This is a genomic window from Pseudomonas saponiphila, from assembly GCF_900105185.1.
In the GTDB taxonomy this organism is placed as follows: Bacteria; Pseudomonadota; Gammaproteobacteria; order Pseudomonadales; family Pseudomonadaceae; genus Aquipseudomonas; species Aquipseudomonas saponiphila.
This window is the reverse complement of sequence record NZ_FNTJ01000001.1, coordinates 2,901,271-3,362,643: the sequence shown is the minus strand read 5'-3', so window position 1 is coordinate 3,362,643 and position 461,373 is coordinate 2,901,271. Positions and strand designations below refer to the sequence as shown.

Sequence of the window (461,373 nt, the reverse complement as noted above, 5' to 3'; positions counted from 1 at the left end):
GCGGCGGTGCTGGATGTGGCCGACAACTGGATGAACCTGCGCCGGGTCGAATTGACGGTGTATGTCGACAACCAGCCGGCCATTGCGCTGTACCAGAAATTCGGCTTCGAAACCGAAGGCCGGCTGCGCGACTACGCCATCCGTGGCGGGCAATTCGTTGACGTGCTGAGCATGGCACGGCTGCGCCGCCCCGCCTGACCCCGCCGCACCTTGCAGCCGCTGCCGCAGGCGGCGAACCAGTGCTTGGCGCCCGCAAGGATCTTGCGGGCGCCAAAGGCGCTTCTGCCGATCATCAGGCAAGGCCCTGCGGGCCGTTTCGCAATCTCGCCTTGGCTCGATAGCGGCTACGGGGCCGGTGCCGAGCCCGAGTCGCTGTTGTCGTCCGCCAGGGCAAAGGCCACCGCCGCCCGGGCATGCAGCGCGGTGGTGTCGAGCAGGGGCAGGGGACTGTGCTCGGGTTTGAGCAGCAGGCCGATTTCCGTGCAACCGAGGATGATCGCCTGGGCGCCCCGGGCCTGGAGCGTGTCGATCACTTGCTGATACACCCGACGCGAAGCCTCGCTGACCAGGCCCACGCACAGCTCCTGGTAGATGATCCGGTGCACTGCCTGGCGTTGCTGTTCATCGGGCACCAGCACGCTGAGCCCGCGTTGCGCCAGGCGCTGCTTCAGGAAGCTTTCTTCCATGGTGAAGGCGGTGCCCAGGAGGCCGACGTGCAGGGTGCCGGCGTCCACCGCCGCTTGCGCGGTGGGGTCGGCGATGTGCAGGAAGGGCACGCTGATGGCCGCCTGAATCTGCTGCGCCACCTTGTGCATGGTGTTGGTGCAGAGCACCACGCACTCGGCGCCGCCGGCCTGCAGGCGCAGGGCCGCGTCCACCAGGATCGCGGCCGCCTGGTCCCAGCGCCCGGCATGCTGGGCCTGTTCGACAGGCCCGAAGTCGACGCTGTACATTAGCAGCCGCGCCGAGCGCAGCGGCCCCAGCCGGTCCCGAACCTGCTGGTTGATCAGGCGATAGTATTCGGCGCTGGACTCCCAGCTCATGCCGCCAATCAGGCCGATGGTGCGCATGGGCAACTCCTCTGTGGTGTGGGTCAGTGAGCCGCAGTTTGGTCGCGCCCGAGCTGGCGATCTATCAGGAAATTTCACATGCCCGAGGTTCTCGAACAGCGTCTGCTGGATGACCGGCTGGTTTTGCAACTGCTGCCGGCAGCGGCCTACAGCGCCCGTGACCCGGTGCAATGGCAGACCCTGGGGGTGACCCTGGAGCGCCAGCGCGGGGTGCATGCCATCGATTCCGACCGGCGCGAGGATTTCGACACCTGGCCCGGGACCCTGGCCCTGACACCCGCCGGCATCGAAGTATTTTCCGAATCCGCCCAGGGCGGCGAGTACCTGTTGCTGCGCTGGCAGGGTGCGACGCCGCTGATTGCCGGCCAGCAGCGCCGGCAGAGCCCGGGGCATGCCAGTGCCCTGGCCCTGGGGCGCGAGGCCCGGCGCCTGCTGCTGGCGCAAGACCGCGATCAACTGGCCCTGGAGCACTGCGCGCTGGAGTTTCTCGGGCTGGTTCAAGGCGAGCGCGCAACACCGTCCCCCGCGGCGAAGCTTGCGCCGGTGCTGCAACGGATGGCCGATGAATACTCGCTGCCGCTGTCCCTGGCGCAACTGGCGCTGACCTATGGGCACAACGAACTGCGGCTGTTGCGGGATTTTCGCCGTGCCGTGGGGATCACCCCCCATGCCTGGCTCACCGAGGTGCGGGTGCAAGCCGCCCGGCGCCTGCTGGAGCGCACGGACCTGCCCTTGGCGGCGATTGCCCAGGACTGTGGTTTTGCCCACCAGTCCCATTTGGGCAGTGCCTTGCGCCAGGCCACGGGCTTGACCCCGCGTCAGTACCGGCTGCGGTTTGCCACGCGCGCCGCGGATTTCACCCTGTAGCCAGCGCCTGCATCGCCGCTGCCGGACCTGCTGGAGTTGCGACGCGAGCCTGCAGGCGCCAGCGGGTTACATGTCCAGGTTGATCCAGCCCGGCTTGGCTTCCTCCGGGGCCACGGCGTTGACCTTCTTGCCCGTGGCCAGCTCGACCCGGTGGGCCACCTCGGGGTCGTCGGCGAAGGGGATCAGGCTGGCGTCGTCCAGGCTCTTGGCACTCTGGTGGCGCAGGCAGTACTCGATGCAGAGGTAGAGAAACGCCACCCCCAGCAGGTTGAACAGAATATCCATCGGCCAAAGGCTCCCTGAAAGAAAACGCCGGCCACTGGGGCCGGCGGGCAAGGTTCGGCTCAGGCGATCTGGGCGTCGTTCAGCGCGAGTTTTTCATCGGCCACGCGCACGGTGCGCCAGGTGTTGTAGGCCATCAGCAGCATGCCGCTCAAGAAGAACACGCCACCGGCGAAACGCACCACGAACCCCGGATGGCTGGCCACCAGGGCCTCGACGAAGGAGTAGGTGAGGGTGCCGTCTTCGTTGACCGCGCGCCACATCAGGCCCTGGGTGATGCCGTTGACCCACATCGAGGCGATGTACAGCACGGTGCCGATGGTGGCGAGCCAGAAGTGCAGGTTGATCAGCGGCACGCTGTACATCTGCTCGCGGCCGAAGACCTTGGGCACCATGTGGTAGATCGCGCCGAAGGTGATCATCGCCACCCAGCCCAGGGCCCCGGCGTGCACGTGGCCGATGGTCCAGTCGGTGTAGTGGGACAGGGCATTGACGGTCTTGATCGCCATCATCGGGCCTTCGAAGGTCGACATGCCGTAGAACGCCAGGGACAGCACCAGGAACCGCAGGATCGGGTCGGTGCGCAACTTATGCCAGGCGCCCGACAGGGTCATCATGCCGTTGATCATGCCGCCCCAGCTCGGGGCCAGGAGGATCAGCGACATGGCCATGCCCAGGGACTGGGCCCAGTCCGGCAGGGCGGTGTAGTGCAGGTGGTGCGGGCCGGCCCAGATGTACAGGGTGATCAGCGCCCAGAAGTGCACGATGGACAGGCGATAGGAGTACACCGGGCGTCCGACTTGCTTGGGCACGAAGTAGTACATCATCCCGAGAAAGCCTGTGGTGAGGAAAAAGCCCACGGCGTTGTGGCCGTACCACCACTGGACCATGGCGTCGGTGGCCCCGGAATACACCGGGTAGGACTTGAACCAGTCCACCGGGATCGACAGGTGGTTGACCACGTGGAGCATGGCAATCACCAGGATGAAGGCACCGAAGAACCAGTTGCCGACATAGATGTGCTGGCTCTTGCGCCGCACCACGGTGGTGAAGAAGACGATCGCGTAGGCCACCCAGACCACCGCCATCCACACCGCGCCGGCGAATTCGATCTCGGCGTATTCCTTGGTGGTGGTGTAGCCCAGGGGCAGGCTGATCAGCATGATCACGATCACCGACTGCCAGCCCCAGAAGGTGAAGGCGGCCAGGGTGTCGGAGTACAGCCGTACCTGGCAGGTGCGCTGTACCGCGTAGTAGCTGGCGGCGAACTGGGCGCTGCCGGCGAAACCGAAGATCACCAGGCTGGTGTGCAGCGGCCGCAGGCGGCCGAAGGTGCTCCAGGGCAGATCGAGGTTCATCTCCGGCCATACCAGTTGCGAGGCGATCCACACCCCCATGGCCATGCCGATCACGCCCCATACCACGGTTGCGACGACGAATTGGCGAACCACCTTGTAGTTGTAGGCCTGTCCGATTGTTGCTGAGTTCATGGTCAATGCTTCCACGGTTGCAAAGTCTTGCCAGGCCACCCGGTCTGGCACGGGGTGCACTGTAGGAATCAGCGAGGAAACAAAACAGGCTCAGAAAAACCGCATTAATACGGATCAGATTTATCTCGCGTACACGGCGTCGTGGTCATGGCTGATATGGTTTTTTAGTTTTTACCTGAATCTGTAACGTTCTGCGCTGCACGCGCATAGTCGCCCCCTCACAGCACGCGCCGTTAGAGCACGACCAGTTTCGATGAGGTAGGGATATGTATCAGTACGACGAATATGACCGGGCCCTGGTCTTTGAGCGGGTGGCACAGTTTCGTGATCAGGTCGAGCGCTTCATGGGCGGCCAGCTCAGTGAAGAGGAGTTCCTGCCTCTGCGCCTGCAGAACGGTCTCTATATGCAGAAGCATGCGTTCATGCTGCGGGTGGCGATTCCCTACGGCACCCTGAGCGCCCGGCAGATGCGTACCCTGGCCAGCATCGCCCGGGACTTCGACCGCGGCTACGGCCACTTCACCACCCGGCAGAACCTGCAGTTCAACTGGATCGAGCTGGCCCAGGTGCCGGACATCCTGCAGCGTCTGGCCGAGGTGGAGATGCACGCGATCCAGACCTCCGGCAACTGCGTGCGCAACATCACCACCGAGGCCTTCGCCGGGGTCGCTGCCGATGAATACCTCGATCCGCGCCCGCTGGCGGAGATCCTTCGGCAGTGGTCCACCATCAACCCGGAATTCCTGTTCCTGCCGCGCAAGTTCAAGATCGCCATCTGCTCGGCCAGGCAGGACCGCGCGGCGATCATGATGCATGACATCGGCCTGTACCTGTACCGCGACCGCAGTGGCCAGATGCTGCTGCGGGTGATCGTCGGTGGCGGCCTGGGGCGCACGCCGATCCTTGGCCTGCAGATCCGCGACGGCTTGCCCTGGCAGCACCTGCTGTCCCACGTCGAGGCGGTGCTGCGGGTCTACAACCGCTACGGCCGGCGCGACAACAAGTACAAGGCGCGGATCAAGATCCTGGTCAAGGCCCTGGGCATCGAGGCCTTCGCCAAGGAAGTGGAAGAGGAGTGGCAGCACCTCAAGGACGGTCCGGCGCAGCTCACCGACGAGGAGTACCAGCGGGTGGCCAGCGCCTTTGTGCCGCCGATCTACGAGCACCTGGCGGACACCGACCTGGACTACGGCAGTCACCTGGCCGAGTCGCCGGCCTTCGCCCGCTGGGTAGCGCGCAACGTGCACCCGCACAAGGTGCCGGGCTACACCTGCGTGGTGCTGTCGACCAAGCCGGGCCCGGCGTCGCCTCCCGGGGATGTCACCGGCCAGCAGATGGAAGCGGTGGCCGACTGGTCCGAGGACTACGGCTTCGGCGAGATCCGCATTGCCCACGAACAGAACATCGTCTTGCCGGACGTGCCCAAGTCGCGGCTGTTCGAGCTCTGGCAGCGGGCCTGCGAGCACGGCCTGGGCACCGCCAACGTCGGTTTGCTGACCGATATCATCGCCTGCCCGGGCGGCGACTTCTGCGCCCTGGCCAACGCCCGCTCGTTGCCGATCACCCTGGCCATCCAGCAGCGTTTCGACGACCTGGACTACCTCCACGACCTGGGGGACATCAGCCTGAACATCTCCGGCTGCATGAACGCCTGCGGTCACCACCACATCGGCAACATTGGCATCCTCGGGGTCGACAAGAACGGCAGCGAGTGGTTCCAGGTCACCCTGGGCGGGGCCAAGGGCCGTGACAGCGCACTGGGCAAGGTGATCGGCCCGTCCTTCAGCGCCGAGGAAATTCCCGAGGTGATCGAGCGCATCATCGCCACCTTCGTGCGCTACCGCGAAAGCGACGAACCCTTCGTCGATACTCTGCAGCGCATTGGCCTGGAGCCGTTCAAGGAGCGGGTCTATCCCAAGGCCGTGGAGGCACTGGCATGAACAACCTGCTGCGTTTGCATGAAGGTGAAGCCCTGTTGGTGGCGGACGATGCCTGGAGCCTGGTACGCGAAGTCGACGCGGTGCTGCCCGAGGGGCCGCTGATTTTGCCGCTGGCCCTGTGGCTGATCCGCCGCATCGAGCATCACCCGGCCCGGGACGGGGTATGGATCGGTCCGGACGACGAGGTGGAGAGCCTCAAGCCCTGGCTCAAGCTGATTCCGCTGATTGCCGTGGACTTCCCCAGCTTTCGTGATGGCCGGGGCTACAGCCAGGCGTACCTGCTGCGCACCCGCCTGGGCTGGATGGGCGAGTTGCGCGCCATCGGCGACGTGCTGCGCGACCAGCTCAGCCACATGCGCCAATGCGGTTTCGACAGCTTTGCCGTGCGCGAAGACAAATGCGCCCAGGACGCCCTCAAGGGCCTGGCGGGCATGAGCGTGCTCTACGGCCGCTCGGTGATCGAACCGCGCCCCTTGTTCCGCCGCCGCTGACCCGCCGGCTCCAGCAGGGTTTGCACCGCGCGCGGTTCTACCTGTAGGAGCCGGCTTGCCGGCGAAGGCGTTCTTGCGGGCGCTTTCGCTGGCAAGCCAGCTCCTACGGTAGGCAGGTACATCGCGTGGGGCCTTGTAGGAGCCGGCTTGCCGGCGAAGGCGTTCTTGCGGGCGCTTTCGCTGGCAAGCCAGCTCCTACGGTAGGCAGGTACATCGCGTGAGGCCTTGTAGGAGCCGGCTTGCCGGCGAGGGCGTTCTTGCGGGCGCTTTCGCTGGCAAGCCAGCTCCTACGGTAGGCAGGTACATCGCGTGGGGCCTTGTGGGAGCCGGCTTGCCGGCGAGGGCGGTCTTGTGGGCGCTTTCGCTGGCAAGCCAGCTCCTACGGTAGGCAGGTACATCGCGTGGGGCCTTGTAGGAGCCGGCTTGCCGGCGAAGGGGCCCTTGGGACGAGCGAAAAAAAGCCCCGCGACCGAATAAGTCGCGGGGCCAAACATTGGTTGGTTGCGGCCAACCAAAGGAGCTCGTTGCCAATCCTTACCGGCTGGCCAGTGTCTCTGGCTGCCAGCCACCACCCAGGGCCTTGTAGATGGCGACAATGCCGCGGTACAGGTCGACTTCGGCCTGGGCCTGGGCATCTTCGGCCGCCAGACGTTCACGCTGGGCGTCCAGCAACACCAGGAAGTCCACGGTGCCTTCGCGGTAGCGGATCTCGGCCAGGTCCGCGGCCTTGCGGCTGGACTCGCTCTGGCGGATCAGCGAGATCAGCCGTTGCTGGCGCTTGCCGTAGTCGCTGAAGGCGTTTTCCGATTCTTCCAGGGCCAGCAGTACTTGCTGTTCGTAGTTGGCCAGGGCGCCGTCGGCATTGGCGTCGGCGCCACGCAGGCGGGCGCGCACGCTGCCCAGGTCAAAGGCCGCCCAGGTGATGCTCGGGCCCAGGGCCCAGGCATTGGCTGCCGAGGAGCCGATCTGCGAACCGCGTCCGGCGGTGAAGCCGAGGAAGCCGCTAAGGCTGACCTTGGGGAACAGGTCGGCCTTGGCCACGCCGATGCGCGCGGTGGCGGCGGCCAGCTGGCGTTCGGCGCTGAGGATGTCCGGGCGGCGCTGCAGCAGCTGGCCCGGGTCGCCGATCGGCAGGGCCTTGGCAATCGCCGGTAGTTGCGCCGGCGACAGGTCGACGCTGAGCTGGTCCGGGCGCTCACCCAGCAGGGTGGCGATGCGGTTGCGCTGGCGGGTCTGCTCGGCCTGCAATTGCGGCACGCTGGCTTCCACCGAGGCCAGGCGGGCATCGGCGCGGACCACGTCGAGCTGGTCGCCGACGCCTGCGTCGCGCAGGCTTTCGGTGATCTTGCGCGAGGCCTGCTGGTTGTCCAGGTTGGCCAGGGCGATCTTTTCCCGCAGTTGCGCGCCGCGCAGCTGGCCGTAGGCGTCTACCAGCTCGGCGATCATGGTCACCTGCAGCTGGTAGAGGTCGGCCTCGGCGGCCTGCTGGTCGGCTTCGGTGGCTTCCAGGTTGCGCTGGATGCGTCCGAACAGGTCCAGTTCCCAGGCCATGTCCAGGCCCAGGTCGTAGCGCTCGGTCTTGACCCGGCTGGTGGTCTGGCCAGGGATCTGGCCCTTGCCCAGGTCGCTGCTGGCGCGGCTGGTGATGGTCGGCATGGCGTCATTGCTGGCGTCATCGCGGATCGCCCGGGCGGCCCGCAGGCGGGCAAAGGCCACCCGCAGTTCACGGTTGCCCTGCAAGGACTTGCTCACCAGCTGGTTGAGGGTCGGGTCATCGAATTGCTGCCACCAGATGCCTTCGAAACGCGCGCGGTCGAAGTTCTTCTGGCCCGCGGCGCCGTCGGTGGCGGCGCTGATATGCGCCGCCTCGGTGGTCGGGGTCTGGTAGTCCGGGCCGACGGCGCAGGCGCCGAGGGCCAGTACCAAGAGGCTCGGCAGGAAGACTTTGGCACTCATTGTTGCGCCTCCAGTTGCAGGGCGCGGGCGGCCTTGCGGGCCTCGCTGCGCTCCACGTAATTGCGGATCAGGACATAGAACACCGGGGTCAGCAGCAGGCCGAAGAAGGTCACCCCGAGCATCCCGGCGAACACCGCCACACCCATGGCGTGGCGCATTTCCGCGCCGGCGCCGCTGGAGATCACCAGGGGCACCACGCCCATGATGAAGGCGAAGGAGGTCATCAGGATCGGCCGCAGACGCAGGCGGCAGGCTTCCAGCACTGCGGCCAGCGGGTCGAGGCCTTCCTCTTGCTTGTCCTTGGCGAACTCGACGATCAGGATCGCGTTCTTGCACGCCAGGCCCACCAGTACGATCAGGCCGATCTGGGTGAAGATGTTGTTGTCGCCACCGGAGACGATCACCCCGGTAATGGCCGACAGCAGGGTCATCGGCACGATCAGGATCACCGCCAATGGCAGGCTCCAGCTCTCGTATTGCGCGGCCAGCACCAGGAAGGCCAGCAGTACGCAGAGCGGGAAGACGAACAGCGCGGTGTTGCCGGCCAGGATTTGCTGGTAGGTCAACTCGGTCCACTCGTAGGTCATGCCATTGGGCAGTTCTTCCTTGAGCAGTTTCTCGATCGCCGCTTCTGCTTGCCCGGAGCTGTAGCCCGGGGCCGCCGCGCCGTTGATTTCCGCGGTGACGAAGCCGTTGTAGTGCATCACGCGGTCGGGACCGGCGGTGTCGCTGACCTTGATGAAGGTCGCCAGGGGGATCATCTCGCCCTTGTTGTTGCGCACTTTCAGCTGGCCGATCTGTTCAGGTTCAAGACGGAACTGCTGCTCGGCCTGGACGTTGACCTGGTAGGTGCGGCCAAAGCGGTTGAAGTCGTTGGCATACAGCGAACCCAGGTAGACCTGCAGGGTGTCGAAGATGTCGGAAATCGCCACGCCATGGGTCTTGGCCTTTTCCCGGTCGATGGCCGCGTCCACCTGGGGCACGTTGACCTGGTAGCTGGTGAACAGCCCGGCCAGTTCCGGCACGCTGCGGCTCTTGGCGATGACGTTCTGCACCTCTTTATACAGCTCGTCGTAACCCAGGCCGCTGCGGTCCTCCACTTGCAGGCGGAAGCCGCCAATGGTCCCCAGGCCCTGTACCGGCGGCGGTGGGAAGATCGCCATGTAGGCGTCCTGGATGTCCGCGTACTTGCCGTTCAGGGCACCGGCGATGGCGCCGGCGGACATGCTCGGGTCCTTGCGCTCATCGAAGGGCTTCAAGGTGACGAAGACGATGCCGTTGTTCGGGCTGTTGGTGAAGCCGTTGATCGACAGGCCGGGGAAGGCCACCGCGCTTTCCACGCCGGGTTGCTTCAAGGCGATGTCGGACATGCGCTTGATCACGTCTTCGGTGCGGTCCAGGCTGGCGGCGTCCGGCAGTTGGGCGAAAGCCACCAGGTATTGCTTGTCCTGGGCCGGAACGAAACCGGTCGGGGTGTGGGCGAAGCCGAACCAGGTCAGCACCATCAGGCCGGCATAGAGGAACAGGGCGATGCCGCTGCCGCGGATGACCCGGCGCACGGTGCCGACGTAGCCACCACTTGCACGCTCGAAGAAGCGGTTGAACGGCGTGAACAGCCAGCCACCCAGCAGCTTGTCGAGGAGCTTGGAGAAGCGGTCCTTGGGCGCATGGTGTTCCTTGAGCAGTACCGCGGCCAGGGCCGGCGACAGGGTCAGGGAGTTGAAGGCCGAGATCACCGTGGAAATGGCGATGGTCAGGGCGAACTGCTTGTAGAACTGCCCGGTCAGGCCGCTGATGAAGGCCGCCGGTACGAACACCGCGCACAGCACCAGGGCGGTGGCGATGATCGGGCCGGTCACTTCACGCATGGCGCGCTTGGTGGCTTCCACCGGGGTCAGGCCCAGGCCGATGTTGCGTTCGACGTTCTCCACCACCACGATGGCGTCGTCCACCACGATGCCGATGGCCAGCACCAGGCCGAACAGCGACAGGGCATTGAGGGAGAAACCGAACAGGTGCATGACCGCGAAGGTGCCGATCAGCGATACCGGTACCGCCACCAGCGGGATGATCGAGGCGCGCCAGGTCTGCAGGAACAGGATCACCACCAGCACTACCAGGATCAGCGCTTCGAACAGGGTGTGGACCACCGCTTCGATGGAACCGCGGACGAAGATGGTCGGGTCGTAGACGATGCTGAAGTCCATGCCCTGCGGGAAGCTCTGCTTGAGCTCGGCCATCTTGGCCCGCACTTCATTGGAGATCTCGATGGCATTGGAGCCCGGGCGCTGGAAGATCGGGATCGCCACCGCCGGCTGGTTGTTGAGCAGGGAACGCAGGGCGTACTGGCTCGACCCCAGCTCGATGCGGGCGATGTCCTTCAGGCGAGTGATTTCGCCGTCTTCACCCGAACGGATGATGATGTTCTCGAACTCTTCCTCGGTGACCAGGCGACCCTGGGTGTTGACCGACAGCTGGAAGCTGGTGGCGCTAGGGGCGGGCGGCGCGCCCAGGGCCCCGGCGGCGACCTGGCGGTTTTGTTCGCGAATTGCAGTGACCACGTCGGTGGCGGTCAGATTGCGCGAGGCGGTCTTGTTCGGATCGAGCCAGACCCGCAGCGAGTAGTCGCCCATGCCGAACAATTGCACATCGCCTACGCCGCCCAGGCGCGCCAGCTCATCCTTGATGTTGAGCAGGGCGTAGTTGGACAGGTAGAGCATGTCGTAGCGTTTGTCCGGCGAGGTCAGGTGGACCACCATGGTCAGGTCCGGAGAGGCCTTGTCCACGGTGATGCCGATGCGCGTCACTTCTTCCGGCAGCTTGGGCTGGGTGCGGGTCACGCGGTTCTGCACCTGGACCTGGGCGTTGTCCAGGTCGGTGCCCAGGGCGAAGGTGATGGTCAGGGTGATCTTGCCGTCGGCAGTGGATTGCGAGGACATGTAGAGCATGTTCTCGACCCCGGTGATCGCCTGTTCCAGGGGCGCGGCCACGGTTTCACCGATGACTTTCGGGTTGGCTCCGGGGAAGTTGGCGCGTACCACCACGGTGGGCGGTACCACTTCCGGGTATTCGCTGATGGGCAGCTGGAACAGCGAGATGGCGCCGGCGATCAGGATCAGCAGCGACAGCACCGCGGCGAAGATCGGCCTTGAAATGAAGAACTGGGAAAAATTCATCTTGAGAGTCGTCCCTTAACCGCGTGGAGTCGCGGCGGCGAGTTTCACAGCCGGAGCCGCCTTGGCAGGGGTGGCCTGCTGCAGGTTGCTGGCTTCCAGTGCCTGGCGTTGCTGGGCCAGGGCGGCGAGGGTTTCCTGGCTAGCCATGGGGATCACCTCAGGCGTCACCGGCGCCCCGGGACGCGCCCGCTGCAGGCCCTTGACGATGATGGTGTCGTCCTTGTTCAGGCCGCTGCGCACGATGCGCAGGCCTTCGATCTTCGGCCCCAGTTCCACGGCGCGGTAGGCCGGCTTGTTGTCGGCGTCCATCACCAGCACGAACTTCTTGCCCAGGTCGGTGCCCACGGCCTCGTCGTTGATCAGCATCGCCGAGTAGGTGCCGCTGCCCACCAGTTTCAGGCGCGCATACAGGCCCGGGGTGTAGCTGCCGTCACGGTTGTCGAACACCGCGCGGCCGCGGATGGTGCCGGTCTTGGGGTTGACCTGGTTGTCGACGAAGTTCATCTGGCCCAGGTGCGGGTGGCCTTCTTCATTGGACAGGCCCAGGTACACCGGGGTGGTCTGGCCGCGCTGGCCCTGGCGGGCGAGCTGGGTGTACTTGAGGTACACGCGCTCGTCGGCGTCGAAGTAGGCGTAGACCTTGTCGGTGGACACCAGGCTGGTGAGCGGGGTGACATCGGCGGTCACCAGGTTGCCGGCGGTGATCTGCGCGCGGCTGACGCGACCGCTGATGGGCGCCACCACCCGGGTGAAGCTCAGGTTGAGCTTGGCCAGGTCCAGCTGGGCCTGGATCGCATCGACCCCGGCCCGGGCTTCCTGGGCGGCGCTGCTGCGGGTATCGGCCAGCTCGGCGGAAATCGCATTGCTGGTCAGCAGGCGCTGGCCGCGCTGGGCTTCGTTGGCGCTGCGGGTGGCGGTGGCCCGGGCTTGCTGCAGTTGGGCTTCGAGGCGGCGGACTTCCGCCTGGAACGGACGCGGGTCGATCTGGAACAGCAGGTCGCCTTTCTTCACCAGGGCGCCTTCGGTGAAGGCCACCTGATCGATCTGGCCCGAGACTCGCGGACGGATTTCCACGGTTTCCGGGGCTTCCAGGCGCCCGGTGAACTCGTCCCATTCGTTGACCGGCTGCTCCAGCACCTTGGCCACGCTGACCTTGGCGGCGGGTGGGGCGGAGGCGGTTTCCGGGGCCTTGCCGCAGGCACTCATTACCAGTACGGCGAGGGCGGCTAGGGGGTAACGCAAGAATTTGACTGACTGGTCCATGGTTCATCCGCCAAGGTAATTTGAGATGGGCGGATGATGCTCGGCAGGCTGGTATCTCACGAATCGAATGAAGCGAAGGTAACTATCATTCGGAATGATATAAGACCAAAGCCAGCCCTCTAGCCTGCGCCTCTGGTTGGTGGCTATCAATTCCCTGACGTGCAATTCAGTGTTGCCGCCGGTGCAACATTGGCCGCTGCGAGAGCTGCCACCTTGCTGCGCCGGCCCGCTTTGCGCGCTTCTAGAACCAGGTTTCCATCTGCACGCCCAGTTGCCAGTCGCCGCCGGACTTGAAGCCTTTCTGGCCAAAATCGTCCGTTGCACTGAAGTTATCCAGGTCTTTGGACCAGTTCATGTAGGTGGCGAACAGACGCAGCTCCGGGCGCACGAAGAAGTCGCCGGTCTGGGCCTTGAAGGTCGGCGCGAACGTCAGCTTCCAGTAGTCGCCCTTGGCGGCCTGGCGGCCATCGTAGCCCCGGGCGTCGAGATCCATGGTCTGCCAGCTCAGTTCGTATTGCATTTCGAAGTTGCTGCTCAACTCGTTGGCCAGGCGCACGTTGAAGGTCATGTAGCGATAGTCGTCGCCGGGAACGTAACGGTGCTGGCTGTGCTCGGCGATCAGCGCCGGGGCGATGCGCCAGTCCTGGTTGAGGCGGGTATGGCCATAGAACGCCAGGCGCATAGTTCTGGCCTGGTCCAGCAAGTCGCCATCGGCACCGATGTTGTTGACCTCCGCCCCCAGGCCCTGGCCGTAGAGCAGCACCGCCTTGGCGTAGCCCTCGCGGCCGAAGAAGTCGGGTCGATGGTAGGCGAACAGACCGTGGGCGCCCCCGGTGGCGGGGCTGAAACCGGACTTGTTGACCCGGCTCTTGCGCTCCAGTGGCGTTGTCTTGGTGCTGCTCAGGTCGGCATCGTTCTGGCCGGACGAGATGCCATTGAGCATGACCTGCCAACGCCCCTGATCGAAGAACTGATTGAGGGTCGCGACATAACTGCGGATATCCTTTTTCTCCTCGGTGCCGAAGTCGCCGTATGAACGGCTGATCAACGAGGCATTGATACGCCAGTCCTGCGTCGGCTGCAGGTCGTAGATGCCGCCGCCGGTTCCGGCCAGGAACACTATCCCTCTGTCGAGCCAATGCAGATCGAAATTGTCCCGGTCAAAGCGCTTGCCTGCCCACAGCGTGGAATTGCGCAGCAGGGGGGTGTCCTGGAACGAGGCCAGGTGGCTCAGCTCGGCGTAGGCCTGGCGCACATTCAGCTGGCTCTGCGCCGCGGTCCAGTCATTGGGTGTCTCCAGGCCGTCGGCGAGCATCAGCAGGTACTTGGAGCGCGTGCCGTTGTCGGCCTGGCTCTCTTTGGCCAGCTTGGCCTCCATGTAGGTGTCGACTTCATTGCCCAAGCGACCGACCGCGCCTCCCACGGAGCCGGCGGGGGTCAGGTAAGGGCCGCCGTGGCCGGCGCCGGATCCATTGCTCATGAAGCCTGAGCGAGCGTAGCCACCGAAGGTGAAGCCATCGCTCAAGTGCTCGCTGGCCCTGGTTGACGAATCAGCCGCCGGGGCGGCGCTGGCGAGGGCCTGCTGATGGGCTTCGATCCGGGCGATGCGCTGGTCGAGGGCCTGTTCGGTGGGGGGCGGCAGCCGGCCGCCGATTTGCTGATTGAGCTGCTGGACTTCGCGGCGCAACCGCGCCGCGTCGGCTTCGGCCGCCGAGGCACGCGCTTCGGCGGAGGAGGTCCGGGCTTCGAGCCGGGCAAGACGCTCCTCGATGCTTGGCGCCGGTGCGGCGAACAGCTGGGTGGACAGCAGCAACAGAGAAAAGCCAGCCCAAGGCCGGCATACCGCAGAACGCATAGATGACCCTCTTGTTTTTGTATTCGGGTAGTGCAGGCATTTTTCGAACGGCTTGCGGACGGCGCTCGGGCAGGGGCCTGTAGCGGACATCCGGGGCATTTTCAGCACCTGTTGCAGCGGCTTGCACTTGACAGCGAAGCGTTCGAAGACGCGTAATGTGTTGCGATGTTAACGTTAACCTAAATAAAAACAAGAGGGTTGTCACATGCAGCTTGCCGCCAAACGCGAGTACTGGCTTATCAGTGGTCTGTTGTTTTTCTTCTTCTTTTCCTGGTCATCCAGCTATTCGCTGTTTTCCATCTGGTTGCACCGAGTCATTGGCCTGAATGGCACGGAAACCGGCTTCATCTTCGCCGCCAACGCCATCGCGGCGCTGCTGGTCCAACCGTTCTACGGCGCTCTTCAAGACCGCCTCGGGCTGTCCAAGAAGCTGCTGGTGTGGATTGGCATCCTGCTGTGCACGGCTGCTCCCTTTGCCATTTACTTCTACGCCGGCCTGCTGGCGCACAACGTGGTGCTTGGCGCCCTGGTCGGCGCGGCGTTCCTGGCGCTGGCGATGCTGGCCGGCGTGGGGGTGATCGAGTCCTACACGGAGCGCCTGTCGCGGCATGCCGGTTTCGAGTTTGGAACCACTCGAATGTGGGGATCCTTGGGCTGGGCCAGTGCCACCGGCGTGGTCGGCGTGGTGTTCAACATTGATCCGGACATCACGTTCTACATGAGCAGCGCCGCCGGTATCGTGTTCCTGCTGATCCTGTCGCGCCTGGACCTGAGCCGCTTGAGCCAGCCGGCGGCGCAGGCAGGCACGGCTGCCCATCCGGTGCGGCTGAGCGATCTGTGGAAGTTGCTGGCACTCCCGCGATTCTGGGCCTTCAGCCTCTATCTGACCGGCGTCTGCGGGATCTACATGATCTACGAGCAACAGTTCCCGGTGTATTTCTCCTCGTTTTTCTCGACCCCGGAGCAGGGCACCCGCGCCTATGGCTACCTGAACTCGACTCAGGTGCTGGTCGAGGCGGTGCTGATGCTGTTTGCCCCCTGGCTGGTCAGCCGCACAGGCGCCAAGTACGGGCTGATCCTGGCGGGCAGCATCATGTTCGTGCGCATCCTCGGCTCCGGGCTGGCAACCGAGGCCTGGACCATCGCCGCCTGCAAGATGTTGCACGCCCTGGAAGTGCCCATCCTGCTGATCTCGATCTTCAAATACATCTCGCTCAACTTCGACGCTCGGCTGTCTGCCTCGATCTACCTGGTGGGCTTTCAGTTCGCCCAGCAATTGACCGCCATGCTGCTGTCGCCGCTGGTGGGCTACGGCTACGACCACTTCGGTTTCGCCAACGTTTACGTACTCATGGCAGGGCTGGTCGGCGCCTGCCTGCTGCTGTCATGGACCCTGTTGCGCAAGGATCCCGTGCGCGGCACCTCCCAAGACGGGCCTGGCGATTCGCCGGAGCTGCCCGCCATCGCTCAATCTGCCCTTCGTTATGAACCCTAGACAGGAACCAGCCATGCACGCGGCACTGTTGGACCAAGCGCACCGCGCTATCGAAAAAACCTTGGCTGAGCGGGGCAACGACTTTCGTCCCGCTTATCATCTTGCGCCGCCGGCGGGATGGATGAACGACCCCAACGGCCTGGTGTTTTTTCGCGGCGAATATCACGTGTTCTACCAGCATCATCCCTATTCAGCGCAATGGGGGCCGATGCACTGGGGGCATGCCAGGAGTCGTGACCTGGTGCATTGGGAGCATCTGCCCATCGCGCTGGCGCCTGGTGATGCCTATGACCGCGACGGCTGTTTCTCGGGGTCGGCAGTGGTCGCGGACGACAGGCTGTACCTGATCTACACCGGGCACGTGTGGCTGGGGGCTCCGGGGGACGACCAGAACATCCGTCAGGTCCAGTGCCTGGCCAGCAGCAGCGATGGCGTGTCGTTTCACAAGCACGGGGTGGTGATCGAGACGGCGCCGGAGCCGGGCATCATGCATTTTCGCGATCCCAAGGTCTGGCGGCGGGGAGGGCAGTGGTGGATGGCCCTTGGCGCTCGACGTGGCGACGACCCGCAGCTGCTGCTCTATCAATCGGACGATCTGCAGCACTGGGAGTACCTGAGCTGCGCCCTGCAAGGGCAACGTCAGCCGGACGGCTACATGTGGGAGTGTCCGGACCTGTTCGAGCTCGATGGCAGCGACGTGTTTCTCTATTCGCCCCAGGGCCTGAAACCCAGCGGCCATGACAACTGGAACAAGTTCCAGAACAGCTACCGAATCGGCCTGCTGGACGACCGTGGGTTTTTCAGCGAGTGCGGCAAGGTGCGCGAGCTGGATCACGGTCATGACTTCTATGCCGCGCAGACCCTGCTGGCGCCGGACGGGCGCCGCCTGCTGTGGGCCTGGATGGACATGTGGGACAGCCCGATGCCGAGTCAGGCGCATCACTGGTGTGGAGCGCTGTCGCTGCCGCGGGAGTTGAGCCGCGACGGCGAACGGCTGCGCATGCGGCCAGCCCGCGAGTTGACGGGGTTGCGCCAGTCGCTGCGGAGCTTGTCGATTGGCGCGGTGGAATCCGCCGATTGCCTGCTCGATGAGCGAGGTACGTTGCTGGAGTTCGAGCTGACCCTGGACCTGGCTGGCAGTACCGCCGAGCGCTTCGGCCTGGCCCTGCGCTGCAGTGAGGATCGGCAGGAGCGGACCCTGGTGTATTTCGATGCGATGGCGCGCCGTCTGGTGCTTGACCGGCAGCATTCAGGAGCCGGTGTGAGCGGGGTGCGCAGCGTGCCGATAGCCGCGGGGCAAACCCGGATCGCCCTGCGGATCTTTCTCGACCGTTCCTCCATCGAGGTGTTTGTCGATGATGGCGCCTACTGCTTGAGCAGTCGGATCTATCCCCGTCCCGACAGTCAGGCGATCACGGCTTTTGCCATCAATGGCTGCGGTGCCTTCGGCGAGGTTTCGCTCTGGCGCCTGGCCGACCTGGGCCTCTGATGCCTGGGCCAGGAGCGTCTGGCACGAGTTCCGACGCTGTGTTGTCATGCTTTTGCCAAGCGTGACATGATGCCCGGCCATAACAGCATTGGCACCTGCGAATGGCTTCAGTCAAAGATGTCGCGCGCCTGGCAGGGGTTTCCTTCATGACGGTGTCCAGGGCGCTCAATACCCCGGAAAAAGTCAATCAGGAAACCCTGGCGAAAGTTCTGCAAGCGGTCGAGACCCTGGGGTATGTCCCCAGCCTTTCTGCGCGAAAGATCCGTGGCGGCTCGTCCGGTGGCAAGACCATCGGTGTCTTCGCCCTGGATACCGCCACCACGCCCTTCGCGGTGGAAATGCTCCTGTCCATGGAGCGCACCGCCCGTGAAAACGGCTGGAACCTGTTCATCGTCAACGTCTTCGAAGTGCCGCCGAACCAGCAGACCATCGATCTGATGCTGTCCCACCAGCCTGACGGGATCATCTTCAGCGCCATGCAGCTGCGCACCGTCGAGATCCCCCCGGTGCTGCGCAGCCTGCCGCTGGTGCTGAGCAATTGCATGAGCCTTGAGCCCGGCGTGGCCTGCTACGTGCCGGATGACGCGGACGGTCAGTATCAGGCGGTGCGCTACGCCCTCAAGCGGGGCTACCGCAGTCCGCTGTGCATCAACCTGCCGCAGAGCAGCCTGGCCTGGGAGCAGCGGCAGCTGGGACTGGCCCGGGCCTTTGCCGAAGCCGGGATAGCCGTGGCCGATGTTCCTCAATACAACCTGTCCCGGGACGACGCCTACCAGGAAACCATTGCCGTGCTGGAGAGCCGCTTGGGCGAGCTGCAAGGCCGGCCGGCGTTCGACCTGCTGGTGTGCGGTAACGACCGGATCGCTTTGCTCGCCTACCAGTACTTGCTCAGTCGCGGCCTGCGTATTCCGGATCAGGTAGCGGTGCTGGGGTACGACAACATGATCGGTGTTGCCGAGCTGTTCTACCCGCCGCTCAGTACCGTGCAATTGCCGTATTACGAGATGGGGCGGCGCGCTGCTCAATACCTCATTGAGCGCAGGGAGCAACCGGCGATTCACCGAGTGGCCTGCCCGCTGGTGGAGCGCGAATCCTGCTGAACACTCCGGCGGTTGGTAGTGATCCTGCCGCTGGCGAACCCTTGGCCACCCTTTACATTTTTTCACTGCAAATTCACTGATAAATACAACTCCGGCTTTAGCAAAGTTCGATACTGCGCGCTCTACCGCCCGGGAGGATTTTCCGCTCGGGGTATCGCGGCAAATGCACTAAAGGAATCATCCGGATGTATCTCTCTAATAGGCTCACGGGGATCGGTCTGTGTACCGCGTTGTTTGTCCTGGCAGGTTGTGCGCCCACTTCAATCGCCGGGCCTGGGGCCAACAATGTGCGCATCACCAACAATGAACCGGGACGTGAATGCAAGTTTCTTGGCGATGTCACCGGCAGTCAGGGCGACTTTCTACTGGGCAGCATCACCGGCAACGCCAACCTCGAAACCGGCGCTCGCAACGACCTGAAGAACAAGGCCGCGGCGATGGGCGGCAACCGGGTTTACCTGCTCACTCAGCGCGCCGGACAGACCGGTTCGGACAAACGCCTGGAACAAACCAACGTGACGCTTTCGGGCAACGTCTATCACTGTCCCGAGTCCTGAACCGACTCCCTCCCTCTGCTCGCTGAACGTCTTTCCCCCCGCCAATAGCTGAGCTGGCAGCGCTATTGATGTCGGCCTCGGTTGGGGGGCATCTCCCTGCAACGGATCGCTGGCCAAAGTGCGCTCGAGCATTGTTGGTGGATGGCCGCAATCGGCCATGTCAGACTGCTCGCCGGCTTTTTTGCCCCAGGCAAAAAGCCGCTACTGGCGATCAGAATCAAAGGGAATTGAGCATGGAAACAGACCACATTTTTATCGCCGTGAATGATCACGGGCAAAGCGCTGAGGCATTGCAAGCCCTGGGGCTGGTTGAAGGGACACCGAACACCCACCCGGGCCAAGGCACTGCCAACAGAAGGTTCTTCTTGCGCAATGCGTTCATCGAACTTTTGTACCTCACCGATGAGGCAGAGGCGCAAAGTCAGTTGACCGCGCCGACACGACTCTATGATCGCCTCAAGGGCGGCGATGCAAACGCCGCGCCCTTTGGCGTCTGCTTCCGGCCCTCCACCGAGGGCGAGACGCCGCTGTTTCCGGTTTGGGAATATCGACCCGTTTATTTGCCCGCGGCCCTGAAAGTCGAGGTAGGGCAGGCGCCGGTCAGCGAGCCGATGTGGTTTTTTCTTGGCTTTGCCAAAAGACCCGATGAGGCGCCGATTGAGCGCGCCCAGCCGCTTGCACATCCCAACGGCTTTCGCGAGATGACCGCCGTGCGCATCACTACGCCGGACCGCCAGGCGTTTTCAGCGGCTGCCCACTGCGCGAACCAGCTGCCGGGATTTGCCCTGGTCCGGGGGGATGAGCACCTGATCGAAGTGCAGATCGATCATGGAGCCAGCGGCCGGCGCCAGGATTTGCGTCCGCTGCTGCCGATGATCATCAGTTGGTGATGCGCAGCTGCTGTGCCCGCTGCTGCGCTCGCTTCAGGAGGGGAGGGACAGCAACCAGGCGCTGAATGTCTTGAACGCCGGAAAATGCTGATAGCGCGCGGCACAGGTCAGGTAATAGTTGCGACCGCTTTGCGTGGGGCCGAACAGTTTGACCACGGTTCCAGACTCGATTTCGTCCTGCACCAGGATATCGGGAACCAGCCCGATGCCGATTCCTGCGGCCACCGCCTGGATCAGGTGAGCGGTGAGCTCGAAGCTGGGGCCCGTGCGCATTTTCTGGTGATCCAGGTTGTTGAGGTCAAACCAGTCGGACCAGCCGTTGGGGCGAGAAACCACATTCAGCAGCAAATGCTGGGTGATGTCGTCGAGCGATAGCCCGGGGTTGTCTGCCAGGGCTTTGGGGCTGGCGATAACGATCAGCTTTTCTTGCAGCAACAGGTGCGACACGTAGCCCGGCCAATCGCCTTTCCCCGCGCAGATGATCGCCTGCATGTCGCCCACGCTGGATGGGTTGTCGGCATGAATGATCCTTGAATGGATGTGCACCAGGTTCCTGGGATGCAGGGCATAGAACTCATGCATTTTCGGCAGCAGCCATTTTGAGCCGAACGTTGGAAGCACCGCCAGGTTCAACGGGCCATCTTCTTCCTTGAAGGCAATGGTCTGCAGGGTGGCGCTGCGAATGCGGCCCAATGCGGCGCTGAGCTCGTGCTGGTAAAGGGCGCCGGCGGCGGTGAGTTCGATTTTTCTGCCCTCGCGCTTGAACAGCGAGATCTCCAGCTGCGACTCCAGGGCCTGTACTTGTCGGCTCACCGCGCTTTGCGTCAGGGCAAGTTCGTCCGCGGCTTTGGTGAAGCTGCAATGGCGGGCGGCGGCCTCGAAAGCGACCAGCAGGGACATTGAGGGAGTCAGTCGGCGTGGGTTCATTCATAAAGCTCATGCAAATGCTGCAGGTTTTACGTTTGTGTGAAACGTTCTGGCCCCACAGAATCGGAGGTGTGCCCCTTGCCATGAATCAACGGCCGGGGAGTAAGCATACATAACGAGAATGCTCAGATTAGCGGTATCGCCAGTAGGAATTCCAGCATGATTGCCCGGTTGTCTCCCCAAGAAGTCAAAAACCCAGCCTGCGAGTTGTTCCTGGCTCGCCTGGAACAGGAAGGTTTCCAGGGAGAAATCGCTCGCGATCATGGACTGCGGACCGTGCTGGCAACCGACAACTCGATCTATCAGCGCCTGCCGCAAGCCGCGGTGTTTCCGCGCAATGTGCAAGACGTTCAGTTGCTGGCCCGCCTCGCGGCGCTGGCGCCCTTCAGTTCGGTGGTGCTCACGCCCCGTGGCGGCGGAACCGGCACCAATGGCCAGTCGTTGACCAGTGGAATCCTGGTGGACTTGTCACGCCACCTGAACGGCATCCTTGAGATCAATGTCGAGGAGCGTTGGGTGCGGGTGCAAAGCGGCGTGGTCAAAGACCAGCTCAATGCCGCGTTGAAACCCCATGGACTGTTTTTCGCGCCCGAGCTGTCGACCTCGAATCGGGCCACGATCGGCGGCATGATCAATACCGACGCCAGCGGCCAGGGCAGCTGCACCTACGGCAAAACCCGTGATCATGTGCTGGCGCTGTCGACCATTCTCATCGGTGGCGAGCGGCTCGACAGTGCGCCCCTGGAGCCTGAGCACTGGCAGGCGCAGGCTCGTCGCGAAGACAAGGTCGGCGCCATCTATCGCTGTGCAGCGCAGATCACGCAGCAGTATGCCGAGCTCATCGAACATACCTTTCCCAAGCTGAACCGGTGCCTCACGGGGTACGACCTGGCGCATTTGCAGGAGCCGGGTGAGCGGCTCAACCTGAACAGTGTCCTGTGCGGCTCCGAAGGCTCGCTGGGGTTCATTGTCGAAGCCACGCTGAATGTGCTGCCCGTTCCCCAGTATTCGATCCTGGTCAATGTGCGTTATGCCGGCTTCATGGACGCATTGCGCGACGCCAAGGCGTTGATGGCGCTCAAGCCCCTGTCCATCGAGACGGTGGACTCCAAGGTCCTCGCGCTGGCCATGAACGACATCGTCTGGCACGGCGTCGCCGAGTACTTTCCCCAGGACCCCGATGTGCCGACACTGGGCATCAACCTGGTTGAATTCAGCGGCGACGACGAGGCGGCCCTGCTGCAACGGGTGAATGAATTTGTCCTGCACCTGCAGCGTGATGCCAGCGTGGTGCGATTGGGGCACACCCTGGCGGTCGGCGCCGAGGCATTGAAGCGGGTCTACGCGATGCGCAAGCGGGCAGTGGGGCTGCTGGGCAATGTCAAAGGCGCCGCCAGGCCCCAGCCGTTCGTTGAAGATACTGCGGTTCCTCCCGAGCACCTGGCCGAGTTCATCGGGCAATTCCGCGCGCTGCTCGATAGCCATGGCCTGGAATATGGCATGTTCGGCCACGTCGACGCCGGAGTCCTGCATGTGCGGCCAATCCTGGACATGAAGGACCCGGCCCAGGCGGCCCTGGTCCGGCCCATTTCGGACGCCGTCGCCGAGCTGACGCAAAAGTACGGCGGCTTGCTCTGGGGCGAGCACGGCAAAGGGTTGCGCTCGCAATATGTGCCCGATTACTTCGGCGAACTCTATCCGGCCCTGCAGGAGCTCAAGGCGGCTTTTGACCCGCACAACCAACTCAATCCGGGCAAGATCGCCACGCCAAAGACGCTGCCCGGCGCCCGGTTGACCCGGGTGGATGAGGTCCAGTTGCGGGGCGAGCTTGATCGCACCATTGATGAGCGGGTCTGGTCGCACTATGACGCCGCCGTGCATTGCAATGGCAACGGCGCCTGCTACAACTTCGATCCCGATGACGCCATGTGTCCTTCCTGGAAAGGCACCCGCGACAGAGTGCACTCGCCCAAGGGCCGCGCCTCACTGGTGCGTGAGTGGCTGCGCTTGCAGGGCCAGCAAGGTGTCGATGTGCTGGCTTGCCAGGAGGCTCTGTCGTCCAGCTCCGCGCTTCTTGGCCTGCCGCGACGTGCGGTGAATACGCTGGCGCAGAAGATGGGCCAGAAAGACTTTTCCCATGAGGTCTACGATGCGATGGCCGGGTGCCTGGCCTGCAAGTCCTGTGCGGGGCAGTGCCCGGTGAAAGTCAATGTGCCTGAGTTTCGCTCGCGATTCCTGCAGCTGTACCACAGCCGCTATCTGCGGCCGCTGAAGGATTACCTCATCGGTTCCCTGGAGTACACGATTCCCTTCTTCGCCCGTATGCCGCGCTTGTACAACGGCATCATCGGCTCGCGGATGGCGGGGGCGTTTCTGCGGCGGGTGGCCGGGATGATCGACAGCCCGCTGCTGAGCTTGCTGAATTTCGATGAGGTTTGCCGCCGCTGGAACGTGCGCGTGGCGTCCCCCGCACTGCTTGAGGGACTGGACCAGGCGCAACGCGCTCGCAGCGTGATCCTGGTGCAGGACGCCTTTACCCGTTACTTCGAAACGCCGCTGCTGGCTGACTGGATCGAACTGATTTCCAGGCTGGGGTTTGAGGTGTACATCGCGCCGTTCGCCGCCAATGGCAAGCCGCTGCAGGTCCAGGGCTTTTTGCGGGCCTTCGACAAGGCCGCGCATTTCAACGGCCGATCGCTGCGCCAACTGAACCGATATCAGATTCCCTTGGTGGGGCTTGATCCGGCGATGACTCTGGTCTATCGGCAGGAGTACGCCAAGAGCCTGGGGCAGGATCAAGCGCCGACGGTGCTGTTGCCCCAGGAATGGCTGGTGCAGGTACTGGCGCCATCGACGCTGGGCGCCGATCAGGAGGCTTACCACTTTCTGCCGCACTGCACCGAAAAAACCAATGAGCCGGGTAGCGTGGCCCTGTGGCAGACGATCTTCGCGCGGGTTGGCTTGAAGTTGCAGGTGCAGGCCAGCGGCTGTTGCGGGATGTCCGGAACCTACGGCCACGAAACCCAAAACGCCGCGACCTCCGGGGTCATCTACAGTCAGTCCTGGGGGCCACTGGTGGCCCGTCTCAATGGGGCAGGGCGCCTGCTGGCGGATGGCTATTCGTGTCGAAGCCAGGTCAAGCGCCAGGACGGCCAGTCTGTTGCGCATCCGCTTCAGGCGTTGCTGAGGTTGATGCGCGACGCCGCCGGAGGCGATTCGCAAGCTTGAGCGTGGCTGGATCCATGTTCTTTCCGGCGAACCCATGCACTACAGATCGGCGGCTATGACAAAAGCTCATGGCCGCATGACTTTTAATGGTTACGGGGCCTCGCCAGCCCGGTGCTAAAACAGCGCAAACACAGCTCATCCATAACAACAAAGAGCGTTTGCGCCATGACTCAGTCCCTTACCCTTCACTTGCAGGGCCATCTCTGCAGCCTTCCTCGCTCGCGCTCTTTGAACCCGACTAACGAAACGTAGCGGAAGCGGCACTGCCGATCCCGCGTCATTTCTTTCCTTGTGATCTCAAAGAGTAAACACCCATGCAACCACTCGACCTCTACATCGGCGAGGGCTTCGAAGGCCCAGGCGTCAATGCCGCCCATATCAACATCCTCATCGGGCCGCGCAACGGTCCTGCCGGCCAGGCCTTCGCCAACAGCCTGGCCTCGCCGAGCCAGGGCCATTGCCCGTTCATGGTGATTGCCCGGCCCAACATCCCGGTCAAGCCCATGACCCTGTATGTGAACAAGGCGGCGATTGCCAGCGAGCTGCATGGCAACGCTACCTGGGGCGCATCCCAGGCCGGTATTGCCAAGGCGGTGCTCGAAGCGCTGCTGGACGGCACCTTGCCGGCCGAAGCCGAAGACCACTGGGCAATCGTCACCGCCAACTGGGTCAATCCCGACTGCGATGATCTGGATGCGGTCTACCTCAACAACTACAACGCCTGCCGCACGGCGATCCGCGCGGCCCTGAACGGCAAGCCCGAGCGCGCCCAGTTGGCGGATGCGGTGAATCAGATCAGCAACCCGTTCTACACCCCCAAGGCCTGAGGAGCGCAGCATGCAATACATTCGTCTGGGCCACTCCGGCCTGCAAGTGTCGCGCCTGTGCTTGGGCACCATGAACATGGGCACCCCGGACTGGAAGCCCTGGATCTTCGATGAAAAGCAGAGTGAGCCCATCGTCGCTCACGCCCTAGACCACGGCGTGAATTTCATCGACCTGGCGGATTTCTATTCCGCAGGCGTCGGCGAAGAAGTGGTGGGGCGCATCGTCAAGCGCCTGGCGCGCCGCGAAGACCTGGTGATCACCACCAAGGTCGGCTATGGCACCCGCAGCGCGATCAATGCCAGCGGCCATTCGCGCAAGCACATCCTCGACAGCATCGACGCCTCGCTCAAGCGCTTGGGCATGGATTACGTCGACGTGTTCATGCTGCATTACTTCGATGTGAACACCCCGGTGGAAGAAACCATGCAGGCGCTGAACGACGTCGTCCGCGCCGGCAAGGCTCGCTACATCGGCGTCTCCACCATGCTCACCGGGCAACTGGCGAAGCTGCTCATGGCCTGCGAGCGCCATGGCTGGGTCAAGCCGATCAACATGCAGCTGCAGCTCAACTGCGCCTACCGCGAGGAAGAGCGCGAGATGATTCCGTTCTGCCGTGACCAGGGCCTGGGCGTCTCGGTGTTCAGCCCGCTGGCCCGGGGCCTGCTCACTGGCGACGTGCAGTCGACCCGCAACCAGACCGACTTCTTCACCCAGCAGATGTACAGCGACGAGGCCTCGTTGCAGATCGCCCGCTCGGTGCAGCGCGTGGCCCGGGCCCGCGGCCTGTCCAATGCCCAGGTGGCCCAGGCCTGGGTGCTCAAGCATGCCGGGGTCGATTGCATGCTGGTGGGTGCCGATACCACGGCGCAGTTCGACAGCGCCCTGGCGGCGCTGGATACCACCCTGGATGCCGAGGAACTGCACGAGCTGGAGCGCAACTACACCCCCTGCGATGTGATCAACGACTACACCGCCGGCAAACGTATCCTGCGCACGGCCCGTCCGGGGCTGGAGCGCTTTTCCCTGAGCGAGGCCATGGCATGAGCGCATTGATCCGTACCGGTCATTTCATCGATGGCCAATGGTCCAGCGGCGGCGTCAGCTACCCGGTGTACAACCCGGCCAATGGCGAACTGATTGCCCAGGTGCAAAAGGCTGGCGCCGAAGAAACTCGCCTGGCGATTGCCGCCGCCCAGCGCGCCTTGCCCGCCTGGCGCGCACTCACCGCCAAGGAGCGCAGCCAGCGGCTCAAGCGCTGGAGCGAGCTGATGCTGGTCCAGCAGCGCGAACTGGCCACCTTGCTCAGCTGCGAACAGGGCAAGCCCCTGGCCGAGGCCATGGGCGAAGTGGTCTACGCCGCAAGCTTCCTTGAGTGGTTCGGCGAGGAAGCCAAGCGCGCCTATGGGGACGTGATCCCCAGCCACAAGGCCGACGCGCGGATCATCGTGACCAAGGAGCCGATTGGCGTAGTCGCGGCGATCACTCCGTGGAACTTCCCCCTGGCCATGGTCACGCGCAAGGTCGGTCCGGCCCTGGCCGCCGGCTGCACGATGATTCTCAAGCCCTCGGAAGAAACCCCGCTTTCGGCCTTTGCCCTTGGCGTGCTGGCGGAGCAGGCGGGCATTCCCGCCGGGGTGCTGAACATCGTCTCCGGCGATGCGCCCGCCATTGGCCAGGCGCTGCAGGCTTCGAGCGTGGTGCGCAAGCTGTCGTTCACCGGCTCGACCCGTACCGGCAAACTGCTGATGCGCCAGGCCGCCGACACCTTGAAGAAAGTCTCCCTGGAGTTGGGGGGCAATGCACCGTTCATTGTCTTCGACGACGCCGACCTGGATGCCGCGGTCAAGGGCGCCATGGCCTCGAAGTTCCGCAACACCGGGCAGACCTGCGTCTGCGTCAACCGCTTCTTCATCCAGGACGGCGTGTATGAGGCCTTCACCGCCAAGCTGGCCGAGGCGGTTGCCGCGCTGCGGGTCGGCAGCGCCCTGGACGGCGATACCGAGCAGGGGCCGCTGATCAATGCGGCGGCCCTGGCCAAGGTCGAGGCGCATGTCGGCGATGCCCTGGAGAAGGGCGCCCGGCTGCTCTGCGGCGGTCGTCGCCATGCCCTGGGCGGCACCTTCTTCGAACCGACCATCCTCACCGAGGCCAACGGCGAGATGCTGATCGCCCAGGAAGAAACCTTCGGCCCGGTGGCGGCGTGCTTCCGTTTCCGGGACGAGGCCGACGTGCTGCAGCGGGCCAACGACACGCCATTTGGTCTGTCGGCCTATTTCTACAGTCGCGATATCGGTCGGGTCTGGCGCATGGCCGAAGGCCTGGAAGCGGGCATGGTGGGCATCAACGAAGGGATCATTTCCACCGAAGTGGCGCCCTTTTGCGGATTTCGGTGAACGTGACCGAGCGTTTCGCTAATACGTGACCGGTGCTTCCACCCCGGTTGCGCGGGTTCTGGATTGTAATCGCATCGGTCACGATGCGGCTTGTTCCTCGGCTTTTTTTCGGCGCAGCGACTCGCCTTTCATCGTCAGTCGGTAGGCGTTGTGCACCAGGCGGTCGAGGATGGCATCGGCCAGGGTCGGGTCGTTGATCCAGCCGTGCCAGTGCTCGATGGGCAGTTGGCTCGTCAGGATGGTGGAGCGGCTGCCAGCGCGGTCGTCGATCACCTCCAGCAGGTCATGCCGGGCTCCTTCCTCCAGCGGGGCTAGCGCCCAGTCGTCCAGCACCAGGACGTCGACCTTTGCCAGCTGTTGCAGGGTACGGCCGAAGCTGCCGTCGCCATGAGCGATGCGCAGTTGTTCCAGCAGGCGCGGGGTGCGCAGGTACAGGGTGCTATAGCCCTGGCGGCAGGCCTGGTTGCCCAGGGCGCAGGCCAGCCAGGTTTTGCCGGCACCGGTCGGGCCGGTCAGCAGCAGGTTGTGCTGCTGGCGGATCCAGTCGCCACTGGCCAGGGTGGCGATCAGACGCTCGTCCAGGGCGCGTCCGGTGCGGCGGTCGAGATCTTCCAGGCAGGCGTTGGCGTACTTGAGCTTGGCCTTCTTGCGCAGCCGTACCAGGCGCTGGTTGTCACGCCAGGCCAGTTCGCGGTCGAGCAGTAGGCCGAGGCGTTCATCGAAGCTCAGGCTGTGGCTGGCCGGCAGCGTCCATTGCTCTTCCAGGGCGCGGGCCATGCCGTCCAGGCGTAGCTGGTGCAGTTGATTCAGGGTGTGTTGCGGCATCATCGAACAGCTCCTGTTGCGGGGGTTGGTAGTAGTCGGCGCCACGGACGTTCTCGTGGTCGCCGGGTAAGGTCGTTTCGGCGGCACGCTGGGGCAGCGGCTGTTGATCCAGGCCTTGCTGGAGCAGGTTGCGCACGCTGCGCCCGGTGAAGGCGCGCAGGTGTACGGCACGTTCGGCAGCGGCTTCCAGGCGTGCATTGCCATAGCGCCGGGCCAGCGAGAGCAGGCCGAGGCAGGCGCGGTAGCCCATCTCCGGGTGCGGCTTGTGGGTCAGTTGGTGATCGATCAGTTGGCGCGTGTAGGGGCCGATCCGCGCGCCCCAGTCGAGCAGGCGTTGTGGCGTCCATTCGCGATGCGCCTGGTGCGCCGCGGGCATGTGCTCGCGCTGGGTACTGTAAGCGCCGCGTCGCCCCAGCAGCAGGTGGCTGGCCACCCGCCGGTTGCCATGCAGCACTTCCAGGGTGTGTGCCGTCAGTCGCACGTCCACGTTCTGCCGGGCCAGGGCGGAGGGCACGCTGTAGAAGCTGCCATTGACCTCGATGTGGTAGTCGATGCTGACCTTGCAGCGCTTGAAGGTGGCGACCTCGTAGGGATGCACCGGCAGCGCTCGCAAGGCCGGGCGATCCAGGCGCTCGAACCAGTCGCGCCGGCAGCCATCGAGCCGCTTGAACGGGCGCCGATTCAGATCCTCCAGCAGCTCGGCGATGGCCTGGTTAAGCGCATGCAGGCTGAAGAACTGCCGATGGCGCAGCCGCGCCATGATCCAGCGCTCGACCACCTGCACCGCCACCTCGGCCTTGGCCTTGTCCTGAGGCTTGCGTGGCCGTGCCGGCAGGATCACCGTCTGGTAATGACGCGCGCACTCCAGCGTGGCCCGGTTCAGGCCCGGCTCGTAGCGATCCGGCTGGGCGACCAGGGCGCGCGGATTGTCCGGCACAACCATTTCCGGCACGCCGCCAAAGTAGGTCAGAGCCTGGCCCAGCGAGGTCAGCCAGTCCACCTGGGTTTCGCCTGGCGTCGCGCAGGCATAGGTGTAATTCGAGGCGCCCAGGGCGGCGACGAAGATGTGCGCCCGGCGCACTTCGCCGGTGGCCGGGTCGACCACCGGCAGCGTCGGCCCGGCATAGTCGATGAATAGCTTCTCGCCCGCACGGTGCAGCTGACGCATCGAACGTTTGAGCGTCTGGGCGTAGCGCCGGTAGTGCTCGACGAACTGGGTGTAGCGGTAGGTCGGCTGGCCCGCATGCGCGGCGAGATATTCCTCCCACAGCAGCTGCAAGGTCACGCCCTTGCGTCGCAACTCGCGGTGGATGCTCAGCACATCGGGCAGCACTCGCTCACCGCGCGGCTTGTTCGTCGACGTCGGTGCAAACAAGGCGGCCGCCAGCGCGGCCTCGTCCATGGCCACCAGCGCCGGCCAGTCCAGCCCGGCCACCCGCGCCGCCGCGATGTACTTGCTAACCACGCCCTTGGACAGCTGCAAGGCACGGGCAATCTTCTCGTGGGACAAGCCGGCCTCAAACTTGAGGCGCAGACATTCTTTGATGTTTCGCATGGCTACTCGCGGCGCCGCCATCTTCCTCTCCCGAAATCGGTCGAGGATGGCGGCGCATCAGGTCATGCGCAACGAAGGGGAAGGCTTTCGCTAAGTCGTGACCGGCGATTTCGGTAAGCCGTGACCACCTGTTTCGGAACAGGCGGAAAATCGGTCACGTTGCTACCGAAATGAGCGGTCACGCGTTAGCGAAATGACCGGTCACGATCAACCGAAACGGCCGGTCACGGTGCTCCGAAATCCGCACCCTTTGGCGGGATCAAGGAGTCGGGCCTTGGTCGCGAAGGCTCCCGCTACGGTCTGGATGACTACCTGGAGATCAAATACCTGCTGATGGGCGGCCTCTAGCCCTCACACCCGCCAATGCAGGCGCTGGCTTGCCAGCAAGCCGGCGCCTGCGTGGTTCGATTCATCTCTTATCCAAGAACAATAAATGGAGACGAACATGAGCGCTGCAACTCTCAAGATCGATGACCTGCCCATTGGCCGGTTCCATCTGAAAATCGCCGGCCTGACCTTCGGCGCGCACTTCACCGACGGCTACATCCTCGGCCTGATCGGTATCGCCTTCACCCTGCTCAGCCCGCAGATGCAACTGGACGCGTTCTGGCAGGGCCTGATCGGTGCCTCGGCACTGATGGGGCTGTTCATCGGCAGCCTGTTCTTCGGTTGGATCTCCGATCACCTGGGGCGGCAGAAGATCTTCCTGGTCAGTTTCGTGCTGATCACCCTGGCCTCGGTGTTGCAGTTCTATGCCGAGACTGCCATGGGCCTGTTTCTCTGCCGGGTACTGATCGGCATCGGCCTGGGCGGTGATTTCAGCGTCGGCCACGCGATGCTCGCCGAATTCGCCCCGAAGAAGCACCGTGGCGTGCTGCTGGGCTCGTTCAGCGTGATCTGGACCTTCGGCTACGTCGCCGCAACCTTTGTCGGCACCGCGATGCTCAGCATCGGCGACGATGCCTGGCGCTGGATGCTGGCTTCCTCGGCGATTCCCGCCGGGCTGATCCTGCTGGCGCGCATCGGCACCCCGGAATCGCCGCGCTGGCTGGTCAACCGCGGGCGCATTGCCGAGGCCCGGGCCATCGTGCACAAGCACCTGGGGGCCAACGTGGTCCTCGACGAACAGCCCTGTGGCGAGACCCGCTCCGGCTATGGCGTGCTGTTCAGCCGCGAGTACCGCAAGCGCACCGCGTTCAACTGCCTGTTCTTCGTCTGCATTGTCATGCCGTACTTCGCCATCTACACCTTCCTGCCGTCGATCCTGCAGAAGATGGGCCTGGCCGAGGGTTTTGGCACCGAACTGATGCTCAACCTGCTGCTGATCATTGGCGCGCTGATCGGTATCGGGTGCACGGTGAAGTTTTCCCGGCGCGGGTTCCTGATCAACTCCTTCATCATCCTCGCGGTGGCGCTGTTGCTGCTGGCGGTGCTGCCGGGTAGCGCAGCCTGGTTGATGGTGCTGCTGTTCGGCTTGTTTACCCTGGTGCTGTCGGCGGTGAGCAACCTGGTGGGGGTGTTTCCGGCGGAGAGTTTTCCCACCGAAGTGCGCGCCAGCGGCATTGGCCTGGCCACCGCGGTGAGCCGCCTGGGGTCGGCCATCAGCACCTTCCTGCTACCGGTGAGCGTGGCCGGGATCGGCCTCAGCCCGACCATGGGCATCCTTGCCGGGATTCTGGCCCTGGGGGCGCTGATTTCCTGGGCCTGGGCGCCAGAAACCAAGTCCTTGACCCTGAGCCAGGCGTGCAGCGTCGGCACTGCCGACTCGATCAGAAGCGATCTGCCCAAGGCCGCCGCGCCGATCTGATGCCACACCGCACCACCGTTGTAGGAGTCGGCTTGCCGGCGAAGCGGCCCCCGCGTCTTGCATGGCTTGCTGGCGCCTTCGCTGGCGAGCCAGCTCCTACGAGAAGCCGACTCAGGGATTGCTCACCAGGCTCAGCCACTGGGTGAACAATTGCACCTTGGAGAGCCCCTGTTTGTCGTTCGCCACGTCCAGCCAATAGCCATAAGGGCCGACCACCTCCACCGGGGTGATCGGCAGCAGGCGTCCGTCCGCCAGCTCCCGCTCGATCATCTGCCGGTCGATCACCGCCAGCCCACCGCCGGCCAGCGCGGTGTGGATCACCTGGTCCAGGGTGCTGAACTCCAATCCCGCCCGGGCGTCGATGTCGTCGCGGCCCATGCTTGCCAACCAGTTCTCCCAGACCTGTAAACGCTTGTCGCCATGGAGGATGTGCAGCAGGGGAAAGCGTTTGAGGTCCGGTGCCTGGCCGTTGCTGAACAGCTCCGGGCTGGCCACGGCAATGTGCCGTTCCATCACCAGCAATTGGCTCTGGCCATGGGCGGCGGCCTGCAGGCCGAAGCGGATCTCGCAGTCGACTTCGGCCGGGCTGTCGTGGCTGTTGTGCTGGGTCACGCTGAGGCTGATATCCGGGTAGCGCTGGCAGAAGTCCCGCAGTTGCGCGGACAACCAGCGGGTGGCCCAGGTCGGTGGGGCGACGATGCGCAGGCGCTGGCGAAGGTTGGGCACGCGCAGGGCTTGCAGGGCGCGTTCCATATGATCGAAGGCCTGCCCCAGGTTCGGCGCCAGGGCCGCGCCGGCTTCGGTCAGCGTCAGCCCTTGCGGGGAGCGGCTGAACAGCGCCACGCCGAGGTAGTCCTCAAGTTGCTTGATCTGTCGGCTGACCGCGCCCTGGGTGACGTTGAGCACCACAGCGGCCTGGCTGAAACTGCGGTGGCGGGCGACTTCCTCGAAGACCCGGAGCGTGTTCAGAGAGGGCAGTTGGCGCATGGCGGGCAGACTCCGCACCTGGCGCCAGGCAGCAGCGATCCGCGTCTGGCGGGCTGAGTGCTGGAAGTGGCGGGGCAGGTTTATTGTTGTTGTAGGACGCTTATTGGCGCGCCCATCTTACCCTGTGGCCGCCCTCTGCGGGCACGGGCTGAGCCGCGAAGGGGACCGCGCGATCGCCTTCGCCGGCAAGCCGGCTCCTACAGAGAGATTCACATTTTCCTGCCAACCGCAGGAGCTGGCTTGCCAGCGAAAGGGCCGGCAAGGATTCAGAAGTAGTAGCCGATATTCACATACACCTGGTTTTCCCACTGGTTGCTGCCACCGGCTCCCAGGCTCTGGGCATAACTGCTGCCCCCGATGTACGGATCGTTCTTGCCGAACAGCCATTCGGTAGCGATCCACAGCTTGCTCAGCGAGAACGAGCTGCCGAGGATCATTCGTTGGGAGGTTTTATAGGCGCTGGCCGATTTGTCGAACGCGCTGTAGTTGGCGTACAGCTTGACCCCGCTGAGCTGGTCGAACAGGTATTTGCCATCGACGTCGTAGCTCAGGTCGGCGACGTACAGGTTACCGCGACTGGCGACGTTGAAGGTGCCGTCGTAGCCACCCAGGGTGACCAGCTCGTCGGTGCCCGGATTGCGCGGCGACATCTGCTGGCGCGCCGCCTGCAATTGCACGCCCCACGGGCCGTTTTTACCCAGATAGTGAACCGCCATGGCATTGCGTCGGCCGTCGTTGCCGGTGTCGTTGTTCTTCAGGGTCGAGGTCAGCCCCGAGACTCCGACTTCCGAGGCCCAGTCACCCAACTGCACGGCCCTGGCCACGCGCAGTACCAGGGTGTTGCGTTCGCGGTTGTGGCTGCCGTCGGCCACGTAGCTGTCGGCCGAGGACACCACGCTGGAGTAGGTCCGACCGTTGCTGGTGCCCTTGCCCTGCCAGGCTGGGCGCAGGTAGTAGCCGGCCTGGAGATTCCAGTCCGCGCTTTGCTGGATGTACTTGGCTCCGACCTGTTCGATGTCCTCCAGGCCCACCACGTTGCCCAGGGTTTCGAAAAAGGTGCTGCCGAAATACGGCTGCAGGCCGAAGGGGATTTGGTTCAGGCCGACCTGTACCTGCTGCTCGGGGTTGAACCGGTAGCCGATCCAGGCGTTTTCGGCGAAGGCGACGTCACCCACCTTGTCGGTGTAGCGGTAGGGGTAGGCACCACCGTAAAAGCGGTACTTGGCGGCGCCGATCCAGGTGTCGGAGCTGTACTTGGCACTGAGGATCGCAGTGTCGAAGTTGAAGGTCTGGATATCCCGGTCCGGGTCGTAGTCCCAGCGTGCGCGAACGGCGCCGCCCAGGTCCAGGTGGTCGCTGACTTGCACGGCCAGGGCGGGGGTGGCGAGGCTGCCCAGCAGGGCCACGTTGCACAGCAGGGCGGAGGGTTTTTGAAGCATGGGGTTTTCTCCCGGATTGTTATTGTCAGGTGCGATCAACCCGGCCGCGGCAAGGGCAGCAGCCAAGGGGGAAAGGGCTTGCAGAACTGCGAGCGCGGTGGCTTCAGCCAGTGGCGCGCAGGGAGGCGAGGAGGGGGTGAGGCATGGGCGCTACTCGTTGTTGTTTTTGTGAAGTAGCGGCAGTGTTGCCTTGCGCCCTTGGCTCGACAAACGATTTATTCATTGCCCAGACGTGAGTAAAACGAATGTTAGTCAGATAGATTCCGCCTGTGATGGCATGCGATGCTCTGCGCCTTGTGCAGCCGTTACAGAGAGACTGTCGTGAAACGCAAGATGCCTGCGCTCAATGCGCTCAAGGCCTTTGAGGTCGCCGGCAGCACCGGCAGCTTTACCCGGGCCGCCGAATTGCTCAACGTCACCCAGAGTGCGGTCAGCCGCCAGGTCCGGCAACTGGAGGAACAGCTGGGGGAAAGCCTGCTGCAACGGCGCCATCATCACCTGGAGCTGACCAGCGCCGGGCGTGTGCTGCTGCGGGCCCTGCACCAGTCCTTCGACAAGATCGAGCTGACGCTGCGCGGCATCGCGCAGAAATCCCATACCAATCGCTTGCACCTCAACGCGCCACCGACCTTCGCCAGTCGCTGGCTGCTGCCGCGCCTGGGGCGGCTGCGCGAGCAGCACCCGGAACTGGAGCTGAGCCTGACCACGCGTCTGCAGGACAGCCTGGCGGAAACCGCGACCCTGGATTGCGCGATTCGCTTCGGCAATGGCGAGTGGGACGGCCTGGACAGTTCGCTGTTGTTTCAGGAACGGCACATCGCCGTCTGCGCGCCTTCGCTCCTGGCCCGGGAGTCCACGGATCAGGGCATCGACCTCGGCCGCATGACCCTGTTGCATGTGTTGGCCCGGGAAGACCAGCGTTACCTGACCTGGAAGCACTGGCTGGATGCCGCGCGGATCAGCGGGGTCGATACTCAGGGCGGCTATGAATTCGATCTTCTGGACTTGGCCATCCATGCGGCCACCGATGGCCTGGGAATCACCATTGCCGACTGGCACATGGTGGCGGCGGAACTGGCGGCGGGGCAGTTGACCCAGGTGCATAACGTGCATGTGGAAGGTCACCAGTCCTACTGGCTGGTGACGCGTCCGGCCCAGGCTCCGTTGCCGCAGCTGCAGGTGTTTGGCCAGTGGCTGCAAGAGGAAGTCTGGCTGGCGCAGCGCCAGCTTGAGCCCTCCACAGCCTCCAGGCCCCTGGGCTAGAGGCCGCGCGACCGCCTTCGTCGGCAAGCCGACTCCTACCAAAGCCCACATGCACAACCTGCGTAGGAGCTGGCTTGCCAGCGAAGAGGTCCGTCAGGCCACCATCATCAGTGCGTCATAACCTGCGTTTTTCGCATGTTAGTCCGCGCGATTAATCGTTTGTCCTTGTCGTGCCGGACGACAAGACTGCCAGCACTCACATAACAACAACCCGAGTGCTCAGCCATGCCGTATCCGATCCTTGCCGATTGCCCGTCGCTGCCCTTCGTCGGCGTTTCCCAGCCTTGCCCGCACGTCATCGCCATGTTTGTGGATCGCTGTGCTGTGCCCGCTCGACCACGCCAGACCCTTTGACCGCCGGGCCTGGATCGCCTCCAGGCTGCCTGCGCCATTTCTCTGCCAACGACGGGGCAACCTTCATGCAACTTGAACAGAATTTTGTTAACGGCGACTTCATCAAGCCAGCCAGCGGCGCATCCATCGCGGTTTATGACCCGGCCGACGAAAGCCTTGTGGGGCATGTCTCGGCCGCCACCCAGGAAGAGGCCCACGGTGCAGTGACTGCCGCCTGCGCGGCACAGAAAAAATGGGCAGCGCTGACCAGCATCCAGCGTGGCGATTATCTGCGTGCCTTGGCCGACGCCCTGGAAGCCCGCGCCGATTCCATTGGCCGGGCGCTGGCGGCCGAGTCGGGCAAAAGCCTGGCGGACGCCAGCAACGAGGCCCGCTACGCCGCGCAGATCACCCGTTATCACGCTGAGTGGGCGCGGCGTATCGAGGGCGAGATCATTCCCAGCGACAGCCCCGACGAGAAGCTGTTTCTGCACCGCGAAGCGATTGGCGTAGTGGCCTGCCTGATCCCGTTCAACTACCCGGTCTACACCCTGCTGCGCAAGGTCGCGCCCGCTTTGATCGCCGGCAACACGGTGGTGGTGCGTCCGAGCAACAACACGCCGCTTTCGGCTTTCGAAATCGCTCGGGCGGTGCAGCAAGCGGGTTTGCCGCCTGGAGTGGTGAACATTCTGACCATGGACCACGCCACCGCCGCCACGGTCTGCACCCACCCGGCGGTGGGCATGATCACCCTGACCGGCAGCGTCAATGCCGGGCGTATCGTGCTCGACTACTGCAAGGCCAATATCGCCAAGCCATCGTTGGAACTGGGGGGCAAGACCCCGGCCATCATCGAGCCCGACGCCGACCTGGAGCAGGCCGCCAGCGCCATCGTGGCTTCCAAGACCACCCACTGCGGCCAGTTGTGCACGGCGGTGGAGCGGGTCTATGTCCACGAAAGCGTGCATCAGCGCTTCCTGGCCCTGCTCAAGGCAAAGATCGCCGCCGTGCAGTTCGGTGACCGGCGCCAGGACCCAAGCCGCATGGGGCCCCTGGTCAGCGCGGCGTCCCGGGTCGCCATTCATGGCCTGGTGCAGCGAGCCGTCGCGCAAGGTGCGGTGCTCGAAACCGGCGGTGTGATGCCGCAAGGGCCAGGGCATTTCTATCCGCCGACGCTGCTCAGCGCCTGCCGTCAGGACATGGAGATCGTGCAGGAGGAAATCTTTGGTCCGGTGCTGCCGGTGCTCAAATACCGGGATATCGATGAAGCCCTGGCCTTGGCCAACGACCATCAGTTCGGCCTGGCTTCGGTGCTCTACACCGAGAACTACCGCACCGCGATGAAGGTTGCCGGGGCCATCCAGGCCGGCGAGCTGTACGTCAACCGGACCCCGGCCGACCCCTATCAGGGCTACCACGCCGGCTGGAAACGCTCAGGGCTGGGCGGTGACGACGGCAAGCACGGCATGCTCGAGTTCACCCAGACCCGCCTGGTGGTCATGCCTTTCTAAAGGCAGTTGCAAGTCATCAGCCGCAAGCCACAAGCCGCAAGCCAGAGCAGCGCAGTCGTTCTTGCCGCTTGAAGCTCAAAGCTTGCCGCTGCCCCACTAATAATAATGAGCGGCGCCGGATACCGGCGCCCGAGGGCATCGTTATGTCTAAGCATGCAGCCGATCTGATCTCGGCTCAGGATTCTGCCGGGTTGCCAGCGAGCGACAGTGACAAGGGCAGTCGGTACTTTCAACTGATGCTGCTGGTGCTGGCCGCCGGGGCGATCTACCCGATCCTCTACCTGCGCCAGGTCTACCAGACCACCATGCTTGAGGTGCTGCACATCAACCACAGCGAGCTGGGCTACCTGTACTCCATGCTCGGGACCATCTTCCTGGTCAGCTACCTGCCCAGCGGCTGGCTGGCGGACCGCATCGCTCCGCGCTTTCTGATCTTCTTCTCGCTGGTGGCCACCGGCGCCCTGGGTCTGTGGTACTCCACGGCGCCGTCACTGACCTGGCTGATGATCATCTTCGGCTGCTGGGGGCTGACCACCGGGCTGACGTTCTGGGCCTCGGTGCTCAAGCGGGTGAAGATGATCGCCCGCCACACCGAGCAGGGGCGTTTCTTCGGCATCCTCGACGGTGGCCGTGGCCTGGTGGAAGCCTTGCTGGCGACCCTGGCCCTGGGGCTGTTCGCCCTGGCCACCGAGACTCGTGGTGAGTCGACGGCCGAGGGGTTCCGGCATGTGGTCTATCTGTATTCCTTCACCTGCATTGCCATCGGCTGCGTCCTGGTGCTGCTCAAGGACCCCAAGTCCATGCAAGACACGGCGCCGGTGGAGCAGGGGCGTTTCAACCTGTTCAGCGACCTGGCGACCCTGGTGAAGATCCCCGAGCTGTGGCTGGTGACCGCCATCGTGTTCTGCGGTTACCACATCTTCTGGGCCACCTACAGCTTCTCCGACTACCTGCAGGGCAATGGCATGACCGCGGTCATGGCCGGCACCATCACCACCATCAAGTTGTGGATGCGGCCGCTGGGAGGCATTGGCGGCGGCTGGCTGGGCGACCGTTTCTCGAATATCTCGGTGCTGATCTTCGCCCTGTTGCTGGCCACCCTGGGCGTCGTCGGGCTGATCCTGTTTCCGGCTTTGGGCAGCCTGGGGCTGTTGATTGCCACGGTGATCTTCATCGGCCTGATGACCTACGCCATCCGCGGGCTGTACTGGGCAATCCTCGATACCTGCCGGATTCCCTTGCGCATCACCGGCCTGGCCATCGGCATTGTCTCGGTGGTGGGCTACCTGCCGGACGCCTTTATTCCGCTGATCAACGGCTACCTCACCGAACATTTCCCCGGGGCCCTGGGCTACCGCCTGTACTTCGGCTACATCGCCGCGGTCGGCGCCCTCGGCACCCTGGCCGCGATCGCTTTGCGCGCTCGCGTCAAACGTACCCAACAGCATTTGCCAGCAGGAGCCTGAGATGAAAATCGTCGCCCTTGAAACCCATATCGTTGCTGTTCCGCCACCGCATATCGGCGGCATGTACTGGTTGTTCGTCAAGCTGCGCACTGCCTGCGGCATCGAAGGCGTGGGCGAGATCTATGCTGCCACCTTCGGTCCCCAGGCGATGCGGCCGATCATCGAGGACGTGTTTCAGCGCTACCTGCTGGACCAGGATCCGCACCACATCGAACGCTTCTTCCGCCAGGCCTATTCCAGCGGTTTCACCCAGCGCCCGGACCTGACCATGATGGGCGTGGTCAGCGGCCTGGAGATGGCCTGCTGGGACATCATCGGCAAGGCGGCGAACAAGCCGGTGTATGAGCTTTTGGGCGGCAAGGTCCACGAACGCCTGCGCTCCTACACCTATCTGTATCCGCAGAACAGCCGTGGTGAATACGACTACGACGACCCGGACCTGGCCGCCGAGTGTGCGGTACGCAACATGGACCAGGGCTTCACTGCCCTGAAGTTCGACCCGGCCGGGCCCTACACCGCGTACTCCGGGCATCAGCTGTCGCTGGAAGTGCTGGAGCGTTGCGAAAGCTTCTGCCGCAAGATCCGTGAAGCGGTGGGCAACCGCTGCGACCTGCTGTTCGGTACCCACGGGCAGATGGTGCCGTCCTCGGCCATTCGACTGGCCAGGCGCCTGGAGCAATACGACCCGCTGTGGTTCGAGGAGCCGGTGCCGCCAGGCCAGGAGCAGGCCATGGCGCAAGTGGCGGCCAAGACCAGCATTCCGATCGCCACCGGCGAACGCCTGACCACCAAGTACGAGTTCTTCAAGCTGCTGCAGGCCGGTGGTGCCTCGATCCTGCAGATGAACGTGGCGCGCTGTGGCGGCCTGCTGGAGGCGAAGAAGATCGCCAGCATGGCCGAGGCCTACTACGCGCAGATCGCGCCGCACCTGTACAACGGGCCGATCGGCGCGGCGGCGAGCTTCCAGCTGGCCACCTGCACGCCGAACTTCCTGATCCAGGAAAGCATCATGACCTGGGGCGGCTTCCACGCCGAAGTACTGACCAAGCCTTTGCAATGGGAGGACGGCTACATCATCCCGTCCAGCGAGCCGGGCCTGGGGGTGGAGCTGAACATGGACGTGGTACGCAGGCACTCGCCCTACAGCGGCGAACGTCTGCACCTGCAAATGGCCGCGAGCCCGGTCGACGTCAAGGACACCTCCCCGGCCAAGGGCTGAGCACTTCCCGCCCGGTGACGGGCAGGGCATGGGCAGCCGTTGCGGCTGCCTTCAATACCATCTGAGCGGTAACCCTGCATGACATACGACTACATCATCGCCGGCGCCGGCGCCGCCGGCTGCGTTCTGGCCAACCGGCTCTCGGCCTCGGGCCAATACTCGGTATTGCTGCTGGAAGCGGGCGGCAAGGACTCATCGTTCTGGTTCAAGATTCCGGTGGGTTTTGCCAAGATGTACTACAACCCGCGTTTCAACTGGATGTACTACAGCCAACCGCAGAAACAGCTCAATGACCGGGCCATTTATGCTCCACGGGGCAAGGTCCAGGGTGGTTCCGGCTCGATCAACGCCATGATCTACGTGCGCGGCCAGGCCCATGATTTCGACGACTGGGCGGCCGACGGCAACGACGGTTGGAGCTTCGACGAGGTGCTGCCGTATTTCCGCAAGTTGGAGAATCATCCCCTGGGAGACAGCCAGTACCACGGTGCCAGCGGTCCCATCAGCATCACCCCGATGCAGGGGCAGACCCACCCCATCTGTGATGCGTTCCTCAAAGGCTGCGAGGAACTGGGCTACCCGCGCAGCGAGGATTTCAACGGAGCCAGATTCGAAGGCGCGGGGATCTACGACGTCAACACCCGCAACGGTCAGCGTTGCTCCAGCAGCTTTGCCCATCTGCATCCGGCGTTGCGCCGGCCGAACCTCAAGGTCGAGCATTACGCGCTGGTCGACCGGGTGCTGTTCGATGAGCACAAGCAGCGCGCCACGGGGGTCAGTGTGACCCAGCACGGAGTGGTCCGGACCTTCAGCGCCAGCAAGGAAGTGATCCTCTGCGCCGGCGCGGTGGACACGCCGAAGATCCTGCAACTGTCCGGGGTGGGTGATCGCGAGTTATTGGCCCGGCACCAGGTTCCGCTGGTGCGACATCTGCCGGCGGTGGGGCAGAACCTGCAGGACCACCTGTGCGTCAGCTACTACTACAAGGCCAATGTCCCGACCCTCAACGACCAGCTCAGCTCGCTGTTCGGCCAGCTCAAGCTGGGCCTGCAATACCTGCTGACGCGCAAGGGCGCGCTGGCGATGAGCGTCAACCAGGCCGGTGGCTTTTTCCGCGGCGACGAAGGGCAGGAGCACCCCAACCTGCAGCTGTATTTCAACCCGCTGTCGTACCAGATTCCCAAGAGCAGCAAGGCCAGCCTCAAGCCCGAGCCGTACTCCGGCTTTCTGCTGTGTTTCAACCCGTGCCGGCCCACCAGCCGCGGCAGCATCCGGATCGCTTCGAAGAACCCTCGGGATGCGGCGCTGATCGACCCCAACTACCTGAGTACCGACAAGGACATTGCCGAGGTGATCCAGGGCAGCCGCCTGCTGCGCAGGATCATGCAGGCCCCGGCGCTCAAGGGCATCACCCTGGATGAAGTGCTACCGGGACCGGCGGTGGCCAGTGATGAGCAGATGCTGCAGTACTTTCGCGAGAACAGCGGCTCGATCTACCACCTGTGCGGCTCCTGCGCCATGGGCCGCGACGAGCAGCGCGCGGTGGTGGACAAACGCCTCAAGGTGCATGGCCTGGCCGGGCTGCGCATTGTCGATGCCTCGATCTTCCCCAACGTCACCTCCGGCAACACCCATGCGGCGGTGCTGATGGTGGCGGAGAAGGGCGCTGATCTGATTCTTGAGGATGCCTCTCGATAGACCAGCGCATGAGTTGGCGCGTCTGCGTGGTTGCCGGCCAATGATCGCCCATTCAATGGCCGCGCCCTGTTTGATTGATCCGCTTCGCTTCAATGCTGCAGTTCGGCCGATGAAAAGCCGTTGCGCTGAAAGAAACGCTCCAGCTCCCGGGGCTGGGGCTCAACGCCGGTGAAGATCTGCAGGTATTCGGGGATGTAGCGCATGCGCTGCGCCAGCGGTTCCTGGGTGTTCATGCTGATGTAGCCGATCTGGGTCAGGTAGATCGAGCGCGCGCGGGTCACGGCGGCGTCCTCGGTGAAGCCGAAACGGTCGAACATCTTTGCCAGGGCTTGTACTCGCTGGGCGTCGGCCTGGCGGATTTCCTGGGCCACTTCGGGGGATTGCAGGGCCCAGCTGCGCATGGCGAATTCGAATTGCGAATCGAACAATTCGCTGTTCAGCCAGCAATCGAAGACGTTGAGAATCGCCTCGGTGATGGACTCGGCATAGGCCTCGGACTGCGACACCAGGCTCAGGGTGTTCTTATTCTTCCACAGGTTCACCAGGGCTTCGAGCAGGGCTTCGCGGTCCTGGAAATACCAGTAGAAACTGGTGCGCGACAGGTTGAGTTTCTTCGCCAGGGGCATCACCCGTACCGCATCCACTCCCGACTCCTTGAGGCTTTCATAGGCTGCGTTGAGCCAGCTTTCCAGGGAGCCGCGTCCGGCGGCCTCGGCACTGTTGCTGATCGCTTTCATTGGGCGTTTTTTCCTTGTCCGTTTAACCTTGATAAGTGCAAATGTACACCACTGTCTGTATCGTTGACACAGGTGTACATTGAGGTCTATCGTCTGCCTTGCCTGATGACCAGTATGCGAGACCGATATGAATAACGATCCGCTTCTTCAGCCTTATCGCCTCAAGCACCTGACGCTTCGCAACCGCATTATCACCACCTCCCACGAGCCGGCGTACCCCGAAGAGGGCATGCCGAAGAAATTGTATCGGGCCTATCACGTCGAGCGTGCCAAGGCCGGCGTGGCCATGACCATGACCGCAGGCTCGGCGGCGATCTCTCGCGACAGCCCGCCGGTGTTCAACAACATCCTGGCGTACAAGGACGAAGTGGTCGGCTGGATGAAAGACCTCACCGACGAATGCCACGAGCATGGCGCGGCGGTGATGATCCAGCTCACTCACCTGGGGCGGCGCACCCGTTGGGACAAGGGCGACTGGCTGCCGGTGGTGTCACCTTCGCACAATCAGGAACCGGCGCACCGGGCCTTTCCCAAGAAGCTGGAAATCTGGGACATCGAACGCATCATCGGCGATTACGCCGACGCCGCCGAACGCATGCAGGCTGCCGGTTTGGATGGCATCGAACTGCAAGCCTACGGCCACCTCATGGACCAGTTCTGGTCGCCGCTGACCAACGAGCTGGAGGGCGCCTACGGCGGTTCGCTGCACAATCGCCTGCGCTTTACCTTCGAGGTGCTGAGCGCCATCCGCCAGCGGGTGGGGCCGGAATTTATCGTCGGCATTCGCTACACCGGCGACGAGGTACTGGCCGGCGGCCTGGAGAAGGAGGAGGGGCTGCAGATTTCGCAACTGCTCAAAGACAGCGGCATGGTCGACTTTCTCAACGTGATTCGCGGCAATATCGCCACCGATGCCGGGCTGACCGACATCATCCCGATCCAGGGCATGCGCAATGCGCCGCACCTGGACTTTGCCGGGGAGATTCGCGCCCTGACCGGCTTCCCGACCTTCCACGCGGCGAAGATCCCGGATGTCGCCACCGCCCGCCATGCGATTGCCTCGGGCCTGGTGGACATGGTGGGCATGACCCGCGCGCACATGACCGACCCGCATATCGTGCGCAAGATCATCGAAGGCCGTGAGGACCAGATCCGGCCCTGCGTCGGCGCCAACTATTGCCTGGACCGGATCTACAACGCCGGCGCCGCCTACTGCATTCACAACGCCGCCACCGGCCGCGAAACCAGCATGCCGCATGAGGTGCCCAAGGCTGCGCGACAGCGCAAGGTGCTGATCATCGGTGCCGGCCCTGGCGGCCTGGAGGCGGCGCGGGTAGCCGGCGAGCGCGGGCATGAGGTGCTGGTGCTGGAGGTGGCCGATCAGCCCGGCGGGCAGGTGCGCCTGACCGCGCAGTCCGAGCGGCGCAAGGAGATGATCAGCATCATCGATTGGCGCATGGCGCAGTGCGAGCGCCTGGGCGTCAAGTTCCGCTTCAACACCTGGGCCGACGCGGCGATGGTTGTCGATGAAAACCCCGACGTGGTGATCGTCGCCACCGGCGGGCTGCCGCACACCGAGGTCCTGCAGCACGGCAACCAGTGGCTGGTGTCGAGCTGGGACATCATTTCCGGCGACGTCAAACCCGGGCGCAACGTGCTGGTGTATGACGACGCCGGTGATCACGCGGGCTTGCAGGCCGCCGAGTTCATTGCTCGCAGCGGAGCCAGGACCGAGATCATGACCCCCGACCGCGCGTTCGCGCCGGAGGTCATGGGCATGAACCTGGTGCCCTACATGCGCTCGCTGCAGCGGCTGGATACCACCTTCACCGTCACCTACCGACTCAAAGCCGTGGAGCGCCAGGGCGAGCAATTGCTGGCGACCATTGGCAGCGATTACAGCGACCTGGAGAAGACTCGGTTGGTGGACCAGATCGTGGTCAACCATGGCACCCGGCCTCTGGACGAGCTGTATTTCGAGCTCCAGCCCCAGGCCAGCAACGAGGGCGCCGTGGAGTACCGGGACCTGATTGCCGGCAACCCGCAGCGGGTGCTGACCAACCCCCAGGGGCGCTTCCAGTTGTTCCGAATCGGCGATGCGGTGTCATCGCGTAACACCCACGCGGCGATTTACGACGCCCTGCGCCTGGTCAAGGACCTCTAGCCACCTGTTGCCGTGCCCTGAACCATAAGAAAGACAGCCGTCATCCGTTTTCCAGGTCTTTAAGTCACTGCCCCGAATGTTGGTCCGATTGGTTTTGATTAACGCAAAACTCTTCCCCACGGAGGTTGTTGCATGCACACGGATAATGATTTCACCGAGCTGCTCAATGCTGTATCCCCAAGCCCGCTGCGCTATCGCAGCGATGCCGGCGTCACCGACCATGCCTTGGCCCCGGTTGATCACCACCTGCTGGCAGCCTATGCCGCGATTGACCGGCCGGCGCTGCGCCAGTACCGCCTGGAGCGCATCCGCCAGCAATTGCGCAAGCACGATTACGCCGGCGTGCTACTGGCCGACCCGATCAACATTCGTTACGCCACCGATACCAACAACCTTGGTCTGTGGGTGATGCATTCCCCCAGCCGCTACGTATTCGTGGCCACCGATGGCCCAGTGGTGCTGTTCGAGTTCAGCAGCAGCCGGCACAACAGCGAGCCCATCGAAACCATCGACGAGATCCGTCCGGCGATCCCCTGGCTGTACTTCCTCGCCGGCCCGCGGGTCGAGGAAAAAGCCCAGCGCTGGGCCCTCGAAGTGGCGGATCTGATGGCCCGGCATGGCGCTGGCAATCGGCGCCTGGCGGTGGACCGCTGCGACCCCTGGGGCGCGGAAAAACTCAAGGCCCAGGGCATCCAGCTGTTCGACGCCCAGCCGCTGATGGAGCAGGCGCGGCTGATCAAGTCGGTGCAGGAGATCGCCAGCCACCGGGTGTCGATGGATGTGTGCGACCTGGCGATTGCCCGCATGCGCGCCAGCCTGGTGCCGGGCATCACCGAAAACCAGTTGTGGAGCATCATGCATGGAACCAACGTCGCCCATGGCGGGGAGTGGGCCGAAAGCCGCCTGCTGAGCTCCGGGCCGCGCACCAACCCCTGGTTCCAGGACGCCTCGGACAAGGTCATCGAAGCCGGCGAGATGGTCTGTTTCGACACCGACATGGTCGGGCCGGGGGGCTATCTCTCGGACATCTCCCGCAGTTTCATCTGCCCTGGCAAAGCGCCGACGGCGGCCCAGCGCGAGCTGCTGGACATCGCTTCGCAGCAAATCAGCTGCAACCTCGATCTGCTGCGCCCGGGGTTGTCGTTCCGCGAGTTCGCCGAGCGCTGCTGGCCGGTGCCCAAAGCGTTCGAACACAACCGCTACATGATGATGCTGCACGGCGTCGGCCTGGTGGACGAGTACCCCAGCGTGGCTTATGCGGTGGATTTTGCCGAGTGGGGCTATGACGGCCATTTCGCGGAAAACATGGTGCTCTCGGTGGAGAGTTACATCGGCGAGCAAGGTGGCCATGAAGGCGTGAAGCTCGAAGAGCAGGTGCTGATCAGCGCGACTGGAGCGGTCAAGCTCTCGCGCACCCCGTTAGTCGACGACGATCGATAACAGCGGTTGTTGCCTGATTCTTGCAGGCATGGCGTCTACCCTGTCCGGAGAAAAAACAATGAGCAGCATGACCGTGATCGACAGCGCCACCCTGGCGCCGCGCCCGGTGGCCAGCGCCGAACCCTTTCTGCGCCTGGAGGCGATTCACAAGCAGTTCGGTCCTTACCCGGTGTTGCACGACGTGTGTTTCGAGATGGCCCAAGGCGAGGTGGTGGCGATTATCGGCCCCAGCGGCTCCGGCAAGAGCACCTTGCTGCGTTGCATCAACCAGCTGGAGCCGGCAACCCGCGGCCGGGTCAGCATGGGTGGGGTGCATATCGAGGCCGGGCGCCCGCTGCCCAGGAGCGAGTTGCTCAAGCTGCGCCGGCGCATTGGCATGGTGTTCCAGTCGTTCAACCTGTTTCCCCATCTCACGGTGCTGCGCAATGTCAGCCTGGCGCAGATCCGCACCCTGGGTCGCAGCGCCGAGGAAGCGGACGCCCGTTCTTTGCAGTTGCTCGACCGGGTGGGCCTGGCGGACAAGGCCAACGCCTACCCGGCACGTTGCTCCGGCGGCCAGCAACAACGCATCGCCATCGCCCGGGCCCTGGCGCTGGAGCCGGAGCTGATGCTGTTCGACGAGCCGACCTCGGCCCTGGACCCCGAGCTGGGCCTGGAGGTACTGGCGGTGATGAAAGAGCTGGCGCGCGAGGGCATGTCGATGCTGGTGGTGACCCACGAGATGCACTTTGCCGAGACCGTTTCCGACCGCGTGGTGGTCATGGCCGAAGGACGGATCATCGAGCAGGGGCCCAGTGCCGAGGTGATGCGCAAGCCGCAGCATGCGCGGGTGGCGCAGTTTCTCCAGGCCGTGAGGAATCGCTGATGCTGGATATTCTATTGGTCCTGCTGCACGGCGTGCCCTGGACCCTGAGCGTGACCCTTGGCGCCTTCTGCATGGGCGTGGTGCTGGGTTTTCCACTCTGCGCCCTGCGCCTGTCGAAGCTGAAGTCGTGCCGTTGGCTGGCGGCGATGCTGGTGCTGACGTTGCGTTCGATTCCGCCGATCGTCTGGCTGTTCTTCATCTTCTTCGGCATCGGTGGCGGCTACCTTGCCTTGTCGCCGTTCGCCGCCGCGGTGCTGGGCCTGGGGCTGATCACCGCAGCGCACATGTCGGAGGTCTATCGCGGTGCCTTCGCGGCGATTCCCCAGGGGCAGTTCGAGGCGGCGCAGGTACTCAATCTTTCGCCGTTCCAGGGGTTTTTCGATGTGCTGCTGCCGCAATTGGTGCGCATCGCCATTCCCACCTCGGCCACCTATGCCATCGGCTTGCTCAAGGACTCGGCCGTGGCTTCGACCATTGGCGTCGGTGACGTCAGCTTCCAGGCCTATCAGTTGTCCCAGCAGACCTTTCAGGGGCTGGGGGTGTACAGCGTGGCGGCCCTGGTCTACCTGATTCTCAGCGTGCCGGTGGCGCTAGTCTCGCGTTGGCTGGCGGCCACCCTGAAGCAGAGGGTGGCCCGATGAACGAGATCCTGACGATGTGGCTGGCCTGGTTTCCCGAACTGTGGAAGGGTTTTGTGCTGTCGATGCAGGTCACCGCCGTCAGCCTGGTGCTGGGGGTGGTCCTGGGCTTGCTGCTGGCGCTGGGGGTTGCGGCAACCCGTCGGGTGGTGCGCTATCCCTCGCTGCTGATTGTCGAACTGGGGCGCGGCGCGCCAGCGTTGATCCTGTTGCAGTACGTCTATTTCGGCCTGCCCTCGGCCGGCCTGACCCTGAGTTCCTTCTGGGCGGCGGCCGTGGCGTTGGCTTACTGCACCGCGGCCTACACCAGCGAGATCATCCGCGGCGGTATCGAGGCCGTGGCCCAGGGGCAGAACGAGGCGGCCGAGGTGATCGGTCTGAACCGCTTCGATGCGCTGCGCTTCATCATCCTGCCCCAGGCGCTGCGGGTGGCCCTGCCGTCGTTGCTGGGGTTCTCGATCATGATGTTCCAGGCATCGTCGTTGTGTTTCACCATCGCGCTGCCGGAGCTCGTCAGCCGCGCCTCGGCCATCGGTTCATCGACCTTCGAGTATCTGCCGGTGCTGACCCTGGCCGGCCTGATGTATGCCGCTGTCTGCGCGCCCGCGACCCTGGGCGTGGCGGCGCTGGAGAAAAGACTGGCGCCCAGCCAGCACGCGTGACCCGTTCGGGCCGTCTTTCGGCTGCTGTTCCATTGACGCAATCCAAGCACAGGTGAAGCCATGATCCGCTCATTCAAATGCATTACCCGTTGGATATTCCTCTGTTCCACCCTGGTGGGCGGCTCGGCCCTGCTCGGTGTACCCCTGGCCTTGGCGGACTGCAAGCCGGCCCACCAGTTCACCACCCTGACCCCAGGGGTGCTGAGCGTCGCGGCCTGGGTCTTCCCGCCCTATTCGATACCCGGGCCGGGCAACCAGTTGAGCGGGATCGATGGCGAAATCATCAAGCGTATCGCTGCCAGGGAGTGCCTGGACATCAAGCTGACGGTGGTCGACCCGGCGGCGGTGATCCAGTCAGTGATCGCCCGGCGGGCCGACGTCGGCATCGGTGACTGGTACCGTACCGCCGAGCGCAGCAAGGCCCTGGGCCTGTCCGCGCCGCTGTACCTGGACATGATGGGGATTATCTCCAACGAGGGGTATTCGACCATCTCCGAGCTTGAAGGCAAGCGCATCGGTACGGTGCAGGGTTACTTGTGGGTCGATGATCTGAAAAAGGCCTTTGGCGACAACCTGGTGCTATACCCCAACCCGGTGGCGATGGCGCAGGACCTGGCCTCGAATCGGATTGCGCTGGGCATCGACAGCTTCGCAGTTGGTGTGGCTTCGCAGCAGAAGGGCGCTTACCAGGGCAAGCGCATCAAAGTCTCGGAGCCTGATCCTCGGGTCAAGGCCACCTTGCAGCCGGGGCAGTCCGGTTTCCCGCACACCAAGGCCAATGTCGCGCTGGGGGTGGCGTTGAACGAAAATATCCAGGCCTTGCACGCGTCTGGGGAAATTGCCGAGATACTCGGCTCGTTCGGCCTGGATAAACAAGTCGCCAACGTCGGTACGCCGCGCCTGGTGGAATGACCTGGCCACCAAACACGCCTGCCAGGCGGCTGGCGCGGGCCTCAGGCCAAGTGCACCAGACTGTTTCGCGGCAGCCTCAGGGAGTCGTCCATGCAAGCGAGCGCAGCGTTCAAATGCCTATCGCTGGCAGAGGCCAGGGCTTTTGCCCAGGGCTGCTGCCTGAGCGCCGGCAGCAGCCGGGAAGTGGCTCGGGCCCTGGCCGAAGCCACGGTATCGGCCCAGGGCCATGGACTGGCCAGCCTGGGTTTCGAGCATCTGCTGGATTACCTGGAAGGGTTCGCCAGCGGGCGCATTGTCGGCCTGGCCCAGCCGCAGCTGACTCAGGTGGCGCCGGCGATGATTCGTTGTGATGCGCGCCAGGGCATCGCGCAATTGGGGTTCGACCAGGCCTTCGCTGCCTTGCGCGACAATACCCGGCAGTTGGGCATCAGCCTGTTTGCCCTGTACAACGGCTTTACCTGTGGCGAACTGGGCTATTACACCCGGCGTCTGGCTGGCGAGGGGTTGGTAGCGCTGGCCTTCTGCAATGGCCCGCCGTTATTGACCGTGGCCGGCCAGCGCCAGCCGATGTATTCGACCAACCCCCTGGCGTTCGCCGCCCCCTGCGGTGACGGGCCTGCGCTATTGATCGACCAGGCCAGTAGCGCCACGGCCTTCGTCAACATCCTCAAGGCTGCCGAGGCCGGGGAGGCGATCCCCCAAGGCTGGGCAGTGGATGCCCAGGGCGCTGCCACTCTGAGCGCCCGGGAGGCCATGCACGGCGCCTTGCTGGCATTCGGTGGCAGCCGCGGGGCCAACATTGCCTTGCTGGTGGAAGTGCTGGCCGGCGGTGTTACCGGGGCCAACTGGTCGCTGGATGCGCCCGACTTTCGCAGCGGCGGGCAGTCGCCCGGAGCAGGGCTGCTGGTGATCGCCATCGCCCCGCACCTGCTCGATGAACAGTTCGAGAACCGACTGGGACAGCAGCTGCGGCGTCTGCAACGTCTGGGCGTCCACCCACCCGGGCAGGCCAAGCAGCAAGCCTGGGCTCGGGCGCAAAAAGAAGGGATTCGCTTGCCCATGGAGCTGTATCGGCAGCTAGGGGACATGTTTCGGGTTTAGCGGCAGTGGCCTTCTGACAACGGATGGTGCGGCTGGGGCCGTACCGCTCGTCGATAGTGCTCAGAGCCTGGCTGGCAGCTTTAACCGGGCACACGTCGACGGCAGTGGTGATGGTGTTCATCGCGGGGGTTCTTGAAACCGACCGACATGGTGAGTGCCGTTGGCCAGGAGAACCTGGCGGCCCTTGGCATCGGCGTTACTGCGCAAGAGCATCAGGATGTCTGGCTCGAAGGCATCTGGATCAAGGAGGCTGAAATCCGCTCGAGTTGATCCTCTGGCATGAGAGGGCGGATTCGATGCGCAAAGGGCGGCGAGTACAGGTCTGTGCTCGCCGAGGTCAATGATGGGAGTGTTTGCCGCGCAACCGGTCGCCAGAGTTAGCCCTGCACGCAGGCCCATTGGGCATGCAGACGAGGTTTTGGCACTAGCGCCGTGAGGCGGCATACCGACCTTGCGCATGCCCTCGCCTCAAGGTTGAGGCTGGGCACCTAGCCATCAAAGACTATCCGGATCGCCAAAGAACATCTGAATCCGCGAACGCAACCAGCGTTCTCCCGGGTCGTTGTCCTGGGAGCCGCGCCAGGCCATGTGCAACTCGAAGCTGCGCACTGGCAGGGGCGGGTCTTCAGCACGTACTCCGCCAGCAGCGGTCAGGGCGTCGGCGGTGTAGTCGGGGACGGTGGCGAGGATGTCGGTGCCGGCCAGCAGGGTGCTCAGGCCGTTGAATTGCGGCACGGCGAGTACCACGTGGCGCTTGCGTCCGAGCTTCTCCAGTTCTTCATCGATAAAGCCGCTCAGGTCCCCGGCAAACGACACCAGGGCATGGGGGCGGGCGCAGAAGTCGTCCAGGCTCAGGGCGCCCGGAACGGTGTCGGCACGCAGCAGTTTCGGCAGGCTGCGGCGCAATACCTTGCGCTTGGCGTTGGCCGGCAGGTCGGCGGTGTAGCTGACGCCGATGGATATTTCACCGGAAGCCAGCAGCGACGGCATCAGCAGGTAGTTGGCCCGGCGCACCACCAGCACGATACCCGGCGCCTCGGCCCGCAGGCGCTTGAGCAGCATGGGCAGCAGGGCGAACTCCACGTCGTCGGACAAGCCTATCCGGAACACCGCGGTGCTGGTGGCGGGATCGAATTCGGCGGCGCGACTGACGGCGGTGGAGATCGAGTCCAGGGCCGGCGAGAGCAGGGCGAAGATTTCCACCGCCCGGGCCGACGGCTCCATGCTACGGCCGGTGCGCACAAACAGGGGGTCGTCGAACAGATTGCGCAGGCGCGACAAGGCGGCGCTGATGGCCGGCTGGCCAAGAAACAGCTTCTCGGCGGCGCGGGTCACGCTGCGTTCGTGCATCAGTGTTTCGAACACGATCAACAGGTTCAGGTCGACACGACGCAGGTCATTACGATTCATCTGGAGTCCTGGCAGAGTCAGCGAACTTGACGGGAGCGACCCTTTGGGTAAAAAGGTCGGCGTGAATCTTACGGGTAAAGGCTGGTACTCTGCACCGGCTAAATGTTGTTTGTAGTCAGGCCGCGCACGGGAAGTGCTGTCCGCCCCGCTTAGCAAGGGCACGGAATCAATGACAGACATGTCGACTATTAATAGGCACTGATAGTCTTGCTTTCAAAGCCCGGATAAAGTTCGCGGCATTAGAGGTTAATTTGACGAGGTTTGCGATGTCCCGCACGATTCGTTTTCACAAGTTTGGACCGGCCGAGGTGCTCAAATGCGAAGAGCATGCGGCCTCGTTGCCTGCGCCAGGCGAAGTGCAGGTACGAGTCGAAGCCATTGGTATCAGTTGGTACGACGTGCTCTGGCGGCAGAACCTGGCGTCGTCCCATGCCCGCCTGCCATCGGGTCTGGGGCATGAAATGGCCGGCGTGGTCACCGCAGTGGGCGAGGGCGTCGACGACCTCGCGGTCGGTGACAAGGTCGCCAGCTTTCCCGCCGAAAGTCCCAATGATTATCCGGTATACGGCGAGCTGATCGTCCTGCCGCGCTCGGCCCTGACCCGCTACCCGGAGGTGCTGAGCCCCATCGAGGCGGCCGTGCACTACACGCCGCTGTTGATCGCCTATTTCGCCTACGCTGATCTGGCGCGGGTCAAGCCCGGGCAGTTCGCCCTGGTGACCGACGCCAGTCACTGCGCCGGTCCGTCCTTTGTCCAGTTGGGCAAGGCCCTGGGTGTGCGGGTGATTGCCGCCACCAAGAGCGCAGAAGAACGTGAGTACCTGCTGTCCCTGGGAGCCGAGAAAGTCATCGTCACCGAGGAGCAGGACCTGCTGATGCAGATCAACAAGCTCACCGACAATCGTGGGGTCGATGTGGTGTTCGATGGCCTGGGCGGTCCGCAAATGTCGATGCTTGGCGATGTCCTGGCGCCCCGCGGCAGCCTGGTGCTGTATGGCTTGCAAGGCGGTAACCAGACACCGTTTCCGGCCTGTGCGGCGTTCCAGAAGAACATTCAGTTCTTCGTCCACTGCATCGGCAATTTCACCGGCAAGCCGGAGCTGGGGATCATTCAGGATCAGGTCGCGTTGCAGCGTGCGCTGCGCGACATCAACCAGTTGACCGCGGACCGGGTGCTGCTGCCCTTGAAGACTCGGGTCTTTCCTTTCAGCGAGTTTGTCGAAGCGCACCGTTACATGGACGAGTGTCCATGCCGCGAGCGGGTGGCGCTCCAGGTCGAACCGGCCTGATGACTCCAACGCCAGGCCTAGCCTGGCGTTTTTGTATCTGCGCCCTTGGCTAGCGGCCGGTCGGCGAAGATTCTCCGGAAAACTGCACAAGGCTTGCGGGCCCTTTTGCCGGCAAGCCGACGCCTACAGAAAAGCGTGGCGCTGCGGGATAGATTCCATCGCGCTGCGGTCAAACTGCCAGTAAACTGCGCTCCATTCCCGAACCATCCTTTTCCAGAGGTTTTGCATGACTCTCAGTCCTTTTGCGGGCAAACCGGCACCGGTTGAATTGCTGGTCGATATCCCGCGACTGGTTACGGCGTATTACACCGGTCAACCCGATGCCTCGGTGCCTACCCAGCGCGTGGCTTTCGGCACCTCCGGGCATCGCGGCAGTTCGTTCGATCTGAGTTTCAATGAATGGCACGTCCTGGCCATCAGTCAGGCCATTTGCCTGTACCGTGAATCCCAGGGCATCAATGGTCCATTGTTCGTGGGTATCGACACCCACGCGCTGTCGACCCCGGCCGGGGCCAGTGCGCTGGAAGTCCTGGCGGCCAACGGCGTGACCGTGATGATCGCTGCCGGTGACGAGTACACCCCGACCCCGGCGGTGTCCCATGCCATTCTCTGCTACAACCGCGGCCGCACCTCGGGCCTGGCGGACGGGATCGTCATCACGCCCTCGCACAACCCGCCACAAAGCGGTGGCTACAAGTACAACCCCACCAATGGCGGCCCGGCCGACACCCATATCACCAAGTGGATCGAAGCCAAGGCCAACGAACTGCTGGCGGCCAAGCTCGTCGGAGTCAAGCGCATCAGCTACGAGCAGGCGCTGAAGGCCGATACCACCCATCGCCACGACTACCTCAATACCTACGTCGCCGACCTGATCAACGTCATCGACCTGGACGCCATCCGCAACGCCAAGCTGCGCCTGGGCGTGGATCCGCTGGGTGGAGCAGGGGTGCGCTACTGGTCGGCGATCGCCGAGCACTACCGCCTTGATCTGGATGTGGTGAACCGGCAAGTGGACGCCACCTTCCGCTTCATGTCGGTGGACTGGGACGGACAGATCCGCATGGATCCATCCTCCAGCTACGCCATGCAAGGATTGATCGGCCTGAAAGAGCGCTTTGACGTGGCTTTCGCCTGCGACCCCGATCACGACCGCCACGGCATCGTCACCCCCAGCGGCGGCCTGCTGGCGCCGAACAACTACCTGGCGGTGTCCATCGACTACCTGTTCCAGAACCGTCCGCAATGGCGCGCCGACGCCGCCGTGGGCAAGACCGTGGTCAGCAGCGGCCTGATCGATCGGGTGGCCGCGCGTCTGGGCCGTCGCCTGTATGAAGTGCCCGTGGGCTTCAAGTGGTTTGCCGACGGCCTGTTCGACGGCTCCCTCGGCTTTGGCGGTGAAGAAAGTGCCGGTGCCTCGTTCCTGCGCAAGGACGGTGGCGTCTGGTGCACCGACAAGGACGGCCTGATCCCGTCGCTGCTGGCCGCTGAAATGACCGCTCGCACCGGTCGTGATCCGAACCAGGCCTACCGCGCCTTGTGCGACGAGTTGGGCGAACCCTTCTCGGTGCGGGTCGATGCCAAGGCCAACCCGCAGCAAAAGGCCCTGCTCAGCAAGCTTTCGCCGCAACAGGTGACCTCGACCCAGCTGGCCGGCGAGCCGATCCAGCAGATCCTCAGCCAGGCCCCGGGCAACGATCAGGCCATTGGTGGCCTGAAAGTCATGACCGAGAACGGCTGGTTCGCCGCCCGGCCATCGGGCACCGAGGATATCTACAAGATCTACGCCGAAAGCTTCATCGGCGACGATCACCTCAAGCAACTGGTGCAGGAAGCCCAGACCCTGGTGGACACCGCCATCAGCGGCAACTGATTCACGTAGGAGCCGGCTTGCCGGCGAAAAAAAGGGGCGACCATCACGGTCGCCCCTTTTTAGTTGCCCCTGCGCTTCACGCCAGATCCACCAGGACGATTTCACTGTCCTGCAGCGCGCTCACCCGCAGCACGCGTTCGTCCTCGATCGCGACCCCATCTCGAGCTTCGGCGCGCAAGCCGTTGATCTCGATCGCCCCGGTAGCGGGCACCAGATAGGCCCGGCGTCCAGCATCCAGATGGTACTCGGCGGTTTCCCCGGCCTTCAGATTGGCCGCCACCAGCCGTGCATCGGCTCGGATGCGCAAGCTTTCCTCGTCGCCGTCCTTGCCGCTGGCCAGGGTCACAAAACCTTCGCGCAGCCCCTTGGGAAAAGGCTTGGCGCCCCAGGACGGCGCAGAGCCGGCCTGGTTGGGAATGATCCAGATCTGGAAAATCTTGGTCGGCGTGGCCTCCAGGTTGTATTCGCTGTGGGCGATCCCGGTCCCGGCGCTCATGACCTGCACGTCGCCGGCCTCGGTGCGGCCCTTGTTGCCAAGGTTGTCCTGATGGCTGATGGCGCCTTCGCGGACGTAGGTGATGATTTCCATGTCCCGGTGCGGGTGCTGGGGAAAACCGGTGCCGGGAGCGATCACGTCATCGTTCCAGACCCGCAGGTTGCCCCAGTGCATGCGCTTGGGGTCGTAGTACTCGGCGAAGGAAAAATGGTGATGAGTGCGGATTTCGGTGAACGTGACCGAGCGTTTCGCTAATACGTGACCGGTGCTTCCACCCCGGTTGCGCGGGTTCTGGATTGTAATCGCATCGGTCACGATGCGGCTTGTTCCTCGGCTTTTTTTCGGCGCAGCGACTCGCCTTTCATCGTCAGTCGGTAGGCGTTGTGCACCAGGCGGTCGAGGATGGCATCGGCCAGGGTCGGGTCGTTGATCCAGCCGTGCCAGTGCTCGATGGGCAGTTGGCTCGTCAGGATGGTGGAGCGGCTGCCAGCGCGGTCGTCGATCACCTCCAGCAGGTCATGCCGGGCTCCTTCCTCCAGCGGGGCTAGCGCCCAGTCGTCCAGCACCAGGACGTCGACCTTTGCCAGCTGTTGCAGGGTACGGCCGAAGCTGCCGTCGCCATGAGCGATGCGCAGTTGTTCCAGCAGGCGCGGGGTGCGCAGGTACAGGGTGCTATAGCCCTGGCGGCAGGCCTGGTTGCCCAGGGCGCAGGCCAGCCAGGTTTTGCCGGCACCGGTCGGGCCGGTCAGCAGCAGGTTGTGCTGCTGGCGGATCCAGTCGCCACTGGCCAGGGTGGCGATCAGACGCTCGTCCAGGGCGCGTCCGGTGCGGCGGTCGAGATCTTCCAGGCAGGCGTTGGCGTACTTGAGCTTGGCCTTCTTGCGCAGCCGTACCAGGCGCTGGTTGTCACGCCAGGCCAGTTCGCGGTCGAGCAGTAGGCCGAGGCGTTCATCGAAGCTCAGGCTGTGGCTGGCCGGCAGCGTCCATTGCTCTTCCAGGGCGCGGGCCATGCCGTCCAGGCGTAGCTGGTGCAGTTGATTCAGGGTGTGTTGCGGCATCATCGAACAGCTCCTGTTGCGGGGGTTGGTAGTAGTCGGCGCCACGGACGTTCTCGTGGTCGCCGGGTAAGGTCGTTTCGGCGGCACGCTGGGGCAGCGGCTGTTGATCCAGGCCTTGCTGGAGCAGGTTGCGCACGCTGCGCCCGGTGAAGGCGCGCAGGTGTACGGCACGTTCGGCAGCGGCTTCCAGGCGTGCATTGCCATAGCGCCGGGCCAGCGAGAGCAGGCCGAGGCAGGCGCGGTAGCCCATCTCCGGGTGCGGCTTGTGGGTCAGTTGGTGATCGATCAGTTGGCGCGTGTAGGGGCCGATCCGCGCGCCCCAGTCGAGCAGGCGTTGTGGCGTCCATTCGCGATGCGCCTGGTGCGCCGCGGGCATGTGCTCGCGCTGGGTACTGTAAGCGCCGCGTCGCCCCAGCAGCAGGTGGCTGGCCACCCGCCGGTTGCCATGCAGCACTTCCAGGGTGTGTGCCGTCAGTCGCACGTCCACGTTCTGCCGGGCCAGGGCGGAGGGCACGCTGTAGAAGCTGCCATTGACCTCGATGTGGTAGTCGATGCTGACCTTGCAGCGCTTGAAGGTGGCGACCTCGTAGGGATGCACCGGCAGCGCTCGCAAGGCCGGGCGATCCAGGCGCTCGAACCAGTCGCGCCGGCAGCCATCGAGCCGCTTGAACGGGCGCCGATTCAGATCCTCCAGCAGCTCGGCGATGGCCTGGTTAAGCGCATGCAGGCTGAAGAACTGCCGATGGCGCAGCCGCGCCATGATCCAGCGCTCGACCACCTGCACCGCCACCTCGGCCTTGGCCTTGTCCTGAGGCTTGCGTGGCCGTGCCGGCAGGATCACCGTCTGGTAATGACGCGCGCACTCCAGCGTGGCCCGGTTCAGGCCCGGCTCGTAGCGATCCGGCTGGGCGACCAGGGCGCGCGGATTGTCCGGCACAACCATTTCCGGCACGCCGCCAAAGTAGGTCAGAGCCTGGCCCAGCGAGGTCAGCCAGTCCACCTGGGTTTCGCCTGGCGTCGCGCAGGCATAGGTGTAATTCGAGGCGCCCAGGGCGGCGACGAAGATGTGCGCCCGGCGCACTTCGCCGGTGGCCGGGTCGACCACCGGCAGCGTCGGCCCGGCATAGTCGATGAATAGCTTCTCGCCCGCACGGTGCAGCTGACGCATCGAACGTTTGAGCGTCTGGGCGTAGCGCCGGTAGTGCTCGACGAACTGGGTGTAGCGGTAGGTCGGCTGGCCCGCATGCGCGGCGAGATATTCCTCCCACAGCAGCTGCAAGGTCACGCCCTTGCGTCGCAACTCGCGGTGGATGCTCAGCACATCGGGCAGCACTCGCTCACCGCGCGGCTTGTTCGTCGACGTCGGTGCAAACAAGGCGGCCGCCAGCGCGGCCTCGTCCATGGCCACCAGCGCCGGCCAGTCCAGCCCGGCCACCCGCGCCGCCGCGATGTACTTGCTAACCACGCCCTTGGACAGCTGCAAGGCACGGGCAATCTTCTCGTGGGACAAGCCGGCCTCAAACTTGAGGCGCAGACATTCTTTGATGTTTCGCATGGCTACTCGCGGCGCCGCCATCTTCCTCTCCCGAAATCGGTCGAGGATGGCGGCGCATCAGGTCATGCGCAACGAAGGGGAAGGCTTTCGCTAAGTCGTGACCGGCGATTTCGGTAAGCCGTGACCACCTGTTTCGGAACAGGCGGAAAATCGGTCACGTTGCTACCGAAATGAGCGGTCACGCGTTAGCGAAATGACCGGTCACGATCAACCGAAACGGCCGGTCACGGTGCTCCGAAATCCGCAACCTGGTGGGTCGCTTCGATGGAAACGGCATAAATCCTAGCCGCCATTTCCGGATTGTTGCGCAGGCTCCAGAAGAAGAGTTCGAACTGTGTGGTAGCCCGCTCGGGGTGCAAGGTGAACCACTTGACCAGTTGGCGCAACATTTCCCCAATCGATTCCGCTGGCGTAGCGCCTGTCGGAACGTACTGCAGTGATTGCTGCGGCATGTTGATCAAGGATTCGTAGACCGCACAGAACAATTCGTCCTTGGTGTGGAAAACATAGTGCAGTGAGGCCAGCGGAGAATCCGCCGCGGCTGCGATCCGCCGCGTCGTGGCGTCGGCTATGCCGTACTCCGCGATCACCTTGATGGTGGCTTCAATAAAATCCTGTTTGCGCTCTTCAGCGCCTATCCGAGCCATTGAGCGTTCTCCCTTATCGGTATTGCCGCCAACCTTCGATCCAGCCTTGACGGCGACGAATCCTATCGCAAGGTCACTCCCCAATCCATGAGGTGAGTCGATGCAATCGGGATGACGAAAGTCCGTGCGTGCTTATCGTCAAGGAGACACGCGTGACAGGGCAGGGCACTGGTCCGCTATGAACGTGATGCCGCCAGTCAGCGAACGCCAGCGGGTGCAACGGATTTCATGGTTCTAACGGTGGTGGTGGAAAGACAAAGCAACAATCAACTGACTTGATCATTTGATCAGGCTCAGTGATCATAACGTGCTCTCGCTGAGAGTGAAAGCAAGAGGGCGTTGCGGTGACAGGCAACGGGTGGGGTGAGTCAGGCTGAACCGACTCACTGGATAGAACAATGACTAAACCAGACAGGTAGAAAGCAGATGGATACACGAAAACTCTCGACTGTCAGCAGCGATGCATCGGTCGAACAGGTGGTGGAGATCATCCTGCGTGACGGCGGGGTCATCATTTCCGATTTTGTCTCGCCCTCGACGTTGAAGTCCCTCGCTGAAGAATTGGATGCCTACTTGAATGTCACGCCTTGCGGAGTGGATCCCTATTTCGCAGGCACGCAAACCCGACGTGTCGGCCGTATCATCGGGCGAAGCGACACGGCCGTGGATGTGGCATTGAACCCACTGTTCATTGGGGCGGCCAGGAAGATCCTGCAGACACCTACCCATGTCTGGGTGGGTAGCGACCGCGTCGAGATCGAGCCTGACATTCAACTCAGCATTACCCAAGCCATCCAGATCGGGCCAGGCCAAGGCTTGCAGCCCCTGCACCGTGATGATGCTACTTCGCTGTGGAGGCATCCCCAGTACGGACGTGAAGCCCGCCTGCAACTCATGCTGGCCATCTCTGATTTCACCGAAGAGAACGGGGCAACACGCGTCATTCCCGGTAGTCATCAATGGGATGACGAGCGCATGCCGACCCAGGAGCAGACCGTTGCCGCTGAAATGAAGGCAGGCTCCGCGCTGCTATGGATGGGGTCGGTCTATCACGGCGGTGGCGCCAATACCTCCTCGACTCCTCGTACTGGCCTGACCATGGCCTACGACCTGGCCGTCTTGCGCCTCGAAGAGAATCACTTCCTTTCCCTTCCCATTGAACGCGTTCGCCAGCTTCCGGCAGAGATGCAACGCCTGCTGGGCTGGAGTGTCAGCTCCACGTTGCTGGGCTGGGTAGAAGTCGATGGCCTGATGCGAGACCCGCACGAGCTACTGGGCATGCCCGAGTTCTCTGAGCCGGGAAAAGGGTTCTGACGATCCTGAGCCGTCAGGAAGCAGCCCCTACTCTGGGAGCCATGTGAATGAATGTTTGGCGAAGGACAGTTACCGTTTTTCTGCATGTTTTGATCTGAAGTTACTCCGTGTCAGGCCGAAGGCCTGCTTCTTTACCGCCTCTCGGGGCGGATTTTTTTTGGTTTCCCTTTACCAGTCTAAAAACTACAAATTGCACAGTGTTGAAGCACACCGAACGCGCGTCGTCATCGCTTTGACGTCGGGCGGTTCTTGAGTCAATTACTGACAATACAGTGAATCAATATAACCAAGGGTAGTTCCATGTTGCGCAGACACTCAGTGATTGTGGCTGTTTCTTATATATTCAGTAGTGCTGCGTGCGCTGCTGATACATCCACAACAGTCAATAACGACCTCATCAGCGTCTACCAGGAAGCGGTCGATAACAATGCAGATTTGGCGGTTGCTCGTGCCGACTACAGTGCTCGCCGCGAAGTTGTGCCTCAGGCTCGCGCCGGGCTGCTGCCCAATCTTTCGGCTGGTGCCGAGATGATGAATACCCGTACTAAACTTGATGAGCCTTCGGTTACTTCCAATCGTAGTGGTAATGCTTGGAGTGCTACCTTAGCGCAGCCGATTTTTCGTGCTGATCGCTGGTTTCAGCTACAGGCCGCAGAGGCGGTCAATGAGCAGGCTGCCCTGCAACTCTCGGCCACTGAGCAAGGCTTGATTCGACAGACTGCAGAGAACTACTTCGCGGTGCTACGTGCACAAGATAATCTTGCTTCAACCAAGGCTGAAGAGTCGGCATTCAAACATCAATTGGAACAATCCAATGAGCGTTTTGAGGTTGGCCTCTCGGATAAGACGGATGTCTTGCAATCACAGGCCAGTTACGACACGGCACGAGCCAACCGGATTGTTGCTGAGCGTCAGGTGCAAGATGCGTTTGAAGCCTTAGTTACTCTAACCAATCGCCAGTACACTGCAATTCAGGGTGTTGTTCATACTCTCCCGGTGCAGGTGCCGACCCCCAACGATGCCAAGGCTTGGGTCGAAGCTGCGGGACGCCAGAACCTTAACCTGCTAGCTAGCAACCATGCTGTGACAGCCGCCGAAGAGACTGTGCGACAGCGAAAGGCTGGGCACGCACCAACCCTTGACGCAGTAGTTAAGTATCAGAAAGGCGATAATGACAGCCTTGGTTTTACTAACCCTGCGCAGACTGGAGCACGTTATGGTGGAGATGTTGAGCAGACTAGTGTTGGCTTACAACTGAATATTCCGATCTACAGTGGCGGCCTCACTAGTTCGCAGGTTCGCGAGGCGTACTCGCGGCTGGCCCAGAGCGAACAGCAGCGTGAGAGTCTGCGCCGTCAGGTAGTAGAGAGTACTCGTAATCTGCATCGTGCAGTGAATACTGATGTCGAGCAGATTCAGGCGCGCAAACAGTCCATAGTGTCTAATCAGAGTGCTTTGGAGGCAACCGAAGTTGGTTATCAGGTGGGTACTCGCAACATTGTTGACGTATTAGATGCTCAGCGCCAGTTGTACGCATCTGTACGTGATTATAACAATAGTCGCTACGACTACATATTAGACAACTTGCGTTTAAAACAAGCGGCAGGCACCTTGAGCCCGCAGGATCTGCGGGACTTGGGGCGGTATCTGAAGGTTAATTATAATCCGGACAAGGATTTTCTGCCGCCGGACTTGGCAGTGGAGGCCAAGAAGAACTTTGGCAGTCGCCCATGAGCTGATTTGCAAAAGTTCATCGAAATACTGCCCCCCCTTGAGTCCAGCTAGTTCTGGACAAGAGCAGGTTTTGTCCGAAATGCAGTTTTGGTTCAGGTGTGACCAATGGCTACCCTTGCGTTTTCGGATATACCTCCAGACTCTATAAATCCAGCGATCCAAGAACGTACATCCCAATGATGCTCAGGCAGGTTAGAGCGGCCGTAGGTGGGATATTCATCGCATTGCCTCATCAAGGCAATGCGATGCTCATTATCGACCCAGCGAATCTTTATGCGCCGATTGCAGGTCCTTTATAGGCCTGATCCGAGGAAGGCTCTTGTGGATGCCTTGGTCGGTTTTCCCACTGAAGCAGCAGGGAAATGCCACAAGGCAGGACCGTCAGGGTCACTATCGTGGCAACCGCCAGCCCGCCAATCACCGCATAGGCCATGGGCCCCCAGAATATCTGCGGTGCAATCGGGATCATGCCGAGGATGGCGGCACAGGCCGTCAGCAGAATCGGCCGGGCCCGGTGCATCGAGGCGTGCGCGATGGCCTCGGAGGGCGATTGGCCGAGCTTCATGTTGATGTCGACCTCCTCAATCAGGATGATCGCGTTGCGCACGATCATGCCAACCAGGGCGATCACCCCCAGCTGCGCGACAAAGCCCATGGGCGTCGCCGTCGGCAACATTGCCAGAACCACACCGATGAGCCCGAACGGAGCCATCGCCAAGGCCAGGAACATGCGCGAGAAACTGCGCAGTTGCACCATCAACAGCACGCACATCACCAGTGCCGTGAGCGGCAGCACGGCGGCGAGAGATTTGCTGCCCTTGGCCGCTTCCTCGACCGCGCCGCCGACTTCAACCTTGTAGCCCTTGGGCAACTCGGCAGAGAACCGTGACACGGCGGGCGCCAGTGCCTTGACCACGGTGGCCGCCTCGAGCCCATCGCGAACGTCGCCCTGTACGGTGATCAGGGGCAGGCGCTGGCGGCGCCAGACGATTGGGTCTTCCACGCCGAAACTGAGCTTGGCGATCTGCGTCAAGGGAACGCTATGACCGTCGGCCGTGCGCAGCTGGAGATTGGCGAGGGTTGCCAAGTTAGTGCGCTCGCCGAGCTGTGCGCGGACCACCACATCGATGAGCCGCTCCCGGTCGCGTACCGTGGTGACCGCTGAGCCGGAAAAGATCGTTGCCATGGCGCTGGCGATGTCTTCCGAGGAAAGCCCCAATGCACGCGCCTGAGTCTGGTCGACTTCGACCCGGACGCTGCGTTGTGGCTCGCCGGACAGCAAATGCACCTCTCGGGTGTCGTGGTTGGCGGAGATCACATTGGCCAGGCGCGCGGCGGTATCACGTACCTTGTCCTGATCGGGGCCGGTGACGCGGTACTTGAGTGGCCAGCCTACCGGAGGGCCCAGTTCCAGCGGCGTCGCACGCGCGATAAGCCCGGAGAATTGGGTCTTGAACACCCCAGCCAGCCTGGCCTGCAACGCATCACGCTCCTTGACCCCCTTGGCTACCACGACCGTCTGGGTGACGTTCTCGTTCTCCAGCAGTACCTCCATGGGCAGATAGAAGCGAATGGCGCCAGAACCGATGTAGGTGGAGAAGCGCTCGACATCCGGGTCGTTCTTCAGCAACTCCTCGAGTTTCGAGGCCTGGCGTATGGTTGCATCCAGCGAGGCATTCTGCGGCAGCGTCAGGCTGACGAGCAGCTCAGGGCGGTCGGAGGGCGGGAAGAACTGCTGTTCGAGGTAGCTTGCCCCGCCGAGCGACGCCACGAATGCCGCGCCGGCAAGACTCAGGGTCAGCGCCCGATGCTTGAGGGCCCAGGCCAGCACCCGCTCGTAGGTGTTCATCAGGCGCCCGCCGGCATGCCCGTGATGGGGCATCGACTTGGGCAGGATCAGGGTTCCGAGCAAAGGCGAGAACAGTACCGCGACCACCCAGGAAGCCGACAGCGAGATCAGTACAACCATGAACATCGAGTAGCAGTATTCACCCGCGCTCGAAGCGGCGAACCCCACCGGGATGAACCCGGCGATCATCACCAGGGTGCCTGTCAGCATCGGGAAGGCGGTTGACTCGTAGGCGAAGCTCGCGGCCCGCTTCAGGTTCCAGCCCTCTTCGAGTTTGCCGACCATGGCCTCGACGGTGATCATCGCGTCATCCACCAGCAGGCCGAGGGCGATGATCAGCGCGCCCAGCGAGATGCGTTGCAGGCCTATGCCCGTCAGTTCCATGCCGATGAAGGTCATGGCCAGAACCAGGGGGATCGAGAGGCTGACCACCAAGCCCGCGCGAACACCGAGCGAGACAAACGATACGGCCAGTACGATCGCCACCGCTTCGGCGAGGACCGTCAGAAAACCACTGACAGCCTGCTTCACGACTGTCGACTGGTCAGCGACCTGGATCATCTCGATACCGTGGGGCAGGGATGCCTTGACCTCATCCATGCGGGCGCGAACCGCTTCGCCGAAATTGAGCAGGTTGCCGCCCGAGGCCATCGAGATGGCAAGGCCGAGGGCTTTTTCGCCATTGACTCGGAACAGTGGCGCGGGTGGGTCGGCAGCAATGCGCCGGATAGCCGCGAGTTCGGTGAGCGGTACGAAACGATCGTTGGCTCGCAGCGTAACGTTGCGCAAGCTTTCCTCTGAGGCGAAACCGCCACTGACGCGCAGCGCTATCTTGTCTTCGGCTAGTCGCACCGTGCCAGACGGTATAACCGCGTTCTGTGCTTTCAAGGCCCGCAAGACGGCCTCTTCATCAAGTCCAAAGGCTGCAAGTCGGCCAGGGGAGAACTCGATGACGATCTGCTCTTCCTGGACCCCTAGCAATTGAACCTTGCCGATTCCAGGAATCCGTAGCAGCTCCGCACGCACACCTTCGAGGTAGTCACGCAGTTCACGGTCGGAGAAACCCTCGGCGGTGAAGCCGAAGATCTGTCCATAGGTGTCACCGAATTCGTCATCGAAGAAGGGGCCCTGCACGCCACTTGGCAGCGTGGCGCTGACATCGGCCATCTTCTTGCGAACCTGATACCAGGCATCAGGGACTATTCCTGCCGGAGCATCATCGCGCAGGTTGACCATGATCACGGTCTCGCCCGGGCGCGTATAACTATCTAGCCTGTCGAGGTAAGGAGTCTCTTCAAGTTTTTTCTCGAGACGGTCAGTCAACAGTTTTGTTGTGTCATCGATGGTAGCCCCAGGCCATCGTGCCGATACGACCATCGTCTTGATGGTGAAAGCTGGGTCTTCGTTGCGACTCAGCTTGGAATAGCTGATCGCGCCCCCTACTAGGGTCACCAGCATGAGAAAGAACATCAGTGGCATCTGGCCGATCGACCAGGCGGACAGGTTGAACCCGCGCTGATCTTCTGGAGGTGTTGTGTTCGACTTCATTGGCTCACCTCGGCGGCATCGTAGACAACTTTCTGCCCTGTCCGGAGTTTGCTGACCCCAGCTGTTACCACGGCATCGCCTTCGGTCAATCCGGACTCGACCAGTGCCTGTGTCGCTGTAAAGCGTGTGACAACGACGGGTTTACGGACAAGCGTGTGATCGGAAGGCTGCACGATGAAGACTGCCGGCTTGCCATCCTGACTGGTCAAGGACGAGGCGGGGAGAGTGAATAAGGCTTTGCCAGGCAATAGCAGGCGGCCTGTCACGGTAGCCCCCAAGGTCATGGCCGGTGGGGTTTGCGGCAGCGCAATGCGCACCCGATAGGTACGGGTGGCGGCATCTGCGGTTGGGCTGACATCACGAATGGAGCCAATGACCTTGATCTTGGGATCTGACACAAGCGCAACTTCGACTTTTACGTCAGAGACCACTGAGGTGTAGAGGCGCTCAGAGACGTTGAAGACTGCGTCACGCTCCTGTGTCGAGGCGAGCTTGAACGCCAGCTGACCGGCATCGATCACTTGGCCAGTATTGACCATCACGGCACTCACGATTGCGGCGTCGGGTGCACGTAACTCGGTGTAGCTCAACTTGTTGCGTGCAGTCAGCAGCCCAGTCTTCGCAACATTGAGCCGAGCGTTGGCTGCCCGCCAGTTGGCCGCAGCCTCATCCACCCGGGCACGGGCCACGAACTGCTTATCGAAGAGCATGCGCTGTCGCTCAAGTCCCGACCTGGCAAACTCTTCTGCCGCTTCTGCACTGCGCACTTCGGCTTCGGCAATCCGTACCTCATTTTGCACATCGTTTGGATCGAGGACTGCTAGAACTTGGCCTTTGGCAACATTGGCTCCTACATCTACGCTACGAGTCGCAATGCGACCGGGGATACGAAAGGCGAGATCGGTTTCGATGTGTGCGCGAATCTCCCCTGTTTGCGCAACTTCTTCGCCAATAACGGCAGGCTCTGCGATGACTACTCGGACGGGGCGTGGCGCCTCTTCCAATCGCTTCTCCTCTTGGCAGCCAGTAAGGAATAGGCTTAAGCCGAAAATACAGCCGCATATCCGTAACGCCACAAGCACTTTCATTTTATATTTCCCTCGATCAAATAGCACACGCAAGTCAATATGTTCGCCTTTCAGTAGAAGCACTTCTTATTACAGGGTTAAAGTTGCTAACGGCGAAGCAAGCAATAAAAATTCTAAGCAATGATCGAAGCATCGCGGAGAGTGTTTATAAAATTGAAATGTTCCGACTGAGTTTCAAATAGCTCATAGCAAACCTAGTAGAAAAATTGAGGGATGAGATTACTCATCTGACAGCGCTTCCCAAACTTGGTGTGCTGGCATACTCATTTCCAACCAAATCTGGGTCAGCAGCAGAGCGACGAAGCAGGCCAAGCCGACGCCCAGGCTCAGATCGGCGATGTCGATCAGCTTGACAATGGATACCAGAATTCCGAACAGGTAGACCTCGAGCATTCCCCATTCGCGCAGATGGTGATAACTGCGGTAGAGCAACATGCCGGCGCGGCGCGCCACCTTGAACCGCAGGCTCAACAACACCAGTAACTGGCTCAGCAGCTTGAGCAGCGGAATCGCCATGCTGCTGAGCAGCACCACTACTGCGACCCCTTGCATGCCGCTTTCAAACAACCCGAACACACCACTCCAGACCGTTTCGCTGCGGGTTTGGCCGAGCAGAGTGAGGTGCATGATCGGCAAGAAATTGGCCGGAATGTAGAGCAGCAGGGCAGTGAGCACCAATGCGAAACAGCGGCGTTGCCATTGGTGGTGATGCACGGCCAGTTCGAAGCCGCAACGTGGGCAGCAGCTTTTTTCGCCGGCTTCCAGCGGTTCACGGCGCATCAACAGATCGCACTCATGGCAAGCAACCAATGCCTCCAGGGGCAGGGCGGCGAGATTATTGAGGTTGGTATTAGGCATTTAATGGGGCCTGAGGGAGCCTGGTCTAGGTTTCCGTTCGAATTTGAGAGCTTGCGCCGTACAGGAATATTTGCGGCAGGATATGGGCGGTATTGGCGCTGGCTGCGCGACCACGTTGCTCAGCGTCGACCATGCCATACACCAGACTGATGAACATTTCGGTAAGAATCGACGCGGTGATATCAATACGTAGTACGCCTTGCTGCTGGCCACGGAGAAAGAAAACATCCAAAGCATGCAAGTAGAAGTTCCAAGGCGCGGCGTTAGGGCTTTCATCGAGGAAATCAGGCCGGTATTGGGCTACTAAAAATGCTAGCAGTTCGCGGTGTGCCAAGTGCTCACTGATTAAGCGCTCAAGGGCAGAGAGAAATTCATCTTGCTGCAAACGAGCATTGCCGATGATCTTCGTAAGTACTTCCTTGGCACGGCCTTCTAGTTTTTGCAGAAGGTTGTCCCGCGTGCCACAGAAGCGATGCAGCGTGGCTCTGCTCACCCCAACTAGCTGTGCCAGTTCGAGCATGGAAGCTCTTGGGTGATGAACTATCGCAGTGGTTAGCAGACGTAACAGGCGCTCCTCCTGTGGGGACAGGGGAGTTGCCCTTTCTTGAGTGAACTTTCCAGATGCTTGCATAGGGCCGATTGGTTTCCGGAAGGATGAAGACTGGATCTTATTTTGATCATATGAATCAATATTGACTCAAAGCGGATTGAAAAGTACCATCTCGGCCGTTTTCAATCAAGCCTTAGGTGAGTCATGCGCAATTTTCGTGCAGTAAGAACGGCAGGGGCATTGGCAGTCGCCATCGCATTGGCAGGGTGTGGTCCGGCGAGCGAGCAGAGCCCTGTCGTGGAAACGGCGCGTCCTGTGGAAGTGCTGGCGGTGGTAAGCGAGCCCTTAGCACTTGTTTCGGAATTGCCGGGGCGAGTTGAGCCAATGCGTGTAGCCGAGGTGCGGGCACGGGTGGCGGGCATCGTGCTGAAGAAGCGCTTCGAGGAAGGTGCCGACGTCAAGGCCGGCGATCTGTTGTTTCAGATCGATCCCGCACCGCTCAAGGCAGCGGTGTCCCGTGCCGAGGGCGACCTGGCCCGGGCCCAGGCCGGAATGAAGGAAGCCCAGGCACGGGTCAAACGCTATGAGACGCTGGTGAAGATCGAAGCGGTCAGCCAGCAGGACTACGACAAGGCCAGTGCCGACTTGCTCAGCGCCCAAGCAGCGATCCGTTCGGCCCAGGCCGACCTGGAAACCGCGCGCCTGAACCTGGGGTACACCTCGGTCATTGCGCCGATCTCTGGCCGAGTGGGACGTGCGCTGGTGACTGAAGGCGCCCTGGTTGGCCAGGGCGAAGCGACCCTGATGGCGCGCATTCAGCAACTGGATCCGATCTACGCCGATTTCACCCAGACCGCCGCCGATGCGTTGCGTCTACGTGAAGCCCTCAAGAATGGGACCTTGGCCACTGATTCGCAGCAGAGCCTGTCTGTAAGAATTGAAGGCACTTCGTATGAGCGTAGGGGGAAGCTGCTTTTCACGGATGTTGCGGTGGACCCTGGTACGGGGCAAGTGACTCTACGCGGTCAGTTTGATAACCGCGACGGTAATCTGCTGCCAGGTATGTATGTACGTGTCAGCACTCCGCAGGGGACCGATAGCCAGGCGGTTTTAGTGCCGCAGCGGGCTGTGCAACGTAGCCCGGATGGCAGTGCCTTCGTGTTGTTGATGGGCGACGACGGCCGTGCTCAGTCACGCCAAGTGCAGACCGGTGTCATGCAGGGAGCACGCTGGCAGATTCGTGATGGCTTGAAAGCCGGTGACCGGGTGATCACTAGTGGCTTGGCTGGCCTGCAGCCTGGAGCCAAGGTCGAGCCCAAGAGTGTCGCTGCCACACCCTCAGAGCCGCAGAAGTAAGGGCGTAATTGCCGCGAGGATTTTTCGATGTCGAATTTTTTCATCAGGCGTCCTAACTTTGCTTGGGTGGTCGCGCTGTTCATCTCACTGTTCGGGTTGCTAGTTATCTCCAAGTTACCGGTGGCCCAATACCCTAACGTTGCACCACCGCAGATCACGGTTACAGCCACGTATCCGGGGGCTTCGGCCAAGGTACTGGTGGAGTCGGTGACCAGCATTCTTGAGGAGTCACTCAACGGCACTAAGGGGTTGCTCTATTTCGAGTCGACCAACAACTCCAACGGTACCGCCGAAATCGTCGTTACATTTGAACCTGGTACCGATCCTGATCTGGCCCAGGTTGATGTACAGAACCGCCTGAAGAAAGCCGAGGCGCGCATGCCTCAGGCCGTACTCACCCAGGGCTTGCAGGTCGAGCAGACCAGCGCCGGCTTCCTGTTGATCTACGCCCTGAATTACAAGGAAGGTGCCGAGCGCGGCGATACCATTGCTCTCGGTGATTACGCCGCACGTAACATCAACAACGAACTGCGCCGCTTGCCCGGCGTCGGCAAGTTGCAGTTCTTCTCTTCCGAAGCGGCGATGCGGGTCTGGATCGATCCGCAGAAGCTGGTGGGTTATGGCTTGTCCATCGAAGACGTGAGCAACGCCATTCGTGGACAGAACGTGCAGGTTCCGGCCGGTGCCTTCGGCAGCACACCGGGCGACAGTGCCCAGGAATTGACTGCGACCTTGGCGGTCAAGGGGGTTCTGGACAATCCGCAGGAGTTTGCTGAGATTGTCCTGCGGGCCAATCAGGACGGCTCCATGGTCAAGCTTGCCGACGTCGCACGTCTGGAGTTAGGCCAGGAAAACTACAACATTTCCTCACGCCTGGATGGTACTCCGGCAGTCGGTGGTGCGATTCAGTTATCGCCGGGCGCCAATGCGATTCAGACGGCGACGTTGGTCAAACAACGGCTGGCCGAACTGTCACAGTTCTTCCCTAGTGATGTGCAGTACTCCGTACCCTACGACACCTCGCGTTTCGTCGACGTGGCCATCGAGAAGGTGATCCATACCCTGCTTGAAGCCATGGTCCTGGTGTTCCTGGTGATGTTCCTGTTCCTGCAGAACGTGCGCTACACCCTGATTCCATCCATCGTGGTGCCAGTGTGTCTGCTCGGTACCCTGGGCGTGATGTACCTGCTGGGCTTCTCGGTGAACATGATGACCATGTTCGGCATGGTGCTGGCCATCGGCATCCTGGTGGACGACGCCATCGTGGTGGTGGAGAACGTCGAGCGGATCATGGCCGAGGAGGGCCTGTCACCGACCGAAGCCACGATCAAGGCGATGAAGCAGGTGTCGGGGGCCATCGTCGGGATCACCCTAGTGCTGTCCGCGGTGTTCATGCCGCTGGCGTTCATGAGCGGTTCGGTGGGTGTCATCTACCAGCAGTTCTCGGTATCCCTGGCGATCTCGATCCTGTTCTCCGGCTTCCTGGCCCTGACCTTCACCCCGGCCCTGTGCGCCACGCTGCTCAAGCCGATCCCTGAAGGCCATCACGAGAAGCGCGGTTTCTTCGGTGCCTTCAACCGTGGTTTTGTTCATGTTACGGAGCGCTACTCAGCACTCAATGGCGCGTTGGTCAAACGTGCCGGGCGTTTCATGCTGATCTACGGCGGTATTGTCGCGCTGCTCGGTTACAGCTACCTGCGATTACCGGAAGCTTTTGTGCCCACTGAAGACCTGGGTTACATGTTGGTTGATGTGCAGCTACCACCCGGCGCCAGCCGTGCGCGCACGAACGCCACCGGTGAACAGCTGGAAACCTATCTCAAGTCCCGTGAGGCCGTCTCCTCGGCATTCGTGATTTCGGGCTTCAGCTTTTCTGGCCAAGGTGATAATGCGGCGTTGGCTTTCCCGACATTTAGGGATTGGTCCGAACGCGATGCGCATCAATCGGCCATGGCTGAAGTAGCGGCCCTGAACGAGCATTTCGCCATCTCCGACGACGGTACCGTCATGGCGGTTTCGCCACCACCGATCAATGGCTTGGGTAACTCTGGTGGTTTCGCCCTGCGCTTGATGGACCGTGGTGGTTTGGGTCGCGAGGCCTTGCTACAAGCCCGGGATACGCTGCTGGGCCAAGTCAACGGCAACCCGAAATTCCTCTACGGGATGATGGAAGGCTTGGCCGAGGCCCCGCAGTTGCGCCTGGTGATCGACCGCGAAAAAGCCCGGGCCCAAGGCGTCAACTTCGAGAGCATTAGCTCCACCCTGTCCTCGGCCTTCGGTTCCAATGTGATCAACGACTTCACCAACGCTGGTCGCCAGCAACGGGTTGTGATCCAGGCCGAGCAGGGCGCGCGGATGACCCCGGAAAGCGTGCTCAAACTCTATGTGCCCAACAACAAGGGCGACCAGGTCCCCCTCAGTGCCTTCGTGACCAGCAAGTGGGAGGAGGGGCCGGTGCAACTGGTGCGCTACAACGGCTATCCGTCGATCCGTATCGTCGGTGACGCAGGCCCGGGCTACAGCACCGGCCAGGCCATGGCCGAGCTGGAGCAACTGGCATCGCAACTGCCCAAGGGCATCGGCTACGAGTGGACCGGCCTGTCCTACCAGGAGAAGGTTTCTGCCGGCCAGGCATCGGGCCTGTTCGCCCTGGCGATCCTGGTGGTGTTCCTGTTGCTGGTGGCCCTCTACGAGAGCTGGTCGATCCCGCTGTCGGTGATGCTGATCGTACCGATCGGCGCGGTGGGTGCGGTACTGGCGGTAATGGTCGTGGGCATGCCCAACGACGTGTACTTCAAGGTCGGCCTGATCACCATCATCGGCCTGTCGGCGAAGAACGCGATCCTCATCGTCGAGTTCGCCAAGGAACTGTGGGAGAAGGGCTATAGCCTGCGTGATGCCGCCATCGAGGCCGCTCGCCTGCGCTTCCGTCCGATCATCATGACGTCCATGGCCTTCATCCTCGGCGTGGTGCCCCTGGCCATCGCCACCGGTGCCGGTGCGGCCAGCCAGCGCGCCATCGGTACCGGCGTGATCGGCGGGATGCTTAGCGCCACGTTGCTGGGGGTGATTTTCGTGCCGATCTGCTTCGTCTGGTTGCTGTCGTTGCTGCGTACCAAACGGCCTGCCACCGAACAACCAGCCCTGACCCAGGAGTGATCAGCATGCGTACCTTTACTACATCGGCGCTGCTGATCACCCTGGCCCTGGGGGGCTGCTCCATGGCTCCGACCTACGAGCGCCCGGCGGCGCCGGTCGCCGATAGCTGGAGCGGCGCGTCCGCCCAGCAGGGGCGGCAGGCCAGCGAGCTGGATTGGCAGAGCTTCATTGTCGATCCGCAGTTGCGCAAGCTGGTCGGTACCGCCCTGGACAACAACCGTTCGCTGCGCCAGACCCTGCTGGACATCGAGCAGGCCCGGGCACAGTACCGCATCCAGCGGGCGGACCGGATCCCTGGGTTGAACGCCGGGGCCTCGGGTAACCGCCAGCACCTGCCGTCGGACCTCTCCAGCAGTGGCCGGGCCGGCGTGGCCAGCACCTACCAGGTCGGCCTGTCGTTGCCAGAATACGAAGTCGACCTGTTCGGCCGGGTCAAGAGCCTCAGCGATGCGGCCTTGCAGCAATACCTGGCCACCGAGGAGGCGGGGCGCTCGGCACGCATCGCGCTGATCGCCGAGGTCACCCAGGCCTACCTGACCCATGACGGCGCCCAGCGCCGCCTGGCCCTGACCCAGCAGACCCTGGTCAGCCGCGAATACTCCTTCGCCCTGATCAGCCAGCACCGTGCGGTGGGTAACGCCACCGCACTGGACTACCAGGAAGCCCTGGGCCTGGTGGAACAGTCCCGGGCCGACGAGGAGGCCGCCCTGCGCCAGAAGCAACAGGCGTTCAATGCCCTGGTGCTGTTGCTGGGCACCGCCGATGCGGCCAAGGCGATTCCCGAGAAGCTGTCGGAGCAGCCGCTACTGGTGCAAGACATCGCCGCGGGCTCGCCGTCGTCGCTGATCGAGCGCCGTCCGGACATCCTGGCCGCCGAACACCGCCTGCAAGCGCGCAATGCCGATATCGGCGCTGCGCGGGCAGCGTTCTTCCCGCGGATCACCTTGACCGGCAGCTTCGGCACGTCCAGCGCACAAATGTCTGGCCTGTTCGATGGCGGCTCGCGCTCCTGGAGCTTCATCCCGACCCTGTCGCTGCCGATCTTCGATGGCGGACGCAACCGCGCCGGGCTGAGCCTGGCCGAGGCGCGCAAGGATTCGGCGGTGGCGGCCTACGAGGGCACGATCCAGAACGCGTTCCGTGAAGTGGCCGATGCCTTGGCGGCCACCGATACCCTGCGCCGCGAGGAGCAGGCACGCCGGGCCCTGGCCAACACCAGCAACGAATCGCTGAAGTTGGCCAAGGCTCGTTATGAAGGCGGCATCGACAGCCATCTGCGTTACCTGGACGCCCAGCGCAACAACTTCGCCAACGAGACGGCGTTCATCGAAGTCAGCACTCAACGGCAGATCGCCCTGGTGGACCTGTTCCGCTCCCTGGGCGGTGGCTGGAAGAACAACCAGGACCCGCAATTGGCACAACGCCAGGACCGGCTCTGAACAAGCGGTTGATGCTGCCGAGGTCAATTCAGCGAGCATCACTTGAGGATGGTAACGATGCGGGCAATTGATGCAGGTATTTGGGTCTGCGGTGAATGTCATCAACTCAACCCGGCCAGCCAGGAGCAATCACCGCGCTGCAGTCGCTGCAGTGCGGTATTGCATGCGCGCCGCCCGAACAGCATCAGGCGCACTTGGGCCTTGCTGATCACGGCGATGATTTTGTACATCCCCGCCAACCTGTTGCCGATCATGACCGTCAGCGTCTTCGGCAAGGGCGCGCCGGCCACCATCATGAGCGGCGTGGTTAGCCTGCTGCAGTTGGGGATGACCCCCATCGCCCTGGTGGTCTTTGTGGCGAGCATCGTTGTGCCGACCTTCAAGCTGGTGGGTATCGCGCTGCTGCTTTATTCGGTGCAGCGCCACCAGCCGATGTCCGCTCGCCAGCGGATCATCATGTATCGCTTCATCGAGTGGGTAGGGCGCTGGTCGATGCTCGACATCTTCGTCATCGCCATCCTGGTGGCGCTGGTGAACTTTGGCAGCCTAGCGCGCATCGAGGCCAACCTTGGCGCTGCCGCCTTTGCCAGCGTAGTGGTGCTGACCATGCTGGCAGCAGTGACTTTCGACCCCCGGCTGATATGGGACAACACTAACTTGGACAATGAAAATGAGTGACTTGCCTGCTCCGAAAAAACACCAGACCAGCAACTGGTCGGCGATCTGGATCCTGCCATTGCTAGCCCTGGTCATTGGCGCCTGGCTGGCCTGGCGCGCCTATGACGAGGCCGGCCCGGTCATCCAGGTCCGCTTCGAGAGCGGCGACGGCATCCAGGCTAAGAAGACCGAGGTGCTGTACAAGGGCATTTCGGTCGGCAAGGTGGTGGACTTGAGCGTCAGCGAGGACATCAAGGGAGTGGTCGCCTCCATCGAGTTGAGCAAGGACACCCAGAAGTACCTGAATGAAGATACCCATTTCTGGCTGGTCAAACCGCGGGTGTCTCTGGCGGGGGTGACCGGGCTGGAAACCCTGGTCTCCGGGGTTTACATCGCGGTGGACCCGGCAAAGAGCGAAAAGGGTGACCAAGGGGTGAGGGCGTATACCGCCCTGAAGGAGCCTCCATCGATGTCAGAGAAGGTTCCTGGCCTGCACATCACCCTCAAGGCCGACCGGCTGGGTTCCCTGGAGCAGGGCAGCCCGGTGTTCTACAAGCAGATCCTGGTGGGCCAGGTGAAGAGCTTTCAGCTTGGTGAGGACCAGCGCACCATCGAAATCAAGGTGCACATCGAGCCGGCCTATGCCGACCTGGTACGCAAGAAAACGCGTTTTTGGAACGCCAGCGGCATTTCGATTTCCGGCGGCCTGTCGGGCTTCAAGGTGCGCAGCGAATCGCTGCTGACCCTGGCCGCAGGCGGTATTGCCTTCGCCACTCCAGATAACTATCGCGACAGCCCGCCCACCGACCCGACCAAGCCGTTCCGTCTGTATGAGGACTACGACGCGGCCCAGGTTGGTTTGCGGGTGAAGCTGAAGATGAAGGACCTCAGTGACATCCAGCCCGGGCAGACGCCGGTGATATACAACGGCGTACAGGTCGGCCTGGTCAAGACCGTCGACATGAACCAGGACTTCAGTGGTGCCACCGCCGAGCTGGCGATGGACCCGCGGGTCGAGGCCCTGCTGCTGGAGGGCACCGAGTTCTGGACCGTGAAGCCGAATATCTCGCTGGCCGGGATCACTGGCCTGGATGCCCTGGTCAAGGGCAACTACATCGCCGTGCGTTTTGCCAAGAGCGGGGTGCCGCGCCGGGAATTCAGCGCCCGCCCCAAGGCGCCGCCCATGGACACGAACGTACCGGGCCTGCACCTGGTGCTGACCAGTGACCGGCGCGGTTCGCTGGAGGTCGGGGCGCCGGTGCTCTACCGGCAGATCCGTGTCGGTAGCGTGCAGAGCTACCAGCTGTCGGCGGACAACCAGCAAGTGATGATCGGCGTGCACATCGAACCCGAGCATGCGCGCCTGGTGAACAGTTCCACGCGCTTCTGGAACGCCAGCGGCGTGACCCTGAGCGGCGACTTCACCGGGGTCAAGGTCAAGAGCGAGTCGCTGCAGACCTTGATCAATGGCGGTATTTCCTTCGACACCCTGGACCCCAAGGCGCCGTCCTCGGGAAAGGATCGCCGCTTCGCCCTCTATGATAGCGAGGAGGCGGCCATGGCCCGGGGCGTGGAGATCCAGCTGAGCGTCGAAGACGCCGAGGGTCTGCGCGAAGGAACGCCGATTCGGTTCAAGGGATTGGTGATCGGCAAGGTTGAAGGCATCGACTTGAAGAGTGACCTGTCCGGGGTGTTGCTCAAGGCGCGCCTGGGGGCCAATGGCGAGCAGTTCGCCCGCAGCGGCACGCGCTTCTGGGTCGTAAGGCCGGCACTGGGACTGTTACGCACGGAAAATCTCGGCACCCTGGTCAGTGGTCCCTACATCGAGGCCCTGGCCAGCAATCGCCCGGGCGAGCGTCAGACGCGCTTCCAGACCCTGGCCGAGGCGCCGAACCTGCTCGGGAGCAGCAACGGCCTGCGGCTTACCCTGAGCGCTCCAGACAAGGGCTCGATCAAGCTCGGCAGCCCGGTGACCTATCGCAAGATACCAGTGGGCAAGGTCATCGACCTGAACCTGGGCCAACAGGCGGACCGGGTGCTGATCAGTATCCTCATCGAGCCGCGCTACATGCCGCTGGTGCGTACCGGCAGCCGCTTCTGGAATGCCAGCGGCGTCGGTATCGAGGCCGGTTTGTTCAAGGGCGTTTCGGTGCGCACCGAGTCGCTGGAAGCCATGGTCGCCGGCGGCATCGCGTTCGCCACGCCAGACAACGGACAAATGGGCGAAGCGGCCAAACCGGGGCAGACCTTCGCCCTGTTCGATGCTGTCGACGAACAATGGCTCCAGTGGGCACCGAAGATTCCGCTCAAGGAACCCGCGCAGTAAGCGCGCATTATTTTCAACTCAATGTAAGAGGAATTACTCCATGTCCAGGCGCCTATTGTGTGCTGCTCTTTTCGCCGCTGGCTTCGGCCTTGCCGCCCATGCCGAGGAACCACTGCCTTCAGTGGAACAGGTGATGAGCGATCACAAGGAGAAAATCAGCAACCAGATCGAGACGATCAATTACAAACGCAAACGTGTGGTGGGAGCCAACATGGGACTCGATAGCCAGCAGGCCGAAACCTTTTGGCCAATCTATGCCCTCTATCGCAATGAAATGGATGGTTTGAATAGGGAGACGTTCCAGCTGTTGCTTGAGTATGGGCGAGCCTATGGCTCCGGAGTGGTCACCAATGAGGATGCCTCTAAGATGATCAAGATGTACAAGACACTGCAGATAAAACGGCAAATACTTTTGAACCGTTATATCGATGAGGTTTCTGAAAAAATGTCCTCGGTGGTTGCTATGCGTTTTCTACAAATTGAAGAGCAACTCGATGCCGTAGAGATGCTGGAGACCGGGCAGCGTATTCCTCTGGTTGGAAGCTCTCTGAATCGTATGTAAGCCTATAGGGCCGTGGGTTAATTTTAGCTGCGCAGCCTCTGTGCCTGGATAAAGCGCTACAGCAAACCTTAAGAAGAACGGCAGCAGGACGATGATCAGCCGGAACTCGAACGTGTCACGAAAGAGCGAGACATATTAAAAAGTCGCTGCGTACTTTGCCAAGGAGTGCGGCTGAAGTACGCCTTTATCAAGCAGCGCGCGGGAGACGTAATAACCCCAATAGAGCAAGACTACAAAGAAGGTAACCGCTCTATAAGCCCCACATTCAAAACATCAAGCCAATCCCTCCCGGATGCTGTGTCGTCTAATACATAGCTACTATTCAACTGGACCTGCATTACTTATCGCCAAAAAAACCACGAAGTAGCAATGCTTGCGATGTTGGACAACCGTCAAAACTGCATCGGCGAAAAATCGCCAGACATACAGCGGGTGTAACGGCTGTATGTATCGATTATTGCGACCGCTTCTTTGTTCAGTTCTATGACGCTATCAGGCGCTCCCCCTAGTGCGGCCTTGGCTACTATATTTTTCGCTTCAACGCTCCAGACCATTCCGTTGTCTTGCTGGGCGGGTTATCTGGCCCAGGGCGATATTCGGCGAAGCCGACAAGATGTCATCCGGGTGCACGGTAAGCCCCTTTCATAGGTAGTCAGCTGACACCTGACTCGAAGGGCCTATCGCGACCTTGAGAGCAACAGCCATAGAATCAACTGCTATTTGTGCTATGCCAAAGTCGTCTCAGAGGACGAAGCATTGAAATTGCGCACTAGCCTAAGCTTGGATTCATGCGTCCCCGGACGCAGCGTCTTTCCTTGTCTCGACTACAAATGTGCCACTAAGCCGGTACCCATGAAGCCAGCATGACCGGTGGCAAGTTATGAATCGCCCCGGATTCTCTAGACACCTTGCAAACTCATTGCATAACTCTTTTCAAACGCTACCAGTGACAGGTGATTGTTGAACTTTGACCTTTTCTCAAGTCCAAAACGGCAGGTGTCCACGTTCTATGGAATATGGACACCTTGACTTCGGCTAATTTTTTCTTGTTAAGCGTTATTTCTAACTGCTTGGTTTGCTTCCACCTTACCTAAAGTATTTTGGGCTTAGGAGATTTGCTATTCGATGTGGACGCTTGATTGTCATGAGAGGTGAGTATTTCATCAGGGAGGGGCAATTTAGTTTTAGCCCAAAAGAGCAACTTGTAGAGTTTGGCGCGGCAAAAAAAGTGGAGAAAAATAATGATTTCTCGAATGTTTTTGAGCATCGGAATAGTCCTTGGCATGGTCCAGCAGGGCTTGGTTTATGCTGACATGGCGGGGGATTTTGAGTTTATAGATCATCAATGCACCGGCGATAATTCAGATCAGTCTTACTTTACTTCTGAGTGGAGGGCGGGCATACAGAAAATTAGTTTGAATACTGTTATGAATTGTGCTTTTTCTGCACAGGCACCGGAGTATCAGATTGAAAACAAAGAGGTTGTGTTTAAATATAGAGCTATCGCTATGGAAAAAGGAGCTTTTGCAGCCTGCGAATGTTCCCATTGCGGATTTCGGAGCACCGTGACCGGCCGTTTCGGTTGATCGTGACCGGTCATTTCGCTAACGCGTGACCGCTCATTTCGGTAGCAACGTGACCGATTTTCCGCCTGTTCCGAAACAGGTGGTCACGGCTTACCGAAATCGCCGGTCACGACTTAGCGAAAGCCTTCCCCTTCGTTGCGCATGACCTGATGCGCCGCCATCCTCGACCGATTTCGGGAGAGGAAGATGGCGGCGCCGCGAGTAGCCATGCGAAACATCAAAGAATGTCTGCGCCTCAAGTTTGAGGCCGGCTTGTCCCACGAGAAGATTGCCCGTGCCTTGCAGCTGTCCAAGGGCGTGGTTAGCAAGTACATCGCGGCGGCGCGGGTGGCCGGGCTGGACTGGCCGGCGCTGGTGGCCATGGACGAGGCCGCGCTGGCGGCCGCCTTGTTTGCACCGACGTCGACGAACAAGCCGCGCGGTGAGCGAGTGCTGCCCGATGTGCTGAGCATCCACCGCGAGTTGCGACGCAAGGGCGTGACCTTGCAGCTGCTGTGGGAGGAATATCTCGCCGCGCATGCGGGCCAGCCGACCTACCGCTACACCCAGTTCGTCGAGCACTACCGGCGCTACGCCCAGACGCTCAAACGTTCGATGCGTCAGCTGCACCGTGCGGGCGAGAAGCTATTCATCGACTATGCCGGGCCGACGCTGCCGGTGGTCGACCCGGCCACCGGCGAAGTGCGCCGGGCGCACATCTTCGTCGCCGCCCTGGGCGCCTCGAATTACACCTATGCCTGCGCGACGCCAGGCGAAACCCAGGTGGACTGGCTGACCTCGCTGGGCCAGGCTCTGACCTACTTTGGCGGCGTGCCGGAAATGGTTGTGCCGGACAATCCGCGCGCCCTGGTCGCCCAGCCGGATCGCTACGAGCCGGGCCTGAACCGGGCCACGCTGGAGTGCGCGCGTCATTACCAGACGGTGATCCTGCCGGCACGGCCACGCAAGCCTCAGGACAAGGCCAAGGCCGAGGTGGCGGTGCAGGTGGTCGAGCGCTGGATCATGGCGCGGCTGCGCCATCGGCAGTTCTTCAGCCTGCATGCGCTTAACCAGGCCATCGCCGAGCTGCTGGAGGATCTGAATCGGCGCCCGTTCAAGCGGCTCGATGGCTGCCGGCGCGACTGGTTCGAGCGCCTGGATCGCCCGGCCTTGCGAGCGCTGCCGGTGCATCCCTACGAGGTCGCCACCTTCAAGCGCTGCAAGGTCAGCATCGACTACCACATCGAGGTCAATGGCAGCTTCTACAGCGTGCCCTCCGCCCTGGCCCGGCAGAACGTGGACGTGCGACTGACGGCACACACCCTGGAAGTGCTGCATGGCAACCGGCGGGTGGCCAGCCACCTGCTGCTGGGGCGACGCGGCGCTTACAGTACCCAGCGCGAGCACATGCCCGCGGCGCACCAGGCGCATCGCGAATGGACGCCACAACGCCTGCTCGACTGGGGCGCGCGGATCGGCCCCTACACGCGCCAACTGATCGATCACCAACTGACCCACAAGCCGCACCCGGAGATGGGCTACCGCGCCTGCCTCGGCCTGCTCTCGCTGGCCCGGCGCTATGGCAATGCACGCCTGGAAGCCGCTGCCGAACGTGCCGTACACCTGCGCGCCTTCACCGGGCGCAGCGTGCGCAACCTGCTCCAGCAAGGCCTGGATCAACAGCCGCTGCCCCAGCGTGCCGCCGAAACGACCTTACCCGGCGACCACGAGAACGTCCGTGGCGCCGACTACTACCAACCCCCGCAACAGGAGCTGTTCGATGATGCCGCAACACACCCTGAATCAACTGCACCAGCTACGCCTGGACGGCATGGCCCGCGCCCTGGAAGAGCAATGGACGCTGCCGGCCAGCCACAGCCTGAGCTTCGATGAACGCCTCGGCCTACTGCTCGACCGCGAACTGGCCTGGCGTGACAACCAGCGCCTGGTACGGCTGCGCAAGAAGGCCAAGCTCAAGTACGCCAACGCCTGCCTGGAAGATCTCGACCGCCGCACCGGACGCGCCCTGGACGAGCGTCTGATCGCCACCCTGGCCAGTGGCGACTGGATCCGCCAGCAGCACAACCTGCTGCTGACCGGCCCGACCGGTGCCGGCAAAACCTGGCTGGCCTGCGCCCTGGGCAACCAGGCCTGCCGCCAGGGCTATAGCACCCTGTACCTGCGCACCCCGCGCCTGCTGGAACAACTGCGCATCGCTCATGGCGACGGCAGCTTCGGCCGTACCCTGCAACAGCTGGCAAAGGTCGACGTCCTGGTGCTGGACGACTGGGCGCTAGCCCCGCTGGAGGAAGGAGCCCGGCATGACCTGCTGGAGGTGATCGACGACCGCGCTGGCAGCCGCTCCACCATCCTGACGAGCCAACTGCCCATCGAGCACTGGCACGGCTGGATCAACGACCCGACCCTGGCCGATGCCATCCTCGACCGCCTGGTGCACAACGCCTACCGACTGACGATGAAAGGCGAGTCGCTGCGCCGAAAAAAAGCCGAGGAACAAGCCGCATCGTGACCGATGCGATTACAATCCAGAACCCGCGCAACCGGGGTGGAAGCACCGGTCACGTATTAGCGAAACGCTCGGTCACGTTCACCGAAATCCGCATTCCCATCGAATAGTTTTCAAGTTGAAGATAGATAAAGAATTTTCTGTGCGTGTATACCAGGACGGATCAGAGCTGCCAGAAAAGCAGCAAGGTGTGAATTAGAAGCCGTGTACGATGTTTAATCGACGGGTGTGGGTGGGTTTTGCTCTCGCGCCTTTGCTACCCAGTGTTGTCAGCATCGTTTTATGCGAGTCATTATTGGGTGCTATCGTTTCTATATATTTTGATTTGTTTTTTCTATGCTGCTTGGTTCGTCCAAGAGTATTGTTCCTGAGTTGAGAAGGTGAAAGATTTCGTCTTCCGTCGAACGCGGATGTTGGCTTTGATGATTCAGTCTTTTGGTTTGCACAGCCTGCGATGAGTGCGACAACCTAAAGAGTGGTCAACTGCCTGATCATTCAGGCCCCTTTAATTGTGAGGCCACGATAACAGTCGAAAACTACGGCGCAGTAGGAAGTGATTTTTGGCTGGAATGCAATCGCAGCCTCAGAGTGATCAAGTGGGGAAGGGTAGAGAGAGGGCACCGTCGACACGATGCTTCCACAACACTATCGCTAGCACCAACAAAAGCATAGAAAGGCCTACTAGTAGATCCCAAACTCGACTCGTCCTAGGTAGTCTTCGGTTACTCTAAATCCAACTGGGTTATCTACCAGAGTGAGGGGAATAAGAAACAATTTGGAAAGCATTGAGTCGAAAGGCCCCCTCATAATTCTTGCCGATTTTTTATGCCTCGGCTTGCCCACGATCCGCTCGATGACCTTCAACGATGCGTAGAGCTTGGAGGCCGAGACCATGGCACGGACGTCTTGTCGCCTGAAACCTTCTTTCACCAGCAAGAAAATGCTGAACTGGCTTAGCTCATCGATTTTGACTTGAGTCAGATACTCGGTTTCGGGCAATCGCAAGGCGAGGTCGGTGAGGATTGTGGCGGTCATAGTGCTCTTCTATTATTTAACATAATATACATTATGCGCAAATAAATAAGGTGCGCTCAGCAGCCCTCGACGTCGATTGCGAAACCGCGTTTGGCATTGCCACGATCGACTACCCATCAGGACTCGTCCCGCCCAACAGGTAGATTCATCTCTTTGGATTTAGCCCTGCCCATGGCGATTGTCGAATCGCTATTCGAATGCCATTTCCGTCTCTGGACTGAGCGTCCCCAGCCATGCCACCAACCCCACGATAACCATTGCGGCTGAAAGCTCCACGACCATGCTACGCCGCAGAGCGTTTGCAGCCACCGCGTACTGTCCCGCCTGGACCGACCGCTGCAAAAACGGACTGAGATGGAAGCGATTCAAGGCGGCCAGCGCCACCATGACCGCGAACAACGCTAATTTCAGACTCAGAAGAATGCCGTATGTATTGCGGATGACATCGTCGACGTTAGGCCCCGCGATAAACAGGTAGTTGACAACCCCTGTCACGACGATCACTACCACGATCACGGTGCCGGCAGATTCAAATCCGATCAATGCCCGTGCAAGTACGCGAACCAGGTGTTCGTCTTGTAGCCTCTTCAGGCGTAATAACAGACCGAATGCCGTCAACGCCCCTAGCCAACCTCCTGCCGCCAGCAAGTGGAAGATGTCGGTCGTAAAATGCCAGTAGCCTCGAGTACCTTCATCCATGGCGCCATGACCGGTCCAGGCAAGCGTGGCCAGCGCAATACCTCCGCAAAACGTCACGACCCACAGGCTTCCTGTCGGCCACCTCTTGTTGAACGCCGCCGCTACGCAAGCGAGAACGAGCGCAGTGATGCGCACAATCCACGTGAGGCCAACGTCGGTTCCCATCACCACCATCTCGAAGATATGGTGATGAAGTTCTGCAAAATCGGAGACACCGCTCATGGCCTTGGCCAATATGAGCATGGCCGCGAGAGACAGCAGTACACCAAGAGCCGCTGCCCCCGCCAGCAGCGACTTGAAATTCAAAACAGCACCCGATGCTCGTTCTTGGCCTCGAAGGCTATACAAACCAAATACCGCTAAACCGAACAACAGCATCAGGTCCGTATACAGGGCAAAACGAAGTGCAATGTTGATTGAGTCGCTCATGAATCACTTCACTTTGAACGTCATTTTGCCGGTTACAGGGTGAGTGTCCGAGGACACGGCGCGCCACTCGACTTTGTAAGTTCCCGTGGTGAGAGAAGATGCCGGGGTGATGATCATCGTCTTTGGATCGCTACCACCTGAAACACCCGCTTTGACCCCCATTGGAGAGTTCGGCATGCCGGGCATGTCGGTCATGATCAGCTTGGCCCCGGAAAACTGGGTCGTCAGGTTCTCCGAGAAATGCAGCTCAATCCTGGCCGGTGCCGCTCCGTCAGCACCGTCCGCAGGCGTTGAGGACACCAGCTTCGGATGAGCTTCTGCGAATGCGCTCATCAGCAGTCCAGCAGAAAGAGCGATAGTTACCGCGGTAGTTTTGACAAATGACATGCAAGACTCCTCACAGCGCGAGCTGTTGATTCGAGGTTTGGTTGGAGTAAGTTCGAGTGATCAGTGGCGGTTAAAACCACAGGCGAACACCGAGAACGAGGCGTGCCTCACTCTGGTCCACACCTTCATCCCTGGCATAGTCCGCGGTCTTTCCATAGGAGCGGTTCCACGTCACACCGATGTAAGGTGCGAATTCGCGACGAATTTCATATCGCAGCCGCAAGCCCAACTCGCTTTCGGAAAGTCCTGAACCGACGCCGCGCTGGGGGTCGTTCTTCCCGTAGAAGTTGAACTCGGCCGTAGGTTGGAGAATCAAGCGATTGGTCAACAAGATGTCGTAGTCGCCTTCAAGGCGTGCCGCGCTCTGCCCATTCTCGCCAACGAAGGCGGTCGCTTCGGCGTCAAAGTTGTAAAGCGCCAATCCTTGAAGCCCAAACGCCGCCCAGGTTTGAGGGTCGCCAGGCTTGAGATCTTGCCGCACGCCACCGACCAAATCCCACCATGGGCTGATTGCGTGCCCCCACAGCGCCTGAACTTCCGCTTTTTCCGTCTTGCCATTGGTTCGCTCGCCCTCCGAGCGTAACCACAATCGATCGATGTCACCTCCGATCCACCCCTTTGCGTCCCAGACGAGTGCGCTGCCGTCGTCCGCGTTTTGCCACTCCAACTTGTCCATCAGGAAGTAAGAATTTATGGCGCTGTCGTGAACCCTATGGCCGCCTGGGCTGGCGTACACAGCGGCTCGATCGGCATCCGTCAGTACAGGGATGGGGGTGCGGCTTTGGGTTGCAGCCGACTGCATCTGCCCCTGGTCCATGTCCTGCATTTGGCTATGGTCCATGCTCTGCATCTGGCTGGCATCAGCCAATGCCGAAGGGAGCTGCCCAAGCGTGAAACCGGAGACAAGTAGCGCCAAGCAGATGCGGGTGGGACAAAAATTAGCGGTCATCAGTCAGTCCTCACTCTTGCACACGTACTTCACGAAACATCCCCATTTCCATGTGGTACAGGAGATGGCAGTGATAGGCCCAGCGGCCAAGCGCGTCAGCAGTTACCCGATAGCTGCGCTTTGAACCGGGAGGTATATCGATCGTGTGCTTGCGGACCATGAACTGGCCGTTCTCGTCCTCCAGATCGCTCCACATGCCATGGAGATGGATCGGGTGAGTCATCATCGTGTCGTTGACCAACACCACCCTGATCCGTTCGCCATACTTCAACCGTACTGGCTCGGCATCGGCGAACTTCACGCCATTAAAGGACCAGGCGAATTTTTCCATGTGGCCGGTGAGGTGAAGCTCGATAGTGCGACTCGGTTCGCGCCCGTCCGGATCCTGGAATGTGCTTCTCAGGTCGGAATAGGTCAAAACCCGCCGGCCGTTATTTCTGAGGCCAATCCCCGGATCGTTCAGCTTTGGCGAAGTACTCATCGCCTGCATGTCGATCAGTGGATTGTTTTTTTCTGATTCAGGATGGGACTGCATTGCCCCCATGCCGGCCATATCGCCCATGCCTTGCATCGCGCCATGGTCCATGCCGGCCATTTTGCTGTGATCTGTCCCGGGCATGTTGTCCATGCCCTGCATCGCGCCACCGTCCATGCCGGACATGCCTTGCATCGAGCCCTCGACCATCCCGGTCATTTTTTCATGGTCCATGCCAGCCATATCGCCCATGCCAGCCATGCCACCGTGGTCCATTCCCCCCATGCCCATGTCGTCCATGGTCAGAAGCGGCCGAGGATCGACCGCAGGCACAGGTGCCGACAATCCCGCCCGCGCCGCCAGGGTTCCTCGCGCATAACCTGTCCGATCCATTGATTGCGCGAATAGTGTGTAAGCCTCTTGAGTCGGCTCGACGATCACGTCGAAGGTCTCGGCGACCGCAATACGGAACTCATCGACGCTCACCGGTTTGACATGCTGACCGTCAGAGGCCACCACCGTCATTTTCAGGCCGGGGATACGAACGTCGAAATAAGTCATGGCCGAGCCGTTGATGAAGCGCAGGCGGATGCGCTCTCCCGGCCGGAAAACCCCAGTCCAATTCATATCCGGCGCCTGGCCGTTCATCAAATAGGTGTAGGTCGCACCGCTGACATCGGCGAGATCGGTAGGATTCATCTTCATCCCGGCCCACATCTTGCGATCGGCGACGGTCGAAGCCCAACCCTTCTCGCTGACATCCTGGATGAAGTTACCCAGCGTGCGCTTGTGGTAGTTGTAGTAATCCGACTGCTTTTTTAGCTTTCTCATCAGCGTGACGGGATCTTCATCCGTCCAGTCTGTCAGCATCACCACGTAGTCACGGTCGTACTGGAAAGGCTCAGGCTCTTTGGCGTCAATCACCAAGGGACCATAGACACCGGATTGTTCCTGAAGACCCGAATGGCTGTGGTACCAATAAGTCCCGTTTTGCTTGACCTTGAATGTGTAGACATACATGCCATCCGGCTCGATGCCATCAAAGCTGAGCCCCGGAACGCCGTCCATGTTGGCCGGCAGCAAAATGCCATGCCAGTGAATGGACGTAGTGTCATTCAGGCGATTCTTCACCCGCAGGGTCACCGTGTCGCCTTCTCGCCAGCGCAGTAAGGGGCCAGGGATCCCGCCGTTAATCGTCATGGCGGTGCGCGGGTTACCCGTTATATTGACCGGGCTTTCGCCGATGAACAGATCGAACTCCGTACCGGCCAGAACATTCGGTTGACCTGGGCTGGTGATAGCCCAGACCGGGCTGCGCCATAGTCCCAGACCACTGAGAATGCCACCTGCGGCCAGGCCCTTGACGAAGGTTCGTCTTGAAGTTTTGGATTGCATGCCGATTCGTGTCCAATCAGAGGTTGAGTGGTTGGCTCGGCGAGGATGTTAAGTAGCGGTGCCTTTCAGAAACCTGAGTGGCACATTACAGTTTGGACAGCTTGCCCCCCTGCCCTGGCATATCGCCCCTGCCCCCGGTTTTTGCCCGGTTCTACTCCCAACTCAACTAAATCACCATTTAGTTGAGTTAATCCTGAACCTTCTTTCCCGCGTATTTCCTAGTCCCGAAACTGTCGGCTTAGTTGGAGTTATACCCTGCCCTTGCGTGTCGAAAAGAAACTCGGGAGTGTCCAACTATTTTGCATTAACAGTGATAACAAAATGCTATTAGAGGCCTCGTTCCACTAACTCGCATTCAGGCCAAGAGCCTTTAAGTTACGCGGTCTACAGCGCTAAACGCGGTGTGTCCGGAGCATCGCCAGAGGGTCAAAAACGCCTTTCGAACGCTTGGTCAGCGACCTCGACAGACGAACAAGCACACCTAGACTCTCATCCGGTTCAGCCAGCTGAATCATGCCCAACACACGAAAAGGATATTCAATATGACCGCCTTTACCTCGGTAAACACCGTCACCACCCCTCTGACCATCAACAGCCAGTCCACCGCGACCTACAACGGCGACCCCAACCAGACCACCAAAGTGACCTTCAGCTATCAGAACAACCTGCTGTGGGCCACTCAGGTCAACAACACCGCAACCGTCCAGACTCTCAGCGCCGACAGCTCCGCCGGCCCGGTCGTCCTGCGCAAGGGCTCCCAGGTCAAGCTGCAAAACGTGGGCTCGGCGTTCAGCATCCTGTTCACCGGGGTGATTGTCGACAGCGGCTCGGAAACACCGTTCAACAACACCAACATCGGGACCTTCACCCTGTCGTGATCGACTCGGGCTCCGTGATCGGAGCCCATTTGCGAGGCCGGCATCGCCGGCCTCGCTTCATGCAATACGGGACATGGACGGTACCCTCGCGTGACCAGGCAACGGATGCTCTACACCCGGATTCTCTGGGCAACCCTCGGCGCGATCCTGGCGACTGCAGCGTGGCTGATGACCACAGGCAACCGTGCGCCAGCGGTGTCCGGCAGTCACTACCAGACCCTTTCCAGCACCGTTGCAACCTCGCCCGCGGTGGATTGCATCGACCTCTCGCCCTCCTCCTCCGGCGAACCTTGCGTGCCCGGGCCGGTGCTGCTGCCCGGGATGAAAGTCAATCGTCAGGTCGGTCCAGTGATGTTCGTGCTGCAGATAGACGGCAACGAAGCCCGGGTCAATGCCCAGGTTTCCCTGGGCAACGCCGGCATGACTGGTCTGAGCATGACCGCCGCTGCGCCCACTGCCGACTTCGATCTGGCCAACGGCGCTGGTCAGCGGGTCTGGGGCAGCCTGGGTGCCTTCTTCTGCGCGCCCCCCAACACTTCGCACCTGCTGGCCGACTTCACCATCGAGAACCTGCGTGACAGCGGCACACCCGTGACCCAGGCCTATCGTGGCGACCTGATCCGCTGGCAGAGCCCGACCACCAGTGTCCTGGCCCGCTACCGCCAGCCCTTGCTGCCGGACCTGCAGGTGATCGTGGAACTGCTGGACCCCTACAAGGCCGACAGCAGCAACGCGCTGACCGCCCAGGTGAGTTTCTATTACGCCAGCGATCTGATCGACAGCTACACCCTCATGGCCACCGCTACCCCGGTGAGCCTGCGGCAGTCCAGCGTCGGACCGGTGCGCATCGAGGGTGGACTCCTGGACTTTCGTCCCGCCACCCAGGAGCAGCAAGGGCAGCTCAGCCTGGATGGCACTTTCCAGTCCGGTCACAACCCACCGAACCACTACGTCGGCAGTGTCGCCGACTGGTCGTGGATCCGTGGCCGTGCCGACAATTGCAGGGGATAGACATGACCAGCACGTCCGACTACCAGCAGATCGCCCACAGCGCCGCCTATGCCCTGCCGGATGCCAGTGGCTATGGCTGGCGCGGTTATGTCATGCCCAAGGGCACCGCGCCCGGCAGCCTGCCGGCCAGCCTGAGCCCGGCCGACGCCTTCGACAAGAATGCCGGCCATTACCTGTTCGCCCCCAGCGAGCCAGCCGCCCTGCGCAGCGATCCCACGGCATTCGTCAACGCCCTGTACGACTTTCTGTACGCCGTCGACCAGCGCAACTTCGTCGGCCGCGCCTTGCTCTGGCTGCCCGGGTCGAGCCTGCCAGCGCCACAGGCCTTCAATAGCTACGGCCTGCGCATCAGCGTGACGGCCCCCAGCCAGGTGCAGAACAACCTCAACCTGCGGCTCGGCGATCGTCTGACGTTTTTCGTCAACTTCGGCACCTACGTCAAATACGACCCGGACTTCAACGCCCTGCGCCTGAAATCCAATACCGGCATCACCATGGGCTTGAGCGACAAGCTGCAGGCCGACAGCGGCCTGCAACTGACACCGCCGCAACAGCCGCTGGCCTACGTGCCCCTGGACGGCAATCAGGCCGGCAGCCTGACTTACGCCTTGACCTACAGCAGCCAGCCCGCCCTCAAGTATTTCCAGACCGGCTTTACCTATGTGGCCAACACCGCAGGCGGCAAGAGTGTGCTCAATTACCCGGTGTTCAACCCCAACGGCATGCCCGCCAAACTGACCATGGGTGGCGTACTCGACCCGCTGGACCCGCTCAATCAGAACATCGCCGCGGCGCAACTGGCCGCCGGTCTGATCCGCACCGCCATCAGCTTCGCCAACACCGGCACTACCGCGTTGCCCAGCCAGTGGCGCAGCACCGCCGGCAACCCGATCAGCCTGATCCCGCTCAATGGCCTGGACGCCAACGGTTGGCCTCGGCCCTATGCCGCCAGCCTGGTGTTCAGCGCCCAAGGCGGCAGCTACAGCCTGACCCTGGCCGGCGACTTCGGCTTGAGCCTGCCGGTCGCCAGCGCCGGGCCGAACCTGTTATGCGGGATCTTCGGCACCGAATGGCTGAGCTTTAGCCCCTACGACGCTTCCTTGAGCTCCCAGGAGAACGACCGCTTGCGCATGCTGGCGGCGCAACCGGCCTATGCCCCGGTGTTTCCGTTCCAGGCCAGCACGCTGGTCATGCCCACCAGTGGCGCGGTCAGCGTCCTGCTGAACGGCGAGCACCACACCTCCTGGTGCAACCTGGTGGCCGGCACCTCCACCCCGGCCTACAGCGCCCAGCCCGACGGCAGCCCGCTCTATGGCCAGAGCCGCAACAACGGCGCCACACCGCTACTGGCCCCGGCCGCGCCGAGCACCCCGCTGCCTCAGGACGCCGGGTTCGCCTTCCCGCTGGTGCCCTACGCGGGGGTGAGCAGCAATGCCAGCCTCAACCTGACCCAGTTCGAAAGCGAGATCCTCGCCGCCTCGCGCAAGAGCCTGATCAGTGCCGCGACCCTGCCGGGCAAACAAGCCGCGCGGGCCCGACGCCTGCAACGGCTGCTGACCAGCGAGGCGGCACAACCCGATCGGGCGACCACCCCGCAAGGCCTGCTGGTGGACCTGGACGCCGACGGCATCGGCTACGCCAAGGTGCTGCTGGCCCGCTCGCTGTCCACCCAAGGACCGCTGGACTTTGCCTTCGTGCACCCCGGCGAGGCCCTGCACGAGGCCCTGCAGACCAACCAGCTGTTTCTGGTCGGGGTCAATCCGCTGCCGTTCTTCACCCAGGGCGCAAGCTTCAGCAACCGCATGGACATCGCCGACTGGCGCTTTATCGCCAACATCGGCGTCGGCGTGCAAACCACCAGCTACCGCAATGTGCTGATCATGAAGTACTGCGCTGGCAGCCTGAAGGAGCGCATCGACAACCCTAATCGCTGGACCATGCCCGAGACGTTCTCGAAGAGCGCGGACCTGGCGCCGGGCCTGGAAACCCTGGCCTACACCGGCCTGTCCCAGTGGCTGCAGGACTTCATCGCTGACGCCGAGCACAAGGCCGCGGTCGGCCCCGACAGCCTCTACGCCGACTTCGTCGCCCAGGTCAGCGATCCGGGCTGGAACGGTTTCATGGTGCTCAACGCCGACCTGCCCCTGGACAGCCTGCCCGAGCAGCTGGCAGGCATCGCCGCCGGCATCGACTACAGCCGCTTCCTGGCCCACCATTTTGGTGCCAGTGTCAGCCGCATCAGCCAACAGGGCGACACCCTGGATATCCAGGGCATCTCCACCCTGTTCGGCCTGATCGACTACCTGAACCCCGCCTATGAGCAGGCCCAGGCCAATGGCGCGGCTCCGGACATGCCGGTGGCCCTGAGCACCAGCAACGGTTATGCCTTCAGTGTCCTGCAGCTGCAGGCACTGTTCCGCCAGTCCCGGCTGGTGACCTTCAACAGTCGCATCCAGCTGAGCCTGGACCTGCTGTTCGGCTCGCCGATCCAGGCCACCCTGCGCGCCGGCCAGCCCAGCGCAGTGAACGCCATGGTGCTCGACGGCAGCGCCCTGCAACAGAACGACACCACCACCTACGTGTTCGAACAAAGCCAGAGCTACCTGTTCAACCTCGACAGCAACGTGCTGCCGGCCGCCTCGGTCAACCGCATTCAGTTCAACACCCTGGGCAGCCCGGACGGCGGGCTCACCACCGCCAGCCGCTTCCTGCTGTGGGGCAAGCTGGATTTCACCCTGCTCAAGACCTCGGACGGGCCATTCGACCTGCTGTCCTTCGGCAGTGCCGATGGCAGCCCGAGCAACCAGGGCCTGGCCTACACCAACCTGGAAATCGCCATGGCCTTTCCCAGCGCCACGCCCAATGCCGTAGGTTTTGCCTTCAACCCCGACAACCTCGGGTTCGACCCGGCCACCAGCCAGGTGCGCGGACAGAGTCTGTACAAGGGCTTCACCCTGCAGCTCAAGCAGTTCATCCAGGCACCGGCGCAGAAAAAGCCCGCGGACTATGGCTTCCTTCCAGTGCTGCCGGAGAATCTGGCGCTCAAGGCGCTGTCGGGCGCCTGGTCGGGCATCGTCTACAAGGTCACCATGGGCTCCCCCGGGGCCCTGGTGTCGGGCACCGGTTTCGAGTCCGACCTGCTGATCGCCTGGTCGCCCGGCAGCAAGAGTGGCGACACCAGCCCGATGCTGTTTGTCGGTCTCAGCCTGCCCGGCGCCGCGCCGTCGGCCAGCGTGTTTTCCCTGCAGGGCATCATCAAGGTCTCCACCGGGCCGATCAAACTGCTGTACCAGACCATCCCCGGTCAGACCGACCCCCAGGCCAGGTTCTTCAACCTGCAACTGACCGATATCGGCATCAAGATCCTCGGCATCGCCAAGTTGCCGCCGGGCGCCACCCTGCAGTTCTTCCTGTTCGGCGACCCGCTGTCATCCGGCAGCCTGGGCTGGTACGCCGCCTACGTCAAAGACCCGCAGAGCAAGGCCGCCAGCCTGCTGCAGCTGGAGTCGGACGGGCCCACGCAACCGGCATTGACCGGCCCTTCGGAGGTGACGCCATGACTCGGGTCCTGTACTGGAACATCGAGAGCTTCGGCTACAACAAGATCCGCCCGCTGAGCACCAAGCGCGATCGCAATGGCGCCTTCGTTCCCGACCTGGACGCCGCCGACCGGCTGGCCCTGATCCTCGCCCATATCACCGCGTTCAACCCGGACATCTTCGTCGTGGTCGAGACCTCCAGCGGACCGAGCCACGGCCCCGGGTCGCTGATCTCCCCCACCGGCGGCTGGCAGGGCTGCGCCGAACTGCTGCAGCGCATCCGCAACCTGACGGGTGTGCCGTGGAACCTGGTGCCGCCCCTGGTGGTCGGCCAGGCCGGACGCGCCGAAGGCGTCGCGGTGTTCTACAAGCCGGTGATCCCGGCGGGCGGCGGCGTGGCAGCGGGCAAGCGCCTGTTCACCGGCCCCAACGCCTGGTCGCCGGCGGGCAACGGCATCAGCTTCAACCCCCACATAGCGGCCCCACCGGCCGCTGGCGACTACCCGATGCTGAAGGCCCAGACCTGCTTCAGCGTGCGCCACCGGGCGATCCCGCCCACCGCGCTGAACCCGGGCAATCTCGACGAGAGCCGCTGCGCGGCGCGGGTCGCGTTCGTCGACAACGCCGGCGCCGCGATCAACTACGGCGGCTTGCGCGAACCCTACATGGTGACCTTCTGCGAAACCGTCGACGGCCCGCCAGTAGTGGTGCAGCGCAACCTCACGCTGTTCGCCATCCACTCGCCGCCGCAATATGTCGCGGCCAATGCCTACCTCAACGGCCTGGCCAATGTGCGCGACATCGCCGCCGCCCTGGGGGCACTGGAAACCCGGATCATCACCGGCGACTTCAACGTCAACCTACTGAGCCAGAACGGCAACGATCCCGGGCGCTATGCTGCCCTCACTGCCCTGGGCTACGGCCTGCAACTGCAGGCGCCGGCCCTGGCTCCACCGCCGGCGCTGGAGGCCTACACCGGCTACTTCGCCACCCACCTGCGCAGTCGCAACGCGAGCATTTTCTGGTCGACCAATGCCGGGGCCGTCCCCTATCCGGGGTACCGCTATATCGGCTCGTCCAACAGCAGCAGCCTGTATTCCATCGACAACATCCTGGTGCGCGGCGGCGCGGCGGGCAATTTCACCATTGCCAACAGCGTGGTCGGCGTACCGCTGAATGTGGTCAACCCCGCTCCTGGCGGTGCGCCCATGGGCCTGGTGGCCATGGCCAGCGATTTCCAGGCGCCGCCGCCCGCCTGGATCCCGGCGCCCCCCGCCCCCGCCCCGGCATTCGCCGCGGGCGATCGGCAACGCTACCGCGGCTGGCGCAACCTGGGGCACATCCGCTCCACCAGCGATCACCTGGCCCTGTTTGTGACGGTCTGAACAAGGAGAAGACAGATGGCCAACAGCCCCCTGAGCAACCTCGCCGCAGCCCTGACCGGCGATGCCGGCGCGCCGATCGTCCTCACCCGCGACTACCTGATCACCGGCCTGGCGGACGCCACGGTCAGTGTCTCCGCTACCCTGGACAGCGACCTCAAGGCCGCCTTCCAGTCGCCCGTCGCCGGGCTCACGGTCAACCTCACCGCGCAGAGCGTGCAGCCGCTGAACCCCGCCACCCAGACCTTCAAGGTCACCGGGGTCAGCGCGCGCTTCCTGCAACAGGACATCCAGCAGGGGCTGGTACTGACCTTCGGCCTCACGGGCGCTGTCGGGGCCCAGAGCCTGAGCCTGGAAATCGTCACCACCCCGGCCAGCTGGACCTGGGCCGACCTGTCGAGCTTCGCCACCGGCATTCCCTTCAAATGGGCCGGAATCAGCAACGCGGTCTTCACCTTCAATGCCAGCCAGGGCCCGCGCCAGGGCTTCGCCGCCCGGCTGACACCGCCGGCACAGCTCAGCACCGCGGTCGCGGTGGTACAGAACCTGGGGTTCCCGACCCTGGCCCTGCCCTTCACCGGCAGCATGGACTTCGCCAAGGTCGACGGGGTCGAGGTGTTCATGCCCACCACCACCTTGCAGGCACCGTTCCTCAACGTCAGCGACGGCTTGAAGCTGCTGTACCTGAATGTCGATACCCCGGTGTTCGGCCTGATCATCGGCCCGCCGGAACTGCAGGACGGCGAAGACCCGGCCGAAGCCTTCTACGACCAGCAGGTCAGCCTGTATTTCGGCCTCAACCTGAGCCTGACCGACCAGAACGGCAAGTCCGTCGCCTACCAGATGCGCGCCCTGGCCCAGATCAACAACGGCAGCGCCTTCAATTTCTACCTCGGCCACAGCGACGACGGCAGCGCCCTGCTGACCCCGGCGACCATCATCGGCCTGCTGGACAACAACGGCAGCTTCTTCAATGGCACGCCAGCGGTGCTGCAACAGTTTCTCTCCGGAATCGGCCTGCGCAGCCTCGCCCTGAGTGGCGTTACCAACCCGAAACTGACACTGAGCACCGCCAGCGTGACCCTGGGCGCCGACCCCACGGTGATCAATGTCGATCACCCGTGGGTGCCCCTGCAGGACCCGACCAACCAGCTGGTGTTCGGCGTCACCGATTTCGAACTGGTGTGGGGAATCAACTTCCTGCCTGACAAAAATACCCAGAGTTTTCTGTTCCAGACCCGCTTCTTGTTACTGCCCGAAGTGTTCAAGGGCAAGACCGCCGGCGAGAACGGCCTATTCTTCGTCCAGTTCAATTCCGACCTGCAACTGCTGGCACGCTTCGACGGCACGGCCAACCTCAACGACCTGATCGCCACCCTGACCGCTCAGTTGATCCGCATCCCCAAGAGTTTCGTCGACGCTTCGCTGTCCGATGTCGGCCTGAGCCTGGATGTCGGCGCCAAGAGCTACGCCTTCAACGCCGGCTTCGAACTCGACCTGAACCTGTTCACCTTCGGTGGCCAGCCGATTCTCTCGGTCACCGACGGCCAGCTGTACATCAAGGCCACCACACCCACCAGCGCCAGCGGCAGCAATGCCCCGGCGGTGACCACCTACCAGGCGGGGATCGGTGGCCTGGTCGGCATCGGTCCGTATTTCGCCAATGCCAGCCTCGACTACGACGGCAGCAAGACCCCGGCCACCTGGCAAGTCGCCGCGCAACTGGCGCAGCCGGTGGACGTGCAACAGCTGGTCAGCCAGTTCCTCAGCTTCGGTGGGACTTTCACCTTTCCGGATTTCCTGCCCGGCAAACTGCTGGTCAACACCCTGGAGGTAGACGCCAGCCTGAGCACCGGCAACACCCCGCTCGACAGCTACACGGTGGCCGGCAGCCTGCGCTGGACCTTCAATCTGGGCGAAGCCTTCCACGTCGACACCCTGGCCACCCTGAGCCTGAGCTACGACGCCAGCAAGCCGGCGAACCAGCAGTACAGCGGCAGCGCCACCACCCTATGGGATTTCAGTTTTCTCAACGACAGCGTGCTGCTGGGCTACAGCTTCGCCCCTGACAACCAGGGCCGCAACGCCCAGCTGACCCTGTCCTGGGAAGGCCTGACGGCGATCTATCAGGTCGACAAAAAGGCCCTGACCTTCACCCTGAAGAACTGGAGCCTGGGCCGGCTGATCCAGAAACTCATGCAATCGCTGAGCGACCCGTATTTCACCCTGAGCTCGCCCTGGGACGTGCTCAACCAGATTTCCCTCGACGGCCTGTCGCTGATCATCAACCTGGAAAACAGCAGCGGCACTAGCGTGCCGAGCATCAGCGCCAAGTACACCCTGGCGAGCAAGATCGACCTGGGGTTCATGAGCATCGACGGCCTGGTGTTCGAGCGCAAAAAGGTCAATGGCGTGGACAAGATCACCCTGGGCATCGACGGATCCTCGGTGTTCAAGGGCAACAACCCCCAGGAGCAGCAGGACTGGAGCAACCTGCTGGACCCGAACAAGGGCCAGCCGGTGGACAAGCTGCCGACGGTGCCGGGCCAGGGCACGGACTACTTCAGCCTGCCACTGCTGGTACTCGGCCAGCGGGTCGCCATCAGCGGCTACGACAGCTTCGCCAACACCAAGGCGGTGATCGACGCCCTGAAGAACGTGCCGTCGACCACCGGTTCCAGCAACCCGATGAACCCCAACGACAGCGGCAGCAAGGGCGTGCCCTACTACAACCGCAACAGCGACTGGCTGATCGCCGGGCAACTGTTGCTGCTCAAGACCGGCAAGGACTGGACCGTCGATCTGATGCTGGTGTTCAACGACCCCAACCTCTATGGCCTGCGCCTGGCCCTGGCCGGGGAGAAAGCCAAGGCCCTGGGCAACCTGGTACTGGACATCCTGTACAAGAAGATCACCGACGATGTCGGCGTGTACCAGATCGAATGGACCTTCCCCGACAGCATCCGCAACCTCAACTTCGGCGCGGTGTCCATCGTGCTGCCGGAGATCGGGGTGAAGATCTACACCAACGGCGACTTCTTCATCGACATCGGCTTTCCCTACAACCTGGACTTCACCCGTTCGTTCTCGATTTCCGCGATCGTCTACGGCGTGCCGGTGCTCGGCGCCGGCGGTTTCTACCTGGGCAAGCTGTCGTCGGTGACCGCCACCCAGGTGCCGAAGACCACCCAGGGCACCTTCGACCCGGTGATCGTGTTCGGCCTCGGCCTGCAACTGGGCCTGGGCTACAACTTCGTCAAGGGACCGCTCAAGGCCGGCTTCGCCCTGACCGTATTCGGCATCCTGGAAGGCACCATCGCCGCCTTCCACGCCTATCATCCGTCCACCGCCCTGGTGCCGGCCGGCAATAGCGTGCAGGACGACTACTACTTCAAGATCCAGGGCACGGTCGGGGTCATCGGCCTGCTCTACGGTAGCATCGACTTCGCCATCATCTCGGCCGCGGTCAACGTGCGCATCACCCTGTCGCTGTCCCTGACCTATGAGAGCTACAAGCCGATTCCGATTGCCGCACGGGCCACGGTGGAGGTCAGCGTCAAGGTCAAGATCGACCTCGGCCTGTTCAGTTTCAGCATCAGTTTTTCCTTCCACGCCGAGGTTTCGGCGCGTTTCGAGATCAACGCGATCCAGAGCGGACCGGCACCCTGGGCCGAACCTGGCCTGCTGCTGGCGCGCCAGGCCCGCCATGTGCGCCTGGCCAATGCACGGCGGGCCGCCGCGCCGCAACCGATGACATTGCTGCGCGCCGCCGGCAAACCGCTGCTGAACCTCTACGCCACGCCGCAATTCACCGTGCTATGCAACGAGGGCGCCAGCCACTACACCGACCAGCAGGGGGCCTTCGTGTTCCTGCTGACCATGGATGCGCCCTCGCCGACCCGAGACTCGGCTACAACGGCTGGCAACAGCAGCTTCGAACGCCTGTGCGCCGACTACCTGCCCTGGCTGGTAGGCACCTTGGGCTCGGCCAGCAGCGACCAGGACACCCTGGCCGACATCCTCGGCAGCCTGGTGGACAAGGCCATGCTCGAGGTGGATATCGAGCGCCTTGCCGACCTGGCCAATCCGCCGTTCGGCATCAGCGAGTTGCTGACCTTCCTGTCGTCCTTCGAGGTCAACATCACCCTGCCCGACGCCGCCAACCAGGAGCAGATCCAGCAGGTACTGCAAGCCGGCTCGGTGCTGTTCCCGGTTTTCGACGGCCTGTCCCTGAACGTCCCCCTGGCCAATGCCGGCAGCGCGAGCGTGGATTTCGCTCACTACGTAGGCACCAACAGCACCTACCGCAGCAATGTCGCGCAGCTGTTCAAGGAGCTGGCAGCGCTGGTAACGAGCAAGGAGCCACCACCGGCGCCCGCATTGCGGGCCGCAGCGGACGACAGCGAATCCATGGCCACGGTGATCTTCACCGATGCCTTCATGGTCATCGGCCGGCAACTGTTGCAGGTCGCATTGAACGCCTTTGACGACTACGCCTACGCCACGGCCAATGGCAACTCCATCAGCGCAATCCTGAGCTGGACCAACGACGCCCGCGGCAACAGCCTGACCCTGGACGACATCGTCCGACCGAACGCCGAAGTTGCCTTGAGCGACGGCCTTACCCTGAACATCCCGCTGCCAGCCTACACCCTGCAGAGCAGCGACACCCTGGCCAAGGTCGCCGCGGCCTGGTCCGACAGCAGCGTACCGGCGCGCTGGAGCACCAGCGCCTCGGGGCTGATCCTGGCCAATGGCAACTCGTTGGTGATCGCCGCCAATCAGGTGATCAGCCTGCCGGTGGGCAAAGACATCCATCAGCACACCACCGGTCCCGGGGAAACCTTCAACAGCCTGGCCCGGGCCCTGGGCGTCACGCTGGCGCAACTGGCCCAGGACAGTGCGCTCTACGCCATGCCCGGGCTGCTGCTGGCCGGGCAGCCGTTGCTGCTGCCGAACCTCGCGTACCGCACCGCTGGCGACAGCCTGAACAGTGCCGGGGCGCGCTTCGGCGTCAGTGCCATGGCCCTGTTCAGCGACCCGGCATCGGCCAACTTCGGGGTGGCGCCACTGTTCGCCAAGCCGCAGATCACCCTGACGTCGCTCAACAGCCTGTATACGCAGGACTTGTGGAACCTGCTGGTGGCCACCGACCAGCTGTCGCAACTGGCGGGCATGCTCTCGCGCTTTCTGGCCTATGGCTTGCGCCTGCCGGCCAACCCGGCGGGCATGGGCGGCCTGAGCCTGAGCCCGGCGTTTCTCTACCCCGCCCAGCAGAACGCCTATGGCCTGTACCAGTTGACCGGGCAGCAGTTCCCGACCCCGGTCGGTCTCTTGCCCGGCAGCGACTTGCCCATCAGCCTGAGCCGGGCCGCCTCCAGCCACGGGGTCGATCTGTCGTTCGTGCGCATTGCCGGGGCCAGCAGTGGTTCGATGAACCTGAATCAGGCCTACAGCAACCTCTGCGGGGTACTGGCCTACGCCCAGCAAGGCAAGTTCCAGCCGGCGCCGCGCATCGAGCTGCTGCCCACCGTGGCCCGCAGCCCGAAAGACTACGCGGTGAAAAGCGTGTCCCTGTGGTCGAGTGCCGACCTGCAACAATTGCGCAACCTCTGCCAGCCGGGGCTGCGGGCCAACAGCGAGGGCAGCGCCAGCGTGCAGCCCATGCTCTGGTCCCTGCCCGACGGCCTGATCCAGCTGATCAACCAACGGGTCGGCAACCTCGCCCGGCAGTTACCGAGGCTGGCGCAGCAGATCCCCTACCTGCCGGCGTTCACCCCGTGCGAGGTGTCCACCGACCCGGCGACCCTGGAAACCACCCGCCGCGAAATCCCGGCCTACAGCTACGCGACCCGGGTCGACTTCACCATCAAGCGCCTGCCCCAGGCCGAACCCGGGGCCATCGCCGGCAGCGGCAGCAACCTGTCCTACACCTACGAGCTGCTCGGCCCGTCGGCCACCGATGCGCAGTTGCTGGAGCGTCTGCTGATCGCGGTCAGCGAGCTGGGCAGCGCGATCATCAGCGGCCAGTTCCTGCTGATGCCCCAGGGCAACGCCAAGGCCAGCAACCTGCTGAGCCAGGCCGCCAGCGACTTCCTGGCCTTCCTCACCCAGACCAACCTGTCCACCGAAACCAACCCGCCGCCGGCCCTGATGGCTGTGCGCCTGGCCGAAGAAGCCGGGCCGCGAGGCATCCTCAATCCGCCCGAGGAAGTGGTCAAGCTGCTCTGGGAACTGTCCACCGTGCGCTCCGGCGGCTACTACCTGAGCTACTACGATGCGATCGCCGCCGCCGGCCTGCCCGACAGCATCTTCGACGACAGCGGCACGGCCACCCTGACCCTGGTGGTGACCTACCCCCGCGACGCGCTCGACGGCCGCCTGTGCAACTTCGTCAACGCCTTCGTCAGCACCGACACGGTGATCCAGCAAGGCAGCCACATGACCCTGCGTTCGGCCGCCACCGCCGACAGCAGCCAACCGACCACCGCCGGCGACAGCCTCGACAGCCTCGCGGCTTTCTACGGCATCGGCACTGGACGCATCGCCGAGCTCAATGCCGCCGTCACGCTGCGCAAGGCGGCGCAGGTGCCGGTGGACGGCATCATTCACCTGGTGACCCCGGCCGAGGCCAGCGCCGGCAACGGCCAGAGCGCGAGCATTCTCGACAACCTGGCGCGCTACTACTCGGTGGGCGCACTGCAACCGATCAGCGCCACGCAGATCGCCAACCTCAACCCCGGGGTCAGCGCCGCCGGCGGCGTGGCGCTGTTCATCCCAGCCCTGACCTATGTCGTCGACGCCAGCCTGGCGCCAGGCAACAGCCTGCAGTCTCTGGCCACCTACTACGGCCTTGACCTGGACGCCCTGGCGGTGGGCGCCGCGCAGGTCTCCGGGCTGTTCAGCGTCGGCAGCAGCCTGAGCATCGACACCCAGACCTTCGATCTGCAAGCGGTGTTCAAACAGGGCAACGCGGCCTTCAGTGTGCTGCGCAGCAATCCGCCGCCGGTGGACTCGCCCAGCCTGGACCCGGACGGCTACGCCAGCGCCTACCTGTACAACCTGTACTCGGTGCTGTCCGCCGGGCTCGACGGTTCGCCCTGGTTCAGCGCCAGCGAGCTGGCCCTGCCCTTCGGCCCGCAGCGGCCGGACAGTGGCGTCGACTCGCCCGAGGCCCAAGCCCACCGGCAGGCCATGCGCGATCCGCAAAGCCGCGCCCGGGCCCTCGATGCCCTGGCCAAAGACGACCAGTACAGCTACCAGCAGACCCTCGGCCTGGCCCGGCGCGCCACCAGCAATGCCGCGCCAGTGCCAGCCCGGCCCGGGCTGCCGAGCGCCGCAGACAACCCCTACCGCGGCGTGGGCAGCTTCGCCCAGGTCAACCTGACCTGGCTGGACATCTTCGGCAACATCACCGTCACTCCCTTCCAGGCACCCACACCCGGTTATCCCGGCAGCCTCAATCACCCGCCGCTGCCACTGCGTTACTGCGACCGGCTGATCGGCTTGTCGGCCTGGCCCAATACCCGCAGTTTCTATACCTACGAAGCCGTTGCCGGTGGCGCGCAGCTGGTGATCAGCCTGAGCCTCGACACCTCCAGCTATGACCCGGCCGGCGGTGGCGATGTCAAGGTCCAGGCTGCCAAGGATCTGGAGATGTTCAGCCTGATCTATTACCAGCTGAACCAGTCCTACAAGGATCTGCAGTTGCCCTGGTGCCAGGGCCGCGCGGTCAGCGTGGAACTGGTCAACAGCCTGTTCGCCCAGCCCCTGAGCCGGCTCGACGACAGCCAGGCGCAGCCGCTGCTGGACTACGTCAACGGGGTGATCCTGTACCTCGCCCAAGTGGCCCAGGGCACCCGTCCCCCCGCACCGGCCACGGTGCCGCTGAAACTGGCGGTGGACATCGACGCCCTGGCTCCGGGTTCGATCTTGCCCCTGAGCCTGACCCTCAGCCTGCGCCGGGTCGCGGCGCTGGTGGAGCCGGATGTCGCCGGCCTGGAAGGTGGCGTGGCGGTGACCAGCACCCTGCTGCCGGTCCCCGATTCGCTGAGCGCCAGCACCAGCGGCTACAGCCAGTTCGCCCTGGCCTTCGAGGCACTGTTCCAGCGGGCCGGGGCCTGGATGACCCGGGTCGGCAGCGGCACCGCGGACCCGGGCAGCACCCCGGACGGCCGCAGCCAGACCCTGTGGGCCGCACGCTTCGCCCTGAGCGACGGCAACGACGGCATCCGTTACCGCATCGATCCGGCCCCGGGCTACTTCGCCGCCCAGCCGATCGCCCGCAGCCTGACCTCGGACAGCGTGCAGATCTACCCCAACTACCAGCCGGAGCAGCCATTCCCGAGCGGCGATCCTGTGACCCTGACCCTGACCGGGGTCGATCAGAACCTGTGGTTCGAAACCGCCCTCAAGGCCATCGACGGCTTCCTCGCGCCGACCTACGCACCCTCGGTGTTTCTGCTCGACACCCTGCTGGGCAGCAAGGACCCGCTCAAGGACGGCAACCTGGGGAAAATCCTCAGCGCCAAGCAGACCCTGGCCGACGCTATTGCATCGACCATCAAGCCGGTGCTCTCGGCGGGCCCGCAGGACGGACCGGCGCGGGCCGCGGCGGGCGAGAAGCTGCGCCAGACCCTGCTCAACCAGTTGTATTCGGCCTACAGCACCACCGCCATCGTCGGCTTCTCGGTGCAAGGCAGCGCCACCGGCGAGCCGCTGTCGCTGTACGGCCAGCCGACGGTGGGGGGCGCCGCCAACGCGGCGGGCAACAGCGAAGCGCCGGAGGCCAGCAACGACAACTATGCCTTTGGCAGCGGTCGCATCGGCCTGCCCGACGCCCCTGGGGAAAGCGCCCTGGCGTTTGTCTTCAATTCGCGCAACGAGGCAGCAAGAAGCTACGTGCCGCTGGACCTGGAACTGCAGATCAGCCACCTGGAGCATGACGTGCGCAACGTGCCGGGCATCAGCGGCTACACCCAGTCGAACTGGATCTCGCTGATCTCCGGCCCCTTGCGAGTGCCCCTGGCCGACGGCCAGACCCTGAACCTGCCAGTGCTGCTGCGGGCCCTGCCCGAGCCGCCGACCATCCAGGGGCAGACGGCGACGGCCTGGGCCCAGGTGCCGCAGCAAGTCTCGGACCTGAGCAAATGGACCTACGCCTTCGACTCACTGGTGCGCGGCACGGCCCAGGACAGCCTGAACGTGGCCATCGCCCTCAACACGCCGACCGTCGATGCTGCGCTGCGCAGTGTCGACAAGAGCCTGGTCACCGCCCTGGCGCAATTCGTCAGCGTGTACCCGAGCATTGAAGTGGCCATGCAAGACAATCTCAGCGCGATCAACTTCGGCGAGCCGACTGCGGTGCAGATTGCCGCAGCGCAACAGGCGGTGGAGGCCTTCGTCTACATCGTCCAGCAGGTCACCGAGGCCTACGATGCCTGGGCCCGGCCGCTGTTTCGCAACGCCGCGGCGTTTGTCGCGCCCCAGGCCCTGACCTGCACCTTCAGCCAGGTACTGGCACCGGTGACGGTGGATGGCCAGGAGCGGGCCGAAACCCTGCTGCTGGATGTCAGTATCAATCAGGTGGCGGCCAGCTACGATCCGGCCAGCGGGCAGATCAGCGCCACCCTGCCCCAGCTCGGCAAGGTCAGCCTGCCGGTGCCACTGGTGCAGATCGCCGCGCAACAGTACGAGGCGGTTAATGTGGTCGATCCGAGCAACCCGGGGCTGATCGCCTATCGCTATCGACTCAAGGGCAGCCAGCCGGCCGTCTGGCTCGACTATGCGGACGCTCTGCTGATCGACGAGCGCCGCACCAGCCTGCCGGCCCTCAACGTGTTCGACCACCAGAATGCCTGGGCCTCGCTGTCGGTGGAGCGCAACCGCATCCTGTTCCCCGCAGCGGATATCGGCACCCTGCAGACCAATGCGCTGTTCCGCTTCTCGACGCCGGTGGTGCGCTTTGTCGACAGCATCAGCCCGCACATCAGCCAAGGCGCCTTCTCCCTAGACAACCTGCCGGTGCCGAACGCCAGCCTGGACGACTACCTCGAGGTGTTTTTCGCCGCCCTGGGCGCCGGCAGCAATGGCACCACGGTGCAGGTCGGCATGGAGGGCCGCTACAGCTACGAGGTCGCCGCCCCGGGCGTGGTCGCGCGCACCGTGCTGCCGGCGGCGCTGCTGTTGCCGGTGGCGACCTCGCTGAACAGCCCTCCGGCCTTCACCAGCGCCTTCAGCCAGGCCATCGACCGCTGGCGGCTGGCCGAACAGGTCACGCTCCAGGGCAACGCCCGGGTCGACCTGACCCTGCGGGCCTTCAGCGCCGACGATCCGGCGCAACTGGCACGGGGCGCGGTGGCCTCGGACAACCAGCCACCGCTGCTGAGCATCGAGACACTCTGGGTATCCGCAAGCAAGGTTCCACCGGAACAAGGAGGTGCATGAGGCCGACACTACTGCGCACTGTTGATGAAGATGACCGGTTTAAATCAAACATATTGGAGTACACCACATGAACGGACACGCCAATCCCTCCTTTGACGAAGCCATGCCACTGGGGGCGTCTGATGCGCAATTCATCAATGACCTGCATGAGCTACTGGAGCGCCACGGCAACCTGGATCGCTTCGGACTCTGCCTGCTGCACGATCACTTCGCGGTCGCCGAGGACGAGATCCTGCTCGAATGCAACGACCATGAGGCCCGCACCCTGCATCTGGATGTGGTCAAGCGCGGCGCGCTGCCGGAGAGCAAGTTCACCAGCTGGCGCATCGGCGGCCCCCGGGCCGAGGCCCTGACCGCCTGTGCCATGGACAAGTGCAAGGTCGAAGCCCTGACCGCCTGCGCCATGGACAAATGCAAGGTCGAAGCACTGACTGCCTGCGCCATGGACAAGTGCAAGGTCGAGGCCCTGACTGCCTGCGCCATGGACAAGTGCAAGGTCGAGGCCCTGACCGCCTGCGCCATGGACAAATGCAAGGTCGAGGCCCTCACCGCTTGCGCCATGGACAAGTGCAAGGTCGAGGCCCTGACCGCCTGCGCCATGGACAAATGCAAGGTCGAGGCCCTCACCGCTTGCGCCATGGACAAGTGCAAGTAGTTCCAAATCCTGCCGATGGCCAGTGGCGGGCACGGGAGGCCGATCGGCTGCCGTGCTCGTCCTGGCTCGCGCAGTTCTATCAACGACTCCACGGCGCCCTGGTCGGTTCCGGCACCGCGGCGCTGGAACTGGCGCTGCGCCAACTGGGGGTCACCGGCACCTGGCGGGTCGCGGTTCCGGCCGCTACCTGTCATCAAGTGGTGGCCGCCGTCCTCAATGTCGGCGCGATACCGGTGATTATCGAAAACGCCGCCGACCTGCTGCTCAGCAGTGAGGCGCTGGCGCCCCATGTCAACGGCCTGGACGCGGTGATCGCGGTCCATCAATACGGCTTGCCCTGCGACATCCCGGCCTTGCGCCAGTTGCTCGGCGCGCATCGGCCGATCATCGAAGACAGCGCCGCGGCCTGGGGACTGCACTGTCCGGGCGCATCGCTGGTGGTCACCTCCCTGGGCCACGGCAAGGCCCTGGACATTGGCGGCGGCGGCGCGCTGTTCGGCGACCTGCCGGTGGATGGCGATATCGACGTCTGGTCGCCGGGCCAGCGTTCCCGCGCCCGCCCGGCCTTGAGCCCGGCCCTGTCGATCCATGCCCTGCCGGCGCTGATGCCCGCCGTCGCCCGGGCCCAGGCCCGTAGCCAGCGCCTGCAACAGCAGATGCCCGGGCTGCTGGCGCGCTTGCGCGATGCCGGCCTTGAGCCCTGGGCCGGGGCCGGGGCCGGAGCGGCGCTGCCCAACGGTCAATACCTTGCGATCCGCACCCGCGAACCGCCGTTGTTCGAGCGCCTGCGCCACAGCCCCCACGCCGAAGCGTTGGGGGTCTGCGCCCCGGCGGCCGGCGCGCTGCGGGAACTGCCGATGCTGCGCGGCCGTGGCGAGGTGGCCCATGGACCGCAAGCCAGCCTGGAACTGCGCCGCAACTGGGTCCTGCTGGACCCGATCGCCGCCCTCGACCACCCCGGGCGCCTGGCCGCCTGGATCGGAGACGCTCGATGAACAGCCCCGCCTGGCAAGACCTGCACGATCTGAACCGGCCTTTCGCCCCCGGCCCGCGGGTGCAACAACTGGCCGACTATGCCCAGAGCGGTCAGACGCTAAGCTCGGAGCAGTTGCTCGGGGTGGCCGGTGCGCGGGTGCTGTTCGCCAACTACCCGGCGCTGCGCGCCGACTTCGACGCCCCCTGGGAACAGGCGCCGGGGGAGCCCCTGCCGGTGGCCATCGACCGCTGGCTGCTGCGCAACGCCGCTTATATATCCACCAGCCAGGCGGCGGCCCAAGGCATCAACACCCCGATTGCCCTGGATAACCGCCGGGTAACGGGCTGGCGTCCGCCGCGCTATGGTCGCGCCGCGGTGCTGTGCGCGCCGGCCAGCGAGCAGGTGCTGTTCGACATCAAGGGCATTGGCGTGCCGCCGGACGAAGCCCCACAGTTGCCCCACTCCAACGGCCTGCTGACCCTGGCCGAGGCGGTGCACGAAGTGCTGATGGAGCACTTGGTCTACGCCGCCATGAGCCACGCCGGAGCGGCGATCACGCCATTGCCGGCCTATGCCCTGATCGACCTGGGCTTCGACGCCTTGTGGCATGACGGGCGTGCCGCGGAACCGGCGGTGCTGCTGTTGCGCCGGGCCTGCACCCGCCCGCGCTGCCAGTGGCAGCGCTACTGGCAGGGCCCCGAACTGGCCGGCGCGCTGATGCAGGCCGAACTCCTGCTGCGGCGTTATGGCTTGACCGCCAGCAGCTGTGGCGCGGTGCGCTTCCATGTGTGCCAGGAGAACGGCGAACTGCAGGTCAGGCGTGATGAGCAGGAACTACCGATCAGCGCCCAGGTGGCCGGGACGCTGCAACGCCTGATGAGCGCCAACCGAGGGCAGCCGTTGCTGATCGACGGGGTCAATGTGCAACTGGCCGGGGTGCCCGGTGTGGCGCCGTTGCAATTGCAGGTGATGGACTTTGGTCGCTATCGGTTTGCCGAGCGCTTCGAACATCACCTGTACGCCTGGATCGACGCCGATTACCAGAACCTCAATGGCCTGTACCTGGCACCGGACGATCCGCGCTATGTCCAGCCCGATCCGCGCCTGAGCCTGGCCCGTAGTGCCGAGGGCCGGTGTTTCGTCGAATTGCAGCGTCAGGTCGAGGGGTTTCGCCAGGATGGCGATCCCCAGCGCCTGTGCCAGGCGTTGCGCGCCGCCCTGGCAGAAGCCTGCCGGGCATTGCGCGGCCAGGCTTGAATCCCCTGGCCGGGCGGGGCTCAGTCCCTGGCCATGCCCGGCCCGGGCCGGATCCTGCGATCAGGGTGATCACGCTCGATGAACTGGCGCAGCCCTTCCTGGGTTTGCGGGGTGTGGATCGAACGGTTGAAGCACTGGGCCTCGATCTTCAGGCCCTCGGCCAGGGGCAGTCCGTAACCGCGGATGGCCGCTTCCTTGTCCGAGCGCATCGCCGGTTGCGGTAGCCCGGCCAGCAGCTGGGCCAGTTCGAGGGCTCGCTTGAGGGAGCGCCCGCTGGGCACTATTTCGTTGACCAGGCCTATGCGGTAAGCCTCCTGGGCATCGATCACCTTGCCCGTGAGGATCAGCTCCATGGCCCGGCCCATGCCGACAATCCGTGGCAGGCGCTGGGTGCCGCCGTCCGCCAGGCCGATGTTCCAGCGGCGGCAGGTGACGCCAAAGGATGCATGCTCCTCGGCGATGCGCAGGTCGGCAAAACAGGCCCACTCCAGGCCCCCCGCATAAGCCACGCCATTGACCGCGGCGATCACCGGTTTGTAGACATCGACCCAGCGACTGGGGCCAATGATGCCGGGGCGCTCGCCACGCTCATGGGCGGCCATTTCCTCGGGATTCGACGGCACCAGTTGTGCGGCGGCCTTGAGGTCGCCGCCGGCACAAAAGGCCCGGTCACCGGTGCCGGTAATGATCGCGACCAGGGCCGTGTCGTCGTCGCGAAAACGGCTCCAGGCGTCGATCAATTCAAGGTGGGTCACGGGGCCGATGCAGTTGCGCTGCTCGGGGCGATTGAAGCGGATGACCACTACGGATCCATGTTGCTCGTAAGCGATTTCCTTGAAGTTCATGGCAACTCCTGTTGCTGGTCGTGGCGCGTTGAGCAAAACCCGGATTGCAGTATAGGCAGCCCTGGCTTTTCTCTCGGCGCTCACTGGACCTGGCGCCCGAGTTGAGCGCGCATGCAACAAGAGGGATTTCGCGCCGGCAGAACGCTTGAGTCAGCGCCCCTGCCCTGCGCGGCACGCTGGCGACCGATGTTGGCTGGCACGACCGCGCCTGGAACAAACGGCAATCAATCCGCCAAGGCTTGCTGGAACGAATGATCAATCAGCGGCGAGGTGACCAAAGGCGCGGGCAAGGCCTTGACCTTGAACAGGAAGTCCGCCGTGCCCTGCAGGTCCGAGGCCGCCTGCGGGTCCACCGGGCCCAGGGTCAGGTGGGCCTGGCGCAACCAGTGGCGAGAGACGTTCTGGTCGAGGTTGGCTTTCTTCGCCCACAGATCGGCGTACTCGTCGGTATGGGTGTCGACCCACTGCCGGGCCTTTTTCAGGCGCACGAGAAAGTCGGCAATGGCCGCGTGCTTGGCGTCGATGGCCGCGGTGGACGCCGCCACGGCACTGAGCCCGGGCATCAGGTTGCGCGCCGAGAGGATCGGACGCGCACCGGAGAACACGATCTGCTGGGAAATGTAGGGTTCCCACACCGGGAACGCGTCGATGCTCCCCTGGGGCAAGGCTGCCGCGGCATCGATGGGCATGAGCTTGACGAACTCCACATGGTTTTCCGGCAGGCCTGCCTGCTCCAGGGCGCGCAGCGTCAGTTGTTGGCTCCAGGCGCCGGGCCAATAGGCGACTTTCTTGCCCTTGAGGTCGGCGATGCTTTTCACTGGCGAGTCCTTGGGCACTAACAGGGCGATGGTGTCCGGGTTCTGCCGGGAAACACCGATCAGCTTCACCGGCGCCTGCTTGGCCGCCAGGAACAGAAAGCCCGAGTCACCGAGAAACCCCAGGTCGAGCGCTCCGCTACTCAGGGCCTCGGCCAGCGGAGCCGCAGCCTGGAAGTGCTTCCATTCGACCTGGTAGGGAGCCCCTTGCAGCACCCCGGAGGCCTCCACCGAGGCGCGGATGTTGTAGTAGTTCTGATCGCCGATGTTCAGCACCAATGGTTCGCTGGCCTGGGCCAGGGGAGTGAGGAGCAAGGCACTGGCGAGCAATGCGCGCAGGCGTCGTGGAAGGTTCATGGGGCGGTTCCTTGGTCAGGGATCAGGGGAATTTCATAGACCATAACGGTCTTGACGAGCCACTTTGAAATTCTCTTTTCGCATAAGCTAAGAAAGCCTTGAACGCCCCAAGGCCGGCAGCGCGGCTCAGGTGGCGTCGAGCGCTGCGGGAGCGCTCCCTTGTGCAGAGGCAACCGGGCTGATCGGTTTTCGCGGCCCAGCGCTCATATAGTTCAAAAAAGAATTAATAAATAAATATTGATTATTTATGGCTATATGAATATCCACGTACTCTCAGCTCATCCGCCCCTCGTCATCACAGTGAGTGCCCCCCCATGCAGACGCCTGACAACCTCATCGACCTGGCCAGCTACCGCAAACGTAAACAGGCTCAGCAACGGGCACGTCTGATGTGGGAAATCTATGCGCGCAACGCGGCCTGCCAAGCCATGCAGTGGATTCAGGCCCAGCCTGGCCATGGAGTCCGCCACGGGTGAACGCTCAAGACCCCTCGCGCTTTCTGGCCGACGATGCTTCGTCGCTGCTGGACCTCGCGCCCCAGCCTGCCCAGGACGAAGACCCCTGCACCCAGCAGGTCGCGCAGAACCTGCAGCGCCTGCGCAGCAAGCGTCACCTGTCCCTGGATGCCCTGGCCCGCCAGTGCGGGGTAAGCCGGGCGATGCTGGCGCAGATCGAATCCGGGCGCAGCGTGCCGTCGATCAAGGTGCTGTGCAAGATTGCCAGGGGCTTGAAGGTTTCGGTGGCGGCCTTTCTCGAAAATCGGGCCTTCGAAGGCGTGGCGTTGCTTACCGCGAGCCAGAGCAAGCGCCTGGTCAGCGCCAATGGCAGCTTCGTCAGCCGCGCGCTGTTTCCTTTCGACGTGGCCCGGCAATCGGAATTCTATGAGTTGCGCCTGAGCCCACTGGGTGAAGAGCACTCCACCGGCCATGGCCCCGGCGTCCAGGAGAATCTGGTGGTGGCCCAGGGGGTGCTGGAAATCAGCGTCAACGAGGAGCGCTACCTGCTGTCGCCCGGGGATTCGATCCTGTTCTACGCCGACCAGCCCCATCGCTATCGCAATCCGGCCGACAGCGAGGCCGTGGCCTATCTGGTGGTGACCCATCCCGAGCGCCTGGACTGATGGCCCGGCCCAAATAAAAAGCCCGGCGAGGGACTCATCCCCCGCCGGGCTTTTTACTGCCGCGGCTGCTGGCTCAGCAGGTGCAGCACATCATCGGCATGCCATTGCAGCTCATCATCATCGGCATGCTGCAGTCGTTCATCATCTTCATCATCAGGGCGCAGCAGTTCTTCATCATGTCCATGTTCATGCCGGCCATGGGCATGAGCTTGCACAGCATGCCATCGGCCATCGGGGTGCATTCCATCACGCACTTCATCGATGGCATCGGCATGCCCATCATGGGCATCGGCATCATCATGTTCATCATCGGCATGGCCATCGCCATCTGCGACATGCACATCATGCTCATGTTGCCGCAGTGCATCATCATCGGCATGCCGCAGTTCATCATCATCTGCATCATTTCGCAGCTGTTCTTGAACATGGCCATGTCCATGCCCGCTGCCGGCATCATCTTGCACTGCATGCCGTCTTCGAGCATTTCGCAGCTCATGGTCGCCATCATCATCGGCATGCCCATCATTGGCATCATCGGCATGGTGGAGTTCATTGGCATCTGCATGGCGTTCATCATGATCCTGTTCCCTGAAGTATCGATAGTTGAATGAAGCGGATGGAGCGGATTCTAAGGACCGGCGCCGGTCCGGCAAGAGGCCGGTCCAGCAGCAACGCTTGCTGTTTGGGCAGTTTTTTCAGCGTCCGGCGCACGGCTGTATCCGTTATAGCTGCAGATCGCATTACATGACGGATAAGGTCGCTTGTTCAGCGTTGTTCCGCTGGTTTTAGATATAAGCAAAACAACTATCGACATAACTCACAGAAATAAACGTTCTAAGCGGAATCGTTTTTTCTCCCGCCGCCCTGCCACAGGCGCCGGCTGACTGCCCCTCAACCACGCTGGCCCCTGCCCGCCCCGGCCTGTTAGCCTAGCCACCCGCTCGCCCCCACTGCGAAACCGCCATGACTGCTTCAACGCAATTCTGGCGCGATGCGAAGCTGCCCTACGTCGAAAGCCGGCGGGCCTGTGACAGCCGCGCCAACTACAAGGCCCACAGCCATCCGACGATCTCCATCGGCGCCGTAGACCGTGGCGTCAGCCTGTTCAGTGGCGCAGCCCAGGGCCCGACCCTGATTCAGGCAGGCAGCGTGGTGTTTGTCCCGGCCGATTGCGCCCACGCCTGCAACCCTTTACCCAACCACGCCTGGAGCTACCAGATGCTGCACCTGGACCCGCGCTGGGTCGAAGCGGTGCGCCAGGAAATGCAGCAAAACGCGCCGTGCCCGCTGAACCAGGTGCTGTTGAGCCAGGATGAGGATCTGTACCAGCGCTTCTGTCGGCTCAACCACCTGCTGTTCTCTACCTGCAGTTGGCAGGACAAGGAGGCCGCGCTGATTGAATTCATCGGTGGCTTTGCCGCCCATGAGCAACCGGTGATCGCCCTCGCAGCGGACCCCGCCCGGGCCAGTGCCGCGGTGCGTCGGGTCATGGATTACCTGCAGCACGACCCGGAACAGAGCAACGCGCTGGAGCAACTGGCGGAACTGGCCGGCATCAGCCGCTATCAGTTGATCCGCGCCTTCCGCAGCGCCACCGGGTTGACGCCCCACGCCTACCAGCTGAACCAGCGAATCATCCAGGCCCGCTCCTCGCTGCAGGCCGGGGAAACCTCGGCGAACCTGGCCCAGCGCCTGGGTTTTGCCGATCAGGCGCACTTCCAGCGGGTGTTCAAGGCCCACGTCGGCGTCACCCCGGGGCTTTACAAGGCCTGAGGCGGCGCAATTTTCTTCAATACCGCTGACCTTGGGGCAGCGCAGACTTCCGGGCTATCAAGTCACTGGAAGTCCTACCGATGCTGCAACAGTTCCTGCTGGTCGCCGCCGCGCACTTTCTCGCCCTGCTCTCCCCCGGTCCGGATTTCTTCCTGGTGGCGCGCATGTCCATGGCCGCCGGTTGGCGCGCGGCCACCGGCGCCTGCCTGGGCATCGCCCTGGCCAACGGTGTGTTCATCGTCCTGGCCTTCGCCGGGGTTTCGGTGTTTCGGGCCGACGGTCCGCTATTCCTGAGCATCCAGCTGGCCGGGTGCGGTTACCTGCTGTACATGGGCTGGCTGTTTATCCGCCATGCCGGGGCCAGTTCCCTGGCTGCGGTAGACAGCAACGGCGAAACCCGGGCGCTGGGCCGCGCCAGCTGGCGACGCGGCCTGGGCATGGGGTTTCTCTCCGGCATTCTCAACCCGAAGAACGCGCTGTTCTATGTCAGCCTGGCTTCCCTGGTGGGCGCGCAGACCAGCGCCGGCTGGAAACTGGTCTACGGCCTGTGGATGTTCAGCGCGGTGCTGCTCTGGGACCTGCTGGTGGCCCTGGCGATCGGCAACCGCCGGGTGCGCGAGCGGTTCGCCCGCGCCTTGCCCTGGCTGGAACGAGGCACCGGAGTTGTCTTGATCCTGTTGGCGCTGCTGGTGCTAGGCGCGACGCTGTGGCGCCATTGAAATCGCGCCCGCGAGCCGTGGCCCGGAGCTGTCATTACAAATAAACAACAAAGCAATAATCTGCCGCGATGCCGCTGCCGGTAGTGTCGCAACAGTGATCGGGGCTGCCGGGGGGGCTGCGGTGCCAGTCCCACTTTTCGAGCGCAAGGAGAACCTGCCATGCAACAACAGCCACGCCTGGGGTGCGGTGTCGCGATTGTCCGTGACGGCCAGTTGCTGCTGGTCAAGCGCCTGGGTGATCCCGAGGCCGGTTGCTGGGGCCTGCCCGGGGGCAAGGTCGACTGGCTGGAGCCGGTGGAGCAAGCCATGCGCCGGGAAATCCACGAAGAGCTGGGGTTGACCCTGCAAGGCGTCAGCCTGCTGTGCGTGGTTGATCAGATCGACCCGCTGCGCCAGGAACACTGGGTTTCGCCGGTCTATCTGGCATCGGCCCCGGCCATGGCGCCGCGTAATTGCGAGCCGCACAAGCACAGCGAGGTGGCCTGGTTCGAGCTCGATCGGCTGCCTCAGCCCCTGACCCAGGCCACTCGCAGCGCCGTGCGCGCGCTGGTGCAGGTAGCCGCCCTGGAAAGCTAGACGCCACGCGGCGAGCTTGCCGGTGAGCCCTAGCCCGCCTGCGACCGATGGCCGCAGGCATCGGTCCAATTAGCCCGCCGCGGCTCTCGTCGGTTTGTTACCATGCGCGGGTTTTTGCCTGTCTGGCTGTTCAAAGGGCGTTATTTCATGAGTGTTCTGCTGACTCGCCGCACCCTGCTCACCAGCGCCGGGGTGCTCGGCCTGGGCCTGCTCGCCGGTTGCGACAACAGTCCCCGACTGTCCTTCAAGTACGGCAAGGACCTGAGCAATCAGATTCTCGGCCGCACCTTCAAACTCACCGATTCCCAGGGCGAAACCAAGTCGCTGTCCAGCTACCGCGGCCTGATGCCGATGATCTTCTTCGGCTTCACCCAGTGCCCGGCCGTGTGCCCCACGACCCTGGCCCGCGCAGCGCAGGCCAAGAAGCTGATGGGCCGCGACGGCGAGCGCCTGAAGGTGGTGTTCATCACCCTGGACCCGGAGCGCGACACGCCCGAGGTGCTGGACGCCTACGTCAAGGCCTTCGACCCGAGCTTCGAGGCGCTGTACGGCAGCCTGGAAGAAACCGCGGCCACCGCCAAGGAATTCGGCGTGTTCTACGAAAAGATCCCCAGCGGCTCGACCTACACCCTGTCCCATACCGCCACCAGTTTCGTCTACGACTCCCGGGGCACCTTGCGCCTGGGGCTGTCCCAGTCCCTTACCGCCCAAGAGTGCGCGGAAGACCTGCTCACCGTCATGGAGGTTTGTTAATGAATGCCCACCAGCGCCCGTCGCGCCTTAAATCCGCCCTGCTGCTGATCTCTCTGCTGGGCCTGGCCGGCACCGCCAGCGCCGCGACCCAGGTCGACAACGCCTGGGTCCGCGCCACCGTCCCTGGCCAGCACGCCAGCGGCGCCTTCATGGACCTCACCGCCAGCAGCGACAGCAAGCTGGTCGACGTGCAGTCGCCTGTGGCCAAGAACGTGCAGATCCATCAGTCGAGCATGCACAACGACGTGATGAGCATGCAGCAAGTGGACGCCATCGCCCTGCCAGCCGGGAAGAAGGTCAGCCTGGACACCCACGGCTACCACGTGATGCTCATGGAGCTGACCGGCCAGATCAAGGTGGGTGACAAGGTGCCGCTGACCCTGATCGTGGAAAACGCCAAGGGCGAGAAGGAGTCGATCAAGGTTGACGCCGAGGCCCGGGCACTGGATGCGCCGGACCACAGCATGATGCAGCACTAAGACCCCCCACTTGAAAACCGGCCCCAATGGGCCGGTTTTTTCATGAGTAATCCAGCGCCCGCGCCAGCCACACGGTGAAGCCGCAGCACTGTGGATCTTCACTGACGTGCTGCACCACCTCGAACCCATGGGTGTCGAGCAAGGTGCAGTACTCCCCGGGATCGAGGCTAGCGTGGTACAGCGCCTCCCCCTGGAACTGACCAATGGCTTCCCCCGCCGCCGGACCACTGGTGAACAGCAGGGCACAGCCCGGGGCCGCATGGCGCTCGAACACCGCGAACATGGCGCGCTGATCGTCCGGGCTCAGGTGGAACAGGCTGTTCCACGCGAGGATGCCGGCGAAGTCCTGATCCAGGGCCAGCCCGCGCATGTCGGCGTGGAGCCACCGCTGCTCGGGAAAGCGCTGACGGCACTGGTGCAGCAGGGCTGCAGAGCTGTCGACGCCGGTGAGTGCATAGCCATGCTCGCGCAGATAGCCCGCCACCGGCTCGCCGCCGCCACAGCCCAGGTCCAGTACCTCGCGGCCTGCGCCCATGACCTGGCGAAAGCGCTCCAGCCATAGCCGCTCCTGGGCGAAGGCCCCAGTGTCGGCCTGGCGCAAGCGGTCCCAGGCCAGGGCATGACGCTGGTACAGATCGATGATGTGACGGGCGGATTCGTGCATCTGGAGGTTTCCCGGTGCTGTGGCGCTGGCCGCGGATTACACCACAAGTGCAGCGCGCCAGGCGAAGGTGCCGGCGTCCTCGGCCACCAACCCATGCCCCTGTTATGCTTGCCCGGTCGCCACGGCGATCTCCCACTTGCCCTTGGTTCAATGGTCCAGCATGTCTTTGTCGTCCTCCCCCGCCACGCACCGCATCCGCTACGCGCAACCGAGTAGCGGCTCATGATCGCCCCCGTCCTGGCGCGCCTGCTCAAGCGTGGCGCACTGATCGTCGGCGTGGCCGGCCTGACCCTGCTGGCGTGGCGAGCCTACGACAGCGAACGGGGCCCGGCGCTGCAACCCTGGCACCTGCGGGTGCCCCACGAATTGAGCATCGAGCAGATCGATCGGGCCGACTGGGCAACCTGGCTGCAGGCCGAGGGACGGGTGTTCGCCGAAGTCGAGCGCGAAGTCAGCGACACCCTGGACCCTTCCCAGGTGCCGCCCTTCAACCGTTACCGCAAGGACAGCCGGGTCTACCCACCGCACTTCGCCACCGACTGGAACCGTTCCTACCTGCTGCGCCCGGCGGGTAAGCCGCGAGGCGTGGTGGTGCTGCTGCATGGCTTGACCGATTCACCCTACAGCCTGCGGCATGTCGCCCAGCGCTATGTCGAACACGGCTACCTGGCCATCGGCCTGCGCCTGCCGGGCCACGGTACGGTGCCAGCGGGGCTCACCGATGCAAGGTGGCAGGACTGGCTGGCGGCCACCCGGCTGGCCCTGCGTACCGCCCGGGCCGAGGTGCCGGCGCCGGCGCCACTGCATCTGGTGGGCTATTCCAACGGTGGCGCGCTGGCGGTCAAGTACGCCCTGGATGCCTTGAACGACCCGCAATTGCCCCAGGCCCAGCGCCTGGTGCTGATTTCACCGATGATCGGCGTCGCCGCGTCCGCGCGGTTTGCCGGGCTGGCCGCCCTGCCTGCGGTGCTTCCGGCCTTCAGCAAGGCGGCGTGGCTCAACCTGCGGCCCGAATACAACCCGTTCAAGTACAACTCGTTTCCGGCCAATGCCGCGCGCCAGTCATGGCTGCTGACCGATGCCCTGCAACAGCAGTTGCAGGTTCTGACAGACGATCCACGCCTGGCCCGGCTGCCGCCGATCCTCGGCTTCCAGTCGCTGACCGATGCCACGGTCAGTACCCCGGCGGTGGTCAACGGCCTGTATCGGCAACTGCCGGCCAACGGTAGCGAGCTGGTGATCTTCGACCTCAACCGCGACCGCGACTTCGAGGGGCTGCTGGATACGGCCAGCGTCACCTCCCTGGCCAACCTGCTGCCACCGGCGCCACGCAACTACACGACGCGGATCCTCAGCAACGAGGGCTCGGGCAATGCCAAGCTGCAGGAGCTCAGCCAGCTCGCCCTGAGCCTGGAGAGCAGCCGGCGCCCCCTGGAGCTGGCCTACCCGCCTGGGGTGTTTTCCCTGTCCCATGTGGCGCTGCCCTTTCCGATCGACGATGGCCTGTACGGCACCCAGCCCAGCCCCCGTGAAGACTTCGGGGTGCACCTGGGCACCCTGGCGGCCCGGGGCGAACGCGGAGTGCTGGTGGTGCCCATGGACGAGTTGATGCGCCTGACCGCCAACCCGTTCTACCCTTATCTGATCCAGCGCATCGAGGCGCAGATAGATAAAGCAACAGTTGAGTAATTGATCGGTCGAAAGCCCGAGTGGTACTTTCGCCGCCCCCTCCCCCCCTTGATTTCCGAGGGGGCGCAACTGCCGTTACGGCAGGGAAAGATGATGACTCTGATGTTTGAAGCCCCGCCCAGCCGCCAGTCCACGCCCAGCCGCCACGCGCTGAAGGCCCTCATAGCGGCCCTGCTGCTCGGCGCTGCCGGGAGTACCCACGCCGATCAGCAGCAGGACTTCTGGTACGTGCAGACCAGCGTCTACACCAACCACTGGCGCAATGACCCCGACCACAACAACCACCAGGACCTGATCGGCCTGGAACGCAACTACGCCGACGGTGAGCTGTGGGGCGTGAGCACCTTCCGCAACTCCTTCTCCCAGCGCTCCTACTACGCCTACGTCGGCAAGGCCTGGGAGAGCGCCGACTGGCCGGTCTACGCCAAGCTCAGCGGCGGCCTGATCGAGGGCTACAAGGGCGACTACAAGGACAAGATCCCGCTGAACCACTTCGGCGTGGCGCCGGTGCTGATTCCGGCAGTCGGCATGCATTACGGCCCGGTAGGCACCGAGCTGGTGGTCCTGGGAACCGCGGCGGTGATGGTCAACGTCGGCTACCGCTATTGACACCCGCCGGGCCCAGGGATTGGCCCGGCAAAGTCGCACAATCGTTCAAGACGTTCCCCCAGCCCTTCCCCAGACTCTCGAAGCCTGATGGCCAGCGCATTGAAGCGCCCGGCATGGCGTAGATCCGGGAGGGCAAGCCATTCATGCAGCAGCAACCACAGCCAGATTCTTTTACCGGCCGGCCGGACCTCTGGCGCCGGGTCACGCCGACGGCCCTGGCGATTGTTCCGGTCAGCATGCTGTTTGGCGTGCTGGCGGCCCGCGCCGACTGGTCGTTGCTGGAGGTGGCCCTGGTGGGTCTGCTGGGGTTCACCGGCAGCGGCCAGTTTGCCGCCCTGCCCTTGGCCCAATCGGGCGCCGGGTTCTTCACCCTGTTGCTGGTGAGCGCCTCGCTCAACAGCCGCTACCTGCCGATGGCCTTCGCCTCTTCGGCGCGGCTGCCCCGCCGCTGGCTGACCAAGGCCGCGGCGGCCCATCTGTTGGGGGACGAGGCCTACGCCACCGAAACCCACGGAGACAGCCCGGCCGCGGTGTTGACGATCCGGGCAACGATTTTCCTCACCTGGGTGCTGTCCGGGGTACTCGGGGCCTGTTTGGGTCGCGCGCTGCCCGCGCAATGGGTCAGCTCCGAGCTCAATCTCGGCTACCCCGCCAGCGTGGTGTTGATGTACCTGGCGCTGAGCCAGCTGCGCCGTCGCCTGGCGTTGCTCCCCGGGCGGCGCCTGGCGATCCTGTTGCGCCTGACGCTGTGCGTGACCCTGAGCCTGGTGCTGATCCGGCTGCTCGGCACCCTGTATTTCTGGATCCCCAGCGTACTGGCCACCAGCGTCATCCTGGCCTGGAACCGATCATGAGCCAGGCTGGCTGGGTCACCATCGCTGCGTTGTTCACCACCAGTTGCCTGGTGCGCATCATTCCGGCCTTCGTCACCCTTCGCCTGCGACCGGGCCTGCAACGCTGCCTGCAAGAGGAACTGCCCGTGGCGGTTTTCCTCAATTTCGCGGTGTACATCGCCTACAGCGAAATCGGCCGCGAGCCTTTGGCGGCGGCCGGCTCACTGCTGATCGTCGGCGCCATCACCCTGGGCGGCAGCCTGGGTCTGCTCGCCGCGGCGGCCATCGGCACCGCGGCGTATGCGGCCCTGCTGCAACTGCCCGGATAGCGCGTGCGGCGCCCCGGGGCTCCTGGTGCTGCTCCGGGACGGCGGCCTTTTATTGCCCTTCGTCGCAGCCCAGCCCCTGGCGCTGCGCTTGCTCGTCCTTCAGGGACTTGCCGGTACGGGCCATGATCTGCCCTTGCAGGGTTTGCAGTTCAGTACCGTCCAGGCGCTTGCACAGGTTGGTTTCCCAGACATCGCCGGTGGCGATGCTCACCGAGAACAGCCCCCAGTACTCGGTGGCGCCGGCCTTGGGGTCGTTGTAGCCGAGGCTGAAGTCGAAGTACCCCGGATGGGGCGGCTGGCCGTGCTCGTCCTGCAGGTCGCCGTCGACGAACACCCCGGGCTTGTCCAGTTGATAGTCCTGATGCCTGAGGGCCACCAGCAGCACTGCCTGAGCCTGTTCGCGGGTCAGGCCCGTGGCCTTGACCTGAGTCGGCGACAGTGTGCCGCCGGCGCAGGCGACCAGGGTGGTGCACGCCAGGGTCAGGCCCAGCAGCCAGGAACGGCGATCTTTGCTCAGCACGCCAGACGCCCCCTGACCGAGAGGATGATCTTTGCCAGGTAGTCGGCAAAACCGTTGCGCCCGCCGGTGGCGGCATCGCCACTGTTGTAGCCGCTGCGCACCAGGGCCTGGGCGAACTCCATGGGTTCGCGCTTGCCGCGCACCGAGGCGCCATAGCGCAAGGCGAAGGACTGGGCGGATTTCTGGAAGGAGTCGAACTTCGCCACCTTGACGCTGGCGCTGCCCTGGGCCGATTCGGCGCTGATCTGCAAGGGCGCCGGCGCATGCATGGAGAAGTAGTTGTTCAGTTCCCGGGCGATCCGCCCCGCCCCGTACTGGCTCTCCTGAGCCGCCAGACCGAGGATGTTTTCCACCGGCAGGTCCAGTTGATCGGCGATCGGCTGGCAGGCCGCCTTGTATTTACTGACAAAGGTGACGGCATTGATGTTGTTGCACAGTTTGGCGCTCAAGATTGCTTCCCTCGTTTGACCGGTCAATTCCATTTCCAGCAGGTGCTGCGGCGCCGATTGTAAATCAATCCCGGGCACTTGCCCGGGACTTCTTGCAGCGCCGGGCCCCCGGTCTGTGGCCGTCATCACACTCTGTATGACGGCAGCCGACAGCGGACAGCGGGCAAATGCCGCCATCACGGGAATTCACCATAAATTTGACGTTTTTTTCTGATTTGCCGCTCTACATTGCCGGCGACTTCATATGCAAATGATTCCTATTGTTCAGCCGATTCGCGATGCCTTCTCTGACGCCTCGAACCGCGCGGTCCGAGGCCTGACAAAAACAACACCCCAGGAGCTGCCCCAAGCATGACCCTCACGCCCTCTTCGCTGTTCAAAACCGCCCTGCTGGTCGGCGCCTTGCTGACCGCCGGCCATGCCTACGCGGCCGATGCCGATGGCATCCTGGTGTACAACGCCCAGCACGAAGGCCTGACCAAGGCCTGGGTCGAAGGCTTTACCCGTGACACCGGAATCAAGGTCACCCTGCGCAACGGCGACGACAGCGAGATGGGCAACCAGCTGGTGCAGGAAGGCCAGGCCTCGCCCGCAGACGTGTTCCTCACCGAGAACTCGCCGGCCATGGCCCTGGTGGACAACGCTGGGCTGTTCGCCAAGGTGGCTCCGGCAACGCTGGAGCAGGTGGCTGCCGCCTACCGTCCGACCCACGGCAACTGGGTGGGCATCGCCGCGCGCTCCACGGTATTCGTCTACAACCCGGCCCGCCTGCAACCGGCGGACCTGCCCAAATCCCTGCTGGACCTCGCCAACCCGGCGTGGAAAGGCCGCTGGGCCGCATCACCCGCTGGCGCCGACTTCCAGGCCATTGTCAGCGCGGTACTGGAACTCAAGGGGCAAGCCGCAACCCTGGAATGGCTCAAGGGCATGAAAGCCAATGCCAGCGTCTATCGCGGCAACAGCGCGGTGCTCAAGGCGGTCAATGCCGGCCAGGTGGACAGCGGCGTGATCTATCACTATTACAGCTTCGTCGACCAGTCCAAGACTGGCGAGAACAGCAAGAACACCGCCCTGCACTACTTCAAGCATCAGGACCCGGGGGCCTTCGTCAGCCTGTCCGGCGGCGCGGTACTGGCATCCAGCAAGCACCAGGAGCAGGCCCAGGCCTTCCTCAAGTGGATCACCAGCGCCAAGGGCCAGGCTGTGCTGAAAAACGGCAACTCCTTCGAATACGCGGTGGGCCTGGGCGCCCAGTCCAATCCCAAGCTGGTGCCTCTGGCCGAGTTGGAAGCCCCCAAAGTCGACGCCGCCAAGCTCAACAGCAAGCAAGCCGTGGACCTGATGACCCAGGCCGGTCTCCTGTAAACCATGGCCGACAATCTGTCACGCACGCCCGCTGCGCAAATGCCCCGGGGCGCTGTCGCGACCTGCAGCGGTTATCGCCGCCAGGGCCAGGGACGGCGCTCGCCGCCCTGGCTGCTCGGCGCGGCGCTGCTGGTGTCGCTGCTGGCCCTGCTGCCCCTGGGGTTTGTCATCGGCATCTCGATCCAGACCGGCTGGGCGACCATCAGCCAGTTGCTGCTGCGGCCACGGGTCGCGGAGTTGCTGGGCAATACCCTGTTGCTGCTGGTACTGACGTTGCCGCTGTGCGTGCTGCTGGGGGTGGCGCTGGCGTGGCTGACCGAACGCAGCGACCTGCCCGGGCGGCGTGCCTGGTCGCTGCTGGCGGTGGCACCACTGGCGGTGCCGGCGTTCGTCCACAGCTATGCCTGGGTCAGCCTGGCGCCCTCGCTGCACGGCCTGCCAGCGGCAGTGCTGGTGTCGGTGATCGCCTATTTCCCGTTTATCTACTTGCCGGTGTCAGCCACCCTGCGGCGTCTTGATCCGGCCCTGGAAGATGTCGCCGAATCCATGGGGCTCAGGCCCCGGGCGCTGTTTCTGCGGGTGGTGCTGCCGCAATTGCGCCTGGCGATTGGCGGTGGTGCATTGCTGGTGGGCCTGCACCTGCTGGCCGAGTACGGCTTGTACGCGATGATCCGCTTCGACACCTTCACCACAGCCATCTACGACCAGTTCCAGTCCACCTACAACGGCCCGGCGGCCAACATGCTGGCCAGTGTGCTGGTGCTGTGCTGCCTGGCGCTGCTGGCGACGGAGTCCGCCAGCCGTGGCCAGGCGCGCTACGCCCGGGTCGGCTCCGGCAGCCCGCGCGCGCAACGCCTGCAGACCTTGCGCGGCGCAACACGGCTCGCGGCGCTGTGCCTGCCGGTGCTGACCTGCGCCCTGGCCCTGGGAGTGCCGCTGCTGACCCTGGGCAACTGGCTGCTGTCCGGCGGCCTTGAGGTCTGGCAGGCGCCGGAGCTGCTGCCCAGCCTGCAACAGACTCTGATGCTGGCTAGCCTGGGGGCGTTGCTCACCACCTGCGCGGCGATTCCCGTGGCCTGGCTGTCGATCCGCGCTCCCGGGCGCCTGCTGCGGGTCCTGGAAAGCTGCAACTACGTCACCAGTTCCCTGCCCGGCATCGTCGTCGCCCTGGCCCTGGTAACGGTTACTGTGAAATACGCCCGGCCGATCTACCAGACCAGCATCACCGTGCTGCTGGCGTACCTGCTGATGTTCCTGCCTCGCGCCCTGGTCAGCCTGCGCGCCGGCATCGCCCAGGCGCCGGTGGAGCTGGAAAACATCGCCCGCAGCCTGGGGCGCACGCCGTTTAAGGCGCTGTGGCGCGTGACCCTGCGTCTGGCCGCACCGGGCGTCGCGGCCGGCGCGGCCCTGGTGTTCCTGGCCATCAGCAATGAACTGACCGCCACCCTACTGCTGGCGCCCAATGGCACCCGGACCCTGGCTACCGGCTTCTGGGCCAGAACCAGCGAGATCGACTACGCGGCGGCAGCGCCCTACGCCTTGATCATGATCCTGCTGTCCCTGCCGTTGACCGGCCTTCTCTATCACCAATCCAGACGTACGGCGGGCCGATGAACGCTCTCGAACTTCACGCAGTGCACAAATCCTTCGGCGGCGCCCCGGCGGTGCAGAACATCAGCCTCAGCGTGCCGGCGGGCAGCCGCACGGCGATTGTCGGGCCCTCGGGCTCCGGCAAGACCACCTTGCTGCGGATGATCGCCGGCTTTGAATATCCCGACCGTGGGTGCATCACCCTCAATGGCCAGGTGCTGGTGGACGACCAGGGCGCGGTGCCGGCCCATCGGCGCCTGATCGGCTATGTGCCGCAGGACGGCGCGCTGTTTCCGCACCTGAGCGTGGCGGCCAACATCGGCTTTGGCCTGACCGGGCCCCACGGGGACAAGCAGCAGCGCATTGCCGAGTTGCTCGACATGGTGGCCCTGGACCGGAGCATGGCGGCGCGCTGGCCCCATGAACTGTCCGGCGGCCAGCAGCAACGGGTGGCCTTGGCCCGGGCCCTGGCCCAACGCCCGCGGCTGATGCTGCTGGACGAGCCTTTCTCGGCCCTGGACACCGGCCTGCGGGCCTCGATGCGCAAGGCCGTGGCACGACTGCTGGCCGAGGCCGGCGTGACCACCATCCTGGTCACCCATGACCAGGCTGAAGCCCTGTCTTTCGCTGACCAGCTGGCAGTGATGCGTCAGGGCCGGCTGGTCCAGGCCGGCGCGCCGCTGGAGCTGTACCAGCACCCACGGGATGCCCAGACCGCGCTGTTTCTAGGCGATGCCGTGCTGCTGCCGGCGCGGTTGGACCAGGGCCTGGCGGAATGCGACCTGGGCCTGGTGCCGGTCCGCGATGCAACGCTCCAGGGCCCGGCGCAGATCATGCTGCGCCCCGAGCAATTGCAGGTGCTGGTCGATGACGGCGATTGCACAGACAGTTGTCAGGGCGTGGTCAGGGAGTGCGACTTCGCCGGCAACACCTGCACCCTGAGCATCGGCGTGACCAGCGCCGCGGGGCATGAACAGCTGTTGCCGGTACGCAGTTCCGGATTGCAGGCGCCGGCCCCCGGCAGCCGGGTGCGCATTCGCACCCTGGGGCATGCCCATGTCCTGGGCAGCAGCCCCGAGGCTTGAGCCAAGGATGCTGTCGTCGATCATGGTTTCGCGTCGCTATTGCCTCGATACTGGGGCCTCGCCGCTGCCACGCTGGACAAGGAATGAACGATGACTGATGCCACCCATCAAGCAGAGCACGTGCTGATGATGCAGGCCGCGCACTGGTGCGTACGCCTGCGCGAGGCCGATTGCAGCCTGGCCGAGCGCCAGGCCTTCGAGGACTGGTTGCAGAGCGACACGAGCCATGGGCTCGAATACGCGAAGATAGTGGAAGTCTGGGACCTCTGCGGGCAACTCACGCCAAGCCTGCCCTGAACATGTCGCGCTACAGGTCGAAACGATCAATGGCCCGGCGCCGCTCGTTGTCGTCGCGCATGTCATAGCTGGCGGTGGTCTGGATATTGGTGTGGTGAGCCAGCTTCTGGGCAATCGACAGGTCGTGTTCCTCGATCACTCGGGTGATGAATGAACGGCGGAAATCGTGGGGCATGATCCGCACGCCGACCTGGGCGCCGCGCTGCCGGGCGATGTAGTAGATAGCGTGCTTGGTGATGCGCTCGCGGGTGATATGACCGCCACGGCGGATCCGGTTGAACAGAAAGCCGTCGTCCTCAAGGCCCGCCGGCAAGTCTGCGCGACGCAGGTCCAGCCAGGCCTGGAGTTTGTCGAAGGCCCAGGTCGGGGCGTACTTGATCAACTGCTTGTTGCCCTTGGCCAGCACCTGCAGGCTGCGCTGGGCGAAGTCCACCTGGGCCAGGTCCAGGTTCACCGACTCCGACTTGCGCATACCCGAGCCGTACAGCACGGCGATGATCGCCGCGTCGCGCACGCCCTGGGGGCGCGGGTCCGCGGCACAGACGGCCATCAGTTCCTGGATCAGCCCGCGTCTGAGGTTGCGCCCCCGGGACAGGCGCGTGCCGCCCATGGCCTTCACCGAGCGCATCTTCAACAGGTGGTCGTAGCTGATCAGGCTGGCGCGCCAGGCTTCGTTGAACACCCCGCGCAGGGCGTTGACGTAGAGCGAGGAAGTACTGGGGGCATAACCGTCGCGGCGCAAGGTCGCCACCAGGGCCGTGACCTGCTCGGGCTGCAACTGGTGCCAGGGAATGTCCTCCAGGTTGAGGTCTTCATAGCCCAGGCGGTCGGCGGCATCCTGCAGCACGTAGCGCAGGGTCGTCTGGCTGGAGGGCGCCAGGCGGGTCAGGTACAGGTTGAGGGGATTGGCGCTGCAGGCGCCAGGTGCGAATGGCATCAGGATCCTCCCCCGGAAACCGGTTGCACTGGGTAGCACCCCGACCCGCAAGAAAAAAGTCTGCGGTTACCCTCTTCAACATCCGCCGAAAAGCGGCTAAAACAGTGGCCGGAATTCAATTGACGGCCACCCATGCACATAAACTGAACGCTGGCTGTCTGGCTCGCAGAAAAACGGACTTTTACCTTATTTTTCATATTCGTTTCACATTTTTCCGCTTAATCTCAGCCCCCGACGGCTCGCCCTCCGAGTGCAGTCTTTTCTCAGGTTGCAAAGATAACACCTTGATCCACATTTACTTTTCACAAACATAGTCTTTACTCATGTGCTGCATGGAATGCCCCGCTGGCTCAATCACTGGATGTGCCTTGATGACTGCATGACCTCCCCGCTTTCCATGAACCGTCCGTTCACTCGCAAGACCCCGTATTTCCGGCATTAGCTAAACCCGAGGTAACCATGAACCAGGCTTTCCTTCCCTTCTCGCGTCCGAGTATTGGCGACGAAGAGATAGCTGCAGTGGAGCAGGTTCTGCGCTCCGGCTGGATCACCACCGGCCCGAAAAACCAGGAACTGGAACAACAGTTCGCCGAACGCGTCGGCGCCCGACATGCCGTGGCCCTGTCCTCGGCCACCGGCGCCATGCACATCACCCTGCTGGCACTGGGTATCGGTCCTGGCGACGAGGTGATCACCCCGTCCCAGACCTGGGTTTCCACCGCCAACATGATCTGCCTGCTGGGGGCGACCCCAGTGTTCGTCGATGTCGACCCCGACACCCTGATGAGCGACGCGGCCAGCATCGAAGCGGCCATCACCCCACGGACCAAGGCGATCATTCCGGTGCATTACGCCGGCGCCGCCTTCGACCTGGATCCGCTGTACGCCCTGGCGGACAGGCACGGCATCCCGGTGATCGAAGACGCCGCCCATGCCGCCGGCACCACCTACCGCGGCCGGGCCATCGGCGCCCGGGGCACGGCGATTTTCTCCTTCCACGCCATCAAGAACATGACCTGCGCCGAGGGCGCGATGTTCGTCAGCGATGACGAAGCCCTGGCCAACCGGGTGCGCATGCTCAAGTTCCATGGCCTGGGTGTCGACGCCTACGACCGCATGACCCACGGGCGCAAGCCCCAGGCCCAGGTGATCGAGCCCGGCTTCAAGTACAACCTGGCGGACATGAACGCCGCCATTGCCCTGGTACAGCTGCAGCGCCTGGACGAGATCAACGCCAAGCGCGAAGTCCTGGCCAAGGCTTACCTGGAGCGCCTCCAAGGCCTGCCGGTGCAGCCTCTGCACCTGCCCCAGTACCCACAACAGCACGCCTGGCACCTGTTCATCCTGCGCATCGACGCCGAACGCTGCGGCCTGGACCGCGACGCCTTCATGAAGGGCTTGCAGGAGCAGAACATCGGCACCGGCATCCATTTCATCGCGACGCACCTGCATACCTACTACCGACAGCGCTTCCCCGAAGTGCATCTGCCCCATACCGAATGGAACTCGGCGCGGCTATGCTCGATTCCACTGTTTCCGGACATGACCCTCGACGATGTCGAACGGGTTGCCGGTGCCATTGAAAACCTCCTGGACTGAAGCCTTTGAAACCTTACCCAATTCAGTTCGTGTCGATCGTCATTCCGGTCTACAACGAAGAACAGAGCCTGCCCGAGCTGCTGCGCCGCACCGAAGCGGCCTGCCGCCAGCTCAAGCACGAGTTTGAAATCGTCCTGGTGGACGACGGCAGTCGCGACCAGTCGGCGAATATCCTGCAAGAAGCCGCCGAACGCGAAGGCAGCCCGGTGGTGGCGGTGATTCTCAACCGCAACTACGGCCAGCACGCGGCGATCATGGCCGGCTTCGAGCAATGCCGCGGCGACGTGGTGATCACCCTCGACGCCGACCTGCAGAACCCGCCGGAAGAAATTCCGCGCCTGGTGGCCCAGGCCGAGCTCGGCTACGACGTGGTCGGCACCGTGCGCAACAACCGCCAGGATTCGGCCTTCCGCCGCTGGCCGTCGAAGCTGATCAACCTCGCCGTGCAGCGCTCCACCGGTGTGGCCATGAGCGACTACGGCTGCATGCTGCGGGCCTATCGCCGGACCATCATCGACGCAATGCTCGCCTGCACCGAGCGCAGCACCTTCATCCCGATCCTGGCCAACAGCTTTGCCCGGCATACCACCGAGGTGCTGGTAGAGCACGCCGAGCGCGAGCACGGCGACTCCAAGTACAGCCCGATGCGCCTGATCAACCTGATGTTCGACCTGGTCACCTGCATGACCACCACGCCGCTGCGGCTGCTGAGCATCATCGGTTTCGGCATGGCCGGGGTCGGCGCGCTGTTCGCCCTGATGCTGATCATCCTGCGGCTGATGTTCGGCGCTACCTGGGCCGGCGACGGCACCTTCGTGCTGTTCGCGGTGCTGTTCGTGTTCACCGGTGGCCAGTTCATCGGCATGGGTCTTCTGGGTGAATACCTGGGACGCATGTACAGCGACGTGCGGGCCCGCCCGCGCTTCTTCATCGAAAAAGTCTTGCGCAGCCAGCCCGCGGCCCCGGCCCCTGCTGTGACTGTCGACGGTTTAACTTCCACTCATACAGATCAGGTTTCGCCATGAGCAATAAAGCTGTTGTCTTCGCCTACCACGATATTGGCTGTGCTGGCATCGAAGCCCTGCTCAACGCAGGTTACGAGATTGCCGCGGTGTTCACCCACGCCGACGATCCCAAGGAAAACACCTTCTACGGCTCGGTAGCCCAGCTCTGCGCCCGCAAAGGCATTGCCGTGCACGCCCCGGAAGATGCCAACCACCCGCTGTGGATCGAGCGCATCGCCAAGCTCAACCCCGACTACCTGTTCTCCTTCTATTACCGCAACCTGCTGAGCGAGCCGCTGCTGGCCACTGCCAGCAAGGGCGCGTTCAACCTGCACGGTTCCCTGCTGCCGCGCTACCGTGGTCGCGCACCGGCCAACTGGGTGCTGGTCAAGGGCGAAACCGAAACCGGCGTGACCCTGCACCGCATGGTCAAGCGCGCCGACGCCGGCGCCATCATTGCCCAGGAACGCGTAGCCATCGAGCGCAGCGACACCGCCCTGACCCTGCACCACAAACTGCGTGACGCCGCCGCCAGCCTGCTGCGCGATACCCTGCCGGCACTGGCCCAGGGCAAGATCACCGAGACTGCCCAGGACGAGTCCAAGGCTACCTACTTCGGTCGTCGTACCGCCGCGGACGGCAAGCTGGAGTGGAAACGCCCCGCCGAAGAACTGTTCAACCTGGTACGCGCGGTGACCCAACCGTACCCGGGCGCCTTCTGCGCCGTTGGCGAGCACAAGCTGATCGTCTGGAGCGCCGAAGTGGTCAAGGGCAACGAAGGCCAGGCCCCGGGCCGGGTCATCAGCGTCGACCCGCTGCGCATCGCCTGTGGCGAAGACTCGCTGGTGATCACCTCCGGCCAGCGCAACGCCAATGGCCTGTTCCTGGGTGGCCCGCAACTGGCCAATGAGCTGGGCCTGGTGGACGGTTCCCTGCTGCGCGGCGCGGAATCCGGGCGCAAGCCACGCCGCACCCGCGTGCTGATCCTGGGCGTCAACGGCTTTATCGGTAACCACCTGTCCGAGCGCCTGCTGCGTGACGACAAGTACGACGTCTACGGCCTGGACATCGGCTCCGACGCCATCGAGCGCCTGCGCAGCCATCCGAACTTCCACTTCGTCGAAGGCGATATCAGCATTCACTCCGAGTGGATCGAATATCACATCAAGAAGTGCGACGTGGTCCTGCCGCTGGTGGCCATCGCTACCCCGATCGAATACACCCGCAACCCGCTGCGCGTGTTCGAACTGGACTTCGAAGAGAACCTGAAACTGGTTCGCTACTGCGTCAAGTACAACAAGCGCGTGATCTTCCCGTCGACTTCGGAAGTCTATGGCATGTGCCAGGACAAGAACTTCGACGAAGACACTTCCAACCTGATCGTCGGTCCGATCAACAAGCAGCGCTGGATCTACTCGGTATCCAAGCAACTGCTGGACCGGGTGATCTGGGCCTACGGCGCCAAGGGCCTGAACTTCACCCTGTTCCGTCCGTTCAACTGGATGGGCCCGCGCCTGGACCGTCTGGACTCGGCCCGTATCGGCAGCTCCCGCGCCATCACCCAGCTGATCCTCAACCTGGTGGAAGGCACGCCGATCCGTCTGTTCGACGGTGGCGAGCAGAAGCGCTGCTTCACTGACATCGCCGACGGCATCGAAGCCCTGGCACGCATCGTCGACAACGAAAACGACTGCTGCAACGGCCAGATCATCAACATCGGCAACCCGGACAACGAAGCCAGCATCCGTCAGCTGGGCGAAGAACTGCTGCGTCAGTTCGAAGCTCACCCACTGCGCGGCAACTTCCCGCCGTTCGCCGGTTTCCGCGACGTCGAAAGCAAGGCCTTCTACGGCGCTGGCTACCAGGACGTGGAACACCGCAAGCCAAGCATCGAAAACGCCAAGCGCCTGCTGAACTGGGAGCCGACCGTGGAGATGAGCGAAACCATCGGCAACACCCTGGACTTCTTCCTGCGTGAAGCCATGCTGGAAATCGCCGACCGCTCGAAAGAAGAAGCTCGCTGATGCAGGCAGGTCTGCGCATTGATGTCGATACCTACCGCGGCACCCGGGAGGGGGTGCCACGGCTGCTCGAATCGCTGGACGAAGCCGGGGTCAAGGCCACCTTCTTCTTCAGCGTCGGGCCGGACAACATGGGGCGCCACCTGTGGCGCCTGATCCGTCCGCAGTTCCTCTGGAAAATGCTGCGGTCCAATGCCGCGGGCCTGTACGGCTGGGACATTCTCCTGGCCGGTACTGCCTGGCCGGGTAAACCCATTGGCCGGGACCTGGGGCACTTGATGCGCCAGACCCTGGCCGCCGGCCACGAAGTCGGCCTGCACGCCTGGGATCACCACGGCTGGCAGGCCAACACCGGGCGCTGGAGTCAGGCACAGCTGATCGAACAGATCCGCCGTGGCGTCGACAGCCTCAACGATATTCTCGGGCAAGCGGTGAGCTGCTCGGCGTCCGCCGGTTGGCGCGCCGATGAACGCGTCATCGAAGCCAAGCAACAATTCGGCTTTCGCTACAACAGCGATTGCCGCGGCCAGAGCCTGTTCCAGCCACGTCTGGCGGACGGCAGCCTGGGCGCCCCACAGATTCCGGTGGACCTGCCGACCTTCGACGAAGTAGTCGGGCCGGTGGTGGCCGCCAAGGATTTCAACAACTACATCCTCGACCGGTTCAGCCCGGACAAGCTCAACGTCTATACCGTGCATGCCGAAGTAGAAGGGATTCTCATGGCCAATGATTTCCGCCAACTGCTGGCCGGTGCCAAGCAGCGTGACATCCACTTCCAGCCTTTGGGCGACATGCTCCCGACCGACCTTTCCAGCCTGCCCGCGGGCAAGGTCGTGCGCGGCGCGCTGGAAGGCCGCGAAGGCTGGCTGGGAGTGCAAGGCGCATGATCAGACGTTGGGCCCTGCCGCTGCTGTTGATCGCTTTCGGTCTGTTCTACCTGTTGCCCATGGCCACCCACGGCCTGTGGATTCCTGATGAAACCCGCTACGCCCAGATCAGCCAGGAAATGCTCCTGACCGGCAAATGGGCGTCGCCGCATTTCATGGGCATCCGCTATTTCGAAAAACCGGCGGCCGGCTACTGGATGATCGCCATCGGCCAGGCACTGTTTGGCGACAACCTGTTCGGCGTGCGCGTGGCCTCGGCCCTGAGCACCGGCCTCAGCGTGGTCCTGGCCTATCTGCTGGCCCGGCGCCTGTGGAACGATCCACGCAAGAGCCTGGCCAGCGCCCTGCTCTACATGAGCTTTACCGTGGTCGCGCTGCAAGCCGGCTACGCCAACCTCGATCCGCAGTTCACCTTCTGGGTCAACCTGAGCCTGGTGGCGCTGTGGTTCACCTTCGACTGCCGCAGCGTGCGCGGCCAGGTGAGCGCCTGGGTGGTGCTGGGCCTGGCCTGCGGCATGGGCTTCATGACCAAGGGTTTTCTCGCCTGGCTGCTGCCGGTGCTGGTGGCCCTGCCCTACGCCATCTGGCAAAAACGCCTGCGCTCGCTGCTGATCTATGGCGGCCTCGGCGTGCTGGTGGCGATCCTTATCAGCCTGCCCTGGGCGCTGATGGTGCATGCCCAGGAACCGGACTACTGGCGCTTCTTCTTCTGGCACGAGCACATCCGCCGCTTCGCCGGTGAAGACGCCCAGCACGCCTCGCCCTGGTGGTATTACCTGCCGTTGCTGGTGGGCTTTTGCGTGCCTTGGGTCCTGCTGCTGCCGGCCAGCCTGAAACAGGCCTGGGAACAACGGCGCCTGAACAGCAGTGGTTTCCTGCTGCTGTGGCTGGTACTGCCCCTGGCGTTCTTCAGCCTGAGCAAGGGCAAGCTGCCGGCCTACATCCTGCCGTGCCTGCTGCCCCTGGCCTTGCTGATGGGCCACACCCTGATGGACCGCCTGGCCGCCGGCAAGACCCGGCTGCTGGCCTTCAACGGCGTGCTCAACCTGGTGGCCGGCCTGCTGGGGCTGCTGGCGCTGGTGTATTTCCAGATGAAGAAGCCGGTGTATGTGGACGAGCCGCAACACCTGGCGCTGGTCTATGTACTGCTGCTGGGCTGGATCCTCAGCAACCTGCTGCAAGCCATGCGCCCGCTGAGCCTGTGGGCCGCGCCGGCCCTGGGCAGCTTCCTGCTGGTGGCGCTGGCCCCGGCGGCGCTGCCCAATTCGGTGGTCTACAACAAGATTCCCGACCAATTCATCATCGATCACGTGGCCGAGCTGGGTCAGGCCAAGGCCCTGCTGAGCAACGACCTGGGCGCGGCCTCGGCGCTGGCCTGGCGCCTGGGTCGCCCTGACGTGACCCTGTACAACACCGAAGGCGAAGTGAAGTACGGCCTGGGCTACGAAGACAGCGCCGCGCGCAAGGTCGACCTGAACCAGGTCCAGCCGTGGATCGCCGAGGCCCGCAAGCAAGGCTCGATTGGCGTGGTGATGCGGGTCAAGAGCAGCGACGAGGTACATGAAGTCGAACTGCTGCCCAAGGACGCCAAGCGCTATGAGCAAGGCAATATCGTGATTTTCATCATTCCCCAGAGTCAGCCATGAGCCTGCTGTTGCTATTGCTGGCCTGCGGGCTGACCTGCCTGGGTCAGGTGGCGCAGAAGTTCGCCGTGGAAAGCTGGCGTGACCAGCCTTCCGGCGCGCTGCAAAAGCTGCGCTCGGGCTGGTTGTGGCTGGCCCTGTTCAGCCTCGGCCTGGGCCTGCTGGTGTGGCTCCTGGTGCTGCAGCGCATGGAGGTCGGCGTGGCCTACCCGATGCTCAGCCTGAACTTCGTGTTCATTACCCTGATCGCCCGTTTCGTCTTTCACGAGCCCATCGACCGTCGCCACTGGCTCGGCGTGGCCCTGGTGATCGGCGGCGTGCTGCTGTTGAGTCGCCACGCATGAGCCGGGCCAAGGGATTTGCCTTCGCCCTGGGCAGCGTGGCCCTGGTCAGCGGCGCCCAGTTGGGCATGCGCTGGAGCATGACCCGCCTGCCCGCTCCGGATCAGTGGCTGTCGGCCCTGAGCGCCGGCAACGTCGACCTGGCCGCCCTGGCGCTAGTGATCGCAGCCATCGGCGCCTACGCGCTGTCGATGCTCTGCTGGCTCCTGGCGCTGCGCGACCTGCCGCTGGGCCGGGCCTATTCGCTGCTCAGCATCAGCTACGCGCTGGTCTACCTGCTGGCCGCCAGCCTGCCGCTGTTCAACGAACCGTTCACGCTTTCCAAAAGCCTCGGGGTGGCCTTGGTCATCCTTGGGGTCATTACCATCAACTCTCGATCTGCACCCGCGACAAGTCCCAGGAATACCCCATGAAAATCAGTGTATTTGGAAGTGGTTACGTCGGCCTCGTACAAGCCGCCGTATTGGCTGAAGTCGGCCACGATGTCATCTGCATGGACATCGACGAGCAAAAGGTCAAGCAGCTGCAACAAGGACACGTGAGCATCTTCGAGCCCGGGCTGGCCAGCCTGGTCAAGGAAAACCTCGAAGCCAAGCGCCTGCACTTCACCAGCGACGAAAAACTCGCGGTGCAACACGGCCAGGTGCTGTTCATCGCCGTGGGCACGCCCTCCAGCGAAGACGGCTCGGCGGACCTGCGCTACGTGCTGTCGGTGGGCGATGCGGTGGCACGCCACCGTGAGCAACCGGTGATCCTGGTGGAAAAATCCACCGTACCGGTGGGCACCGGCGACACCTTGAAGGCGCACATCGAAAAGGTCCTCAATGGCCGCCCGCTGCAATTCGATATCGTCTCCAACCCGGAATTCCTCAAGGAAGGCTCGGCGGTCACCGACTGCCGCCGTCCGGACCGGATCATCATCGGCTGCGAGCGCGAAGAAGTGCGCGATGTGATGCGCGACCTGTACGCGCCATTCAACCGCAACCATGACCGCATCATGTTCATGGACCTGCGCAGCGCCGAGCTGACCAAGTACGCCGCCAACTGCATGCTGGCGACCAAGATCAGCTTCATCAACCAGATCGCCGAGCTGGCCGAGCACCTGGGTGCCGACATCGAATCAGTCCGCCTGGGAATCGGTGCCGATACCCGCATCGGCTATCACTTCATCTACCCGGGCTGCGGCTACGGCGGTTCGTGCTTCCCCAAGGACATGCGCGCCCTGATCCACAGTGCCCAGGAAGCCCATTGCTCCAGCGACCTTTTGCAAGCAGTGGAAGCCATCAACGAGCGCCAGAAGCACAAGCTGTTCGAGCGCATCAAGGCGTTCTACAAAGGCGACCTGAAAGGCAAGACCTTCGCCTTGTGGGGCCTGGCGTTCAAACCCAACACCGACGACATGCGCGACGCCCCGAGCCGGGTGCTGCTGGATGCGCTGTTCGCCGCTGGTGCGCAAGTGCGCGCCTATGACCCGGAAGCGATGCAGGAAACCCAGCGTCTGTACCCGGATGAATCGCGCCTGATGCTCATGGGCACCCCGGAATCGGTACTCACCGGCGCCGACGCGCTGATCATCTGCACCGAGTGGCAGCAGTTCAAGGCGCCGGATTTCGACCTGATCCAGCAGCGCCTGCAGGCGCCGGTGATCTTCGACGGGCGCAACCTGTACGACGCCGAACGCCTGGCCCGCAATGGCTTCACCTACTTCCCGATCGGCCGCGGTGAATCGCGCAACCTGCCGATTCCTCATCAGCAGTGGTCCCCCGAGGCTTGAATGAACCCGCACTCCAGTTCCCCTTCGAACACACTTCTCTGGCAATCGTTGGGGCTGGGGCTGCTGGCCTTGCTGCTGTTCTGCGCCGGCGCCGACCACCAGTCGGCGATCGGCTTCGATTCGCGCTTCGTGCTGTTTGCCAAGGAAATGCTGCGCCATGGGCCGGGGTTCTTCCCCACCACCTATGGCCAGCCCTACGCCGACTACTCCAGCGCTTCGACCCTGCTGGTCTGGCTGTTCTCGCTGCCTTCCGGACAGGTCAGCAGTTTTACCGCCTGGCTGCCCACGGCCATCGCCTCGGCGCTGATCGTCAGCCTGATCTATCGCCTGTTGGCGCCCTATTCCCGGACCTGGGCCTTGCTCAGCGTCGCCCTGCTGTTGCTCAGCAACACCTTTATCAGCGAAACCCGCGCCGTGTCCCTGGACCAGATGCTCGCCGCGGTGTCCCTGGCGGTGTTCTACCTGGGTTATGCCCATGACCACTTCGGCGCCCGCCGGCACCTGGGCTGGATCTTCCTGCTGCTGGTGCTGGGCTTTGCCATTCGCGGGCCTATCGGCCTGGTGATTCCCACCGGCATGCTGTGCAGCTACTACCTGCTGGGTGGTCAATGGCGCCGTTTGTTCGGCGTCGGTTTCAGCGCCTTGTTGCTGCTGCTGGCCTGTATCGGCCTGCTGCTGTGGCTGGCCAAGCTCAGCGGTGGTCAGGCCTTTGTCGACGATGTGATCCGCATGCAATTCATGGGACGCATGGACGGCAGCGAAGGCTCCAGCGACGTCTTCTATTACTTCACCAGTTCCCTGGGCAACTACGCCCTGGCCTACCCCCTGGCGATCCTGGCCTGGATCGCGGTGCTGCTCAGTCGCCCCGCGGATCAGGCTCCGGCCCTGAAACTGCTGCGTCTGTGCACCGCGGCCGGGCTGATCGTGATGATCGGCCTGTCGATTCCCCAGGCGAAAAAGGCCCGCTACCTGCTGCCGATGCTGCCCATGGCGGCGATCATTGCCGCCTATCCGTTCCAGGCCGGCCAAGGCCGGCTGATGGGCTGGCTGCGCGGGGCGATCCAGGGCATCTGGCTGCTGCTGCCGGGGCTGCTGATCGTCGGCTTGCTGGTGCTGCGGCGCAAATTTCCCGAGCAGCTCGACTCGCTGACGCCGATGCTGCTGATCCTTGGCCTGCTGCAGCTGCTGTCCCTGGGGCTCTTGTTCAAGCGCCAGTGGCGCGCCGTGGGCCTGGCCTACAGCGCGGTGCTGGCGGTCTGGGCCTGCTACATCGGGGTCTTCGAGCCGGTGGAGCACCGCCTGTATGACACTCGCGCCTTCAGCCAGGGTGCCATGCAACTGATCGAGGCCGACCCGGCGCCGGTGGTCCTGCACCGCATGGGCAAGGACGCCAAGGCGATCAAGTTCATGGTCAACCTGGACCGGGACCTGCAACCGCAGTTCAGCGAAACCCCCGAGGCCCTGGCGCAGATACCCGGCCCGGCCTGGGTGATCCTCGATCAGGGCGACCTGGCCAGCCTGCAGGGTACGCCCCTGGCCGGACTGACTCCGGTACTGAGCGGGCGTTTCGACAAGAACGACTTCGTCCTGCTGCACCTGCCCAAGAGCGCCGCCACGCACCCCTGAAAGCGTTGCACGGCACCCCGCCGGCTCCTTACACTCGCGCCCATGACCATTCTGATCCGCCGGGCGCGAGTGGCCGACGCCGCCTTCCTCCCCGCCATTGAAACATCGGCTGCCGAGCTTTTTCGCAGTGATCCGCAACTGGCCTGGCTGGCCGACGCCGAAGTCGCCGATGCCCAGAGCCAGCGCGACCACATCCGCCAGCACCCGGTGTGGGTCGCGGTGACCGCCGACGGCACCCGCTGCGCCTTTCTCAACGCGCAGATCTGCGAGCGCGAGCTGCATGTGTGGGAAATCTCCGTTGCCACTGGCCACCAGGGCCAGGGCATTGGCAAGCGCCTGTTACAGGCGGCGCGGGAGTTCGCCCTGGAGCAGCAGCTCACGGCCCTGACCCTCAGCACCTTCCGCGAACTGCCCTGGAACGAACCTTTCTATCAGCGCCAGGGCTTTGTCACCCTGCAACCGGCCCAGCTGAGCCCGCGCCTGCGTCAGGTCCTGGCCGAAGAAGCGCAACACGGCCTGCCCGCGGCGCGCCGCTGCGCCATGCGCCTGCCCCTGTAGAACCCAGCTGGCAGTAGGAGCTGGCTTGCCAGCGAAAAGCGATTTCCTGCCCGGTGCAAGGCTTGCACGCCCGTTCGCCGGCAAGCCGGCTCCTACAGGTGTAATGCAGCAAAATAAATGCACTAAACCAGCATTATTATGAATTTGTCAGCTGCATGAAGGCTCGGCACACTGTGCCCGTTCCTCCCCCAAATGTTGGAACGTTCAAGGGCTTTCTGGTGATCCAGACAAGCCCTTCTTTTTGCCCGTCGTTTAGCCATGGACCCCGTTGCCGATGCTTGCCCGCTGGAAACCCGCCGCCATCAATACCCGCCCCCTGGAATGGAGCCGCGCCGCCATCGGCATGGGCCTGGGCACCCTGCTCAGTGTCTGGCTCTGCGCCCAGGTGTTCGGCATGCCAGTGGCGCTGCACCTGATCGGTCCGCTGGGGGCCTCGGCGGTGCTGCTGTTTGCCGTGTCTTCCGGCGCTCTTGCCCAGCCCTGGTCGATCCTCGGCGGTTACCTGTGCGCCGGGGTCGTAGCCTTGCTGGTGGCCCATGTGCTGGGGCGTACGCTGGGCAGCGCCTGCCTGGCGGCGGGCATGGCCCTGGTGCTGATGTGCTGGTTGCGCTGCCTGCATCCGCCGGCCGGCGCCCTGGCCCTGACCCTGGTGCTGGCCGATCCGGCCAGCGTGGCGCTGGACTGGCGTGAGCTGGGCCCGGTGATGCTGGCGGCGGCCAGTCTCCTGGGCAGTGCCCTGGTCTACAACAACCTGACGCGGATTCGCTACCCCAAGGGCCCGAGCGATGCCCCGGCGATCCTGCCGTCGGCCACCCCGAGCGACAGCCTGGCGATCACTGCCGAAGACCTGAAGCAGGCCCTGGCCGAGATGGAGGAGTTTTTCGATGTCACCCCCGAAGACCTCGAACAACTGATCCACGCCAGCCAAGCCCACGCCCGCCGCCGCAGCATCGGCCAGGTCCTGTCCTCGCGCCCGTGACGCCCCAGCCGCCCATCCCCTTCGTAGGAGCTGGCTTGCCAGCGAAGGCGTCCTCAAGGCCGTTGCCTGATTGGCGGGCCCATTCGCCGGCAAGCCGGCTCCTACAGGCGCATCACCGATGTTGTGCCGACCGTAGGAGCTGGCTTGCCAGCGAAAGCGTCCTCAGGACCCTTGCCTGATTGGCGGGCCCATTCGCCGGCAAGCCGGCTCCTACAAAAGCATCACCGATGTTGTGCCGACCGTAGGAGCTGGCTTGCCAGCGAAGGCGTCCTCAGGAGCGTTGCCTGATTGGCGGGCCCATTCGCCCGCAAGGGGCGCCGGAGTTCAGATCATCGGTGACCAGCGCTGGGACCAGTCGTGGTCTTGTTCGATGACCTCGCGCAACACCGCGAAAGCCTGCTGCAGCTGCGCCGAGTCACGCTCCCGGGCATACAGCAGGTAGGTGGGGAAGTTGAATTCCGGGGCCTTTTCCACCCGTTCCAGCACGCCGCTGTCCAGGTAGCTCTGCACCACGCGAGTGCGAAAATAGCCGCTGCCGCCGGCATCGAGGATGAACTGCAGGGCCAGTGGCCCCAGGTTGAAGCCCACCGCGGCCCTGGCCTGCTCCGGCAAGGCGGCGTCATGCTGGCGACGGAAGTCCTCGCCCCAATCGATGTAGACATAGGGCTCCGGCCGCCCCGCCAGGCGCACCTGGATCAGTTTTTCCTCCAGCAATTGCTCCACCTGCAAACCCGGGGAATACAGCGGCTGGAACACCAGCGCCGCATCCAGCACCCCCAGCTCCAGTTGCCGCTGCAGGCTGGCTCCGTCGCCGATCTGAGTGCGCAAGGCATGATTGGGCAACGCCTGGCGCAGGCGCCGCACCCAGCTGAGCATCAGCGGGTTGCACAGGCTCGGCTCACCGCCGATGTGCAACACGTTGTGGTAGCCGTCGAGCAGCGGCAGGTCGCGCTGGGCCGCCTCCCAGGTCTGCACCAGCTGGTTGGCGTAGGCGATGAAGGCCTCGCCGTCGGCGGTGGGTCGGGCGCCGGCGCGGTTGCGCACCAGCAGTTTGCAGTTGAGCTGGCCTTCCAGGTTCTGCACCCGGGCGCTGATGGCGGTCTGGGTCAGGTGCAGGCGCTCGGCAGCGGCGATCAGGCTGCCGCTGCGGACGATTTCCAGGAAGGTGCGCGCCAGATCGATGTCCATGGTGCCTCGCCGGCAAAAAATTCGAGCGCCATTGTAGCGGCGCTCGCCGCACCGCGCCGCTAGGCCGCGGACATTTGCCGGGCCGGCACCGCCAGGCTCACCGCCCGCACTGACGCCCCGGCCGAAAGCCCCAGGGCCTTGGCGCTCTGTGCGCTGACAATCAGGCTGCCGGCCGCCACCCGCGCCGGTGCGGCGCCGATCCGGCAGTCGGCGAACTGGCGATTGTGAATCAGGTAGGGCTCGGCCTGCTCCCCCGGCGTGCCGATGCTCAGGTGCAGCACCTGGCTGTCGCGTACCGCGCGGATCTCGCCGGTGGCGCATTCGATCAAGGGCCCGCCGTCGAAGATGTCGATGTAGTCCTTGAAGGCAAAACCCTCAGCCTTGAGCATGCCCAGGGCTGGCTCGGTATTGGGATGCACGCGGCCGATCGCCGCCCGCGCCGCTTCCGGCAACAGGCAGGTGGGCAAGGGAAACTTGGGCATCAGTTCGGCGATGAAGGTCTTGTTGCCCAACCCCGTGAGGTAGTCGGCATCGGCGAAATCCATCTTGAAGAAGTGCCGGCCCAGGCCCTCCCAGAACGGCGATACGCCCTGTTCGTCGGAGTAACCGCGCATCTCGGCGATCACCTTGTCGCCGAAAAGCTCGCGGAACTCGGCCAGGAACAGGAAGCGCGCCTTGGACAACAAGCGCCCGTTGAGTCCCTGGCGATGATCGGCATGCAGGAACAGCGAGCACAGCTCCGATTGGCCGGTCATGTCATTGCCCAGGAACAGGGTCGGCAATTGCTGGTTGATACCGAGGTTCTTCGATGCGGCGACAAACAGCCCAAGACGATAGTTGTACCAGGGCTCGCGCAGGCCCACGGCCCCGGCCAGGGCGCAGATGCCCACCACTTCGCCCTGCCCGCTCTGCAGCACGAACAGGTAGTCGGCGTCGGCCCGGGAGGCCTGGCCGGCAAAGGTCTGTTCGGCCCACTGCAGGCGCGAGCGCAAGCGCCCGGCGTCGGCCGGCAAGGTGGTCAGGCCGGCTCCGGCGCTGTGGGCCAGGGCCAGCAGGGCCGGCAGGTCGGCTTGGGTGGCGGGACGGACGATCATCGCGAGTGCTCCAGTTGAGATTGACGTTCGGGCAGGTAGATTTCCGCCAGCATGCAGCGGGCGCTGCCGCCACCGATGCGTTCAATGGTGTCGATGTTCACCGGCAGGGGCTGCACGTGCTGCTCGATCAGGCGCCGTTGCTCGGCGTCCAGGGAGCGCCAGGCGCTGCGGGACATCACCAAAAGTGGCTCGCCGGCACTGTTGTGCACTTCGAGCATATTGCCGGCGAAGGACTCCAACTGGGCCCAGGTCAAGGGCAGCAGCTGTTTGCCGCTGCTCTCCAGACGCTGGCGCAAGGCGGCGCGTTCGTCAGCATCGTCCAGGGCCAGCAGGCAAGCCAGGGCCAGCCGGCGACCGACGCTCATCATCACGTTGGTGTGATAGATCGGCGCGCCGTGGCGATCCCGGGCATGAAAGGCGCACAGCTCATAACCCAGGTGCTGCACCAGTTGGTCCAGGGCCCGGGCGTGGGTGCGGGTCGAGTAGCCCGCGTAGCAGATCCGCTGCTGGCGATCCAGGACCATGCTCCCGGTGCCTTCGAGAAACGACTCCTGCTGCTCCAACGGCGTCAGGTCCAGGGTGCGGGTCACCTGATACTGCGCGTGCAGGTGCGCCAGCACGCCCTTGTAGCGTTCCAGTCGGCGGTTGCGCCCCTGCATCGGGTACAGCACCAGCGTGCCATCCGGGTGGCTGCTCCAGCAGTTGTTGGGAAAGATCGAATCCGGGGTATGGGGCGCCGCGCTGTCCTCGTGGACCAGCACCCGGACCCCGTGCTCGCGCAGCGTCGCGACGTAGCCGTCGAACTCCTGCAGGGCCTTGGCCTGCACGTCTTCGGCGGCACCCGAAGGGCGTTGGAAATGATTGTTGTCGGCGGTGTCCTGGTTGAAGGCGAAACGCGTGGGGCGAATCATCAAAACGCTGTCAGTGGTCTGCATGGGGCACGCAATCAATGAGTTTTCAGAGGCGCTCATTGTGATTTTTTGCAGGGGCAAAACCCGGCTGAACGACGGGTTTGCACAGCAGGAAATGGCTGAAAGCACAGGTGGTCCCAGCCGATTTCGCCCCCCTGAACACAGCGGCATGCTGGCCGTAGCAGCTGGCTTGCCAGCGACGGCGTCTAATGCACGGCGCCAGGCTTGCGGAGCGCTTAGCCGGCAAGCCGGCCTCTACGCAGGACGGTGACCGGGGTTATTCCATGCCGGTCTTGACCATGGCCAGCTCGGGGTGGCTGACCAGTTTGTCGATGTGCAGGTCCGGGTCGTCGAACCAGACTTCCGTCAGCACCCGGTAGTGCTCCATGTCGCGGCAGCGCATGCGCAGGCTGTAGTCGAAGGCACCGCTGATCAGCCGGCACTCCAGCACCTGGGGACAGCCGCGGACCTTGGCCTCGAAGGCCTTCTGCGCCGCACGCCCGCTCTGGTTGGACAAGGCCACCAGCACCAGCAGCGACAGCCCTGGAGTCAGTTTCTTTTCATCGAGGATCGCCCCGTAGCCACGGATGACCCCAAGCTGCTCCAGCTTGCGCACCCGTTCCAGGCAAGGCCTGGGGGTCAGGTGCACGCGCTCGGAGAGTTTCTGGTAGGTGATGCGCCCTTCGTGGCGCAAAACCTCGATGATCGCCTGGTCGATTCGATCAAGCACGATCGACAATTCGCGGATGTCTGCCATGGATGCCTTCCCTCACTTCAAACGGCCGGATAGAAACTGCTGCAAACGTTCACTCTGTGGCTGGTCGAGAATGGCCGCGCTCCCCTGCTCCTCGACCCGCCCTTGATGCAAAAACAACACCTGGCTCGACACTTGCCGGGCAAAGCCCATTTCATGGGTGACCATGAGCATGGTCCGCCCTTCTTCCGCCAGGGCCTGGATCACCTTCAGCACTTCCCCCACCAGCTCCGGGTCCAGGGCCGAGGTCGGCTCGTCGAACAGCAGGATCTGCGGTTCCACCGCCAGGGCCCGGGCAATCGCCACCCGCTGCTGCTGGCCCCCGGAAAGAAACGCCGGGTACTGCTCGGCCACCCGCTGCGGCAAACCCACCTTGTCCAGGTAGGCCCGGGCACTGGCTTCGGCCTCCTTGCGGCCAATGCCCAGCACTCGGCATGGCGCCAGCATGATGTTTTCCAGCACGCTCAGGTGGCTCCACAGGTTGAAGTGCTGGAACACCATGGCCAGGCGCGTGCGCAGGCGCTGCAACTGGGCCGGGCTGGCCACCTGCATGCCGCCTGGGGCATCGCGGGTGACAATCGCCTCGCCGTCCAGGGCAATGGCCCCGGCATCGGCCCGCTCCAGGAAGTTGATGCAGCGCAGCATGGTGCTCTTGCCCGAGCCACTGGCGCCGATCATGCTCACCACGTCTCCGGCCCGGGCTTTCAACGAGACGCCCTTGAGCACTTCGTTGTCACCAAAACGCTTGTAGAGATTTTCAACCGTCAATTTGTACATCGCAGACTCCTGGAACCCCGCCGCTGACAGCAAGGTTCCGGATAGAAAAAGGAGGAAAGGAACGTCAGTGAGCCGGGCCGAGGAAGCTCAGCCAGCGCCGCTCCGCCAGGCGGAAGGCCGCCACCAGGCCAAAAGACAGGCCCAGGTACAGAAGACCGGCGATGCCGAAGGCCTGGAAGGTCATGAAAGTTGCGGCGTTGGCGTCCCGGGCCACCTTGAGGATGTCCGGGATGGTGGCGGTGAAGGCCACCGAGGTCGCGTGCAGCATCAGGATCACTTCGTTGCTGTAGTACGGCAGTGCCCGGCGCAGCGCCGAGGGCAGGATCAGCCGTCGGTACAGGCGCCAGCCACTGAGGCCATAGGCGTGGGCCGCCTCGATCTCGCCGTAGGGAATGCTGCGGATGGCGCCGGCGAAGATCTCCACGGTGTAGGCGCAGGTGTTCAGGGTGAAGGCCAGCAAGGTGCAGTTCATGGCGTCGCGGAAGAAAGCTTCCAGCAACGGTTGCTCGCGTACCGCGGCGATTCCGTACAGGCCGCTGTAGCAGATCAGCAGCTGGATATACAAAGGCGTGCCGCGAAACACATAGGTGAACAACTGCACCGGCCAGCGCAACAGGGCCCAGTGGGAGGCGCGCATGATCGCCAGGGGCAGCGACAGCACGAAGCCCATGGCCAGGCTGGCCACCAGCAGCCACAGGGTCATGGCCAGGCCGGTCAGGGTTTCGCCGTCGCTGAACAGAAACGGCCGCCAGTATTCCTGGATCAGTTCGATCATCGCGACAGCCCTCGCACGCCTTGGTTGTAGCGCCGTTCCAGCAGGCGCAGCAGCTGGTTCGAGGCGCTGGTGATCAGCAGGTACAGGGCCGCCGCCAGGAGCAGGAAGTCCAGCATGTTGAAGGTGCTCTTGCCGGCTTCCTGGGCCACCTTGACCAGATCCGACAGACCGATGATCGACACCAGGGCCGTGGCCTTGAGCAGCACCAGCCAGTTATTGCCCAGGCTGGGCAAGGCGTAGCGCATCATTTGCGGGAACACCACGAAACGAAAGCGCTGCCAGCGACCGAGGCCGAAGGCGGCGGCCGCTTCCTGCTGGCCCCGGGGCACGCTGAGCAGCGCCCCGCGAAAGGTTTCGGTGAAGTAGGCGCCATAGATGAAGCCCAGGGTGATGATCCCGGCCACGAAGGGGTCGATTTCCATGTAGGGCCAGTCCAGCAGCTCGGTCAGGGCCGTGAGCCAGCCTTGCAGGCTGTAGAAGATCAGCAGCATCAGCACCAGGTCCGGCACCCCGCGAATCAGGGTGGTGTAGCAGGTTGCCGGCAGGTTCAGCAGGCGCAGGGGCGAGAGCTTGGCGGCTGCGCCCAACAGGCCCAGGGCCATGCTCACCAGCAGCGCCAGGGCGGAGAGTTTCAGGGTCATCCAGGCACCGTGCAGCAACAGCGGGCCGTAGCCTTGCAGGACCGACAGGTCGAGGCCGAAAAGAGTCGTCGAGGTATTCACGCCAATCACCTTGCAGTCGCCACGGCCGAGCCCGGGACGGATCGCGCCTGTCCCGGGGCCGGCCAGGGGCGATCAGTTGTTGTAGAGGTCGAGGTCGCCGAAGTACTTGCGCTGGATCTGGGCGTAGATGCCCTTCTCGTGCAGGGCCTTGATCGCGCCATTGAGCATGGCCTTGAGTTCGTCCTGGTCCTTGCGCAGGCCGATGGCGATCTCCGCCGGCACCAGTGGGTCGCTGATCCCGGCGCTGTTCTCGAAGTCGGCGCCCTGGGGCGAGGCCAGGAAGCTCATCTGCGCCTGCAGCTTGTCCTGGATCGAAGCGTCCAGGCGGCCGTAGACCAGGTCGGCGTAGACCTGATCCTGGTTCTGGTAGGCCCGCAGCTTGACCCCCGCCGGCCCCAGCTTGGCCCTGGCGTAGGTTTCCTGGATGGTGCCCTGCATGTAGCCCAGGGTCTTGCCCTTGAGGGATTCGCCGGTGGGCTCAAGGCCCGAGCCCTTGCGGGTGACGATGGCCGTCGGCCCGGCGTACAGCCGGTCGCTGAAGTCGATCTGTTTGCGCCGTGCATCGGTGACGGTCATCGACGATTCGATGGCGTCGAACTTGCCGGCCTTGAGCGCCGGGATCAGGCCGTCGAAGTCGTTGCTGATCCATACGCACTTGAGCTTGAGTTCGGCGCAGATGGCATTGCCCAGGTCGACACCGAAGCCTTGTACGCCGCCGTCGGCGGTACTGGATTCAAAGGGCGGATAGCTTGGATTGACACCAAAGCGCAGTTCCTTCCATTCCTTGGCGCTGGCGCCCAGGGAAACGCACGCGATTGCCAGAAGCGGCACGGCCAGCCATTTTTTAGTCATCTTCAGAGTCCCGGATTATTTGGATTTATAGCGGTCCGGCGCTGACGTCGGACCCCACTTGTGACAGGGGCAGAGAGTGGGTGCGGGGTTGCCGCAGTCGAGTTCTTGTTGTGAGTGGGCAGGCCCGGCGGTCAATGCCCGAGCTGCCTCCGATTGCCGCGGTCTAAGCTGCAACGGAACGCCAGAATGCCAACAGCCGGAGCGTCCCAGGTGTCGTAAGGGGCGTCTGAAACAGCCCGGATCGGCTGATAACGTGCGGATTTCGGAGCACCGTGACCGGCCGTTTCGGTTGATCGTGACCGGTCATTTCGCTAACGCGTGACCGCTCATTTCGGTAGCAACGTGACCGATTTTCCGCCTGTTCCGAAACAGGTGGTCACGGCTTACCGAAATCGCCGGTCACGACTTAGCGAAAGCCTTCCCCTTCGTTGCGCATGACCTGATGCGCCGCCATCCTCGACCGATTTCGGGAGAGGAAGATGGCGGCGCCGCGAGTAGCCATGCGAAACATCAAAGAATGTCTGCGCCTCAAGTTTGAGGCCGGCTTGTCCCACGAGAAGATTGCCCGTGCCTTGCAGCTGTCCAAGGGCGTGGTTAGCAAGTACATCGCGGCGGCGCGGGTGGCCGGGCTGGACTGGCCGGCGCTGGTGGCCATGGACGAGGCCGCGCTGGCGGCCGCCTTGTTTGCACCGACGTCGACGAACAAGCCGCGCGGTGAGCGAGTGCTGCCCGATGTGCTGAGCATCCACCGCGAGTTGCGACGCAAGGGCGTGACCTTGCAGCTGCTGTGGGAGGAATATCTCGCCGCGCATGCGGGCCAGCCGACCTACCGCTACACCCAGTTCGTCGAGCACTACCGGCGCTACGCCCAGACGCTCAAACGTTCGATGCGTCAGCTGCACCGTGCGGGCGAGAAGCTATTCATCGACTATGCCGGGCCGACGCTGCCGGTGGTCGACCCGGCCACCGGCGAAGTGCGCCGGGCGCACATCTTCGTCGCCGCCCTGGGCGCCTCGAATTACACCTATGCCTGCGCGACGCCAGGCGAAACCCAGGTGGACTGGCTGACCTCGCTGGGCCAGGCTCTGACCTACTTTGGCGGCGTGCCGGAAATGGTTGTGCCGGACAATCCGCGCGCCCTGGTCGCCCAGCCGGATCGCTACGAGCCGGGCCTGAACCGGGCCACGCTGGAGTGCGCGCGTCATTACCAGACGGTGATCCTGCCGGCACGGCCACGCAAGCCTCAGGACAAGGCCAAGGCCGAGGTGGCGGTGCAGGTGGTCGAGCGCTGGATCATGGCGCGGCTGCGCCATCGGCAGTTCTTCAGCCTGCATGCGCTTAACCAGGCCATCGCCGAGCTGCTGGAGGATCTGAATCGGCGCCCGTTCAAGCGGCTCGATGGCTGCCGGCGCGACTGGTTCGAGCGCCTGGATCGCCCGGCCTTGCGAGCGCTGCCGGTGCATCCCTACGAGGTCGCCACCTTCAAGCGCTGCAAGGTCAGCATCGACTACCACATCGAGGTCAATGGCAGCTTCTACAGCGTGCCCTCCGCCCTGGCCCGGCAGAACGTGGACGTGCGACTGACGGCACACACCCTGGAAGTGCTGCATGGCAACCGGCGGGTGGCCAGCCACCTGCTGCTGGGGCGACGCGGCGCTTACAGTACCCAGCGCGAGCACATGCCCGCGGCGCACCAGGCGCATCGCGAATGGACGCCACAACGCCTGCTCGACTGGGGCGCGCGGATCGGCCCCTACACGCGCCAACTGATCGATCACCAACTGACCCACAAGCCGCACCCGGAGATGGGCTACCGCGCCTGCCTCGGCCTGCTCTCGCTGGCCCGGCGCTATGGCAATGCACGCCTGGAAGCCGCTGCCGAACGTGCCGTACACCTGCGCGCCTTCACCGGGCGCAGCGTGCGCAACCTGCTCCAGCAAGGCCTGGATCAACAGCCGCTGCCCCAGCGTGCCGCCGAAACGACCTTACCCGGCGACCACGAGAACGTCCGTGGCGCCGACTACTACCAACCCCCGCAACAGGAGCTGTTCGATGATGCCGCAACACACCCTGAATCAACTGCACCAGCTACGCCTGGACGGCATGGCCCGCGCCCTGGAAGAGCAATGGACGCTGCCGGCCAGCCACAGCCTGAGCTTCGATGAACGCCTCGGCCTACTGCTCGACCGCGAACTGGCCTGGCGTGACAACCAGCGCCTGGTACGGCTGCGCAAGAAGGCCAAGCTCAAGTACGCCAACGCCTGCCTGGAAGATCTCGACCGCCGCACCGGACGCGCCCTGGACGAGCGTCTGATCGCCACCCTGGCCAGTGGCGACTGGATCCGCCAGCAGCACAACCTGCTGCTGACCGGCCCGACCGGTGCCGGCAAAACCTGGCTGGCCTGCGCCCTGGGCAACCAGGCCTGCCGCCAGGGCTATAGCACCCTGTACCTGCGCACCCCGCGCCTGCTGGAACAACTGCGCATCGCTCATGGCGACGGCAGCTTCGGCCGTACCCTGCAACAGCTGGCAAAGGTCGACGTCCTGGTGCTGGACGACTGGGCGCTAGCCCCGCTGGAGGAAGGAGCCCGGCATGACCTGCTGGAGGTGATCGACGACCGCGCTGGCAGCCGCTCCACCATCCTGACGAGCCAACTGCCCATCGAGCACTGGCACGGCTGGATCAACGACCCGACCCTGGCCGATGCCATCCTCGACCGCCTGGTGCACAACGCCTACCGACTGACGATGAAAGGCGAGTCGCTGCGCCGAAAAAAAGCCGAGGAACAAGCCGCATCGTGACCGATGCGATTACAATCCAGAACCCGCGCAACCGGGGTGGAAGCACCGGTCACGTATTAGCGAAACGCTCGGTCACGTTCACCGAAATCCGCAGATAACGGCTATTTCACAGCCGATTCTGTCGTCACGGCTCTAGACCTTGGCCCAGAGCCGTTGTGCAAGGCCCGGAAAGTATTTTTCGCCATGCAAAAATGCACAGTCGACCTGCAGCTTTCGGGGTTGTAATCGGCAAATTTGCACTGTTACGATCCGCCGACGCTCGCGCGCGAGCCTCAAACAAAAAACAATAAAAGCAGGGAGTTAGTGATGACTGCTCAGGTTTCATCCCAGACGACACGGGACCTCGACGCCACCTCGGACGAGGTGCTGGTCGAGGTGCGCAACCACATCGGTCACCTGACCCTCAACCGCCCCGCCGGACTCAACGCCATCACCCTGTCGATGGTGCGCACCTTGCAACGCCAACTGAACGCCTGGGCCCAGGACCCGCTGATCCATGCGGTGGTCCTGCGCGGCGCCGGTGAAAAGGCCTTCTGCGCCGGCGGCGACATCCGCTCGCTGTACGACAGCTATCAAGGCGGCGATACCCTGCACCAGGACTTCTTCGTCGAGGAATACGCCCTCGATCTGACCATCCACCATTACCGCAAGCCGGTGCTGGCGCTGATGGACGGCTTTGTACTCGGCGGCGGCATGGGCCTGGTGCAAGGCGCCGACCTGCGGGTGGTCACCGAACGCAGCCGCCTGGCGATGCCGGAAGTGGCCATCGGCTACTTCCCGGATGTCGGCGGCAGTTACTTCCTTTCGCGGATACCCGGTGAGCTGGGCATCTACCTGGGCGTCAGCGGCGTGCAGATCCGCGCCGCCGATGCCTTGTACTGCGGCCTGGCCGACTGGCACCTGGACAGCGGCAAGCTGGAACTGCTGAACCAGCGCCTGGATCGCCTGCACTGGAGCGACTCGCCACTCAAGGACCTGCAAGGCCTGCTGGCCAAGCTGGCGGTGCAGAGCCTGCCCGACGCGCCGCTGCAAGCCCTGCGCCCGGCCATCGATCACTTCTTCGCCCTGCCGGACGTGCCGAGCATCGTCGAGCAACTGCGCAGCGTCACGGTTGCCGACAGCCAGGAGTGGGCCAAGAGCACCGCCGACCTGCTGGAAACCCGCTCGCCCCTGGCCATGGCCGTGACCCTGGAGATGCTGCGCCGCGGCCGTCACTTGAGCCTGGAGCAATGCTTCGCCCTGGAGCTGCACCTGGACCGCCAGTGGTTCGAGCGCGGCGACCTGATGGAGGGCGTGCGCGCCCTGATCATCGACAAAGACAAGACCCCCCGCTGGAACCCACCGACCCTGGCGGCCCTCGACGCCGACCGGGTGGCGAGCTTCTTCAGCGGTTTTGACGGCAGCGGGAGCTGAACTCATGCACGACATCGAACTGAGCGAAGAACAAGTGATGATCCGCGACATGGCCCGGGACTTCGCCCGTGGCGAGATCGCGCCCCACGCCCAGGCCTGGGAAAAGGCCGGCTGGATCGACGACGCCCTGGTGCGCAAGATGGGCGAGCTGGGCCTGTTGGGCATGGTGGTCCCCGAGGAATGGGGCGGCAGCTACCTGGACTACGTTGCCTACGCCCTGGCGGTGGAGGAAATCTCCGCCGGCGACGGCGCCACCGGCGCCTTGATGAGCATCCACAACTCGGTGGGCTGCGGGCCGATCCTCAACTACGGCAGCCAGGAGCAGAAACAGCAATGGCTGCCGCGCCTGGCCGCCGGCGAGGCCATCGGCTGCTTCTGCCTGACCGAACCCCAGGCCGGTTCCGAAGCCCACAACCTGCGCACCCGCGCCGAACTGCGCGATGGCCAGTGGGTGATCAACGGCGCCAAGCAGTTCGTCAGCAACGGCAAACGCGCCCAACTGGCCATCGTCTTCGCAGTGACCGACCCGGAACTGGGCAAGAAAGGCCTGTCGGCGTTCCTGGTGCCCACCGACACCCCCGGGTTCATCGTCGACCGCACCGAACACAAGATGGGCATCCGCGCCTCCGACACCTGCGCGGTCACCCTCAACCAGTGCACCATCCCCGAAGCCAACCTGCTGGGCGAACGGGGCAAGGGCCTGGCCATCGCCCTGTCCAACCTTGAAGGCGGCCGCATCGGCATCGCCGCCCAGGCCCTGGGCATCGCCCGCGCCGCGTTCGAGGCGGCCCTGGCCTACGCCCGGGAACGGGTGCAGTTCGACAAGCCGATCATCGAGCACCAGAGCATCGCCAACCTGCTGGCCGACATGCACACCCGGCTCAATGCCGCGCGCCTGCTGATCCTCCACGCCGCGCGCCTGCGCAGCGCCGGCCAGCCGTGCCTGTCGGAAGCCTCCCAGGCCAAGCTGTTCGCCTCGGAAATGGCCGAGAAGGTCTGCTCCTCGGCGATGCAGATCCATGGCGGTTACGGCTATCTGGAGGACTACCCGGTGGAGCGCTACTACCGCGATGCGCGGATCACCCAGATCTACGAAGGCTCCAGCGAGATCCAGCGCCTGCTGATCGCCCGCGAGCTGAAGCATTACCAGCTGTAGAAAGCAGCGCCGCCAACCAAAAATCGCAGCCCTGGCTGCGATTTTTGGTTGGGCTCCTTAGGAGCCGGCTGGCTGGCGAAGAGGCCCTTGAACCAGGTCCCGCGCCAGCGCCTATGAGTCGACCTTTACTAGAGCCTCATAACTCGACCCGTACTCTAAGGTTGCTGGCAATCAGAATGACGTCATTGGATACCCGGTTCTTTTACCGAACATACTGATCCTGGGTTCTGATAAAAGTGTCAAATTCCTGGGAGTTGTACACGTCCAGGCATCCATAGAACACCATCTTGCGGGGGGAGTTCTTACTCAAGGCCGAGGTATGCTGGTAGGCATTCAGGATAAACTTTTCCGTTACCGCATAAGGGTCATGCAGAGTCTCTAAAGTGTCTTCGTTCTGGACTATCGAGTGCATTCCCTTTCCCATGAAATGGTAGGCACCAATGGCCAGCGAAATATCCTCCTTGATTGCCGACTGCTCCTTGAACTGACTAGCGATGCAATTAGCCAGCCCGAAATTCTTGAGCATTTGACGAGCTTTGGGCAGATCAGCAGCACTGACGGCAACAGAGCACAGTAGATACAAAAAGAAAGCCGAAACAGAACGCATCATCCTTTTAGCTCCCAAAAATAAATAACCACGAGTTTTACCTTGGGTTTTTTGTATGCAGCGCTATCCAGTCGATGGTAGTCACTACCATCCCCTGTAGTTTTTCCATCCCATAAAGTTGCGTGCCCTGTTGCGTCACTCCAACCAGATATCAACATAACCAAAACACCTTGTTTTCCGTTGATATAGCCAAGATTGTTTGGCTTGACTTCATGATCGGGTTTCTTCCAGCTATGTTTCAAGAACTCAAAAAAACCCTCGACCGTCATGATGTAGGGGAGTTCATCTTCCCCGCGCAGTCTGTAAATTGGGATTCCTTTGACAATGTCACCTTTGGGTATTTTATACCCTCCATAATTGAATGCCCTGCTCAGTCTCAATGCACAGGCATTCACATAGTTAGCGGGCTTTTCGGCCCTGTGCGCTTCCACTTGCCCACCAACCAATTGGTATACGCTCTCAGAATCCTTGTGACCGACTTCCGCATAGGCTTTCCATAACGTACTAAAGCGCGGGCGCCTTGCATCCACGATCAAAGAAGCGCCGCGGCCAGTTATAGCTATCCTGCTCATTAGCACTCTCCTGCCATGTCAATCACTATCCCGTCAAACGCATTCATGATATTGGCTACACCATCTGCAGCAACAACACCAGACAAGCTCTGTTCGACAGGTTCGCTTAAAGTGAGCGAAACCCTTTCACCCGGAAGATATCCCGAGGTTTTTACATGAACATTCAGATCTACATAAAACCGAGAAACAGATTCAACGGGGGTTTGTTCCGCCCCATACGAGAGGAAGATACTGTGTATGGTTTTAGGTCCGAGCAGAACCGGCAAAACAGTTGTGCTGGCATGCTCGGCTCCACCATAGACTGAAGACTGGCCAGCAATCACAGTATTGGCCCCAGCTGGGCAACCGCAGGCTACATAGTCTCCTTCTAGAGCAACCGGCCCCGCCGGAAAAATTATAGTTCTTGGCCCAACAGCGACTATAGGCCCTTGACCTTTAATGCATACTGGGCAACTTGCCAAGTGCCCTACGGATGAGGTTTCAACCGCACTATCGATACTGATACCTGTATTTCCCTCAAGTACCTGCCCTCCCGTTGAAGTGGGTGATCCTATCCCGATCATTTTTCGTCCCATTTGAGTCTCCCTCTCATGGATATAAGTCAGAAAGGTTCGCTAATCGCTTCTTTCAGGGTGAATTCAACAGCTTCGAACTCCACCCGCGCTTATGTAACGGAAAACGTGAACTGCAAGTGCCTTTGACGCACTGGCATCCCTTCTTGAGCGAGCGGCAACCTAACAAAAGAATTCAGGCGAAACCTATAGGACTTATCGCAAAGCTCCGGGCGGTGTTTTCTCGTGATCAGGACCGGGGCAGCACTGTGAGATGCCAGTTGAAACAAAAAATCGCAGCCCTGGCTGCGATTTTTTTGCTCCCATGGCCGCCCTCTTCGCCAAGCACGATCTGCAGCGCAAGAGCTCCCCACAAGCCCAATTATTCGCGATCGAGCAGGTGGGCAGGCGGTAGTTGGCCGCGGTGCGCTCAAAAAGATTTTCAACGCAAGATCCGGAGTTCAGCGCCGCTCGCAGCGGCCTATGGTTGGCTCAACGCTCATGCAAGGGAGGTCGATCATGAAACAACTGCAAGACAAGGTCGCGATTGTCACGGGGGCCACGTCGGGAATCGGTCAGGCTGCCGCCCGGCTGTTCGCCCAAGAGGGTGCGCGCCTGATAGTGACTGGCCGTCGCGGCGACGCACTGGATGCGTTGGTCGCCCAGATCCAGCAAGCCGGTGGCGAGGCATTCGGGGTTGCAGGTGACATTCGCAGCGAGGCACTGGCCGAACGTCTTGTAGCGCTGGCGCTGGAGCGTTTCGGTGGATTGGATATAGCGTTCAATAACGCCGGAATGACCGGTGAAAGCCGCTCCGTCTCCGAGTTGACCCTGGGCCAGTGGCAGGCCGTGCTCGACTGCAACTTGACCAGTGCCTTTCTGGGGGCCAAGTACCAGTTGCCTGCTCTGCGCAGCCGGGGCGCAGGCTCGATCATTTTCACTTCCAGCTTTGTCGGGCACCGCGTCGGTTTTCCCGGTATGGCGGCGTATGCCGCGAGCAAGGCCGCGCTGATCGGCTTGACCCAGGTCATCGCCGCTGAAGAAGGCCCCCATGGCATTCGTGCCAACGCGCTGCTGCCCGGGGGCACCGACACGCCAATGGGCCAAGCAGCCACCGACACGCCTGAGAAACGCGCCTTTGTCGAAAACCTGCATGCCCTCAGCGCCTCGCCCGTCCCGAGGAAATTGCCCGGGCAGCGCTGTTCCTCGCGTCGGACGCCGCCAGTTTCGTCAGCGGGACGGCGATGCTGGTTGAGGGGGGTGTCTCAATCAACCGCAGCTAAGCGCTGCGGTTGAGGGTGCGGGGACGCTGCGGTTATCGATCCTTGAACTGCGGATCACGCTTGGCGATGAAGGCGGCCATGCCTTCTTTCTGGTCCTGAGTGGCGAAGGCGGCGTGGAATACCCGGCGCTCGAAGCGCACGCCTTCGGACAGGCTGACTTCGAAGGCGCGGTTCACGCTTTCCTTGATCATCATGCTCACCGGGATCGATTTGGCGGCAATCACGGCGGCGACTTTCAGGGCTTCTTCCACCAGTTCGTCCGCCGGCACGATGCGCGCGACGATGCCGCAACGCTCGGCTTCCACGGCGTCGATAAAGCGTCCGGTCAGGCACATTTCCATGGCCTTGGCCTTGCCCACCGCGCGGGTCAGGCGCTGGGTGCCGCCCATGCCCGGCAGCACGCCGAGGTTGATTTCCGGTTGGCCGAACTTGGCGTTGTCACCAGCCAGGATGAAGTCGCACATCAGCGCCAGTTCGCAGCCGCCACCGAGGGCGAAGCCGTTGACCGCGGCGATGATCGGCTTGCGCCGGTTGGCTACGCGGTCGCTGTCGCTGAACAGGTCGTCGAGGTAGATCTGCGGGTAGCTCAGCTCGGCCATTTCCTTGATGTCGGCACCGGCGGCAAAGGCTTTCTTGGAACCGGTGATGACGATGCAACCGATTTGCGGGTCGGCTTCCAGGCGGTCCAGGGCCTGGTTCACTTCGCTGACTATCTGCGCGTTGAGGGCGTTGAGCGCCTGGGGGCGGTTGAGGGTGATCAGGCCGACCCGATCCTTGATGTCCAACAAGATGGTTTCGTAGCTCATGTATCAGCTCCTGCTAAAAAGTCAGAGATTGCGCGAAATGACCATGCGCTGGATGTCGCTGGTGCCTTCGTAGATCTGGCAGATGCGCACGTCGCGGTAGATCCGCTCCAGCGGGAAGTCGCTCAAATAGCCATAGCCGCCCAGGGTTTGCAAGGCCGCCGAGCAGACCTTCTCGGCCATTTCCGAGGCAAACAGCTTGGCCATCGAGGCTTCCACCAGGGCCGGCTTGCCGCTGTCGCGCAGGGCCGCGGCGTAATGCACCATCTGCCGGGCCACGGCGATCTGGGTGGCCATGTCCGCCAGGCGGAATGCCACCGCCTGGTGCTCGATGATCGGCTTGCCGAAGGTTTCGCGCTCGCGGGCGTAGTCGCGCGCCGCTTCGAAGGCGGCCCGGGCCATGCCCACCGATTGCGAGGCAATGCCCACGCGGCCACCTTCAAGATTGGCCAGGGCGATCTTGTAGCCCTCGCCCTCCTCCCCCAGGCGGTTGGCCAGTGGCACCTTCACATCCTCGAAGAGGATCTGGCAGGTGTCGCTGGCGTGCTGGCCAAGCTTGTCCTCGATGCGCGCGACCTTATAGCCCGGCGCATCGGTGGGCACGATAAAGGCGCTGATGCCGCGCTTGCCGGCCGCCGGGTCGGTGACCGCGAAGACGATCACCACCCCGGCGTTCTGCCCTGAGGTGATGAACTGCTTGCAGCCGTTGAGCACGTAGTGGTCGCCATCACGCCGGGCCCGGGTCTTCAGGCTGCTGGCGTCGGAGCCGGCCTGGGGCTCGGTGAGGGCGAAGGCGCCGAGCATGGCGCCGCTGGCCAGGGGCTTGAGGAAACGCTCCTTCTGTTCATCGTTGCCGAACTTGAGGATCGGCACGCAGCCCACCGAGTTGTGCACGCTCATGATGGTGGAACAGGCGCCATCACCGGCGGCGATCTCCTCCAGGGCCATGGCATAGGCCAGGTAGCCGGTGTCACATCCGCCCCACTGCTCGGGCACCAGCATGCCGAAGAAGCCCAGCTCGGCCATCTCGGCGATGGCTTCCCGGGGAAAGCGGTGCTCGCGGTCCCAGTCGGCGGCAAAGGGCTTCAGACGCTCCTGGGCAAACTGCCGGGCGGCGTCGCTGATCTGCAGTTGTTCGTCATTGGGCAACATCGGGATTCCTCGTTACAGGCATTCAACGGCCATGGCCGTGGCTTCACCACCGCCGATGCAGATCGCGGCCACGCCACGCTTGAGGCCCTTCTGGCGCAGGGCCGAGAGCAGGGTCACCAGGATCCGCGCGCCGGAGGCACCGATCGGATGGCCCAGGGCGCAAGCGCCACCGTGCACGTTGACCTTGGCGTGGGGAATGTCCAGCTTGTGCATGGTCACCAGGCTGACCACGGCGAAGGCTTCGTTGATTTCGAACAGGTCGACATCGCTCAGGGCCCAGCCGGTCTTTTTCAGCAGCCGCTCGATGGCGCCCACCGGGGCCACCGGGAACAGGCTCGGGGTGTCGGCGAAGGCCGCGTGCCCATGGATCACCGCCAGCGGCTTGAGGCCGCGCTTGTCGGCTTCGGAACGGCGCATCAGCACCAGGGCCGCGGCGCCGTCGGAGATCGAGCTGGCGTTGGCGGCGGTCACGGTGCCGCCGTCACGGAATGCCGGCTTCAAGGTGGCGATCTTGTCCAGCTTGGCCTTGGGCGGCTGTTCGTCATCGCTGATCAGCTTCGACTCCTTGCCGACCGTCACTTGCAGGGGAACGATCTCGTCCTTGAACAGGCCGTCCTTGATCGCCTGCTGGGCGCGGGTCAGGGAGGCCACGGCGAAATCGTCCTGGGCCTGGCGGGTGAAGCCATTGGCCTCGGCGCAGTCCTCGGCAAAGGTGCCCATCAGTCGGCCCTTGTCGTAGGCATCTTCCAGGCCGTCGAAGAACATGTGATCGAGCACCTTGCCGTGGCCCATGCGGTAGCCGCTACGGGCGCGGTCCAGCAGGTACGGTGCGTTGGACATGCTTTCCATGCCTCCGGCGATCACCACCTCGGCGCTGCCGGCCAGCAGCCTGTCATGGGCCAGGATGGTGGCCTCCATGCCGGAGCCGCACATCTTGTTCAGGGTGGTGCAGCGGGTGCCCTTGTCCAGCCCCGCGCCCAGAGCCGCCTGGCGCGCCGGGGCCTGACCGAGGCCGGCGGACAGCACACAGCCGAACAGCACTTCTTCTACCGCGTCGGCGCCGATGCCGGCGCGCTGCACCGCGGCACGAATCGCCTCGGCCCCCAGTTGCGGGGCGCTGAGGCCTTTGAGTTCGCCCTGGAACCCGCCCATCGGGGTGCGCACGGCGCTGACAATGACAATCGGATCTTGAGCAATGGACATGAGAATTCCTCCTTATTTGGCGGCCATGCGCAAGGCGCCGTCGAGACGGATCACCTCGCCGTTGAGCATGCTGTTTTCAATGATATGCCGCACCAGCGCGGCGTACTCGGCGGGTTTGCCCAGGCGCGGCGGGAACGGTACGCCAGCGGCCAGGCCAGCACGCACTTCGTCGCTCATGCCGGCCATCATCGGGGTTTCGAAAATCCCCGGGGCGATGGTCATCACCCGGATGCCGAAACGCGCCAGCTCGCGGGCCACAGGTAGAGTCAGGCTGGCGATGGCGCCCTTGGACGCGGCATAGGCGGCCTGACCGATCTGCCCGTCGAAGGCGGCGATGGAGGCCGTGTTGATGATCACCCCGCGCTCGCCATCGGCGTCGGCAGCGCTCTCGGCGATGGCCGCCGCGGCCAGGCGCAGCAGATTGAAGCTGCCGATCAGATTGACGTTGATCACCTGGCTGAAGCTGGCCAGGGCATGGGGGCCGTTCTTGCCCAGGACCTTCTCGCCGCGCACGATGCCGGCACAGTTGACCAGGCCGTTAAGCCCGCCAAAGGCCTTGACCGTGGCCTGCACCGCTGCCTCGGCCGCCGCCTCCTGGCTGATGTCGGCCACCACGCTGTGGCAGCCCAGCTGCTGGGCCTTGGCCGCCACGGCCTCGGCGTTGAGGTCCACCAGCATCACCTTAGCGCCGGCGGCCACCAGCATTTCGGCGCTGGCCGCACCGAGGCCGGAAGCGCCGCCACTGACGAGAAAAACCTTGTTTGCGATCTGCATCGTTTCAATCCTGTTTACGCGGTAGCTGTTGACGCCGCGGCCTCTTGAGCCTTGGCAATTTCCTGGTTGCGCAAGATAAAGCGCTGCAATTTGCCGCTGGGGGTCTTGGGCAAATCACTGACAAATTCGATTTCACGGGGGTAGGAGTGGGCCGCCAGGCGCTTGCGCACATGCTGGCGCAACTCCTCGGCCAACTCCGCTGTGGCGCGGTACTGCTCGCTGAGCACCACAAAGGCTTTCACCAGCTCGGTGCGCTCCGGATCGGGCTTGCCCACCACCGCCGCCTCCACCACCGCCGGGTGCTCGATCAGGGCGCTCTCCACATCGAACGGGCCGACCCGGTAGCCGGAGGTGGTGATCACGTCGTCGCTACGACCGACGAAGCTGATGCTGCCGTCCTGGTTCAGCTCGACGGTGTCGCCGCTGAGGTAGTAGTCGCCGACGAACGCCTTGGTCGGCACCCCGGCGTAACCGGCGAACCAGCACATCGGCGACTGGCGCCGGTCGATGGCGAGGATCCCCGGCTGGCCGACACCCAGCTCGCGGTACTCATCGTCCAGCACCACGATGCGGTGGCCGGGCGAGGCGAAACCGGCGGCGCCGACATGCACCGGGTGCTCCAGGCCGTGGTGGTTGCACAGCACCATGCCCAGCTCGGTCTGGCCGTAATGGTCGTGGATCACCACATCCAGCTGCTCGGCGAACCAGCGGATGACTTCTGGGTTCAGCGGCTCACCGGCGCTGCTGACGATGCGCAGCCGCCCCTTGATCGAACGGGCGAACTGGTCGCCGCCGGCGATCAGCAGGCGATAGGCCGTAGGTGAGCCGGTGAGGTTGGTGATGCCGTACTTGTTGATCACCCGGCAGGTGCTTTCCAGGGTGAAGGGACCGTCGTAGAACGTGATCGGGTGACCCAGGCCCAGGGGCCCGGTGACGCCAAAATAGATGCCATAGGCCCAACCCGGATCGGCGACGTTCCAGAACGCATCCTCGGGGCGCAGGTCCACCGCGTCACGGGTGTAGTTCTGGAACGCGACAATGGCCTTGAGCGGCACTTCCAGGGCTTTCGACGGGCCGGTGGTGCCCGAGGTGAACATCAGCAGGAACGGGTCCTCGCCGGTCAGCAACACCGGCTCGCAGTGGGCCGGATACTGTTCCAGCTCGGCCCAGAAACTGAAATCGCCACGCACGATGCCCTGCCCTTTGGCCGCCGCGACCGTGACGATGGTCGGGCACTCGGCGACTTCCGCCAGCTTCGGCCGGTTCAGCGCGTCGCAGATCACCAGCTTGGCTTTGGAACTGTTGAGGCGATGCTCGATGGCCTTGGGGCCAAAGGCGGTGAACAGCGGCTGGTACACCGCGCCAATGCGCCAGGTGGCCAGCACCGTGATCAGCAACTCGACATTGCGCGGCAGCAGCCCGGCGACCCGGTCACCCTTGCCGACTCCCTGGGCCAGGAAGAAATTGGCCAGGCGTGCGGCCTTGTCCTGCAATTCGGTGAAGGTATAGGTGACGCTACTGCCGTCGCGGCCTTCCCAGAACAGCGCGATGCGTCCGGGCAACGCATGCCGGTCGCAGCATTCGACACAGGCATTGAGCGCCGACAGCGAACCCGCCAGGGCGGCGTCGACACAGTGCTGATAATTGAAATCCTTGATGGCGGACAGGTAGTTGCGCATTGCCAGAATCCCTCACTGTTCTTATTAGGATGGGAACCTCATGAAAAGCAGGGAAATACTGGCGCCAGAGCCCTCGCGCGACAATGGTCAAAGCTATCAAGTTGCGTGACCGGTTTGGCCAAGAGCCCACTCCGGACTTGCCGGCGCAGACGACGGCCGGGGTGGTGCGAGGCTTGCGGGCCTCTTCGCCGGCAAGCCGGCTCCTACGGGGCGGCAGGGATTACGAGCGGTGTAGGAGCTGGCTTGCCAGCGAAGGCGTCGGCCGGGGTGGTGCGAGGCTTGCGGGCCTTTTCGCCGGCAAGCCGGCTCCTACGGGCGCTGGGGGGGGTTATGGCGGGTCGTTGAGGATCAGGCTGCGGTAGTGACCAGGATTGGAACCGGACCATTTGCGAAACGCCTTGTAGAACGAGCTGGTGTCGGCAAACCCCAGGCGCCCGGCGATCTCGGCAAAGCTGATCTGCGGCTCGGCCAGCCAGACGATCGCCAGTTCCTTGCGCACGCTGTCCTTGAGCGCCTGGTAGCTCTGCCCCTCTTCGGCCAGGCGGCGGCGCAGGGTCGAGGCGGAGATGCACAGGCTCTGGGCCAGACTTTCGCTTTCCGGCCACTGCTCTCCGGGCAATTGCCGCAACTGCTGCTTGATGCGGCTGGCCAGGCTTTCAGGGTCGCGGTATTTCACCAGGATGTTGGCCGGGGCCTGGGCCAGAAAGCGCTTGAGCTCTTCCTCGCTGCGCTTGATCGGCAGGTCCAGGCAATCGGCGGCGATGATCATCCGCGTGCGCGACCGGGCAAAGCGCAGGTTGTCGGAGAACATCACCCGGTAGTCGTCGCAGAAATCCGGCTGCGGGCAGCGCAGTTCGATGGCCAGGATCGGAATCCGCCGTCCCGCCAGCCAGCAGGCCACGCCATGGACGATCATCCAGTAGGTGAAATAGGTGAAGGCCCGGCCCGGCTCATGCTCGTCCTCCTGCAGGACGATTTCCGCCAGGCTCTGCTGGCGTACCAGTTGCGCCGGCAGGCGCTCGAACATCAACGACAGAAAGCCCAGCAGCGAGTCAAGCCCCGCCACCAGGGTCGGCTGGGCCATGGCCGAGCGACAGAGAAACGCCAGGCTGCCGGATTTCAGCCGGCGCGGGTCCATGCCGAAGAACTCATCGTCCAGGCGCCGGGCCAGCAGACGCCAGAGACGCGCGTAGGCAAGCGCCGGAACCCGCGCCGAAGCCTGCTGCAAGAGCGCCGGATCAATCCCGACCTTGCTCAGCACTTCAGCGGTGGCCGCTCCCGGCGCACAACTTTGCAGCAGCGCCTCGCGCACCAGCTGCATGGAGATGGTGTCTTTTTCCGCCATCGTGACCAACGTTTTCCTAAGAATCCCGGGAGCGCCATCTTAGGCAGTGACCGGGAAAAAGCCAGTGGGCTTTGGCCGCAGTTGACGCCCTTGCGCCAGCAAAAACCGATACGTATTCGTCCGACCCTGCAGCGCCCGAGCACCAGGGCAAGCCGAGCAAACCGCCACCACGCCCCATGACCCGGCATCCCGGCAGTGCAAAAAAGTATCGATTCAAGTGTCAGGGATGATTTGTCAGCACTGCGTTGGCGGGCTGTAATCAGCCCACCTTCTTCCTCGCCCGGCGGAAGACATAACAACAATAACCGTCCTTCTGCAGCCCGCACCGGCGCAGAACAGGAGTGACCGATGAAACCTTGCACCAAAGCCCTGCTCGTCACCACCTGCATGACCCTCAGCAGCGTCACCCTCGGCGCCCAGACCCTGACCATCGCTACCGTCAACAACAGCGACATGATCCGTATGCAGCGGCTGTCGAAAACCTTCGAGGCCGAGCACCCGGACATCCAGCTCAACTGGGTGGTACTGGAAGAAAACGTCCTGCGCCAGCGCCTGACCACCGATATCGCCACCCAGGGCGGGCAGTTCGACGTGCTCACCATCGGCATGTACGAGGCCGCGCTCTGGGGCGCCAAGGGCTGGCTGCAACCGATGCAGGACCTGCCCGCCAGCTATGAGCTGGATGACGTTTTCCCGTCGGTGCGCGAGGGGCTGTCGGTCAAGGGCACGCTCTATGCCCTGCCGTTCTACGCCGAAAGCTCGATGACCTACTACCGCACCGACCTGTTCCAGCAGGCCGGCCTGAGCATGCCCGAGCGCCCGACCTGGGAGCAGATCGGTGAGTTCGCCGCCAGGCTCAACAAGCCCGGCCAGGAGCAATACGGCCTGTGCCTGCGGGGCAAGGCCGGCTGGGGCGAGAACATGGCCCTGATCACCACCCTGGCCAACAGCTACGGCGCGCGCTGGTTCAATGAGCAATGGCAGCCCGAATTCACCGGGCCGGAATGGAAGAACGCCCTGACCTTCTACGTCGACAACATGAAGAAATCCGGCCCGCCGGGGGCGTCGAGCAACGGCTTCAACGAAAACCTGGCGCTGTTCAACAGCGGCAAATGCGCGATCTGGGTCGACGCCAGCGTCGCCGGCTCCTTCGTCACCGACAAGGGCCAGAGCAAGGTCGCCGAGCATGTGGGCTTCACCTTTGCCCCGCATCAGGTCACCGACAAGGGCAGCGCCTGGCTGTATTCCTGGTCCCTGGCGATCCCCGCCAGTTCCAAGGCCAAGGACGCCGCCAGGACCTTCACCACCTGGGCCACCTCCAGGCAATACGCGGCCCTGGTGGCGCAGGAGGATGGCATCGCCAACGTGCCGCCGGGGACCCGGGCTTCGACCTACAGCGCGGCCTACATGAACGCCGCGCCCTTTGCCCGGATCACCCTGGAGTCGCTGAAGGCGGTGGACCCGGGCCACCCGACCCTGAAACCGGTGCCCTACGTCGGCATCCAGCTGGTGACCATTGCCGAGTTCCAGGCCATTGGCACCCAGGTCGGCAAGCTGTTTTCCGCGGCGCTGATCGGCCAGAGCACAGTGGACCAGGCCCTGGCCGCCGCGCAGCAGAGCACCGAGCGGGACATGCAGCGCGCCGGCTACCGCAAATAACCCGGCGCGTCCCGTAGGAGCCGGCTTGCCGGCGAAAGGGCCTGTGAACCTTGAGTGGCCCTTGAGCACGCCTTCGCTGGCAAGCCAGCTCCTACCGTCCACCGGCAATGCCAGCGCGCTGTCGCGCACTCTTGTACCCAACGGGTTGTGATCACCATGAATACCTCGACTGCCAAGCTCCATCTGCAAGCGCAGACGGCCCCCCGCAAGCGTCGCCAGACCAACCCCGGCTGGTTCCTGGTCAGCCCTTCGGTGCTGCTGTTGCTGCTGTGGATGATCGTGCCCCTGGGCATGACCCTGTACTTTTCCCTGATCCGCTACAACCTGCTGTACCCCGGCGAAAACCAGTTCGTCGGCCTGGAGAACTTCAGCTACTTCCTCACGGACTCGGGCTTTGTGCCCGGGGCCAGCAACACCTTGCTGCTGGTGGGCAGCGTGCTGCTGATCAGCGTGGTGTTCGGGGTGCTGATCAGCGCCCTGCTGGAGGCCAGCGAGTTCTTCGGCCGCGGCCTGGTCCGGGTGCTGCTGATTTCGCCGTTCTTCATCATGCCCACGGTGGGCGCGCTGATCTGGAAAAACCTAATCTTCCATCCGGTATCGGGCATCCTCGCCGCCGTGTGGAAGCTGTTCGGCGCCCAGCCGGTGGACTGGCTGGCCCACTACCCGCTGCTGTCGATCATCATCATCGTCTCCTGGCAGTGGCTGCCGTTCGCCATCCTGATCCTGATGACCGCCATGCAGTCCCTGGACCAGGAGCAGAAAGAAGCCGCGCGCCTGGATGGCGCCGGGCCGCTCGCGATCTTCTGGCACCTGACCCTGCCGCACCTGGCGCGGCCGATCGCGGTGGTGGTGATGATCGAAACCATCTTCCTGCTCTCGGTGTTCGCTGAAATCTTCACCACCACCAACGGCGGCCCGGGCTACGCCTCGACCAACCTGGCCTACCTGATCTACAACCAGGCGCTGGTGCAGTTCGACGTGGGCATGGCTTCGGCCGGCGGCCTGATCGCCGTGGTCATCGCCAATATCGCCGCGATCATCCTGGTGCGGATGCTCGGCAAGAACCTGACCGACCAGCGCTGAGGAGCCCGTCATGACCCTGCAACAATCCCGACGCCTGCGCAGCCTGCTGCTGGGCACCCTGGCCTGGGCCATCGCGATCCTGATCTTCTTTCCGATCTTCTGGATGGTGCTGACCAGCTTCAAGAGCGAAATCGATGCCTTTGCCACGCCGCCACAGTTCATCTTCAGCCCCACGCTTGAGAACTACCTGCACATCAACGAGCGCAGCAACTACTTCGCCTATGCCTGGAACTCGGTGCTGATCTCCTTCAGCGCCACCGCTCTGTGCCTGCTGATCGCGGTGCCGGCGGCCTACTCCATGGCCTTCTACGAGACTCGCAACACCAAGCGCACCCTGCTGTGGATGCTCTCGACCAAGATGCTGCCGCCGGTGGGCGTACTGATGCCGATCTACCTCCTGGCCAAGGGTTTCGGCCTGCTGGACACGCGCATCGCACTGATCATCATCTACACCCTGATCAACCTGCCGATCGTGGTGTGGATGGTTTACACCTACTTCAAGGACATCCCCCGGGACATCCTCGAAGCCGCCCGCCTGGACGGCGCCACGCTGGCCCAGGAGATGCTCCGGGTGCTGCTGCCGATCGCCAAGGGCGGGCTGGCTTCCACCGTGCTGCTGTCGCTGATCCTGTGCTGGAACGAAGCCTTCTGGTCGCTGAACCTGACCTCTGCCAATGCCGCCCCGCTGACCGCGCTGATCGCCTCCTACTCCAGCCCCGAAGGGCTGTTCTGGGCCAAGCTCTCGGCGGTTTCGACCCTGGCCTGCGCACCGATCCTGATCTTCGGCTGGATCAGCCAGAAACAGCTGGTGCGCGGCCTGTCCTTTGGCGCGGTGAAGTAACCCTCGAACTCTGGAGACACCCCAATGGCTCACCTGAAAATCAGCAACCTGCAAAAAGGCTTCGAAGGCTTCGAGATCATCAAGGGCATCGACCTTGAGGTACACGACAAGGAATTCGTGGTGTTCGTCGGCCCCTCGGGCTGCGGCAAATCCACCCTGCTGCGACTGATCGCCGGGCTGGAGGAAGTCAGCGGCGGTCACATCGAGCTGGACGGTCGCGACATCACCGACGTCAGCCCGGCCAAGCGCGACCTGGCCATGGTGTTCCAGACCTACGCCCTGTACCCGCACATGAGCGTGCGCAAGAACATGTCCTTCGCCCTGGACCTGGCCGGGGTCGACAAGGCCCTGGTCCAGCAGAAAGTCGAAGCGGCGGCGCGCATCCTCGAACTGGGGCCAATGCTCGAACGCAAGCCCAGGCAGCTGTCCGGCGGCCAGCGCCAGCGCGTGGCCATCGGCCGGGCGATTGTGCGCAACCCGAAGATCTTCCTGTTCGACGAACCGCTGTCCAACCTGGATGCCGCGCTGCGGGTGCAGATGCGCCTGGAGCTGGCGCGCCTGCACCAGGAGCTGCAGGCCACCATGATCTACGTCACCCACGATCAGGTCGAAGCCATGACCCTGGCGGACAAAGTGGTGGTGCTCAACGGCGGCCGAGTGGAACAGGTGGGCGCGCCCCTGGAGCTGTATCACAACCCGGCCAACCTGTTTGTCGCGGGCTTTCTCGGCACGCCGAAAATGGGCTTTCTAAAGGGCCACGTCAGCCAGATAGACAGCCAGGGTTGCGAGGTGCACCTGCAAGCCGGGACGCGCCTGCGCCTGGAGCGCCACAGCGCGCAGCTCAAGGTCGGCAGCGCGGTGACCCTGGGCATCCGTCCCGAACACCTGGAGCTGGGAGAGTCCGGCCCCGCCAGCCTGGCGGTGACCGCCGACGTTGCCGAGCGCCTGGGCAGCGACACCTTCTGCCATGTCCGCAACAACTGCGGCGAAGCCCTGACCCTGCGCATCCGCGGTGACCTGGCCAGCCGTCACGGCGAGCCACTGCACCTACGCCTGGATCCCGAGCACTGCCATCTGTTCGATGCCCAAGGCCTGGCCGTTCCCCGTTTGCTGCGCGCCGCCGCCTGACCCCCTGATGACCGAGAGCCCCCGGATGAAACTCAATCGCTTGAACCTCAGCCAATTGCCGCCCCAGGTGCGGCTGCCCGCCTACTTGCCCAGCGACACCCGCCAGGGCATTGCCCACATCGGCGTCGGCGGCTTTCACCGGGCCCACCAGGCCTACTACACCGATGCCCTGATGAACCAGGGCCTGGGCCTGGACTGGAGCATCTGCGGCGTCGGCCTGCGCCCCGAGGATCGCCGCGCCCGGGACGATCTGGCCGGCCAGGACTACCTCTACAGCCTCTACGAGCTGGGTGACGGCGACGGCCACGAAGTTCGGGTGATCGGCGCCATCAGCCAGATGCTGCTGGCCGAGGACGGCGTCCAGGCGCTGATCGACAAGCTGGCCAGCCCGGAGATCCGCATCGTCTCCCTGACCATCACCGAGGGCGGCTACTGCATCGACGACAGCACCGGCGAGTTCATGCTGCATCTGCCGCAGATCCAGCACGATCTGGCCCACCCGCGGCAGCCACGCACGGTATTCGGCTTTCTCTGCGCCGCCCTGGCCCGTCGCCGGGCCGCGGGCATCCCGGCCTTCACCCTGATGTCCTGCGATAACCTGCCGCACAACGGTGCGGTGACCCGCAAGGCGCTGCTGGCCTTCGCCGCCCGCCACGACGCCGACCTGCACGACTGGATCGCCCGTCACGTGAGCTTTCCCAACGCCATGGTCGATCGCATCACCCCCATGACCAGTAATGCCCACCGCCTGCAACTGCACGATGAACACGGCATCGACGATGCCTGGCCGGTGGTTTGCGAACCCTTTGCCCAGTGGGTACTGGAAGACCGTTTCAGCAACGGCCGCCCGGCCTGGGAGCGGGTCGGCGTGCAGTTCACCGACGACGTCACGCCCTATGAAGAGATGAAGATCAAGCTGCTCAACGGCAGCCACCTGGCTTTGACCTACCTGGGTTTTCTCAAGGGCTACCGCTTCGTCCACGAAACCCTGGAGAATCCGTTGTTCGTCGCCTACCTGCGGGCCTACATGGACCTGGACGTGACCCCGCAATTGGCGCCGGTGCCGGGCATCGACCTGGCGGCGTACAAGGACACCCTCATCCAGCGCTTCTCCAATCGGGCGATTGCCGACCAGCTGGAACGGGTGTGCAGCGACGGTTCATCGAAGCTGCCCAAGTTCACCGTGCCCACGCTCAATCGCCTGATCGCCGATGGCCGCGACACCGAACGCGCGGCCCTGGTGGTGGCGGCCTGGGCCCTGTACCTGCGGGGGGTGGACGAAACCGGCAGGCACTACTCGATCCCCGACCCCAGGGCCGAGTTCTGTCAGGCCCTGGTGGCCGACGACCGCCTGTTGAGCCAGCGTCTGCTGGGGGTGGAAGAGATCTTCGGTTTGGCGATTGCGCGCTCCGCCGAGTTCGTCGCCGCCTTCGAGCGCTGCTTCAACAGCTTGCGCGAACACGGCGTGAGCACGACCCTGGAGCGCCTGCTGGCGCGATGAAGTGCGCGTGGCGGTAACGTGCATGGCAAGGGCCCGCGGGCCTTTTCGCCGCCTTACCCAAGGCCCGGCGGCGGCCAGGGCGAGATTATCCAGAGCGCCAACAACCATCAGAACCGGGAATCCTCATGACTCAACCCAGGCTTTTTCTTGGCATCGACTGCGGCACCCAGGGCACCCGGGCGCTGATTCTCGACAGCCATAGCGGCAGCGTTCTGGGCCACGGCGCCGCGCCCCACCACCTGATCAGCGGCGCCAATGGCCGCCGCGAGCAGGACCCGGCGCAATGGCTGCAGGCCTGCATCGGTGCAACCCGGCAGGCATTGCAGGCAGCCGGGGTGGATGGCCAGCAGGTGCTCGGTGTCGGGATCTGCGGCCAGCAGCACGGGCTGGTGCTGCTCGACGACCAGGGCCAGGTGCTGCGCCCGGCCAAGCTCTGGTGCGACACCGAAAGCAGCGCCGAGAACCAGCGCCTGCTGGACTGGCTGGGGGGCCCCCAAGGCTCTCTGGAGCGCCTGGGGCTGGCCATCGCGCCGGGCTATACGCTGTCGAAACTGCTCTGGACCCGGGAGCAGCACCCCCAGGTGTTCCAACGTATCGCGCACATCCTGCTGCCCCACGACTACCTGAATTTCTGCCTGACCGGACGCTATTGCAGCGAGTACGGCGACGCCTCGGGCAGCGGCTACTTCGATGTACGCAAACGTGATTGGGACCGCGCCCTGCTGGCCCATATCGACCCCAGCGGGCGCCTGGAACGGGCCTTGCCGCAACTGCTCGAAGCGCACCAGGCGGTGGGCCGCATCCAGCCAGCGATGGCCCGGCAACTGGGCATCAGCGCGCAGGCACTGGTGGCCAGCGGCGGTGGCGACAACATGCTCGGGGCCATCGGCACCGGCAATATCCAGCCCGGCATCATCACCATGAGCCTGGGCTCCTCCGGCACGGTGTATGCCTTTGCCGACCATCCAAGGATCAGCCCGGAGCCGGCGGTGGCAACCTTCTGCTCATCCAGCGGTGGCTGGCTGCCGCTGATCTGCACCCTGAACCTGACCAACGCCACCACCCTGGTGCGCGAGCTGCTGGATCTGGACCTGGCCGGCTTCAACCAGCGCCTGGCGCAAGCGCCGATCGGCGCCGGAGGGCTGCGCCTGTTGCCGTTTTTCAACGGTGAGCGGGTGCCCGCCCTGCCCCATGCCCAGGGCAGCCTGCATGGCATGACCCTGGACAACCTGACCCAGGCCAATCTGTGCCGCGCCGTGGTCGAAGGCACCACCTTCGGCTTGCGCTACGGCCTGGACCTGTTGCGCGCGGCGGGCTTGCACAGCCAGAGCATCCGCCTGATCGGCGGTGGGGCAAAAAGTCCGCTGTGGCGGCAGATGGTCGCCGATATCATGCACACCCCGGTGATCTGCCCCCGGGAGCGCGAAGCCGCGGCCTTGGGCGCGGCGATCCAGGCCGCCTGGTGTCACGGCCGGGAGCAGCAGCCGACGCTGGATCTGCAATCACTTTGTGAGCGCTGCGTGCACCTGGACCCGAGCAGCGCCACCCAGCCTCGGGCCAAACACGTAGCGGCCTACGAATCGCTGTACCAAGACTATCGACAACGACTGACAACCCTTTGAAGAGCGAATGACTATGTATCTGGTGTGTGGCGAGGCGCTGTTCGACTTTTTCAGCGCGGATGAGGCCGGTGCTCCGGCCAATAAAGTGGCGTTCCAGGCGATTGCCGGTGGTTCGCCATTCAACGTGGCGGTGGGTCTGCGCCGCCTGGGCATCGACACCGCGCTGCTCGCCGGACTGTCCCGGGACTATCTGGGCCAGCGCCTGCGGCGGGTGCTGCAAGAGGAAGGCGTGCGCACCGACTACCTGCAGGAGTTCGCCGCCCCGACCACCCTGGCCATGGTCGCGGTGGGCGCCGATGGCTCGCCGCACTACAGCTTCCGCGGCGAAGGCTGCGCCGATCGCCAATTGCTCGAGGAACACCTGCCGGAGCTGGACGCCGGGGTGCGCGGGCTGCATGTCGGCTCGTTCGCCCTGGTGGTGCAGCCGATTGCCGACACCCTGCTGACCCTGGTGCGCCGCGAGCACGGGCGGCGCCTGATCAGCCTCGATCCCAACGTGCGGCTCAACCCGCAGCCGGATATCCAACTGTGGCGCCAGCGCATCGCCGAACTGGCCGGGTACGCCGACCTGATCAAGGTCAGCGACGAAGACCTGAGCCTGCTTTATCCCGGGCAGGCGCCGGAGGTACTGATCCAGGGATGGCTGCAGGACAACGCCCAGTTGGTGTTCCTGACCCGTGGCAGCCAGGGCGCGACGGTATTCAGTGCCCGGCATGGCAGCTGGTCGGTGGCCACGCCCAAGGTTCAAGTGGCCGACACCGTGGGCGCCGGCGACACCTTCCAGGCGGCGCTGATTGCCTGGCTGACCGAGCAGGAACTGGACTCGCCCCAGGGCATCGGGCAATTGACCCGCGAACAGACCGACGCCCTGCTGCGCTTTGCCGTCAACGCCGCCGCCCTGACCTGCACCCGCACCGGCCCGGACCTGCCCTACCGCCATCAACTGCAACCGCTGTAGGAGCCGGCTTGCCGGCGAAGAGGCCCGTCAGCCCTGCGCCGATTCGGGCAATGCCTTCGCTGGCAAGCCAGCTCCTGCAACATTCAGTGCCACCGTGGTGCTTTTCCCCGGCCCTGGTCAGAGCAGGGAGAAGTTGTAGCTGACGATCAGCCGGGTTTCGTCCATGTCGCGGGCGATCTTCTGGTAGTTGCTGCGGTAGGTGGCGTTGCGCAGGCGCAGGCTGAGGTCCTTGAAGGTGCCGCTCTGCACCACGTACTTGAGTTCGCTGTCGCGCTCCCACTCGCGGCCTTCGCGCAGGCTGCCCGGAACCTTGATGTGGTCGCCGCTGACGTAGCGGGTCAGGAAGCTCAGGCCATTGAGGCCAACGGCCTTGAAGTCATAGTCGTAGCGCAGTTGCCAGGAACGCTCCTGGATCGCCGCGAAATCGTTGACCTGCACGTAGTTCACCAGGTACGGGTTGCTGCCATCCAGGTAGGGCATCGAGTTGTCGCCATACATGCGCTGCCAGCCGGCGCTCAGGGTCTGACCACCGAGGCTGTAGCCGAGCATGGTGCTCAGGGCGCGGTTGTCGATGCCGCCGGCGCGCTCGGCGCCGGTGTCGGCACTCTTGAGCAGGCGCAGGTCGCCCTTGAGCACGCCCGGCCCCAGGGGCTGGTTGGCCAGCAGGCCGACAAAATGCTGGCGGTAGATGTCTTCCAGCTCGGCGTAGTGGTACTGGCCGCTCAGCCGCTCGTTGAACTTGTAGTCCAGGCCGTAGGTGTCGAAGTGATCCGCCGTGGTGTTGCAGGCATAGCGCTTGTTCTTGCAGTGCACGCGGATGTCCTGGGCATCGGTGGAATCCCGCGCGGTGTAGCGGTTGAGCCGCGCGGCGGTCAGGGTCAGGTCCTTGACCTCCCGGGAAGTCAGCAGCGCGCCATTGAACATCGTCGGCAGCAGGCGCCCGTCGTTGTACTTGAGCAGCGGCAGGTCCGGCAGTTGCGCGCCGTACTTCAACACCGTCTGCGACACCCGGACCTTGGCGGTCAACCCCAGCTTGGCGTACTGGTCCGCCGAACCCCGCGGGTCGTGCCCGCTGGAGGGCAGCAGGCCACTGTTGCTGCGGTCGGGGCTGGAGTCGAGCTTGATCCCCAGCATGCCCAGGGCATCCAGGCCGAACCCCAGGGTGCCTTCGGTGTAGCCCGACTGCAGGTTGAGGATAAAGCCCTGGGCCGACTCCTCACGCTTGGAAGCGCCCTGCTCGGTGCTGGTATGGCCGTCGCGAAAATCCCGGTTGAAGTAGATCGTGCGTGATTCCAGCTTGGCACTGCTGTCCTCGAGAAAGCCGTCGGCATGAACCGACGGGGCAAATCCTGCCCACAGGACGGCGGCTCCGAGGCCCAGCAACGGGCACGGATTGATCAGGGGAAAAGGGGGACGCATGAACAGGCTCCAGCACAAATCAGTGACGCGAGGTCGGTAAGGAAAGACCCAGGGATCATTCATCCTGCAAATCAAAAATTGCAGGCTGAATTGATTGAATCAATGAGGGGCGCCAATGATGGCAGATGGCCAAAACTGCCCCAACCCGACTTTAGTCTGACTTCCCGGTCGAAAAAATACCTTGAGGCAGCGAACGGCCCGCGACCGGCGAAACCAGCAATAAACCTGTCATTTTTTTCAATTTTTCATCAGGCCAGCAGCGCCATAAAAATTGTCCGAACGATCAGAAAACAGCCCAACCCGAACAGCAGATCGTCAGAAATGGCAAAAAAGCATCATTTTTTTATCGTCCAGACATACCGTTTGTCGGATTTTTTTTCTTTTGAAAATGTGAAAACAACTATTTGACGCTTTACATTGTCACCCTAATAAGAACTCCTAACTCATTGTTTTATATAGCTTTATACCAATAAACAAGATTGTGAAAAACACCAGTGTCATTTATGCATCACCGATAAACGTCAATTAAACGTCTCTTTGTTGTGATAGTGTCAAAAAAAGAGCGCAATAGCGGCAATGTGCCATACGCCTTTTACGGAAGGTGAGCTACAGCCTCACTCAACACTCATCATGGACGAGGTCGTTCCCTTGGAAGTCAGCGTTTTCGGTACTGGTTATGTCGGTCTGGTGCAAGCAGTTGCCCTCGCCGATGTCGGGCATAACGTGATTTGTGTCGATATCGACAGCCAGAAAATCGCCCAGCTGCAACGTTCTATTCCACCGATTCACGAGCCGGGCCTGGCGACCCTGATCGAAGAGAATCAAAAGGCCGGCCGCCTGCACTTCACCACCCAGGCCAGCGATGCCGTGGGCCATGCCCAGGTGATCTTCATCGCGGTCGGCACGCCCTCCAACGAAGACGGCTCGGCGGACCTCGACCATGTCCTGGCAGTGGCGCGCAAGATTGCCAGCCTGATGCTCAGCGACAAGACCCTGGTGATCAAATCCACGGTGCCGGTGGGCACCGCCGATCTGGTGGTCGAAACCGTCGCCGAGCAACTGGCGGACCTGGGCCAGTCCCAACTGCGGGTGCACGTGGTTTCCAATCCGGAGTTCCTCAAGGAAGGCTCGGCCGTGGCCGACTGCATGCGCCCGGACCGGATCATCGTCGGCTGTGCCCACGACCTGCCCCGCCAGCAGTTGAGCGAGCTGTACGCACCGTTCAACCACAACCATGACCGCCTGATGTTCATGGACAACCGCAGCGCCGAGTTGGTCAAGTACGCGGCCAACGCGATGCTCGCCACCCGCATCAGCTTCATGAACGAGATGGCCAACCTGGCGGAGCGCCTGGGGGTGGACATCAATGCGGTGCGCAAGGGCATCGGCGCCGATCCGCGCATCGGCTATCACTTCATCTACCCTGGCGCCGGGTTCGGCGGCTCGTGCTTTCCCAAGGACTTGCGGGCACTGATCCATACCGCACAAAGCCATGGCCTGGAACCGCACATGCTCAAGACCGTGCGCGACGTCAACGAGCAGCAGCGCCATGTGCTGTTTCGCAAGCTGGACACGCACCTGGGCGGCAACCTGCAAGGCAAGGTCATCGCCCTCTGGGGCCTGGCCTTCAAGCCCAACACCGACGACATGCGTGAAGCCACCAGCCGCTACCTGATGCAGGCGCTGTGGGATGCCGGGGCCAGGGTCCAGGCCTATGACCCGGAAGCCATGACCGAATGCCGGCGCCTGTACGGCTACCGCGACGACCTGCAGCTGTGCGCCACCCGCGATGACGCCCTGCAAGGCGCCGATGCGCTGGTGATCTGCACCGAATGGAAAGCCTTTCGCGTGGTGGACTTCAAGTTGCTGCGCGACACCTTGAAGGACCGCCTGATCGTCGACGGGCGCAATCTCTACAACCCGCAACAGGCAGCGGACGCCGGTCTGCACTATCTGAGCATTGGCCTGCCCTACCGCATCCCGGAGGCCCTTGGCGCATGAATATCCTGATCACCGGAGCCGCCGGTTTTATCGGCGCCCATACCGCACTGCGTCTGCTCAAGGATGGGCACCAGGTCACCGGGCTGGATAATTTCAACGACTACTACGACCCCCAGCTCAAGCGCGACCGAGTCCGCTGGGTGGAACAGCAAGTGGGGCACTTCCCGCTGCAACGCCTGGACCTGGCGGACAGCGCCGGGCTGGAGCGGCTGTTTGCCGAAATCCAGCCCCAGGTGGTGATCAACCTCGCCGCCCAGGCCGGGGTGCGCTACTCCCTGGAAAACCCCAAGGCCTACCTGGACAGCAACCTCTCGGGCTTTCTCAACCTGCTGGAAATGTGCCGGCGCTTCCCGGTGCAGCACCTGATCTATGCCTCGTCCAGTTCGGTGTACGGGGCCAACCAGCAGACCCCGTACAAGGTCAGCGACAACGTCGACCATCCGCTGTCGCTGTACGCGGCGAGCAAGAAGGCCAACGAGCTGATGGCCCACAGCTACAGCCACCTGTTCGGCGTGCCGGCCACCGGCCTGCGCTTCTTTACCGTGTACGGGCCCTGGGGTCGGCCGGACATGTCGCCGATCCTGTTCGCCGACGCCATCAGCCAGGCTCGTCCGCTGAAGCTGTTCAACTACGGCATGCACCAGCGCGACTTCACCTACATCGACGACATCGTCGAGTCCCTGGTGCGCCTGCTGGACAAGCCACCGGCGCGGGACCCGCTGTGGGATCGCGAACAACCGGACCCCTCCACCAGCATGGCGCCGTGGCGCCTGTTCAACATCGGCGGCCAGCGCCCGGTGGAACTCAAGGACTACGTCAGCACCCTGGAACGGCTCCTGGGCCGCCAGGCCCAGGTGGAGTACCTGCCCCTGCAGCCCGGTGACGTGCTCAACACCTGTGCCGACGTCAGCGCCCTGGAAAACCTCACCGGTTTCGGCCCCCAGGTGCCGCTGCATGAAGGCCTGGAGCATTTCGTCCAGTGGTACCGCAGCTACTACGCCGGCGCCCGGTCCTGAGTCGGCGCCACGGCGCCCTTTACCCAACCCCTTGCAATGGAAGTACTTCCGGTGGAAATGGAAAGACCCCTCTCATCGCCCGTAACCGAGGTGCCGGCACCGGCGCGCATCGACCGGCGCAACGACCCGTTCCGGCGCAAGGTCCAGGCCGCCATCGACCTGCAGCATCACGGCTGGATCACCGGCCGCGACGGCGGCCGGCCCTGGACCCTGTCGCGCAGCAAGCGCCTGACCTCGGCGCTGCTGGCCGCCCTGCTGTTGGTGCTGCTGTCGCCGCTGCTGCTGGCGGTGGCGCTGGCGATCAAGCTCACCAGCCCCGGGCCGGTGTTCTTCGTGCAGTTGCGCACCGGTTTTCGCGGCCGGCGCTTCGGCATGTACAAGTTCCGCACCATGGTGGTCAACGCCGAAGCCCTGAAGGACTCGGTGCGCCATCTGAACAAGCACGGCCCGGACTCGGTGGACTTCAAGATCGATCGCGACCCGCGGATCACCGGGATCGGCGGCTTCCTGCGGCGCACCAGCCTCGACGAGTTGCCCAACCTGATCAACGTGGTGCTGGGCCAGATGCGCATCGTCGGCCCGCGGCCAACCTCGTTCCATGCCCAGACCTACAAGGAACACCACCTCGGACGCCTGAGCATCTACCCCGGGATCACCGGGCTGTGGCAGGTCTCGGGCCGCAGCGATGTGGACTTCGACGGCCGGGTCACCCTCGACATGACGTACATCTTCCAGCAGAGCCCCTGGCTCGACCTGAAGATCCTGATCAAAACCCCTTTCAAGGTCCTCAATGGCCATGGAGCAAGTTGAAATGGCGGCAGCAACCCTAGCCAGTCTGAAGATCCAGCCTCCCAGCGAAAGCAACCTGGCGGTCACCGTGCTCGACCAGGAGCTGCGGGTGATCCTGCTGACCGCGGCCAACCGCAACAGCGGCATCACCAGCAGCAGCCTGAGCATGGCCAGCGAACTGGCGCGCACCAGCCGCGGCCGGGTGCTGCTGGTGGACACCAGCCTCTCGGACAACAGCCTGACCCGGCGCCTGGACCTGGACCAGCAACCGGGCTTTCTCGACCTGGCCCTGGCCGACACCCCGCCGCTCCTGGCCCAGTGCATCCAAGGCAGCGACGAGCTGGGTTTCGACTTCCTGCCCCTGGGTCGGCGCCAGCAATACGCCGAGCGCCTGACCCCGGAACTGCTGCAGACACTGTTGCAGGCCCTGGCCGCGGACTATCGCTTCGTGATCATCGACGGCGACCCGGTGTACGGCAGCGGCGACATCCTCACCCTGAGCACCCAGGTGGACGGCGTGGTGCTGGTGGTGCGCAGCGAGGAAACCCGCTGGGAAGTGGCCCAGGCCGCGGCGCAGCGTTTGATCCAGGCCGAGGCGAAGCTGATCGGCAGCGTGTTCAACGCTCGCAAGTACTACATGCCCAAGTGGGTTTATGACCGTCTCTGACCGGCACAAGGACCGTGTAACCATGAACAAGCCAAGACTCTCCCTGCTGGGCCTGTCGCTGCTGGCGGCCCTCGGCGGCTGCGTCAACCGCGAGCCGCAGCAGATGCCGGTGCAGATCCTCAGCGCCCCGGCCGACCAGGCCCAGCTCACCGAGGTCATGCCCATCGAACAGGTGCTGCGGCCCCAGGACGTGCTGGACGTGATCTTCCACATCGGCACCACCACCCAGCAGCGCTACCTCGTGCAGCCCGGTGATCAGGTGGACATCGGCTTCCTCACCGCGCCGGAGCTGGGCGGCAGCAAGCTGGTGCTGCCCGACGGCAGCATCGACCTGCCCTACGTGGGCAACGTCCAGGTCGCCGGGCTGTCCGCCGAACAGGCGCGCCAGGCCCTGGAAACCCTTTACGCCAAGGTGCTGAAGAAGCCGCAGATCACCTTCTCGATCTCCCACGCCATGGCCCAGCTGGACAACCTGCGCACCAGCCTGACCAACCCGGCCACCGGCCTGAGCCGCGAGATCGTGGTCGGCTCCGATGGCCGCGCCAGCTTCCCGCTGCTGGGCAGCCTGTCGTTGCAGGGCAAGAGCCTCAGCGAGCTGCAGACCCTGGTCAACCAGCGCTACGCCAAGGAAGTGGGCCAGGTCAGCGTCGACGTGCTGCTCAAGACCACCGCCGCCAACGAAGTGTTCGTCATGGGCGAAGTCGGCCAGCCCGGGGCCTACCCGGTGCGCCGGCCGATCTCGGTGCTTGAGGCCCTGACCCTGGCCAAGGGCGCCGGACCCACGGCGCGCCTGGACTCGGTGGTGATCATGCGGCGCAAGGGCAATCAGGTCGAAGCCCGGGTCTATGACGCCGATGCGGCGCTGGACGGCAAGGCCCTGCAATTCGCCTACCTGCAGCCCGACGACATGCTCTATGTGCCCAAGACCCGCCTGGCCAAGGCCGGGGCCCTGAGCAAGCAGCTGGCGGACGTGATCATGTTCCAGGGTGTCGGGTTCAGCTTCGGCTACCGCGTCGACAACAAAGAAACGAAAAACAACTGAGTTCCCTCTTGATGACCAAGATCGAAAACTACCTGCATGAGTTCCTCCTCGTGTTCTTTGTCAATCGACGCCTGATCAAGCGGGTGTTCCTGGGATTCGCCCTGATTGCGCTGCTGCTGCCGCTGGTACTCAAGCAGAGCTTCGAGATCACCGCCGAGGTCATAGTGCAGTCCAAGAAACTGTCGCAGACCGACGCCAACACCGTGCTCACCCCGGACAGCGACAAGTTCATCCCGCCGTCCCTGGCGGACATGGAAACCGAGAGCAATATCCTGCGTTCGCCGACCCTGATCCGCGACACCATCGACCAGTTGCGCCGCGAAGGTCAGTTCGGCGGCAACGAGGGCCTGTTGACCCGGTTGCTCGTCAAGCCGATCCGCAATGGCCTGATCGACCCGCTGCGCAACCAGATGATCAACCCGCTGCGCGGCTTCTTCGGCCTGGCCGTGGACCCGGTGCGCGACACCAGCCTGGATGCCTTCACCGACCAGGCGGTCAAGGACCTGAAGATCGGCACCCTGCCCGGCTCCAACGTGATCTCCATCGTCTATGCCAGCCCGAATGCCGCCGAAGGCACGCGCTTTGTCGAGCGTCTGCTGGCCAACTACCTGAAAAGCCGCCAGGACCTGCAATCCAACGAACTGCCCGAGGCCTTCTATGAACAGAAGAAGGCCCAGTACCAGTCGCGCCTGGATGACCTGGAGGGCAAGCGCCAGGCGCTGCTGGAAGCGGCGCATGCCTCCGATCCCAAGGAGGAGATCACCTTCCGCCTGAACGCCATCAACACCGAGGAGCAATCGCTCAACGGCTACCGCGACCAGGCCCTGGAGAACCAGCGCCGCCTGGACTACCTGCAGAAGAACCTGGCGGCGGCACGCAAGGCCGGCCTCACCGACTACACCTTCCCCTTCGCCTTCGCCAACACCGTGGACAACGTGGCCTACGAGGACCGCGAGATCAAGCAACTGGGCGAGCAGCTGACCAACCTGGTGAGCCAGTTCGGCACCACCGCCGACACTTACCGGGCCGACAGCGTGCCGATGCAGCAGCAGCGCGAGCAGATCGTGCGGGCCCGGGCGCAGTTCCTCAAGGTGGTGGAAAACCGGGTGCGCGAGCGCAGCAGCGATCTGCAGATCACCCAGTCGGTGATCGCCCAGAAGACCGCGCGGATCAACGACTACAAGGCGCGGGTGCGCGACCTTCAAGAGGTGCTGAGCAAGCTGCGCCAGCTGGACACCGAAATCGATGCCTTGCACAAGGCCTTCTTCACCTACACCCAGCGCTATGAAGAGAGCCGTGGCGAACGCTTGATCAGCGGCGAGCTGTCCAACGCCCGGGTGCTCAGCCAGCCTTACGAACCCAGCGAAGCGGCGTTCCCCAAACCCATGCTGATCATCCCCCTGGGCCTGCTCACCGGCCTGCTGCTGGCCGTCGCCCTGGGCTATGTCTACGAGTTCTTCGATCACCGCTTCAAGCACCCGGCCCAGGTCAGCGACCACCTCGGCCTGCCGGTGCTGATGGTGCTCAACGCGGTTGAAGAGCAACAGGTCAATCCCTATCCACGCTGGACCTGGCGCTGGGCCTGGTATTGGGCCAAACAGTGAACGACCTGAGCCTGGCCGCACGGCCTATCGTGCACCTGATCCACAGCGGCGGCTTCTATGGCGCCGAACGCATGCTGCTGGATCATTGCCTGGTCACCCCGGGGCAGCATCGGGTGGTGTTCATCAATGCCCCGCAGAGCTTGCTGCAGCGGTTCAGCGAGGCTGGGGTGCCCAGCCACAACTGCCACTGTTTGCAGGCGCTGCTGGCCCATCTGCGGCAGCAGCCGGGCCTGCTCAACGCCCACAACTTCAAGGCTCAGGTGTTCGCCTGGGTCTGTGCCCGGCGCCTGCACCTGCCCCTGGTCATGACCCAGCACGGCTTCACCCCGCGCAGCCTGAAACAGAAGCTCTACACCTGGATCAGCCTGCGCCTGTGCCGCAGCCCTCAGGTGCGGCGGGTGGCCTGTGTTGCCCAAAGCATTGCCCAGTTGCACCGCCAGGCCGGCGTGGCCGAGGACAAGCTGCGGGTCATTCCCAACGGCCTGCCGGAGCCCAAGCGGGTGTTGCCGGTGAACCAGGATGGACCGCCGCTGCGGGAGGCCGAAGTATGCCGCGACGAAATGGAGCCGATGGTCGGCTTCGTCGGGCGCCTGAGCGCGGAAAAGGGCCCGGACCTGTTTCTCGACGCACTGATCAGCCTGTGTTGGCAGCGCCCCACCCTCAAGGCGGTGTTGCTCGGTGACGGCGAACAGAACCAGGCCCTGCGCCAGCGCATCGACGCCGCCGGGCTGTCGCTGCGCATTCTGCTGCCCGGTTACCAGCAGGACATGCAGCCCTGGCTCAAGCGCCTCAACGTGCTGGTGCTCAGCTCGCGCACCGAGGGCACGCCGATGATCCTGCTCGAGGCCATGCAGGCTGGCACCCCGGTGGTGGCCTTTGCCGTGGGCGGGATTCCCGATGTCCTGCAACACCGGCAGAACGGCTTGCTGGCCAAGCCCCTGGACAGCGTCGATCTGGAGCGGCGCATCGGCCAATTGCTGGATGACCCGGCCCTGGCCGAGGAACTGGCCCAGGCCGCCCGCGTCACCCAGCGCAAGCACTATCACCTGCCCACCCTGGCCCGCAGCTGGGATGAGCTGTATCGCCTGGCCAGGGAGAGCACCCCGGTATGATCGCCGCCCCTGTTCTCGGCCTCCTGCTGGGCCTGGCCAGCCTGCTGCTGCTCGCCAGCCCCTGGCCGTTCCTGGCGCCTTTGGTGGTGGTCGGGCTGGTGGGCCTGGCCTTGCTCTATCGCCGTCCGGGCTGGGGCCTGCTGGGCATCTGTGCCCTGGTGCCGTTCGAAGGTTTGTTCAAGGACAGCGCCTTCTCCGCGGCCAAGCTGCTGGGTGCCTCGCTGATCCTGATCATGCTGTTCAAGCTGCTGTTGCGGCACATCCCCGATACCCGCCTGCGCAGCAACCTGTGGCGGGCCCTGGGGCCCTTCCTGCTGTGCCTGCTGCTGAGCCTGATGTACAGCGAGAACCTGCTGGTGTCCCTGGACAGCCTGCGGGAGCTGGCGGTGGGCCTGGTGCTGTTCTTCGTCACCTTGCTGATTGCCCGCGAAGTCAACCTGCTGATGCTCTGCCGCCTGCTGGCGCTGAGCGTCGCCATCACCTGCGTGATCGCCCTGGTGTCGGCCAAGTACCAGGTCGGCGGCCGGGCCATCGGCCTGCTGCAGGACGCCAACTACTTCGCCCTGCTGATCGCCATGGCGGTGCCGCCGGCGATCCTGCTCGCCATGCGTGCGCCCTACTGGCCGCTGCGGCTGTTCTGGGTCGGCATCGGCCTGACCCTGATGGCCGGGATGACCAAGACCGACTCGCGCTCGGGGCTGTTGGTGGTGCTGTTCACCATCGCCATCGGCGTCTGGCACTACCGCGACCGGCTCAAGGGCCTGCGGCCCAAGCACCTGGGGTTTGCCATGTTCGCCGTGGCGATCCTGGTGCCCCTGGGCATCGCCGTGCTGCCGGCGCAGTACGTGGAGCGGATCCAGTCCCTGAGCATGCTCAAGTCCGGCTCGCACTCGGCGGACACCTCCCTGGGCCGACGCACTTCCTACCTGGTGGTGGGCGGCCAGATGATCCGCGAGAACCCGTTGCTGGGCTCGGGCCTGGGCACCTTCCCGATCCATTACGCGCAGACCGGCTTCGCCAGCAGCTTCTCGGAAAACATGAACGAGCCGGATCTGTTCCGCCGCGCCCACAACACCTACCTGGAGCTGTTCAGCGAGCTGGGGATTCCCGGCGGCCTGAGTTTCGTGGCGCTGATGCTGATGGGCCTGCGCAACTTCGAGCGAGCGCGCCTGGGTTTTCTCGCCCGGGGTCAGCGCGAGCAGGCCGACATCGCCACCCACCTGGGCCTGAGCCTGCTGGCCATGGCGGTGTTCCTGCTGTTTCTCAGCGCTCCCAACCACAAGTACCTGTGGATCTTCCTGGCCCTGTCCAGCGTGCTGCGGCTGCAGGCCGAAGAGGCCCGCGTGCCGCGCCCAACCCCGAGCTGACAAGGCCCGAGGGGCCTGCTGGGGCCGCCAAGAGCAGCACCGACAGCACCGCAACACCGCGCCCTCACCCGGCGCCCATGACCACCACACCATCTGGCCAAGGGAGGCAAAGATGCAAAGGATCAGCGTGATCGTGCCCATGTACAACGAGGCCCGTCACATCACCCGCACCCTGGACAGCGTGATCCTCGCGGCCAGGGTCGCGGCCGTCGACTACGAACTGATCGTGGTCGACAACGGCTCCACCGACCAGGGGCCGCAACGCGCTCGCGAGCTGGGCGCACGGGTGCTGTCGTGCCCGGGGATCGGCATCGGCGCCCTGCGCAATCGCGGCGCCGCGGTGGCCACCGGCGATTGCCTGGCGTTTGTCGACGCCGATATCGAAGTGCCCGGCAACTGGCTGCAGCTCTGGCGGCAGGTGTTGGCCGCCAACCGCGCCGACGTCCTGGCCCTGGATTGCGCCGCGCCGCGCTGCGCGCCCTGGTTCGCCCGGGCCTGGCAACGGCGCAGCCTGACCGCGGGCCGCCAGCCCCGGCCACGGCAATGGTTGCCCAGCGCCAACCTGTGCCTGCAGCGGGTCTGGTTCGAACGGGTCGGCGGTTTCGACGAGCGCCTGCGCACCGGCGAAGACAAGGACCTGGGCCTGCGACTGCACGCCGCCGGCGCCCGTCAGATCAGCCTGCCCGAGCCCCAGGTACTGCACTGGGGCTTTGAGGGCAGTTGGGGCGAATGGGCCGGCAAGGAACGCTGGCGCCAGGGCAGTCATGGGCAATTGCTCAAGGCCGCCGGGTTCAATTCGCGACTGTTGCGCTTTCCCTTGCTGTGCCTGGCCTGCGCCCTGCTGAGCGGCGCGGCGCTGCTGGCCCTGGTCGCGGGCCGGCCGGGCGCGGCCGCCCTGTGCCTGCTGCTGGGCGCCCTGGCACCGTTGCTGCTGGCCCTGCGCCAGGGCTGGCGCCACCGCGATCCGCTGTTCGTCCTGCAACTCTGGCTGCTGCACGGGGTGCGCCTGCACCTGGGTGCCGTGGCGCTGGTGCAGGGACTTTTCAACCGTGCTGCCGTGAGACCTGACCGTGGCTAAGACTCTTTTCTGGCTGTGCCTGCTCCTGCCCTTCTATGCCTGGATCGGATACCCGCTGCTGCTGGCCCTGCTCAGCCTGTTCGTGCGACAGCGGCCGCAGCAGGAGGCGCTGCCGCTGTCGGTCAGCGTGATCATCGCCGCCCATAACGAAGGCCCGCACATCGAACACAAGCTGCGCACGCTGCTGCAACAGGATTACCCGGCCAGCGACCTGCAGATCATCCTCGCCAGCGACGGCTCCAGCGACGACACCGTGGCCACCGCCCTGGCCGTGCGCGACTCGCGGATCGTGGTCCTGGACCTGCCCCGGGTGGGCAAGGCCGGAGCCCTGAACACCGCGGTGGAGCTGGCGCGCAACGACATCCTGGTGTTCACCGACGCCGATAACCAATGGTCCGGCGACACCCTGGGCAAGCTGCTGGCGCCCCTGGCCGACCCGCAGGTGGGCGCCTGCGGTGGGCACATGATCATCCCCAACCCGGGGCACAACCTGAGCCTGGGCGACAGCCTGTACCGGCACTACGAGGCCTGGTTGCGCCAGGCCGAGAACCGCACCGGCTGCATGGTGTCCGCCGACGGCGCGCTGCTGGCCCTGCGCCGCGAGCTGTTCCAGCGGATTCCCGCCGAGGTCAACGATGACTTCTTCATCAGCACCTGCGCCCCGGTGGCGGGCAAGCGCATCGTCTATGTGGAAGAGGCCCAGGTCCTGGACCAGGGCGTGGACGACGCCGACAAGCAGTATCGCCGGCGCCTGCGGGTCACGGTCGGCGGCCTGCAGAGCCTGGCCCAGCGCCGTGAGCTGATGAACCCGCTGCGCCACGGCGCCTACGCCATCGCCCTGATCAGCCACAAGCTGATCCGCCGCCTGGCCCCGGTGCTGTTGCTGCCGTTGCTGCTCAGCAACCTGTGGCTGTGGGACGCCGGAGCCTTCTACAGCCTGTGCCTGCTGGCCCAGTTGCTGGGTCACGGCGCCGGGCTGCTGGGCCTGCTGGACCGTCGCGGGCGCCTGCCCAAGGTGTTTCGTCTCGCCGCCTTCGTGCTGGTAACCCTGGCCGGCATGAGCATGGGCCTCTGGCAGTTTCTCCGCGGGCGGCGCTATGCCCTGTGGAACCCACAACAGAATCGCTGACATGAACTTCAAACAATCCCTCAAGCGCCTGCTCGGCAGCGCCTACCTGCACAGCCTGGCCCGGGTACGCCTGCGCGACGCCGGGGTGGTGCTGATGCTGCACCGGGTGCTGGCCGACGACAGTGCCGCCAGTCTGCCCCATCGCGCCCCGCTGTGCGTTGGCCAGCAGCACTTCGAGCAGTTGCTGCGCTGGCTGCGGCGGCACTTCGACTGCGTGCCCCTGGAGCATCTGCTGGAGTTTCCCGGTGGCGCGCGGCCCCGGCTGGCCCTGACCTTCGACGACGGCTGGCGCGACAACGCCGAGGTCGCCTACCCGCTGCTGGAGCGCTACGAGATGCCGGCGAGCATCTTCCTGTCCACCGACTTCATCGGCAGCCGCCAGGGCTTCTGGTGGGAGTCCATCGGCGAAACCCTGTGGCAGCAGCCCGACAGCGCCGCGGCCCGGCCGCTGTTGGCGCAGTTGCGGGCACTGGCCCTGGCGCCGCCTGCCGAGCTGTTGCAAGCGGGCAACGAGCATGCCCGCAGCCGGCTCCTGGGCGAGTACCTGCAACGCCTCAAGGGCCTGGCCCCGCACAGCCTGCAGGCCCTGGCCGACAGCTGCCCGGACGATCACGCCCCCCACAGCCTGGACTGGGCACAGGTCAGGCACCTGGAGCGTTCGGCGCTGGTGCGCTTCGGTCCCCACGGCGCCAGCCACGGGATTCTCACCCGGCTTGACGGCCCGGCGCTGCACGCCGACCTGCAACGCTCCCACGCCGCCTTGCAGCAACACTGCCAGGCGCCGCTGGGGGTGTATTGCTACCCCAACGGCGATCACAGCCCCGAGGTGCGCGCCGCGGTGGCCGCGCTGGGCTACCGCTACGCCCTGGGCACTCGCCCGGGGCTGATCGAGGCCGAGGGCAATCCGTGGCTGGCCCTGCCGCGCATCGACGTCAGCCAGGCCAGCGCCGCCCGCCCGGGGTTGCTGGCCTGGCGCCTGCTGCAAGGAGCCCGGGCATGAAGCGTGGCAGCTACCTCTGGCACCTGGCCCTGAGCATGGGCACGCGGCTGGCGATGATCGGCCTGCGCCTGCTGCGCAACGTGTTGCTGGCGCGCCTGCTGGGCCCCGCCGATCGCGGCCTGTTCGCCCTGCTCAGCACCCTGCCGGAGCTGATCGCCGCCCTGACCAGCGGCGGCCTCAACACCGCTGTCGGTTATGAGGCAGCGCGCCAGCGACCCATGGGCCTGCTGCTGACCCAGGTGCTGGTCTACGGCTGCCTGCTGGCCAGCCTGCTGACCCTGGCCGGGCTTTGCGTGATGCAGACCCTGGGCAGCCACTGGGAACTGAGCCTGCAACTGGGGGACCTGGCCTGGCTGTTGCTGCTGGCGGTGCCGCTGAGCGTGCTCAAGAGCGGCCTGTTGACCCTGCACAACGCCGACGGCCGGGTCGAGGCCTTCAACGCCCTGCGCCTGCTGGAATCCCTGGTGCCGCTGCTGCTGTTCGTCGGCCTGTGGTGGATCTGGCGCGACCAGCCGCTGTCGGCGGCGCTGCTCAGCTGGCTGGGCGGCACCTTGCTGGTGGCGCTCGTCGGCACCTGCTGGCTGCGACGCTGGCATGACCTGCGCCTGCGCTGGCAGCCCGGGGAACAGGGCAAGCTGCTGCGCTACAGCGCCCAGAGCCATCCCGGGGTGCTGGCGCAACAATTGATGCTGCGCTCGGATTACCTGTTCATCGGTGCGCTGCTGGACCCCGTCGCCCTCGGCTGGTACGCCATGGCCAGCGCCGCCGCCGAGCTGCTGCTGATCATTCCCGAGGCGGTGACCACACCGCTGATGAAGCGCCTGCTGCAACAGGGCCATGGCATCGAGCAGCTCACCGCCCTGGCCCTGCGCCTGACCGCCACGGTGATGCTCGGCGCCTGCCTGGGCATGGCGCTGATCGGCCAATGGCTGATCGTGACCCTGTTCGGCGCCGCCTATGCCCCGGCCTACGGCGCCCTGCTGGCCCTGCTGCCGGGGCTGTTCGGCCTGTGCTACGCGAGCATCCTGCGCCTGGACCTGCTGGGCAAGCAGCGCCCCGGCAGCCTGTCGCTGCTGCTGGCCGGCGGCGCCCTGTTCAACCTGATGCTCAACGCGCTGCTGATCCCGCCACTGGGCATCGTCGGTGCCGGCCTGGCCTCATCCATCGCCTACCTGGCGGTGAGCCTGGTGATGCTCGGCCTGTACTGCCAGCTCAGTGGCGTGCCCTGGTACCGCACCCTGCTTCTGCTACCTGGAGACATTGCCCACGTGCGCCAGTTGTTGCGCCCTAAGGAAAAGCCCTGATGACACCCCGTTCCCTGTTCGCCCTGATGCTGATCACGGCGACCCCTTCGCTGCACGCGGCCCCCATGCAATGGGCCGATATCCGCGACGGCAGCCTGTACTTGCAGGTCGACCGCCCTGACACCCTGCAACTGCGCTGGAGCCCGGCCTGGCAGAGCGACGCCAATCAGGAACAGCTGTACCTGCTGCAACCCGATGGCCAGTTGCTGCAACAGCTGGACATTCGCGCCGACCAACCCTACGGCCAACGTGACCTCGCCCTGCCCGCGGCCAGCGGCGACTATCGCCTGCAGGTGCCGGGCTACAGCTTCCGCAACTTCAAGGTCAGCCACGACAGTTCGACCCTGGCCCAGTTCGAACCGGCCAAGGTGCATTTCAGCGCCGATGTGCCCAGCGGCGTCGAGCTGTACTTTCGCGTGGCCGCCGGTGAACAGGCACAACTGGCCGGCAAGTATTACGGCGGGGTCAGCGTGCTGCAGGCCACGCGCCTGAGCGACGGTGAGCAACGGCGCCTGCAGTTGGTGGAGCATCCGCAGTACGGGCAGTTCGACCGCATCGCCCTGCCCGTGGCCGCGCAGGACGAGGTCTGGCGCCTGTCCCTGGGCGGCTCGGGCAAGGCGGCGTTCTGGCTCGACGGCAGCGCCAACCTGTTCGCCCAGGACCTGCGCCAGCTGCACCCGCTGCAATGGCTCCCGGGCCGGGTCGAACTCGAACTCAAGCCGCAACGGCGCGGTCCCAGCCCGCAGTTGGGAATCGCCCTGCCCTATGCCGCGCCGCCGCCCTCGACCTTCGAGCTGCTGCGCGCCCTGGGGCCGCGGGCGGCGAACTTCTACAGCTTTGTCGATGTGATCCGCCAGGAGCCCGAACGAGAGCTGAGCTTTCGCCGCCTGTACCGCGAGACGTTCAACATCGACCGCGACATCACCCTGCTGGCAGGCACCGGGCGCCAGGCGGTACTGACGGCCGATAGCCAGACCTTGGCCGGGCTCGACGCCTGGCTGGCGGACAGCGCGCAACTGGGCAACCGGGGCCTGCACTACCTGGCGTTCGCTGACGAACCCAACCTCAACTACCCCAGCTACGAGGTGTTCGCTGACTATTTCGCGCGGATGCTGGAGCACACCAAGGCCAACCCCGAGGCTCGGGCCGCCGGGGTACGCATCGCCATGCCGGTCAGCTCGCGACTGCTGGACGGACCGTTTCGCGTTGGCGCCGGGCAGCGCCGAGGTATCGACTGGGCGCGCCAGCTGCTGGCCGCGCACGCCGCCGACATCGATGCCCTGGCCTGGCACGAGTGGATGATCCGTGACCTGCTGGCCACCCGCCGTTACCGCGCCAGCGTGCGCGCCGCCGCCGACCTGGTGGGCCTGGATCAGCAAGGCCGGCCGCGCAAGGCGCTGCTGCTGAGCCAGACCAATATCTCCAGCGGCCCGGACCTGAGCCCCTATCAGCAGGACACCCACTACGCCGCGTTGTGGTGGACCTCGGTGGTGATCAACGCCTCCCAGGACGGCCTGCTGGACATGCTCAACTGGTTCCAGGCCGCCGACGAACCCGAGTATCCCAAGGGCATGCTGGCCCAGCAGGATGCCCAGCGCTTCAGCCTCAAGCCGGTGGCCCGGGCCCAGCAGTTCATCCAGCAGCACTGGCTGGGTGAGGTCCAGGCCCTGGACAACCGGTCTTTTGAAGTGGATGCCCTGGCCCTTGTGGACGGCACGCGCCACAGCCTGCTGGGGGTGGCCAAGACCCAGCGGGAGCAGACCATCGACCTGGGGGGCGCCCCACAACTCTGCGAGTCCGGCCCCAGCCTGCAACTGCTCGGGGCCGATGGCCGGGCACGCCCCGGCCAGTTGCAGTGCCACCAAGGCCGGGCCAGTTTCCAACTGCCCGGTGAAACCCTGTTTGCCTTGACCTGGAACACCTTATGAGTCGCTTGACCGGCCTGTTGGCCAAGATCCGTCGCAAGGGCCTGCGCGGCAGCCTGCGGGTATTGCGTGAACGCTTCTTCTATTACCACTGGGAACTGCTGACCCTGGAACGCGCCCTGGCCCTGCCGGTGCCCTGCCCCATCAGCCCGCAGCGCTGGCCCCAGGTGCCCATCACCCGGGAGCTGCTGCCGGCCTTCGACAAATACTTCAAGGCCCAGTTGCCGGCCATTCGCGGCCTGCTGGACAAGGGCAGTCGCGGCAGCGCGCACCTGGACGAAGACGGCAACGTGATGATGATGGTCTGGGTCAGCGAGCGCGATTACTACGATGACCAGCTGTACCGCTGCTGGATGCGCGTGCCCCCCGGCTGCCTGTACCAGTTCGCCGGTGAATGCGCGCCGCCGTTTCGCGGCTCCGGGGTGGTGATCCTGGCGCAGAAGATGCTCTGGGACGAGTACCGCGAACGGGGCTTCAAGGCCACCCGGGCCCTGGTCAACGTGCGCAACGAGGCGGCGCTGAAGATGCACATGCGCCTGGGCTTTCAGGAAGTCGGCGAATCCCTGCATGTGCATTGCCTGTTGCGCTGCCTGCACTGGCATCGCCGCCGCCCCTACCACCAACCCCGCCTGCAGCACCTGCGTCGCGGTCGCCTGGCCCAGGCCCCGGTCGCCACTGGCCATGACAAGGAGCACTCGTGAATCTGCGTTGGCAATGGTGCGCCAGCCTTGGCGCGCAAGACTTCCCCGCCGGGGCCTATGAACAACTGCGCCAGCAGGTCGAGGGGGCAACGCCGTTCAATCGCCTGAGCTGGCTGCGGGGCGCGGAACAGGCCCTGCAACAGCAGCAGTTGCAGATTCTCCTGGGCTGGCAGGGCGAGCGCTTGCTGCTGTGCCTGCCGCTGATCCGCGGCCGCGAATCCCGGGCCGGGATGAGGCTGCAGGTGGTGCGCCACCTGGGTCATCCCCTGAGCGATCGCCTGGCGCTGCTGGTGACCGAGGCCGGCCACCCGGCCATGGCCGAAGCGCTCGGGCAGATCCGTCGGCAACTGCCCCACGATCTGCTGCAACTGCATGAGCTGGTGGGCGCCGACCGCCTGCTGGCGACCTGGCGCCGGGCCAGCAGCTACAGCCAGCCGGCCCTGAGCTGTCGCGTGCCGGAGCACCTGATCGTCGCCGCCGACCGCGAAGAACCCAGCGGCACCCTGCGCTACGAACTGCGCCGGGGCCGCAAGCGCTGTGGGGAAATCGACGCCCGGGTGGTTCGCCTGGCCCCCGGGGCCGACGACATCGACCAGGTACTGGAGCGCCTGCGCGAGGTGGAGCAAGCCAGCTGGAAAGGCGCCGACGGCCTGGGGATCTTCTCCGGGCCTCAACGCCAGCGATGGATGGGCACCGCGTTGCGCGGACTGGCCGCCGAAGGCTGTGTGCGGGTGGTGCTGCTGAAACACCAGGGGCGCTGCATCAGCTATCGCCTGGGCCTGCTGGAGCGCGGGCGCCTGTATGACTACAACATCGCCTTCCTCGCCGAGTACGCCAACCTGGGCAGTGGCCGGCTGCTGCTGGACGAGTGGATTCGCTGGGGGCTGGATGATGGCTGGCAGTGGGTGGACGCCTCCCGGGTCAGCCTCAGTCGTTCCAGCCATCAACTGCACGAACGCATGAGCGGCCTGGTGTTGCAACAGCGCTGGAGCTTCTATTCCTGGCGTCCCCGGGGCTTGTTGCTGGGGCTTGCCGAACGCCTCTGGCTGCTGCTCAAACCGCGCCTCAAGGCCTGGCGCGAACGCCGCCAGGCCGATACTGCACAAGGAACCCGCCAATGAAACAGACCCTCAGCGTGACCCGGGCAAACCGGGTCATCGTCAACGCCGACGATTTCGGCCTCGATCCGGACTACAACCAACTGACCCTGGACGCCTTCAAGCGCGGGGTGATCAGCTCGGCGACCCTGATGGCCAACATGCCGGCCTTCGAGGACGCCTGTCGCCTGAGCCATGAGCACGGGCTGCTGGGACGCATCGGCCTGCACTTCAACCTGACCTACGGCGCGCCTCTGAGCCAGGGCATGGCCCGCCAGCCGCTGTTGTGCAACGCCCAGGGGCAATTCGAGCTGGGCCTGTCGCGCTCGGCCCTGCGCCTGCCGAAAGCGGCGGCCGACGCGGTGTGGCAGGAGCTGCAGGCGCAGTGGCAACGCTGCCTCGACCAGGGCCTGCGGCCCAGCCATATCGACTCGCACCAGCATGTACACAATCTGTGGCCGGTGGCGCCGATCGTCGCCCGCTTCGCCGCCCGGCAGGGGGTGCCCGTGCGCCTGGCGCGCAATGTCGGCGGCAATATCGGCCCGCTCAAGCGACTGTTCAAAAGCGCCTTGAACCGACGCATCGCCTGGCTGGCGGGAGGTTCGGTGCGTTGGGTGTGCACGCCCAGGGACCTGCTGGAGGGTTTTTGCCCGGCCGGCGTGGTGGAGGTGGTGGCGCACCCGACCCGGTTGGCCGATGGCGATTTCGGCGACGACTACCTGCCACCCGGGCAATCCCTGGAGCAGTTGCTGAAACGCGCCCTGCCCCAGCATCAACGGATCGCCTACAGCGAACTGTGAAGCCGGGCCGGACGCGGCCCGGGAGCCGCCCATCGCCGGGCGGTATATAGGACAGGAACGATATATTTCAAAATCTATCAAAAAACTCTTAATGATAGATTAATCCTAAATAAGCACTCTATTTCGGAGCGCACTGGCCCGGAACGCTTTTAGGGCTTCGTGCAGCGGGTTCAGTCCTCGGGCTGAACCGTCACTGTCTGTAATGGAGAACCACTATGAACACACGCAAGCGCTTTGCCCTGGCCGCCCTGGCCCTGTGCGGATTCACCGGCCTGGCCCAGGCCTCGGATGTCAATGTCGAAGTCGTGCCCTACCAGTACGGCATGCGCCTGGACGTGGCCAAGGTCATCTCGATGACCGAGCCGCCGACCAGCCGCTGCGAGGTGGTGACCGCCAATATGCGCTACATCAACAAGGCGGGAGAACTGGCGGAAATCTCCTACCAGAAGCACGCCCACGCCTGCCTGTACGAAAACTGATGCGGCGTGGGGCTATTCAAGGGGCGGGCCTCGGTGAGCGTTGCGACCGCGCTCAATGGGCCCTGCGCTTGAGGCAAGGCACCCCGCCCGAGGCATTGGCCAGGTCGTAGCGCAACTCGGCGATCAGTTCGTTGATTTCCCGGCAGCCATTGAGCTGCGCAGCGTCAATGCCGCTGACCAACAGCTCGATACGGTCGGTTTCATGGTCGCCATAGACCTTGACCGTCATCGACAGGTCCGGGCTCAGGGTGCATTGGCAGCGTTTGGGCAGAAAGCTGCTCTCAATGATGTTGCGCAGTTCCAGGGCAGATAAAAACATGCTGAAGCTCTCCATCTGTTCAACACGACCAGTCAATGGGCGAATGCCTGCTGGTCGCGACGTCCGTGTTCGTTAGCGATTCTGGCTCAGGTCCGTTTTGTCCTTACAGACGAAGCCAAGTTACAGAGTAAGTCGCTTTGGCGACCTTGCTAAATTCGATTTCGCTCTCAGTACCAGGGGCTTTGACTTTAAGCCGGCCATGGCAGGCGGTTGCGCTGGCGCTTTGCCGCCCCGCAGAATGCCCGGGGCGTCGTGCCCGGGTTGATCGATCGCCTGACCCGATCACAACAGCGCTGATCCTTCCCCTTACCCGGAGTGCCTTCTTTGATTACCTGCCATGTCAAATACGTGATCGATCCCTACCAGTTGCCCGAGTTCGAAGCCTATTGCAAAGCCTGGATCGGGGTGGTCAGGCGTTTGGGCGGCACCCACCATGGCTATTTCCTGCCCTCGGAAGGCGCCAGCAACATTGCCTATTGCCTGTTCAGCTTCCCCTCCCTGGCCGATTACGAAGCCTATCGCCAGAACGCCCTCAGCGACCCGGACAGCGTGGCCCTGGTGGCGTCGGTGATGGAGAAGAAGTTCATCCTCAGTTACGAGCGCAGTTTCCTGCGCCCAGTGCTCTCGTAGGTGCCGGCGTTGCCCGCTCTGGCGGGCCTCTTCGCTGGCGAGCCCGCTGCTAGGCCGGGATGCTGCTCAAGGCGGCGCGTTCGGCGACGTGGCGCAGGCTGTCGAAATTGATGTTGGCGCCAGAGTCGATGGCCACCAGGGTCTGGCCGCTGATGCCGCCCTGGGCCACGTACTGCTTGATCCCGGCCACCGCCAGGGCGCCGGACGGCTCGGTGATCGAGCGGGTGTCGTCGTAGATGTCCTTGATCGCGGCGCACAACTGGTCGTTGCTGACGCTGATCACCTGGTCCACATGATGCCGGCAGATCTGAAACCCGTGCTCGCCGATCTGCGCCACCGCGACGCCATCGGCAAAGGTGCCCACCGCGGGCAAGACCACCCGCTCCCCCGCCGCCAGTGCCTGCTGCAGGCAGTTGGAATGTTCTGACTCGACGCCGACGATGCGGATCTGCGGCTGCAGGTATTTGACGTAGGCGGCGATCCCGGCGATCAACCCGCCACCGCCCACCGGAACGAAGATCGCGTCCAGCGGCCCCGGGTGCTGGCGCAGGATCTCCATGGCCACGGTGCCCTGCCCGGCAATCACATGGGGGTCGTCAAAGGGCGAGACGAAGGTACTGCCGGTGTGCTGGGCCAGGCTCAGGGCGTGGGCCAGAGCAAAGGGAAAACTCTCGCCATGCAGAATCGCCTCGGCGTCGCGGCTCTGCACCCCCAGCACCTTGAGTTCCGGGGTGCTGGCGGGCATCACGATGGTTGCCTTGATCCCCAGCTCCCGCGCGGCCAGGGCCACGCCCTGGGCATGGTTGCCGGCGGACGCGGTGATCACCCCCCGCTGCTTCTGCTCCGGGGTGAGTTGCGCCAGGCGGTTATAGGCGCCACGGATCTTGAAGGAAAAGGTCGGCTGCAGGTCCTCGCGCTTGAGCAGGATCTGGTTGCCCAGCCGTTGCGACAGCGCGGGCGCCGCCTGCAACGGCGTGCAGATCGCCAGGTCGTAGACCGGCGCGGCGAGGATCATCTTCACGTAGCGTTCCAGCAAGGCCATGTCGGCGCTGGGCAAAGGGGGGCTGGCAAGACGGCTGGGGTGATTCATGAGGGTGCTCCTGGCTGTGTTCGGAGCCCGGGAGACAGAGAGAAAAAACCCGCCTCCAGGGCGGGTTGGGTGCAGTCGTCAGCAAGCCCGCCAATCGGTAATGGCGGTAATAATGCTTGGCTGGGAACGATAGGCAGAAAAAGTCATGGACCGGAAACTAACCGCGCCCGCGCCTTGCGGTCAATGCTTTTCTCCGCGACTCACGCCCAGCACCAAAGCGCCCACCAGCTCCCGGCTTGCCGCTTGCCGCTTGCCGCTTGCCGCTTGCCGCTGATTATATGAAACATATACGATTCATATATTTGCTCAAGGGAGCCCCAAGCATGGGCATCGTCAAGATCTCCGATGAACTGCACCAGCAGATCCGCGTGGCCAGCACCGCCATGGATCGCTCGATCAACGCCCAGGCCGAGTTCTGGATCAAGATCGGCCTGTTGGCCGAGCTCAACCCGCACCTGGCCTACAACGACCTGATCAACAAGTTGTTGCTCAACAAGAGCGATCTGCTCAGGGGCCAGGCATGACCCAGGCACTGATCAAGACCCCGGAACAACTGGCGCTGATGCGCGAATCCGGGCGACTGCTGGCCGAGGTGTTCACCTTTCTCGACAGTTTTGTGGTCGCCGGCCTGTCGACCCTGGAGCTGGACAGCGCGGTGGAACACTTCATCCGCCACCAGCTCAAGGCGCGCCCGGCGAGCAAGGGCCAGTACAACTACCCCTTTTGCATCAACACCTCGATCAACGAGGTGGTGTGCCACGGCATGCCCGACGCCAAGGCCGTGCTCAAGGACGGCGACATCGTCAACATCGACATCACCCTGGAAAAGCACGGCTACATCGCCGACTCCAGCAAGATGTACCTGATCGGCGAGGTCGGCCCCAAGGCCCGGCGCCTGGTGGACACCACCTTCGAAGCCATGTGGGCGGCGATCAAGGTGGTGCGCCCGGGCGCTCGCCTCGGCGATATCGGCCATGCCATCCAGGCCCACGCCGAGGCCAAGGGCTATAGCGTGGTGCGCGAATACTGCGGCCACGGTATCGGCCGGCAGATGCACGAAGAGCCACAGATCCTGCACTTCGGCCGCCCCGGCACCGGCCTGGAACTGCGAGAAGGCATGGTCTTCACCATCGAGCCGATGCTCAACCAGGGCAGCGCCCGGGTCCGCGGGCTCAAGGACGGTTGGACCGTGGTGACCCGCGACAACGGCCTCTCGGCCCAGTGGGAACACACGGTGGCGGTGACCCGCGACGGCTTCGAGGTGCTGACCCTGCAGCCGCAGTAAGACTCAACCGGCCCGGTGGCTGTGGCCGGTGAGCCGACGCAGCCCCAGGGACATGCCGGCCGCTGCCAGCAGCATGGCCAGCAGCAACAGCGAATAGGCGATCCACCACGGCGTGCCGGCGGTCATCATGCTGAACTCGGACATGCCGCCGATGCTGGCAATCAGGTTCAGCGGCAGGAACACCACGTTGATCAGCGTCAGCTTGCGCAACAGCTTGTTGGTGCTGTTGTTCATCAGGTTGCCCCGGGCGTCCATCAGCCCGGCAAACACCGTGGAGTAGATTTCCGCCTGCTTGTAACACTGGTTGTTCTCGATGATCAGGTCGTCGATCAGGCCAACCGCCTGCGGGCCGAAGCGCTCCTTTTCGGCGTGGTTACGCAGCCGGGTCAGCAGCGCACCGTTGCTGTGCAGGGCATTGAGGTAATAGATCAGGCTCTCGCTCAGGTTGAACATCTGCATCAGGTGGCGGTTTTCCATCGAGCTGTTGAACTTGTGCTGCAGCTCCCTGGCCACCAGCTTGATCACCTTGAGGTGCCCCAGGTAGTGATGGATGTTGTTGAGCAACAGGTCCAGCAGCACATCCAGCGGGGTATGCAGATGATGGCGCGCCCCCAGGCCCAGCAGTGGTGTGTCGTCGGGGGCGATCACCAGCAGCCGGTCGGGGCAGAACAGCAGGCCGCAGGACGACACTTCGAAGGACAGGCTGCCGCCACCGGAATAGTTTTCCGGACGCTTCCAGATCAGGAACAGGTAATCGGGATGGAATTCGATGCGCGACACTTCGTCCGGGTCCAGCGCCGAGGCCAGGGCGTGCTCGTCGAGCTTGAAGGCGCTGTGCAACAGCTCGCGCTCCGCCAGGTCCGGGTTGCTGAACAGCATGACCTGCGCCTCCCCTGCCGGTACCGCCTGCAAGCTGCCCTGGGCCAGCCGATAGCTGTGGATCATCGGCGCCTCACCAGGCCTGGCCGCGACGTTTGAGCTCCAGGCGGCGGACGAATTCCTCCAGCACCAGGGAGTACAGGTCGTCCTGCAGGTAGGCGTCCTCGATGCCGGCGTCGAGGTTGGGGTTGTCGTTGACCTCGATCACCACCACCTTGTCCCCGGACTGCTTGAGGTCGACCCCATACAGCCCGTCGCCGATCAGGTTGGCGGTCTTTACCGCCAGCTCCACCACTGCCCGCGGCGCTTCGTGGACCGCCAGGGTGCGGCACTCGCCGTTGATGTCCTGGCCCTTGGCCTTATGGTTGTAGATCTGCCAGTGGCCCTTGGACATGAAGTACTGGCAGGCAAAGATCGGCTTGCGATTGAGCACGCCGATGCGCCAGTCGTACTCGGTGTAGAAGAATTCCTGGGCCAACAGCAGCACCGAGTGCTCGAACAGTTCGGCGGTGGCCGCCAGCAGCGCCTGTTGGCTCTCGACCTTGATCACGCCCCGGGAGAAGCAGCCGTCGGGGATCTTCAGCACCAGGGGAAAGCCCAGGCGTTCGCCCACTCCCTCGAAATCCTCCGGTCGCTCCTTGTAGAGAATCTCGGTGGCGGGCATGCCCAGTTGGTGGCCCTTGAGCAGGTCCGTGAGATAGACCTTGTTGGTGCAGCGCAGGATCGAGGTCGGATCGTCCATCACCACCAATCCTTCGCTCTCGGCCTTCTTGGCGAAGCGGTAGGTGTGATTGTCGACGCTGGTGGTTTCGCGGATCAGCAACGCGTCGTATTCGGCCAGCCGCGAGTAGTCCTTCTTCTCGATCAGTTCCACGTCGATGCCCAGGCCCTTGCCGACCCGGATAAAACTCTCCAGCGCCCGGGCATTGGAAGGCGGTAGCGCTTCATGGGGATCGTGAAGTATCGCCAGGTCATAACGGGCCAGTTGCCGAGAACGCGGCACCCGCCAGACTTTGCGGCTGAAACTGTCCAGCGAGTTGGCAAACTGATCTTCCTGATCGTCGCGCAACTTGTGCAAGGCTCCGCACTTCACGCCTTCGATATGCCAACTGTCGGTTCTCTTGAAATCAACTAACAGAATCGGACAGGGGAACAATTCAAACAGCTGGCGGGCCAACTCCTGCAATGGCTCGATATGCGTCTTGCCGAAGTAGAGGGTTAAAGTGAAGCCTTCGGTATCGCTGTAAAGATGATTGCTCAGGGCCTTTTCCAGGGTCTTGTCCAGGTCGTCCAGAGCCAAGCCGTAAAGGGCCTTGCGGGTCAGTTCGCTGATCGTGCGCACCGAGGGAATCACCCGGTGACCACGGGCTTCGGCGAGCAACGAGCAATAGTAACCGTGCCCCAGGTACTTGTAGCTGCGGCACAGGTTGATCACCTGGATCCGTTTTCCCGGCACACTTTCGCGGCTCTGTTCGAGGTACTCCTGGGCCGTGAGAATGTCTTCACTGGGAAAGTAGGACGCCCAGTCTTCCTTGCGTTCGACAATGATGATGACTTGACTTGAAGTTCTGCCCAGTGGGGAAAAATAACTTGTCGAAGTGATTGTCGCCGGCAAACTTTGCTCGGATACTTCTCGCCAATGACCTTGTACCGCTGACATAAAGTTCGCTCTCGCTGAAGAACCTGACCCTTTCTATTAAGCACGAACTTTTTTTGAAGTCTCGTTTCGTTACGCAACTTTTACGGCGGTTATATGGATCTTGTCTTTCGCACTGCAACCCCCGACGATCTGCCGGCGCTGGTGGCCCTGGAACAGCAATGTTTCACCAGCGACCGGCTGACCCCGCGCAGCTTCCAGTGGATGATCAACCGCGCCCACGGCCAACTGCTGGTGGCCGAGCATCAGGCGCGGTTGCTGGGCTATGCCCTGGTGCTGTTTCATCGCGGCACCTCCCTGGCGCGCCTGTACTCCATCGCCATTGCCGAGGACGCCCGGGGGCTGGGCCTGGGCAAACGCCTGCTGCAACGGATCGAGGCCTGCGCCCTGGCCCATGACTGCGCCTACCTGCGCCTGGAGGTACGCACCGACAATCCGGCGGCGCTGGCCCTGTACGAACGCCATGGCTACCGGCGCTTTGCCCGGATCCACGACTACTACGAAGACCACGCCGATGCCCTGCGCCTGGAGAAACGCATCCTCCAGCACCGCGAAACCCGCAGCATCCGCGTGCCTTACTACCAGCAGACCACCGACTTCACCTGTGGTCCGGCCTGCCTGTTGATGGCCATGGCCGCCCTGCAAGCCTCGCGCCCCCTGGAACGGCGCGAGGAACTACAGATCTGGCGCGAAGCCACCACGGTATTCATGACCTCGGGCCACGGTGGCTGCAGCCCCCAGGGCCTGGCGCTGGCTGCCTGGCGCCGGGGCTTTGCCGTGCGCCTGCAGGTCAACAGCGCCGGGCCGCTGTTTCTCAATGGCGTGCGTGACGAGCATAAAAAGGACGTCATGCGCCTGGTTCACGACGAGTTCTGCAGGGAACTGGACGCCAGCGAGGTGCAGCAGGTGCTGGGCGGACCGCTGGAGCTGGCCAAGCGCCTCAGTGAAGGCGGCCAGCCCCTGGTGCTGATCAGCAGCTATCGCCTGACCCGTTCCAAGGCCCCCCACTGGGTGATAGTCACCGACTGCGACGACGATTTCGTCTACCTGCACGATCCGGATGTGGACCACAGCCAGCACCGCCAGCCCATGGACTGCCAGCACTTGCCGGTGAGCCACGGCGAGTTCGACAAGATGTGCAGCTTCGGCAGCAGCAAGCTGCGGGCCGCGGTCATCCTCTCCTCGCGCCCCCAGGCGTAGGAGCCGGCTTGCCGGCGAAGCGGTCCTTGAGCCTGGTGCTGTGCTCGCCGACGCTTTCGCTGGCAAGCCAGCTCCTACGGCTGTGGGTGTTGGGGCGGATTACTCCAGGCCGACCTTGTACAGCGCGCCCTGATCCTCGTCGGTGAGGATGTACAGATAACCGTCCGGCCCCTGGCGCACGTCGCGAATCCGCGCCTTGAGGTCCCCCAGCAGACGCTCTTCATGGATGACTCGGTCGCCATCGAATTGCAGGCGGATCAGTTCACGGCCGGCCAGGGCGCCGATGAACAGGTTGTGCTGCCAGGGCTTGAAGCGATCGGCGTCGTAGAACGCCATGCCGCTGATGCCGGGAGACTTGTCCCAGACATGATGCGGGGCCAGGGTGCCCGGGACCGTCTGGCCCGTGGCCTCGGGAATCGGCTGGCCGGAATAGTCGACCCCGTGGGTCGCCAGGGGCCAGCCGTAGTTCTTGCCGCGCTCGATCAGGTTGATCTCGTCGCCGCCCTTGGGTCCGTGCTCGTTCTCCCACAGGGTGCCGCTCCAGGGATTGAGCGTCGCGCCCTGGGGGTTGCGGTGGCCGAAACTCCAAATCTCCGGCCGCACCCCGGGCTGGCCGACAAAGGGGTTGTCGTCCGGCACTCGGCCATCGGCATACAGGCGCACGACCTTGCCCTGGAGCTTGTCCAGGTCCTGGGCGGTGGCCCGGTTGTTGTTCTCCCCCAGGGTGATGAACAGGTAGCCGTCGCGGTCGAACACCAGCCGTGAACCGAAGTGATTGCCGGTGGACAGCTTGGGCTCCTGGCGGAAGATCACCTGGAAGTCCTTGAGCCCGCTCAGGTCATCGCGCAAGCGCCCGCGCCCCACGGCGGTGCCGGCAGTCCCGCCCTCGCCACCGCCCTCGGCGTAGGACAGGTACACCAGGCGGTCTTGTTTGAAGTCCGGCGACAGCGCCACGTCGAGCAAGCCGCCCTGGCCATTGGCCCAAACCTTGGGCACCCCGCTCAACGGAGCCGAAAGCTTACCGTCCGGGCTCACCAGCCGCAGGTTGCCGGGACGTTCGGTGACCAGCATGCCCTGGCGATCGGGCAGGAATGCCAAGGCCCAGGGATGCTGCAGACCTTGCACCACCGGGGTCAGGCTGAGACTGCCCTGCTCACTGGCAAAGGACTGGGGGCTGGCCGCCGCAGCGGGCAAGGCACTGCCCAGCAGAACGCTGGCGCACAAGGTGGCGAAAAGGGTTTGACGCAACATGCTAGCTTCCTTCTATGGCTCAAGAGAATCCCTGGCGAGCCGCACGGCAGCGGTCGCCCATCCGGCAAGACAGCTCAGCGCCGGTTGCTGTTGTCGTTATCGATGTTTCGAGGACTTTGCACCCGCGGGTCGGGGTTTGGCCGCTGCACCCCGCCACGGGGATAGCCATTGCCGATACCGCCGTTCTCCAGGGTCGGCGGCCGGCCAATGGGCGCGGTGCCGGGGCCGCGCAGCGGCGCACCGGCATTTCGGGTGCCCTGCATGCTGTTGGGATTGGCCCGGCGAATGGGGTTGCTGTAGGGGTCGTTGTTGCCGCTGTTGGGCAGGTTTTGCGCCAGTTGCACGGAACCGGGCAGCGCTTTGAAAGGAGGCGTTTCAGGGCTGGCGGCCCAGACAGTGCCGCTGGCCCAAGCCAGCGTGATCAATGCGGCAAAGCCGCGAGCCAGACTGTTCATGACAAGCCTCCTGAGGAGCGACAAGGTATCGAATACGATTCCACGCTACGCCCAGGGTTCGGCTTTGTTAATTAAATAATCCTGCAGAACCTGTAACACCCGATGTCCGCGGCCCGCATGAGGCGCCGCTGTGTCGGGGCCGGCTGGCCGGCGAAGAGGTCGCTGAGCCCGGTATCGCCCGGGCCGGCGCCTTCGCTGGCAAGCCAGCTCCTACACAAGCCTGCGCCTGCACAAGCCAGCCCCTACGCAGGACTGCCTCCAGATGTAGGAGCAGGCCAAGAGGCGGGAGGAGCCAGTCAGATATAGATGAACAGCAGCAGCAAGGCGGCGAAGATCGCCCACTTTTCCAGGTAGTAGCGGGTGCGATTGCGCTTCTTCAGCTCCTTGCCCCGCAGGCGGATCTTGTACAGCTTGTTGAAGGCGCGGTTGAGGCCACCGGTCTTGTCCCCGGCATCGTTGGGCGAACCCGCAGCAGACATCACGGTGCGGCTGAACCAGCCATTGAACGCGGCGGCCCAGCGATACTTCATCGGTCGCTCGACATCGCAGAACAGAATGATGCGGTTCTGTTCGGTGGTGTTTTCCGCGTAGTGGATGTAAGTCTCGTCGAACATCACCGCTTCGCCGTCGCGCCAGTGATAGCGCTCACCGTCCACTTCGATGAAGCAGCCTTCGTTGTTCGGCGTGGACAGCCCCAGGTGATAGCGGTAGGACCCGGCATAGGGGTCGCGGTGGCGCACCAGGCGCGAACCCGGTGGCAGCTCGGCGAACATCGCCGCCTTGATCGAGCCGATGCTCTGCACCAGCTCGGTGGTGCGCGGGCACAGTTTCATCGCCGAAGGGTGGCTGTCGCCGTACCACTTCAGGTAGAAGCGCTTCCAGCCAGTCTTGAAGAACGAGTTGAAACCCACGTCGTTGTACTGGTCCGAGCGCTTGATCTCACCGGCCTGCAACAACTGTTGGCCTTCGGCACGGATCTCTTCCCAGTGTTCCTGCAGCTTGTTCATCTCGGGGAAGTCGGCCGGGTCCAGGTAGGGCCGGTTGGGAAACTTGGAGAACAGATAGAGGAAGCAGTTGATGGGCGCCAGGAAGGTCGAGTGATCGCTGAGTTGGCGTCCCAGTTTATGGCGCACGCGCCCCCGCAGGTGTACGTACGCAATGGATAAAACGTATGCAGCGGCAATGATGAGTTTCACGGAAATCGTCACACGTCAGAAGAGAACATGCTGCGCCCTGCAAGCCCGGTGGGCCAAAGGCAAATGGCAGCGTCTGAGTTGAAAAAAGCGTGATCGGCGAAGGTTTCCATCGCCGATCCGACCCTCGGCATCTGGCCGTCGGCTGGCATTTTAGCCACAGTTTGTAACCAAGGGTTAACTCAAATTTGTGAAAAGCTGCGCGACTTCTGTAGAAAATTGCGGGTATCGCGTGAGGTTTTGACTTAGCTCAACAAAACCCTCTGCAGCCCTCTGGCCTGCCCCTGCGGGCTGTGTCGAGCAGATGGCTGCGCTATGCTGCGCGCCGCCCACTTCCCTTCCACCCCGCAAGGACAGCGCCATTGATCGCCCTCACTGTTTCGCCAACCCTGGTCCTGCTGCCGGGAATGGATGGCACCGGCACCCTGTTCGACCCGCTGCGCCAGGCCCTGGACCCGAGTCTGCCCGTGCAAGTGCTGGATTACCCCGCCGATCAGGTGCTGGACTACTGCGCATTGGTGGAACGGGTATGGCAACAACTGCCGACGGACCGCCCGTTCGTATTGCTGGGCGAGTCGTTTTCCGGCCCGGTGGCGGTGAGCATTGCCGCCCGGCGTCCGGCAGGACTGCTGGGCCTGGTGCTGTGCTGCAGTTTCGTGCGCAACCCACGGCCGGCGCTGGCGCCCCTGGCGCCGCTGCTTGGACTGTTGCCCATGGGGCGCTTGCCTTTCTGGCCGATGGACGCCCTGCTGCTCGGCGGTTTTTCCACGCCATCGCTGCGCCAGGCGCTAGCCGCCGCCATTGCCCAAGTGGCGCCGCGCGTCTTGCAGGCCCGGCTGCAAGCGGTGATCGCAGTGGACGCGAGTCGGGCCCTGAGGGAAACCTCGGTGCCGGTGTCATACCTGCGGGCCTCCCGCGATCGGCTGGTGCCCGCCTCGGCGGCGGCCCTGGTCAGGCAGTTGCGCCCGGATGCGCGCCTGGTGGACATCGACGGTCCCCACTGCCTGCTCCAGGCCGCGCCGCGAGAGGCCGCCGCGCAGCTGCATGCCTTTATCCAAACGCTGATTCCTGCCTGCAACGGGACCGGCGAGCACTGAGCATCGCCCTCCCCGGCTAAATTCCCTACCCGAGCGTCATACAACTGCTCGTTTACATATGCGACAATGCGCACAAATTCCAACACGCACCCCGCACTTTTTGCTCAGCAACCCGGCCCTGGCGCCGGAATGTTGCGCTCGACGTACGCCCGCTGGCTCAGCTCCACACTCAGACCGGCCCGACCTGGAAGGCTCCAGATCGCGCTTTGTGGATTCAAGGTCGGCGCTAAATCACTGGTAGGTAAGTAATTGATCTCCACAGCTAACATCACCATGCAGTTCGGCGCCAAGCCACTGTTCGAGAACGTTTCGGTCAAGTTCAACGGTGGCAACCGTTACGGTCTGATCGGCGCCAACGGTTGCGGCAAGTCGACCTTCATGAAAATCCTCGGCGGCGACCTTGAGCCGTCCGGCGGCCAGGTCATGCTGGAACCCAACGTGCGCCTGGGTAAACTGCGCCAGGACCAGTTCGCCTACGAAGAATTCACCGTGATCGACACCGTGATCATGGGTCACGAGGAGCTGTGGAAGGTCAAGGCCGAGCGCGATCGCATCTACTCGCTGCCGGAAATGACCGAAGAAGACGGCATGGCCGTGGCCGAGCTGGAAACCGAGTTCGCCGAGATGGACGGCTACACCGCCGAATCCCGCGCCGGCGAACTGCTGCTGGGCCTGGGCATTCCCCTGGAACAGCATTTCGGCCCGATGACCGAAGTCGCTCCAGGCTGGAAACTGCGGGTGCTGCTGGCCCAGGCGCTGTTCTCCGATCCGGAAGTGCTGCTGCTGGACGAACCGACCAACCACCTGGACATCAACACCATCCGCTGGCTGGAAAACATCCTCACGGCGCGTAACAGCACCATGATCATCATTTCCCACGACCGGCACTTCCTTAACAGTGTCTGCACCCACATGGCCGACCTGGACTACGGCGAGCTGCGCCTGTTCCCGGGCAACTACGACGAGTACATGATCGCCGCGACCCAGTCCCGCGAGCAGCTGCTGTCGGACAACGCCAAGAAGAAAGCCCAGATCGCCGAACTCCAGACCTTCGTCAGCCGCTTCTCGGCCAACGCCTCGAAAGCCAAGCAGGCCACTTCCCGGGCCAAGCAGATCGACAAGATCCAGCTGGCCGAAGTCAAGCCGTCGAGCCGGGTCAGCCCGTTCATCCGCTTCGAACAGACCAAGAAGCTGCACCGCCAGGCGGTGACCCTGGAGCGCATGTCCAAGGGCTTCGATGGCAAGACCCTGTTCCAGAACTTCAGCTTCACCGTCGAAGCCGGCGAGCGCGTGGCGATCATCGGCCCCAACGGTATCGGCAAGACCACCCTGCTGCGCACCCTGGTGGGCGAGCTGACCCCGGACGCCGGTTCGGTGAAATGGACTGAAAGCGCGGAAATCGGCTACTACGCCCAGGACCACGCCCACGACTTCGAAGACGACGTCAGCCTGTTCGACTGGATGGGCCAGTGGACCCAGGGCGAGCAGATGATCCGTGGCACCCTGGGCCGCATGCTGTTCTCCAACGACGAGATCCTCAAGTCGGTGAAGGTGATCTCCGGTGGTGAGCAAGGTCGCATGCTGTTCGGCAAACTGATCCTGCAAAAGCCCAACGTGCTGGTGATGGACGAACCGACCAACCACCTGGACATGGAATCCATCGAGGCTTTGAACCTGGCCCTGGAAAACTACCCGGGCACCCTGATCTTCGTCAGCCACGACCGTGAGTTCGTCTCGTCCCTGGCCACTCGCATCATCGAGCTGAGCCCGAGCGGCGTGACCGACTTCAGCGGCACCTACGACGACTACCTGCGCAGCCAGGGCGTGATGTTCTAAAGGCAGCGGCAAGCTGTAAGCGGCAAGAAGAAAGCCCCGTCCGGTGTGACGGGGCTTTTTCGTATGCACGCCCCCCTCTCGTAGGAGCTGGCTTGCCGGCGAAAAGGCCCTTGAGTCGGCATTGCCCCTGAGAACGCCTTCGCTGGCAAGCCAGCTCCTACGGGGCGGAGGGGAAAGATCGTTAGCCTGCTTCCTTTTATAATCGCGCCACGCGATGATGCGGATCTCTAACCGCCGCACGCGAACGAGCCTTCATGCCAGCGCCACAAAGCCCCGCTCAAAGCTCCATGGCGATCACCCTGCAGATCGTTGCCATCGTTTTCTATACCTTCATTGCGTTTCTCTGCATCGGCCTGCCGATCGCGGTGCTGCCGGGCTATGTGCATGAGCAGCTGGGTTTCAGTGCACTGATTGCCGGGTTGGTCATCGGCGCCCAGTACCTGGCCACCCTGCTCAGCCGGCCCATGGCCGGGCGCCTGTCGGACACCGTGGGCACCAAGCGTTCGATCATCTACGGCTTGCTGGGGATTTTGCTCAGCGGCCTGCTGACCCTGGGTTCGGTGCTGCTGCAAGACTGGCCGCTGGCGAGCCTGAGCGTGCTGCTGGGGGGACGCCTGCTGCTGGGCGTGGCCCAGGGCCTGATCGGGGTCGGCACCATCAGTTGGTGCATGGGACAGGTGGGCGCGGAGCACACCGCGCGCTCGATTTCCTGGAACGGCATCGCCTCCTATGGCGCCATCGCCATGGGGGCGCCGTTGGGGGTGGCAATGGTCCAGCAGTTCGGGTTCGCCAGCCTGGGGATCGCCCTGTCGCTGTTGGCGGTACTGGCGCTGCTGCTGATCCGCAACAAGCCCTCGGTGCCGGTGATTCGCGGTGAACGCCTGGCCTTCTGGACGGTGTTCGGACGCATTGCCCCGTTCGGGACCAGCCTGTGCCTGGCCTCCATCGGCTACGGCACCCTGACCACCTTTATCACCCTGTTCTACCTGAGTCGTGGCTGGACCGGCGCAGCCTATTGCCTGACGGTGTTCGGGGTGTGCTTCATCTGTGCGCGACTGCTGTTCATCTCCAGCATCAGCCGGGTTGGCGGCTTTGCCGCAGCCATCGCCTGCATGTGCATCGAGACTATTGGGCTGGTCCTGCTCTGGCTGGCGCCGTCCGCTGCCTGGGCGCTGGTGGGCGCCGGACTGGCCGGCTGCGGCCTGTCGCTGGTGTACCCGGCCCTGGGGGTGGAAGCCATCAAGCAAGTGCCCAACAGCAGCCGCGGTGCCGGTCTGAGCGCCTATGCGGTGTTCTTCGATCTGGCCCTGGCGATTGCCGGGCCGCTGATGGGCGCCGTGGCGCTGAACCTGGGGTATGCCTGGATCTTCTTCTGCGCCGCCCTGCTGTCACTCGCCGGCCTGGGCCTGACCCTGCTGCTCAAGCGCCGGGCCGGCGGCTGAGTCACTGGTCGGCGGTCTGCATCCCGGCCCGGCTTGGGCGGCCGAGGGTATGGGCAAAAAAGCGACCGGCTTCGGCAATCAGGTTGCGATGAATGTCTTCGCGATCTACACCGTCGGCGTCGGTGCACAGGGCCGGCATGGCCGCCAACTGCTCGGCGGTGCACGGCGCCATGAACACGAAGTGCCCGGCGCCGGCCAGCAGCTTGAAGTCCGGAGCCACCGGTAGCTTGCGTGCCAGGGCCGCAGCGTTCTTGTCCAGGGCCACCAGTTGGTCGCCATCGCCGCTGTAGAGCAGCACGGGCACATGCACCCCGGCCAGGGTGTGGCGGCCGAACTTCAGGCTCAGGGGCGCCATCAGCATCAGCGCATGCACCCGCGGATCGGCCACTGGCTGCAGATCGTCGCGGTCGACGATCAGCTCGCCCCGGGTATTGCAGGCATCGCGATCATCGGGGCGTTCCTGGCAGTAGCGCCGCAGGCGATCCAGATCGGGTGTGGCGCCGGAGAGGATCAAGGCCGTCTCGCCACCAGCGGAATAGCCAATCACCCCGACCTGGTCGGCATTGACGAAGGGCGACAGCATCGGATCGCCCAGGGTGGCGGTAATGGCTTCGGAAATCTGGATCGGCCGCCCATAGAGATTGCTCAAGGTGCCCAGGCGGCTGTGGTCCTTGGAGTTGTCACCGGGATGAATCACCGCCACCACCACGAAGCCCTTGCGCGCCAGGGAAGTGGCCAGGTCGTGCAGGGCCAGGGGCGTACCGGTGTTGCCGTGGGACAGCATCAGCATGGGAAAGCGACCGATGGCGATCTTGGCATCCCGCGAGGCGGCGATTTTGTAGCCTTCGAGCGCACTGGCGTGCTCGACGCCGGTGGACGGATAAAAGGCGATGGCGCGCATCGGCTGCAGGTCCAGGGGATCGAGAAAGCTCATCTCATGGAAACCAACGCTCCAGTGCGGATGTGGCCCAGGGGCGGCTTGCACCGATATCAGGCTGCCGAGCAGGCAGATCAGTAACACTGCACCAAGACGTTTCATGACACGCCCACCTTTGCCGCTGGATCGAGAAAGCGCTTTGCCTCTGCTATCCCTTGCCGCCAAGGCCTTGCAGCGAGATCGGCCCAGCACTCGGAATGCACAGCGCGCAAGTATCACTGCGCTGATTATCAAACGTGCATAACCTGGGCCAGAAACACTGAAAACCACCAATAAAAAAACTCCGTATCCTGATCACTTCAAACAGTGATCAGAATACAGAGTCTAGTGCCGCCTGCCGTGCAGGAAAGCGTCTTTACACAAGTCTTACGCGGCGGCGAAGAGTTGCTCGCTGATCTGCGCCTGGGCATCGCTGAGGGCTTTGCTGCGCACTTCTTCGCCGTAGGCCAGGCCGTGGGCACGGACGAACTCGATGTCGGTGATGCCGAGGAAACCGAACAGCACCTTGAGGTAATCCTCGTGGGCAACCCCTGTGGCCTGGCCCGCATGCAGGCCGCCGGCGGTGGAAACCACTATCACTTTCTTGCCACCGCACAGGCCTTGCGGGCCGGCTTCGGTGTAGCGGAAAGTCTGGCCGGCCACGGCAATCCGGTCGATCCAGGCCTTGAGCTGGGTGGGAATGGTGAAGTTGTACATTGGCGCGGCGATCACCACGGCATCGGCGGCCTGGAACTCGGCCAGGGCCTGGGCGCTGAGCTGGGCTTCGTGCTGCTGCGCGGCGTCGCGCAGTTCGGCGGCGGTGCCGGCGGCCACCAGGGTGGCGGCGGAGAAGTGGCTGATGGCGTCCCCGGCCAGGTCGCGGTAGGTCACTGTCACGTCAGGCTGGGCGGCTTTCCAGGCCTGGACCACGCTGTGGCTCAGCTGACGGGAGGCCGAGTTGTCACCAAGGATGCTGGAATCGATATGCAAGAGTTTCATCTGGGATCTCCAAGTGAGGACCGCCACTGGGCGATCGGATGTGGGCAATCCTACAGATGAATTCAATAGCTGATTAGCCGGTATAAATGCGATAGTTCGTCCCACCAGCAGGACAATCGAGCCCTCCTCTCATGCAAGACCTCAACGATCTGTATTACTTCGCCAAGGTGGTGGAAGCCGGTGGCTTCGCCGCTGCCGGGCGTGTGCTGGGCATCCCCAAGTCGCGGCTGTCGCGGCGCATCGCCGAACTCGAAGAGCGGCTCAAGGCCCGCTTGCTGCAACGCACCACCCGCCAGCTCAAGCTCACCGCCGTGGGCGAGCGTTACTTGCGCCATTGCCAGGCGATGTTGCTGGAAGCGGAAATGGCCGACGAAGCCGTGGCCAGCATGGCCAGCGAACCCCGAGGACGCCTGCGGGTGTCGAGTCCGGTGGGGCTGGCCCATGAGTTGCTGACACCGCTGGTCAGCAGCTACCTGCAGAAATACCCCCAGGTGCAGCTGGAGATGCTCTTGCTCAACCGCCGTGTCGACCTAGTGACCGAAGGCATCGACGTGGCCCTGCGAGTGCGTGAGCACGGTGACGAAGATCCGCTACTGGTGACCCGTCGCCTGCGCCGCGCGCAAACCGCAATAGTCGCCAGTCCCGACTTCCTCAAGGAGCACCCGGTGCAGCATCCGCAAGACCTGCGGCAGGTGCCTATCCTCGGCGCCCTGGAGGCCGATCGGCTGGTGCACCTGCGGCTGCTGGACCAACAGGGCAACACCTGCGACCTGGCCCTGGAAGCGCGCCTGGGCAACGACGACTTCATCATGCGGCGCGCCTGTGCCCTCGCCGGCCTGGGCTGCACTGTCCTGCCGATGCTGTATTGCGAGGCCGAACTGGCCAGCGGCCAACTGGTGCAGATGCTGCCGCAATGGTCATTGCCTGGCGGCTGGCTGCAGGCGGTGTATCCTCACCGCCGCGGTGTATTGCCGGCCGTGCGGGCCTGGATCGAGCACCTGAGCGAATCCTTCGAAGGCTGTGGAGAAAGACTGCTGTGAATGACGCAATCCTCACTGAACAACAAGTGGCGCAATTCTGCCTGGACCTGCCCGGAGCGCGAGAGGACTACAAATGGGGCGGTGTGCGCGTGTTCTCGATTGCCGGCAGCAAGATGTTCGCCCTGCAGAACCTGCGGGGCAGCTCCCTGGCCTTCAAGGTCGACCAGGAGCTGTTTCTCGGCCATGTCGACCGTCCGGGCATTGCCCCGGCGCCCTATCTGGCGCGGGCGCACTGGATCATCATGCAGACGCCCTACCCCCTGGGTGCCGAGGAACTCCGGGCCCTGCTGCAACGCTCCCATCAACTGGTGGTGGGCAAGTTGCCCAAGCGGGCGCAGGTCGGGCTGCTGCTCTAGAACAGGCTCAGCAGGCTGTTTTCCAGGAACAGCCGGTCGATCCAGTAGACCTGATGCAAGGCCACGATCAGCCAGAACAAGGTCTGATAGGACAGCTTGCGGGTCTTGTGCCGCAACAGTTGCTGGGCCAGCAGGGCCCCAGGCCAGCCGCCGGCCAGTTCCAGGGCATGCAGCACATTCTCCGGAATCCGCCGGCCCTCGGCCCGGGCCTGACGCTTGTCGTGCCAGTAACACAGGAACGTCAGCAGGCTGACCGCGCCGTAGGCCACCAGGGGCACGATCGAGATGCCACGCCACCACAGGGACAACGAACCGGACAACGGCAAGGCGCACAGCAGGACCAGCACCAGCAGCTTGAACCTCAGGTGGCGGATGCGCGCAGCGCCGCCCCGATGCGCTGCGCGGCCGGAGCTCTTCACGACTTGACCGCCGTCCAGTCGACCCAGCCGAACTGCCAGGTCGCCAGGATCAGCAGGCCGAAGGCGACGCGGTACCAGGCGAACGCCGCATAGCTGTGGCTGGCAATGAACTTCAGCAGCCCCTTGACCGCGATCATGGCAAAGATGAAGGCGGTAACGAAGCCGATGGCGAACACCGGAAAGTCGTCGGGCTGGAACAGGTGCCGGTACTTGTAGCCCGAATACACCGCGGCCCCGACCATGGTGGGCATGGCCAGGAAGAACGAAAACTCGGTAGCGGTCTTGCGCGACAGGCCGAACAGCAGGCCGCCGATGATGGTCGAGCCAGAGCGCGAAGTCCCGGGGATCATCGCCAGGCACTGGGCACAGCCGACTTTCAGTGCGTCCTTCCAGGTGATCTCGTCCACGCTTTCGGCGTGCACCCGATGCTCGCGCCGCTCGGCCCAGAGCATGATGATCCCGCCGATCACCAGGGCCGTGGCCACGGTGATGGGATTGAACAGATAGGCGTGGATCAGGTCGGCGAAGATCACCCCCAGCACCACCGCCGGGAAGAAGGCGATCAGCAGGTTGACCGTGAAGCGCTGGGCCTTGGGCTGGCTCGGCAAGCCGATCACTACCTCCAGGATCTTGCGCCGGAACTCCCAGACCACGGCCAGGATCGCGCCCAGCTGAATGATGATGTTGAAGGCCATCGCCCGCTCGCCACCAAAGTCGAGCAGGTCAGCGACAATAATCTGGTGTCCGGTACTGCTGATGGGCAAGAACTCGGTCAGCCCTTCGACAATCCCGAGTATCAATGCCTGTGCGGCGCTCCAAAGATCCATCAATCCCCCATAAGGCAATGCTCCAGGCATGCCTCTTTTTTAAGTAGTCGATTCAAGCAATGCGCTCGGCGCAGGTGAAATTTTCCCGGCCGCAAGTTCAACACAAGCCCATGAAAATTCTGTGAAAAAGGCAGAAAGGTTCAGGTTTTGCGCGAAGACGCCGAAATCCTAGCAGACAGGCGCAAAATACACCGCGATGTTATTGGACTTCCGTAGGGTAGGCGCTCGAAGGCTGGCGTGCTTGGATGCTCACGGCCTTTCATGACAAGTACAAGAACCAGGAGTGACCGGATGATGAATAGCTTGCGCAAGATGTCCATCAGTCAGCGTTTGTGGCTGATCCTGATCGTGGCGGTGCTGACCCTGGTGACCCTGGGCGTGATGATGCTCGGGCAGATTCACGGTGACCTGTACCGGGCCAAGGCGCAGAAAACCCAGCATGTGGTACAGACCGCCGCCGGGGTGCTCAATTATTACCAGGGCCTGGAGGCCGCCGGCAGCCTGAGCCGCGAACAGGCACAGCAACAGGCGCTGCAAGCCATCCGCGGCTTGCGCTACAACCAGAACGACTACTTCTGGATCAACGACCTGACGCCGGTGATGATCATGCACCCGGCCAACCCCAAGCTCGACGGACAGAACCTGGCGGCGGTCAAGGATCCGGACGGCTTCGAGGTGTTCAACGAAATGGTCGCCCTGGCCAAGTCCAAGGGCGCCGGCATGGTGGATTACCGCTGGCCCAAGCCCGGGGCCGAGCAGCCAGTGCAGAAGACTTCCTATATACAGCTGTTCCAGCCCTGGGGCTGGATCATCGGTTCCGGGGTGTACATCGACGACCTGCAGCAGGAGTTCTATGCCCAGGTCCTGCAGGCCTCTTCCATTGGCCTGGTGATCGCCCTGTTGATGACCGTCCTGGTGGTGCTGATCGCGCGCAGCATCGTCAGCCCGCTGCGCGAGACGGTGCATGCCATGGCCAACATCGCCAGCGGTGAAAGCGACTTGACCCGGAGCCTGGATACCCACGGCCAGGACGAGGTCACCGAGCTGGCCCGGCACTTCAATGGCTTCACCGCCAAGCTGCGCGGGGTGGTCACCCAGTTGCAGTCCAGCGCTGCGGCCCTGGAGCAGTCATCCAGCGAACTGGGCAGCAACGCCAGCGAGGCCCAGGAACGCAGTCAGCAGCAGTCCCAGCAGATGGAGCAGGTGGCCGCGGCCATCAGCCAGGTCACCAGCGGCGTGCAGGATGTGGCCAGGAACGCCGAGCACGCGGCCAGCGAAGTGCGCGAAGCCGAAGCCCAGGCCCAGCAGGGCCAGCTGAACATCGACGGCAGCCTGCAACAGATCGATCAGTTATCCGCGACCATTGACCAGGCCGTGGAAGTGATCCGTACCCTGGCGACGGAAAGCACCCAGATCGGCACCGTGCTGGAGGTGATCCGCTCGATTGCCGAGCAGACCAACCTGCTGGCCCTGAATGCCGCCATCGAAGCCGCCCGGGCCGGGGAACAGGGCCGGGGGTTTGCCGTGGTGGCCGACGAAGTGCGCCTGCTGGCGCAGCGCACCCAGCAGTCCACCGCGGAAATCCAGGGCATGATCGAACGCCTGCAGAGTCACTCCGAGGCCGCGGTCAGGGTCATCGGCGACAGCAGCCGGGCCTCGCAGTCGACCATCGAGCAGGCCGGGCTGGCCGGCACCAGCCTCAACGCCATCGGCCAGGCGCTGCGCACCCTCAACGGCCTGAATGCCTCGATCGCCAGCGCCACCCTGCAACAGGCCCATGTGGTGGAGGACATCAACCACAACGTCGGGCAGGCGGCGGGCCTGTCCCAGGGCACGGCACTGGCCGCCCAGCACTCCAGCGCCGCCAGCCGGCACCTCAAGGAACTCTCGGAGCAGCTCAACGGCCTGCTGCGCCAGTTCCGCGTCTAGTCACCACGGGCGCGCGGCTCCGGGCTAACGTCCGGGGCCGAGTCTGGGTACAATCCGCCCCCTCCTCCACTTCCCCAAGGAACCGCCATGTCCGGGCTTGAACTGTTTGCCGCTGCGCTAGGCGTGATCGCCGTCTGGCTGACGGTCAAGCAGAACCCCTGGTGCTGGCCCATCGGCCTGGTCATGGTGCTGCTCTACAGCTGGATCTTCTACGAGGTCAAACTCTATTCCGACATGCTCCTGCAGGTGGTCTACGCGGTGCTGCAGCTCTATGGCTGGTGGCAGTGGACCCGGGGTGGCGATCAGCATCAGGGGCGCCCGGTCAGCCAGTTGCAGACCGTCGGCCTGCTCCAGGGCCTGGCCCTTGGCGCGCTGGGCAGCCTGTTGCTGGGGGCGGCCATGGCCCATTGGACCGATGCCGCGCAACCCTGGCTCGATGCCGCCCTGACCGCCTTCAGCCTGGTGGCGCAGTGGTGGATGGCGCAGAAACGCGTGCAATGCTGGCCATTGTGGATCGCCGTGGACGTGATCTTCGTCGGCCTGTTCGTCTACAAGGCGCTGTACCTGACCGCCGCCCTCTACGCCCTGTTCACCCTGCTGGCGGTCCAGGGCTGGCGCTCCTGGCGCGCCGACCCGGCCCTGCAATCGTGAAGGTGCTGGTCCTCACCGGCCCCGAGTCCAGCGGCAAGAGCTGGCTGGCGGCCGAGTTGCAAGCGCATTTTGGCGGCATCCAGGTGGGCGAGTACGTGCGCCACTTCATCGAACAGGAACGCCGCGACACCTGCCTGGCGGACATCCCCGCGATTGCCCGTGGCCAATTGGCCTGGGAGGATCAGGCGCGCTCGCAGCAGCCGGCCCTGCTGATCCTCGATACACACCTGCTGAGCAACCTGCTGTGGAGCCAGACCCTGTTCGGCGATTGCCCGGCCTGGCTGGAGCCGCAATTGCTGTCCCGCCACTACGACCTGCATCTGCTGCTATCGCCGGAGGATGTCGACTGGAGCGATGACGGTCAGCGCTGCCAGCCACAACTGGCGCAGCGCCTGGCCTTCTTTGCCGCCACCCGGCAGTGGCTGGAACGCCATGGGCAAGACTATCGGATCATTCGCGGGGATTGGCAGGCGCGCCGGCAACAGGCCTTCGCCCAGGTCCGGCAGCTGCTGCAGGACTGATCCTGCAACAGTGGCCGGGCGCCAGAGTGTCCATTTCTGAAACACTCCCCGGCAGATCAGGCCGCCAATTACGGGGCCTGCGTCGCGCGCCGGGAAAACTGTTAAGTCACTGATACACCCCCGCAGCAACCCCTGTTCCAGAGCATTTGCAAGGCTATGGCTAGTGGCCGCTATGGCGAACTGTCTCAAGCATGAAACAGTCAGGCGGGCAATTTCCGGGGGATTTTCCCAAGTCCTTGAATCTGCAAGACAAATCAAAAGCGGCACGGCTTCTGCTCTCTCCCTGTCAACGCTGACTAGGGCCAGCACCGAGAAGAAGGAATGCCGCCGTGGGGACTCTGAAGCAACGTTTCACCCGCCTACTGTTGATCGGCTGTGCCGTCAGCGCGGTCAGCCTCTCGGTCCTGGCGGCAGGCAATGGCCAGATCGTTCTGCAACGCCAGGTACACCCGACCCCCGCCGGTCGTCCGCTGAATCTGGATCCCAACCCGACCACGGTCAACGCCAACCCGTCGGGACAGGTCACCGGCACACTCAACAACGAAATGAGCGACAGCGAGTTCGCCGGGATCAACAGCGGCTCGCTGGTTCGCGGCGTCGTAATGCCCAGTGGCAGCGGGGTCGCCGGCCTCAACGTGGTGACCAACCCCAACGGCCTGCCCGGCATGAGCGCTGGCCACGGTGGCGGCTCCGGGTCGTCGATCTCCGGGTCGATCAACCGCTCCATCAATTCCGGCATGGCGCCGTTGAGCAACATCGGAGGCCGCTGAAATGAAGCGCTCACTGCTGTTTATCGCCCTGCTGGCCTGCACTTCAGCCATGGCCGATAGCGCCACCCAGGTCCAGGACACCGCGACCCTGAACAATTCCGGCTCGGGCTACACCGGCAACCTCAACATCAACCAGGCCGCCGGCGACCAGCAACAGCAGACCAACGTGCGGGCCATCGCCATCGGCACCAATGCCAAGGCCAGCACCAGCGTGACCCAGAAGATCACCACGCCAGCCGACCGCTCGGTCAATGCCAGCAGCACCATCGGCGGCCACTCGTTCAGCAACGGCAACGGCGCACTGGGTGTCAACCAGTCGTCCGGGGCCAACAACCAGATGGTCAATGCCTTGCGGATCAGCATCAGTGCCAATCCGCAAAGCATCGACGACAGCGCGCTCTCCCAGCAGAACGTCGCGCTGTTACCAAGCTCGGGAGCATCTGACCCTCAGCAAGGCAGCCGCCAGGTCGTTACCAGCGACCAGGCCTTCACCGGCAGCCGTGGGGTGATTCAGGTGAACCAGAGTGCCGGGGTGGGGAACCGCATGGCTAACACCCTGAGCATCCGGGTCGCCGATTGACCCGTCGTAGTGCGATTAGAAAGTACCAACACTTAACCAACTAATAAGCACCGGAGAAACACCATGAAACCTACAATGGCTCTCAAACCACTGGTTTTCGCACTGGCCGCTGTCATGGCAATGGCAGCTCAGGCAGGTGGTAACGAACATGGTAACAACGGCGGTCATGGCCACGGCCATGGCGATCACAACCAAGGTCCGGATCTCAACACTCTGCTGCAAATCACCGCTGGGGCCGGTGCTGCAGTGATCGACGTGCAGAACAGCAACACCAACGTGGTGAAAAATCAGGGCACCAACAACAACGCCAAGATGGACAACTCCCTGAACAGCTCCAACGGCAACATGGGCGCCAACGTCGCCGCCGGCGACGGCAACCAACAAGACAACGCCGCTGCCCTGGCAACCGCTGACGAAAGCTTCATCTTCGGCAGCGCCGTGGCCGCTTCCAGCGCCACCCAGGTCAACAACAACAACTACGTGAAAAACTCGTCGACCCAAAACAACGCTTCGATGAACAACTCCGGCAACAACGGCTCCGGCAACATCGGCGTCAACGTCACCGCCGGCGACTTCAACCAACAGAAAAACAACCTGGCCATTGCTGTGTCCGGTGGTCGCGTAGCCACCGCCGCCGCCTCGGCCAACCAAACCTCCACCAACCTGGTGGTGGATAACAAAGGTGTCCAAGCCTACAAAAAAGACACCCTCACTGGCGGCTTCGTGGCCTCCGGCACCTACAAAGGCACCGGCAGCGGCAAGATCGAAGGCGGCGACGATCACAGCGGCCATGGCTATGGCGACAACAAAGGCCACGGCAACGACGATCAAAAACTCACCTTCAAGGAACAAGGCACCATCGAACTGGCTGGCTTCTGGACCCAGCAAGTGCTGACCAAAGACGGCTGGAAAAACCCAGTGGTCAACAACGCCAGCATGACCAACTCGATGAACGGCTTCTCCGGCAACGGCGGCGCCAACGTCTCGGCTGGTGTGGGCAACCAACAAAGCAACTCGCTGTCCATCGCCGCCGGCTGCAAAGCCTGCATGTAGTAGCGATCGTAACGAAAGCCCCGGAAACGGGGCTTTTCCACAGTCTCACCAGGCGTAACGATCATGCGTACTGCGATCATCATTCTACTGTTGAGCCTATGCGGCCCCGTGTACTCCGCGCAGATGGCCGTGGCCGGGCTCGCGGGCGGCGGCCTGATCTTCAAGCAAGTGCAGAGCGTGCGTGAGCGCAAATTCAGCGACATCGTCGAACAGAAGACCGACTTCAGCTGCGGTGCCGCAGCGCTGGCAACCATCCTGCGCCAGGCCTACTGGCTGGACGTCAACGAGGAACAAGTGATCAAGGGCATGCTGATGAATTCGGACCAGAAGCTGGTCCAGACTCAGGGCTTCTCGATGCTTGACATGAAACGCTATGCGGAAAGCATCGGCATGCGCGCCAGGGGCTACCGGATTCCTCCGGAAAAGCTCGAGGCAGTGACCATCCCGGTGATCGTATTGATGGAAATTCGCGGCTACAAACACTTCGTGGTGATGCAGCGGGCCCAGAAAGACTGGGTCTACATCGGTGATCCGGTACTGGGTCACAAACGCTACACCCATGAAGACTTCGTCAAGGGCTGGAACGGCATCGTCTTTGCCATCATCGGCCCGGGCTATGACAAGACCAATGCCTTGCTCGACCCGCCCGCCCCGCTGACCGCGAAAAACAAGCTCGATACTTTCTATCCAGTCAAAGACGCGGAACTGATGGATTTCGGTTTCATCCAGAGCGACTTCTTCTAAAAGGAGCGCGCCACGCTAAAACGGGGGGCAGGACGCTCCGGGAGCAGCAGATGAAGACTACATACTGGCTGGCTGCGGCCTGTCTGGCAGCAGCGCTTCCAGCCCATGCTGGTTTCAAGCCCATCGAAGTGCAGGACCAGGAACTCTCGCAAATGCGCGGGCGTTATGTAATGCCGGGACGCATCATCAGTTTCGGCATCGTCATGAGCAGTACCTGGCGCAACGCCAGCGGCGACCTGATCGGCGCCACCAGTACCCTGCAGATTCAGCAGTCCACCGTCACCCCGCAGTTCTACGTCACCACCATCAACCAGGCCGGTAACGGCAGCACTCCTGCCCAAGGCAGCGGCAACGTGATCGGTGGCTCCGGCCTGGGTACCGGCCAGGGCGTGACCCAGGTGGTGCGTGCCGCCGGCGACGGCAACAGCGCCTACAACAACGTCAGCATCAATGTCAGCGAGGCCAACCAGGCGCCCGGCCTGAGCAGCAACCCTGGCCAGGCCCTGCTCAGCGGCCAGACCATCACCGGCAGCAATGCCGCCGGCAGCGTCTCGGTGTCGGCGATCAACGGCGGGATCCAGATGGCCATTCTGGCCAGCGCCAATCAGGGCGGAACCTTGCAGCAGGTGGGCCAGGGCAACGTCCTGCAGAACACCCGGCTGCTAGGCAACAGCAACCTGGTCAGCAACCTGACCCAGCTCAACATAGTCCTGCAAAACAACGGCCCCAGCAAAGGGGCACTGGACTGCAACCTGACCACCCTAAACGGACTACGCAATCTGAAATTTTGAACTACGCTTTTTTCGACCATTGGGGTTCACAAGGGACGGTTTATTTCATGTATCGATCGGTTTCACTGCGCGCAGTTGTATGTTTGAGCACTCTATTTCCGGCGGCGGCCTTGCAGGCGGCGCCTGATGCGGACGTAGAGACCCTGAAACAGGAACTTCTGGAGCTGAAGCAACGTTACGAAGTGCAGCAGAAGGCGCTGGCAGTATTGGAACAAAGGGTACGCCAAGTCGAAGACCAACCCGCGGCGCCGCCGCCCAAGCGCCTGGCCAAATCACCCGCCGACCTCAAGGGCAACCAGCAGGTGGCTGGCAGAGGCGCCGCAGCAGCGTCAGGGGGCGCAGCGGGGGGCGCGAGCTATGGCCAGTCACTCAAGGATGACTCGACGCCGGCGCAGAGCGTGACCAACCTCTACGACGAGGCCAGCGGCTTCTTCGGCGGAGGCAAGTTCAGCGTTGAAACGGGCCTCAGCTACGCCCGCTACGACACCCGCCAGCTGACCCTCAACGGTTTTCTGGCACTGGACTCGATCCTGCTGGGCACCGTCAACCTGGACCGGATCAAGTCCGACACCTGGACCCTCGACCTGACCGCCCGCTACAACCTGGACAACCGCTGGCAATTCGATATAAACGCGCCGGTTGTCTATCGCGAATCGACTTACCAGTCGGGCGGCGCCAACGGCGGCAGCAGCCAATCCATCTCGGAAAGCACCGTCACTCGCGATCCGACCCTGGGTGACGTCAACGTCGGGGTGGCCTACAAGTTCCTCGACGAGTCCGACTCCCTGCCCGACGCCGTGGTCAGCCTGCGGGTCAAGGCGCCCACCGGCAAGGACCCTTTCGGCATCAAGTTCACCAATCCGGACCCTGGCAACAACAACCTGGTCGTGCCTGAAAGCCTGCCGACCGGTAATGGTGTCTGGTCGGTGACCCCCGGGATCTCGCTGGTCAAGACCTTCGACCCGGCGGTGCTGTTCGGTAGCCTGTCCTACACCCACAACCTGGAAGAATCGTTCGGCGACATCAGCTCCAATGCCGGGCAGAAGATCCCCGGCAAGGTGCAATTGGGCGACAGCTTCCAGATTGGCGCCGGTGTAGCCTTCGCTCTCAACGAAAAGATGAGCATGGCGTTCTCGGTGTCGGATCAGATCCAGAAGAAGAGCAAGATCAAGTACACCGGCCAGGACTGGCAAACGGTGCAATCGAGCGACGCCAACGCCGCCTACTTCAACGTCGGCATGACCATTGCCGCCACCGAGCACCTGACCGTCGTGCCCAACCTGTCCCTGGGCATGACCCAGGACGCACCGGACTTCACCTTCAGCCTGAAATTCCCCTACTACTTCTGATCCACCCGCTAACAACCAAGGCCCGCCGCGATTGTCCGATCGCTGCGGGCCTTGGCGTTTTTCGCCCTAGCGGATCTGATGCTTGTGCAGCAAACGGTAGAAGGTCGGGCGCGAGATACCCAGCACCCGGGCCGCAACGCTGAGGTTGTCGCCGTGCCGGTTGAGCACATCGCACAGGGCCTCGCGTTCGGCGCGGTGCTTGTAGTCCTCCAGGGTGCCCATGGGCAGATCCTGGGCCTGAAGGCTCTGCAGCCCCAGATCACTGGCCTGAATCTGCCGTCCCTCGGCCAGCACCAGGCCCCGGCGCACCCGGTTGGCCAGTTCACGGACATTGCCCGGCCAATCGTGCTTGCCCATGGCCACCAGGGCGTCCTCGCTGAAACTGCGGGGTCGGCGGCCGGTTTCCTGACTGTAGAAATGGGCAAAGTGACTGGCGAGCATGCCCAGATCGCCATGACGCTCGCGCAAGGGCGCGGTGATCACCTGCAACACATTCAGCCGGTAGTACAGGTCTTCACGGAAACGGCCAGCGGTGATGGCCGCCTCCAGATCGACGTGGGTCGCCGCCAGGACTCGCACATCCACCGGAATCGGCTGGCTGCCACCGACCCGCTCGATGTGTTTTTCCTGCAGAAAGCGCAACAGGTTGGCTTGCAGCTCCAGTGGCAAGTCACCGATCTCATCGAGAAACAAGGTGCCGCCATGGGCGGCCTCGATCCGTCCGACCTTGCGTTGATGGGCCCCGGTAAAGGCTCCCTTTTCATGACCGAAGAGCTCGGACTGGATCAGATGCTCGGGAATCGCCCCGCAGTTGATCGCCACAAAGGGCTTGTCATGCCGCTGGGACTGGCGATGCAGGGTGCGCGCCACCAGCTCCTTGCCGGTGCCGCTCTCGCCACGGATCAGCACCGGCGACTCGGTGGGCGCGAGCTTGCTCAATAACTTGCGCAAGTCGCGGATCGTCCGGCTGTCCCCGAGCAATTCGTGCTCGGGCTGATCCACATGAATCGAGCCCTGGCCGCGCAGGCGAGCCATGCCAAAGGCCCGGCCCAGGGTGACCTGAACCCGGGATACGTCGAACGGTAGCGTATGGAAATCGAAAAACCATTCGCAGACGAAGTCACCGACCTTCTGCAGGCGCAGCACTTCAGGACTCAACACCGCAATCCACTCGGTGCCGCTATGGCTGATCAGCTCCTTGACCGCCTCCGCGCGCTCCAGATGACAGGGCTGCAAGCGCAACAGGCCAACATCGCAGGAACGCTCGCGGGCCGCTTCCAGGTCACAGCTGTCGACATCCCACCCTATGGTGCGCAATCCGGGTAACAGGCGATGGCAATCGTCACAAGGATCGACCACCAGCAAGCGACGCTGCACAGGAGCTTCGAGCATGAGCATTCCTTGACGCCAAAAGTTCGAAAAAGTTATTAGAAACAGTGGTTTGGGAAACCTGGCTGTAACATTAGCAAGAACTTGACGAGCAAATGTATCGATTGCTTATAGCCTTGATTACCAAAAGAACTAAGACGTCGGCGAACTGGCTCTGCGAGCGACTGATTGTTGCAGTAGTTTTTTAAAAGCGCCGCAACTAATGGCCCGCACACAAGCGTGCAGCACGAAAGTTGTAAAAACTTGTTTTTCCGTGTGACCCGATCCCCACCTCAGTGCATCAGTACACATAACCAGCCGAACGGTAAGCCCAACCGACGGCACATCATCTGATTGGGCACACTGAGAGAAGACCCCATGAACGCCCCGCTCCGTAGAAACGAAGCACTGTTGATCGCCGACCGCGCATTCAAGCCTTTTCAATGCGTGGCCTGGGCCCCACAGGACGGGAACGGCGAACTGAGCCTGACCGTCGTCGACCGTACCAGCACCCGTATCGGCCAGACCCGCATCCCCACCAGCGCCTACTCCGATCCGGCCCAGCTCGAAGACCTGCTCAAGCAGGCCCGGGCTGAACTGAGCCAGGAAGGTTATATCTTGCAGTCCTGGGCCATGCCCAAGTAAGCGGTGCTGTTAACGGATCACCCCAAGGGGTGATCCGTTATTCAAGACAAACAACTAAGCACGCTATCTATCTCTCCCTCCTCGACAACTTACGCGCTCAGCCGCTGGTTGTTTCTGCTGTTATGAACAGCACGCCGCCAACCCTGTTTCTGGCAACTAGCCAGCGCACTTTAGGCGCCTTTGCCGCGCAACCATCCGCCCCATCAACGGATCGCCGAGACTGACCGGCCCGATCAACAAAGCTTGCGCCTAGAGCAGTCCGCCAAAACGCCGGTAGTAGCTCTCGCCGACATCCGGCAGCGGGCCGTCGGCGTTTTCCAGGGCGCTGGCCAGCCATTGCTCGGCCCGGGCCTGGATCAGGCGATAGATATTGCGGCACAGCTGGCGCGCCGCCCGGCCCTCCCAGTCCCCGGGAAGCAGCTCGTCCGGCAACTGCGGATCACGCAGCAACAGCTTGCGGTACTCGTGGATCAGCAGCAGACGGGCCAGGAAACAGTCCTCCGGCTGCAGTTGCTCCTGCTCCCGCAGGGCCTGCCATAGCGGGCGGAACAACTGGATGAACTCGCTGTAATGCGCCGCCAGCTCATCGATGTTCCAACTCTCGCGCACCTGCAGGCGCAGGGCCCTGGAACCCAGGACATCCTCGGCCGTGGTGCTGAAGACAATGGTGTCTTCCAGGGCGCCCAGTTCCTGCAAGGTGGCATTGACGTCGGCGCGATCGCTGCGCGGGCAGGCCAGCAACAGCGGCGACATCGCGGCGAATCCTTGCCATTCCAACTCCTCCCGCACCTGCTTGCGCAACTCCGGTTGCAACTGCGAGAGCATCACCAGGCACCAGGAGCCGTCCCAAGCCGGCACAGCAGCGCTGTACACCCGCTTGAAGGCCTTGTCGAAACGCCGGCGGCCGCTGAGGGTCAGGCTGTAGTAGCTGCGCCGCCCGACCTTTTCGGCGCTCAGCCAGCCCTCCTTGCTCAAACGGAAGATCGAGGTGCGGATCAGTCGCTCGTTGATCCCCATGGGTTCCAGCAGTTGGATCAGGCTACCCAGCCAGACCGTGCCGCCATGGGGCTCGATGGCATCGCCGTACAAGGTGATGATCAGCGAGCTGGCGCGGATCGGGGTCTGTTCCTGAAAGCGTTTGATCAGATGATTCAGTGGCGCGAGGGACGACATGGACGTACCGGACAAAAAGGAAGAAATATAGCGGGTTTCAACGGCCAGCAGCGGCCCGAGCTGGTGATTGCCGCGCTTGGCCTCAAAGACTGTGCTTGGGACGCACCTGGCTACCGGCAAAGCGTGGCCGGTCAGGCTCCACCTGCGGCAGTGGCTCACAGACCTGCATCTGTGCCAGGCAGCGTCGGGTCAGGTGTTGATATTCACGGGTGCCGGCCTGTTTCCAGGCCACCTCCTGATCACTCAAGGTCCGCGTGACCCGAGCCGGCGCGCCCATCACCAGCGACTGCGGCTCACAGACAAAGCCGGCCTTGACGAAAGCCGCCGCCGAAACGAAAGATCGCGCCGCGATAACCGCGTTGTCCATCACCACCGCGTTCATGCCCACCAGCGCATCGGCACCGATCCGGCAGCCATGCAGCACCGCGCCATGGCCGATATGGCCGTTGCGCTCGACCACCGTATCGCTCTCGGGAAAGCCGTGCATGACACAGGTGTCCTGCAGGTTGGCGCCCTCTTCGAGGATGATCCGCCCGAAGTCCCCCCGCAGGCTGGCCAGCGGACCGACATAACAGTGCGGACCGACGATCACATCACCGATCAGCACCGCCGAAGGGTGTACATAAGCACTGGGATCGACCACTGGAGTCAATCCATCGAGGCTGTAACACGTCATGCTCTCCCCCCGCCAAACACTCAAAGACCATCGTTGTAGGAGCCGGCTTGCCGGCGAATGCGGCAGCGCAACAGCGCGACGCGATCAAGCCCATTACAAACCAACAGCGCCGGCATTCTGTATCAGATCATTCTCAGCACACAAGAAGCCGTGGCTGGCCAGCACGCTACATACGGATAACAGCGCAGCCTTCATCCATCGCCTGATCAAGCCAGCCCTTCTGCCCAATCACACCCCATCCTCGGAAAACAATGAGACACATTAAATCTAATCACTATTGATTTTATGTATCACATTTACGATATACTCGGCCAAAACCGGCTCCCCAGCCGATCCAACAATCGAGCCGGCAACCGGCCGCAACCTCCCGAGGAGGTTCACCATGCCTCAACACCTTGCAGTCGAAACCCTGGGCGGCGGTGTTCGCCTGATCACCCTGCAACGTCCGCAAGCCCTCAACGCCCTGACCACCGCCCTGCTGGCGGAGCTGGCGCAAGCCCTGGCAGAAGCCGAGGCCGACCCGCACACCCAGGTCGTGGTCCTGACCGGCAACCGCAAGGCGTTCGCCGCCGGTGCCGACCTCAAGGAAATGGCCGAACGCGACCTGACCGGCATCCTCAACGATCCGCGCCAGTCCAGCTGGGAACAGATCCGCCGCTTCAGCAAACCGCTGATTGCCGCGGTCAACGGCTTCGCTCTCGGTGGCGGCTGCGAGCTGGCCATGCACGCCGACATCATCATCGCGGGCGAGGACGCGCGCTTCGGCCAACCGGAAATCAACCTCGGGATCATGCCCGGCGCCGGCGGCACCCAGCGCCTGCCGCGCACCGTCGGCAAGTCCCTGGCCATGCAGATGGTGCTCACGGGCGAAGCCATAGATGCCCGGCATGCCCTGCGCGCCGGCCTGGTGAGCGAAGTCACCCAGCCGGAGCTGGTGGTCGAGCGCGCCCTGCAACTGGCCCGCCTGATCGCCGGCAAGGCGCCACTGGCGCTGCGCCTGGCCAAGGAAGCACTGCTCAAGGCCATGGACACCGACCTGGCCAGCGGCCTGCGCCTGGAACGCCATGCCTTTACCGTGCTGGCCGGCACCCGCGACCGCGAGGAAGGCATCGCCGCATTCCAGGAAAAACGCCCGGCGCAGTTCTCGGGCCACTGAGAACAACCCGCACCGTCCCTTTCGACCTGCACAGAGTGTCCCGACCATGAACTTCGCCACCCTCTTGTTCTCCATTGACCAGGGCGTCGCCCTTGTCAGCCTCAACCGTCCCGAACAGCTCAACAGCTTCACTGCGCAGATGCACGGCGAGCTGCGCAGCGCCCTCAAGCTGGTGCGCAACAACCCCGAGGTGCGGGTGTTGCTGCTCACCGGCGAAGGCCGCGGCTTCTGCGCCGGGCAGGACCTGGGCGAGCGTAACGTCGCCCCCGGCGAGGCGCCGCCGGACCTGGGGCAATCCATCGAAGCGTTCTACAACCCGCTGATACGCGAGCTGCGCGACCTGCCACTGCCGGTGATCTGCGCGGTCAACGGCGTGGCCGCCGGCGCCGGGGCCAACCTGCCCCTGGCTTGCGATCTGGTGCTGGCGGCGCGCTCCGCGAGCTTTATCCAGGCGTTCTGCAAGCTCGGGCTGATTCCCGATTCCGGCGGCACCTGGCTGCTGCCCCGGCTGGTGGGCATGGCCCGGGCCAAGTCCCTGGCCCTGCTGGGCAATCGCCTGAGCGCCGAACAGGCCGAACAATGGGGGCTGATCCACCGATGCGTGGACGACGACGCGCTGCGGGACGAAGCCCTGCGCCTGGCCCGCCACCTGGCCAGCCAGCCCACCTACGGCCTGGCCCTGATCAAGCGCAGCCTGAATGCCAGCCTGCACAACAGCTTCGACCAGCAGTTGGACCTGGAGCGCGACCTGCAGCGCCTGGCGGGCCGCAGCGAAGACTACCGCGAGGGCGTCAGCGCCTTCATGGAAAAACGCAGCCCCGTCTTCAAGGGGTGCTGAACATGGGCCCACTCAGCCATAACGCACGCATTGCCGTGGTCGGCGCCGGAGCCATGGGGGCCGGCATCGCCCAGGTCGCGGCCCAGGCCGGGCATCCGGTGCTGCTGCTGGACCAGCGGCCGGAAGCGGCGGCCCAGGCCATTGCCGCGATCGACCAGCGGCTCGGCCAGCGGGTACTCAAAGGCAAGCTTGAACAGAGCGCCCTGGAGGACGTCCGCCGCCTGCAAGCGGCGCAGAGCCTGGAGCAACTGGCGGACAGCGACCTGATCATCGAAGCCATCGCCGAGCAGCTGCCGGCCAAACAGCAACTGTTCGCCGAGCTGGAAGCCCTGTGTCGCGCCGACTGCATCCTTGCCAGCAATACCTCTTCCTTGTCGATCACCGCGATTGCCGCCGGCCTGCAACACCCACGGCGCCTGCTGGGGCTGCACTTCTTCAACCCCGCGCCGGTGATGGCCCTGGTGGAGGTGGTGCGCGGGCTGGCCAGCGACCCGGTCCTGGCGGACCGCCTGTACCAGACCATGAGTCGCTGGGGCAAGCATCCGGTGCATAGCCGCTCGACCCCGGGCTTTATCGTCAATCGCGTGGCCCGGCCCTTCTATGGCGAAAGCCTGCGCCTGCTGCAGGAAGGGGCCGCGGACTGCGCCACCCTCGACGCGCTGCTGCGCGAGGCCGGCGGCTTCGCCATGGGCGCCTTCGAACTCACCGACCTGATCGGTCAGGACATCAACTACGCGGTGACCTGCTCGGTGCACGCAGCCTATTACGGTGACCCGCGCTACCAGCCTTCACTGATCCAGAAGGAACTGGTGGACGCCGGCTACCTGGGGCGCAAGAGCGGCCAGGGCTTCTACGCCTACGCCGACGGTGCGCCACGCCCGGCCGCGGCCGGGTTGACCAGCGACGCCGTCATCGAGCACTGCGTGCTCGAGGGCGACCTTGGCTGGGCCGCGCCCCTGGTCCAGCGCCTGGAGAACCAGGGCGTCCGGGTGATCCGCCGCGACGGTCGCGGCCTGCTGCGGGTCGGCGAGGCGATCCTCGCGCCGAGCGACGGTCGCCCGGCCGGCCAACGGGCCCGGGACGAAGGCCTGGGCAACAACCTGGTGCTGTTGGACCTGGCGCTGGACTATCGCCAAGCCAGCCGCCTGGCCGTCAGTTGCTCTGGCGCGATCGCCCCCAAGGCCCTGGACCAGGCCGTCGCCTTGCTGCAACGAGCCGGACTGCAGGTCAGCCGACTCAGCGACACACCGGCCCTGGCCGTATTGCGCACCGTGGCCATGCTCGCCAACGAAGCCGCCGATGCCGTGTTGCAGGGCGTGGCCTCGGCGGCGGATATCGATCTGGCCATGCGCAGCGGGGTCAACTACCCCCAGGGCCCTCTGGCCTGGGCCGACCGGCTGGGCCTGGAACCTCTGCTCAAGGTGCTGGAAAACCTCCAGGGCGCCTATGGCGAGGAGCGCTACCGGCCTTCCCTTCTGCTGCGGCGCTACGCGGCTGAAGGGAGGGGGTTTCATGACTGAGCATGACGCCATGGAACTGGCTCGACGCTGCGCCCAGCGTCTTTTCGAACGCGACCGGGCCAGCAACGCAATGGGCATGCGCCTGCTCTCGGTGGCCCCCGGCGCGGCCCGGCTGGGCATGACCGTGACCCAGGACATGCTCCAGGGCCACGGCACCTGCCACGGCGGCGTGCTCTTCGCCCTCGCCGACTCGGCATTCGCCATGGCCTGCAACAGCTATGACCAAGCCACGGTGGCCATGGGCTGCAGCATCGAATACATCGCGCCGGCGCATCAGGGCGACGCCCTGACCGCCGACTGCCATGAACAGAACCGCCGGGGGCGCACAGGGCACTATGCGGTTCGTATCGAAAACCAGCAGGGACAGCTGATTGCCCTGTTTCAAGGCAAATCCTACAAAGTGCGCGGCCCAGTGCTGACACAGGAGACAGACCATGAATGACGCACTGATCATCGATGCCGTCCGAACCCCGATCGGGCGCTACGCCGGAGCGCTGAGCAGCGTGCGCGCCGATGACCTGGGGGCGATCCCCCTGCGTGAATTGCTGCGCCGCCATCCGCAGGTCGACTGGAGCGAGGTTGACGACCTGATCTACGGCTGCGCCAACCAGGCCGGCGAAGACAACCGCAACGTGGCCCGCATGTCGGCGCTGCTGGCCGGGCTGCCCACCGGCGTATCGGCGGTCACCCTCAATCGGCTGTGCGGCTCCGGGCTGGACGCCGTGGGCAGCGCCGCCCGCGCGATTCGCAGTGGCGAGGCCGGGCTGGTCCTGGCCGGCGGCGTAGAGTCCATGTCCCGGGCGCCGCTGGTGCTGGCCAAGGCCGAAAGCGCCTTCTCGCGCCAGGCCGAGCTGTACGACACCACCCTGGGCTGGCGTTTCGTCAACCCCTTGATGCAGCAGCAGTACGGCATCGATTCGATGGCCGAAACCGCCGAGAACGTCGCCGAGCAGTTCAACATCTCCCGCGCCGACCAGGACGCCTTCGCCCTGCGCAGCCAGCTGCGGGCCTGCGCGGCCCAGGCCAGTGGCCGCCTGGCCCGGGAGATCGTCACGGTGAGCATTGCCCAGCGCAAAGGCCCGCCGTTGGAGATCGCCGTGGATGAGCACCCGCGGGCCGCAACCACCCTGGAGCAGTTGCAGAAACTGCCGACGCCCTTCCGCCGTGATGGCAGCGTCACTGCCGGCAACGCCTCGGGACTCAACGACGGCGCCTGCGCCCTGCTGCTGGCCAGTCCGGCCCTGGCCCAGCGCCATGACCTGCGGCCCCGGGGCCGGGTGGTGGCGATGGCCACCGCCGGGGTCGAGCCCAGGATCATGGGCATCGGCCCGGTGCCAGCCTGTCGCAAGGTGCTGGACCTGGCCCAGCTCAGCCTGGCGGACCTGGACGTCATCGAGCTCAACGAGGCCTTTGCCGCCCAGGCCCTGGCGGTGCTGCGCGAACTGGGGCTGGCGGACGACGATCCGCGGGTCAACCCCAACGGCGGCGCCATTGCCCTGGGGCATCCCCTGGGCATGAGCGGCGCGCGGCTGGTGACCACCGCCCTGCACGAACTGGAGCAGCGTCAGGGACGTTATGCCCTGTGCACCATGTGCATCGGGGTCGGCCAAGGCATTGCCCTGATCATCGAGAGGCTGTAACTACTTCAGGACTTCATCCCTGCATGCACTCAGAACCCGCCTACCGGCGCGTGACAAGACAACAACAATTCGAGTGAAACCATGAACATGCCGATTGCCCGAACCGTGCCCGCCCCCCTGCTGGACCCGATGGAAACCGCCAGCATCGACCAGTTGCGCCAGCATCAACTGGAGCGCCTGCGCTGGAGCCTCAACCATGCCTACGAGCGGGTGCCCCTGTATCGCCAGCGCTTCGACGCCCAGGGCGTGCACCCCCAGGACATCCGCCGCCTGGAAGACCTGGCGCAACTGCCCTTCACCACCAAGTCCGACCTGCGGGACCACTATCCCTACGGCATGTTCGCGGTGCCGATGCACGAGGTGGTGCGCCTGCACGCCTCCAGTGGCACCACCGGCAAGCCCACGGTGGTCGGCTACACCCGCAACGACATCGACACCTGGGCCCAGGTAGTGGCGCGCTCGATCCGCGCCGCCGGCGGCCGGCCGGGGGACAAGGTGCATATTTCCTACGGCTACGGCCTGTTCACTGGCGGCCTGGGAGCGCACTACGGCGCCGAACGCCTGGGCTGTACGGTGATCCCCATGTCCGGCGGCCAGACCGAAAAGCAGGTGCAACTGATCAAGGATTTCCAGCCGGACATCATCATGGTCACGCCCTCCTACATGCTCAACATCGCCGACGAGATCGAACGCCAGGGCCTGGACCCGCAGCAACTGGCGCTGCGCCTGGGCATCTTCGGCGCCGAGCCCTGGACCGATGAACTGCGCGGCGCCATCGAGCGGCGCCTGGGCATCAGCGCCCTGGACATCTACGGACTGTCGGAAATCATTGGCCCCGGGGTGGCCATGGAATGCGCCGAAACCCGCGACGGACCGACCCTGTGGGAAGACCACTTCTATCCAGAGATCATCGATCCGCTGACCGGCCAGGTGCTGCCCGATGGGGAAATGGGCGAACTGGTGCTCACCTCCCTGACCAAGGAGGCGCTGCCGATGATCCGCTACCGCACCCGCGACCTGACCCGCCTGCTACCGGGAACCGCACGCCCCATGCGGCGCATCGACAAGATCACCGGGCGCAGCGACGACATGCTGATCATTCGCGGGGTCAACGTGTTCCCCACCCAGGTCGAGGAGCTGGTGCTCAAGGCCGAGCACCTGGCGCCCTGCTATGAGATCCACCTGTACCGCCACGGCAATCTCGACAGCGTCGACATCCACGTCGAGCTCAAGAGCGAGCACCAGCACCTGGGGACCAGCAACAACGGACCATCTGCAGCGAACTGAGTCGCCACATAAAGAACCATATCGGCATCAGCTCGCGTATCGTTTTGCAGCCACCGTTCAGCCTGAAGCGTTCCGAAGGCAAGGCCTGCCGAGTGCTCGACAAGCGCAAGTAGCGATTAGCCATACCCTCTGCCCCGTGATGACGGGGCTTTTTTTTTGCCCGGAGAAACAGCGTGCCGGCAAAGCGATACACAAACCAAACATGACACGTTATTTTGTGTTTGATATTTATTTGTGTATCACATATAAACATCACAGCCTCACCCACACCTTCAACCCGGGAGACACTGCATGTACGCACAGCTGGTAGACACGGGGGTCAAGCGCATCACGCCGCTGGCAGAAATGTCCGAGCAGGAACGCACCTTCCAGGAAAAAATCGATAGCGAGATCAAGATCGAGGCCAAGAACTGGATGCCCGATGCCTACCGCCAGACGCTGATCCGGCAGATCTCCCAGCACGCCCACTCGGAAATCGTCGGCATGCTGCCCGAAGGCAACTGGGTGACCCGCGCCCCGACCCTCAAGCGCAAGCTGCAACTGATGGCCAAGATCCAGGACGAAGCCGGCCACGGCCTGTACCTGTACAGCGCCATGGAAACCCTGGGCGCCGACCGCGACGAGGAAATCGCCAAGCTCCACAGCGGCCGCGCCAAGTACTCGAGCATCTTCAACTACCCGACCCTGAACTGGGCCGACATGGGTGCGGTGGGCTGGCTGGTGGACGGTGCCGCCATCGTCAACCAGGTGGTGCTGCAGCGCACCTCCTACGGCCCCTATGCCCGGGCCATGGTGCGCATCTGCAAGGAAGAGAGCTTTCACCAGCGCCAGGGCTACGAAATCCTCCTGACCATGATGCGCGAGGGCAACCAGGCGCAGAGGGACATGGTCCAGGATGCCATCGACCGCCTATGGTGGCCGGCCCTGATGATGTTCGGCCCCAGCGACGAACACTCCCCTAACAGCGCCCAGTCCATGGCCTGGAAGATCAAGCGCCAGAGCAACGACGAACTGCGCCAGCGCTTCATCGACCAGACCATCCCGCAGCTGGAGCTGCTGGGCTGTACCTGCCCCGACCCGGAGCTGAAGTGGAACGCCGAGCGCGGCCACTACGACTTCGGCCAGATCCAGTGGCAGGAATTCTACGAGGTGCTCAAGGGCAATGGCCCATGCAACCAGGAGCGCCTGGAAACCCGCCGCAAAGCCATCGACGACGGCGCCTGGGTGCGGGCCGCCGCCGTGGCCCATGCCCAGAAGAAAGCCAACAAGAACGCCGCCTGAGCGCGCCCAGCCTGATCCGGAGTCAATGCCATGTCTGAATGGACCCTTTACGAAGTCTTCGTGCGCAGCAAGCACGGTCTCAATCACAAGCATGTCGGCAGCGTGCACGCCGCCGACGCCGCCATGGCCATGACCAACGCCCGGGACCTCTACACCCGGCGCAGCGAAGGCGTGAGCCTGTGGGTGGTGCCCTCGGCGCAGATCGTCGCCTCCTCCCCGGATGACAAGGATCCGCTGTTCGACCCCGCCGACGACAAGGTCTACCGCCACGCCAGCTTCTATCAGCTGCCCCCTGAAGTCGGACATATGTGAGGCCAGCCATGAACCCTGCAAACGATCTGATCAACCCCCTGCTGCGCCTCGGCGACAGCGCCCTGATCCAGGGCCAGCGCCTGTGCGAATGGTGCGGCCGGGCCCCGGCCCTGGAAGAAGAGCTGGCGCTGATGAACGTCGGCCTCGATCTGGTGGGCCAGGCCCGCAACTGGCTGGACTACGCCGCCGAACTACTGGCCGATGGCCGCGACGCCGATCACCTGGCGTTCCGCCGGGACGAGCGGGCCTACCGCAATCTGCTGCTGGTGGAGCAGCCCAATGGCGATTTCGCGGTGACCCTGCTCAAGCAGTTCTTCTACGACGCCTGGCACCTGGAAACCCTCAAGGGCCTGAGCCAGTCGGCGGATGAGCGGATGGCCGGAATCGCCGCCAAGGCCCTCAAGGAGGTCACCTATCACCTGCGGCGCTCCAGCGAATGGGTCGAGCGCCTGGGCGACGGCACCGAGGAAAGCCACCAGCGCATGCTCCAGGCGCTCCCGCGGCTGTGGCGCTTCACCGGCGAGCTGGTCGAGCAGCACGCCACGGAAATCGAGCTGCACCGGGCTGGCCTGTGGGCCGATCCGGCCCAGGTGGCCGAGGCCTGGCGCGCCAGTGTCGAAAGCCTCTTCGCCCGGGCCACCCTGCCCGTGCCCGAGGCGCCGAGCCATTTCTACCTGGATGCACGCCGGGGCCTGCACACCGAGCACCTGGGCCCACTGCTGGCCGAGATGCAATTCCTGCCGAGGGCCTACCCCGATGCGGTCTGGTGAACTGATCGGCAGCGACCAGGGCGCAAGGGACCTGCAACAGGGCGACCTGGACCTGGCCTGGAGCACCCTGGATCAGGTCATGGACCCGGAAGTGCCGGTGGTCAGCGTGCTCGACCTGGGCATCGTCCGCGACCTGGACTGGCAGGCCGGCCATCTGCAGGTGGCGCTCACTCCCACCTACTCCGGCTGCCCGGCCACCGAGGTGATCGAGCACGACATTCGCCAGGCCCTGGAACAGGCCGGCTTCAAGGCCCCGCGCCTGGTGCGCCAACTGACCCCGGCCTGGACCACCGACTGGATCACCGAGCGCGGTCGCCAGCGCCTGCGGGCCTACGGCATCGCGCCGCCCTCGGGCAGCAGCAAGCGCAGCCTGCTGGGGGACGCGCCCCAGGTGCTCTGCCCGCAATGCGGCAGCGCCCACAGCGAGCGCCTCAGCGAGTTCGGCTCCACTGCCTGCAAGGCCTTGTACCGCTGCCGCGACTGCCTGGAACCCTTCGACTATTTCAAGTGCATCTGAGCCGCCCGCGCCTCAGAGGAGAATCAGCATGAGCCAGTTCCACCGCTTGACCATCAAGGATGTACGCAGCGAAACCCGCGACGCGGTGTCCATCGCCTTCGAGATTCCCCCGCACCTGCAAGCGCAGTTCCACTTCACCCAGGGCCAGCATCTGGTGCTGCGCACCGAACTGGAAGGCGAGGAAGTCCGCCGCTCCTACTCCATCTGCAGCGGGGTGAATGACGACGAGCTGCGCATCGCGGTGAAACGCGTCAGCGGCGGACGCTTTTCGGCCTTCGCCAACGAACGGCTCAAGCCCGGCCAGTCGCTGGAGGTCATGCCTCCGGCCGGCCGCTTCCATGTCGATCTGGAGCCGAGCCGTCGCGGCCACTACCTGGCGGTGGCCGCGGGCAGCGGCATCACGCCGATCCTGTCGATCATCAAGAGCACCCTTGAGGGCGAGCCGCTGAGTCGCATCACCCTGCTCTACGGCAACCGTTCCAGCGCCTCGGCGCTGTTTCGCGAACAGCTGGAGGACTTGAAGAACCGCTATCTGCAGCGCCTGAACCTGGTGTTCGTGTTCAGTCGCGAACAGCAGGACATCGACCTCTACAACGGCCGCATCAACCAGGACAAATGCCGGCAGCTGTTTTCCCGCTGGGTCGATGTCGGGCAACTGGACGCGGCCTTCATCTGCGGCCCCCAGGCCATGACCGAAACCGTGCGCGACAGCCTCAAGGCCGCCGGGATGAGCGCCGAGCGCATCCACTTCGAGCTGTTCCATGCCGCCGGCGACCAGCACAAGCGCCAGGCCCGGGAGGCCGCCCGCGCCCTCGACCCGCAAGTCAGCCGGGTCACCGTGATCAGCGATGGCCGGGCCCTGGCCTTCGACCTGCCGCGCAACAGCCAGAGCCTGCTGGATGCCGGCAACGCCCAGGGCGCCGAGCTGCCGTATTCGTGCAAGGCCGGGGTCTGCTCCACCTGCAAGTGCAAGGTCATCGAAGGCGAGGTGGAAATGGACAGCAACCACGCCCTGGAAGACTACGAAGTGGCGGCCGGTTACGTGCTCTCCTGCCAGTCCTTTCCCCTCAGCGACACGGTGGTCCTGGACTTCGACCAGCCGTGAGCCAAGCGTCGCTACGCGTGCCCCAGAACAACAACAAGAGAGAACAGCTCATGAGCCCGCAAGAAATAGATCGCATCACCCGCCACCCGGACTTTATCCAGCTGGTCCGGCGCAAGCAGCGACTCTACTGGTCCCTGACCCTGGTCATGCTCCTGGCCTACTACGGCTTCGTCTTGCTGGTGGCCTTCAATCCCGCCCTGCTGGGCCGCTCGCTGTCCGGCGGGGCCACCAGTGTCGGCATGCCGGTGGGCGTGGCGATGATCGTCCTGGCCTTTGCCCTCACCGGTCTTTATGTGTATCGGAGCAACCGGCTGCTGGACCCGCTGAACGACAGACTCAAGCGCGAGTGCCGGTCATGAAGCGCCTTGCAGGAGCCTTCCTGCTGCCCTGCCTGCTGGCCGGGGACCTGGCCCTGGCCGCCGACGACAGCGCCCGCCCGCTGAACTGGAACGCCATCGGCATGTTCCTGGTGTTCGTCCTGCTGACCCTGGGGATCACTCGCTGGGCCGCCCTGCGCACCCGCTCGGCCAAGGATTTCTACACCGCCGGCGGCGGCATGAGCGGCCTGCAGAACGGCCTGGCGATTGCCGGTGACATGATCTCCGCGGCGTCTTTCCTGGGCATCTCGGCGATGATGTTTCTCAACGGCTACGACGGCCTGCTGTACGCCCTCGGGGTGCTGGCCGGCTGGCCGATCATCCTGTTCCTGATCGCCGAACGCCTGCGCAACCTGGGCACCTACACCTTCGCCGACGTGGTGTCCTATCGCCTGGCCCAGACTCCGGTACGCCTGACCTCGGCCTTCGGCACCCTGACCGTGGCCCTGATGTACCTGGTGGCACAGATGGTCGGCGCCGGCAAGCTGATCGAACTGCTGTTCGGCCTCAGTTACCTCCACGCGGTGATGCTGGTGGGCCTGCTGATGGTCTGCTACGTGACCTTCGGCGGCATGCTGGCCACCACCTGGGTGCAGATCATCAAGGCGGTGATGCTGCTCTCGGGCACCAGTTTCATGGCCTTCATGGTGCTCAGGCATTTTGGCTTCAGCACCGAGGCGCTGTTCGCCCGAGCCAGTGAGGTACACGCCAAAGGCAGCGCGATCATGGCCCCCGGCGGGCTGTTGTCGAACCCCGTGGACGCCATTTCCCTGGGGCTGGGGATGATGTTCGGCACCGCCGGGCTGCCCCATATCCTCATGCGCTTCTTCACCGTCAGCGACGCCCGGGAAGCGCGCAAGAGCGTGCTCTATGCCACCGGTTTCATCGGCTACTTCTATCTGTTGCTGATCGTGGTCGGCTTCGGCGCGATCGTCATGGTCGGCAGCGAGCCTGCGTATCGCGACGCCAGCGGCGCGATCATCGGCGGCGCCAACATGATCGCGGTGCACCTGGCCCAGGCGGTGGGCGGCAACCTGTTCCTGGGTTTCATCTCGGCCGTGGCCTTCGCCACCATCCTCGCGGTGGTGGCCGGGCTGGCGCTGTCCGGCGCCTCGGCGGTGTCCCACGACCTGTATGCCTGCGTGATGCGCCAAGGCCAGGCCAGCACCCAGCAGGAAATGCGCGTCTCGAAGATCGCCACCCTGTGCATCGGCGTCCTGGCGGTGCTGCTGGGGCTGTTGTTCGAATCGCAGAACATCGCCTTTCTCTCGGGGCTGGTGCTGGCGATTGCCGCGTCGGTGAATTTCCCCGTGCTGTTTCTTTCCATGTTCTGGAAAGGCCTGACCACCCGGGGCGCGGTGGGCGGCAGCCTGGCCGGGCTGATCTCGGCGATTGTCCTGCTGATCCTCAGCCCGGCGGTCTGGGTCAATGTGCTGCACCACCCCCAGGCGCTGTTTCCCTACGCCAACCCGGCGCTGTTCTCCATGAGCCTGGCGTTCTTCACGGCCTGGGCCTTGTCCATCAGCGACCGCTCGCCCCGGGCCGAGCTGGAGCGCGGCCGCTACCTGGCGCAGTTCATCCGGTCCATGACCGGCATCGGCGCTGGCGGCGCCAGCCATCACTGAGTTGCCTCCCGGCGCCCGCTACGGTGCGCCGGCCCTCAACTGACCTTTCGGAGCCTTTCTCCCATGCCACAGTCTCCTACCCTGCAAAGCTTTATCGGCGGCCGCTGGATCGGCCAGCACCCGGCCCAGGCCTTGCGCAGCGCCATCGACGGCCATGAAGTGGCGCGCACCCATGAAGAGCCCCTGGATTTCGCCGAAGCGCTGCAACATGGCCGCGTGAACGGCGCCCGAGCCCTGCTGGCCGTGGACTTCCAGGAACGCGCCCGGCGCCTCAAGGCCCTGGCGCTGTACCTTGGTGAACGCAAGGAACAGCTGTACGCCCTGTCCCACCACAGCGGCGCGACCCGGGCCGACAGCTGGATCGACATCGAGGGCGGCAACAGCACCCTGTTCAGCTATGCCGGGCTCGGCGCCCGCGAGCTGCCCTCGGGCAACCTGCTGCACGAAGGCCCGGCGCAGACCCTGAGCAAGCTCGGCAGTTTTGCCGGCACCCATATCCTGGTGCCCCGTGGCGGCGTGGCGGTGCACATCAACGCCTTCAACTTTCCCATCTGGGGGATGCTGGAAAAGTTCGCCCCCTGCTTCCTCGCCGGCATGCCCTGCATCGTCAAGCCGGCCAGTGCCACCAGCTACCTGACCGAGGCCGCGGTGCGCCTGATGCATGAGTCCGGCCTGTTGCCCGAAGGCAGCCTGCAACTGGTGATCGGCGGCACCGGCGATCTGCTGGATCGCTTGCAAGGCCAGGACCTGGTGACCTTCACCGGCTCGGCGGTCACCGCCGCCACGCTGCGGGCCAACCCCAACCTGATCCGCCACTCGGTGCCCTTCAACGCCGAGGCCGATTCGCTGAACTGCGCGATCCTGGCCCCGGACGTAACTCCGGACGACCCGGAATTCGAGCTGTTCATCAAGGAAGTGGTGCGGGAAATGACGGTCAAGGCCGGACAGAAATGTACCGCCATCCGCCGCGCCATGGTTCCGGCCAAGCAGTTGGACGCCGTGGCCACGGGCTTGCGCGAGCGTCTGTCGAAGGTGGTGGTCGGCGATCCATCGGTGGAAGGTGTGCGCATGGGCGCCCTGGCCTCCCACGCGCAACAGCGGGATGTGGCCGAGCGCCTGGAAAGCCTGCTGCACAGCAGCGACCTGTTGTTCGGCGCCCGGGACGGCTTCGAACCCCGGGGCGACAACGTCAGCCAGGGCGCGTTCTTTGCCCCGACCCTGTTGTTGACCCGTGATCCCCTGGCCCAGGGCGGCGCCCACGATATCGAGGCCTTTGGCCCGGTCAGCAGCCTGATGGCCTACGACGATCTGGACCAGGCCCTGGAACTGGCCGCCCGCGGCAAGGGCAGCCTGGTGGCCAGCCTGGTGACCAAGGACCCGGGCATCGCCGCCCAGGTCATTCCCCGGGCTGCCAGCTGGCACGGCCGCTTGCTGGTCCTGGACCGCGAGTGCGCCGGCGAATCCACCGGTCACGGCTCGCCGCTGCCGCAACTCAAGCACGGTGGCCCGGGTCGCGCCGGCGGCGGTGAAGAGCTGGGCGGCCTGCGGGCGGTCAAGCACTACCTGCAGCGGGCCGCGGTGCAGGGTTCCCCGAGCATGCTGGCGGCAGTGACCGGCGAATACCTGCGCGGCGCCAAGGTCATCGAAACCGAGGTCCACCCGTTCCGCCGGCACTTCCAGGACCTGCGCATCGGCGAATCCCTGCTGACCCACCGGCGCACCGTGACCGAGGCCGACCTGGTGAACTTCGGCTGCCTGTCGGGGGACCACTTCTATATGCACTTCGACGAGATCGCCGCCAAAGAGTCGCAGTTCGGCAAGCGCATTGCCCACGGCTACTTCGTACTTTCGGCGGCGGCCGGCCTGTTCGTTTCCCCGGGGCCGGGCCCGGTCCTGGCCAACTATGGCCTGGACACCCTGCGCTTCATCAGCCCGGTGGGGATTGGCGACACCCTGCAGGCGCGCCTGACCTGCAAGCGCAAGATCGACCAGGGCAAACAGAGCCCCCAGGGCACGCCACAAGGAGTGGTGGCCTGGGACGTGGAAGTGACCAACCAACTGGGTGAACTGGTGGCCAGCTACGACATCCTGACCCTGGTCGCCAAACGCCCCGACTAAACCCCGCCCCATGTACGCGCCGGCTTGCCAGCTCAGGCGTCCTTGAGCACTGCGCAAGGCTCAAAGGCCCCTTCGCCGGCAAGCCGGCTCCTACGGCAAGCGACAGATGCGGCCGTACCTGTAGGAGCTGGCTCGCCAGCGAAGGCGCCCTTGAACAATGCACAAGACCCATCGGTCCCTTCGCCGGCAAGCCGGCTCCTACGGCAAGCGACAGATGCGGCCATGCCTGTAGGAGCTGGCTCGCCAGCGAAGGCGTCCTTGAACAATGCACAAGGCCCATCGGCCCTTTCGCCGGCAAGCCGACTCCTACGGCAAGAGCAAGATGCGGCTGTACCTGTAGGAGCTGGCTCGCCAGCGAAGGCGCCCTTGAACAATGCACAAACCCCATCGCCCCCTTCACCGGCAAGCCTGCCCCGCAATGGTTGGTGGCAGGTCGTTTGGGTCGTGGAGATTGTCGCAAAAGATTTCATCAATTCTTGATTCTCAATTCGCCATGCGGCAAGTTGCGCGCTTCTCAACACAAGGAGCAGCCCATGTCCGGCTCAATGGCCCAGGCGTTTGCGCACAATTTTCTCGGCCAGTCCCCTCGTTGGTACAAGGCCAGCATCCTCGCCTTCCTGCTGCTCAATCCCTTGCTGTACGTCTGGGTCAGCCCGGCCGCGGCCGGATGGTGCCTGGTGATCGAGTTCATCTTCACCCTGGCCATGGCCCTCAAGTGCTACCCATTGATGCCCGGTGGCCTGCTGTTGGTGGAGGCGCTGCTGCTGGGCATGGCCACGCCCCAGGCCCTGTACGACGAGCTGGTGCACAACTTCCCGGTGATCCTGCTGCTGATGTTCATGGTGGCCGGCATCTATTTCATGAAGGAGTTGCTGCTGTTCCTGTTCTCCCGGCTACTGCTGGGGGTGCGTTCCAAAGCGCTGCTGGGCTTGCTGTTCTGCTTTCTGTCGGCCTTTCTCTCGGCCTTCCTCGACGCCCTGACCGTCACCGCGGTGATCATCAGCGCCGCCGTGGGCTTCTACTCGGTGTACCACCGGGTGGCCTCCGGCAATGACCCGCGCCAGGACAGCGCCTTTGCCGATGACCAGCATCTGCCAACCCTGCATCACGACGACCTGCAGCAGTTCCGCGCCTTTCTGCGCAGCCTGTTGATGCACGGCGCCGTGGGCACGGCCCTGGGTGGCGTGTGCACCCTGGTGGGTGAACCACAGAACCTGTTGATCGGCCATGAAATGGGCTGGCACTTCGCCGAGTTCCTGAGCAAGGTGGCGCCGGTTTCAATGCCAGTGCTGGCGGCGGGGCTGGTGACCTGCGTGCTGCTGGAGAAACTGCGCTGGTTCGGTTACGGCACCCTGCTGCCGGACAACGTGCGTCGGGTACTGGCCAACTACGCTGCCGAGGACGATGCCCAGCGCACCTCGCGCCAGCGTGCGGCGCTGCTGGTGCAAGGGCTGGCGGCCTTGATCCTGATTGTCGGCCTGGCCCTGCACGTGGCCGAGGTCGGCCTGATCGGGCTGCTGGTGATCGTGCTGATCACCGCCTTCACCGGGATTACCGATGAGCACCGGCTGGGCAACGCCTTCAAGGACGCCATGCCCTTCACCGCCCTGCTGGTGGTGTTCTTTGCCGTGGTCGCGGTGATTCACCAGCAGCAACTGTTCGTGCCGCTGATCCAGTGGGTGCTGGCGCTGCCGCAGGAGCAGCAACCGGGCATGCTGTTCATCGCCAATGGCCTGCTGTCGGCCATCAGCGACAACGTGTTCGTCGCCACCATCTACATCACCGAAGTGAAACGCGCCTTTGTCGCCGGACAGATGAGCCGGGAGCACTTCGAAACCCTGGCGATCGCCATCAACACCGGCACCAACCTGCCCAGCGTAGCCACGCCCAACGGCCAGGCGGCGTTCCTGTTCCTGCTGACGTCGGCGATTGCGCCGCTGGTGCGCCTGTCCTACGGCCGCATGGTGTGGATGGCCCTGCCCTACACCGTGGTCATGGGCCTGCTGGGCTGGTACGCGGTGAGCTACTGGCTGTAGGCGCGGCCTGCATGTTGCGGCGCACCTGAATCGACAGCTGCAGGCCCGTGGCCCGGCGCAACGCCCGGCCATGGCCCTCAGCGCATGAGGATGTAGCGCTCGATGGCCTCGGCGGCGCGGTCTTCCAGGTTGCTGCCGGTGATCACATCAGCCTGGCGCTTGACCTGCTCCGGCGCCTGGCCCATGGCAATCGACAGGCCGGCACGCTGGAACATCGCCGAATCGTTGCCACCATCGCCCAGCGCCGCCGTGTGCTGCAGCGGCACGCCCAGGTACTCGGCCAGGGTGATCAGGGCCTGGCCCTTGTCCGCCTGCAGGGCGGTGACATCCAGGAACCTGGGTTGCGAACGGGACGCCTGGGCCTGACCCGCGGTGCTTGCGTGCAAGCGGGACTCCAGTTCCACCAGCAACCGATGGTCGCGACTGGCGGCAACGATCTTGTCGATGCGCGGCAGGTACTCCTCGAAACTGTCCACCACTTTCGGCCCATAGCCCAGCGCCTGGCGCTCCAGGGGCATGAGGTCGCCATCGAGGTGGCGCAGCAGCCACTGGTTGTCGGCAAAGACCCAGGTTTCGATCTGCGGCCAGGGCTCGAGCAGCAGCAAGGCGGTTACCGCGGCCGGCACCGGAACATGATGACGAACCAGAAAGCGGCCATCGGGACCGACGATGCTGCCACCGTTGAACCCTGCCGTCGGCAGGTCCACGCCCAGGGCCTCGATCTGCTGCTGCATGGCCCGCGGCGGTCGGCCGGTGGCCAGACTGAAAGCCACCCCGGACTCGCGCAGGGCGCGAACGGCGTCGAGGGTGCGGGGGCTGATGCTGTGGTCGGGCCGCAGCAGCGTGCCGTCCATGTCACTGAGCAGGAACTGGATCGACGGCACCTGGGAGACCGTCATCCGAGGGCGTGCCAGACCCGGCCGTCCCGCGCCAGCAGCTCGTCGCCAGCCGCCGGGCCATCGGTGCCGGCGGGATAAGGCTGGACCCCGGCGTCCTGCTTCCAGGCATCGAGAAAGGGCTGCACCGCACGCCAGCCGTTCTCGATGTTGTCGGCGCGCTGAAACAGCGTCTGGTCGCCGATCAGGCAGTCATAGATCAGCGTCTCGTAGCCGGTGGACGGCTGCATTTCGAAGAAATCGCGGTAGGCAAAGCCCAGCTCGATATTGGCCATGTCCAGGCTCGGCCCGGGCTTTTTCGCCAGCAGGTCGAACCACATGCCTTCATTGGGCTGGATCTGGATCCGCAGGTAGGTCGGCGACAGACGCTCGACCTCGGTGTCACGGAATTGCGCATAGGGCGCCGGCTTGAAGCAGATGACGATCTCGGTGTCGCGCACGCTCATGCGCTTGCCGGTGCGCAGGTAGAACGGCACCCCGACCCAGCGCCAGTTGTCGATCATCACCTTCAGCGCGACGTAGGTTTCGGTATTGCTGTCCGGCGCCACATTGGCCTCGTCGCGATAGCCCGGCAGCGGCTTGGCGCCTGCCAAGCCGGCACCGTACTGACCGCGCACCGAGTTGGCCCGGGCTTCTTCCAGGGACCAGGGGCGGATCGCCCCCACCACCTTGGCCTTCTCGCCACGCACCGCGTCGGCGCCAAAGGCTGCCGGGGGTTCCATCGCCACCATCGCCAACAGCTGGAACAGGTGATTGGGCACCATGTCCCGCAGGGCGCCGGTGTGTTCATAAAAGCTGCCACGGGTTTCGACCCCGACGGTTTCCGCCGCGGTGATCTGCACGTGGTCGATGTAATGATTGTTCCAAAACGCTTCGAACAGGCTGTTGGAGAACCGGCTGACCAGGATGTTCTGCACGGTTTCCTTGCCCAGGTAATGGTCGATGCGATAGATCTGCTTCTCGCTCATGACCTTGAGCAGGCAGGCGTTGAGGGCTTCGGCGGTCTGCAGGTCGGAGCCGAAGGGCTTCTCGATCACCACCCGGCGAAAGCCATCCTCGCGCTCCTCCAGCAGCCCCGCCGCCCCCAGCCGCTGCACCACTTCACTGAAGAAGCGCGGCGCGGTGGCCAGGTAGAACACCGCGTTGCCAGTGCCGCTGGCGGCAATCCGAGCGGCCAGCTCGACATAGGTGCTGTCGTCGAGGAAGTCGCCCTGGACATAGCTGATGCCCCGGGTCAGGCGGGCCCAGACGGCGGCGTCCACGGACGCCCCCTGGCCTTGTTTGCTCAGCACTTCATCGCGAAGGAAGTCTTCCAGCAGCGTGGCGAACTCGGCGTCGCTCACCGCGTTGTGGTCGACGCCGACAATCCGCAGTCCCTCATCCAGCAAGCCGTCGCGGCTCAGGTTGTACAGCGCCGGGGTCAGCAGGCGCTTGACCAGATCGCCCCGGGCACCGAACAGGAACAGCGTGGTCGGCGGCGCCGGCAACGCCTTGGACTTCTTTCGCGTAGCGGTCATTTCTTCCCGCTCTCCACATGGCCGCCAAAGCCGAAGCGCATGGCCGAGAGCAGTTTGTCGCCGTAGGTGCCCTGGCCGCGGGAGCGGTAGCGGGAGAACAGCGAGTTGGACAAGACCGGCACCGGCACCGCCTGCTCCATGGCCGCTTCGATGGTCCAGCGCCCTTCGCCGCTGTCGGCCACGGAACCGGAAAAGCCCTCGAGCTTCGGATCGCCGGCCAGGGCATCGGCGGTCAGGTCCAGGAGCCAGGACGACACCACGCTGCCGCGACGCCAGACTTCGGCGATGTCCGCCACATTCAGGTCAAAACGCTGATCTTCCGGCAGGATCTCCGACGACTTGGTCTTGAGAATGTCGAAGCCCTCGGCGAAGGCCTGCATCATCCCGTACTCGATGCCGTTGTGGATCATCTTGACGAAGTGTCCGGCACCGGCGGGACCGGCATGGATGTAGCCGCGCTCGGCACGGTCATCATCGGCGACCCGATCCTTGGTCCGTGGAATCGAACCCAGGCCCGGGGCCAGGGCCGCGAACAGCGGATCCAGGCGCAGCACCTCATCGGCGTCGCCGCCGATCATCATGCAGTAGCCGCGCTCCAGGCCCCAGACGCCGCCGGAGGTGCCGACGTCGATGTACTTCAGGCCCTTTTGCGCCAGATCGCGGGCGCGACGGATGTCGTCCTTATAGTAGGTGTTGCCGCCGTCGATGATGACGTCACCCGGTTCCAGCAACTGGCTGAGGGTGTCGATGGTGTCCTCGGTGGGTGCGCCGGCGGGCAGCATGACCCAGACTGCGCGGGGTTTTTCCAGGCCGGCCACCAGGGCCGGCAGATCGGCGACGCCCTTGGCGCCTTCGGCGGCCAGGGTGCTGACGAACTCGGTGTTGCGGTCAAAGACTACGGTTTGGTGCCCATTGAGCATCAAGCGCCGTGCAATGTTACCGCCCATGCGGCCCAGTCCAATAATCCCCAGTTGCATGTGCTGATGCTCCTACTGCAAAAAATTCAGATCAAAAATAGATGGCCCAATGAGCCGGTACCCACTTCAAGGGGCGCAACTATACAAGGCAAGACGCTCCAAGACAGCGCAATCTTCAGCCATAAGCGCAGTTTTTGCGGCCACCTGTGCTCAACCCGACCTGGCCGAACCTGATCCCCGCCCCGGCGGGCGGGCAACGAGTGAAGATTAGTCCAGGCACCCGGGGCGAAGTTTCGCAGAGCCTGAGGCAATAGCGACAGAAAACCACAGCAAGACACGGCGACCTCGAAAAATAAAAAAGTTCCCATTGCCCGAAAAAGAAATAAAATCGCCGCCTGCGACAGCGCTCCACGCCCGGCATGGGCAGAGCAAAGCATAGTTGAGGCACGCCATTTGCGAGGTGAAGCAATGGGCACAGTACAACCGGCACGACCAGCACAAACCCTGTATGTGACCATTCGTCGCGACGAATTGCGTCAGCTCAGGGAGCAACGCGATCAATTGCAACAAGAGGTCGCACAACTGCGCCGGATGTTACAGGCCCAGGCTCAAGGCCCTGTCGCCGAGCTGCACCTCCCCTCCGCGAGCTGAACTCGCCCCTGGACGCAGGCCCGGCCTGCGCTGGCTGTCCGACGGCGCCCCCGCCGCAAGGCCGCGACTGCGGCTAGACGGACAAAAATCCCACACCTGCCTCACGAACTTTTCACACTTGCCACTCGATACTCCAGGCCATTGTGGCCGTGTTGTTATCGACGGCGGGCTTCATTGGCGGCGCGCCACCTGCGCCCAATGATCATGGAATTGTGGGGAGCACCGAATGGCTTTGTTCAAACGCAGTAACTCATCTGCGGCGGGTTTCGATTGGATGGGCCTGCTCTGGCTATTCCTGTTCTTCTGGTATTTCTCCGGCATCACCCAACTGCTGATCCAGCTGACCGACACGTCCGGCTTCGCCGGTTTCCGCCAGGCGTTCTTCATGAGTGCCATCTGGCTGGCGCCGATGCTGCTGTTCCCGGCTCGCACCAAAGTCATGGCGGCGGTGATCGGCGTGGTGCTCTGGGCCTGTTCCATGGCCAGCCTGGGCTACTTCTTCATCTACCAGCAGGAGTTCTCGCAAAGCGTCATTTTCATCATCTTCGAGTCCAACCCCTCGGAAGCTGGTGAATACCTGACCCAGTACTTTGCCTGGTGGATGGTCGCGGCCTTCCTGGCCCACACGGCCTTTGCCATCTTTCTCTGGACCCGCCTGCGCCCGGTCTACCTGCCCCGGGGCCAGGCACTGCTCGCCGCCGTGGCGATCCTGGTGGCGATTGTCGGCTACCCCCTGGTCAAACAGATCTCGCGCGCAGATACCATGGCCGACGGCCTGGAAAAATTCGAAACCCGCATCGAGCCGGCCGTGCCATGGCAGATGGTGGTCGCCTATCGCCGCTACCGTCAGCAGCTGGACGGCATGCAAGGCATGCTCGACAGCGTCAGCAAGATTCCGCCCCTGACCAACCTCAAGGACAGCATGGCCAACCAGCCAGCCACCCTGGTGCTGGTGATCGGCGAATCCACCAACCGCCAGCGCATGAGCCTCTACGGCTATCCGCGCCAGACCACTCCGGAGCTGGACAAGCTCAAGGACCAGCTGGCGGTGTTCAACAACGTCATCACCCCGCGCCCCTATACCATCGAGGCGTTGCAGCAGGTGCTGACCTTTGCTGATGAAGAAAACCCCGACCTGTATCTCAAGACCCCGTCCCTGGTCAGCGTGATGAAGCAGGCCGGCTACAAGACCTACTGGATCACCAACCAGCAGACCATGACCAAGCGCAACACCATGCTCACCACCTTTTCCGAACAGGCGGACGAGCAGGTGTACCTGAACAACAACCGCAACCAGAACGCCCGCCAGTACGACGGTGACGTGCTGGAGCCCTTCTCCAAGGCCCTGGCCGACAGCGCCCCACGCAAGTTCATCGTGGTGCACCTGCTGGGCACGCACATGAGCTACCAGTACCGCTACCCGCCGACCTTCGAGAAATTCACCGATCGCCAGGGCGTGCCGGCCGGCGTGCACGACGACCAGGTGCCGACCTACAACAGCTATGACAACGCCGTGCTGTACAACGACTTCGTGGTGTCCAGCCTGATCAAGGACTACGCCAAGACCGACCCCAACGGCTTCCTGCTGTACCTGTCGGACCACGGCGAAGACGTCTTCGACTCCGCCGGGCACGACACCCTGGGACGCAACGAAGGCAAGCCCACCGCGCCGATGTACACCATTCCATTCATGGCCTGGGCCTCGCCGAAATGGCGCGAAACCCATGACTGGAACTTTGCTTCCGACCTCAGCCGGCCCTACATCAGCTCCCAGCTGGTGCATACCTGGGCCGAACTGGCCGGCCTGAGCTTCGATCAGCTGGACCCAAGCCGCAGCCTGGTCAGCGACAGCTTCAAGCCGCGCCCCTTGCTGATTGGCAACCCCTACTCGCGCCAGAGCAAGCCGCTGATCGACTTCAGCCTGATGAAGCCCAAGACCCCGGCCGACGCCGCCGTGGTACAGCAGTAAGGCTCCGCCTCGGGGGCCGCCACGGCCCCCATCCCGCAAGCCCCGGCTGACTGGCGCATAGGCCATCGCGCCTTGCGCCAACCTCACCGACGCCTTCTCCGACACGCCGCTACGCAAAAGCCCCCTCCCCCCCGTAGCCGGCTTGCCGGCGAAAGTGCCAGCGCCTCTTGCACCGACCTGCCCCGATCTGCCCCACGCCCTGGCCGGCACAGCGGTTCATAACGGCCAGCACTTCGCCACGGACACATGTTGTCAAGAATGCAATTGAGCATTCAGGCTGACGTTAACCCTCACTTAATACACTTCGCTGAAACTTGCCCCATCACTTCTTGTGCAGGGACGAAACAAGTGACCGAACACTCTTAAGTAGGAAACGCAGTATGAAACTTGCAACTTTGGTATTTAGCGGTTTGCTTCTAGCCACTTCCAGTGCAGCCTTTGCCGAAGGCGGAGCCGAGCATATGCAACGCTTCTACGAGAACTTCCGGGTCAATCAGCAGCAGATTCACGGCGATAAGAACAACAACCTCGCCAAGACCGAGCAAGATAAGGCCGGTACTCACTATTCCGCGCCGGACGCCAAGAAACAACAGCCCGACGCTTGATCCATGTTCGACGCAATACCCACTCTGGACATTGTGCTCCTATGACAGAGATGGACGTTTGGCGCCCTGTTGGGCGCCTTTTTTATATCCGCATTAAACAACTCGCTGTCACCACAATGACCCTTGTATTACAACTCTGTCATCTGCCACTGCGCGCGCGTCGATTGAATTAGGATGCCTGGGTCCGATCACCTTCCACTCATCGAATCAGCGGCTAATCATCTGAATTTATTGATCATTTTTATTGACCCTGTAGCTACTACAGGCTTCATCCTTCCCCCATTCGCTACTTCCCAAGCACTTTGAAGAGAATCCGGCAATGCGCATCCTGGTGGTTGAAGACGAACCCAAAACAGCCGACTACTTGCACCAAGGCCTGAGTGAAAGTGGTTATGTGGTCGACCGTGCCAACAATGGTGTGGACGGCTTGCACCTGATTCAACAGCAGCCTTACGAGTTGGTCATCCTGGATATAAACCTGCCGGGCAAAGATGGCTGGCAAGTGTTGCAGGGTATGCGCGGACAATCTCAGGCACGGGTCATGATGTTGACCGCTCGCGGTCGTCTGGAAGACAAGGTCAAGGGACTGGATATGGGCGCCGATGATTATCTGGTCAAACCCTTTCAGTTTCCCGAGTTGTTGGCGCGGGTGCGCACCCTGATACGTCGCGCTGAACCCGCAGCCCCCTCGCAAGTATTGCAAGTGGCTGACCTGCAACTTGATCCACGACGTCACCGGGCTTATCGCGGTGATCGACGTATTGACCTGACCACCAAGGAATTCACCCTGCTACATGTTTTGATGCGTCATTCGGGAGAAGTACTGACCCGCACGCAAATCATTTCCCTGGTCTGGGACATGAACTTCGACTGCGACACCAATGTGGTGGAAGTGTCCATCAGCCGCCTGCGAGCCAAGATCGACGAGGCCCACGAGGTGCGCCTGATCCACACCCTGCGCGGTGTCGGTTATGTGCTGGAAGTTCGCCCATGAAAACCCCGCCGGCCCCCGCCCCCAACAGCAGCCTGTCCATGCGCCTGGGGCTGACCGTCAGCCTGATGGGCGCTGCGCTGGTGCTGCTCCTGGCGACCCTGGCCTACCTGGCCCTGAACCACGAACTGGACAACCTGGCGCGCAAGGGCCTGGACAGCAAGCTGGAGCAGGTCCGCCACAGCCTGACCAGCGACCTCAAGAGCAGCGACCTGGCCGCCCGCCCCCATTCCCTGCTGGACCTGGTGCTGGGCCACGACAACCTGCAATTGAGCATCCTGGGCAGCGACCCGCTGGCCGAGCCCCTGCTCAATGTCGGCGGTGATCAGCAATCACCGCCCGAGGCCTTGCAGCAAGTGCCCGACAGCGGTTACTTCGACTGGCGCGACCAGCGCGGCACTCAGTTGCTCGGCGCCGCCCGAACGATGAGCCTGCGCAACGGCGAGCAGGTGCGGGTGATCCTGAGCCTGGACCGCAGCAACGATCAGGCCCTGCTCAGCGCCTATCTGCGCTCCACGGTGATTGCCCTGCCGCTGTTGCTGCTGCTGATCGGCATTGGCGCCTGGCGCCTGGTGCAGCGCGGCCTGCTGCCCCTGCAGCAGTTCACCCGGGTGGCCGCCAAGGTCACCACCCAGGACCTGACCCATCGCTTGAACCTGGAGCGGTTGCCCCGGGAGCTGGCGGAACTGGGCCAGGGCTTCAACGTCATGCTGCAGCGCCTGGATGGCGGGGTGCAGCGCCTGTCGCAGTTCTCCGACGACCTGGCCCATGAACTGCGCTCGCCCATCAGCAACCTGATGGGCAAGGCCCAGGTGACCCTGTCCCGGGAACGCCCGGCGGAGGAATACAGGGCCGTGCTGGAATCGAGCATCGAGGAGCTGGAGCGGGTCACCCGGATCGTCGCCGACATGCTGTTTCTGGCCCAGGTCAGCCAGCCGGCCTCCCAGGCCCGCTTCACCCGGGTGTCCCTGGCCGAGGAGGCGCGCCGGGTCATGGATCTGTTCGCCCTCAGTGCCGAGGACAAGCAGCTGGCACTTGAATTGAGCGGCGACGCCTGGGTACAGGGGGATCGCCTGATGATCCAGCGGGCGATTTCCAACCTGCTGTCCAATGCCATTCGCCATTGCCCGGAACAGGGACGGATCAGCCTGCGGATCGAACGCCAGCTGCAAGACGTCAGCCTGAGCGTGGGCAACCCGGGGCCGGGCATCGCCGCCTGCCACCTGCCCCATCTGTTCGAGCGCTTCTACCGGGTCGACAGCAGTCGCACCCGGGCCGAAGGCGGGACCGGACTGGGCCTGGCGATCGTTCGCTCAATCATGAACCTGCATCAAGGACGCACCGAGGTCGCCAGCGCTCCAGAGCAGCTCACCGAGTTCCGCCTGGTGTTTCCCAAGCCCGATCCGGCCTTGCACGACGTCTAGAGCAGCCAGCCCCCCCCTGGGTGCGCAAGAGAGGCCACACGGCGAACACCCGCGAACAGCCCCAGGCGCAGGAACAGCAGGAACACCCGCCAGGGGCTTCGAGGTGACAGCAGGCATTACAAGGCTTTGCTCCAGAACAGCATGCGGCCATGGGCCGGATCGAGCTGGGTATCGGCGAAACCGCAGGCCTGGTAAGCCGCCTGAGCCCGGGCATTGCCCTCCAGCACTTCCAGGGTGATCTTGCAGCAGCCCCGTTGCCGGGCGATGTCCTCGACCTTCTGCAGCATCCGCTTGCTCAGGCCCTGACCGCGAAAGCCATCAAGCACCAGCACATCATGGACATTCACCAGGGGCCGACAGGCAAAGGTGGAAAAGCCTTCGAAGCAGTTCACCAGTCCCACCGGCTGCCCCCCGGCAAAGGCCAGCACACTGAACGCCTGAGGTCGCTTGGCCAGTTCCGCCGGCAGTTGCCGGAGCAGGTCCTGCCCCAGCGGCCGACCACCGCCCATGGGGTCCTCGGCATAGTGATTGAGCAGTACACCTATGGCTTCGGCATGCACCGGATTGCTGTAACTGGCTTGCAGCACCACGACATCGGCAACGTCCATGTTCATCCTCGATCAACGCATTGGAAGAGAGCGCTCAGGGCTCGGGCAGCCTGGATTGTAGGCCGGTGGCGTTGACCAGACGAAGATATTCTCGCCACTGACGTGCGAAAAATCCTAGGCAATGGAAACGACTCCCATCAGCGGCAAGCACTTCCCTTTCAAGCACCCGGCTGCCGGGCAAAACGCTGCAGCTGCATTTCCTGCAGGCGGCTAAGGGTGCGGCGGAAGGCAAACTCCAGGTAGCCCTCGGTATACAACTGCTCCATCGGCACCCGGGCCTCCAGGTACAGCGGCACCCCACGGTCGTAGCATTCATCCACCAGGGCGATGAAGCGCCGCACGCTATCGTCGTGGATCGACAGTTGCGGCAGTTCCCGATCTCCCGCCACCACTCGCTGGGCTCCATCCTCGGTGCCCCGGGCAATGCGCCCCGGACGTTGCCGGGCACTGAGATTGGGCACCTCGCTGAGGAGGATCGCCCGGTAGCGGTCGCACAGGGCCATGAAATCCATGGCCGAGAACGGCTGCTCGCAAAGGTCGGCAAAGCGGCACCAGATCACCGTGGTGGCCGCCTTGACCACCTGTACCGTCCGATAGCCGAGCAGCAGCGGCTCGCTGGACACCGCCTGCCCGCCACTCAACTCGCGAAACAGCGGTTCCAGGGCGCTGGGCTGGCCCTCGACGCTCAGCCAGTAGCGCTGCGCGGCGGCGCCGGGGTGCAGGCGATGGTCCTGCTCGCCGTCCACTGCCAGCACCTGCAGGTGCTGGCGAATGGCGTCGATGGCCGGCAGGAAGCGCTCGCGATTGAAGCCATCGGCATACAACTGCTCGGGAGGCTGGTTGGAGGTGCAGACCATCACCACCCCTTGTTCGAACATCACCTGGAACAGGCGCCCGAGAATGATTGCGTCGCCGATATCGTTGACGAACAACTCATCGAAACACAGCACCCGTACCTCTGCGGCAAGCTCCCGGGCCAGGGTCTGCAAGGGATCGGCAGTGCCGGTGAGCTGGAACGAGCGCTGGTGCACCCAGCCCATGAAGTGATGAAAATGCTGACGCCGGGCCGGCACCCTGAGGCTCTGGTAGAACTGATCCATGAGCCAGGTCTTGCCGCGCCCGACCGCGCCCCACAGATAGACTCCCTGCACCGGCTTGCGCCCCTGATGCAGCGCCTCGTGACATTGCTGCAAGGCCTGCACCGCACGGGCCTGGGCCGGATCGGCGACAAAGCCGTCCTGCTCCAAGGCATGCCGGTAAGCGCTCATGGGTGAATCGAATGGCATGGGCCGCTGGCCTCCTGGCAAAGAGCCGCAGTATGCCACCACACGCCGCTCCAGGCCTGATCCGAGGCCGCGAGGCTGCGCAAGAAGCGCCAGAGCCTGCGGCGCGCCCAAGCCCTTTGCGTGCCTGCCGGCCGTTGGCAGCCCGCGCCGGCGGCTACATCAGCGCGAGATGTCCAGGCGCTCGATCCGGCCCTGGTCGTCCAGGCGGAAAGTGTGGCGCAAGGCCTGGGGGCTGCCGGGGAAATCACCGCACACCCGGCTGTCGAGCAAGATCTTGCCGGTACGCTGCTGAACCCCGAGGACCTCCAGGCGACGTGCGCCTGCACACATCCAGCGGGCAATCTGCTGGGGCCCCACGCAGTGCTCACGCTCATCGAAGATCTGCGCCCGGGCGGCGAAGATCGACGCCACCACTGTGCTGTCGCCGCGGTTGACGGCGGCGACATAGGCGGCGATGGCCGGGGCCAGGGAAGGGTCTGTGGCCGACATGACAAAAGCTCCTTGCTGTTGAATGAGGGAGGCATGCTAAAGCCTGCTTGCGTCATTTCCTGTCAGCAGTGAATCGGCCCTGCTCATCGCTCTGCATGCATTTGCGCCAAGCTCGCAGCCAGTCGCTGCGCCGCCCAGGATAGGCCTGCCCCTGCTCCTGGGCGGCGGCAATGCGGTCGGTACGAAAGGTCCGGTAATCGCCCCGCAGCTCACACCAGGCGACGATCACCCGGGCCTCATTGAGAAAGCCCAGGGCCAGCGGCCAGATCAGCCGCTGGCTGGGGTTGCGGTTGACGTCGGCATAGTCGATCAACAGCTTGGCCTGATAGCGGATCGCCTGGCGGAACACGTTCAGCGACACCGGGTTGTCCGGGAAGCCCCAGCCCGCCGGGCCCGGCAGCAGGGTCGGGTTGCGCAGCGCATCCTGGGCCGCCGGGGCCAGTACTGCGGCGATCTTGGCCATGGCATCGGCCGCCGCCTTGCTCAGCACCTCGTCACCGCGCTGATCGACATAGCGCAAGCCCAGGACCACGGCCTCGGTTTCATCGGCATTGAGCATCAACGGTGGCAGGAACAGCCCGCTGCGCAACACATAGCCGATGCCGGCCTCACCGTAGATCGGCGCCCCGAGAGAGGTCAGCTCGGCAATGTCGCGGTACAGGGTGCGCTCGGACACCTCCAGCTCCGCCGCCAGGGTGGCCGCGGTAACGGGACGGCTCTTGCCCCGCAACATCTGCAACAGGGTGAGTAAACGGCTGGCTCGCGACACCTTGACAGGCTCCAGAAAAAATTCCGGCGCAGAATATCAGAGCCTCCTGACAACCAGTGTCAGGAGGCTGGCAGGCCCGTCCGGCAGCGAATCAGCAATCGACCTTGCGCCGGGCGGCGTAGAGACACAGCATCTCCATGGCCAGGGTCGCCCCCGCCAGGGACGTGATCTCGGCATGGTCGTAGGCCGGGGCCACTTCCACCAGGTCCATGCCCACCAGATTGATCCCGCGCAGGCCGCCAAGGATCTCCAGCGCCTGCGCACTGCTCAGGCCGCCACACACCGGGGTGCCGGTGCCGGGTGCGAACGCCGGATCCAGGCAGTCGATGTCGAAGGTCAGGTACACCGGGTGATCCCCCACTCGCTGGCGAATCGCGGCGACGATCGCCTCGCAGCCCAGTTGATGCACCTGGCGCGCATCCAGCACCTTGAAGCCCTGGTGATCGTCGTTGGTGGTGCGCAGGCCGATCTGCACCGAGCGCGTCGGGTCCACCAGCCCTTCCCGGGCGGCGTGCCAGAACATGGTGCCATGGTCGATGCGCTGCCCCTCTTCGTCGGGCCAGGTGTCGCTGTGGGCATCGAAGTGGATCAGCGCCAGCGGCCCGTGATGGCGGTGGTGAGCCTTGAGCAGCGGGTAACTGATGAAGTGGTCGCCGCCCAGGGTCAGCATCGCGCAACCGGCATCGAGAATGCGCCGGGCATGGGCCTCGATGCGTTCGGGCACCGATTGCGGGAGGCCTGGATCAAACGCGCAGTCGCCATAGTCGATCACCGACAGGTGATCGAACGGATCAAAGGTCCAGGGCCAGTGGCGTTCCCAGGCGATCGCGGTAGAGGCCGCGCGAATGCCCCGCGGGCCAAAGCGCGCGCCGGGCCGGTTGCTGGTGGCGGTGTCGAACGGCACGCCACTGACCACCAGGTCGACGCCCTGCAAGTCACGGCTGTAGCGCCGGCGCATGAAGCTGGTGATACCGGCGTAAGTGGCTTCGGCCGCGGTGCCGTACAGGCTGTCGCGGGTCAGCGCCTGGTCGTTGTGGTCAGCGATATCCATGGGTGTCTCCTCAGGGTTGGCGGCTACGGAAAGTGGTCCAGATACGCGTGCGTTGACGCATATCCTTGAGGCTCATGCTGCGGTCGGCGTACAGCCGGGCACGCATGTCGGGCCCCGGGTACAGGTTGGGGTCGTTGCGAATCGCCGCGTCCACCAGGGGCGTGGCCGCCTGGTTGGCGTTGGCAAAAAACAGCGTGTTGCTCAAGGCCGCCACCGATTCGGGGCGCAGCATGAACTCGATGAAGGCCCGGGCCGCCTCGGAGTGAGGCGCATCCTTGGGGATCGCCAGGTTGTCCTGCCAGATCAGGGTGCCGTCCCGTGGGATGCGATAGGCCACCTCAAACGCCTTGCCGGCCTTGCGCGCCTGGTCCGCGGCCATACTGGCGTCGCCGTTGTAGGTCAGCGCCAGGCACAGGCTGCCGTTGGCCAGGTCATTGAGCTGTCGGCCACTGGCCACATAGCGCACCGACGGCTGCAGCTGGCGCAGCAGCGTCTCGACTGCGGCCAGGTCCGCCGATGCGCTGCTGTAGGGATCCTTGCCGAGGTAGTGCAAGGCCAGGCCGATGACCTCCTGGGGCGAGTCGAGAATGGCGATTCCGCAGTCTTTCAGGCGCTCGGCATATTCGGGTTTGAACAGCAGGTCGAGGCTGTCCAGAGGTGCGTCGGGCAGCCGCTGGCGCAGCGCCTGGACGTTCACCGCCAGCCCCAGGGTGCCCCAGGTGTAGGGCACGCCGTAACGATTGCCGGGGTCCACCACGGCCAGCTTGGCCAGCAGGTCCGGGTCAAGGTTGGCGTAACCCTTGAGGCCGGCAAGGTCTATTTCCTGCAGCGCGCCCGACGCCAGCCCGCGGGCCAGGACGCTGGAGGACGGCACCACCAGGTCATAGCCACTGCGGCCGGTCAGCAGCTTGGTTTCCAGCACCTCGGAGGTATCGAAGATGTCATAACGCACCTGGATGCCGGTCTGCTCGGTAAAGCGCTGCAAGGTCTGCGGCGCCACGTAGTCCGCCCAGCTGTAGAGGTTGAGCACCGGTTCTTCGGCCCACGCCTGCTGGGCCAGGACCAGCGCCGGTAACACCAGGGGAACGCACAAGCCAAACAATGAACGCATGACAGGCACCTGCTCAAGGAAGTAGCGGCAGCTTGCCCGGATCGCTACATTAGAAAAATTCCACGTTTGTTACGCTGACATGCGCCAGAGGTAATGTTTGATGTTGGGTCAATTGCACGATCTGGACCTGCAACTGTTGCGGCTGTTCGTCACCGTGGTGGAATGCGGCGGCTTCAGCGCCGCCCAGGGCGAGCTTGGCCTGAGCCAATCGAGCATCAGCCAGCAGATGGCCCGCCTGGAAACCCGCCTCGGTTATCGCCTGTGCAGCCGTGGCAAGGCAGGCTTCAAGTTGACGCCCAAGGGCGAGCAGCTGCTGAGCGCCACCCGTCCGCTGTTCGATTCCATCGAGTTGTTCCGCCACCAGTCCAACGGCGTGGCCGGACGCTTGATCGGCGAGGTGCGCCTGGGGCTGTCCGAAGCCCTGGATCGCTCGGTGCTGGAAAAGGTCGCCCAGGCCATCCATGACTTTCGCCAGCGTGATGAGTCCGTGCGCATCGAGTTGTTGAGCGCCATGCCCGGGGATATGGAGCGCCTGCTGTTGCAGCAGCGCCTGGACCTGGCCATCGGCTATTTCTCCAAGGTCCAGCGCGCCTTCGACTACCGCCGGCTGTTCAGCGAGACACAGCACCTGTACTGCGCCGTTGGCCACCCGCTGTTCGAGACTCCCGATCCGGACCTTGGCGCCCTGTCCCAGGCCGATCGGGTCGACCACCCCTATCGTTTCCTCGGCCCGGACGAGCCATTCCAGGGCCAGCGCTGCTCGGCCCGGGCCGAACAGGTGGAAGGCACCCTGGCCTTTATTCTGTCCGGGCAGCACGTCGGCTACCTGCCCAGCCATTTCGCCCGCAGTTGGGAGCAGGCCGGCCAACTCAAGCCGCTGGGCGCGCCACACTTGAGTTTCGAGGTGGACTTCTACCTCGCCCGACACCGCGCCCAGGTGCCGGGCGAGGCCCAGCAAGCCTTTGAAGACGACCTGCTGCGGGCCTTTGCCTGAGCCTGAGGCCGGCACAAGCGCCGCAGGCGCCCGGAGCATGGGCAGGTCGACTGGCGACGAGGTGCCAGCGGCAAAGTTAGGTTTTTCCAGCGCTTTGCCCTTCTGACCGCGGCGCCTTTCTGGCATCCTGCGCCTCCTTTTTTCTGACCGGGTGCGCAAGTCTTGTCCATGCCATGGCTGTGCAACCCAAGTCCCGTCCACTTTCCGACGTGTGCCCCCGTTGTTTTCACACGCCACTGGCAGGCCTTTTCCCATGACCGCACCTGATCGTTCCCCGCCCCGCTACAAGTCCGACCTGATCTACGGCCTCGACGACCGTCCGCATTTCAGCGCGGCGATCTTCGCCGCCCTGCAGCACGTGCTGGCCAGCTTCGTCGGCATCATCAGCCCGACCCTGATCTTCGGCGGTGTGCTGGGCCTGGAAAGCGAGCTGCCCTACCTGATCAGCATGGCGCTGTTCGTCTCCGGCCTGGGCACCTTCGTCCAGGCCCGGCGCCTGGGGCCGATCGGTTCCGGCCTGCTGTGCGTGCAGGGCACCAGTTTTTCCTTTATCAGTGTGCTGCTCAGCGCCGGGTTCATGGTCAAGGGCCGGGGCGGCAGCACCGATGACATCCTCTCGACCATCTTCGGCATCTGTTTCGTCGCGGCCTTTATCGAGATGTTCCTCAGCCAGTTCATCGGCAAGCTGCGCAAGCTGATCACCCCGGTGGTGACCGGCACCATCATCACCCTGATGGGCCTGTCGTTGATCAAAGTGGCGGTCACCGACATGGCCGGCGGCTACGGCGCCAGCGACCTGGGCGCGGCGAGCAACCTGGGGCTGGCGGCGCTGGTGCTGTTGACCATCGTCGTACTCAACCGCTTCAACCACCCGATGCTGCGCCTGGGTTCGATCGTCATCGGCCTGACCCTGGGCTTCGTGGTGGCCTGGATGCTCGGCCGGGTGGACCTGGCGGCCCTGCCGGAGGTGCCGCTGGTGAGCGTGCCGGTGCCGTTCAAGTACGGCTTCTCCTTTGACCTGATCGCCTTTATCCCGCTGGCGGTGATCTTCCTGATTTCGCCCCTGGAGGCGGCCGGCGACCTGACCGCCAACTCGATGATTTCCCAGCAGCCGGTCAAGGGCCCGCTGTACATCAAGCGCATCAAGTCCGGGCTGCTGGCGGACGGTTTCAACTCGGCGGTGGCGGCGGTGTTCAATAGCCTGCCGATGGTCACTTTTGCCCAGAACAACGGGGTGATCCAGCTGACCGGCGTGGCCAGCCGCTACGTGGCCTACTTCATCGCCGGGCTGCTGGTGCTGCTGGGCCTGTTCCCGGTGATCGGCGCGGTGCTGCAACTGATGCCCAAGCCGGTGCTGGGCGGCGCCACCCTGATCATGTTCGGCACCGTGGCGGTGGCCGGGATCAAGATCCTCGCCGAGGCTGGACTGCATCGACGCAACGTGCTGATCGTGGCCATTTCCCTCGGCATGGGCCTGGGGGTGGCGGCGGTGCCGGAAGTGCTGCGCGAGCTGCCCAAGGCCCTGCACAACATCTTCGAGTCGCCGATCACCGTGGGGGCTTTCTGCGCGATCTTGCTCAACATCTTCCTGCCGGAAGAATTCCTCGAACTGGAAGAAGATGAATTCGACCCGGAAGCCGCGACCCTCAAGGTCATGCAGGATCCGGACATGAGCGGCAAAGCGAACTCCTGAGGCTGGCGGGCGTCTATGCTGCGTGCGCGACGCCCGTCGTCCCCCGTCCTTTTTGCAAGCAGGTGCCTCATGCGCAGATTTTTCGTCCTGATCCTGGTGTGCCTGAGCCTCAGCGCCTGCGCGCTGTGGCCCAACCGCGATCCGCTGGCGATCAACGTGGTGGGCATCGAGCCGCTGCCGAGCCAGGAGCTGGAAATGCGCTTTGCGGTGAAACTGCGCCTGCAGAACCCCAACGAAACCGCCATCGACTACAACGGCGTGGCCCTGGACCTGGAAGTCAACGGCCGCCCGCTGGCCTCCGGGGTCAGCGACCAGCGAGGGCATATCGGCCGCTACTCGGAGGACATCCTGGTGATTCCGGTCAGCGTCTCGGCCTTCTCGGTGCTGCGCCAGACCCTGGGCCTGAGCCAGACCCAGACTTTGGACAACCTGCCCTATGTACTGCGCGGCAAGCTGGCCGGCGGCCTGTTCGGCACCCAGCGCTTCATCGATCGAGGGCGAATCAGCCTGAGCAATCCGGACGCCTGGTAAGCTCTAGAACACCGACCAACCGATGCGCTGGCTGAGCAACTCCAGGGCCGCCATGCCCACCAGGGAGTTGCCGGCGCTGTTGAGTTCCGGCGACCACACGCACACCGTGAACTGCCCCGGCACCACCGCGACAATCCCGCCGCCCACGCCACTCTTGCCCGGCAAGCCGACCCGATAGGCGAAGTTGCCGGCCTCGTCGTACAGGCCGCTGGTGGCCATGATCGAGTTGACCTGCTGGGTCTGGCGCCGCGTGAGAATCTGCTCGCCACTGTGCTTGCAGAAACCGTCGTTGGCCAGGAAGCAGAAGGCCCGGGCCAGATCGACACAGCTCATGCGCAAGGCGCAATGGCTGAAGTAGCTGCGCAGCACCGCCTCCACATCGTTATGGAAGTTGCCGAAAGACTGCATCAGGTAGGCCATGGCCGCGTTGCGGGCACGGTGCTGGTATTCCGAATCGGCCACCCGGCCATCCACCATCACCTGGCTGTTGCCCGACAGGCGCCGGACAAAATCGCGCATGGACAAGGCTGGAGCCGCGAAACGCGACTGGTTGATGTCGCAGATCACCAGGGCGCCGGCATTGATAAAGGGATTGCGCGGGCGGCCGCGCTCGAACTCCAGTTGCACCAGGGAGTTGAAGGGTTGTCCCGAAGGCTCGTGGCCCAGGCGCTCCCAGATCGCTTCGCCGGAATGGCCGATGGCCTGCACCAGGCTGAAGACCTTGGAAATACTTTGCACCGAGAATGGCGTGTCAGCGTCACCGGCGCTGAATACCTGGCCATCGTTGCCATATACGGCAATCCCCAGTTGGTTGGCCGGCACATCGGCCAGGGCCGGAATGTAGTTGGCGACCCGGCCTTGGCCGATCAGGGGGCGGACTTCATCGAGAATCTGGTTCAACAGGGCTTGCATGTTCAGGCTCGTCATCACGGGCCCCGGTACGTCTGCGGGGCTATGGCAGCTAGACGCACGCCAGGCCTCGCGCAGCACACCCAAGTGCACATTCGCCGGCAAGCCGGCGCCAACCCGCCAGCTGCCCCCGTGCCGTGCGCAGCAAATCGAAATGCAATTGAGATTCGATCATTTCCCACAATCACCGAACACGCAATCGATGACCCGCATCAGCTTGAATTAAGGTTAAGGCGCTAGAATGGCCTCAGGTTACGCGCGAACAAAGCTGTCATATCCCGCTATACCCCAGCGCCACACCACTCCATGCATCGCGCCGTTTGGCGTCGCCCCCATCGCAACGGGACCTTTGCGGCAGTCGATGTTCATGCCATGACGGCATTTCCTCAGCGGAGTCATGCACCCTTGAAAACCTGGCACACGATAGTCGGCGTTCTGCTGATCACCACGTTCACTCTCCTGCTGGAGATCCCTTCCACCACCTGGCTGACCTCCGCCACCCTGAGCATGGTCCTGGGCAGCACGGCCCTGGCCTACATGGCCCTGTCCTGCTTGCTGGCCGCCCGCTGGGGCGTTGTCGAGCGCCTGTTCGGCGGCCTCGACCGGGTCTACGAGGTGCATAAATGGCTGGGGATCTGGGCCCTGGCGTTCGCCAGCTATCACCTGGTGTTCAAGGCCAACCTGGATGAATGGAACAGCGTGCCGATCCTCGAACTGTCCAAGTACTGGACCCGCCTGGTGCGCCAATTGAGCTACGTGGCCCTGGGCCTGATCGTGCTCCTGGCGCTGAACCGCAACATTCCCTACAGCCAATGGCGCTGGTGGCACAAGCTGTCCGGGCCGCTGTTCCTGATCGTGATCCTGCACGGCTTGAGCTTCAAGTCGCCGATCACCCTGGACTCGCCATCGGGCCTGTGGCTTGGCGCGCTGTGCATCCTCGGGGTGCTGGGCGCCCTGTACAAACTGCTGCTCTACCCTTTGGTGGCCAAGGCCGGCGAATATCAGGTGAGCGCGGTCCGGGTGGAGAAGAACTCCCTGCACCTGGAATTGAAGCCCCTGGGCCGGGGCTTTCCCTTCAAGGCCGGGCAGTTCGCGTTCCTGTCGATGCAGGAAAAGGGCCTGCGCGAGCCGCACCCCTTCACCATCGCCAGTGCCCAGGCCGAGGACGGGCGCATCGAGTTCGTCATCCGTGCCCTCGGCGACTACACCCAACGGTTGCGCAAGCAGGTCAAGGTCGGCATGCGCGCTGATCTCTACGCACCTTATGGCCGCTTCAAGCGCCCCCAGGAAGCGGCCCGGGAGATCTGGATCGGCGGCGGCGTGGGCATTTCGCCGTTCATTTCCTGGCTGCAGGACGCCGCCGCCGGGGAGTTCGACAAGGCCACCCTGGTGTACTGCTACAACCCGTCCCGGGCCTTTCCCAGCGTCGACACCCTGCAAGGCATGGCCCAGGCCCGCGGCGTGGACTTCGTCGCCAACAGCGGCGGCACCGAGTCCCTGGCGCAGACCCTGCAGCGCACCGCGGCGCAGACCGATCCGCAGCAGATCCGCATCAGTTTCTGCGGCCCCAAGGGGCTGCTGGCCCAGGTCCGCGAACTGATGCACGAGTACCGGATTCCCGAAGCCAACCTGCACTACGAGTTCTTCGAGTTCCGCTGATCAGTTGCCGAGGCGACGCGGGTGGCGCGGCTCATGCAGCGCCACCTTGACCACCAGGGCGGCCACCAGGGTGATGACCATCAGCACCTGCAACAGCTGGCTGAAGGCCTGGGCATAGCTGTGCAGCAACGCCTCCCGGGACCAGCTCGGCAAAGCCCCGGCACTGGCCGCCAGATCACCGCCGGCCAGTTGCCGGGCGGCCAGTGACAGGGCGTCGCCCGAAGCCCCGTGGGCGCCCAGCGCCTGTTGCAGCAATGCCGCCAGCAACGCCACCACCAGGGCCAGGGCGATGCCCTCGCCCGCCACCCGGGTGGTGCTGAAGATGCCACTGGCCATGCCGGCCCGCTCCTTGGGCACCACACTCACCGACAGACCGTCCATCAAGCCCCAGGGCAGGCCGCTGCCCAGGCCGATCACCAGCAACGGCCAGACCCGTTCGCCGGCACCCTGCCCCGGCGCCAGACGGCTGAGCCACCAGAGCCCGCCGGCGGCCACCAGCAGCCCCAGGCTCGACAGATTGCCGGCGCTGAACCAGCGGTTGAGCCAGCCCGCGGCCAACGGCACCACCAGCATCGGCGCGGACAGGGCCAGCATCAGCAGCCCGGCGTCGATCTCGCTGTAACCTTCGACGCCGATAAAGCGGATCGGCAGCAGGATCAGCAGCACCACGTAGCAATAGCAGGTGGCGATAGGCAGCACCTGCACCCCGACAAAGCGCGGGTAGCGAAACAGCGACAGGTCGAGCATCGGCCGCGCCGCCCGCCGCTCCACGAGGATGAACAACCCCAGGGCCAGCAGCGCTCCCAGCAGCAACGCCAGGACCCAGGGACTGCTCCAGCCGCTTTGCGGCGCCTGCAGAATGCCCCAGGTCAGCAGCACCAGGGCCAGGGTGAAGCTCAAGGTCCCGGGCCAGTCCACGCCCCGGGCCTGGGGATCCCTGGACTCCTGCATGCGTGGCACGCCAAAGGCCAGGGACAGGCCGCCGATCAGCGCTCCGGAGACGAAGATCCCGCGCCAGCCGCTGTGCTCCACCAAGACCCCGGCGAGGATCGGGCCAAAGGCCAGGCCGACGCCAAAGGTAGTGCCCAGCAAGCTGAAAGCCCGGGTGCGCCCGGGGCCGTCGAAGGCCTGGGCCAGGGCCGCCGAACCACCGGCCAGGGCGGCGGCGCCGGCCAGCCCCTGGACTCCGCGCAGCAGGTTGAGCCACAGCAGCGACGGCACGAACACCAGGGCCAGGGAGCTCAGGCCGAACAGCGCCACCCCCAGGCTGAACAGGCGCTTGCGACCGTACTCGTCGGCCAGGGTCCCGGCGGCCATCAACACACTGCCAAAGGTCAGCATGAAGGCGTTGGTGGTCCAGCTCAGGGCCAGGGGGCTGCCCAATGTCATCAACTTTGGAAGTTATCCATAAATATCATATAATTAGCGCTCAAATCAGTGCATGGGAGAAGCCCTTTTGACTACCTATACCGCATCGCTTGACACCGCCAGCCAAGCCCTGGTTTGAAAATTGTACAAAAAGTAACCAGTCCGCTCGATTGTCCCGCCTTCATCGCCGCCCACCGCCAGAATCCTCAAGACTTTACCCGCCGACGCCAGCTCACCTTCAAGAACCTCGTCCTGTTCCTGCTCAATCAGCCGCGCACGGCCCTGCAAACCGAACTCGATCAGTTCTATCGCGTACTCAATCAGGCGTCGACTGAGACGCAAATGGTCACTGCGCAGGCCTTCTGCAAAGCGCGCAAAAAGCTCAACCCCGAGGTATTTGAAAGTCTCAATCGCCTCCTGCAGCAACAAATTGACTGCTTCGGGCTGCGCCAGAAGTGGCGTGGGCTGAGGGTGCTCGCGGTGGATGGCTCGACCGTGCATTTACCCCTGGAGTCGACCATGGCGACCTTCTTTGGCAGTCACTCTGGCTTTCCCATGGCTCGCTTGTCCACACTCTACGAAGTCGCTGACGGTCAAACCCTGCATAGCCTGATCGTGCCCCTGACCGTCGGCGAGCGCGACTGTGCCCATCTGCACCTTGAGCACCTGCCGGCTGACAGCCTGACGCTGTTTGACCGTGGTTACCCTGGGCACTGGTTATTCGCGCTGTTCGAGCAGCACCGGCGACATTTCCTGATGCGCCTGCCCTGTGGCTATAACGCCCAGGTCAAAGCGTTTCTACACTCTGGCCAAGTTGAAGACACACAGCTTTTCGTGGCCAACCATCCTGAAGCACGTCTGTTCTGCTCCGAGGCTGGCGTTGATCCTGCCAACCAGATCGAGCTGAGACTGATCCGGGTCGAGTTGGCCAACGGCGAAAGCGAGGTATTGCTGACCTCGTTGCTGGATCGAGAAGCCTTTCCCGCTGAGGTGTTTGCCGAGCTTTACCACCGCCGCTGGGGCATCGAAACCGACTTCCGTCGCCTCAAACAAACCCTGACGCTGGACAACTTCAGCGGCCGCAGCGTGACCGCTGTAAAGCAGGACTTTCATGCCGCTCAACTGTTGAAGAACCTGGCGCTGTTGATGCAGCACCTGCTACAGCCAGTCATCGAACAGCGCCACAAAGGCCGCAAGCTGCGATGGAAAGTCAACTTCACCCAAGGCGTGTCACGGCTCAAAAATACCCTGGTCGAGCTGCTGGTGCGGCACTGTGCTCAGGGGCTGAGCAATGTGCTGGCCTTGATGGCTAAAAGCCTCAGTGCCGTACGCTCAGGCCGTAGCTTTGCGCGCCAACGCAAACGCGCAGCCAGCCGAGGTTGTGAGGGCTACAAACCGACGCGCTGAAGAAACACCACCGCCCAACCTCCGTGCAAAAAAAGCTGGCCACAAGCGGTCGGCATAGGCTCGTCCGGAGAACGAGAAATCTCGCCTAGACAGCTGGAACAGACGATGATCACATCACCGCCAGCCCAGTTAGACCGCCTGATTGAGCGGCAGAGGCCTGGTCATCGCCCGACGGCCATGGCGGCTGGCTGCTTCGGGGGGCTTGCCTTGGGCAGGGCTGCAGCTTAGGTTGATGACATTGGGGGGCTGCCCCCCAGTTCGCGGGCGATGGCCGGGGTCGCCACGGCCACCCCGACAAAGGTCAGGGGCAGCATCAGCGCCGCCAGGCACACCGCCGCCAATACACCGTAGGCACCCCGCTCGCGGGTGCGGGCCGGCAACCCCAGGGATAGGTCGAGTTCAGGATTCATGGACACCTCTACGCCCCGGCAATCAGGGCTGACTGAAGAAAAACCCAGGATAGGCAGGCCGCAATCGATAAAAAACAGGGCATTATTCCGCTCTTTACGGACAAAAACGCTGCAATCGAGGTGCACCATGGACAACCTGAATGGCCTGCAAGTGTTTGTCTGCGTGGTCCAGAGCGGCAGCCTGGTGGCCGCCAGCGAGCGCCTGGGGCTGTCCGCCTCGGCCGTGGGCAAGGCCCTGTCGCGCCTTGAACAGCGGCTCGGCGTGCGCCTGCTCAACCGCAGCACCCGGCGCATCAGCCTGACCGACGAAGGCACGCTGTTCTACGAACGCGGCCAACGCATCGTCGATCAGGTACAGGAAGCGGAAGCCGAACTGGCGCGGCTCAGCGATGCGCCCCGGGGGCGGTTGCGGGTCAGCCTGCCGGCCATCGGCTACCGCATGCTGCTGCCGATCCTGCCGGCGTTCTCTGCGCGCTACCCGGACATCGAACTGGACCTGGACTTCAACGACCGGCTGATCGACGTCATCGCCGAGGGGGTGGATGCAGTGATCCGCAGCGGCGAGTTGCCGGATTCCCAACTCAGGTCCCGCAGCCTCGGGCCCTTCGGCTTCGTGCTGGTCGGTGCGCCCGGCTACTTCGCCCGCCACGGCACACCCCGGACGCCCAGGGATCTGGAGCACCACGCCTGCCTGCGTTACAAGTTTCCCGGTGGCAGCCAACTGCAGCAGTGGCGCCTGCACCTGGCGGACAGCGCCGCGCCGCTGGTGCTGGGCAGCGCCCTGACCAGCAACAACCTGGAAGCGCTGATCCATGCCGCAAGCCAGGGCCTGGGCATCGCCTACGTGCCGGATTTCGTGGTCAGCGGCGCCCTGGCCGACGGCAGCCTGGTGTCGGTGCTGGACGACTTCCAGCAAGAGCGCGGCAAGTTCTCCATACTCTGGCCCAGCAGCCGGCACTTGCTGCCCAAGCTGCGGGTGTTCGTCGACTTTCTCGGCGAGCATCTGCTGCTCGGCAAACCTCACAAGGAGTCCTGATCATGATTGGCAGCCTGCCTACCCTGCACACCGAGCGCCTGTTGCTGCGGCCCCTGGAACTGGCGGATGCCGACGCCATCCAGCAGCTGTTTCCCCATTGGGAAGTGGTGCGCTACCTCAACGCCCTGGTGCCCTGGCCCTACCCGGCCGACGGCGCCTTGAGCTTCGTGCGTGACATGGCCCTGCCGGCCATGGACCGGGGCACGGAGTGGCACTGGACCCTGCGCCTGCACAGCGACCCGGGCCGGATGATCGGCTGCATCAGCCTGATGGACCAGGTTGACGACAACCGCGGCTTCTGGCTGGCCCCGCCATGGCAGGGCCAGGGCTTCATGAGCGAGGCCTGCAAGGCGGTGGACCACTATTGGTTCGAGGTGCTGCAACGGCCCTTGATGCGCGTGCCCAAGGCGGCGCCGAACCAGGGCTCGCGGAAGATTTCCGAGCGTGGCGGCATGCGCCTGGTCCGCTCGGAAGAAGGCGAATTCGTCAGCGGGCGGCTCCCCGTGGAGCTGTGGGAGATCACCCGCGAAGAGTGGCGCCGGCTCAGGTAAAGCGCACCCCGGGGCGGGCGCGCTGGTCCACGGTCAGCTCAAATACATCCGGGCGTGCGTAATGGCCGACCACGTCGTAGTCATAACGCGCACGCAGCAGATCGGCGGTGTCGATCTCGGCGCTGATCAGCCCGGCGCGGCCCACCAGCGGCCCGGCCAGCACATCGCCCATGGGCCCGACGATCACGCTGCCGCCGGCAATCAACGGGCGCTGCGCCGGCCAGTTGGCAATCTCCAGCCCCAGTTCCTCCGGCGAGGCCTGGACCTGACAGGCGCTGACCACGAAACAACGACCTTCATGGGCGATGTGACGCATGCTCGCCTGCCACATCTCGCGCTCGTCCACCGTGGGTGCGCACCAGACTTCGATGCCCTGGGCATACATCGCGGTGCGCAGCAGCGGCATCATGTTTTCCCAGCAGATCACCGCGCCGACCCGGCCCACCTGGGTGTCAAGCACCGGCAGGGTCGAGCCGTCGCCCTTACCCCAGATCAGCCGCTCGGTGCCGGTGGGCATCAATTTGCGGTGCTTGCCAACAAGCCCCGCCTGCGGGTCGAAATACAGCGCCGTGCAATACAGGGTGCTGCCGCTGCGCTCGATCACCCCCAGCACCAGGTTGGCCCCGGTCCGCGCCGACAGCCCGGCCAGGGCCTCGGTTTCGGCCCCGGGGACGTCGATGGCATTGGCGAAGTAGCGGGCGAAGGCTTCGCGCCCTTCCGGCAGGCGGTAACCCAGTTGGGTACCGAAGCCTTCGCCCTTGGGATAGCCCCCCAGCAGCGCCTCGGGCATCACCACCAACTGCGCACGCGCTTCGATGATCGCGCCCTCATAGGAGAGGATCTGCTCCAGGGTGGCGGCCTTGCCTTCTGGCAAGGCACCGATTTGCAGGGCGGCGACGATGGACTTGGGCATGACATGACTCCTCGAACGATCAGGTGTTGCGCATTGTCCTGCCGCCGCTGATCATCGATAAACCCCAACTCAGTGCTTAATGATATGAACCAGATGAATATCGCCAGCGTCGACCTCAACTTGCTCAAGGCCTTCGAAGCCCTGCATGACGAGTCCAGCGCCAGCCGCGCGGCTCTGCGCCTGGGAGTCACCCAGTCGGCCATGAGTGCGGCCTTGCGCCGCCTGCGCGAGTTGTATGGCGATCAATTGTTCGTTCGCACCGGCCGCGGCCTGGCGCCGACCCTCAAGGCCAATCAATTGAAGCCGGTGGTCACTGAGGCTCTGAACAAGTGTCGCCAGAGCCTGGCCATGGTTGCTCCGGACAGCGCCGATTATCAGGGGCGCTCGGTGACGGTCGGGCTATCGGATGATTTCGAGATTGCCTATGGCCGGCAGATGATCGAGGCCGTGGCCCGACGGGCGCCCAAGCTGCGGCTGATCTTCCGCCAGACCCACAGCCAGATCGTCGCCGAGGCGCTGTTGCAGCGCAGCGTCGACCTGGCCATCAGCGCCGGCGGCTTTGCCGAGCGCCTGCTCAGTCGGCAAGTGCTGGGGGAAGGCGACTACCTGTGCCTGGCGGACCCGGCCAGCCTGGCACCCGGGCAACGGCAGATCGACCTGGAGGAATTTGTCCGGCGCGAACACCTGCTGGTGTCGTCGCAAGGCTTTATCGGCATCACCGATGAAGGATTGGCGAATCTGGGGCTCAGCCGCCAGGTCTGCGCCTCGACCACGCACTTTGCCGCGCTGCCCTTTCTGCTCAAGGGCAGCCAGGCGGTGGCGACCATTCCTGCCCATGCCGCGCGGCGCATCGCCGAGTTCACCGGCCTACAGTTGCTGCCCTGTCCCTTGGCACTGCCACGCTATCCGATCGAACTGGGCTGGCGCACCAGCCCACAGATCGACCCGCTGCTGGTGAAGGTACGTGAAGCGATTGTCGAGTGTTTCGCGATTACTTGTTCGCCGCCATCAACCGATTGACTTCGCTGCGCACCATGTTGGAGAACTCCGGCGGCGACATGCCGTCCAGTTCCGCGCGGACCCACTCGGCCCACTTGCCCTTGCGCTTGCCGCGCTCGCCGAACAACCGCGCGGCCTCGCCCTTGGCCTTGCCCAGGTTGCTCTGCCACAGTTCGAACAGACGGGACTTCTCGTCCTCGATGGCGGCGCGTTCGGCCAGGGGCTTGTTAGCCAGATTGAAACTCATGGGAAATTCCTGCTGCGTAAAATAGGCGACATCTTACACTGTAGGGGCTGACGGGTTTACCCCGGGCTGGCAAGCAAGGGGCAAAATGGCTGCAACTTTTGCCACCGCAGCGGACTCCATTGCAGGTACCCGATCACTGCAGCCGCTGCCGCAGACTGCAATCGGCTTGAGCCGGCCTTCTGCTCCAGAAGGCGCGCTCATGCACCACCGTTCACATTGTCCAAGGAAAAACTTCATGCCTCGTAAATCAGCCGCGCAAGCGGAAAACGATCAAATCAAGGACCAGGCCTTCAGCGAGTTGCAGGCGCTGATCGAAGAATCGGAAAAACTGCTCAAGGGCAGCGCCACCCTGGTGGGCGAAGAAGGTGAAAGCCTGCGTCGGCAGGTGAGCCTCAAGCTCAAGCAGGCGCTGGACTCGGTGAGCCATGTGCGCGAACGCAGCAAGCCGGTGGTGGATGCCACCGAGCAATACATCGGTGGCCACCCGTGGCAGACCGTGGCCATCTCCGCCGGTGTCGGGCTGGTGGTCGGCCTGTTGCTCGGCCGTCGTTCCTGACCGCCCCTGCAGGCCAGGTCCCTCGTTGGCCTGGCCTGCATTTCCATACCCTTCAGCCCCGCGCCAGATCCCGCAACTGCTGCAGTTGCGCAGCACCGATGGCAATCCCTTGTTGCAGCGAACGCTCGCGCTGCTGATGCCGGCGCTCCCCGGGCAGGCGCTTGAGCCCCACCGCGTGCATCTGACGCACCAGTTCCTGGCTGCGCTCGGTGAAACTCTGTCCGGCGGCCTTGCTCGGATCGATGACAATCAGTAACTGCCCGGTCCAGGGCGTCTTGGCCCCGGGATGATTGGACCAGTCGAATTCGAAAGAGAAATGTCCGCCAGTCAGCGCCGCGGCCAACAACTCCACCATCATCGACAGCGCCGAGCCCTTGTGCCCGCCAAAGGGCAGCAGCGCCCCGCCTTCGAGGATCGCCTTGGGGTCCTGGGTCGGCTGCCCCAGGCTGTCGACGCCGATGCCCAGGGGCAGGCGCTTGCCCTCGCGCGCGGCAATCTGCACATCGCCGTGGGCAATGGCGCTGGTGGCCAGGTCGAAGACAATCGGCTGGCCCTGGGCCTGGGGCGCGGCGAAGGCAATCGGGTTGGTGCCGAACAACGGCCGATCGGCCCCATGGGGCACCACGCAGGTCATGCTGTTGACCACGCTCAAGGCCACCAGCCCTTCTTCGGCAAAAGGTTCGACATCCGGCCAGAGTGCGGCGAAATGGTGCGAGTTGCGGATCGCCAGGACGGCAATCCCGGCCTCCCGGGCCTTGTGCACCAGCAGCTCGCGGGCCGCCGCCAGGGCCGGCTGGGCAAAGCCATTGTCGGCATCGACCCGGACAAAGGCTGCGGCGACATCTTCCACCATCGGCTGCGCCTGGCCATTGACCCAGCCACTGGCCAGGGTCGAGACGTAGCCGGGAATACGGAACACGCCATGACTGTGGGCGCCGTCACGCTCGGCGCCGGCGCAGTTCTCGGCCAGGCAACGGGCGACCTCGGCGCGACAGCCGTGGCCCAGGAAAATCGACTCCAGCAACTGCACCAGAGCCGGGTAAGACAGGTATTCGCAGGGAGTATCAACAACCGGGGACGAGGCAGACATCTGAAGCTCCAGAGTAGTTATTGGAGGGGGCAACAGGACGTGACTGGCGATTAAACAACGACCAGCCGCAACCCTGTCAACCACCGTCTGAAGCTTGCAGGGAAGGTGCCAGAATCCTCCCTTGCGGCGACATCCGCAGCCCGGTTCCCAGCGCCTGACAAAGGGCATCGTGGGCGAAATTCACCCCAGATGACTGGGCAATCGCCATCATGGTTGTTCTCCAAGGCTTGTCGCGAAGGGTAGAATGCGCGAAATCAGGAAGAGTCAATGAGCCAACAGATCCTCTCAGAAGCCGAGTACGACGCCATTACCCAGGCTGCGGCGCAATGGTGCATGCGCCTGCACGAAGCAGACTGCAGCGATGCCGAGCGCCTGGCCTTTCAGCAATGGCATGATGCCGACCCACTGCACGCCTTCGAATACCAGGCCATGCGGGAAATCTGGGAAGTGGCCGATCAACTGCCACCCTCCGCCATGTCGACCCCGGCGCCCCAGCCGGCGCCACGACGCAGCTGGCAACGTTACGGCCTGGCCGCGGCCATTGCCCTGTGTGCCCTGCCCCTGGCCGCCTACAGCGGCTGGGAACTGGGTTGGCTGCCCTCGTCCTACGAACGCTTCGAAGCCGGCGACAGCCTGCGCAGCGTGACCCTGGCCGATGGCAGCCAGGTCGAGCTGAACCTGGGCAGCGCCCTGACCTACAGCAACTACAAGGACCAGCGCCGGGTCACCCTGAACAAGGGCGAGGCCTTCTTCAAGGTCAGCCATGACAGCGCTCATCCTTTCGTGGTCAAGGCCGCCCGCGGCCAGGTCAAGGTCACTGGCACCCAGTTCAACGTGTGGATGTATGAAGATCAGGTGCGGGTCACCCTGCTGCAGGGCTCGGTGCTGGTCAACAGCAATACCGCCCAGCCCGGCGAGGGGTTCCGCCTGGAGCCCGGCATGCAGGCCCGCTACCAGGAAGGCGACTACGCACCGCAGATCAGCCAGACCTACAGCAACGACAGTTCCCTGGCCTGGCGCAGCGGCAAGCTGGTGCTGGACAACCTGTCCCTCACCGAGGCCCTGCCGCTGATCAATCGCTATCTGGACAGCCCGGTACAGCTGGCTGACAGCCAGACCGGCAACATCCGCGTCGGCGGCATCTACAACACCCGGGAGATCAAGAGCCTGCTGACCTCGCTGCCCAAGGTGCTGCCGGTGTACCTGACGCGCAATCGCCAGGGTAACCCGGTGATCAACGCCCTGCCCCAGTCGCCGCCAAACAGCTGAAGGCCGCCCGGTTCCCGGGGCGGCCTCGATTCACTGACTGACACTCACTGCGCGAGCATCGACTCAGGCTCCCGGCGCGGCTCCTGGATCCGTTGCACCTGATACTGGCCGTCGGCGCGGATCTGCGCCTCGGTAAAGGGCAGCGCCTGCCACTGGTTGGCGGCAAACGCCTCGGTCTGGTCGCGAAAATGCGCCGAGGCCGGGTCGCTGGACAGGGAGAACGCCAGCAACCCCAGGGCCCGCGGCCCGTGCTCATCGAAACTGACCACATTCAGGTAGCTGGTGCCGCTCACCACCTCGCGCTTGCCGTCGTCCCCCGGCACGCTCTGGATGGCGTTGTACACCCCCAGGCTTTCCGGGCCACCGGGCACCGGAGTCGGCCGCCCGCCCCGGCTCACCTGCTGCAACTGGCCCCAGCGCACGTCATCCGCCAGCCCGGCGGCGTCCACCTCCTGCGCCGCTGCCAGCATGGCTGCACGCAGGGCCCGGGCCACCGGTTCGCGGCCGATGGCCAGGCCCCGCGGCGTGTGCTGCGGGTCCCTGGCATCGAAAGCCACCCGCCAGATATCGGGGCTCTGCAACAGCGGCTGCATGATGCTCTGGAAATACACCAGGCCCAGGCCGCTGTGCAGACCGGCACTGCGGTCCCAGGAGGCGAGGCTGCCACACAGCCGCGCCAGCTGCCGGGCATCGGCGCCCAGGTCCTGCGCACAGAACTGCAGCAGGTCCGGCATCACCAGGCCGGCCAGGTACACCTGGTTGTCGCTGACCATGTGCAGCAGGTCGGCCGCCCTTATCTGCTGCATCCGGCCCAGGCGCTCCAGAGCGAAACGCGCGCGCATCTTCAGCGGCACGTCCTGCTGGCTGATCACCGGCGAGAAGCCTTGCAGCGGCGCCGCCGGGTTGACCATCCAGGCCGAATCGTTGGCGTGCTGCAGGTAGTCGTTGCGCGCCAGTTGCGGCAGCTGGCTGGCGGCGAAGATCCCCGGCTGCGCCGCGGCCGGATCGATGTCCCAGGCACAGGCGCTGCGCGATCCGTCGAGGACGATCACCTGGGTTCCGGCCCGTGGATCGCTGCACTGCGCCAGCTTGGCCTGGGTCACGTTGGGCACCACCGACTGGTTCATGTACAGCGCACGGCCCTGGTCGTCCACCGCCAGGGTGTTGACCCAGGGAATGCCCTGCAACCGGTGCACGCGGTCTTGCAGGTCGGTCACGCTGCCGGCCTGATTCATCGCGTACCACTGGGCCAGCACGCGGCTGTTGTCGAGGTTGGCGTCGCGCAGGCTGTAGGCGTACTGGCGGTTCCAGTCCAGCTCCCCCGGCCATTGCACCACGGGGCCGAACACCGAGCTGTAGAGGGTGCGCGACTGGGGTTGCACACTGCCGTCCGCACCTTTGCCCTGCACCGTCACTACCTGACGCTGCATTGGTAGCGAGCGACCGTCCAGCAGGTAGCGGGTCGGGTCCTTGGGGTCCAGTTGCAGGCGGTACAGGGTGAAGTGCTTGGACGCATCCACGGTGTGGGTCCAGGCCAGGTGCTGGTTGAAGCCGATGTTGATCAGCGGCAGGCCGGGCAAGGCGGCGCCCATCACATCCAGCTGGCCGGGGATGGTCAGGTGCATCTGATAGAAGCGCATGCCGCCGACCCAGGGAAAGTGCGGGTTGGCCAGCAGCAGACCGCGACCATTGAAGGAACGCTCGCCACCCACCGCCACCGCGTTGCTGCCCCGGTCCAGGGCGAAAGCCTGTTGCCGGCTCGCCGCCAGTTGCCACTGCCTGGGGCTCAAGGCCGCCTGGGCAGCGTCTCCCGGGGGCGCGGCCAGGGCCAGGGCCTCGACGAACTGGCCGGCACCGCCCTCGACCAGCAGGCGTCGGGTCAGCTTCACCAGGTCGGCGCTGGTCAGCGGCCGCAGCCAATCGCCCTGGCACTGCTCCGGCAAGCCCTGAGCGCGGCGCTCAAGCAACTGCCGGTTGAAACCTTCGACATAACCCTGCATGCGTTCGCGCAGCGCCGGGGTCTGCGCCTGCCAGAAAGCCGCCACCGCCTCGGGGCTGTTCAGCCAGCTGAAAAACACATCGCTGGCCAGATTGTCGCGCTGCTCCGGGGTCTGGCCCTGCGCACCGAAATACCTGGAACGCTCGGCGTTGACCGTCAGCACTTCATTGGCCAGCAGGCACAGATTGTCCTGGGCATAGGCGTAACCGATGCCATAGCCCAGTCCGCGCTCATCGGCGGCACGGATATGCGGCACACCAAAGCTGGTGCGGCGGATCTCGGCCCGGACCGGGTCCGGCTGTGCCTGTGCCTGAACGCCACAACCGAGGCTCAGCAACGCGGCGACAAGGGCTAAATGCGGAAATTGCCTGGAAATGATCACACCGACTCCTGATACAAAAAAACACAACCAGGACTGGTGCGCAGGCGGGGTACGGCAATGCCGCCAGTCTGGGAATCCAGCCGCGCACGGATCAACCGGCGCCTGCCTGCCCATAAAGACGAAGACCGGGGAAAAAATTTAAGCCCACAACGCCGGCCGCTGCGGTCATCACATGTCAGTGACTCGATACTGACAATTTTTCTACATTCTGGGCCTCATGATTGGTCACCCTCGCTCGTCTAGTACTTAGAGCACCCATCATTCTTTTCCTGATCAGGCTCTGATAAGGAGTTCTTGCATGTACAACCCGCAACTGCCAATGGATGGCACCCCCGTGAACAACCCGCCTGCGCTGAATGCCGGCGCCTTCAGCCGCAGCGCCGAGCGCAACAGCAACGAACGCATCAAGCAGCTGCTGAAGAGCTTTGGCCTGCGCACCAGTCTGATTCGCCTGAAAGTCATCGACGCCCTGCTCACCGCCGCCCAGAGCGAGCGCTCCCTGGGCGTGCGCGGAATCCACAGCCAATTGCTGGAACTGGACATTCCGCTGTCGTTTCTCAGTGTCCGGGAAGTGTTGAAGCGCCTGTGCAGCGAGGGCGTGTTGACCCTCAATGCAGACAAGAGCTACAGCCTGCACCAGCAGGCCGCAGCGGTGCTCGACGGCCTCTCCTGAGGCCGCCGGCGGCTCAGGGCTTGACCTTGCGGCGCATCACGCCATTGATCACCACCACGACCACCGCCACGCCAATGGCGATGTACTGAAAGAGTTTTTCGCTGATGAAGCCATGGTTCTGCAGGTAGGAAAGGCCAAGCATGGTCCCCAGTACCACCAGGGAAATCAGAATCGAGTATTTCAAGCGTTGTGACTGGGTCATTGCGGGGTCCTGAAGCTGAAAATGTATCCGCCGTGTATCAAGGTCGATGCCAAGCACATACCAGGATTTGGGGATGGGCCGGGGAAATCGGGGTCACATGGTACAGGCGCCAAGAAGATTTTGCTTCCTTGCCGGCCTGCTGCGTTTTCCGTGCCCCTTGAGGATTGATAAATGTTTCGTCGAATCACGCTGCTGATTCCCCTGCTGGCCATCCTGACCCTGTCTGGCTGCATCATCATGCCCCGCGATGGCGGCCATCATCGTTACTACGACGGCGGCCCCGGCTACTACCACCGCTGAGACATGCGGCCAATCCATCGGCCGCAGCGCATCGCCCACCACCAACGCCCGCCCCGTCGCGGGCGTTTTGCTGCCAGGACCGGCGGTTTCAGGGACGCGAGGTCAGGTTGCCGGGGCGGGCGAACAGCTCCACCAGCCAGTCGACCAGCACCCGCACCCGGGTCGACAGATGGCGCTGGGGCGGATACAGCGCGGTCAAGGGCAGCGTCGGCGCCGGGCAATCCTGCAGCACCTCCTGCAGCAGGCCGGCCTGCAACTGCCGGGCAACGTTGTAGTACGGGGTCTGCACCAGCCCGTAACCGGCCTCGCAGGCCGCCAGGTAACCGTCGGCGCTGTTGACCGCCACCTGCTTGGGCAACTGCATCTGGCGCAACTGGCCGTCAACGAAGAACTCCAGGCCGTAGCGCTTGCCGCTGACGCTGGAGAAGTACTCCACCATCTGATGCCCCTCCAGCTCTGCCGGGGACCGTGGAATTCCCCGCTGGCGCAGGTAGCCGGGGCTGGCGCACGTCACCTGCTGCAATTGCACCAGCGGCCGCGCCACCAGACTCTCGTCCAGCGTCGGGCCGCCACGCAGGGCGCAATCGACGCCTTCGCGGATCAGGTCCACCGGACGGTCATTGAGGCCGATTTCCAGCTCGATCAACGGGTAGCGGGCGGAGAATTCCGGCAACGCCGGAATCACCATCAGGCGACCGATGCCCACCGGCATGTCGATGCGCAACAGCCCCCGGGGATGGTGCCGGGTCAGGGAAAACGCCGCCTCGGTTTCCTCCAGGTCCGCCAGCAGTTGCAGGCAGCGCCGATAATAGGCGGCGCCGTCCAGGGTCGGGCTGACCTGGCGGGTGGTGCGGTGCAGCAGTTGCACCCCCAGGTGAGCTTCCAGCTGCTTGATCAGGATGGTCACCGAAGCCCGGGGCATTTGCAGGTCGTCGGCGGCGCGGGCAAAGCCGCCAAGCTCGACGATGCGGGTGAAGACGCGCATGGCATTAAAACGGTCCATGGAACACAGGCTCGCGATTATTTAGAAAACACCAATAGTGATAGCGTTTTTAGCCTGTTTATCGGTTTTTTGTCGAGTAGCAAACTGCATGCTCTTCCCCACTCACCGGAGCAATCACCGATGCACACTCGACAACTGGGTCATAACGGTCCACAGGTTTCCGCCATCGGCCTGGGCTGCATGGGCATGAGCGACTTCTACGCCCCAGGCAGCGATCCCCGGGAAGCCATCGCCACCCTGCACCGCGCCCTGGAACTGGGGATCAACCTGTTGGACACCGCCGACATGTATGGCCCCCACAGCAACGAAGAACTCATCGGCCAGGCGATTCGCGGCAAACGCCAGCAGGTGTTCCTGGCCAGCAAGTTCGGCATCGTCCGCGATCCGGGCGACGCCACGGCCCGCGGCGTCAATGGCCGCCCGGACTACGTGCGCGCCTCCATCGACGGCAGCCTGCGTCGCCTCGGCGTGGACACCCTGGACCTGTATTACCTGCACCGGGTCGACCCGCAGGTGGCCATCGAGGAGACGGTCGGCGCCATGGCCGAGCTGGTCCAGGCCGGCAAGGTGCGCTATCTGGGCCTCAGCGAAGCCTCGGCCGCGACCCTGGAACGGGCGCACAAGGTGCATCCCATCAGCGCCCTGCAAAGCGAATATTCGTTGTGGAGCCGAGATCAGGAAGACAACGGCTGCCTCGCCGCCTGCCAACGCCTGGGAATTGCCTTCGTGCCCTACAGCCCCCTGGGCCGGGGTTTTCTCACCGGCGCCCTGCAAAGCCCGGACGATTTTGCCGCCGACGACTACCGGCGCCTGAGCCCGCGTTTCCAGGGGCAGAACTTCCAGCGCAACCTGCAACTGGTGCAACAGGTGCAGCAACTGGCGGCGGACAAGCAGGTCACTGCCGGGCAACTGGCCCTGGCCTGGGTACTGGCACAGGGCGACTACCTGATTCCGATTCCCGGAACCAAGCAACGGCGCTATCTGGAGGAAAACCTGGGGGCACTGGAGGTGCGCTTGAGTGCGCAGGAGCTGGCGTCGCTGGAGCAGATCTTCAGCCCGGGCAACACGGCGGGCAATCGCTATCCCGAAGAGGTCATGGCGCTGCTGACGCGCTGAAGCCGACAACCTGCGCGCTCGCTGAGCGAGCGCGCAGGCGTACTGCAATCAGGCTTTGGCGGAAACGTTCTTGTCGGTCACCGTGGTGCCGTTGCCCTTGCCGTAGTTCTGCAGGCTCTGCAGCACGTAGATGGCCTTCTTGTACTCGGGCACCAGGTAGTTGGCGTACTTGTTGCCCTTGATGTTGTTGTTCTGGATGTCATCGAGCTTCATGGCGAAGTATTCCAGCGCATTGAAGGGCTCGTCCGGGTTCTTCGGAATGCCGAAGCGATCGAACTTGTCGCCGGCGTTGAGCAGATTCAGCGCGGTGACATCGGAAATCAGGCCATTGTTCTTCAAAAAGGTGCTCATGCTGCCCAGGGACTTGGTGGTCACGTTGGTCGGATCGAAGCCCTTGATCTGCTTGTGCAGTTTCAACTGGTCCATCTTGCGGATGTCCAGCACCGTGGGGTTGCTGCCCACCAGGCTCAACATCTGCCGCACCTTGGCGCTCTGCGAAACCGGTTTGGAGGAACTGCCGCCACCTTCCTGTACCAACAGACCCGCCTTGCTGGTCCAGCCTCCAACGTATCCGATTGCCATGCTGACACTCCTGTAGTCCGGCTTGCCGATCCCCCTGTTTCACCTGTCGACCGCCAGACTTCGAAAGCTCTGATGGGGTACCTGAAACTGGGTGGAAGCCGTGTTGAATCATCTGAATGGGCGCCAGTATCAACGCCGAGGGAGCCCGGCAACAACGCTTTATTTCGACAATTTACAATTTCTGTACAAACTCGACACATTTCGCCCAAAGGCCCGATTTAAAGGGTGGACGGAGGGTCGGCCATGCTCGAACCGTCATCTTTTCCTGCTCTGATCGAGGCTTTTCACCCCCGCCCGGCGCCTTTGCCAACCAGCGCCGATCGTGGTTTTTAAACCCACCGCGACTTTTTTGGACGATCGTACTAAAGAGCTGAAAAACCGCGCCGACATCCTGTGGATGCCCTGACACGGCTCCCCCCCGAAAAATAAGAAACGCTCGGAAAGGACAGGTCCCATGCCCGCTTTGCGCACCATTCAAACCCGCTACACGTTGTTTCTGGTCCTGTTCATTGTCCTGATGCTGGTACTCACCGTCGTGGGCATCAGTCAGTTGGTCGCGCCCAAGCTGCGCCACACCGAAGAACAGGTGGCCCTGAACCGCATCGCCGAAGTGGCGGAACACATCCAGGGCGAACTGAACAAGGTCCAGGCCCAGCAGCGCAGCATCACCCAGACCATTCCCCTGCTCGACAGCGACAGCATCGACCGGGTCCTGCCGGGGCTGGTGGACCAGTACGGCGAGCAGAAAGTCTTCGGTGGCGGCATCTGGCCCCTGCCGGGCCAGCGCACCCCGGGCCGCAACAAGCACAGCACCTTCTGGCACCGCGACGCCTCCGGCAAGCTGGTGGTCAACACCTTCTGGAACAGCGACCCGGCCCCCAATTACTACGACCAGTCCTGGTACCAGGGCGGCATGCAGACTGCTCCCGGCCAGTGCGCCTGGGCCGCGGCCTACAAGGACGACGCCAGCGCCGAACCGCGGACCAACTGCGCCATGGCCATCCGCCGCGACGGCCAGCCCTGGGGCGTGGCCACCATCGACGTGACCCTGGGCTTCTTCAACGACCTGGTGGCCCGCCAGGAAAAGGAACTCAACGCGCAGATGCTGATCGTCGAGGCCGACGGCAAGATCATCAGCAACAGCTCACGCATCAGTGGCCCGATCGTCCTCAAGAACATTCGCGAACTGGCCGCCGCCTCGCCCTTCGCCGCCCGGATCCAGGCCGCGCTGGAGCAGCGTGACAAGGGCCCCCAGCGCCTCGAATTCGATAACGCCGGGGTGCCCAGCACCTTCTTCATGCGCGCCATCGAAGGCACTCCCTGGTTCCTCGCCAGTACCCTACCCACCCAGCAGATCACCGCCCAGCGCGACGATGTACTGAGCACCCTGAGCCTGTTGCAGATCCCCATGGTGATCCTGCTGGTGCTGTTGCAGGTCTATGCGATCCGTCAACTGGTGCAACGGATGAAGATCCTCAAGGGCAACATCGATGCCCTGGCCACCGGTGATGCCGACCTGACCCGACGCATCGTGATCCGCGCCGAAGACGAGCTTGGCGCCATCGGCCATTCGGTCAACCACTTCATCCAGTACCTGCAGACGATGATCGGCGAAGTGACCCAGGCCACCGACGCCATGGCCGGCAGCCTGGTGCAGTTGCAACAGAGCTCGACCCACAGCCAGCAGATCCTGCTGCGTCACGCTTCGGAAACCGACCAGACCGTGACCGCCATCACGCAGATGAGCAGCACCGCCGAGAGCGTCGCGGCCAACGCCGCACAGACTGCGGACTTCACCCGCCGCGCCAACGAGCATGCCGAGCATTCGCGGGTGGTGGTGGGCCAGGCCTCCGGCAGCGTCATCGCCCTGATCGACGAAGTGGCCGATGCCACCCACAAGGTCGAAGCCATGCAGGCCGATGCCCAGCGCATCACCGAAATCCTCGGGGTGATCGGCGACATCGCCGGACAGACCAACCTGCTGGCCCTCAACGCCGCCATCGAGGCGGCCCGGGCCGGAGAGCAAGGACGCGGCTTCGCGGTGGTTGCCGACGAAGTCCGGGCATTGGCGGCGCGGACCCAGGACAGCACCTCGCAGATCAACGAAATGCTCAGCCGCCTGAGCCAGGGCGTCAGTTCCTCGGTCAGCGCCATGGAGAACACCCAGGCCAGTTGCCAATCGGCGGCGGACGCCACCGCGCGGGTCAACAGCGGCCTTGACCAGATGGCCGATTCGGTGAGCCAGATCAACAGCCTCAGCACCCAGATCGCCACCGCCGCCGAGCAGCAGAGCGCAGTGACCGAGGAGATCAACCGCAGCATGGTGAGCATCCGACACATGGTCGAGGAACTGGTGGAAAGCGCCCGGGCCGGCGAAAGCAATACCCAGAGCCTGCTGCAGGCCAATGCCCAGGTCAGCCATCTGATGAGCCGCTTCAAAGTCCGCTGAACGGCTGCCCGCCGCCGCTGGCAGGCCCCGGCGGCGGGACTATATTGGAGGCTCCGGTCACAAGGAAGTGGGGTGCGTCATGGGCCAGCGCCAATCACATCTATTGCAGGAACAGATCCGCCACGAGCTGTACATCCGGGCCGGCATCGACACCGTCTACTACTACCTGAGCCAGCCGGACCGCTGGCCGGAATGGCACCCGTGCAGCCTGCGGGCCGACACCGGGCTCGGCGGTTCGCTGCCGGCCGGCCATCGCTTCAGTGAAACCATGAACCTGCTGGGGGTGCAGATCCCCACGAGCTACCGGGTGCTGGTCGCGCTGTTTCCCAAGGAGTTCAAGGTCCTGTTCAGTTCCGCCGCGCTGGATGGCTCGCTTCGCTACCAGTTGAGCAAACAGGGGGACGGCACACTGCTGCAGCGTACCCTGGCGTTCTCCACCGACCTGCATCTGAGCGGCCTGGGCCCACGCATGGAGCAGCTGTCGGCCCAGGCCCTGGGCAATCTCAAGCAACGCCTGGAAGCCACGGCCGGCTGATCAGAAGGCGCCGTTGGCGTTGGCGGCCTTGTCCGGCAACACCTGGCTGGTGTCCCAATGCTCGACGATCTTGCCCTGCTCCAGGCGATAGATATCGATGATCGACTTGACCACCCCCGGTTCGCGGCCGGTGTTGCGCACATGCACGATCACGAAGTCGCCATCGACGAACAGGCGTTTGATCTCGCTGCGCGATTGCGGGTAGTGCTGCTTGAGAAATTCGATGAAGGTCCGAAAGCCCTCGATGCCATCCGCCACGGCCGGATTGTGCTGAATGTAGTGCGCGCCCAGGTAAGGTCGGGCAGCGGCGAAGTCCTTGTCGTTCAGGGCCAGTTGATAGAACGCCAGCACATTGCGCCGGTTCTCCTGCTCCTGGGCGCTGTATTCGGCCAGCGCCGGAGTGGCCAACAACAGCAGGAACAACAACGTCAGGTAGGGTTTCATGGAGCCTCGCTGGTGTGCCGCGGGCCGTGCGCCCGGCCCTGTATAAGATGGTTCGCCCTGGCTGCCAGTCCACCTGACAAATCTGTAACCCAGACCTCAGGTTGCTGACAGCCGGCGCCGATTAAGCTTGCCAAACCTGCGGGACTCTATCGGCATGCAGGGCCTTCCAACAAGCCGCCGGGGCAACAGGTCCCAAGCCCGCGCAGCGGTTTTGTATCACCTTGATACATACGCGCGTGCCGCAAACCGGCAAAAACCGCAAAAATGCGCCGCACCCGGCATTGGCCCGCGTACCCACACGAGATATTCCATGAAACACAGACTGCGTCTGGCGGCCCTGTCCGCCCTGTTCATCACCTCACTGGCCCAGGCCGCCGGCAGCATCGACATCGATGTCCACCGGGACGCCAACTGTGGCTGCTGCAAGAAGTGGATCGAGCATTTGCAGGCCAACGGCTTCAACGTCCGCGATCACGTCGAGGCCGACATGAGCGCGGTCAAGCAGCGCCTGGGCGTGGCACCGCGCCTGGGCTCCTGCCACACCGCGGTCATCGACGGCAAGTTCGTCGAGGGCCATGTGCCGGCCGAACAGGTGCTGGCCCTGCGCAAACGCGACGACCTGCTGGGCATCGCGGCCCCAGGCATGCCCATGGGCTCCCCCGGCATGGAGGTGGACGGCATGGGCGCCGAAGCCTTCCAGATCATCGGCCTGACCCGCGATGGCCGGGATGTGCTGGTGGCGGACTACCCCGCCCGTTGATCCTCGGCGCCTACCTCGGGCTGTTCCTGGCGGCCTTCGCCGCCGCCACCCTGCTGCCCATGCAATCGGAAGCGCTGCTGGTGGGCCTGCTGCACAACGGCCAGTTGAGCGTGCTCGGGCTGTGGCTGGTGGCAACCCTGGGCAATGTGCTGGGCTCGCTGGTCAACTGGTGGCTGGGCCGTCGCCTGGAACAGTACAAGGAGCGCCGCTGGTTCCCCGTCGGCCTGCGGCACCTGGAACGAGCCCGCCGGCACTACCAGCGCTATGGCCACTGGTCGCTGCTGCTGAGCTGGATGCCACTGATCGGCGACCCGCTGACCCTGGTAGCCGGCGTCATGGGCGAGCCCCTCAAGCGATTCCTGCTGCTGGTCAGCCTGGCCAAGGGCGCCCGCTACGCCGTATTGGTGTGGCTGACCCTGGGCTGGCTGGCCAGCCCGGGCACTTGACGGCCAGCCCCTAGCGGCCTGGCCATCCGCCTCCCGCGACCTACTTGCCGACAGGCCGGCGCCGATGAATATCCGCGTGCGCATGGCCACAAATCTGCGCCATGATCGGCAACCTCAGCAGGCCCCACCGGGCCGCTTGATCCGTCCCCCGAATCAGGAGCCCGAACATGACGCTGCAGATTGCGGTAATCGACGATTGGCAAGACGTGGCCCGCGAGGTGGTGGACTGGTCGGTGCTGCAGGGCATCGGCCAGGTCAGCTTCCTGCATGACTACCCCGGCCAGCGCGAGCTTCTGGTGCAGCGCCTGCTGCCGTTCCAGGTGATCTGCGTGATGCGCGAGCGCACGCTGTTCGACGCCGATCTGCTGCAACGCCTGCCCCGACTCAAGTTGCTGCTGACCGGCGGCATGCGCAACGCCGCCATCGACCTTGAGGCCGCCAAGGCCCTGGGGATCCAGGTCTGCGGCAGCGACAGCTATCGGCAGGCGGCCCCGGAACTGACCTGGGCCCTGCTCATGGCCCTGACCCGCAACCTGCTCAACGAAGCCAATGCCCTGCGTGCCGGCCACTGGCAACAGGGCCTGGGCGGCGATCTGCACGGCAAGACCCTGGGCCTGCTGGGCCTGGGCAACATCGGCCAGCGGGTAGCGCAGTTCGGTCAGGTGTTCGGCATGCGGGTGATTGCCTGGAGCGAGAACCTCAGCGCCGAACGCGCGGCCGCCGCCGGGGTGATCCACGTCGACAAGCAAGCCCTGTTCGAACAGGCCGATGTGCTCTCGGTGCACCTGGTGCTCAGTGAACGCAGCCGTCACCTGGTGGACGCCCAAGCCCTGGCCTGGATGAAGCCCGACGCCCTGCTGATCAACACCGCCCGGGGGCCGATCGTCGACGAGGCGGCGTTGATCGCTGCCCTGGAACAGGGCCGACTGGCCGGAGCCGCCCTCGACGTGTTCGCCGAAGAACCCTTGCCCGCCGAGCATCCGTTCCGGCACCTGCCCAATGTCCTGGCCACGCCCCATATCGGTTACGTCACTCGGCAGAACTACCGGCTGTTCTTCAGCCAGATGATCGAGGACCTGCAGGCCTGGCACGCCGGCCGGCCGATCCGCCTGCTCAACTGAGCCGCCACTGCCCATTTTCGGGCAAGGCGCCCCAGGCCCTGCACCAGCCGCAGGCAGGGCCTCACCGTTTTCGCGCCGCAGGCTGGACAGCCACGCTCGCCGACGGTGCAGCCACGACCTTTCGTCGGGAGAGCCCCCTGCTCCCGCCAGCCCCCCGGGGGAAAGCCCGAGGGACCACAGCGACGCTCTAGGTTGTGTCCTAGACTGAAATTCGCCCCGTGACCGACCGGTCACTTTGGTACTGAAAAAGTCGAAACTTTTCGCTTCGGCCCAGAGTCAGGTTAAAGGTAGGGTCGCTGCCACTGGTGCATTCCTTGCAACGGCTCCTCCACCCTTTCTGCTTCAGCGCTCGAGCAGCTCAGGCTGATCGATGTGTGGTGCGTTTGCGCCCGGCCACAGGATTTGGCCGACAGCACTTCAATAAAAACCGGAGAGACCTATGATCAGCGCCGTATTGAATACTCAGGGAGAGCATCCTCAACCGCAGGCCGATGAGCGCACCGCCCAGCCGACTTCGGGGAGCAAGACGGTGCTGCCGCTGGCCCGGCAAAATCCCAACCGCAAGCGGGTGTTGTTCGTCACTTCGGAAATCGCCGATCTGGTCAAGACCGGCGGCCTCGGCGATGTATCTGCGGCCCTGCCCCGAGCCATGGCCCACCTGCACGATGTGCGGGTGCTGATCCCCGGCTACCCCCAGGTGCTGCACAGCGAGAACCCCATTCACATCATCGGCGAGCTGGGCGGCCACGCGGCGCTGCCGGCGTGCAAGATCGGGCGCATGGACATGCCCGACGGCCTGGTGATCTACGTGCTGATCTGCCCGGAACTCTATGAGCGCGAAGGCACGCCCTACGGCGCCAACAATGGCCGCGACTGGCCCGACAACCATATTCGCTTCGCCCGCCTGGGACTGGCCGCCGCCGACATCGCCGCCAACCTGGCGCAGATCCACTGGTGCCCCGATCTGGTGCACGCCCACGACTGGCCCGCCGGCCTGGCCCCGGCCTACATGCACTGGCGCGGACAACGCACGCCCACCCTGTTCACCATCCACAACCTGGCCTACCAGGGGGTGGTCAGCCTGGCCTCCTGCCCGGAGCTGGGCATTCCCGAACACGCCCTGCAACAGGAGGGCATGGAGTTCTACGGCAAGCTGTCGTTCCTCAAGGCCGGCATGGCCTACGCCAGCCACATCACCACGGTCAGCGCCACCTATGCCCGGGAAATCACCACCCCGGCCTTCGGTTGCGGGCTGGACGGCTTCCTGGCCAGCAAGACCCAACAGGGCCTGCTCAGCGGCATTCCCAATGGCATCGACGAGAGCTGGGACGCCGCCACCGACAACCACCTGTTCCGCCCCTTCAGCATCGGCGATTGGCAAGGCAAGGCGGCCAATGCCGCCTACGTGCGGCAGATGTTCGGCCTCGACCCCAGCAATGGCCCGCTGTTCGCCGTGGTTTCGCGGCTGGTCTACCAGAAGGGCCTGGACCTGACCGAGGCGGTGGCCGAGTTCATCGTGCAAGCAGGTGGCCAGATCGCCATCATCGGCCGTGGCGAACCGGAGGAAGAACAATCCATGCGCGCCCTGGCCCGGCGCTTCCCCGGGCGCATCGGGGTGCATATCGGTTTCAACGAAACCGACGCCCGGCGCATGTTCGCCGGCAGCGACTTCCTGCTCATGCCGTCGCGCTACGAGCCTTGCGGCCTGAGCCAGATGTACGCCCAGCGTTTCGGCTCGCTGCCGGTGGCGCGCAACACCGGCGGGCTGGCGGACACCATCGACAATGGCGTCACCGGGTTCCTCTTCGACGAGTCCACGGTCCCCAGCTACCAGCAGGCCCTGACCCGGGCCTTCAAGGTGTTCGCCTACCCGGCGCTGCTCAATGCCATGCGCTGCCGGGCCATGGCGGCGCCGTTCAACTGGTGCAAGGCGGTGGAACCCTACGCCGAGCTCTATGAGCAACTGGTGGCCAAGGCCCTGGGACAGGCCGCGAGGTCGTAGGGGCCGGCAGCCATGTCACTCAGCCCCCCTGCACGCCACGGTGCGGTTGTCCTGGACGCTGCGCGCACCCGCTTCGCCCTCTGGGCCCCGGATGCGCGCAGCGTCAGCCTCGAACTCGACCAGGGCCGGTCGCTGCCCATGCAGGCCGAGGCCGATGGCTGGTTCGTGCTCCAGGCGCCCTGTCCTGCGGGCAGCCGCTACCGCTTCAGGATCGACCAACAGCTGCTGGTGCCGGACCCGGCGTCCCGGGCCCAGGACGGCGACATCCACGGCCCGAGCCGGGTGGTCGCCGCCGATGCCTATCAGTGGCAGCACCCCGCCTGGGCTGGCCGGCCCTGGCACGAAGCGGTGATCTACGAGCTGCACGTGGGGGTCATGGGCGGCTACCAGGCGGTGCAACAAGCCTTGCCGGGCCTGGTGGAACTGGGGGTGACCGCCATCGAGCTGATGCCCCTGGCGGAGTTCCCCGGCGCGCGCAACTGGGGTTACGACGGGGTTCTGCCCTATGCGCCGGAAGCCTCCTACGGCCCGCCCGAAGCGCTCAAGGCGCTAATCGACTGCGCCCACGGCCTGGGCCTGGCGGTGATTCTCGACGTGGTCTACAACCACTTTGGCCCCGACGGCAACTACCTGCCGCACTACGCCAAGGGCTTCTTTCGCCAGGACCGGCACACCCCCTGGGGCGCGGCCATCGACTTTCGCCGCCGCCCGGTACGCGACTTCTTTATCGACAACGCGCTGATGTGGCTTCTGGAATACCGCTTCGACGGCTTGCGCCTGGACGCGGTACACGCCATCGACGACCCGGACTTTCTCCTCGAACTGGCCCAACGGGTACGCCAGGCCGTGCCTCCCGAGCGCCATGTGTGGCTCAACCTGGAGAACGAACGCAATCAGGCCAGCCTGCTGCAACAGGGCTTCGATGCCCAGTGGAACGATGATGGCCACAACGCCCTGCACGTGCTGTTGACCGGGGAAACCGAGGCCTACTACGCCGACTTCGCCGACGACCCGACCACGCAACTGGCCCGCTGCCTGAGCCAGGGCTTCGCCTTCCAGGGCCATGCCGACCGCCACGGCAAGGCCCGCGGCGAACCCAGCGGCCACCTGCCCCCCAGTGCTTTCGTGCTATTCCTGCAGAACCACGACCAGATCGGCAACCGGGCCTTCGGCGAGCGCCTCAACCAGCTGGTACCGCCCCAGGCCCTGCACGCCGCGACAGCGCTGTTGCTGCTGTCACCGATGATTCCGCTGCTGTTCATGGGCGACGAGGTCGGCGCCGAGGAACCCTTCCTGTTCTTCACCAGTCATCAGGGGCCACTGGCCGAAGCGGTGCGCGAGGGCCGGCGCAACGAGTTCGCCGCCTTCGGGGCCTTTGCCGATGCCCAGCAGCGCCAGCGCATCCCCGACCCCAACGCCCTTTCGACCTTCCAGGCCTCGCGGCCGCAGCCTCGCTCCGACCAGGCCGCCGCGACCCGGGCGCTGTACCGCAGCCTGCTGCAGATCCGCCATCGCCAGTTGCTCCCGCGCCTGCCCGCCGCCCGGGCCCTGGGCACCCGGGTTCTGGCCGAGGGCGCCCTCAGCGCATGCTGGCGCCTGGGGGATGGCAGCCGCCTGCGCATCGACCTCAACCTGAGCCCGCACCGGGTCGAGCTGGCGCCCGAGCCCCCGGGGCAACTCTGGTTCGAACACCCGCCCCACAGCCTCGACCACTGGCGCCAGGGCTGGCTGCCGGCCTTCAGCGTGGTGGTGCAACTGGACGACATGCTTGCCCCGACAGCCCCTGATGGAGAACGCCGATGAGCGATGCGCAACTGGAACTGCTGGCCAGCCGCGCCGGCCTGGCCGTGGATTGGATCGATGCCAACGGCCGTGGGCAGAAGGTCGAGCCCCGGGTCTTGCGGGCCGTGCTGGCGGGCCTGGGCCACCCGGCCGGCAACGACCAGGAAATCCGCCACAGCCTGGAGCGATTGCAGCAACTGCAACAGAGTCGCCACCTGCCGCCGCTGCTCACCGTCGACGTCGGCCAGGGGCTGGATCTGGCCCGCTACTTTGCGGCGCACACGCTTTGCGCCATTCAGCTGGAAGACGGCAGCCAGCTGTCGCTGTCCCTGGATGAGGCCGGCGTGCTGCCCGGTGTGCTGCCCGTGGGCTACCACGGGATACAGGTGGTCGACGAACACTTCGTCCTCGCCGTAGCCCCCGAACGCTGCTACAGCGTGGCCGACGCCGTGGACCAGGCCACGCCCCGTGCCTGGGGCCTGGCGGTACAGTTGTATGCCCTGCGGCGCCCCGGGGATGGCGGCTTTGGCGATACCCAGGCCCTGGAAGACCTGGCCCGCCAGGCCGCCGAGCGCGGCGCCGACGCCCTGGCCATCAGCCCGCTGCACGCCATGTTCGCCGCCGATCCCCAGCGCTACAGCCCCTATTCGCCCTCCAGCCGGCTGTTTCTCAACAGCCTGTACGCCGCGCCGGCGGCCATTCTCGGGGACCGGGCCTGGCGCTCCGCCATCCAGTCCTGCGGCCTCGGCGAACAGCTGCAGGCCCTGGAACATGCGCCACTGATCGACTGGCCTCAGGCCGCCAAGGCCAAGCAACTGGCATTGCGGGCCCTGTATGAGGGTTTCTGTCACGGCCAGCACCCGCTGCACGAGGACTTCGCCAGCTATCGCCGGGCCGCCGGCGAAGCCCTGGAAAACCACTGCCGCTTCGAAGCCATACAGGCCCAGCGAGCGGCCCGTGGCGAAGACCTGGACTGGCGCCACTGGCCAGAACAGTGGCGCAACCCGGCCAGCCCGGCCCTGGCCCGGTTTGCCCAGGAGCATGCCGAGGAAATCGGCTTTCACGCTTTCTGCCAGTGGCTGATCGCCCGCGGCCTGGAACGGGCGCAGAGCGCGGCCCGCAGCGGCGGCATGGGCATCGGTCTGATCGCCGACCTGGCAGTGGGCGCCGACGGCGGCGGCAGCCAGGCCTGGAGCCGCCAGGACCAGCTGCTGGCGTCCCTGACCGTGGGCGCACCACCGGACGTGCTCAATCGCCAGGGCCAGGGCTGGGGCATCTGCGCCTTCTCCCCCGAGGGACTGCAGCGCCACGGCTTTCTTGCCTTTATCGAGATGCTACGGGCCAACTTCGCTCACGCCGGCGGGCTGCGCATCGACCATGTCATGGGCCTGCAACGCCTGTGGGTGATTCCCCTGGGCGCGCCGCCCAGCGACGGCGCCTACCTCAACTACCCAGTGGACGACCTGCTGCGCCTGCTGACCCTGGAATCCCACCGCCATCAGGCCATCGTGCTCGGCGAAGACCTGGGCACGGTGCCCGACGGCCTGCGCGACAAGCTCGCCGCCCGGGCCATGCTCGGCATGCGCGTGCTGCTGTTCGAACAGGACCACGGCTGCCACTTCAGGCCGATCCTCGACTGGCCGGACAACGCCCTGGCCACCACCAGCACCCACGACCTGCCGACCCTCAATGGCTGGTGGCAGGGCCGCGACATCGACTGGAACCTGCGCCTGGGCCTGGTGGACGAACACGGCGCCCGGCAATGGGCCGACCATCGCCAGCGCGAGCGTGACGGCCTGCGCCAGGCCCTGGCCCGGGACCCGCAGAACTTTCGCCAGGACTGCCACGAAACCGAGCAGGTGATCGACGCAGCCGTGCGCTTTCTCGGCCATACCCGGGCGCCGCTGGTGCTGCTGCCCCTGGAAGACGCCCTGGGCATCGATGAACAGGCCAACCTGCCCGGCACCCTCGACAGCCATCCCAACTGGCGCCGGCGCCTGGCCAGCGCGAGCCGCCGCCTGCTGGAGGACAGCGACGCCGCCCGGCGCCTGGAACTGCTGGCCTGTGCCCGGCAGCAAGCCCTCGAGCGTGACCGATGAGCCCAAGCACCCTGCCCCCGCTGCGTGCCACCCTGCGCCTGCAGTTTCACCAGGGTTTCAGCCTCGACGACGCCGTACCCCTGGTGCCCTACTTCGCCCGCCTGGGCATCAGCCACCTGTATGCCTCGCCGCTGCTGTGCGCCCGGGCCGGATCGATGCACGGCTACGACGTGGTCGACCCGACCCGGGTCAACCCGGAGCTGGGTGGCGAAGCGGCCCTCAGGCGCCTGGTGAGCGCCTTGCGCGCCAATGGCATGGGCCTGATCCTCGACATCGTCTCCAACCACATGGCGGTGGGCGGCAGCGACAACCCCTGGTGGCTGGACCTGTTGCAGTGGGGGCGCCGGAGCCCCTACGGCGAGTTCTTCGATATCCAGTGGCACTCCCCCGACCCGCTGCTGCAAGGCCAGTTGCTGCTGCCCTTTCTGGCCAGTGACTACGGCGTGGCGCTGCAGCAAGGCAGCCTGCCATTGCAGCTGGACGAGGATCTGGCGGGCTTTCATGTGCAACACCACGAGCATCGCTTTCCTATCTGCCCCGCCGACTACGGGGAGCTGCTACGGGTCGAACCGCCTCTGGCTGCGGCGGCCGCGGCCGAACTCAAGGCCCTGGCCGACGCCTTCGGCGCCCTGCGCTTGCGCGACGATGCTCACGCCCAGGCCCGGCCCCTGCAGCAGGCCCTGGCGCGCCTGCTGCAACAGCCGGCGCTGCGCCAAGCGCTCACCCTGCGGTTGCAAGGCTACGACGGGCGGCAGCCCGAAGGCCTGAGCCGCCTGCATCAGTTGCTGGAGCGCCAGCATTACCGGCTGGCCAGCTGGCGCACCGCCGCCGACGACATCAACTGGCGGCGCTTTTTCGACGTCAACGAGCTGGGCGGCCTGCGTGTCGAGCGCCCGGCGGTGTTCGAAGCCACTCACGCCAAGATCTTCCAGTTGATCGAGGAAGGCCTGGTGGACGGCCTGCGCATCGACCATATCGACGGCCTGGCCGATCCCCGAGGCTACTGCCGCAAGCTGCGGCGCCGGGTCGAGGGCCTGCGCCCCGGCCAGCACCTGCCGATCTACGTCGAAAAGATCCTCGGCGCCGACGAAACCCTGGCCCGCGACTGGCAGGTGGACGGCAGCACCGGCTACGAATTCATGAACCAGCTGTCGCTGCTGCAACAGGCCGCCACGGGCCGGCCACTGCTGGCCGAACTGTGGAGCCGGCACAGTCGGCGGCCGGCGCAGTTTGCCCGGGAAGCGCTGCTGGCTCGTCAGCAGATCCTCAACGGCTCGCTGGCCGGCGACTTCGAGAGCGTGGCCCAGGCCCTGCTGCAAGTGGCACGCCTGGACCTGATGAGCCGCGACCTGACCCTGGGCGCCATCCGCCGGGCACTGCAGGAGCTGATCGTGCACTTCCCGGTGTATCGCACCTACATCAGCGCCCGAGGCCGCGGCCCCCAGGACCAGCGGGTGTTCCAGCAGGCCCTGCAGGGCGCGCGCGCCAGCCTGGGCGAAGCCGACTGGCCGGTGCTCGATTACCTGGAGCGCTGGCTCGGCGGCCAGAGCTGGCGCCAGCAACCGCCGGGCCGCCCACGCAAACTGCTGCGCCACGCCTGCGTGCGTTTCCAGCAACTGACCTCGCCGACAGCGGCCAAGGCGGTGGAGGACACCGCGTTCTATCGCTCGGCGGTGCTCCTGGCACGCAATGACGTGGGCTTCAATACCGAGCAGTTCAGCGCGCCGCCGGCAGCCTTTCACAGCGCCTGCGAACAACGCCTGGCGCAGTTCCCCGACAATCTGCTGACCAGCGCCACCCACGACCACAAGCGCGGCGAGGACAGTCGCGCGCGCCTGGCGGTGCTCAGCGAGCGCGCCGCCTGGTACGTGCGCCAGGTGCAGGCCTGGCGGCCGCTGGCCGAGCCCCTGCGCCAAGGCCGCGAGGGACCATCGGCGGCGGATGAGCTGATCCTGTACCAGATCCTCCTGGGCAGTTGGCCCCTGGACCTGCAGGCAGATGATCAACCGGCCCTGGCCGACTACGCCCGGCGAATCGGCCAATGGCAGCTCAAGGCTCTGCGCGAGGCCAAGCTGCACAGCAGCTGGGCCGCGCCGAACCTGGAATACGAAGAGGCCGTGCAAGGGTTTATCGACAGCCTGCTGTGCGCACCCGAGGGCCGGCCCTTGCGCCGCTCGATCGCCGACGCGGTGAATGCCATCGCTCCCGCCGGCGCCCTCAACAGCCTGGCGCAAACTTTGCTGCGCATGACGGTGCCAGGGGTGCCGGACCTGTATCAGGGCAACGAGTTTTGGGACTTCAGCCTGGTGGATCCGGACAACCGCCGGCCGGTGGACTACGGGGCCCGGCAACAGGCGCTGAACCGCCTGCGCGATCCCCGAAAGTGGCTGGCCGGCTGGCGCGACGGACGCATCAAGCAAGGCCTGATCGCCCGGGCCCTGGGCCTGCGCAGCCAGTATCCGGAGCTGTTCCGGCGCGGCCACTACCGGCCCTTGCCGGTACTCGGCCAGGAGGCGGGACGGGTTCTGGCCTTCATGCGCGAGTACCGCGAGCAACGGCTGGTGGTGATAGTGCCGATCCAGGTCGCCGCGCTGCTGGATGACAGCGCAGTGCCCATGGTCGATGCACAACGATGGGGCGATACCCGGGTGCAACTACCGTTCACCGCCTCGCGCCGCAACATGAATGGACTTTTTTCAACCGGAGCAGTCACACCCCATAAGGAGTTGCTGATCAGCGCGGTATTGCACGACTTTCCGCTCAACCTATTGATTCAACATTGAGTCCAGCCCAGGAGCATTGCGATGAGTACCGACGACAAACGCATTCGTGAATTCGCCTATCAGATCTGGGAATCGGAAGGCCAACCCCACGGCCAGGAAGCCCGGCACTGGGAGATGGCGCGCAAGCTGGCCGAGGCCGAAGCCCTGGCGCCGCCGCCCCCGGCCAAGGTCGCCAAGCCCAGGACCCGGACCGCCGCCAAGCCCAAGGCCAAGCCGGCCGCCGCCGTGGTCCTGCCTCCGGGCGAGAAGCCGGCGCCGAAGAAACCTCGGGCCCCGCGCAAGCCACCCGCCCACTGACGCCATTGCCAACCCGTTGACCACCGTCGACCAGTGGCGCGTCCTGGCGCCACGAGGGGCTTGCTTGGCCCGGAAAAAGTCGGGGGAACACGGGTAGGGGAACACCGGTATCAGCCCTTGTCATCAGACCTGCAGGAGCAACCATGAGCCGATCCAAGCAGACTCCCGAACACGAACCCTCGCGCATCCGTGAAGGCCTGCCCTTCCCCCTGGGCGCCACCTGGGATGGCCTGGGCGTCAACTTCGCGCTGTTCTCGGCCAACGCCACGCGGGTTGAACTGTGCCTGTTCGACGCCACCGGTGAGGTGGAACTGGAACGTATCGAACTGCCGGAATACACCGACGAGATCTTCCACGGCTACCTGCCCGACGCGCACCCGGGGCTGATCTACGGCTACCGGGTGCATGGCCCCTACGACCCGGCCAACGGCCACCGCTTCAACCCCAACAAACTGCTGATCGACCCCTATGCCAAGCAACTGGTGGGGGAACTGAAATGGTCCGAGGCGCTGTTCGGCTACACCATCGGTCACCCGGACGCCGACCTGAGTTTCGATGAGCGCGACAGCGCGCCCTTCGTGCCCAAGTGCAAGGTCATCGATCCGGCCCACACCTGGGGCCATGACCAGCAGATCAAGGTGCCCTGGGACAAGACCCTGATCTACGAGACTCATGTGCGCGGCTTCACCATGCGCCACCCCGCGGTGCCGGAGCACCTGCGGGGCAGTTTTGCCGGGCTGATGGTCGACGAGGTGCTGGAGCACATCCGCAAGCTGGGGGTGTCGTCGGTGGAGCTGCTGCCGATCCACGCCTTCGTCAACGATCAGCACCTGCTGCACAAGGGCATGACCAACTACTGGGGCTACAACAGCATCGCCTTCTTCGCCCCGGACCCACGCTACCTGGCCAGCGGCAAGATCGCCGAATTCAAGGAAATGGTCGCGCACCTGCACGAGGCCGGGCTGGAAGTGCTGCTGGACGTGGTCTACAACCACACCGCCGAAGGCAACGAACAAGGCCCGACCCTGTCCATGCGCGGCATCGACAACGCCTCCTACTACCGCCTGATGCCCGACGACAAGCGCTTTTACATCAACGATTCGGGCACCGGCAACACCCTGGACCTGAGTCATCCCTGCGTGCTGCAGATGGTCACCGACTCCCTGCGCTACTGGGCCACGGAAATGCACGTGGACGGCTTCCGCTTCGACCTGGCAACCATCCTCGGCCGTTACCACACGGGTTTCGACGAGCGCCACAGCTTCCTCGTGGCCTGCCGCCAGGACCCGGTGCTGCGCCAGGTCAAGTTGATCGCCGAGCCCTGGGACTGCGGCCCCGGCGGTTATCAGGTGGGCCGCTTCCCGCCGGGCTGGGTGGAATGGAACGACCGTTTCCGCGACACCGTGCGCGCCTTCTGGAAAGGCGACGACGGCCAGTTGGCGGGCTTCGCCGGGCGCATGACCGCCTCCGGCGAGATGTTCAACCAGCGCGGCCGCCGGCCCTACGCTTCGGTCAACTTCGTCACCGCCCACGACGGTTTCACCCTGCGTGACCTGGTGTCCTACAACGACAAGCACAACCAGGCCAACGACGAGAACAACCAGGACGGCAGCGACAACAACCTGTCCTGGAACCATGGCGTCGAAGGCCCCACCGACGACCCCGAGATCAACGCCCTGCGCCTGCGCCAGATGCGCAACTTCTTCGCCACCCTGCTCTTGGCCCAGGGCACGCCGATGCTGGTGGCCGGCGATGAGTTCGCCCGCACCCAGCACGGCAACAACAACGCCTACTGCCAGGACAGCGAGATCGGCTGGGTCAACTGGGAGCTGGACGCCGACGGCAAGGCGCTGCTCAAGTTCGTCAAGCGCCTGATCAAACTGCGCCTGAACTACCCGATCCTGCGTCGCGGGCGCTTCCTGGTGGGCAGCTACAACGAAGACCTCGGGGTCAAGGACGTCACCTGGCTGGCCCCGGACGGCAACGAGATGAGCACCGAACAATGGCAAGACCCCCACGGCCGTTGCCTGGGCATGCTGCTGGACGGCCGCGCCCAGGAAACCGGGATCCTGCGCCCCGGGGCCGACGCCACGCTGCTGCTGGTGGTCAATGCCCATCACGACATCGTCAATTTCCGCCTGCCCGAGGTTCCGGCCGGCGAGTTCTGGAGCTGCATGCTCGACACCCATCAGCCAGCGGTGCACGGCCAGGAGCGCTTCGCCTTCGGCCACAGCTATTCGGTGACCGGGCGTTCGCTGCTGCTGTTCGAGTTGCAGCACGAGGAAGAGGACTGAAATCGACCCGCAAGCCTTACTGCGCCTTCGCCCCCGGCACCACCTGGGGCTCCCCGCCGCCCCCGGGCGGCTTTGGCGATGCCCGGTAAAGCCTGGTGCAGCCTTGCAGGGCGCTGAAACAAAGCACGACGTTCGTCTCATGGCCTCCTCGGGGGAACAATTGCCGTCTACCCTGTGACAGGGTTCGTAATGTTGCAACGAGCCTGGGCCGCCCCTGCGTGGGCGGTTTCAGGACGTGTATGATGAGCCTCGGATCGCGGCGCCCCAAAGGGATGGGGCGCCGGTACTTCACGCTGAGGCAGATGCCATGGAATCAGCGTGCGGACAAACCCAGGGCATGACTCGACGGTTGTTCAACCGCCCAGGCCGTGACCCGACCAACAGGGACGTGACACTTCATGAAAGCCATACCCGCAATAGACAGCAGCTGGCCCAGCCAGATATGGAACAGCGCCCGCCAACTGGCCGAGGTCCCGGCCATCAACCTGGCCAATCTGGTGCCGCCAGGCTCACGGGCGGTGATCGTCGCCCCCCACCCCGGAGACGAGGTGGTCGCCAGCGGCGGACTGCTGCAGGTACTGGCCCATCACGGCCACCCTTTGCAGTTGATCTCCATCAGCGACGGCAGCGCCAGCCACCCGGGTTCGGAACGCTGGCCCAAGCGCCGCCTCAGCGTGTTTCGCCCCCAGGAAAGCGCCGAAGCCCTGCGCCGCCTGGGCTTGCCGCTGCACAGCCTGAAGTGGATTCGCGGCGGCTTTGCCGACAACGCCCTGAGCGGGCGCGAGCAGCAGCTGGTGCCCTTCATCAGCCGCTACCTGCGCGACAGCGATGTGGTGTTCAGCACCTGGCGCGCCGACGGCAACCTCGATCACGAGGCGGTCGGCCGAGCGACCGCCAAGGCGGCGGCCCTGGTGGGCGCGCGCTTTTACGAAATTCCGCTGTGGGCCTGGCACTGGTCGTCGCGGGAGGAGCATCAGATCCCCTGGCAACGGGCCCGCAAGCTGCGCCTGGACACCTGGACCGTGGCCCGCAAGCGGCATGCCGCCCACGCCTATGCCAGCCAGTTGCAGGGCGAGCCGGAGATCGGCCTGGAGCCTTCGCTGTCGCCGGTGCTGCTGGAACGCCTGCGCCTGCCCTACGAGATCATCCTGATGTAGAGTGTGGCCTGCTTGCCGGCAAGCCACGGTTGCGCGGGCAATGACCCGCTTCTACGGGGTATTGCCGGTGTCGGGACGCAGGACCAGGACCGCCAGGGGCGGCAGGTTGAGCACCAGGGACAGGGCCTGGCCATGGCTGCCCTGCTCTTCGCTGAACGCCTCGCCGCCGTTGCCATAGTTGGAGCCGGCATACAGCTGCGAATCGCTGTTGAGCAGTTCGCTCCAGCGCCCGGCCTGGGGCACGCCGACCCGGTAGGCCTGGCGCGGCACCGGAGTGAAGTTGGCCACCACCAGCAACGGTTCGCCATTGCGGCTCCAGCGCAGCCAGGCATAGACGCTGTTGATCGCGTCATCGCCAATCAGCCATTGGAAGCCCTGGGGCACGTGGTCCTGGTCATGCAGCGCCGGGTACTGGCGATACAGCTGGTTGAGGTCCTTCACCAGCCTTTGCACCCCACGGTGCTCGGGGTACTGCAACAGGTACCAGTCCAGTTGCTGATCATGGTTCCACTCGCGCCACTGGCCGAACTCGCAGCCCATGAACAGCAGCTTCTTGCCCGGATGGGTCCACATGAAGCTCAGGTAGGCCCGCAGGTTGGCGAACTTCTGCCAGCGGTCGCCGGGCATCTTGTCGATCAGCGAATGTTTGCCGTGCACCACCTCGTCATGGGAGATCGGCAGGATGAAGCGTTCGGACCAGGCGTATACCAGGCCGAAACTCAGCTCGTTGTGGTGATGGGCGCGGTACACCGGGTCCTGCTGGATGTAGTGCAACGAATCGTGCATCCAGCCCATGTTCCATTTGTAGGCAAAGCCCAGGCCGCCCTGGTCGGTGGGCCGACTGACCCCGGGCCAGGCCGTGGACTCTTCGGCGATCACCAGGGCCCCTGGCGCTTCCAGAGCCACCACGTCGTTGAGGTGGCGCAGAAAATCGATGGCCTCCAGGTTCTCGCGACCGCCATGGCGGTTGGGCACCCATTCCCCGGCCTTGCGCGAATAGTCGCGGTAGAGCATCGAGGCCACGGCGTCCACCCGCAGGCCGTCGACGTGGAAGTGCTTGAGCCAGTGCAGCGCCGAAGCCAGCATGAAACCGTGCACTTCGCTGCGCCCGAGGTTGTAGATCAGGGTGTCCCAGTCCTGATGGAAACCTTCCAGGGGATTGCCGTATTCATACAGTGCGGTGCCGTCGAATTGCGCCAGGCCGTGGGCATCGGTGGGAAAATGCGCCGGCACCCAGTCGAGGATCACCCCGAGCTGCGCCCGGTGGCAGGCATCGACAAAGGCGGCGAAATCCCGCGGGCTGCCATAGCGGGCGCTGGGGGCGAACTGCGACAGCGGCTGGTAGCCCCAGGAGCCGCCGAAGGGATGCTCCATGATCGGCATCAGTTCGATATGGGTGAAGCCCAGGTCCTTGACGTAGGGAATCAGCCGCTCGGCCAGCTCGGCCCAGCTGTATTGGCGGGCCACCTCCCCCAGGTCGTCCACCTCGCACTGCCAGGAGCCGGCGTGCAGCTCGTAGATCGACAGTGCCGCGTCGGGCCGCTGCAACTGGCCGCGTTGCGCCATCCACGACTGGTCCTGCCAGTCGAAATCCAGCGGCTCGGCGACCCGCGAGGCGGTATCCGGCGGCAGTTGCGTGGCTAGGGCCATGGGATCGGCCTTGAGCGGCAGGATGCCCTGGGCTCCGAGAATCTCGTACTTGTAGGCTTCGCCGGCCTGCAGCCGTGGGATGAACAGCTCCCAGACCCCGGAGGGATGGCGCAGGCGCATCGGGTGACGGCGCCCGTCCCAGATATTGAAATCCCCCACCACCGAGACGCGCCGGGCATTGGGCGCCCAGACCGCGAAGCGCACCCCGGCGACGCCGTCCACGCACATCACCTGGGCTCCGAGACAGGCGCTCAGATCGCGGTGATTGCCTTCGGCGAACAGGTACAGGTCCATCTCCCCCAGCAATGGGCCGAAGCTGTAGGGATCCTCGCTGACCTGCTCGCCACCGGCCCACTGCACCCGCAGCAGGTAGGCCCGGCAGTCGTCGAAATGCCCGACAAACAGCCCCGGCGCCTCGGCGGCCTGCAGGCTGCCCAGCACCTGCTGCTGATCCCGGTCCAGTACCTGAACACTCAGCGCCCCGGGCACAAAGGCGCGGATGAACTGGCCGCCGGCGCCGTCGCCGTGAGGGCCGAGAATGGCGAACGGGTCCTGATGTTCCGCCCGTACCAGGGCTTCGATGGCCTTGGCCGAGGGCAGCAATGCCGCTGTGGGCTTTCCCTGTTCCTTGTTCGAGACACTCATGACTGCTCTCCACCACGCTCAAGTTCGGAAAAAGCTTGCAGCTCACTCAACAACCCCACCAGGCCGTGCAAAGGCACGTGCAGCCAGGTGGGCCGGTTTTGCGCTTCATAGGCCACCTCATAGGCGGCCTTTTCCAGGCTGAACAGGGCCTGGGCGGCATCCGCGGCGCCCGGTTCCTGCCAGCCATGGGCAAGCGTAGCCGTCGCCAGCCGATACGCCTGGACAAAGGCCTGCCGCGCTTGCTCCAGGTAACGCCGCAGCACCCGCTCCCGCGCCGCCGCGGCCGCCGGCGAGCCATCGACCAGCGGCGCCTCGCGGGCCATGGCCGCGGCATAGTCGAAGGAGCGCAACACCCCGCTGACGTCCTTGTACGGACTGTGCTTGCCCCGGCGCTCGGCCAGGGACCGCGCCGGCTCGCCCTCGAAGTCGATCAGGTAGGCGTCGCCCTTGACCACCAGCACCTGGCCCAGGTGCAAGTCGCCATGGACCCGGATGCGCAGGCCACCCACCAGCTGTTTGGCCAACTGCCGGATATGACCGAGGATCTGCGCCTTGTGCTGCAACAATCGACTCACCCACTGCCGGTCCTGGGTGCTCAGTGCACCTTGATGCTGCGTGAGCAACTGCAACCCTCGTTCCACTTGCCCGGCCACCTGCCGATTCCAGGCCTGGGTGTCCTTGAGCGTGCTCACTTGCGGTGCAAAGTCCGGGCCGCTGCCCGGGGCCGCCAGCAACAGGTGCATTTCTCCCAGGCGCCGGCCCAGCAGCCCGGCAAACTGCCGCAGTTCGCCAAGGGCGTGGTAATGCTGCTCCTGCTCGGACATGGCGTCCGCCAGCTCATCGCGGATGGCCCGTTCCAGGTTGTTCTGGGTCCACTCCCAGGCATCCCCCTGATTGCTCAGGTAGCCCTGGGCGATCATCAGCAGATGATCCTCGCCCTGCTCATCACGGCGCACCACCGAGCCCAGCAAGGGCGAAATATGGCCGAACCCGGCACGGGTGAGGAAGGCGCCCATTTCCAGTTCCGGATGCACGCCGGCGGACACCCGGCGCAGCAGCTTGAGCACCAGGCTGCCACCCACCACCACCGAACTGTTGGACTGCTCCGCCGACAGGTAGCGCACCTCGGACTCGGCCCCCAGGCCCAGCCCGTCCAGGGCCGGGCTGCCCTCGAAGCGGATCTGCCCGGCCTCGCTTGTCAGCCGGGTGCGGGCCTGCAGGGCCTGGAGCACGTCGCGCACGAAACTGTCGAGAACGAAGGCATCGGTGATCAGCCCGACCTGGCGCCCGCGGCGCACCCGGGCCATGGCCAGTTGCTGGGCCAAGGCACTGCCGGAAGGCTCTTCACCGAGCAGGCCGAAGGGCAACTGATAGCGCTCGGACTGGCCGTCGCGGCTGACCTCGATCTCGCCGAGCAGCACCGGATGCCGAGGGTCGCCGAAGCGCACGGCGTAGGCGATGCGCAGCGCCTGCAGGGCGCCGTCCTTGCCGGCGAACCAGCGGCGCTTGGGCAGCCAGAGGGGCAGCACTTCGTGCTCCAGGGTGGTGCGCGACGGTGCTTCGAGCAATTCTTCGAGGCGTTTTTTCAGCACCAGGGTGCAAAAGTCCGGCAGGCTCTGCGCCGGCTCCACGTGCCAGCTGGGCATCTGCTGCTCGGCGGCCAGGACGAACCAGTAGAAACCGTAGGGCGCCAGGGTCAGCAGAAAGGGCAACTGGCCGATGGGCGGGAAGGCATTGCCGCCGAGCATTTCCACCGGAACCCTGCCAGCGAATGCCGACAGGTCCAGTTCCGCAGCCTGGGCACTGCGCGAGACGTTGGCCACGCACAGGATGATTTGCTGATGGCCGTCGGCGTCGGTGTATTCCCGGGTGTAGGCCAGGATCCGTCGGTTGCTCGGCGACAGCATCTTCAGGCTGCCACGGCCAAAGGCCCTGGATTGCTTGCGCACCGCCAGCATGCGCCGGGTCCAGTTGAGCAGGGAGTGAGGATCGCCGGACTGAGTCTCGACATTGACCGACTGATAGCCATACAGCGGATCCATGATCGGCGGCAGCACCAGGCTGGCCGGGTCGGCCCGGGAGAAACCGCCATTGCGGTCGATGGACCACTGCATCGGCGTGCGCACGCCGTCGCGGTCCCCCAGGTAGATGTTGTCGCCCATGCCGATCTCGTCGCCGTAATACAGGGTCGGCGTGCCGGGCATCGACAACAGCAGGCTGTTGAGCAGCTCGATGCGCCGCCGGTCGCGCTCCATCAGCGGCGCCAGACGCCGGCGGATACCCAGGTTGATCCGTGCCCGGCGGTCGGCGGCGTAGTAGTTCCACAGGTAGTCGCGCTCCTGGTCGGTGACCATCTCCAGGGTCAGCTCATCGTGGTTGCGCAAGAAGATCGCCCATTGGCAGTGGGCCGGGATCTCCGGGGTCTGGCGCAGGATATCGGTGATCGGGAAGCGATCTTCCTGGGCCAGGGCCATGTACATGCGCGGCATCAGCGGGAAGTGAAAGGCCATGTGGCACTCGTCGCCGTCGGCGCCGTTGCCGGCCTGCCCGAAGTACAGCCGGGTGTCCTCGGGCCACTGGTTGGCCTCGGCCAGGAGCATGCGGTCCGGGTAGTGGGCGTCGATCTCGGCGCGAATGCGCTTGAGCACGTCGTGGGTTTCCGGAAGGTTCTCGTTGTCGGTGCCATCGCGCTCGATCAGGTAGGGAATGGCGTCCAGGCGCAGGCCGTCGATGCCCATGTCGAGCCAGTAGCGCATCACCGACAGCACCGCCTTCATCACCTGGGGGTTGTCGAAGTTGAGGTCCGGCTGGTGGGAATAGAAGCGGTGCCAGAAGTACTGGCCGGCCACCGGGTCCCAGGTCCAGTTGGACTTCTCGGTGTCGAGAAAGATGATCCGGGTGCCGGCGTACTTCTGGTCGTCATCGGACCACACATAGAAATTGCGCGCCGCCGACCCCGGTTTGGCCTTGCGCGCCCGCTGGAACCAGGGGTGCTGGTCCGAGGTGTGGTTGATCACCAGTTCGCTGATCACCCGCAGCTCGCGCTTGTGGGCCTCGGCGATAAAGCGCCGGACGTCGGCCAGGGTGCCGTAGTCGGGGCTGACCCCGCGGTATTCGGCGATGTCGTAGCCATCGTCGCGCCGTGGCGAGGGGTAGAACGGCAACAGCCAGAGGGTGTTGACCCCCAGGTCCCTGATGTAGTCGAGCTTGGCGATCAGCCCGGAAAAGTCGCCGATTCCATCGTTGTTGGCATCGAAAAACGACTTCACGTGCACCTGATAGATCACTGCGTCCTTGTACCAGAGCGGGTCCTTGGTGAAGGTCGCGGTGCGGGATTTCTTGGCCATGTCCGACTCCTGAAAAAATCAATGGGCGCCGACGCACCCGCCGATGCGCCACGACAACCGCAGGAGCTGGCTCGCCAGCGAAGGCGTCAGCCAGCCCGGCGCAAGGCTCAAAGGCCTGTTCGCCGGCAAGCCGGCTCCTACAGGGGACTGATGCGCCAGATGCCGAAGGGCTGCGGCGGTTCCAGGCGCATGAACTGGGTCTTGCCGTGCCAGGTCCAGCGGTGGCCGTTCATCAGGTCTTCGCCCTGGGTCTGGGCGTCGTCAGGCAGCCCCATTTCCCACAGCGGCAGCTCGAAGTGAGCCTCCTGCGGGTTGAACGGATCGAGGCTGACCGCCACCAGCACGAAGTTGCCGCCGTCGCGGCTGCGCTTGCCGAAATACAGGATCTGGTCGTTCCAGGCGTTGTACAGCTTGAGCCCCAGGTGGCTGTGCAGTGCCGGGTTCTGCCGGCGGATGCGGTTGAGCTGGGCGATCTCGGCAATGATGTTGCCCGGGGCGCTGAAGTCCCGGGGGCGGATCTGGTATTTCTCCGAATCCAGGTATTCCTCCTTGCCCGGCAGCGCCGCCGACTCGCAGAGCTCGAACCCGGAGTACAGGCCCCAGAGCCCGGAGCCCATGCTGGCCAGCACCGCGCGGATGAGAAAGCCCGCGCGCCCGGAGTCATGCAGAAAGCCCGGGTTGATGTCCGGGGTGTTGACGAAGAAGTTCGGCCGGAAACACTCGCGCCACGGCGACTGGTTGAGCTCGCTGAAGTAGCTGGCCAGCTCGCTCTTGGTGTTGCGCCAGGTGAAGTAGGTGTAGCTCTGGGAGTAACCGATCTTGCCCAGGCGCGCCATCATCGCCGGGGTGGTGAAGGCTTCGGCGAGGAAGATCACCTCCGGGTGCCGGCCGCGCACATCGGCGATCAGCCACTGCCAGAACGGCAGCGGCTTGGTGTGGGGGTTGTCCACGCGAAACTGCTTGACCCCCTCCTCGACCCAGCCGAGGACGATGTCCCGCAGTTCCAGCCACAGACCGGGGATGGCCTCGGCGGCATAGAAGTCGACATTGACGATGTCCTGGTACTTCTTCGGCGGGTTCTCGGCGTATTTGATGGTGCCGTCCGGCCGCCAGTTGAACCAGCCCGGATGCTCGGTCAGCCAGGGATGGTCCTGGGAGCACTGGATGGCGAAGTCCAGGGCGATTTCCAGGCCGTGGTCGGCGGCGGCGGCCACCAGCCGGCGAAAGTCCTCCAGGCTGCCCAGTTGCGGATGGATGGCCTCGTGACCGCCCTCCTCGCTGCCAATCGCGTAAGGGCTGCCGGGGTCGTCCGGCGCGGCGCTGAGGGCATTGTTGCGGCCCTTGCGATGGCGGCGGCCAATGGGGTGGATCGGCGGGAAGTACAGCACGTCGAAGCCCATGTCATGGATCATCGACAGCCGCCCATGGACATCGTCGAAAGTACCGTGGCGCTGGGGATCATCGGTGATCGAACGGGGAAACAGCTCGTACCAGCTGGCGAACTGCGCGCGCTGGCGCTCCACATCCACCGGGTACTCGGGGCTCAGGCTCAGGTAGGGACGGTGATCGGCCTCGGCCATCAGCCGGGAGCTGCGCTCAGCGAGAAACAACGCCACCTGCTCGGCCTCCAGCAATCCGGCCAGTTGCTGGCGCAATTCCAGCAATTGCTCGCGCAACGGCCCCTCGCTGCGTTCGGCGGCCTGCTGCACCTGATTGCGCCCCTCCTGCAGCTCCAGGCTCACCGGCACCCCGGCCTGGTGCTTTTTCTCCAGTTCGTGACAGAAGCTGGCGAACTGATCGATCCAGGCTTCGATGCAGAAGCGGTAGCGGCCCACCACCGGCACCGGGAAGCGCCCCAGCCAGCCATCGTTGCCCTGATCCTCCAGGGCCTGGCTGAACCAGACCTCCTCGCGCTCGTTGCGCCAGCGCACGCGCACCGCCAGCCGCTCGTGACCGTCGGCGAACACCTTGCACGTGACCTCGACCTCCTGGCCCTCCACCGCCTTGACCGCGAACTGCCCGCCATCGAGCACCGGACGGGTGTTCTCGATGGCGATCCGCGGCAGCAGCAAGGCCTCGGACAAGGGCAGCTGCGCCTGCTGGCAGTGCTGTTCTGTCGGTTTCTCTGCAGTCATCGAACATCACCCCTCTAACACGTCCAAGACGCTCTGGTTGTGGAGTCGGCGGCACCCCGGTGAATCCATGCACCTAGTGTCCGAGCCACAGGCCGCGGCGAAAGTTCAGCGCGATTGCTCGGCCAGGCGACGGGAATCAAATCCGTCCGCACAGGGTCCACCGCAAGAGCCTGTGCATCGACAAGCACAAAGGAGGCCATAGCGATGAATATCCCGATCCCGGCAGAAACCCCCGACCCGAACCTCGACCAGCCGCCCTTGCCCCAAAACGAGCCGCCACCGCCGCCCGAGCAGGACCCGCCCGGCACCAGCGCACCGCCCAAGGGCGATCCGCCCGCTACCCGGCCGCCGCTGGAGCTCCAAGCATAGCCAGCGCCATCTGCAGGCCAGCGCGGGTGATTCGGTGATTTGACTGACCTGGATCAGGGCTGTCCGCACAGGCCTGTGCCAGAGGCCCTTGCGGCCATCCCCGGGGGTGCCGGAGGGGTGCAGCAAGTTGTCGCAGGGGCTCGGAAAAAGCTCATCTGATACGGTTTTTTATCAAATACCTGAGTCTGTTATGCAAACAGATCCGTGGTCATAGTTGCCCGGCCTGATGGAGGCTGATGAGCGAACGACCATGAGCGAAAGAATCCCCGTCCGATTAGTAGAGACCTTCGAAGCTTCACCCCCTAAACAGATGAAGTCGAAGACCACCGACAAACACGTTTACACCCGCAGCTTCACCGGTTTGTTCCGTACCCTGCGCATGACCGGCGCGGGTTTCCTGTTCCTGCTGTTCTTCGGCACGGTCTGGTTGAACTGGGGTGGCCGCCAGGCGGTGCTCTGGGACCTGGCCGAAAGCAAGTTCCACATCTTCGGCGCGACCTTCTGGCCCCAGGACTTCATTCTCCTATCGGCGCTGCTGATCATCTGCGCCTTCGGCCTGTTCGCCATCACGGTGTTCGCCGGCCGGGTCTGGTGCGGCTACACCTGCCCGCAAAGCTCGTGGACCTGGCTGTTCATGTGGTGCGAAAAGGTCACCGAAGGCGAGCGTAACCAGCGCATCAAGCTGCAAGCCGCGCCCTGGGGCCTGAACAAGCTGGCCCGCCGGGCCATGAAGCACACCCTGTGGCTGGGCATCAGCCTGCTCACCGGCCTGACCTTCGTCGGCTACTTCACCCCGATCCGCCCCCTGGCCCACGAACTGCTGACCCTGCAGATCGGTGGCCTGAGCCTGTTCTGGGTGCTGTTCTTCGCCGCGGCCACCTACATCAACGCCGGCTGGCTGCGCGAAGCGGTGTGCATGCACATGTGCCCCTATGCCCGCTTCCAGAGCGTGATGTTCGACAAGGACACCCTGACCATCTCCTACAACCCGGTGCGCGGTGAAAGCCGTGGCCCGCGCAAGCGTGATGTGAAGCCCGCCGATGTCGGCCTGGGCGACTGCATCGACTGCCAGTTGTGCGTGCAGGTCTGCCCCACCGGCATCGACATCCGCGACGGTCTGCAGATGGAGTGCATCGGCTGCGCGGCGTGCATCGACGCCTGCGACTCGATCATGGACAAGATGGGCTATGCCCGGGGCCTGATCGCCTACACCTCCGAACACCAGCTGCAAGGGGGCAAGACCCACCTGCTGCGGCCGCGCCTGGTGGGCTACAGCGCGGTGCTGCTGGTGATGATCGGCGCCCTGGTGCTGGCCCTGGTGCAACGGCCGATGGTGTCCCTGGACGTGAGCAAGGACCGTGGCCTGTTCCGCGAGAACGCCATGGGGCAGATCGAGAACATCTACAGCCTGAAGATCATCAACAAGACCCAGGAACGCCAGAACTACCGCCTGGCCCTAGTGGACGGCGATGGCTTCGAGCTGCAAGGCAAGACCGAACTGAGCCTGGCCCCGGGGGAAATCATCGACCTGCCGGTTTCGGTGGCCATGACCCAGGACCGTGCCCAGAGCAGCTCCCAGGCCATCAGCTTCAAGGTCGCCGACAGCGATGAGCCAAGCGTCTACGCCGTCGCCAAGAGCCGTTTTGTTGCGCCGATGAACCGCTGAGCCTCTAGAATGCCGTGGCCAGGGAGCCTGCTACCGTCCCTCGGCCACGGGAACCCTGTACTCGACACCGCCATGGGCCCAACCATGGCCGTCGAGCCTTCCCTTGCGAATCTGAACACCTAGACCCGATGACCAGACTGGATCTTGCCCCGCAGATGAAACGCTACGAAAAATTCGCCGACGACATCGCCGAACTGATCCGTTCCGGGGTCCTGGGCCCTGGCCAGCGCGTGCCCTCGGTGCGCTACGCCAGCCAGACCTACGGGGTCAGCCCGTCGACGGTGTTCCAGGCCTACTACCTGCTGGAGCGCCGCGGCCTGATCCGCGCCCGTCCGCGCTCCGGCTACTTCGTCAACGCCCACGCGCCGAGCCCGTTCTCCGAGCCGGTGATCAGCAGCGAAGTCAACGAATCCACCGAAGTCGATGTCAGCGAACTGGTGTTCTCGGTGCTCGACTCGATCAAGGATCCGAGCACCGTGCCCTTCGGCTCGGCGTTCCCCAGCCCGACCCTGTTCCCCCTGCAACGCCTGTCCCGCTCCCTGGCCAGCGCCAGCCGCGAGATGGACCCGCGGGTGGTGGTCACCGACATGTCCCCGGGCAACCCGCAACTGCGCCGGCAGATCGCCCTGCGCTACATGGTGGCCGGGCTGATGCTGCCCATGGAGGAGCTGCTGATCACCAATGGCGCCCTGGAGGCGCTGAACCTGTGCCTGCAGGCGGTGACCGAACCCGGCGACCTGGTAGCCATCGAGGCCCCGGCCTTCTACGCCAGCCTGCAAGTGCTGGAGCGGCTCAAGCTCAAGGCGGTGGAAATTCCCGTGCACCCGCGGGACGGCATCGACCTTGGGGTCCTGGCCCAGACTCTGGAGCGGCACCCGATCAAGGCCTGCTGGTGCATGACCAGCTTCCAGAACCCCATGGGCGCGAGCATGCCCGAGGCCAAGAAGCAGGAACTGGTTGAGCTGTTGCGCCAGCACCAGGTGCCGCTGATCGAAGACGACGTCTACGCCGAGCTGTACTACGGCCAGCAGGCACCGAAACCGGCCAAGGCCTTCGACACCGAGGGCCTGGTGATGCACTGCGGCTCCTTCGCCAAGAGCCTGGCCCCGGGCTACCGCATCGGCTGGGTGGCGGCCGGGCGTTACGCGCAGAAGATCGAACGGCTCAAACTCATGACCTCACTGTGCGCCTCGATGCCGGCCCAGGCGGCGATTGCCGACTACCTGCAGCACGGCGGCTACGACCGTCACCTGCGCAAACTGCGCTACGCCCTGGAAGAACAACAGAGCGCCATGCTGGCGGCGATCGCCCGCTACTTCCCGGCCCAGACCCGGGTCAGCCAGCCGGCGGGCGGCTACTTCCTATGGCTGGAACTGCCGCCGCAGATGGACTCGCTGAAACTGTTCCAGATGGCCCTGGCCCAAGGCATCAGCATTGCCCCCGGGCCGATCTTTTCCCCGACCCAGCGCTTTCGCAACTGCATCCGCCTGAACTACGGCAGCCCCTGGAACGACGCCGCGGAACAGGCCATGGAAACCCTCGGGCGGATCATCCGCTCCTTCTGAACACAACCGCCCCACCCACACCTGTAGGAGCCGGCTTGCCGGCGAAGAAGCCCGCAAGACATGCGTCGCCCTGGCGGACGCCTTCGCTGGCAAGCCAGCTCCTACGGAGCGATCCACATTCCGGGCTTTCCAGAGCAAGTCGCTGCATGAGCGAAGCCCTGAGCCGCCGCACCCGCAGCACCGGATATGCCCCCATCCCACTCGCCCCATGAAATAACCAAACTCCCTTGCCCCACCCCCTCGTTTCCTTCAGCATCCGCACTCCAATTTTCCAGGGAAAGGAACACGTCATGGTCGAAGACCTGTATTACGACGACTACCCAGAGGCCAAGGCCGAACTGCTCAAGGCCATCGAACTCGGCCGCCTGCCACTGCTGACCCAGGAACTCAACGCCTACGACTGCATCCAGGCGATCTTCGAACTGGACGCCATCAACAACCCCAAGGACGAGGAAGACGCCTTCTTCGACTTGGCCCTGGCCCTGATCGGCTGGATCCCAGGCCCCGGACAAGGCCTGAAGATCCTCCTGCGCCTGATCAACCGCGCGCCAAAGCGCCACGCCGAAAAGCTCTTCGACCTGATTCGCCACACCCTGCAGGCCTGCCGCCTGAAAACCAGCCCCGAACAACTGCTGGAAAAGTGCCTGGACCCTGTGCGCCTGGCCGAAGAGCTGCCCGAGATCATCCGCGGCGTCAGCGCCTCCAGCACCTTCAACGGCCTCACGCCCCAGCAGCGCCTGGTGCAGCACAACCTCAACGAAGCCTGCGAACACAGCGAATTTCTAATGGTGACGGTGCAAGAGCGCATCGCCCCGTGGATCGCCGAGCAACGCAACAACTCGGCCGCCGCCCACAGCCGCGGCCCGGCCCTGGCGCCCAAGCCGCAGTCGTCCCTGGAACCGCGCCCAACGACCATCACCGCCGCGCCACAACCCGGCGCCCACGACGCCGCAAGCCTCGCCCAGGACGTCAACCAGGGCCTGGAACACCTCACCGGTGAGGGCAACTGGCTGGAGCTGAACCTGCACTACCCGAACCTGGAGCCGGTGTCCGGCGCCGCCTACCGAGCGGTGTTCAGTGACGGCTCGCAAGCCGAGGGCAACCTCGACCAGGAAGGTTTTGCCCGCCTGGAAGGCATCCCCGAGGGCCCGGTGAAGGTCTACTACGGCGAAGACCCGCGCCCCTACCTGCGTCGGCCAATCGTTGCCCTGCCCGCGGATCCACAGCAGTTGGAAGAAGAGCTGGAGCAGCTCGACCTGGATCCCGCCGAAGTCGACCTGGCGACCCTGCTGCTGGAAACCTCGCAGCGCAAGGCTCCCTTCACTCTGATTCCCGTCTACTGAGGCCCGGCACCGAGATGAACCGCAGACAAGTGTTTCTCAGCCACAAGCAGTACCACGACTTCCTCGAAAGCCTGGCCGGCGAAGAGGCGCACTGGCAGACCCACTCGATGATGGCCGACAGCCCCGAGCAGGAAGCCTCCCTCAAGGCCTCCAGTGTGCGCAGCGCGCGCCTGCAGCACCTGATCCTGGGCTACACCGGCGGTGCGCCCATGGAGCAACTGGCCCGGGAGCTGGATGGGGTGATCGAAGGCTACGAGGACTACCAGCGCAAGATGGGTGTTTATGAAGAACGGCCGGATATCGCGCCGCTGAACATCGAAGACTACCCCGACGAGTACGAGGAATATGTCCAGGTGATCAGCCTGTGCATCCTGCTGCAACGCAGCGACCTGCTACCGCGTCTGGTGCTACTGCAGGACCGTGCCGGCTTTGGCGGCCAGGACACCCTGATCGAGGACCTGCTCAAGGCCTACCTGCCGGATCGTGAAGACGTCGACCAGTGGTTCCATCACGTCTCTACACCCCTGATCAGGGCCATCTACACCGAAGACCCGGAGGAACCCCGGGAGCTGCTGGTGGAGTACTGCAACCAGTGGTACGAGGCCTTCGAACAGGCCCCGTGGCACGACAGCCACCTGTACGGCGACGAGGGTTCCTACTTCGGCTACTGGGCCTTTGAAGCTGCGGCGGTGGCCTACCTGTTCGGCCTGGACGACAGCGCGGTGAAACACATGGTCTTCCCCCGGGAGATGCTCGAATACGCCCGGCACTTTACCCCACCGCCGATGCCCCAATAGCTGGCGCGGCACTGATAGGCCCCGTTTGCCGCCCCTCCTTAAAGGTTATGCATTGCCCATGAAAGCCTGGATCAAGACCCTGCTGACCACCCTGCTCGCGGCCGCCCTGTGCCTGCTGTTCGCCCGCGTTGTGCTGCCGCCGCTGCTGGTGCAGCTGATACCGCCGAGCTGGGAAGGCGGCCCGTGGTTCTGGATCAATCTGCTGCTGGCGGGTTTCCTGGCCGGGCTGGTGGTGGCGCCCCTGCTGCGCACCCGGCGTTATTACCCGGTGCCGCTGCTGCTGTTGCTGTCGACCCTGGTGGTGGTCGGCAACTGGGCGCAGAGCCGTTGCAACGACGCCCAACTGCAGGCCATCGAGCAGCTGGAAAGGCGCAGCGCGAGCCATTCCAACCTGGGGTTCTCCGAGGAGCAGCCCGCGCCTTCGGCGCCTGTGGAGCTGAGCGCCACACCGGGCGTCTGGGCCCATGAACAAGGCTACGGATTTGGCTACAGCTGCACCCGCCCAGGGGAAACCCTGGGCTACCTGGCGCCGTTATTGATGAGCTTTTGGATCAGCGTGCTGGGGCTGTTGCTGGCCCTGTTGATCGGCCCCGGCCGGCGCGCCCGCTGAGGAACCCGTAGGAGCTGGCTTGCCAGCGAAGGCGTCCGCAAGTGCGGCGCAAGACTCAAGGGCCTCTTCGCCGGCAAGCCGGCTCCTACAGGTTGTACCGCAAGCACCCAGGGGTTGTAGGAGCTGGCTTGCCAGCGAAGGCGTGCGCAAGGTCGGGGCTCAGCGGCCGCCGCCCAGGTCGATGAAGCTGCCGGTGGTGTAGGAGGCTTTGTCCGATAACAGCCAGAGAATGGCTTCGGCCACTTCGTCGGGACGTCCGCCACGGCCCATGGGAATCGCCGATTCCAGTTTGCTGACCCGGTCGGCGTCGCCGCTCAGGGCATGAAAGTCGGTGTAGATGTAGCCCGGGCGCACCGCGTTGACGCGGATGCCCTCACCCGCCACTTCCTTGGACAAGCCAATGGTGAAGGTATCCAGGGCGCCCTTGGACGCGGCGTAGTCGACATATTCGCCCGGAGAACCCAGGCGTGCCGCCACCGAAGAGACGTTGACGATGCTGCCGCCCTGGCCGCCATGGCGCGGCGACATGCGCAGCACGGCGTGCTTGGCGCAGAGGATCGGCCCCATGACATTGGTCTTCATGATCTTCTGGATGCGGAATTCGGACATTTCATCGAGACGGGACTTGTGCCCCACGGTCCCGGCGTTGTTGACCAGGGCGGTGACCCGGCCCAGTTCGCTGTCGACCCGTTGGAACAAGCCAATGACTTCATCTTCGATACTGACGTCGGCCCGGACAGTGATGGCCTGGACGCCCAGGGCGCGAACCTGCTCCAGCACCTGGTGAGCCGCCTGTTCGTCGGCCTGGTAATTGATGCACACCTTGAAACCCTGCTGCGCGGCCAGCAATGCCGTGGCCGCACCGATTCCCCGCCCGCCACCGGTGATGACGATGACTTTGTCCATACTGCCGACTCCCTGACTGATCATTTCAACGCCCGCCATTAAACACCCCACAGGCAGCGATGAAAACCGCAGTGACATCAATCAGCCGCTATTGCGGGATCACAGCACCCGCCACCGGGGACAACCGCCGGCTATCGCCTCAGGCCTTGCGTTCAGCCTGCTGGATACCCTGCATGAAGCTCTCGGGCGGTAGCGGGTGGCCCAGGTAATAGCCTTGCAGCGAGTCGCAGCCCAACTGGGTAAGGAAGCTCTGCTGCACCCCGCTCTCCACCCCCTCGGCGACGATGCGCAGGCCCAGGGCCTGGCCCAGGGCGACGATCGCCGAGACGATGGCGGCATCGTCGCTGTCGTGCTCCAGGTCACGGACGAAACCACGGTCGATCTTCAGCTCGTTGGCCGGCAGGCGCTTGAGGTACATCAGGCTCGAATAGCCGGTGCCGAAATCGTCGATGGACAGGTCCACCCCCATGTCCGAGAGCTGCTGCAGGACGATCATGCTGACATCGGCGTCGTTCATCGCCGTCGTCTCGGTGATTTCCAGGGTCAGGTTGTTGGCCGGCAACTGATTGCTCTCAAGGGCCTGGGCCACACTCTTGACCAGCCCCACATGGCAGAACTGCAAGGCCGAGAGGTTCACCGCGATGCGCCAGTCGGTATAGCCCTGGACATACCACTGGCGCATCTGCCGGCAGGCCTCGTGCAGCACCCAATCGCCGATGGCGATGATCAGCCCGCTTTTCTCCGCCAGTTCGATGAACTTGTCCGGCAGCAACAAGCCGTGCTGCGGATGCTCCCAGCGCAACAGCGCCTCGGCCCCCACCGGGCGCCCGTTGCCGGCATCGAACTTGGGCTGGTAGTAGAGGCGGAACTGATTGTGCTCCAGGGCATTGCGCAAATCCTGGAGCAGCTGCAGCTGGCGCCGGGCGTTGCTGTTCATCGAGGCATCGAAAAAGCTGTAGCCGTTCTTGCCGGTGGCCTTGGCGTGATACATCGCCGCGTCGGCGTTCATCAGCAGTTCCTGGGCGGTCAGGCCATTGCCGGGGTACACCGCGATGCCAATGCTGGCGGAAATCTGCAGGTCGTGGTCGGCCACGCGGAACGAGCGGGACACCAGGCCCACCTGCCGCGCCGCCAGGCGCAAGGCGTCATCCGGCTCGCCGAGCTGTACCAGCAGCACGAACTCGTCGCCGCCGATCCGTGCCAGGGTGTCTTCGCTGCGCAGGTCCTCGCGCAGGCGCAGGGCCACTTCCCGCAGCAACTGATCACCCATGTGATGGCCAAAGGCATCGTTGACCGGCTTGAAGCCGTCCAGATCGATGAACATCAGCGCAAAGCAGCCGCCATGGGCGGTCACCCGGTGCATGGCCTGGTCGATGCGGTCGGCCAGCAGAATGCGGTTCGGCAAACCGGTCAGGGTGTCGTGCAGAGCCAGCTGGGTCAGTTCCTTGTTGGCCTCGGTCAAGGACTGCGCCAGCACCGCGGTGCGGGCTTCCAGGCGGGCGTCCAGCACCGAGGTCAGCAAGGCGATGATCAGCACCGCCAGGGTGGTGATCAGCACCAGGTTGTCCAGGCCCTTGCCACTCAGGCCGTAGCCCAGGGCCCCACAGAAACTGCCGTCACTGAAACGCGCGGCGGCCATGCCGGTGTAGTGCATGCCGACGATGGCAAACCCCATGACCACCGCCGCACCGGTGCGGGCCAGGCGCACATGAGGGGTGTTCTGGCGCAGGCGAAAGGCGATCCACAGCGCCGCCAGCGAGGCGCCGAAGGCAATCAGCAACGAGGCGCTGAACAGGCTCGGGTCGTAGTCGATACCCGGCTGCATGCGCATCGCCGCCATGCCGGTGTAGTGCATGCCACTGATGCCGGTGCCCATGATCAAGGCGCCGAACAACAGTTGCCACAGCGGCAGGCGCGGCTGGCTCACCAGCCACAGGGCAAAGCCGCAGGAGAGGATCGAGATCAGCAGCGACAGAGCGGTCAGCGTGATGTCGTAGCCCAGCTCGATGGGCAGCTCGAAGGCGAGCATGCCGATAAAGTGCATGGACCACACACCGATGCCCATGGCCAGGGCGCCGCCACACATCCACAGATAGGCCGCACGACCTTTGGTGGTAGCGATGCGTCCGGTGAGATCGAGAGCGGTATAGGAAGCCAGAATCGCCACGAAAATGGAGATCACGACCATTGCGGGGGAGTAACTACCGATGAGCATGGGGCATCTCTTGGTCGTTTTACCGATGTTTGCCCGGCGGGCAAAAGCGCAGATTGTACTGATTGCGCAGAAGAACGCATCTACAAAGTGAGCAAATAGCCAGCAGCCGGACAGAACGTCTGGCCCGGGCCTTTGATGCCCCTACAGTGCTTGTGGGCATGGGCTTTGCGCGACGTTTTCGGCGGCCCTCGCGCGCCCCTGCGCGAGGGCCCAGCGGCGACTTATTGCTGCTCGCTGACCTGCAGCTGGCCGTCCCAGCCGCCACCCAGCGCGGCGATCAGTTGCACGCTGGCAATCAGCCGGCTCTGCAGCAGGCTGAGGACGCTGCGCTCGTTGCTCAGGGCGGTGGTCTGGCTGGTGACCACGTCCAGATAACCGATGAGTCCGGCCTTGTACTGGTTCTCGGTCAGGCGCAGGGCCTCGCGGGCCGAATCCAGGGCCTGCTGGCGTACCCCCGCCTCGTCCTCCAGGACCTTGAGCTGGATCATGTAGTTTTCCACCTCGCGGAAACCGTCGAGCACGGTCTGCCGGTACTTGGCCACGGTCTGGTCATACACGGCCTCGGTGCGATCCACTTCCGCCGAGCGCTGGCCACCGTCGAACAGGGTCATGGCCAGTTTCGGCCCCACCGACCAGAAGCGGTTGGGCAGGCTGATCCAGTTGGCGTAGGTACTGCTGCTGTAACCGCCGGCCAGGCTCAGGGTCAGGTCCGGATAGTAAGCCGCCTTGGCCACGCCGATCTTGGCATTGGCGGCCATCACCGACCGCTCCGCCGAGGCGATGTCCGGACGCCGCTCCAGCAACTGCGAGGGCACGGCCAGGGGGACCTGGGGCAGCAACGGAATCCGGGTGGTTTCCGCCAGGTTGAATTCGGCCGGCGGTACGCCCATCAGCACCGCGATGGCGTTCTCGAACTGCGCCCGCTGCCAGATCAGGTCGATCAGGTCGGCCTGGGTGCTTTTGAGCTGGGTCTGGGCCTGGGCCACCGCATCCTTGCCGGACACCCCGGCCTGATACTGGTTCTGGGTCATGGTCAGGGAGCGCTGATAGGCCGCCACCGTGGCTTCCAGCAGGCGCTTCTGTTCGTCGATCACCCGCAGTTGCAGGTAGTTCTGCACCAGCTCCGACTGCTGGCTCAGGCGCATGGCCGCCAGATCGGCGAAGCTCGCCTCGGCGCTGGCTTGGTCGGCTTCCAGGCCACGGCGCAGCTTGCCCCAGACATCCGCCTCCCAGCTCACCCCCAGTTGGGTGTTGTAAGTGTCGCGAATGCCGCTGCTGGAGCTGCTCAGCCCCGAACTGCTGCTGCCGGTGCCCTGGCTGGCGCGGGTCTTGCCGGCACTGAGGTCGACACTGGGGAAGAACGCCCCGCGGGAGCTGCGCACCATGGCCTGGGCCTGACGGTACTGGGCCTCGGCCTGAGCCACGCTCTGGTTGGAACTGTTGAGGCGCTCGATCAGGCCGTTGAGCTGGGCGTCACCGTACAGCTCCCACCAGGCACCCCGGGCCAGGGCATCGCTGGGATTGGCCTGGCGCCAGCCCTGGGCCTCCTTGTACTGCGCAGGCTCGGCCACTGGCGGACGCTGGTAGTCGGGACCGATGGCGCAGGCACTGAGCAGCGCCACGCACAAGCCCAGGCTCAAGGCCCGCGAACCCCGGGCCATGGCCAGGCACTGGGCGGACAGCAGAGTAACGGGACGGGACGATTGATCGGTCATAGCGGCGTTTCCAGAGCGGCATCGGTACGGACCCCACGCCAGTGGTTGAACTTGTGGCGCAGGCGATCGAGGTAGAGGTAGACCACCGGGGTGGTGTAGAGGGTCAGCACCTGGCTGAAGACCAGGCCGCCAATGATGGTCAGGCCCAGGGGCTGGCGCATTTCCGAGCCTTCGGCGCCTCCCAGCAGCAACGGCAAGGCGCCGAGGATCGCCGCCAGGGTGGTCATCAGGATCGGCCGCAGGCGTTGCAGGCAGGCACTGCGGATCGATTGCAACGGGTCCAGGCCCTGGTGGCGCTCCAGTTGCAGCGCCAGGTCGATCATCAGGATCGCGTTCTTCTTCACCACGCCGATCAGCAGGAACAGCCCCAGCAGCGAGATCAGGCTGAACTCGCCGCCCAGCACGTAGATCGAGAGCAAGGCGCCGACCCCGGCCGACGGCAGGGTCGAGAGAATGGTCAGCGGGTGGATGTAGCTTTCATAGAGCACCCCGAGCACCAGGTACACCGCCAGCAACGCGCCGAGGATCATGAACGGCTGGCCCTTCTGGGTGGCGGCGAAGGCATCGGCGGTGCCGGCCATCTTGATGATCACGTCCTCGGGCATGCCCAGCTTGGCGATCGCCCGTTCGATGGCGGCGGTGCCCTGCTCCACGGTCACGCCTTCGGCCATGTCGAAGGAAATGCTCTCCGAGGCGAACTGCCCTTCGTGGCTGACCCGGTCGTCTTCCAGGCTGTTTTCGTAATGGGCGATGGTCGACAGCGGAATCCGCGCGCCCTCGCTGGTGATTACCTGCACCTGGTTCAGGGTGATCGGGTCCCGGGCGTATTTCGGGTTGACCTCCATCACCACCTGGTACTGGTTGAGGCTGTCGTAGATGGTGGAGATCTGCCGCTGGCTGTAGGCGTTGTTGAGCACCGCGGTGACCATGTTCATGTCCACTCCCAGGCGCTTGGCCTGGTCGCGGTCGACCACCAGGGTCACCTGCTGGGCACCGCGGCCTTCGCGGGCATCGATGGCGGTCAGCTCGGGCAAGGCGCGCAGCGCGCTGACCACTTTCGGGTACCACTGGCGCAGCTCGCCCAGGTCACCGCTTTGCAGGATGTAGGAATACTGCGAGGTGGTCTGCTCGCGGCCACCACCGAACTGCAGGTCCTGGTCGGCCATCAGCATCAGTTGCGCGCCGGGCACCTTGGGCATTTCCTTGCGCAGGCGCTCGATGACCTTCTGCGCCGAGATATCGCGCTCCTTGATCGGCTTCAGGCGCACCAGCATGAAAGCGTTGTTGGTGCCGTTGTTGCCGCCGATGAAGCCGGCCACGCTTTCCACCGCCGTGTCCTTGAGCACCGCGCGGCGGAAGATCTCCATCTTCGGCTGCATCACGCTGAAGGACAGGCCGTCGTCGCCCCGGACGAAGCCGATCAACTGGCCGGTATCCTGCTGCGGCATGAAGGTCTTGGGCACCACCACGTACAGGGCCACGTTGACGCCGATGGTGACCAGCAGGCTGAACAGGGTCAGGCGCTTGTGCCGCAGCACCCAGTCCAGGCTGGTGGCGTACTTGCCCACCATCCACTCGTTGCTGCGCCGGCTCCAGCGTTGCAGGGTGTTTTCCTGACCCGGAGTGTGAGGCTTGAGCCAGCGCGCGCAGAGCATCGGGGTCAGGGTCAGGGACACCACCAGGGACACCACGATGGCCGCCGCCAGGGTAATGGAGAACTCGCGGAACAGGCTCTGGATGATCCCGCCCATGAACAGGATCGACAGGAACACCGCCACCAGCGAAACGTTCATCGACAGCAAGGTGAAACCCACCTCCTTGGCCCCTAGGTAGGCGGCCTTCATCGGCGCGATGCCTTCGTCGATATGCCGGGAAATGTTCTCCAGGACCACGATGGCGTCGTCCACCACCAGGCCGGTGGCGAGGATCAGCGCCATCAGCGACAGGTTGTTCAGGGAAAAGCCATAGAGGTACATGACGGCGAAGGTGCCCACCAGCGAAACCGGCACCGCCAGGGTCGGAATCACCGACGCGCGGAAATTGCCGAGGAACAGGAACACCACCAGGATCACCAGGGCCACGGCGATCAGCAGGGTCATCTCGGCCTCGTGCAGGGTGGCCTTGATCACCGGCGAGCGGTCCATGGCCAGGTTGAGCTTGACGCTGGCCGGCAGCACCGCCTGCAACGCCGGCAACTGGGCCTTGATCTCGTTCACCGTCTCGATGATGTTGGCCCCGGCCTGACGGTTGATCACCAGCAGCACCGCCGCATCGTCGTTGAAGAAACCGCTGTTGTAGCGGTCTTCCACCCCGTCGCTGACCTTGGCCACGTCTTTCAGGCGCAGGGCCGCACCGTCCTTGTAGTGGATGATCAGCGGTTCGTAGTCACGGGCCTTTTCCAGCTGGTCGTTGGCCTGGATCTGCCACAGCCGCTGATCATCCTCCACCGAGCCCTTGGGCCGGCGCTGGTTGGCATTGGCGATGGCATTGCGCACGTCATCCAGGGCCACGCCGTACTGGTTGAGCAACTGCGGCTCCAGCTCGATGCGCACCGCCGGCAAGGAGCTGCCGCCGATCTGCACTTCGCCCACGCCCCGCACCTGGGACAGGCTCTGGGACAGGATGGTCGAGGCCAGGTCGTAGAGCTGGCCCTTCTCCAGCACATCGGAGGTCAGCGACAGCACCATGATCGGTGCCTGGGACGGGTTGACCTTCTTGTAGGTGGGCATGCTGCGCATGCCGCTGGGCAACAGGTTGCGCGAGGCGTTGATGGCCGCTTGCACTTCCCGGGCCGCGCCGTTGATGTCGCGGTCCAGGTCGAACTGCAGGATCACCCGGGTCGAGCCCTGGCTGGAGCGGCTGCTCATGGTGTTGACCCCGGCGATCGCGCCGAAGGAGCGCTCCAGCGGCGTGGCCACGGTGGAGGCCATGACCTCGGGGCTGGCCCCGGGCAGGCTGGCCTGGACCACGATCACCGGAAAATCCATCTGCGGCAGCGGCGACACCGGCAGCAGGCCGAAGCTCACCCCGCCCAGCAACATGATTGCCAACGACAGCAGCATGGTCGCCACGGGGCGCTTGATGAAAGGACCTGAGAGATTCATGGGCGACCGCTCCAAGCTGCAAGCCTCAAGCTGCAAGAGAAAAGCGGGAACTGCGCACGCTCTTGCTTGTGCTTTAACTTGAAGCTTGTAGCTTGCCGCTTGCCGCTGACGCCCCTCACACCACTTCTCCTGTGGCGGGCTTGGCAAACCGCCGCCCCAACCGATCAAACGCCAGGTAAATAACGGGCGTCGTGAATAGGGTGAGGACCTGGCTGACCAGCAGCCCGCCGACCATCACCAGGCCCAGGGGCTGGCGCAATTCGGCGCCGGAGCCGGTGGCCAGCATCAGCGGCACGGCGCCGAACAGCGCCGCCAGGGTGGTCATCAGGATCGGCCGGAAGCGCAGCAGCGCCGCCTGGTAGATCGCCTGCTCCGGGGCCATGCCCTGGTGGCGTTCGGCGTCGAGAGCGAAGTCGATCATCATGATCGCGTTCTTCTTGACGATGCCGATCAGCAGGATGATGCCGATGATGGCGATCATGCCCAGGTCATTGCCGCTGAGGATCAACGCCAGCAAGGCGCCCACCGCCGCCGAGGGCAAGGTGGAAAGGATGGTGATCGGGTGGATGTAGCTCTCGTAGAGCACGCCGAGCACGATGTACATGGTCACCACTGCCGCCAGGATCAGCAGCAAGGTGCTCGACAGCGAGGCCTGGAAGGCTTCCGCAGCGCCCTGGAAGCGGGTCTGCACCCCCACCGGCATGCCGATTTCCTGCTGCACCTGTTCGATGACGTTGACCGCCTTGCCCAGGGCCACGCCCGGGGCCAGGTTGAAGGACATCATCACCGCCGGGAACTGGCCGATATGGGCAATGGCCAACTGCGCCTGACGCTCCTCGACATGGGCCAGGCTCGACAGCCGCACTTGCCCGCCATCGGTGGTCTTGACGTGGATCTGCTCCAGGGCCTGAGGCCCGATGCGCTCGCCGGCCTGGGCCTGGAGCACCACCCGGTACTGGCTGGCCTGGGTGTAGATGGTGGAGATCTGCCGCTGGCCGAAGGCGTCATACAAGGCGTCGGTGATGTTGGCCACCGAAACCCCGACCCGGGACGCTGCATCGCGGTCAATCACCAGGTACACCTGCAGGCCCTTGTCCTGCAGGTCGCTGGCCACGTCGGTGAGTTCCGCGCGCAGGGCCAGGGCCTGCACCAGGCGATTGCTCCACAGGCTCAGCAGCTCGGCATCCGGCGACGACAGGCTGAACTGGTACTGGGTACGGCTGACCCGGTCTTCGATGGTCAAATCCTGCACTGGCTGCATGAACAGGCGGATGCCCAGCAGCTTGTCCACTTCGGGCTGGATCCGCGCGATCACCTGGGCCGCGCTCAGGTCGCGCTGGCCGTGGGGCTTGAGGTTGATCAGCAGGCGGCCACTGTTGAGGGTGGCGTTGTCGCCGTCGACACCGATGTAGGACGACAGGCTGTCCACCGCCGGGTCCTGCAGGATGATCCTGGCCAGATCCTGCTGGCGCTGGCTCATGGCGGCGAAGGACACCGACTGCGGCGCCTCGGAAATGCCCTGGATGACCCCGGTGTCCTGCACCGGGAAAAAGCCCTTGGGCACCACCAGATAAAGGAGCACGGTCAGGCCCAGGGTGCCGACGGCCACCATCAGGGTCAGGAACTGGTGCTTGAGCACCCACTGCAACTTGCGCCCGTAGCTTTCGATCAGCCAGTCGATCCAGGCCCCGCTGACACGGTAGAAACGCCCCTGCTCCTCTTCCTTGGGTTCGCGCTTGAGCAGCCGCGCGCACATCATCGGGGTCAGGGTCAGGGACACCACCAGGGAAATCAGGATCGCCACCGCCAGGGTGATGGCGAACTCGCGAAACAGCCGGCCCACCACATCGGCCATGAACAGCAGCGGGATCAGTACGGCAATCAGCGACAGGGTCAGGGAGATCAGGGTGAAGCCGATCTGCTTGGCGCCCTTGAGCGCCGCCTGCAGCGGGCTGTCGCCCTCCTCGATGAAGCGCGCGATGTTCTCCAGCATGACGATGGCGTCGTCCACCACGAAGCCGGTGGCGATGGTCAGGGCCATCAGGGTCAGGTTGTTCACCGAAAAGCCGGCCAGATACATCACGCCGAAGGTGCCGATCAGCGACAGCGGCACGGCAATCGAGGGAATGATCGTGGCACTGGCCCGGCGCAGAAAGAGGAAGGTCACCATCACCACCAGGGCAATGGCAATCAACAGCTCGTGCTGCACGTCCTTGACCGAGGCGCGGATGGTCTGGGTGCGGTCGGTGAGCACGGTGACGTCCAGGCCCGCCGGCAGGTTGTCGGTGATGCTCGGCAGCAGCGCCTTGATCCGGTCCACCACCTCGATCACGTTGGCCCCGGGCTGGCGCTGGATATTCAGCAGCACCGCCTGGTTCTCGTTGGCCCAGGCCGCCAGGCGCTCGTTCTCGGCACCGTCGACGATCTCGGCCACATCCTTCAGGCGCAGGGGCGCGCCATTTTTATAGGCCAGGATCAGCTCGGCGTAGTCCTTGGGCGAGGTCAGCTGGTCGTTGGCATCGAGCATCGACACCCGGGTCGGGCCGTCGAAGTTGCCCTTGGGCTGGTTGACGTTGGACGCGCCGATCAGGGTGCGCACGTCCGCAAGGTTCAGGCCGTTGGCCGCCAGCGCCTCGGGGTTGACCTTGATCCGCACCGCCTGGCGCTGGCCGCCGGCAATGCTGACCATGCCGACGCCGCTGATCTGGGCGATCTTCTGCGCCATGCGCGTGTCCACCAGGTCATTGAGCTTGGGCAGCAGCATGGTCTTGGAGGTGATGGCCAGGGTCAGCACCGGGGTGTCCGCCGGGTTGACCTTGTTGTACACCGGCGGTGCCGGCAGGTCCTTGGGCAGCAGGTTGGTGGCAGCGTTGATCGCCGCCTGCACCTGTTGCTCGGCCACGTCCATATTGATGTCGAGGCTGAAGCGCAGGGTCAGCACCGAGGCGCCGCCGGAACTGGTTGAAGCCATCTGGGTCAGGCCGGGCATCTGCCCGAACTGGCGCTCCAGGGGCGCGGTGACCGCGCTGGTCATCACGTCCGGGCTGGCCCCGGGGTACAGGGTCATGACCCGGATGGTCGGGTAGTCCACCTGGGGCAAGGCCGACACCGGCAACAGGCGATAGGCGATCAGGCCGGCCAGGACAATGGCCAGCATGCTCAGGGTGGTGGCTACCGGACGGAGGATGAACAGCCGCGAGAAGTTCATGCGCCGACCTTTTGCGCCTTGCCATCCGCCGGCTTGCCATCCGCGGCCGGCGCACCGGCGGGCTTGCCCTGCAGGTGCTCGGTGGGGGTGACGGGTACTGCCGCGCCGTCGTTGACCACTTCCACTTCGCTACCGTCCTTGAGGCGGTCGGTGCCTTCCATCACCACGCGATCACCGGCCTGCAGGCCGTCCTCGATCACCGTCGACTCGCCGTTGCTGTCGCCCACCTTGAGCGGACGGATCTTCACCTTGTTGTCGCCATCCAGGGCGTAGACAAAGGTGCCGTTGGTGCCGAACTGGATCGCCGCCGAAGGCGCCAGCACCACGTGCTTCAGGGTGTCGGCCAGCAGCCGCACATTGACGAACTGGTTGGGGAACAGGCCCTGGTCGCGGTTATCGAAGCGTGCCTTGAATTTCAGGGTGCCAGTGGTGGTGTCGATCTGGTTGTCCAAGCTTTGCAGCACGCCGCTGGCTTGCAGCTTGACGTCGCCCCGGTCCCAGGCTTCCACCGGCAGCCTGGCGCCGCTGTGGTAACGCTTGAGCACGGTGTCCAGGGTGTTTTCCGGCAGGGTGAAGGCCACGCTGATCGGCTGGGTCTGGGTGATGATCACCAGTGCCGTGGTGTCATTGGCCGACACCAGGTTGCCCACATCAAGCTGACGCAGGCCCACGCGGCCGGCAATCGGTGCGCGGATATTGGTGAATTCGAGGTTGAGCCTGGCGTCGTTGACCGCCGCCTGATTGGTCTTGACCGTGCCCTGGTACTGGCCCACCAGCGCCGCGGCGGTGTCCAGGGTCTGCTTGGCGATACTGTCCTGGGCATACAGACCGCGGTAGCGCTCAAGATCGACCTGGGCGTTCTTCAACTGGGCCTGATTCTGCAGCAAGGTGCCTTCGGCCTGGAGCAAGGCGTTCTGATAGGGGCGCGGGTCGATCTGTGCCAGCAGGTCGCCGGCCTTGACCATCTGCCCTTCCTCGAAATTGACCTTGACCAGTTCCCCCGCCACCCGGCTGCGCACATTGATGGTGTTCAACGCCGTCACCGTGCCCAGGGCCTTGAAGTACACCGCGAAATCACCCTGGGTCACCGGCGCCACGCGCACCGGGATCGGCCCGCTGGCCCCACCGAAGCCGGGGCGCATGCTACCGCTGCGCCCGGTATGCCCCACCGCGGCCTTCGCTTGTGCAGCCTCTTTGGGGGCGCTGCCGGCGGGCCAGAACTTCCAGCACAGGCCGCCCACCAGCAGCAGGACAAACAGGCCGAACAGCCAGCGACGAGAGTTGCGGGGAGCAGAGGATTGCATGGAGTGATCAACCATTGGGCGCGTGGGAGTCTTCTTTGGGGAAGGCTGAAAGATAAGCACTGGAGCGGTTTTAGCAAAGCGCCTTTACCGGCAATTTACCTTTGACTGACGTTTCAAGGTGCGGCGCTAAGCCACTGAAGCACAAATAAAAACGGCCTGGACAGAGCCAGGCCGTGAATAATTGTAAAAGCTGTTACTTGAGCACGGCCAGGGCCGCGTCGTAGTTCGGCTCTTCAGCGATTTCCTTGACCAGCTCGCTGTGCAGCACGGTGTCGTTTTCGTCCAGCACCACCACGGCGCGGGCGGTCAGGCCGGCCAGCGGGCCGTCGGCAATGGCCACGCCGTAGTTCTCGATGAACTCGCGGCCACGCAGGGTCGACAGGTTCTGCACGTTTTCCAGGCCTTCGGCACCGCAGAAGCGCGCCTGGGCGAACGGCAGGTCGGCGGAGATGCACAGCACCACGGTGTTGTTCAGTGCGTTGGCCTGGGCGTTGAATTTGCGCACCGAGGTGGCGCAGGTCGGGGTGTCGACGCTTGGGAAGATGTTCAGCACCTTGCGCTTGCCAGCGAGGCTGCTCAGGGAAACATCGGCCAGGCCGGCGCCCACCAGGGTGAACGCAGGCGCTTTGGAACCGACTTGCGGCAGCTGGCCATTAACCTGCACCGGATTGCCTTTGAGAGTGACTTGAGCCATGAACGGAGTCCTTATTGAACAGTGATGATGGAACAGCAATGAGAAATTCTTGAGAGGCCGAAGTTAAGCATGAAACGGCCCGAGCACCTATTGCCAGGCGGATAAATCGTCCAACAACCTGGCAGATTGCAGGGACTGGCTTGCCAGCCAAGGCGGTTTCGAAGCTGGCATCCGGCTCAGGGCCCCCTTCGCCGGCAAGCCGGCTCCTACAGGTGCGCCAGCAGCAGGTCCGCGACCGGGCCACCGGACGCCGGGTTCTGCCCGCTGATCACCCGCCGGTCTTCCACGGCAAACGACGCCCAGGGCTCAGCGGCCTTCTGGTACAGGGCGCCGCGCTTGAGCAGTTCGGTTTCGGTCAGGTACGGCACATAGGCGTCCAGCTCGGCGAGCTTCTCCTCTTCATTGGAGAACCCGGTGACCTGCTTGCCAGCGATCAACAGCGAACCATCGCTGAGCTTGATGTTCAGCAAGCCCACTGCGCCATGACAGACCGAACTGACGTAACCGCCCTGCTCATAGATGTCGCGACTCAGGGCCTGCAACTCGGGGTTGTCGGGGAAATCCCAGAGCACGCCATGTCCACCGGCGTAATAGATGGCCACATAGTCCCGGGCCTGGACCTGCGACGGTTTCAAGGTCGCGCCCAGGCGGCTCATGAAGGCGCTGTCCTGGTACCACTGCCAGTCGGTGTCGTCGGCCATGGCCAGGCTGTGGGGGTCGATCGGCACGTAGCCGCCCTTGGGACTGACGTAATCCACCTCGAACCCGGCCGCTTGCACCTTCTTCACAAAATGCACTGCCTCTCCCAACCACAGGCCGGTGGCTCGGCTCAGGTTGGGGTATTTGGCCACGCTGGTCAGCACCACCAATATCTTCTTGCTCATGGGCATGCTCCTTGAACTTTGAATGGGAATGCGAATGGAAAAACACAACACCGCGCCGCCATCACCCCAGCAAGCGCAACATGTTGCGGTGCCGGGCATCGAAAATCCGCGCCATGTAGGCGTTGACCACCAAGCGTTCCAAAGGTGCGCCACCGATGGCCCGATAAGTCACGCGGTCGGTGTACAGAGTGCCCCCTTCGGCGGCCTCCACCCGATGTTCATGACGAAAGGCGCGCAGCGGCCCCTTGAGCATCTCATCGACAAAATGCCGGTCGCTGACCTCTCGGATGACCACCGTCCACTTCGCCGGTATGACACCGAACATCCAGTGCAGGAAGCTGAACTGGCGTCCGACACTGATGCGCAGGTCATTGATGTCGATGCCGCCCAAGGGGGTCACCCGCTCGGGAAAGATCTTCGGAAAGTTGGCCCCTTCAAGGCAGAAATCCAGCACCTGGGCCGGGCTGCGGCCCGGCAGAAAAGTCGTGCGTTCCACTACAGGCATAGCTGACAGCTCCTTGCTCAACCCGAGATAAAGTTACAAACAACATCACATAACAATCATAAACAATTGTTTTTATTGGTTTTTTTACACCAAGAAACAACATTAACTAAACCATGCAAAGAGCATAGAAATAATCACAAATCGCTTTAATAGCCATCTCCACTGACCGCAACCCGGCCGGACTTGCCCCACGCCCGACCGGCGCAACAGAGTGCCGCACACCCTGGCCCGCACGCCATACCACCTGCGCTGAATCGCCATACGCCTGCCGCTGTTCATTAGACGGATTCGAGTCGAGGGACTTTTACTCCGGAAACCGGTAGGGTGCGCCCTTTCCTCCAGTCATGTCTGGATGTTGCCAAGGGTTGCATGGAGTTCTATCGCCCAATGAGTTGCTGGACCCTACTCGGCCTGCCGGTCACCGCTGATACCCGCACCATCAAGCGCCACTACGCCAAGCTGCTGAAGCAGACCCGCCCGGATGAAGATCCGCAAGGTTTCCAGCGCTTGCGCGAGGCCTATGAACAAGCCCTGGCGCACAAGGACTGGGAACAGAGTCAGCCCCTGGAAACCGATACCGGCCATGGCCCGGCCGCCAGCGAGCCGGTGCTGTCGACGCTGTCGCCCGTGCAGCGGGCGGCCGTCCTGCTCAAGGAGCTGCACGTCGAGCAGCTCGACCAGCGTTATCAGCAGGCCCAGGAACAGGACTGCGCCTACGAGTTCGAACTGGCCCTGCTGCGCCATTGCGTCGAACGCCCGGCACAGGCCGACGCGGTCCTGCACTGGGGCTTCGAGCATCTGCGCTGGATGAGCGCCTGGCAGCGCCTGGACCTGCCGGAATACCTGGTGCTGGAGCTGCAGCAACAGCTGTATCAACAGGTCCAGGCGCCGCTGGCCGCGGCACTGCAGGCCAGGGATGAAACGGCGTTCCTGCAGGCCTACGCCCAGCGCTCGGCGCACCCCTGGCTGCTGCACCTGCAACATCGCCAATGGTTCAACCATTGGCTGGCGCAATTGCTGGCGGACAGCCCCTATTGGTCGGTGACGATTTTCCAGACGCTGTGCGCCGGCCAGGGTTGGCGCTCCGCCGCCGATAACCCGTGCCCGGAAGAGCTGTGGCCGCGCCTGCTCAAACGCCATAAGGCCCCGCTGTACCTGGCCCGCCAGCAACAACTGGCCAGCGAACCGCCCATGACCCCGGAACACCGCGCCGCGCGCCTGTTGCTGGCGCCCCTGAGCTTCAGCCAGCGCCGTGCCTGGGCCCGGCACCTGGGCACCCGGGACTGGGAGGCCTGCCACAAGCTGGCGGCGAGCCTGGCCGCCGACTACCCAGACATCGCCGCCGGCATGCCGGCCGGCAATCCTTACTTCTGGCGTGACTGGGAGCACGCCATCGACAGTTGGCCGATGCTCCTGGGCGTGCTCCTGGCCTGCCTGGCCGGCGCCGTGGGCCAGTACAGCGGGCAAGATGCCAGCCCCTGGGAGATAGTTGGGGTGACGCTGGTCTGGTCCTTGTGCTTCTGCGCCGCGGGCGAAGGGCTGCAGCGGCTCTGGCAGCCCCTGAGCCAGCGCCTGTTGCCGTGGGACGAACGCCTCAGCCGGCGCCTGCCGCGCCGCCATGTGCCCTACCACGGCGTGCTGCTCATAGGTGATCTGCTGCCTGCGCTGCTGCTCGCTGGCCTGCTGGGCGCGGTGCTCCATCCGCTGGCCACCCCGGTGTATCTCGGGGTCCAGCTGTTGGTCGCCCTGGCCCGCCAACGGCGGATCGACCCGCTGAGCGCCTGGCAACGCATCAACCCCTGGCCACGCCGCCTGCTGCTGGGCACGGGGCTGATACTGCTGGTGGCCGCCATCGCCACCCTCAAGTGGTTCGACGAGCGCCACACCGCCGGGCGCTATCAGGGCCTGCAGCCCTGGACCGAGCGCCTGTGCGCGCGCATGCCGGCCCAGGTCGCCGAGTGCGCGGCGCCAGCCACCGAAGCCCAGTGGTACCCCAAGGAGGCCCGGCCATGAGCCAACGTCCGCTGCTGATCTTCGGTTGCGCGCTGATTTTCGGCTTGTTCGCCCTTCTGGGGGCCGCCCCCCAGATCGCCCGCTTCGAAGTCTGGCTGGCCGGCCTGGACAGCCGCGCCAGCGCCGAGGTGCGGATTTCGGTGAACGTGACCGAGCGTTTCGCTAATACGTGACCGGTGCTTCCACCCCGGTTGCGCGGGTTCTGGATTGTAATCGCATCGGTCACGATGCGGCTTGTTCCTCGGCTTTTTTTCGGCGCAGCGACTCGCCTTTCATCGTCAGTCGGTAGGCGTTGTGCACCAGGCGGTCGAGGATGGCATCGGCCAGGGTCGGGTCGTTGATCCAGCCGTGCCAGTGCTCGATGGGCAGTTGGCTCGTCAGGATGGTGGAGCGGCTGCCAGCGCGGTCGTCGATCACCTCCAGCAGGTCATGCCGGGCTCCTTCCTCCAGCGGGGCTAGCGCCCAGTCGTCCAGCACCAGGACGTCGACCTTTGCCAGCTGTTGCAGGGTACGGCCGAAGCTGCCGTCGCCATGAGCGATGCGCAGTTGTTCCAGCAGGCGCGGGGTGCGCAGGTACAGGGTGCTATAGCCCTGGCGGCAGGCCTGGTTGCCCAGGGCGCAGGCCAGCCAGGTTTTGCCGGCACCGGTCGGGCCGGTCAGCAGCAGGTTGTGCTGCTGGCGGATCCAGTCGCCACTGGCCAGGGTGGCGATCAGACGCTCGTCCAGGGCGCGTCCGGTGCGGCGGTCGAGATCTTCCAGGCAGGCGTTGGCGTACTTGAGCTTGGCCTTCTTGCGCAGCCGTACCAGGCGCTGGTTGTCACGCCAGGCCAGTTCGCGGTCGAGCAGTAGGCCGAGGCGTTCATCGAAGCTCAGGCTGTGGCTGGCCGGCAGCGTCCATTGCTCTTCCAGGGCGCGGGCCATGCCGTCCAGGCGTAGCTGGTGCAGTTGATTCAGGGTGTGTTGCGGCATCATCGAACAGCTCCTGTTGCGGGGGTTGGTAGTAGTCGGCGCCACGGACGTTCTCGTGGTCGCCGGGTAAGGTCGTTTCGGCGGCACGCTGGGGCAGCGGCTGTTGATCCAGGCCTTGCTGGAGCAGGTTGCGCACGCTGCGCCCGGTGAAGGCGCGCAGGTGTACGGCACGTTCGGCAGCGGCTTCCAGGCGTGCATTGCCATAGCGCCGGGCCAGCGAGAGCAGGCCGAGGCAGGCGCGGTAGCCCATCTCCGGGTGCGGCTTGTGGGTCAGTTGGTGATCGATCAGTTGGCGCGTGTAGGGGCCGATCCGCGCGCCCCAGTCGAGCAGGCGTTGTGGCGTCCATTCGCGATGCGCCTGGTGCGCCGCGGGCATGTGCTCGCGCTGGGTACTGTAAGCGCCGCGTCGCCCCAGCAGCAGGTGGCTGGCCACCCGCCGGTTGCCATGCAGCACTTCCAGGGTGTGTGCCGTCAGTCGCACGTCCACGTTCTGCCGGGCCAGGGCGGAGGGCACGCTGTAGAAGCTGCCATTGACCTCGATGTGGTAGTCGATGCTGACCTTGCAGCGCTTGAAGGTGGCGACCTCGTAGGGATGCACCGGCAGCGCTCGCAAGGCCGGGCGATCCAGGCGCTCGAACCAGTCGCGCCGGCAGCCATCGAGCCGCTTGAACGGGCGCCGATTCAGATCCTCCAGCAGCTCGGCGATGGCCTGGTTAAGCGCATGCAGGCTGAAGAACTGCCGATGGCGCAGCCGCGCCATGATCCAGCGCTCGACCACCTGCACCGCCACCTCGGCCTTGGCCTTGTCCTGAGGCTTGCGTGGCCGTGCCGGCAGGATCACCGTCTGGTAATGACGCGCGCACTCCAGCGTGGCCCGGTTCAGGCCCGGCTCGTAGCGATCCGGCTGGGCGACCAGGGCGCGCGGATTGTCCGGCACAACCATTTCCGGCACGCCGCCAAAGTAGGTCAGAGCCTGGCCCAGCGAGGTCAGCCAGTCCACCTGGGTTTCGCCTGGCGTCGCGCAGGCATAGGTGTAATTCGAGGCGCCCAGGGCGGCGACGAAGATGTGCGCCCGGCGCACTTCGCCGGTGGCCGGGTCGACCACCGGCAGCGTCGGCCCGGCATAGTCGATGAATAGCTTCTCGCCCGCACGGTGCAGCTGACGCATCGAACGTTTGAGCGTCTGGGCGTAGCGCCGGTAGTGCTCGACGAACTGGGTGTAGCGGTAGGTCGGCTGGCCCGCATGCGCGGCGAGATATTCCTCCCACAGCAGCTGCAAGGTCACGCCCTTGCGTCGCAACTCGCGGTGGATGCTCAGCACATCGGGCAGCACTCGCTCACCGCGCGGCTTGTTCGTCGACGTCGGTGCAAACAAGGCGGCCGCCAGCGCGGCCTCGTCCATGGCCACCAGCGCCGGCCAGTCCAGCCCGGCCACCCGCGCCGCCGCGATGTACTTGCTAACCACGCCCTTGGACAGCTGCAAGGCACGGGCAATCTTCTCGTGGGACAAGCCGGCCTCAAACTTGAGGCGCAGACATTCTTTGATGTTTCGCATGGCTACTCGCGGCGCCGCCATCTTCCTCTCCCGAAATCGGTCGAGGATGGCGGCGCATCAGGTCATGCGCAACGAAGGGGAAGGCTTTCGCTAAGTCGTGACCGGCGATTTCGGTAAGCCGTGACCACCTGTTTCGGAACAGGCGGAAAATCGGTCACGTTGCTACCGAAATGAGCGGTCACGCGTTAGCGAAATGACCGGTCACGATCAACCGAAACGGCCGGTCACGGTGCTCCGAAATCCGCACCGAGGCCTCGGCCCGAGCGCCACTGATCGACTGCGTCAACCAGTACGACGTGCCGTGGCGCCTGGGCTATTACACCTACGGCGCTCAATCGGCCTGGCGCATGGCATTCGCCGACCTGCTGAACAATGCCAGGGACTTTGCCGACAGCGCGAAAACCGACATGGACACCCTGCCCGCTCGCGAATGCGAGCCGCGCATGCTCTATCGCCTGCGCCACCTGCAGCCCGATGCGCCGCTGATCGGCCTGGCCGAGCGCTACATAGACGCACTGCACCAGGCCAACCTGGCCCGTCGCGCCCATTCCAGCGCAGTGCCCGGCGCCTACATGCCGGCCGAGGAAGATCCGGCCACCGTGGCCCGGCTCCAGCCCGACTTCGACCGTTACCTGCAAGCTTCCGCCGACCTGCGCACAGCCCTGGCCAGCGCCGACATCGGCGCCCGGCGCGAACAACAGCGGCTGCTTGAACAGCGCCTGGGGCGGGACATCCATTGGCACCTGCTGGACTACATGATCCAGGCGCGGCTCACGGTGGAGCAGCTCGACCAGGGCGTGCGCGAGAAAACCCTGACCCCGGGACAACTGGCCAGGGCCAGCCAGGATCTGCAGCAGGCCTGGGATGCCGGACAACCCTTGCGCAACCAGCCGCAGAACGGCCGCAGCGAGTCAGCCCATTACCTGTGGAGCCAGATCACCCGGCCGGCCCAGCGCTACCAGCAGACCCTGCACACCTTGCACCAGGATTGGCAGGAACGAGCCGCGCCCGAGCGCCTGAGCGAGGACTATCACAACGTAGTGCGGGCCTACGACTCGCTGCTCAGCTACTACAACAAACAGGCCCAGGTGGATTACTGAACGGGGCGGCCGTGCGCTGGACCGCCGCCGGATGGACGGCGGCTAGCGCGCCTTGAGCTTGGCGAACGACTGATGGAAGTCCGCGGCCCAGCCGTCGATGACGTTTTTCACGTCCTCGGCCTTCATCACCTGGCTGTCATTGGCCAGGGGCTTGCCGGTGCCCTTGCGCACCACCTGGGCGATCACCTTGCCGCTGCTGCCATCGAGAAACACCGCCTCGGTGCCGAGGGTGGTCTGCTGATCGCGGATCCCGGTGGCGGTGCTCACCGCCGCCGCCACCAGCGCCACGGGAATCACTTCATAAGGCTTCAGGCCTTCGGTCTTGCTGCTGACCGCAGTGATGGCCGCCCGTACCACCACCACACCCGGACCGGGGCCCTGAGCCAAAGGCAGGCTGCGCGCCGCCTCGCGCCTGAGGGCCTGGTCGTAGTACTGATTGATCGCGTTGAGGGTGCTCTGGGGAATCTTCGCCGTGGCTTTGGGCTGAGGGTAGAACTGGGTGGGTTCGATGTAGATCGCCCGGTAGCGGCTGACATCCAGCTTGGGATCGACCCAGCGCATCACCTCCACCCCGGAGGGTGACTTGGCCTCCTTGAGGCGGCTGTAATCCTGGAGAAACCCGGAATACTCGTCGGGCTGAGTCAGGTTGCTGGAGCAGCCGACCAGTGCCAGGGAGGCCAGGCACGCGGTGCCGATCATCAGTGCAAGCTTCATGGGTCACTCCTGTAGGTGAAGCAGCCAGGAACTGGCCAGGGGGAGTTACAGGTATAGCCAAGGCAGGTTGGCGGGCGAGTGTTTTTTTGCCTCCCCCCGGGCGACCTGGAGCGCCCTCGATCCTTCGAGGCCGTCAGCCAGGGGCATGGATCGAAGCCCCTTTCGCCGGCGAGCCGGCTCCTACAACAACCCGCGCACACCTGCCTCCGTAGGAGCTGGCTTGCCAGCGAAGGCGCACGCCAGAACGCTACACGGCTCAAGACCGTCTTCGCCGGCAAGCCGGCTCCTACAACAACCCGCGTGCCACCTGCCTCCGTAGGAGCTGGCTTGCCAGCGAAGGCGCACGCTAGAACGCTACACGGCTCAAGACCGTCTTCGCCGGCAAGCCGGCTCCTACAACAACCCGCGCACCACCTGCTTCCGTAGGAGCTGGCTTGTAGTGGTCCAGTTTTTTTGGACCACTCTGTAGGAGCATTAGGCCGCCAGCCTTTCAAAAGCGGCGGGCGGCAGATCGTTCGAGGCGCTGTGGCAACGCCGATGGTTGTAATGGGCAATGAAATCCATCACATCCTTCTGCGCCTCAAAATGATTCTGGTAGCCATTTTCAGGCGACCAATCGTGTTTCAGTGTCCGGAAATAACGCTCCACCACCGCGTTGTCCCAGCAGTTTGCGCGTCGACTCATGCTCTGCACGATCTGCTTTTCAGCCAGGTATTCGACAAAGCGATCCGCGGTGTATTGGCAGCCCTGGTCTGAGTGGAATACCAGCGCTGAACCAGGCCGACGTATGCCAACAGCCAGCCGCAACGCCTTGAGCGACAGCTCGGCATCGGCGGTCCTGGAAAAGGCCCAGCCGACGATCCGACGTGAAAACAAATCCATCACGATTGCCAGGTACAGCCAGCTTCCACCGACGCGAATGTAAGTGATGTCTCCGGCCCAAAACGTATTGGGTGATGCAGGATTAAAGCGACGATCGAGGACATTGGCTGCGGTATTGCTGGGCTTTCCGGTCCGACGATAGTGAGCGTAACGGGCTCGTCGCCTGACCAGTCCAAGGTTTTTCATCAGACGGCCCATACGATGGCGCCCAACCGCTACGCCCTGTTTTTTGAGCTCTCTGGCAAATCCCCGGGCGCCCAGGGCACCTCGATGCTCCCGGTGCAGTTGCCGAATGGTCTTTTCCAGTCGCCGCTCGACCCCAGGTTCAGACCGAGCCACGGGCTTGGCGTAATAGCTGCTGCGAGGCACGCCCAGAAGTCGGCAGCAGTGCCGAATGGAGAGCTGTCCTTTCAAACCCTCGATCATTTGATTCGGCTGAACAGCACCTTCAGATGAGAGGGCAATTGCTTTTTTAGGACGCTATTCTCGGCTTCCAGCAAGGCGAGCCTGGCCTGCAGTGAATCAATCAGTTCCTGGTCCTGAGGGCGTGTGGGCAGCAAGGCTCCTTCATGCTCCTTGCGCCATCTGGCGACCCAGCGTCGCAGGGCTGTAGGTCCAACCCCGGTTTGCTCACATGCCTTAGGCACCGAGTAATTCATTTCCACGACCAAGCGAATGGCTTCAGCCTTTTCTTCAGCGCTAACAACCCGAAATCCCATGATGCTTCCTTAGGTTGAAACTCCTACAGAGTGGTCCAGGAATATTGAGCCACAACAGCTTGCCAGCGAAGGCGCACGCCAGAACGCTACACGGCTCAAGTGCGCTGATAGAGACTGTCGATCACGCAGTCGGTCATAGCGATTGGACAGCCCAACGGCGCGCTCCTACTCTTCAATCGCCGCGTAGTCGCCCTGGCCTCAAGTCCATGATTGTCCGCCCCAAGCCGAACCTGATCAGCATCCTCTTCGCCCTCAAGGGCTCGATCGCCAAGCGCATTGCCTTGCGCTGCGTGCTGATCACCCTGCTGGCCTCGGTCATCGTGCTGGTGGAAACCCTGCAACCCACCTACTTTTCCAAGGTCAACGCCACGCCCTTCACCCTGCTCGGGCTGTCGCTGTCGATCTTCATGAGCTTTCGCAACAACGCCTGCTACGACCGCTGGTGGGAGGGCCGCAAGCAGTTGGGCCAGTTGATCATCGACGTGCGCTCGCTGATCCGTGAAAGCCAGGTCATCGACGGCAATCCCGAGCGCGAGGGCCTGCTGCGCGACCTGTGCGGCTTCGCCCACAGCCTGATCGCCCGCCTGCGTCACGAAGACGAGGCCACCGCCCTGCGGCCCTGGGCCCAGGCCGGCATCGACCCGCAACACCCGAACCTCACCGATAGGCAGTTGCAACGCATCGGCCAGCGCTGCTCGCAGTGGGCACAACAGGGGCTGATCAGCGAATGGCGCTACACCCTGATGGAAACCCGGCTGGTCAGCCTGAGCCAGGTCCAGGCCGCCTGCGAACGGATCCAGAACACCCCGCTGCCCTTCCCCTATACCTTGCTGCTGCACCGCACCATCTACCTGTTCTGCATCCTCCTGCCGTTCGCCATGGCCGAGCCCCTGGGCTGGCTGACGCCGATCTTCACCGCCATCGTCAGCTACACCTTCCTGGGCCTCGACGAGATCGGCAACGACCTCGAAGACCCCTTCGGCTACGACGACAACGATCTGCCTTGCAACGCTCTGTTGCGCGGTCTGCAGCGTGAAGTCCTGGCGGCCCTGGGGCAGCGCGAGCTGCCGCCGGCGCTGGAACCGGTGGAATACCTGCTCAGCTGATTGCGGGTTTGACTCGGGCCGACTCCTGACCGAAGCTTGCGCCTTGCAAAAATCGCCAGCTTCCGGATTTCCCCATGTCACTGCCCCGTCGCTACCTGCTGATCAGCCTGTCGCTCGTCATTGCCCTGGCCCTGGCCTGGAACTTCCTGCGCAGCAGTCCGCCGGTGGTCCCCGAGGCCATCAAGCACGGCTATGGCCCGGCCCTGGAAAAAGCCCGCAATGGCCAGCCCGGCGCGGCCCGGGTGCTGTACCAGCAACTGGCGCGCCCCGACCTCAGCGACTCGCAGCGCATCCGCCTGCTGGCGGTGCTGCCCAACTACCCCAGCCCGCAAGCCCTGAAACTGGCAGATGCCGATCTGCACCACGCCTCGCCGGCTGTGCGCAAGGCGGCGATCAACAGCGTGCTGGGCCTGGTGCCCAGCGGCCAGCGCAGCCTGCTGCTGGGGCCGCTGCTCGACGATCACGAGCAAAGCGTGCGCTTTGCCGCGGTGGACGCTCTGCTGGGCCTGTCCCCGGATGATCAGGGCCTGTATTTCGGCCCCTTGCAGCAGGTGATCGACGAATACACCCAGGGGCTCAAGACCCAGGGAGACAACGTCGACGCCCAGTACCAGCTGGCGCGCCTGTACCTGCACAACGCCGATCTGCTCAAGGCCCAGCAGACCCTGGAACAGGCCCTGCGCCTGGCGCCGGACAACCTGCAGGCGGTGGTGCTGCAGATCGAGGTGCTGGACAAGCAGGGCCAGAGCGACGCCGCCCGCCAATTGCTGGCCAAGCAACTGCAGGCCCAGCAGGACTCGGCCTACCTGCAACACGCCCTGGGCCTCTGGCTGCTGCACCATGGCCAGGGTGAATTCGCCCTGCTGGGCCTGTCCCGGGCCGTGGAGCTGGAACCCAACAACGCCGCCTATCGTTACGACCTGGCCACCACCCTGTACAGCCAGCAGGAGCTGGAGGCGGCGCAGAAGCAACTGGAAGAAATCGTCCAGCGCCAGCCTTACAACCGCAAGGCGCGGGTGCTCCTGATCAACTACTGGAAAGAAAGCGGCCAGTTGCAGAACGTCCAGGTGCTACTGGCCCAGCTGGAGCAGCAGAACCCCGACGACCCGGCCCTGCAGCAAGGCCTGTAACCTTGCGGCCGAGCCTGAAAGGCTGCGAAGAGGCCCCTGGGCTTGGCGCGCCCTAAAGGCTGCTTACTACGTCGGCATGCCGAGCAGGAACGGCCGGCAACGGGCCAAGATCGGGCCGCGATTGAACGTCCTGTTCATCACCGACGCCGCCGGGCACGCAGCGGTCGGTGGCGGCTTTACCAAGCCTGGCATGCAACTGATCCAAGCCCTTTCCCTTCCACCGGCGTGGATCAAGCCAGCAGTTGCTGGATCTGTTCCTGCAGGCGGTTGAGGTCGAACGGCTTGGCTAGAATCGGCGCCTTGCGGGTGATGGGGCTGGCGCATTCGAGGATTTCATTGGGGTAGCCGCTGATGAAAATCACCTTGAGGTCCGGGCGCAGCTTCACCGCTGGCTCGGCGATCATCACCCCGGTAATCCCGCCCGGCAGCCGGTAATCGGTGATCATCACGTCCAGGTGCGGCTTGCTGGCGAGAATCTCGAACGCCTGCTCGCCATTCTCGGCCTGGAGCACCCGGTAGCCCAGGCCCGACAGGTAGTCGGCCAGCAGCATCAGGATCACCGGTTCATCTTCGACGATCAGTACGACGTCTTGTGCATCTTCACTCATGGAAAACCTTTGCTCGGTCAATTGCTGCCCCTTCGACCATTGGGTCACGCAGAGGTTGCGTGCAGATTACGCTTTTCGCGATTCCCGATGGCCTGGCGCGCTTGGCCGGCGAACCGGCTCCTGAAGTCAGGCCAGGGGCAGGCTTACGCGAAACCGCGCACCTTGGCCCAGGCGACTCTCGACAGCGATGGTGCCGCCGTGGGCGGTGACTATCTGTTCGGAAATAAACAGCCCAAGCCCGAGGCCCGCCGCCACGTGGCTGGCGCTGACGCGCTCGAACTGCTGAAAAATACGTTTCTGGTTGTCTTCACTGATGCCGATGCCGTGGTCCTGCACCTCGACCCGGGCCTCGCCATCTTCGGCATAGACCCTGACTTCGATTGGACTCTTGGCCCCGTAACGCAGGGCATTGGTCAGCAGGTTGGAAATCACCTGTTCGATGCGGAACTCATCCCATTGGCCTTCCAGGGGCTGCTCGGCCTGCAGCGTCAGGGACGATTGCGCGGCTTCCACCTGGGGCGCGAAATTCTCCACCAGCCCGCGCACCAGTTGCGCCAGGTCGAACCGCGATGGCCGGATCGACAGCTTGCCGGTGCGGATGCGCGAGATGTCCAGCATGTCCTCGATCAGGCGGATCAGGCTTTTGATCTGGCGCTCGTCGCGATCGACCATGGCCTGCATCTTGTCCAGGCTGAAGGCCGCGGCGTTCTCCCGGGCCAGGTGCATCTTGCGCAGCTGGGTTTCCAGGATCAGGCCATTGAGCGGCGTGCGCACCTCATGGGCGACGATGGACATGAAGTCATCGCGCATGCGCACCGCCTGCTCCAGCTCGTTCTGGGTGGCCTGGAGCTTGTTGAGCAGCGCCTCCTGCTCGCGTCGGCTCTGCTCCAGGGCCTCGACCTGCTGCTTCATGGCCTTGCTCTGGCGGTACAGGTCGACGAAGACATTGACCTTGCTCTTGACCGCATGGACATCCAGCGGCTTGTGCAGAAAGTCCACCGCCCCGCTCTCGTACCCCTTGAAGGCGTAGTTGAGTTCACGCCCGGCGGCGCTGACGAAAACGATGGGAATGTTCTTGGTCTTCTCGGTGCCACGCATCAGTTCGGCCAGCTCGAAGCCGTTCATGCCGGGCATCTGCACATCGAGAATGGCCATGGCGAATTCGTGCTGGAGCAGCAATGACAAGGCTTCGTCGGCCGACAGCGCCTTGTACACCGTGCGGTCCTCGCGCCTGATCAGCGCTTCCAGGGCCAGCAGGTTCTCCGGCAGATCGTCGACGATCAGCAGCTTGGCTTGAATATTACTTAACATGCGATTCGTTCCAGCTCGGCGAGCAGACGGCTGATGCCGCGCAAAGGGAGGATGTAGTCCGGTTGCTGCAGGGCCAGGGCCGCTTCCGGCATGGTGGAGACATGGGCTTCGACGGGGTCCTGGACAATGGTCAGCCCGCCCTGGCGCTTGACCTCGACCAGGCCCTGGGCGCCGTCCTGATTGGCCCCGGTCAGCAACACCGCCACCAGGTGCTCGCCGTAGGCGTCGGCGGCGGACTCGAACAGGTAATCGATGGCTGGCCGTGAGTGATGCAGGCGCTCCTCCTGGCTCAGGGACAAGGTGCGGTCCTGCTCCACTGACAGATGGTAGCCGGGAGCCGCGAAGTACAGGGTGCCTGGAACGATCGACTCCTTGTCGTCGGCCTCCTTCACCCTCAGCGCCAGGCGCCGGTCGAAGATGTCGGCCAATTGGCTGCGACGCTCGTCGGGCAGGTGCAGGACCACGATCACCGGCAGGCTGAAACCGGCGCTGATTTCATTGAACAGGCTCAACAAGGCTTCGACGCCCCCTGCGGAGGCGCCGACCACCACCGCCTCGAGCCGAGGCCGGCGATGGGGCGCGACAGTTTCCTGGCTCATGTCTTGCGGTAGATCCGTTCTTGTTTGACCAAGGGTTCGAAATGCTTGCCATAGGCGGAAAACTCCAGGGTTTCCTTGCTGCCCAGCACCAGGAAACCACGGTGGCAAAGCGACTCATGGAACAGCCCAAAAGCCCGATCCTGCAATTTTTTATTGAAATAAATCAATACGTTACGACACGAAATTAATTGAGTTTCGGAGAAGACGCTGTCCGTCGCCAGGCTGTGATCGGCAAAGGTCACGTTCTCGCGCAGGGTCTTGTCGAAGATCGCGTAGTCGTAGGCCGCGGTGTAATAGTCGGCAAAGGAGCGCTGGCCACCGGCCTGCTGGTAGTTGTGGGTGTAGGCCCGCACGTTCTCCAGGGAGAAGATGCCTTGCTTGGCCTTTTCCAGGGAGCTGGGGTTGATGTCGGTGGCATAGATGATGGTGCGTTCCAGCAACCCCTCTTCCCGCAGCAGGATGGCCATGGAGTACACCTCCTCGCCGGTGCTGCAGCCGGCGATCCAGATCTTGATCGACGGGTAGGTCTTGAGCAGCGGCACCACCTCCTGGCGGATGGCCAGGAAGTGCGACGGATCGCGAAACATCTCGCTCACCGGAATGGTCAGGAACTGCAGCAGTTGCATGAACGCGGTCGGGTCGTGCAGTACCCGCTCCTGCAACGCGGAAATGGTCTTGCATTCGAACTGGCGCAGGGCGTGGTTGACCCGGCGCTTGATCGAAGCGCCGGAGTAGTCGCGGAAGTCGTAGCTGTATTTCAGGTAGATAGCTTCGATCAGCAAACGCAGTTCGATCTCGGTATTACGCTCCACTAAATTCGTTCCATCTTCGGTAGCCACACGCGGATAAGGGAAAACAGCCGGTCAAGGTCGATGGGCTTGGCCAGGTAGTCGTTGGAGCCGGCCTGCAGGCAGCGCTCCTGGTCGTCCTTCATGGCCTTGGCAGTGACCGCGATGATCGGCAGCTTGCGCCAGCGCGGGTCCTTGCGGATCTGCACCGTGGCTTCAAAACCGTCCATCTCCGGCATCATCACGTCCATCAGTACCAGATCGATGTCCTCGATTTCATTAAGCCTGGCAATCGCCTCATGGCCGTTACGGCCGATCACCACCACCGCACCCTTGTGTTCCAGGGCGCTGGTCAGGGCGAAGATGTTGCGCACGTCATCGTCCACCAGAAGAATCTTGCGCCCCTCGAACACCTTGTCGCGGCTGCGGGCAGTCTTGAGCATCTTTTGCCGCTCATGGGACAACTGGGATTCGACTTTGTGCAGAAATAACGTCACTTCATCCAGCAGGCGCTCCGGCGAGCGGGCGCCCTTGATGATGATCGAGCGCGAATACTTGCGCAGCTCGGCCTCTTCGTCCCGGGTCAGGTTGCGCCCGGTGTAGACGATCACCGGCGGGAAGGAGCAGATGTCCTCGGTGGACATGCGCTTGAGCAGGTCGTTACCGAGCATGTCCGGCAGCTTGAGGTCGATGATCATGCAGTCGTAGACGTTCTCGCGCAGCAGGTCCAGGGCATCCTGGGCCAAGCCCACAGCGGTGATTTCGATGTCGTCGTCGCCGATCAGGCGGGCAATGCTGTCGCGCTGCAAGTCGTCGTCCTCCACCAGCAGCACGCGCTTGACCTTCTGGGTCAGCTTGGCTTCGAGACGGGCGAACACGTCCTTGAGCTCCTCGCGGGTGGTGGGTTTCACCGCGTAGCCCACGGCGCCCATGTGCATGGCCGCCTCCACCCGGTCTTCCACCGAAATCACGTGCACCGGGATGTGCCGGGTCTGGGGGTGTTCCTTGAGCCGCTGCAGCACCGTGAGCCCGGAATGATCGGGCAGGCGCATGTCCAGCAGGATCGCATCGGGGACGAACTGCTCCGCCAGGCTGAAGCCTTCGTCGGCGCCGTGGGCCACCAGGCAGTGATACCCCAGTTCGTGCGCCAGATCGAAGAGGATGTGCGCAAAGTTCGCCTCATCCTCCACCACCAGGATGCAGCGTCCGCTGAAGGGCGCCTTGTCCCGGTCATCGATGAATCGCGGGATATCGACAGCGACTGCCTCGGTCGGCGTCGGCGCCATGCTCGCAGGCTGCGCCGGTGCTGCCGGCAACGGCGCCGGCTGGGCCACGATCAACGGCTGCGCCGCCTCGTTGTAGTACTCCGGCAGCACCAGGGTGAAGATGCTGCCACGCCCCGGCTCGCTGCTGACACTGATGGAGCCGCCCAGCAAAGTCGCCAGGTCCCGGGAAATCGACAGCCCCAGGCCGGTGCCGCCATAGCGCCGGCTGGTGGTGCCGTCGGCCTGGCGGAAGGCTTCGAAGATGCTCTGCTGCTGGTCCTGGGCAATGCCGATCCCGGAATCCTGCACGGCAAAGGCAATGCCCGTCCCCGGCTGCACGGAAACGCTCAGGCTGACCTGGCCCTGTTCAGTGAACTTGATCGCATTGGACAGCAGGTTCTTGAGAATCTGCTCGACCCGCTGGCGGTCGGTGAACAGCATCTGCGGCACCCCAGGCTGCAGTTGCACCCGAAATTCCAAGCCCTTGTCCGCGGTCAACGGCTGGAACAGGTTGCGCAAGCCATCCACCAGGCGCGGCACGCTGGCGTTTTCCGGACGCACTTCGAGCTTGCCGGCCTCGACCTTGGAAATGTCCAGGATGTCGTTGATCAGGTTCAGCAGGTCATTGCCGGCGGAGTAAATCGATTCGGCGAACTTGACCTGTTCGGCGGTGAGGTTCTCCTGAGGGTTTTCCGCCAGCAGCTTGGCCAGGATCAACGAGCTGTTGAGGGGCGTGCGCAACTCGTGGGACATGTTGGCGAGGAATTCGGACTTGTACCGGCTGGAACGCTGCAACTCCTCGGCGCGCTCTTCGAGCTGGGTCTGCGCCTCGTTCAACTCGTTGTTCTTGCGGTCCATGGCGTCGCGCTGCTCGGCGAGGATCTGCGCCTGTTCGGCCAGACGCTCGTTGGTCTGTTCCAGCTCCACCTGCTGGGTTTCCAGGTGCACCTGGGACTCCTTGAGAATCCGCGACTGCTCCTCCAGCTCTTCGTTGGCGGTCTTCAACTCTTCCTGCTGCACCTGCAGCTCTTCGTTGAGCTGCTGGGTTTCGGCCAGCACTTCCTGCAGGCGCTGGCGATAGCGCGCAGCCTCGATGGAGGTACCGATATTGCCGGCAATCAGCTCCAGCAACTCGACGTCGCGCTCGCTCAAGGCCCCCAGAAAGCCCAGCTCGATCACGCCGTTGACCCGATCGTCATCCCGGGTCGGCACCACCAGCACGCTGTGCGGCGCGCCTTCACCCAGGCCGGAGCTGACCTTGAAGTAATCGACCGGCACATTGTCCAGGCGGATCAGGCGCTTGTGTTGCGCGGCCTGCCCCACCAGGCCTTCGTCGCCGTACAGCGACTGCTCCTGCTGTTCCTGCTCCCGGGAGAAGCCGTAGGACGCCACGCGCTTGAGGCTGCCGTGGTCTTCACGCACATACAGCGCCGCTACCGGCGTCCCCAGGTACTGGGCACAGAACTGCAGGATGTTGCGCCCCAGCAGGTTCAGGCTCGGTTGCCCGAGCATCTGCTCGGCCAGCTCGCTCTGGCCGTTGCGCAGCCAGGCCTGCTGCTCCAGGCGCCGCGCGCTCTGGTCCTGGGCCTCAAGGTTGTCGCTGTAGCTTTTCGACAGTGCCAGCAGGTCGCGGCGGCCGATGTAGGCCAGCAGGCCACTGATACCGACCACGAACAGCAGGTACAGGATCACGCTGAAAATGGTCGTGCGACTGACGTTTTCATTGCGTTCCAGGCGCAGTTGCTGCTCCATGACCACCGCGTCGTCGTACTCCTTGCGGATCTCGTCGGTCAGGCGCTTGCCGCGGCCGGCCTGTACCGCGCCACGGTAGTCGCCGTTCTGCCGACGCAGCTCGATCATGCCCTGGGCGAAGTTGTTCCACTCGGTCTGCAGGGCTTCCAGGCGCTTGAGCCGGTCCACCTGCTGCGGGTTGTCCTTCACCAGTTCCTGAAGACTGCGCAGCTCGCTGACGATGCGCGGCTTGGCCACTTCGTAGGGGTCGAGAAAGTGCTCGTCGCCGGTGATCAGAAAACCGCGCATGCCGGTTTCCAGGTCGATGGTCAGGCGCGCCGCCTCGTTGAGGTTGTTGATCACCCGGTCAGTGTGCTGCACCCACTGGATCACCGAGAGCAGGTAGGTGATCAGGGACACGAAAAAAACCGCGCTGAGCACGCCCACACCCAGGGGCAGGCTGATATTGCGGGTCAGCAGCTTGCGAAAACTCTGTTCATCAATCGAAGTCGGACGAATCATTTGATGGACCTGGACGCCGGTAAAAAAAACGAAGTTTGCCCCACATTCGGCCATTGCAGCTATTTTTTATAACCGGTGGGTTCACAACTGCAATTGAAGCTGCGCTGGAACAAAAGAAGCGGTTATTCTTGCCGAGGCTTGTACAAGAGCATTTTTTTGTACAGCTTCGGGAACTTGTGGCCAGCCGCCACTTACTGATGCACAAGGCCGCCTGTAACGCCGCCCCGCCGAATTCATTTTTTGAGAGTGTCCTTATGCCCGCCAGCGCTTCCACCATCCTAGTCGTCGAAGACGATGCCATCGTGCGCATGTTGATTGTCGATGTTCTCGAAGAGCTCGAATTCAATGTCCTGCAAGCCGATGGCAGTGACGCCGCGCTGCACCAGTTGGAAGACCGGGAACAAGGCATCGACCTGCTGATGACCGATGTCGGCCTGCCCGGCATGAACGGTCGCGAACTGGCCGAGCGGGCCCGACAGTTGCGCCCGCAATTGCCGGTGCTGTTCGCCAGCGGTTATGCCGAATCCATCGAGGTGCCGGCCGGCATGGCGGTGATCGGCAAGCCCTTCTCCATCGATCAGTTGCGGGACAAGGTGCGCAGCATCCTCGGCTGATCCGCTGGCGGCCGGCTGTGGTTTAATGGCGCCCTTTTTTTGCCCCCGCCTGCCAGGAATGCCCGCTCATGAGTCCCTCCGCCGCAACCAAAGTCCTGATCATTGGTTACGTCTGGCCAGAACCCCGCTCCTCCGCCGCCGGCGGGCACATGATGCAGATCCTCCAGAGCTTTCTCGATCAGGGTTGGGAGCTGACCTTCAGCAGCCCGGCCAACGAGGGCGAGCACAAGGAGGACCTGGCGGCGCTGGGCATCCGCGAGTGCCCGATCGAACTCAACAACAGCAGTTTTGACCGCTTCGTCGCCGAACTGGCGCCGGATATCGTGCTGTTCGACCAGTTCATGATGGAAGAGCAGTTCGGCTGGCGCGTCGAGCTGCACTGCCCGAATGCCCTGCGGGTCCTGGAAACCTCGGACCTGCAATGCCTGCGCCACGCCCGCCACCAGCGACTCAAGGATCACCTCAAGGCCGGCGCCGACGAGGATGACTGCAGCGCTCTGTTCCGCCGGGCACCGCTGGAAGAGTTCCGCCACATGGCCGACACCGACCTGGCCAAGCGCGAGATCGCCGCCATCTACCGCTGCGACCTGAGCCTGATGATTTCCGAAGTGGAGATCGACCTGCTGGTGCAGCAGTTCCGCCTGCCCCAGGCCCTGCTGCACTGGTGCCCACTGATGCTGGACCGGTTGCCCGACGCGTTCACGCCTTTCGAACAGCGGGCGCACTTCCTCAGCATCGGCAATTTCCGTCACGCACCGAACTGGGACGCCGTGCTCTGGATGAAAAACCGCGTGTGGCCGCTGATCCGCCAGCAACTGCCCGGCGCGCAACTGCAGCTGTACGGCGCCTACACTCCGCCCAAGGCTGCGGCGCTGCACAACCCGGCCCAGGGCTTTCACATCATGAACTGGGCCGAAGATGCGCTGCAGGTGATGAGCGCGGCGCGGATCTGCCTGGCGCCCCTGCGCTTCGGCGCCGGGATCAAGGGCAAGCTGCTGGACGCCATGCTCTGCGGCACCCCCAGCGTGACCACCCCGGTGGGCAGCGAATCCATGTCCCAGGACGACCTGCCGTGGCCGGGGGCCGTGGCCGAATCCGCCAGCGCCCTGGCGACGGCGGCGGTGCGCCTGTATCAGGACCAGGCGTCGTGGAACCAGGCCCAGGCCGCGGGAGCCCGCCTGCTGGAGGCGCGCTACCGCCAGCAGATCCACGGCCCGGCGCTGATCCAGCGCCTGCAGCAGTGCCGCCAGCACCTGGAACAGCAGCGCCGCGACAACTTCACCGGCGCCATGCTGCGCCACCACCATCACAAGAGCACCCAATACATGGCGCAGTGGATCGAGGCGAAGAACCGCCCGGCTCCCTGACCCTGCCGCCCTCAGCGCAGGAGCCGCGCAATCCTCTGGGAGAGAACCGGTTTGCCGGCGAAGAGGGGCGCAAGGCATGTGCTGAACGGACCGGCGTTTTCGCTGGCGAGCCAGCTCCTACTGGTGCGCGGGAAGGCCGCGAGGCATTATCGGGCGGGCCAACAACAAGAACTGTCTTCCGCCATGAGCCGACCCGGCAAGATCACCGACCCTTCCTATGAATTGATGGACGACCACAACGGCCTGTCGATCATCTATCGCCAGCACGGCTTCCCCAGCCCGCTGGTGCGCTGGCATTTCCACAAGGAGTACGAGCTGCACCTGATCGTCGCCAGCGCCGGCAAGGTGTTCATCGGTGACTACATCGGCAACTTCTATCCGCACACCCTGTTCCTCACCGGCCCCAACCTGCCCCACAACTGGATCAGCCAGGTGGCCGAGGACGAAGTGGTGCCCAAGCGCGACATGCTGGTGAACTTCACCGACGAACTCTTCGACAGCGGCAGCCAGGTCTTCAGCGAACTGAAGAACCTCAGCCCGCTGCTGGAGCGGGCGCAGTACGGCATCGAGTTCCGATGCCCGCAAACCATTGCCCAGGCCCTGCCGCTGATGCAGCGTATCGCCGACTCCAGCGGCATCAGCCGTCTCGGCCACTTCTTCATCCTCATGGAACTGCTGGCGGCCTGCGACGACTACCAATTGCTGTCCAGCGCCACCCGCGGGCAACTGGCGGATGAGCACAGCGTCGACCGCACCAACCGCGCAGTGGACTACATCTTTGCCCACTACGCCCGGGAACTGCCCCTGGAGGAAGTCGCCGAATACCTGGGGATGAAAGCCAGCTACTTCTCCCGAGTGTTCAAGCAAGCCACCGGCCGCTGCTTCATCGAGTTCGTCAATCGCCTGCGCATCAGCAAATCCTGCGAACTGCTGGCCGCTGGCGACAAACCGGTGACCGACGTGTGTTTTGAATCGGGCTTCAACAACATTTCCAACTTCAACCGCCGCTTCCAGCAACTCAAGGGCATGACCCCATCCCATTACCGGCGCCTGGCGGTGCAACGCCTGACCGAACAGAACCACGGCTGAACCGGCCCGCGACCTCCCGCAAAAACCCTGCGCAACTCCCCCCGTAGGAGCTGGCTTGCCAGCGAAAACGCCGGCCCATTCAGCGCACGCCTCGCGCCCCTCTTCGCCGGCAAGCCGGCTCCTACAAAAATCCTCCGCCCCCCCACCTGTAGGAGCTGGCTTGCCAGCGAAGACGCCAGCCCATTCAGCGCACGCCTTGCGTCCCTATTCGCCGGCAAGCCGGCTCCTACAAAAATCCTCCGGCCCCCCCACCTGTAGGAGCTGGCTTGCCAGCGAAAACGCCAGCCCATTCAACGCATGCCTCGCGCCCCTCTTCGCCGGCAAGCCGGCTCCTACAAAAATCCTCCGGGCCCCACCTGTAGGAGCTGGCTTGCCAGCGAAGGCGCCAGCCCATTCAACGCATCTCTTGCGTCTCTCCTCGCCAGCCAGCCCCCCCATGCGGGATGGGGACGGGCGCAAACCCCCACTCCAGAAGTAAACAAATCTCGTTCAGCTTAGGTTCAGCGGATGCTAATCATCTTCATTTAGTAATGAGTATCATTATGTTACAAATTACTTCCCTACCCATTGTTCCGCCGGTGCTGAATGCTCGTTCCATTTCTGATCATGCTGCGCGAAGGGATTGAAGCCGCGCTTATCGTTGGCATCATCGCCAGTTACCTGAAACAGACCGGCCGCGGCCAGTGGATGCCCGCGGTGTGGATCGGGGTGTTCCTCGCCACGGCCCTGGCCCTGCTGGTGGGCGGCGCTCTGCAGCTGATGAGCGCCGAGTTCCCGCAGAAACAGCAGGAACTGTTCGAAGGCATCGTCGGCCTGGTGGCCGTGGGCATCCTCAGCTCCATGGTGTTCTGGATGCGCAAGGTGGCCCGCTCGATCAAGCACTCCCTGCAGGCCTCCCTGGACCAGGCCCTGACCGGCTCCCGGCATCAGGTCATGGCCCTGATCGCCATGGTGTTCTTCGCCGTGGCCCGGGAAGGCCTGGAAACCGTGTTCTTCCTACTGGCGGTGTTCCAGCAGAGCGAAGGGCCTGGCGCGCCCATCGGCGCCCTGCTGGGCCTGATCGCCGCAATCATCGTCGGCTTCCTGATCTATACCGGCAGCATGCGCCTGAACCTCGGGGCGTTCTTCCGCTGGACCGGGCTGTTCATCCTGCTGGTGGCCGCCGGCATCCTCGCCAACTCGGTGCAGGCCCTGCATGAAGCCGGGATCTGGAATCACTGGCAGACCGTGCTCTTCGACTTCAGCGCCAGCCTGCCCATGGACGGTCCGCTGGGCTCGGTGCTGGCCGGCATGTTCGGCTACCAGGACGCGCCCACCCTCAGCACCCTCGGTGCCTATGGGCTGTACCTGACGGTGACCCTGGCGCTGTTCTTCCTGCCCGCCCGCAGCGCGGCCAAGGCGCCCGCCCCGACCTCTTCCGTTTCCAGTCAGTAAGGCTCCCCCATGACCCAGCAAGCCTCTCCCCAGGCCTCGCCACCCCGCGCCTTGCGCTGGGCGGTTGCCGGCTCGGTGATCGTGATGATCGCCGCCGGCGGGCTGTTCTATTACGCCGCGCAACTGGCCGCCGACAAGCGTCAGGCGCACCAGGGCGAAGTCACCGTGACCATCCACCCCAAGAGTTGCCAGCCCAACGCCCTGACCGTTCCGGCCGGACACGCCAGCTTCCGCATCGTCAACCGCTCGGATCGCGCTGTGGAATGGGAAATCCTCGACGGCGTGCTGGTGGTCGAGGAACGGGAGAACATCGCTCCGGGCCTGAGCCAGGTGATCAACGCCAACCTGCAACCGGGTGACTACAGCATCACCTGCGGGCTGTTGAGCAACCCGCGCGGCACCCTGCATGTGACGGCCACTGCCGAGTCCGATGCCCAAGCCAAGGCCGGTCCCTCGCTGGTGGCCTTTGTCGGCCCGCTGTCGGAGTTCCGGGTCTACCTGAGCGTTTCCGGCAGCGCCCTGGTCAAGGCGGTGAGCGCCTTGCAGCAAGCCATCGACGCCGGCGACCTGAAACAGGCCCAGGCCCTGTACCTGCCGGCCCGTGCCGCCTATCAGCGCCTGGCCCCGGCGGCCCAGCGCCTGGCCGAGCTGGACAACGCCATCAATGCTCGCGCCGACTACTTCGAGCAGCGCGAACAGGACCCGGGCTTTCGCGGCTTCCATCGCCTGGAATACGGCCTGTTCGAGCAACGCGACCTGGCCGGCCTGGTCCCGGTGGCACAGGACTTGTCCAGCGACGTGGCCCGCCTCAAGGAGCAGTTGCTGGCCCAGACCCTGGCGCCGCAACAGCTGGTCGGCGTGGTGGCACGCAACATCCGCAGCCTGGCCGAGCAGCGAGCCGGCAGCGGTGAAGAGGAACGCTACAGCCACAGCGACCTCAACGGTTTTGCCGCCAACCTGGAAACCACGCGCAAGGTCATCGACCTGCTGCGCCCCTTGCTGAGCAAGTCCGCCGCCCCCTTGCTGACCCAGGTGGATGGCGCCAACCAGGCCCTGGCGGCCCGCCTCGACAGCCTGCGCCAAGGCTTCGGCTATGTGGACTACGACCGCGTCAGCGCCGCACAACGCCAAGACATCGCCGACAAGGCCAAGGCCCTGGCCGACGCCCTGGACACCATCGACCCCGCCCTCGGCCTTTCCGGCCTGTAACCAGACGAGCCCTTCATGAACGATTCAGATCAAGCCAACCCCTCCTTCAGCTCCCAACGCCGGCGCGTACTGCTGGGCATGGGCGCCGCCGGCGTGGCCCTGGCCGGCAGCAGCCTGAGCTGCCCGGCCAGGGCCGCCGCACCGGCCCAGGTCGCCGAAGCCCCGAGCAGCGACCGGACCCTGGATCGTCACGACTTCCACGGCCAGCACCAGAGCGGCATCGTCACCCCACGTCCGACGGCGGGCATGCTGGTGTCCTTCGATGTACTGGCCAGCGACCGAGACGAGCTGGAGCGGCTGTTGCGCACCCTCAACCAGCGAATCGCCTTTCTCATGAGTGGCGGCCCGGTAAGCCAGGTCGACCCGAAACTGCCGCCCCTGGACTCCGGCATCCTCGGCCCGGTGGTAACCCCGGACAACCTGACCATCACCGTGTCGGTGGGCGCCTCGCTGTTCGACGAACGCTTCGGGCTGGCCGCGGCCAAGCCCAAGCGCCTGGTGCGCATGCAGGGATTCCCCAACGACGCCCTGGAGCCGGCCTGCTGCCACGGCGACCTGAGCCTGCAGTTCTGTGCCAACACCGCCGACACCAACATCCACGCTCTGCGCGACATCGTGAAGAACCTGCCCGACCTGCTGCTGGTGCGCTGGAAGCAGGAAGGCAGCGTGCCGCCACAGGCCCCGGCCAAACCCGGCGAGCCGGCGCAGAGCGCGCGCAATTTCCTGGGCTTTCGCGATGGTTCGGCCAACCCCGACTCCAATGACCAGCAGGCCATGCAGCAGATCGTCTGGGTCCAGCCCGGCAGCGACGAACCGGCCTGGGCGGCCCATGGCAGCTACCAGGCGGTGCGGATCATCCGCAACTTCGTCGAACGCTGGGACCGCACCCCGCTGCAAGAACAGGAAAGCATCATCGGCCGGGTCAAGAGCAGCGGCGCGCCCATGGACGGCCAGAAAGAGAGCCAGGTGCCCGACTACGCCCGTGACCCCCATGGCAAGCTCACCAAGCTCGATGCCCACATTCGCCTGGCCAACCCGCGCACCGCGCAGACCCGGCAGAACCTGATCCTGCGCCGGCCGTTCAACTACTCCAACGGCGTCAACAAGAACGGCCAGCTGGACATGGGCCTGCTGTTCATCTGCTACCAGGCCGACCTGGAAAAAGGCTTTATCGCGGTCCAGACCCGCCTCAACGGCGAACCCCTGGAGGAGTACCTCAAGCCCACCGGCGGCGGCTACTTCTTCACCTTGCCGGGAGTCAGCGGCGCAGAGGACTTCATCGGCCGCTCGCTGCTCGACGCCACCCGAGCGACCACCACGGCCTGACACCCCAACACCACCACCCCCACGGAAACGTCCCATGAAAAAGTCGCCTCTCGCTGTGTTGCTGACCCTTGGCTTGCTCCACGCTCCACTGTCGGCGTTCGCCGCCACCGCGCCCCTGGAACTGGTGGGGCCGATCTCCGACTACAAGATCTACGTCACCGCACAGCTCGACGAACTGGCCAGCCACACCCAGCAGTTCACCGACGCGGTGAAACAGGGCGACCTGGCCACCGCCAGGAAGCTCTACGCGCCGACCCGGGTCTACTACGAGTCGATCGAGCCGATCGCCGAACTCTTCAGTGACCTCGACGCCGCCATCGACTCGCGGGTCAATGACCATGAGCAAGGCGTCAAGGCCGAGGACTTCACCGGTTTCCACCGCCTGGAGTACTCACTGTTCTCGGAAAACAGCACCGAAGGCCTGGGTCAACTGGCCGACGGCCTGAACAACAACGTCAAGGACCTGCAGAGCCGCGTAGCCGGCCTGACCTTCCCGCCGGAAAAGGTCGTGGGAGGCGCCGCCGCGCTGCTGGAAGAAGTGGCCGCGACCAAGATCTCCGGTGAAGAGGACCGCTACAGCCACACCGACCTCTACGACTTCCAGGGCAACATCGACGGGGCGAAGAAAATCGTCGACCTGTTCCGCGGCCAGATCGCCAAGCAGGACCAGGCCTTTGTCGCCAAGGTGGACAAGAACTTCGCCACGGTGAACGGCATCCTGGCCAAGTACAAAACCGCCGACGGCGGCTTCATGACCTACGACAAGGTCAAAGACAACGACCGCAAGGCCCTGGTGGGCCCGGTCAACACCCTGGCCGAAGACCTCTCGACCCTGCGCGGCAAACTGGGCCTGAACTGAACCCGACGCCCACGCTGCCCCCAGCCCCCCTCGTAGGAGCTGGCTTGCCAGCGAAGGCGACCTTGAAATTCAACACCCGTCTCAGGGCCCTCTTCGCCGGCAAGCCGGCTCCTACACCGCAGCCCCCAGCAACACCTGTGGAACTGGCTTGCCAGCGAAGGCGATCGTGAATTCGACACCTCTTCGCCAGCCAGCCTGCGCCAAGGGCAGCATCACTGATGCAGATAAGACTGGGCTGTGACGCCTTATCCCGATAACGTTCACGGCCCAATCGCTTTCATGGAAGACCCAGCATGTCTCGCCCTTTAGCGGCCAGCGCGCCGCTGACTGCCACGCCCTTCTCGCTCTTGCCGCTGATGGCCGCCTACATGGCCTGCACCATGTCGATGATGGCGTTCGTCTCGCTGATCGGCCCGATCTCCCGGGCGCTGCGCCTGGAGACCTGGCACGCGGGCGCCGTGGTCACCGTTTCCGGGGTGGTCTGGATGCTCCTGGCGCGCCCCTGGGGCCAGGCCAGCGACCGCTTCGGCCGGCGCCGGGTCCTGCTGCTGGGCACCGCCGGTTTCACCCTCGCCTACTGGGCCCTGTGCCTGTTCATCGATCTGTCGCTGCAAAGCCTGCCCAGCGTCGTCATGGCCTTTTTCGGCCTGATGCTCGGACGCGGCCTGATCGGTGCCTTTTATGCGGCGATTCCGGTGGGCGGCTTCGCCTTGATCGCCGACAACGTCGAACCCGAGCATCGCGCCCGGGCCATGGCCACCCTCGGCGCGGCCAACGCCGTGGGCCTGGTGGTCGGTCCGGCGGTCGCCGCGCTGCTGGCCCACTACAGCCTGAGCCTGCCCTTCTACGCCATGGCGGTGCTGCCATTGCTGGCGTTTCTGGTGCTGCGCTACAAGCTGCCGCGCCAGGAACTGCACCTCAAGCACGCCCCCAGCCGGGTGCCCTTGAATGACCCGCGGCTGTTGCGACCGATGACCGTGGCCTTTGTCGCCATGCTGTGTGTGTCCATCGCCCAGATCACCGTCAGTTTTTACGCCATGGATCGCCTGCAACTGGACCCGGCCGCCGCGGCACAGACCGCCGGGGTGGCCCTGGCCATGGTCGGCGTGGCGTTGATCTGCGCCCAGCTGGTGGTGCGCAAGCTGGAATGGCCGCCATTGCGGATGATCCGCTACGGCGCGCTGCTCTCGGCGCTGGGCTATGCCGGCAGCATGCTGGTGGACAGCGCCTGGGGCCTGTGGCTGGCGTTCTTTGTGTCGGCGGCGGGCATGGGTGGGGTGTTTCCGTCGTTCTCGGCCCTGGCGGCGAATGCCGTGGAGGCCTCGGAACAGGGCGCGACCGCGGGCAGTATCGGCGCCGCCCAGGGCTTGGGCGTGGTCATCGGGCCGCTGGCCGGCAGCCTGATCTACGCCATCGAGCCGCGCCTGCCCTACCTGCTGGCGGCGGTGCTGCTGGTGCTGATTGCAATCTGGCCAGCCCCGCCACGCACAAACCGCTAGCCGCCCCAGGCTGGGGAGCGCCGCCCTGGAGATTGCCAGGGGGCCCACGACCCTGGGCCCAGGGTCGCGGCGATGGGTTACAGCATGCGGTAGAGCAGACGCTCGATACGCACGCGGCTGACCCGGCGCAGGAACTTGCTCACGGCCTCGGGGTAATCCACCAGGCTTTCCAGGTACTGGAAGTGCTCGATGCGCCGGGTGTGGCGATAGATCAGCGCCTGCTCGGCGCTGCGCGCTTGCAGCAACTGGCCCTTGGGGTCGTCCAGCAACAGGGCGTTTTCCAGATCCAGGCGAAACGCCCGGGGGTTGAGGTTGTTGCCGGTGAGCAAGGTGTAGCGCTCATCGACCCACATCCCCTTGAGGTGATAGGTGTTGTCGCCGTCACGCCACAGGTGCAGGTTCAACTGGCCGCTGTCGATCACTTTCTGATGCCGCTTGGCGAAGCGCCGCAGGCTGATCTCGTACAGGTACGGCAGCGCCGCGATGACCTTGAACGGCTCGCTGGGCGGGATATAGAAGTCGTTGGCGGTCTTGTCGCCGACGATGATGTCGATCTTCACCCCGCGCTCCAGGGCCCGGTTGATTTCCCGGGTCACCGGTAGCGGCAAGTTGAAATATGGCGTGCAGATGGTCAGCTGGCGCTGGGCGCCGGCGATCAGCTCGCAGATCACCCGGTTCAGCGGGTTGCCCTTGCCGACCCCGAGCAATGGACTGACCGAGAGCTCGCTCTTGTCCAGGCTGCCGGCGGTGGTGTCGTAGGTGGCGTGCTTGAGACGGCTGCGCAGATCGCCAATGTCGTTGCGCAGGCTGCGGGTGCTGGGCAGGTTCGGCAGGTCCAGGCGATGCACCGCCCGCGACGCCACCAGGCCGTGCTGCACCAGGTGCTGCATGGAATCGGCCAGGGCCTGGTTGTGCAACAGGTGGTAACGGTCGAAGCGGTACTTGTCGAACTTGTGCAGATAAACGTTATTCAGGCTGGCGCCGCTGTAGAGCACGCAGTCGTCGATGACGAAACCCTTGAGGTGCAGCACCCCGAACAGCTCCCGGGTCTGCACCGGCACGCCGTAGATCGGCACTTCGCTGGCGTGGGTGCGGGTCATTTCCTGGTACCAGGCCGAATTGCCCGGCTGTTTGCCGGCACCGATCAGGCCGCGCTGGGCCCGCAGCCAGTCGACCACGACCACCACGTCCAGCTCCGGGCGGGCGGCCTTGGCGGCGTGCAGGGCATCCAGGATCTCCTGGCCGGCTTCGTCCTGTTGCAGATACAAGGCAACGATGTAGATGCGCCGGCTGGCCTGGGCGATTTGCTCCAGCAATGTGCGGCGAAATTGTGCAGCACCGGTCAGCGTGGTGAAGGCCTCGGCGGCCAGCGGAAAGCTGCGCAGTTTGGGCAGCAGGGAACGTTTGAAAAGCGACGGCATAGGGCTCGCAGTGGCTCAAATCCAAAGAGCGCAAGAGCTTACACCATGCAACAGGCTGAGTCCCCTGCCGGACATGTACAAGGCCACTCCCCCGCCCTGAACAGCTAAGGATTCTTCGGATGCTGCGCAAGACCTGATGACGCCTTCGCTGGCGAGCCAGCTCCTACATGGCGGGGGAAATTCGATGGTCAATAAAATAATTATTTGACCAAGGAGAACGATCGTTCTACTCTTTGCTCCATGAACGAAATTACTCCCTCTGAAACACGTGACATCATCCTCGATGTCACCGAAAAAATGATCTACAAGAATGGCATTGCCGCCACCGGCATGGATTTGCTGGTGAAAACCGCCGGGGTGTCGAGAAAGAGCGTTTATCGCTACTTCAGCACCAAGGACGAACTGGTGGTGGCCGCCCTGGAACGTCGCGACCAGCGCTGGATGCACTGGTACAGGACTGAAGTGGGCAAGGCCGCGGGCACCGCACAACGGCTGCTGGCACTGTTCAGCGTACTCAAGGACTGGTTCGAGTCCGAAGGTTTCCGCGGCTGCGCCTTTATCAACACCAGCGGCGAAACCGGCGATCCACAGGACCCGGTGCGCCAGGTGGCGAAACAACATAAACAGAAACTGCTCGATTACGTGACCGAGCTTTGCCAGGAACATGGCGTACAACATCCCGATGAGTTGGCAGCGCAACTGCTGATCCTGATAGATGGCGCCATTACCGTTGCCCTTGTCATGGGCGATCACAGTGCTGCTGATAATGCGCAATGCATGGCGCGAAAGTTATTGGACCTCTGATTGTTTTAAATAAGAGCAACTTCTTTGTTTGAACAACAACTTTCATTGGAGACAGATCATGTCGTCTAACGCTCAAGTGCGCCCGCCCCTTCCGCCTTTCACTCGCGAGTCGGCGATTGAAAAGGTCCGTCTGGCCGAAGATGGCTGGAACTCCCGGGACCCGGAACGGGTATCCCTGGCCTACACCCTGGATACCCAATGGCGCAACCGCGCCGAGTTCGCCCACAACCGCGAAGAAGCCAAGGCTTTCCTCGCCCGCAAATGGGCCAAGGAGCTGGATTACCGTCTGATCAAGGAACTCTGGGCCTTTACCGACAACCGTATCGCCGTGCGTTACGCCTATGAATGGCACGACGACTCCGGTAACTGGTTCCGCTCCTACGGCAACGAGAACTGGGAGTTCGACGAACACGGCCTGATGGCCCGGCGTTTCGCCTGCGTCAACGACATGCCGATCAAGTCAACCGAGCGCAAGTTCCACTGGCCCCTGGGCCGGCGCCCGGATGACCATCCAAGCCTTAGCGACCTGGGCCTGTAACCCGGCCCAAGGTTCTTTTACCTAGCGCACCCGTCGTAGGAGCTGGCTTGCCAGCGAAGGCGTCCTCAAGCCCTGCACCGAGGCCAAAGGCCCTTTCGCCGGCAAGCCGGCTCCTACAAGGCAATCTCGCGCAACAAGCCTTGCATCGGGCTGGTGAACCGCGTCGCCGGCCAGCAAGGCGCCGTTCAAGCCGCCGCTTCTTGCTCCTTGAGCCGGGCCTGGGCTTCCAGCTCGCGCACCAGGGGCAATACCCGCTTGCCGAAATATTCCACCTCTTCCTGGAAATGCAGGAACCCCGCCAGCACCAGGTCCACCCCCACTGCCTTCAGGTCGACGATGCGCTGGGCAATCTGTTGCGGGGTGCCGATCAGGTTGGTCTTGAAGCCGTCGTTGTACTGCACCAGATCCTCGAAACTCGACTTGGCCCAGTTGCCCTCGCCTTCCGGCGAGGCCTTGCCGGCCTGCCTGGCGGCGTCACCAAAGGCGTTCACCGCCTCCGGGTCGGCCTGCTCGATGATTTGCGCCAGCACCGCCTGTGCCTCTTCCTCGGTATCCCGGGCAATCACAAAGGCGTTGACGCCGATTTTCACCGAGTGCTGGTTGGCCGCCGCCTTGGCGCGGATGTCGTCCACCTGGGCCTTGATGCCTTCAACGCTGTTGCCATTGGTGAAGTACCAGTCCGAAACCCTGGCCGCCATGTCCCGCGCCGCCCGTGAACTACCGCCCTGGAAGATCTCCGGCCGGCCCAGGGGCTTGGGCTTGAGGCTGTAGTTGTCAAAACGATAGAAGTCGCCCTTGAAGGTGAAGTGGTCCTGGCTCCAGATGCCCCGCAGGGAACGGATGAATTCCTCGGAACGGCGATAGCGCTCGTCGTGCTCCAGCCAGTGTTCGCCAATGGCCTGGAACTCGCCCTTGAACCAGCCGCTGACGATATTCACCGCGATCCGGCCGTTGGTCAGCTGGTCGATGGTGGCCAGCTGCTTAGCCGCCAGCGCCGGCTGCCAGGGCCCGGGCAGAATCGCCGCGATCACCTTGAGCTTGCTGGTGGCAGCCAGCAGCGCATGGCTGAAGGCCACCGACTCGTGCTGGTACTCGGCGCCGTAGCCGGCGGTGAAGCGGATCTGGGTCAGGGCATATTCGAAGCCGGCCTCCTCGGCGATCTGCGCCAGTTTGCGGTTGTAATCGATGCCCCAGTGGGTGCGCTGCTCGATCTTGCTCACCACCAGACCACCGCTGACGTTGGGCACCCAGTAGGCAAATTTCACGGCTTGCTGACTCATGGCTCGGTCCTCGGGACAGATAAAGGTGCGATCACCAGAGCAGCAAGCGTGCCAGGGACTGTCGGTGGCCCGGTTTCGATGTGCCCCCGGCGCTTCGAAGATCGCGCTGGAAGCGCGCCCAGCCAAGCCTGTCGGACCACTGGCGGTCGGCGCCTGCACACTTGGAGTCCTGGGTTGGCCGTGGCCTCTAGCCGTGGCGAGCGCGCCACCGAAACACTGCATAAACAGACGATTTGTTGATGAAGTGTTGCCCGGACAACAGTTGACTGGCCCTGCCATGAGCCCAGCCCCAGGCAGACCGGGCTGCGGGATGTCGGCATGCTGTGTGCAAAGAGCTGCAAAGAGCTGCCCAGACACCCACTGTTTTTTCTGCCGAACCCAGGAGCTACACACCATGACTGAACACCAGGTAATCAATCCATTGTCCCTGGGGGTCGATTACGAGCCTCTGGCCGAGCGCTTCCGACCGATCTTCCAGCGCATCGCCGCCGGAGCCGTGGAGCGCGAGCACAGTCGCACCTTGCCGCATGAACCCATCCAATGGCTCAAGGAGGCCGGTTTCGGCGCCCTGCGAGTGCCCGTGGAATATGGCGGCGGCGGAGCCTCCCTGCCCCAGTTGTTCCAACTGCTGATCGAGCTGGCCGCGGCCGACGCCAATGTGCCCCAGGCCCTGCGCGGGCACTTCGCCTTTGCCGAGGACCGCCTCAACGCCCCACCCGGGCCGGGTCGGGATCTGTGGTTCAAGCGCTTTGTCGAGGGCGATATCGTCGGCTGCGCCTGGACCGAAATCGGCGCGGTGGAGATTGGCCAGGTGATTACCAAGGTGACGCCGGACGGCGAAAAATGGCGCCTCAACGGCGAGAAGTTCTACAGCACCGGAAGCATTTTCTCCGATTGGATCGACGTCTACGCCCAGCGCAGCGACACCGGCGGCGATGTGATCGCGGCGGTGCGTACCCGCCAGCCGGGGATCCAGCAGAGCGATGACTGGGACGGTTTCGGCCAGCGCACCACCGGCAGTGGCACCTCGCGCTTCAACGACGCCGAAGTCGAGGCCGAGAACATCATCGATTTCGGCACTCGCTTCAAATACCAGACCGCCTTCTATCAACTGGTGCTGCTGGCGACCCTGGCCGGGATCGGCCGCGCCGCGCTGCGCGATGTGGCCCACGAAGTGCGGGTGCGCAAGCGCATCTACAGCCACGGCAACGCGCCCCAGGTCAGCGCCGACGCCCAGGTACAGCAAGTGGTGGGCGAGATTGCCGCCCTGGTGTATGCGGCCGAAGCCGCGGCGGTCCGCGCCGCGGCACCGGCGCAACAGGCCTACCTGGCGCGCTTTGCCGGGGATGAGGTGCAGGAACGAGCGGCCAATGTGGCGGCGGAAATCGAATCGGCCACGGCCCAGGTGGTGGTGACCGAACTGATTCAGCGCGCCACCAGCGAACTGTTCAACGCCCTCGGGGCCTCGGACATTCGCCAGGGCAAGGCCCTGGACCGGCACTGGCGCAACGCGCGGACCGTGTCTTCGCACAACCCGGTGATCTACAAGGCGCGGATCGTCGGCGACTGGCAGATCAACGGCAACGAGCCGCCCTTTGTCTGGCAGATCGGCAACGGTCCGCAACGCTGACCCTTCCCTGCAGCGTCCGTAGGAGCTGGCTTGCCAGCGAAGGCGCCCTCCGGTCGTGCGCCAGGCTCAAAGGCCCATTCGCCGGCAAGCCGGCTCCTACGATAGGGGTATCAGACCAAGGTCGAGGCGGTCGCGCAGCGGGCGGGGTTGCAGGTAAGATGGCGGTCTTGCGCGCAGCCCCCTTTGCGCCTCCCGCCGAACCATAAGCCGAATCCATGCCCTTCGATCTCAGCGTTGACCTGACCACCCTCGCCATCCTCGCCCTCGTGGCTTTCATCGCCGGTTTCATCGACGCCATTGCCGGCGGTGGCGGCCTGCTGACCACGCCCGCCCTGCTCACCGCCGGTTTGCCGCCGCATCTGGTGCTGGGCACCAACAAGCTCAGCTCGACCTTCGGTTCGGCCACCGCCAGTTTCACCTTCTACCGGCGCAAGCTGTTCCACCCGCGGCAGTGGATGCACGCCATCATCGGCACCCTGGTGGGCGCGCTGACCGGAGCCATCGTCGCCCATTACCTGCCGGCCGAGTGGCTGAACAAGATGTTGCCGGTGATTGTCTTCGCCTGTGGCCTGTACCTGCTGTTCGGCGGCACGCCCAAGGCGCCGCTGGACAGCGACGCGCCGATCAAGAAGAAGTGGCAATCGAGCCAGGGCTTCAGCCTGGGCTTCTACGACGGCGTGGCCGGGCCCGGCACCGGGGCGTTCTGGACCGTGAGCAGCCTGCTGCTCTACCCCATCGACCTGGTCAAGGCCAGCGGCGTGGCCCGCAGCATGAACTTCGTCAGCAACATCGCGGCGCTGTCGGTGTTCGTGTTCTCCGGGCAGGTGGACTGGATCATCGGCCTGTGCATGGGCCTGTCGGTGATGGTCGGGGCCTTCTTCGGGGCACGCACCGCGATCAGCGGTGGTGCCAAGTTCATTCGCCCGGTGTTCATCACCGTGGTTCTGGGATTGACCGTGCGCCTAGCCTGGCAGCACTGGTTCAGCGTGGCCTAGGCGACGCGCCACGTAGAGATCGATCAGGTAGCGGGCAATCGAGCGCGAGGCCGGCAATGGCGGCAGCGCATGGACGTTGAACCACTGGGCGTCCTCGATCTCGTCTTCCTGGGGCACGATTTCGCCGCCGGCGTATTCGGCATGGAAGCCCAGCATCATCGAATGCGGGAACGGCCAGCACTGGCTGCCCATGTACTGGATGTTCCTGACCTCGATGCTGACTTCTTCGCGTACCTCGCGGATCAGGCAATCCTCCGCCGACTCGCCGGGCTCGGCAAAGCCGGCCAGGGTGCTGTAGACCCCGCTGACGAAACGCGGCGAACGGGCCAGCAGCACTTCATCGCCACGGGTCACCAGCACGATCATGCTCGGTGAAATCCGCGGGTAGGCGCGCAGGTCGCAGGGCTCGCAGTACATCGCCCGCTCCCCCGGCACTTGCACCGTGGCCCGGCCGCAACTGCCGCAGAAACGATGCTCGCGGGCCCAGGTGCCGATCTGCGCGGCATAGCCCAGGACCTTGTACAGGGTGTGATCACCCTCCAGCATGAAGGCCCGCAGGCTTTTCCAGCCGCAGCCGGGCACCTCGGCGCGGCCACTGAGTTCCAGCAGGTACACCGGCTCGCCATCAAGGTGGCCGATGCCGTGCTCGGCCAACAGCGGCAGGTCCTGGCCCTTGAGCCAGTGCCGGGGAAACAGCGCGCCGTTATCGTCATGGAGAAAGCCGTCCGGGCCACGGGCCACGGCCCAGCCGCCAGGAAGTTCGGTATCCAGTACTGCGGTGGTCCAGCGTTCAATCATCGTCAATCAATCCAGAAATTCGGGCTTCTGTTTGCTCATGTGGGCGGCAATGGCCACACGCAAGTCGTTGGACTGCAACATCGCGGCGTTCCAGGTGGCGACATATTCCAGGCCGTCGTCGATCCGGTGGTCACGCATGTAGCTGAGCATTTCCTTGGTGCCGCTGACGGCGATCGGCGACTTGGCGGCAATTTCCCGGGCAATCTCCATGACCCCGTCCAGCAGGCTGGTGGCATCGCTGTAGGTGCGATTGACCAGGCCAATGCGGCGCGCCTCCTCGGCACCGAAGGTGCGCCCAGTGTAGGCCAGCTCGCGCAACATGCCGTCGCCGATGATACGCGGCAAACGTTGCAGTGTGCCGACATCCGCAGCCATGCCGATATCGATTTCCTTGATCGAGAATTGCGCGTCATCGGCGGCATAACGCATGTCGCAGGCGCTGATCAGGTCGATGGCGCCGCCCAGGCAGTAGCCCTGGATCGCCGCCAGCACCGGTTTGCGGCAGTTGTCCACGGCATTGAAGGAGGATTGCAGCTGGAGAATCTTGCGCCGCAGCAGGCGCGCATTGCGGCCCACGTCCTTGCCCAGTTCGTTGGCCACCCCGGCCAGCATCATCAGATCTATACCTGAGGAAAAGTGCTTGCCGGCGCCGCTGAGCACCACCACCCGCACCGCGTCGGTGTCGTCGATCCAGCGGAAGATCTCGACGATTTCGCTCCAGAACGCGGCGTTCATCGCGTTGATCTTCTCCGGGCGATTGATCTGCACATGGGCGATGTTGTCAGCGAGTTCGACGCGAAAGGCTTGGTATTCGGACATGGCAGCGATCCTTTACTGGGCAGAAAATAAGGGCCGAACTATAGCAAGTGGCGTCGCCGCCCCGTAAGGCAGCGCATTGGCCAAAAGCGGGACTTGGGCAACGCAACCGGCAGGCGGACGCCTTCGCCGGCAAGCCGACTCCTACGGGTTAGGCCGTAGCTCAGAAGAAAACTGTGGGGGCTGGCTTGCCAGCGAAGGCGTGCGCGGGTACGGCGCAAGGCTCGAAGGCGCCCTCGCCGGCAAGCCGGCTCCTACGGGTTAGGCCGTAGCTCGGAGGAAAACTGTGGGAGCTGGCTTGCCAGCGAAGGCGTGCGCGAGTACGGCGCAAGGCTCGAAGGCGCTCTCGCCGGCAAGCCGGCTCCTACGGGTTAGGCCGTAGCTCGGAGGAAAGCTGTGGGAGCTGGCTTGCCAGCGAAGGCGTGCGCGAGTACGGCGCAAGGCTCGAAGGCGCTTTCGCCGGCAAGCCGGCTCCTACAGCCGATCGGGGCTAGCCTCGTACCGGCAGGCTCAGGCGAAAACGCGCGCCGCCCAAGGGTGAGGCTTCCACGGTCAGGGTGCCGTCCTGGGCTTCCAGGGCACGACGACTGATGGCCAGCCCCAAACCAAAACCGCCGGTGGAGCGGTCGCGGCTGCGATCCAGCCGGTAGAACGGCTCGAACACCCGCTCGCGCTCATCATCGGGAATGCCAATGCCGTCATCGTCGACCCAGATCTCGCAGCGCTCGTCGCTCGCCAGCACCCCGACCTGGATGCGTTTTTCACAGTAGCGGGTGGCGTTGCGCAGCAGGTTCTGCAGGGCCCGGGCAGTGAGCCGCGGATCCAGGGTGAAACGCTCCAGGGTGCCGTGCAGCACAACATCGATGACCAGCTCCGACTCCAGCTCGTCATCGACGCTGCCGAGGATGCTGTCGATGAACTCGTCCAGCGACACCTCGATCTGCTCCGGCAGGCAGGCCGGGTTCTGCAGGCGACTGTAGGACAGCAGCTCCAGCACCAGCTCGTCCAGCTCGCGAATATGCGCCACCAACCCCTGCAGGCGCTCGCGGCTGGCCGCCGGCAGATCGTCGGAGAGCACCAGGGCCAGGCCGAAATCCAGTCGGGTCAAGGGGGTGCGCAGCTCATGGGACACAGCGTTGAGCAGGTCCCGCTGCTGATTGAGCAACTGCTCGATATCCCCGGCCATGGTGTCGAAGACATGGGCCAGGCTACCGATATTGGAACTGCCGGGCAGCTGCGTGCGCTCGCTCAGGTGGCCCTTGCCGAAACGCTCGGCGGTGCGCTTCAGGCGTTCCAGGTCGCGCCAGTGCGGCCTGACCCAGAGCAGCAGGCAGGCCAGCAGCACGGCGACGATCAGTACGTTGATGCTCCAGTACAGCAGGTTGACGTCCAGCGGGTCCGGTGGCACCACCAGCTTGACCGCCAACTGCTCATCGAGCGGCGACACCGCCAGGGTGCGCCAGCCCCAGTCACCCAGGCGCACGACCTTTTCCCCGCGTTGCAGGCGCTCGCGCTCGTAGTCGCTGAAATCCGCGTCGTCGATGCGTACCAGGGCCACCTGCAACGGATGGAATTCCTGGTCCATTTCCTTGGCCAGGGTCGGCCACTGCTCTGCCGGCAGGGCGTGGAACTGCTTGACGATCAGGCTCTGCAAACCCCGCGACTGCTCCAGGTTGTAGTCCTGGAAACGCTCGTGGAAGACCTTGATCACCAGGTCCGGAATCAGGTAGATGGCGGCACTGAAGGCAACGATGGTGATCAGGTACAGACGAACCAGGATACGCAGCATGGAATCAGCATTCCCACTCGGAACGGCTGAACAGGTAGCCCTTGCCCCACACGGTCTTGATCTTGCGCGCTTCGCCGGCGTGGTCGTCGAACTTGCGCCGCAACTTGGATATGGCCACGTCCACCGAGCGGTCGGTGCCGTTGAACTCGATGCCCCGCAGACGCTGGAGAATCTGGTCACGGCTCAACACTTCGCCGGCATGCCGAGCCAGTACCACCAACAGGTTGTACTCGCCGCTGGACAGCTCCACCAACTGCTCGCGCCAGGTTACGGTGCGCTCCGACAAGTCGATGCACAGGTTGCCCATGAGGATCTGGTCGCTGGCGGTCTGCGGTTCGCTGAGGCTGCTGCGGCGCAGCAAGGTACGCACCCGGGCCAGCAGCACTCGCGGTTCGCAAGGTTTTGTCACATAGTCGTCGGCGCCCATTTCCAGACCCAGCACCTGATCGTGGCTATCATCGCGGGCCGTCAGCATCAGGATCGGCAAGCTGGCCGAGTCGGCACGCAACAAGCGACAGACCTGCAAGCCATCCAGGCCCGGCAGCATCAGATCGAGGATCACCAGGTCCGGCGGGCTGGCCTTGGCCCGCTCGCGTACCTGATCACCGCGACTGATCACACTGACCTGGTAGCCGTTGCGCTCCAGGTAGCTGGCAATCAGCTCCGAGAGCGCGGTGTCGTCTTCGACAAGAAGAATATTGGGCATGACAAGGAGTCTTTATTGAAGAAGTACAGAGTCGCGGCGTTCCTTATAGAGCACCGGGCAACAGCAAGGCGCCAAGGATATACAACACTCACCGCGCAAGCGCGCCCGCTTCACACTTTTTCACACAGCACCTACACAGCTTCACAGCGGGCCTTGACCCATGCCCTTAGCATGCCGAGGTCATTATTGGGATATCAGTATGTCGAATAAACTCCTCGCGCCACTCTGCCTGCTGGTTCTGGCGACGGCGTTGAGCGCCTGCAGCAAGACCGAAGGCGAACAGGCACCGCCGACCGCCACCGTGCGGATCGAGACGGTACAGAGCCAGGCCCTGTCCATCACCAGCGAACTGAGCGGACGCATCGCCGCGCCGCGCAGTGCCGAAGTGCGCGCCCGAGTGGCCGGTGTGGTGTTGCAGCAGACCTTCCGCGAGGGTTCCGACGTCAAGCAGGGCGACGTGCTGTTTCGCATCGATCCGGCCCCCTTCCAGGCCGACCTGGACAGCGCCCGGGCCAACCTGCGCAAGGCCGAGGCCAGTGCCTTCCAGGCGAGCCTGCAAGAGCAGCGCTTTGCCAAGCTGATCGCCGACCAGGCCATCAGCGGCCAGGAATACGACAATGCACGGGCGGCCCGGCGCCAGGCCGACGCCGAGGTGGCGGCCAATCAGGCCGCGGTCAAGCGCGCCAAGCTCAACCTGGACTTCGCCACCGTCACCGCGCCGATTTCCGGGCGTGTCGGCCGCGCCCTGGTCACCGAGGGCGCCCTGGTGGGCCAGAACGAAACCACGCCCATGGCGCTGATCCAGCAGTTGAACCCGATCCACGCCGACCTGACCCAGTCCACCCGCGAGCTCAACGAACTGCGCCGGGCCTTTCGCGCCGGGCAGTTGCAACAGGTTGGCAAGGACCAGGCCAAGGCCACGCTGATCCAGGACGACGGCAGCCTCTACCCGTTGCCGGGCAAGTTGTTGTTCGCCGATATCAGCGTCGACCCGGGCACCGGGCAGATCATCCTGCGCAGCGAGTTCCCCAATCCGGACCTCGACCTGCTGCCGGGCAGCTTCGTGCGGGTGCGCCTGGAACAGGCGGTCAACCGCCAGGGCATCAGCGTGCCGCAACGAGCCATCCAGCGTGACAGCGCCGGTATCGCCCAGGTGCTGCTGGTGGACGCCGAGAACCGCGTGGTGCAGCACCCGGTGCAACTGGGCGGGGTCCTGAAAGACCGCTGGATCGTCACCGAGGGCCTCAAGCCCGGTGACCGAGTCATTGTCGAAGGCTTGCAACACGCCCGTCCCGGCGAGCAGGTGCAGATCGACGCCTCTCCCCTTGCCCTCGCCCAGCCTCCTGGCCAGTAGGTAGTACGTCATGCCGCAATTCTTTATCGACCGCCCGGTCTTTGCCTGGGTGGTCGCCTTTTTCATCCTCCTGAGTGGCGCCCTGGCGATTCCCCAGTTGCCGGTGGCGCAGTACCCCAACGTGGCACCGCCACAGATCGAGATCTACGCGGTCTATCCGGGTGCCTCGGCGCAGACCCTGGACGAGTCGGTGGTCAGCCTGATCGAGCAGGAGCTCAACGGCGCCGATCACCTGCTGTACTTCTCTTCCCAAAGCAGCCTGGGCAGCGCCACCATCACCGCGACCTTCCAGCCCGGCACCAACCCGGAACTGGCCCAGGTCGATGTGCAGAACCGCCTCAAGGCGGTGGAGCCGCGGCTGCCCCAGGCTGTGACTCAGCAAGGCCTGCAGATAGAGAAGGTGTCCGCCGGCTTCCTGTTGCTGATCACCCTGACCTCCAACGACGGGCGCCTGAGCAACGTCGCCCTCAGCGACTACCTGGCGCGCAACGTGATGAACGAGATCCGCCGCCTGGAGGGGGTCGGCAAGGCCCAGTTGTACGGCGCCGAACGGGCCATGCGGATCTGGCTCGACCCGCAGAAACTGGTGGGTTTCAACCTGACCCCGGCGGACGTCAATGCCGCGGTCGCGGCGCAGAACGCCCAGGTGCCGGCCGGCAGCATCGGCGACCTGCCCAACCCGTCCAGCCAGGAAATCACCGCGACCATCCTGGTCAAGGGCCAGTTGACCACCCCCGAGGAGTTCGCCGACATCGTGCTGCGGGCCAACCCGGACGGCTCCACGGTGCGCATCGGTGATGTGGCGCGGGTGGAAGTCGGCAGCCAGGAATACCAGTTCGGCACGCGCCTGAACGGCAAGCCGTCCACCGCGGTCGGCGTGCAGCTGTCGCCCGGGGCCAACGCCCTGAGCACCGCGACCCTGATCCGCGCCAAGATGGACGAGCTGTCGCGCTACTTCCCGGCCGGGGTGGAATACAAGATCCCCTACGACACCTCGCCCTTCGTCAAGGTTTCGATCACCAAGGTCATCTACACCCTGGTGGAAGCCATGGCCCTGGTGTTCCTGGTGATGTTCCTGTTCCTGCAGAACATCCGCTACACCCTGATCCCGACCCTGGTGGTGCCGGTGGCGCTGATGGGCACCTTCGCCACCATGCTGGCCCTGGGCTTCTCGATCAACGTGCTGACCATGTTCGGCATGGTGCTGGCCATCGGCATCCTGGTGGACGACGCCATCGTGGTGGTGGAGAACGTCGAGCGGATCATGGCCACTGAAGGGCTGTCGCCCAAGGACGCCACGCGCAAGGCGATGCAGCAGATCACCGGAGCCATCATCGGTATCACCCTGGTGCTGGTGGCGGTGTTCATTCCCATGGCCTTCATGCCGGGCTCGGTGGGGGTGATCTATCAGCAATTCTCCCTGTCCATGGCCACCTCGATCCTGTTCTCGGCGTTCCTCGCCCTGACCCTGACTCCGGCCTTGTGCGCCACTCTGCTCAAGCCCATCGCCAAAGGCGAGCACCACGAGCGCAAGGGCTTCTTCGGCTGGTTCAACCGGCGCTTCGAACGCCTGAGCGACCGCTACGAGGGCGGCGTGAGCTACGCCCTCAAGCGCAGCGGGCGCTACCTGCTGATCTACGTCGCCCTGCTGGCGATCATGGCGCTGCTGTTCAGCCGCCTGCCCTCCTCCTTCCTGCCGGTGGAGGACCAGGGCTACACCATCACCGATATCCAGCTGCCGCCCGGCGCCAGCCAGAACCGCACGGTCAAGGTGGTGGAGCAGATCGAAACGCACAACGCCAGCGAACCGGGCGTGGGCGACAGCACCATCATCCTCGGCTTCAGCTTCTCCGGTAGCGGGCAGAACGCGGCCCTGGCCTTCACCACCCTCAAGGACTGGTCGCAACGGGGCAGCGACGACTCGGCCATGGCCATCGCCGACCGGGCCAACGCCGCGCTGAGCGCAATCAAGGACGCCGTGGTCTACGCCGTGCTGCCGCCGCCGATCGATGGCCTGGGCACCTCCAGCGGCTTCGAGTTCCGCCTGCAGGACCGCGGCGGTGTCGGCCACGCCGCCTTGATGCAAGCCCGAACCGAGCTGCTCATGAACGCCGAGAAGAGCCCGATCCTGGCCAACGTCCGCGAAAGCGCCCTGGCCGAAGCACCCCAGGTGCAGCTGGAGGTGGACCGCAAGCAGGCCAATGCCCTGGGCGTGTCCTTCGGCGATATCGGCAACCTGCTGTCCACGGCCCTGGGCTCGGCCTACATCAACGACTTCCCCAACCAGGGACGGATGCAGCGGGTGGTGGTCCAGGCCGAAGGCGACCAGCGCAGCCAGGTCGAGGACCTGCTGCGCATGCAGGTGCGCAACAACGCCGGCAAGATGGTGCCGCTGTCAGCTTTCGTCCGCGCCAACTGGACCCTCGGACCGGCGCAGTTGACCCGCTACAACGGCTACCCGGCGATCGCCGTTTCCGGCGAGCCGGCCCCCGGCCACAGTACCGGTGAAGCCATGCAGGAGATCGAACGACTGGTGGCACAGCTGCCTGCCGGGTTGGGCCTGGAATGGACCGGCCTGTCACTGCAGGAACGCCTGTCCGGCAGCCAGGCGCCAATGCTGCTGGGCCTGTCGCTGCTGATCGTGTTCCTGTGCCTGGCGGCGCTCTACGAGAGCTGGTCGATCCCGACCTCGGTGCTGCTGGTGGTGCCCCTGGGGGTGCTGGGCGCGGTGCTGGCGGTGAGTTTGCGCGAGATGCCCAACGACGTGTTCTTCAAGGTCGGCCTGATCACCATCATCGGCCTGTCGGCGAAGAACGCGATCCTGATCATCGAGTTCGCCAAGAGCCTGTACGACGAAGGCCACGACCTGATCGACGCCACGGTGCAAGCTGCGCGCCTGCGCCTGCGGCCGATCGTCATGACCTCCCTGGCCTTCATCCTCGGCGTGGTGCCCCTGGCCATCGCCACCGGCGCCAGCTCCGCCAGCCAGCAAGCCATCGGCACCGGGGTGATCGGCGGCATGATCACCGCGACCCTGGCGGTGATCTTCGTCCCGGTGTTCTTCGTGGTGGTGATGAAACTGGTCAAGCGCGGTTCGGCCAAGGGCTGAAACCCTCACGGCGGGCCCCATGGCGGGGCCCGCAGCTGGTTCTCTGAGAGTTCCTGCTAAAAGGCGCTTCAGTCCTGCAACAGGCTGGCCAGGCGCTCGCGGGAAGTTTCCGGCTCACCTTCGACAGGCTGCGCGGAAGACAGGATGGGAGCTGCGGATTTCGGAGCACCGTGACCGGCCGTTTCGGTTGATCGTGACCGGTCATTTCGCTAACGCGTGACCGCTCATTTCGGTAGCAACGTGACCGATTTTCCGCCTGTTCCGAAACAGGTGGTCACGGCTTACCGAAATCGCCGGTCACGACTTAGCGAAAGCCTTCCCCTTCGTTGCGCATGACCTGATGCGCCGCCATCCTCGACCGATTTCGGGAGAGGAAGATGGCGGCGCCGCGAGTAGCCATGCGAAACATCAAAGAATGTCTGCGCCTCAAGTTTGAGGCCGGCTTGTCCCACGAGAAGATTGCCCGTGCCTTGCAGCTGTCCAAGGGCGTGGTTAGCAAGTACATCGCGGCGGCGCGGGTGGCCGGGCTGGACTGGCCGGCGCTGGTGGCCATGGACGAGGCCGCGCTGGCGGCCGCCTTGTTTGCACCGACGTCGACGAACAAGCCGCGCGGTGAGCGAGTGCTGCCCGATGTGCTGAGCATCCACCGCGAGTTGCGACGCAAGGGCGTGACCTTGCAGCTGCTGTGGGAGGAATATCTCGCCGCGCATGCGGGCCAGCCGACCTACCGCTACACCCAGTTCGTCGAGCACTACCGGCGCTACGCCCAGACGCTCAAACGTTCGATGCGTCAGCTGCACCGTGCGGGCGAGAAGCTATTCATCGACTATGCCGGGCCGACGCTGCCGGTGGTCGACCCGGCCACCGGCGAAGTGCGCCGGGCGCACATCTTCGTCGCCGCCCTGGGCGCCTCGAATTACACCTATGCCTGCGCGACGCCAGGCGAAACCCAGGTGGACTGGCTGACCTCGCTGGGCCAGGCTCTGACCTACTTTGGCGGCGTGCCGGAAATGGTTGTGCCGGACAATCCGCGCGCCCTGGTCGCCCAGCCGGATCGCTACGAGCCGGGCCTGAACCGGGCCACGCTGGAGTGCGCGCGTCATTACCAGACGGTGATCCTGCCGGCACGGCCACGCAAGCCTCAGGACAAGGCCAAGGCCGAGGTGGCGGTGCAGGTGGTCGAGCGCTGGATCATGGCGCGGCTGCGCCATCGGCAGTTCTTCAGCCTGCATGCGCTTAACCAGGCCATCGCCGAGCTGCTGGAGGATCTGAATCGGCGCCCGTTCAAGCGGCTCGATGGCTGCCGGCGCGACTGGTTCGAGCGCCTGGATCGCCCGGCCTTGCGAGCGCTGCCGGTGCATCCCTACGAGGTCGCCACCTTCAAGCGCTGCAAGGTCAGCATCGACTACCACATCGAGGTCAATGGCAGCTTCTACAGCGTGCCCTCCGCCCTGGCCCGGCAGAACGTGGACGTGCGACTGACGGCACACACCCTGGAAGTGCTGCATGGCAACCGGCGGGTGGCCAGCCACCTGCTGCTGGGGCGACGCGGCGCTTACAGTACCCAGCGCGAGCACATGCCCGCGGCGCACCAGGCGCATCGCGAATGGACGCCACAACGCCTGCTCGACTGGGGCGCGCGGATCGGCCCCTACACGCGCCAACTGATCGATCACCAACTGACCCACAAGCCGCACCCGGAGATGGGCTACCGCGCCTGCCTCGGCCTGCTCTCGCTGGCCCGGCGCTATGGCAATGCACGCCTGGAAGCCGCTGCCGAACGTGCCGTACACCTGCGCGCCTTCACCGGGCGCAGCGTGCGCAACCTGCTCCAGCAAGGCCTGGATCAACAGCCGCTGCCCCAGCGTGCCGCCGAAACGACCTTACCCGGCGACCACGAGAACGTCCGTGGCGCCGACTACTACCAACCCCCGCAACAGGAGCTGTTCGATGATGCCGCAACACACCCTGAATCAACTGCACCAGCTACGCCTGGACGGCATGGCCCGCGCCCTGGAAGAGCAATGGACGCTGCCGGCCAGCCACAGCCTGAGCTTCGATGAACGCCTCGGCCTACTGCTCGACCGCGAACTGGCCTGGCGTGACAACCAGCGCCTGGTACGGCTGCGCAAGAAGGCCAAGCTCAAGTACGCCAACGCCTGCCTGGAAGATCTCGACCGCCGCACCGGACGCGCCCTGGACGAGCGTCTGATCGCCACCCTGGCCAGTGGCGACTGGATCCGCCAGCAGCACAACCTGCTGCTGACCGGCCCGACCGGTGCCGGCAAAACCTGGCTGGCCTGCGCCCTGGGCAACCAGGCCTGCCGCCAGGGCTATAGCACCCTGTACCTGCGCACCCCGCGCCTGCTGGAACAACTGCGCATCGCTCATGGCGACGGCAGCTTCGGCCGTACCCTGCAACAGCTGGCAAAGGTCGACGTCCTGGTGCTGGACGACTGGGCGCTAGCCCCGCTGGAGGAAGGAGCCCGGCATGACCTGCTGGAGGTGATCGACGACCGCGCTGGCAGCCGCTCCACCATCCTGACGAGCCAACTGCCCATCGAGCACTGGCACGGCTGGATCAACGACCCGACCCTGGCCGATGCCATCCTCGACCGCCTGGTGCACAACGCCTACCGACTGACGATGAAAGGCGAGTCGCTGCGCCGAAAAAAAGCCGAGGAACAAGCCGCATCGTGACCGATGCGATTACAATCCAGAACCCGCGCAACCGGGGTGGAAGCACCGGTCACGTATTAGCGAAACGCTCGGTCACGTTCACCGAAATCCGCAGGGAGTGGAATAGAGCAACAGCAGCACCACAGCCAGACGCGTCAACATGCGTTCGATCCTTGCTCGGAAAGAGTCAATAATTCAGCGTCAAATTTAAACATATGGCTATGTGACATTACCAAGCAAAATTTGCCGCGCGTGTGGATTGCGTCGCAAACACACCTCCCATTTGCGTCATCAATGGCGGCGCCTGCCACAACAGGGCCTCGCCGCAAGAGCCAGACGACAGGGCCGAGCGCCCCCTAAGCTCATATCAGTGCTGCGCCGCGTTTACATTCGAGGCTTTCACCCAAGTCGCGGATCATCTCCATCAACGCCTTCACCCGCAGCGGCAAGTTTCCGGCCGGGTACACCGCGTGCATCTGAGGGCTCTCACCGCTGCTGGAGGTCAGCTTGTACTCAGGACAAACCCGCATCAGGCGCCCCGCTTGCACTTCGGGCTCCGCCATCCAATCCGCCAAGCGAGCGATCCCGACGCCCGCCAGGGCTGCCTGAAATACCGCCAGGCCGGAACTGAAACGAAATTTTGGATGAACCCGAAAGCTGATGGCCTGCGTCTCACTGCGAAAATTCCACTCCTTGAGAATCCGCGGCGCCGTATGCAGGATCAGCGAGTGCGACTCCAGTGCCTCGATAGAGTCGGGCATGCCGTAGCGCTCCAGGTAGCCGGGGCTGGCATACAGATGACGTGAGTAACTCCAGAGCGCAAAGCCGATCAAGTCGCTGGATTGTGGAAACGCACCGCGAATCGAGAAATCCAGCTTGCTCTTGGCCGGGTCGATGATCTCATCGGTGAAAATCACATCGATGTTGACGTCTGGATAACGCTCGCAGTATTGCGCGATCAATCGCGGCAATACCCCGTTTCCGAGAAGCTCGGGGGCAGAAAAACGAATCCAGCCGGAGGCCAGGCCACCGAGACCGGCCAGGTCCTCATCCACCTCGCGTTGCAGATCGAGCATCTTGTACGCGTGGGGCAACAAGCACTCACCCGCTTCGGTCAGGCTCACGGCGTTGGACGAGCGATTGAACAACTTGAGCCCCACACTTTCCTCCAGGGCTTGAACGGCACGGGTCAGCGCACTGGGAGAACGCCCCAGAGTGCGTGCCGCGGCGACGAAACTGCGCTTGCGAGCCACGGTCGCGAAGGCTTCCAGCTCCCCCAACATATTCAATGCCACTGTCCACCTCATTGCATTTTTCACAACGCGGCATTGCAACACAAAAAAGGCTCTTCCGTTAACCTTCCCGCTCAACCCAAAAGGATGGGGCAAACAGGAGCGCAAGGACGTGTCAAAGCTGGAAGAAGTACTCGGGAAAGCCGCAGCTTGTGTTGATGAAGTCACTCATGAATGGCTGGAAAAACGATCAGTGACTTCGACCCGACGGGAGATACCGCAAATTCATCTGTCACTCGAAGAACAACGCACGCTTCAGGCCGGTCTGGCATCGCTGGACGTGACCGATAGCGCCTCGGGGATCAGCCACATGCCGGCCCTGGGGCGGTTGCTGGAAAGTGTCCTGTGCCCCGAGAAGATCCAGCAGCTACGCCATTTTCCCCAGGCCCGTGAAGTGGCGATGATCGTCAGGGGGCTACCGCTGGACCCGCAACTGCCGGCCACGCCCTATGACCTGGAGCCGGGTATCGAGAACGTGTCGACGCTGGCCGGGGCTATTTTGTCGGTGCTGCAAACTCTGCAAACCCATCCGCTGGCCTACGAGGGTGAAAGCAACGACACCGTGTTCCGTCACGTATCGCCCAAGCACAAGCGAGAAACCGAAAAGAGCTCCTATGGCTCGCGCGCGGATCTGGGCATGCATGTCGACAACCCTCACCTGCCTTTGACCTGCGAACCCGTCTCGCAGTTGTCGGCCTGCCCGGAGTACCTGACCCTGACCGGCCTGCGCTGCGAGCTCGACGTGCCGACGCGCATCGTCGCCATTGACGAGGTGCTGGCCATGCTGCCGGCCTGCGTTGAGGAAGAATTGTCACGACCGAACTTCAGCGTTCGCCGACCGGCCTCCTTCGGCAAACAGGGGAATGTGCTGGAAAACGTCCCCTTGCTGTACAGAAGCGCAACCGGTGGCCTGTATTGCCGCTACAACCAAGCGAGTGTCGAAGCGACCTGCGCCAATGCGCAGTTTGCCCTCCAACTGTTCGCCGCCGCTGCCGATCATCCCGATGTCATGCACCACATACTGCTGCAACCCGGGGACATGCTGATCTTCAAGAACCAGCAAACCCTGCATGCCCGGGATGGTTTTACCCCCCGCTACGACGGCCGTGATCGCTGGATGTTGCGGGTCTTCGGGGTCAATGATCCGGCACGCGTGGTGCCGCTGAACCCTCATCAACCCTACATAGCCAGAGCCTGATTACATGGTCGATATTGCCATCCTTTGCGTGTTCGCCTTCGCCGCCGGCCTGATCGATGCGGCGGTGGGCGGCGGCGGACTGATCCAGATTCCCGCGCTGTTCAACGTTCTACCCGGCGCTCAACCGGCGGCGCTGCTGGGTACCAACAAGGTCGCGGCCGCCTGCGGCACCACCTTCGCGGCCCGCTCCTTCGTGCGCAAGGTGGTGATCGACTGGGGGCTGGTGATCCCCGCCGCCTGCGCCGCCTTTGTCATGGCCTTCTGCGGAGCCGCCACGGTGTCGTTCGTCCCCCAGTCGGTGATCCGGCCGGCGGTGCTGGTGTTGATCGTTCTGATGGCGATCTACACCTTCTGGAAAAAAGACTTCGGCGCCCTGCACAAACCCATGCGCATCGGGACCAAGGAAAAACTGCTGGCGGTGGTGATCGGTGGCGCCATCGGTTTCTACGATGGTCTGTTCGGTCCCGGTACTGGCAGCTTCCTGATCTTCCTGTTTATCCGCTGCTTCGCCTTCGACTTTCTGCATGCCTCGGCATCGGCCAAGCTGGTGAACATCGCGACCAACGTAGCGGCACTGATGTTCTTCATTCCAACGGGTAACGTGCTCTACCTGATCGCCATCCCCATGGCGGCATTCAACATTCTAGGTGCGCTCACTGGCACCTGGCTGGCCGTTCATAAGGGCGTGCCCTTCGTCCGGGCTCTATTCCTGGTGTTGCTGGTGATTCTGATCAGCAAACTGACCTACGACCTGCTCCTGTAAACCAGAGGAAAACTACATGCATCCCATGTTCGATCGCCTCGTGGCGCTACTTGATGCCCGCTCAGCCTCCTACCGGGTATTGATGCACGATGCCGAGGGCCAGTCGGCGCGCGTCGCCGAAATCCGTGGCACCGAGCCCGGTCAAGGCGCGAAGGCCATGCTTTGCTCCCTCAAGGGGCAGGCCGGCCCCTATGCCCTGGTGATACTGCCGGGCGACCAGAAGCTGGACATGAAGAAAGTCGGAGCGGCCCTGGGCGGGAAAAAAGCCGAGCTGGTGAAGGCCGAAACCGCCATGGAACTGACCGGGTGCCGGATCGGCGCCATTCCACCTTTTGTGTTCGATGAGCGGATTCAATTGATCGTCGATCCGGCCTTGACCACAGGCTACGCAGAAATAGCCTTCAACGCGGGGCGGCTGGATGCGTCGATGGTGCTCGATACGCAGGATTATCTGGCGATTGCCAGGCCTCAATTGCTGGATATCAGCCAGGCCTGAGCCAACCTTCCCCCTTGCGCCCTCACCTGTGACATGGAGCAGGCCTTGTCGATCATAAGCTCGGCCAGCCAGCAGGCTTGGGCGCAAAGGGTGTGAGGACCCGAATGACTACGGGGCAACGCAGATATGGCGCTGGACAGGCCAGCTGGCTCGCCAGCATGGGCGTAAAGCGACCCGATCAGCCGTGGCTCTTGTGATCCAGGGCGGCGTAGAAGTGGGCGCTTTGTTGCAGGTATTTCTGGGTGTAGGTGTTGGTACTGGATTTCTTCTGGCTGATTTCCACGCTGGCGCTGGCGGGCAGGGCCACGCTGGCAGAAATGGCGGACGCTGCGATCACGGAGAAGAGATTGAAGTTCATGTGGGGAACCCTCGAATTCAGTTGGCTTGCTTGCCCGTGTGGGCGTTGAAGCAAACTTACTCCCGAGGGTTGTCGGGAAAAAATGCTTTGCAGCAGTAGCCATTATCAGCGTCATTGATAGAAGCAGTCAGGCCCCGAAACACGGGGCCTGTGGCTTATTGACGCACCAGGAACTTGATGTCGCTGGGGGCTTCGAACGGCAGTTTCTGCACGGTCTTGCCGAGGAAACCGGTCTTGGCGTCACGCTCGATCACCACGATCTCGTTGCTCTTCTGATTGCCGATCAACACGTAGCGGTTGCTCGGATCGAGGCTGAACTCCCGTGGGTGATCGCCTTCCACGGAGCGGCGCTGGATCTCCTTGAGCTGGCCATTGCTCTGATCGATGGCGAACACCAGCAACTGGTTGGCGGTGCCGCGGTTGCTGACATAGAGGTACTGACCGTCCTTGGACGCGTGCAAGGCCGCCGCGGACTTTTTCTCCTTGTTGCCACTGGCCGCCAGATCAACCAGCTGACGCTGGGTCAGCTTGCCGTCCTGATAGTCGAAGACCGCCACCTGGGCGCTCATTTCCAGGGTCAGGTAGGCCCGCTTGCCGTCGGCGCTGAACAGCAGATGGCGCGGGCCGCTGCCCGGGGGCAGTTGGACAAAGGCCGGTTCGGCGGGTGTCAGCGGATGTTCCGGGTTGGCCTTGGGGTCATAGCGGTAGACGAAGATCCTGTCCGCGCCCAGGTCGTTGGCGAACACAAACCGGCCATCCGGGGATGACACCGATGAATGCACATGGGCCGACTGCTGGCGCTCGGGGTCGACCCGGCTGGCCGGATGGCTGGTGAGCTGCACCACCGGCGACAGGTGACCATCGGCACTGACCGGCACCACCGCCAGGCTGCCGCCCGGGTCCACATCCACCGAATAGTTGCTGACGAACAGGTAGTTGCCGTCAGCGCTCAGGCTGGAGTGCGTGGGTTCGTTGCCCTGGCTCTGCACCTGGTTGATCAGGCTCAGCTGATGGGTCTTGGGCGCCAGGCTGTAGCTGCTGACACGGCCGATGGGGTCGGTCTGCCCCGGGCTGTTTTCATTCACCGCGAAGACGAATTTCAGGTCCTTGGACAGGGTCAGCCAGGACGGGTTGGAGCTCTTCACCACTTGCAGCGGCTTGGCATCGATCTGCCCGGTGCGTTCGTTGAAATGCAGACGATACAGGCCCTGGCTCTGGCCCTGGGTGTAGGAGCCCACGAGCAATTCCTGGCTGTCCGCGGGAGCCGCCTGGACCGCCATGGCGCCAACACTGCCGGCCATCAGCAGCGGCCAGAAATTACGCATCTTCATGTTCATCCTCCTCTTCGTCGCGGGCACTGAACGCACTCATGCACACCAGGCGGTGCTCGCCGGCATCGTCGGCCAGGATCCAGCTCTGCAGCTCCTGGTCGAAAGTCGCGGCCTGCACCTGGGCCAGGGTGAAGCTCCAGCGCTTGGCGGCGCGACCATCCATGCACTCGATCAGCAGGCGCTGTTCGTCGAGGGTGAAGTCGAAGGCGTGCAGGCCGTCGATTTCCAGCATGTCGCAGGCTTCAAGGGCAGTGAGCAAGGTGTCGGTAGCAGCGGTCATAGCGATCAATCATCAATTGGAAAGGCGCAATCATAGCTGATCGGCGCCCAAGGATCGGGCCCGTATTGCGCGCAATCATCGCTTGCCGCCGGTGTTGCAAGGGAGCGCTGGCGCAGGGACTTGAAAATGCTTTGCCGCGCCAGCCGGTCGATGCCCTGGGGCAGGCATGAAAAAGCCGCACCCTAGGGCGCGGCTTGCTGTTCAAAGCGCCTGGATCAGTGAGCGAACAGTGAGTTGCCCTTCTGCCCGGCGAGCTTTTCCGGTTTGATCAGGAACCGCGCCAGGGCCGGCAGCAGCCACAGGGCGCCGAACATGTTCCACAGCAGCATGAAGGTCAGCATCAGGCCCATGTCGGCCTGGAACTTGATGGCCGAGAAGATCCAGGTGCACACGCCGATGGCCAGGCACAGGCCGGTGAACAGCACCGCCTTGCCGGTGGAGCGCAGGGTCTGGTAGTAGGCCTCCTGCAATGGCAGGCCAGCACGCAGGAAGCTTTCCAGGCGACTGTAGATATAGATGCCGTAGTCGACACCGATGCCCACCCCCAGCGCCACCACCGGCAAGGTCGCCACCTTGACCCCGATGCCCATGAAGGCCATCAGCGCGTTGCCCAGCACCGAGGTCAGCACCAGCGGCAGGACGATGCACAGGGTCGCCGCCCAGGAACGGAAGGTGATCATGCACATGCCGGCCACGCAGATGTACACCAGGATCAGGATGGTCAGCTCGGACTGCTTGATCACCTCGTTGGTGGCCGCCTCGATCCCGGCGTTGCCGGCGGCGAGGATGAACTCCAGGCCGTCCCGGTTGTGCTCCTTGGCGAATTCCTGCACCGCATGCACCGCGCGGTCCAAGGTCGCGGCCTTATGGTCGTTGAGGAACACCAGCACCGGCGCCAGGGAGCAGTTGTTGTTGTACAGGCCATCGGCCCGGGCAATGGAGTTGTTGAGCACGTCAGGGTTGCGCGACAGGGTTTCCCATTTCAGGTTGCCCTCGTTCATGCCCTTGATCATCTGCTTGGACACGGTCACCAGGGAAATCGCCGACTGCACGCCCTCGGTGTTCTGCATCTTCCACATCAGCTCGTCGATGGGCGCCATGGCCTCATAGCGCGAGCAGCCTTCGGCCGCGGTCTTGACCATCACCACCAGCACGTCGGAGCTGGTGGAATAGTTGCTGATGATGAAGTTGTTGTCCTTGTTGTAGCGCGAGTCGGGACGCAGCTCCGGGGCGCCCTGGTCGAGGTCGCCGATCTTCAGGTTCTGGCTGTACCAGAGGCCGCTGCCGAAGGCCACCAGGGCCAGGGCCACCGAGATCGGCGCGACTTTGGGGCTGGCGAAATTCGACAGCAGGCGCCAGAAAGGATGCTCGCGAGAAGCGTCCTTCTTGCTGCGCTCGATGGCGCGCTTGCTGATACCGACGTAGGAAATCGCCACCGGCAGCAGGATCAGGTTGGTGAACACGATCACCGCCACACCGATGGAGGCGCCGATGGCCAGCTCGCGGATCACCCCGATGTCGATGATCAGCAGGGTGATGAAGCCCACGGCGTCGGCCAGGATGGCGATCATGCCCGGCAGGAACAGCTGGCGGAAAGTGCGCCGCGCCGCCGTCAGGGCGTTATCCGCATCGCTCGATTGCAGGGCGATGCCGTTGATTTTCTGCACCCCGTGAGAAATGCCGATGGCGAAGATCAGGAACGGCACCAGCATCGAGTAGGGGTCCAGGCCAAAGCCGAAGGCGTGCATCAACCCCAGTTGCCAGACCACCGCCACCAGGGTGGTGATCAACACCGCGATGGTGCTGCGGATGCACCAGGTGAACCAGTACAACAGCACCAGGGTGATGATGAAGGCCACACCGAAGAACATCACCACCATGATCAGGCCATCGATCAGATCGCCGACCTTCTTGGCGAAGCCGACGATGTGGATCTTCACATTGGGGTTCTGCGCCTCGAACTTGTCGCGGATCTTTTCTTCCAGCTGGTGGGAAAACTTCTGATAGTCCAGGGCCAGCAGCTTGCCCTGGTCCTGCGGGTCCGGGTAGGACTCCAGCAACGGGATATCGACGATGCTGGATTTGAAGTCATTGGCCACCAGACGCCCGACCTGGCCGGACTTGAGGACGTTGTTGCGCAACTTGTCGAGGCTCTCGGCCGAGCCGTTGTAGCTCTGGGGGATCACCTCGCCACCGGCAAAGCCCTCTTCGGTCACCTCGGTCCAGCGCACGCTGGGGCTCCACAGCGACTTGAGCCCGGAGCGATCGACGCCGGAGATGTAGAACACCTCGTCGTGGATCTGCCTCAGCGTCTCCATGTACTCCTGGGTGAAGATGTCGCCGTCGCGGGCTTCCACCGAGATGCGCACGGTGTTGCCCAGGTTGGCCAGGTCGTTGCGGTGCTCCATCATCCGCTCGATGAACGGGTGCTTGAGCGGGATCATCTTTTCGAAACTGGTGGACGGGCGGATCAGGGTCGCTTGCCAGAACAGGAAAGCGCTGACCAAGAGGCAGATAAAGATCACTGCCGGGCGGTTGTTAAAAATCAGGCGTTCGAGAAAGTTCGCCTTGTCCTGGTGATGACTGCTCATGAAATTCCCCACCTTCTTGTTATGTGCCCGGCCTACTGGCCGAGTTCAGCGCCGCTTGCCGCAGAAACCCGCACCCCGCCCTGCCCGGCCAGGATCAGGTTGCCATTGCCGGCAGCGGTCACCGCCGATAACGAGATGCGGTCCTGGCGGTTGAACACGCTGAACGTCTGGCCGTGGTCGGTGCTGCGGATCACGCTGCCGCCGTTGCCGACGATCACCAGCGAGCCGTCGTCCAGCAAGGTGGCGCCCGACAGACCGAACTCCAGGGTGCCACGGGCAGCCTTCAACTCCACCTGCTCCCAGGTGCCGCCGAAATCCGTGGAACGATAGAGATTGCCGCGCAGGCCATAGACCAGCAGGGTCGCCGGCTGGCCGGTGCCGATCACGCCGAACAGCGAGCCTTCATAGGGGCCTTCGAGGCGTTCCCAGGTCTGCCCGCCATCGGCCGAGCGGAACATGCTGCCCTGCTCGCCGACGATGAACAGGCCGGAGTCCTTGACCTCGGCGATGGCGTTGAGGTGGTACTGATCTTCGTTGTCCAGGCGGTCGCTGGCGTCCTCCCAGTGCTGGCCGCCGTCGGTGGTTTCCAGCAAGGCGCCGTAGGCTCCGACGGCAAAGCCGTTGCGGGTGTCCTTGAACCAGACATCGAGCAACGGCGCTTCACGCTTGAGGTCCTGGAACTGCTGGGTCCAGGTGACACCGCCATCGGTGCTGGCCAGGACCTGGGCATCGTGGCCCACCGCCCAACCATGCTGGTCGTCGACGAAGTACACCGCCGTCAGCAACTGCCGGGTCGGCACCTTGGCCTGAACCCAGGATGCCCCCTGATCGTCGGAATAGAGAATGTGCCCGCGATCGCCCACTGCCACCAGGCGCTTGCCGGCATGGACCACATCGAGCATCAGGCTTTTCGCCGCTTTGGGCGATTCGATGGAAAAGACTGTATCCGCTGCGGAGGCAGCGGCCAGGACCGGTGTCGACAACGTCACGACACCCGACAGCGAGAGCGCTGCAGCCAGCAATGCGAACGTGCGCAGCGCCGGCGGGCGGCCAACAACCACGCCCATGACAGGCTCACTCATAGACCATTCCCCCATTATTATTGTCAGGTCACTTGACCTCTCAGGGCGCCTTGCGGGGTTTGCCTGGCCTGGATCGACCATGACGATCGTCCTGAAACCTGCAATCTAGAGCCCCTTTGGCTGCGGGCTATCCTATCGGGCTTTGGAAAGGTCTGACAATCAACGCCACGTTATCTTTTGTTAATCGGCGCGCCTGGTCAGGCGCCTGAATACTCGGGCATTCGCTGGGCTGATCGATACAGGTGGACGCCGCAGCTGGACGCCCCCCTTCAGTGCGTCCAGCGATTTGTGTCCTTGGCCTGCCGTCACGCGAGCAAAGACTGATCCAGCGCATGCATCCTCGGCCCCCGCCCTTGACTATGATGAGCGGCATGGGGCGCCAGCCCGATGAGCTTGAGGAGTGCAGCATGATTGCCATACGCGAGGCGTGGAAAGCCGGGCTGCTGGGGCGCACCCACTGGGCCCGCAATCTGCTGTCCGGGGTGATTGTCGGCGTGGTCGCCCTGCCCCTGGCCATGGCCTTCGCCATCGCCTCCGGGGTCAAGCCCGAGCAAGGCATCTACACCGCCATCGTCGGCGGCCTGCTGGTGTCGCTGTTCGGTGGCAGCCGTTTGCAGATCGCCGGTCCCACCGGAGCCTTTATCGTGATTCTCGCCGGGGTCACCGCCCAGTACGGGGTCGACGGCCTGCAACTGGCGACCATGATGGCCGGCATCATTCTGTTCCTGCTGGGCGTCAGCCGCCTCGGCGCCCTGATCAAATTCATCCCCGACCCGGTGATTCTCGGGTTCACCGCCGGCATCGGGGTGATCATCTGGGTCAGCCAGTGGAAGGACTTCTTCGGCTTGCCCGCGGCCCAGGGCGAGCATTTTCACCAAAAGCTCTGGCACCTGTTGCAATCCCTGCCCGGGCTGCACCCGGCCACCACCCTGCTGGCCCTGCTCAGCCTCGGACTGTTGCTGTGGCTGCCGAGGATCACCGCGCTCAGGCGCCTGCCGGCGCCGCTGGTGGCCATGACCCTGGCCACCGCCCTGCAGTCGCTGTTCCAGTTCGATGGCGTGGCCACCATCGGCAGCGCCTTTGGCGGCATTCCCCAGGGCTTGCCGAGCCTGCAGCTGCCCCAGATCAGCCTGCCACGGATCCTGGACCTGATCGGTCCGGCCTTCGCCATCGCCATGCTCGGGGCCATCGAATCGCTGCTGTCGGCGGTGGTGGCCGACGGCATGGCCGGCACCCGCCACGATTCCAATCAGGAGCTGATCGGCCAGGGCATCGCCAACCTGGCCACGCCATTGTTTGGCGGCTTCGCGGCCACCGGCGCCATCGCCCGCACCGCCACCAACATCCGCAACGGGGCCACCAGCCCCCTGGCAGGCATCGTGCATGCCGCGGTGCTGATGCTGATCATCCTGTTTCTCGCCCCGTTGGCGGCCAATATCCCGCTGTGCGCCCTGGCCGCGATCCTGTTCGTGGTGGCCTACAACATGAGCGAACTGCACCACTTCAAGCGCATGCTGCAGCGCGCGCCGCGGGCGGACGTGGCGATCCTGCTGTGCACCTTTGTGCTCACGGTGTTCAGCGACCTGGTGATCGCGGTGAATATCGGGGTGATCCTGGCGATGCTGCATTTCCTGCGGCGCATGGCCTCCTCGGTGGAGGTGCAGCAAGTGGTGGGTGAAGACCTGGAAAACGAACTGCGTGGCAAAGGCCGCGGCCCCCTGCCGCCGGGGGTACTGATCTACACCATCGAAGGCCCCCTGTTCTTTGGCGCGGCGGAAACCTTCGAACGGGCGCTGGCCCAGACCCACAGCGATCCACAGTTGCTGATCATCCGCCTCAGGCATGTGCCGTTCATGGACATCACCGGGCTGCAGACCCTGGAGGAAGTGGTCGGCCAACTGCACAAACGCGGGATAGTGGTGAAGTTGTGCGAAGCCAACCTCAAGGTGCACGCCAAGCTGGAGCGAGTCGGCATCCTGCACGCCATCGGCATGCAGAATTACCACAGAGACTTGAGCGAAGCGCTGCAAAACGCAGCCCCCACCACCGCGCCCGCCCTTTCGTAGGAGCTGGCTTGCCAGCGAAAGCGTCAGCCAGGGCGGCGCAAGGCTCAAGGGCCTCTTCGCCGGCAAGCCGGCTCCTACGCAGGCCGTGCGACCGCTTGCTCCCCCCGTAGGAGCTGGCTTGCCAGCGAAAGCGATACCGGAAACGGTCACAAGGCTCAAGGGCCTCTTCGCCGGCAAGCCGGCTCCTACGCAGGCCGTGCGACCACTTGCCCACCCGTAGGAGCTGGCTTGCCAGCGAAAGCGTCAGCCAGGGCGGCGCAAGGCTCAAGGGCCTCTTCGCCGGCAAGCCGGCTCCTACGCAGGCCGTGCGACCGCTTGCCCACCCGTAGGAGCTGGCTTGCCAGCGAAAACGACGTCAAGAGCGCTGGAAGCCTCAGGCGAGGCTTTTGCTGACCACTTCGTACACGTCGCTGGACAGCTCGCCAGAGGCGCGGATGCGCTCCAGTTCGCCCTTCATCAGCGCCTGGCGGGCGCTGTCGTATTTGCGCCAGCGGGTCAGCGGCGCCAGTTGCCGCGAGGCAATCTGCGGGTTGAAGCCGTTGAGCTGGATCACCAGATCCGCCAGGAAGCGATAACCCGAACCGTCGGCGGCGTGGAAGTTGATCAGGTTCTGTCCGGCAAAGGCCCCCACCAAGGCACGCACCTTGTTCGGGTTCTTGATATTGAACGCCGGGTGCTGCATCAGCGCCTTGACCCGCTCCAGACCGCCCGGCAACGGGCTGCCGGCCTGCACGCTGAACCACTGGTCCATGACCAGGGCGTTGTCCTTGAAGTGCTCGGCAAACACAGCCAGGGCCTTGGCCTTCTCGGCCTCGAACGGCGAGTTGACCAGCACCGCCAGGGCGGTCAGGCGTTCGGTCATGTTGTCGGCGCTGTCGAACTGTTCGATGGCCGCCGCCAGCACTTCGGGCTTGTGGGTGAGCATCAGGTACGACAGGGCAATGTTCTGCAGCGCGCGGCGGGCGAAATGCTCGGACTCGGCCACGTAGGCGGTGACCTTGGACACCTCGCGGTTGGCCTGATAACGCGTCCACAGCCCGTCGAACAGGCGCTCGGCCAGTTGCTGGCGAGCAAACTCGCGAGCCGCGTGGATCGCCTCGACATCCGCCACTTCGCTGATTTCAGTCAGATAGGCCTCGCCCGGCAGGGACAGCATTTCCGCGACCATGGCCTGGTCCAGGCTGTCGTCCGCCAGCACAGTACCCAAGGCGGTCACTAGCCGTTCGTCCATCACCAGCGCCTGGCCCTGCTGATGCTGGGCGATCAGCTCCTGCAACACTTGCACGGCCAACTGCTGACCAGCATCCCAACGGTTGAAACCGTCGCTGTCGTGCTGCATGAGGAACATCAGCTGGTCGCGGTTGTAGGGGAAGCTCAGCTTCACCGGCGCCGAGAAACCGCGCAGCAGCGATGGCAGCGGCTGTTCGGCGATGTCGACGAAGGTGAAGGTCTGCTCGGCCTCGGTCACCGAAATCACCCGGGAAGTGCCCTGGGCCGCGCTTTCACCGGACAGGCGCAGGGCCATGCCCGCGCCCTTGGAGTCCAGCAGGCCCAGTGCCAGCGGAATCACGAACGGCAGCTTTTCCACCTTGTCCGGGGTTTGCGGGCAGCTCTGGCGGAAGGTCAGGCTGTAGGTTTTCGCCGCCGCGTCGTAGGCCTCGCTGACTGCCAACCGTGGCGTACCGGCCTGGCTGTACCAGCGCTTGAACTGGCTCAGGTCGACGCCGTTGGCGTCTTCCATGGCCTTGACGAAGTCGTCGCAGGTCACCGCCTGGCCATCATGACGCTCGAAGTACAGGTCGCTGCCCTTACGGAAGCCTTCGGCGCCGAGCAAGGTGTGGATCATGCCCACCACTTCCGACCCCTTTTCGTACACGGTCAGGGTGTAGAAGTTGGAAATCTCGATAAAGCTTTCCGGGCGCACGGCGTGGGCCATGGGGCCGGCGTCTTCGGCAAACTGGTGGGTGCGCAGGTAGGCCACGTCCTGGATGCGCTTGACGGTGCGCGAGTTCATGTCGGCGGAGAAACCGGCATCGCGGAACACCGTGAAGCCTTCCTTGAGCGACAGCTGGAACCAGTCGCGGCAGGTCACCCGGTTGCCCGACCAGTTGTGGAAGTATTCGTGGGCAACGATCGCCTCGACCCGCTGGTGCGCGGCATCGGTGGCGGTTTCGGCACGGGCCAGCACGGCGCTGGAGTTGAAGATGTTCAGGCCCTTGTTTTCCATGGCGCCCATGTTGAAGTCGTTGACCGCGACGATCATGAAGATGTCCAGGTCGTACTCACGGCCGTAGGTTTCTTCGTCCCAGCGCATGGACTTCTTCAGGCTGTTCATCGCGTGCTGGCACTTGTCGATGTTTTCCGGCTCGACATAGATGCGCAGCGCCACGTCGCGCCCGCTCTGGGTGCGGAAGCTGTCTTCCACGCACCACAGGTCACCGGCCACCAGGGCGAACAGGTAGGCCGGCTTCATGAACGGGTCTTCCCAGGTCGCCCAATGCCGGCCGTCTTCACCGGGGCCGCTGGCGATCGGGTTGCCGTTGGAGAGCAATACCGGGTAGCTGTGCTGCTCGGCCACCACGGTGGTGGTGAACTTGCTCATCACATCCGGACGATCGAGGTAATAGGTGATCTTGCGAAAGCCCTCGGCCTCGCACTGGGTGCAGAACATGCCGCCGGACTTGTACAGGCCTTCCAGGGCGGTGTTGCTCTCCGGGTGGATCTTCACGCTGGTATCCACGGTGAAGCTGGCGCTGGTCGGGTGCAGGGTCAGGTGGCTGTCATCGAGCTGGTAGTCGCTGGCGCCCAGCAGTTGATCGGACAGGCTCACCGACAGCAGCTCCAGTTGCTGGCCATCCAGCACCAGCGGTGGCAGGCCGGCGCCGCGCGCGGGGTTGCGACGCATCACCAGCTGCGCATGGACCAGGCTGTGGTCCTCGAACAACTCGAAGGTCAGGTGGGTTTCGTCGATCAGGTACTCGGGGGCCTGATAGTCCTTCAGGTAGATCATCTTCGGTTGTTCGGTGCGCATGGCGAATTCCTTCTACTGATGCACGGCGAGCTGATAGGCCGTGTATTTGCGAATGTTGATCACGCCGGTATCAAAGATCAGGTACTGGCCCTTGATGCCCAGCAGCGTGCCTTCGGCGATCGGATTCTTGTCCAGGTTGAAACTGACGATCTTGGTCGGGTACTGCTCGACCGGGTAACGGATCTCCAGGGGTTCGATGTCACTCACCGGCTGGATCGCCTGCAGGCCGAAACGCTGTTGCAGGCCCAGCAGGCCCTCGGCGCAGGACTCGAACAACTGCTCGCGCACCGCCACCAGGTCCACAGCCTCGGCATCGCCCTTGAGCAAGGCGCGCCAGTTGGTCTTGTCGGCCACCTGGGAGCGGAACAGGTCCTCGACGAAGCCCGACTGCTGGCGGGTCGCCACGCGCATGATCGGCAGCGCCTGGCTGGCGCCCTGGTCGAGCCAGCGGGTCGGCAACTGGGTGGCGCGGGTGATGCCGACCTTGATCCCCGAGGAGTTGGCCAGGTAGACCACGTGATCGGTCATGCAGAACTGCTCGCCCCAGGACGGCTCGCGGCAGGTGCCGGCGTCATAGTGGCAGCGTTCGGGGCTCATGATGCACACATCGCACTGGGCCAGCTTGGTCATGCAGGGGTAGCAATAGCCCTGGCTGAAGCTGGTCTTGGTCTTGCGCCCGCAATGGGTGCAGTGGATCGCGCCCAGGTATTCCAGGCGCAGCGTCTTGCCGATCAACGGGTTGACCGGTACCTCGCTGTCGCCCAGGCGAAAAGCGTACTGAACGTTCGGCCCATCCAGGCGGGCCGACATTTTGCTGATGGAACCGCGGCCGATCTCGATCAATGGATGGCATCCGACTTGAACAGGATGTTCGGCACCGGCGCCGACTTCGAGGCGCATTCCTGCGGCCCCATGTAGCCGGTGCGCTGGTCTTCGGGCAGGTTCTGCATCTCCCAGGCAATCATGGCCTGCAGGGACAGTTCACGCTGCTCGGCGGTGAGCTTGCGACCATCGGCCCATTTGCCGATCTCTACCGCCAGCTTCAGGCTCTGGTAGATCTCGGGGGTGATGTTTTCGATCATTTCGACAAAGGACGACATACGCGACTCCAGCATTTAAAGGGCCAGTTTCTGGCGGCTGTAGAGGCCACCCAACAAGCCGGTGAGGCAACCGATGAGCAGCCCGCCGACATGGGCGGCGTTGGCGATTTCGCCGAAGCCGATCATCGACACCAGCCCGGACAGGCACAGCAGCAGCCACACCAGCATCATCACCAGCACGCCCCGGGGCAGGCGGTAGATGGGGTTGGGGGACAGTAATTGATAGATCCAGCAATGCCCGAGCAGGCCGTAGAGCACCCCGGACAGGCCACCGAACAGGGTTGGGCCGCTGAAATAGTATTGGGCGTAGTTGGACACCAGGCTGAACAACAGGGTCAGGCCCAGCAGGTTGATACTGCCCTGGCGCAGTTCGATGCGCCGCCCCAGCTCCCAGTACCACATGCCGTTCATGGCGATGTGCAGGATGCCGAAGTGAATCAGCATCGGCGTCACCAGGCGCCACCACTGCCCCGCCGCCAGGCTGTCGGCCAGGGAGCTGAACTGGATGTAGTCGCCCACCACGCGAAACTCGAGGAAGGTGAACCAACCAAGGGTCTGCAGGTTGTCACCGAGCAAGGTGATGCCGCTCACCGCCAGGCTCAGCAGCAGGATCAGCGCGGTGACCGGGCTGCGGCGCAACTGCTGCACCAGGCCCACCCGTGCCGGCGCGGCCGCCTGTGGGATATCCAGTTGCTGTTCGGGATCGCCCAGGGGAAAGCGCTGGTACAGGCCTCGCACATCCTCACTGATGGATTCCGGCACCCAGAGCACCTGCTCACCGGCCTCTTCACTGACCCGGTGGGGCACCTGCATGCGCTGCAGCAACTTGACGAAACCACTCAGGTCGGTGGCCAGTGGCAGACGCAAAACCGCTACCGCACTCATCGCACCACCTCCGGTCGCTCAACGTCGACCCAGACAAACTTATTCGGATCCAGGCGGGTTTCCTGGTCCAGGCGATAGGCGGCAAGCTTGCCGTAGAGCACGGCGCTGTAATCCAGGCACGCCAGGTTGGGGCGGATTGGCGCCGGCTTGCCGCTGCGCCAGTAGTGGCCGACGAACAGCATCGGTTCCTCGGCGCCGTAGCGCAGCAGGCTGTTTTTTTCGGCCGGGGACAACGGCGTGCGCGCCACCGGATCGGGCAAGGCATCGGGCTGAAAGACGATGTCACCGTAGGTCTGCGGGTTGTCTTCCCAGAACTTGGTACGGAAGAACGAGCGGGTCAGGCCGTCACCGCTGGTCATGGTCAGGCCATGGGGCAGGCGCATGTCGGTGCCGCGCAGCAGGCGATCGAAGGCGGTGCTGGCAAAACTGTCAGGCAGCGCCGAGGCCTGGAGGAACTCGCGGTCGATGCAGCCGTTGGGGTATTGCTGGCGCAGCGGGGCGATCAGGCCGGCATCCCAGCAGGCGTGCACCACGCGAAAACGCCCGGCGTCGACGAACAGCGGCAGTTCATAGAACCACTGGAGGAAGTCGTGCCAGTCGCCCGGGTGGTGCTCGAACTGGGTCAGGGTTTCGTGGATCAGCCGGGCATGGCGCGGCGTGTGTTCACGCACGAACTGCTTGCCACTGCCTGCCGCCGCCGGGGTGCTCCAGCCCAGGGCGTTGAACTCATGGTTGCCCATGATGCACAGCGCCTGACCGGCCTCGACCATGTCGTGGACGATATGCAGGGACTCACGGATTCGCGGGCCGCGGTCGATGATGTCACCGAGGAACACCGCCATGCGCGACGGATGCCGCCAGACGCCGCCCTGCTTGTGATACCCGAGCCGATCCAGCAAGTGCTCCAGGGTCAGGGCGCAACCGTGCACGTCACCGATCAGGTCGTAGCTACGCGCGGGATCGAGCATCAGTCGCCTCCACCGCCCAGTCGGCTGCCCCAGCCAAGCTTGGTCCGGCAGACCTCGTAGTAATTGTGGTCCAGCGGGTGGATCAGGCGCAGTTTCTGCGCTTTCTTGCTGACCGTGATGGTGTCGCCCGGCGCGCAGGTGAAATGGTTCTGCCCGTCACAGGAGACTTGCGGATAGATCTGCATATCTTTGGACACGACGATTTTCAGCTCACTGTTGCCATCGACCACAATCGGTCTTCCAGACAAGGTATGGGGGTACATCGGCACGATCACAATGGCATCCAGCTTGGGATGCATAATCGGCCCGCCAGCGGACAGCGCATAGGCCGTGGAACCGGTGGGCGTGGCGACGATCAGGCCGTCGGCCTTCTGGCTGCAGACGAACTGGCCGTCGATGTAGATCTCGAACTCGATCATCCGCGTCGACTTGCCCGGGTGCAGCACCACGTCGTTCAGCGCGTCGCCCTGGCCGATGGCCTCGGCGTGACGGCGGACCTCGGCCTGCAGCAGGAAGCGGTTTTCCACCAGGTAATGGCCGTCCAGCACTTCGGCGACCTTGATCTCCAGCTCATCGGGGCGGATGTCGGTGAGAAAACCCAGGCTGCCGCGGTTGATCCCCAGCACCGGGATATTGTGCCGCGCCAGCGCCCGGGCGGCGCCCAGCAGGCTGCCGTCGCCGCCAACCACGATGACCATGTCGCAGACCTCGCCCAGGAGCTTGCGCGAGGAGGTTTGCAGGCCGTGGCCCGGCAGCACTTCGGCGATGGTGTCTTCAAGGATCACGTGCAGGTGGCGCGCCAGCAGAAACTTCTTCAGTCGGCGAACTGTGTCCAGCACCTGGGAGCTGCCCAGGCGACCGATAATGCCGATATTGCGAAATTGCTCCATGGGGCTCCTGCGAGGTTCGGGTACGGGCGAAACGGAGGATTATGGGCGAAACCCGGCGTTAGACAAAATCCTTTCAGCCACGCGGGCTTAGGAACCGCAGCACGAGCGCCGAGCGGCACGCATTTATCGCGAAGCGCCAGGGTTTGCGTCTATGCTCGCAGCATGCTCCTGTTCCCGGATCTGCTCAGCCTTCCACGCCAGTTGCGTCAACCTGAAGTCCGCGACCTCGCCTGGGTCATCCTCGCGCCGCCGATGCTCAGCCACACGCCCTGGCCGCAGCGCCACCCCCTGTCCGGCAGCGACTGGGTGCAGGCGCCGCAATTGCTGGCGCACTGGCTGCAGCGCCTGGACCTGGACCCCAGCGCACTGCGCCACTGGCTCAACCGCAGCCAGACACGGCGCCTGGGCCTGTACTACGAACGCCTCTGGCAGTTTGCCGTACAGCACGCCCCCGGCGTCGAACTGCTGGCGGCCAACCTGCCGATCCGCCGTGACGGCCAGACCCTGGGCGAACTTGACATGCTGCTGCGCGACCGCGAAGGCGTGCATCACCTGGAACTGGCGATCAAGCTCTACCTGGGCCCGCAACGGGGCAACGGCAGTGATAGTGCGCAATGGCTGGGGCCCGGATGCCACGATCGCCTGGACCGCAAGCTGGCGCACCTGGACGCCCACCAACTGCCGATTTCCGCCCGTGATGAAAGCCGCGAGGCCCTGGCGGCGCTGGATATCCAGCAGTTTCGCGCCCACCTGTGGCTGGGCGGCTACCTGCTCTATCCCTGGCCGGGCCACGCCGAACCGCCCGAAGGCGCCCATCCCCAGCACCTGCGGGGGCGCTGGCTGCATCAACGGGACTGGTCGGCCTACCTGGCCCAGGGCGCCCCGGGGCGCTGGCAGCCCCTGCCCCGCCACGCCTGGCTGGCCCCGGCTCACTATCCGGCCGAACAGGCCTGGACAGCCGGGGAACTGGCGCAATGGCTGGACGCCCTCGCCCCCCACGCCCCGGCGCAATTGCTGGTCCGCCTGCAAGAAACCCCGGAAGGTGACTGGGAAGAGGCCGAACGCCTGTTCCTGGTGGCCGATCTGTGGCCCAACCTCCCCGTCCCCCAGCCCCCCAAAGACCAACCTGCGTAGGAGCTGGCTTGCCAGCGAAAGCGTCCCCCACGAACGACACAGGACTCGCAAACCTCTTCGCCGGCAAGCCGGCTCCTACAGCGGATAATCGTGCAACCCCTCGTAGGAGCTGGCTTGCCAGCGAAAGCGTCCCCACGAACGACGCAGGGCTCGCAAACCTCTTCGCCGGCAAGCCGGCTCCTACAGCGGATGATCGTGCAACCCTCTCGTAGGAGCTGGCTTGCCAGCGAAAGCGTCCCCACGAGCGGCACGGGACTCGCGGGCCTCTTCGCCGGCAAGCCGGCTCCTACAGCGGATAATCGTGCAACCCCTCGTAGGAGCTGGCTCGCCAGCGAAAGCGTCCCAACGAGCGACGCAGGGCTTGCGGGCCTTTTGGCCGGCAGCCGGCTCCCGCCCTGAGGTTTCGCTACACCAGGGAAAGCCGCAACGCCAGGGCCACCAGGGTCACCAGCAGCACCGGCACGGTGAGCACGACGCCGACCCGGAAGTAATACCCCCAGCCAATATGAATGCCCTTGCGCTCCAGCACATGCAGCCAGAGCAGGGTCGCCAGGCTGCCGATGGGGGTGATCTTCGGCCCCAGGTCGCTGCCGATGACGTTGGCGTAGATCATCGCCTCCTTGACCACCCCGGTGGCTTGGCTGGCATCGATGGACAAGGCACCGATCAGCACCGTCGGCAGGTTGTTCATCACCGACGACAACCCGGCGGTCAGCAAGCCGGTGCCCAGGGCCGCGCCCCAGATTCCGCCGCCGGCAAAGGCATCGAGCCAGGCGGCCAAGTGCCCGGTCAGCCCGGCATTGCGCAAGCCGTATACCACCAGGTACATGCCCAGGGAAAAAATCACGATCTGCCAGGGCGCTTCCTTGAGCACCTTGCGGGTGGAGATCTTGTGCCCACGCGCCGCGATCACCAACAGCAAGGTGGCGCAGACCGCGGAAATGGCGCTGATGGGAATCCCCAGCGGCTCCAGGGCAAAACAGCCCAGCAGCAGAATCAGCAATACCCACCAGCCGGCCATGAAAGTCGCCCGGTCATGAATGGCACTGGCCGGATCGGCCAACTGCCGTGGGTCGTACTGCTCGGGGATGTCCCGGCGGAAAAACCACAGCAGCACCGCCAGGGTCGCGGCAACGCTCACCAGGTTGACCGGCAGCATCACGGCCGCATAGCGGTTGAAGCCGATCTTGAAAAAGTCCGCCGAGACGATATTCACCAGGTTCGACACCACCAGCGGCAGGCTCGCGGTGTCGGCGATGAAGCCCGCCCCCATGACGAATGCCAGGGTGGTAGCGGCAGAAAAGCGCAAGGCCAGCAGCATGGAAATGACGATGGGGGTGAGGATCAGCGCCGCGCCGTCGTTGGCGAACAGCGCCGACACCAGGGCGCCGAGCAACACCATGAAGGCGAACAAGCGTCGCCCCCTGCCGCGCCCCCAGCGCGCCACGTGCAAGGCGGCCCAGGCGAAGAACCCGGCCTCGTCCAGCAGCAGGCTGATGATGATCAGCGCGACGAAGGTGCCGGTGGCGTTCCAGATGATTTGCCACACCACCGGGATGTCGGCCAGTTGCACCACGCCACACAGCAGCGCCAGGAGCGCGCCAAACACCGCGCTCCAGCCGACGCCGAGGCCTTTGGGCTGCCAGATCACCAGGGTGATGGTCAGCAGGAAGATCGATACTGCAATCAACATGATTAAGGAATCTTGAATAAAAAAGCTGACCAGCATAGGAAGCGGCTTGCCGGCGAAGCTGCCCCCGAGGCCTCCATGAGGCTCAGGAACCTGCTCGCCGGCAAGCCGGCTCCTGCAACAGCAGGGGAATGTGAAGGGAGGAAGGTGTTCAGGCTTTCTTCTGTTGCTCGACCCATTGGCCGTAGGCGTTGATGAAACTCTGCAGGAACGGCCGGGTGGCCTCCGACAGCTTGCCCGTATCATCGAACGCCGAACCCGCGCCGCCCAGGTAGGCTTCGGGCTGCTGCATGCACGGCACATTGAGGAACACCAGGGACTGGCGCAGGTGGTGGTTGGCACCGAAGCCGCCGATGGCCCCCGGGGACACGCTGATCACCGCGCCCGGCTTGCCGCCCCAGGCACTCTTGCCATAGGGCCGCGAGCCAACGTCGATGGCGTTTTTCAGAGCCGCCGGCACCGAACGGTTGTATTCCGGGGTGACGAACAACAGCGCATCGGCGGCCGCGATCTGCTCGCGAAAGCGGGTGTAGGTCGCCGGCGGCGTCCCATCGATGTCTTCGTTATAGAGCGGCAGATCGCCGATCTCGACGATGCCCAACTGCAGGTTCGCCGGAGCCAGCTCGGCCAGAGCCAGGGCGACCTTACGGTTCAGGGACTGCGCTCTCAGACTGCCGACCAGCACTGCAACCTTGTAGACATTGCTCATTGGAGTTTCCAACCCTTGGCGTGAAGAAGGTGCTAGTTATAGATGAGCCCGGGGGGTGCCCGCTACCCCGCGAGCGCCATTTGCGCAGATAAATCCTGCCGTACCCCACCGCCGGGGGCGACCGTGGATTATTTTTTCCAGGCGGCAAAACTTCCCCGGCGCCCATCGGGTCTACAGCAGCGAAATTTGCGTGTTTTATCTCCAGAGGCTCTAAAGATGGCTGCAGTACTTGTCGGACAATTCCATGCAAGAGATGCCGAAGGACGGGTGTATTCAGTGCACGAGTTCCAGGAATCCATGCCCGCGCAGGACGGTACGACCGGCTCGGAACCCGTCACCACCTACCGCCTGGCAATTGGCGACCGGGTGCGCAAGCTCGACGACAATCAGTTCCTGCTGGTGCAATCGGATGTAACCATCGTTCGTGAGCCAGAAACCTACGTCACCGAATAGACGCACCCGGCTCCGGCGGTCCGGTCCGGCCAAGGGGGGCGGCTACAGATTCCGGACCCGCAGTTGGGGTAGGATTCGATGCTTGACCGCCCAACGGCTGGAGATGGACTTCAAGCATGCGTCTACGTCATATCGAAGTGATTCAGGCCCTCCTGCAAACCGCCCACCTGGGCACCGCCGCCGAGCTGCTGCAGCTCTCGGTGGCCGAGGTCGAGGCCTTGCTGCGCGATGCCGAAAGCCACTTGGGGTTCATGCTGTTCGCCAGCGTGCGCGGACGCTTGCAGGCCACCCGCGAAGCCCGTGAGCTGCAACCGGCGATCACTCGGGTCTATGACGCCTTCGAGCCGCTGCAACGCCTGGCCGACAGCTTGCGCTTTCACCAGGCACCGCCGCTGCGCATCATCGGCACCGCGCCGCTGGTCCAGCAACTGCTGCCCCAGTGCATCGCCGCCCTGCGCCGGCGCTTTCCCGATACCCCTTGCAGCCTCCTCAGTTACGGCACCCGGGACATGGTCGAGCGCCTGCTGCTGCGCGATTGCGACCTGGGCCTGAGCCTGCATGACCCCGAACACCCGGACATCCACAGCCAGGCCCTGGCCCAGGGCAAGCTGTTCCTGCTGGCCCCCCATGGCTGGCTGCAGCCCCGGCAGAAATACGTCGCCCTGCAGGATCTGGCCGGCCAGGCCATGCTCGGCCTGGAAGGCCAGGACCCGCTGAGCGTGATGCTCGCCAGCAAATTGCAGAATCTGCGGCCAAGTCCGGTGATCCAGACCCGGGTGCAGACCTATCAGATGATGCGCAGCCTGGTGGAAGCCGGCGAAGGGCTGGCCATTGTCGACCCCTTCACCGCCGTCGGCGCCCGCGGTGCCGGGCTCGATGCCTGCCCGCTGTCGCCGCCGATCGGCGTCACCCTGTATGCCCTGCGCCGCCAGGGCAGCGAAGTCTCGCCCCTGCTCAATGCCCTGCTGGAACTGCTGACGCAACAGGCCGAGGCGCTGCTGGCGAGCTAAGGCTGGCGGACCTGGGGTTGATCGGCAAACAGGTGATACCAGAAGATCGCCACTTCGCGGGTCTGCGGATCGATGCCGCGATAACGCATGTGATCCACCCCGCCCAGCACATAGCCGCAACGCTCGTACAAGCGACAGGCTCCCAGGTTGTTGTTCTGGGTTTCCAGCATCACCCCCGGCAACTGCTTCTTGCGACTCCAGAACTGCGCCACCTCCAGCAGCGCCCGGGCCACGCCATGGCGTCGGGCCGGTGCATGCACGGCCAGCTCGTCGACATGCCCATAGCCGTTCCAGTTGGTGCTGACCACCACATGCCCCACGGGCTGGTCGTCGAGATAGGCCATGAAGATCTCGCTGTCCGCGGCATTGCGGTAGCTGCCAAATTCCTCGGGATCGATGCCATAGCACTTGCGATACGGCACGACCTTGCGCAGCGGCCAGTCCGCCACAGCCAGTCCTGGCGCGGGCTCGGCGTAGGCGTTGACCTCGAAGCTGAAATCACTGCCCCAGACATAGGCGGCGAACCCCTGGTCGGCCACACGAATCGCCAGCCCCGGGTGCACGGGGTTCACAACAGGCTGCATAGCGGGAAAACTCCTCATGCCTTGATGCAATCGACGGTGTAGTGGCGCCCGTCGCCCAGATCCTCATGCTGCAGGCCGTGCACATCGGCGACAAAGCCCGGGAAGCTGCTGTCGAAGGCCCGGGCGAAAGCCAGGTAATCGATGATCGAGCGGGTCGACTCGGTGAAGCGCTCGCCGGGCATGATCAACGGGATGCCCGGCGGATAGGGCACCAGCATCACCGCGGCGATACGCCCTTGCAATTGATCGATGGAGACTGCCTCGACCTCGCCCCGCACCAGTTGGTCGTAGGCATCGGCGGGTTTCATCGCCACCTCCGGCAGCACCGTGTACATGCGCTTGAGGTGCTTGGCGGTGGCGTTGCTGCGGTAACATGCATGCAACTGGTCGCACAGGTCCTGCAAACCCATGCCCTGATAGCGCTGCGGGTCCTGGCTGGCGACGCTGGGCAGGCAACTGGCGAGGCTGACATTGGCATCGTAGTTGCGCTTGAACTCCAGCAGCTCGGTGAGCAGCGTGCTCCACTTGCCCTTGGTGATGCCCATGGAGAACAGCACCAGGAACGAATAGAGCCCGGTCTTTTCCACCACCAGCCCGCGCTCCCAGAGAAACTTGCTGACCACCGCCGCCGGAATCCCGTGCTCGCTCAGGGCCCCGCCGGCTGTCAGCCCGGGCATCACCAGGGTCACCTTGATCGGGTCCAGCAGCACGTAGTCGTCGGTGACGCCGGCGAAGCCGTGCCACTCTCCTTCGGGCTCCAGCAGCCAGTCAACGGTGCGCACCTGATCGATGCCTTCGACGCGCTCCGGCTGCCAGATCGAGAACCACCAGTCATCGGCGGCGATGTGCTGGCGCAGGTTGGCCAGGGCCCGGCGGAAACTCAGGGCCTCATCGAACATTTCCTGCAGCAGCGAGCGCCCCGCCGGCCCTTCCATCATCGCCGAGGCCACATCCAGCGAGGCGATGATGCTGTATTGCGGCGACGTGGAGATATGCATCATGAACGCTTCGTTGAACCGGTCCCGGTCCAGCTGCCGGGCGCCGCCGTCCTGGACATGGATCATCGACGCCTGGCTGAAGGCCGCCAGCAGCTTGTGGGTGGAATGGGTGGTAAACACCAGCGGGCTGTCGGCGCTGCGCGAGGTGCCCATGCCATAGCGCCCGGAAAAGAACTCGTGGAAGGCCGCGTAGGCGTACCAGGCCTCGTCGAAGTGCAGCACCTCGACGCTGTTGCCCAGGCTCTGCTTGATCAGTTCGGCGTTGTAGCACAGGCCGTCGTAGGTGGAGTTGGTGACCACCGCCAGCTTGACCCTGGGTGGGCGGCCACGGGTCAGCAGACTGGCGTCGATCTTGGCCTGGATCGACTCGGGGCTGAACTCGCTCAGGGGAATCGGGCCGATAATTCCCAGCTCGTTGCGCTCCGGGCACAGGTACAGGGGAATGGCCCCGGTCATGATGATCGAGTGCAACACCGACTTGTGGCAGTTGCGATCCACCAGCACCAGATCGTCGCGACCGACCATGGAGTGCCAGACGATCTTGTTGGCGGTGGACGTGCCGTTGATCACGAAAAAGGTGTGATCGGCGCCGAAGTTGCGTGCCGCTCGCGCCTCGGCCTCCGCCAGGGGCCCGGTGTGATCCAGCAGCGAGCCCAGTTCCGGCACCGATACCGACAGGTCGGAACGCAAGGTGTTCTCACCGAAGAACTGGTGGAACGCCTGCCCCACCGGGCTCTTGCGATAAGCCACGCCACCGCCGTGCCCCGGGGTATGCCAGGAGTAGTTGGAGTCGGCGGTGTGCTGCACCAGGGCCTTGAAGAACGGCGGCAGCAGCCCGTCCAGGTAATTGCGCGCGGCCCGGGCCACCTGCCGAGCCAGAAAGGGCACGGTGTCCTCGAACAGGTAAAGAATGCCCCGCAACTGGTTGAGCTCGCTCATGGCATCGGCCGGGGCGTTCTCCAGGGTCATCTGCTCGCCCAGGGCGAAGATCGGCAACAGGGGCGCCCGCACCCGGGCCAGGCGGATCAGCTCCACCATGTTTTGCAGCAGATGGGTGTTTTCCCCGGCGCCCTCGGCGGCGATCAACATGCAGGCCAGGCCGTGGTGGGTCGCGGCCACCAGGCGCCCTTCGGCGTAGTTCACCGCCGAGAAGATACTGAAGCCGTCCTTCTCCAACTCCCGGGCGATGCCCCGCACCCGGTCCCCGGCCACCGTATCGGCCTTGATATCGCGGTGCACGATCAGGATCGGAAACTGCAGGTCTTTGTACATGGGGCCGGGCATCCTGAGGCGGCGGGGGTGCCCCGCCAATGGACTCAGGGTAGAAGCTCCTGGCGCTGCCTGTCACCCCGAGCCCGGGCTCGATGTAACAAAAGGTCGCACTGAAACAATTACCCTGCCCATCCGCCGCGACCTTGGCCGGCAGCGGCTGCCGAGCCTGCGAGGCGGCGCGAAGGTCGGCGGGACCTTGTCGGGCGAGCGCCGGCCTGACCGCGCTCGCCCCAGGGATCGCTGCGCCCGTGCAGGCCGTTCGCCAGCTGATCCGGCGCTGGCAGGCGACTTACTGCTGGGCTTCGAGCAACTGGGTCCAGAGTGCCGGGCCGCCGGCAGACTTGGCGATGATGTCCAGACGCGCCTGGTGCTCGGCCAATTCGGCTTCGCTGGCCTGGATGATCCGTCCCCGTGGACGATCGGCCGGCAGACGGCGGATTTCCGTGGCGCGGTTGCCCGAGCCTTCGCCGGAGCCGTTGCCGTCCGAAGCGTTGCCCGCCAGGGACAGGCTGGTCTGGCCACCGGTCATGGTCAGGTAGACGTCGGCGAGGATCTCCGAGTCGAGCAAGGCGCCGTGCAGTTCACGGCCGGAGTTGTCGACGCCATAGCGCTTGCACAGGGCATCGAGGCTGTTGCGCTGGCCCGGGTGACGCTCACGGGCCATCAACAGGGTGTCGAGGATGCTGCAGTGCTGGGTGATGTCCGCGCGGTCGTGGCGCCCCATCAGGGCGAATTCGTTGTTGATGAAGCCAACGTCGAACGCCGCGTTATGGATGATCAGTTGAGCGCCCTGGATAAAGTCGAAGAACTCGTCAGCGACTTCGGCAAAGCGCGGCTTGCCCACCAGGAACTCGTTGGTGATGCCGTGGACGCCGATGGCGCCCTCATCGCTCTCGCGATCCGGCTGCAGGTAAACGTGGAAGTGCCGCCCGGTCAGGCGCCGACCGATCAACTCGACGCAGCCGATTTCAATGATCCGGTGGCCGTCGGTCACCGGCATACCGGTGGTTTCGGTATCGAGTACAACAGATCTGTTGGCCATCAGTGGTCCGTTCTCAATCTGGCAAAGGGCGGGATTTTAGCATGCCCGGCCCAGGGACAGCGCGCCGCAGGGAACAGGCCGCTGCCGCGCACTTTTTAACAGTTATTCGCAAAGCTGATGAGGTTAGCCCAAGGCCCGGCTGCTAGGGTGCCGCCGATCTTTTCCAGGAAAACCCGCAGTCATGAAGACTCTCCGGCGCTGTCTGCCAAGCCTGCTGTTCATCGCCCTGTTCATCGCAATGCTCAGCAGTTCCAGCCATGCCACCAGCCTGGTGATCAGCACCGACCTGAGCATGAGCGGAGTGCTGAGCAGCAGCCAAGGCACGGCCGATATCAGCAGCTCGTTCAAGGATGACAAGATTGTCCTGGAAGCCCGCAGCGACGCCGCGGCCTTCGTCGCCAGCGCCGGCGCGATTCGCGGGGCGCGACTGGAATCAGCGTTGCAGCACATTCGCCAGACCCTGCACAACCCGCCCTACAGCGACGAACAGCTGGCGGCGGCGATTCTCACCCTGTAACGCCCTCAGCCCTTGTAGCCGCGAACCTCATCCACGCCACGGTTGGCCAACTGGTCGGCCCGCTCGTTGCCGTGGTGGCCGGTGTGGCCGCGCACCCACTTCCAGGTGACCTTGTGCCGGTTGACCTGCTCGTCCAACTGCTGCCACAGGTCGGCGTTCTTCACCGGCTCCTTGGCCGCGGTCTTCCAGCCGCGCTTCTTCCAGTTGGCCATCCACTCGTTGATGCCCTTCATCACGTACTGCGAGTCGGTGACCAGCAGCACCTCGCACTCGCGCTTGAGTTCTTCCAGGCCGCGAATCGCCGCCATCAGCTCCATGCGATTGTTGGTGGTGTTGGCTTCGCCTCCCCAGAGTTCCTTCTCGACGCCCTTGAACACCAGCAACGCGCCCCAGCCACCGGGGCCGGGATTGCCCTTGCAGGCACCGTCGGTAAAGATTTCTACGCTATCGCTCATCCACGCCTTCCATCAGAAAATTGCCAATGGCCTGCCGATCACGGTCGACAGCGCCCTGGGCCGAGGTCACTCGGCCGGTCCATATAAAAAGAAGGTTGCTGCAGGTCGTCAGGGTTCGCTGTTACGGCGATTGACCTTGGCCATGGGCAGCGGCACCAGCTTGCCCATGGGTTCGCGTCGCACCTGGCGCACCGGGCGCAGGCCGACCGCGATCTTGCGCGCCACCAGCAGGTAAAAACCGCCGCCGGCCAGTTGCCACTGCCCGGCCTTGCGCTCCCAGCCCGCCAGTCGCGCCTGCCATGCCTGCGAGGCAAGCGGCGGACGATAGCACCCGAAGCGGCGTTTCTCCAGCGCAAAGCCCAGCAGGTTGAGCCAGTCGCCAACCCGCGAGGGCGAGATGCAACGGGCCTGGCGCAAGGCGTCGTGGGCGAACACATGGCGCAGGCCCCAGGTGCTCCAGGGGTTGATGCCGACAATCAGCAGATGGCCGCCGGGGCGCACGCTGCTGGCGGCCTCGCGCAGCAGGCCATGGGGCGACAGGCAGAAATCCAGGCCGTGCTGCAGCACCACCACGTCGGCGGCATGTTCGCTCAGGGGCCAGGCCTGTTCCTCGCAGACGATTTCCACCCCGGGCAACGGCGCCCCCAGGCGCACGTTGCGCTGCACCTGCGGCGCCACCGGAGGGTTTTGCGCCGAAGGCCCGTAATGCACCAGGTAACCGCCAAAGAAGCGCCCCAGTTCCTCTTCGAGCATGCGCCGCTCTTCGTCCAGCAAAAATTGCCCCAGGGGACCGGACAGCCAGTCCCGGGCCGCACTGATCAGGGCCAGCCAGTCGGGATCTGCCTGAGCGAAGGCTTTATCGGTCATTGCATTCTCCAACACGCCAAGAAGCTCTAAGATGCGCCATTGTTTTCCGCTTGGCGAATCCGAAGATGATACAGATCAGTGCCCTGCCCGCCTTCACCGACAACTACATCTGGTTGTTACAAGATCATCGCAGCCAGCGCTGCGCGGTCGTCGATCCGGGCGATGCGGCGCCGGTTCTGGCCTGGCTGGAACAGCACCCGGACTGGGTTCTGAGCGACATTCTGGTGACCCATCACCACCACGACCACGTCGGCGGTGTCGAGCGCCTGAAGCAGCACAGCGGCGCCACCGTGCACGGCCCGGCGCGGGAAAATATCCCCGGTCGCGATGTAGCCCTGGACGATGCTCAGCGCATCAGCGTCCTCGGCCTGGAGTTCGAGGTGCTGGCCGTGCCCGGTCACACCCTGGGACATATCGCCTACTACCATCACGGCCTGCTGTTCTGCGGCGACACCTTGTTCGCCGCCGGTTGCGGACGCCTGTTCGAAGGCACCCCGGAACAGATGCACGATTCCCTCAGCCGCCTCGCCGCGCTGCCGGACGACACCCTGGTCTACTGCACCCACGAATACACCCTGAGCAACCTGCGCTTCGCCCAGGCGGTGGAGCCGGCCAACCCGGAGATCGCCCAGCGCCTGGAGAAGGTCACGCAGATGCGCGAGCAAGGACGCATGACCCTGCCATCAACCCTGGCCCTGGAGAAACTGACCAATCCCTTTTTGCGGGTCGGTGAAACATCCGTTAAACAAAAAGCGGACGAACGGACCGGCCTGGATAACCCGTCGCAGAGTGCGGTCTTTGCGGCCCTGAGGGCTTGGAAAGATAAATTCTAAGCAAGCTATCTATTGGTACAAAAATTCTGAATGGTTGACCGCACCCCGGGTGCTTTCTAGAATCGCCCGACATTTTTGCCCGGAACTTACTTCCAGCCAATGTCGTCATCTATTCGTTATTCCATCAGTTCAGACGCATTGACGCGCTTGGCCCAGGCCATCGCGGTAGCTGTGTCAGCGACTCTTGCGGGCTGCCAAAGCACCGGCCATGCCCCGCAGAGCGACGCGACACACACCCAGAATTTCAACGCCCGCATCAAGCAGAAGCCCATCTGGCTGAGCAACCAGCCAAGCCCGCAAGTTCCCCAGGATGTCTGGGAACGCATGCGCCAGGGGTTCCAGTTGCAGGAAGGCCTGGGCGTCAACCCACGTATTGAACAACAGCGCCTGTGGTTCGCCAGCAACCCTTCCTTCCTGGAAAACGCCGGCGAGCGCGGCAGCCTCTATATCCACTACATCGTCGAGCGTCTCGAAGAGCGCAACATGCCGCTGGAACTGGCGCTGCTGCCGGTCATCGAAAGCGCCTACAACCCGCTGGCCTACTCCCGGGCCGATGCCGTGGGCCTGTGGCAATTCGTTCCGGCCACCGGGCGCTACTTCAACCTGCGCCAGACCCGCTTCTACGATGGCCGCCGTGACATCACCGCTTCCACCACCGCGGCCCTGGACTACCTGACCCGCCTGCACGACATGTTCAACGGCGACTGGCTGCTGGCCCTGGCCGCCTACAACGCCGGCGAAGGCACCGTGAGCCGGGCCATCGAGCGCAATGACAAGCTCGGCCTGCCCACCGACTACTGGAACCTGCCGCTGCCGGCCGAGACCCAAGCCTACGTGCCCAAGCTCCTGGCCCTGTCCCAGGTGGTGCTGGCCCCTCAGGCCTACGGCGTGAACCTCAACCCGATCGCCAACGAACCCTACTTCCAGGTCGTGGAAATCAACCAGCGCATGGACCTGTCCAAGGTCGCGGCAGTAGCCAACATCGACGAGGACGAGCTGTTCCAGCTCAACCCGGCGTTCAAGCAGCGCACCACCATCGACGGCCCGCAGCACCTGCTGGTGCCCACGTCCAAGGCCCAGCTGCTGACCACCAGCCTGTCCACCATGAAACCCGAAGAGCTGATCAGCAAGCGCTCCCTCAAACCGGTCTTCGACGGCGATGAAGGGCGTGATTCGCTGCGTCCCAAGCGCATCTACCGGGTCAAGAGTGGTGACAACCTGGCGCTGATCGCCAAGGCCAACAAGGTCGAGGTCCAGGATCTGCAACGCTGGAACAAACTCAGCGGCAAGAACCTCAAGGTCGGCCAGACCCTGGTGATGCAGGACACCCGCAAGGTGGCCGGCAAGAAAACCAGCCTTGCCAGCAACGGCAAGAAGAAGTCGACCCAGTACAAGGTCAAGCAAGGCGACTCGCTGTACATGGTGGCCAAGCGCTTCAACGTCGAGATGCAGCACCTCAAGCGCTGGAACCCCCGCGCGGCCCAGGCCCTCAAGCCCGGCCAGACGCTCACGGTCTACCTGCCGCACTGAAATATCCCCCTGTAGGAGCCGGCGAACAGCCTTCGCCGGCAGGCCGGCTGCTACAGGAGATTTCAATTGCACAACGCTTGCACCAGCGTACTTTTTCCTGCTGATACAAGCTGTTACTGTACGGAGCATTAAGCCCAAGCCGCCTGGTACGGATCTCTGACTCGATGCGTCCCCTCCTCCTGCTCTTCTTCAGTCTGGCCTTGAGCTTTCCCGCAAGCGCGACGATCACCGAAAGTCATGGTTATGCGCAGTTTGGCACGCTCAAGTACCCGGCCAGATTCACCCACTTCGACTGGGTAAATCCCGCTGCGCCCAAAGGCGGCACCCTACGGGTCATGGCCTTTGGCACCTTCGACACCCTCAACCCCTACACCTTCAAGGGCACCAGCCCGGTCGCCACGCCGAACTTCCTGCAATACGGGGTCAACGAACTCAACGAACCGCTGATGGTGGGCACGGGCCTGTATGCACCCTCCGGTGACGAACCCACCTCCAGCTACGGGCTGATCGCCCGCTCGGTGGAATACAGCGAGGACCGCAGCTGGGTGGTGTTCAATCTGCGCCCTGAAGCGCGCTTTCACGATGGTCAGCCGATCACCGCCTATGACGTGGCTTTTTCCTACCGCCTGCTGCTCAAGGAAGGCCACCCGCAATACCGCACCAACCTGCAGGAAGTGCAACGGGTGGACATCCTCGGCCCGCAGCGCATCCGCTTCGTGTTCAAGCGCGCCGGCAATCCTCTGCTGATCCTGCGCCTGGGCGAGCTGCCGGTGCTGCCCCAGCACTACTGGAAGGACCGCGATTTCAAGGCCACCACCTTCACCCCGCCCCTGGGCAGCGGCCCCTATCGCATCACCCAGGTCCAGCCTGGACGCCAACTGGTGTTCGAACGGGTCCAGGACTACTGGGGCAAGGACTTGCCGGTCAACCGCGGCTTCAACAACTTCGACCGGGTCGAGGTGGAGTTCTACCGCGACAGCGACGTGGCCTTCGAAGCCTTCAAGGCCGGCGAATTCGACATCTACATCGAGCACCAGGCCAAGAACTGGGCCAACGGCTACAACTTTCCCGCGGTCAATCGCGGCGAGGTGATCAAGGCCCAGGTGGCACACCAGATCCCCACCCAGACCCAGGGCCTGTTCATGAACACCCGGCGCAACCTGTTCGCCGACGTGCGAGTGCGAGAAGCCCTGGGCCTGATGTTCGACTTCGAATGGACCAACCGCACCCTGTTCAGCGGTGCCTACCAGCGCGCCCTGAGCTACTACCCCAACAGCCAATTCTCCGCCACGGGCCTGCCGGTGGGACAGGAGTGGCTGCTGCTGTCGCCTTACCGCGAGCAACTGCCGGCCAGCCTGTTCACCCAGGCTTTCAGCCTGCCCCGCACCGAGGGCCGCGGCATCCCCCGCCAGACCCTGCGCCGCGCCCTGGGGCTGCTGGCCGAAGCCGGCTGGAAGCTCAACGGCCAGCGCCTGCAGAACGGCACCGGGCAGCCACTGCGTTTTGAACTGATGCTGGTCAATCCCAACCTGGAACGGATTCTCCAGCCCTACGTGGAGAACCTGGCGAGCATCGGCATCGAGGCGCGCCTGCGCACCGTGGACCGGGCGCAATACAAGCAGCGCCTGGACCAGTTCGACTACGACATGATCCTCATGACCCTCAACCAGACCCTGAGCCCGGGCCTGGAGCAATGGCAGTACTTCCACTCCAGCCAGGTTTCGGTCAAGGGCAGCAAGAACTATGCAGGCATCAACAACCCGGTGGTCGATCACCTGCTGGAGCAACTGCTGGCCGCCCAGAGCCGCGACGAACAACTGGCCGCCGGCCGCGCCCTGGACCGGGTGCTGCTGTGGCAGCACTACATGATTCCCAACTGGTACCTCAACTATCACCGACTGGCCTACCGCAACCGGTTCGCCTTCGTCGCCACGCCGCCCTACAACCTGGGCTTGAACGCCTGGTGGCTGAAGTCCCTGGAGACTCCCCAATGATGCCTCTGCGAGCCCTGCTCCTGCGCACCGGCGGCCTGTTGTTCGGCGTCATCGCCTGCTATGCCCAGGCTGCGCCGCAACACGCCCTGACCCTGTACAACGAAGCGCCGAAATACCCGGCGAGCTTCCAGCACTTCGACTTCGTCGACCCCCAGGCGCCCAAGGGCGGCACCTTTCGCATGGCCGGCTTCGGCAGTTTCGACAGCCTCAACCCCTTCATCAGCAAGGGCGTGCCCGAGCAGAACATCGGCCTGATCTACGACACCCTGATGACCCAGAGCCTGGACGAGCCCTTCACCGAATACGGGCTGGTGGCGGGCAAGATCGAGAAAGCCCCGGACAACAGCTGGGTGCGCTTCTACCTGCGGCCCGAAGCCCGCTTCAATGACGGCCAGCCGATTCGCGCCGAGGACGTGGTGTTCAGCTTCCAGACCCTGATGAGCGCTGGCTCGCCGCTGTACCGCGGCTACTACGCCGACGTCGACCAGGTGATCGCCGAAGACCCGCTGCGGGTGCTGTTCAAGTTCAAGCACAGCAACAACCGCGAGTTGCCGCTGATCCTCGGCCAGCTGACGGTGCTGCCCAAGCACTGGTGGGAACACCGCGACTTCGCCAAGAGCAACCTGGAAGTGCCCCTGGGCAGCGGCCCCTACCGGGTGAGCGCGGTCAAGGCCGGGCGCTCGATCCGCTACGAGCGGGTCAAGGACTACTGGGGCCGCGACCTGCCGGTGAACCGCGGTTTCTACAATTTCGACGTGATCACCAGCGATTACTACCGCGACAACACCGTGGCCCTGGAAGCGCTCAAGGCCGGCCAGTTCGACTACTGGCTGGAGATCAGCGCAAAGAACTGGGCCAACGCCTACAACACCCCGGCCGTGGCCCAGGGACGGCTGATCAAGGAACAGATCGCCAACGGCAACCCCACCGGCATGCAGGGCTTTGTCTTCAATACCCGTCGGCCAATGTTCCAGGACGTGCGGGTGCGTCACGCCCTGAGCCTGCTGCTGGATTTCGAATGGAGCAACAAGCAGCTGTTCAACGGGGCCTACACCCGCACCCGCAGTTACTTCGAGAACTCGGAAATGGCCGCCACCGGCCTGCCGGGCCCCGAGGAACTGGCGATCCTCGAACCGCTACGGGGCAAAATCCCGCCCCAGGTGTTCGACCAGGCCTTCTCGCCTTCGGTGTGCGACGGCAGCGGCATGATCCGCGCCCAGCAGCGCCAGGCCTACCAACTGTTGCAGGAAGCCGGCTGGCGCATCGTCGACGACAAGATGGTCGACCCCCAGGGCAAGCCGCTGGTGATCGAGTTCCTCCTGGCCCAGACCGAGTTCGAACGGGTGTTGCTGCCGTTCAAGCGCAACCTGGCCGACCTGGGCATCGACCTGGTGATCCGCCGGGTCGACGTATCCCAGTACATCACCCGGGTGCGCTCGCGTGACTTCGACATGATCGTCGGCAGCTTTCCCCAGTCCAACTCCCCAGGCAACGAGCAGCGCGAGTTCTGGATGTCCTCCAGCGCCGACAAGCCCGGCAGCCGCAACTACATCGGCCTCAAGGACCCGGCCATCGACAGCCTGGTGGAAAGCCTGATCAACGCCGACTCGCGCGCCAGCCTGGTGGCCCACGCCCGGGCCCTGGACCGGGTCCTGCAATGGGGCTACTACGTGATCCCCAACTGGCACATCAAGACCTGGCGCGTGGCCTACTGGAATCACATCGGCCACCCGAAAGTCGCGCCCAAGTACGACATCGGCATCAACACCTGGTGGATCAAGCCCGATGCCAAGCCCGCCGTGGAACCGGCCCCGGACCAGGCGGCCGCGGCCGACAGGGAGCAATGACATGCTGGCCTACATCTTTCGCCGACTGCTGCTGATCATCCCCACCCTGCTGGGCATCCTGCTGATCAACTTCGTGATCATCCAGGCCGCCCCGGGTGGCCCGGTGGAGCAGATGATCGCCAAGCTCGAAGGCTTCGACAGCGCCACCAGCCGCATCGCCGGCGGCGGTGCCGAAGTCTCGGTGGCAGGCTCCAGCTACCGCGGCGCCCAGGGCCTGGACCCGGCGCTGATCAAGGAAATCGAGCACATGTACGGCTTCGACAAATCGGCGCCGGAACGCCTGTGGATCATGATCAAGAACTACGCCACCCTGGATTTCGGCAACAGCTTCTTCCGCGACGCCAAGGTGGTGGACCTGATCAAGGAAAAGATGCCGGTGTCCATCTCCCTCGGGCTCTGGAGCACGCTGATCATGTACCTGGTGTCGATCCCCCTGGGGATCGCCAAGGCCACCCGCCACGGCAGCCACTTCGATGTCTGGACCAGCTCGGCGATCATCGTCGGCTACGCGATCCCGGCCTTCCTGTTCGCCATCCTGCTGATCGTGGTGTTCGCCGGCGGCAGCTATTTCAACTGGTTCCCGCTGCGCGGCCTGACCTCCAACGACTTCGACCAGCTGAGCTGGGGACGCAAGATCCTCGACTACTTCTGGCACCTGGCGCTGCCGGTCACCGCCCTGGTGATCGGCCACTTCGCCACCATGACCCTGCTGACCAAGAACAGCTTCCTCGACGAGATCAACAAGCAGTACGTGGTCACCGCCAAGGCCAAGGGCCTGACCCAGCGCCGGGTGCTCTACGGCCACGTGTTCCGCAACGCCATGCTGCTGGTGATCGCCGGCTTCCCCTCGGCCTTCATCGGCATCTTCTTCACCGGCTCCCTGCTGGTGGAAGTGATCTTCTCCCTCGACGGCCTGGGTCTGATGAGCTTCGAGGCGGCGATCAACCGCGACTACCCGGTGGTGTTCGGCACCCTGTTCATCTTCACCCTGCTGGGGCTGGTGGTGAAACTGATCGGCGACTTGACCTACACCCTAGTCGACCCACGCATCGACTTCGACAGCCGGGAGCATTGAGATGAACCTGTCCCCCCTCAATCGCCGGCGCTTCGAGCGCTTCAAGGCCAACAAGCGCGGCTGGTGGTCGCTGTGGCTGTTCCTGGTGCTGTTCATCCTCAGCCTGGGCGCCGAGCTGATCGCCAACGACAAGCCGCTGGTGGTGCACTACGAAGGCGGCTGGTACTTCCCGGCCCTCAAGCGCTACCCGGAAACCACCTTCGGCGGCGAGTTCCCCCTGGAAGCCAACTACAAGAGCCCGTACATCCGCGAGCTGCTGGCACAGAAAGACGCCTGGGTGCTGTGGGCGCCGATCCCCTTCAGCTACCAGAGCATCAACTATGACCTGCGGGTGCCAGCCCCGGCGCCGCCCTCGGCGGACAACCTGCTGGGCACCGACGACCAGGGCCGCGATGTGCTGGCCCGGGTGATCTACGGGTTTCGCATCTCGGTGCTGTTCGCCCTGACCCTGACCATCCTCAGCTCGATCATCGGGGTCATCGCCGGCGCCCTGCAGGGCTTCTACGGCGGCTGGGTGGACCTGGCCGGGCAGCGTTTCCTGGAAATCTGGTCCGGGCTGCCGGTGCTCTACCTGCTGATCATCCTCGCCAGTTTCGTGCAGCCGAACTTCTGGTGGCTGCTGGGGATCATGCTGCTGTTCTCCTGGATGAGCCTGGTGGACGTGGTACGCGCCGAGTTCCTGCGCGGACGCAACCTGGAATACGTGCGCGCGGCCCGGGCCCTGGGCATGCAGAACGGCGCCATCATGTTCCGCCACATCCTGCCCAACGCCATGGTGTCCACCATGACCTTCATGCCCTTTATCCTCACCGGCGCCATCGGCACCCTCACCGCCCTGGACTTCCTCGGCTTCGGCCTGCCGCCGGGGGCACCGTCCCTCGGCGAGCTGGTGGCCCAGGGCAAGTCCAACCTGCAGGCGCCGTGGCTGGGCATCAGTGCCTTTGCGGTGCTGGCGATCATGCTCAGCCTGCTGGTGTTTATCGGTGAATCCGCCCGCGATGCCTTCGACCCGAGGAAATGACATGACCCAGGACACTCTGATCGAAGTCCGCGACCTGGCGGTGGAATTCGTCGCCGGCGACCAGTGCCAGCGCGTGGTGGAAGGCATCAGCTTCGACATCAAGCGCGGCGAAACCCTGGCCCTGGTCGGGGAAAGCGGCTCCGGCAAATCGGTGACCGCCCACTCGATCCTGCGCCTCTTGCCTTACCCCCTGGCCCAGCACCCGTCCGGCAGCATCCAGTACTCCGGGCACGACCTGCTGACTCTCAAGGAAAAGACCATCCGCCACATCCGTGGCAACCGCATCGCGATGATCTTCCAGGAGCCCATGACCTCGCTGAACCCGCTGCACAGCATCGAGAAGCAGATCAACGAGGTGCTGGGCATCCACAAGGGCCTGACCGGCAAGGTCGCCAGCAGGCGCACCTTGGAGCTGCTGGAACTGGTGGGCATTCCCGAGCCGCACAAGCGCCTCAAGGCCCTGCCCCACGAACTGTCCGGCGGCCAGCGGCAACGGGTGATGATCGCCATGGCCCTGGCCAACGAGCCGGAGCTGCTGATCGCCGACGAGCCGACCACGGCGCTGGACGTCACCGTGCAGTTGAAGATCCTCGAACTGCTCAAGGAACTGCAGGCGCGCCTGGGCATGGCCTTGCTGCTGATCAGCCACGACCTGAACCTGGTGCGACGCATTGCCCACCGGGTCTGCGTCATGCAGCAGGGGCGCATCGTCGAACAGGCGTCCTGCGAGGAGCTGTTCCGCGCGCCGCAGCACCCCTACACCCGGGAACTGCTGGCCGCGGAGCCCAGCGGCCTGCCAGCGAGCAATGAAGTCGGTCCGCCGTTGCTGGAAGTGGACAATCTCAAGGTCTGGTTCCCGATCAAGAAAGGCCTGCTGCGCAGCACCGTGGATCACGTCAAGGCGGTGGACGGCATCCACTTCAGCCTGGCCCAGGGCCAGACCCTGGGCATCGTCGGCGAGAGCGGCTCGGGCAAGTCGACCCTGGGCCTGGCGATCCTGCGCCTGATCGCCAGCCAGGGCGGCATTCGCTTCGAGGGCCAGCAGCTGGACGCCCTGTCCCAGCAACAGGTACGGCCGCTGCGGCGAGAAATGCAGGTGGTGTTCCAGGACCCCTTCGGCAGCCTCAGCCCGCGCATGAGCGTCAGCCAGATCGTTGGCGAAGGCTTGCGCATCCACAAGATCGGCAGTGAACAGGAGCAGGAACAGGCGATCATCGAAGCGCTCAAGGAAGTCGGCCTGGACCCGGACACCCGGCACCGCTACCCCCACGAGTTTTCCGGCGGGCAACGCCAGCGCATCGCCATCGCCCGGGCCCTGGTGCTCAAGCCGCGACTGATCCTGCTGGACGAGCCGACCTCGGCCCTGGACCGCACCGTGCAGCGCCAGGTGGTGGAACTGCTGCGCAACCTGCAACGCAAGTACAACCTGACCTACCTGTTCATCAGCCACGACCTGGCGGTGGTCAAGGCCCTGAGCCACCAGTTGATGGTGATCAAGCACGGCCAAGTGGTGGAACAGGGTGACGCGCGCCCCATCTTCGACGCCCCGCAACACCCTTACACACGGCAATTGCTGGAAGCCGCCTTCCTGGCTCCGGCAAGCGCCGAATAACCTGCAACAGGAGCAGCAACTTGTGGGTTTTCTGGCTGGGAAGCGTGTCCTGATCGTCGGCGGCGAACAGCCTCAAGCCACAGCCCCAATAGCGCCGCGGACACCGTCGCCAGCCTTGGCGCGCAAACGCAAAGCCGGGCCAGTGCCGCCGGGGTGAACATCGAGGAAAACCATGCCCCGCCGTCCATCGAGCGCAGCCAGTAGCGGCCGGCATCCTTGGTTGGCCGCCCCGCTCCAGGTTTCGGGGCTTGCCTGGCGCGCCTTCAGTGGGTCTGCTTGTGCAGGTACATGGCCTTGTCGGCATCGGCCAGAAGGTCCTCGATACCGGCGTGACGCTCGGGGTCGTACTCGATCTGGCCGACGCTGAAGCGGATGTCGTAGCCGCGTTTCAGGGTGGCGTTGCGTTCATTGAGCAGTTCACCGAGGCGCGCCATGATCGCCGACGTCTCGACGTGATCGGCAGCGGTCAGCAGGGCCACGAATTCATCGTCGCCCAGGCGACCGATCACATCACTCTCGCGAAAGGCGATGCGCAGCACATCGGCAAAGGTCTTCAGTGCCCCGTCGCTAAGACCGCAAGCGTAGTTCAGTTTGAGCGGCGCCCGGCACGCCACGAGCGGGCGTGCCCGCCTCTGCTTGGTCGCACTCAGACCCGTGCGGTCAACAGAATCCGCGCGTAGCCGCCGACGAACAGGGCAAACGCCAGGGCCCCCAGCGCCGCCGACAACCCCAGGCCCAGGGCGCTGAACGGCACCAGCAGCACCCGGCATAGCGCCGCCAGGAACAGCAAGGCAAAGGCCCCGGCCATGGCCCGGGTCACCTGCAGCGGCCGGCCGCTATGGCCCAGGCTGACCCGGGCGATCATCCCCAGCACCAGCCCGCCAAGGCCGCCCAGCGCCAAGGCATGGGTCACCAGACTCTGCGACGGCCAGCCGCCCAGGTGCCACAGCGCCATGCCCAGGGTGGCCAGCGCCAGCCACAGGTAGCCCAGGTACAGCGACCACAGCAGCGGCAGCCGCCACAGCCCCGGCTGGTGCCAGTGCCACAGGCGCCACAGATGCAGGGCCGCCAGCACAGCGAACAACGGCGCCAGCCAGGGCCGAGGCGCATCAGCGCCGCCCAGGGCCATGGAGATCGCCGCCAGCAGGCTGCCCAGCAGCAACACGCGGGTGGGCCAGGGCGAAGTCGGTGGCGTTGGCGGCCGATTGAGCCCGCGCTGGATGAAGAATGGGATCACCCGGCCGCCGATCACCGTCATCAGGGCCGCCACCAGCCACAGCGCCCCCAGCTCGCCGTGGCGCTGCCAGACTTCCTGCGCCGCCAGCAGGCCCAGCAGGGTCTGCCCCTGAAACAGTGCCAGCAGGCCCAGGATCAGCACCATGGGGTAGTTGTCGCGCTTGCCCGCGCGCCACAGTTCACGCCCCACCAGCGCGGCCAGCGCCGGCATGAAGGCCAGTTGCAGCACCAGGAACAACGGCGCCGGCAGCGGCAGCCACCAGGCCAGCCGCGCCAGCAGCCAGAGCAGCCACAACAGGATCAGCGGCGTGCGACTGAGGGCCGGGCGCCCGGTCCAGTTGGCCACCGCCGTCAGCAGGAACCCGGCAATGATCGCCACGGCAAAGCCGAACAGCATCTCGTGCCGATGCCACGCCAGCATGCCGCCCAACGGCTGGCGGCCGCTCCAGATGCCGTGCAGCCACAGGCCCCAGCCCACCAGGGCGATACAGGCAAACGCCGCGCCGGCGAGAAAAAACGGCCGAAAGCCCAGGCTCCACAGCGGCTGCGCGGCCCATTGCCGCCAACGTTCAGGCAACGACACAGGCAGCCCTCCCCCAGCTCGGGACAGGCAACGGCGAATTGCAGTAACAGATCATGCGCGGAACTCCTTGGCCAATCAGCGATGCGTCAGCACTATCAGGTTTCATGCCAAGACCCGCGCCCGGCAAAACCGTGGCCGCCACTCGGCCACGAGTCTTTATGACCCGAAAAAACCAGGTCATAAAGACCACGCAACAAGTCAATCCGACTCTATTTTGCCAGCTGCGTTTTTTCGCCCAAGGGCGTAGATTGGCAGCCCTTGTCGCCCCCCTACTCCACAAGGATGTCCCCGGTGCCCTCCCGTCCCAGCGCCCCGTCCGAAAAAAGCCTGCCGCGCCTGTTGCTGGAACTGCTCTGGCAGTTGAGCGCCCTGCTGATCCCGATCTTCTTCGTCACCCTGTTGCCGCCGCTCCTGGCCCTGGTCGTGGTGCTCGCCTGCGCCGCCGGCATGGCCCTGACGGCTCGCCTGGGCTGGCCCCGAACCGCTCGCGCCATGGCCCGGCTGATGATCAGCGCGGTGTTCGGCCTGGGTTTCAGCCTGGGGCGGGCATTGCCAGCGTACTGGGACATCGCCGCGGCCTTCGTCAGCATCCTGGTGGGTATGGGCACCATCAGCCAACTGGAGCGACGCCTGGGCCTGGTCCAGTCACCCACGGCCAGCAACAGCGCCTGGGGTGGCAACGAGCCGCAGAGCACCCCGGAAGGCCTGCCGATCCGCGTGTTCAACCATGGCGAAATCGCCATGGGCGGCCCGACCTATTGCGACTACCTGTTCCCGGACGGCGTGCTGCTGCAAGGACTGGGGTCGTCGGCGCGCTTCTCCAGCGACGGGCGCTACTTCGCCGCGCCCTTGCCATCCCGCCAACAGTGGGGCCTGGCGATCCTCGACCGCTCGCTGCGCCGCCTTTACCGCTGCGACCACGGCGAGTTCTGGGAGCTGGACGCCTTCGCCGCAGACCACCTGCGCGGGCGGCACAGCCCCCTGGTGGACAACGGCTCGCGCCACGCCAGCCTGGCCACGCTGTTGGAGAGTGCCGAAGCGATCGACCTGCTGGCGGTGGCCGATCTGTGGCTGGAGCCCGGCGCCTGGGTCGACAACCTGGCCCGGCAGAGCTTCGAGGAACTGTCCCCGGACGGGCGTCATCGGCTCCAGGCGCGGATGGCCCTGCCCACCTGCTTGCGAGACTTGCCCCAACCCCTGGAGCCGCTGCGGGCACCGCCTTACCAACTGAGCCTGGACGGCCAGCCCAGCGGCCTGTTGATCAGCGCCGACAGCCCTCGTTGCTGGAGCCGCGACAGCCGCTCCCTGGCCTGCAGCGCCCGCGAGGAACAGCAAGCCGATCAGCCCAGTACCTGGCTGTGGCAGGCGGACCGAGGCTGGCGCCGACTGCCACAGCCCTGGATCGCCAGCCCGTCGGAACCCTCTTTTTACCCCGGCGCCCTGCTGGAGCTGGACAGCCGTTACCTGCGTCACGCGGCCTACCTGGATTGCGCCGAGATCGACCGGGGGCGCTACGGCTATCGCCTGCACAGCATCCATAGCGACACCGAAACCGGCGTCGGCCACGACCCTGAGGGTTGCCTGCAGGTCGCGCCGCTGCCGCTGGTGCAAACCCGACTGTGCCAGCCCCTGGACAGCGGCGGCGGCCGCGGTGACAGCCAGATCGAGTCACAGCCGCTGCTGGACGGCCAGCGGGCGCTGTTCAGCTGGCTGGCCGACGATGCACAAGGCGTGGGCGCCTACGCCTGCCGGATCGGCGACTGGCAACTGCCCGGGCGCTGGCGGTTGGACCATCGAGTTTCCGACTGTCGGCGCTATCTGGCCCTGCTGCCTTTTACCCAGCTCTCCCAGGTCAGCGACCGGGCGGTGGTGGCCGACCTGCAGCAGCAACGCCTGCTGCACAGCCCGCCGCTGCTGGCGGCACGCCTGCTGGACTTGCGCCATGGCCAGTTGAGCCTGGCGGTGATCGTCGGGCGCCTCGACCAAGACCTGCCGAGCAGCCCCCTGCAACGCTTCAACCGGCCCGCGCCGGCGCCCGACCAGGCTGCCGGGTTCTGTGCCGACCAGGACGGCTCCCAGCTGTGCTACCAACGCCAGCACCTGCAGATCACCGAGCAGCAACTGCTGCCGCTGGCCGACTGGCGCCTGGTGGACCGGCCCCAGGCCGCGGTGGCGGAAGGCGACTTCATCCAGCCGGCCCCCGACGGCCGGGATGCCGCCTGGCTGTTCGGCAGTGAAACCGAATACGCCGACAGCTGGCTGCGGGAAACCAGCCCGCGCCTGGGCGGCCACTTGCTCACCGCCAGCGGCTGCGCCCTGACGGACCTGGCGCCGTCGCTGATCTGGTCCGCCGATGGCCGTTATCTGGCCCTGACCCGGCTGCGCCTAGACGTCGAAGACGGCTACCGCGCCTGGCAGCTGTTGCTGCTGGATGTGCGCCAGCGCAGCCTGCGCATCGCCCCACAGTGGCTGCGCCACCGGCCGCTGTTGCAGCGCTTCGACCACCAGGAACTGGAGTTGCGCCTGTACGAACGGGATTGGCAGGCCGCGGATGACAACGACCCGGGCCGCAGCCTGCGCCTGCCCCTGGCCGAGTTGCTCGACCTGCCCACCCAGGCCCTGGAACCCCATCAGGGCCTGTGGCTGCTCGCCGCCGACGCCCACCTGGCCGGCGCCTGGCAGGCCCTGCCGCGCCCGGAGCATCCGGCGTTTCGCGAGAGTGCCTGAAGCCGCGCCTCAGTCCTCGCTGGCAACCCGGGCGCTGTGGGCCCGCTGGCGGACAAACCCGGGGATCTGCTCCCCGGGCAGGGACTTGCTGTAGTACCAGCCCTGGATGATCAGCTCCGAGCTCGACTGCAAGAAATCAAGCTGCTCGCGGGTTTCCACCCCTTCCACCACCACCTTGAGCTTGAGCGTCTCGCAAAAGCGCAGCAGACCGTTGAGCACCTGGGCGCCCTTGGGCTCGCGCTGGGCCAGGACGAAGCTGCGGTCGATCTTGATCCCGTCCACCGGAAACTGATGCAGGTAACTCAAGGCGGAAAAGCCGGTGCCGAAGTCATCGATATAGACCCGCGCCCCCAGGGCATGCAGCTTGCCGATCCATTGCTGGGTCAGCAGGGCATCGCCCACCAGCGCGTCCTCGGTGATCTCCACCGAAACCTGGCCCTGGGCCCAGGCGAGAATCTCCAGCAGACGCCGACCATGCTCCGCCGAGGCCAGGGTGGCGCTGGAGATATTGATGGTGATGGGCAGTTGGAAGCCGATCTTGCTCCAGGCCAGGTGCTGGCGCACCGCCTGGGAGGCGACCCAGAAGTCCACCTCGGGCATCAGCCCGGCCTGCCCCAGCCATTGCAACAGCTCCCAGGGCGACTGCACCTTGCCCTCGCCGTCCCGGGCGCGGATCAGCGCCTCGCAGCCGGTGCACAGGCCGCTGTCCTTGGCCACCTGGGGCTGGTACTCCAGGTGAAAGTCGTAGCAGCTCAATTGCTGGATCCGCGCCAGTTGCAAGGACTGCTGCGCGGCCTGACGGTAAGCCGCCACCATCGGGTCCAGCTCGAACAGCCTGCCGCGCTCCTCCAGGCCGCGGAAGGTGGTGTCGAAGGTCTTCAGGTAGACCTGTCCGGCGCCCTCGCCCTGGCGCTGGATGCTGCGCACATAAGGCAGGTAGATCAGGGTGCCGATGCCCAGCAACAGCAGTTGCAGGAGCACCGCGCCCCAGTCGCCCTGGGTACTCAGGTAGGCATTGAGCAGCACTGGCGAGGTAAAGGGCAGGCTGACCAGGGCCGGGCTGACCCAGCCCAGTTGCACCACCAGCAGGGCCAGGCAGGCGTTGACCATCGGCACCAGCATGAAGGGCACCAGCAGCCGCGGGTTGAGGATGATCGGCAGGCCGAACAGCAGCAGTTCGTTGACGTTGAACAGCGACAGCGCCAGGCTCGCCATGGCCAGCAGGCGCATGGAACGGTTGCGGGAAAAGCCCAGGATCGCCAGCACCAGGGCCAGGGAACCGCCGGATCCGCCGATGAAGGCGAAACACCCCAAGAGGCCGCTGTTGAGGGCATAGCGCAGGGGTTGCCCGGCGGCATGATCGGCGGCATTGAGGGCCACCGCCTGATCCAGCACCTCGATCACGGGCTGCATGGCGTAGGTGCCGTGAATGCCGAAGAACCACAGCAGGGAATTGGTCGAGGTCAGGAGAATCGCGTTGAGGTAGGGATGATCCAGGCTGTCGATGTCGAGCGGGCGCTGGATGTAGGCAAAGTCGTGGACCTGCAACAGCACTTGCAGCACCGCCACCAGCGCCAGGCAGGTCAGCCCCCCCGGCAGCACCATGTTGATGGTGCCCTTGAGGTTGTGCCCCACCAGTCCTTCGTCCACCAGCCGGGTCCAACGTCGGCGGTGCAGCCAGGCCATGGTCGGGACATTGACCAGGGGCGAGGCGATGGCGATGAACAGCACGAAGGTCGCCGACGCCAGCGGATAGTCCCGCAGCAGGTAGATGGCGATCACCACATGGGCCAGGCAGAGAAAGGCCACCGGCAGTTGCGGCAGGCGGTGCTGGATCGCCAGCATGTAGCCGATGGACGCCGCCACCAACAGGGGAATGATCGAACTGATGCGGTTGTGCAACCCGGTCAGCAAGTCCACCAGGGAGCCGGGGGCGCCCAGGGCCTGGGCACATTGCGCAAGGATCAGGAACAGCGCCGACACCAGCAGGCAAGGCAATAGCCAGAGCAGGCCTTCGCGAATCGAACGCAAGGACTCGGCGCCCGCCAGCAACGCCAGGCGGTGGGTGAAAAACAGCTTGAACCCCAATTGCCGCATCGGCCTCTCCCCTCTGCCTGCGCACGTCCGTCCCCTGCAGACGGCCCCCGTCACGACCGCCCGGCGTCTGGCGAGGCCGTAAGGCAAACAGGAGGTGCAGGCGAAGATACCACTGTAGAAACCCTGGTCGGCAAGCACTCAATGACGCCGCCTTGAGTGTTTTATCGCCCCCGCGGCGCCAGACTTGACCCCGACACCGCGCCGCCCGCCAGCCCCGCCCTGGTCCACAACCTCCATGACGCCCATCACCACTGGCTCCATGGCCTGTTGCCGCGCCGCCTGCAATTGGCGACCCGCTGGGACTTCCGAGCGCGCCGATCCACGGTCGCGTGGCCCGACGGCGGGTTGACTACGCTTGAGCAAGCGTGATCAACCCGCAGAGGACCGACACCATGCCACGCATCCAGACCATCACCCCGTGCCTGTGGTTCGACCACCAGGCACACGCGGCGGCACAGTTCTACTGCTCGGTCTTCGAACAGTCGCACATCACCCACATCAGCCATTACGGCAAGGCCGGCTTCGAGATTCACGGACGCCCCGAGGGCTCGATAATGAGCGTGGCCTTCGAACTCGACGGCCAGGGCTTCAGCGCCCTCAACGGTGGCCCGCTGTTCAGCTTCAATGAGGCCATCTCCCTGCAAGTGCATTGCCGCAGCCAGGCCGAGCTGGATCACTACTGGAACGCCCTGGGTTTTGGCGGCCCGCCAGAAGCGCAGCGCTGCGGCTGGCTCAAGGACCGTTTCGGGCTGTCCTGGCAGATCGTGCCGCAGTGCCTCACGCCGATGATCTGCGACCCCGATCCGGCCCGTTCGCAACGGGTGATGCAGGCCCTGCTGGGGATGAAAAAACTCGATATCGCGACGCTGCAACGCGCCTTCGACGGCAAAAGCTAATACAATCGCGCCTGCTTTCACCGACGGAAAACCGCAATGAAGCCTGCCCTCTCCTGTGACCAGGAACCGCAGTTCTGGCGCGACCCGGCCCTGCCGTTCATCGAGGCCCGCGCCATCGCCGATGGCCGCAAGGTCTGCTACAGCCGCCATGCCCACCAACAGTTTTCCATCGGCAGCATCACCGCGGGCGTCAGCACCTACCTCAGCGGTCACGCGCAGTGGCGGGTCAGCCGCGGCACCGTGGTGCTGATGAACCCGGGGGTGGTGCACGCCTGCAACCCGATCGACGACCAACCCTGGTCCTATCGCATGCTGTATGTCGACACGCCCTGGCTGACCGCGCTGCAGCACGACCTGGGCTTCAGTGCCGAGCTGGGCTTTCGTCCGTTTCGCGAGACGCACAGCCGTGACCCGCAACTGTTCGCCGAGCTGGAGCAGCTGTACCAGACCCTGGTGGCCGCCGAGGCCGAGCCGCTGCTCAAGCACAGCGCCGTGGTGAGCTTTTTCAGCGACCTGCAGCAGCGCCTGAACCCCGCCGAGGCGCCGCCCCGGGGCGACAACCGCAAACTGCAGGAAGCCGCCGACTACATCCGCCGCCACTGCACCCAGGCCCTGAGCCTGGAAGACCTGTGCCAGGCGGCGCAGCTGTCACCGTCCTACCTGATCCGTGCCTTCAAGCAGCAGTTCGGCATGCCGCCCCACGCCTACCTGGTGAACCAGCGGGTGCAGTTCGCCCAGGCCCGCCTGCGCAGCGGCGCGCCGATCGCCGAGGTGGCGCTGGAGGCCGGCTTTGCCGATCAGGCGCATTTCCAGCGCGCCTTCAAGCAGCACCTGGCGGCCACTCCCGGCCAGTACCGCGGCCAGCGCTAGACCAACAGATAGCCCGCGCTGGCAGCCAGCAACGCGGCCATGCTGCGGTTGAACAGACGCATCTGCGCCGGGTCGCTCAGGTAGTGCCGCAAGCAGCTCCCGGCATAGGCCCAGCAGGCAATCGACAGGTAGCAGATCAGCCAATACAACCCGCTGAACAACCACACCAGGCCCACGTCCCCGTCGGCGGCAAAAGCGCCCATCCCCGCGACGCAGGCCAACCAAGCCTTGGGATTGAGCCACTGCATCAACGCGCCGTACCAGGCCGACGGCGCCCGGGCTGCAGCATCGGTATCCAGGCGACCATCGTCCCGGGCCAACTTCCAGGCCATGTACAGCAGGAAAGCCACGCCAAACAGGCGAATGCCCTGGGTCAGCAGCGGCCACTGGCGCAGCAGTTCGTGCAGCCCCAGGCCGATCAGCACCAGCAGCCCGACGAAGCCCAGGGTGGCTCCGGTTACGTGGCGCAAGCTGGCCCTGAAGCCGAAGCGTGCGCCACTGCTGAGGGCGACGATGTTCACCGGTCCCGGGGTGATGGAAGCGGCCAGGGCAAAGGCCGCCATGGAAAACACCAGGCTCATGTCTTGTTTCTCCTATCTGGGTCGGATTGACCGCCGCCCAGACTAGGGAGCCAGGATCGCCGCGTATTGAAGAAAACTGCCCTGGTTCGCCTCCAGCGGCGCAGGTGAATGAACGACGACGCCAGCCCCCTGCCCATGCCGCGCAAAAGGAGCTACCGGGCAAACAGGTGACAGGCCTGACGCGCCGCCCCGGGGCCCGGCTCAGGCCGGCGTCAGGCTGGCGATCCGGTCCACCACTCGCCCGGCCAGATCGTCGGGGCGAAACTTGGCGAGAAAATCATCGGCACCGACCTTCTTCACCATGGCCTGGTTGAAGGCCCCGGACAGCGAGGTGTGGAGCACGATGTACAGTTGCTGCATCCGTGGGTCGTTGCGCACTTCGGCGGTAAGGGTGTAGCCGTCCATTTCCGGCATTTCGATATCCGAGATCATCATCAGGAACTCCTCGTCCGGGCGCTTGCCGGCATCGAGCAGAGTGCGCAGGTACTCCAGCGCCTCGCGGCCGTCCTTCAACGACACCACCTGCACCCCGACGCTTTCCAGGCAGCGGGTCACCTGCTTGCGCGCCACCGCCGAGTCATCCACCGTCAGCACCCGCCAGTGCGCCGCAGCGACCTGGGTCTGCGGCGGGATCACGCCCTGGGAGATTTCCTCGCAGACCGGCGACACCTCGGCCAGGACTTTCTCCACGTCGATGATCTCCACCAGGTGCTCGCCGACCCGGGTCACCGCCGTCAGGTAGTTGTCCAGGCCGCTGCCCTTGGGTGGCGGGTGAATTTCCTCCCAGTTCAGGTTGACAATGTGTTCCACCGCACTCACCAGAAAACCCTGGGTCTTGTTGTTGTACTCGGTGATGATCACGTAGGCGTTGTCGATATCCTCGACTCCAGGCAAGCCGGTGGCCAATGCCAGATCAAGTATCGGAATTGATACACCGCGAACATTGGCCACGCCACACACCACCGAATGTGACATGGGCAGTACATTCAACTTGGGACACTTGAGAACCTCTCTAACTTTAAATACGTTGATGCCATACACCTGTGACTCATTAAAACGGAATAACAATAGTTCCAGACGATTCTGCCCTGCCAACTGAGTACGGCTGTTAACCGTTTCCATCACACTGGACATACGAACCCCCTGCCCTGATCTAGTTGATCAATCGGCGATTGAATGAAAGTTGCTGATTACCCTTGGCGATCAACTATTGAAACGGGTCACCAGGGCATTTAGTTCGTGAGCGGTGGACTCCAGATCGCCACCCACGGTGGAGGAATGCACGGCGATCTCGGCGTTCTGATCCGAAACCCGGGCAATCTTGGTGATCTGCTCGGATATTTCCTCGGCAACATGGGCTTGCTGCTCCGAGGCCGCGGCCATTTGCTGGCTCATCTGGTGAATCCGCTCCACCGCCGCGTTGATGCCGTCCAGGGCTTCCTGGGTACTGATCACCTGGGCCACCCCGGAGCGCGCTTCGACGCTGCCCTGGCGCGCCACTTCCACCGCCTGGGTGGCCACTTCCTGCAGGGTGACGATGATGCGCTGGATGCTCTGGGTCGACTCCTGGGTCTTGGAGGCCAGGGCCCGGACCTCGTCGGCCACCACCGCAAAACCGCGGCCCTGCTCGCCGGCCCGGGCAGCCTCGATCGCCGCGTTGAGGGCCAGCAGATTGGTCTGTTCGGCAATCGAGCGGATCATGTTGGCCGCCTGCTGGATCGACTGGGTTTCCGCGGCCAGGCCTTCCACGGACTGGCTGACCGCGTCCACGGTGTCCGCCAGTTTCTCGATCACCACGCGGGTTTTCTGTGCCTCCTCGGAGCCCACCTGGGTCAGGTTGTTGACCTGATCGGCGGCCGAGGCGGTGTCGTGGATGTGCACCGACACCTCGGAAATCGACGAGGCCATCTGGTTCATCGCGGTGGCCGCCATGTCCGCTTCGTCGCGCTGTTTGCCCAGGGCGCTTTCCGCCTGCTTGGACAGACTCTGGCTGGTGGAAGCCAGGGACGCCGCCTGGTTGGCGTAGTCGCCCAGCCGGCTGAGGGCGGTGCGGATTTTCGCCGACTCGCTGATCAGGATCATCTGCAACTGCGCCACCGGGCCGTGTTCGTCGGTGTAGGTACGGGCGATCAGCTCACTGTCGAAGCTGCCCAGGGACACCGAGCTGATGCGCCCGAGCATCTGCCGCGCGCGATACAGGGCATAGCCCTGGACCGCGAAATACCCGGGAACCGCCGCGCCCAGCGCCGCCCAGGCGCCCCCCAGCCAGTAGGCGCCGGCGGTGGCCGCCAGGCCCAACACGGGCGGCAAGGCAAAGCTGCAGACCCTGGCCACCCGGTAGCTCCAGGGCAGGGCCAGGTTGTCGCTGCGCATGCGTTGATAGAGGGCGCCGGCGCGCTCCACCTGTTCGCGCTCGGGCTTGACCCGCACCGACTCGTAGCCGGCAATCACGCCCTTGCTGAAGATCGGCGTGACATAGGCGTTGACCCAGTAGTGGTCACCGTTGTTGCTGCGGTTCTTGACGATGCCCATCCAGCTCTTGCCGTCCTTGAGGTAGGACCACATGTGCGCGAACACCGCTTCGGGCATGTCCGGATGGCGCACGATATTGTGCGGGCTGCCGATCAGTTCTTCCCGGCTGAAACCACTGACTGCGACAAACTCGTCATTGCAGTAGGTGATCTTGCCGTGAATATCGGTGGCGGAAATCAGCCGTTGTTCTGCGGGAAACACCAGCTCGCGCTGGGTCACAGGAAGATTGTTTCTCATCTAAAAAGCCTCGCAGGAAAGTGTTCATTTTCCATTCGGTATCAAATAAAGATTTCCGCATCCTGCGATGACTCGAAGACTTCCTCTGCTGACTTGCAGAACTTTCCAGAGCCAAGTGAATTACTGCAAATGGCCAATATTGATCCAGTCGGCGCAAGTTTAGATTCCGGCGTCAAAAAAAGTGTGAAAAATTCATCAAGCCATCCAACTTAGAGGGCAGAAAATCAAAGATTTTCTGATGTACATCAACAATTGAGAACCAAATAGAAAGCTTGCTTGCTAGTTGTTGAGAAGCATTCTTTGCAAGACACCCTGTGCCCGCGAAAACTCCATCCGCTGAACATGGGCCACAAACTCGTCGAAGGTTGTTCTATCGACCGGCAGCGCATGTTGCGCCAAGGCCTCAGTGAGCGTCAGGGCCTGCAAGTTGCTCTGGCGCAACAACGGCAGAATCTCTTGCAGGGCGCTCTGGAACACACCCAGGTCCAGGGGTTCTTGCAAGGCGTGGTCCCACTCTGGCGAGGCCCGCCCGAACTCCGCCTGCAAGCCCGCCAAGGTGCTGGCCAGTAATCGTTGCAGTTCATCCAGATGGCCCTCGGTGAGGGTCAGATGCAACACCGCGCCGTCGCGCAGGGACTGTTCCAGCACCGCGCAGCTCTGCGCGAAGCCACGCCCGCCGAGGTTGCCAGCAGCGCCCTTGAGGGTATGCAGCAGGTAGCAGGCATCCTTGGCATTGTCCTCGGCAAGACTCTGGCGCAGCCGTTCGAGCAGCTCTCCCAGCGTGGCCTCCGACCCCTCGAGCACTTGATTGAGCAAGTCACGGTTACCGCCAAAGCGTTCGAGAATCAGCGCCGGGTCCTCGATCAGGCCGGTGTCGGTTGAGGGCTCGGCAACCTGCGCCAGCCGCACCGCGCCACCGGTCCAGAACAACAGGCTGTTGACCAGCTGCGGCAGGTTGATCGGTTTGCCGACATGGTCATTCATGCCCGCTGCCAGGCAGCTCTGGCGGTCGGCCTGGGAGGCATTGGCGGTCATGGCAATGATCGGCAAGCGGGCAAAGCGCGCATCGGCACGGATCCGCCGGGTGGCTTCATAGCCGTCGATATCGGGCATCTGGATGTCCATCAGCACCGCGGCAAAGGGTTCCTCGGCTTCGAGAGTCATTTTCACCCCCTGCAGCCCGCCGCCGGCCAATTGCACCTGAGCCCCTTCCAGGGTCAGCAGTTCTCGGGCGATCTGTCGGTTCAGGACGTTGTCCTCCACCACCAGCAACCGCAGGCCACTGAGGCTGGAGCGCTGCGCGGGCGCCTTGGCCGGCGGCCCGTCGAGGGCCGCGGAGCGCTCGGTCAGCAGCGCCTGCGCCAGCTGCCGAGGGGTAAAGGGCTTGCTCAGGTAGTGAGCAAAGGGCGCCTCGGCGCTGTCCAGCCGGGCCAGCAGCGCAGTGGCATCGTGGTGACTCAAGATCACCACCGTCGGCGGCGCTTCCAGCCTCATGTCCTTGATCATTTGCGCGGCGTGCAGGCCGTCCATGTCCGGCATCAGCCAATCCAGCAAGACCAGATCGAAAGCCTCGCCCCGGGCTACAGCGGCATCCACGGCCGACAAGGCCTGAGCACCGCCGGTGGCGTGCTCGACGGTCCAACCGAAGCTGCGCAAGGTGCGCACATTCAGCTCCAGCGCCAGGGGGTGGTCATCCGCCACCAGCACTCGCAAGGCCTTGCCTCCTAGAGGCAGGGTCTGGGCGACACAGGCACCGTCCAGCCCCAGCTCCAGTTCAAAGCTGAAACAGCTGCCTGCGCCGAGCTGGCTGCGCACCTGCAACTGTCCGCCCATCAGCTGCACCAGGTGCTTGCAGATCGCCAATCCCAGGCCGGTGCCGCCAAAACGCCGAGTGGTCGAGGCTTCCGCCTGACGGAAACCTTCGAAAATCACCTGCAGGTGTTCGGCGCTGATGCCAATGCCGGTGTCGCTCACCGCCACTTGCAGACGCACGCTGTGCGCCCCCTGCTCAAGCAACTTCAGGCCCACCACCACCTGGCCCTCGGCGGTGAACTTCATGGCATTGCCCGCCAGGTTGATCAGCACCTGTTGCAGGCGCAGGCTGTCGCCCACCAGGTTCAGCGGCAACTGCGGGTCGAGATCGAAGATCAGCTCGATATCGCCCACGCCCTGATTGCCCGCCAGCACCACCGCCAGGTCACGCAGCAGTTGATCGAGGTCGAAGGGGTGTTCCTCCAGTTGCAACTTGCCGGCCTCGATCTTCGAGTAGTCGAGAATGTCGTTGAGCAGCCCCAGCAGAGACTTGGCCGCGGTCTGCGCCTTGGTCGCGTATTCCAGCTGGCGCGGCTCCAGGCCGGCCCGTTGCAGCAGTTGCAGCATCCCCAGCACGGCGTTCATCGGCGTGCGGATCTCATGGCTCATGTTGGCCAGGAACGAGGACTTGGCCTCGCTCGCGGCATCCGCCTGTTCCTTGGCGTAGAGCAGCCGGGACTCCAGCTCCCGTTGCGCGGTGATGTCCAGGTTGATCCCGGTCACCCGCAGCGCCTTGCCATCGGTGTCGCGCTCCACATAGGCCCCGGACTGGATGAAGCGCACCTGCCCGCTGGGACTGACCACACGAAAGATCGGATCGTAGACACCCTGGCCCGCCACCGCCTCTTCCAGCTTGCGCTGGGTCCGTTCCTGGTCCTGCGGATGCACCCGCTCCAGCCAGTGCTGATAGTTCAAACCGTTGCCGCGCAGCTCCAGCGGCTGCTCGTAGAGCTCGAACATGCGCTCGTTCCAGTCCAGCGAGTGGTCAGCGAGGGTCCAGGACCAGATCCCCAGCTTGGCCACTTTGGCGGCCATCAACAGTTGGTCGCGGGCCGTAGCCAGGGTCTGCTCCGCGGCCTTGCGCTCGGTGATGTCCACGGCGATGCCCAGGTAGCCGGTCAGTTGCCCACTTTCATCACGCAGGGCGCTGACCACCAGGGTCGCGGCGAAGTGCGAACCGTCCTTGCGCACCATGGTCCATTCGCGGGTTTGCGCGCCTTCGGTTTCCGCCTGCTGGACGAACACCCGAAAGCCTTCGATGGGTCGCTGATGCTGGGCACTGAGCTCGATGCCGCGCTGGCGGACTTCTTCCGGCAGGTGGATCACCTCCGGGGTGTGCAGCCCCACCATTTCCTCGGCCTGGTAGCCCGACAGCCGCTCCGCGCCACGATTGAACACGCGGATGATGCCATCGCGATCGGTGGCGATGATTGCCACCTGCGAGGCCGAGCGCAGCACGCTGGAGAGCAGCAGGTTGATTTGCCCCAGCTCGGCGGTGCGCGCTGCCACCTGGTCCTCCAGGCGTGCGTTGAGTTCGAGAATCCGCGCCTCGGCGGCTTTCTGCGCGGTGATGTCACGGACCGTCATCGAGGCGCCGATGACCTGGCCGCGCCGATCGAAAATCGGCGAAACGTTGACCGACACCGCCACCCGGCTGCCGTCCTGGCGCAGGCGCTGGGTATCGAATCCGTGCACCCGTTCGCCATGACGCAGCTTGTGCAGGATGTGCTGTTGTTCCAGCGCCAGCTCCGGCGGCACGATCAGGTCCTGGAACAAGCGGCCCCGCGCCTGTTCGGCGCTGTAGCCGAAAATCTCCTCGGCGCCGCGATTCCAGCTGGTGATGCGCCCCTCCAGGGTCTTGCCAATGATGCCGTCGGTGGAGCTTTCGACGATGGCCGCCAGCCGGGTCTGGTCACGGCGCAAACGGTTCTGCCGGTTGACCCCCAGGGCTATCACGGTGCCCACCACCGCCAGCAACAGGGTCAGCAGGCCGCCGATCCCCAGTACCCAGGCCGGCGCGGTCTGATGCAGCGGTTCGACGAAGCCCGGGCCCACGCTGAACTCGAAGGCCCAGCGCCGCCCGAACACCTGTTCCTCACGGGTACGCACGCTCAGCGTGTCCTTCAATGGCTGGGCCGAGCTGGCAAAAAAGCTCCCGGCGCCGGCGTCATCGCTGATGTCGCGCAACACCAGGCGCTGGCTGGCCGGGTCCAACGGCAAGTCCTTGAGCACCTCGTTCATCACCAGCGGCGCATAGGTCCAGCCCAGGGTCTGGGCCTCGCGCTGCGACGGCGAAGGCGGCACTTCGGCGCTGCGGTACACCGGCAGCAGGAACAGCAACGAGCCCATCACCGCGCCGGGTTCCTGGCGCAGCGACAAGGGCCCAGTCAACTGCGGCTCGCCGCTGTGCATGGCGGCCACGGCGGCCGCCCGGCGCACCGGCTCGGACGCCAGGTCCAGGCCCAGGGCCGACTGGTTCGGCGCCAGCGGCTCGATGTACTGCACCACGTAGCGATCACCGTGGTGGGGCTGCCATTGCTGCAAATGAAAGCCCGGCGCGCCATCGAGCTGTGCTGCGGCCAGGAACGAACGCTCATGCTCCTCGGGCACGCGCCGGACAAAACCGAAACCGTGGGCGCCGAAAAACTCCCCGTTCAGGTCCCGACCCTGGCTGTAGCGATGGAAGATTTCCCGGCTCACGCCGTCTTCACCGGCCGTGACAATCACCCCGCGGGCGCCGCGCAAACCGTATTGGTACAAGGTCACGCGCTCCAGCACGTGATGCACGGCGTCTTCGGCCGCCCGCGACACCGACTGTTCCAGCTGATGGGCGTTGCCCCGTGCCACCAGCCAGTAAACCGCGGCGGTGACGCTTATACCCAGGACACTGATCAGCGCCAGGTAGACACAGCCGATTTGCACAGAACGTCCAGGCTTCAAGGGCGATCCTCGTCGGGGGCGGCAGGGTTCAGGGCTGCGCCGGCAGGCGGCCCGCGGCCAGGTACTCAGTCATGTTGGGGTACGACAGCGGACGGCAGTACAGAAAGCCCTGCATCACGTGGCAGCCCTGGGCGGACAGGGCCCGGGCCTGTTCCTCGGTCTCCACGCCCTCAGCCACCAGTTGCAAACCCAGGGCCAGCCCCAGCTGGATGATGGCCCCGGTGATAGCCGCGTCGCTGGGATCGCTGATCATGTCCCGCACGAAACTCTGATCGATCTTCAGTACATCGATGGGCAAGCGCTTGAGATAGGCCAGGCTGGAATAGCCCGTGCCGAAATCATCGATGGCGATGCTCACCCCCAAGGCCTTCAAGTCGCTGAGCAAGTCACAGCTGCGCTCGCCGTCCACCAGCGCCAGGACCCCTTCGGTGATTTCCAGTTCCAGGGCCCGGGGTTCAATGGCGCTTTCCGCGAGGGCCTGCCTGACCAGATCGAGAAACTGCGGATCGGAAAACTGCAGCGGCGAGATGTTCACGCTGACGCTGATGGCATGCCCCTGTTCATTCCATTGGCGGATGGCCTGGCACGCCTGGCGCAACACCCAGCGCCCCAGGGGCACGATCAGCCCGCAATCCTCGGCCAGGGGAATGAACTCGGCGGGAGAAACCATCCTGCCGTGCTCATCGCGCAAACGCAGCAGGGCTTCGACGCCGACCACCCGCTGCAGGCGCAGGTCGACCTTGGCCTGATAGAACACCTCGAAGCGCTCCTGCTCCAGCGCGGTGCGCATCTCCCGTTCCAACTGATGCCGGGCACGCACCCGCTGATGGGTCGGATGGTCGAAGAAGCGGTACTGGCCGCGCCCCGCCTGCTTGGCCTGGTGCGCCGCGGCGTCGGCGTGCTGCAACAGGGACTCGGCGTCCAGGCTGTCATCGGGATAGACGCTGACGCCGATGCTGGCGGTCAGGTCATAGCGCGAAGGGCCGATCACCAGCGGCTGGGCGATGGCTTGCATGACCCGCTCGGCGCATTCGCTCAAGTCGTCCACGGCGTTCAGCTCGGGCACCAGCAGCATGAACTCATCGCCGCCCTGGCGGCTCAGGGTGTCGGTCAGGCGGCAGCAATGGCGCAGGCGCTGGGCGATTTGCTGCAGCACCGCGTCGCCTTCGCGATGGCTGCTGGTGTCGTTGATGACCTTGAAGTGGTCGATGTCGATCGACAGCAAGCCCACCAGCCCCTGGCCCGCGGCGGCCTGGCGAATGGCCTGTTCAGTGCGGTCGTGCAGCAACTGACGGTTGGGCAACTGGGTCAGGGGGTCGTAGTTGGCCAGGCGCCGGGACTCTTCGCCGAGCTTGATGTGGGCCTCGACCCGCGCCCGGGCGATGGGCACGTTGATCGGCTTTTGCAGAAAATCGGCGCCGCCCAGGCGCAGTGCGCGCAATTCGTGCTCGGTCTGGCGGTGCGAAGTGACGAAGATCACCGAGGCCTGGGACAGCCGCGGGTCGGACTTGATCAGCTCGCACACCGAATAGCCGTCCATGTCGGGCATTTCGATGTCCAGCAGAACAATGTCCGGATGGCATTGGCGGGCCACTTCCAGAGCCTGGCTTCCCTGGGTCGCGACATAGACCTCGCCCAGGTCCTGAAGCGCCTGGCCGAGTATCCGCAGGTCATTGACCTGATCGTCCACGATCAGAATGATCGGCTGGTGATTGAGCATCACACTGGTCCCTCTGTCCGGCTCCCTGAGATAAAACTCTCCCCCGGCCAGAAGAATCCTAGACCAAGATCCACGGCACAACGCCGCTACCTTGGTATAGATCGGCCAGCCGGCGCTGCTAAAGCGCTCAAGCCAATGAGACGCAGTTGCAGCTACTCGATCCATGCCCTGGATCGCCCGCAGCGGCTGAGATTTTGCTAAGCGAAATATTTTTTCTCGACCCTGCATCCAGATACCCGGCTCGGGGGTAGTTCCCATGACAGTCCTGAAAACTGCCGAACCTATCCCCAATGGAGAGCCACCATGCACGCCAGACACCGTCTTCTCTGCCTCAGCGCAACCTTGACCATCGCCTGCCTCGGCGCCCTGCCTGCGGCCCAGGCGCAGAGCGCATTACCCGACAGCATCAAGGTGCCGGACGGCCACAAAGTGGCCCTGGAAACCGTAGGCACCGGTGAAATCACCTACGAGTGCCGGGACAAGGCCAATGCACCGGGCGAGACCGAGTGGTTCTTCGTCGGCCCCAAGGCGGTGCTCAGCGATCGCAGCGGCAAGGTGCTGGGTGACTACTTCGGTCCACCGGCCACCTGGCAGGCCAGGGACGGCTCGAAGATCACCGGGACCCAGGTCGCCGTGGCGCCGTCCAGCCCCGGCAACCTGCCCTATCAACTGGTCAAGGCCAATCCGGCCGAGGGCAAGGGGCTGATGAGCGGCGTCAGTTACATTCAGCGAGTGGCCCTCAAGGGTGGCGTGGCCCCCGGCAGCGCGTGCACCGCCGCCAACAAGGGCGCCCGCGAAACAGTGAAATACCAGGCGGACTACATCTTCTGGGCAGCCCGCTGATTCGCTACGCAAGAGGCCAGGCCCGGCATTGGCAACTGGTCTACGCTGCTGACAGCCACCGCGCCGCCAGGCGGACGGTGGCCGTCATCTGTCGCAGGTAAATGCCCTTGTCACTACCCGAACCCCTGTTTGACCACGCAGGCTGTATCGCCGCTTGTGCCCGAGGTGAGCGCCAGGCCCTGGAAGCCCTCTATCACGAGGAAGGGCCACGGCTGCTCGGCGTCGCCAAACGCCTGGTACGCGACACGGCCCTGGCCGAAGACATCCTGCACGACGCCTTTATCCGAATCTGGCAAGGCGCAAGCGGTTTCGACCCCGAACGAGGCAGTGCCCGCGGCTGGATGTTCAGCATCACCCGGCATCTGGCGCTGAATTTTTTGCGGCGCCATGGCCGCGAGGTGCCGATTGAAGAACCTTATGCCGATCACCTGGAAACCCTTGACGGGGCGGCCATGAACCCGGCACCAGCCACCGCGCTGGCTGACGCCGGACAGCTTCAGCATTGCCTGGGGCAACTGCCCTCGCAGCGCCGCGAGTGCCTCCTGCTGGCCTATCTGGACGGTTATTCACACATCGAGATTGCCGCCAGGATGGCCACCCCGCTGGGGACGGTCAAAGCCTGGATCAAGCGCAGTCTCAGTGCTTTGCGCGAGTGCCTGGGATGAATATCGGCCCACGGGACGACAGCGATCCCGCGCTCCAGGCCCTGGCCAGTGAATATGTCCTGGGCACCCTGGACGCCGAACAACGTCGCCTGCTCGAACAGCGCCTGCCCCATGAGCCCGCCCTGCGCGACGCCGTGCAAAGCTGGGAACAACGCCTGCATCCACTCACCGCGTTAGCCGCTCCGGTCACGCCGTCGCCCTGGCTTTGGCGGCGCATCGAACGCAGCCTGGAGCAAGAGCCGGCCTCTTCCAGCAACCGCAGGCGCTTCAACCCCCTGGCGCTGTGGCGCGGATTGGCCGCTGCCGGCCTGGCTGCCAGTGTCCTGTTGGCCAGCCTGCTGATGCTGCGCCCCACCCCAGCGCCCAGTTACCTGGTGGTGCTGGTCGCCCCCCAGGACAAATCGCCCGGCTGGGTGGTGCAAGCCAATGACACCCGGGAGTTGCAGTTGATTCCACTGGGCAGCATCGAGCTGCCGGCGGACAAGGCCCTGGAGTTCTGGACCAAGGCCGACGATTGGCAGGGCCCGGTGTCTCTGGGACTGGTCAAGCCCGGCCAGCCGCTGCGCGTGCCGCTGGATCACCTGCCGCCCCTGCAAACCAATCAATTGTTCGAACTGACCCTGGAGGACCGCCAAGGCTCGGCGCTTGGCAGGCCCACCGGCCCGGTGCAGTTCATTGGTCGCGCGGTAAAAACCCTGTAGCCAGGACAAAACCAGCCTCGACCCGGCGTGGCCAGCCCCAGGCCAGCGAGCCGTGTTCGAGGATTGACAAAGCCCGCGCCGGCTTTTAAAACTGTGCGCCTGATTTCAGAGTCTGCCCCAGCCATGTCCCAAGCCCCGACCCTCGATTCTCGCGCCATTGGCCTGCTGGCCAAGGTCGGGACCTGGGTGGCTTGCACCTCTAAATCGAAGAAACAGTCGCTCATGTGACCGGGGCGCTGTGTCCCGTCAGATGAGCTGACAGGACATCAAGCGCAACGGACCTCCCCCCTGCTTACCGCCCTTCTACTCTTCTGACGACGACCCGACGGTCAACCTTCAGGAGAACACGCATGTCATCGTTTCAAGGTATCTGGGTCCCCATCGTCACCCCGTTCCACCAGGACGCCATCGACTTTGCCGCCCTGCGCCGGCTCAGCGCCCATCTGCTGGAAAGCGGCGTGGCGGGGCTGGTGGTCTGTGGCACCACCGGCGAAGCCGCGGCCCTGGACAAGGACGAGCAACTGGCGGTGCTCGATGCGGTGCTCGAACAGGCCCCGGCCGGGCGCGTCATCATGGGCCTGGCGGGCAACAACCTGAAATCGCTGCTGAGCCAGCAGCGGGAAATCCTCAAGCGCCCGGTGGCAGCCCTGCTGGTGCCCGCGCCCTACTACATCCGGCCCTCCCAGAGTGCCCTGGAAAGCTTCTTCCACAGCATCGCCGATGCCTCCAGCGTGCCGCTGATCGTCTATGACATTCCCTATCGCACCGGGGTCAACCTGGACAAGGACACCCTGCTCAACATCGTTCGCCATCCGCGGATCGCCGCGGTCAAGGACTGTGGCGGCAACCTGGACAAGACCCTGGCGCTGCTGGCCAGCGGCGCGGTGCAGGTCCTCTGCGGCGAGGACCTGCAACTGTTCAATGCCCTGTGCCTGGGGGCCTGCGGCGCCATTGCGGCCGCGGCGCACATTCGTCCGGAATTGTTCGTGCAGTTGCAGCGCCAGGTCATGGACCAGCAACTGGAAGCGGCCAGAGCCAGCTTCCGGCAACTGGTGCCGTTGATTCAGGCGCTGTTCGCCGAACCCAACCCGGCGCCGGTGAAGGCCCTGCTGGCCCATCAGGGCTTGATCGGGCCACAGCTGCGCGCGCCGATGCAGGCATGCAGCGCCGAAACGGCCGCCCACCTGCAAAACCTGCTGGCCGGCCTGCCCTGAAGGGCACCTCCCCCGCTGCGTAGGAGCCGGGGTGCCGGCGAAGAGGCGCGCAGGCCTTGTATTGGCCTTGCGCACGCTTTCGCTGGCGAGCCAGCTCCTACGGGCCGGTGGCGCGGCAATCCCGCCTGCCGAGCGCTGCGGCGCGCGGAGACTGTCAGCGGATCGGCGGGATACGGATGTCGCCGGCCCGACACTGGGTCTTCACCCCTTTGCCGCACGGACCGAACTCCAGGTCCCGGGTCAGGCACACCCGCACCTCGGACAGCTCGGGGCCGCTGCAGAGAATGGCGATGCCGTTTTCCGCGATCCCCGGGTTGCTCTGGCGAAACTGCTGGGCAATCTGTTTGGCTTCCAAGTAGCGCACGGTGGTCGAAGGCTGCAGCGCTTGCGGGATCTGCACCGTCGCCAGCGCCTTGTCCGCCGCGTCCAGGTAACCCATGCCCCCCAGGCCGCTGCAGGTGCCGTGCTTGGTCCACTCATGGTTCATCAGCTTGGCGGTGGGAAACAGGGTCAGGCCCTTGGCCCGCTCTTGCTGGGTCAATGGGGTCAGGGGTGGACAGGACTCGGGCCAGCCGCCCTTGGCGTATTGCGGCCACAGGCCGTGGAGGACAAACCCATAGCCCTTGCCCGAGCACTGTTCGTTCTCCGGATGCATCAGGCAGAAGGTCGGCGACCAGGACAAGGTCAGCAGGTAATAGTCGAAGGTGCCCGCCACCGAGTCCCGTTGCTGCCTGGGCTGGCGGGCGTCGCTGATGCCCACCAGCCCCAGGGTCAGCACCAGGGTCGCCATCAGGGCAATAAACTTTTTCATCGTGACCTCTCCTTGAGGAATCGGATCGTCCCGGCCCCGCCATCGGGGTGGAGCCGACAGAAAACCGCTCCACCTTCTTGGCATGCCGGGGTTGCAGGAACATGACATGCGCCGCGCCTGTCCCGGCAATGCCGGTCAGGCGCGGCGGCGACAATACAACAGACGAGCGCCCAGGCGCGATCAGCGGTCGACATCCAGTGCCGCGACCTGCTCGGGCACGCTGACAAACACGCTGTAATGCGCACCCTCCATGGCCTCGAAGGCGATCAGCTTGTGCACCAGCGGTTCGCTGAGCACCTTGCCGGCATTGAGCAGCAGCATGCCGTTGTCGGCATTGAGGTTGCGACGCAGGACCATCCCGGCCTGCAATTCCCGGGTGCCCACGACCCTGACGCTCGGATCGTCGACGGTCACGTCGCTCAGATAGGCGGCGCAGACCCGGACAAAGCTCTCCACCAGCTCGGGGTCGTACAGCCGACCGGCGTACTTGCGGATGAACAGCAGGGCTTCGTCGCTGTTCATGTGGCGCTCCAGGATCAGCCCGCACTGCAACTCGATGAAATCCACCGCCAGCTTGAGCAGGCGCGAGCCCCAGGGAATCGCCTCGCCCTTGAGGTGCCGGGGAAAACCGCTGCCATCCCAGCGCTCCTGGTGATGCAGGATCAGGCGTGCCGCGTCCTGCATCGGCTCCAGGGCCATCAGCACCGACTCGCTCTGCTCGGGATAGGCCCGATAGCGCTCCCGTTCGGTGTGGCGCAACAGGTCCGCGGGGGCGACCAGCATGGCATCGCTCCAGCTCAGCTTGCCGATGTTGTACAGGGCCGCGGCCATGGCTAGGTCGCGGCTGGCGCTTTCATCCAGGCCATGGGCTTTGCAATAGGCGCGCACCAGCTCGATGATCTTGCGGTTGGTCTGCTTGTCCGGCGGCAGGCGCAGGTTGGCCAGCAGCGAGAACACCTCGGTGGCGGTGACATAACTGTGCTTGAGCTCCTCATAGGCCAGGTCCAGCATGTCGGCGGTCTGCTGCAGCTCTGCGGTGCGCGACGCCACCCGCTGTTCCAGCCCGGCATTGCTGGCCTTGAGCTGGCGGTTCTGCTCCAGCACCAGCTGCTGCAGGCGCTTGAGTTCACGTTCCGCCTGCTGCTGCTCCAGCCCCTGACGCAGAATCAGCAGCAGTTCCTCGTCATTCCAGGGTTTGCTCAGGTACTGGTGGATCTGCCCCTGGTTGACCGCGTTGATGATGGTGCTCACATCGGCGTAGCCGGTCAGCAGAATGCGCCGTGTTCCCGGATAGCCCTCGCGCACCCGGGCCAGCAAGGTGGCGCCGTCCATGTTGGGCATGCGCGCGTCGCTCATCACCAGGTCAACCGGACGCTGGGCGAGGATTTCCAGGGCCCTGGCGCCGCTGTCGGCCAGCACCACGTCATAGGGTTGGCCGCGCAGCAGGCGCCGCAGGCTGTTGAGAATCGATTCTTCGTCATCCACCAGCAACAGGCAGGGACGCCGGCCAGGTTCGACGGACTGCGGCTCTTCCATGTGATGAGTCTCCCGGTGATCCTGCAGGTTGGCCGGCGCCCCAGAGAGGCTACCGGCCAACTGCTCGATTGTTGTGGCAATCCTAGTCAGCTTTTGCTTTCGCGCTCTGCTCCAAAGTAAAAAAAACCTCCACCCGCGCAGAACACAGTGACTATGCTCACAGCGTTGAACGCACGCTCAGGGCACTAGGGACGGTCTATGGATACTGGCTGCGACCCACAGACAACCGCGCAAGACGCCCCGGGCCCGCCCTTCGCGCGGGTCAACCGGCGAGTGCTGATCGTCGATGACAGCCCCGAGATCCACCAAGACTTCTACAAGATCCTCGCCCCCCGGCTGGAAGCGGACCGGGGCCAGCTTGAGGAGCAGTTGTTCGGTCGCCCCGAGTACCGCCCCGCACCGACCTTCAGCCTGGATTCGGCGTTCCAGGGCCGCGAAGCCCTGGCCAAGGTCGAGGCGGCCCTGGCCCAGGGCACGCCTTATGCCATGGCCTTCATCGACATGCGCATGCCGCCGGGCTGGGACGGCCTGCAAACCATCGAACAGCTGTGGCTGGCCGACCCCGAGCTGCAGATCGCCCTGTGCACCGCCTACTCCGACTACTCCTGGGAAGCCCTGGCCGAGCGCCTGGCCTTCGGTGATCGTCTGCTGATTCTGAAAAAGCCCTTCGACAGCCTGGAAATCCGCCAGATGGCCAGTGCCCTGACCTGGAAATGGCAGATGGCCCAGGATGCGCGGCACAAGCTCGACGATCTGCAGCGGGCTATCGAGGAGCGGGTCGCCGAGCTGCTCAAGGTTTCGCACCTGCTGCACTACGACGTGCTCACCGGGCTGCCCTCCAGCACCCTGCTGGGCGATCGCCTGAGCCAGGCCATGGCCCGGGCCCGGCGCTATGGGCAACAGCTGGCGGTGCTGTTCCTGGGCCTGGACCGCTTCAAGCGGATCAACCAGGCCCTGGGCTACCCGACAGGCGATGAACTGCTCAAGCGCATCGCCCAGGCCCTGCAGCAAAGCATGCGCGAGTCGGACTCGGTGTTCCGCTACGGCTCCGACGAGTTCGTGGTGCTGCTGCATGACCAGCAGCCGCCGCCCCAGGTGCGCAGCATCGCGCACAAACTCCTGGCCACGGTGAGCCAGGTGCATGACATCGCCGGGTACGACCTGCAGGTCACCGCCAGCCTGGGAATCAGCCTGTATCCCGAGGATGGCCAGGATGCCCTGACCCTGATCAAGAAGGCCGAGATGGCCATGCGCAACAGTAAGGACCAGGCACCGGGCAGCTACGGCTTCTTTACCGAGGACATGACCCACCGGGCCCGGGAACAGCAGCACCTGGAGTCAGGCATTCGCCAGGCCCTGGAACATCGGGAGTTTGTGTTGCACTACCAGCCAAAAATCCACCTGGCTTCGGGCCAGGTAGTGGGTGCCGAAGCGCTGATCCGCTGGTTCAGCCCGCAACGGGGCTGGGTCAGCCCGGCCCGGTTCATCCCGGTGGCCGAAGACAGCGGCCTGATCAACGCCGTCAGTCAGTGGGTGCTGGGCGAGGCCACCCGCCAGTCCAGCGCCTGGCAACAGGCCGGGCTCGCACCGATCCGCCTGTCGGTCAACCTCTCGGCCAGCGATTTCCGCCAGCCGCAGTTGCTCGCGCAGTTGCACCGCGCTCTGCAGGACAGCGGCCTGGACCCGACCTTGCTGGAGCTGGAAATCACCGAAGGGGTATTGATGCAGAACGTCGAGGCGACCCTGGCCATCCTGCTGGCCATCAAGAACCTGGGGGTGCGCCTGGCGGTGGACGATTTCGGCACCGGCTACTCCTGCCTCAGCTACCTGCGCAAGTTCCCGTTGGACGTACTGAAGATCGACCAGTCCTTCGTCCACGGCCTGAGCCACAACCCCAAGGACGCGACCCTGGTCAGCGCCATCATCCAGTTGGGACGCAACCTCAACCTGAACGTGATTGCCGAAGGGGTGGAGACAGAGCAGCAACTGGCCTTTCTCAACCAGCAGGGCTGCGAGGAAGGCCAGGGCTACTACTTCAGCAAGGCCTTGCCCGCGGCAGACTTCGCCCGCTTCCTGCAAGAGCGGGCCAGCCCCGCGGCAGAGGACCAGCCATGAACCGCGCAGCCCTTGCCCGCCGCCTGCGGCGTTGCCACCTGGGCGTGGCGCTCTGGTGCTTGCTCGGCATCGCCCTGCCCGCCATCGCGGCGCCCCTGGACGAACCCCTCAAGCCCCTGCCCGCGCCCCCCGACCTCGACCCCAGGCGCGTGGAACTGGGGCGCCGACTGTTCAACGAGCCGCGCCTGTCCCAGGACCACAGCCGCTCCTGCGCCAGCTGCCACCGGCTGGACCAAGGCGGCGCCGACAATCAGGCCAAGTCCCTGGGCATCAAGGGCCAGCTGACCCTGGTCAATGCCCCCAGCGTGTTCAACGCCGCGTTGAACTTTCGCCAGTTCTGGGACGCCCGCGCCGTCACCCTCGAAGCGCAGATCGACCAGGTGGTGCAAAGCCCGATCGAGATGGGCAACAACTGGCCCAACCTGCTGCGCACCTTGAGTGAGGACCCCGACTACCGCCAGAGCTTCGCCCAGCTGTACCCGGATGCGCTGACCGCGGCCAACGTGCAGGACGCCCTGGCCAGCTACGAACGCACCCTGCTCAGCAGCGGCTCGCGCTTCGACCAGTACCTACAAGGCAACACCGAGATCCTCAGCCTGGACGAGAAATACGGCTACCAGCGCTTCAAGGACTACGGCTGCATCGCCTGCCATCAAGGGGTCAATATCGGCGGCAACATGCTGCAGAAGTTCGGCGTGATGGGCGACTATTTCGCCGCTCGGGGCAACCCCACCGAGGCCGACCTGGGGCGCTTCCTGATCACCGGCGACGAGCAGGACCGCAACGTCTTCAAGGTCCCCAGCCTGCGCAACGTGGCGGTGACCGCGCCCTACTTCCACGATGGCTCGGCGCAGACCCTGGAGCAGGCGGTGGAGGTGATGTTCAAGTACCAGCTGGGCCGGACCCCGAGCCCCCAGGACACCGGCCTGATCGTCAAGTTTCTCAAGACCCTGACCGGGCAATGGCAGGACAAGCCCCTATGAAGCGGCCCCGCCTGCCCGTCACCCTGTTCACCCTGCTGATCCTCGGCCTGGTCCTGGCGCTGGCGTTCCTCTACCTGAAGACGGTCATCGGCCAGACGGCGAACTACGCCCTGTCCCGGGACCTGATCGGTCACATCAAGCAACTGAACGCCCAGTGGGAAACCGAGGTGCTCAAGTCCCGCATCGCCATCACCCATGACTACGATCCCCTGGTGCTGCCGGTGCAGCAGATCAATCGACTGTGGAGTCGCTTCGATCAGGTGTCGCAGCAGGAGCATGTAGACCCCCAGGGATGGCAGGCCAGTCATCAGGCCTTTCTCGCCGCGTTCCAGGAAAAGGCCGACCTGGTGGAGCGCTTCAAGTCCCACAACTCGGTGCTGCGCAACTCCCTGGCCTTCCTGCCCACCGCCGAGGACGACATCCAGGTCCGCCTGGCCGGTCTGGATGACGCCCAGCGCCTGGCACAGCAGAGCATCGCCATCGACACCTACGACCTGCTGCTCAGCAGCCTGGAGTTCGCCCAGGTGTCCAGCGACGACAAGGCCGCCGACATTCTGGTGGGGCTGAACAAGCTGGCGGTGAACAAGCAACGCCTGCCCGAGGCCATGCACGAGCCGGTGGAAATCCTCAGCAACCACGTCTCGGTGATCCTGCGCGAACAGCCGATGGTCAACCAGCTGCTGGAGAAAATCACCTCGATCCCGGTGGCCCAGCGCCTGGACGAGATCAACGCCCAGCTCAACAGCGACCAGCTCCAGGCCGACCTGCAGGACCAGAAGTCCCTTCAGTACTTGCTGGTGTTCTCGACGCTGCTGGTGCTGTTGATCCTCTATCTGGTGTTCCACCTGCTGCGCAGCTACGGAGTGATCCGCCGGGTCAACACCGCCCTGCAGAGCGCCAATGAACACCTGGAGCAACGGGTCGAGGAACGTACCCACGAGCTCAAGGAAGCCCAGAGCGAACTGCTGCACGCCGCGCGCCAGGCGGGCATGGCGGAAATCGCCACCAATGTGCTGCACAACGTCGGCAACGTGCTCAACAGCGTGAACATCTCCAGCGAACTGCTGGGCCGCACCCTGCGCTCCAGCAAGGCCCAGGGCCTGGGCAAGGCGATGCAACTGATCAACCAGCACCAGGGCGACCTGGGGCAGTTCTTCACTGAAGACGAAAAGGGCAAGCTGCTCCCCGGCTACCTCAACCAGCTGGTAGAGGCCATCGCCAGCGAGCAACAGGGCATGAGCGACGAGCTGGCCCAGCTCGGGCGCAGTATCGATCACATCAAGGAAATCGTCGCCACCCAGCAGTCCTATGCCGGCGCCTCGCGGCTGGTCGAACCCCTGCGGGTCAACGAACTGATCGACGACGCCCTGCGCATGAACTCCGGGGCCCTGGTCCGGCACCAGGTCACGGTGGTCAAGGACTACGCCGAAGTGCCCGAGGTGATGGGCGACAAGCACCGCATGCTGCTGATCCTGATCAACCTGATCAGCAACGCCAAATACGCCATGTCCGACCTCGACGAGCAGTCCCGCACCCTGACCATCCGCGTCCGGGTGCTGGAGGGCCGGACCCTGCGCATCCAGGTTCAGGACCAGGGCGAAGGCATCGCCGCCGAAAACCTCACGCGGATCTTTGCCCACGGATTCACCACCCGCAAGGAGGGCCACGGCTTCGGCCTGCACAGTTGCGCCCTGGCCGCCATGGAGATGGACGGCCAGCTCAGCGTGCACAGCGACGGGCCGGGACTGGGCGCCACCTTCACTCTGGACATCCCGCTGATCGACGCCGAGAACCCCACATGGACTCACTGATCAACCGCCGGATTCTGCTGATCGACGACACCCCCGCGATCCACGAGGACTTTCGCAAGATCCTCACGCCGCAGACGGACAACGCCGGCCTCGACGATCTGGAGGCGCAGCTGTTCGGCGCCCCGACCCGCTCCCGCCAGCAGCCCTTCGAACTGGACTCGGCCTACGGCGGCGAGGAAGGCTTGAACAAGGTGACCCAGGCCCTGGCGCAGCAGCGCCCCTATGCCCTGGCGTTCGTCGACATGCGCATGCCCCAGGGCTGGGACGGGGTGCAGACCATCGAACGGCTGTGGCAGGCAGACCCGCGCCTGCAGGTGGTGGTGTGCACCGCCTACTCCGATTATTCCTGGGAAGACCTGCTGGAGCGCCTGCAAGGCCACGACCGCCTGCTGATCCTGAAGAAGCCCTTCGACAATATCGAAGTCCAGCAGATGGCCAGCACCCTCACCAGCAAGTGGGAAATGACCGCCCGAGCCCTGCTGCAGATGCATCACCTGGAGGACCTGGTAGCCCGGCGGACCGCGGACCTGGAGCGTGCCGGAACCGCCCTGCAACAGGAAATCGACGAGCGCAAGCAACTGGAGAACCAGCTGGTGCAGTCGGAAAAACTCGCCTCCCTCGGGCAACTGGCCGCGGGCGTGGCCCACGAGATCAACAACCCCATCGGCTTCGTCGCCTCCAACCTCGGCAGCCTGGGCGGTTATCTGCAACAGATCGGCCAGATGCTCAGCGCCTACCGCCAGAGCGAAGAAGCCATCGCCGCACCGGAAGTGCGCAAGCGCCTGCAAAGCCTGCGGGAAAGCATCGACCTGGACTTTCTCCAGGAAGACATCCCGCTGCTGATCAAGGAGTCCAGGGAGGGCATCGGCCGGGTCGAGCAGATCGTCAAGGACCTGAAGAACTTCTCCCGGGTCGACAGCGATCAGCAATGGCAACTGGCGGACCTGCAACAGGGCATCGATTCGACCCTGAACATCGTCGCCAACGAGATCAAGTACAAGGCCGACCTGGTCAAGGACTTCCACGAGCTGCCGCCGATCGAGTGCCTGCCCTCCCAGCTCAATCAGGTGGTGATGAACCTGGTGGTCAACGCCGCCCAGGCCATCGGGCCGGAACGCGGCACCATCACCCTGCGCAACGGCGTGGACGGCGAGCATGTCTGGCTGGAGGTCAGCGACACCGGCTGCGGCATCGATGCGCAGCACCTGCAGAAGATTTTCGACCCCTTCTTCACCACCAAGCCGGTGGGCAAGGGCACCGGCCTGGGGCTGTCGCTGTCCTACGGGATCGTCAAGAAACACGGCGGGCAGATCAGTGTCCGCAGCCAACCGGGGGTCGGCAGCACCTTTCGCGTGGAACTGCCGATCCGCCAGGTCCCCCAGGCAGCGGCCGGCGAAGTGGACTGAAGCGCCGCGCCCCTCCCTGGCCAAAGACCCGGCCCCCCTGCCCTCAGCTCATCGAGCTTCCGGCCCGGGGCGCCTGGGCGCAGAGTTGCAACAGGGCATCGGCGTCCAGGGGCGGGCTCAGGTGCCGCCCCTGGACCTCATCGCAGCGAATGTCACGCAACGCGGCGAACTGCTCCGGGGTATCCACCCCTTCGGCGAGCACTTTCAGGCCCAGGGCATGCCCCAGGTCGACGATCGCCTGGACGATCGAGCGACCGGCCGGACTGCGACCCAGCCCGGCCACCAGACCGCTGTCGATCTTCAGGCCGTCCAGGGGATAGGTCCGCAGGTCCTGCAACGCCGAACAGCCACTGCCGAAATCGTCCAGCAGCAGTTGCACCCCAAGAGCCTTGAGCCCGCCCATGATGTCCTGCACCTGGCGCCCGTCGTCCAGCAGCGTCTTGTCGGCCACCTCCAGCACCAGACGCGAGGGAGCCAGCCCGCTCTGACCGAGCACCGAGCGGATCCTGGCCACCAGCTGGCCGCGCTGGAACTCGCAGGCCGACAGATTCACCGCCAGTTGCAGGTGTTCGGGCCAGCCGCGGGCGGCACGACAGGCCGCGTGCAGCACCCAGTTGCTCAGCGGCAGGATCAGCCCGGTGTCCTCGGCGATGGGCATGAACACCTCGGGCCCCAGCAGCCCGCGCCGCGGGTGCTGCCAGCACACCAGCACCCCGGCGCCCAGCCATTGGCCGTCGGCCAGCCGATAGCGCGGCAGGAACTGCAGGCGCAACTGATCCTGGTCGATGGCGTGACGCAGGTCGCGCTCCAGACCGCGGCGCTCGATGATCCGCGCATTCATGTCAGCGGCATAGAAACGCCAGGTGCTGCGCCCCGCCGCCTTGGCCTCGTACAGGGCCATGTCGGCATAGCGCAGCAGTTCCTCGGCCTGGCTGGCATCGTCCGGGGCCCGGGCGACACCGATGCTGGCACTGATGAAGACCTCGTGCTCGGCAATGTAGAACGGCTCCTCGATACGCTGGATCAAGCGTCGGCACAGGCCGTCGATGTCCAACTGGGCCATCTGCCCGGGCACCACCAGCACGAATTCGTCGCCACCGACCCGAGCCACCAGGTCCTCGCTGCGCAGGCAGTGGGACAGGCGCTGGGACACCTCGTGCAGCACCTGGTCGCCGGCGGCATGCCCCAGCAGATCGTTCACCGGCTTGAAGCGGTCGAGATCGACACTGAGCATCAACAGCGGCTCCTGCAGCACCCGCAGAGCCGACAGCCGACCTTCAAGGTACTCGCGCATGCGCATGCGATTGGCCAGACCGGTGAGTGCATCGTGCTGGGACAGGTATTCGATGCGCCGCCGGGCCGCGACCTCCTCGGTGATATCGCTGGCGGTGCCACGGTAACCGCCGCCGTCCATGGCCCGTACCGACAGGCGGCAGACTCGCGGTCGGCGCTGACCGTCCAGGTAGGCGCATTGCAGGATGCTCTGGGAACGCCGCTGCGAGGCGCTCAGCCAGTTGCGCAGCGATCCCTGCTCGGCGCTCAGCAGTTCATGCATCGGCCGTCCCAGGGCGGCCTCTCGGGACAGGCCGGTGACGGCCTCGAAGCGCTCGGACAGGTAGGTGAAGCGCAGTTGCGGATCCACTTCCCAGATCCAGTCGGAAGCGGCTTCGGCAACATCGCGAAAACGCTCTTCGCTGGCCTCCAGCGCCCCCCGACTGCTGCGCAGGGCCTGGACCTGATCATCGATGAGCCGCGCCGCCACTGCGGAGCGCCGCAGCAGCAGGATCGCCATCAGGCCCACCAGCAGCCCGGCCAGCAGCAACAGCGGGATCACCAACACCAGCAACTGGTGCCCCGGTCGCGCCGGCTGCCAGTGCAGGGTTCCGGCACCGTTGGGCAGGCTCAGGGTCGGCTGCGGGCCCGGAGCCCCGGCGGCGACCTGCTGCAAGCGCTCGACGCCCGCCTCACGGCCCAGCACCAGCAAACGGCTCGAATCCAGCCACACAACGAACACCAGCACCGACTGCGGACCGCCATCGACCTGCACTTGCGGATCGCTGCCCGGGCTCAGCACGCTGGTGAACACCAGCGCCGGTGTCCCGCCGATCGCGTGATAACGGCTGAAGACCTTGCCATCGGGCGCCTGGCGCACCTGCGCCAGCCAGGGTTGCAGCGCATCGCCGAACCAGTCCCGGGCATCCATCGCCTGCAGGCGACCGGCCACCAGCGCGTAGGCCGTGCGACCCGCCGGGTCGATGACGAACACCCCGTCAAAACCCAGGTCGCGGTACAGGGACGGGCCGAAGTTGCGCCGGGTGTAGGCCCAGTCCGGATCGACCTTCAGGTGCAGGTGCTGATAGGCATCGCCCCATTGCGCATAGTCCTTGACGGTGCGACGGGCATGGTTTTTCAGCGATTGCAGGGCCTGTTCGATTTCCAGGCGGTTGTGCTGCTCGGCGGCCAGGTTCTGGTCGAGGGCGATGTACACCAGCAACACGCCGGTGAAGATGAACAGCGCCAACAGCAATCCCGAGCATCCGAGCAAGGTGGCGCGGGCCAGCGCCTGATTCGAGATACTGCGCACCGGCGTCAGATCAAGACCTGGGTTTTCCATAGTGCTCCAAGCGCCATAGCGAAAAACCGACCCGTGTGCTCCAAGCCCACGCGGCCTGAGATGAAGCTCCTGCTTGCCTATTAGACGATAGACAGTATTTCCCCCCCGAGCCTGAAGAAAAGCCGGGGAGGAAATCTGTGCAGCCATGGCGAAGGGGGTCAGGGAATGCCGCCGGCGACCGGGCAACGGGCCGGCGGCACCCGGCAAGAGACAGCCGGGGTCAGTCCTGGCCTGGGCGGGAAGTCACTTTGGGCAGTTGTTGCACCTGGTGATAGATGCTCAGGCCCAGCCCCTGGGCGATCTGCACCATGGCGTCGCAGCCGGCCGAGGGGCCACCGATGCGCAGCAGCGCGTCACAGCGTTGCAGCAGGCGCTCGGCATAGGCGTGGAAGCGCTGGTTGTAGACCTCGTCGCCCACCGCCCGGGACCCGGCCAGACGGGTCATGGGCAAGGCCACCCACTCCCCCAGCAGCGGGAAATGCCCGGCCTCCAGCACCTGGGCGGCGCACTGCTCCATGGCCTCGACATTGCGCGCCAGCAACAGCGGATCGTCGCCGGTGCCGGAACGGTAGGGGCCGGCCACCAGCACCGTCAGGCTGCGAGGCTTGAGCACATGCAACTGCAGGTACTGCAGGAGCATGATGGTCTTGCCGTCGGCGATCTCGCCGCTCTTGATCATGTCCAGGGCCTGGTCGATATCCAGCTCCAGGACTTCGATGTCCTCGCCTTCGTGCTCCAGCCCGCCGCCCTCGTCGATGCGGTCCTCGGCCTGGTAATGGCCGATGAAGAAATGCACCCGTTCGGTCACCGAACCCGGACTCATGAAGGCATCGAAGACTTTCTGCACCTCCCCCACCCGGCAGCCGGTTTCCTCTTGCGCTTCCTGGCGGATGCGCACTTCCGGGCTGGCGTCGTCCAGCAGCCCGGCGGCCGTCTCGATCAGGTAGCCGCTGTGGTCGTTGACGAAGGCCGGCATGCGGAACTGCCGGGTCAGCAGCACCGTGCGCCGTTGCAGGTTGTACAGCAGGATCGTCGCGCCATTGCCGCGGTCGTAGACCTCACGCTCCTGGGCCTGCCAGCTGCCATCGCGGCGGCGCAGTTCGAAGCTGTATTTCTTCAGCACGTACCAGTTGTCGGAGAGGGTCTTCTCGGCGGTGATGCGGATCTTTTCCTCGCTCATGGCTGCTCCTGAGTCTGTGGGTCGGCGGGGCGAAACCCCGACAATTGTTCCAGTAACTGCGCGCGGTAGGCCGGGGTCAGGGCCAAGCCGCCCGCCGCCTGGCGCAGGTGACCGTCCGCCAGCCGCGCGCGGAACCAGTCACGGATGAAATCCGGGGCGTAGCCGCCGGTGCCGAAGCCCTTGGCGAAGGCGATCATGTCCTGATAGACCTCCAGGTAGGCCTCTTGGCTGGGGACCGGGTAGCGGTTCTGGTACAGCCAGAACTGCAGGTCGTACAGCAGGTGCGACAGCGGGTCGGCGTGCAACGCAAAGCAGCGCTTGTCGTGGACGATGCGCAGGGCGACCTGACGGATCAGCGACCCCAGGTCCGGCACGTCCGGGAAGTGTTCAAGCAGCTCCTCCAGCAACGGCGAAAACGGCGCGCCGGCGACCGTGTCCAGGTCGTCCAGGTAATCCTGCTCCGAGGTGTCGTAGACCTCGGGGGACACCAGAGCGCGGACAAAGGCCTCGAAGTTCGGCGCCAGGACAGTCACCTCGTAGTCGCCTTCCTGGTCCACGTGCACCACTCGCGGTTCGCCCTCGGGGCCGCACTCGCGGTAGTCCAGGGCCACCATGTCGTGGCCGGCGGACGGGCAATTGCAGATGTACACCCCGAGGTCCGGGTAGCCCCACTCCTCGATCATGAAGCGGCTGCCCAGGCTGCCGCCCAGGGAGTAGCGGGTGTCGCGACCAATGCTCAGGAAACTGTCGATCGCGCAGTGGTCCTCGGCCCAGGAGGTGCCCTGCTCCGTGGGGCAACAGCACAGGTGCGGGCAGCCACCGTTGTAACGGTGCATGAACGCCACATAGGACGGCGGCAGCCGATAGCCCAGCAGGGCCTGCAATTCGGCGATCATCGCGGCGCTGGCCGGTGGCTGGTTGATCTTGCGGCTGCTGGCGTGGTCCCAGAACGCGTCCAGGTCGATATCGTGGGGAAAGTCGCTCATCCGATGCATCCGTTGCGGTTGAAGGTCGGCCTGTGCCGAAAGCTGCAAAGGCTACCGCAATCCGGCCTCAGAGCCACCAGCGCAGAAGGAAAAAGAAACCCATGCTCAGCAGCATGCTGACCAGGGTATTGCGGGTGTAGATCACCAGCACGATGGCCACCAAGGAGCTGAGCAGATAGGGATTGTCCCCGTGCAGGTTCAACTGCTGATCGGGCATGAACACGATCGGCCCGCAGATAGCCGTGAGCATGCCCGGCACGGCAAAACCGAGGAATTGCCGCGCGTTGCTGCTCAGGCGCAGCGGCAGGCGCGGTTCGAGAAACACGTAGCGATTGAGAAACACCAACAGGCCCATGCCGAAAATCACTGCCCAGACCATCATGCGCGCCCCCGATGCAGCTTGTTGCAGACAAAACCCGCGCTCATCCCCGCCAGCCCCGCCAGCACCAGGGCCGAGCCCCAGTGCCAGTAGCTGAACAGCACCGAGCAGAACAGCGACACCGCGACACAGACCACGGTGGGTACATTGCGCACCAGCGGGGTGATCAGGGCGATGAAGGTGGCGGCGATGGAAAAGTCCAGGCCCAGGTGCTCAAGGCCCGGAATGCTCTTGCCCAGGACGATGCCCAGCAGGGTGAACAGGTTCCAGGCCACATAGAAGGTCAGGCCCACGCCCAGGGCGTACCAGCGGTCGAACTGCTGCCTGTCGTGGGCGCTGGTCAAGGCGAACAGCTCGTCGGTGAGCAGAAAGCCCAGGCCCACTCGCCAGCGTCCGGGCAAGGGCGAGATCACCGAGCGCAGGCTCATGCCGTAGAGCAAATGCTGGGAGGTCAGCAGCAGCGTGGTCAGCAGGATCGAGAAGATCCCCGCCCCGCCCTTGAGCATGCCGATGGCCACCAGTTGCGCGGCACCGGCGAAGACGATGCTCGACAGCCCCTGGCCCTGCAACGGCGTGAGATTGGCCTCGATGGCCATGGAACCGGCCAGCAGGCCCCAGGGCGCGGTGGCCAGGGACAGCGGCACGATGGCGATGGCGCCGCGGATAAACGCGGCACGGGGTAGAAGAACGCTGGACATGACACCCTGCACACAGATAACGGACGCTGACTGTGCCAGCTGACACGGCGCCTGGCTTGAACGATCTTGCGCAATTGCCCCGCCCCCCTCGTAGGAGCCGGCTCCTACGCGACAGCAGAACCTAGCTGTAGGAGCTGGCTTGCCAGCGAAGGCGTCTCCAAGACCAGCACAAGACGTGCGGGCCTCTTCGCCAGCAAGCTGGCTCCTACGGGAAATAGGGGGATGCAAACGACAGCGCCCCTCACGAAGGAGGGGCGCTGGCTGGTGCTACAAGCGGATTACAGCTGGATCAGGTTGCTGATCTTCACGTCCGGGTCGACGTCGGCTTCGTAGTCGACACCTTCGATCTCGAAACCGAACAGGCGCAGGAACTCATGCTTGTAACCGACAAAATCGGTCATTTCGTAGAGGTTCTCGCTGGTCACCTGGTCCCACAGCTGCTTGACCCGATCCTGGACTTCGGGTTGCAGCTCCTTGTAGTCGGCGCGCAGGCGGCCTTCCTGGTCGATCACCGGCTCGCTGTTGTACAGGCTGTCCTTGTACAGGCCGTAGACCTGCTCGATGCAACCTTCGTGGCTGCCCTGCTCCTTCATCACCTTGAACAGCAGCGACAGGTACAGCGGCATGATCGGGATCGCCGAGCTGGCCTGGGTCACCACGGCCTTGAGCACCGACACCCGGGCGTCGCCGCCCAGGTCGGCCAGTTGCTGGCGCATGCCGATGACTTTCTGGTCCAGGTCTTTCTTGGCTTCGCCAATCGAACCGTTCCAGTAGATGTCGTGGGTCAGCTTCTCGCCCAGGTAGGTAAAGGCGGTGGTTTTCGCGCCTTCAGCCAGGACCCCGGCGTCGTGCAGGGCGTCGATCCACATCTGCCAGTCTTCGCCGCCCATCACCGCCACGGTGCCGTCGATCTCTTCCTGGGTCGCCGGCTGCAGGGTGGTTTCCTTGACGATTTCCTTGTCGGTATCGACACCGCGCAGGGTCACCGACTTGCCCAGGGGCTTGAGGGTCGAGCTCAGCACTTCACCGGTCTTGGGGTGGGTGCGGCGCGGGGCGGCCAGGCTGTAGACCACCAGGTCGATCTTGCCCAGGTCGCGCTTGATGGTTTCGATGGTCTCGGCCTTGACCGCGTCGGAGAAGGCGTCGCCATTGATGCTCTTGGCGTACAGGCCCTTTTCTTCGGCGAACTTGTGGAAGGCCGCGGTGTTGTACCAGCCGGCGGTGCCCAGCTTGCCGTCAACGCTGCCGCGCTCGAAGAACACGCCCAGGGTGTTGGCGCCACAGCCAAAGGCGGCGGTGATCCGCGCGGCCAGGCCGTAGCCGGTGGAGGCACCCAGGACCAGTACGTTCTTCGGCCCTGCGTCGATGGCGCCCTGCTGGGTGACGTAATCGATCTGCTGCTTGACGTTGGCTTCGCAACCCACCGGGTGGGTCGTCACACAGATAAAGCCGCGAACGCGGGGTTTGATGACCATTCACAATCTCCCAATTTCAATGTGCCAGGCGCCGGTAACGGCGGCGGCAGTGTCACTTGCTAAGGTCGTAGACGCTCACAATGGCTTCGCGTCACCAACGGATGGAATTTGTCCGGCCGGCCGAGGCTTGGCGCCCCGGTGCCGGCTTCCTCGGGCGGATACCCAGGCGGCCAGGGCCGAGACTCTAGCAGCTGCACCGGCCGGCTTCAGCATCCGCCCGGCGAAATTTATGCACTCACCTGCCGCCATAGTTGACGGGCCACAGGCAGCCACGGCCTCGGGGCATCATGTCCAGGGGCTGTAGAGCCCGTCGTAATCCCCCCGAGCCGACGCCAAAATCGCCCCGGCATGCCCCGCCAAGGCACGTGGTAGAGCCCGCAGTTTTAGCGCGACAGGCGCCGACCAGTCGTACTAAGCTCTGCGCTTTATCCCCCCCAAGGGCACTGCATGAAATGGATGCTGCAGGCACTGTTGCCGCTGTTGAGCCTCACCGTTCAAGCCGATGAGTTGCGCATGCTGACCGACAACCACCCGCCGCTGCACTTTCAGCAGGGCCCGCGCATGACCGGCTTTGCGGTGGAGGTGGTGCAAGCCCTGGCGCAACGCACCGGCGATCCGGTGCAGGTCCAGCAACGGCCGATGCTGCGCGCCCTGCGCGATGCCAGCGAGGATGCCGACACCGCGGTGTTTACCATCCTGCGCACCCAGGAGCGTGAATCGCGCTACCAATGGGTCGGCCCGCTGATGCGCACCGAAACCGCGCTCTACACCCGCAGCAGCGACGATCTGCAGATCAGCGACTTGCACCAGACCCGGGGCCAGATCGCCGTACCGCGCAAGTGGCTGGTCTACAGCTACCTCAAGCAGCAGGGCCTGGACAATCTGTGGGGCGTCGACAGCCCGGAAATCATGATGCGCCTGCTGCAGATCGGCCGCGTGCAGTACGTGGTCGCCGACACCATGAGCGTCAGCACCTTCGCCAATAATGCGGGCCTGCCCTTGGAACAGTTGCGCTACCAGATGCCGCTGATGCACCAGGACGCCTACATCGCCTTCTCGCCCAAGGTCGATGCCGCCAAGGTCGCCCGTTGGCAGCGGGCCCTGGACGCGATGAAGGACGACGGCAGCCTGCAGCAGCTCAAGCAGCGCTGGCAGATTGACCACGCCCGCTACCATTCGACAGAACAGTGAACGCCCCCATGAATGCCAAGACCCTGGTCGCCAGTTGGATCGCCGAAAAACAGCACTACCTGCAAAGCCTCCAAGCCCCTCGGACGTCCAGCGCCGCTGCACAGCTGCGCGCCCTGGCGCTGTCTGCCGAGCAGCAGGCCCAGGTGTTGGCGCTGCTCGACCGCGCCCTCAGCGACCAGCTCTACACCCTACTGCTGGGCCTGGATGGTGCGGCCAGCGTCGGCGGCCTGCAGCACGATTTTGCCCTGTACAACGAAGCCGGCCAGGCCCTCACCGGCAGCGGTGAACTGGAGGCCGAGGCCTACGCTCAACTGCATGAAGCACAAGCCTGAGCGGCGGGACAAAATCTCCTGCGCCGCCCTGACATTCGCTACTATGGCGTGCCGATTTCTGCCTTTGCCGACCTGCCAAACCGGAGCTTCAATGCCTACCCCCAAGGACCTTGCCAGCGACAGCGGCGCGCCGATGATTCCCGAGCAACGCCGCGAGCAGATCCTGCGCCAGTTGCGCAAGCATCAGGTGCTCAGCGTGCATCAGTTGATGGAGATGTTCGACTGCTCGCACATGACCGTGCGCCGGGATATCGCCCTGCTGGAACAGGAAGGCCGCGCCCACTCGGTGACCGGCGGCGTGCGCATCGCCAGCCAGTTGCACAGCGAGCCCAGCCATCAGTCCAAGGCGGTGGTGGAACTGCCGCAGAAGCAGGCCATGGCCAAGCTCGCGGCGGGCCTGTTGCACGCGGACATGACGGTCTACCTGGATGCCGGCACCAGCACCCTGGAGATCGTGCCCTACATCAAGGCGCTGTCGGGAATGACCGTGATCACCAACGATTTCGGCGTGGCCCAGGCCTTGATGGATGCGCCCCAGGTCACGGTGATTCACACCGGCGGCCAGCTGGATCACTCCAACCATTCCTGTGTCGGCGGGCTGGCGGTGGCCACCCTGCGTCAGGTGGTCACGGACGTGGCCTTTATCTCCACCAGTTCCTGGGACCTGCGCCGGGGCATCACCACGCCCTCGGCGCTGAAGGTCGAGGTCAAGCAGGTGGCGATGCAATCGGCGACCCAGGTGGTGCTGGTGGCCAGCAGTTCCAAGTACGGCACCTTCGGCATGTACAAGATCGCCGAGCTGGAGCAGTTCGACATCATCATCAGCGACGCCGCCCTGGCCCCGGCGGCGGCGGACGGCATCCGCAAGCACGGGGTGGAATTGCTGCTGCCGGCGCCAGCCTGAGTCAGCGCTAGCCCCACACAAGAGCGCGCAGTGGCCGCTAGCGGTTTTTTTCAGTCTCGGTCATGAACTGCCCCAGCTCGCGGGCATACAACCGCGCCATGCCGGTGGTGCCATGCCCGCGGGTTTCGGCGCTGGCGGGAATCAGCAGCAGGCGGGCATCTTTCACTTGCTTCAGCGCCGCTTGCAGGGTGCCGGTTTCCGGCGGGTTGCGCTCATCGTCCGCCGAGTTGATCACCAGCACCGGGGCCTGGATCCTGCCCAGGCCCGGCGCGGCGTTGAAGTCCGCCGAGGACTGCCATTGGTAGATGAAGTCGTTGGCATCGGCGGTCTGCGGCGCCTTGAGGCGCTCATCCACCAGTTTGTCGGCCTGGGCCCGGGTCGGCGCCAGGGCCTGATAGGCCAGGGTGCCGCCGCTGGTGCCGGTGGCGAACAGCGCGTTGGCCAGGCGCAGGGACGGCGGCTGTTGCCGGTAGTTGCCCTGCTCCCAGGCCGGATCTTGCTTGATCGACTCCACCAGCAGGCGGCGCATCATCCAGTTGCGCGACGCCATCTCGCTGGGCTGGGAAGCCATGGGCACCAGGGCGTCCATCATCTGCGGCCAGTTCTGGCCCCAGAGCCAGGTCTGCATGCCACCCATGGAATTGCCGATGACCAGCCGCAGGTGCTTGATCCCCAGCCCCTCGGTGACCAGGCGGTACTGGGCCTGGACCATGTCGTCATAGTTGTATTGGGGAAAACGCGCGCGCAGGCCATCGGAAGGCTTGCTCGACTGGCCGACGCCAATGCCGTCGGTGGCAATGATGTAGTACTTGCTCGCATCCAGAGGCTGCCCCGGGCCGAACAGTTCGCCGCCAAAGTCCTTGCTCAAGAGATCGCTGGCCGGCCGGTAGGTGCCGTGCAGGTAGAGGATCGCCGGGTGCTTGGGGTTCCCCAGGGTGATGTAGTGCAGTTTCAGGTTGGCGAGCTGTTCACCATTGTGGAAGTTGAACTGCGGGGCGACCCAGTCGCCTTCAGTGGCCGTCGGCAGGCTGGCTGCCGCAGCCAGGGAGGCGCCACCCAGGGCCAGAATCAGGCCGAGCGCGGCCTTGCAGGCAAAACGCTGCATGGGGAAACTCCTGTACTGGTTGTTATCGGAGGGGCCCCGGCGCGCTTGGCGCCAGGGGCGGCGAACGCTTAGCGCGCCTGCCAGTCGCGCAGCCACTGCAGGCCGGCGGAGGTGTCGCCACGGGGGCGGTATTCACAACCGACCCAGCCGTCATAGCCGAGCTCGTCCAGCAATTGGAACAGGTAGGGATAGTTCAACTCGCCAAGATCCGGCTCATGACGATCCGGCACCCCGGCGATCTGGATATGGCCGATGCCGGCCAGATCCCGCCGCAGTTTTACCGCCAGGTCGCCTTCGACGATCTGGCAGTGGTAGCAGTCGAACTGCACTTTGAGGTTGGCCGCGCCCACTTCCTTGCAGATGGCCTGGGCCTGGTCCTGGCGATTGAGGAAGAAGCCCGGCATGTCCCGGGTGTTGATCGGTTCCAGCAGCACCGTGACCCCGACCTTGGCCGCCTGGGTCGCGGCGTGGGCCAGGTTCTCCAGGTACACGCCGTGATGCCGGGCGCGCTGGCTTTCCGAGGGCAGCAGGCCAGCCATCACGTGGATCCGCGAGTTGCCCAGCACTGCGGCGTATTCCAGAGCTTTTTCAAAGCCCTGGCGAAATTCTTGCTCGCGTCCGGGCAGGGAGACGATGCCCCGCTCCCCCGCCGCCCAGTCACCGGGCGGCGCGTTGAACAGGGCCTGCTGCAGGCCGTGATCGTCCAGGCGCTGTTTCAGTTGCGCGGGGCTGTAGTCGTAGGGAAACAGGTACTCCACCGCGCTGAAACCATCGGCCGCCGCAGCGGCAAAACGCTCAAGGAAGTCGTGTTGCGGGTAGAGCATGCTGAGGTTGGCAGCAAAACGAGGCATGGGAACTCCTGGGGCAAAGGGTCAGACAAACGGCCAGATCAGCAGGGTAATACAGAACCCCAAGGTGCCGAGCAAGGTGGTGATCACCGTCCAGGTACGCAGTCCGTCCGCGACGTTGAGCCCGGCCAGCTTGGTGAAGATCCAGTACCCGGCGTCGTTGATATGGGACATGGCCAGCCCGCCACCGCCCATGGCCAGGCACAGCAGGGCCATGTGGTTGGGGCTCAGGTTGAGGGTGGCAATCAGCGGCGCGATGATGCCCGCGGTGGTCACCAGGGCCACGGTGGTCGAGCCCTGCACCGCGCGCAGCAGCATGGTCAGCAAGAAACCCAGGGCCAGGACCGGCAGGCCGGTGGTACGCAGCAGGTCGGAAACCACCGCGCCGATCCCGGTGTCCACCAGGACCTTGCCGAACACCCCGCCGGCCCCGGCAATCAGGATCACCATGGCCACCCCGGGCAGCGCCGAGCCGATCACATCCGACACCTGGCTGCGACTCCAGCCACGACGCGAGCCCAGCAGCCAGGCACACAGCAAGGTGTCCAGCAGCAGCGCCACCAGCGGCGCGCCGAGTACGGTGAGCACCCCGCGCAGGGCGGATTCCACCGGCAGCAACGAGGTGGCCAGGGTGCCCAGCAGGATCAGCACGATGGGCAGCAGGATCAGGCTGACGATCAGGCCGAACCCCGGTGGCGGTGCCGGCGGCAGTTTTGCCGCCAGGCTGCCGGTGGATTCCTCCAGGCCCATGTGGGCCACGGCCGCCACCGCTTGCGGGCTGGCCGGCTGTTCGGCGCCGTTGTTCCAGGCCGCCAGGTCTTCGTTGGTGACGTGCGGGCCATAGACTTCAGCGCGGATATCGTCGGTCATCAGGTAGTTGCGCCGGGTCATGCGCCCCGCCACGCGGTAGCCGACGTAGCACAGCAGCGCGGTCAGCGGCAGGCCGAACATCAGCACCCGGCCCAGGTCCGCCCCCAGCTGGCTGGCCGCCGCCACCGCGCCCGGATGGGGCGGCAGGAAGGCATGCACGGTGAGCAGCGCAGCGCACATCGGCAAGGCGAACACCAGCAGCGGCTTGCGCGCACTGCGGGCCACGCCGTAGGCCAGCGGCATGAGGATGATCACCCCGACCTCGAAGAACACCGGCACGCCGATGATGAACCCGGCCATGGTCAGCGCCAGGGGCGTGCGGCGGTTGCCGAAGCGTTCGATCAGGGTCTTGGCCAGGGCCTCGGCACCGCCGGACAGTTCGATGATGCGACCGATCATGGCGCCCAGGGCGATGATGATGGCGATGTGGCCAAGGGTCTTGCCCATGCCGCCTTCGATGGTGGCCACCAGCTCCGCCGGCTTCACCCCGGCCACCAGCGCCACCAGGATGCTCACCAGCATCAGCGCGACAAAGGGCTGGAACTTGTATTTGAGCACCAGGAACAGCAGCAGGGCGATGCCGGCCCCGGCGGTGATCATCAGAATCAGCGGGCTCATTGGGCAAACCCTCCGCAGAGTGGCAGGCCGGTGTGGCAGGTGACGCTGGAACCCGTAAAGCCAATGCAGTCATTCATCTCGGGAAGTCCTGTTGTTATTGTTTTTAACGGCAAGCCGCTCCCCGCGAGAGCCCTGTAAAGGCTCCCGGGGACAGGCTTGCATCAAGCGTTTTTGGTCGTACTGGACTTACCAGACGGCGCCGAAGGCGTCCCGCAGTTCATCCAGCGCGGCCTGGTCCAGCGGCGCCGGGCGCGGCTGGGTGAGCAACCACAGGCGCGCGGTTTCCTCCAGCTCCTCCAGGGCGTAGCTGGCCTTGGACACGCTGCTTTCCCAGACTACCGGGCCCAGGCGTTCGAGCATCACCCCACGCACCCGGTTGGCCAGTTGCGCCACTTGCTCGGCGACCTTGGGCGAACCCGGACGCTGGTAGCCGATCAACGGGATGTGCCCGACCTTCATCACCTGGTACGGAGTCAGCGGCGGCAGGATGTCGTCGTCGCGCCAGACCCCGGCCAGGGTCAGGGCCACCAGGTGAGTGGAATGGGTGTGCACCACCCCGCCCACGCCCGGATTGCGGTCATACACCTGACGATGCAGGGCCAGGGTCTTGGACGGTTTGTCGCCGCTGACCCACTCACCCGCCAGGTTGACCTTGGCAATCGCCGCCGGGTCGAGGCGCCCGAGGCAGACGTCGGTGGGGGTGATCAGCCAGCCGTCGTCGAGCCGCGCGCTGATGTTGCCGGCGCTGCCCACGGTGTAGCCGCGCTGGTACAGGCTGCGACCGACATCGCAGATCTCTTCGCGCAGGGCGTTTTCGCGGCTCATGGCTGACCTCCAGCCAGTTGGCGCAGGGCCTTGCTGAAAAAGTCGCGACCGCCGAAGTTACCGGATTTCAGGGCCAGGGCCAAAGGCTCGCCGCCGCTGCTGACCGTGGCCGGCACCCCGGGATCGATCTGCGCGCCGATCTGCAGCAGGCGCACGCCCAGGGCCTTGACCACCGCGCCGGAGGTTTCGCCGCCGGCCACTACGAAGCGTCGCACGCCCTGGTCGCGCAGGCCGCGGGCGATCTCGCCCAGGGCACTCTCCACCAGGGCCCCGGCGCGCTCCACGCCCAATTGCCGCTGCACCGCCTTGACCTGCTCGGGAGTGCTGGTGGCGTAGATCAGTACGCTGTCCTGCTGGGCCTGGACAAAGGCCAGGGCCTGGGCCACCACCGGCTCGCCCGCCGCCAGGGCCAGGGGATCGACGCGTAGGGCTGGACGCTCGGCCTCCAGCCAGGCGTCGACCTGGGCATTGGTGGCCGCCGAGGCGCTGCCAGCCAGCACCACTTCGCCACCGGCCACCGGCGGCAGGCTGGCGGCGTCCAGGTCACGCAGCTTGCCGGCGCGGCGGAAGTTCTCCGGCAGGCCCAGGGCCAGCCCGGAACCGCCGGTCAACAGCGGCAGGTCGGCGCAGGCCGCGCCGAGGGTGTACAGGTCGGCGTCGGACAGCGCATCGGCAATCGCCATGGCCACACCCTTTTGCCGCAGTTCGGCGATCTTCGCCCGCACCGCGTCCACGCCCCGGGCCACGCTGTCGTAACGCAGCAGGCCCACCGGCAGCGTGGTCTGCGCTTGCAACACCCGCAGCAGGTTGGCGTCGGTCATCGGCGTCAGCGGGTGATGCTGCATGCCCGACTCGTTGAGCAACTGGTCCTGGACAAACAGGTGACCACGGAAAATCGTCCGGCCGTTCTCCGGAAACGCCGGGCAAGCCAGGGTGAAATCACTGCCCAGGGCCTTGAGCAGCGCTTCGCTGACCTGGCCGATATTGCCCGCCGCGGTGGAGTCGAAGGTCGAGCAGTACTTGAAGAAGATCTGTTCGCAGCCTTGTTCGCGCAGCCATTGCAGGGCCGCCAGGGATTCGGCCACCGCCTCGCCCACTGGCGTGGTGCGGGATTTCAGGGCGATCACCACGGCGTCGGCATCCAGGCCGGCGGCCACTTCGGCGCTGGGAATGCCGATGCTCTGCACGGTGCGCATGCCGCCGCGCACCAGCATGTTGGCCAGGTCGGTGGCGCCGGTGAAGTCATCGGCGATGCAGCCCAGCAACGGGCGTGGAGTGGAGAGAGTCATCACGGTTTCCTTACTCGGCATCGGGCTTGGCCACAGGCAGTTCGATGCCCGGGAAGATCTTGATCACCGCCGAGTCGTCCTCGCGGCCGAAGCCGGCGCTGGAGGCCTGCATGAACATCTGGTGCGCGGTGGCCGACAGTGGCAGCGGGAACTTGCTGGCGCGGGCGGTATCCAGCACCAGGCCCAGGTCCTTGACGAAGATGTCCACCGCGGAAAGCGGCGTGTAGTCGGCCTTGAGGATATGCGGCACGCGGTTCTCGAACATCCACGAGTTGCCGGCGCTGTGGGTGATCACTTCGTACAGGGCATCGGCGTCCACCCCTTCGCGCAGGCCCAGGGCCATGGCTTCGGCGGAGGCGGCAATGTGCACCCCGGCCAGCAGCTGGTTGATGATCTTGACCTTGGAGCCCAGGCCATGGGCATCCCCCAGGCGATAGACCTTGCCGGCCATGCCGGCGAGGATCGCCTCGGCCCTGGCATAAGCGGCCGCCGGGCCGGAAGTCATCATGGTCATCTCGCCGGCGGCGGCCTTGGCCGCGCCCCCGGAGATCGGCGCGTCCAGGTACAGCAAGCCCAGGGCCTGCAGGCGCTGGCCCAGGTCCACGGCATAGGTCGGGGCCACGGTGGCGCAACCGATCACCAGGCTGCCGGGACGCAATGCCGCCACCGCCCCGCCCTCGCCGAACAGCACGCTTTCGGTCTGCTCGGCATTCACCACCACGGTGATGATCACGTCGCACTGGTCCGCCAACTGGGCGGCCGAGGCGCAGGCCACTCCGCCTTCGGCGGCGAACTGTTCGGTGACGGCTGCTCGCACGTCACAGGCATGCACCTTGAAACCGCTGCGCAGCAACGACCGGGCGATGCCCAGGCCCATGGCGCCAAGACCGATGACACCGACATTGTTGTTATTCATGGGGGACTCCAGTGAAAGACCACGGCCGGGCCACGCCAGGCAGGCGACGGACAGCAACCGGGAAAGGCAGGGAAACCCGGGCGGCAAGCCCGGTAGACGAAAGTGAACACGCGGCAACAGGCGCTGCGCCCGAACAGGCAGCGTGGGTGCACAGGGCCCCCAGGGCGGGTGCGATGCAAGGCAGGAGCGAATCGATCATCGTGGCCATCCTGTTGCTGTTGTTATCAGGTTGAACGTTGGCTGTGAACGATCATCCACCAATGAACGGATTATGTGAAGACATTTTTAAATCTAACATTTTTTAACATCGCCATTCCCGGGCCCCCGCCCCGGCTCCGCGGCCGCCGCTGGTCGGAACAACCCGGTCCGGGCGCCGCGGACTGCTACAACCATTCACAGCCCTGATCTGGATCAGCATTGAGCGCAGGATCCTGGCCGAGGCTCAGGACAGGTGAAGGTGGACTGGCGGTAGCGCCCTTCATCGCAACCCCGTTGACGCCCCCCATGACCAGGGGCTCAATGGTCTATCTGGTTATGCTTGGACAAGGATGATTCAACATGGCAAAGATCGAAGTTCTATCGGGCGATTTTCTGCAAGGCGCCGGCGAATACCGGCACGGCACCTTCAGGCTCAAGACGGTATTCAACAGCGCCGGGGTCGAGGTCAAGGCTTCGGCCTTCAAGAGCCTGGAGATCGCCACCCAAAGCCCCGTCGCCAACAAGGACGCCTTCGGTTATGGCGTGGCCGGCGCCATGCTGCTGGGGCCGGTGGGCGCCATTGCCGGCTACCTGATGGCGGGGACGGAAAACGAGGTGACCTTCATCGGCACCCTCAAGGATGGCCGGCAACTGATGGCCGCCACCGACAGCAACACTTACAAGGACATTTCCCGGCACGTGCTCAATTGAGCATTGGCAAAGTTATATCAAGTGCTCATGGCATCCCGTTTTCTGGCATGAGCACTTTTTCATTACTCCTCGTTATATAAGCCTGGCTATTGCGGCACCTAACTAAGTCGCTTAGCTGAACCTCAGCTGAAACTTCATCGGCAAATACTCTTTCAAGGCAATTTAACCTTGACTCCCGGGACCCTCCTGAGTAAATTGCGCGGGCCGGTCAAACCGGCCTTTTTTCAACTCACTAAAGAAGCCAATGGACACAGTATCTAGACGCTGTCTGGTCACTGCCGCTGCGCAGCGCCAGGCACCCCTGAACAATGACGGGACTCGACTCCGCGGTCGGGTAAGCTGCGCTAGGGCTTGACGCTCCAACGTAACTTGCCTCCCCGGAACCAGTCCGGTCACGAGGCACAAGTTATGCACTTCACATCTTCTGTAATGCCAGGCGTACGCGCCTTCGCTGCCACCATGCGGGTCCGGCTGTGCCGTGAGCCCAAGGCTCTGGCGCGCTCCCCCTTCTCCTCTTCTTCGCCCACCACCAGCACCGCCCTGCGGGCCAACTGGCGCGTCTGCCCGTTGACCGGCCAGCTGCAGCAGCGCTGGAGCCTGGACGACAGCCAGGACCCGCAGAGTCGGGGCGCAGCCCTGCTGCGACAGGCCGGACTGATCTTCGGCCTGTACCTCGGGGCGCGCACTTCCGCCTGATTCAACGGTTATTCGCCGTTGTTTATCCACGAACTTTCCAGTTTGAAGTTCGGCGGTTTCTTATTGCCTGTCAGTTAACTAATTCTGTTGGAGAAAGTTATGGAAGAGGCCAGTAGTAGGTTCGCTGCCCATTCAACTTCATTGTTTGGACAGCGAACGTTAAAACCTGAAAACGCCCAGATCCTAATCGATCGCCAATCTGCGATTCGACATGCTTTCGCTCGTCTTTAATTAGTTGAGTGGTCGGTGTGTCGTGTCGCAGTCAGGCGGCAGGAGCACACGCAATGACTGTAAAAACCACAACTTCCCGCAACACCAGCGCCAGCCGCGACAGCCACAAACTGTCGATGCGCGCCGCCCGCGAAGCGCAGAACGGCCTGGCCGTGACCCTGGCCAACGTCAACTCCAGCACCGCCGGCCTGACTGAACTGGACGCCGAAGGCCGCCTGCAACGGGACGGCCACAACGAGGTCGCCCACGACCGTCCGCCCCACGCCCTGGTGCAATTGCTGCAAGCCTTCAACAACCCCTTCATCTATGTGCTGATGACCCTGACCGGTATCAGTTTCTTCACCGACTTCTGGCTGCCGCTGCAAGCCGGCGAAGAAACTGATCTGACCGGCGTGATCATCGTCCTGGTGATGGTGCTGGCCAGCGGCCTGATGCGCTTCTGGCAGGAACACCGCTCGGCCAAGGCCGCCGAAGCCCTCAAGGCCATGGTCCGCACCACCGCCGCGGTGCTGCGCCGCGAGCAGATGGGCATGCAGGCCCGGGTTCGCGAAGTGCCGATGCGCGAACTGGTGGTGGGCGACATCATCCAGCTGTCCGCCGGCGACATGATCCCGGCGGACATCCGCCTGATCGAATCCCGTGACCTGTTCATCAGCCAGGCGGTGCTCACCGGCGAAGCCCTGCCGGTGGAAAAATACGACACCCTGGGCGCCGTGCAGGAAAAGTCCGCGAAGGCTCAGGCCGCCGATCAGCAAGACCTGCTGGACCTGCCGAACATCTGCTTCATGGGCACCAACGTGGTCAGCGGCACCGCCACCGCGGTGGTGGTGGCCACCGGCGGGCGCACCTACTTCGGTTCCCTGGCCCGTTCCATCGTCGGCTCGCGCTCGCAGACCGCCTTCGACCGTGGGGTCAACAGTGTCAGCTGGCTGCTGATCCGCTTCATGCTGGTGATGGTGCCCATCGTCCTGCTAATCAACGGCTTCACCAAGGGCGACTGGGCCGACGCCTTCATGTTCGCCCTGGCGGTGGCGGTCGGCCTGACCCCGGAAATGCTGCCGATGATCGTCAGCGCCAACCTGGCCAAGGGCGCCGCGGCCATGGCCAAGCGCAAAGTGGTGGTCAAGCGCCTCAACGCGATCCAGAACTTCGGCGCCATGGACGTGCTGTGCACCGACAAGACCGGCACCCTGACCCAGGACCGGATCATCCTCGAACACCACGTCGACATCAGCGGCAGCCGCTGCGACGCGGTGCTGCAACTGGCCTGGCTCAACAGCCACCACCAGAGCGGCATGAAAAACCTGATGGACCGCGCCGTGGTCGCCTTCGCCGAGGGCAACCCGCACTTCACCCCGCCGGCCGCCTGGCGCAAGGTCGATGAACTGCCCTTCGACTTCGTCCGCCGGCGCCTGTCGGTGATCCTCGCCGACGCCCGCGGCGACCACCTGCTGGTGTGCAAGGGCGCGGTGGAAGAAATGCTCGAGACCGCCACCCAGGTGCGCCAGGACGGCATTGCCGTGAGCCTCGACGCCGAGCGCCGTGCCGCCTTGCTGCAACTGGCCGAGGACTACAACCGCGACGGCTTCCGCGTGCTGCTGGTGGGCACCCGGGATCTGCCCAAGGGCCAGACCCGCAACCAGTACAGCGCCAGCGATGAGCGCGAGCTGGTGATCGAAGGCTTCCTGACCTTCCTCGATCCGCCCAAGGAAACCGCCGGCCCGGCCATCGCCGCCCTGCGTGACAACGGCGTCACGGTCAAGGTGCTGACCGGCGACAACCCCATCGTCACCGCGAAGATCTGCCGCGAAGTCGGCCTGGCAGTGGGCGAGCCGCTGCTGGGGCGCGACATCGAGCACATGGATGATCAGGTGCTCGGGCGCCTGGTGGAAGAACGCACGGTGTTCGCCAAGCTCACCCCGCTGCAGAAGTCCCGGGTGCTCAAGGCCCTGCAGGCCAACGGCCACACCGTGGGCTTCCTTGGCGACGGCATCAACGACGCCCCGGCCCTGCGCGATGCCGACGTCGGCATCTCGGTGGACAGCGGCACCGACATCGCCAAGGAATCGGCGGACATCATCCTCCTGGAAAAGAGCCTGATGGTGCTCGAAGAAGGCGTGATCAAGGGCCGCGAAACCTTCGGCAACATCATGAAGTACCTGAACATGACCGCCAGCTCCAACTTCGGCAACGTGTTCTCGGTGCTGGTGGCCAGCGCCTTCATCCCCTTCCTGCCGATGCTGGCGATCCACCTGCTGCTGCAGAACCTGATGTACGACTTCTCCCAGCTGGCCCTGCCGTGGGACAAGATGGACAAGGAATACCTGGCCAAGCCACGCAAGTGGGACGCCAACAACATCGGGCGCTTCATGCTGTGGATCGGGCCGACCTCGTCGATCTTCGACATCACCACCTTCGCCCTGATGTGGTACGTGTTCGCCGCCAACAGCGTGGAAATGGCCGCCCTGTTCCAGTCCGGCTGGTTCATCGAGGGGCTGCTGTCCCAGACCCTGGTGGTGCACATGCTGCGCACCCGCAAGATCCCGTTCATCCAGAGCACCGCGGCCCTGCCGGTGATGCTGGCCACGGGACTGGTGATGGCGCTGGGGATCTACGTGCCCTTCTCGCCCCTGGGCAGCATGGTCGGCCTGGTGCCGCTGCCGTGGGAATACTTCCCGTGGCTGGTGGGCACCCTGCTCAGCTACTGCGTGGTCGCCCAGACCATGAAGACCCTGTACATCCGCCGCTTCAAGCAGTGGTTCTAAGGGCGTGAGCCCGGCGCGGCCGCCCCCGGACGGCCGCGCCCGATACACCTGGAGCAACGATGCCACCGTCGGCGCGGCCAGCGCCCTGCCGACGGCGACGCGGTTCGCCCGAAAGGAGCATCGCCATGTACCTCAAGCCTTTTTCCATGTTGCAACGCAGCCTCCAGGCCCTGCTGGTCTGCAGCCTGAGCGCCTGCGCCCGCCTGCTCACCCGCGTGAGCATCCGGCTGTATGTCCGCGGCCTGCTGAGCGCGGTCGAAATTCGTTTTCTGCTGGGTTTCAGCGCCGCCCTGACCCGCGCCTCGCTGCGCGTGGCGATCGCCTGAACCTGTCACCGACCCGGGAGCACACTCATGTCGGGCACCACACTTCTGATCAACCTGGCCGGGGCCATCGCCCTGCTGCTCTGGGGCTCGCAGATGATTTGCGGATCACTCCTGCGCGGCTTCGGCAGCCCGCTGCGGCACTGGCTCGGCCAACACCTGAACAACCGCTGGCTGGCGCTGCTGTGCGGCGTCGGCATCACCGGCGTGCTGCAAAGCAGCACCGCGGTGAGCCTGATGGCCAGCTCCTTCACCGCCGCCGGCACCCTGGGCCTGGCCCCGGCGCTGGCGGTGATGCTGGGGGCCAACATCGGCTCGACCCTGGTGGTCCAGCTGCTCAGCCTCGACCTGTCGCTGCTGGCCCCGGTGCTGTTGCTGACGGGTTTCCTGACCTTGCGCCTGCGGGACGACTCGCGCTTCGAAAGCATCGGCTGCGCGCTGATCGGCCTGGGCCTGATGCTGCTGGCCCTGGGCCTGCTGGGCGCCACCCTGGGCACCGTGCAAGGCACCCCGGTATTCCGCCTGGTGATGACCAGCCTCGACGGCGATCTGCTGCTGGCCCTGCTGGTGGCGCTGCTACTGACCTGGATGTGTCACTCCAGCGTCGCGGTGGTGCTGCTGATCGCCTCCCTGGCCGGCACCGGCCTGCTGTCCCCGGCCACCAGCATGGCCCTGGTGCTGGGGGTCAACCTGGGCGGCACTCTGCCGGCGCTGCTCAGCGCCAGCGGCAACGTGGCCCGGCGCCTGCCCCTGGGCAACCTGCTGGTGCGCCTGCTGGGCGTGGCCCTGGTGCTGCCGTGGATCACCGCCCTGGCCCGCCTGGACGCGGTGCAGGCCCTGGCGCCGGAATTGCTGGTGGTCTACCTGCACAGCGCCTTCAGCCTGGTACTGGCCCTGCTGTTCATCGGCTTCACCCGCCCCCTGGGCAAACTCTTGACCCGGCTGCTGCCGGCCCCCGCCCCGGTCACCGACCCGGGCATGCCGCTGTACCTGGACCAGGCCGGCCTGGAAGTGGCCAATATCGGCCTGGCCAACGCCGCCCGCGAAGCCCTGCGCATGGCCGACATGCTTTCGAGCATGCTCGACCGGGTGCTGCAGCTGTTTCGCACCTCAAGCATCACCCATGCCGAGCAGGTGCGGCACATCGACCAGTCCCTGGATCTGCTCAGCGCGGCGATCCGCGCCTACCTGGCGGACGTCGGCAAGGAAGGCATCAGCGACCAGGACGCCGACCGCTCCCAGGAGATCCTGCTGCTGGTGATCAACCTGGAGCACGCCGGCGACATCCTCGCCACCAGCCTGGCGCAACTGGCGGTGCGCCGCCTGCGCCGTGGCGAAGCCTTCTCCGAGTTCGAGCTGGGCACCCTGTACCCGCTGCACCAGGAGTTGCTGGACAGCCTGAGCCTGGCGATCACCGTGTTCCTGCGTGAAGACCTGCCCACTGCTCACCAACTGCTGGGGCGCAAGGAAAACGTGCGGCGCCTGGAAGCCGCCGCCGGCCGCGAGCACTTTCGCCAACTGCGGGAAGACCAGAGTGCTTGGGCCGAATCCGGGGACATCTTCCAGCGCCTGCTGCGGGACTATCGCCGGGTCCACCACCACATCGCCGCCCTGGCCTACCCGGCCCTGGAGCGCGCCGGCGAACGCGACATCGAACACGGCTTGCTCAACGAGCCGCTGGCCGAGATGCCGGGCGCCGAACATCCAGCGCCCGGAACCCAGGAGGACGCAGCATGCGCGTCCTGATCTGCGCCGGCCGCTACTACGCCGACAGCCGCCTGTGCCGCCGGGTTTTGGAAGCCTTCCAGCGCCTGCATGAAGTGCGAGTGGTGATCCACGGCGGCAGCCAGTTCCTCGGTGCCCACATCGAGGACTGGGCCCGGGAAACCGGGGCCCACATCGTCCGCTACCCGCCCAACTGGCAACTGCACGGCAAACACGCCGAGCGCCTGCGCAACAGCTTCATGCTGGCCGACAGCCGCCCGGACATCGTCCTCGCCCTGCCCGGCGGGGAAGACACCGAAGAGCTGCTGGCCCAGGCCCGGGTCCGCGGCATCCAGACCCTTTCGGTCGACGACCAGTAAACACCCCACGCAGCCCCCACCCGCGCCGGCTCCCCAACCAAGCGGTCCGGCGCCCCAACAGAACGAGATCCGCCATGTCCAAGCACCGTCCACATCGCTCCTCGCGTTCCGCCTCCTGGGGCCACACCCTGCCTGCCGCAAAAAGCCGCATGCTCAAACGCAACCTGCTGTTCCTGGCCCTCACTGCCGGGGCCACCGCGACCCTGGCCCTGTGCTCCAAGGCCCAGGCCGCCGGCGGCGCCTACGTGGTGGATGACGGCGCCATCAACGCCCCCGGGGAATGCAACGTCGATGCCTGGTACCAGAGCACCCGGCACCAGGGCTCCAGCCACAACAGCGTGATCGCCCCGGCCTGCACCTTCAGCCAACTGCCCTGGGTGCAACTGGGGGCCGCGGTGCAGCGCCAACAGGCTGAAGGCCAGGGCGAAACCCAGGTCAGCCCCCAGCTCAAGATCGCCCTGCTGGACCGCGAAGACCTGGGCCTGCAACTGGCCCTGGCCGGCTCCGCCCACTGGGCCCTGAAGCGCAACCACAGCTTCGACGGCGGCGACCTCGCCCTGCCCCTGACCTTCAGCGCCAGCGACCGCTTGCGCCTGAACCTTAACGCCGGCTGGACCCATGCCTATGACAATGGCGAACAGAACCACCGCTGGACCTGGGGCAGCGGAGTCGAATACGACCTGATACCGAGCCTGACCCTGATCGCCGAGCGCTATGGCCAGCGCGGCGGCGAACAAGGCTGGCAGGCTGGCCCGCGCCTGCACCTGGGCCAACATCTGGACCTGGACCTGATCCTTGGCCAGCACCTGACCGAAGCCCGCGACCGCTGGCTGACCACCGGCGCGACTCTGAGATTCTGAGGCCTGACGTTCCCAATACCCCATCCCTTCCCTCCGTAGGAGCTGGCTCGCCAGCGAAGGCGTCGACCCAGGCGATGCAAGGCCTGCAGGCCTCTTCGCCGGCAAGCCGGCTCCTACGCAGGAACACGGCAAATCTGGTCACCGTAGGAGCTGGCTTGCCAGCGAAGGCGTCGGCCCAGGCGATGCAAGGCTTGCGGGCCTCTTCGCCGGCAAGCCGGCTCCTACGCAGGAACACGGTAAATCTGGCCACCGTAGGAGCTGGCTTGCCAGCGAAGGCGTCGGCCCAGGCGATGCAAGGCCTGCAGGCCTGTTCGCCGGCAAGCCGGCTCCTACGCAGGAACACGGTAAATCTGGCCACCGTAGGAACTGGCTTGCCAGCGAAGACGTCGGCCCAGGCGATGCAAGGCTTGCAGGCCTCTTCGCCGGCAAGCCGGCTCCTACACAGGAACACGGTAAATCTGGACACCGTAGGAGCTGGCTTGTAGTGGTCCAGCTTTTTTGGACCACTCTGTAGGAGCATTAGGCCGCCAGCCTTTCAAAAGCAGCGGGCGGCAGATCGTTCGAGGCACTGTGGCAACGCCGATGGTTGTAATGGGCAATGAAATCCATCACATCCTTCTGCGCCTCAAAATGATTCTGGTAGCCATTTTCAGGCGACCAATCGTGTTTCAGTGTCCGGAAATAACGCTCCACCACCGCGTGGTCCCAGCAGTTTGCGCGTCGACTCATGCTCTGCACGATCTGCTTTTCAGCCAGGTATTCGACAAAGCGATCCGCTGTGTATTGGCAGCCCTGGTCCGAGTGGAATACCAGCGCTGAACCAGGCCGACGTATGCCAACAGCCAGCCGCAACGCCTTGAGCGACAGCTCGGCATCGGCGGTCCTGGAAAAGGCCCAGCCGACGATCCGACGTGAAAACAAATCCATCACGATTGCCAGGTACAGCCAGCTTCCACCGACGCGAATGTAAGTGATGTCTCCGGCCCAAAACGTATTGGGTGATGCAGGATTAAAGCGACGATCAAGGACATTGGCTGCGGTATTGCTGGGCTTTCCGGTCCGACGATAGTGAGCGTAACGGGCTCGTCGCCTGACCAGCCCAAGGTTTTTCATCAGACGGCCCATACGATGGCGCCCAACCGCTACGCCCTGTTTTTTGAGTTCCCTGGCAAATCCCCGGGCGCCCAGGGCACCTCGATGCTCCCGGTGCAGCTGCCGAATGGTCTTTTCCAGTCGCCGCTCGACCCCAGGTTCAGACCGGGCCACGGGCTTGGCGTAATAGCTGCTGCGAGGCACGCCCAGAAGTCGGCAGCAGTGCCGAATGGAGAGCTGTCCTTTCAAACCCTCGATCATTTGATTCGGCTGAACAGCACCTTCAGATGAGAGGGCAATTGCTTTTTTAGGACGCTATTCTCGGCTTCCAGCAAGGCGAGTCTGGCCTGCAGTGAATCAATCAGTTCCTGGTCCTGAGGGCGTGTGGGCAGCAAGGCTCCTTCATGCTCCTTGCGCCATCTGGCGACCCAGCGTCGCAGGGCTGTAGGTCCAACCCCGGTTTGCTCACATGCCTTAGGCACCGAGTAATTCATTTCCACGACCAAGCGAATGGCTTCAGCCTTTTCTTCAGCGCTAACAACCCGAAATCCCATGATGCTTCCTTAGGTTGAAACTCCTACAGAGTGGTCCAGGAATATTGAGCCACAACAGCTTGCCAGCGAAGGCATCCGCCCAGGCGATGCAAGGCTTGCAGGCCTGTTCGCCGGCAAGCCGGCTCCTACGCAAGGCGTGGGGCGGGAGTTCTGGCCGGGAGGGGATGCAGGGCTTCGTCGAATTGATCCAGGCGCGGGAACCGCAGCGGTTGCTCATCTGCAAGGTGCTCCAGGCGCTGCCGGTAGCTGTGCAGGAATGCTTCTCGGGCTTCCTGGCTGATGTACGGCACGTGCCAGGCCACGAACGGCTCCAGTACGTCGCAGCCAACATAAGCCAAAGTGCCCCGCAGCAGCGGGCGCAGCATGTCCTCCAGCGGCCCGTGGATCGCGCCTTCGCCAAACATGTGTTCGCGCCCGCCTAGGGTCAGGGTCACCAGGGCTTTCTTGCCCGCCAGCCCGCCCTGGTCATAGAAACGCTTGCCGCCATAACACACCCCCGACACCAGCACCCGGTCGATCCAGCCCTTGAGCATGGCCGGCACCGAGAACCAGAACACCGGGAAATTCAGGATCAGCAGGTCGGCCCACAGCAGCTTGTCCAACTCGCCCTGGATGTCGGCAGCGATGCTAGCGTTCTTCACCCCCAGGCGCTGCTCCAGGGCGTACACCAGGTAATCCGGATTATCCCGGGCGCCAAAGTCGGCGGCGCTGGCCACCGGGTTCCAGTGCATGGCGTACAGGTCGCTGACCTGCACCTGATGCCCCTGGGCCTCCAGGGTGCTGCGGGCCTGGTCGCGCAAGGCGGCGGTAAAGGATTGCGGCTCGGGGTGGGCGTGGACGATCAGTACCTTCATGGACATTCCTCAGGCGGTAGGCAAGGTGACGGGGGCGCCGCGGCGGCTCAGGCAGTGGGCGGCGCACAGGGCAATACGGCGGCAGGCTTCGCGCAGGTCCTCGGGCTGCAGCACCAGCCCCAGGCGGATATGCCCGGCGGCGCTGGGGCCGAAGGCTTCGCCGGCCAGCACCGAGACGCCCTGCTCGTCCAGCAGGCGCTCGCTGAAGGCCTGGGCGCTGAGTCCGGTGGCGCGAATGTCGACCATGACGAACATGCCGCCATCGGGTTTCAGGGGCCGGGCGCCGGGGCAATCGGCCAGGCAGTCGCAGACCAGATCCCGGCGCTGGCGGTAGGCTTCGGCCATGTCCCGCAGCTGCGGCAAGGGTTGCTCCAGGGCCACGATGGCGGCGTCCTGGATGAATTCCGGCGAGCCGTAGAGCATGCACAGGGCGAGGTTTTCCAGGTGCGCGGCCAGGGCCGTCGGCGCCACCACCCAGCCCAGGCGCCAGCCGGTCATGGCGTGGGACTTGGACAGGCTGTTGAGGGTCGCGGTGCGTTCGGCCATGCCCGGCAGGCTGGCCGGGCTGACGTGCTCGCCCTCGAATAGCAGTTCGCTGTAGACCTCGTCGCAGATCAGCCACAGGTCATGTTCGATGCACAGCGCCGCCAGGGCCTCCCAGGTCGCCCGGGGGATGCTGGCGCCGGTGGGGTTGTGCGGGCTGTTGAGCACCAGGGCCCGCGTCTTGCCGGTGATGCGCGCGGCCACCGCCTCGGGCTGCACCCGAAAGCCGTCCTCGGCCCGCACCGGCAGCGGCACCACCTGGGCGTTGCAGGCGCCGAACACCGCTTCATAGGTGACGTACATCGGCTCGGCCACTATCACCTCGTCACCCGGGTCCAGAAGGCATTGGGCCACGCTGTACAGGGCGCACTGGGCACCGGCCAGCACCACCACCTGCTCGGCCGCCACCACTTGCCCGCTGCGCTGCTCATGGCGCCGGGCGATGGCCTCGCGCAGGGCGCGCTTGCCGCGCACGTCGGCGTAATGGGTGTGGCCGGCCTGCAGGCTGTCGATGGCCGCCTGGACGATGGGCTGGGGGGTGTCGAAATCCGGGTCGCCCACCGACAGCAACCAGACCTGCTCGCCGCGCTCGCGCTTGGCCAGGGCCCGGTAGTGAATGTCCCAGGCGGCGGCGCCGTCTCCGGCAATACGTTGGGTCAGTTGAGAAAAGCGCATGCTCAGGCTCCAGGCAAAAAGGGATGGTCAGCGCGCGCAGGCGTGCTTGAGTTCGATCAGGCTCACGCCCTTGCGGGCAAAGCCTTCGCGCAGCGCCTGTTGCAACTCGTCGAGGCTGGCGGGTTGGCTGACGCTGCAACCGAAGGCCCGGGCCAGGGCGGCAAAATCCGGGTTGCGCGGCAGCACGCCGATGGGCTCGATGTTCAAATCGAGCATGTCGTCGCGGATCTGCCCCAGGGCGTCGTTGTTCCACAGCAGCACCACCAGCGGGCTGTCCAGCTCCTCCAGCGCCGTGGCCAACTCCTGCACGGTGTAGAGAAAACCGCCATCGCCCACCAGCACCAGCCCCGGACGCTCGGGAGCACCGAGCTTGGCGCCGATGCCCGCCGGCAAACCGTAGCCCAGGGTGCCGTAGCCGGTGGGGTGCAGCCAGCTGCGAGTAGCGCGGCTCGGGTACAGGTAGTTGCCGCTGTAGGCCAGCTGGGTCATGTCGCTGGCGATAAAGCCGTGTTCCGGCAGCTCGGCGGCAATCCGTTGCAGGATCGAGCGATGAATCTGCTGCAAGGGCCCCTGCCCGTTCTGCACCGCCTGGCGCAGATCGGCCACCGCGTGAATCGCCGCCCCCGCTTCGGCCGGTGTGGATGGCAAGGCCTGGAGCAAGACGTCCAGGGTGGCGCGGGCATCGCCGTGCAAAGCCACCGCACACGGGTAGAAGTCATTGAACTTGCGTGAGTCGATATCCAGGCGCAGCAGCTCGCCGTTCAGCGGCAGGCGCTCACGCCAATAGTCGGTGTCGGCCATCTCGGTGCCCACCGCCAGCACCACGTCGGCCTGACTGATCAACTGCCAGCCGGGCTCCACGCACAAGGTCGATCCGGCATTGAGCGGCGCCTCCTCCGGCAGCAGCCCCTTGCCCGCCACGCTGCTGAAGAACACCGCGCCCAGGCGC

General features: G+C 64.3%; 384 protein-coding genes and 11 pseudogenes (2 of these 395 cut by a window edge). 234 read left to right on the top strand and 161 right to left on the bottom strand.

The window, feature by feature from the left end:
- Positions 1–198, top strand: the 3' portion of a protein-coding gene (locus BLV47_RS15535; RefSeq protein ID WP_092315011.1) for a GNAT family N-acetyltransferase. The gene continues 321 nt to the left of window position 1, outside the view; 198 of the gene's 519 nt are visible here — the last part of the coding sequence; the start codon falls outside the window, past its left edge; its stop codon occupies positions 196–198.
- Positions 199–344: 146 nt separating this feature from the next.
- Here BLV47_RS15535 and BLV47_RS15530 read toward each other — a convergent pair whose 3' ends face one another.
- The gene (locus BLV47_RS15530) at positions 345–1,070 is read right to left on the bottom strand and encodes an aspartate/glutamate racemase family protein (RefSeq protein ID WP_092315009.1); all 726 of its coding nucleotides are present in this window, start codon (positions 1,068–1,070) and stop codon (positions 345–347) included.
- A gap of 78 nt (positions 1,071–1,148) precedes the next feature.
- Here BLV47_RS15530 and BLV47_RS15525 point away from each other — a divergent pair, with 78 nt between their 5' ends.
- On the top strand, positions 1,149–1,937 hold the full coding sequence (locus BLV47_RS15525; RefSeq protein ID WP_092315007.1) for a helix-turn-helix domain-containing protein: 789 nt from the start codon (positions 1,149–1,151) through the stop codon (positions 1,935–1,937).
- 66 nt (positions 1,938–2,003) lie between these two features.
- Here BLV47_RS15525 and BLV47_RS15520 read toward each other — a convergent pair whose 3' ends face one another.
- Both BLV47_RS15520 and ccoN read right to left on the bottom strand, forming a co-directional pair.
- The gene (locus BLV47_RS15520) at positions 2,004–2,222 is read right to left on the bottom strand and encodes a CcoQ/FixQ family Cbb3-type cytochrome c oxidase assembly chaperone (RefSeq protein WP_092315005.1); all 219 of its coding nucleotides are present in this window, start codon (positions 2,220–2,222) and stop codon (positions 2,004–2,006) included.
- A gap of 59 nt (positions 2,223–2,281) precedes the next feature.
- Positions 2,282–3,709: a cytochrome-c oxidase, cbb3-type subunit I gene (gene ccoN, locus BLV47_RS15515; protein ID WP_092315003.1), complete on the bottom strand. Its 1,428-nt coding sequence runs from the start codon at positions 3,707–3,709 to the stop codon at positions 2,282–2,284.
- Positions 3,710–3,975: 266 nt separating this feature from the next.
- Here ccoN and BLV47_RS15505 point away from each other — a divergent pair, with 266 nt between their 5' ends.
- A complete protein-coding gene (locus BLV47_RS15505; protein ID WP_092315001.1) occupies positions 3,976–5,649 on the top strand; it encodes a nitrite/sulfite reductase in 1,674 nt (557 codons plus the stop codon).
- The gene (locus BLV47_RS15500) at positions 5,646–6,140 is read left to right on the top strand and encodes a DUF934 domain-containing protein (RefSeq protein WP_092314999.1); all 495 of its coding nucleotides are present in this window, start codon (positions 5,646–5,648) and stop codon (positions 6,138–6,140) included. Before BLV47_RS15505 ends, BLV47_RS15500 begins: the two co-directional genes overlap by 4 nt.
- Before the next feature lie 534 nt (positions 6,141–6,674).
- Here the strand turns inward: BLV47_RS15500 and BLV47_RS15495 are convergent.
- The 4 genes from BLV47_RS15495 to BLV47_RS15480 form a co-directional block, all read right to left on the bottom strand.
- Positions 6,675–8,096: an efflux transporter outer membrane subunit gene (locus BLV47_RS15495; RefSeq protein ID WP_092314997.1), complete on the bottom strand. Its 1,422-nt coding sequence runs from the start codon at positions 8,094–8,096 to the stop codon at positions 6,675–6,677.
- The gene (locus tag BLV47_RS15490) at positions 8,093–11,272 is read right to left on the bottom strand and encodes an efflux RND transporter permease subunit (protein ID WP_092314995.1); all 3,180 of its coding nucleotides are present in this window, start codon (positions 11,270–11,272) and stop codon (positions 8,093–8,095) included. Before BLV47_RS15490 ends, BLV47_RS15495 begins: the two co-directional genes overlap by 4 nt.
- Before the next feature lie 15 nt (positions 11,273–11,287).
- Complete coding sequence (gene mexE, locus BLV47_RS15485; protein ID WP_092314993.1) at positions 11,288–12,535, bottom strand: multidrug efflux RND transporter periplasmic adaptor subunit MexE; 1,248 nt, start codon at positions 12,533–12,535, stop codon at positions 11,288–11,290.
- Between the two features lie 241 nt (positions 12,536–12,776).
- On the bottom strand, positions 12,777–14,390 hold the full coding sequence (locus BLV47_RS15480) for a carbohydrate porin (protein ID WP_092314991.1): 1,614 nt from the start codon (positions 14,388–14,390) through the stop codon (positions 12,777–12,779).
- Between the two features lie 205 nt (positions 14,391–14,595).
- Here BLV47_RS15480 and BLV47_RS15475 point away from each other — a divergent pair, with 205 nt between their 5' ends.
- The 5 genes from BLV47_RS15475 (at position 14,596) to BLV47_RS15455 (ending at position 19,921) form a co-directional block, all read left to right on the top strand.
- Complete coding sequence (locus tag BLV47_RS15475; RefSeq protein ID WP_092314989.1) at positions 14,596–15,885, top strand: MFS transporter; 1,290 nt, start codon at positions 14,596–14,598, stop codon at positions 15,883–15,885.
- 13 nt (positions 15,886–15,898) lie between these two features.
- Positions 15,899–17,374: a glycoside hydrolase family 32 protein gene (locus BLV47_RS15470; protein WP_092314987.1), complete on the top strand. Its 1,476-nt coding sequence runs from the start codon at positions 15,899–15,901 to the stop codon at positions 17,372–17,374.
- A gap of 101 nt (positions 17,375–17,475) precedes the next feature.
- Entirely contained in the window at positions 17,476–18,474 is a 999-nt protein-coding gene (locus BLV47_RS15465; RefSeq protein ID WP_092314985.1) for a LacI family DNA-binding transcriptional regulator, read from the top strand.
- A gap of 185 nt (positions 18,475–18,659) precedes the next feature.
- On the top strand, positions 18,660–19,031 hold the full coding sequence (locus BLV47_RS15460) for a DUF4156 domain-containing protein (protein ID WP_092314983.1): 372 nt from the start codon (positions 18,660–18,662) through the stop codon (positions 19,029–19,031).
- 233 nt (positions 19,032–19,264) lie between these two features.
- Positions 19,265–19,921 (top strand): VOC family protein, encoded by a 657-nt coding sequence (locus BLV47_RS15455; RefSeq protein WP_092314981.1) that lies wholly within the window; start codon positions 19,265–19,267, stop codon positions 19,919–19,921.
- Between the two features lie 33 nt (positions 19,922–19,954).
- On the opposite strand, the gene BLV47_RS15450 is transcribed toward BLV47_RS15455, so the two are convergent.
- Positions 19,955–20,848 (bottom strand): LysR substrate-binding domain-containing protein, encoded by an 894-nt coding sequence (locus BLV47_RS15450; protein WP_092314979.1) that lies wholly within the window; start codon positions 20,846–20,848, stop codon positions 19,955–19,957.
- Between the two features lie 159 nt (positions 20,849–21,007).
- Between BLV47_RS15450 and ydiJ the strand changes: the two genes are divergently transcribed.
- The 4 genes and pseudogenes from ydiJ to BLV47_RS15430 form a co-directional block, all read left to right on the top strand.
- Complete coding sequence (gene ydiJ / locus BLV47_RS15445) at positions 21,008–24,076, top strand: D-2-hydroxyglutarate dehydrogenase YdiJ (RefSeq protein ID WP_092314977.1); 3,069 nt, start codon at positions 21,008–21,010, stop codon at positions 24,074–24,076.
- 314 nt (positions 24,077–24,390) lie between these two features.
- Positions 24,391–24,903: a formaldehyde-activating enzyme gene (fae, locus tag BLV47_RS15440; RefSeq protein ID WP_092314975.1), complete on the top strand. Its 513-nt coding sequence runs from the start codon at positions 24,391–24,393 to the stop codon at positions 24,901–24,903.
- Between the two features lie 10 nt (positions 24,904–24,913).
- Positions 24,914–25,948 carry an aldo/keto reductase gene (locus BLV47_RS15435; protein ID WP_092314973.1) on the top strand — a complete coding sequence of 345 codons (1,035 nt, stop codon included), beginning with the start codon at positions 24,914–24,916 and terminating at the stop codon, positions 25,946–25,948.
- Positions 25,945–27,294 (top strand): annotated as a pseudogene (locus BLV47_RS15430) (NAD-dependent succinate-semialdehyde dehydrogenase); the annotation flags it as partial. The gene BLV47_RS15435 and the pseudogene BLV47_RS15430, both read left to right, overlap by 4 nt.
- Positions 27,295–27,375: 81 nt before the next feature.
- Here the strand turns inward: BLV47_RS15430 and istB (BLV47_RS15425) are convergent.
- Positions 27,376–28,125 (bottom strand): IS21-like element IS1474 family helper ATPase IstB, encoded by a 750-nt coding sequence (istB, locus tag BLV47_RS15425; RefSeq protein WP_062838242.1) that lies wholly within the window; start codon positions 28,123–28,125, stop codon positions 27,376–27,378.
- The gene (gene istA, locus BLV47_RS15420) at positions 28,013–29,698 is read right to left on the bottom strand and encodes an IS21 family transposase (RefSeq protein WP_062838241.1); all 1,686 of its coding nucleotides are present in this window, start codon (positions 29,696–29,698) and stop codon (positions 28,013–28,015) included. The genes istB (BLV47_RS15425) and istA (BLV47_RS15420) overlap by 113 nt, the downstream gene beginning before the upstream one ends.
- Before the next feature lie 219 nt (positions 29,699–29,917).
- Here istA (BLV47_RS15420) and BLV47_RS35455 point away from each other — a divergent pair.
- A pseudogene (locus BLV47_RS35455) lies at positions 29,918–30,025 on the top strand (aldehyde dehydrogenase family protein); the annotation flags it as partial.
- A 97-nt stretch (positions 30,026–30,122) separates the two neighbouring features.
- The gene (locus BLV47_RS15415) at positions 30,123–31,484 is read left to right on the top strand and encodes an MFS transporter (protein WP_092314971.1); all 1,362 of its coding nucleotides are present in this window, start codon (positions 30,123–30,125) and stop codon (positions 31,482–31,484) included.
- A gap of 111 nt (positions 31,485–31,595) precedes the next feature.
- Here BLV47_RS15415 and BLV47_RS15410 read toward each other — a convergent pair whose 3' ends face one another.
- Positions 31,596–32,471 carry a LysR substrate-binding domain-containing protein gene (locus BLV47_RS15410; RefSeq protein WP_092314969.1) on the bottom strand — a complete coding sequence of 292 codons (876 nt, stop codon included), beginning with the start codon at positions 32,469–32,471 and terminating at the stop codon, positions 31,596–31,598.
- Between the two features lie 266 nt (positions 32,472–32,737).
- Positions 32,738–33,910, bottom strand: coding sequence for a hypothetical protein (locus BLV47_RS15405; protein ID WP_092314967.1), 1,173 nt, complete (start codon positions 33,908–33,910; stop codon positions 32,738–32,740).
- Between the two features lie 321 nt (positions 33,911–34,231).
- On the opposite strand from BLV47_RS15405, the gene BLV47_RS15400 reads away from it, so the two are divergent.
- From BLV47_RS15400 to BLV47_RS15380, 5 genes are all read left to right on the top strand, one after another.
- On the top strand, positions 34,232–35,173 hold the full coding sequence (locus BLV47_RS15400) for a LysR substrate-binding domain-containing protein (protein ID WP_092314965.1): 942 nt from the start codon (positions 34,232–34,234) through the stop codon (positions 35,171–35,173).
- A 419-nt stretch (positions 35,174–35,592) separates the two neighbouring features.
- Positions 35,593–37,017, top strand: coding sequence for an aldehyde dehydrogenase (aldA, locus tag BLV47_RS15395; RefSeq protein ID WP_092314963.1), 1,425 nt, complete (start codon positions 35,593–35,595; stop codon positions 37,015–37,017).
- A 143-nt stretch (positions 37,018–37,160) separates the two neighbouring features.
- Positions 37,161–38,483 (top strand): MFS transporter, encoded by a 1,323-nt coding sequence (locus BLV47_RS15390; RefSeq protein WP_092314961.1) that lies wholly within the window; start codon positions 37,161–37,163, stop codon positions 38,481–38,483.
- Between the two features lies 1 nt (position 38,484).
- Positions 38,485–39,702 carry a mandelate racemase/muconate lactonizing enzyme family protein gene (locus tag BLV47_RS15385; RefSeq protein ID WP_092314959.1) on the top strand — a complete coding sequence of 406 codons (1,218 nt, stop codon included), beginning with the start codon at positions 38,485–38,487 and terminating at the stop codon, positions 39,700–39,702.
- 78 nt (positions 39,703–39,780) lie between these two features.
- Complete coding sequence (locus BLV47_RS15380) at positions 39,781–41,400, top strand: GMC family oxidoreductase (protein ID WP_092314957.1); 1,620 nt, start codon at positions 39,781–39,783, stop codon at positions 41,398–41,400.
- 89 nt (positions 41,401–41,489) lie between these two features.
- Here BLV47_RS15380 and BLV47_RS15375 read toward each other — a convergent pair whose 3' ends face one another.
- The gene (locus tag BLV47_RS15375; RefSeq protein ID WP_092314955.1) at positions 41,490–42,137 is read right to left on the bottom strand and encodes a TetR/AcrR family transcriptional regulator; all 648 of its coding nucleotides are present in this window, start codon (positions 42,135–42,137) and stop codon (positions 41,490–41,492) included.
- 127 nt (positions 42,138–42,264) lie between these two features.
- Here BLV47_RS15375 and BLV47_RS15370 point away from each other — a divergent pair, with 127 nt between their 5' ends.
- From BLV47_RS15370 to BLV47_RS36235, 8 genes are all read left to right on the top strand, one after another.
- Positions 42,265–44,301: an NADH:flavin oxidoreductase gene (locus tag BLV47_RS15370; protein WP_092314953.1), complete on the top strand. Its 2,037-nt coding sequence runs from the start codon at positions 42,265–42,267 to the stop codon at positions 44,299–44,301.
- 132 nt (positions 44,302–44,433) lie between these two features.
- Complete coding sequence (locus tag BLV47_RS15365) at positions 44,434–45,741, top strand: M24 family metallopeptidase (protein WP_092314951.1); 1,308 nt, start codon at positions 44,434–44,436, stop codon at positions 45,739–45,741.
- A gap of 58 nt (positions 45,742–45,799) precedes the next feature.
- Positions 45,800–46,606: an amino acid ABC transporter ATP-binding protein gene (locus BLV47_RS15360; protein ID WP_092314949.1), complete on the top strand. Its 807-nt coding sequence runs from the start codon at positions 45,800–45,802 to the stop codon at positions 46,604–46,606.
- Positions 46,606–47,247 (top strand): amino acid ABC transporter permease, encoded by a 642-nt coding sequence (locus tag BLV47_RS15355; protein WP_092314947.1) that lies wholly within the window; start codon positions 46,606–46,608, stop codon positions 47,245–47,247. Before BLV47_RS15360 ends, BLV47_RS15355 begins: the two co-directional genes overlap by 1 nt.
- The gene (locus BLV47_RS15350; protein WP_092314945.1) at positions 47,244–47,906 is read left to right on the top strand and encodes an amino acid ABC transporter permease; all 663 of its coding nucleotides are present in this window, start codon (positions 47,244–47,246) and stop codon (positions 47,904–47,906) included. The genes BLV47_RS15355 and BLV47_RS15350 overlap by 4 nt, the downstream gene beginning before the upstream one ends.
- Positions 47,907–47,966: 60 nt before the next feature.
- Complete coding sequence (locus tag BLV47_RS15345; protein WP_092314943.1) at positions 47,967–48,818, top strand: substrate-binding periplasmic protein; 852 nt, start codon at positions 47,967–47,969, stop codon at positions 48,816–48,818.
- 90 nt (positions 48,819–48,908) lie between these two features.
- Positions 48,909–49,919 carry an Ldh family oxidoreductase gene (locus tag BLV47_RS15340; RefSeq protein WP_092314941.1) on the top strand — a complete coding sequence of 337 codons (1,011 nt, stop codon included), beginning with the start codon at positions 48,909–48,911 and terminating at the stop codon, positions 49,917–49,919.
- Between the two features lie 132 nt (positions 49,920–50,051).
- A complete protein-coding gene (locus BLV47_RS36235; RefSeq protein ID WP_167365666.1) occupies positions 50,052–50,189 on the top strand; it encodes a hypothetical protein in 138 nt (45 codons plus the stop codon).
- Between the two features lie 225 nt (positions 50,190–50,414).
- Here the strand turns inward: BLV47_RS36235 and BLV47_RS15335 are convergent, their stop codons facing one another.
- The gene (locus BLV47_RS15335; protein WP_092314939.1) at positions 50,415–51,329 is read right to left on the bottom strand and encodes a LysR family transcriptional regulator; all 915 of its coding nucleotides are present in this window, start codon (positions 51,327–51,329) and stop codon (positions 50,415–50,417) included.
- Between the two features lie 266 nt (positions 51,330–51,595).
- On the opposite strand from BLV47_RS15335, the gene BLV47_RS15330 reads away from it, so the two are divergent.
- Together BLV47_RS15330 and pgm are read left to right on the top strand one after the other, a co-directional pair.
- Positions 51,596–52,618, top strand: coding sequence for a zinc-dependent alcohol dehydrogenase family protein (locus BLV47_RS15330; RefSeq protein ID WP_092314937.1), 1,023 nt, complete (start codon positions 51,596–51,598; stop codon positions 52,616–52,618).
- Between the two features lie 226 nt (positions 52,619–52,844).
- Positions 52,845–54,491 carry a phosphoglucomutase (alpha-D-glucose-1,6-bisphosphate-dependent) gene (gene pgm, locus BLV47_RS15325; RefSeq protein WP_092314935.1) on the top strand — a complete coding sequence of 549 codons (1,647 nt, stop codon included), beginning with the start codon at positions 52,845–52,847 and terminating at the stop codon, positions 54,489–54,491.
- A 76-nt stretch (positions 54,492–54,567) separates the two neighbouring features.
- Here pgm and BLV47_RS15320 read toward each other — a convergent pair whose 3' ends face one another.
- From BLV47_RS15320 to BLV47_RS15305, 4 genes and pseudogenes are all read right to left on the bottom strand, one after another.
- A complete protein-coding gene (locus BLV47_RS15320; RefSeq protein ID WP_279626579.1) occupies positions 54,568–55,302 on the bottom strand; it encodes a pirin family protein in 735 nt (244 codons plus the stop codon).
- A complete protein-coding gene (gene istB, locus BLV47_RS15315) occupies positions 55,299–56,048 on the bottom strand; it encodes an IS21-like element IS1474 family helper ATPase IstB (protein ID WP_062838242.1) in 750 nt (249 codons plus the stop codon). Before istB (BLV47_RS15315) ends, BLV47_RS15320 begins: the two co-directional genes overlap by 4 nt.
- Entirely contained in the window at positions 55,936–57,621 is a 1,686-nt protein-coding gene (istA, locus tag BLV47_RS15310) for an IS21 family transposase (RefSeq protein WP_062838241.1), read from the bottom strand. Before istA (BLV47_RS15310) ends, istB (BLV47_RS15315) begins: the two co-directional genes overlap by 113 nt.
- Positions 57,622–57,839: 218 nt before the next feature.
- Positions 57,840–58,247 (bottom strand): annotated as a pseudogene (locus tag BLV47_RS15305) (TetR family transcriptional regulator); the annotation flags it as partial.
- A 426-nt stretch (positions 58,248–58,673) separates the two neighbouring features.
- Here BLV47_RS15305 and BLV47_RS15300 point away from each other — a divergent pair.
- The gene (locus tag BLV47_RS15300; RefSeq protein WP_092314931.1) at positions 58,674–59,561 is read left to right on the top strand and encodes a phytanoyl-CoA dioxygenase family protein; all 888 of its coding nucleotides are present in this window, start codon (positions 58,674–58,676) and stop codon (positions 59,559–59,561) included.
- A gap of 300 nt (positions 59,562–59,861) precedes the next feature.
- Positions 59,862–61,295: a TolC family outer membrane protein gene (locus BLV47_RS15295; RefSeq protein ID WP_092314929.1), complete on the top strand. Its 1,434-nt coding sequence runs from the start codon at positions 59,862–59,864 to the stop codon at positions 61,293–61,295.
- A 271-nt stretch (positions 61,296–61,566) separates the two neighbouring features.
- Here BLV47_RS15295 and BLV47_RS15290 read toward each other — a convergent pair whose 3' ends face one another.
- The 4 genes from BLV47_RS15290 to BLV47_RS15275 form a co-directional block, all read right to left on the bottom strand.
- A complete protein-coding gene (locus BLV47_RS15290) occupies positions 61,567–64,692 on the bottom strand; it encodes an efflux RND transporter permease subunit (protein WP_092314927.1) in 3,126 nt (1,041 codons plus the stop codon).
- Entirely contained in the window at positions 64,689–65,780 is a 1,092-nt protein-coding gene (locus BLV47_RS15285) for an efflux RND transporter periplasmic adaptor subunit (protein WP_092314925.1), read from the bottom strand. The genes BLV47_RS15290 and BLV47_RS15285 overlap by 4 nt, the downstream gene beginning before the upstream one ends.
- Positions 65,781–65,999: 219 nt before the next feature.
- Positions 66,000–66,638: a paraquat-inducible protein A gene (locus tag BLV47_RS15280; protein WP_092314923.1), complete on the bottom strand. Its 639-nt coding sequence runs from the start codon at positions 66,636–66,638 to the stop codon at positions 66,000–66,002.
- A gap of 25 nt (positions 66,639–66,663) precedes the next feature.
- Positions 66,664–67,269, bottom strand: coding sequence for a TetR/AcrR family transcriptional regulator (locus tag BLV47_RS15275; protein ID WP_092314921.1), 606 nt, complete (start codon positions 67,267–67,269; stop codon positions 66,664–66,666).
- Positions 67,270–67,392: 123 nt separating this feature from the next.
- On the opposite strand from BLV47_RS15275, the gene BLV47_RS15270 reads away from it, so the two are divergent.
- From BLV47_RS15270 to istB (BLV47_RS15230), 10 genes and pseudogenes are all read left to right on the top strand, one after another.
- Positions 67,393–68,544, top strand: a complete 1,152-nt coding sequence (locus BLV47_RS15270) for a MexC family multidrug efflux RND transporter periplasmic adaptor subunit (protein ID WP_092314919.1) — start codon at positions 67,393–67,395, stop codon at positions 68,542–68,544.
- Positions 68,545–68,571: 27 nt separating this feature from the next.
- Complete coding sequence (locus BLV47_RS15265) at positions 68,572–71,703, top strand: efflux RND transporter permease subunit (RefSeq protein ID WP_092314917.1); 3,132 nt, start codon at positions 68,572–68,574, stop codon at positions 71,701–71,703.
- Positions 71,704–71,708: 5 nt separating this feature from the next.
- Positions 71,709–73,142 (top strand): efflux transporter outer membrane subunit, encoded by a 1,434-nt coding sequence (locus tag BLV47_RS15260; RefSeq protein ID WP_092314915.1) that lies wholly within the window; start codon positions 71,709–71,711, stop codon positions 73,140–73,142.
- Positions 73,143–73,199: 57 nt separating this feature from the next.
- Entirely contained in the window at positions 73,200–73,820 is a 621-nt protein-coding gene (locus tag BLV47_RS15255; protein ID WP_092314913.1) for a paraquat-inducible protein A, read from the top strand.
- On the top strand, positions 73,813–76,125 hold the full coding sequence (locus tag BLV47_RS15250) for a PqiB family protein (protein ID WP_092314911.1): 2,313 nt from the start codon (positions 73,813–73,815) through the stop codon (positions 76,123–76,125). The genes BLV47_RS15255 and BLV47_RS15250 overlap by 8 nt, the downstream gene beginning before the upstream one ends.
- Before the next feature lie 40 nt (positions 76,126–76,165).
- Positions 76,166–76,687 carry a transcriptional regulator gene (locus BLV47_RS15245; protein WP_092314909.1) on the top strand — a complete coding sequence of 174 codons (522 nt, stop codon included), beginning with the start codon at positions 76,166–76,168 and terminating at the stop codon, positions 76,685–76,687.
- 27 nt (positions 76,688–76,714) lie between these two features.
- A pseudogene (locus BLV47_RS35450) lies at positions 76,715–76,894 on the top strand (IS3 family transposase); the annotation flags it as partial.
- Positions 76,895–77,928: 1,034 nt separating this feature from the next.
- Positions 77,929–78,273, top strand: a complete 345-nt coding sequence (locus tag BLV47_RS15240; protein WP_143038277.1) for a hypothetical protein — start codon at positions 77,929–77,931, stop codon at positions 78,271–78,273.
- Between the two features lie 186 nt (positions 78,274–78,459).
- Positions 78,460–80,145 (top strand): IS21 family transposase, encoded by a 1,686-nt coding sequence (gene istA, locus BLV47_RS15235; RefSeq protein ID WP_062838241.1) that lies wholly within the window; start codon positions 78,460–78,462, stop codon positions 80,143–80,145.
- Positions 80,033–80,782: an IS21-like element IS1474 family helper ATPase IstB gene (istB, locus tag BLV47_RS15230; RefSeq protein ID WP_062838242.1), complete on the top strand. Its 750-nt coding sequence runs from the start codon at positions 80,033–80,035 to the stop codon at positions 80,780–80,782. Before istA (BLV47_RS15235) ends, istB (BLV47_RS15230) begins: the two co-directional genes overlap by 113 nt.
- Before the next feature lie 678 nt (positions 80,783–81,460).
- On the opposite strand, the gene BLV47_RS15225 is transcribed toward istB (BLV47_RS15230), so the two are convergent.
- The 5 genes from BLV47_RS15225 to BLV47_RS15205 form a co-directional block, all read right to left on the bottom strand.
- Complete coding sequence (locus BLV47_RS15225; RefSeq protein WP_092314905.1) at positions 81,461–81,814, bottom strand: hypothetical protein; 354 nt, start codon at positions 81,812–81,814, stop codon at positions 81,461–81,463.
- Positions 81,815–82,003: 189 nt separating this feature from the next.
- Positions 82,004–82,942 carry a copper homeostasis membrane protein CopD gene (gene copD / locus BLV47_RS15220; RefSeq protein WP_092314903.1) on the bottom strand — a complete coding sequence of 313 codons (939 nt, stop codon included), beginning with the start codon at positions 82,940–82,942 and terminating at the stop codon, positions 82,004–82,006.
- Positions 82,943–82,945: 3 nt separating this feature from the next.
- Positions 82,946–83,329 carry a copper homeostasis periplasmic binding protein CopC gene (gene copC, locus BLV47_RS15215; RefSeq protein WP_092314901.1) on the bottom strand — a complete coding sequence of 128 codons (384 nt, stop codon included), beginning with the start codon at positions 83,327–83,329 and terminating at the stop codon, positions 82,946–82,948.
- A 70-nt stretch (positions 83,330–83,399) separates the two neighbouring features.
- Complete coding sequence (locus tag BLV47_RS15210; protein ID WP_092314899.1) at positions 83,400–84,278, bottom strand: copper resistance protein B; 879 nt, start codon at positions 84,276–84,278, stop codon at positions 83,400–83,402.
- A 10-nt stretch (positions 84,279–84,288) separates the two neighbouring features.
- A complete protein-coding gene (locus tag BLV47_RS15205) occupies positions 84,289–86,148 on the bottom strand; it encodes a copper resistance system multicopper oxidase (RefSeq protein ID WP_092314897.1) in 1,860 nt (619 codons plus the stop codon).
- Between the two features lie 542 nt (positions 86,149–86,690).
- Here BLV47_RS15205 and BLV47_RS15200 point away from each other — a divergent pair.
- From BLV47_RS15200 to BLV47_RS15165, 8 genes are all read left to right on the top strand, one after another.
- Entirely contained in the window at positions 86,691–87,026 is a 336-nt protein-coding gene (locus tag BLV47_RS15200; RefSeq protein WP_092314895.1) for a hypothetical protein, read from the top strand.
- Between the two features lie 90 nt (positions 87,027–87,116).
- Positions 87,117–88,037 carry a hypothetical protein gene (locus BLV47_RS15195; protein ID WP_143038276.1) on the top strand — a complete coding sequence of 307 codons (921 nt, stop codon included), beginning with the start codon at positions 87,117–87,119 and terminating at the stop codon, positions 88,035–88,037.
- Between the two features lie 2 nt (positions 88,038–88,039).
- Positions 88,040–91,597, top strand: a complete 3,558-nt coding sequence (locus BLV47_RS15190) for a hypothetical protein (RefSeq protein ID WP_092314891.1) — start codon at positions 88,040–88,042, stop codon at positions 91,595–91,597.
- Positions 91,594–92,961, top strand: a complete 1,368-nt coding sequence (locus BLV47_RS15185) for an exonuclease/endonuclease/phosphatase family protein (RefSeq protein ID WP_092314889.1) — start codon at positions 91,594–91,596, stop codon at positions 92,959–92,961. The genes BLV47_RS15190 and BLV47_RS15185 overlap by 4 nt, the downstream gene beginning before the upstream one ends.
- A 15-nt stretch (positions 92,962–92,976) precedes the next feature.
- Positions 92,977–103,404 carry a hypothetical protein gene (locus BLV47_RS15180; RefSeq protein WP_092314887.1) on the top strand — a complete coding sequence of 3,476 codons (10,428 nt, stop codon included), beginning with the start codon at positions 92,977–92,979 and terminating at the stop codon, positions 103,402–103,404.
- Between the two features lie 67 nt (positions 103,405–103,471).
- Positions 103,472–104,059: a hypothetical protein gene (locus BLV47_RS15175; protein WP_244168881.1), complete on the top strand. Its 588-nt coding sequence runs from the start codon at positions 103,472–103,474 to the stop codon at positions 104,057–104,059.
- Complete coding sequence (locus BLV47_RS15170) at positions 104,050–105,054, top strand: DegT/DnrJ/EryC1/StrS family aminotransferase (protein ID WP_244168880.1); 1,005 nt, start codon at positions 104,050–104,052, stop codon at positions 105,052–105,054. The genes BLV47_RS15175 and BLV47_RS15170 overlap by 10 nt, the downstream gene beginning before the upstream one ends.
- Positions 105,051–106,292, top strand: a complete 1,242-nt coding sequence (locus BLV47_RS15165) for a hypothetical protein (RefSeq protein ID WP_092314883.1) — start codon at positions 105,051–105,053, stop codon at positions 106,290–106,292. Before BLV47_RS15170 ends, BLV47_RS15165 begins: the two co-directional genes overlap by 4 nt.
- A 20-nt stretch (positions 106,293–106,312) precedes the next feature.
- On the opposite strand, the gene BLV47_RS15160 is transcribed toward BLV47_RS15165, so the two are convergent.
- Positions 106,313–107,137, bottom strand: a complete 825-nt coding sequence (locus BLV47_RS15160; RefSeq protein WP_092314881.1) for an enoyl-CoA hydratase/isomerase family protein — start codon at positions 107,135–107,137, stop codon at positions 106,313–106,315.
- Between the two features lie 224 nt (positions 107,138–107,361).
- Entirely contained in the window at positions 107,362–108,309 is a 948-nt protein-coding gene (locus BLV47_RS15155) for an ABC transporter substrate-binding protein (protein ID WP_092314879.1), read from the bottom strand.
- A 314-nt stretch (positions 108,310–108,623) separates the two neighbouring features.
- Here BLV47_RS15155 and BLV47_RS36230 point away from each other — a divergent pair, with 314 nt between their 5' ends.
- Entirely contained in the window at positions 108,624–108,785 is a 162-nt protein-coding gene (locus tag BLV47_RS36230) for a hypothetical protein (protein WP_167365665.1), read from the top strand.
- A 47-nt stretch (positions 108,786–108,832) separates the two neighbouring features.
- Entirely contained in the window at positions 108,833–109,429 is a 597-nt protein-coding gene (locus tag BLV47_RS15150; protein ID WP_167365700.1) for a helix-turn-helix domain-containing protein, read from the top strand.
- Positions 109,430–109,502: 73 nt separating this feature from the next.
- Here the strand turns inward: BLV47_RS15150 and BLV47_RS36550 are convergent, their stop codons facing one another.
- On the bottom strand, positions 109,503–110,006 hold the full coding sequence (locus BLV47_RS36550) for a hypothetical protein (RefSeq protein WP_167365664.1): 504 nt from the start codon (positions 110,004–110,006) through the stop codon (positions 109,503–109,505).
- A 386-nt stretch (positions 110,007–110,392) separates the two neighbouring features.
- On the opposite strand from BLV47_RS36550, the gene BLV47_RS15140 reads away from it, so the two are divergent.
- The 5 genes from BLV47_RS15140 to BLV47_RS15120 all read left to right on the top strand — a co-directional run bounded on the left by BLV47_RS15140 (position 110,393) and on the right by BLV47_RS15120 (position 113,729).
- Positions 110,393–111,202 (top strand): AraC family transcriptional regulator, encoded by an 810-nt coding sequence (locus BLV47_RS15140; RefSeq protein ID WP_092314875.1) that lies wholly within the window; start codon positions 110,393–110,395, stop codon positions 111,200–111,202.
- Positions 111,203–111,282: 80 nt separating this feature from the next.
- Positions 111,283–111,921, top strand: coding sequence for a LysE family translocator (locus BLV47_RS15135; RefSeq protein ID WP_092314873.1), 639 nt, complete (start codon positions 111,283–111,285; stop codon positions 111,919–111,921).
- Between the two features lie 159 nt (positions 111,922–112,080).
- Positions 112,081–112,497, top strand: coding sequence for an NUDIX hydrolase (locus BLV47_RS15130; RefSeq protein ID WP_092314871.1), 417 nt, complete (start codon positions 112,081–112,083; stop codon positions 112,495–112,497).
- A gap of 147 nt (positions 112,498–112,644) precedes the next feature.
- Positions 112,645–113,250, top strand: a complete 606-nt coding sequence (locus tag BLV47_RS15125) for an SCO family protein (RefSeq protein ID WP_092317242.1) — start codon at positions 112,645–112,647, stop codon at positions 113,248–113,250.
- Positions 113,250–113,729, top strand: a complete 480-nt coding sequence (locus tag BLV47_RS15120; protein ID WP_092314869.1) for a copper chaperone PCu(A)C — start codon at positions 113,250–113,252, stop codon at positions 113,727–113,729. Before BLV47_RS15125 ends, BLV47_RS15120 begins: the two co-directional genes overlap by 1 nt.
- Positions 113,730–113,769: 40 nt before the next feature.
- Here BLV47_RS15120 and BLV47_RS15115 read toward each other — a convergent pair whose 3' ends face one another.
- Positions 113,770–114,393, bottom strand: coding sequence for a class I SAM-dependent methyltransferase (locus tag BLV47_RS15115; RefSeq protein WP_092314867.1), 624 nt, complete (start codon positions 114,391–114,393; stop codon positions 113,770–113,772).
- A 222-nt stretch (positions 114,394–114,615) separates the two neighbouring features.
- Between BLV47_RS15115 and BLV47_RS15110 the strand changes: the two genes are divergently transcribed.
- The 4 genes from BLV47_RS15110 to BLV47_RS15095 all read left to right on the top strand — a co-directional run bounded on the left by BLV47_RS15110 (position 114,616) and on the right by BLV47_RS15095 (position 117,853).
- Entirely contained in the window at positions 114,616–116,082 is a 1,467-nt protein-coding gene (locus tag BLV47_RS15110) for an alpha/beta hydrolase (protein ID WP_092314865.1), read from the top strand.
- A gap of 102 nt (positions 116,083–116,184) precedes the next feature.
- Entirely contained in the window at positions 116,185–116,691 is a 507-nt protein-coding gene (locus BLV47_RS15105; RefSeq protein ID WP_092317239.1) for a sn-glycerol-3-phosphate transporter, read from the top strand.
- A gap of 143 nt (positions 116,692–116,834) precedes the next feature.
- On the top strand, positions 116,835–117,545 hold the full coding sequence (locus BLV47_RS15100) for an AzlC family ABC transporter permease (protein ID WP_092314863.1): 711 nt from the start codon (positions 116,835–116,837) through the stop codon (positions 117,543–117,545).
- Positions 117,542–117,853 (top strand): hypothetical protein, encoded by a 312-nt coding sequence (locus tag BLV47_RS15095; protein ID WP_092314861.1) that lies wholly within the window; start codon positions 117,542–117,544, stop codon positions 117,851–117,853. Before BLV47_RS15100 ends, BLV47_RS15095 begins: the two co-directional genes overlap by 4 nt.
- 49 nt (positions 117,854–117,902) lie before the next feature.
- On the opposite strand, the gene BLV47_RS15090 is transcribed toward BLV47_RS15095, so the two are convergent.
- Both BLV47_RS15090 and BLV47_RS15085 read right to left on the bottom strand, forming a co-directional pair.
- Positions 117,903–118,373 (bottom strand): hypothetical protein, encoded by a 471-nt coding sequence (locus BLV47_RS15090; protein WP_092314858.1) that lies wholly within the window; start codon positions 118,371–118,373, stop codon positions 117,903–117,905.
- Positions 118,367–118,822, bottom strand: a complete 456-nt coding sequence (locus BLV47_RS15085; RefSeq protein WP_042941648.1) for a glucosaminidase domain-containing protein — start codon at positions 118,820–118,822, stop codon at positions 118,367–118,369. The genes BLV47_RS15090 and BLV47_RS15085 overlap by 7 nt, the downstream gene beginning before the upstream one ends.
- 351 nt (positions 118,823–119,173) lie before the next feature.
- Between BLV47_RS15085 and BLV47_RS15080 the strand changes: the two genes are divergently transcribed.
- From BLV47_RS15080 to BLV47_RS15065, 4 genes are all read left to right on the top strand, one after another.
- Complete coding sequence (locus BLV47_RS15080; RefSeq protein ID WP_092314856.1) at positions 119,174–120,187, top strand: iron ABC transporter substrate-binding protein; 1,014 nt, start codon at positions 119,174–119,176, stop codon at positions 120,185–120,187.
- Positions 120,188–120,190: 3 nt separating this feature from the next.
- Positions 120,191–121,801: an ABC transporter permease gene (locus BLV47_RS15075; protein ID WP_092314854.1), complete on the top strand. Its 1,611-nt coding sequence runs from the start codon at positions 120,191–120,193 to the stop codon at positions 121,799–121,801.
- On the top strand, positions 121,798–122,862 hold the full coding sequence (locus BLV47_RS15070; protein WP_092314852.1) for an ABC transporter ATP-binding protein: 1,065 nt from the start codon (positions 121,798–121,800) through the stop codon (positions 122,860–122,862). The genes BLV47_RS15075 and BLV47_RS15070 overlap by 4 nt, the downstream gene beginning before the upstream one ends.
- A gap of 90 nt (positions 122,863–122,952) precedes the next feature.
- Complete coding sequence (locus BLV47_RS15065; protein WP_092314850.1) at positions 122,953–123,159, top strand: FecR/PupR family sigma factor regulator; 207 nt, start codon at positions 122,953–122,955, stop codon at positions 123,157–123,159.
- Positions 123,160–123,169: 10 nt separating this feature from the next.
- On the opposite strand, the gene BLV47_RS15060 is transcribed toward BLV47_RS15065, so the two are convergent.
- Entirely contained in the window at positions 123,170–124,096 is a 927-nt protein-coding gene (locus tag BLV47_RS15060) for a site-specific integrase (protein ID WP_092314848.1), read from the bottom strand.
- A 459-nt stretch (positions 124,097–124,555) separates the two neighbouring features.
- Between BLV47_RS15060 and arnB the strand changes: the two genes are divergently transcribed.
- The 11 genes from arnB (at position 124,556) to BLV47_RS15005 (ending at position 136,528) form a co-directional block, all read left to right on the top strand.
- Entirely contained in the window at positions 124,556–125,695 is a 1,140-nt protein-coding gene (gene arnB, locus BLV47_RS15055; protein WP_092314846.1) for a UDP-4-amino-4-deoxy-L-arabinose aminotransferase, read from the top strand.
- A 5-nt stretch (positions 125,696–125,700) separates the two neighbouring features.
- Positions 125,701–126,720, top strand: coding sequence for an undecaprenyl-phosphate 4-deoxy-4-formamido-L-arabinose transferase (gene arnC, locus BLV47_RS15050; RefSeq protein ID WP_092314844.1), 1,020 nt, complete (start codon positions 125,701–125,703; stop codon positions 126,718–126,720).
- Positions 126,717–128,723 carry a bifunctional UDP-4-amino-4-deoxy-L-arabinose formyltransferase/UDP-glucuronic acid oxidase ArnA gene (gene arnA / locus BLV47_RS15045; RefSeq protein ID WP_092314842.1) on the top strand — a complete coding sequence of 669 codons (2,007 nt, stop codon included), beginning with the start codon at positions 126,717–126,719 and terminating at the stop codon, positions 128,721–128,723. Before arnC ends, arnA begins: the two co-directional genes overlap by 4 nt.
- Positions 128,723–129,607, top strand: coding sequence for a 4-deoxy-4-formamido-L-arabinose-phosphoundecaprenol deformylase (gene arnD / locus BLV47_RS15040; RefSeq protein WP_092314840.1), 885 nt, complete (start codon positions 128,723–128,725; stop codon positions 129,605–129,607). The genes arnA and arnD overlap by 1 nt, the downstream gene beginning before the upstream one ends.
- Positions 129,604–131,253 (top strand): lipid IV(A) 4-amino-4-deoxy-L-arabinosyltransferase, encoded by a 1,650-nt coding sequence (gene arnT, locus BLV47_RS15035; protein WP_092314838.1) that lies wholly within the window; start codon positions 129,604–129,606, stop codon positions 131,251–131,253. Before arnD ends, arnT begins: the two co-directional genes overlap by 4 nt.
- A complete protein-coding gene (gene arnE, locus BLV47_RS15030; protein ID WP_092314836.1) occupies positions 131,250–131,594 on the top strand; it encodes a 4-amino-4-deoxy-L-arabinose-phosphoundecaprenol flippase subunit ArnE in 345 nt (114 codons plus the stop codon). The genes arnT and arnE overlap by 4 nt, the downstream gene beginning before the upstream one ends.
- Complete coding sequence (gene arnF, locus BLV47_RS15025; protein ID WP_092314834.1) at positions 131,591–132,004, top strand: 4-amino-4-deoxy-L-arabinose-phosphoundecaprenol flippase subunit ArnF; 414 nt, start codon at positions 131,591–131,593, stop codon at positions 132,002–132,004. The genes arnE and arnF overlap by 4 nt, the downstream gene beginning before the upstream one ends.
- Positions 132,001–133,365, top strand: a complete 1,365-nt coding sequence (locus tag BLV47_RS15020) for a UDP-glucose dehydrogenase family protein (RefSeq protein ID WP_092314832.1) — start codon at positions 132,001–132,003, stop codon at positions 133,363–133,365. The genes arnF and BLV47_RS15020 overlap by 4 nt, the downstream gene beginning before the upstream one ends.
- The gene (locus BLV47_RS15015; protein WP_092314830.1) at positions 133,366–134,991 is read left to right on the top strand and encodes an ArnT family glycosyltransferase; all 1,626 of its coding nucleotides are present in this window, start codon (positions 133,366–133,368) and stop codon (positions 134,989–134,991) included. It begins immediately after the preceding gene.
- Between the two features lie 42 nt (positions 134,992–135,033).
- The gene (locus BLV47_RS15010; protein WP_092314828.1) at positions 135,034–135,549 is read left to right on the top strand and encodes a GNAT family N-acetyltransferase; all 516 of its coding nucleotides are present in this window, start codon (positions 135,034–135,036) and stop codon (positions 135,547–135,549) included.
- A gap of 274 nt (positions 135,550–135,823) precedes the next feature.
- On the top strand, positions 135,824–136,528 hold the full coding sequence (locus BLV47_RS15005; protein WP_092314826.1) for an HPP family protein: 705 nt from the start codon (positions 135,824–135,826) through the stop codon (positions 136,526–136,528).
- A 324-nt stretch (positions 136,529–136,852) separates the two neighbouring features.
- Here BLV47_RS15005 and BLV47_RS15000 read toward each other — a convergent pair whose 3' ends face one another.
- The 8 genes from BLV47_RS15000 to BLV47_RS14965 form a co-directional block, all read right to left on the bottom strand.
- Positions 136,853–137,716 (bottom strand): LysR family transcriptional regulator, encoded by an 864-nt coding sequence (locus BLV47_RS15000; RefSeq protein ID WP_092314823.1) that lies wholly within the window; start codon positions 137,714–137,716, stop codon positions 136,853–136,855.
- A 59-nt stretch (positions 137,717–137,775) separates the two neighbouring features.
- A complete protein-coding gene (astA, locus tag BLV47_RS14995) occupies positions 137,776–138,810 on the bottom strand; it encodes an arginine N-succinyltransferase (RefSeq protein ID WP_092314821.1) in 1,035 nt (344 codons plus the stop codon).
- A complete protein-coding gene (gene ctlX / locus BLV47_RS14990; RefSeq protein ID WP_092314819.1) occupies positions 138,807–139,745 on the bottom strand; it encodes a citrulline utilization hydrolase CtlX in 939 nt (312 codons plus the stop codon). The genes astA and ctlX overlap by 4 nt, the downstream gene beginning before the upstream one ends.
- A 253-nt stretch (positions 139,746–139,998) precedes the next feature.
- Positions 139,999–140,478, bottom strand: coding sequence for an Lrp/AsnC family transcriptional regulator (locus tag BLV47_RS14985; RefSeq protein WP_092314817.1), 480 nt, complete (start codon positions 140,476–140,478; stop codon positions 139,999–140,001).
- Positions 140,479–140,490: 12 nt separating this feature from the next.
- The gene (locus tag BLV47_RS14980; RefSeq protein WP_092314815.1) at positions 140,491–141,252 is read right to left on the bottom strand and encodes an ABC transporter ATP-binding protein; all 762 of its coding nucleotides are present in this window, start codon (positions 141,250–141,252) and stop codon (positions 140,491–140,493) included.
- A gap of 64 nt (positions 141,253–141,316) precedes the next feature.
- Positions 141,317–142,027, bottom strand: a complete 711-nt coding sequence (locus BLV47_RS14975; protein WP_092314813.1) for an ABC transporter permease — start codon at positions 142,025–142,027, stop codon at positions 141,317–141,319.
- Positions 142,024–142,749 (bottom strand): ABC transporter permease, encoded by a 726-nt coding sequence (locus tag BLV47_RS14970; RefSeq protein WP_092314811.1) that lies wholly within the window; start codon positions 142,747–142,749, stop codon positions 142,024–142,026. Before BLV47_RS14970 ends, BLV47_RS14975 begins: the two co-directional genes overlap by 4 nt.
- 72 nt (positions 142,750–142,821) lie before the next feature.
- Positions 142,822–143,601 carry a transporter substrate-binding domain-containing protein gene (locus BLV47_RS14965; RefSeq protein WP_092314809.1) on the bottom strand — a complete coding sequence of 260 codons (780 nt, stop codon included), beginning with the start codon at positions 143,599–143,601 and terminating at the stop codon, positions 142,822–142,824.
- Between the two features lie 479 nt (positions 143,602–144,080).
- Here BLV47_RS14965 and istA (BLV47_RS14960) point away from each other — a divergent pair, with 479 nt between their 5' ends.
- The 4 genes from istA (BLV47_RS14960) (at position 144,081) to BLV47_RS14945 (ending at position 148,972) form a co-directional block, all read left to right on the top strand.
- A complete protein-coding gene (gene istA, locus BLV47_RS14960; RefSeq protein ID WP_062838241.1) occupies positions 144,081–145,766 on the top strand; it encodes an IS21 family transposase in 1,686 nt (561 codons plus the stop codon).
- Entirely contained in the window at positions 145,654–146,403 is a 750-nt protein-coding gene (gene istB, locus BLV47_RS14955; protein WP_062838242.1) for an IS21-like element IS1474 family helper ATPase IstB, read from the top strand. The genes istA (BLV47_RS14960) and istB (BLV47_RS14955) overlap by 113 nt, the downstream gene beginning before the upstream one ends.
- Positions 146,404–146,709: 306 nt before the next feature.
- Positions 146,710–147,816 carry an enoyl-CoA hydratase/isomerase family protein gene (locus tag BLV47_RS14950; protein WP_092314807.1) on the top strand — a complete coding sequence of 369 codons (1,107 nt, stop codon included), beginning with the start codon at positions 146,710–146,712 and terminating at the stop codon, positions 147,814–147,816.
- A gap of 4 nt (positions 147,817–147,820) precedes the next feature.
- On the top strand, positions 147,821–148,972 hold the full coding sequence (locus tag BLV47_RS14945; RefSeq protein ID WP_060839324.1) for an acyl-CoA dehydrogenase family protein: 1,152 nt from the start codon (positions 147,821–147,823) through the stop codon (positions 148,970–148,972).
- Between the two features lie 202 nt (positions 148,973–149,174).
- Here BLV47_RS14945 and BLV47_RS14940 read toward each other — a convergent pair whose 3' ends face one another.
- The 3 genes from BLV47_RS14940 to BLV47_RS14930 are packed head-to-tail and all read right to left on the bottom strand — an operon-like array spanning position 149,175 to position 150,726.
- Positions 149,175–149,579, bottom strand: a complete 405-nt coding sequence (locus BLV47_RS14940; RefSeq protein WP_425272173.1) for a hypothetical protein — start codon at positions 149,577–149,579, stop codon at positions 149,175–149,177.
- A complete protein-coding gene (locus BLV47_RS14935) occupies positions 149,579–150,151 on the bottom strand; it encodes a T6SS effector amidase Tae4 family protein (RefSeq protein ID WP_092314802.1) in 573 nt (190 codons plus the stop codon). The genes BLV47_RS14940 and BLV47_RS14935 overlap by 1 nt, the downstream gene beginning before the upstream one ends.
- On the bottom strand, positions 150,151–150,726 hold the full coding sequence (locus BLV47_RS14930) for a PAAR domain-containing protein (protein WP_092314800.1): 576 nt from the start codon (positions 150,724–150,726) through the stop codon (positions 150,151–150,153). Before BLV47_RS14930 ends, BLV47_RS14935 begins: the two co-directional genes overlap by 1 nt.
- Positions 150,727–151,221: 495 nt before the next feature.
- Between BLV47_RS14930 and BLV47_RS14925 the strand changes: the two genes are divergently transcribed.
- Entirely contained in the window at positions 151,222–151,998 is a 777-nt protein-coding gene (locus tag BLV47_RS14925) for an SDR family oxidoreductase (RefSeq protein ID WP_244168879.1), read from the top strand.
- Positions 151,999–152,017: 19 nt separating this feature from the next.
- On the opposite strand, the gene BLV47_RS14920 is transcribed toward BLV47_RS14925, so the two are convergent.
- From BLV47_RS14920 to BLV47_RS14895, 6 genes are all read right to left on the bottom strand, one after another.
- Entirely contained in the window at positions 152,018–152,791 is a 774-nt protein-coding gene (locus BLV47_RS14920) for an enoyl-CoA hydratase (RefSeq protein WP_092314798.1), read from the bottom strand.
- Positions 152,792–152,812: 21 nt separating this feature from the next.
- Positions 152,813–153,940: an acyl-CoA dehydrogenase gene (locus tag BLV47_RS14915; protein WP_092314796.1), complete on the bottom strand. Its 1,128-nt coding sequence runs from the start codon at positions 153,938–153,940 to the stop codon at positions 152,813–152,815.
- Between the two features lie 12 nt (positions 153,941–153,952).
- Entirely contained in the window at positions 153,953–155,143 is a 1,191-nt protein-coding gene (locus BLV47_RS14910; RefSeq protein ID WP_092314794.1) for an acetyl-CoA C-acyltransferase, read from the bottom strand.
- 12 nt (positions 155,144–155,155) lie between these two features.
- Positions 155,156–155,917, bottom strand: coding sequence for an SDR family NAD(P)-dependent oxidoreductase (locus tag BLV47_RS14905; protein WP_016964238.1), 762 nt, complete (start codon positions 155,915–155,917; stop codon positions 155,156–155,158).
- Between the two features lie 14 nt (positions 155,918–155,931).
- The gene (locus BLV47_RS14900; RefSeq protein WP_092314792.1) at positions 155,932–157,596 is read right to left on the bottom strand and encodes an AMP-binding protein; all 1,665 of its coding nucleotides are present in this window, start codon (positions 157,594–157,596) and stop codon (positions 155,932–155,934) included.
- A gap of 328 nt (positions 157,597–157,924) precedes the next feature.
- Positions 157,925–158,941 carry an AraC family transcriptional regulator gene (locus tag BLV47_RS14895; protein ID WP_092314790.1) on the bottom strand — a complete coding sequence of 339 codons (1,017 nt, stop codon included), beginning with the start codon at positions 158,939–158,941 and terminating at the stop codon, positions 157,925–157,927.
- Positions 158,942–159,328: 387 nt separating this feature from the next.
- Here BLV47_RS14895 and BLV47_RS14890 point away from each other — a divergent pair, with 387 nt between their 5' ends.
- The 7 genes from BLV47_RS14890 to BLV47_RS14860 all read left to right on the top strand — a co-directional run bounded on the left by BLV47_RS14890 (position 159,329) and on the right by BLV47_RS14860 (position 167,733).
- On the top strand, positions 159,329–160,600 hold the full coding sequence (locus BLV47_RS14890) for an ABC transporter substrate-binding protein (RefSeq protein WP_244168933.1): 1,272 nt from the start codon (positions 159,329–159,331) through the stop codon (positions 160,598–160,600).
- Positions 160,601–160,756: 156 nt separating this feature from the next.
- The gene (locus BLV47_RS14885) at positions 160,757–161,683 is read left to right on the top strand and encodes a carbohydrate ABC transporter permease (protein WP_092314786.1); all 927 of its coding nucleotides are present in this window, start codon (positions 160,757–160,759) and stop codon (positions 161,681–161,683) included.
- A 10-nt stretch (positions 161,684–161,693) separates the two neighbouring features.
- Positions 161,694–162,524: a carbohydrate ABC transporter permease gene (locus BLV47_RS14880; RefSeq protein ID WP_092314784.1), complete on the top strand. Its 831-nt coding sequence runs from the start codon at positions 161,694–161,696 to the stop codon at positions 162,522–162,524.
- A 24-nt stretch (positions 162,525–162,548) separates the two neighbouring features.
- Positions 162,549–163,652, top strand: a complete 1,104-nt coding sequence (locus BLV47_RS14875; RefSeq protein ID WP_092314782.1) for an ABC transporter ATP-binding protein — start codon at positions 162,549–162,551, stop codon at positions 163,650–163,652.
- Between the two features lie 25 nt (positions 163,653–163,677).
- Positions 163,678–165,153, top strand: coding sequence for a mannitol dehydrogenase family protein (locus tag BLV47_RS14870; RefSeq protein ID WP_092314780.1), 1,476 nt, complete (start codon positions 163,678–163,680; stop codon positions 165,151–165,153).
- 125 nt (positions 165,154–165,278) lie between these two features.
- Positions 165,279–166,775 (top strand): xylulokinase, encoded by a 1,497-nt coding sequence (xylB, locus tag BLV47_RS14865; RefSeq protein WP_092314778.1) that lies wholly within the window; start codon positions 165,279–165,281, stop codon positions 166,773–166,775.
- Between the two features lie 13 nt (positions 166,776–166,788).
- Positions 166,789–167,733 carry a carbohydrate kinase family protein gene (locus BLV47_RS14860; protein WP_092314776.1) on the top strand — a complete coding sequence of 315 codons (945 nt, stop codon included), beginning with the start codon at positions 166,789–166,791 and terminating at the stop codon, positions 167,731–167,733.
- Positions 167,734–167,850: 117 nt separating this feature from the next.
- On the opposite strand, the gene BLV47_RS14855 is transcribed toward BLV47_RS14860, so the two are convergent.
- Complete coding sequence (locus tag BLV47_RS14855) at positions 167,851–169,152, bottom strand: OprD family porin (RefSeq protein WP_092314774.1); 1,302 nt, start codon at positions 169,150–169,152, stop codon at positions 167,851–167,853.
- Between the two features lie 78 nt (positions 169,153–169,230).
- On the opposite strand from BLV47_RS14855, the gene BLV47_RS35445 reads away from it, so the two are divergent.
- The 18 genes and pseudogenes from BLV47_RS35445 to BLV47_RS14770 all read left to right on the top strand — a co-directional run bounded on the left by BLV47_RS35445 (position 169,231) and on the right by BLV47_RS14770 (position 188,263).
- Entirely contained in the window at positions 169,231–169,560 is a 330-nt protein-coding gene (locus tag BLV47_RS35445) for a hypothetical protein (RefSeq protein WP_143038275.1), read from the top strand.
- A gap of 240 nt (positions 169,561–169,800) precedes the next feature.
- Positions 169,801–171,153: a UDP-glucose dehydrogenase family protein gene (locus BLV47_RS14850; protein WP_177431317.1), complete on the top strand. Its 1,353-nt coding sequence runs from the start codon at positions 169,801–169,803 to the stop codon at positions 171,151–171,153.
- Entirely contained in the window at positions 171,150–172,169 is a 1,020-nt protein-coding gene (locus tag BLV47_RS14845) for an NAD-dependent epimerase (RefSeq protein WP_092314770.1), read from the top strand. Before BLV47_RS14850 ends, BLV47_RS14845 begins: the two co-directional genes overlap by 4 nt.
- A gap of 57 nt (positions 172,170–172,226) precedes the next feature.
- On the top strand, positions 172,227–172,979 hold the full coding sequence (locus BLV47_RS14840; RefSeq protein WP_092314768.1) for a sugar transferase: 753 nt from the start codon (positions 172,227–172,229) through the stop codon (positions 172,977–172,979).
- Between the two features lies 1 nt (position 172,980).
- Complete coding sequence (locus tag BLV47_RS14835) at positions 172,981–173,625, top strand: CpsD/CapB family tyrosine-protein kinase (protein ID WP_092314766.1); 645 nt, start codon at positions 172,981–172,983, stop codon at positions 173,623–173,625.
- Between the two features lie 22 nt (positions 173,626–173,647).
- Positions 173,648–174,667 carry a polysaccharide biosynthesis/export family protein gene (locus BLV47_RS14830; RefSeq protein ID WP_092314764.1) on the top strand — a complete coding sequence of 340 codons (1,020 nt, stop codon included), beginning with the start codon at positions 173,648–173,650 and terminating at the stop codon, positions 174,665–174,667.
- Between the two features lie 11 nt (positions 174,668–174,678).
- A complete protein-coding gene (locus tag BLV47_RS14825) occupies positions 174,679–176,271 on the top strand; it encodes a GumC family protein (protein WP_092314762.1) in 1,593 nt (530 codons plus the stop codon).
- A complete protein-coding gene (locus tag BLV47_RS14820) occupies positions 176,256–177,383 on the top strand; it encodes a glycosyltransferase family 4 protein (protein WP_092314760.1) in 1,128 nt (375 codons plus the stop codon). The genes BLV47_RS14825 and BLV47_RS14820 overlap by 16 nt, the downstream gene beginning before the upstream one ends.
- Positions 177,380–178,750, top strand: a complete 1,371-nt coding sequence (locus BLV47_RS14815) for an O-antigen ligase family protein (protein ID WP_092314758.1) — start codon at positions 177,380–177,382, stop codon at positions 178,748–178,750. The genes BLV47_RS14820 and BLV47_RS14815 overlap by 4 nt, the downstream gene beginning before the upstream one ends.
- A 112-nt stretch (positions 178,751–178,862) precedes the next feature.
- Positions 178,863–179,828, top strand: coding sequence for a glycosyltransferase family 2 protein (locus BLV47_RS14810; RefSeq protein WP_092314756.1), 966 nt, complete (start codon positions 178,863–178,865; stop codon positions 179,826–179,828).
- Complete coding sequence (locus BLV47_RS14805; RefSeq protein ID WP_092314754.1) at positions 179,821–180,957, top strand: glycosyltransferase; 1,137 nt, start codon at positions 179,821–179,823, stop codon at positions 180,955–180,957. Before BLV47_RS14810 ends, BLV47_RS14805 begins: the two co-directional genes overlap by 8 nt.
- A 1-nt stretch (position 180,958) precedes the next feature.
- Positions 180,959–181,957 (top strand): polysaccharide deacetylase family protein, encoded by a 999-nt coding sequence (locus BLV47_RS14800; RefSeq protein WP_092314752.1) that lies wholly within the window; start codon positions 180,959–180,961, stop codon positions 181,955–181,957.
- Positions 181,954–183,261 carry an oligosaccharide flippase family protein gene (locus BLV47_RS14795; RefSeq protein ID WP_092314750.1) on the top strand — a complete coding sequence of 436 codons (1,308 nt, stop codon included), beginning with the start codon at positions 181,954–181,956 and terminating at the stop codon, positions 183,259–183,261. The genes BLV47_RS14800 and BLV47_RS14795 overlap by 4 nt, the downstream gene beginning before the upstream one ends.
- Positions 183,261–185,189 carry a hypothetical protein gene (locus BLV47_RS14790; RefSeq protein WP_092314748.1) on the top strand — a complete coding sequence of 643 codons (1,929 nt, stop codon included), beginning with the start codon at positions 183,261–183,263 and terminating at the stop codon, positions 185,187–185,189. The genes BLV47_RS14795 and BLV47_RS14790 overlap by 1 nt, the downstream gene beginning before the upstream one ends.
- Entirely contained in the window at positions 185,186–185,887 is a 702-nt protein-coding gene (locus BLV47_RS14785; protein ID WP_092314746.1) for an N-acetyltransferase, read from the top strand. Before BLV47_RS14790 ends, BLV47_RS14785 begins: the two co-directional genes overlap by 4 nt.
- A pseudogene (locus BLV47_RS14780) lies at positions 185,884–187,002 on the top strand (GNAT family N-acetyltransferase); the annotation flags it as partial. The gene BLV47_RS14785 and the pseudogene BLV47_RS14780, both read left to right, overlap by 4 nt.
- Before the next feature lie 2 nt (positions 187,003–187,004).
- Positions 187,005–187,784, top strand: coding sequence for a ChbG/HpnK family deacetylase (locus tag BLV47_RS14775; protein ID WP_092314742.1), 780 nt, complete (start codon positions 187,005–187,007; stop codon positions 187,782–187,784).
- 215 nt (positions 187,785–187,999) lie between these two features.
- Positions 188,000–188,263 (top strand): DUF2790 domain-containing protein, encoded by a 264-nt coding sequence (locus tag BLV47_RS14770; RefSeq protein ID WP_092314740.1) that lies wholly within the window; start codon positions 188,000–188,002, stop codon positions 188,261–188,263.
- A 52-nt stretch (positions 188,264–188,315) separates the two neighbouring features.
- Here BLV47_RS14770 and BLV47_RS14765 read toward each other — a convergent pair whose 3' ends face one another.
- Positions 188,316–188,582, bottom strand: coding sequence for a DUF1652 domain-containing protein (locus BLV47_RS14765; protein WP_092314738.1), 267 nt, complete (start codon positions 188,580–188,582; stop codon positions 188,316–188,318).
- A 324-nt stretch (positions 188,583–188,906) separates the two neighbouring features.
- Here BLV47_RS14765 and BLV47_RS14760 point away from each other — a divergent pair, with 324 nt between their 5' ends.
- Positions 188,907–189,212 (top strand): NIPSNAP family protein, encoded by a 306-nt coding sequence (locus BLV47_RS14760; RefSeq protein ID WP_092314736.1) that lies wholly within the window; start codon positions 188,907–188,909, stop codon positions 189,210–189,212.
- Between the two features lie 67 nt (positions 189,213–189,279).
- Here BLV47_RS14760 and ilvA read toward each other — a convergent pair.
- Positions 189,280–190,302 (bottom strand): annotated as a pseudogene (gene ilvA, locus BLV47_RS14755) (threonine ammonia-lyase, biosynthetic); the annotation flags it as partial.
- Positions 190,303–190,625: 323 nt separating this feature from the next.
- Between ilvA and BLV47_RS14750 the strand changes: the two are divergent.
- Positions 190,626–190,826 carry a ParD-like family protein gene (locus BLV47_RS14750; RefSeq protein WP_092314732.1) on the top strand — a complete coding sequence of 67 codons (201 nt, stop codon included), beginning with the start codon at positions 190,626–190,628 and terminating at the stop codon, positions 190,824–190,826.
- The gene (map, locus tag BLV47_RS14745) at positions 190,823–191,587 is read left to right on the top strand and encodes a type I methionyl aminopeptidase (protein WP_092314730.1); all 765 of its coding nucleotides are present in this window, start codon (positions 190,823–190,825) and stop codon (positions 191,585–191,587) included. Before BLV47_RS14750 ends, map begins: the two co-directional genes overlap by 4 nt.
- A gap of 3 nt (positions 191,588–191,590) precedes the next feature.
- On the opposite strand, the gene BLV47_RS14740 is transcribed toward map, so the two are convergent.
- The gene (locus tag BLV47_RS14740) at positions 191,591–192,532 is read right to left on the bottom strand and encodes a magnesium transporter CorA family protein (protein WP_092314728.1); all 942 of its coding nucleotides are present in this window, start codon (positions 192,530–192,532) and stop codon (positions 191,591–191,593) included.
- Between the two features lie 7 nt (positions 192,533–192,539).
- Complete coding sequence (locus BLV47_RS14735) at positions 192,540–194,126, bottom strand: RimK family protein (RefSeq protein WP_092314726.1); 1,587 nt, start codon at positions 194,124–194,126, stop codon at positions 192,540–192,542.
- Positions 194,127–194,219: 93 nt separating this feature from the next.
- Between BLV47_RS14735 and BLV47_RS14730 the strand changes: the two genes are divergently transcribed.
- Positions 194,220–195,323, top strand: coding sequence for a GNAT family N-acetyltransferase/peptidase C39 family protein (locus BLV47_RS14730; RefSeq protein ID WP_092314724.1), 1,104 nt, complete (start codon positions 194,220–194,222; stop codon positions 195,321–195,323).
- A gap of 99 nt (positions 195,324–195,422) precedes the next feature.
- Here the strand turns inward: BLV47_RS14730 and BLV47_RS14725 are convergent, their stop codons facing one another.
- The 3 genes from BLV47_RS14725 to lpxO all read right to left on the bottom strand — a co-directional run bounded on the left by BLV47_RS14725 (position 195,423) and on the right by lpxO (position 198,225).
- Positions 195,423–196,574 carry a PQQ-dependent sugar dehydrogenase gene (locus tag BLV47_RS14725; RefSeq protein WP_092314722.1) on the bottom strand — a complete coding sequence of 384 codons (1,152 nt, stop codon included), beginning with the start codon at positions 196,572–196,574 and terminating at the stop codon, positions 195,423–195,425.
- Positions 196,575–196,648: 74 nt separating this feature from the next.
- A complete protein-coding gene (locus BLV47_RS14720; protein WP_092314720.1) occupies positions 196,649–197,029 on the bottom strand; it encodes a hypothetical protein in 381 nt (126 codons plus the stop codon).
- Between the two features lie 296 nt (positions 197,030–197,325).
- Entirely contained in the window at positions 197,326–198,225 is a 900-nt protein-coding gene (gene lpxO, locus BLV47_RS14715) for a lipid A hydroxylase LpxO (RefSeq protein WP_092314718.1), read from the bottom strand.
- 290 nt (positions 198,226–198,515) lie between these two features.
- On the opposite strand from lpxO, the gene BLV47_RS14710 reads away from it, so the two are divergent.
- From BLV47_RS14710 to BLV47_RS14700, 3 genes are all read left to right on the top strand, one after another.
- Positions 198,516–199,319 (top strand): alpha/beta fold hydrolase, encoded by an 804-nt coding sequence (locus BLV47_RS14710; RefSeq protein WP_341865630.1) that lies wholly within the window; start codon positions 198,516–198,518, stop codon positions 199,317–199,319.
- Positions 199,320–199,568: 249 nt separating this feature from the next.
- Entirely contained in the window at positions 199,569–201,155 is a 1,587-nt protein-coding gene (locus BLV47_RS14705) for an ABC-F family ATPase (RefSeq protein WP_016965368.1), read from the top strand.
- A 254-nt stretch (positions 201,156–201,409) separates the two neighbouring features.
- Positions 201,410–202,597 carry an MFS transporter gene (locus BLV47_RS14700; protein WP_092314714.1) on the top strand — a complete coding sequence of 396 codons (1,188 nt, stop codon included), beginning with the start codon at positions 201,410–201,412 and terminating at the stop codon, positions 202,595–202,597.
- A 1-nt stretch (position 202,598) separates the two neighbouring features.
- Here BLV47_RS14700 and BLV47_RS14695 read toward each other — a convergent pair whose 3' ends face one another.
- Both BLV47_RS14695 and BLV47_RS14690 read right to left on the bottom strand, forming a co-directional pair.
- Complete coding sequence (locus tag BLV47_RS14695) at positions 202,599–203,636, bottom strand: alpha/beta hydrolase family protein (RefSeq protein WP_092314712.1); 1,038 nt, start codon at positions 203,634–203,636, stop codon at positions 202,599–202,601.
- Positions 203,637–203,900: 264 nt separating this feature from the next.
- On the bottom strand, positions 203,901–204,512 hold the full coding sequence (locus tag BLV47_RS14690; RefSeq protein WP_092314710.1) for an FMN-dependent NADH-azoreductase: 612 nt from the start codon (positions 204,510–204,512) through the stop codon (positions 203,901–203,903).
- 131 nt (positions 204,513–204,643) lie between these two features.
- Between BLV47_RS14690 and BLV47_RS14685 the strand changes: the two genes are divergently transcribed.
- Positions 204,644–205,552 (top strand): LysR substrate-binding domain-containing protein, encoded by a 909-nt coding sequence (locus tag BLV47_RS14685; protein WP_092314708.1) that lies wholly within the window; start codon positions 204,644–204,646, stop codon positions 205,550–205,552.
- Positions 205,549–205,908, top strand: a complete 360-nt coding sequence (locus tag BLV47_RS14680; protein ID WP_244168878.1) for an MmcQ/YjbR family DNA-binding protein — start codon at positions 205,549–205,551, stop codon at positions 205,906–205,908. Before BLV47_RS14685 ends, BLV47_RS14680 begins: the two co-directional genes overlap by 4 nt.
- Here BLV47_RS14680 and BLV47_RS14675 read toward each other — a convergent pair.
- Both BLV47_RS14675 and BLV47_RS14670 read right to left on the bottom strand, forming a co-directional pair.
- Entirely contained in the window at positions 205,905–206,327 is a 423-nt protein-coding gene (locus BLV47_RS14675) for a DUF1294 domain-containing protein (protein WP_092314706.1), read from the bottom strand. The genes BLV47_RS14680 and BLV47_RS14675 overlap by 4 nt on opposite strands.
- Positions 206,324–207,154 (bottom strand): undecaprenyl-diphosphate phosphatase, encoded by an 831-nt coding sequence (locus tag BLV47_RS14670; protein ID WP_092314704.1) that lies wholly within the window; start codon positions 207,152–207,154, stop codon positions 206,324–206,326. Before BLV47_RS14670 ends, BLV47_RS14675 begins: the two co-directional genes overlap by 4 nt.
- Before the next feature lie 294 nt (positions 207,155–207,448).
- Here BLV47_RS14670 and BLV47_RS14665 point away from each other — a divergent pair, with 294 nt between their 5' ends.
- From BLV47_RS14665 to BLV47_RS14625, 9 genes are all read left to right on the top strand, one after another.
- On the top strand, positions 207,449–209,083 hold the full coding sequence (locus BLV47_RS14665; RefSeq protein ID WP_092317233.1) for a methyl-accepting chemotaxis protein: 1,635 nt from the start codon (positions 207,449–207,451) through the stop codon (positions 209,081–209,083).
- 87 nt (positions 209,084–209,170) lie between these two features.
- Positions 209,171–209,734: a nicotinamide riboside transporter PnuC gene (gene pnuC / locus BLV47_RS14660; protein ID WP_092314702.1), complete on the top strand. Its 564-nt coding sequence runs from the start codon at positions 209,171–209,173 to the stop codon at positions 209,732–209,734.
- Positions 209,731–210,255: an AAA family ATPase gene (locus tag BLV47_RS14655; protein ID WP_092314700.1), complete on the top strand. Its 525-nt coding sequence runs from the start codon at positions 209,731–209,733 to the stop codon at positions 210,253–210,255. The genes pnuC and BLV47_RS14655 overlap by 4 nt, the downstream gene beginning before the upstream one ends.
- Positions 210,256–210,584: 329 nt before the next feature.
- A complete protein-coding gene (locus BLV47_RS14650) occupies positions 210,585–211,025 on the top strand; it encodes a hypothetical protein (RefSeq protein WP_092314698.1) in 441 nt (146 codons plus the stop codon).
- Position 211,026: 1 nt separating this feature from the next.
- Positions 211,027–211,605, top strand: coding sequence for a hypothetical protein (locus BLV47_RS14645; protein ID WP_060839373.1), 579 nt, complete (start codon positions 211,027–211,029; stop codon positions 211,603–211,605).
- A 63-nt stretch (positions 211,606–211,668) separates the two neighbouring features.
- Complete coding sequence (locus BLV47_RS14640; protein ID WP_092314696.1) at positions 211,669–212,658, top strand: heme utilization protein; 990 nt, start codon at positions 211,669–211,671, stop codon at positions 212,656–212,658.
- A 63-nt stretch (positions 212,659–212,721) separates the two neighbouring features.
- Positions 212,722–213,402, top strand: a complete 681-nt coding sequence (locus tag BLV47_RS14635; protein ID WP_092314694.1) for a C39 family peptidase — start codon at positions 212,722–212,724, stop codon at positions 213,400–213,402.
- A 50-nt stretch (positions 213,403–213,452) separates the two neighbouring features.
- A complete protein-coding gene (locus BLV47_RS14630) occupies positions 213,453–214,193 on the top strand; it encodes a hypothetical protein (protein ID WP_092314692.1) in 741 nt (246 codons plus the stop codon).
- Positions 214,194–214,240: 47 nt separating this feature from the next.
- Complete coding sequence (locus tag BLV47_RS14625; protein ID WP_092314690.1) at positions 214,241–215,542, top strand: hypothetical protein; 1,302 nt, start codon at positions 214,241–214,243, stop codon at positions 215,540–215,542.
- A 66-nt stretch (positions 215,543–215,608) separates the two neighbouring features.
- Here BLV47_RS14625 and BLV47_RS14620 read toward each other — a convergent pair whose 3' ends face one another.
- Positions 215,609–216,934, bottom strand: coding sequence for a sigma-54 dependent transcriptional regulator (locus BLV47_RS14620; protein WP_092314688.1), 1,326 nt, complete (start codon positions 216,932–216,934; stop codon positions 215,609–215,611).
- Between the two features lie 354 nt (positions 216,935–217,288).
- Between BLV47_RS14620 and BLV47_RS14615 the strand changes: the two genes are divergently transcribed.
- On the top strand, positions 217,289–217,555 hold the full coding sequence (locus tag BLV47_RS14615; RefSeq protein WP_092314686.1) for a hypothetical protein: 267 nt from the start codon (positions 217,289–217,291) through the stop codon (positions 217,553–217,555).
- A 249-nt stretch (positions 217,556–217,804) separates the two neighbouring features.
- Here the strand turns inward: BLV47_RS14615 and paaX are convergent, their stop codons facing one another.
- Both paaX and paaY read right to left on the bottom strand, forming a co-directional pair.
- Entirely contained in the window at positions 217,805–218,728 is a 924-nt protein-coding gene (gene paaX, locus BLV47_RS14610; protein ID WP_092314684.1) for a phenylacetic acid degradation operon negative regulatory protein PaaX, read from the bottom strand.
- Positions 218,729–218,810: 82 nt separating this feature from the next.
- On the bottom strand, positions 218,811–219,404 hold the full coding sequence (gene paaY / locus BLV47_RS14605) for a phenylacetic acid degradation protein PaaY (protein ID WP_092314682.1): 594 nt from the start codon (positions 219,402–219,404) through the stop codon (positions 218,811–218,813).
- 382 nt (positions 219,405–219,786) lie between these two features.
- Here paaY and paaF point away from each other — a divergent pair, with 382 nt between their 5' ends.
- The 15 genes and pseudogenes from paaF (at position 219,787) to nhaB (ending at position 235,986) form a co-directional block, all read left to right on the top strand.
- Positions 219,787–220,560 (top strand): 2,3-dehydroadipyl-CoA hydratase PaaF, encoded by a 774-nt coding sequence (paaF, locus tag BLV47_RS14600; RefSeq protein ID WP_092314680.1) that lies wholly within the window; start codon positions 219,787–219,789, stop codon positions 220,558–220,560.
- Positions 220,561–220,606: 46 nt separating this feature from the next.
- Positions 220,607–221,398, top strand: coding sequence for a 2-(1,2-epoxy-1,2-dihydrophenyl)acetyl-CoA isomerase PaaG (gene paaG, locus BLV47_RS14595; RefSeq protein ID WP_092314678.1), 792 nt, complete (start codon positions 220,607–220,609; stop codon positions 221,396–221,398).
- A gap of 2 nt (positions 221,399–221,400) precedes the next feature.
- On the top strand, positions 221,401–222,918 hold the full coding sequence (gene paaH / locus BLV47_RS14590; RefSeq protein WP_092314676.1) for a 3-hydroxyacyl-CoA dehydrogenase PaaH: 1,518 nt from the start codon (positions 221,401–221,403) through the stop codon (positions 222,916–222,918).
- Positions 222,911–223,360: a hydroxyphenylacetyl-CoA thioesterase PaaI gene (gene paaI / locus BLV47_RS14585; RefSeq protein ID WP_092314674.1), complete on the top strand. Its 450-nt coding sequence runs from the start codon at positions 222,911–222,913 to the stop codon at positions 223,358–223,360. The genes paaH and paaI overlap by 8 nt, the downstream gene beginning before the upstream one ends.
- Positions 223,353–224,558, top strand: a complete 1,206-nt coding sequence (gene pcaF / locus BLV47_RS14580) for a 3-oxoadipyl-CoA thiolase (protein ID WP_092314672.1) — start codon at positions 223,353–223,355, stop codon at positions 224,556–224,558. The genes paaI and pcaF overlap by 8 nt, the downstream gene beginning before the upstream one ends.
- 81 nt (positions 224,559–224,639) lie before the next feature.
- Positions 224,640–225,958, top strand: a pseudogene (gene paaK, locus BLV47_RS14575) (phenylacetate--CoA ligase PaaK).
- Positions 225,959–226,136: 178 nt separating this feature from the next.
- Positions 226,137–227,126 carry a 1,2-phenylacetyl-CoA epoxidase subunit PaaA gene (paaA, locus tag BLV47_RS14570; protein WP_092314670.1) on the top strand — a complete coding sequence of 330 codons (990 nt, stop codon included), beginning with the start codon at positions 226,137–226,139 and terminating at the stop codon, positions 227,124–227,126.
- A gap of 30 nt (positions 227,127–227,156) precedes the next feature.
- Complete coding sequence (paaB, locus tag BLV47_RS14565; protein ID WP_060843646.1) at positions 227,157–227,438, top strand: 1,2-phenylacetyl-CoA epoxidase subunit PaaB; 282 nt, start codon at positions 227,157–227,159, stop codon at positions 227,436–227,438.
- A gap of 8 nt (positions 227,439–227,446) precedes the next feature.
- Positions 227,447–228,208 (top strand): 1,2-phenylacetyl-CoA epoxidase subunit PaaC, encoded by a 762-nt coding sequence (paaC, locus tag BLV47_RS14560; RefSeq protein ID WP_092314668.1) that lies wholly within the window; start codon positions 227,447–227,449, stop codon positions 228,206–228,208.
- Positions 228,195–228,725 carry a 1,2-phenylacetyl-CoA epoxidase subunit PaaD gene (gene paaD, locus BLV47_RS14555; RefSeq protein WP_092314666.1) on the top strand — a complete coding sequence of 177 codons (531 nt, stop codon included), beginning with the start codon at positions 228,195–228,197 and terminating at the stop codon, positions 228,723–228,725. Before paaC ends, paaD begins: the two co-directional genes overlap by 14 nt.
- A gap of 28 nt (positions 228,726–228,753) precedes the next feature.
- Positions 228,754–229,830 (top strand): 1,2-phenylacetyl-CoA epoxidase subunit PaaE, encoded by a 1,077-nt coding sequence (gene paaE, locus BLV47_RS14550; protein WP_092314664.1) that lies wholly within the window; start codon positions 228,754–228,756, stop codon positions 229,828–229,830.
- Positions 229,831–229,880: 50 nt separating this feature from the next.
- Complete coding sequence (locus tag BLV47_RS14545) at positions 229,881–230,189, top strand: DUF485 domain-containing protein (RefSeq protein WP_092314662.1); 309 nt, start codon at positions 229,881–229,883, stop codon at positions 230,187–230,189.
- Positions 230,186–231,832 (top strand): cation acetate symporter, encoded by a 1,647-nt coding sequence (locus tag BLV47_RS14540; protein WP_092314661.1) that lies wholly within the window; start codon positions 230,186–230,188, stop codon positions 231,830–231,832. The genes BLV47_RS14545 and BLV47_RS14540 overlap by 4 nt, the downstream gene beginning before the upstream one ends.
- A 63-nt stretch (positions 231,833–231,895) precedes the next feature.
- The gene (gene paaZ, locus BLV47_RS14535; RefSeq protein WP_092314659.1) at positions 231,896–233,950 is read left to right on the top strand and encodes a phenylacetic acid degradation bifunctional protein PaaZ; all 2,055 of its coding nucleotides are present in this window, start codon (positions 231,896–231,898) and stop codon (positions 233,948–233,950) included.
- Between the two features lie 533 nt (positions 233,951–234,483).
- On the top strand, positions 234,484–235,986 hold the full coding sequence (gene nhaB / locus BLV47_RS14530) for a sodium/proton antiporter NhaB (RefSeq protein WP_092314657.1): 1,503 nt from the start codon (positions 234,484–234,486) through the stop codon (positions 235,984–235,986).
- Positions 235,987–236,063: 77 nt separating this feature from the next.
- Here the strand turns inward: nhaB and BLV47_RS14525 are convergent, their stop codons facing one another.
- From BLV47_RS14525 to gnd, 3 genes are read right to left on the bottom strand one after another with little or no spacing between them, the layout of a single operon-like run.
- The gene (locus BLV47_RS14525) at positions 236,064–236,885 is read right to left on the bottom strand and encodes a Cof-type HAD-IIB family hydrolase (RefSeq protein WP_092314655.1); all 822 of its coding nucleotides are present in this window, start codon (positions 236,883–236,885) and stop codon (positions 236,064–236,066) included.
- The gene (gene zwf, locus BLV47_RS14520; RefSeq protein ID WP_092314653.1) at positions 236,882–238,399 is read right to left on the bottom strand and encodes a glucose-6-phosphate dehydrogenase; all 1,518 of its coding nucleotides are present in this window, start codon (positions 238,397–238,399) and stop codon (positions 236,882–236,884) included. Before zwf ends, BLV47_RS14525 begins: the two co-directional genes overlap by 4 nt.
- On the bottom strand, positions 238,396–239,376 hold the full coding sequence (gene gnd / locus BLV47_RS14515; RefSeq protein WP_092314651.1) for a phosphogluconate dehydrogenase (NAD(+)-dependent, decarboxylating): 981 nt from the start codon (positions 239,374–239,376) through the stop codon (positions 238,396–238,398). Before gnd ends, zwf begins: the two co-directional genes overlap by 4 nt.
- A gap of 408 nt (positions 239,377–239,784) precedes the next feature.
- On the opposite strand from gnd, the gene BLV47_RS14510 reads away from it, so the two are divergent.
- The 5 genes from BLV47_RS14510 to BLV47_RS14490 all read left to right on the top strand — a co-directional run bounded on the left by BLV47_RS14510 (position 239,785) and on the right by BLV47_RS14490 (position 244,956).
- Positions 239,785–239,967, top strand: coding sequence for a DUF6026 family protein (locus BLV47_RS14510; protein WP_092314649.1), 183 nt, complete (start codon positions 239,785–239,787; stop codon positions 239,965–239,967).
- Positions 239,968–240,193: 226 nt separating this feature from the next.
- Positions 240,194–241,936: a phosphoethanolamine transferase CptA gene (locus tag BLV47_RS14505; protein WP_092314647.1), complete on the top strand. Its 1,743-nt coding sequence runs from the start codon at positions 240,194–240,196 to the stop codon at positions 241,934–241,936.
- Positions 241,937–242,316: 380 nt separating this feature from the next.
- Positions 242,317–242,541, top strand: coding sequence for a hypothetical protein (locus BLV47_RS14500; RefSeq protein ID WP_092314645.1), 225 nt, complete (start codon positions 242,317–242,319; stop codon positions 242,539–242,541).
- A 319-nt stretch (positions 242,542–242,860) separates the two neighbouring features.
- Entirely contained in the window at positions 242,861–243,535 is a 675-nt protein-coding gene (locus tag BLV47_RS14495) for a heavy metal response regulator transcription factor (protein WP_092314643.1), read from the top strand.
- Positions 243,532–244,956 carry a heavy metal sensor histidine kinase gene (locus BLV47_RS14490; protein ID WP_092314641.1) on the top strand — a complete coding sequence of 475 codons (1,425 nt, stop codon included), beginning with the start codon at positions 243,532–243,534 and terminating at the stop codon, positions 244,954–244,956. The genes BLV47_RS14495 and BLV47_RS14490 overlap by 4 nt, the downstream gene beginning before the upstream one ends.
- A 116-nt stretch (positions 244,957–245,072) precedes the next feature.
- On the opposite strand, the gene BLV47_RS14485 is transcribed toward BLV47_RS14490, so the two are convergent.
- The 6 genes from BLV47_RS14485 to BLV47_RS14460 all read right to left on the bottom strand — a co-directional run bounded on the left by BLV47_RS14485 (position 245,073) and on the right by BLV47_RS14460 (position 250,270).
- Positions 245,073–245,564 (bottom strand): GNAT family N-acetyltransferase, encoded by a 492-nt coding sequence (locus BLV47_RS14485; protein ID WP_092314639.1) that lies wholly within the window; start codon positions 245,562–245,564, stop codon positions 245,073–245,075.
- A gap of 158 nt (positions 245,565–245,722) precedes the next feature.
- Complete coding sequence (gene zapE / locus BLV47_RS14480; protein WP_092314637.1) at positions 245,723–246,850, bottom strand: cell division protein ZapE; 1,128 nt, start codon at positions 246,848–246,850, stop codon at positions 245,723–245,725.
- A 159-nt stretch (positions 246,851–247,009) separates the two neighbouring features.
- Positions 247,010–247,339, bottom strand: a complete 330-nt coding sequence (locus tag BLV47_RS14475; RefSeq protein ID WP_092314635.1) for a ketosteroid isomerase — start codon at positions 247,337–247,339, stop codon at positions 247,010–247,012.
- A 52-nt stretch (positions 247,340–247,391) separates the two neighbouring features.
- Complete coding sequence (locus tag BLV47_RS14470) at positions 247,392–248,108, bottom strand: helix-turn-helix transcriptional regulator (protein ID WP_092314633.1); 717 nt, start codon at positions 248,106–248,108, stop codon at positions 247,392–247,394.
- A gap of 91 nt (positions 248,109–248,199) precedes the next feature.
- On the bottom strand, positions 248,200–249,159 hold the full coding sequence (gene speB / locus BLV47_RS14465; RefSeq protein ID WP_092314631.1) for an agmatinase: 960 nt from the start codon (positions 249,157–249,159) through the stop codon (positions 248,200–248,202).
- A 10-nt stretch (positions 249,160–249,169) separates the two neighbouring features.
- Positions 249,170–250,270 carry a polyamine ABC transporter substrate-binding protein gene (locus tag BLV47_RS14460; RefSeq protein WP_092314629.1) on the bottom strand — a complete coding sequence of 367 codons (1,101 nt, stop codon included), beginning with the start codon at positions 250,268–250,270 and terminating at the stop codon, positions 249,170–249,172.
- A 100-nt stretch (positions 250,271–250,370) separates the two neighbouring features.
- On the opposite strand from BLV47_RS14460, the gene BLV47_RS14455 reads away from it, so the two are divergent.
- The 3 genes from BLV47_RS14455 (at position 250,371) to BLV47_RS14445 (ending at position 253,488) form a co-directional block, all read left to right on the top strand.
- Entirely contained in the window at positions 250,371–251,264 is an 894-nt protein-coding gene (locus tag BLV47_RS14455; protein ID WP_092314627.1) for a LysR family transcriptional regulator, read from the top strand.
- A 253-nt stretch (positions 251,265–251,517) separates the two neighbouring features.
- Positions 251,518–252,957 carry a nucleobase:cation symporter-2 family protein gene (locus BLV47_RS14450; protein ID WP_092314625.1) on the top strand — a complete coding sequence of 480 codons (1,440 nt, stop codon included), beginning with the start codon at positions 251,518–251,520 and terminating at the stop codon, positions 252,955–252,957.
- Between the two features lie 69 nt (positions 252,958–253,026).
- Positions 253,027–253,488: an LEA/WHy family protein gene (locus BLV47_RS14445; RefSeq protein ID WP_092314623.1), complete on the top strand. Its 462-nt coding sequence runs from the start codon at positions 253,027–253,029 to the stop codon at positions 253,486–253,488.
- A 3-nt stretch (positions 253,489–253,491) separates the two neighbouring features.
- Here the strand turns inward: BLV47_RS14445 and glsB are convergent, their stop codons facing one another.
- A complete protein-coding gene (gene glsB / locus BLV47_RS14440; protein WP_092314620.1) occupies positions 253,492–254,400 on the bottom strand; it encodes a glutaminase B in 909 nt (302 codons plus the stop codon).
- Positions 254,401–254,802: 402 nt separating this feature from the next.
- Between glsB and BLV47_RS14435 the strand changes: the two genes are divergently transcribed.
- Positions 254,803–256,056: a ferredoxin reductase family protein gene (locus BLV47_RS14435; protein WP_092314618.1), complete on the top strand. Its 1,254-nt coding sequence runs from the start codon at positions 254,803–254,805 to the stop codon at positions 256,054–256,056.
- Here BLV47_RS14435 and BLV47_RS14430 read toward each other — a convergent pair whose 3' ends face one another.
- Positions 256,057–257,445 (bottom strand): MFS transporter, encoded by a 1,389-nt coding sequence (locus tag BLV47_RS14430; RefSeq protein ID WP_092314616.1) that lies wholly within the window; start codon positions 257,443–257,445, stop codon positions 256,057–256,059.
- Positions 257,446–257,559: 114 nt separating this feature from the next.
- On the opposite strand from BLV47_RS14430, the gene BLV47_RS14420 reads away from it, so the two are divergent.
- Positions 257,560–258,831 carry an IS4-like element ISPa1635 family transposase gene (locus tag BLV47_RS14420; RefSeq protein WP_143038274.1) on the top strand — a complete coding sequence of 424 codons (1,272 nt, stop codon included), beginning with the start codon at positions 257,560–257,562 and terminating at the stop codon, positions 258,829–258,831.
- Positions 258,832–259,073: 242 nt separating this feature from the next.
- On the opposite strand, the pseudogene BLV47_RS14410 reads toward BLV47_RS14420, so the two are convergent.
- A pseudogene (locus BLV47_RS14410) lies at positions 259,074–259,241 on the bottom strand (MFS transporter); the annotation flags it as partial.
- 127 nt (positions 259,242–259,368) lie between these two features.
- Between BLV47_RS14410 and BLV47_RS14405 the strand changes: the two are divergent.
- Positions 259,369–260,277, top strand: coding sequence for a LysR family transcriptional regulator (locus tag BLV47_RS14405; protein WP_092314608.1), 909 nt, complete (start codon positions 259,369–259,371; stop codon positions 260,275–260,277).
- Positions 260,278–260,279: 2 nt separating this feature from the next.
- Positions 260,280–260,828: a GNAT family N-acetyltransferase gene (locus BLV47_RS14400; protein WP_425272152.1), complete on the top strand. Its 549-nt coding sequence runs from the start codon at positions 260,280–260,282 to the stop codon at positions 260,826–260,828.
- Here BLV47_RS14400 and BLV47_RS14395 read toward each other — a convergent pair.
- Positions 260,821–261,741, bottom strand: a complete 921-nt coding sequence (locus BLV47_RS14395; protein WP_092314606.1) for a carbon-nitrogen hydrolase family protein — start codon at positions 261,739–261,741, stop codon at positions 260,821–260,823. The genes BLV47_RS14400 and BLV47_RS14395 overlap by 8 nt on opposite strands.
- Before the next feature lie 84 nt (positions 261,742–261,825).
- Between BLV47_RS14395 and BLV47_RS14390 the strand changes: the two genes are divergently transcribed.
- Positions 261,826–262,761 carry a LysR family transcriptional regulator gene (locus tag BLV47_RS14390; protein ID WP_092314604.1) on the top strand — a complete coding sequence of 312 codons (936 nt, stop codon included), beginning with the start codon at positions 261,826–261,828 and terminating at the stop codon, positions 262,759–262,761.
- On the opposite strand, the gene BLV47_RS14385 is transcribed toward BLV47_RS14390, so the two are convergent.
- On the bottom strand, positions 262,733–262,987 hold the full coding sequence (locus BLV47_RS14385) for a hypothetical protein (protein ID WP_016962601.1): 255 nt from the start codon (positions 262,985–262,987) through the stop codon (positions 262,733–262,735). The two genes, BLV47_RS14390 and BLV47_RS14385, sit on opposite strands and share 29 nt — an antisense overlap.
- A 235-nt stretch (positions 262,988–263,222) precedes the next feature.
- On the opposite strand from BLV47_RS14385, the gene BLV47_RS14380 reads away from it, so the two are divergent.
- Positions 263,223–263,543 (top strand): ElaB/YgaM/YqjD family protein, encoded by a 321-nt coding sequence (locus BLV47_RS14380; RefSeq protein WP_016962600.1) that lies wholly within the window; start codon positions 263,223–263,225, stop codon positions 263,541–263,543.
- A gap of 52 nt (positions 263,544–263,595) precedes the next feature.
- Here the strand turns inward: BLV47_RS14380 and BLV47_RS14375 are convergent, their stop codons facing one another.
- Entirely contained in the window at positions 263,596–264,633 is a 1,038-nt protein-coding gene (locus BLV47_RS14375; protein ID WP_092314602.1) for an Ldh family oxidoreductase, read from the bottom strand.
- 267 nt (positions 264,634–264,900) lie between these two features.
- Here BLV47_RS14375 and BLV47_RS14370 point away from each other — a divergent pair, with 267 nt between their 5' ends.
- On the top strand, positions 264,901–265,902 hold the full coding sequence (locus BLV47_RS14370) for a FecR family protein (RefSeq protein WP_092314600.1): 1,002 nt from the start codon (positions 264,901–264,903) through the stop codon (positions 265,900–265,902).
- 44 nt (positions 265,903–265,946) lie between these two features.
- Here the strand turns inward: BLV47_RS14370 and pvdQ are convergent, their stop codons facing one another.
- Complete coding sequence (gene pvdQ / locus BLV47_RS14365) at positions 265,947–268,283, bottom strand: bifunctional acylase PvdQ (RefSeq protein WP_092314598.1); 2,337 nt, start codon at positions 268,281–268,283, stop codon at positions 265,947–265,949.
- Positions 268,284–268,581: 298 nt separating this feature from the next.
- On the opposite strand from pvdQ, the gene BLV47_RS14360 reads away from it, so the two are divergent.
- Positions 268,582–268,956 carry a fe2+ zn2+ uptake regulation protein gene (locus BLV47_RS14360; protein ID WP_092314596.1) on the top strand — a complete coding sequence of 125 codons (375 nt, stop codon included), beginning with the start codon at positions 268,582–268,584 and terminating at the stop codon, positions 268,954–268,956.
- Positions 268,957–268,969: 13 nt separating this feature from the next.
- Here BLV47_RS14360 and BLV47_RS14355 read toward each other — a convergent pair whose 3' ends face one another.
- Positions 268,970–269,158, bottom strand: coding sequence for a hypothetical protein (locus tag BLV47_RS14355; protein WP_092314594.1), 189 nt, complete (start codon positions 269,156–269,158; stop codon positions 268,970–268,972).
- Positions 269,159–269,329: 171 nt separating this feature from the next.
- Here BLV47_RS14355 and BLV47_RS36745 point away from each other — a divergent pair, with 171 nt between their 5' ends.
- Positions 269,330–269,458: a hypothetical protein gene (locus BLV47_RS36745; protein ID WP_256596732.1), complete on the top strand. Its 129-nt coding sequence runs from the start codon at positions 269,330–269,332 to the stop codon at positions 269,456–269,458.
- An 88-nt stretch (positions 269,459–269,546) separates the two neighbouring features.
- On the opposite strand, the gene BLV47_RS14350 is transcribed toward BLV47_RS36745, so the two are convergent.
- Positions 269,547–270,461, bottom strand: a complete 915-nt coding sequence (locus tag BLV47_RS14350; protein WP_092314592.1) for a LysR family transcriptional regulator — start codon at positions 270,459–270,461, stop codon at positions 269,547–269,549.
- A 120-nt stretch (positions 270,462–270,581) separates the two neighbouring features.
- Here BLV47_RS14350 and BLV47_RS14345 point away from each other — a divergent pair, with 120 nt between their 5' ends.
- A complete protein-coding gene (locus BLV47_RS14345; RefSeq protein WP_092314590.1) occupies positions 270,582–271,577 on the top strand; it encodes an aldo/keto reductase in 996 nt (331 codons plus the stop codon).
- 48 nt (positions 271,578–271,625) lie between these two features.
- Here the strand turns inward: BLV47_RS14345 and BLV47_RS14340 are convergent, their stop codons facing one another.
- Complete coding sequence (locus BLV47_RS14340; protein WP_092314588.1) at positions 271,626–272,159, bottom strand: hypothetical protein; 534 nt, start codon at positions 272,157–272,159, stop codon at positions 271,626–271,628.
- A gap of 454 nt (positions 272,160–272,613) precedes the next feature.
- Here BLV47_RS14340 and BLV47_RS37025 point away from each other — a divergent pair.
- The 3 genes and pseudogenes from BLV47_RS37025 to BLV47_RS14330 all read left to right on the top strand — a co-directional run.
- Positions 272,614–273,747 (top strand): annotated as a pseudogene (locus BLV47_RS37025) (cache domain-containing protein); the annotation flags it as partial.
- Positions 273,748–273,762: 15 nt separating this feature from the next.
- Positions 273,763–274,608, top strand: a complete 846-nt coding sequence (locus tag BLV47_RS37020; RefSeq protein WP_425272172.1) for a methyl-accepting chemotaxis protein — start codon at positions 273,763–273,765, stop codon at positions 274,606–274,608.
- 79 nt (positions 274,609–274,687) lie between these two features.
- A complete protein-coding gene (locus tag BLV47_RS14330) occupies positions 274,688–275,143 on the top strand; it encodes an SRPBCC family protein (RefSeq protein WP_092314584.1) in 456 nt (151 codons plus the stop codon).
- Here the strand turns inward: BLV47_RS14330 and BLV47_RS14325 are convergent, their stop codons facing one another.
- Complete coding sequence (locus BLV47_RS14325; RefSeq protein WP_092314582.1) at positions 275,144–275,587, bottom strand: nuclear transport factor 2 family protein; 444 nt, start codon at positions 275,585–275,587, stop codon at positions 275,144–275,146.
- 310 nt (positions 275,588–275,897) lie between these two features.
- Between BLV47_RS14325 and BLV47_RS14320 the strand changes: the two genes are divergently transcribed.
- The 10 genes from BLV47_RS14320 to BLV47_RS14275 all read left to right on the top strand — a co-directional run bounded on the left by BLV47_RS14320 (position 275,898) and on the right by BLV47_RS14275 (position 290,328).
- Positions 275,898–276,347 carry a DUF411 domain-containing protein gene (locus BLV47_RS14320; protein WP_092314580.1) on the top strand — a complete coding sequence of 150 codons (450 nt, stop codon included), beginning with the start codon at positions 275,898–275,900 and terminating at the stop codon, positions 276,345–276,347.
- Positions 276,344–276,793, top strand: a complete 450-nt coding sequence (locus tag BLV47_RS14315; protein WP_092314578.1) for a YqaA family protein — start codon at positions 276,344–276,346, stop codon at positions 276,791–276,793. Before BLV47_RS14320 ends, BLV47_RS14315 begins: the two co-directional genes overlap by 4 nt.
- A 167-nt stretch (positions 276,794–276,960) precedes the next feature.
- Positions 276,961–277,914, top strand: coding sequence for a D-2-hydroxyacid dehydrogenase family protein (locus BLV47_RS14310; protein ID WP_092314576.1), 954 nt, complete (start codon positions 276,961–276,963; stop codon positions 277,912–277,914).
- A gap of 439 nt (positions 277,915–278,353) precedes the next feature.
- Positions 278,354–279,916 carry a glycogen synthase GlgA gene (glgA, locus tag BLV47_RS14305; RefSeq protein WP_092314574.1) on the top strand — a complete coding sequence of 521 codons (1,563 nt, stop codon included), beginning with the start codon at positions 278,354–278,356 and terminating at the stop codon, positions 279,914–279,916.
- Positions 279,917–279,928: 12 nt separating this feature from the next.
- Positions 279,929–281,719, top strand: a complete 1,791-nt coding sequence (treZ, locus tag BLV47_RS14300; protein WP_092314572.1) for a malto-oligosyltrehalose trehalohydrolase — start codon at positions 279,929–279,931, stop codon at positions 281,717–281,719.
- The gene (gene malQ, locus BLV47_RS14295) at positions 281,716–283,797 is read left to right on the top strand and encodes a 4-alpha-glucanotransferase (protein ID WP_092314570.1); all 2,082 of its coding nucleotides are present in this window, start codon (positions 281,716–281,718) and stop codon (positions 283,795–283,797) included. Before treZ ends, malQ begins: the two co-directional genes overlap by 4 nt.
- Complete coding sequence (locus BLV47_RS14290; RefSeq protein WP_092314568.1) at positions 283,794–286,580, top strand: malto-oligosyltrehalose synthase; 2,787 nt, start codon at positions 283,794–283,796, stop codon at positions 286,578–286,580. Before malQ ends, BLV47_RS14290 begins: the two co-directional genes overlap by 4 nt.
- 21 nt (positions 286,581–286,601) lie before the next feature.
- Positions 286,602–286,877 (top strand): DUF2934 domain-containing protein, encoded by a 276-nt coding sequence (locus BLV47_RS14285; RefSeq protein WP_092314566.1) that lies wholly within the window; start codon positions 286,602–286,604, stop codon positions 286,875–286,877.
- A 143-nt stretch (positions 286,878–287,020) separates the two neighbouring features.
- On the top strand, positions 287,021–289,171 hold the full coding sequence (gene glgX, locus BLV47_RS14280) for a glycogen debranching protein GlgX (RefSeq protein ID WP_092314564.1): 2,151 nt from the start codon (positions 287,021–287,023) through the stop codon (positions 289,169–289,171).
- Positions 289,172–289,569: 398 nt separating this feature from the next.
- Entirely contained in the window at positions 289,570–290,328 is a 759-nt protein-coding gene (locus tag BLV47_RS14275; protein WP_092314561.1) for a PIG-L deacetylase family protein, read from the top strand.
- Between the two features lie 51 nt (positions 290,329–290,379).
- Here the strand turns inward: BLV47_RS14275 and glgB are convergent, their stop codons facing one another.
- From glgB to BLV47_RS14260, 3 genes are all read right to left on the bottom strand, one after another.
- Entirely contained in the window at positions 290,380–292,623 is a 2,244-nt protein-coding gene (glgB, locus tag BLV47_RS14270) for a 1,4-alpha-glucan branching protein GlgB (RefSeq protein WP_092314559.1), read from the bottom strand.
- Entirely contained in the window at positions 292,620–295,970 is a 3,351-nt protein-coding gene (gene treS, locus BLV47_RS14265; RefSeq protein WP_092314557.1) for a maltose alpha-D-glucosyltransferase, read from the bottom strand. The genes glgB and treS overlap by 4 nt, the downstream gene beginning before the upstream one ends.
- 137 nt (positions 295,971–296,107) lie before the next feature.
- Positions 296,108–298,105 (bottom strand): alpha-1,4-glucan--maltose-1-phosphate maltosyltransferase, encoded by a 1,998-nt coding sequence (locus BLV47_RS14260; RefSeq protein ID WP_092314555.1) that lies wholly within the window; start codon positions 298,103–298,105, stop codon positions 296,108–296,110.
- A gap of 204 nt (positions 298,106–298,309) precedes the next feature.
- Between BLV47_RS14260 and BLV47_RS36225 the strand changes: the two genes are divergently transcribed.
- The 6 genes from BLV47_RS36225 (at position 298,310) to BLV47_RS14235 (ending at position 304,455) form a co-directional block, all read left to right on the top strand.
- Complete coding sequence (locus BLV47_RS36225; protein WP_167365663.1) at positions 298,310–298,474, top strand: hypothetical protein; 165 nt, start codon at positions 298,310–298,312, stop codon at positions 298,472–298,474.
- A 250-nt stretch (positions 298,475–298,724) separates the two neighbouring features.
- The gene (gene ccoG, locus BLV47_RS14255) at positions 298,725–300,140 is read left to right on the top strand and encodes a cytochrome c oxidase accessory protein CcoG (protein ID WP_092314553.1); all 1,416 of its coding nucleotides are present in this window, start codon (positions 298,725–298,727) and stop codon (positions 300,138–300,140) included.
- 155 nt (positions 300,141–300,295) lie between these two features.
- Complete coding sequence (gene mapR, locus BLV47_RS14250) at positions 300,296–301,705, top strand: GntR family transcriptional regulator MpaR (RefSeq protein WP_047304573.1); 1,410 nt, start codon at positions 300,296–300,298, stop codon at positions 301,703–301,705.
- Positions 301,706–301,995: 290 nt separating this feature from the next.
- A complete protein-coding gene (locus tag BLV47_RS14245) occupies positions 301,996–303,048 on the top strand; it encodes a hypothetical protein (RefSeq protein ID WP_092314551.1) in 1,053 nt (350 codons plus the stop codon).
- Positions 303,049–303,062: 14 nt separating this feature from the next.
- Entirely contained in the window at positions 303,063–303,845 is a 783-nt protein-coding gene (locus tag BLV47_RS14240) for a PoNe immunity protein domain-containing protein (protein WP_092314548.1), read from the top strand.
- Positions 303,846–303,903: 58 nt separating this feature from the next.
- The gene (locus tag BLV47_RS14235; protein WP_092314546.1) at positions 303,904–304,455 is read left to right on the top strand and encodes a hypothetical protein; all 552 of its coding nucleotides are present in this window, start codon (positions 303,904–303,906) and stop codon (positions 304,453–304,455) included.
- 159 nt (positions 304,456–304,614) lie between these two features.
- On the opposite strand, the gene BLV47_RS14230 is transcribed toward BLV47_RS14235, so the two are convergent.
- The 9 genes from BLV47_RS14230 to BLV47_RS14190 form a co-directional block, all read right to left on the bottom strand.
- Complete coding sequence (locus BLV47_RS14230; RefSeq protein WP_060839453.1) at positions 304,615–305,361, bottom strand: SDR family oxidoreductase; 747 nt, start codon at positions 305,359–305,361, stop codon at positions 304,615–304,617.
- 139 nt (positions 305,362–305,500) lie between these two features.
- Complete coding sequence (locus BLV47_RS14225) at positions 305,501–307,576, bottom strand: putative bifunctional diguanylate cyclase/phosphodiesterase (protein ID WP_092314544.1); 2,076 nt, start codon at positions 307,574–307,576, stop codon at positions 305,501–305,503.
- A 221-nt stretch (positions 307,577–307,797) separates the two neighbouring features.
- The gene (locus tag BLV47_RS14220; RefSeq protein WP_092314542.1) at positions 307,798–309,291 is read right to left on the bottom strand and encodes an efflux transporter outer membrane subunit; all 1,494 of its coding nucleotides are present in this window, start codon (positions 309,289–309,291) and stop codon (positions 307,798–307,800) included.
- Positions 309,288–312,395, bottom strand: a complete 3,108-nt coding sequence (locus BLV47_RS14215; protein WP_092314540.1) for an efflux RND transporter permease subunit — start codon at positions 312,393–312,395, stop codon at positions 309,288–309,290. The genes BLV47_RS14220 and BLV47_RS14215 overlap by 4 nt, the downstream gene beginning before the upstream one ends.
- A 115-nt stretch (positions 312,396–312,510) precedes the next feature.
- The gene (locus BLV47_RS14210; RefSeq protein ID WP_092314538.1) at positions 312,511–315,603 is read right to left on the bottom strand and encodes an MdtB/MuxB family multidrug efflux RND transporter permease subunit; all 3,093 of its coding nucleotides are present in this window, start codon (positions 315,601–315,603) and stop codon (positions 312,511–312,513) included.
- Positions 315,600–316,922 carry an MdtA/MuxA family multidrug efflux RND transporter periplasmic adaptor subunit gene (locus BLV47_RS14205; RefSeq protein WP_092314536.1) on the bottom strand — a complete coding sequence of 441 codons (1,323 nt, stop codon included), beginning with the start codon at positions 316,920–316,922 and terminating at the stop codon, positions 315,600–315,602. Before BLV47_RS14205 ends, BLV47_RS14210 begins: the two co-directional genes overlap by 4 nt.
- A 178-nt stretch (positions 316,923–317,100) precedes the next feature.
- Positions 317,101–317,601 carry a thiol peroxidase gene (tpx, locus tag BLV47_RS14200; protein ID WP_092314534.1) on the bottom strand — a complete coding sequence of 167 codons (501 nt, stop codon included), beginning with the start codon at positions 317,599–317,601 and terminating at the stop codon, positions 317,101–317,103.
- Between the two features lie 206 nt (positions 317,602–317,807).
- Complete coding sequence (locus BLV47_RS14195; RefSeq protein ID WP_092314532.1) at positions 317,808–318,485, bottom strand: type 1 glutamine amidotransferase domain-containing protein; 678 nt, start codon at positions 318,483–318,485, stop codon at positions 317,808–317,810.
- A gap of 61 nt (positions 318,486–318,546) precedes the next feature.
- Positions 318,547–318,990, bottom strand: a complete 444-nt coding sequence (locus tag BLV47_RS14190; RefSeq protein WP_060839461.1) for an SRPBCC family protein — start codon at positions 318,988–318,990, stop codon at positions 318,547–318,549.
- Positions 318,991–319,377: 387 nt separating this feature from the next.
- On the opposite strand from BLV47_RS14190, the gene BLV47_RS14185 reads away from it, so the two are divergent.
- Positions 319,378–321,003, top strand: coding sequence for a J domain-containing protein (locus BLV47_RS14185; protein ID WP_092314530.1), 1,626 nt, complete (start codon positions 319,378–319,380; stop codon positions 321,001–321,003).
- A complete protein-coding gene (locus BLV47_RS36220) occupies positions 321,000–321,176 on the top strand; it encodes a hypothetical protein (protein ID WP_167365662.1) in 177 nt (58 codons plus the stop codon). Before BLV47_RS14185 ends, BLV47_RS36220 begins: the two co-directional genes overlap by 4 nt.
- Positions 321,177–321,225: 49 nt before the next feature.
- Here the strand turns inward: BLV47_RS36220 and istB (BLV47_RS14180) are convergent, their stop codons facing one another.
- Both istB (BLV47_RS14180) and istA (BLV47_RS14175) read right to left on the bottom strand, forming a co-directional pair.
- A complete protein-coding gene (gene istB / locus BLV47_RS14180; RefSeq protein ID WP_062838242.1) occupies positions 321,226–321,975 on the bottom strand; it encodes an IS21-like element IS1474 family helper ATPase IstB in 750 nt (249 codons plus the stop codon).
- Complete coding sequence (istA, locus tag BLV47_RS14175) at positions 321,863–323,548, bottom strand: IS21 family transposase (protein WP_062838241.1); 1,686 nt, start codon at positions 323,546–323,548, stop codon at positions 321,863–321,865. Before istA (BLV47_RS14175) ends, istB (BLV47_RS14180) begins: the two co-directional genes overlap by 113 nt.
- A 275-nt stretch (positions 323,549–323,823) precedes the next feature.
- Between istA (BLV47_RS14175) and BLV47_RS14170 the strand changes: the two genes are divergently transcribed.
- Positions 323,824–324,627, top strand: a complete 804-nt coding sequence (locus tag BLV47_RS14170; RefSeq protein ID WP_092314528.1) for a DUF3829 domain-containing protein — start codon at positions 323,824–323,826, stop codon at positions 324,625–324,627.
- Positions 324,628–324,669: 42 nt separating this feature from the next.
- Here BLV47_RS14170 and BLV47_RS14165 read toward each other — a convergent pair whose 3' ends face one another.
- The 3 genes from BLV47_RS14165 to BLV47_RS14155 all read right to left on the bottom strand — a co-directional run bounded on the left by BLV47_RS14165 (position 324,670) and on the right by BLV47_RS14155 (position 326,942).
- Complete coding sequence (locus BLV47_RS14165) at positions 324,670–325,341, bottom strand: DUF3313 domain-containing protein (RefSeq protein WP_092314526.1); 672 nt, start codon at positions 325,339–325,341, stop codon at positions 324,670–324,672.
- Between the two features lie 474 nt (positions 325,342–325,815).
- Complete coding sequence (locus tag BLV47_RS14160) at positions 325,816–326,649, bottom strand: IS3 family transposase (RefSeq protein ID WP_092314524.1); 834 nt, start codon at positions 326,647–326,649, stop codon at positions 325,816–325,818.
- Entirely contained in the window at positions 326,646–326,942 is a 297-nt protein-coding gene (locus BLV47_RS14155) for a transposase (protein ID WP_092308884.1), read from the bottom strand. Before BLV47_RS14155 ends, BLV47_RS14160 begins: the two co-directional genes overlap by 4 nt.
- 206 nt (positions 326,943–327,148) lie before the next feature.
- Here BLV47_RS14155 and BLV47_RS14150 point away from each other — a divergent pair, with 206 nt between their 5' ends.
- Positions 327,149–328,048 (top strand): bestrophin family protein, encoded by a 900-nt coding sequence (locus tag BLV47_RS14150; protein WP_092314522.1) that lies wholly within the window; start codon positions 327,149–327,151, stop codon positions 328,046–328,048.
- Positions 328,049–328,122: 74 nt separating this feature from the next.
- Positions 328,123–329,178, top strand: a complete 1,056-nt coding sequence (locus BLV47_RS14145) for a tetratricopeptide repeat protein (RefSeq protein ID WP_092314520.1) — start codon at positions 328,123–328,125, stop codon at positions 329,176–329,178.
- Positions 329,179–329,408: 230 nt separating this feature from the next.
- Here BLV47_RS14145 and BLV47_RS14140 read toward each other — a convergent pair whose 3' ends face one another.
- From BLV47_RS14140 to BLV47_RS14120, 5 genes are all read right to left on the bottom strand, one after another.
- Positions 329,409–329,786 carry a response regulator gene (locus tag BLV47_RS14140; protein WP_092314518.1) on the bottom strand — a complete coding sequence of 126 codons (378 nt, stop codon included), beginning with the start codon at positions 329,784–329,786 and terminating at the stop codon, positions 329,409–329,411.
- A gap of 126 nt (positions 329,787–329,912) precedes the next feature.
- Complete coding sequence (locus BLV47_RS14135; RefSeq protein ID WP_092314516.1) at positions 329,913–331,097, bottom strand: hybrid sensor histidine kinase/response regulator; 1,185 nt, start codon at positions 331,095–331,097, stop codon at positions 329,913–329,915.
- Positions 331,091–331,696 carry a chemotaxis protein CheB gene (locus tag BLV47_RS14130; RefSeq protein ID WP_092314514.1) on the bottom strand — a complete coding sequence of 202 codons (606 nt, stop codon included), beginning with the start codon at positions 331,694–331,696 and terminating at the stop codon, positions 331,091–331,093. Before BLV47_RS14130 ends, BLV47_RS14135 begins: the two co-directional genes overlap by 7 nt.
- Positions 331,693–332,508 carry a CheR family methyltransferase gene (locus tag BLV47_RS14125; protein WP_016964143.1) on the bottom strand — a complete coding sequence of 272 codons (816 nt, stop codon included), beginning with the start codon at positions 332,506–332,508 and terminating at the stop codon, positions 331,693–331,695. The genes BLV47_RS14130 and BLV47_RS14125 overlap by 4 nt, the downstream gene beginning before the upstream one ends.
- Positions 332,508–336,002, bottom strand: coding sequence for a response regulator (locus tag BLV47_RS14120; protein ID WP_092317227.1), 3,495 nt, complete (start codon positions 336,000–336,002; stop codon positions 332,508–332,510). Before BLV47_RS14120 ends, BLV47_RS14125 begins: the two co-directional genes overlap by 1 nt.
- A gap of 254 nt (positions 336,003–336,256) precedes the next feature.
- On the opposite strand from BLV47_RS14120, the gene BLV47_RS14115 reads away from it, so the two are divergent.
- The 8 genes from BLV47_RS14115 (at position 336,257) to BLV47_RS14080 (ending at position 345,399) form a co-directional block, all read left to right on the top strand.
- Positions 336,257–336,616 carry a response regulator gene (locus BLV47_RS14115; protein WP_092314512.1) on the top strand — a complete coding sequence of 120 codons (360 nt, stop codon included), beginning with the start codon at positions 336,257–336,259 and terminating at the stop codon, positions 336,614–336,616.
- A 68-nt stretch (positions 336,617–336,684) separates the two neighbouring features.
- Positions 336,685–337,983, top strand: a complete 1,299-nt coding sequence (locus BLV47_RS14110) for a glycosyltransferase (RefSeq protein WP_092314510.1) — start codon at positions 336,685–336,687, stop codon at positions 337,981–337,983.
- 183 nt (positions 337,984–338,166) lie between these two features.
- Positions 338,167–339,072: an AraC family transcriptional regulator gene (locus BLV47_RS14105; protein ID WP_092314508.1), complete on the top strand. Its 906-nt coding sequence runs from the start codon at positions 338,167–338,169 to the stop codon at positions 339,070–339,072.
- A 585-nt stretch (positions 339,073–339,657) separates the two neighbouring features.
- A complete protein-coding gene (efeU, locus tag BLV47_RS14100; RefSeq protein WP_092314506.1) occupies positions 339,658–340,506 on the top strand; it encodes an iron uptake transporter permease EfeU in 849 nt (282 codons plus the stop codon).
- A 9-nt stretch (positions 340,507–340,515) separates the two neighbouring features.
- Positions 340,516–341,715, top strand: a complete 1,200-nt coding sequence (gene efeO, locus BLV47_RS14095; protein WP_092314504.1) for an iron uptake system protein EfeO — start codon at positions 340,516–340,518, stop codon at positions 341,713–341,715.
- Positions 341,716–341,730: 15 nt separating this feature from the next.
- Positions 341,731–343,041 (top strand): iron uptake transporter deferrochelatase/peroxidase subunit, encoded by a 1,311-nt coding sequence (gene efeB / locus BLV47_RS14090; protein WP_092314502.1) that lies wholly within the window; start codon positions 341,731–341,733, stop codon positions 343,039–343,041.
- A 34-nt stretch (positions 343,042–343,075) separates the two neighbouring features.
- Positions 343,076–343,900, top strand: coding sequence for an iron uptake system protein EfeO (gene efeO / locus BLV47_RS14085; protein WP_092314500.1), 825 nt, complete (start codon positions 343,076–343,078; stop codon positions 343,898–343,900).
- Positions 343,901–344,193: 293 nt separating this feature from the next.
- The gene (locus BLV47_RS14080) at positions 344,194–345,399 is read left to right on the top strand and encodes an MFS transporter (RefSeq protein ID WP_092314498.1); all 1,206 of its coding nucleotides are present in this window, start codon (positions 344,194–344,196) and stop codon (positions 345,397–345,399) included.
- A gap of 77 nt (positions 345,400–345,476) precedes the next feature.
- On the opposite strand, the gene pssA is transcribed toward BLV47_RS14080, so the two are convergent.
- Entirely contained in the window at positions 345,477–346,820 is a 1,344-nt protein-coding gene (pssA, locus tag BLV47_RS14075) for a CDP-diacylglycerol--serine O-phosphatidyltransferase (protein WP_092314496.1), read from the bottom strand.
- Positions 346,821–347,060: 240 nt separating this feature from the next.
- On the opposite strand from pssA, the gene BLV47_RS14070 reads away from it, so the two are divergent.
- Both BLV47_RS14070 and BLV47_RS14065 read left to right on the top strand, forming a co-directional pair.
- A complete protein-coding gene (locus BLV47_RS14070) occupies positions 347,061–347,624 on the top strand; it encodes a TetR/AcrR family transcriptional regulator (protein WP_092314494.1) in 564 nt (187 codons plus the stop codon).
- 58 nt (positions 347,625–347,682) lie between these two features.
- On the top strand, positions 347,683–348,162 hold the full coding sequence (locus tag BLV47_RS14065) for a nuclear transport factor 2 family protein (RefSeq protein ID WP_092314492.1): 480 nt from the start codon (positions 347,683–347,685) through the stop codon (positions 348,160–348,162).
- 185 nt (positions 348,163–348,347) lie between these two features.
- Here the strand turns inward: BLV47_RS14065 and sfnG are convergent, their stop codons facing one another.
- Positions 348,348–349,442, bottom strand: a complete 1,095-nt coding sequence (sfnG, locus tag BLV47_RS14060; protein ID WP_092314490.1) for a dimethylsulfone monooxygenase SfnG — start codon at positions 349,440–349,442, stop codon at positions 348,348–348,350.
- 394 nt (positions 349,443–349,836) lie between these two features.
- Here sfnG and BLV47_RS14055 point away from each other — a divergent pair, with 394 nt between their 5' ends.
- Both BLV47_RS14055 and BLV47_RS14050 read left to right on the top strand, forming a co-directional pair.
- Positions 349,837–351,072 carry an acyl-CoA dehydrogenase family protein gene (locus tag BLV47_RS14055; RefSeq protein ID WP_092314488.1) on the top strand — a complete coding sequence of 412 codons (1,236 nt, stop codon included), beginning with the start codon at positions 349,837–349,839 and terminating at the stop codon, positions 351,070–351,072.
- A gap of 215 nt (positions 351,073–351,287) precedes the next feature.
- Positions 351,288–352,067 (top strand): TSUP family transporter, encoded by a 780-nt coding sequence (locus BLV47_RS14050; protein WP_092314486.1) that lies wholly within the window; start codon positions 351,288–351,290, stop codon positions 352,065–352,067.
- Here BLV47_RS14050 and nudC read toward each other — a convergent pair.
- The 4 genes from nudC to BLV47_RS14030 all read right to left on the bottom strand — a co-directional run bounded on the left by nudC (position 352,035) and on the right by BLV47_RS14030 (position 356,176).
- Positions 352,035–352,865 carry an NAD(+) diphosphatase gene (gene nudC / locus BLV47_RS14045; RefSeq protein WP_092314484.1) on the bottom strand — a complete coding sequence of 277 codons (831 nt, stop codon included), beginning with the start codon at positions 352,863–352,865 and terminating at the stop codon, positions 352,035–352,037. The two genes, BLV47_RS14050 and nudC, sit on opposite strands and share 33 nt — an antisense overlap.
- Before the next feature lie 6 nt (positions 352,866–352,871).
- Complete coding sequence (locus tag BLV47_RS14040) at positions 352,872–353,684, bottom strand: crotonase/enoyl-CoA hydratase family protein (RefSeq protein WP_092314482.1); 813 nt, start codon at positions 353,682–353,684, stop codon at positions 352,872–352,874.
- Positions 353,685–354,171: 487 nt separating this feature from the next.
- Positions 354,172–355,470: an ATP-binding protein gene (locus BLV47_RS14035; RefSeq protein WP_092314480.1), complete on the bottom strand. Its 1,299-nt coding sequence runs from the start codon at positions 355,468–355,470 to the stop codon at positions 354,172–354,174.
- A 4-nt stretch (positions 355,471–355,474) separates the two neighbouring features.
- A complete protein-coding gene (locus BLV47_RS14030) occupies positions 355,475–356,176 on the bottom strand; it encodes a response regulator (RefSeq protein WP_092314478.1) in 702 nt (233 codons plus the stop codon).
- A gap of 199 nt (positions 356,177–356,375) precedes the next feature.
- Between BLV47_RS14030 and BLV47_RS14025 the strand changes: the two genes are divergently transcribed.
- The 4 genes from BLV47_RS14025 (at position 356,376) to istB (BLV47_RS14010) (ending at position 363,339) form a co-directional block, all read left to right on the top strand.
- The gene (locus BLV47_RS14025) at positions 356,376–357,530 is read left to right on the top strand and encodes an efflux RND transporter periplasmic adaptor subunit (RefSeq protein ID WP_092314476.1); all 1,155 of its coding nucleotides are present in this window, start codon (positions 356,376–356,378) and stop codon (positions 357,528–357,530) included.
- Between the two features lie 10 nt (positions 357,531–357,540).
- A complete protein-coding gene (locus tag BLV47_RS14020; RefSeq protein ID WP_092314474.1) occupies positions 357,541–360,639 on the top strand; it encodes an efflux RND transporter permease subunit in 3,099 nt (1,032 codons plus the stop codon).
- Between the two features lie 377 nt (positions 360,640–361,016).
- Positions 361,017–362,702: an IS21 family transposase gene (gene istA, locus BLV47_RS14015; RefSeq protein ID WP_062838241.1), complete on the top strand. Its 1,686-nt coding sequence runs from the start codon at positions 361,017–361,019 to the stop codon at positions 362,700–362,702.
- Entirely contained in the window at positions 362,590–363,339 is a 750-nt protein-coding gene (istB, locus tag BLV47_RS14010; RefSeq protein ID WP_062838242.1) for an IS21-like element IS1474 family helper ATPase IstB, read from the top strand. Before istA (BLV47_RS14015) ends, istB (BLV47_RS14010) begins: the two co-directional genes overlap by 113 nt.
- Before the next feature lie 341 nt (positions 363,340–363,680).
- Here the strand turns inward: istB (BLV47_RS14010) and BLV47_RS14005 are convergent, their stop codons facing one another.
- On the bottom strand, positions 363,681–364,613 hold the full coding sequence (locus BLV47_RS14005; protein WP_092314472.1) for a LysR family transcriptional regulator: 933 nt from the start codon (positions 364,611–364,613) through the stop codon (positions 363,681–363,683).
- 190 nt (positions 364,614–364,803) lie between these two features.
- Here BLV47_RS14005 and BLV47_RS14000 point away from each other — a divergent pair, with 190 nt between their 5' ends.
- Genes BLV47_RS14000 through BLV47_RS13990 form a run of 3 tightly spaced genes read left to right on the top strand, consistent with a single transcriptional unit; the run spans position 364,804 to position 367,067 of the window.
- Positions 364,804–365,808: a TauD/TfdA family dioxygenase gene (locus BLV47_RS14000; RefSeq protein ID WP_244168877.1), complete on the top strand. Its 1,005-nt coding sequence runs from the start codon at positions 364,804–364,806 to the stop codon at positions 365,806–365,808.
- A 4-nt stretch (positions 365,809–365,812) separates the two neighbouring features.
- Positions 365,813–366,571 (top strand): sulfite exporter TauE/SafE family protein, encoded by a 759-nt coding sequence (locus BLV47_RS13995; protein ID WP_092314467.1) that lies wholly within the window; start codon positions 365,813–365,815, stop codon positions 366,569–366,571.
- A 16-nt stretch (positions 366,572–366,587) separates the two neighbouring features.
- On the top strand, positions 366,588–367,067 hold the full coding sequence (locus BLV47_RS13990) for a YbaK/prolyl-tRNA synthetase associated domain-containing protein (protein ID WP_092314465.1): 480 nt from the start codon (positions 366,588–366,590) through the stop codon (positions 367,065–367,067).
- 178 nt (positions 367,068–367,245) lie between these two features.
- On the opposite strand, the gene BLV47_RS13985 is transcribed toward BLV47_RS13990, so the two are convergent.
- The 5 genes from BLV47_RS13985 to BLV47_RS13965 form a co-directional block, all read right to left on the bottom strand.
- On the bottom strand, positions 367,246–367,425 hold the full coding sequence (locus BLV47_RS13985; RefSeq protein WP_092314463.1) for a hypothetical protein: 180 nt from the start codon (positions 367,423–367,425) through the stop codon (positions 367,246–367,248).
- Positions 367,426–367,580: 155 nt separating this feature from the next.
- Positions 367,581–368,756: a lactonase family protein gene (locus BLV47_RS13980; RefSeq protein ID WP_060839078.1), complete on the bottom strand. Its 1,176-nt coding sequence runs from the start codon at positions 368,754–368,756 to the stop codon at positions 367,581–367,583.
- A complete protein-coding gene (locus BLV47_RS13975) occupies positions 368,743–369,036 on the bottom strand; it encodes a DUF5629 family protein (protein ID WP_092314461.1) in 294 nt (97 codons plus the stop codon). Before BLV47_RS13975 ends, BLV47_RS13980 begins: the two co-directional genes overlap by 14 nt.
- A 215-nt stretch (positions 369,037–369,251) precedes the next feature.
- Positions 369,252–371,627 carry an efflux RND transporter permease subunit gene (locus BLV47_RS13970; RefSeq protein WP_092314459.1) on the bottom strand — a complete coding sequence of 792 codons (2,376 nt, stop codon included), beginning with the start codon at positions 371,625–371,627 and terminating at the stop codon, positions 369,252–369,254.
- Positions 371,628–371,659: 32 nt separating this feature from the next.
- A complete protein-coding gene (locus BLV47_RS13965; RefSeq protein WP_092314457.1) occupies positions 371,660–372,709 on the bottom strand; it encodes a WD40/YVTN/BNR-like repeat-containing protein in 1,050 nt (349 codons plus the stop codon).
- Between the two features lie 407 nt (positions 372,710–373,116).
- Here BLV47_RS13965 and BLV47_RS13960 point away from each other — a divergent pair, with 407 nt between their 5' ends.
- Positions 373,117–374,775 carry a SulP family inorganic anion transporter gene (locus BLV47_RS13960; RefSeq protein WP_092314455.1) on the top strand — a complete coding sequence of 553 codons (1,659 nt, stop codon included), beginning with the start codon at positions 373,117–373,119 and terminating at the stop codon, positions 374,773–374,775.
- Between the two features lie 373 nt (positions 374,776–375,148).
- Here BLV47_RS13960 and pepN read toward each other — a convergent pair whose 3' ends face one another.
- Genes pepN through BLV47_RS13930 form a run of 6 tightly spaced genes read right to left on the bottom strand, consistent with a single transcriptional unit; the run spans position 375,149 to position 381,649 of the window.
- On the bottom strand, positions 375,149–377,806 hold the full coding sequence (pepN, locus tag BLV47_RS13955) for an aminopeptidase N (RefSeq protein ID WP_092314453.1): 2,658 nt from the start codon (positions 377,804–377,806) through the stop codon (positions 375,149–375,151).
- Positions 377,807–377,818: 12 nt separating this feature from the next.
- Entirely contained in the window at positions 377,819–378,649 is an 831-nt protein-coding gene (locus tag BLV47_RS13950; RefSeq protein ID WP_092314451.1) for a DUF2797 domain-containing protein, read from the bottom strand.
- On the bottom strand, positions 378,646–378,906 hold the full coding sequence (locus BLV47_RS13945) for a YeaC family protein (RefSeq protein ID WP_016965405.1): 261 nt from the start codon (positions 378,904–378,906) through the stop codon (positions 378,646–378,648). The genes BLV47_RS13950 and BLV47_RS13945 overlap by 4 nt, the downstream gene beginning before the upstream one ends.
- A 15-nt stretch (positions 378,907–378,921) precedes the next feature.
- The gene (locus BLV47_RS13940; protein ID WP_092314449.1) at positions 378,922–379,791 is read right to left on the bottom strand and encodes a rhomboid family intramembrane serine protease; all 870 of its coding nucleotides are present in this window, start codon (positions 379,789–379,791) and stop codon (positions 378,922–378,924) included.
- Entirely contained in the window at positions 379,788–380,762 is a 975-nt protein-coding gene (locus BLV47_RS13935) for a metallophosphoesterase (RefSeq protein WP_208605298.1), read from the bottom strand. The genes BLV47_RS13940 and BLV47_RS13935 overlap by 4 nt, the downstream gene beginning before the upstream one ends.
- Entirely contained in the window at positions 380,759–381,649 is an 891-nt protein-coding gene (locus BLV47_RS13930; protein ID WP_092314445.1) for an NAD(+) kinase, read from the bottom strand. The genes BLV47_RS13935 and BLV47_RS13930 overlap by 4 nt, the downstream gene beginning before the upstream one ends.
- 162 nt (positions 381,650–381,811) lie before the next feature.
- Here BLV47_RS13930 and BLV47_RS13925 point away from each other — a divergent pair, with 162 nt between their 5' ends.
- Positions 381,812–382,783 carry a DUF1853 family protein gene (locus BLV47_RS13925; protein ID WP_208605266.1) on the top strand — a complete coding sequence of 324 codons (972 nt, stop codon included), beginning with the start codon at positions 381,812–381,814 and terminating at the stop codon, positions 382,781–382,783.
- A gap of 406 nt (positions 382,784–383,189) precedes the next feature.
- Here the strand turns inward: BLV47_RS13925 and BLV47_RS13920 are convergent, their stop codons facing one another.
- Complete coding sequence (locus BLV47_RS13920) at positions 383,190–384,476, bottom strand: arsenic transporter (protein ID WP_092317224.1); 1,287 nt, start codon at positions 384,474–384,476, stop codon at positions 383,190–383,192.
- A gap of 148 nt (positions 384,477–384,624) precedes the next feature.
- Positions 384,625–385,182 (bottom strand): NADPH-dependent FMN reductase, encoded by a 558-nt coding sequence (locus BLV47_RS13915; protein ID WP_092314441.1) that lies wholly within the window; start codon positions 385,180–385,182, stop codon positions 384,625–384,627.
- Positions 385,183–385,398: 216 nt separating this feature from the next.
- Here BLV47_RS13915 and BLV47_RS13910 point away from each other — a divergent pair, with 216 nt between their 5' ends.
- The gene (locus BLV47_RS13910) at positions 385,399–385,635 is read left to right on the top strand and encodes a hypothetical protein (RefSeq protein ID WP_060839066.1); all 237 of its coding nucleotides are present in this window, start codon (positions 385,399–385,401) and stop codon (positions 385,633–385,635) included.
- Positions 385,636–385,751: 116 nt separating this feature from the next.
- Entirely contained in the window at positions 385,752–386,645 is an 894-nt protein-coding gene (locus tag BLV47_RS13905; protein ID WP_092314439.1) for a LysR substrate-binding domain-containing protein, read from the top strand.
- Here the strand turns inward: BLV47_RS13905 and BLV47_RS13900 are convergent.
- From BLV47_RS13900 to dnaQ, 3 genes are all read right to left on the bottom strand, one after another.
- Positions 386,642–387,229, bottom strand: a complete 588-nt coding sequence (locus BLV47_RS13900) for a GNAT family N-acetyltransferase (protein ID WP_092314437.1) — start codon at positions 387,227–387,229, stop codon at positions 386,642–386,644. The genes BLV47_RS13905 and BLV47_RS13900 overlap by 4 nt on opposite strands.
- 14 nt (positions 387,230–387,243) lie before the next feature.
- On the bottom strand, positions 387,244–389,499 hold the full coding sequence (locus BLV47_RS13895) for an Orn/Lys/Arg family decarboxylase (RefSeq protein ID WP_092314435.1): 2,256 nt from the start codon (positions 389,497–389,499) through the stop codon (positions 387,244–387,246).
- 289 nt (positions 389,500–389,788) lie between these two features.
- Entirely contained in the window at positions 389,789–390,541 is a 753-nt protein-coding gene (dnaQ, locus tag BLV47_RS13890; protein ID WP_092314433.1) for a DNA polymerase III subunit epsilon, read from the bottom strand.
- A gap of 181 nt (positions 390,542–390,722) precedes the next feature.
- On the opposite strand from dnaQ, the gene BLV47_RS13885 reads away from it, so the two are divergent.
- A complete protein-coding gene (locus tag BLV47_RS13885) occupies positions 390,723–391,058 on the top strand; it encodes a DUF2388 domain-containing protein (protein WP_092314431.1) in 336 nt (111 codons plus the stop codon).
- Positions 391,059–391,063: 5 nt separating this feature from the next.
- Here BLV47_RS13885 and rnhA read toward each other — a convergent pair whose 3' ends face one another.
- Complete coding sequence (rnhA, locus tag BLV47_RS13880) at positions 391,064–391,513, bottom strand: ribonuclease HI (RefSeq protein WP_092314429.1); 450 nt, start codon at positions 391,511–391,513, stop codon at positions 391,064–391,066.
- 108 nt (positions 391,514–391,621) lie between these two features.
- Positions 391,622–392,380 carry a methyltransferase domain-containing protein gene (locus BLV47_RS13875; RefSeq protein ID WP_060839060.1) on the bottom strand — a complete coding sequence of 253 codons (759 nt, stop codon included), beginning with the start codon at positions 392,378–392,380 and terminating at the stop codon, positions 391,622–391,624.
- Between the two features lie 65 nt (positions 392,381–392,445).
- Here BLV47_RS13875 and gloB point away from each other — a divergent pair, with 65 nt between their 5' ends.
- The 7 genes from gloB (at position 392,446) to BLV47_RS13840 (ending at position 402,292) form a co-directional block, all read left to right on the top strand.
- Positions 392,446–393,213 (top strand): hydroxyacylglutathione hydrolase, encoded by a 768-nt coding sequence (gene gloB / locus BLV47_RS13870; RefSeq protein WP_092314427.1) that lies wholly within the window; start codon positions 392,446–392,448, stop codon positions 393,211–393,213.
- A 99-nt stretch (positions 393,214–393,312) separates the two neighbouring features.
- Positions 393,313–394,743 carry a LysM peptidoglycan-binding domain-containing protein gene (locus tag BLV47_RS13865; protein WP_092314425.1) on the top strand — a complete coding sequence of 477 codons (1,431 nt, stop codon included), beginning with the start codon at positions 393,313–393,315 and terminating at the stop codon, positions 394,741–394,743.
- Between the two features lie 164 nt (positions 394,744–394,907).
- Positions 394,908–396,737 (top strand): extracellular solute-binding protein, encoded by a 1,830-nt coding sequence (locus BLV47_RS13860; protein ID WP_092314423.1) that lies wholly within the window; start codon positions 394,908–394,910, stop codon positions 396,735–396,737.
- Complete coding sequence (locus BLV47_RS13855; RefSeq protein ID WP_092314421.1) at positions 396,734–398,584, top strand: extracellular solute-binding protein; 1,851 nt, start codon at positions 396,734–396,736, stop codon at positions 398,582–398,584. The genes BLV47_RS13860 and BLV47_RS13855 overlap by 4 nt, the downstream gene beginning before the upstream one ends.
- 1 nt (position 398,585) lies before the next feature.
- Positions 398,586–399,659, top strand: coding sequence for a microcin C ABC transporter permease YejB (locus BLV47_RS13850; protein WP_092314419.1), 1,074 nt, complete (start codon positions 398,586–398,588; stop codon positions 399,657–399,659).
- A gap of 1 nt (position 399,660) precedes the next feature.
- The gene (locus tag BLV47_RS13845) at positions 399,661–400,680 is read left to right on the top strand and encodes an ABC transporter permease (RefSeq protein WP_092314417.1); all 1,020 of its coding nucleotides are present in this window, start codon (positions 399,661–399,663) and stop codon (positions 400,678–400,680) included.
- Between the two features lies 1 nt (position 400,681).
- Positions 400,682–402,292: an ABC transporter ATP-binding protein gene (locus BLV47_RS13840; RefSeq protein ID WP_092314415.1), complete on the top strand. Its 1,611-nt coding sequence runs from the start codon at positions 400,682–400,684 to the stop codon at positions 402,290–402,292.
- Positions 402,293–402,555: 263 nt separating this feature from the next.
- Here the strand turns inward: BLV47_RS13840 and BLV47_RS13835 are convergent.
- Both BLV47_RS13835 and BLV47_RS13830 read right to left on the bottom strand, forming a co-directional pair.
- A pseudogene (locus BLV47_RS13835) lies at positions 402,556–402,858 on the bottom strand (diguanylate cyclase domain-containing protein); the annotation flags it as partial.
- Between the two features lie 80 nt (positions 402,859–402,938).
- Complete coding sequence (locus tag BLV47_RS13830; RefSeq protein ID WP_092314413.1) at positions 402,939–404,111, bottom strand: NnrS family protein; 1,173 nt, start codon at positions 404,109–404,111, stop codon at positions 402,939–402,941.
- Between the two features lie 291 nt (positions 404,112–404,402).
- Between BLV47_RS13830 and BLV47_RS13825 the strand changes: the two genes are divergently transcribed.
- Entirely contained in the window at positions 404,403–406,838 is a 2,436-nt protein-coding gene (locus tag BLV47_RS13825; RefSeq protein ID WP_244168876.1) for a hypothetical protein, read from the top strand.
- Positions 406,839–406,847: 9 nt separating this feature from the next.
- Here the strand turns inward: BLV47_RS13825 and BLV47_RS13820 are convergent, their stop codons facing one another.
- On the bottom strand, positions 406,848–408,935 hold the full coding sequence (locus BLV47_RS13820; RefSeq protein ID WP_092314409.1) for a PTS sugar transporter subunit IIC/EAL domain-containing protein: 2,088 nt from the start codon (positions 408,933–408,935) through the stop codon (positions 406,848–406,850).
- Between the two features lie 392 nt (positions 408,936–409,327).
- On the opposite strand from BLV47_RS13820, the gene BLV47_RS13815 reads away from it, so the two are divergent.
- Positions 409,328–409,831, top strand: a complete 504-nt coding sequence (locus tag BLV47_RS13815) for a VOC family protein (RefSeq protein ID WP_092317221.1) — start codon at positions 409,328–409,330, stop codon at positions 409,829–409,831.
- 36 nt (positions 409,832–409,867) lie between these two features.
- Complete coding sequence (locus BLV47_RS13810; protein WP_092314407.1) at positions 409,868–410,701, top strand: AraC family transcriptional regulator; 834 nt, start codon at positions 409,868–409,870, stop codon at positions 410,699–410,701.
- On the opposite strand, the gene BLV47_RS13805 is transcribed toward BLV47_RS13810, so the two are convergent.
- The 6 genes and pseudogenes from BLV47_RS13805 to BLV47_RS13785 form a co-directional block, all read right to left on the bottom strand.
- Complete coding sequence (locus BLV47_RS13805) at positions 410,698–411,282, bottom strand: LysE family translocator (RefSeq protein WP_092314405.1); 585 nt, start codon at positions 411,280–411,282, stop codon at positions 410,698–410,700. The genes BLV47_RS13810 and BLV47_RS13805 overlap by 4 nt on opposite strands.
- 201 nt (positions 411,283–411,483) lie before the next feature.
- Positions 411,484–412,416: a chemotaxis protein CheV gene (locus BLV47_RS13800; RefSeq protein ID WP_092314403.1), complete on the bottom strand. Its 933-nt coding sequence runs from the start codon at positions 412,414–412,416 to the stop codon at positions 411,484–411,486.
- 69 nt (positions 412,417–412,485) lie between these two features.
- Positions 412,486–413,655: a methyl-accepting chemotaxis protein gene (locus tag BLV47_RS13795; protein WP_425272171.1), complete on the bottom strand. Its 1,170-nt coding sequence runs from the start codon at positions 413,653–413,655 to the stop codon at positions 412,486–412,488.
- 81 nt (positions 413,656–413,736) lie between these two features.
- Positions 413,737–414,051: pseudogene (locus BLV47_RS37015) on the bottom strand (PAS domain-containing protein); the annotation flags it as partial.
- Between the two features lie 279 nt (positions 414,052–414,330).
- Positions 414,331–418,785 carry a PAS domain-containing hybrid sensor histidine kinase/response regulator gene (locus tag BLV47_RS13790; protein ID WP_244168875.1) on the bottom strand — a complete coding sequence of 1,485 codons (4,455 nt, stop codon included), beginning with the start codon at positions 418,783–418,785 and terminating at the stop codon, positions 414,331–414,333.
- A 46-nt stretch (positions 418,786–418,831) separates the two neighbouring features.
- A complete protein-coding gene (locus BLV47_RS13785) occupies positions 418,832–420,523 on the bottom strand; it encodes a putative bifunctional diguanylate cyclase/phosphodiesterase (RefSeq protein ID WP_092314397.1) in 1,692 nt (563 codons plus the stop codon).
- Positions 420,524–420,826: 303 nt separating this feature from the next.
- Between BLV47_RS13785 and BLV47_RS13780 the strand changes: the two genes are divergently transcribed.
- From BLV47_RS13780 to dapA, 4 genes are all read left to right on the top strand, one after another.
- Positions 420,827–421,366 carry a DUF3455 domain-containing protein gene (locus BLV47_RS13780; protein ID WP_092314395.1) on the top strand — a complete coding sequence of 180 codons (540 nt, stop codon included), beginning with the start codon at positions 420,827–420,829 and terminating at the stop codon, positions 421,364–421,366.
- Between the two features lie 107 nt (positions 421,367–421,473).
- A complete protein-coding gene (locus tag BLV47_RS13775; protein ID WP_409259101.1) occupies positions 421,474–422,031 on the top strand; it encodes a sigma-70 family RNA polymerase sigma factor in 558 nt (185 codons plus the stop codon).
- Positions 422,028–422,732 carry an anti-sigma factor gene (locus BLV47_RS13770; RefSeq protein ID WP_092314390.1) on the top strand — a complete coding sequence of 235 codons (705 nt, stop codon included), beginning with the start codon at positions 422,028–422,030 and terminating at the stop codon, positions 422,730–422,732. Before BLV47_RS13775 ends, BLV47_RS13770 begins: the two co-directional genes overlap by 4 nt.
- A 350-nt stretch (positions 422,733–423,082) precedes the next feature.
- Positions 423,083–423,946, top strand: coding sequence for a 4-hydroxy-tetrahydrodipicolinate synthase (gene dapA, locus BLV47_RS13765; RefSeq protein ID WP_092314388.1), 864 nt, complete (start codon positions 423,083–423,085; stop codon positions 423,944–423,946).
- 154 nt (positions 423,947–424,100) lie between these two features.
- Here dapA and BLV47_RS13760 read toward each other — a convergent pair whose 3' ends face one another.
- Both BLV47_RS13760 and nosR read right to left on the bottom strand, forming a co-directional pair.
- Positions 424,101–424,757: a ribonuclease T2 family protein gene (locus BLV47_RS13760; protein WP_092314386.1), complete on the bottom strand. Its 657-nt coding sequence runs from the start codon at positions 424,755–424,757 to the stop codon at positions 424,101–424,103.
- Between the two features lie 180 nt (positions 424,758–424,937).
- The gene (nosR, locus tag BLV47_RS13755; RefSeq protein WP_092314384.1) at positions 424,938–426,293 is read right to left on the bottom strand and encodes a response regulator c-di-GMP phosphodiesterase, NosR family; all 1,356 of its coding nucleotides are present in this window, start codon (positions 426,291–426,293) and stop codon (positions 424,938–424,940) included.
- A gap of 198 nt (positions 426,294–426,491) precedes the next feature.
- On the opposite strand from nosR, the gene BLV47_RS13750 reads away from it, so the two are divergent.
- Genes BLV47_RS13750 through BLV47_RS13735 form a run of 4 tightly spaced genes read left to right on the top strand, consistent with a single transcriptional unit; the run spans position 426,492 to position 432,608 of the window.
- Positions 426,492–428,408, top strand: coding sequence for a putative bifunctional diguanylate cyclase/phosphodiesterase (locus tag BLV47_RS13750; protein WP_092314382.1), 1,917 nt, complete (start codon positions 426,492–426,494; stop codon positions 428,406–428,408).
- On the top strand, positions 428,405–429,391 hold the full coding sequence (locus BLV47_RS13745; RefSeq protein ID WP_092314380.1) for a cytochrome-c peroxidase: 987 nt from the start codon (positions 428,405–428,407) through the stop codon (positions 429,389–429,391). The genes BLV47_RS13750 and BLV47_RS13745 overlap by 4 nt, the downstream gene beginning before the upstream one ends.
- A complete protein-coding gene (locus tag BLV47_RS13740) occupies positions 429,388–431,202 on the top strand; it encodes a DAHL domain-containing protein (RefSeq protein ID WP_092314378.1) in 1,815 nt (604 codons plus the stop codon). The genes BLV47_RS13745 and BLV47_RS13740 overlap by 4 nt, the downstream gene beginning before the upstream one ends.
- Positions 431,190–432,608, top strand: a complete 1,419-nt coding sequence (locus tag BLV47_RS13735) for an ATP-binding protein (RefSeq protein ID WP_092314376.1) — start codon at positions 431,190–431,192, stop codon at positions 432,606–432,608. Before BLV47_RS13740 ends, BLV47_RS13735 begins: the two co-directional genes overlap by 13 nt.
- Before the next feature lie 43 nt (positions 432,609–432,651).
- Here BLV47_RS13735 and BLV47_RS13730 read toward each other — a convergent pair whose 3' ends face one another.
- The 6 genes from BLV47_RS13730 to fabV all read right to left on the bottom strand — a co-directional run bounded on the left by BLV47_RS13730 (position 432,652) and on the right by fabV (position 439,940).
- Complete coding sequence (locus BLV47_RS13730) at positions 432,652–435,222, bottom strand: bifunctional diguanylate cyclase/phosphodiesterase (protein ID WP_092314374.1); 2,571 nt, start codon at positions 435,220–435,222, stop codon at positions 432,652–432,654.
- A gap of 220 nt (positions 435,223–435,442) precedes the next feature.
- A complete protein-coding gene (nudK, locus tag BLV47_RS13725) occupies positions 435,443–436,402 on the bottom strand; it encodes a GDP-mannose pyrophosphatase NudK (protein ID WP_092314372.1) in 960 nt (319 codons plus the stop codon).
- Positions 436,399–437,388, bottom strand: coding sequence for an SMI1/KNR4 family protein (locus tag BLV47_RS13720; protein WP_092314370.1), 990 nt, complete (start codon positions 437,386–437,388; stop codon positions 436,399–436,401). The genes nudK and BLV47_RS13720 overlap by 4 nt, the downstream gene beginning before the upstream one ends.
- A gap of 67 nt (positions 437,389–437,455) precedes the next feature.
- Positions 437,456–437,767, bottom strand: coding sequence for an AzlD domain-containing protein (locus tag BLV47_RS13715; RefSeq protein WP_167365697.1), 312 nt, complete (start codon positions 437,765–437,767; stop codon positions 437,456–437,458).
- Positions 437,767–438,465: an AzlC family ABC transporter permease gene (locus BLV47_RS13710; RefSeq protein WP_092314366.1), complete on the bottom strand. Its 699-nt coding sequence runs from the start codon at positions 438,463–438,465 to the stop codon at positions 437,767–437,769. Before BLV47_RS13710 ends, BLV47_RS13715 begins: the two co-directional genes overlap by 1 nt.
- Before the next feature lie 278 nt (positions 438,466–438,743).
- Positions 438,744–439,940: an enoyl-ACP reductase FabV gene (fabV, locus tag BLV47_RS13705; protein ID WP_060839021.1), complete on the bottom strand. Its 1,197-nt coding sequence runs from the start codon at positions 439,938–439,940 to the stop codon at positions 438,744–438,746.
- A gap of 447 nt (positions 439,941–440,387) precedes the next feature.
- On the opposite strand from fabV, the gene BLV47_RS13700 reads away from it, so the two are divergent.
- From BLV47_RS13700 to BLV47_RS13690, 3 genes are all read left to right on the top strand, one after another.
- Positions 440,388–441,131, top strand: a complete 744-nt coding sequence (locus tag BLV47_RS13700) for a substrate-binding periplasmic protein (RefSeq protein WP_208605265.1) — start codon at positions 440,388–440,390, stop codon at positions 441,129–441,131.
- A gap of 8 nt (positions 441,132–441,139) precedes the next feature.
- On the top strand, positions 441,140–441,463 hold the full coding sequence (locus BLV47_RS13695; protein ID WP_092314362.1) for a hypothetical protein: 324 nt from the start codon (positions 441,140–441,142) through the stop codon (positions 441,461–441,463).
- Positions 441,464–441,554: 91 nt separating this feature from the next.
- Positions 441,555–442,367 (top strand): DeoR/GlpR family DNA-binding transcription regulator, encoded by an 813-nt coding sequence (locus tag BLV47_RS13690; protein WP_092314360.1) that lies wholly within the window; start codon positions 441,555–441,557, stop codon positions 442,365–442,367.
- Between the two features lie 37 nt (positions 442,368–442,404).
- On the opposite strand, the gene BLV47_RS13685 is transcribed toward BLV47_RS13690, so the two are convergent.
- From BLV47_RS13685 to ltnD, 6 genes are all read right to left on the bottom strand, one after another.
- Positions 442,405–443,472, bottom strand: coding sequence for an alpha/beta fold hydrolase (locus BLV47_RS13685; protein ID WP_092314358.1), 1,068 nt, complete (start codon positions 443,470–443,472; stop codon positions 442,405–442,407).
- Positions 443,473–443,540: 68 nt separating this feature from the next.
- A complete protein-coding gene (otnI, locus tag BLV47_RS13680) occupies positions 443,541–444,323 on the bottom strand; it encodes a 2-oxo-tetronate isomerase (RefSeq protein ID WP_092314356.1) in 783 nt (260 codons plus the stop codon).
- Positions 444,324–444,344: 21 nt separating this feature from the next.
- Positions 444,345–445,808, bottom strand: a complete 1,464-nt coding sequence (locus tag BLV47_RS13675) for a GntT/GntP/DsdX family permease (protein ID WP_092314354.1) — start codon at positions 445,806–445,808, stop codon at positions 444,345–444,347.
- A gap of 186 nt (positions 445,809–445,994) precedes the next feature.
- Entirely contained in the window at positions 445,995–446,633 is a 639-nt protein-coding gene (gene otnC / locus BLV47_RS13670) for a 3-oxo-tetronate 4-phosphate decarboxylase (RefSeq protein ID WP_092314352.1), read from the bottom strand.
- The gene (gene otnK, locus BLV47_RS13665; protein WP_092314350.1) at positions 446,630–447,922 is read right to left on the bottom strand and encodes a 3-oxo-tetronate kinase; all 1,293 of its coding nucleotides are present in this window, start codon (positions 447,920–447,922) and stop codon (positions 446,630–446,632) included. The genes otnC and otnK overlap by 4 nt, the downstream gene beginning before the upstream one ends.
- 10 nt (positions 447,923–447,932) lie before the next feature.
- Positions 447,933–448,838 (bottom strand): L-threonate dehydrogenase, encoded by a 906-nt coding sequence (gene ltnD, locus BLV47_RS13660; protein ID WP_092314348.1) that lies wholly within the window; start codon positions 448,836–448,838, stop codon positions 447,933–447,935.
- Positions 448,839–449,396: 558 nt separating this feature from the next.
- Here ltnD and BLV47_RS13655 point away from each other — a divergent pair.
- The 7 genes from BLV47_RS13655 (at position 449,397) to BLV47_RS13625 (ending at position 456,706) form a co-directional block, all read left to right on the top strand.
- Positions 449,397–449,747 carry a hypothetical protein gene (locus tag BLV47_RS13655; protein WP_092314346.1) on the top strand — a complete coding sequence of 117 codons (351 nt, stop codon included), beginning with the start codon at positions 449,397–449,399 and terminating at the stop codon, positions 449,745–449,747.
- 408 nt (positions 449,748–450,155) lie between these two features.
- On the top strand, positions 450,156–450,443 hold the full coding sequence (locus BLV47_RS13650; protein ID WP_092314344.1) for a hypothetical protein: 288 nt from the start codon (positions 450,156–450,158) through the stop codon (positions 450,441–450,443).
- A gap of 284 nt (positions 450,444–450,727) precedes the next feature.
- A complete protein-coding gene (gene mgtA / locus BLV47_RS13645) occupies positions 450,728–453,439 on the top strand; it encodes a magnesium-translocating P-type ATPase (protein WP_092314342.1) in 2,712 nt (903 codons plus the stop codon).
- A gap of 125 nt (positions 453,440–453,564) precedes the next feature.
- Entirely contained in the window at positions 453,565–453,765 is a 201-nt protein-coding gene (locus BLV47_RS13640) for a hypothetical protein (protein ID WP_092314340.1), read from the top strand.
- Between the two features lie 27 nt (positions 453,766–453,792).
- Positions 453,793–455,508 (top strand): Na/Pi cotransporter family protein, encoded by a 1,716-nt coding sequence (locus tag BLV47_RS13635; protein ID WP_092314338.1) that lies wholly within the window; start codon positions 453,793–453,795, stop codon positions 455,506–455,508.
- Positions 455,496–455,846 (top strand): DUF2493 domain-containing protein, encoded by a 351-nt coding sequence (locus tag BLV47_RS13630; protein ID WP_092314336.1) that lies wholly within the window; start codon positions 455,496–455,498, stop codon positions 455,844–455,846. Before BLV47_RS13635 ends, BLV47_RS13630 begins: the two co-directional genes overlap by 13 nt.
- A 74-nt stretch (positions 455,847–455,920) precedes the next feature.
- A complete protein-coding gene (locus BLV47_RS13625) occupies positions 455,921–456,706 on the top strand; it encodes a hypothetical protein (protein ID WP_092314334.1) in 786 nt (261 codons plus the stop codon).
- A 519-nt stretch (positions 456,707–457,225) separates the two neighbouring features.
- On the opposite strand, the gene BLV47_RS13620 is transcribed toward BLV47_RS13625, so the two are convergent.
- From BLV47_RS13620 to BLV47_RS13600, 5 genes are all read right to left on the bottom strand, one after another.
- The gene (locus BLV47_RS13620; protein ID WP_092314332.1) at positions 457,226–458,059 is read right to left on the bottom strand and encodes an IS3 family transposase; all 834 of its coding nucleotides are present in this window, start codon (positions 458,057–458,059) and stop codon (positions 457,226–457,228) included.
- Complete coding sequence (locus BLV47_RS13615; protein WP_092308884.1) at positions 458,056–458,352, bottom strand: transposase; 297 nt, start codon at positions 458,350–458,352, stop codon at positions 458,056–458,058. The genes BLV47_RS13620 and BLV47_RS13615 overlap by 4 nt, the downstream gene beginning before the upstream one ends.
- Positions 458,353–458,477: 125 nt before the next feature.
- Complete coding sequence (locus BLV47_RS13610) at positions 458,478–459,206, bottom strand: NAD(P)H-dependent oxidoreductase (RefSeq protein ID WP_092314330.1); 729 nt, start codon at positions 459,204–459,206, stop codon at positions 458,478–458,480.
- A 9-nt stretch (positions 459,207–459,215) separates the two neighbouring features.
- On the bottom strand, positions 459,216–460,424 hold the full coding sequence (locus tag BLV47_RS13605) for a pyridoxal phosphate-dependent aminotransferase (protein WP_092314328.1): 1,209 nt from the start codon (positions 460,422–460,424) through the stop codon (positions 459,216–459,218).
- A 27-nt stretch (positions 460,425–460,451) separates the two neighbouring features.
- Positions 460,452–461,373, bottom strand: the 3' portion of a protein-coding gene (locus BLV47_RS13600) for a 5-guanidino-2-oxopentanoate decarboxylase (protein ID WP_092314326.1). It continues 686 nt past the right edge of the window; only the last 922 of its 1,608 coding nucleotides appear in the window; its start codon lies off the right edge, out of view — the gene reads right to left on this strand; its stop codon occupies positions 460,452–460,454.

What these genes read in the sequence shown, in the direction of transcription:
- paaC (WP_092314668.1), top strand. Translation starts at nt 227,447, where the DNA reads ATGAACCCTGCAAACGATCTGATCAACCCCCTGCTGCGCCTCGGCGAC.
- BLV47_RS36745 (WP_256596732.1), top strand. Translation starts at nt 269,330, where the DNA reads ATGTTTCGTCGAATCACGCTGCTGATTCCCCTGCTGGCCATCCTGACC.
- BLV47_RS15140 (WP_092314875.1), top strand. Translation starts at nt 110,393, where the DNA reads ATGACTGCTTCAACGCAATTCTGGCGCGATGCGAAGCTGCCCTACGTC.
- pssA (WP_092314496.1), bottom strand. Translation starts at nt 346,820, where the DNA reads ATGCCGTCGCTTTTCAAACGTTCCCTGCTGCCCAAACTGCGCAGCTTT.
- BLV47_RS14210 (WP_092314538.1), bottom strand. Translation starts at nt 315,603, where the DNA reads ATGAACTTCTCGCGGCTGTTCATCCTCCGTCCGGTAGCCACCACCCTG.
- BLV47_RS14735 (WP_092314726.1), bottom strand. Translation starts at nt 194,126, where the DNA reads ATGTCAGCGGTACAAGGTCATTGGCGAGAAGTATCCGAGCAAAGTTTG.
- BLV47_RS14845 (WP_092314770.1), top strand. Translation starts at nt 171,150, where the DNA reads ATGAATATCCTGATCACCGGAGCCGCCGGTTTTATCGGCGCCCATACC.
- BLV47_RS15340 (WP_092314941.1), top strand. Translation starts at nt 48,909, where the DNA reads ATGCAAGCGAGCGCAGCGTTCAAATGCCTATCGCTGGCAGAGGCCAGG.
- BLV47_RS15275 (WP_092314921.1), bottom strand. Translation starts at nt 67,269, where the DNA reads ATGCAAGCATCTGGAAAGTTCACTCAAGAAAGGGCAACTCCCCTGTCC.
- BLV47_RS15225 (WP_092314905.1), bottom strand. Translation starts at nt 81,814, where the DNA reads ATGACCGCCACAATCCTCACCGACCTCGCCTTGCGATTGCCCGAAACC.
- BLV47_RS14730 (WP_092314724.1), top strand. Translation starts at nt 194,220, where the DNA reads ATGGATCTTGTCTTTCGCACTGCAACCCCCGACGATCTGCCGGCGCTG.
- istA (WP_062838241.1), bottom strand. Translation starts at nt 57,621, where the DNA reads ATGGCGGCGCCGCGAGTAGCCATGCGAAACATCAAAGAATGTCTGCGC.
- dapA (WP_092314388.1), top strand. Translation starts at nt 423,083, where the DNA reads ATGTCATCGTTTCAAGGTATCTGGGTCCCCATCGTCACCCCGTTCCAC.
- BLV47_RS14385 (WP_016962601.1), bottom strand. Translation starts at nt 262,987, where the DNA reads ATGAGTTTCAATCTGGCTAACAAGCCCCTGGCCGAACGCGCCGCCATC.
- BLV47_RS13895 (WP_092314435.1), bottom strand. Translation starts at nt 389,499, where the DNA reads ATGTACAAAGACCTGCAGTTTCCGATCCTGATCGTGCACCGCGATATC.
- BLV47_RS13785 (WP_092314397.1), bottom strand. Translation starts at nt 420,523, where the DNA reads ATGCTCAATCACCAGCCGATCATTCTGATCGTGGACGATCAGGTCAAT.
- BLV47_RS13970 (WP_092314459.1), bottom strand. Translation starts at nt 371,627, where the DNA reads ATGAGCAGTCATCACCAGGACAAGGCGAACTTTCTCGAACGCCTGATT.
- BLV47_RS15100 (WP_092314863.1), top strand. Translation starts at nt 116,835, where the DNA reads ATGCAGCAGCAACCACAGCCAGATTCTTTTACCGGCCGGCCGGACCTC.
- BLV47_RS14830 (WP_092314764.1), top strand. Translation starts at nt 173,648, where the DNA reads ATGAACAAGCCAAGACTCTCCCTGCTGGGCCTGTCGCTGCTGGCGGCC.
- BLV47_RS14080 (WP_092314498.1), top strand. Translation starts at nt 344,194, where the DNA reads ATGTCTCGCCCTTTAGCGGCCAGCGCGCCGCTGACTGCCACGCCCTTC.
- treS (WP_092314557.1), bottom strand. Translation starts at nt 295,970, where the DNA reads ATGGCCAAGAAATCCCGCACCGCGACCTTCACCAAGGACCCGCTCTGG.
- BLV47_RS14235 (WP_092314546.1), top strand. Translation starts at nt 303,904, where the DNA reads ATGAAAGCCTGGATCAAGACCCTGCTGACCACCCTGCTCGCGGCCGCC.
- istA (WP_062838241.1), top strand. Translation starts at nt 144,081, where the DNA reads ATGGCGGCGCCGCGAGTAGCCATGCGAAACATCAAAGAATGTCTGCGC.
- pnuC (WP_092314702.1), top strand. Translation starts at nt 209,171, where the DNA reads ATGTCCGGGCTTGAACTGTTTGCCGCTGCGCTAGGCGTGATCGCCGTC.
- BLV47_RS14740 (WP_092314728.1), bottom strand. Translation starts at nt 192,532, where the DNA reads ATGATCCACAGCTATCGGCTGGCCCAGGGCAGCTTGCAGGCGGTACCG.
- paaH (WP_092314676.1), top strand. Translation starts at nt 221,401, where the DNA reads ATGGGCCCACTCAGCCATAACGCACGCATTGCCGTGGTCGGCGCCGGA.
- arnA (WP_092314842.1), top strand. Translation starts at nt 126,717, where the DNA reads ATGAGCAATAAAGCTGTTGTCTTCGCCTACCACGATATTGGCTGTGCT.
- fae (WP_092314975.1), top strand. Translation starts at nt 24,391, where the DNA reads ATGCAACCACTCGACCTCTACATCGGCGAGGGCTTCGAAGGCCCAGGC.
- BLV47_RS13995 (WP_092314467.1), top strand. Translation starts at nt 365,813, where the DNA reads ATGGTCGATATTGCCATCCTTTGCGTGTTCGCCTTCGCCGCCGGCCTG.
- sfnG (WP_092314490.1), bottom strand. Translation starts at nt 349,442, where the DNA reads ATGAGTCAGCAAGCCGTGAAATTTGCCTACTGGGTGCCCAACGTCAGC.
- BLV47_RS14900 (WP_092314792.1), bottom strand. Translation starts at nt 157,596, where the DNA reads ATGCGCAACTACCTGTCCGCCATCAAGGATTTCAATTATCAGCACTGT.
- BLV47_RS14395 (WP_092314606.1), bottom strand. Translation starts at nt 261,741, where the DNA reads ATGCCCAAGTCCATCGTCGCCGCCCTGCAAATCGGTGCCTTGCCAGAA.
- BLV47_RS15185 (WP_092314889.1), top strand. Translation starts at nt 91,594, where the DNA reads ATGACTCGGGTCCTGTACTGGAACATCGAGAGCTTCGGCTACAACAAG.
- BLV47_RS15080 (WP_092314856.1), top strand. Translation starts at nt 119,174, where the DNA reads ATGACCCTCACGCCCTCTTCGCTGTTCAAAACCGCCCTGCTGGTCGGC.
- BLV47_RS14285 (WP_092314566.1), top strand. Translation starts at nt 286,602, where the DNA reads ATGAGTACCGACGACAAACGCATTCGTGAATTCGCCTATCAGATCTGG.
- BLV47_RS13900 (WP_092314437.1), bottom strand. Translation starts at nt 387,229, where the DNA reads ATGCAGCCTGTTGTGAACCCCGTGCACCCGGGGCTGGCGATTCGTGTG.
- paaY (WP_092314682.1), bottom strand. Translation starts at nt 219,404, where the DNA reads ATGACGTGTTACAGCCTCGATGGATTGACTCCAGTGGTCGATCCCAGT.
- arnE (WP_092314836.1), top strand. Translation starts at nt 131,250, where the DNA reads ATGAGCCTGCTGTTGCTATTGCTGGCCTGCGGGCTGACCTGCCTGGGT.
- BLV47_RS14185 (WP_092314530.1), top strand. Translation starts at nt 319,378, where the DNA reads ATGAGTTGCTGGACCCTACTCGGCCTGCCGGTCACCGCTGATACCCGC.
- BLV47_RS15530 (WP_092315009.1), bottom strand. Translation starts at nt 1,070, where the DNA reads ATGCGCACCATCGGCCTGATTGGCGGCATGAGCTGGGAGTCCAGCGCC.
- BLV47_RS14785 (WP_092314746.1), top strand. Translation starts at nt 185,186, where the DNA reads ATGAGTCGCTTGACCGGCCTGTTGGCCAAGATCCGTCGCAAGGGCCTG.
- rnhA (WP_092314429.1), bottom strand. Translation starts at nt 391,513, where the DNA reads ATGAGCGATAGCGTAGAAATCTTTACCGACGGTGCCTGCAAGGGCAAT.
- xylB (WP_092314778.1), top strand. Translation starts at nt 165,279, where the DNA reads ATGACTCAACCCAGGCTTTTTCTTGGCATCGACTGCGGCACCCAGGGC.
- BLV47_RS15120 (WP_092314869.1), top strand. Translation starts at nt 113,250, where the DNA reads ATGAATGCCCACCAGCGCCCGTCGCGCCTTAAATCCGCCCTGCTGCTG.
- BLV47_RS15210 (WP_092314899.1), bottom strand. Translation starts at nt 84,278, where the DNA reads ATGACCGCTAATTTTTGTCCCACCCGCATCTGCTTGGCGCTACTTGTC.
- istB (WP_062838242.1), top strand. Translation starts at nt 362,590, where the DNA reads ATGATGCCGCAACACACCCTGAATCAACTGCACCAGCTACGCCTGGAC.
- BLV47_RS14685 (WP_092314708.1), top strand. Translation starts at nt 204,644, where the DNA reads ATGCAAGACCTCAACGATCTGTATTACTTCGCCAAGGTGGTGGAAGCC.
- BLV47_RS13770 (WP_092314390.1), top strand. Translation starts at nt 422,028, where the DNA reads ATGAATATCGGCCCACGGGACGACAGCGATCCCGCGCTCCAGGCCCTG.
- BLV47_RS15095 (WP_092314861.1), top strand. Translation starts at nt 117,542, where the DNA reads ATGAGCCAGGCTGGCTGGGTCACCATCGCTGCGTTGTTCACCACCAGT.
- efeO (WP_092314500.1), top strand. Translation starts at nt 343,076, where the DNA reads ATGAAAAAGTCGCCTCTCGCTGTGTTGCTGACCCTTGGCTTGCTCCAC.
- BLV47_RS13740 (WP_092314378.1), top strand. Translation starts at nt 429,388, where the DNA reads ATGAAGCGGCCCCGCCTGCCCGTCACCCTGTTCACCCTGCTGATCCTC.
- istB (WP_062838242.1), bottom strand. Translation starts at nt 56,048, where the DNA reads ATGATGCCGCAACACACCCTGAATCAACTGCACCAGCTACGCCTGGAC.
- paaD (WP_092314666.1), top strand. Translation starts at nt 228,195, where the DNA reads ATGCGGTCTGGTGAACTGATCGGCAGCGACCAGGGCGCAAGGGACCTG.
- BLV47_RS14790 (WP_092314748.1), top strand. Translation starts at nt 183,261, where the DNA reads ATGACACCCCGTTCCCTGTTCGCCCTGATGCTGATCACGGCGACCCCT.
- BLV47_RS14940 (WP_425272173.1), bottom strand. Translation starts at nt 149,579, where the DNA reads ATGCGTTCTGTTTCGGCTTTCTTTTTGTATCTACTGTGCTCTGTTGCC.
- nosR (WP_092314384.1), bottom strand. Translation starts at nt 426,293, where the DNA reads ATGGAAGAGCCGCAGTCCGTCGAACCTGGCCGGCGTCCCTGCCTGTTG.
- BLV47_RS15160 (WP_092314881.1), bottom strand. Translation starts at nt 107,137, where the DNA reads ATGAACTTCAAGGAAATCGCTTACGAGCAACATGGATCCGTAGTGGTC.
- istB (WP_062838242.1), top strand. Translation starts at nt 145,654, where the DNA reads ATGATGCCGCAACACACCCTGAATCAACTGCACCAGCTACGCCTGGAC.
- BLV47_RS15105 (WP_092317239.1), top strand. Translation starts at nt 116,185, where the DNA reads ATGTTTGAAGCCCCGCCCAGCCGCCAGTCCACGCCCAGCCGCCACGCG.
- BLV47_RS13635 (WP_092314338.1), top strand. Translation starts at nt 453,793, where the DNA reads ATGTCGGGCACCACACTTCTGATCAACCTGGCCGGGGCCATCGCCCTG.
- BLV47_RS14370 (WP_092314600.1), top strand. Translation starts at nt 264,901, where the DNA reads ATGAGCCAACAGATCCTCTCAGAAGCCGAGTACGACGCCATTACCCAG.
- BLV47_RS13960 (WP_092314455.1), top strand. Translation starts at nt 373,117, where the DNA reads ATGATTGCCATACGCGAGGCGTGGAAAGCCGGGCTGCTGGGGCGCACC.
- BLV47_RS13695 (WP_092314362.1), top strand. Translation starts at nt 441,140, where the DNA reads ATGAATGCCAAGACCCTGGTCGCCAGTTGGATCGCCGAAAAACAGCAC.
- BLV47_RS15495 (WP_092314997.1), bottom strand. Translation starts at nt 8,096, where the DNA reads ATGAGTGCCAAAGTCTTCCTGCCGAGCCTCTTGGTACTGGCCCTCGGC.
- BLV47_RS15375 (WP_092314955.1), bottom strand. Translation starts at nt 42,137, where the DNA reads ATGAAAGCGATCAGCAACAGTGCCGAGGCCGCCGGACGCGGCTCCCTG.
- BLV47_RS13845 (WP_092314417.1), top strand. Translation starts at nt 399,661, where the DNA reads ATGAACCTGTCCCCCCTCAATCGCCGGCGCTTCGAGCGCTTCAAGGCC.
- BLV47_RS14890 (WP_244168933.1), top strand. Translation starts at nt 159,329, where the DNA reads ATGACCCTCAGCAGCGTCACCCTCGGCGCCCAGACCCTGACCATCGCT.
- BLV47_RS14330 (WP_092314584.1), top strand. Translation starts at nt 274,688, where the DNA reads ATGGGCCAGCGCCAATCACATCTATTGCAGGAACAGATCCGCCACGAG.
- dnaQ (WP_092314433.1), bottom strand. Translation starts at nt 390,541, where the DNA reads ATGGCCAACAGATCTGTTGTACTCGATACCGAAACCACCGGTATGCCG.
- BLV47_RS14920 (WP_092314798.1), bottom strand. Translation starts at nt 152,791, where the DNA reads ATGAGCTACGAAACCATCTTGTTGGACATCAAGGATCGGGTCGGCCTG.
- BLV47_RS15020 (WP_092314832.1), top strand. Translation starts at nt 132,001, where the DNA reads ATGAAAATCAGTGTATTTGGAAGTGGTTACGTCGGCCTCGTACAAGCC.
- BLV47_RS14765 (WP_092314738.1), bottom strand. Translation starts at nt 188,582, where the DNA reads ATGTTTTTATCTGCCCTGGAACTGCGCAACATCATTGAGAGCAGCTTT.
- BLV47_RS13620 (WP_092314332.1), bottom strand. Translation starts at nt 458,059, where the DNA reads ATGATCGAGGGTTTGAAAGGACAGCTCTCCATTCGGCACTGCTGCCGA.
- BLV47_RS14645 (WP_060839373.1), top strand. Translation starts at nt 211,027, where the DNA reads ATGAAGCGCTCACTGCTGTTTATCGCCCTGCTGGCCTGCACTTCAGCC.
- BLV47_RS14325 (WP_092314582.1), bottom strand. Translation starts at nt 275,587, where the DNA reads ATGAAACCCTACCTGACGTTGTTGTTCCTGCTGTTGTTGGCCACTCCG.
- BLV47_RS15385 (WP_092314959.1), top strand. Translation starts at nt 38,485, where the DNA reads ATGAAAATCGTCGCCCTTGAAACCCATATCGTTGCTGTTCCGCCACCG.
- BLV47_RS13675 (WP_092314354.1), bottom strand. Translation starts at nt 445,808, where the DNA reads ATGAGCCCGCTGATTCTGATGATCACCGCCGGGGCCGGCATCGCCCTG.
- BLV47_RS13850 (WP_092314419.1), top strand. Translation starts at nt 398,586, where the DNA reads ATGCTGGCCTACATCTTTCGCCGACTGCTGCTGATCATCCCCACCCTG.
- BLV47_RS13810 (WP_092314407.1), top strand. Translation starts at nt 409,868, where the DNA reads ATGAAGCCTGCCCTCTCCTGTGACCAGGAACCGCAGTTCTGGCGCGAC.
- BLV47_RS15455 (WP_092314981.1), top strand. Translation starts at nt 19,265, where the DNA reads ATGGAAACAGACCACATTTTTATCGCCGTGAATGATCACGGGCAAAGC.
- astA (WP_092314821.1), bottom strand. Translation starts at nt 138,810, where the DNA reads ATGATCGTCCGTCCCGCCACCCAAGCCGACCTGCCGGCCCTGCTGGCC.
- BLV47_RS14810 (WP_092314756.1), top strand. Translation starts at nt 178,863, where the DNA reads ATGCAAAGGATCAGCGTGATCGTGCCCATGTACAACGAGGCCCGTCAC.
- BLV47_RS14490 (WP_092314641.1), top strand. Translation starts at nt 243,532, where the DNA reads ATGAAAACCCCGCCGGCCCCCGCCCCCAACAGCAGCCTGTCCATGCGC.
- BLV47_RS14475 (WP_092314635.1), bottom strand. Translation starts at nt 247,339, where the DNA reads ATGTCGGCCACAGACCCTTCCCTGGCCCCGGCCATCGCCGCCTATGTC.
- treZ (WP_092314572.1), top strand. Translation starts at nt 279,929, where the DNA reads ATGTCACTCAGCCCCCCTGCACGCCACGGTGCGGTTGTCCTGGACGCT.
- istA (WP_062838241.1), bottom strand. Translation starts at nt 29,698, where the DNA reads ATGGCGGCGCCGCGAGTAGCCATGCGAAACATCAAAGAATGTCTGCGC.
- BLV47_RS13625 (WP_092314334.1), top strand. Translation starts at nt 455,921, where the DNA reads ATGTCCAAGCACCGTCCACATCGCTCCTCGCGTTCCGCCTCCTGGGGC.
- BLV47_RS15335 (WP_092314939.1), bottom strand. Translation starts at nt 51,329, where the DNA reads ATGAATCGTAATGACCTGCGTCGTGTCGACCTGAACCTGTTGATCGTG.
- BLV47_RS15075 (WP_092314854.1), top strand. Translation starts at nt 120,191, where the DNA reads ATGGCCGACAATCTGTCACGCACGCCCGCTGCGCAAATGCCCCGGGGC.
- BLV47_RS14870 (WP_092314780.1), top strand. Translation starts at nt 163,678, where the DNA reads ATGAAACTCAATCGCTTGAACCTCAGCCAATTGCCGCCCCAGGTGCGG.
- BLV47_RS14050 (WP_092314486.1), top strand. Translation starts at nt 351,288, where the DNA reads ATGCCCTTCGATCTCAGCGTTGACCTGACCACCCTCGCCATCCTCGCC.
- BLV47_RS14775 (WP_092314742.1), top strand. Translation starts at nt 187,005, where the DNA reads ATGAAACAGACCCTCAGCGTGACCCGGGCAAACCGGGTCATCGTCAAC.
- BLV47_RS13690 (WP_092314360.1), top strand. Translation starts at nt 441,555, where the DNA reads ATGCCTACCCCCAAGGACCTTGCCAGCGACAGCGGCGCGCCGATGATT.
- BLV47_RS14855 (WP_092314774.1), bottom strand. Translation starts at nt 169,152, where the DNA reads ATGCGTCCCCCTTTTCCCCTGATCAATCCGTGCCCGTTGCTGGGCCTC.
- BLV47_RS14835 (WP_092314766.1), top strand. Translation starts at nt 172,981, where the DNA reads ATGGCGGCAGCAACCCTAGCCAGTCTGAAGATCCAGCCTCCCAGCGAA.
- nhaB (WP_092314657.1), top strand. Translation starts at nt 234,484, where the DNA reads ATGTCCGGCTCAATGGCCCAGGCGTTTGCGCACAATTTTCTCGGCCAG.
- BLV47_RS15260 (WP_092314915.1), top strand. Translation starts at nt 71,709, where the DNA reads ATGCGTACCTTTACTACATCGGCGCTGCTGATCACCCTGGCCCTGGGG.
- tpx (WP_092314534.1), bottom strand. Translation starts at nt 317,601, where the DNA reads ATGGCTCAAGTCACTCTCAAAGGCAATCCGGTGCAGGTTAATGGCCAG.
- BLV47_RS15295 (WP_092314929.1), top strand. Translation starts at nt 59,862, where the DNA reads ATGTTGCGCAGACACTCAGTGATTGTGGCTGTTTCTTATATATTCAGT.
- BLV47_RS15465 (WP_092314985.1), top strand. Translation starts at nt 17,476, where the DNA reads ATGGCTTCAGTCAAAGATGTCGCGCGCCTGGCAGGGGTTTCCTTCATG.
- BLV47_RS14120 (WP_092317227.1), bottom strand. Translation starts at nt 336,002, where the DNA reads ATGATTCGTCCGACTTCGATTGATGAACAGAGTTTTCGCAAGCTGCTG.
- BLV47_RS14825 (WP_092314762.1), top strand. Translation starts at nt 174,679, where the DNA reads ATGACCAAGATCGAAAACTACCTGCATGAGTTCCTCCTCGTGTTCTTT.
- paaE (WP_092314664.1), top strand. Translation starts at nt 228,754, where the DNA reads ATGAGCCAGTTCCACCGCTTGACCATCAAGGATGTACGCAGCGAAACC.
- nudK (WP_092314372.1), bottom strand. Translation starts at nt 436,402, where the DNA reads ATGAGCGAGGAAAAGATCCGCATCACCGCCGAGAAGACCCTCTCCGAC.
- efeO (WP_092314504.1), top strand. Translation starts at nt 340,516, where the DNA reads ATGACCCAGCAAGCCTCTCCCCAGGCCTCGCCACCCCGCGCCTTGCGC.
- BLV47_RS15355 (WP_092314947.1), top strand. Translation starts at nt 46,606, where the DNA reads ATGCTGGATATTCTATTGGTCCTGCTGCACGGCGTGCCCTGGACCCTG.
- BLV47_RS14160 (WP_092314524.1), bottom strand. Translation starts at nt 326,649, where the DNA reads ATGATCGAGGGTTTGAAAGGACAGCTCTCCATTCGGCACTGCTGCCGA.
- BLV47_RS15500 (WP_092314999.1), top strand. Translation starts at nt 5,646, where the DNA reads ATGAACAACCTGCTGCGTTTGCATGAAGGTGAAGCCCTGTTGGTGGCG.
- BLV47_RS14690 (WP_092314710.1), bottom strand. Translation starts at nt 204,512, where the DNA reads ATGAAACTCTTGCATATCGATTCCAGCATCCTTGGTGACAACTCGGCC.
- istA (WP_062838241.1), top strand. Translation starts at nt 78,460, where the DNA reads ATGGCGGCGCCGCGAGTAGCCATGCGAAACATCAAAGAATGTCTGCGC.
- BLV47_RS15250 (WP_092314911.1), top strand. Translation starts at nt 73,813, where the DNA reads ATGAGTGACTTGCCTGCTCCGAAAAAACACCAGACCAGCAACTGGTCG.
- BLV47_RS13920 (WP_092317224.1), bottom strand. Translation starts at nt 384,476, where the DNA reads ATGTTGATTGCAGTATCGATCTTCCTGCTGACCATCACCCTGGTGATC.
- BLV47_RS15345 (WP_092314943.1), top strand. Translation starts at nt 47,967, where the DNA reads ATGATCCGCTCATTCAAATGCATTACCCGTTGGATATTCCTCTGTTCC.
- BLV47_RS15520 (WP_092315005.1), bottom strand. Translation starts at nt 2,222, where the DNA reads ATGGATATTCTGTTCAACCTGCTGGGGGTGGCGTTTCTCTACCTCTGC.
- BLV47_RS13815 (WP_092317221.1), top strand. Translation starts at nt 409,328, where the DNA reads ATGCCACGCATCCAGACCATCACCCCGTGCCTGTGGTTCGACCACCAG.
- BLV47_RS15240 (WP_143038277.1), top strand. Translation starts at nt 77,929, where the DNA reads ATGATTTCTCGAATGTTTTTGAGCATCGGAATAGTCCTTGGCATGGTC.
- otnC (WP_092314352.1), bottom strand. Translation starts at nt 446,633, where the DNA reads ATGAGCCGCGAAAACGCCCTGCGCGAAGAGATCTGCGATGTCGGTCGC.
- BLV47_RS13840 (WP_092314415.1), top strand. Translation starts at nt 400,682, where the DNA reads ATGACCCAGGACACTCTGATCGAAGTCCGCGACCTGGCGGTGGAATTC.
- BLV47_RS14670 (WP_092314704.1), bottom strand. Translation starts at nt 207,154, where the DNA reads ATGGATCTTTGGAGCGCCGCACAGGCATTGATACTCGGGATTGTCGAA.
- BLV47_RS14625 (WP_092314690.1), top strand. Translation starts at nt 214,241, where the DNA reads ATGTATCGATCGGTTTCACTGCGCGCAGTTGTATGTTTGAGCACTCTA.
- BLV47_RS14445 (WP_092314623.1), top strand. Translation starts at nt 253,027, where the DNA reads ATGCGCAGATTTTTCGTCCTGATCCTGGTGTGCCTGAGCCTCAGCGCC.
- BLV47_RS15180 (WP_092314887.1), top strand. Translation starts at nt 92,977, where the DNA reads ATGGCCAACAGCCCCCTGAGCAACCTCGCCGCAGCCCTGACCGGCGAT.
- fabV (WP_060839021.1), bottom strand. Translation starts at nt 439,940, where the DNA reads ATGGTCATCAAACCCCGCGTTCGCGGCTTTATCTGTGTGACGACCCAC.
- BLV47_RS13720 (WP_092314370.1), bottom strand. Translation starts at nt 437,388, where the DNA reads ATGAGCGACTTTCCCCACGATATCGACCTGGACGCGTTCTGGGACCAC.
- BLV47_RS37020 (WP_425272172.1), top strand. Translation starts at nt 273,763, where the DNA reads ATGATCGGCGAAGTGACCCAGGCCACCGACGCCATGGCCGGCAGCCTG.
- BLV47_RS14485 (WP_092314639.1), bottom strand. Translation starts at nt 245,564, where the DNA reads ATGGACGTTGCCGATGTCGTGGTGCTGCAAGCCAGTTACAGCAATCCG.
- BLV47_RS14165 (WP_092314526.1), bottom strand. Translation starts at nt 325,341, where the DNA reads ATGAAGCTTGCACTGATGATCGGCACCGCGTGCCTGGCCTCCCTGGCA.
- gloB (WP_092314427.1), top strand. Translation starts at nt 392,446, where the DNA reads ATGATACAGATCAGTGCCCTGCCCGCCTTCACCGACAACTACATCTGG.
- paaZ (WP_092314659.1), top strand. Translation starts at nt 231,896, where the DNA reads ATGCCACAGTCTCCTACCCTGCAAAGCTTTATCGGCGGCCGCTGGATC.
- BLV47_RS15490 (WP_092314995.1), bottom strand. Translation starts at nt 11,272, where the DNA reads ATGAATTTTTCCCAGTTCTTCATTTCAAGGCCGATCTTCGCCGCGGTG.
- BLV47_RS13750 (WP_092314382.1), top strand. Translation starts at nt 426,492, where the DNA reads ATGGATACTGGCTGCGACCCACAGACAACCGCGCAAGACGCCCCGGGC.
- BLV47_RS14985 (WP_092314817.1), bottom strand. Translation starts at nt 140,478, where the DNA reads ATGGCAGACATCCGCGAATTGTCGATCGTGCTTGATCGAATCGACCAG.
- BLV47_RS14190 (WP_060839461.1), bottom strand. Translation starts at nt 318,990, where the DNA reads ATGCCTGTAGTGGAACGCACGACTTTTCTGCCGGGCCGCAGCCCGGCC.
- BLV47_RS13940 (WP_092314449.1), bottom strand. Translation starts at nt 379,791, where the DNA reads ATGAGTGCGGTAGCGGTTTTGCGTCTGCCACTGGCCACCGACCTGAGT.
- BLV47_RS14375 (WP_092314602.1), bottom strand. Translation starts at nt 264,633, where the DNA reads ATGTCTGCCTCGTCCCCGGTTGTTGATACTCCCTGCGAATACCTGTCT.
- BLV47_RS15190 (WP_092314891.1), top strand. Translation starts at nt 88,040, where the DNA reads ATGACCAGCACGTCCGACTACCAGCAGATCGCCCACAGCGCCGCCTAT.
- BLV47_RS14965 (WP_092314809.1), bottom strand. Translation starts at nt 143,601, where the DNA reads ATGACTAAAAAATGGCTGGCCGTGCCGCTTCTGGCAATCGCGTGCGTT.
- BLV47_RS14130 (WP_092314514.1), bottom strand. Translation starts at nt 331,696, where the DNA reads ATGAGCCAGGAAACTGTCGCGCCCCATCGCCGGCCTCGGCTCGAGGCG.
- BLV47_RS14525 (WP_092314655.1), bottom strand. Translation starts at nt 236,885, where the DNA reads ATGACGGTCTCCCAGGTGCCGTCGATCCAGTTCCTGCTCAGTGACATG.
- BLV47_RS14135 (WP_092314516.1), bottom strand. Translation starts at nt 331,097, where the DNA reads ATGTTAAGTAATATTCAAGCCAAGCTGCTGATCGTCGACGATCTGCCG.
- BLV47_RS15065 (WP_092314850.1), top strand. Translation starts at nt 122,953, where the DNA reads ATGACTGATGCCACCCATCAAGCAGAGCACGTGCTGATGATGCAGGCC.
- BLV47_RS14035 (WP_092314480.1), bottom strand. Translation starts at nt 355,470, where the DNA reads ATGCTGCGTATCCTGGTTCGTCTGTACCTGATCACCATCGTTGCCTTC.
- BLV47_RS14885 (WP_092314786.1), top strand. Translation starts at nt 160,757, where the DNA reads ATGAATACCTCGACTGCCAAGCTCCATCTGCAAGCGCAGACGGCCCCC.
- BLV47_RS14030 (WP_092314478.1), bottom strand. Translation starts at nt 356,176, where the DNA reads ATGCCCAATATTCTTCTTGTCGAAGACGACACCGCGCTCTCGGAGCTG.
- aldA (WP_092314963.1), top strand. Translation starts at nt 35,593, where the DNA reads ATGCAACTTGAACAGAATTTTGTTAACGGCGACTTCATCAAGCCAGCC.
- BLV47_RS14020 (WP_092314474.1), top strand. Translation starts at nt 357,541, where the DNA reads ATGCCGCAATTCTTTATCGACCGCCCGGTCTTTGCCTGGGTGGTCGCC.
- BLV47_RS14770 (WP_092314740.1), top strand. Translation starts at nt 188,000, where the DNA reads ATGAACACACGCAAGCGCTTTGCCCTGGCCGCCCTGGCCCTGTGCGGA.
- paaB (WP_060843646.1), top strand. Translation starts at nt 227,157, where the DNA reads ATGTCTGAATGGACCCTTTACGAAGTCTTCGTGCGCAGCAAGCACGGT.
- BLV47_RS14750 (WP_092314732.1), top strand. Translation starts at nt 190,626, where the DNA reads ATGGGCATCGTCAAGATCTCCGATGAACTGCACCAGCAGATCCGCGTG.
- BLV47_RS15390 (WP_092314961.1), top strand. Translation starts at nt 37,161, where the DNA reads ATGTCTAAGCATGCAGCCGATCTGATCTCGGCTCAGGATTCTGCCGGG.
- BLV47_RS14635 (WP_092314694.1), top strand. Translation starts at nt 212,722, where the DNA reads ATGCGTACTGCGATCATCATTCTACTGTTGAGCCTATGCGGCCCCGTG.
- BLV47_RS36230 (WP_167365665.1), top strand. Translation starts at nt 108,624, where the DNA reads ATGCAGACGCCTGACAACCTCATCGACCTGGCCAGCTACCGCAAACGT.
- BLV47_RS14195 (WP_092314532.1), bottom strand. Translation starts at nt 318,485, where the DNA reads ATGAGCAAGAAGATATTGGTGGTGCTGACCAGCGTGGCCAAATACCCC.
- BLV47_RS13685 (WP_092314358.1), bottom strand. Translation starts at nt 443,472, where the DNA reads ATGCAGCGTTTTGCCTGCAAGGCCGCGCTCGGCCTGATTCTGGCCCTG.
- BLV47_RS13805 (WP_092314405.1), bottom strand. Translation starts at nt 411,282, where the DNA reads ATGAGCCTGGTGTTTTCCATGGCGGCCTTTGCCCTGGCCGCTTCCATC.
- BLV47_RS14340 (WP_092314588.1), bottom strand. Translation starts at nt 272,159, where the DNA reads ATGGCAATCGGATACGTTGGAGGCTGGACCAGCAAGGCGGGTCTGTTG.
- BLV47_RS14115 (WP_092314512.1), top strand. Translation starts at nt 336,257, where the DNA reads ATGCCCGCCAGCGCTTCCACCATCCTAGTCGTCGAAGACGATGCCATC.
- BLV47_RS13710 (WP_092314366.1), bottom strand. Translation starts at nt 438,465, where the DNA reads ATGTCCAGCGTTCTTCTACCCCGTGCCGCGTTTATCCGCGGCGCCATC.
- BLV47_RS13630 (WP_092314336.1), top strand. Translation starts at nt 455,496, where the DNA reads ATGCGCGTCCTGATCTGCGCCGGCCGCTACTACGCCGACAGCCGCCTG.
- BLV47_RS14895 (WP_092314790.1), bottom strand. Translation starts at nt 158,941, where the DNA reads ATGGCGGAAAAAGACACCATCTCCATGCAGCTGGTGCGCGAGGCGCTG.
- arnD (WP_092314840.1), top strand. Translation starts at nt 128,723, where the DNA reads ATGCAGGCAGGTCTGCGCATTGATGTCGATACCTACCGCGGCACCCGG.
- BLV47_RS13700 (WP_208605265.1), top strand. Translation starts at nt 440,388, where the DNA reads ATGAAATGGATGCTGCAGGCACTGTTGCCGCTGTTGAGCCTCACCGTT.
- BLV47_RS15415 (WP_092314971.1), top strand. Translation starts at nt 30,123, where the DNA reads ATGAGCGCTGCAACTCTCAAGATCGATGACCTGCCCATTGGCCGGTTC.
- BLV47_RS15110 (WP_092314865.1), top strand. Translation starts at nt 114,616, where the DNA reads ATGATCGCCCCCGTCCTGGCGCGCCTGCTCAAGCGTGGCGCACTGATC.
- BLV47_RS14665 (WP_092317233.1), top strand. Translation starts at nt 207,449, where the DNA reads ATGAATAGCTTGCGCAAGATGTCCATCAGTCAGCGTTTGTGGCTGATC.
- BLV47_RS14500 (WP_092314645.1), top strand. Translation starts at nt 242,317, where the DNA reads ATGAAACTTGCAACTTTGGTATTTAGCGGTTTGCTTCTAGCCACTTCC.
- glgA (WP_092314574.1), top strand. Translation starts at nt 278,354, where the DNA reads ATGATCAGCGCCGTATTGAATACTCAGGGAGAGCATCCTCAACCGCAG.
- BLV47_RS14040 (WP_092314482.1), bottom strand. Translation starts at nt 353,684, where the DNA reads ATGTCCGAATACCAAGCCTTTCGCGTCGAACTCGCTGACAACATCGCC.
- BLV47_RS15450 (WP_092314979.1), bottom strand. Translation starts at nt 20,848, where the DNA reads ATGAACCCACGCCGACTGACTCCCTCAATGTCCCTGCTGGTCGCTTTC.
- BLV47_RS14510 (WP_092314649.1), top strand. Translation starts at nt 239,785, where the DNA reads ATGGGCACAGTACAACCGGCACGACCAGCACAAACCCTGTATGTGACC.
- BLV47_RS14140 (WP_092314518.1), bottom strand. Translation starts at nt 329,786, where the DNA reads ATGAGTGAAGATGCACAAGACGTCGTACTGATCGTCGAAGATGAACCG.
- BLV47_RS14355 (WP_092314594.1), bottom strand. Translation starts at nt 269,158, where the DNA reads ATGACCCAGTCACAACGCTTGAAATACTCGATTCTGATTTCCCTGGTG.
- BLV47_RS14925 (WP_244168879.1), top strand. Translation starts at nt 151,222, where the DNA reads ATGAAACAACTGCAAGACAAGGTCGCGATTGTCACGGGGGCCACGTCG.
- efeB (WP_092314502.1), top strand. Translation starts at nt 341,731, where the DNA reads ATGAACGATTCAGATCAAGCCAACCCCTCCTTCAGCTCCCAACGCCGG.
- BLV47_RS13615 (WP_092308884.1), bottom strand. Translation starts at nt 458,352, where the DNA reads ATGGGATTTCGGGTTGTTAGCGCTGAAGAAAAGGCTGAAGCCATTCGC.
- BLV47_RS14390 (WP_092314604.1), top strand. Translation starts at nt 261,826, where the DNA reads ATGAACCAGATGAATATCGCCAGCGTCGACCTCAACTTGCTCAAGGCC.
- BLV47_RS13650 (WP_092314344.1), top strand. Translation starts at nt 450,156, where the DNA reads ATGCACTTCACATCTTCTGTAATGCCAGGCGTACGCGCCTTCGCTGCC.
- BLV47_RS14905 (WP_016964238.1), bottom strand. Translation starts at nt 155,917, where the DNA reads ATGCAGATCGCAAACAAGGTTTTTCTCGTCAGTGGCGGCGCTTCCGGC.
- arnT (WP_092314838.1), top strand. Translation starts at nt 129,604, where the DNA reads ATGATCAGACGTTGGGCCCTGCCGCTGCTGTTGATCGCTTTCGGTCTG.
- BLV47_RS15015 (WP_092314830.1), top strand. Translation starts at nt 133,366, where the DNA reads ATGAACCCGCACTCCAGTTCCCCTTCGAACACACTTCTCTGGCAATCG.
- BLV47_RS15350 (WP_092314945.1), top strand. Translation starts at nt 47,244, where the DNA reads ATGAACGAGATCCTGACGATGTGGCTGGCCTGGTTTCCCGAACTGTGG.
- mapR (WP_047304573.1), top strand. Translation starts at nt 300,296, where the DNA reads ATGAAACGCTACGAAAAATTCGCCGACGACATCGCCGAACTGATCCGT.
- paaF (WP_092314680.1), top strand. Translation starts at nt 219,787, where the DNA reads ATGCCTCAACACCTTGCAGTCGAAACCCTGGGCGGCGGTGTTCGCCTG.
- BLV47_RS13605 (WP_092314328.1), bottom strand. Translation starts at nt 460,424, where the DNA reads ATGCGCTTTTCTCAACTGACCCAACGTATTGCCGGAGACGGCGCCGCC.
- BLV47_RS15505 (WP_092315001.1), top strand. Translation starts at nt 3,976, where the DNA reads ATGTATCAGTACGACGAATATGACCGGGCCCTGGTCTTTGAGCGGGTG.
- speB (WP_092314631.1), bottom strand. Translation starts at nt 249,159, where the DNA reads ATGGATATCGCTGACCACAACGACCAGGCGCTGACCCGCGACAGCCTG.
- BLV47_RS13930 (WP_092314445.1), bottom strand. Translation starts at nt 381,649, where the DNA reads ATGGAGCAATTTCGCAATATCGGCATTATCGGTCGCCTGGGCAGCTCC.
- BLV47_RS14110 (WP_092314510.1), top strand. Translation starts at nt 336,685, where the DNA reads ATGAGTCCCTCCGCCGCAACCAAAGTCCTGATCATTGGTTACGTCTGG.
- glsB (WP_092314620.1), bottom strand. Translation starts at nt 254,400, where the DNA reads ATGCAAGCCCTGTTGAACCAGATTCTCGATGAAGTCCGCCCCCTGATC.
- BLV47_RS13795 (WP_425272171.1), bottom strand. Translation starts at nt 413,655, where the DNA reads ATGCGCAGCGACAACCTGGCCCTGCCCTGGAGCTACCGGGTGGCCAGG.
- glgB (WP_092314559.1), bottom strand. Translation starts at nt 292,623, where the DNA reads ATGAGTGTCTCGAACAAGGAACAGGGAAAGCCCACAGCGGCATTGCTG.
- BLV47_RS14930 (WP_092314800.1), bottom strand. Translation starts at nt 150,726, where the DNA reads ATGGGACGAAAAATGATCGGGATAGGATCACCCACTTCAACGGGAGGG.
- BLV47_RS13885 (WP_092314431.1), top strand. Translation starts at nt 390,723, where the DNA reads ATGAAGACTCTCCGGCGCTGTCTGCCAAGCCTGCTGTTCATCGCCCTG.
- BLV47_RS14260 (WP_092314555.1), bottom strand. Translation starts at nt 298,105, where the DNA reads ATGACTGCAGAGAAACCGACAGAACAGCACTGCCAGCAGGCGCAGCTG.
- BLV47_RS14815 (WP_092314758.1), top strand. Translation starts at nt 177,380, where the DNA reads ATGATCGCCGCCCCTGTTCTCGGCCTCCTGCTGGGCCTGGCCAGCCTG.
- BLV47_RS36550 (WP_167365664.1), bottom strand. Translation starts at nt 110,006, where the DNA reads ATGATGAACGCCATGCAGATGCCAATGAACTCCACCATGCCGATGATG.
- BLV47_RS14695 (WP_092314712.1), bottom strand. Translation starts at nt 203,636, where the DNA reads ATGAAACGTCTTGGTGCAGTGTTACTGATCTGCCTGCTCGGCAGCCTG.
- BLV47_RS14460 (WP_092314629.1), bottom strand. Translation starts at nt 250,270, where the DNA reads ATGCGTTCATTGTTTGGCTTGTGCGTTCCCCTGGTGTTACCGGCGCTG.
- BLV47_RS13985 (WP_092314463.1), bottom strand. Translation starts at nt 367,425, where the DNA reads ATGAACTTCAATCTCTTCTCCGTGATCGCAGCGTCCGCCATTTCTGCC.
- BLV47_RS14070 (WP_092314494.1), top strand. Translation starts at nt 347,061, where the DNA reads ATGAACGAAATTACTCCCTCTGAAACACGTGACATCATCCTCGATGTC.
- BLV47_RS15070 (WP_092314852.1), top strand. Translation starts at nt 121,798, where the DNA reads ATGAACGCTCTCGAACTTCACGCAGTGCACAAATCCTTCGGCGGCGCC.
- BLV47_RS14910 (WP_092314794.1), bottom strand. Translation starts at nt 155,143, where the DNA reads ATGTCCATTGCTCAAGATCCGATTGTCATTGTCAGCGCCGTGCGCACC.
- BLV47_RS14505 (WP_092314647.1), top strand. Translation starts at nt 240,194, where the DNA reads ATGGCTTTGTTCAAACGCAGTAACTCATCTGCGGCGGGTTTCGATTGG.
- BLV47_RS15005 (WP_092314826.1), top strand. Translation starts at nt 135,824, where the DNA reads ATGCTTGCCCGCTGGAAACCCGCCGCCATCAATACCCGCCCCCTGGAA.
- BLV47_RS15300 (WP_092314931.1), top strand. Translation starts at nt 58,674, where the DNA reads ATGGATACACGAAAACTCTCGACTGTCAGCAGCGATGCATCGGTCGAA.
- BLV47_RS15060 (WP_092314848.1), bottom strand. Translation starts at nt 124,096, where the DNA reads ATGCCATTCGCACCTGGCGCCTGCAGCGCCAATCCCCTCAACCTGTAC.
- BLV47_RS15410 (WP_092314969.1), bottom strand. Translation starts at nt 32,471, where the DNA reads ATGCGCCAACTGCCCTCTCTGAACACGCTCCGGGTCTTCGAGGAAGTC.
- ydiJ (WP_092314977.1), top strand. Translation starts at nt 21,008, where the DNA reads ATGATTGCCCGGTTGTCTCCCCAAGAAGTCAAAAACCCAGCCTGCGAG.
- paaX (WP_092314684.1), bottom strand. Translation starts at nt 218,728, where the DNA reads ATGTCGTCCCTCGCGCCACTGAATCATCTGATCAAACGCTTTCAGGAA.
- BLV47_RS15290 (WP_092314927.1), bottom strand. Translation starts at nt 64,692, where the DNA reads ATGAAGTCGAACACAACACCTCCAGAAGATCAGCGCGGGTTCAACCTG.
- BLV47_RS15155 (WP_092314879.1), bottom strand. Translation starts at nt 108,309, where the DNA reads ATGAACCTTCCACGACGCCTGCGCGCATTGCTCGCCAGTGCCTTGCTC.
- BLV47_RS13975 (WP_092314461.1), bottom strand. Translation starts at nt 369,036, where the DNA reads ATGACCGCTGCTACCGACACCTTGCTCACTGCCCTTGAAGCCTGCGAC.
- BLV47_RS36225 (WP_167365663.1), top strand. Translation starts at nt 298,310, where the DNA reads ATGAATATCCCGATCCCGGCAGAAACCCCCGACCCGAACCTCGACCAG.
- BLV47_RS13735 (WP_092314376.1), top strand. Translation starts at nt 431,190, where the DNA reads ATGGACTCACTGATCAACCGCCGGATTCTGCTGATCGACGACACCCCC.
- BLV47_RS15360 (WP_092314949.1), top strand. Translation starts at nt 45,800, where the DNA reads ATGAGCAGCATGACCGTGATCGACAGCGCCACCCTGGCGCCGCGCCCG.
- BLV47_RS14065 (WP_092314492.1), top strand. Translation starts at nt 347,683, where the DNA reads ATGTCGTCTAACGCTCAAGTGCGCCCGCCCCTTCCGCCTTTCACTCGC.
- BLV47_RS15365 (WP_092314951.1), top strand. Translation starts at nt 44,434, where the DNA reads ATGCACACGGATAATGATTTCACCGAGCTGCTCAATGCTGTATCCCCA.
- BLV47_RS15405 (WP_092314967.1), bottom strand. Translation starts at nt 33,910, where the DNA reads ATGCTTCAAAAACCCTCCGCCCTGCTGTGCAACGTGGCCCTGCTGGGC.
- ccoG (WP_092314553.1), top strand. Translation starts at nt 298,725, where the DNA reads ATGAGCGAAAGAATCCCCGTCCGATTAGTAGAGACCTTCGAAGCTTCA.
- BLV47_RS14155 (WP_092308884.1), bottom strand. Translation starts at nt 326,942, where the DNA reads ATGGGATTTCGGGTTGTTAGCGCTGAAGAAAAGGCTGAAGCCATTCGC.
- BLV47_RS14380 (WP_016962600.1), top strand. Translation starts at nt 263,223, where the DNA reads ATGCCTCGTAAATCAGCCGCGCAAGCGGAAAACGATCAAATCAAGGAC.
- otnK (WP_092314350.1), bottom strand. Translation starts at nt 447,922, where the DNA reads ATGACTCTCTCCACTCCACGCCCGTTGCTGGGCTGCATCGCCGATGAC.
- BLV47_RS13980 (WP_060839078.1), bottom strand. Translation starts at nt 368,756, where the DNA reads ATGAAGATGCGTAATTTCTGGCCGCTGCTGATGGCCGGCAGTGTTGGC.
- BLV47_RS15270 (WP_092314919.1), top strand. Translation starts at nt 67,393, where the DNA reads ATGCGCAATTTTCGTGCAGTAAGAACGGCAGGGGCATTGGCAGTCGCC.
- BLV47_RS14290 (WP_092314568.1), top strand. Translation starts at nt 283,794, where the DNA reads ATGAGCCCAAGCACCCTGCCCCCGCTGCGTGCCACCCTGCGCCTGCAG.
- BLV47_RS15285 (WP_092314925.1), bottom strand. Translation starts at nt 65,780, where the DNA reads ATGAAAGTGCTTGTGGCGTTACGGATATGCGGCTGTATTTTCGGCTTA.
- BLV47_RS15380 (WP_092314957.1), top strand. Translation starts at nt 39,781, where the DNA reads ATGACATACGACTACATCATCGCCGGCGCCGGCGCCGCCGGCTGCGTT.
- BLV47_RS15165 (WP_092314883.1), top strand. Translation starts at nt 105,051, where the DNA reads ATGAACAGCCCCGCCTGGCAAGACCTGCACGATCTGAACCGGCCTTTC.
- BLV47_RS14455 (WP_092314627.1), top strand. Translation starts at nt 250,371, where the DNA reads ATGTTGGGTCAATTGCACGATCTGGACCTGCAACTGTTGCGGCTGTTC.
- BLV47_RS15280 (WP_092314923.1), bottom strand. Translation starts at nt 66,638, where the DNA reads ATGCCTAATACCAACCTCAATAATCTCGCCGCCCTGCCCCTGGAGGCA.
- BLV47_RS15435 (WP_092314973.1), top strand. Translation starts at nt 24,914, where the DNA reads ATGCAATACATTCGTCTGGGCCACTCCGGCCTGCAAGTGTCGCGCCTG.
- BLV47_RS14615 (WP_092314686.1), top strand. Translation starts at nt 217,289, where the DNA reads ATGAACGCCCCGCTCCGTAGAAACGAAGCACTGTTGATCGCCGACCGC.
- BLV47_RS14220 (WP_092314542.1), bottom strand. Translation starts at nt 309,291, where the DNA reads ATGACCGATCAATCGTCCCGTCCCGTTACTCTGCTGTCCGCCCAGTGC.
- BLV47_RS14945 (WP_060839324.1), top strand. Translation starts at nt 147,821, where the DNA reads ATGCACGACATCGAACTGAGCGAAGAACAAGTGATGATCCGCGACATG.
- BLV47_RS14950 (WP_092314807.1), top strand. Translation starts at nt 146,710, where the DNA reads ATGACTGCTCAGGTTTCATCCCAGACGACACGGGACCTCGACGCCACC.
- BLV47_RS14345 (WP_092314590.1), top strand. Translation starts at nt 270,582, where the DNA reads ATGCACACTCGACAACTGGGTCATAACGGTCCACAGGTTTCCGCCATC.
- BLV47_RS13780 (WP_092314395.1), top strand. Translation starts at nt 420,827, where the DNA reads ATGCACGCCAGACACCGTCTTCTCTGCCTCAGCGCAACCTTGACCATC.
- malQ (WP_092314570.1), top strand. Translation starts at nt 281,716, where the DNA reads ATGAGCGATGCGCAACTGGAACTGCTGGCCAGCCGCGCCGGCCTGGCC.
- BLV47_RS14875 (WP_092314782.1), top strand. Translation starts at nt 162,549, where the DNA reads ATGGCTCACCTGAAAATCAGCAACCTGCAAAAAGGCTTCGAAGGCTTC.
- paaI (WP_092314674.1), top strand. Translation starts at nt 222,911, where the DNA reads ATGACTGAGCATGACGCCATGGAACTGGCTCGACGCTGCGCCCAGCGT.
- mgtA (WP_092314342.1), top strand. Translation starts at nt 450,728, where the DNA reads ATGACTGTAAAAACCACAACTTCCCGCAACACCAGCGCCAGCCGCGAC.
- efeU (WP_092314506.1), top strand. Translation starts at nt 339,658, where the DNA reads ATGCTCGTTCCATTTCTGATCATGCTGCGCGAAGGGATTGAAGCCGCG.
- istB (WP_062838242.1), bottom strand. Translation starts at nt 321,975, where the DNA reads ATGATGCCGCAACACACCCTGAATCAACTGCACCAGCTACGCCTGGAC.
- BLV47_RS14275 (WP_092314561.1), top strand. Translation starts at nt 289,570, where the DNA reads ATGAAAGCCATACCCGCAATAGACAGCAGCTGGCCCAGCCAGATATGG.
- BLV47_RS15245 (WP_092314909.1), top strand. Translation starts at nt 76,166, where the DNA reads ATGTCCAGGCGCCTATTGTGTGCTGCTCTTTTCGCCGCTGGCTTCGGC.
- BLV47_RS15000 (WP_092314823.1), bottom strand. Translation starts at nt 137,716, where the DNA reads ATGGACATCGATCTGGCGCGCACCTTCCTGGAAATCGTCCGCAGCGGC.
- BLV47_RS14240 (WP_092314548.1), top strand. Translation starts at nt 303,063, where the DNA reads ATGAACCGCAGACAAGTGTTTCTCAGCCACAAGCAGTACCACGACTTC.
- BLV47_RS15135 (WP_092314873.1), top strand. Translation starts at nt 111,283, where the DNA reads ATGCTGCAACAGTTCCTGCTGGTCGCCGCCGCGCACTTTCTCGCCCTG.
- BLV47_RS14310 (WP_092314576.1), top strand. Translation starts at nt 276,961, where the DNA reads ATGACGCTGCAGATTGCGGTAATCGACGATTGGCAAGACGTGGCCCGC.
- BLV47_RS13945 (WP_016965405.1), bottom strand. Translation starts at nt 378,906, where the DNA reads ATGTCGTCCTTTGTCGAAATGATCGAAAACATCACCCCCGAGATCTAC.
- mexE (WP_092314993.1), bottom strand. Translation starts at nt 12,535, where the DNA reads ATGGACCAGTCAGTCAAATTCTTGCGTTACCCCCTAGCCGCCCTCGCC.
- BLV47_RS14495 (WP_092314643.1), top strand. Translation starts at nt 242,861, where the DNA reads ATGCGCATCCTGGTGGTTGAAGACGAACCCAAAACAGCCGACTACTTG.
- BLV47_RS36220 (WP_167365662.1), top strand. Translation starts at nt 321,000, where the DNA reads ATGAGCCAACGTCCGCTGCTGATCTTCGGTTGCGCGCTGATTTTCGGC.
- BLV47_RS15525 (WP_092315007.1), top strand. Translation starts at nt 1,149, where the DNA reads ATGCCCGAGGTTCTCGAACAGCGTCTGCTGGATGACCGGCTGGTTTTG.
- glgX (WP_092314564.1), top strand. Translation starts at nt 287,021, where the DNA reads ATGAGCCGATCCAAGCAGACTCCCGAACACGAACCCTCGCGCATCCGT.
- BLV47_RS14545 (WP_092314662.1), top strand. Translation starts at nt 229,881, where the DNA reads ATGAGCCCGCAAGAAATAGATCGCATCACCCGCCACCCGGACTTTATC.
- gnd (WP_092314651.1), bottom strand. Translation starts at nt 239,376, where the DNA reads ATGCAACTGGGGATTATTGGACTGGGCCGCATGGGCGGTAACATTGCA.
- BLV47_RS14935 (WP_092314802.1), bottom strand. Translation starts at nt 150,151, where the DNA reads ATGAGCAGGATAGCTATAACTGGCCGCGGCGCTTCTTTGATCGTGGAT.
- BLV47_RS13800 (WP_092314403.1), bottom strand. Translation starts at nt 412,416, where the DNA reads ATGTCCAGTGTGATGGAAACGGTTAACAGCCGTACTCAGTTGGCAGGG.
- BLV47_RS14840 (WP_092314768.1), top strand. Translation starts at nt 172,227, where the DNA reads ATGGAAAGACCCCTCTCATCGCCCGTAACCGAGGTGCCGGCACCGGCG.
- BLV47_RS14640 (WP_092314696.1), top strand. Translation starts at nt 211,669, where the DNA reads ATGAAACCTACAATGGCTCTCAAACCACTGGTTTTCGCACTGGCCGCT.
- BLV47_RS15475 (WP_092314989.1), top strand. Translation starts at nt 14,596, where the DNA reads ATGCAGCTTGCCGCCAAACGCGAGTACTGGCTTATCAGTGGTCTGTTG.
- paaA (WP_092314670.1), top strand. Translation starts at nt 226,137, where the DNA reads ATGTACGCACAGCTGGTAGACACGGGGGTCAAGCGCATCACGCCGCTG.
- BLV47_RS13610 (WP_092314330.1), bottom strand. Translation starts at nt 459,206, where the DNA reads ATGAAGGTACTGATCGTCCACGCCCACCCCGAGCCGCAATCCTTTACC.
- zwf (WP_092314653.1), bottom strand. Translation starts at nt 238,399, where the DNA reads ATGACCGCTACGCGAAAGAAGTCCAAGGCGTTGCCGGCGCCGCCGACC.
- BLV47_RS15480 (WP_092314991.1), bottom strand. Translation starts at nt 14,390, where the DNA reads ATGCGTTCTGCGGTATGCCGGCCTTGGGCTGGCTTTTCTCTGTTGCTG.
- pgm (WP_092314935.1), top strand. Translation starts at nt 52,845, where the DNA reads ATGACTCTCAGTCCTTTTGCGGGCAAACCGGCACCGGTTGAATTGCTG.
- istB (WP_062838242.1), bottom strand. Translation starts at nt 28,125, where the DNA reads ATGATGCCGCAACACACCCTGAATCAACTGCACCAGCTACGCCTGGAC.
- paaG (WP_092314678.1), top strand. Translation starts at nt 220,607, where the DNA reads ATGAACTTCGCCACCCTCTTGTTCTCCATTGACCAGGGCGTCGCCCTT.
- BLV47_RS14145 (WP_092314520.1), top strand. Translation starts at nt 328,123, where the DNA reads ATGTCACTGCCCCGTCGCTACCTGCTGATCAGCCTGTCGCTCGTCATT.
- BLV47_RS13715 (WP_167365697.1), bottom strand. Translation starts at nt 437,767, where the DNA reads ATGGTCTGGGCAGTGATTTTCGGCATGGGCCTGTTGGTGTTTCTCAAT.
- map (WP_092314730.1), top strand. Translation starts at nt 190,823, where the DNA reads ATGACCCAGGCACTGATCAAGACCCCGGAACAACTGGCGCTGATGCGC.
- ctlX (WP_092314819.1), bottom strand. Translation starts at nt 139,745, where the DNA reads ATGCAGACCACTGACAGCGTTTTGATGATTCGCCCCACGCGTTTCGCC.
- BLV47_RS14150 (WP_092314522.1), top strand. Translation starts at nt 327,149, where the DNA reads ATGATTGTCCGCCCCAAGCCGAACCTGATCAGCATCCTCTTCGCCCTC.
- BLV47_RS13745 (WP_092314380.1), top strand. Translation starts at nt 428,405, where the DNA reads ATGAACCGCGCAGCCCTTGCCCGCCGCCTGCGGCGTTGCCACCTGGGC.
- BLV47_RS13915 (WP_092314441.1), bottom strand. Translation starts at nt 385,182, where the DNA reads ATGAGCAATGTCTACAAGGTTGCAGTGCTGGTCGGCAGTCTGAGAGCG.
- BLV47_RS15370 (WP_092314953.1), top strand. Translation starts at nt 42,265, where the DNA reads ATGAATAACGATCCGCTTCTTCAGCCTTATCGCCTCAAGCACCTGACG.
- BLV47_RS14025 (WP_092314476.1), top strand. Translation starts at nt 356,376, where the DNA reads ATGTCGAATAAACTCCTCGCGCCACTCTGCCTGCTGGTTCTGGCGACG.
- BLV47_RS15265 (WP_092314917.1), top strand. Translation starts at nt 68,572, where the DNA reads ATGTCGAATTTTTTCATCAGGCGTCCTAACTTTGCTTGGGTGGTCGCG.
- BLV47_RS13910 (WP_060839066.1), top strand. Translation starts at nt 385,399, where the DNA reads ATGGCTGCAGTACTTGTCGGACAATTCCATGCAAGAGATGCCGAAGGA.
- BLV47_RS13925 (WP_208605266.1), top strand. Translation starts at nt 381,812, where the DNA reads ATGCTCCTGTTCCCGGATCTGCTCAGCCTTCCACGCCAGTTGCGTCAA.
- BLV47_RS14620 (WP_092314688.1), bottom strand. Translation starts at nt 216,934, where the DNA reads ATGCTCGAAGCTCCTGTGCAGCGTCGCTTGCTGGTGGTCGATCCTTGT.
- BLV47_RS15130 (WP_092314871.1), top strand. Translation starts at nt 112,081, where the DNA reads ATGCAACAACAGCCACGCCTGGGGTGCGGTGTCGCGATTGTCCGTGAC.
- BLV47_RS14225 (WP_092314544.1), bottom strand. Translation starts at nt 307,576, where the DNA reads ATGCTCATCGGTAGTTACTCCCCCGCAATGGTCGTGATCTCCATTTTC.
- BLV47_RS13965 (WP_092314457.1), bottom strand. Translation starts at nt 372,709, where the DNA reads ATGAGTGAGCCTGTCATGGGCGTGGTTGTTGGCCGCCCGCCGGCGCTG.
- nudC (WP_092314484.1), bottom strand. Translation starts at nt 352,865, where the DNA reads ATGATTGAACGCTGGACCACCGCAGTACTGGATACCGAACTTCCTGGC.
- BLV47_RS13875 (WP_060839060.1), bottom strand. Translation starts at nt 392,380, where the DNA reads ATGACCGATAAAGCCTTCGCTCAGGCAGATCCCGACTGGCTGGCCCTG.
- BLV47_RS15205 (WP_092314897.1), bottom strand. Translation starts at nt 86,148, where the DNA reads ATGCAATCCAAAACTTCAAGACGAACCTTCGTCAAGGGCCTGGCCGCA.
- BLV47_RS13655 (WP_092314346.1), top strand. Translation starts at nt 449,397, where the DNA reads ATGGCAAAGATCGAAGTTCTATCGGGCGATTTTCTGCAAGGCGCCGGC.
- BLV47_RS14700 (WP_092314714.1), top strand. Translation starts at nt 201,410, where the DNA reads ATGCCAGCGCCACAAAGCCCCGCTCAAAGCTCCATGGCGATCACCCTG.
- pepN (WP_092314453.1), bottom strand. Translation starts at nt 377,806, where the DNA reads ATGCGCACCGAACAACCGAAGATGATCTACCTGAAGGACTATCAGGCC.
- zapE (WP_092314637.1), bottom strand. Translation starts at nt 246,850, where the DNA reads ATGCCATTCGATTCACCCATGAGCGCTTACCGGCATGCCTTGGAGCAG.
- BLV47_RS13760 (WP_092314386.1), bottom strand. Translation starts at nt 424,757, where the DNA reads ATGAAAAAGTTTATTGCCCTGATGGCGACCCTGGTGCTGACCCTGGGG.
- istA (WP_062838241.1), top strand. Translation starts at nt 361,017, where the DNA reads ATGGCGGCGCCGCGAGTAGCCATGCGAAACATCAAAGAATGTCTGCGC.
- BLV47_RS14430 (WP_092314616.1), bottom strand. Translation starts at nt 257,445, where the DNA reads ATGACATTGGGCAGCCCCCTGGCCCTGAGCTGGACCACCAACGCCTTC.
- BLV47_RS14795 (WP_092314750.1), top strand. Translation starts at nt 181,954, where the DNA reads ATGAAGCGTGGCAGCTACCTCTGGCACCTGGCCCTGAGCATGGGCACG.
- BLV47_RS14230 (WP_060839453.1), bottom strand. Translation starts at nt 305,361, where the DNA reads ATGGACAAAGTCATCGTCATCACCGGTGGCGGGCGGGGAATCGGTGCG.
- BLV47_RS13990 (WP_092314465.1), top strand. Translation starts at nt 366,588, where the DNA reads ATGCATCCCATGTTCGATCGCCTCGTGGCGCTACTTGATGCCCGCTCA.
- BLV47_RS14915 (WP_092314796.1), bottom strand. Translation starts at nt 153,940, where the DNA reads ATGTTGCCCAATGACGAACAACTGCAGATCAGCGACGCCGCCCGGCAG.
- BLV47_RS15010 (WP_092314828.1), top strand. Translation starts at nt 135,034, where the DNA reads ATGACCATTCTGATCCGCCGGGCGCGAGTGGCCGACGCCGCCTTCCTC.
- istA (WP_062838241.1), bottom strand. Translation starts at nt 323,548, where the DNA reads ATGGCGGCGCCGCGAGTAGCCATGCGAAACATCAAAGAATGTCTGCGC.
- BLV47_RS14725 (WP_092314722.1), bottom strand. Translation starts at nt 196,574, where the DNA reads ATGTTGCGTCAAACCCTTTTCGCCACCTTGTGCGCCAGCGTTCTGCTG.
- BLV47_RS14405 (WP_092314608.1), top strand. Translation starts at nt 259,369, where the DNA reads ATGGACAACCTGAATGGCCTGCAAGTGTTTGTCTGCGTGGTCCAGAGC.
- ccoN (WP_092315003.1), bottom strand. Translation starts at nt 3,709, where the DNA reads ATGAACTCAGCAACAATCGGACAGGCCTACAACTACAAGGTGGTTCGC.
- BLV47_RS14540 (WP_092314661.1), top strand. Translation starts at nt 230,186, where the DNA reads ATGAAGCGCCTTGCAGGAGCCTTCCTGCTGCCCTGCCTGCTGGCCGGG.
- BLV47_RS15255 (WP_092314913.1), top strand. Translation starts at nt 73,200, where the DNA reads ATGCGGGCAATTGATGCAGGTATTTGGGTCTGCGGTGAATGTCATCAA.
- BLV47_RS15330 (WP_092314937.1), top strand. Translation starts at nt 51,596, where the DNA reads ATGTCCCGCACGATTCGTTTTCACAAGTTTGGACCGGCCGAGGTGCTC.
- ltnD (WP_092314348.1), bottom strand. Translation starts at nt 448,838, where the DNA reads ATGAATAACAACAATGTCGGTGTCATCGGTCTTGGCGCCATGGGCCTG.
- BLV47_RS13905 (WP_092314439.1), top strand. Translation starts at nt 385,752, where the DNA reads ATGCGTCTACGTCATATCGAAGTGATTCAGGCCCTCCTGCAAACCGCC.
- BLV47_RS14980 (WP_092314815.1), bottom strand. Translation starts at nt 141,252, where the DNA reads ATGTACAAATTGACGGTTGAAAATCTCTACAAGCGTTTTGGTGACAAC.
- BLV47_RS14800 (WP_092314752.1), top strand. Translation starts at nt 180,959, where the DNA reads ATGAACTTCAAACAATCCCTCAAGCGCCTGCTCGGCAGCGCCTACCTG.
- BLV47_RS13860 (WP_092314423.1), top strand. Translation starts at nt 394,908, where the DNA reads ATGCGTCCCCTCCTCCTGCTCTTCTTCAGTCTGGCCTTGAGCTTTCCC.
- BLV47_RS14720 (WP_092314720.1), bottom strand. Translation starts at nt 197,029, where the DNA reads ATGAACAGTCTGGCTCGCGGCTTTGCCGCATTGATCACGCTGGCTTGG.
- istB (WP_062838242.1), top strand. Translation starts at nt 80,033, where the DNA reads ATGATGCCGCAACACACCCTGAATCAACTGCACCAGCTACGCCTGGAC.
- arnB (WP_092314846.1), top strand. Translation starts at nt 124,556, where the DNA reads ATGAACCAGGCTTTCCTTCCCTTCTCGCGTCCGAGTATTGGCGACGAA.
- BLV47_RS14350 (WP_092314592.1), bottom strand. Translation starts at nt 270,461, where the DNA reads ATGGACCGTTTTAATGCCATGCGCGTCTTCACCCGCATCGTCGAGCTT.
- BLV47_RS15175 (WP_244168881.1), top strand. Translation starts at nt 103,472, where the DNA reads ATGAACGGACACGCCAATCCCTCCTTTGACGAAGCCATGCCACTGGGG.
- BLV47_RS15115 (WP_092314867.1), bottom strand. Translation starts at nt 114,393, where the DNA reads ATGCACGAATCCGCCCGTCACATCATCGATCTGTACCAGCGTCATGCC.
- BLV47_RS14105 (WP_092314508.1), top strand. Translation starts at nt 338,167, where the DNA reads ATGAGCCGACCCGGCAAGATCACCGACCCTTCCTATGAATTGATGGAC.
- BLV47_RS13865 (WP_092314425.1), top strand. Translation starts at nt 393,313, where the DNA reads ATGTCGTCATCTATTCGTTATTCCATCAGTTCAGACGCATTGACGCGC.
- BLV47_RS14975 (WP_092314813.1), bottom strand. Translation starts at nt 142,027, where the DNA reads ATGATCGAACTGATCCAGGAATACTGGCGGCCGTTTCTGTTCAGCGAC.
- BLV47_RS13820 (WP_092314409.1), bottom strand. Translation starts at nt 408,935, where the DNA reads ATGCGGCAATTGGGGTTCAAGCTGTTTTTCACCCACCGCCTGGCGTTG.
- BLV47_RS14360 (WP_092314596.1), top strand. Translation starts at nt 268,582, where the DNA reads ATGTACAACCCGCAACTGCCAATGGATGGCACCCCCGTGAACAACCCG.
- BLV47_RS13640 (WP_092314340.1), top strand. Translation starts at nt 453,565, where the DNA reads ATGTACCTCAAGCCTTTTTCCATGTTGCAACGCAGCCTCCAGGCCCTG.
- BLV47_RS14215 (WP_092314540.1), bottom strand. Translation starts at nt 312,395, where the DNA reads ATGAATCTCTCAGGTCCTTTCATCAAGCGCCCCGTGGCGACCATGCTG.
- BLV47_RS14205 (WP_092314536.1), bottom strand. Translation starts at nt 316,922, where the DNA reads ATGGTTGATCACTCCATGCAATCCTCTGCTCCCCGCAACTCTCGTCGC.
- BLV47_RS14860 (WP_092314776.1), top strand. Translation starts at nt 166,789, where the DNA reads ATGTATCTGGTGTGTGGCGAGGCGCTGTTCGACTTTTTCAGCGCGGAT.
- BLV47_RS14400 (WP_425272152.1), top strand. Translation starts at nt 260,280, where the DNA reads ATGATTGGCAGCCTGCCTACCCTGCACACCGAGCGCCTGTTGCTGCGG.
- copC (WP_092314901.1), bottom strand. Translation starts at nt 83,329, where the DNA reads ATGTCATTTGTCAAAACTACCGCGGTAACTATCGCTCTTTCTGCTGGA.
- BLV47_RS13730 (WP_092314374.1), bottom strand. Translation starts at nt 435,222, where the DNA reads ATGGAAAACCCAGGTCTTGATCTGACGCCGGTGCGCAGTATCTCGAAT.
- BLV47_RS14245 (WP_092314551.1), top strand. Translation starts at nt 301,996, where the DNA reads ATGGTCGAAGACCTGTATTACGACGACTACCCAGAGGCCAAGGCCGAA.
- BLV47_RS14450 (WP_092314625.1), top strand. Translation starts at nt 251,518, where the DNA reads ATGACCGCACCTGATCGTTCCCCGCCCCGCTACAAGTCCGACCTGATC.
- arnF (WP_092314834.1), top strand. Translation starts at nt 131,591, where the DNA reads ATGAGCCGGGCCAAGGGATTTGCCTTCGCCCTGGGCAGCGTGGCCCTG.
- BLV47_RS14055 (WP_092314488.1), top strand. Translation starts at nt 349,837, where the DNA reads ATGACTGAACACCAGGTAATCAATCCATTGTCCCTGGGGGTCGATTAC.
- BLV47_RS14880 (WP_092314784.1), top strand. Translation starts at nt 161,694, where the DNA reads ATGACCCTGCAACAATCCCGACGCCTGCGCAGCCTGCTGCTGGGCACC.
- BLV47_RS13855 (WP_092314421.1), top strand. Translation starts at nt 396,734, where the DNA reads ATGATGCCTCTGCGAGCCCTGCTCCTGCGCACCGGCGGCCTGTTGTTC.
- BLV47_RS15470 (WP_092314987.1), top strand. Translation starts at nt 15,899, where the DNA reads ATGCACGCGGCACTGTTGGACCAAGCGCACCGCGCTATCGAAAAAACC.
- BLV47_RS15125 (WP_092317242.1), top strand. Translation starts at nt 112,645, where the DNA reads ATGAGTGTTCTGCTGACTCGCCGCACCCTGCTCACCAGCGCCGGGGTG.
- BLV47_RS15460 (WP_092314983.1), top strand. Translation starts at nt 18,660, where the DNA reads ATGTATCTCTCTAATAGGCTCACGGGGATCGGTCTGTGTACCGCGTTG.
- pcaF (WP_092314672.1), top strand. Translation starts at nt 223,353, where the DNA reads ATGAATGACGCACTGATCATCGATGCCGTCCGAACCCCGATCGGGCGC.
- copD (WP_092314903.1), bottom strand. Translation starts at nt 82,942, where the DNA reads ATGAGCGACTCAATCAACATTGCACTTCGTTTTGCCCTGTATACGGAC.
- BLV47_RS14320 (WP_092314580.1), top strand. Translation starts at nt 275,898, where the DNA reads ATGAAACACAGACTGCGTCTGGCGGCCCTGTCCGCCCTGTTCATCACC.
- BLV47_RS14630 (WP_092314692.1), top strand. Translation starts at nt 213,453, where the DNA reads ATGAAGACTACATACTGGCTGGCTGCGGCCTGTCTGGCAGCAGCGCTT.
- BLV47_RS15200 (WP_092314895.1), top strand. Translation starts at nt 86,691, where the DNA reads ATGACCGCCTTTACCTCGGTAAACACCGTCACCACCCCTCTGACCATC.
- otnI (WP_092314356.1), bottom strand. Translation starts at nt 444,323, where the DNA reads ATGCCTCGTTTTGCTGCCAACCTCAGCATGCTCTACCCGCAACACGAC.